The organism is Paenibacillus tianjinensis (genome assembly GCF_017086365.1).
In the GTDB taxonomy this organism is placed as follows: Bacteria; Bacillota; Bacilli; order Paenibacillales; family Paenibacillaceae; genus Paenibacillus_AQ; species Paenibacillus_AQ tianjinensis.
In genome coordinates this window covers 1,670,472-2,131,844 of sequence record NZ_CP070969.1, presented here as the reverse complement: position 1 = coordinate 2,131,844, position 461,373 = coordinate 1,670,472, and the positions used below count along the sequence as shown (strand labels likewise).

Below are 461,373 nucleotides of genomic sequence, written 5' to 3'. Positions count from 1 at the left end.
GCCCGGACTCCAGGAACTCAATAATCCGCAATGAACAGATGGACCTTTTGTACTTCTCTAAGTCATCCTCCGAGATATCCGAAGGAATGACAGCCTCGCGGTTGCGTCCGATAAACAGAGTTACGGGGAGTTGCAGCTGCGCTAATTGCGGTGCGAAATCGATCTCCTGCGCTTCATTCGCTAGTCCTTCAAGGGCTGACCGGCGTATGAAATTTAATATAGGTACCCCTGAATATTTCAGTTCAGACCAGAATTCCACGGATTGCTCAGACAAGCTGCTATGTACCGGCGGCTGATCCACCAGGAGGAGTCCATGCATATGCTGCTGGTTCTGCAGGCTCCAGCCAAGCGCGTAGGCAGCCCCTCTGGAGAAGCCCAACACACAATAATCCTCCAGCCCGCAGTGCTTAACAACCGTTTCAATATCCCCCAAATGATCAGCAAGGTCATAGCCCAGTTCAGGCGTTGAGCTTAGCCCCCGTCCCCGGAAACTAAAGGTAACAACATGTCCGGGCAGACCGGCCAGCAAAGGAATGGCCCGTTCCGCAGGCTCCCACAGTCCGTTAATCACCAGAAGCGACGGGGCTTTCACGGAGGCCTCACCCTTCTCAAGAACATGCAGAGCAACTTCAGCATTGTGCACAAAATAGCTTTTCATCCAAATCCCACCTTAAGCATAGTTGTTTCAATAATTCCACATTTTTACTATCTGTACTATGAAAAAGATCAGCACAAACCAGGGCAGCGCTGCCCTTTTACAAGAGAGCGCTGCCCTGGTGTTCTCCTTATCCCATAAAGTCCGGCTTAGAATTGGGCAATATAGAATTCACGGTTTGCAGGTACGGTGCCTTGGAACACTTCTTGGTTATCTTCATTGTTGATCCGCAAAGTATACTGGAATTTTGTCAATACTCTGATGTCATAGAATATAGCTACACCCGTTTCATCGAAAAATGCTGTATACGTCTGGCTTCCTCTGGTCAGCGTAGCTGTAAAATCTGTAGTGTCTTTAGGCCGGTTATTAAAGTTGACCGCAAGCACGACGAAGTTAAAGAACGACTGTTTTACTCTGCGTTTTTTACGGGCAACCAGTTTGGCCTTTTTAGCCAGCAGGGTCTTTTTGGCCAGTAGGGCTTTTTTAGCCATTTGCGCTTTCTGGGCTTGTACCTTTGCTGTGCTTACCTTCTTTGCCGCCAGTTTAGACACACTTGCTTTTTTGATCATTGCTGCACGTTTAGCGATTAATGCTTTCTTCTCAGCTTCTCTCACTTTGCTTCACCACTTTCTTTTAAGATAGTGTAGTAAATGCAAATGAGGCGTGGTCTGAACTGATGTATTGCCTATCATTACATAAATGTGGTAGTGTCTAAGTTTCATAGATAAGTATCCGCTAGGCTGATCCCTGCATAGGATGTGCTATGGAGAGGTGAGCGACGGCAATGAGTGATTCGAAATGGGTACGGCATTATGCCGCCAAAATCAATAAACCGTTAAAGCGTAATATTCAGCATGCGAAGAGTCTGACTAAGAAACCTGCGGCAGTTCCCGTAATCGTACAGTTCAAACACAAATTAACACCGGCCCGGATGCAGGCATTACAAAAGCATTTAGGTAAACATGCCTTCCCGGTGAAACACCGGCTTCATCTAATCAACGCAGTGTCATCACGGGTTTCATTACAATGTCTGGAACGGATCTGCAGCTGCGGTGAAATAGGTAAAGTCTATCTGGATGATGTTAAGAAGGCCACTTTGAATATCGCTACCCCGTCAATCGGCGCAGCAGCGCTTCAACAAACACGGGGACTCACCGGAAAAGGGATCAATATTGCCATTATAGACACCGGCGTGTTCCCGCATCCCGATCTGAACCGGCCTGTTAACCGGATTATTGCGTTCAAGGATTTTATTAATCACCGGCAACGGCCATATGACGATAACGGACACGGCACACATATCTCCGGAGACGCCGCCGGGAACGGATGGGTAAGCAAAGGAAAGTATAAAGGACCTGCCCCGGAAGCAGGAATTGTGGGTGTCAAGGTGCTCGATAAAAACGGGGAAGGCTATGACTCTACCATTATTAAGGGGATCGAATGGTGCATTGCCAACAAGCAACGCTTAAAGCTGCGCATTCTGTCTATGTCCTTCGGCGGACCGGTAAGTAATTCAGCTGAGGAAGACCTGCTCGTCCAAGCGGTGGAGAAAGCGGTCAAGGCCGGACTGACTGTAGTCATCTCCGCCGGCAACAGCGGACCAAGGCCCCGGACGGTTGAATCTCCGGGAATCAGTCCCTCTGCAATAACGGTAGGCGCAGTGAACGACCAGCGGACGATCATCCAGAGCGATGACCGGATTACGTTCTACTCCAGCCACGGACCAGCGCCGGGCGGGAAAGTGAAGCCAGATATTGTGGCACCGGGCGAATCCATCACCTCACTGCTGGCTCCGGGCTCCAGCCTGGCCCGCCAGATGCCGGGTCAACGAAACGGCAAATTGTATTTTGTGCTGTCCGGCACTTCCGTCTCCACCCCGATCGTCGCGGGAGCCGCCGCGCAGCTGCTGCAGCTTCGCCCATGCCTGACTCCCCGGCAGGTTAAAGCCACCCTGAAGAAAAACACCTTCCGCCTCGGCCTGAAGCCGAACACCGCCGGCAGCGGTGAGGTAAATCTGCGGTTCCTGAACTGCCGGAGCAAAAGAAAATAACCAGCTGCGGCTGCATCTCCGCTTGTAACAGGCACGAGCGTCTGCTCGTGCCTTAGGCTGCTTTTTACCTCTAAAAAAATCATATTATTCAGCAGCATCATGAAAAAGGAATTAGGCAGACTTCTGGTTTTTTGGCATGCCAAAACTATCTATTTATTCATAGACAAATCCAGCGCCACTTCCCGGGACCATGCTAACAGCCATTCATCCCCGCCGAAGCTCCCGACACACTGAAAACCAAGCGGCAAATTGTCAATGCTGGCTGCCGGAATGCTGAGCGCCGGACAACCGGCAAAGCCCCACACCGAGGTCATCCCCGCCCAGCCTGTGCGGTTCTCTTCCAGCTTCGGAGCCGTTCCCCCTTGAGCCGGAGATACCCAGAGATCGATTCCTTCCTCCTTCATCAGCACCTCCAGATTCCGCCGCAGCTCAAGCTGCATTCCGCGATAGGTTTCGAGTTCGGCATTGGTAACCTGCTTGCCTCTGCCAATTCCTTCTTTCACAGATTCACCATAATAATCTTCATATTGTTCAAATAAGCCTGCATGCCCGCGCGCCATTTCCCCTTCGATGAACCGCAGCATGGCATCGCCGTATATAAGCTCATCTTGCCAAGGCATCTTCACATGCTTCACCTGATAGCCAAGCTTCTCAAGAGATTCGATTTGTGCATGAAAGACAGCTTTGACCTCATCGCTCATCAGCTGCATGTATACACCCTGCGGGATACCGAGTACAGGCTTGCGGCTCGCTTTGCGAGGAACAAAGTCAGGGATGAGCAGCTCAGCAGCAACTTCCATACTGGGAAAGTCCTGCGTGAAGAACCCGATGGCGTCAAAAGAAGGCGACAGCTGAATTACACCATCCATCGCAATTCTTCCATAACTCGCTTTAAATCCGACTACTCCGCAAAATGAAGCCGGGGCCAGTACAGACCGCAAGGTTTGGGTACCTACCGCCAGCGGGCACATTCCCGCAGCAACAGCTGCAGCGGAACCTGCACTGGATCCCCCGGGCGTGTACGCAGTGTTGCGGGGATTAAGCGTGGCGATCGGCCCTTGATAGGCAAACTCTTCGGTTACCGTCTTCCCGGCAATAATCGCCCCCAGGCCACGGAGCCGCTTAATGAGCGGACCCTCCTTGCCGGTCAGAGCTTGAGCAGGCAGCTGTGATCCGGCACGTGTGGGTAAGGCATCCACATGAATCAAATCCTTGATTCCGACTGGAATTCCCCATAAGGCCGGTTTGCCTGGTGTCCCTGCGAACGAAGCCAGTAGCCGCTCCTTTTCCCGGTTCAGGCGCAGCTCCAGCTGTTCTTCGGGGACAAAAGCATGAATTTGCGGTTCCAGTTCTGCAAATCTTTCTAAATAATGTGTAATCGCCTCAGCAATAGAAACCTCTGTTTCTATTTCATTTCTGAGCATTTCTGCCAGAGAAGCAGGGGCAAGCAGCATGTCATCATCTCCAAGACTGTATTAGAACATTCCAACCCTCACTACGTAATTTGAATTCATTCGTCTGATTCCTATCGTATTTAACGCATTCTAGCCAAGCACACTGCGCAGGTACCTTCCAGTATGCGACGCCTCCACCTTCGCGACCTGCTCGGGTGTGCCTTCTGCGACGACATAGCCGCCGCCGTTGCCGCCTTCCGGTCCCATGTCGATGATATAGTCGGCAGACTTCATCACATCCAGATGATGCTCGATCACGATAACGGAATGCCCGCCGTCCACCAGCTTGTTCAGCGCAACCAGCAGCTTCTGAATATCAGCGAGATGAAGGCCAGTTGTCGGTTCGTCCAGGATATATAGATTATGGGCGCCTTTTTTGATCTTGGCCAGCTCATTAGAGAGCTTCACCCGCTGGGCTTCCCCGCCTGAGAGGGTGGTTGAGCTCTGGCCGAGCGTCAAATAGCCCAGTCCAAGCTCATTCATAATCCCCAGCTTGTGCTTGAGGTACCTGTGGTCAGCGAAAAAGCCGGCAGCCTCCTCTACGGTCATTTCGAGCACTTCCGCAATGCTTTTACCGTGGAGTTTAATTTCGAGTCCTTCCTCGGAGAAACGGTTACCCTTGCATACCGGACAGATGGTTTCGATATCGGCCATGAACTGCAGGCTCGTGACAATAATACCATCGCCCGCGCAATGCTCGCACCGGGTACCATTCGCATGGGTGAGACTGAAATCAATCGGCTGATAGCCGCGTTCCACCGCTTCCGGCTGTAAGGCAAACAGGTCGCGGATTTTATCATAAATTCCGATATAAGTGGCCGGATTGGATTTGCTGTTGCGGCCGATCGGTGTCTGATCGATGTTGATCACATGATTCAGCAGATCGGCTCCGAACACATAATCATGTTCGCCGGCCACAATCCGCGCGCCTGTTTTGTCGATTTTGAGCTGCTTCGAGAGGATCTCATTGATCATCGAGCTTTTCCCGGAGCCGGATACTCCGGTAATGCAGATGAACACATTCAGCGGAATATCCAGATCCACATTCTTGAGATTATTCTCCCGCGCCCCTTGGATGGATAAGAAGTGATCCCCGAGGCTCCGCCGCTGCTTGGGCACTGGAATACTCGCCCGCCCTGACAGGTATTGGCCTGTAACCGATTCTGACTCACTCATGATATCCGCCAGTGTCCCGCTGGCGACGATGCTGCCGCCATGGATTCCCGGGCCCGGCCCGATTTCAATGATATGGTCGGCACTGCCGATGGTATCCATGTCATGCTCAACCACAATGATCGTATTGCCGAGATCACGGAGCTTTTTCATCGTCTCAATGACCCTGCCGGAATCGCGGGGGTGCAGCCCGATGCTCGGCTCATCCATAATATAGAGCATGCCCATCAGCTCACTGCTGATCTGGGTGGACATTTTGATCCGCTGCATCTCCCCGCCGGATATGCTGTCGCTTCGTCTGCCCAGGTTGATATAATGCAGTCCGATTTCGATCAGCAGGCTGATTCGGGTATGCAGCTCACGGACAATCGTCTCGGCCACATCCCTGACCTCCGGTTCAAAGGTGAGCGATTCCAGAAACTCCAGCAGCTCATGCAGCTGCATCCGGCTGAGCTGATCGATATTCCTCTCCCCGACCGTAACCTGCAGCCGCTGCTTCTTAAGCCGGGCGCCGCCGCATTCCGGACAGACCTTCTCAATCATGCAATCCTTGATAAAAGTCGGTTCAAACGCCTCTGTCGTGGATGACTTGCGGATATAATGCTTGTACCAGCTCTCCATTTCATGCACGAATCCTCCAAAGGGCCGGTCGCGTCCGGTGAGCCAGTTCTTTTTCTGCGAAAAGGGCGGCTGCAGCATCGGAACCAGCTCGCCTTTGCTACCGAAGAAGAGCAGCTCATGGACCTCCTTGGGCAGTTCGTGGAACGGCGTATCCAGACTGAAGCCATATTTCTGGGACAGGCTGTACATCAGCACCGTGCGGTAACTGTCTTTGCCGGCGGTGTTAAATACCGTGTTCTTGAGTGCGCCCTTATTAATGCTCTTCTCGGGTGCAACCACCAGAAAATGCGGCTCCACCACATAAGACATTCCCACACCAAGACAAGTATGGCAGGCACTGGCCGGCGTATTGAAGGAAAAATGGAACGGCTGCATATCGCACAGGAAGAAGTGATGCTCCGGACAGGCAAAATGCCGGTAGAACTCTTCCTCTACTCCGCCAATGACCTCCACCTTAATCATAATATCCTCATCCAGCGCTAGAATCGCCGCTTCTATTGACTTGGTAAGCTGTATGTAGGTGTCCGGTTTTAGGCTGATCCGGTCGATAACGATTTCAATCCTATACGCCTTGCGCTCATCCAGCTCCAGCTCATCCCCCAGTGAGACGGGCTCACCATCAATAAGCAGATGTTTAAAGCCTTTTTCCCGCAGCTTCTGAAAGGTATAGCTATACTCTTCCCCGTATATTTTATTCACCGGTGCCCGCAGCTCAATGACCGTACCTTCCGGCAGGCCGGTAATATGCTCGGCAATCTGTGCAGCGGACAGCTGGCGCAGCGGTTTGCTGCACTCCGGGCAATGGCCGGTCCCCGCTGTAGCGAACAGAAGCCGCAGATAATCATTGGTGTCGGTTACCGTTCCCACCGTGGAGCGGGGATTGTGATTGCCTTTTTTCTGCTCAATGGCGATGACCGGGGACAGGCCCCGGACATAATCGACTTTCGCTTTTTTCACCTGGCTGATCCGGCTTTTGGCAAAGTTTGAAATGGAATCGAGAAACCTCCGCTGGCCTTCGCCATAGATCACATCAAATGCCAGCGAGGATTTGCCGGAACCGGACACTCCAGTAATGACTGTCAGCTTATCACGTGGAATCTCAACCGACACATTTTTCAGATTATTCTGCCTGGCCCCCGAGATTTCAATCGTCGTTCGAACGGACATGTGCTTATTCCCCCTCTGTTATGGAATATACAAAAAGCCGATTTCTTCAACTGCCGGTTTGCTTTTGGAGGTGATGCGGATCGTCTGGGAGACCTTCTCAAGGATTCCTTTCTCCGCCATGTACTCCAGAATGTTAATCAGATAATGCCCCTGCATATGAAAATGCTTCGCCAGCATGGTTACTGTCTTCATCTGCTGATCGGCCATAAATTCAAGCACCGGACGGCTGATCACGTCAAGATGACGCTCCAGAACCTGTTCAATCTCCCCGATCCCCTTCCAGAGCTCCTCTTCACTTAACCGGCGGGTCAGCGGGTCTTGATAAAAAGGGGCCATCTGCTCCGGCGAACGCTCCAGCACCTTGAGGACCGATTCACGGATCGGCGGCTCACCAGCGGCGCACAGCTCCATCGCGGCGATGTGATCCGCAGCCTTGACCAGAAAGAACTGGGTATACAGCGGGTCCTTGCGCACCGTCAGCCATTTTTGGCATTTGTGGTAAATGTCAATCAGCTCACAGGAGCGCCACAAGAGGGACAGCGCAATATCCTGACTGCCCAGCCGCTTAAACTCCTCGAAATAGGCATAAAGGCTGTCATCAGAGGTATAGACCATCTGTCCTTTGGCAAAAAAAGACTGCGGCATCGAGCCGCCGACCAGCCGGTCAAAGCCGCGCTTGAATCCGCTCCGGTCAAACAATTGGACATTGATCGTGATTCCATCCTCTACCAGGCAATAGGCATTCTGTTGCAGCGTTTGATCACGTACGATCAGGCCCATGTCGATGTCGCTTTTCTCCCAGACGGTATCATAAGCCAGACTGCCGCACACAATGACGGCGATGACGTTCGGGTCACTCCTTACCCTGTCGACAAAACTCTCCGTCGCCGCCCGGTAACGTTCCTGCAGCTCCAGCAGTACACTATCCTCCATATCTCTGCTTTTCCTCCATCCGCTTCATATGATTGAAATCGCTTGCCCTTTTCAGAGCCTGTGGTAAAATTATACACCTCACCCATTTCCCAAAACCGGACAGTTATTGCTGAAACAGGAGGTATCATGGATCATTATTTGCTGGAAACCATTAACCGGACCACGGATTTCATTGAAGATCATCTGCTGGAGCCGCTCTGTCTTGACGATATTTCGGAGCATGTCAATGTCTCCAAATTCCATCTGCTGCGCATCTGGAAGGGTGCTACGGCAACGGGGCTAATGGAGTATGTCCGCAGAAGGCGGATTGCCATGTCGCTAGGTGATTTGCTGAACCAGCGGAGCAGCATAGAATTCATTTCCGGCAAATACGGCTTCAGCTGTGAGCGGACCTACAACCGGACGTTTAAGGACGAATATAATATTACTCCAGCCAAATGGCGCAAATCCCCATCACCGCTGAACATCCTCGACCGCTTCAACGCCGACTTTATGAGCCGGGCGGGAGAAGGGCTGGTTTTTTTTCGCTCGATCAGCGTTGTGCCTTCCTTCTCGATTGCCGGTCCTGAATATACACTCGGTGCAGGCCAAAAAAACACCGAACCTGATGCAGCCAGGCTCGGCGTTGATTTTTTTACCGGTGAACGGCATCGGATTCTGAACCCGGTGGAAAAGGATGTGTATATCGGATTTACAGCTGTTCCCGAACCCTTCAGCGGCACTACCTTTTACCAGCCTTCCCTGCAAATTAACCGCAGCAGCATCGTCCCGCCGGATATGAATATTAGGCATACAAAGCCGCATAAATACGGTGTGTTCACCTATATCGGCCTCCATCGTCCGGAGGAGATTTCTGCACAATCCTTAAGCGCTATATGGAAGTATATCTTTGAAATCTGGATGCCGACCGTACAGTTTAATCTGGAAGAGAAATTCAGCTACGAATCAGTCAACTACGCCAAGGGCAATAAGCATTACTGTGAATGCGACCTGTATTTTCCGATTTCGGGACTGTAGATTGCGTTGGCAACTGAAACAACTGTTTACTCTATATATGCCTTGCCAAAAACCGAATATTTGCTGCCTGTTCCTGCGGCCATATGAATCGTCTCCATCGTACCTTCAATCAGTTTGCGGATATCATCCACCGTTCTTTTTTCAGCATAGATGAAGCCTACCCTGCAGCCTAATTGCTCAAGACAACCGACGCTTTGAAAGTCAAAAAACTCCATCTGCCTTCCTATCGATTGAGCGATGGTATAAAGTTCATCCCGGCCCGCTTGCACAAATACAATAAATTCGTCACCATGAGCCCGTCCCAGGCATGCACGTTCCCTGTAACCCTCAAGACTCTCTCTGATCATTTCGTAGCAAGCTACAATGACCTGATCCCCCACATCGAAGCCGTATACATCATTAACATGCTTGAAGTGGCGGATATCAAACCGCATGACCGCTACAGGGTCATTGTCTGCGCAATCCGATAGCAGCTCTGACGTATATTCCAGGAAAACTTCCAGATTGGGCATGTTTTTTTTGAGTTCATGTACACTTTGCTGCGTTATATGTAACAGTTCAAATGGATGGCCGATCAGAACCCCCTCCTTTTCAAGTAATGTAATTAACCTGTCGATTTGAACTTTCTTCTGCACCTGCTCATTCATATGGCTTGTAATTTCAATCCGTTTGTTTATTAGCTGATTGACCAAGTCTTCACTGCGGACAGGACCTGTAAGCACAGCTTTAATCTCAGCAAGCGAAAATTCCAGATTCTTCAGAATTAGAATCCAGTGAAGCAATCGTCCTTGTTCTTCATCATAGAAACGGTACCCGGTCATTGGATCAATAGCTGACGGCTTGAGCAGTCCAATCTCATCGTAATGGCGCAGCATTTTTGTAGTTACCTGATTCTTTTCCGCAAACTCACTTATCTTCACTACCGTTCCTCCACATCCAGGCTTCCGGCCGGAACAGCCCTAACCCCAGCATAAACCTTCCTGTTACGTTAAAGTCAACTCCCAAAAAAACACCTACCGCTTTGGCAGGTGTTTATATTGATTATGATTTCCGAACTGGCCTGATATACTTAAAATACCGTTCCGGATTAAAGAAAAAGTAAATGATTCTACCCGGGGAAGTATCAAGGCAATATCCGGTGCCTGTAAAATCAAAAGTTGCCATTGCCTTTTCCATCTTTTCCTCCACACTGCGGTTTTCCTGCTCATAATCGAAGGGCCCGTGTTCAAAAACAATATACTCGGCTTCGGGAACATCAATCATAAGCATTTGTGTGGGTACTTCGCCATCATAATCAACAGGAAGTCGGACACCATAACACTCTGTACGCGGAATCCCCCAATCGCAGAGTCTGCCGTCCGGGTCATTAATGTACGCCATGATTTGACCGTTGCCGCTGTTAGATTCGCTCCCGCCATCGTCATCCAATTTGCCCTTGATACTATCAAGTAAGCCGCAGATGGTTTCGCAGTCCTGCCCCGGAATAAGACTTTGCTTCTGCCAAAAATCCCAGTACCCGTTACTCTCATAGTTTTTAATGTGTAGAAATTTGTGTGCAGGAATGGTCACAAAATAAATTTTGACATCAGCCGCAGATTTCATCATACCCATCTCTCCAAATCCGAAAAAGTAGCGGTCGAAAGGGTTTATTTTGGTTCGAAGAACAACAGGCTTAGGCTTTTTACGGTATTCACTTGGAGCTACACCATACGTTCCCTTGAAAGCTCTGGTAAAAGCTTCATGTGATGAGAAACCATAATCAAAAGCAATATCCAAAATGCTTTTTTCGCTATCCCGCACCTCTTTTAGCGCAAAGGCTAATTTTCTATGCCGCAGATAATCCTTAAATTGCATACCGGATATCTCTTTGAATTTTCTCGTTGTATGAAATTCGGAATAACCCAGCTTTCGAGAGAGAAACCGTAGTGTTATGGCTTCACAGTTATGATGTTTAATACATACGTCAATTTCATCAACGATTATTTGGATTTGCTTATGCCACTCGTACATTTGTCCGCTCACCCCGTTCCATCCGCCCTATATTCATTATGGAGAAATGGAAATTGCATTACTTGATTTTACTTGCGGAAAAGACCCTTATAGCGGATTAGGACTTCCGTTTGCCGGCGGCTTTTTTACTATTTTCTGCAGCTCTGAATTTAACGATCCGGCCGATCAAATCAAAAGGCAGCGGCTGATCCAGGGGGAACTGAACGGAGCCCTTTGCTCCTTTATAACCTGACAGCTCCTCTTGAAAAGCCTCAATCCCCTGCGGTGCCGGATAGAATCCGATGTGCTTCTTAAACGCCGCAAAGTGTACCAGATTGCCATGCAGCTCAAAAGTGGGCATCTGATAGCTGATCTTCTCTTTAGCTTCAGGCGCCGCCTCTTGAATCACTTGTCTTACCCTCTCAAGCAGGTCTTTTACTTCAGGTGCTGCTTTGGCAATATATTCGTCAATGGAATCGTACGTGATCTTGTTATCTTCCATGCTGTCACTCTCCATGTACTAGAATAGATTGATTGTAGCAGAAATGGTCATTTTATTTCTTCTTAATCAAAGCAATCTCCCGCTCATAACGCCCGATATATTCCTCAACTGTGACCTTACCGCTTAACTCGGCAATGAGCTCATAAGGGATGCTGCTGACCTTTTTAAACCGGATACAGGATTTGCCCATATCGAGCTTGGTAGGAACTACCTTCGGATACGCTTCCCGGAACCAGTCCAGCAGCTCCGGAATCATGTAAATACCCATATGATACAGTGCAATATAATTTTTCTGGGAAGCAATGCTTATGAAGGGAAGCGGTTCCTCAGGCTTCACATGATAACCCGGCGGATAGAGCTGATGCGGCACAACATAGGCGATCATTCCATAGGCCATTGTCTCCTCAAAACCGCTTGGCAGATTCTGCTTAACCGTTAGCCTGAGCTTCTCTATCGCAGATTTGCGTTCCTCCGGAAGCTGAAGGATATAATCGTCGGGACCTTTTGCGGTGTATTCCATGCTTGTTCCTCCCCGGTAAAGTTAAGGTTTGTAATACGATCCAGCACAGCTTAATAATTCAGCAGGCGCCCGTTATCATGCCATTGGCCGTACATTTTGTTGGCTTTAGTGTTAGTTATGAATTTGTCTAACCGGCTGTTGAATAGCTCCGGCTGATGTTTATAGCTCTGTATGGTGTCAATCCGAATTCTTGAATACAGGGCAGGAAACGCCAGAAAGTTCTCATATACCTCTCTGTCCTCCTGCAGCCTTTGTTCGATGATAGAATCTATTTTAAAAGACCCGTGATCCATAGCAGGAAGTACCCTTCTTCCTTCTTCATTCATTAAGCCCAGCTTTTCGAGCCGGCGGACACGTTCTTTGTTTAATTCCGTCCATGAGCTTCTTTTGCTTCTGGGAGACAATCTCTGCACCAGCACTGCCTCCGAACTTTTCTTTTTAACACCATCAATCCAGCCAAAGCACAAAGCTTCTTCAACCGCGTCCAGATACAGCAGCGTATCCGGGGCCGGCGTCATATTGACTGCTACGTAGCAGGATTTCTCTGTCTTACAATTTTCCTGCAGCCAACTTCTTAGTTCTGCTCTCGATGTTACATGAATTAGATTTTCCAATTCCATTAAGGCCATTCACGCTCCTTTCTACCCGATGAGTGTCATCCTCTCTATTTCCATAATACCAAATCAAGCCCATTCGCCACATGAAATTGCGGCAAATATATAAACTGCAAACTAAAAAGGAGCCGATTTCCTGCGCACAGAAAAATCAGCCCCCTACACCTTACTTGAATAAATTCATCTTAAACTGCCTGTACAGGCTCCTGATACAGATAAAGAATAAGATCGGTCATCGTGGATGCATGGCCCAGCTGGCGCAGCATGGTAGTAATATTGCCCCTGTGATAGGTTCCGTGATTGACCAGGTGCAACATAATTTCCGCTAAGCTCGTCTGACGGACGCCGATGTACGGATTATTCAGCTGGATGGTCTGCTCCAAATCGGTGTGCCTGCTGAACCAATGTCTGTACTGCTCTGTTAACCCGGCAAAAATATCGGCGTATTCGTACACAGAAGTCAGGATAGTCCCATTCAGCGGAATGGTTGCCTGCAGCGCCTCCGGCATACCCGTACCATTCAGCACCAGATACCACATTTTATCCACTGCATAGATATGACTAAGGGCATGGGCGATGGAGGGAAAAGAACTTCCTACTTCTTGACTTATTACAGCGGACGGGAGTTCCTTGATTCTCCCCAGGATCGTCTGGTTGGCCCAGGTATGGTAATTAAACATTTGCTCCGGATGATTCATTCGTAACGTCTCCTTTGGATTGGCAGTAGATTTGAAGTTGTTGTTGCTGATTCCATAATAAAAAAAGAAGTTTGACAACAGCGTGTCATACTTCTTCATAATGTTTGAGTGTGTTTATTAGCTGCTCTTTTAGGATGCTCCGCAGGGCAGGGGGTTCGAGTACTACGGCGCCGCTGCCAAAACCCAGCAGAATACTCCATAGCCATCGTGCCTGCAGCGGCCGGCAGACAGGAATCCGCAGCGTCATGCTCCCGTCGGGATGAAACTGCCTATCCATCTGGTGAAACTGGTCCAGCGCTTCCGCTATCGCCTCCGGACCCACCCGGACCACTACCTCCTCCATTTGACCCTGTCCACCTCTGTCTGCAGATTCAGCCTCGACCGGAAGATCCGGATGCGGCTCAAAGGTTTCGCCGGTCAGCTGTAAATCCAGCAGCCGTGACAGCCGGAACTCCCGGTAGTCCTGCCGGGTCCGGCAGTACCCGTAGATATACCAGTTGCGATACTTGAAATGCAGCCGCAGCGGCTCCATATCACGGGTCGTGCGTTCATTCTGGGCATTAACATAATCAAAGCGGACAATGTTCCGTCCGGTGATGGCTGTGCGTAAATGCCGAAGCGCGTCCTGCTCCGTCCGCCGGGTATCAAAGTCTACGGTCAGACTCGCAGTCTGATGCTCCTCCCCGATCGTCTGCAGCCGTTCGATAGTCCCTTGTGCACGTTCGTCATCAAACACGGTTGAAAGGCTGCTGAGCACGGAAATCAGGGAATTGACATCGTACGCGCCCAGCAGGCTTTTATCCATTTTGTAGCCGTCCATCATACCGTATCCGCCTTTCATTCCCTGATACGATACGACCGGGAAGCCCGCGGCACAGATTACATCGATATCCCGGTAGATGGTTCTCGGGGAAACCTGGTACTCCTCTGCCAGCCAGGAAGCAGATAATACTTCGTGATTCAGCAGCTTGTAGATGATAGAGATTAATCGCTCCAATTTCATGTGTATTCCCCGCCTGTTAGTTTATTTCAGTTCATTTTCCAGCCATTCGAGACAAAGCGGTATAAAGTCAGCATAGTCATCAAGGGCCTGGGTCGTGCGGATAACCTCACTTACCCCCAGCTGCCGGTCCGCCTGGTCCGTGACTTCCAGACCAAGCAAAGGTTCCATTATTCTAATATCCCTTCTGGGTGGGTTAGCTGAATGTAAGACGGATATTAACTTTCTTGTTGATCAGTTTTAACATTCATAGAATTTTTCTATGTTATCGTTGAACTAATAGAGGGGGAGTGAACGGAATGAATCTAAATTTGATTAAACTGCAAATTGTGGAACTGCTGTATAAGCATAAGAAAATAACTACGGTAGCCGATGAGCTCGGGCTGAAGCAGCCCACCGTAACCTACCATCTGAAGAATCTGGAGCAGCAGCTCGGGGAGAAGCTGTTTGAATCCAGAATGGATAAAATGATTCTGACCGAAAGCGGAAGAGCTTTTCTTCATTATGCTGTCAAAATCAATGCGCTGGCTGCCGAGGCGGAGCGGGTCGTTAAGGAATTCAGTCAGGGAGGCCGCGGAATACTGAAAATTGGTGCAAGCTACGTCCCAGCCACCTATATCCTGCCCAAAATCCTCAGCCTGTTCGGGGAGCAGCATCCGGGGACAACAATATCGCTATCCGTGAAGTCTTCACCCGACATCAAAGAAATGCTGATCAATCAGGAGATCGATCTGGGAATCCTGTCAACGGAATCCTTTTACCTGCCCAGTCTGCACAGCCAGTCTTTATGCGAAGATGAGCTGGTGCTGGTATTTGCCCCCAATCATGAATTTGCGGACCGGTCCGAATTAACCCCATCCCTGATCTCATCAGCGGACTTCATTCTGCATGATATGCAATCCAGCACCCGGCAAATGACCAACAAATGGTTTGAAGCCTGCGGGGTTGAGCCCCGCGTCCATATTCTGCTCGATTCTCTAGAGGCCATTAAGCAATCACTGATGAGCGGCCGGCATGTGTCTTTCATTTCACGGCTTGCGGTAGCTGATGAAGTTGCAACAGGCAAATTAATGATACGTCCAATTCCAGAATACCATTTTCAGCGGCATATCTACTATTCCTATAACCGTGACCGGCACTACTCGCCGCTTATCGGATTATTTATCGCGCTGATGAAGACGCTTAACATGTGAGTATATCATTTTCCGAGTTTTGGTTTCTTCTTCCATATAGTATAATATACTTCATCTGGTAGAGAAAGGATGTTGACTGTAACATGAAATTCACTGAATATCCATACAAACGTCCCGATGTAGACAAGCTTAAGCTTGAATTCACCTCACTCCTGAAAGGCCTGGAAGCAGACACCTTAGAGGAACAAAAGGCTTCCATCGTCGCGCTCAATGAGCTTCGCAGCGAATTTGATACTCTGCAAAACCTTGTTTATATCCGCCATTCCATTAATACTGAGGATACATTCTACAAGGCTGAGCAGGATTTTTTTGATGAGATTGTTCCTATCTTCCAGGAATACATAACGGACTTCTACAAGGGTATCGTTAACTCCAAGTATAGAGCTGAGTTCGAGCAGGAGTGGGGGAAACAGCTATTCGCTCTTGCGGAGATCTCTCTACGGACGTTCAGCCCTGAAATTATCGAGGACCTGCAGCTGGAGAACAGGCTGTCTACGGAATACACTCAGCTCATTGCCTCGGCCAAAATTATGTTTGAGGGAGAGGAACGGAACCTGTCACAGCTCGCTCCTTTTGAAATGTCACTGGACCGCGATCTGCGTAAACGCGCGTTTACTGCCAGATATGACTTTATGGCCGAGCATGAAGGCGAATTTGACCGCATTTTTGACGAGCTGGTTAAAGTACGCACGAGAATTGCCCATAAGCTGGGCTATCCAAGCTTTGTTGAGCTTGGTTATGACCGGATGAACCGTACGGATTATAACGCCAGTATGGTTGCAGGCTTCCGCAAACAGGTGCTTGAGCAAATCGTTCCGGTAGCCCAGAAATTGAAGCAGCGTCAGGCAGAGCGCCTGGGTCTTGATACGCTGAAGTTCTATGATGAGAGCCTTACCTTTAATAGCGGCAATGCCACGCCAAAGGGCGACCCGGAGTGGATTTTGGCTAATGGTGCGAAAATGTATAAAGAGCTTTCGCCCGAAACGGACGAATTCTTTACATTTATGCAAAGCAACGAGCTTATGGATCTGTTAAGCAAAAGCGCCAAGCAATCCGGCGGTTACTGCACCTATCTCAACAAGTATCAAGCGCCGTTCATTTTTTCTAACTTTAACGGAACCTCAGAAGATATCGATGTATTGACTCATGAAGTAGGCCACGCCTTCCAGGTGTATACCAGCCGCAGCTTGCTTGTGCCCGAGTACGCGTTTCCTACCTACGAAGCCGCAGAGATCCACTCAATGAGCATGGAGTTTATTGCCTGGCCGTGGATGAACCTGTTCTTTGAAGAAGATGCGGATAAGTACCGGTTCAACCATCTGGCGGGCAGCCTGGAGTTTATTCCTTACGGCGTTGCCGTTGATGAATTCCAGCATTATGTATACAGCCATCCTGAAGCGACGCCGCTTGAGCGCAAACAGGCCTGGCGGGATATTGAGCAGAGATACTTGCCGCACCGCGACTACGGCGGCAACAGCTACTTGGAGCACGGCGGATTCTGGCAGAAGCAGACCCATATTTTCCGCAGCCCTTTTTACTATATTGATTATACATTGGCCCAGCTCTGCGCCTTCCAGTTCTGGAAACGCTCTGGTGAAGATTTCGCGCATGCCTGGAGTGATTACTTGACGCTCTGTAAGGCTGGAGGCAGTAAGTCCTTTGTTGAACTCGTAGAACTGGCCGGACTCATCTCACCGTTCCAAGACGGCTGTGTCGGCTCTGTGATCGGGGATATCGAGGGCTGGTTGAACTCTATCGACGACAAGGCTCTATAAGCTTAACGCTTCATCACTTCTCTAATTCCTGCAATAGCACAAAGAGACGGCAGACTCCTGCCGTCTCTTTGTGCTGGATAGGATCAGGCTATAAGCCCAGGCTTAATCCTGCTCATCAGTCCCAATCCGCTTTATTCCAAGCCATGCTCTTTACGGATATTGTACATCCCCTGAAGCAGCAGCTCGGAAGGGTCGCGGTTCAGCTGATAATGCGTATAGAGCAGCTGAAGCGGAATCGCGCAGACATTATTGCCTTCGGTGATATCCGGGAAGCCTGCTTCAAAAACAGGACCGTGAGTTTCGTTAAAGGCCAATCCTGCATGCACCTTTTCCGGTGCGAATTCTTCTTCTACCGTCTTAATGCACAGCGGGATTACCTGATTGTCAATAACCGCCTTAGCCTCGTCTTCACTCTCCGGCTGTTTTGGCAGCGGCTGGCCTCCCTTGGTCTTCATCATTTCATGGAAGAAGGAGGACACCCAGACCTCAGGACTCTTATCCGACTGAAAGCGCCCTACCAGTTCACGAAGGAAAAAACCGGTTGAATAGACATCCCCGGACTCGTCCTTTACATGATACAGGAACACTGGCCCGTAGGCTTGCAAGTTCAAGACTTGACTATCCACATCTTTAAAATACATTTTCAAAGCCACCATACCATTATGGTGAACCGCCTTCAGAAGCTCATTCCACTTCTCTTCGGTCATCTCGGGCGGGTTGCTGCCTGTTTCCTCGTTGACTGTCTCATTATTCATTATTCATTTCACCCCACTTTCTATCATACCACCAAGCGGCTCCAGGTAAAATATATTCATATGCCTGGTAGTCTGGAGCTCACCCTAACGCAACAGGCAGAACCGCATAATGGCGGGCTTTTGAACCCTATCATGGCGTAATTTTACAATACAGTGAAAACTATTTCATGTAAAATTTTTATAAGAAAGCTGCTGGTGTCTCATGGTTTAGCCTACAACAAAAAAGACACCTTCACAGCTATAGCCTGTGAAGGTGTCTGCGCCGTTTGACGCGTGCGGTAGTTTATTTAGCCGCTTTAGCTGCAGCAAGAATTGCTTTTAAGTAGCCTTGGGTATCTACAAGTGTTGCTCCGCTGACAGCGTCAACCACTTGCTCCTTAGTTTTGTAAGTAAGGGTTTGTTCAAGTGATTTGATGGTTTTGCCTGTCGCAAATTTCTCAATGGCAGCCATGTTCTTGTCGTAACTAACTGTGGACTTCGCTTCTTCTTTCATATGCTCGCTATAGTATTCGGCATTAGCCTTTTTGGAAGCCAGAACCATGTTAGGATCTTTATAATTCTGTCCGAAATCCTTATCAGAGTTAGGCACTCCCGTTGCCACATCTGTGCTCAGGAATTGATAGTCGTCCAGCGAAGCTGCTACGATTACGCCGTTCTGTACAACCGCAACCGCTACTGTGAAGCACTTTGTGCCATGGGCTGCAGCCTCTACCCGGCCCACTTTGAGCGGTGCGCTTGCTGCGGAAGATACATTGTTAAGAGCGCCGCTGTTACCAACGCCAACAACCGCCAAAGAAATTCCGGCTACCAACAATAATTTTGTTAATTTTTTCACAACTATTCCCCCAGTCAATTTATTGAACGCTTACATCCTATATTTATCAAATTCTAGCATTTAATACAGTTACAAATGTTACTAGAAAAATGTAAATGTATGGAATCTCATACAAAATGCCCATTGACTAGTGTAAAAGACCCGTGATACATTGTGTATGCACGGGATACACAATTTTTCGAGGAGGTATAGTATGCTGGCACTAGATATTAGAAATTTAAATAAAAGATATCCTCATTTTCAGATCAAAGATGTATCTTTTCAATTGGAGAAAGGCTACATCATGGGTTTCATCGGAGCCAATGGCGCAGGAAAAACAACCACTATAAAATCAATCTTGAACATGGTTCAAGTTGATAACGGCGAGATTTACATTCTTGGCAAGAACATCGCTGATCACGAAATTGAATTGAAGCAGGAAATCGGATGCGCATTCGGTGATATCGACTTCTATACACGGAGCAAGATTAAGACGCTGACCGATATTACAAAGAAATTCTATAAAAATTGGAATGATGAAACATACTACAATTATCTAAAGAGATTCAAGCTGGATGAGAACAAAAAAATAGCGGAGCTATCCAGAGGGATGAAGGTAAAGTACAGCTTGGCCCTAGCTTTATCGCATGGCGCAAAGCTGCTCATTCTGGATGAACCGACCAGCGGACTCGATCCTGTCTCAAGAGACGATCTGCTCGATATCTTTCAGGAGCTCATTATGGGCGGCGAGATCAGCATTCTTTTCTCTACACATATTACCTCCGACCTGGAAAGATGTGCGGATTATATAACCTTCATTGAGCACGGACAAATCATTGCCAGCTCCGAGAAAAACGAGTTTAAAGAGTCCTACCGCTTACTCAGTGGCAGTGAAGCCCAATTGAGTGAAGTGAAGGAACATTTGATTTCCTACAAAACTAACTCCTTCGGCTTTACCGGATTGATTCATACCAAAGACATGGATCCACTCTCCAACCTAAGGGCCGCCACGCCGAGCCTCGATGAAATCATGATCTACTTCGCGAAAAAAAAGGAGGATGAATATGTATAATTTGGTGATGAAAGATTTGAAATTAGGGGTAAACCTCTGGTTCTTCGTATTACCCTTAATTATGGGCGCCTTAATGCTTATTCCCGGCTGGATCTATTTTCTCGTGCCGCTTTATTTCTGCTTCATAACGGTACCGAACATGTTTGGCGGATTTAAAAGCCAGAATGATTTAATGTTTAGTACGATAATGCCTGTGACCAAAAAAGACATTGTGAAGTCCAGGATCACCGTTATTGTCATTCTTGAACTCATGCACCTTCTCCTTGCAATGCTCTTCAGTATTTTTACGTTTCGGTTGTACCCTAATCTGACATACTTCTTCTATGCGCCTTATTTGGGCTTTTGGGGGTTATGCCTTATTATGCTTGCGATCTTCAACATCGTATTTATATCCATGCATTACAAGACGGCGTATAAGTATGGTGCTGCAACCATCACAGCTACTGCGGCCGCTGTACTTTTTGCAGGAGTTGCCCAATGGGCCGGAATCCAGAGTCCTTGGGTCAACGACATTTTCTATGGCTCCGGGACGGATAATATAGCGCTGCAGCTATCCATTCTGATGGCGGGCCTCGTAATTTTCATTGTATTCACAATGATTGCCTACCGGATTGCGGTAAAAAGATTCCAACGAGTGGAGATATTATGAATGTAACAATTTCGAATACTTCCGAGAAACCGATTTATCAGCAGCTTTACGAACAGATCAGCGCACAAATTCTGAAAGGCGAGCTGGAAAGCGGTTTTTGTCTACCGCCCATTCGTCAGGCAGCTCTGGAGCTTAATGTTAGCGTAATTACCGTTAAGAAAGCTTGGGAAGAACTTGAACGAAGCGGTTTGATAAATACGGTAACAGGTAAGGGATGTTTTGTAGCCGATTTCTCGCGGGGCGATATGCTGCGGATACGCAACGAATTGGTCATGAAGCAAATGGAGAGCGATACATCCTACTACAAGTCCTTTGGTCTCAGCCTTAATGAAGTGATTGAGTTGCTGAACAAGATTTATTAATGCCTTTCTAATCTAAAGGCGTTCATTGAACGCCTTTTTGTCGTTCCGTCCGATTCCACAGCTGAATGATTTCAGCATAAGTGACTGCTTTTATAATTCAATTCACATACGTCAGATCATTAATCCAATGCTTTAAACTATCCCCAACACAGCATTATTGGAACCATCAGGATTCCAATAATTGCAGTACCACTCCACTGTGTTTCTGATTCCTTCTTCAAGCGAAGTTTCTGCGGACCAGTTGAGCATAAATTTTGCTTTTTCGGGTGACAGGTGCTGGTGCAAGATTTCACTGTTTTTTTGATGTTCATATAATGGTTCAATATATTCAAGATTCATGGCACGCTGAATGATCTCAATCACTTGTTTGATGTCCCACAACTTACCTGTTCCAAAATTAAAATCGTCACCCTTTCCTTCCCTATCTACAAAATGGTACATAGCCATATAAGCGGCAACCAAATCTTGAATATACAAAAAATCTCTCATGTATATCCCGTTTGAAGGAATTCTAATCACTGGAGGCAGCTTTGCGTATAGCCGTTGTACGGTGCCGGGAATTAAACGGCGGTAATTCAAGTCGCCACCACCATAAATATTGCCGAAACGGCCTACAGCTATAGGCATATTAAAACTGTGTCTATAACTTTGAGCAATAAGATCGGAACAAGCCTTAGATACATCGTAGGGATTTCTGCCTTGAATAGGCATATCTTCGTAATAGGGGAGAATTGGACTGTCACCGTATACCTTGTCACTGGACGCAACTATTATCTTCGATACCTGGTCCTGGTGAACACGGCAAGCCTCCAGTAGATTATAGGTACCCTTTACATTGGTTTCAAAAGTTTGCCAGGGGATTTGATAGGCCAAGTCTTGAAGGGAAACTGCAGCGAGGTGAAAGACAGTATTTATTTTCCCGTCTGTAATTGCACGTTCAATCAGGTTGTAATCGGTAATATACCCATAATAGCATCGAATCTCCTTGTCCAATCCCAGCTTTGCAAACTGGCTTCGCGGGTTGAACTCGCTCAAAATAGTGGTTACTTCAGCACCCAGATCAACGAGATGACGAGTTAGCCAGGCGCCTATAAATCCGGAAGCCCCTGTTACTAAAGCACGGCAATCAGATAAAGAGCGTTGCATCATCAAAACCTCCCATGTGTTTTAGTTAAGACGAAGACAAAGGTTGGATTATCCATTTTTGACGATGATATACCTTTTACTAAATAATTACAATATTTTTTCGAGATACAACGTGCAGTCTTTTGGAAACGCCTTCATGAGAAGGCTATTTCCCAGGAATTCCTCAGTGGCAAGTTAAGGAGAGTTTCCGTCTAATGCACCAAAAATGTATACATTCACGCAGTAATGATATAATAAACAGGTTCAAGTTGATCTCCAAATCTATGTAAACGAGAGGAGAAACATCCATGAATACGAAACAGTTAGAGCGGATTCAACATGCGAACGGCTTTATTGCAGCCTTGGATCAAAGCGGAGGAAGCACTCCGAAAGCACTGCTGCAATACGGTATCCGTGAAGACCGTTACACTAATGAACAGGAAATGTTTACCTTGGTGCATGCGATGAGGACACGGATCATCAAAAGTCCGACATTTGATTCCAGGCACATTCTAGGTGCGATTCTTTTCGAAAACACGATGGATCTTACCATTGACGGCCAGTTCACCGCCGATTACCTCTGGGAGCAGAAAGGCATTGTACCTTTTCTCAAAATCGATCAGGGACTGGCGGAGCCTAACAATGGGGTTCAACTCATGAAGCCCATCCCCGGGCTGGATGAGCTTTTGAAGCGGGCCGTCCAAAAAAATATTTTCGGGACCAAAATGCGCTCACTGATTAAGGAAGCCAACCCTGGCGGCATTCATGAAGTCGTAGAGCAGCAGTTCGCTTTCGCGAAGCAAATTGCCGGATATGGTCTGGTGCCGATCATCGAACCGGAAGTGGATATTCATAGTAGCGATAAGGCACAATCGGAAAAGATATTAAAGGACGAGCTTTTAACTCATTTATCCACTCTTGGCAAAGACGTCAAAGTCATGCTGAAGCTTTCTTTACCGGCGGAAGACAATTTCTACAGTGAGCTGATCCAGGAGCCGCATGTGGTACGGGTCGTGGCATTGTCCGGCGGCTATACCCAAGCGGAGGCTAATGAAAAGCTGGCGCGTAACCACGGATTAATCGCCAGCTTCTCACGTGCCTTATCACAGGGGCTCAGTGACGAGCAGACAGATGATGAATTCAACGCATTGCTCGCAAAATCCACACAGGCGATCTACGAAGCCTCAATTACCTGAGTCGGTTTATTTATAAAGAACGCTCCCGGAGGTTGTATCTCCTGGGGCGTTTTTTCGCTGTATTTTTTACCATATCACAGTATAATAAGATTCCCTCACCATTGTTAAGAGATTCATGTGTGCGGTAATGCTGGAATAAAAATCTGGTTGGTGCCTGGAGGGCTGAAAATAAAACATATCCCTAATATTCTCACCGCCATGCGGATGATCGGCTCCATGATTCTGCTGTTTCTAGAACCGTTTTCTGCCCTGTTTTGTATCTCCTATCTCCTATGCGGGGCAAGCGATGCTCTGGATGGATATATTGCACGAAAAGCGATGGTCACCAGTTCATTCGGGGCGAGTCTCGACAGTGTGGCCGATGCTATTTTCATAGGTGCTATACTGTATGTTTTCCTGCCGGTTCTTCAGTTTCCCTGGTGGATTATATGCTGGATCAGCGCTATTGCCCTGGTACGCATCAGCTCTTTGATTACTGGGTGGTTTAAATACCGTACTCTGGCTTTCATACATACATATGCCAACAAGGCAACCGGGCTGGTGCTGTTCTTCTTCCCGTTTCTGTATAATCTGTTTGGGCTAACTATCACCGCAAGCTTGCTTTGCGGATTAGCCAGCTTTTCAGCCATTGAAGAACAGTTGATAAATCTAACATCGAAAGAGCTCTCAAGGGATAGCGGAGGGTTTAACTGGAAGAAGTAAAAGTGAGAATCGGGTTCACATAAACCTCGATTCGCCCGAACTCCCTTAACAGCAACACGTTGTGAATGGCCCAATTTGCTTTCCACCAGTTTTCAGCTACCGCGAACGCATTCGGGTAATCCGCCCAATTCCACATAATATCCCATACACCCTCGCCAGTTCTGGAATGAAGGATGTAATCAAGCTCCTTTTCCATAATCTCTTCGTTCCCTTTATAAAAAATACTAGCTGCAGACGATATGTACATAGACGGCCTCATCGAATAGACCGGCCACTTGGCGGGATCTCTTTCAATCGCATCATTTACCAACTCCTGCAGCCTTACCGCAAGTTCATCACAATTGTATCTGCCGTTTAAGGCTGCCGACTCTACATCCCGGAGAAAGGTAGCATAACCGCCAAGCTCATGGCTTTCGAGTTGTCCTGACTTCCTGAGCTTATCCATCATTTTATCACCAAGGGCAAGGGCTCTCGTATACAATCCGGAAGAAGGGTCAGCAAACTTTAAGATAAAACCGGCTAAACCTGCAGTAGCGTGGAAGCCATTGTCGATGTTATTTTGTTCGCTATAGGTATACCAGGGTGCATGGGGAAAATCACTGTTGGATGGTATGGTAAACAGCCAGCCTTGCTCAGAAAACGGTTCACAGTGCTCAAGGTAAGCCAGAATACCTGTGATTTGAGGATGATGTGCATCAGCAATCCCAATTTCATGGAGTATGGCAACCGCAATTCCAGTTGTATACGGTGAAGAATTGGGATTCCAATTATCCGCATCTAAAGCATGACCAAATCCTTTATCACGGTTGCGATAGGCCTCCAGGGCCTGAAGAACTTGTTCTGCGCTCCCCTTCTCAAAATGATATTGCCATCTTGCCAAATCAAGCGGCCGTGCATTCCGGTACATCCAACATCTGATTTCCTGAAAATCTTCAATGGACAGCTTACTCATTACCGAACAACCTCCCTGTAGATAAGTGCTATCCGTATCGTATCAGGAAACCCTGTCAACCGTATTGCAAAAAACCGACGCTGCTTATCGGCTATTCTCCCAGCGCATGATCTCCTCCCGCACCCGGGGTGCCACTTCAGTTCCGAGAAGCCGGATGGCCTCCATGACATGAGCGTGATCCATCGTGCCATGCGGCACATGCAGAAGGAATCTCGTAACTCCTACATGCTTGCGCAAATGAATGATTTTGTCCGCCACAGTCTCCGGGTCGCCAACATATAAGGCTCCTTCAAAGCTGGCTGCCGCGTCATAATCTGCACGTGTGTAAGGGGGGAGCCCCTTCTCAACCGCTCTAACATTGGTTCTGGCATACGTCGAAGGGAAAAACTGTTCAATAGCCTTCGGTGTACTCTCCGCGATAAATCCATGAGCGTGCGCCGCAACCGGCAGTTTCATGCTGTCATAGCCCGCCTCAGCTGCTGCTTTTTTATAGAGCTGTACTTGCGAAGCAAATTGCAAAGGACGTACAGGTCCGATCATCGCCAGCGCGAAAGGCAGACCAAGTGCCCCTGCCCGTACCGCTGACTCGGGACTCCCTGCACTGGCAATCCATACTGGCAGAGGCTGCTGTACCGGACGAGGATAAATCCCCAGATTATGTATAGCTGGTCTGTGCTGGCCTTCCCAGGTTACGCGCTCCGATGCCTGGAGCTTCATCAAGAGTTCCAGCTTCTCTTCGAATAAGGTTTCATAGTCGTTCAGATCGCAGCCGAATAACGGAAAGGACTCCGTAAATGAACCGCGGCCGACCATAATCTCTGCCCGTCCATTGGATAGACCGTCCAGCGTGGCAAAGTCCTGAAAGACACGGACCGGATCAGCGGATGATAGAATCATTACAGCACTGGTTAGGCGTATCCGGCTAGTCAGAGCTGCCGCCGCAGCCATCACAACCGCAGGAGAGGATGCGGCAAAATCCGGCCGGTGATGCTCGCCCACACCGTATACATCCAGGCCAACCTGATCTGCAAGAACGATCTCCTCCACTACTTCACGGAGCCGTTCCGCGTGACTCATCGTCCTACCCGTGTTCACATCCGGCGTTGTTTCAACAAACGTACTTATTCCCAGTTCCACTGTTCGGTTCCCCCAAGCTGTTATCGTTATTGATCTTTTAATGACATTATTCTATCTTTAAATTGCTGAATATTCAAAATTTAAATTCAATAGTGTCCAGTCTGAACATAAAAAAGCAGGCTGGATTGTCACTCACGTGACCCCCTGCCTGCTTACTGTAAATCTATTCACCAGCTTGTCTTATTACTTAGCAAGCAGTTCAGATGCAAGCTTCTCAGCCCCGTCAAATATGGAATAGCTGTATCCCCAGAACTGGTTGAAGTCGATCGGATAAATCGTTTTGTTTTTGATGGCATTCAGACTTTGCAGTGACGGATCCGCATAGAAGGCCTTCAGCGTCTTTTCCGGATCAACCCCCCCGGTATAAACCGAGAGCAGCAGGACATCCGGGTTGGTAGCAATCAGCTGTTCCTTGCTGATTTCTCCCGTAACGGTACCAAAGCTGTTTCTGAGTCCAAGCAATCCCAGTACATCGCCTGCAAATGTATCAACATTCCCGCTATAGATCGCTATTGCCCCATTTCCGCCGTCGGAAACATAAGCAAAGGTTTTCTCTCCACTTGCTGCTGAATTGTCTTTTAACGTCTGGGCACGCTGTTTCAATTCCCCGATATAAGCAGCTGCGTTCTCCTGGACATCAAAGATTTGACCCAGCTGTTCGATATCCTTGTACAGGCTGTCGAGCGTAGCTCCCTTAACGCTGGTGTTCTGCACGAACGTCTTGATCCCCAGCTCGTTTAAGCCCTCAACTGTCCCTACGCCCCAATCCGCATCCGCGTACAGGTCACTGCGTCCCAGAACCAGATCAGGACTTGCTCCGACAACGAGCTCCTTACTGGCATACTCTTTGGAGATGACAGGAATCTTCTTGAACTCTTCCTGGACAGCCGGATCTCCCGCACCGTAAAGCGCGGCAACGCCTACCATTTTGTCGGTAAGTCCCAGTTTAATTAGCAGCTCGGCAGCTCCTTGAGTATTGGCCACTACCTTTTCAGGCGCCTTGTCAAAAGTCTGGGATTTAGCCTTCCATTCTGTTCCTTCACCACTATTGGTGAAGTTCTCGATTGTGAGCGGGTAGACGGTCTTCGTGCTTGGAGCAGCAGTCTCTTCTGCGGCGGTGTTACTGCTATTAGTTGGTGCAGCTGTACTCGCTGCCGCATTCTCATTCTTCGTGTTCGATGAACATGCGGCAATCATTACCGCCATCAGTAAAACTGCCATGAGCGGTGCGTATCTTTTGAATACATTTCTCATTATCCTTGTCCCCTTTTCTGTATGTACGTAACTCGTAGAATATAGAAAGCAGGGGCATCTGTCAATGATAATAATTCTCATTGACAATCATTCTCACTTTGAGATATATTTTAAATTAAAACAAATCAACGAAGGAGTTTTATGAATGCGATGCAAAATGAGATAGCTTTACAATCAGAACCAAAGCAATCCATCATTAACAGCCGCTACGGATTTATGACAGTGATTATTGCTCTATTCATAATTACTATTCTGTCGGCTGGCGCAGCTGTATCCTTTGGACAGGTGGATATTCCCGTCTCACAATCCTACCGGATTCTGCTCCACCACATTACAGGCATTCAAATTGGAGATGTTCAGGATCTGACCTCCGGCTCCTTTGTCGATATCATCTGGAAAATCCGTTTTCCCCGTGTATTGATGGCAATGTTCATCGGTGCCGGCCTTACGCTGTGCGGTACCATTATGCAGGCTGCTGTACAGAATCCGCTGGCTGATCCATACATACTAGGTATTTCCTCAGGAGGTTCGCTCGGTGCTACGTTCGCCATCCTGATTGGCTTCGGGTCCATGGGGCTGCTGGGCCAGACGGGTGTTGCCTTCTGGGCCTTCGCCGGTGCAGTCGGTGCTTCACTGCTCGTATTGCTGCTGGCAAATGCCGGAGGCAAAATGACCTCGGTCAAGCTCGTGCTTGCCGGGATGGTCATAAACGCATTATGTACCGCCTTTGCCAATTTCATTGTTTATTTTGCCAACAACGCAGAGGGCATTAAGACTGTTACCTTCTGGACCATGGGTAGCCTGGCCGCCTCCAGCTGGGATAAGCTGCCGCTGATTGCGATAGCTATCGTGCTTGCCGTCTTCTTTTTCCTGCTGCAATTCCGCGTCCTGAACGCAATGCTGCTTGGCGATGAAGCTGCGGTTACACTGGGGATTTCACTCGGCGCCTACCGCAAAACCTATATGATCATTACTGCGCTGATTACCGGCATCATGGTGGCAAGCTGCGGAATGATTGGATTCGTAGGTCTGATCATCCCCCATCTGGTTAGAGGGCTGGTCGGCTCTGACCACCGGAGACTGCTGCCGGCATCCATCCTGTTTGGTGCCATCTTCCTGATCTGGACGGATGTTATCGCCCGGACCATTGTCCCGAATGTCGAGCTCCCGATCGGGATCATTACCGCCTTGATTGGAGCCCCTATGTTCATGTACATGCTGGTCAAAAAAGGCTATGCGTTTGGAGGTAAGTCCTAATGAACTTAAACGTTGATCACTTATCGGTTTCCTTCTCCACTGTAAATATTGTGAACGATGTATCCCTGAAAGTCCGCAACAAGCAGTTTGTCGGCCTGATCGGACCCAACGGCTGCGGCAAATCCACGCTCCTGAAGAGCATTTATAAAGTCATCAAACCGCGGCAGGGTGACGTCTTTCTCTCTGAACTCAATGTTATGAAATCAAGCCCCAAAGTCGTCGCGCAAAAGCTGGGTGTGGTCGGCCAGTTCAACGAACTGAGCTTCGACTTCACTGTACGGGAAATGGTAGCCATGGGCAGAACCCCGCACAAAGGAATGCTCGAGACTGACAATCAGGAGGATCAGAGCATCGTCTCCGGTGCGCTGCGCAGGGTTAATCTGGAAGGCCATGCAGACCGCAGCTATAATTCATTATCCGGCGGAGAGAAGCAGCGTGTCATTCTGGCCCGTGTCCTTGCCCAGCAGCCGGAATTCATGATTCTCGACGAACCGACCAACCACTTGGATATCAAATTCCAGCTGCAGATTCTTAATATCGTCAAAAAGCTGGATATCGGAATTCTCGCTGCACTCCATGACCTTACCCTCGCTGCGGAATATTGTGATTATCTATATGTTATGAAGGACGGGCAAGTTGCTGCCAGCGGCAAGCCTGAAGATATTCTAACCAAGGAGCTGATCGGACAGGTATTCGATGTGTCCTGTGAGACTTACCGCAACCCCGTAACCGGCGGACTTGGCATTGCCTATCTGGAGACTAGGGGAACCCCCGAACGATTATGATGTATAAGAAAAAGAGAGTCTCCTGCTGTGAAGTGACCCCTGTCAAGTAGACAGCAAATAAAAAGCAATATTTTAAGCAGCCTGAGTTCGGTATTCATAGGGACTCAGGTTGTTTAGTTTCGCTTGGAAACGTGCATGGTTGTAAAAGTGGATATATTGCTGAACGGCATGCCTCACCTGCTTGGAAGAGTGAAAGGAGTGGAGGTAGAAGCATTCGGTTTTAAAATGACTGAAGAAGTTCTCCATGCAGGCATTGTCCCAGCAGTTCCCTTTTCTGGACATACTGGCCTTTATCTCATATCGCTTAAGCAGGTTGCTGTATTGGCGGGACGTATACTGAAACCCCTGGTCGCTGTGCAATAGAACGTCTTGGGTCTCCCGCCGTCTCCTCGCCTTTTTGACCGTATCTAACACCAGCTTTAAATCGTTCTTAGGGCTAATTTGGTACGCTACAATTTCATTATTAAAGAGATCTTTAATCGCTGAGAGGTAGAGTCTTTGCCCCTTAAAGATCAGATAGGTAATATCCGTGACCCACTTTTGGTTCGGCAGGTCTGCGTTAAACTCTCTGTTCAAGTGATTCTCAGAGATGACGTAAGCCTCTTTCTTGCCGTAGTAAGGTCTTTTCCTCCGAATGACTGCCTGAATCCCCAGCTCACCCATAAGCCGCTGCACACGCTTGTGGTTCATGTGGATGGCATAGCTCCGCTTCAGCCAAATCTTCACTCTGCGGTATCCGTAAATGCCTTTGAGTTTCTCATAACATTCGACTATTTTAAGTTTCATGGCTTCATCTTCGCGTTGCTTTGGTGAAACAAATGTTTGCCGGTTCATCCATTTGTAAAATCCACTTCTAGATACCCCAGCTAACTTACATAATAGGATGAGGCTATATTTCTTCTGCAGCAGCTCCTTAATCACCTCGAATTTTTTGCTGCTCGGTACTGCCTCCATTCCTCCTTTCACATCTGTAAGAGCTTTTTTAGCATTTCATTTTCCGCTTCAAGGCGCTTAAGCTTGACCTCTGGGTCTTCGGGACGTGTTCGGGGTCTGCCCATGCCTAGTCCTTTCGCTTTACCCCGTTTTTCTTCAAGTCCCTTCAATCCCTCCGCCTCAAAATGCCTCACCCATCGCCGAACTAAGGACTCGTTTATTCCCATTTCTCGTGCTACATTTTTATATCCAAGGCCCTTTTTGAGATAAAGGTCAACTGTTTTTTTCTTAAACTTCTCATCGTATGTTTTTCTCATTTCGCCCATAAAAAAATCCCCTCCATAGTAGACAGATTAATCGGCTTGCTTTTTTCTGTCTACTATAAGGGGATCATATCACTGAACGGAGGCTCTCTTTTTTGTTATGCTTTACTGTTAGGAATGGAGACTGCTGCCTGAACAGCAAAAAAACGGCATCGCTGCCGTTCTTTCTGTGATGGACTCTCAGGGGCTCGAACCCTGGACAAATAGATTAAGAGTCTACTGCTCTACCAACTGAGCTAAGAGTCCATAATATTGAATTCCCAAAATCAATCTCAAAGGGAACTCTTATATCATACCTCTTTGAAATCCGTCTGTCAATATTCTTTTGAGCAGATTATAACGTATAATGAAACCATCAGAACAATCACACGCTGAAATGGAGGACACGGCCTTATGATTTTAAAACTAAATTGGTTCACGCTTCGGGTACGCGATCTGGAGGCTTCTCTTCATTTTTATCACCGGATCTTGGGACTACCCATTGAACGCAGATTTGAGAGCAGAGGAAGACAGATTGTGATGTTAGGGACAGAGGGACAGCCCAAGATCGAGCTGATTCAGGGAACCGAACAGGCTCTGAAGCCGGAATGCGGAGTGTCCGTCGGGTTCGAAGTAGCATCTCTGGACCGGGCAATCGAAGAATTGAATAGCCAGGGCATCCCCGTAGCGCGCGGACCCGTTTCACCGAATCCCAGCCTGCAGTTCTTTTATGTGCTGGACCCGGACGGCTTCGAGGTGCAGATCGCAGAGCATAGCTAGATCAGGCTTCCCCTAAGAGATGTGACAAAGACCGCACTTTACCAGCTGCGGTCTTTGTTGATTACTGGTTTTTGCGCGAAAGAGCATAGTAGACCGGGAGTCCGGCCAGGGTAATCCCTATTCCAATAAGAGAGCGCAGCGGGTCACTGACAATCGTGCTGCCCAGAATATAGAGCCCGCCTGCCACTCCGATGATCGGAGTAACCGGGTAGAGCGGCACACGGTAACGCCCCTTCTCAGCCGGCATCTTCTTACGCAAGATGAATACACCAAACACACCCATGGTAAAGAAAATCCATAACACAAATACCAGCAAGTCCGTTAGGGTGTCAAAGGTTCCCGAGAAAATATAGATCACCGCCAGCACACTCTGAAAAATAAGCGCGTTGGCCGGAGTCTGGAACCTGGGATGGATGCTGCGGAGTACACGGGAAAAAGGAATCTGATTCTGCTCCCCCATTACCTGAGGCACCCGCGCAGCGGTCATTAAGTACCCGTTCAGCGCACCAAGTACCGACACGATAATTCCTGCCGTAATAAAAGCCCCGCCGCCGCTTCCGAATAACGCCTCAGCCGCGTCAGCTCCCGGAGTCTTGGAAGAAACAATCTGATCGTAGGGCAGCACCTTGAAAATTGCAATATTGAACAGGACATATACTGCAATAACAAACATAACCCCGATTGAAATGACTTTTGGCAGTGTCTTAACCGGATCTTTGATTTCTCCCGCCATATTGGTCACCCCGATCCAGCCGTCATATGCCCATAGCGTACCCAGAACCGCCACCCCAAAACCCGTACCCGCTGCTGATGCCCCAATCCCCCCAAAACCGGGAGCCAAATTCGAGAAGAGACCCACACCGATGATACCCGCCACCGGAATCAGCTTGCCAACAGTCGCAACAGTCTGGATGATTCCTCCGAATTTGGTGGCAATGACGTTCATGATGAGGATAAAAGCCAGAATCAAAACCGCCAGCAGCTTCTGCTGCCAGTCATTCATCGGCAAAAAGTAGCCCGAATAGGTAGCAAAGGCAATCGCAAGTGCTGCTACTGAAGCAGGATAAGAGATTACAGCCTGCACCCACCCCAGCAGGTATCCAAACACGCCTCCATAAAGTTCACCCAAATAAGTGTACAGACCGCCGGATCTGGGAATAGCGGCTGCAATTTCCGCTACACTCAGCGCAGAAGCCAGGGTAATGATCCCCCCCACCCCCCAGGCCAAGATACTCATCCATGGTGTACCGGCATTATTCAGCACAATACCGGGCTTCAGAAAAATCCCTGACCCGATAATCATTCCTACAACAATGGCTAAAGCTTCAAAGAAGGTTACAGTTTTTTTCAGCGGCTTAGTAGTATTCATAGTAATTTTTCTATTCCTTCCTATCACGATTTGCTTCTTTCACCTCATATTAACATGAAGTGGCAGATTCGAAAGCGAACTAATTCATTTCCAGGGCAACTTTGGTTATAAACAAACTCACCGTTGTAACATCCATTCTTTGGAAATATAATGAATCGTATTCGTTGAGAGCGCTTTAATCGAGTGACACTCTAACTGCAATTATTTTAAAGGAGGTTTATAAGTTATGCTGCAAATTCCAGGCGTTACCGACTGTTCACCGGCAGAGGTGGGGTATGACGCTTCAAGAATCGGCGTGTTGAACGCCCATTTTCAGAAACTGATTGAAGACAATAAGCTCCAGTCTGCATCCTATTGTGCCTCAAGGTACGGAAAGACATTTATGCACGGTGCTATTGGTCCCCTGTCATTTCGTGAAGACCAGCCGGAGCCGCTGTTACCGACAACCGTACATAATATTGCATCGATCACCAAGGCCGTTACCTCTGTTGCAGTCGCGAAACTTGTTGAGGACGGAATGATCCGGTTTAACACCCCACTAGGTGATATACTTGAACCTTTTAAGGTAGCTCCTTTTGACAAAATCGATATTTACAGCCTTCTGACCCATACCTCGGGGATGTTTCCCGACTGTGCGGAGAGCCTGGTTCCCTATCATAAGTCTTATTGGCAGGTAATCGATGAATATTTTGAAAATTATAAGCCTGAGGACGGTGAGCCAGACTGGATCAAAGCTGCGCTGAGCTGCGGCCTAAATAAACAAACTGGTGAGGAATGGCAATACTGCTCATTCGGCTTTTGCCTGCTCGGAGAAGTGATCAAAAAAGTGACCGGGATAACCGCTGAACAGTATATTGAAGAGCAAATCCTGAAGCCTCTGGGTATGAAAGATACGGCTTGGGAACTGACTCCTGAATTGGCCAGACGGGCCATTATCAGAAACGAGCGGTACGAAAAGCGCTTGAATGATATCATCGACGGTAAGCAGCCTGAATACTCGCAGGCGGAAAAGCTGTGGGATACCGTATCCAGAACCGGCGGCGGCCTTATCTCCACTCCAGCCGACCTCATCCGGTTCGCCAACATGCTTTTGGGAATGGGGACACTTGAGGGGACACGTATTATTGGTCGTAAAGCTGTCGAAAAAATCACGACCCGCACCCTGTACGGAATTCCTGATCACTGCTGGGGAGCAAATGAAAGTGACCGGAGCTATGGCATTGGACTGGATATGCGGAGAGGTCCCGCTTACCTCTATTCAGAAACCACTTATTTTCATGAAGGTGCAGGGGCCTGCTGTATGGTCATAGACCCCACAGAGCAGCTTGCCGCTGTATGGTTTGTACCGTTTATCGGTGATAACTGGTACGTAGAGGGATTATATAATGTAACCAATATTATTTGGTCTGGGCTTACTTAATGAACAGCTTAAAATACAATTGGCAGATTTGCCGGACGGTGGCGGGTGTAACCTATAAAGAATGGAGTGCCTACCGCACTCATTCCATGGTGTCCATTATCGTCGGCCCTGTATACTTTATGGTGCAATATTTTATCTGGACGGCGGTATATGGAGACCATTCTTCGCTTGGTGGGTTCTCGCTTCCCCAGATGATCCGGTACTTCGGTGCTACTGCGCTGATCGGGTACCTGATTATGGATTTTGCCGATTGGAACTTATCCATGCTTGTGCGCACCGGTAAGTTCCTGACCTTTCATTTGCGGCCGATTCATCACCGTTCTTTCGCTTTATTTCAAAAAATCGGACACCGGTCGCTGGGCTTCCTGTTCGAATTTCTGCCCTGCCTGTTGATCTTTATTTTTATTTTTGGTGTCGATATGAGGCCGGCGAGCTTTCCCTGGACGATTCTAAGTGTGCTGCTTGCCTTTATGATGAATTTTTATGTAAATTACACGATTGGCCTGACATCCTTTTGGCTTGTCCAATCCAATGGAATCCGTAGCGCTTTTATGCTGGTATCGGGCATTTTTTCAGGTGCGCTAATTCCGCTGGATTTTTTTCCGCACTGGCTTCAGGTGACCCAGTTCTTCCTGCCGTTTCAATATATCGCTTATATGCCCGCAATGGTATTCACCGGACATTATTCGCTTGGAGGCCTAGAGCTTTCCATTCAGCAGGCAGTGGGTGTGCAGGCAGTTGCAGTGTTCATTACCTTCGGATTCAACGAGCTGATCCGTCGTCTGGCAATGAAGCAATTTACTGCTGTCGGCGCGTGATTGCCCCATGAGAGGATAATTCTGTACATGAAACGGTATCTCGAGGTTTATAAGCAATGCATGTATTCCGCTATACAGGCAGCTGCAGCCTATCGCATGAATTTCATCATCAGCAGTTTGATCACACTTGCCGGTAATATTCTGTTTCCGCTGGTGACTCTGCTTATTTACCGGGCAGGCACCAGCTTTCCCGGCTGGAGCTTATATGAGGTACTGCTGATCCAGTCTGTATTCACCATATCCAGCGGCCTCTCGAGCCTTATTTTTGGCGGTGTACTCTGGACCACCATGTCCCATATCCGCGAGGGAAGCTTCGAGGTGATTCTGCTGAAGCCGCTGAATCCGTTGTTTTTTATTATCGCTACTACATTTTCTACCGATAGTATCGGCCTGTTTCTGGGCGGTGTTGCGTTATTCATCTTCTCTGTTATCCAGGCAGGTGCGATTCCACTCCTCTTCTGGCTTCAATTTATCGGACTGTTCATCGCCGGGACGGCGGTCCTTGCAGGCTTATCGCTGATGATGGCAGCGATGTCCTTCAAATGGGTGGGCAATTCGAGAATATCCGAGCTTGCGGACAGCGTGCTGAATATCGGAAAGTATCCCTTGCCTATTTTTCCGAAGGCTGTGCAGGCTGCAGCTACGATGATCATTCCTGTGGGAATGGTGGGCTTCCTCCCCGCTTCCGCGCTGCTTGGCCGGGTGCAGGCTAGGGATTTCATAGCAGTATTGCCCTGCTTGTTATTCCTGGCGGCAGGGGTATGGGTGTACCGGCATATGATCAGATTGTACGAGGGGGTAGGCGGATAATGCCGGTGATTGATGTGAAGCATTTGACCAAGACATATACAACCTATAAGCGTGGGGCAGGCGCGGGGCAGACGACCCGCAGCTTCTTCCAGCGCGAAGAAGTCGTAATCCATGCCGTCAACGATATCAGCTTTGCCATTGGGCAAGGGGAAATCTGCGGCATTTTGGGCACCAACGGGGCGGGAAAATCAACAGCGATCAAAATGCTCTGCGGTGCGCTGTATCCCACAAGCGGAGACATCCAGGTGCTTGGTTACTCTCCTGCCAGGGACAGGAAGCGCTATGTCGGCAAAATCGGAGCCGTCTTCGGCCAGAAATCTCAGTTAATCTGGGACATTCCGCCGGTCGACAGCTTCAACATGAACAAGTCAATCTACGGGATCACCAACCACGACTTTAAAAACCGCCTGGAAGAGCTGACAGAGCTGCTCGATATTGCCCACGTCATCGAAAAGCATACCAGAGTGCTGTCTCTAGGAGAACGCATGAAATGCGAATTTGTCATGGCCATGCTGCACCAGCCGGATATTCTGTTCCTGGATGAGCCGACCATCGGGCTTGATGTGATCGCCAAGGTCAAAATCCGCGAATTCATCCAACAACTGAATCAGAAGCGCAATATGACCTGTATTCTGACTACTCATGACCTTGAGGATGTGGAGGAGCTAGCCCACCGGGTTATTGTCATTAATCATGGGGATAAAGTCTTTGATAATTCGCTGCAGCGGCTGAAGCTGTTTCTCGGGGAGAAGAAGCGGGTCAGCTTTACTTTTGTCGACTCTGCCGGTAAAACCGTCTTCGATAACGCCTATACGAAGGTAGTCGACCGGCCGTCGGATTTTCAAATTACACTAGAAGTGGACACGGCCCAGATTTCCATTAGTGATTTTCTGGAAGACATCTCCCGGAAGCACCGCTTCACTGACATTTCAGTCAAGGAACTGCCGATCCAGCAGGTGGTGATGAATATCTATGAGAATACGGAAGGGATTTTAACCAATTGAATCACTTTTTCATTCGCGATATAATTAGAAGCATAAGTCGTGAAGTACACGCCGCTTTCATACAACAGCCGCCTGAGGTTTATTTGCGGGGGAGTTGTAAGGAAGCGGCTTTTTTGCGCCAAAAACAACGTTCACTCGAGCGTTAATGGAGGACTATGAGGATGCCGCGATTCGAACAGCAATATGAGGAATGGTTACAGAGCAATCTGAAGAATGAGAGCAACCACAGGCGAAAGGAGTTACTCGGCAAAGGATTAGGCCACGGGACAATAGAATTCCTGCGAACGGTATGGTTTCCGGCAATCGGGAATTTGGATCATCTGTTTCCGGAGTGGGAAGTACGTGATTTCAATAACGGTTACCGCTATCTGGATTTGGCTTATATGCCTGGAGGGGTGAAGGGCGGGATTGAGATTCAAGGGTATGGACCCCATGCTAGAGATCTGGATGTCAGGAGATTCAAGGATTTATGCCGCCGGCATTGCCTGCTTGCCCTGGATGGCTGGACCTTTCTCCCCATTGCTTATCCTTCTATTGTAGAGGAACCAAAACAGTGCCAGCAGCTGGTGCTCTCTTTTATAGGCAAATTCATCGCGACCGATGTTTCGTCAACCTTAACTTGGCTGGAGGCGGAGACTCTGCGGTTCGCGAGGCGTCTGCTTAGGGCATTCACACCTTTGGAACTTGCGCACCATCTCAATGTTACAGATAGACACGCCAGACGAATTCTGCATGAATTGGTTCAACTGCAATTACTGGATGTTGCAGGCGGCGGACAGCTGCGAAATCGTACATATCAACTGAGGGTGAACTAGGAAAGCGTTAGGTAGGTAGAACGATGGGACTGGGGTTGGGGGTTGGGGGGCGGTGTGGAGGGGCAGTGGGTCGGTGGATCAATGGGTCGATTGTTGACTAATCAGTGACTTCGGATTGGACTGGACTAAAATTTCACAGTCATCGTAGTGTTGGAGGAGTCGAATGAATCGCTACGGACCGAGGAGACCTTATTATCAGCAAAAACGCCATTTCGTCTCTCTTACGGACTCAGATGCAGTTATTTGCATATATTCGTGCGAAATATTGCCCGATGGAAAGGAATAAGCGCGCTACGGTCCGTTAGCTTTGCTAAATGTGCTGATTTGAGAAAATAAGGTCTGTGGGGTCCGTAAGGAATTCAGGGAGGGGTATCTGTTAGTCTGAAGTTGGATTTCGGGGTTAGCGAGCAGCCGAGCGTAATTGGTAGATGGTGTTGGCTAACCCTCTACCTCCCCGAAACAGCAAAAAAAACGGCATCGCTGCCGTTTCTACATAAATGGACTCTCAGGGGCTCGAACCCTGGACAAATAGATTAAGAGTCTACTGCTCTACCAACTGAGCTAAGAGTCCGTATGATGTTATTGGTGGAGCCAAGGGGGATCGAACCCCTGACCTCATCGCTGCCAGCGATGCGCTCTCCCAGCTGAGCTATGGCCCCATAATGCATACTTTAGAACTACATTATGTATTCTAAAATCAGTTGTGAGCCGTAAGCTCACTCGCTTCGTGAACATTAAGTTCCGTAGGCGACTTCTATATAATATAAAAAATCGCCCTCGGTGTCAACACTTTTATAAAAAAGTTTTAGGAGAAGCTCTATAGACCCTCCAGCTCTCCTGTGTTCTTAGACAGCAGTCCCTTCAATTCCTTCATGAACATGTTGATGTCCTTAAACTGGCGGTATACAGACGCGAAGCGGACGTATGCAACTTCATCCACAGGATAGAGCTGCTCCATCACCAGCTCGCCAATTTGGCGGCTCTCTATTTCCGCTAAGGCGATGCCGCGCAGCGACTTCTCAACCTCGGAGACAATGGATTCCAGGCGCTCTACTGACACAGGACGCTTCTCACAGGCGCGGATCAGGCCGCGCAGGATTTTGTCACGGCTGAATTCTTCGCGGCTGCCGTCCTTTTTGATTACGATCAGCGGGGTCTCTTCAATCATCTCGAAGGTAGTAAAACGCTTGCTGCAGCGCTCGCATTCACGCCTGCGCCGGATGGATTTATTCTCGTTGGCCGGACGCGAGTCAAGCACTTTGGTATTCGTGTGATCGCAGTAAGGGCATTTCATAAGCTCAGGTCACTTCCTTTTCCACTAATATAGGAGGCCGTAGCGGCCACATTCAGGTTTTGAAGCTGTAATTCTTATTTCCATAAAACACCGTTTTATTGTTGTTATGAATCTGGCGAGAGCAGCACATAATACAGTTACCAACCGATAGGAGGTGAACAGCAATGAGCCAAAGCAGCAGCTCCAACAACCTTGTAGTCCCAAATTCACGCGGTGCCTTGGAACAACTTAAATTTGAAGTTGCCCAGGAATTAGGTATCACTCTTTCCCCAGACGGATACCAAGGCAATAAAACTTCTTACGAAAACGGTTCGATCGGTGGTTACATCACTAAACGTCTTGTAACTCTGGCTGAACAGTCCCTGGCAGGTCAATTCAAATAACCTGTCCCCAATAAGCTTGCCTAAGAAGTATTAAACGGCTAATCGCCGTTTAATACTTCTTTTTTTAGAACTCGCTGTAAATCTCCGTGTACTGATTATAATAATAAATTACGCGCTGAACGTAGTGCCGGGTCTCGCCGAACGGAATATCCTTCACAGAACCCTCGGTGCCGTCCCAGTCACCATCATCCAGCCAGCGCTGCACTTTACCGGGTCCCGCATTGTATGCAGCGATTACTGCTGTGCGGTTGCCTTCAAACTGGCGGGAGAGCGAGGATAAGTACCAGGTTCCCAGCTCAATATTTGCCGAGGGCTCCTCCTTCAGCTCGTCCAGCGACACATCGGGAAGCTTGGCCTTCTCAAGCGCCCATTTAGCCGTGTCCGGCATGAGCTGCATGAGGCCCAGTGCGCCTTTTCTGGATTCCCGGCCTGTCTTAAAATTGGTCTCCACACGAATAATGGCTGCCACCAGAAACGGGTCCATCTCATACGTGATACTGTGCTTACGGATTTCATTCTTATAATGTATGGGATAAAACAAAGACATCCAGTTGGTGCTCAGGAACAGAATTGCGGTAAAGCCTAAGAATAACATGAGCAGTACTCTTTTTTTACGAAGCCAGCTCATGATAACCCCAGCCTGTCCCATAGCGCTGCTACCTGTTGTTCAGTATGGGTAAGCTCGCCGCTGTTGTCGATAACGTAATCCGCTCTTCTGCGCTTCTCTTCGATATCCATCTGGGCATCCAGCCTGCCTGTGGCTTGCTCAAGAGATAATCCGTTACGCTCCATTAGGCGGACTAGCTGCACCTCCCGGGGTACATACACAACGGTTATCTTCTTGAACAGATTGTCCAGCGCTGATTCGTAGAGCAACGGTATGTCCACGACAATCAGTGACAGCGGATTTTCTTCTTCCAGCTCATACATTGTTTCTTTGATCTCCTGACGAATTGCAGGATGTGTCAGGTTATTCAGCACCTGCAGAGCAGCCTGGTCATGAAAGACGATTTCTCCCAGCGCAGCCCGGTTCAGTGTGCCGTCCGGCAATAATATGGTTTGGCCAAAATGCTCCACAGCAGCAGCCAGCACGGGATGCCCCGGGAGCATGACTCCTCTTGCGATTACATCAGCATCGACGAGCCGTGCTCCTTTAGCTACAAATAATGCGGAGACGGTGCTTTTTCCGGAAGCAATGCCTCCGGTTAAGCCCATAATCATGTACTCACCTCATAACAGCTTCATTATTCCCATAGCAATTAATAATAACGCCGGCAGAGCAGCTGCATGCTTCATCCAGAAGCTCCCCGACAGCTTTAGACCGGTTTTCATTCCCAGCAGTAAAAAGGTTCCGCTGAACAGGGCGATCATCAGGGAAGTCGGGACCGGACCAAACCCTAGCAACGCAGCACCAAGCCCCGCACCAAAAGCGTCCAGTGACAACGCAATACCGAGGATCACCGCCTCCATCGAGGAAATACTTCCTGAGTCATCCATGTCGGCGGAAGAAGGCGTCCGGAGAATCTGTATCACTACTCCCAAATGCCGCAGCTCCAATGAAAAAACTGCTGATTTATGGGGCCAGTCTTCGGCGGGATTCACGGACTCTTCTTTTAAAGAAACAGGTTGTGTCTCCAATTCCTGCGGATTGTGCTCCCGTTCCTTTTGCATCAGCATCTGAATCAGAGACCAGCATCCCATTAAGACGAGAATAACCGCTCCAATCATGGAGGCGGCATCCGGTGAGACAACCTTTGCTAACAGTACACCTACCTGCATAGAGACACAAATAACTATCCCCGAACAAAGCGAGATAATCAGAATGGAGAGCAGCGGTATCTTCATTTTACGCAATCCATATGTAATGCCTACACCAAAACCGTCCAAACTTAGCGCAAAGGCCAGCAGTAAAAGTGAAAACAATGGGCTGATCACCCGCAATCCCTCCCGTGAAGAAACGGAAGTCCGGCGGATACATCCGCCCCTTTCCGTTACCTTGATTCAGCATTCTTCACACAGTATATGGGCGGGACGGGCAGTCGGTGCCTGACTTATTGCGGCAGCATGGACAGGTATGGTGTATTGTGCCAGTGGATTAGGATCATTTCAGGATTAATTCTTCTTTACAAATACAGATAAAGGCTGGCAGTTAGGACAGATATGCGTGCCCCGGCCGCCTACTACGCTTTTCTCGATCAGGGTACCGCATGTGCTGCATGGCTGGTCCTTGCGGCCATAGATGAGATGCTGCTGCTGGTAGCTGCCGCTCTCTCCCTGGCCGTTGACATACGATTTCACGGAAGAGCCTCCGGCATTAACAGCATCCGTCAGCGTAGCTACAATTGCGCTGTGCAGCCTGCCGAGCTGCTCGTCCGATAGCGACTTCGCTGTCTCCTCCGGATGAATTCCCGCGCGGTGCAAGGACTCATCTACATAAATATTACCGATGCCGACCACATATTCCTGATTTAAGAGCAGCGGCTTGATTTTGGTGCTCCGGCCTGCGACGATTTCCTTGAACCGATCCAGGGTAAATGAAGCATCCAAGGGCTCTTGCCCCAGCTTGTTCAGCGGTTTGAGCAGCAAATCCTCGCCCGGCTGAAATAAATGCATCGTACCGAATTGGCGTACATCCGTGTATCGGAGCTCAGTACCATCGGTAAAATGGAAAATGACATGCGTATGCTTGTCCAGCGGATCAACCTGCTGATAGAGCCCGTAGCGTCCTTCCATCCGTAAATGGGAGACCATTACCAGTCCATCCAGTACAAACCGCAAAAACTTGCCTCTGCGCTCAACCGTAACAATGCTATGGCCCGCCAGCATATTGGCGAAAGCCTGAGTGTCGTCCGGACGCTGAATAATCCGCGGCAGCCGGACGGTGACGTGCTGTATCTGCTTGCCTGTAATTAATTCGTTAAGGGTTCTTCTGACTGTTTCGACTTCCGGTAATTCCGGCATTATGGCTCACCTCTATCCCATTATACCGGATAACACCAGACTCCGGGGAGCCTATTTCGCTTCATACCAGTTACTTCCATAACTTACCTCCGCCTTCAGCGGAACAGACAGCGCCAGCGCCCCGGCCATAACCTCAGGCACCAGCTCCTTCATCAGCTCCAGCTCATCCGGCGGTACCTCAAACACAAGCTCATCGTGCACCTGAAGCAGCATGCGGCTCTTCAACCCGCGTTCGTATAATGCTTTGTCCATATGAACCATAGCGAGCTTGATGATGTCCGCAGCTGTTCCCTGAATCGGCGTATTCATAGCCGTACGTTCGGCAAAAGAGCGCAGATTAAAGTTCTTGGCATTAATCTCAGGCAGATAGCGGCGGCGTTCCAGCAGTGTGGTGACATAACCTTGCTTGCGGGCATCCAGCACGATGTCATCCATATACTTGCGCACGCCTTTGAACACTTCAAAATATTGCTCAATAAACTGGGCCGCCTCTTTACGCGGAATATTAAGGTTCTGAGACAGGCCGTAATCGCTGATACCGTAGACGATTCCGAAGTTAACCGCCTTGGCGGAACGGCGCATATTGCTGTCTACCTGATCGGCAGTGACCCCGAATACATCCATTGCTGTCTTGGTGTGAATGTCCATATCCTCCAAGAAAGCTTCCTTCATCCGCTCGTCACCGGAGATATGCGCCAGCACCCGAAGCTCAATCTGCGAGTAATCCGCCGCCAGGATCGACCAGCCGGGTTCAGACGGCACGAAGACCTTGCGGATCTTGCGGCCCTCCTCCAGCCGGATCGGGATATTCTGAAGATTCGGAAACTGGCTGCTTAAACGCCCTGTTGCGGCAATTGTCTGCCGGTAGAAGGTATGAACCTTGCCGGTCTCCTCCGAAATTTCCTTAAGCAATCCTTCTACATAAGTGGACTGCAGCTTGGCAATCGTACGGTACTGCAGGATCAGACGCACTACATCATGATAAGGAGCCAGCTTCTCCAGCACCTCTGCATCTGTGGAATAGCCCGTCTTCGTCTTCTTAACGACAGGCAGTCCCAGCTTCACAAACAGGATTTCGCCAAGCTGCTTCGGTGAGTTCAGGTTGAACTCGGTTCCGCAAATCTCGTAAATTTCCGTTACAAGTGTGGAGATCTGTGCTTCGAATTCTTTGCCCAGCTCTTTGAGATCCTCTTTATTGACCGCAATCCCCTGCTTCTCCATATCGGCCAGAATGCGAGACAACGGCATTTCCAGATCCACGAACAGGCCGGTCATTGCTGTCTCTGTCAGCTCCTGCTGCTGCTTCTGCACAATGCCAAGCACAGTAGCACTCTTGCGTGCTACATGATTGCCCAGAATCTCAAGCTCAGGAATTTTATATTTGGCGCCTTTACCAAATACCTCTTCATCCGGCGACAGACGCGGCAGTCCATATTTGGCGGTGAGATCATTCAGATTCTGATTCGCTTCTGTCGGGTCCAGCAAATAAGCCGCAAGCTGCACATCATTGGCCGCTCCGGCAAAAGCGATCCCCTGCCAATGCAGGGCGAGATCCGCCCGGTGCAGGTCATATCCGCTCTTCGGCGCACTGCTGTCTCCAAGCCAGTCCCGCAGCGGAGCAGCAGCCGGGCTCTTCAGCAGGTCAAGCGGCACGAAGTAATGCTGCTCCGGCGAAGACAGGCCGATGCCAATGACTTCAGAACGGTGCGGATTCTCACCGTTTGTCTCCACATGCAGTGCCGAAATATCCAGGAGGGCAGCAATTAGCCCTTCCAGTTCGGGCTCGCCGACAATCGTGATATCCAGGACAGCAGTCTCAGCCGCACCCGATGCTTCCGCTCCGGTCCCTTCTCCGTTTGCCGCAGGTGCATAAGCGCTTAGCGACAAGCGCTCCAGCAGGGATTTGAACTCCAGCTTAGCCAGCGCAGGTCCGGCTGTCTCTGTCTTAATTCCGCTGAAGGCCATATCCTCCCAGGCATGCTCAAGCGGAACCTCGCGGTAAATCGTCGCGAGCTTCTTGCTCATGACGGCGCTGTCGGCATGCTCCTCCAGCTTCTCTTTCATCTTTCCTTTCAGTTCGCCTGTTCCGGCGAGTACACCTTCAACAGAACCGAACTGGTGCAGCAGCTTCAGTGCCGTTTTCTCACCTACGCCGGGAACACCTGGAATATTATCGCTCGTATCACCCATCAGGCCCTTGAGGTCGATAATCTGCTCAGGGGTCAGATTATATTTCTCACGGATCTGCTGCGGTCCGTACAGCTCCACTTCGGTAACACCTTTGCGTACCAGGGCTACGGTAGTATGCTCTGAAGCCAGCTGCAGCATATCCTTGTCCCCGGACACAATGATCACTTCCCGCCCGGCTGCATCCGCTTCCCGGGATATACTGCCGATAATGTCATCGGCCTCGTATCCGTTGATTTCAAACTGCGGCACACCGAGATCGCGCAGCAGGTCCTTCAGCATCGGGAACTGCTCAGACAGCTCGGGCGGAGTCTTTTGGCGGCCGCCTTTATAATCCTCATAACCTTCATGACGGAAGGTAATCTTCCCCGCATCAAAGGCCACAATCAAATGGCTTGGTTTATAATCGTCAATTAAGCGCAATAGCATTGTCGTAAATCCGTATACCGCATTCGTCTGCTGTCCTGCTGTATTCGTCAGCGGCGGCATTGCAAAAAACGCGCGGTAAATGATGTTATTTCCATCTATAAGTATCAACTTGTCCACTATAGCACCTCGCCTTTATCTTGCTTACTTCTTACATCTTACCATATGCTCTGTACAAAAAAGAACCAAAGTGCACGAATTGAGTCTCCGGGACAGAATCTTGCATTTAATGCAGGATTGCCATTCTTCCGCGGCTTAAAACCGTTATTGCCGGTAATTCCAAATAAAAAACAGCATGCCTCCATGGGGGGCGTGCTGTTTTAGAAATACGTCAGGGAGGTTCACTCCAGCTGTCTGAACGGGCTTACCTCAGGTTATTGGTTCAAATCCGGGCGCTTGCCCGTCACCAGATACACGACACTCTCGCCAATATTGGTGGCGTGGTCAGCAATCCGCTCAATGTAACGGCCAACCAGTGTCAGCAGCATGGCCTGATTGAGTGATTCCGGCTTCTCTACCATATAAGCATACAGCTCATTAATCATTGCACTGTATAGCCCGTCAACCTGATCGTCGTCCTGGGCCATTTTGTAGGCGAGGTCGGTATTCTCATCCAGGTAGGACTGAATGGCTTCGGTAATCATTACCGAGACAATTTCAGCCATGCGCGGAATATCGACCAGCGGTTTGATCAGCTGCTGTCCCTGAATACGCAGGGTAACCTTCGCCACATCCAGAGCCAGATCGCCCATACGCTCCAGATCGCTGGAGATTTTGAAAGCAACAATAATACGGCGCAGGTCTTTGGCTACGGGCTGCTGGGTAATAATAAGCCGTGAACCGATATCCATAATTTTGTCTTCCATCGCATTCAGCCTCAAGTCTGCCTTAACGATGTCTTGTGCGCGTTCGATATCCTGGGTCTGCAGCGCCACCACTGCACCTTCAAGTGCATCGATGACATGCTCACCCATTTGCTGCAGCAGGGTGCGCAGCTCTTCCAGATCTTTGTCAAATTCTTTTCTGCGAATCATAAGTAAACCGATCCTCCTCAAAAACGTATGGTCAGCCTGTCATTTCCTGGAACGGGTCCTCCAGCGCTTAGCCGAAGCGTCCGGATATATAATCTTCAGTGCGGGAGTCCTTCGGATTGGAGAACAGCATCTCCGTATCCGCCGCCTCAACGATGACACCATTCAGGAAAAACACGGTACGTCCCGACACACGGGCCGCCTGATGCATGTTGTGCGTGACCATTACAATCGTGTACTTGCTCCGCAATTCCTGTACAAGCTCCTCGATCTTAAGTGTAGAGACCGGGTCCAGGGCAGAGGTTGCCTCATCCATCAATAGAATATCCGGCTGCACCGCGAGCGCTCTGGCAATACAGAGCCGCTGCTGCTGTCCGCCGGATAAGCTGAGCGCAGACTTCTTCAGGAAATCCTTAACTTCCTCCCAGAGGGCGGATTGGCGCAAGCTCTGCTCCACAAGCTCGTCGAGTTCCGCTTTGGAGCGGACACCGTGCAGACGCGGGCCATAAGCCACATTGTCATAAATCGACTTCGGAAAAGGATTCGGCTGCTGGAATACCATGCCGACCTGCTTGCGCAGACTTTCCACTTCCACTTCGTCGCTATAAATATTTTTGCCGCCGATGTTAACTGTTCCTTCAATACGTGTTCCGGGAATCATGTCATTCATTCGGTTTAGGGTACGCAGCAGGGTGGACTTACCGCAGCCGGAAGGCCCGATAAACGCGGTCACCTGTTTCTCCGGGATTTGCAGCTCCACATTCTTCAGTGCGTGAAATGACTCATAGTAGAGATCTAGCTTCTCTATGTCAATGATGGATTTCATTTGTTTTGGCGTCTCCTTCTCATCATCTTCGTTCCCAATGATAAGCTTCCAGTGTAAATAGAGTTGAAGAGAATTGTTAACGCAGTGTAAAATCGGCAATGCCAGAAATTAAGCCTCTAACAGAAGTGTAAGTATAGTGTATAGTTACATTTCTATTTTTATGTATAGTCAAAAAAAGAACACCGTCATATCACATGACCGGTGCTCTTTTTTTGTTCACGACCAGCTTGTAGCCCACCCCGCGGATCGAGTCGATGTGGACGGATTCCGGATCAAGCTCCAGCTTCTTGCGCAGCGAGCTGACATGAACGTCTACAGTACGCTGCCCCCCGATATAATCAAAGCCCCAAACCGCATTCATCAGATCGTCGCGCGTTAGCACTACACCCGGCTTGCGTGCCAGGTATAGCAGCACCTCAAATTCTTTGGGGCGCAGATTGATGCTCTGTCCCCCAAGCGAGACCTCATACCGCTCCGGATAAATCTCCAGCTGTCCCAGAATGATCGTCGATGCGGATGCCGCCGCTTCCGGCTGGCTCTCCTCTACAACTCCCGAGATCCGCCGGAGAACAGCGCTCACTCTCGCAAGCAGTTCGGACACGCCAAAAGGTTTCGTTATGTAATCGTCGGCGCCTGATTTCAGTCCCCGGACTACATCCTCTTCGGCGTTTTTGGCAGTCAGCACGATTACAGGTGTACGGATGCCCTGCCCGCGAAGCTTATCAAGGATATCTATCCCGTTCATACCGGGCAACATCAGATCCAGTACAATCAGATCAAAAGGTTCTCTAGTCGCACGGTCGTATCCTGCCGTTCCATGATCCTCGACCGTCACCTCATAGCCTTCCTGTGTCAAGTTATAGGACAGCAGCCGGGCCAGTGTCGGTTCGTCTTCAATGACAAGCAATCGTTGTGCCATAGTTTCCCCCGTATTCATATGTTTTTAAATTTACAAAACTGCAGCAAGCCCATCATATCACCGGAATGTTAACTTGGTGTAAAATAACAGCAATTTTCGTAGATTAACCTGATACTTTTAATATATCTCTTGATAGACCGGCTGGCAAATGCAATCCATGCCTTTACAGGCCGCGCACCAACCAGTCTGCTACTCTCCGTGCTCCTGCAGCAGCGGCAGCTCCAGAATAAACGAGCTTCCAATTCCGAGATCACTCTCAACGGTAATCGTGCCCCGGTGCAGCTCCACCAGATGTTTTACAATGGACAGCCCGAGTCCCGTACCGCCGGAGCTTCGGGATCTGGCCTTATCTACCCGGTAGAACCGCTCAAAGATGCGCGGAAGGTCTTTGCGGGGAATTCCCATTCCCGTATCACTGACTGTAAAGACGACAGTTTCTGTCCCATCCGTCTTCTGTCTGTTTACTGCCGTTACTTTGACACTGCCTCCGTCATGAGTGTAATTAATGGCATTGGAGAGCAGATTCATGAAGATCTGGCGCAGCTTATCCTCATCCCCTTCGATGAAGAGCTCGTTCGGTACATTTGTGCTGAGACTAATCTTTTTCTTCTCTGCCACCTTACTGAGCGTTCCCAGCACGGAATCAAAGAATTCGATTAAATGCACCGGCGAGCATTCCAGCTGCACACGCTTGGATTCGATTTTGGACAGCTCCAGTATGTCCCCGATCAGGCGGTTCAGCCGCTCATTCTCATCATAGATAATCTGCAAAAATGAACGGGCAGTCTTCTCATCGGTCACCCCTCCGCCAAGCAGCGTTTCAGCAAACCCTTTTACTGCAGCCACCGGTGTCTTGAGTTCATGGGACACATTGGCGACGAACTCGCTGCGCATCTTCTCCAGCCGGCGGATTTCCGTTACCTCCTGCAGCAGGAACAGCATGCCCCGGTAGGTGCCGTCCTGTACCATCGGCACACCGTCCAGCCGGACGATCCGCTCAGCAGGGGTATAAATGCTCCGCTCTTCATGAATCGGCTCATTGCGCTCTACACCTTCTTCAATCAGCCGGGCCAGCTCATAATGATGCTTCAGCTCTTTGTAGGAATGCCCGGCCATCTCGCTGTTCTTCACATCAAGCATCCGTTCCGAGGCCTTGTTGAGTAGGGCAAATTCCCCTTCAGCATTGATCATGACAATGCCGCCGGTCATATTATCCAATACGCTTTGCAGCAAATCTTCATTATCACGGATCGTCTTTAGCTGTGCCTGCAGGCTGTCCGCCATCGCATTGATCGCTTTGGCCAGCTGTCCGACTTCATCCCTGCGCTGAATCGGAACCCTGGCATCATAGTCCAAATCGGTAATGCGCCGGGCGACTCTAGTAATCTGCTCCAGCGGCGAAGTCATGCTGGATGCCACTTTATAGCTCACAAAGGTAGCCGCCACAAAAAGCAGCACCAGTCCGCCGGCCATAATCATCCATGCCCGGTTCAGCCCCTCTGTGACCGCATCAAGCCCCATCGAAAGGCGGATATATCCGTCAAAGCCGTCCTCTGAGCGTACCGCTCCGGCCACATAGAGCATTTCCCGGTCCAGCGTATCACTATAACGGATGGCACGGCCAATGCCTTCTTTCGCCGCAATCACTTCTTCTTCCCGTGTAGAGTGATTGTCCATTTCCAGCGGATTTTTCTCCGAATCGCCGATGACCTTCCCCTCTCTGGTAATGAAGGTAATCCGGGAATTTGTAAGCTGGGAGATGAGCTTGGCGTGCTCTGTGTAGTAACTGACCGCATCAGCGTTGTTCATGTCGGTAAACTGGAAAGTGCCGGATAATAATTTTATTTCCCGGGACATGTTTTCCTCCAGGGCAGTGATATGCGAGTCCTTGAACAGCTTGGCCATTGTAATGCCTGCACCGATCATAGAGATCCCGATCAGAGCCATCATGATTAGGGTGAGGCGGATGCGAAACGGTTTCATATAAAGTAGTCCTCTTTCTTATCGTTGTGTCCTTGAGAACATCCTAACTCCATTTCTGCGAAAATACCAGTTCCCGTGACAATTATCAACGCAGTGTAAAATCTGCCCCGGACAGTGCCGAAGCCCTGCAGAAATCCCGCTAATAGAACAAGACGCAACAAAATGATAAACTATGAGATAAGACCTCTCCATTCTTTTACAGCGGTTTTCATAAAGACTAATTTTCTTGCGAGGGATAACGATGAAAGTAACCATTTCAGATGTAGCCAGAGCGGCAAATGTGGCCAAGTCCACCGTCTCCAAGGTGTTGAACGATTCTCCCAAAATATCAGCTGAAACCAAGCTAAGAGTCCGGGAAATCATGAAACAGATGAATTATATCCCGAGCAGCATTGCTACCGGATTAGCCAGACAAAGCAGCCATACGGTCGGACTGCTGATCGACATGTCCAAAGAGAGCGAATTTTTGAATCAGTTCTTTTACAATATTATCGGCGGAATCGAGAGCGTGATCGGCCCCATGGGCTATGAATTGACTCTCTGCAATATCCAGCACCATGCTGCAGAGGACCATTTTCTTAACCGACTAGTGCTGAACCAGCGTGTGGACGGCATTATTGCTAATAATTCTGTGCTGACAGAAGAATTATCGAAGGAGCTGGACCGGCTCGGCTTCCCTTATGTCTCAATCGGTGAAATGGAGCCGGCCGCCAGCTGGGTCGATTTCGACAATGAAGCCGGAGGACGAATGCTGACCAGCCATTTGCTGCGCCAGGGTTACAGTAAACCCGCATTTATCGGCGGAGAGCGGAATGAGCGGATTTTCAGCCGCCGGTTAAGCGGCTACCTTCAGGCCTTGCAGCAGGCAGGCTGCATCGTCCGCCAGGACTCGATTGTAAACGGGCCGGCAGATGAACACGAAGGATACCGCTTGGCACTGAAGCTGTTACAGCACGGGGACCGTCCCGACTCTGTGGTGTGTATGACGAATTATACGGCGTTTGGTGTCCTGAAGGCGGCCCGGGAGCTGGGGATCGATGTTCCGGGACAACTGGGTGTCGCAGCTTTTGATGAATATCCTTTATCCCGCTATACGACTCCCCCGCTGACTTCACTGAATATCGACACCTTCAAGCTTGGAGTAACGTCCGGCCAGTGGCTGATGGATCATATCCAAGGCAGCTGTATGGCATCACGGCAGCTACTTCTGGAACCTGAGCTGATTCCACGAGAGTCTACAGCCGGGCTGCAGTGATAGTAATCCTAATTCTTTTCTCATTGTACACTCTTCAGTTTGCAAAATAAGGAGCGGCTCCCTATTGGGGCCGCTCCTTATTTTGGTTGTATCTGCGAGGATATGAATATGCTGCAGATGTTACTGATCTTTCCAGCGCTGTACCGTCAATGATACGGTCTGGGCCCCTCCGGCAGGTGTCAGCGTCCGGTTCGCAATGTCTGCGCCGCTTGTACTTGTCTCTACGGTAGCCCAGCTTCCGCGGGTCAACTTATACTGCACCGCTGTTCCCGCCGGCAGACTGAGCGTGATGGAATAGACACCATCGCTGCCTTTGGTCAGCTGATAAGCAGGATCCGCCGCATTCCAGCTGTTGAAGCTGCCGGTCAGATATACCGGCCCGGTTGACGGGGTGGAGCTTGGGACGGTGACCCTGAAGGTTACGCTGTCCGGCTGAGGCACTCCGGCGGACAGGTTGCCGTTCACCAGACTCCATGTGCCCGCGGAAAAATGATAATTGCTGCCGCTGTTGTTGTCCCAGGTGCCGCTGCCGTTATTGAAGGCTGCAGTCAGACCTGCAGCTGTGCCCAGCTGAATTGTGGCGGTCTTGTAGCCTGAATAGGAGGAAGCCTGCAGCTGTAATCCTGGGGATGTAGTCCATACCCCTGATCCATCCAGACTATAGTGCATATAGGAATTCGTATACGCTGTATTCTTATAATAAATGGTCACTGAATTGCCATCTGGAGTAGCGGTTGGTGTTGGCGTAGGTGTTACTGTCGGCGTAGGTGTCGGTGTTACTGTTGGTGTTGGCGTTGGTGTAGCAGTTGGTGTTACTGTTGGCGTAGGTGTCGGTGTTACTGTTGGCGTTGGCGTTACAGGTGCGCCTGCCTGAATATTCCCGGTCGGTGTATACGTCCAGGTACCGGTACCGAACAGATAATTGTTGCCGCCATTGCTGTCCCAGGTTCCGCTGCCATTGTTGAAGCAAGCTTCAAGCTGCGTGGCGGAGCCGATGTTAATCGTGATTTTGTTGTAGCCTGACACTTCGGATGCCGGAATGGCTACGCCCGGTGCTGTCGTCCAGGTTCCCCCGGCAGGACGATAATGGATATATGGCGTAGTATAGCCCTGCTTGTAATAGATAGTCACACTATTACCGGCTGGCGTAGTAACTAGCGCCGCTGCGCTGAATGCCGACAGGTTGCCTGCGGCATCAAAGGCTTTTACCGTATAGCTGTAATTCGTTTGCGCGGAGAGGCCGTTATCGGTGTAAGAGGTAGTTGTCGTGGTCCCCACCTTTACCCCGTTCCGGTAAATTTCATACCCGGTTACTCCAACGTTGTCAGTGGACGCTGTCCAGCTGACCAGCACACTGGAGGCATTTTGCACGGTTGCTGTAACGTTTCCTGGAGCAGATGGAGCCACAGTATCCGTTATCGGCTGTGTTTTGGAATAGATTTTGGCTGAGTTCGCGCCTACAGCTACCGTAATCTGTTTCCCCGTTGCCCCTCCCGATTGTACTGTAACTGTATCAGATGTATTTAATTGATTAATCAGAACGGTTCCGACAGTTAATGTGCTTTCGGCGCGCAGCGGAATCGTAACCGTCTGTGTGCCGCTGGCTGCATTACTGAACACAGAAATGACTTCCTGGCCAACATTGGTTCCGCTGTCGATCCGGCGCGAGAAGGCATACAGGTTCTGGGCAGACCACATTTCACGCTGGGTGCCGGTGCGCAGTGCCGGATTATTTTTGCGGATTTCATTCAACTTGGCAATATGCTTGTAGGTGCTTGTGTTCTCATTGAAATAATTCTCCAGAACATTGCCGTTCGCATCCCGCTTCACCATCGACCAGCGGTTCCAGGTATCAGCGATGCCTCCAGTCATAATCTGGCCGTTGCCGTTGCCTTTATTCTGTTCGGTACCCTGGAAGACAACCGGTGTTCCGCGCACAGTGAAAATAAAAGAGAGGGCGTTCTGCATTTTCTCAACACTGCCGCCGGCTTCCGTCAGGAAACGGTTACGGTCATGATTATCAATAAAGGTAACCATATGGTTCGCATTTCCGTTGTAATATGAATCCTTAGCCAGAGTGCTCTTAATATTGGAGTCAAAAGACTGCCCGTAAGCGAAGCTGTTCAGGACGGAAAAGAACATAGGGAAATCAAGCATGCCCCACTCTTTGTTTGTGCCCACCCAGCGAGAGACGAATTCAGCATTGCCGTCAAAATTCTCGCCAAAGGTATTCACGCCGAGGAGATTCTGCAGCTCGCCGATATCGGTCGGCTTGATCAGCTTGGCTGCATCTACACGCGCACCGTCTGCTCCCGTATAGTCAAACCAGGCTTTAATGGAGCTGAATACAGCCTGCTTGGCGGCAGGAACGTCGAAATCGATGTCATCCAGTCCGCCGAGATCGTGATTTTCCAGATAGTCCTGGGCCCACTGGTCATATCTTCCGTCTACCAGCGACCAGTTAATATCACCATTGTGATGATACCAGGCGGGGTTGTTAAAAGGAGCTGCCGGCTGCAGACCCGCAATATCATAATTAGCCTGCGTTCCCAGCATATAGTCCCCGATATGATTCGGCACAACATCAATAATCACCTTAATGCCGAGTGCGTGTGCGGAATCCACCAGCTCTTTCAGCTTCTCCTTGGTCCCGAAGTAAGGATTGGCGGCATTGGGATCCTTGACGTTGTATCCGTGATAGGCTGTGTTTTTACCTGTGCCGTTGTTGTCGCGGTTCGTCATCTGCGGCTCTGCCACAGGGGAGATCCAAATTGCGGTATACCCCATGTTAGCAATATACGGGAGCTTGTTGATAACCCCCTGCCAGTCTCCGCCCTTCATATAGCGGAAATCATCCTCGGAGGTCTCTCCGTAACGGATCGCGGCGCCGGTGGCATTATTGGAGGTATCCCCATCATTGAAACGGTCGACCATAATCTGATAAATCGTGTCGTTCTCAGTGACTGTGCCGATGCTGGCTGCCTCTGCATGTGAAGGTGCCAGCACGAATAAATTCGTCATTACGGACAGAACAATAGATGTGATTAGTACCGGAATTAGCCATCGGTTGCGTTTCATTCCTCATCTCCCTCTCATAATAGAGCGCATTAGAAAACCACTGCCTGTGAAATTACATTCATCACTTACAAAACGATGTCGCGGGTAAGGAAACCGGTTTCCCAAGTAAAAATTACCATGATCATGTATGCGCTGTCAAGCATAATAAATGTCAAAAAACCTTCTCTCCGGAATATGAAAGAAGGTTTTTGAGTATTGACTGATTTTGTTCTGTTATTTAAATACCGCTTCACGGAACTGGGCCAGCTTGGCTGCTGAATCCTTCTCAACATCGGCATGGAGGCTGTTGCCTTGCGCATCCATAGTGACGATAGCCGCAAATTCTTCCACCTGCAGATGCCACATCGCCTCCGGAATGCCGAATTCCATGAAGTCAACAGCGTTGACTTTCTTGATGCATTCCGCATAATACTGCGCCGCCCCGCCGATTGCGTTAAGGTATACACCGCCGTGCTCCTGCAGGGCTTGGAGAGTTTTGGGACCCATTCCGCCCTTGCCGATTACGGCGCGGATGCCGAATTTTTTGATAATCTCACCTTGATAAGGCTCTTCGCGGATACTAGTAGTCGGGCCTGCCGCCTTCACATGCCAGCCTTCATCATCCTTCAGCATCACCGGACCGCAGTGGTAGATAACTGCACCGTTCAGATCGACCGGGGCATCATGATCCATCAGGTATTTATGCAGCGCATCCCTTCCGGTGTGCATCTCCCCGGAGAGGATGACCACATCGCCCACCCGCAGGCTGCGGATCTCTTCCTCACTGATCGGCGTAGTCAGGCGGACCTCGCGTGAACCGCCCGCAGCATTGGCAGGCACAGCATCCGGCACTGGTACAGCCGGAGCTGGTTCATCAACGGAGATGCCTGTGCCGCTCTCGTAGAGCCATTCCTTAATATTTCCGGTTGTGGGCTCGACCAGTATCCCCTGGCGGCGGAATGCCCAGCAGTTATAAGCCACCGATACGAAAAAGCTGGCCGGAAGCCGGTTCATCACACCAATCTTGCAGCCCAGCAGTGTCACTTCACCGCCGAAGCCCATCGTACCGATCCCCAGCTTATTGGCATTCTCCATAATATAGTCTTCCAGCTTGCGCAAGTCTTCAACCGGATTAACATCCTCGACCTTGCGGAACAGCTGCTTCTTCGCCAGCTCATAGCCGGTTGTCCGGTCGCCGCCTATGCCTACGCCAATAAAGCCGGCACTGCAGCCCTGACCCTGCGCCTGATACACCGCGTGCAGAATACATTTACGGATGCCTTCAAGATCGCGTCCCGCTTTGCCCAGACCCTCAAGTTCTGCAGGCAGGCTGTACTGGATGTTTTTGTTCTCGCAGCCTCCGCCTTTAAGAATAAGCCGGACGTCCACGTTCTCCTCTTCCCACTGTTCAAAATGAATCACCGGCGTCCCTGCACCAAGGTTATCTCCGCTGTTCTCACCAGTCAGCGAGTCGACGGAGTTAGGCCGCAGCTTACCGTTCTTAGTAGCGCGGATGATCGCGCTGTGAATATCCTTCTTCATCTCAATCTGGTTGACGCCTACAGGAGTATGAATGATAAAAGTCGGCATCCCCGTATCCTGACAGATCGGCGATACCTGAAGCTCGGCCATGCCGATATTCTGCGCAATCGTGGTTAAGGCAAGCCCCGAGCGGGTGGCCCGGTCTTCCAGTGCACGCCCCTTGGCAACGGCTCTGCGCACATCACCCGGCAGGTTTGTAGAGGTCTCTACGATCAGATTATAAATGCTTTCTTCAAAATTCTGCATCTTCATTCCGGCTCCTCTCATCAGTTCCAGGTTGTCTAAAGTCTGATACAATTAGTTATTATCATATCACACTCAGCTCTGCATGAAAGGGGTTACTTAAAAAATGAACTACCATTTTTCGGCCTATCTTTACCGTCTCCAGTATATTCAGCGCTGGAGCCTCATGCGCAGCACCGCACCGGAGAACGTGGCGCAGCATTCGTTCCAGGTCGCCCTGCTGGCGCATATGCTCTGCTCCATCGGCAATGTCCACTTCGGCTGTTCGCTGAACGCCGACCGTGCCGCCACGCTGGCGCTGTTCCACGATGCCAGCGAGGTATTCACCGGCGATATCGCCACGCCGGTTAAACATAACAATCCGCGGCTGCTGTCAAGCTTCCGCGAGATGGAGCGGGTCGCCGCCGAGCGCCTGACGGCGATGATTCCGCCGGAGCTTGGCGCCATCTATACGCCGCTCCTGCAGCCGCAGGACAGCCCCGCCGGCTCCGAGAATGCCGAACTGCTCCGCTATGTGAAGGCAGCGGATGTACTCGACGCCTACCTGAAATGCGTCTGGGAAACCGCGGCAGGCAACCGCGAGTTCGCCGCCGCCAAGGAGCAGACGCTTGCCAAGCTGACGGGTCTCGCGCTGCCAGAGATGGAGTATTTCCTGGTTCATATGGCGCAGGGCTTTGAGATGTCGCTCGATGAGCTGTCCGCGGAGAACTGAAGGGGGCAGTTGGCTTTAGCGGACTCTACACCGGAGCTACTGTAAGGATATCCCAGTCTTTGAACACCGGCTGCAGGTTGTTTGCTATAAGCATATCTATGATCTCCTGTACATTCCGGCTGTCGGAAATTTCGAACTGCGGCGTGCCGCCCGTCTGGGTATGTCCCCCAACCTCGGTAGACACCCCTGCGGACATTTTCGTTATCCCCAGATGAACCAGACGATCTCTTAAGGAAGCAGGCTCACGCGTGGATAAGGTAATGCCGGCGCGGGGCAGGAACAGGCGGTAAGCCAGAATAATCTGCACCAGCGCACGGTCGGTTACGTCGCTATCCGGATTGAACTCACCCAGGTACGGTCGAAACCGCGGGGCAGACAGCCCGATCTCACATTCCGGGTACTTGTCCTGCAGATACCGTGCATGCATCGCGGTGAAGAAGGCCTCCTGCCGCCAATCGTACATCCCGAGCAAAGCTCCGATATTGACAGCCCGGAATCCTGCCTGACAGCCGCGTTCAGGCGCATCAAGGCGGTTCCGGTAGACTCTTTTAGGTCCCTTGATATGCAGCTTGCGGTACGTCTCCTGATGGTATACCTCCTGGTACAAGGTTAGTCCGTCCACTCCGGCCTCCATGAGCTCCCTGTATTCCTCTATGGACAGCGGATTCACTTCAATACTTACGGAAGAGAAATATTCCCGGAGGATCTTCACACAATCCTTCACATAAGCCGTCGGGCTCTCCTTACGTGACTCCCCGGTAAGGACCAGAAGGTGGCGGAAGCCGGAAGCTGCGATCACGCTAGCCTCCTGCCTGAGCTCCTCAGGGCCCAGCTTTTTTCTCGGAAAATCATAAATGGAGCTGAAGCTGCAGTACGTGCAGTGATTGACGCAAAAGTCAGCGAGGTACATCGGTGTGAACAGCTGCATGACATGTCCGAAATGCTTACGGGTCAACTGCTGTGCACGCTGTGCCATCTCCTCCAGGCAGGACGCTGCAGCAGGTGACAGAAGGGCTTGCAAATCGTGTTCATCCAGGCGTTCCTTACGCAGCGCCCGATTCACATCCTCCGCTGTGAACTGCTTCCATAAGGTTTCGTAAGGAAGCTGTTCCAGTCGAAGCACCGTTTCATAAAAGCTCATATTCCTCCCCCATTCCACTTAAGCTAACTATCAGTTCAAAAATCCCGTCAACGGCGATGAATGGACTGCGGCCTCCTCCACCGGACCGAGTCCAGCCAGATAAGCCTTCCGGCCAGACGATACGGCCTCACGGAAAGCCTCAGCCATCAGCAGCGGATCGCGGGCGGTCGCAATGGCTGTATTCAGCAGGACAGCGGAAGCGCCCATTTCCATCGCTTCTGCAGCTTCTGAGGGTCTGCCGATTCCGGCATCTACAATAATGGGAAGATCCACCTCTGAAATCAGAATGCGCAACAGCTCTTTGGTCTGCAAGCCGCGATTCGAGCCGATTGGAGCCCCCAGCGGCATAATGGCTGCGGCGCCGGCTGCCTTCATCCGCAGTGCAGCGGACAGATCCGGACTCATATAAGGAAGCACCACGAAGCCCTCGGCGGCGAGTATTTCTGTAGCGCGGATGGTTTCGCTATTATCAGGCAGCAGATACTTCTGGTCGCTGATCACCTCAATTTTCACCCAGTTGCCGAGACCGGCTGCTCTGGCCAGTCTGGCTATGCGGACGGCCTCTTCTGCAGTGCGTGCGCCGGAGGTATTGGGAAGCAGCGTCATCTGGGAAGGAATATAATTCATAATATTCTCTTGGCTCTGCGGATCAACCCGGCGCAGGGCTACTGTAATTACCTGTGAGCCTGACGATGCTACAACCTCAGGGATCAGCGTATTACGGCTGTATTTACCGGTTCCTATAAACAAGCGGCTGGTTAATGGAATACCGCCGAGTACAAAAGGATCTGACATGGGGTTCGCCTCCTGATATGAAATATATTAAATAAATTGAACTTGCTGATTGAAGGGCGGAACACCGGACAATTACTGCCGGGAGAAAGATAATGTGTCCTCAGCCCCCGCCGACAAAATGAACAAGCTCAATCCGGTCGCCTTCTCCTAGCGCAGTGTTTATGTAATGATCTTTGCCAACAATGTCACCGTTCAGCTCTACAATGACCAGCCGTTTGTTCCATTGCGGCAGGCTCAGCAGATCAGCCACAGTCCGGCAGTCGTCCGCAAATTCTCCGGGTTTGCCGTTGATAATTAGCTTCATGCCCCCTCACCTCCTTTATCTTCAGCCTGTATAACTGCTCTCCTATAGGCACGTATGGCAGCCAGCGGGTCATCCGCACTGCAAATGCCGGACATTACTGCAATGCCAGCCGCCCCCTGCCGGAGGACTAATCCGGTATTGGCCGGTGTAATCCCGCCGATCGCGATCAGCGGAATACCGCACACACGCACAGCATCCGCCAGCTGTGCAAGGCCACGCTCCTGCTGGCCCGGCTTGCAGACCGAAGGAAACACATGCCCGAACAGGCAGAAATCAGCCCCCTGCCTGCCTGCTTCCTCCGCCTCCTGCACAGAATGCACTGACTTTCCCAGCCGCAGTACGGGAGCAGCGGCACGTGCGGCAGATAGCGGAAGGCTGTGCCAGGCCAGCTGAACACCAGCCGCTCCGGCCGCCAGCGCAACATCCACCCGGTCATTGATGACCAGCTTGGATGATGGAACCCCCGCCAGTAGGAGCTTTCCGGTCATGTCCAGCAGCTCCCGGGCGGACCGCTGCTTTTCCCGCAGATGAATAAAGTCCAGCTGCGGATGAATAGCGGCCGCCATTGCCGCAAAGTGAGCCGCATCCAGCCTCCCGTCCGAAATCAAATGAATTTCAGCCAGCTTTAGTCACCTTCCTTCCCCCTTGATAACACCAAACGCAAAAAAAACTGCCCCCGCAATAGGAGGCAGTCATAAATGTATACAGAAATACGGGCTGAGCTTCTAAACCCGCTGCGCTGCAGTCAATTCATTCTCCACTTTCCTACGCTGGTATAAACCAGATCAGGTTCAAAGGGTCCGAACCGTAAGTTCGTCTCAGCCTCGCGGCACCCCTAGTGACAATTTCATATGCTGTTTGCTAACGTGGTCTATATTAACATAATATTCCTACAAAAAGCTAGCCTGTCAGCCGTTAATAATTTCGCCGCCATTCACATGAATAACTTGGCCGCTTACATAGGATGAATCGCTGGAAGCCAGATACACATAGGCTGGTGCCAGCTCCTCCGGCTGTCCCGGACGCTTCATCGGCTGTGTGCCGCCGAACTCACTGACCTTCTTCGCGTCAAAGGTGGATGGAATCAGCGGTGTCCAGATCGGGCCCGGAGCTACAGCATTGACTCTGATGCCTTTATCCGCCAGATTCATTGACAGTGAGCGGGTAAAGCTGAGAATCGCTCCCTTGGTGGAAGAATAGTCCAGCAGCTGAGGGCTCCCCCTGTAAGCCGTAATGGAAGTCGTGTTAATGATCGTGGACCCTTTTTTGAGATGAGGCATGGCCGCTTTGGTCAGATAGAACATCGAAAAGATATTCGTGCGGAAGGTCCGCTCCAGCTGTTCAGCAGTGATGTCCTCAATCTTATCCTGCGGATGCTGCTCGGCGGCATTGTTGATCAGGATATCCAGCTTGCCGAGCCCCTCCACCGTCTTGTTGATCAGATCCTGACAGAAGGCTTCTACGCCGATATCGCCGGCAATCAGGATACACTTTCGTCCTTCCTGTTCCACCTGTCTTTTGGTTTCCTCGGCGTCGCTGTGTTCGTTCAGATAGGAAATAACGACATCCGCACCCTCCTTGGCAAAATGCACGGCAACCGCACGTCCGATTCCGCTGTCTCCACCGGTTATAAGGGCAGCTTTACCCAGCAGCTTGCCTGCTGCTTTATAGGCTGATGTCTCAAATTCAGGCAGCGGGTTCATTTGACTTTCAATTCCCGGCTGGCGGTCCTGCTCCTGCGGAGGCAGGGTTTTTTGTGGCTGTTTGTTATCTGGCATGATCCATTCTCCTTTCGCTTTTACACATGGATGGTAAATTTCATCATCTTAGGATGGCTCAGGATGGGGAGGTTATGCACTATACTGGACTTAGGTACAAAATGGCTTTACGATATGTTACTTACCACAGTTAAGCGGCGGTCAAACGAAAATACTGTCGTTTTTCACGCGGAAGCTTTATATACTGAAGAATAGACTGTATCAGATAGTAGCAATGAGGGAGGTGTGCTGCATGACTAAAAATAACCGTAATATTATCGTCGCTGTCAAAGGTGTCATCATCAACGAAGGAAAAATCCTGCTGGTCCAGCGTGCGTCTGCAGATGCTGTAGGCGGGGGCACCTGGGAGTGCGCCGGTGGAAAAATAGAGTTCGGAGAAGGCCTGGAGGCCGCTCTGGTAAGAGAAATTAAGGAGGAGACCGGTTTAACGGTCACTGTGGATAATCTGCTGTATGCGGCATCCTTCTTAACCGATCCAGCGAGGCAGGTTATAATTATCACCTATCTATGCCGCAGTGCGGAACAGGTCATCCGGCTGTCAGAAGAGCATACCGACTACAGATGGTGTACAAAGGACCTGCTCCGCGGTCTGCTGCCGCCGCAGATTTTTGCCGAATTCGTGAAGTATCATATCCTGGAGCTGGAGGAACTGGAGTAAAATATACCCGGACAACACAAATTGCCCCAGCAGCCGCGGCCGCCAGGGCAATTCCTCATTCTCCGGTCTTAAATAATGTGTCTGTACACCATGAAGAAAATCATAAGAATCAATACAACCATAAGCAGCAGGCTCATCGTCCGCAGCTTACCTGTATGGGCAGTTACATCGCGGTTCTCGCGGATTCCGGCTGCAGCCAGGCGGAGCGGCTTGTTCATGATGCCGCCCAGCGCGAACATGGCCAGGAGCAGTACTACAACTACTGCCATCCATGCCACAGTATAATCTCCTTGTGACATCATATAACCGCCAGTTAACAGCTGAATGACCAGACCATACTGGGCAAAGCGGTTGAAGCCGCTAACTGCACTGAGCGTGCCCTCTTTAGCCGGAGCGGAAAGCTTCTGTGCACCGCTCAGAATAAAAGGGAGCACCAGATAAAACCCGAGTGCCAGCGTCCCGATCATATGTAGGAAAAATAAAAAACGGTCCATCCTTTACCTCCTCCATTAGTCGCTGTGATATATGTTACATTCCAATTATACCTGACTAAATCCCACAAGAAAAGAAAACCCCCATTTCTATTTAAAAAATGGGGGCTGCTATCCGTATATTCCTAGAGTGTAACTGCAGAAGTTACTGCACGTACTGAATCTGCCGACTTATCCAGGGCTGCCTGCTCTTCAGCGGTAAGCTCCAATTCATAGATCTTCTCAATGCCGTCCGCGCCAAGCAGGGTTGGAACACCCATGAACAACCCGTCATAGCCATATTCCCCTTCCAGCAGGGCAATGACAGGGATGATCCGTTTCTTATCTTTGAGAATTGCTTCTGTCATCTGCACCAGGGAGGCCGCCGGCGCATAATAAGCGCTGCCGTTGCCAAGCAGGCTAACAATTTCTCCACCGCCAACGCGGGTGCGCTGTACAATCTCTTCAATGCGCTGCGCTGGAATCAGCTTGTCAATCGGAATACCGCCTACACTGGAGTAGCGTACAAGAGGAACCATATCGTCTCCATGTCCGCCAAGCACGAAGCCGCGCACATCCTCAACCGAAACGTTCAGCTCCTGGGCAATAAACGTGCAGTAACGTGCCGTATCCAGCACACCTGACTGACCGATTACGCGGTTTTTGGGGAACCCCAGCGCATGATAAGCGGCATAAGTCATCGCATCCACCGGATTGCTCAGGATGATGACGATAGACTCCGGTGCCACACGCTTAATGTTCTCGCAAACGGATTTGACAATACCGGCATTGGTGTTTACCAAATCATCGCGGCTCATTCCCGGCTTGCGGGCAATCCCTGCTGTGATAATAACGATATCAGAATCCGCTGCATCCTCATAATCTGAAGTGCCGGTAATCTGGCTGTCGAACTTCTGCACAGGAGCGGCTTCCAGCATGTCGAGCGCCTTCCCCTTGGTCGGATTCTCCAGCTGTGGAATATCAAGCAGTACTACATTTCCCAGTTCTTTCTGTGCAAGCATAAGCGCCGTAGTAGCTCCGGTAAAACCGGCGCCTACGACTGTAATTTTATAACGTTTGATGGCCACAGGTGGACCTCCTAATTTTTATTAAAATTTTATTAATGCTTATCTTCGCACAAAACGGGCCTCCGGAGCATACGCTCCTTCAGCCCGATCCGCTGTGAATACCTTACAGGTGATTGATAATTTCGTCGGCGAATGCCGAGCACTTCAGCTCTGTCGCGCCTTCCATCTGGCGGGCAAAGTCATAAGTTACTGTCTTGTTGTTGATCGCAGTGCTCATGCCTTTATAGATCAGATCTGCCGCTTCCTGCCAGCCGAGATGCTCAAGCAGCATAACACCGGAAAGAATTACTGAACCAGGATTTACAACATCCTTGTCCGCATATTTAGGGGCCGTTCCGTGAGTAGCTTCGAAGATCGCATGGCCTGTTATATAGTTAATATTGGCTCCTGGTGCGATTCCGATGCCGCCGATTTGTGCAGCCAGTGCATCAGACAGGTAGTCCCCGTTAAGATTCAGTGTAGCGATTACGTCAAAGTCGGTCGGGCGGGTCAGCACCTGCTGCAGCGCGATGTCCGCAATGGCGTCTTTAACGATGATTTTGCCGGCGGCTTCCGCTTCCTTCTGGGCCGCATTCGCCGCTGCTTCTCCGTCACGCTCCTTGATGACATCATATTGATTCCAGGTAAACACTTTATCGCCGAACTCCTGCTCAGCCACTTCGTATCCCCAGTTCTTAAATGCGCCTTCGGTGAATTTCATGATGTTTCCCTTGTGCACCAGCGTCACACTCTTGCGGCCATGCTTGATTGCATATTCCACCGCAGCACGGACGAGGCGCTTCGAGCCTTCAGAGGATACCGGCTTGATGCCGATTCCGGATGTTTCCGGGAAGCGGATCTTGTTCACGCCCATTTCCTTCTGCAGGAACTCGATAACTTTCTTCACTTCCTCAGAGCCTTCTTTATACTCGATACCGGCATAAATGTCCTCTGTATTCTCCCGGAAAATAACCATGTCCACCAGCTCCGGATGTTTCACCGGTGAAGGAACTCCGTCAAAATAACGCACCGGACGCAAGCATACGTAGAGATCCAGCTCCTGGCGCAGCGCCACGTTGAGTGAGCGGATACCGCCGCCGATTGGCGTCGTCAGTGGTCCTTTGATCGCTACGATGTACTCGCGGATTGCTTCCAGCGTATCGTTCGGCAGCCATTCACCATATGTATTGAAGGCTTTCTCGCCGGCAAACACTTCGTACCAGGCTATCTTTTTCTCCCCGCCGTAAGCTTTGTCTACAGCAGCATCAAGCACACGCTTGGAGGCTTTCCAGATGTCGCGGCCTGTGCCGTCGCCTTCGATAAACGGAATGATCGGATGAGCCGGAACCACCAGTTTGCCATTTTCAATCGTGATTTGTTCGCCTTCTGTCGGCAGATCGTATTTCTCCAATTTCAACATTTGTGGGGATTCCTCCTAAAAGTTTTGTGGGCTACGCTACCTAGACGTTACTACTACAAACCTGCTCCGGAAGCATTAGCTTAAGCTAGTTTAGTTCAGCAGCCGCTTCCCGGGTTAGCTCTCTGTTCAAGAAGCTCCCTGGGAAACGTCTGCCGGGTCCGCCGATACGCGCTGCGTACCTATAATTCTACTAAGGGGCGATGGAGCCTGCAAGTCCTCTTAATTATCTCTCGTCTACCGGCACATATTTCTGCTCAAGCATTCCTGTGTATTCAGCACGCGGGCGGATAATGCGGTTGTCCTCGTACTGCTCCAGAATATGCGCTGTCCAGCCCGAAGTCCGGCTGATCGCAAAAATCGGCGTAAACAGCTCACGCTCAATGCCCAGCTGTGTATAGACCGAAGCGGAATAGAAGTCTACGTTCGGCTTCAGTCCCTTCTGTCCGGTAATCAGCTCCTCAATCTTGACGGACATATCGTAGAGTGTGGTGTTATTCTTCATCGTTCCCAGCTCCTGCGACATCTTCATCAGATGTTTGGCACGCGGATCGCCGTTCTTATATACACGGTGCCCGAAACCCATAATCTTCTCGCGGCGTTCCAGCTTGGCGCGGATATAAGGCTCTACCGCCTCCAGGCTGCCGATCTCCTCCAGCATCTTCATTACGGCTTCATTCGCACCGCCATGCAGCGGGCCTTTGAGCGCGCCGATGGCCGAGGTTACACCGGAATAAATATCGGACAGTGTAGCTACGGTTACCCGGCTGGCAAAAGTGGACGCATTAAGCTCATGGTCAGCATGCAGCACCAGAGCCGCATCCAGCGCTTTGACTGAAATGATATCGGGCTGTTTGCCCCACAGCATATACAGGAAATTCTCTGCGATCGAGACACCCTCTCTTGGGGCAACCGGCTCCAGGCCTTTGCGGATACGTGCAAGTGCAGCCACAAGCGTAGGAATCTGAGCCTGCAGCTTCACTGCCTTTATTTCATTGGCTTCACGGCTCATATCATCGGCAGCTTCATCGTATAGCGCAAGGCTAGATACGGCAGAACGCAGCGCGGCCATCGTGTTCGCTGTCTTTGGATAAAGCTTCATCTGGGCAATTACCTGCTCAGGGACCTCTGCGAACGCGCTGAGATCACGCTGCAGAGCTTGCAGCTCCGGTGTAGTCGGCAGGCTGCCGAACCACAGCAAATAAGCGGTCTCTTCAAAGGTGGCATTCACCGCAAGATCATCGATATCATATCCGCGGTAAGTAAGTACGCCATCCACAATGGAACTGATGGAGGAGGTCGTAGCAACGATGCCTTCCAGGCCTTTAGTAGCTGTCATAGTATATCTCTCCTTTGCCAACGAGGGTGTACAAGCCATTGCTAACATCATGAAAACATTTACAATTTAACGGATAACAACGTCATAAAAAAGAGGTATTTATACATCTTCTAAGGATTGCAACTAACTTTCGAAACAGAAGCTGTAATAATCATACCGGATTTTGACGGTTATGTGAACAACGTGGAAGCTTTGTTCGGCATCAAATGATTTTATCGGAGGGATAGAAAAAAACTTCTGATCGACCTGTTTCATGATTGCGCTTTCAGTGTATATAGAGGGCTTTCTTCTTCTAAATTCCGGTCTTTAAATAGTCTGCAAACCCGATCTTTGAATATACATAAGACGAGCAATAATCAGTAGGACGGGAGGTGTGGCGATGGATTCGCTGCTGTTCAAAAGAGTGCTGCGCGGCCTGTGGGTCGTGCTTGCCGGGGCGGTTCTGCTCCTCGCGTTGTATGTACTGCTGCCGCTCATTTACCCGCTGCTGCTCGCCTGGATGCTGGCTTATCTTATCCATCCGCTGGTGCTGATCCTGAAGGGCTTTAAATTGCCGGGGTGGCTGGCTGTATCGCTCTCTCTGCTCTTCTACATCGGCGGGACAGCTCTTGTGCTGACAGCGCTGATAACCCGCCTCGTGAAGGAGCTCATTGTGCTGTTGCAGACCTTTGACCTCCATACCGGAGAGTGGCGGGATCTGCTGCTGTCTATCAGCCGCAACGCCAGTATTCAGAATATCATTAACCAAATCAACCAGTTTTACCACGAAAATCCGGGCTATCACGATACGATCGACAGCAATATCAACCGGACAACGGAAACGGTCGGCAATGCCGTGACGGAGCTTATTACCGGATTTTTCAATATGATCCTGAAGCTGATCTCTGCGCTGCCGAGCCTCGGTACCATCCTGATGGTGATTGTGCTGGCCGCTTTCTTTATAAGTACCGGGTGGGAACGCCATAATGCCAGACTGACCGCCTTACTGCCGCCCCCTCTCGTGCGTCCGGTCTCCGAGATCTGGAGTGATCTGCGCAAAGCATTGGTTGGCTACCTGCGGGCCCAGGTCGTGCTGATTTCGGTCACCGCTGCCATCGTCATCATCGGCCTGCTGCTGCTGGGGGTGAATTCTGCCTTTGTTATCGGGTTGACTATCGGGTTGGTCGATATGGTCCCATATGTAGGCGTCGGCGTGGTTCTGTTTCCTTGGGCGCTGTATTCCTATATGACAGGTGATCTGGGACTTGCCATCGGCCTGCTGGTACTTTATGCGGTAATTCTCATTACCCGCCAGGTGCTTGAGCCAAAGGTGCTGGCCAGCAGCATCGGACTGGACCCGCTGACGATGCTGATCGGCATGTTTGCCGGCCTCCAGCTGTTCGGCATGCTCGGCCTTCTGCTCGGCCCTGTCCTCCTGGTCATTCTTGATGCCTTCAACCGCGCAGGCGTCTTCCGGGCACTTCATAGCTACATCGTAAGCGGCAAACTGCATTAGTCTAAAAAAGCAGCCTTCCGTACTCTTCACCGCTTGTCATCAGGTACAGCGATAGTCCGCATAATCCGGTAGTCTAATCTCTTCCCCATCCAACGCCTTTTCGCATAAGCCCGGCTTCCGCCTGCGGTAAGTGCGTGGCAGAATTAATGGGATTTATCCCATTGTTCTGGCCGTGCCGCCCGCTTGCGGTGGAATTAATGGGATTTATCCCACTGTTCTGGCTGTTCCGCCCGCTTGCAGCGGAATTAGTGGGATTTATCCCTTTGTTCTGGCCGTTTCGCCCGCTTGCAGCGGAATTAATGGGATTTATCCCATTGTTCTGGCCGTGCCGCCCACTTGCATCGGAATTAGTGGGATTTATCCCACTGTTCTGGCCATGCCGCGCACTTGCGGCGGAATTAATGGGATTTATCCCATTGTTCTAGCCATTCCTCCCGCTTGCGGCAGAATTAATGGGATTTATCCCGTTGTTCTGGCCGTGCCTCCCGCTTGGGGCTTGGTAGCACAATATAGCGGTCAGGCAGTTAGGCGCTTATTGGTACGCGGGTTTAACTTGACTAGTAGCTAAATGCAATAAAAAACGCCCTTGCTGCACAAAGTCAGCAGGGGCGCTTGAACGAGCGCTAAAGCTATGAAGCACACGGCTGCCTCACGATTACCTCCGGTAAAAAGTGAAGGTGCCGTTTTTCATTTTCTTCTCGATCCATTTCAGCAGAAAAACCCGGTACAGTGGCCGGGTCAGCGGAAACACCAGTGAAAAACCGATTATATCCGTTACGAAGCCCGGCAAAATCAGCAGCAGGCCGCCGAAAAAAATACATAAGCCGTCCAGCATGGTCCTTCCCGGCACCTTGCCCTCCTGCATTTGCACTCTGCTGTCCTGCAGCACCTTCTTGCCTTCAAAACGCATCATGAGAAAACCGATAACCGAAGTAACCAGCATGAGCAGCAACGCTTTGGGTGCTCCGAGATGTTCTGCAACAAAGATGAACCCGAATAATTCCACGGCCGGGATAATAAACATAGCAGCCCACAGCCATTTACTTCTAATCATACTGCCCCTCCTTCTTCCCTCAGCGCCCCGGTTATGGCGCGGTACAGCTCGGGCAGCGCCCGGTCCAGCCTAACCGGCTTCCAGTCCTTGTTTAACCAGACATGAGAGGTTGATCCGCTAACCAGCAGGTCGCCGGGCAACGGCTGATCCAGCGGCACTGAATTCATCCCTGACCCGGACTGATAACCGGGGCCATCGTCTTCCTGCTCTGTTAACCGGCGGATTTCATATTCATATACCACTCTCAATGCCGAAAAGACACTAAGCCGGGCATACACAACAATAAGATCATCATAGCGTGCCGGGCTTTTGAATTGCAAATCTGCGGCAGTCACCGGAAGAAGCACACCCAAATCCTCAAGTGAACGATAGGCAAAGCCAAGCCCGCGGAACATTTCGGTACGCCCGCTCTCAAACCAGCTCAGATAGTTGGCATGATATACCACCCCCATCTGATCCGTCTCCTGATATCTAACGCGGAAAGCGGTACTATACCAGCGGCTGGCATGAACCTGATTACGTGATTCCATGTAAAAATGCCCCTTTCTGTAATGTCAGGCCTGTTATGTAGCTGTTAGATTCCCAGCCCGTTCGAAGGCAACGTCCGCGGAACTTTGCTGCCGGAGCTTCTGGCTACGTAGAGCAGCAGAACCGCTCCTACTGCGGCACTAAGCATACAGGACAGGTTCATCAGCTCCACGCCGCCTTCGCTCAGCAGAAAGCCATTCAGCAAATTGCCCAAAATTCCGGCTAATCCGGAGAAGACGATATTAAAGACGCTTTGGCCCGTTGCCTGCATTTCCGGTGAAGTGATCTGAGATACATATTCCACGGCAGCGATATAAAAGAGGCCAAAGGACAGGCCGTGCAGCACTTGTACTCCGATCATTACCGAAGGATAAGGGAAGGCCACTTGAATTCCCCAGCGCAGTACATAGATAAGCGCACCTAGTAGCAGTGTGCGTTCACGGCCAAGCTTACGGATAACCTTCGAGGCATACAGCATGGAAGGCACATTGGTAAAGGAAGCAATAAACAAGGCAATACCGGCATGACTCGCAGAGCCGCCGACCGATTGAAAAGCTACCACAAAGTAAGTGCCAAACGCCGCCATTGTCTGGTTAACTAGAAAACAGCCGCCCAGAAAGGCCAGAAAAACGCTGTTGCCAAGCAGCTTCTTGACACCCTGGGAGAACGACTGGCTCATCATGTGATTCTCTTCTGCCTGCTTCGGCAGTGTCAGGGCAATGATTACCGCAGCCGAATTCAGAACCAGAAAAGGCAGCCAGATTGTAGATACCGAGAAATTCTCAATATATTGCCCGCCCGCATAGGCCCCTACAGCCGCTCCTATGCTCATCATAAGCCGGATGCTGCCGTAAGAGGACCCGGCCTTGTTCGCGGCTGCAATGGCGTAAGAATCGGCGATAGGAGCCTGTGTAGACGAGAAGATGGTGGACACTGTGTAAATCAGCAGCAATACCATGAAATATTCGAAGCGGTAAAAAACAGCCAGCACCGCCGGCACGGCCACACTAAGGATCAGTACAAGGCGTGCCTGATTGTATCTGTCAGCGATTAGACCCCACACCGGCTGAATGCAGATGGCGATCAATGTACCAGTGGCCATCATCATGCCGATCTGGCTGACATCCATACCGTTATACTTCAAAAGCAGTGTCAGATAGGAGCCGAAAGAGCCTCCGGCCAGGCCCAAAAAGAGATAGAAGCCGCGCAGCTTCAGTAATTTATCCATAGATACTATAAGTCCTCTCCAATCCTTTTTAACAGATAACCCAACCTTTACGAGACTTCACCGCATTAGATAGAGCAGAATCTAATTTAAGGCGGTGGATAAGTGAGCATAGTTCATAGATTAAAGCGCAGTCAGCCCTGTTATACAGATAAAACTAACCAGGGCAGAACCCGGAGCACCGGTTTCGGCTGGACGTCAAGCAACTGGAGCGGATATGCGATCAGAGGCAAAAAAGGCGCTTTCCGGCGGATTTCCGCCGAGTGGATCGTACCCTTCGTTAAACCCACATCTAAACCCACTTATTCTTCAGCATGGATCGGGATCGACGGCTTCAAGAACAGCAGCCTGATTCAGACCGGCACCGGACATGAATCCGTCAACGGAACGGTTCACTATTACGCCTGGTGGGAGATCCTGCCCGCAGCAGAGACGGTTATCCAGCTCCCGGTCTCACCGGGTGACCGGATCCGGGCCACAATCATGAAGGTCAGCAGCGGTAAATGGTGCATCATACTTTGTAATTTGAGCAAGCAATGGACCTTTCGTACCCTCCAGCGCTATAACGGTCCGCAGAGCTCCGCCGAATGGATTATGGAAGCTCCCCAGATCGGCAACACCGTGGCTCCCTTAGCCCATTTGACGCCGACACGCTTCAGCTGCTGCCGGGTCAACGGAAAAAGCCCTAAGCTCACTGCCGGTAACGGGGGGATCATGATCCAAAACAAAATTACGGTTGCCGTACCCTCATGCCCCAACGCCAGGGGCGATGCTTTTACAGTGAAACGTATATATCGTAAAGGACGATCTCAAGCTTACTTGAAAAGTCCCATTTCTGTTCGCTCTTAGCCAATATAAACATTTGAAGCCCTGATATCAAGCAAAAAAGCAATGGCGGATTACACCATTGCTTTTTATATAACATTTAATAGATCAGCGTATAGACGCGTATCTTAGTCGGCAGGAATCGTGTCCACTTTCACGAGGTTAGTGGAACCGGAACGTCCCAGTGGAATACCGGCAGTGATCACAACGAGATCGCCTGCTTTTACCAGTCCGGAAGCTTTACCGCCTTTGAGTGCAGTTTCCAGCAGTTCGTCGGTCGAAGTAGCTTCGTTACCGAATACTGGAGTTACGCCCCATACCAGTGCCAATTGACGCATAGTTCTTTCTTGAGTCGTTACGGCGATGATTTGGGATTTAGGACGGTATTTAGAAACCACGCGTGCAGTGTGGCCAGTTACTGTCGAAGAAATGATAGCTTTTGCATTCAGGTCCAGAGCGGAGATCGCTACGGATTGGCTGATAGCTTCAGTAACCGTTGTTTCTTGGGCAATCTGTTGCTTCATGAAAATTTCACGGTGGTTCAGCGCGGATTCCGCTTTCTCAGCAATGCGGGACATTGTGAGCACGGATTCTACCGGATATTTCCCGGCAGCAGTTTCACCGGACAGCATGATTGCATCAGTACCGTCGAAGATAGCGTTCGCTACGTCACTTGCTTCAGCGCGTGTAGGACGCGGGTTACGCTGCATGGAATCCAGCATTTGGGTAGCTGTGATTACCGGCTTGCCGGCAATGTTACATTTTTGAATCATCAGCTTCTGAGCCAATGGCACATCTTCAGCAGGAATTTCTACGCCGAGGTCACCACGGGCAACCATAAGGCCGTCGGAAACCGCCAAAATTTCATCAAGATTATCGACACCTTCTTGGTTTTCGATCTTGGAGATGATTTGGATATGGGAAGCGTCATGCTTCTCAAGCAGTGCACGGATTTCCTGAACGTCGCTGGCTTTGCGAACGAAGGAAGCGGCAATAAAATCGATGTCCTGTCCGATCCCAAATACGATATCGTTGGTATCTTTTTCTGTAATGCCCGGCAGGGAGATAGAAACTCCTGGTACGTTAACGCCTTTCTTGCTCTTGATCGTACCGCCGTTAACAATACGGGTCTTGATTTCTGTGCCTTGAATGTCTACAACTGTAAGTCCGATAAGACCGTCATCGATCAGGATTGTTGATCCAACCGAAACGTCGTTAGGAAGGTCGCTGTAAGTGATAGAGATACGGTTCTGGTCACCAAGGATTTCTTCCGTAGTCAATGTCAGGTACTCGTCCTGAACCAGTTCAATCGGTTCTACTTCCAGCTTGCCTGTACGAATTTCTGGTCCTTTGGTGTCAAGCAGGATAGCAACGGTCTTGCCCAGTTCCTGGGAAGCCTGACGAATCGTTTTGATCCGGTTGCCATGCTCTTCATAGTCGCCGTGGGAGAAGTTCAGACGGGCTACATTCATACCAGCCAAAATCAATTTTTTGATATTCTCCAACGATTCACTAGCAGGTCCGATCGTACATACAATTTTACTTTTCCGCATTAGGTTTTCCTCCGTTTTTTCGTTCTCTCTGTCTCACTTTTTCCAACTACAAAATCTACTATAAGGCTTGTTGTTTGTATAGGAACTTTGTCACATGTACCTTTTACCGCGCCCTAATGAATATTACTGCAAACTGGAAACAAAATCAATGTTCTAGCGTCTTTTCCGTGTAAATATAAGTCGAATTTACGACGCTTGTCCGGAAAATAAAAATCATCCCGCAAGGTTCGCGGGATGATTGTTGTGGGAAAAAATGTATACTCCAGTCTTTCCAAACTTAGGACCGGAAGGATTTTACATATGTGTGAAAGTGCAAATAAAGTTGTCCTGCTACTCCACGTTCTGCACTTCTTCTTCAAGAATCTCTGACTCCTGCGCGCCTTCGGCAAACTCACCGATTTTGCGGAATTTACGGTAGCGGTCCTCTTTGAGCTCTGCGGGATCCAGACCGGACAGTTCCTGCAAATGGCGCCATACGGCGTCCTTGATTGCTGCCCCGGTTGCTTCGTAATCATGGTGCGCCCCGCCCCTTGGCTCAGGGACGATTTCTTCAATCACTTCCATCGCCAAAAGATCGGCTGCCGTAATCTTCATCGCTTCAGCCGCCTGCTCTGCCTTGCCTGCATCCTTCCACAGGATGGAGGCTGCACCGTTCGGGGAGATCGCTGAGTAGATGGCATGTTCCAGCATTAGCACACGGTTGCCCACCGCCAGTGCCAAAGCTCCGCCGCTGCCGCCTTCACCAATGACTACGCAGATAACAGGCACAGCAAGCTGGGACATCTCGTAGAGACTGCGCGCAATCGCCTCAGACTGTCCGCGTTCCTCTGCCGTATTTCCGGGGTAAGCCCCCTTGGTATCAATAAAGGTGATGATGGGACGGCCGAACTTCTCCGCCTGCTTCATCAGCCGCATCGCTTTGCGGAAGCCCTCGGGATGTGCACTGCCGAAGAAGCGCAGGATGTTCTCTTTCGTATCCTTGCCCCGCTGCTGGCCGATGACGGTAACCGGCATGCCGTTCAGCCTTGCAATCCCGCCGACTACCGCAAGGTCGTCTCCGAACAAGCGGTCGCCGTGCAGCTCCATGAAATCTGTAAAGATCAGCCCGATCAGATCAAGCGACGTCGGACGCCCGTGATGCCGGGCGAGATGCATTTTCTGGGGAGCCGAGATGTTTGAATATATTTCTTCCGCGAGTACACGGTAACGTTCTTCAAGCCGGGCAACTTCATCGGTAAAATCGATGCCCTTCTCATCGCCAAACTGCTTCAGCTCAGCGATCTTCTTGCGCATTTCTACCAGAGGCATTTCAAAAGGCAACTCTCCCGCCAACCTAAAATCCCCCTTTCACATCATGCAATTCCAAAAGCTTGGTCAGCGTCGACCGCATTTCCTTACGGTGCACCACCAGATCAAGCTGTCCATGCTGAAGATTAAACTCAGCGGTCTGGAAATCATCCGGCAGCTTCTGCCGGATTGTCTGCTCTATTACGATTCTTCCGGCGAATCCGAATACCGCCCCGGGCTCGGCAATAATAATGTCGCCAAGGCTCGCAAAGCTCGCGGACACGCCACCTGTCGTTGGATCGGTAATAACCGAAATATATAATCCTCCGGCCTCGCCAAACCGGGCCAGGGCTGCGCTGGTCTTCGCCATCTGCATCAGACTGAGAATACTCTCCTGCATCCGGGCACCGCCCGAAGTGGAGAAAATCAGCATTGGAAGCTTCTTCTCCGTAGCTTCTTCCACCGCCCGGGTGATCTTCTCGCCGACAACCGAACCCATACTGCCGCTGAAGAATTCGAAATTCATTACAGCTACAATGACCGGATGGCCGCCGATCGTTCCCTGGCCGGTGATTACAGCTTCAACTTGTCCGGTTTTGGACTGCTGCTGTTCCAGCTTCGAGGCATAGCCCGGAAACTGCAGCGGGTCTACGGAGGCCATCTCGCTGTCAAACTCAATAAACCCTTCGGGATCAAGAGTCATGGCGATCCGCTCCATCGCGTTCAGCCGCATATGATAGCCGCAGGACGGGCATACCTTGAAATTCTTCTCCAGTTCCTTACTGTACTGGATCGTACCGCATTTACTGCATTTGCTCATGAGCCCTTCGGGAATCTCCCGCTTCGGGCGTTCGCCTTCCGCCGGTCCGCCGCTCCGCTCCAGACGTTCTGAAGGAATAGTCGCGTACTTCCGTTTTTTCTGAAATAAATCTTTGAACAAGGGTCGCACCTCTTCAGCCGTTTATTTGCGCATTCAGCAGCTTGCCGCTGTTATTACTGCACTATAGGTCTTTAAATTAGGGATGTAAAATCAGATTAAGGGCTTCCTGAACTTCCTCAAGCTCGCCTGAAGGAACCAGAATTTCAAATTGCTGCTTGGACATATTAATCGGACGGCACTTGACCATGAAACCTTCTTCTGTAAGCTTGCTCTGAATCATATCTGCCACTTTGGCGGTTGGCGCTATATAGATTACCGTCCACATGCCCTGCAAAGCCTCCCTAATCTCAATTCCCAGCCGTATCCCGCGTATAATGGAATCATGATAACACAGTTTTCTTTTTTCCCGCAACAGGAGTAAAGCAGAGGAAGCCAGACCAGGAGGCCGCATTCGTCAGCTAACAGCGGATCAATTATGGCGTACCGGTGACATGGGGATACACCTTCGCCCCTTCATGACGATGGGCAATTCTGGCTGAAGCAGCGGCGGCAATTCCGGCCACCAGATCATCCAGAAAGACGTGGATTTTCCCCGGATCATCGTTCAGGCTGCCGATAATGCCGAGCTTTATTTTGTCCAGATAACCAAAGCCTGTCAGTCCGATCATGCCATAGACCCCCGTGATGCCGAGCGCCAGAGTCTCGTCCGCCCCGTAGAGCGATTCATCCGCTTCCATCACCGCCTGCAGCGGCTGGGGAAGAAGCCCTTGTTCTGCCAGTTCATCGAGGGCAACGCCCGTCATGAGCGTATATTGCACCTCTCTTTTGCCAAGGACCGACTTGACGCTGGACATACACTCTTCCTGCGTTAAGTCCGGATAATACGCCGATTGCAGAATATATACGATCTCAGCGATGGCTGTTAACGTAACTCCCCTGCGCTCCAGCAGCTCTGTTGCCATTTGATAGGACATGATGCCATTCCCCTTTCCGCACGGGACAGTTCCCAGTGGTTTCCTAATGTATGCGGAAAAGGGCGGAAATGTGCTTATTTTATTCTCACTGTACCGGCTCCCAGCATCTCTTCGACCGCCGCAATCAGCTCCGGCGCCGGTTCAATGCGGTAGCTGTCGCTTAGTGCGAGCAGCCGCTGCTCCCGCTCATAGAACAGCAGGGTGGCTGCAGGCCCGGGATGGGTCTGCAGCAGTGCCTGCAGGCGCGAGAGCAGCGCGGGGTTCTCCGAGGCCTGCGTGATCTTGATAAAGACACGCTGGCCGTTCTCCCCCGCGGCAGCCGCCGGGCGCGGGGCCGCTGGCCGGGCCGCATCCGCAGGCGCGGCCGCCGGGGCTGCAGGCGTAGCTGTGCCGCCTGCACTGCCCCCTGCGGCGCCGGTTCCCCCGGCGCCGCTCCGGGAAGCAGGAGCGCTGCGCTGGGCTCCTGCAGAGGCGCCCCGGCCGCCGCCGGCCGACCGGGAGGCAGCTGCGCTGCGGCGCTGCAGCAGGCCGCGGAGCGCGTCCGCGCCGAGCGGCGCGACCTCTTCGGCCAGCAGCTTGAAGCCCTCATCCTCCTGCTGCACCTTGGCACGCAGGGCTAACAGCGCACCCTTCTCAATCAGGCTGCGGCTGCGTTTCCACACCTCAGGAAACAGCACGACCTCGCAGCGCTCGATCTGGTCCTCCCATTCGACAAATGCCATCGCCTTGCCGGCTTTTGTCGTAATCTCTTTAACCGAGACAACCATTCCGGCCGTAACCGTCTGGCTCTCATCCGGGGCTTCGCCGAGATCCATGAGCCGCTGTATCCCCGGCTCCTCAAGCAGTGCTACGCTGTCGTCCAGCGGATGGCCGGACAGGTACAGCCCGAGCAGCTCACGTTCCAGCTCCAGCTGCTGGGTCACAGTGAATCTCGGGATATCCGGATAACGGATTTCCCAGTTCGGCGTCTCAATAAGGTCGTCGAACAGCTGAATCTGCAGCTCATCGCGCTCCTTGCGCCATTTGGCTGCAGCATCCACCGTCTCGTCAAGCATAGCGAGCAGCTGTGCCCGGTGCCCGGGCAGCCGGTCGAATGCACCCGCTTGGAGCAGCGATTCGATCACCCGCTTGTTGCAGACGCGCAAATCGACACGGCGGCAGAAATCGAGCAGGCTGTCGAACGGCCGCTCCTTGCGGACGGCCATAATGTTCTCCACAGCCAGCGTGCCGACATTCTTCACCGCTGCCAGTCCAAAGCGGATATGTCCGTCACCTTCACCGGGAACCGGGGTGAACAGCACTCCGCTTTCGTTGACATCCGGCGGCAGCACCCCGATACCTGTACGGCGGCAGTCCAGCACATATTCCGCCACCTTGCGGTGGGTGCCCATCACAGCCGTCAGCATCGCTGCCATAAACTGCACGGGATAATGCGCCTTCAGATAAGCCGTCTGGAAGGCCAGCACACCATAGGCGGCTGCATGCGCCCGCGGGAATCCGTAATCGGCGAATCTGACAATCATATCATAAACGGCGTTCGCATCCGCCTCCTGGTAACCCTGCTGCAGGCTGCCCTGTACGAAGTGGCTGCGCTCCTTGTCTAGTGTCTCGCGTTTCTTCTTCGACACTGCCCGGCGCAGCAGATCCGCTTCACCGAGCGAAAAGCCGGCCATAAGGGAGGCGATCTGCATGATCTGCTCCTGATACACGATAATCCCGTAAGTATCCGCCAGAATCGGCGTCAGATCGGCATGCGGATATTCTACAGCGATTTCGCCGTGCTTGCCGGCGATAAACTTCGGAATGAATTCCATCGGACCCGGACGATAAAGCGCCAGTACGGATACGATGTCCTCAAAGCCCGAGGGCCTCAGGTCCTTCAGAACCCGCCGTACCCCGGCCGACTCCAGCTGAAAGACGCCGGTGGTCTCGCCGGCCCCGAGCATTTCGTAGGTCAGCGGGTCATTATCGGGCACGATGCGGAAATCGGGAATACTGCCGTCCATCTCCCTGATCCAGTTCATACAGCGTTCGATAATGGATAGGGTGCGAAGCCCCAGAAAATCCATTTTGAGCAGTCCGACACTCTCCAGATGCTCCATGGAATACTGGGTCAGCGCTGTACTCTCATTCCCGGCCTGAAGCGGCACCGCATCGGTCAGGGGACCTTTGGAAATGACGACCCCGGCGGCATGTGTGGATGCATGCCGCGGCATGCCTTCAACCTTCATCGCCATATCCAGCAGGCCCCTGGTCTTCGGATGGGTCTCGTACAGCGCCTTCAGATCCGGACTGCTCTCCAGTGCGCGGGCAATGCTGATGCCCAGCTGTCCAGGGATCAGCTTCGCTGCCTTGTCCACCTCATTGTAAGGCAGATTCAGCGCCCGGCCGACATCGCGGACAGCCGCCCGTGCAGCCATCGTCCCAAAGGTGATGATCTGTGCCACATGCTCCTTTCCGTATTTGTCAACAACGTAAGCAATCACCTCATCGCGGCGCTCGTCACTGAAGTCGATATCAATATCCGGCATCGTGATCCGTTCGGGATTAAGGAAACGCTCGAAGAGCAGATTGTATTTCAGCGGGTCGACATCTGTGATCCGCAGGGTATACGCAGTGAGACTGCCGGCAGAGGAACCGCGTCCCGGGCCTGTAGCAATGCCCTTGCGGTGGCAGTAGGCAATGAAATCCCAGACGATCAGGAAGTAATCGCTGAAACCCATGCTCTCGATAACACCCAGCTCATAGGCCAGCCGGTCCTCGGCTGCCGCCTTCCGCTCGGGTGAAGCCCAGAGCGGCGTATCCGCATAACGGGCTTCCAGCCCGCTGCGGCAGAGCTCCCGCAGGTAAGCGGCTGCATCCAGCCCTTCCGGAAGCGGGGAATACTCCGGGAGAATATGCTGGCCGAACGTCAGCTCCAGATTGCATTTCTCGGCGATTTCCAGCGTGTTACGAATAGCCTGGGGCACATGCGGAAACAGCGCCGCCATCTGCTCGCCGCTCTTGAGGAACAGCTGGTCCGTTCCGATCTTCAGCCGCTCCTCATCATCCACCGTCTTACCGGTGCCGATGCAGATCAGCACATCCTGAACCTCGGCATCCTCCTTGGCCAGATAGTGAACGTCATTCGTAACCACCAGCTGAATATCGCATTCCGCCGCCAGGGCAATCAGCTTCGGATTGACCCGCTTCTGTTCAGGAATGCCGTGATCCTGCAGCTCCAGATAGAAGTCCTCGCCAAAAATCTCCTGATACCGCTTCGCCGCTTTATATGCCTCATCATCACGCCCGTGCAGCAGATGTTGCGGCACTTCTCCGCCCAGACAGGCGCTGAGGCAGATAATGCCCTCGGCGTGAGCCGCCAAAGCTTCCATATCAATGCGCGGCTTATAGTGCTGGCCCTCGAGATGGCCGATCGAAACCAGCCGCATCAGGTTTCTGTAGCCGGTTTCATTCTTCGCGAGCAGGATCAGATGGTAAATCGGCTGATCTTTGCGGCTGCCGCGCTCACGGCGTGAGCCTGCGGTCAGATAGGCTTCGCAGCCGATGATCGGTTTAATACCGTTCGCTACGCAAGCTTTATAAAAGGGGATTGCCCCATACATTACTCCATGATCCGTCAGCGCCAGCGACTTCATGCCGTATTCGCCGGCCCGGCGCACGAGATCCGTAATGCGCGCCGCCCCGTCCAGTAAACTGTATTCGCTGTGCACATGCAAATGCACGAAAGGGCTCATCTTCCCCACTTCCCTTCGGTTCCAAAATCAAAACATAAGATGAAACTATTTTATCATATTCCAAGGGGAACCGCCCATAGAATGGATTAAGCGCACAAGGACAGGCCGAGTCGGTAAATGGACCTTGTCCGGAAAGGGGCCTTTTATGAACGTTTTCTTAAGCAAAGCCGTCCTCGATTTCTTCATCGCCTGCGGTATTGTGCTGGGCGGCGCCATGCTGGGCGGAATCGGGGCAGTCGTTTCCCTTCAGCCGCCTACACAGACGATGCTGGATATCGCCAACCGGATAAAAATTTGGGCGCTCGCAGCGGCTGTCGGTGGCACCATCGACCCTATGCGGGTCATTGAGAGCAACATGGTGGAGGGCAATCTTTCTCCTGCGATCAAACAAATCCTCTACCTGGTCTTCGCCTTTCTGGGCGCTCATATGGGCAGCGAGCTGGTCAAATGGGTGTGCGGCAAGGGGTGAAGCGCAGATGAGAGTCCCCCCGTTTCAGCGCTACCGCCGTTTTTCGCAAATTTCCGCCGTGTTTGTGCTGGGCATGGTGGTGGGAGCCGTCATATACAATTCCATTTTTCATGCGGGGTATAATGTCCTCTGGCTTACCAATCAGGAACTGCGGCTGCAAATCGAGCAATACCGTAAAGATATCAAAACCCTTAAGAAATACAACAACACCTCGACGGTTATCCGCGAGATCAAGCTCCGTACCGAGAACAGCAAAAGCGAAGAAGGCGCAGCCTCCCTGGACCCGGTATCCCTGAAGGAAATTATCAGCCAGATGAGCTCTGATCTTGAGCCGATGCGCGGCCGCAGCATGTTCGACATCGATGCAGACGGGAAGCTTGCACGGCTGCTGCTGGACGGCAAAATATATATCGTGCGCGAAAAGGAGTACGCCGTTAACATCCGCACCATGCTGGTGATGGAAGGTGTGCTGCAGATTTGGGTCGAGATTCATCCTTACAAACGCAGTTGAGCAGCCAAAGCTTGCGGACGTACAGGGAATAATCATGCTACAATAATGGACAGGTATACCGAGATACAGTATGGGGCAACACCAACGTTTCTAACCTTTGATAAGGGAGCTGCCTGTCCATGATTATGCTAATCAAGTATCTGCTGTTTATCCTGCTCGTGGTGTTTATGACCGGCGCCGCCGTATACAGCCTCTCTTCCCGCAGAGCTTCTGACCCGATGGAAAGGGGCCGCCGGCGTTCCATCATGAATATTCTGCTGGGTGCCATGCTGGTCACTTTGTCTCTGATGTCCATGTTCCTGTTCCGCGGCTCGACGATCAGTATTATTGTAGAAGCTCTCTTCCTGGTCATCGGTGCCTTCAATGTTTTCTCGGGGCTGCGCAGTTACGGATATTACAGCCGGAGCCAGCACGGAAGAAAAGCCTGATCCTTCAGAATGGCTCTTGTATAACATCGTCTATCTATAAAAGATCCCACCAGAGGCAATATGGTAAAAAATAGACTAACCCTGACTACTGCCGGGCTAGTCTATTCGGAATGTCATTATGGAGCCACATTCTTATTGCAGCTTGTCCGCTTTAATGAGATCAAGCCGCCGTCAGCCGTGATCAATCGACTGCAGCATCAGTACTGCCTTGGCGACCATCGTATCGTTGTGGCTGATTTCGATTTCCAGCTTGCAGGTACGGCGGCTGATTTCCAGGAGCTTCGGCATGACGATGATGGAATGCTCGATCTGTACCGGGCGGATGAAATAGGTGGACATGTTGTCCAGCACATAGTCGTTCCCGGTGATGTCTTTGGCCGCCTTGAAGGCGGAAAGGGTCATCAGCGTCGACAGCACGCCTTCGGAAATAGTTCCCAGATCGGTCGCCATCTGAGGCGTGATGAAGCCATGAAAAAACAGCTGCCCTTCCTCATCCCGCTCTTCGGCAAAACCGTTCCAGATCAGATGGTCAAAGGTTTCCCCCAGTTGCGGCTGATTGCTGACATCGCGCAGGCTCTGCAGCACCTCCCGCCGGGTCAGCGAACCTACCAGTTTACGGTTGCGGTCCACGATCGGCAGGAAGTCGATCCCCTCCCACATCATGATCTGCGCCGCAGAAGCGAGCGAGGTCTGGAGGACTGCCGTTATCGGATTCCTAATCATCGCTTTTTCAATGCTCTGTCCCTCGCTCAACTCCTCTACGTCGCGCCGGCCCACGATCCCGATGACCCGGTTCCATTCATCCGTTACCGGAAACCGCTGCTCCCCGCTGGACTGTGACAGCTGCCGGAGTTCACCGACGGTATTGGAGATCTTCAGTGTGTTAAGGCGGGGTTTGCCCTCGAGAATGTCTTCTACGAGCATAATCTTTTTCTTGATCAGCCTGTCGAAGATCGCCCGGTTAATCATCGATGCGACTGTAAACGTGTCATGTCTGGAGGAGATTACCGGAAGATCCAGCTCGTCCGCAAGCGCTTTAACCTCGCGGCTGGTGCCGAATCCGCCCGTCACAAGCACCCCCGCTCCCTGCTCCAGGGCAAGCGAGTGCACATCATCGCGGTTTCCCACGATCAGCAGGCTGTCGGCATCAATATAACGGATCATGGCGTCGACTTTCATCGCGCCGATAATATATTTATGAAGATGCTTGTTCAGTCCGTCCGCTCCGCCGAGTACATGCCCTTCGACAATATCGACCACATCCCCGAAGGTGAGCTGGTCAGAGATATTCCGCGGTTTCTTCTCCACACGGACCGTGCCGATCCGCTCCTTGGTAATGACGATGCCAAGATTCTCGGCCTCCTTCACCGCGCGGTAAGCTGTCCCTTCGCTTACAATCATTTCCTTCGCCAGCTTGCGGACAGAGATTTTGGTGCCAACCTTGAGACCTTCGATATGCTGCAGCAACTGTTCATGCTTCGTAATGTTATCGCCTTGTCCTTCCAACTGTTACACCCCCATACCCCGATCTGTACTACTCTGTACTCATTATACACGCTGGGAACACCAGAGTACAACAGCCCGTTGCAGGTGATTCAGAGTTGATTCTGAGATTCTTATGCACAAAAAACCCCTGAACCGCCCATACCGGCAGTCAGGGATTTTCAGATATTCTATAGCCGCTGTGACACCCGGGATTCCTCATTCCACTTGCCCTGCCACTGCTCCAGCTTATGCTTGCGGACCGCCTCCAGCTGCTTCTGCTTCTCCTCATCCACCCCGATAATGAAATGGAGATGGGCGGCAATGACCAGAAAGGCAAAGATACACCAGACGACGCCGAATCCCAGCACCCAGCTGGGCCCTTCCTGAAAAGACAGCTTCGGCAGTGCATAGAGCAGCATAGCCAGCGCAATCAGCATATACATGCCATGCTTAAACTTGTTTCTTTTTCTCATGCAAGACAGCTCCTTCGCTCCCAAAAGGTTGTTCTACTTAAATCTATATCTCTACTCTATGAACAGAGTGTCCGGATTATGAGACAAGTCTAAACAAAAAAATTATGGCCTGAGGCAAATGCTATAGCACATGCTGCTGTCATATGAGATGATATAGACAATTTTTAGGAGGCGATTGACATTGAATCATGCATTTAGCTACAAGGAATACACGATCCGTAAAAAGGTTTTTTCGATTATGGGTGCCAAGCTGCACATTTATAACGGTTCGGAGGAGCTTGTCCTTTTCTCCCAAATGAAAGCGTTTAAACTAAAAGAGGATATTGCGCTCTACACCGATGAGAGCATGCAGAAGGAGCTTTTGCGTATTAAAGCCCGCAGTGTGATCGATTTCAGTGCAACCTATGATGTGCATGACTCGGAGACCGGTGAGCATGTGGGAGCACTCCGCCGCAAGGGCCTTAAATCCATCTTGAAGGATGAGTGGGTAATTCTGGACCGCCATGACCAGGAAATGGCTCTGATAAAGGAAGACAGTACACTTATGGCGCTTCTGCGCCGGTTCATCACCCTGATCCCGCAAAAATATAATATCGAGTTTGACGGCAATGCCATCTCTGCCTACAGGCAGAACTTCAATCCCTTCGTCACCAAAATCATCGCGGACTTTTCCGAGGACCGGACCGGTCAGCTTGACCGCCGTCTCGGCCTGGCTGCAGGTATTCTCCTTTGTGCTGTAGAGGGTAAGCAGGACTAAGATACATCATTGGGCAACAAAAAAGCAGGGTCGCTCTCCAGCCTGATAGGCCGGGGAACACCCTGCTTTTTCTGTTGCTGTCACTTGGACGGGGCAGATTACTGGCCACCGTACATCTGTGACAGGCTGTCGGTAATAATCTTGTTCACATCTTCAATGACAACGCTTAGACGTCGCTCTGCGTCAAACAGCCGGCGGATGCCGAGATTCAGGTTCAGCACCTCGAACAGCTTCTCCATTTTTTCCATTTCCTCTTGCGGCGGCATCTCTCCGCTCATCATCCGCTGCTGCAGCTCAATCTGGCTCTGGCGGAAATTATCCAGCATCCGTTTGCTCTCAGGATCGGCTTCAATCACCTTCATAGCACTGCTGATATCCGAAAACTCAGTGCTTTCTTTGATGGCCCTTGCCAGTTCGTGTGCTTTGTCGATTACGTTCATGATGATTCCTCCTAAAAGTTTTGTGAGCATAGACTTCCTTGAATTACTTCGTACAAAACTGGCTTCGGAAGCATTTGCTTAAGTTTTGTGAGCTGGGCTTCCTTGAATTCCGCCTGGTACGGCTTTTTACAGAATAGGTCAATCACCAAGGGTCAGATGTCTCCATATGATGAATGATATGTAACCCTAAAGATTCATATTGCCGGCATCATGCTGCCTACCGGAAGGAGATCCACGATGTCTAAGTACAAGATCCCGGTCCAAACGGTCCACTCGGGCATCCTGCAGGAAAACGCTGTAATGCTTGGCGACAAATCCATGAAAAGGCTCAAAATACCGGCACACGGAACCATTCAGCTTACCTTCGGTTCATTCAGGCAGGAGGTCACTGTCATCCCGGTCCCCAAAGCCGACAGCCTGCGCGTAAACGAAGGGTTAGCCCGGCGGCTTGGCTTAAGAGGGCGGCCGATGCTGAATGCCTCCTACAGTTCCGGCAGCCGCACCCTGCGGCTCGGTCCGCTGATTGGAGTGCTGGTAAGCCGGGACCATCCAGACCAGCCGGACAGAGTGTTCGGACAGATCACGATGTTCTGCCGTGAGCTTACCAATGCCTGCCATGCGCAGGGTGCCTATGTATATTTCTTTACCCCGGAAGCGCTGGAGACACGCAGCTCTTCGATTCAGGGCTGGGTATACGATGAGGGCTGGCGGAAGCTGAGTCTTCCTGTCGCCGATGTGATCAACAATCGGCTTACCACGCGAAAGGTGGAGAACAAACCTAGCGTACAGCATTTTTTGGCGGATGTAAAATCCCGCTACGGAACGCATTTCTTCAATGAAAAGTTCCTAGACAAGACAGAGGTATTTGAAGCACTGGCACAAGATGCCGCCCTGCAGCGTTATTTGCCGGAATCCCATGCCTTTAACGGCTTTGCTGTCTTAAAGAGAATGTGTAACAGCTACTCCAGCGTATTTCTGAAACCTGTGCGCGGCAGTCTCGGAAAAGGCATTCTGCGTATTTCCAAAGAAGAAGGAGGCTACCGGCTGCTGTCGACCACAGCTCTTGGCACCCGTAAACAAAGCTATCCCAGTCTGGCGAAGCTGTTTCAGTCGATTTCCCCTAAGATGAAGACCACCCGGTACCAGATTCAGCAGGGCCTTCCCCTAATGGAGCTTGGAAAGCGGCCGGTAGATTTCCGGGCGCTGGTGCAAAAGAACGGCACCGGCAAATGGGGGGTCACCTCCATAGTCGCCCGTACAGCCGGCAGCAACCATTTTGTTTCGAATCTGGCGCGGGGCGGCACGCTCAGCACTGTCCGTGAGGCGGTCGGCAAAAGCAATCTGCCGGCAGGAATGAAGGAAAGCTCGCAGGTGCAGCTGCCGCGGGCGGCACTGGCGATTGCCAGAGGAGTCGAAACTTACATCCCCGCACACTTCGGGGAGCTGGGGATTGATCTCGCACTGGATCAGTCTGGACGCATTTGGCTGCTGGAGGTTAACTCCAAGCCGTCCAAAAACGATAATACACCGCTTAATGACCAGAAGATCAGACCGTCCGTGAAACAAATGATTCTATATTGCCGTTATCTGGCCGGGTTATAAGGAGGACATCATGACAGACACAGCTTCGGGGTTCCTTGGCATTATGACAGGCCGCCGCCAGGGGTATCCTCCCATCGCAGAACCGGAGTTCTGCAGTCAGTTATGCGCCGCAGCCCCGCTGTATGATCTGAAAGTGCTTGTCTTCCGCCCGGAAGGTGTCTCCATCGACGGCCAAACGATCAACGGCTATGTCTGGAAAGACGCCCGATGGCAGCAGTCGCTGGCATCTGCACCCGATATCCTGTATAACCGTTGTCTGTATTCCAGCTTGCAGGAAAAAAAAGCAGCTTCCGCTGCCATGGCTGCACTCCACCGCACACTCCCCTGGTCCCGCCCGCTGCCTGATAAGTGGGGAGTCTACGGGATCCTGCACCGCAGCCGCAAAGCTGCAGCACTGCTACCTGAGACCAGGCTTTATACCGGTACAGAGGCTCTCAGTACTATGCTTGCAGAAAGAGAATACGGCGTATTTCTAAAGCCTGTGGCAGGATCGCACGGCAAACGCACGCTGCATGTTCTGCTCCTCAGCAGCAAAGCAGGCGGCGGAATCAGTATCCGCGGCCGCGGTGAAGCGAATGAATCCTTCCGGCATGATTTCAGAACGCCAGGTGAAGGACTGGATTGGGTTCACGGCTTCATCGGCAAGCGCCGCTATATTATACAGCCTTACCTGGACTTGACCAGTAGTGATGGCCAGCCCTTTGATGTACGTGTTCTGATGCAGAAGAACGGACGGGGTGCCTGGACATTAACCGGCATGGCCGTGCGGCTCGGCCGGCAAGGGGCACTTACTTCTAACCTTCACGGCGGTGGGACAGCGGTTCCTCCACTGCCCTTTCTGCTTGCAGAGTACGGAAAGAGCGGGGCAGAACTGCTCGAAGAGCTTGCCGATGCAGCTGCTCTACTGCCTCCCCTGCTGGAGGAATCCTGCGGCAGACTCGGGGAACTGGGCCTAGACTTCGGCATTGATGCCGGAGGCAGAATCTATCTGCTGGAAGCCAATTCCAAGCCAGGGCGCACGGTGTTCCGGCTGACGGGTGACCGCCGGGCTGCTAGACTCGCAACCGAGAACCCGCTGCGCTATGCGCGTCATTTGCTGCTCCATTCAGCGGCAAGCCGCGTACTTGCCACTCGGACAGCTCCGTTACAGACAGGAGAATGATATCAATGGTTCCTAAGGAGGATTCATCAATGGGTCTCACTTTTTGCAATGTGCATTTCACCAAGCAGCCCCAACGAGTTGTCTATGTCTCGGGTGAATTGATGAAAAGCCTGAAATTATCCGGCAAGAAAAATATCCGCCTGCGTCTCGGCAAGGATGCCATCCCGGCCATGATTAAGCCCATCAAACGGGCAGGAAAGCATCTGTTCCTGGCCTCCGGAGTGAAGAGCGCAATCAAGGTGCCCAAAACGGGCGGCGTCTACTTACGCAACCTGCAGAATGATGAGGTGCAGCTAGGTCCTCTGGTCGGCATCTTGTCTGACGGGCCAACCACATCGGCGAATCCCTTCGGTTCGCGTACCGGCTTCATCAAGCAGCTGCTGCGGGAAGGCAGCAATAAATGCTATATCTTTGCGTTCACACCGCGTGATATCGACTGGCAGCAGGAACAGGTTAACGGCTTTTTTCTGACGGCCAGCGGCAAGTTCGAACGTAAAATGGTCCCGCTGCCGGATGTCGTGTATAACCGTCTGCCGAGCCGCCGGGCCGAAACCTCACCTTATATCAACCAGCTCCGCGAACGTTTCGGACGGAAGAGAATTCCTTATTTCAACTGGAGCTTTTTCAATAAATCGGATATCTACCGGCTGCTGGAGAACGACGGCGCAGCGAACCGCTATGTCCCTGAAACCGTGAGTAACCCCAGCTCAGAGAAAATGCGCGATATGCTTGACCGCCATCATTTCGTCTATTACAAACCATCCGCCGGCAGTCTCGGGCACGGAATATACCGGCTTACTTACCTGCCGAAGAAGGGGTATTTCGCCCGTTACCGTAAGAACGGTAAAAATGTGCTCCTGCGCTTTACCAGCTTTGACAGCCTGATGCGCATGCTCCGCGCCCGGCATGGCCAAAACCTGCAAAACTATATCGTCCAGCAGGGTATCCGCCTGATCGAGATCGACGCCTGCCCGATTGATTTCCGCTTCCATATGCATAAGAACGGCAGCAACCAGTGGGTTGTTGTCGGCATCGGAGCCAAAAAAGCCGGCCGGGGCAGTGTCACCACCCATCTTAAGAACGGCGGAGCTCTGCTTACCCCTCAGCAGGCGCTGGGCCGCGTATTCGGAGCGAGAGCCGATGAAGTGCTTCAGCGGGCCAAAACAACCGCCGTCAAGCTGGCAGAGTCACTGGAAATTCAGCACCGGCATCTGCTCGGTGAAATCGGCTTTGACCTTGGCATTGACCAGGACGAAGATATCTGGATGTTCGAGGCTAACGCCAAACCGGGACGTTCCATCTTCCGCCATCCTTCCCTGCGCGCTGAGGGCAAAGCTTCCATCGAGCATATTCTGGAGCACTGCCTGTATCTCAGCAAATTCCGCAGGAGGGATGAACTGTGAATACCCGCTCTCCTGACCCCGGCAAACCGGTAATTGCCATATTGACAACCAGTGACAGGCTGAAGCAGTTTCGCGGTAACCGCAGTAACTTCCGCGATATCATCCGTACCGGCAAAGAAATGGGCTATCTTGTCTATGTCGTTACCGTCCGCGACCTGAAGTTTGAGGAGCGGACGGTGAACGGCTTCATCCCTTCCGCCAGCGGGAAAATATGGTACAGCGTCCCTATGCCTCTGCCGCAGGTAATCTACAACCGGATTCCGAACCGTGAGGAGGAAGAAAAAGCTCCGGTCGCCCGTAAAATTGCCGAATGCCTGGAACATGAAGAAATCCAGATGTATAATCCGAGCTTCTTCAATAAATGGAGTCTGTTCGAATGGCTGAAGGAATCCAAGGTGACCGCAAGGCATGTGCCCAAAACAAGACGGCTGCGCAGTGCGAATACGCTGAGCGCCATGCTGAAAAATCATGACAGCCTCTATCTCAAGCCGGAGAACGGCAAGGCCGGCAAAGGAATTATGCGGTTAAAATACCGTGCAGACATCAGCTTGCCCTACAGGCTGCAGATCCAGAGCGGCAAAAAGAACGTAACCTATAAGGCTGCTTCCATGGACCGCCTGTGGGCGCGGATCAGCAGAGAAAAAGGCATCTCGCAATATATCGTGCAGCAGGCGATTGGGCTGGCTACCCACGGGGGACGCCCCTTTGATCTGCGGGTGCTGCTGCAGAAGAACGGCAGAGGTGCCTGGGCCGTAACCGGCATCGGTGCAAGGCTGGCCGGTGCACGCAGCATTACAACGCATGTGCCGCGCGGCGGAAGCATTGAGGAGCCCGCAAGCATGCTGGAGGGAACCTTCGGCCCGGAGCGGGCAGCGTCTATTCTGAAGAATGTCCCTACCACTGCCCTCCTGATTGCCCGCCAGATTGAACGGGCTTCAGGAGCCATGCTTGGCGAGATGTCGATGGATCTCGGTGTTGACGAGGAAGGCGGCCTCTGGTTCTTCGAGGCTAACTCCCGGCCGATGAAATTCGATGAGCCGGCTATCCGCAAGCTGTCGCTTGAACGGATCTTCCAATACAGCCAGCATCTGGCCCGGCAGAGCAAATAGAATCCTTCATAAGGAAGTGACACCCATGCAGATCTCCTCTATCTATGATACTAGTCCGGGGCAATGGAATTCGAAGCTCGGTGGGCTGCTGGCATTCCTGCGGGAATACGGGGAACAGCGGCTCACACTTCGCGGCTGCCGCCAGCTCTGCAGGCTGACGCCGGACCAGCTGGCTGAACCCGGTGTCTCGCTGCTGGTTGCCACCGTCCGCGGCCAAAGCGGCCGCCAGCTGGCAGGCGTCAGCTTTGTGTCCGGCTACGGCAAGGAGGCCTGCCTGGTTGCCGTTCATCCCTTATACCGTAACCGTCATACCGGAACGGCGCTGCTATCAGCACAGCTGCAGCGCCTGGGCCGCCTGGAATGCCAGGTGGCCTGTGACAATCCGGCAAGCCTGAAGATGTGCTTCAACAGCGGGCTTGCCGCGGTAGGCCTGACCAGTGGCCCTACCGGCAAGCCCACGCTGCTGCTGCGGTCGCTGAAAGACAGCAGCAGCGCGGCAACTCTCCCACAAGAAGGTGAACTCCTGTGCCAGAACCCGTCTTAGGCATCCTCACCCTGTATCTGAACGAAGCCAAACAGCTTGAAGAGAGAAGTGTATACCGGAGGATGATTATTGAAGGCAAAAAAATTGGCCTGGATGTGTATGTCTTTACCCCTGCCGATGTCAATGCCGGCAAGGAGCTGATTCATGCCATGGTCTACGATCCGGCAAGCGGCAAATGGACTCGCAAATGGCGATCCTTCCCCCATATGATCTATGATCGCTGCCGGATTCAGCGCAGCTCCCGCTTCGAGCAGCTCCTGCGCTTCCGTTCCCGCTATAATCACCTGACCTTTCTGAACCGTCCGCTGCGCAACAAATGGACGATCCACCAGACCTTTTCGCAGAAGAGCCGCTTCCGCCAGCATATGCCCGAGACGCTGCTTTATCAGTCCTCGGCTGATCTGCAGCGGATGCTCAAATTCAGCCCGGTGGTCTATGTGAAGCCCATTAACGGTACGGGCGGACGCGGCATTTTGCGGATCGAACGGCTCAAAGAGGGGAAAAGCCTGTACGACATTCAAGGCCGCCGCCAGAACCGGCAGATTATTTCCCCGCGCAAGGTTACACTCCCGCGGCTGGAATCCATCGTCCGCCAGTGGTGCCTTGGCGGACGTTTCCTCGTCCAGCAGGGCATCCCGCTGCGTCTGCCCGGCGGACGTTTCCATGACTACCGCATGCTCGTGCAAAAGAACGGCCAGGGCGAATGGGAGCTGACCGGCATGGCCGGCCGAGTCGGCGCTGCCCGCAGCGTCACCTCGAACCTGCACGGTGGCGGTCATGCGATCCGTGCGGAGGTCCTGCTGAAGGAATGGCTGGGCAGCGAAGAGAAAGCTTCCAAAGCGATGAAATCAGCCGAAAAGCTCGGCCTCGAAGCCGCTGCGTTCCTGGAGGAGAGCTTCGGGGCACTCTGCGAGCTGGCGCTCGATCTCGCCATTGACCGCCAGGGCCGGATCTTTGTGCTGGAGGTCAACCCCAAGCCGGCCCGCGAGGTATTCGCCCGCACAGGCGACAGCGGTACTTACCGCAAAGCGCTGGTGCGGCCGCTGGAGTATGCGATGTGGGTGTATAAGAACAAGAACACGCCGAGCCCGGTCAAGTCGACTGAGGAATGAAGAATGTTGCTATACAGACTACAAGCGCCCTTCCTTACATGCTGGAGGGGCGCTTGTTTGCTCTTATTCAGTTTTTATTCGGCAAGAAATACCACCGTTCAAATTTTTGCTTATTAACTCCGGATGTTCGTACATTTGATCCATTAGGGATGTCACAATCTCAAGACCTCTCGGTCCAAAATTCCGACTATTTATTAAATCCAGAGAAGTTGCGTCTATAACATCTCCAAACGTATGATAACCATTTTCTTTTAACGAATTTATTATTCGTGAAATACTCCTGCTATTGTACTCACCAGCAGCTTCCTTCAGACATTGGATGGGAAGAGAATTAAATGCCTCCTGGCTACGGATAACTTTCTTAACAAAAACACTTTTCTCCAAAGGACCATCCTCCTATCCATTAAATTGCTCAATTTCAAACCTAATTTGTTCCTGCAAAAGATCCAACGTCTGCTTTAACTGAATAATCTGTTCAACGGGCATTCCTCTGCATACCTCCCTGTTCAATCGGTCTGGAATCGGCTGCACCTGACGGATAATTTCTTTTCCTGTATCCGTAAGATAAATCCGGTAAGAACGGCGGTCCTCGGAATTAACCGATTTGGTAACTGCCCCCCGCTCCACCAGGTTTTCGATAATTCTGGTAACAGTCGTTTTATCTTTATCAGCCATATAGGTTAGATCCTTTTGTGTAAGTCCATCCTGCTCCTGCAGATGTTTCAACACATTCCACTGCTCCGGAGTGATGTGAAACGGTTTAAGGTGAAGCGCCATGAGATATTGATAATTTCGGTTAACACGGTAAAAGATGACAGCTAATTTCTCTGACGGATGTTTTGACATACGAAATAGCTCCTTGAATTCATCTTGATAAGGATATGGATATTTCTTTTTTAGATTCGGCTATTGAATTTGATCCTGCTCAACCCCCCCTTTATATTTCCTTATATCGCTCTCTTTACATATCCTAATTAATCCATATTTTCCAACTACTGTTTCCCTTCTGATCCATGTGTTTAAAATATGGTTGGCAAGCTTACTAATTTATAAACAAGCACTGCCATTGTTAATCAAAATCAACAGGCTTGAAAGGAGGAGAACAGATGTACAAAGAGTTAGAAGGCCGCACCGTTGTCATTACTGGAGCGTCTACCGGCCTGGGCCGGGCGATAGCCCAAAGATTTGGCCGCGAAAAAGCGAATGTTGTCATTAACTACTTTAGTAAAGAAGAAAGTGTAGAATCACTCATTCAGGAAATCACTGAATATGGCGGTCACGCAGTCAGCCTGAAAGGCGATGTGTCCAAGGAAACAGATATACGAGAACTGATTTGTCTGGCCCACGACTCCTTCGGGTCAGTCGATATTATGATCAACAACGCAGGGATCGAGAACGAAGTTCATTCGGAGGACATGACGCTGGAGAACTGGAGAAGAGTGCTTGATGTGAATCTGACAGGGGCTTTCCTGGGATGCCGGGAATCGATCGGATATATGCTGAATCACGGCATAAAAGGCAGAATTATCAATATCTCTAGTGTTCATGAACAAATTCCGTGGCCCCATTTTGTTCACTACGCGACCAGCAAAGGAGGAATCAAGCTGATGATGGAAACGCTGGCGCTGGAATTCGCCCCTAAAGGAATACGCATCAATAATATTGCGCCTGGAGCCATTGAAACACCAATCAATGCGGTCAAACTTGCGGATCCGGATGCAAGGGCAGCATTGGAAAAGATGGTACCGCTCGGCTATATCGGTAAACCTGATGAAATCGCGGCTGTGGCGGCGTGGCTGTCTTCGGATGAATCCAGCTATGTAACGGGAGTTACTATTTTTGCGGACGGCGGGATGACGAAGTACCCTTCCTTCCAGGGCGGCAACGGATAATCCGCACAACCTCCAGTCTCGAAAGGAATGATTGTTATGACAGCTACAGTAACGAAGGAGAAATGGTGGAAAGAGTGCGTCGTCTACGAAATTTATCCAGCTAGCTTTATGGATTCAAACGGCGATGGAAAAGGCGACCTCCGGGGAGTCATCTCCAAGCTTGATTACTTGAAGGAACTCGGCGTAGATGTTTTGTGGCTCTGTCCTATATACGAATCGCCAGGAGCGGACAACGGATACGACATCAGCGATTATTATGCGATCAACCCGGCGTTCGGAACAATGGCCGATTTCGATGAACTGCTGTGCGAAGCACATGCGAGAGGACTCAAAATTATGATGGATATGGTCCTTAACCATTCGTCAGATCAGCATCCCTGGTTCAAAGAATCGCGAAGTTCCAAGGATAATCTGAAACGGGATTACTATATCTGGAGAGAAGGCAAAAACGGGCTGTTCCCCAACAACTGGGAGTCTTATTTCAGCGGATCGGTCTGGGAGTACGACCAGAAGACCGGTGAATATTACATGCATCTCTACTCTAAACATCAGCCGGACTTGAACTGGCGAAACTCTCAGGTGGTTGAATCGCTGTACCAGATGATTCGTTGGTGGCTGGAAAAAGGGGTGGACGGGTTCCGGTTTGATGCCATCGCCCATATTGTCAAAGCCAAAGGGCTACCCGATGCGGATAACCCGCAGCATTTAACAGTAGTCCAAGCCTATCAGCTCTTCTCCAATCTGGAGAAAGTCCATGTAATGCTAAAGAGGCTCAATGAAGAAGTGCTCATGGACTATAACATTATGACCGTTGGGGAAACATCGGGTCTTGGTCCCGAGCAGGCTTTGGAATACGTTGGGGACGGCCGCCACGAACTGAATATGGTCTTTCAATTTGAACATATGTACTTGGATGCGGCAGCACCGGGTACTGGGAAATGGCAGTCAAGATCATGGACGGTACCCGAATTGAAAAAGATCATGAGCCGTTGGCAGACTACACTTCATGGAAAAGGCTGGAACGCGAATTATTTAGGCAACCATGATCAGCCCAGACCCGTCTCGCGTTTCGGTAATGATAGACAATACCGGACCACATCCGCCAAAATGCTAGCCACCTTTATGCTTACGCTCGAAGGAACACCGTACATTTTCCAAGGTGAGGAGATCGGCATGACTAATGCTCATTTCCCTTCTATCGCGGATTACCGGGATGTCGAAACCCTCAATTATTATGAACAAGCTAAGGTGAAGGGTCTCTCCGACCACGAGATTCTGAAGGCAATTTGGAAAAAGAGCCGGGACAATGCCAGAACACCTATGCAGTGGAACGCATCGGAAAATGCCGGATTCACCACCGGAGTGCCCTGGATTAAAGTGAATCCCAATTACCGGGAGATCAATGTAGAGCAAGAGAGACAGAATCCTGATTCGATCTTTCACTATTACAAAAGAATGATCATGCTGCGCAAAAACAGCAAGGCGCTTCTGTATGGTGAATACCGGCTTCTGCAGCCGATCGATCCGGACATCTATGCCTATACCCGAACGCTAGAAAAGGAACAGATGCTCATTCTCCTGAATTTCTCCGACGAGCAGGCCGTCTTTACATGGCCAAAAGAACTTGGAGCAGCTGTTAAAGAACTTCTTATCTCCAACTATGAAGCCCGGAAAGGTGTGACACTGTCTTCTCTGAACCTTGAGCCTTATGAGGCAAGAGTTTATAAGGTATCTCTTTAAGGAGGAATACAGATGAAAATGTATGCGAAATTCGGAGTTATGATTGCGGTTTCTACAATGATTATGTATGGCCTCATGTATCTTAATGTGTTCCAAATCGATCACATCTATAATAGCCAAACCCGTATGTACATGGCTTTGATAATGGGCTCTGCCATGACTATCGTCATGCTTCTCTTTATGTGGAAGATGTATCCGAAGCGGATAATCAATTCCGTGATCCTCGGAGCCGGTGTTGTTGTTTTTGCACTGTCGCTTTGGCTCGTTCGTAGCCAGGCCACCGTAGGTGACGTTGCCTGGATGAAAGCGATGATCCCCCATCATTCGATCGCTATTCTGACAAGCGAACGGGCGAATATTTCTGACCCCAGAGTAAGGAAGATCGCGGACGGAATTATTGAATCCCAGCGGAGAGAAATCGCCGAAATGAAAGAGCTGATTCGAGAACTGAATAATAATAAGTAAGTACTATAAGAGCAGCTGCCCGATAAGCAGCTGCTCTTATATCCTTTACCGAAGCTACGCTAATGAACTAACATGGGCAACCTGTCTCACCTTCTCGAGAACAATCGGAGACTGTTTGTCGCTGGTTAGAATCACCAATGAATCCCCTGCATGTATGACCAAACGCCCTGAAGGGATTATTTCTTCCGCCCCCCGTTTAACGGACACGATTAGGCAGTGCGCCGGCCATTGAAAGGCTCCGATGCTTATTCCATCCAGCATAGAGCCTTGATGGACCGGAATCTCAAGAATAACTTTAGCAGAATCTGTTTTACTAACGGTACTCTTTCCGTTTAGAAATCGTTCCAGCAGCACTTCATAAACAGGCAAGGAACGGAAGGCTTCGGCCGTCATGTAAGCTGCGAGACAAACAATCCCGATCGGCAGCAGGTTCGTAAAGGAGCCTGTCATCTCTGTAATCAGGATGATGCCCGTAATAGGCGCCTTCAAGCTTGCCGTCAGAAACCCGGCCATGGCAACGATCAAAAAATAGGACTCATCTAGAGGAGTCCCTCCCATCAAGCCATTTGCAATTTGGCAATAAAGGGTTCCAATCAATCCGCCAATGACCAGCATTGGAAGGAAGATCCCTCCGGGTGCGGATGAGCCGTAACTGACCATAGTAAACAGGAATTTCACAGCCAGGAGAAGGAGTAAAAAACTAAAGGAATAAGGACTTGAAACCAATTGATTGACCAAACCATTTCCTCCTCCCAAAACAGATGGGAGCGTTAATCCTAGAACCCCAGCCAGAATAAACGGTACGACCGGACGGGCCTGCGAAGGAATCCAACTTATTTTTGGATACAAATCCTGAAAGAAATATAGGCCTTTATTAAACAGAATACCTGAAACACCAACTAAAATACCCAGTAAAACCAAATGATAGTAATTTAGCAGCGGCAGCGTACCAATACCAGAAAAGTTAAAAACCGGGGTGAGTCCAAAAAACTCCTTCGAGACAAAATCGGCGACAAGCGACGAGGTTAAAGCAGAGATCATAATGAGTGGTGAAAAATTCATGTGCACTTCTTCCAAGGCGAAAATAACGCCTGCGATTGGTGCATTGAAGGCTGCCGACAGTCCCGCACTTGCCCCGCAGGTAATAAGGATCTGCGTTTCTGTCTTCGATTTACGTAATAATCGGCTGAACCCCTCCGCTACCAGGGCTCCGATTTGAATCGAAGGGCCTTCCCGGCCCAAAGATAATCCGGCTCCGATACTCACGGCCCCACCGACAAACTTGGCACTTAACGCTTTCCACCAGGTCAATTCCATCCTGTTCTGCAGAACAGCTTTGACCTGGGGGATGCCGCTTCCCGAAATACCGGGCTGCTTCTTCACAAGCATTCCCGTACCCCATCCTGCTATAACCAAAACCGCCAGCCATACGGGTACAAGCCACATGTGATTTTTCTGATACTGGTAAAATACTAAGGACTGCTTGAGCGCTTCTTCTAAAACAAAACGAAACAGGACAACCACCGTACCGGAAAGTACGCCTACTGCAATACCGCCTGCCAAAAGACGAAACTTGAAATCAAACCAAGTATCCAGCAGCCTGCGGATCGAATGTTGACTCATTACCAGGACCTTCTTTTATTTTGACGTAAATAATATATTAACAGTCCAATTAGATGAATTCCATACTATCAATGACAAGATTTAGCGAATGTTCACATGGACGTTTACTAATAAAACTGCAGACTCCTACCTGTCAGCTGGATGATTAAGTTGAAACTGGCAAGGGTAAACATAGAAGGGAAGTAAAAAAACACCATAGATAAAGGAGGCAACCATATGTTTTTCCACATCAAGGAACTCCAATTTCGTGCAAAACCTGAAAAACCGGATCCGGTATACGCAAGAAAACTGCAGGAAGTGCTTGGCGGACAGTTCGGTGAAATGTCCGTTATGATGCAGTATTTGTTCCAGGGCTTTAACTGCCGTGCAGAGCAGAAATACCGTGATATGCTTCTCGATATAGGGACCGAGGAAATCGGTCACGTTGAAATGTTGTGTACAATGATTGCCCAGCTTCTGGATGGGGCGCCTGTTGATCAGGTAGACGAAGCAGCCAAGGATCCGCTGATCGCTTCCGTTCTGGGCGGTATGAATCCGCAGCATGCAATTGTATCCGGTCTCGGAGCCGTACCTACGGACAGTAACGGCTTTCCGTGGAACAGCCGCTACATTGTCTCCAGCGGACATTTACTGGCAGACTTCCGTGCCAATCTGAATGCTGAATCTCAAGGACTGCTTCAGGTGGTTCGCTTATATGAGCAAACAACAGATCCCGGGGTACGTGAAATGTTACATTTCATGATCTCCCGGGATATTATGCACCAGAACCAGTGGCTCGCAGCCATCGAGGAAATAGAAGCGATTGATGGTCCAATCGCACCTGCTTCATTCCCGCGCGAATTAACAGTGGAACCGGCGACACGTCAATTCATGAATTTCTCGGCTGGTGAGGAGAGCAGCATGGGAGCCTGGGCTAACGGGCCGCTGCCTGATGGTACGGGGAATTTCGAATACGTTCCAAAACCACAGGCGATGGGCGGTATTCCGGTGCTGAACCCTCCGGCGGATCATCAGCATTCCATACCGGGTACGGGACCGTATGTAGTAAATAAAGGGCAATTATAAACTAAACACGAAAGACAGTTTATCTTAATTAATTAAAAGCGGCCTTGGTCCTGAACCATAGAGGACTAAGGTCTTTTATTATAACCAGCGAAGAATATGGGTAACCCAGCAAATAGAACAACGTTCCATTTGCCGGGCTTCCCTACTAAGAACGGCTGTTAGAAATCGTAATCAATAGAATGGATTACTTCAGATGTTGATAGGCCTCAGCAACACCGGCAGCAAAACTTAATGGATCTCCAATGAAATAATAATGGGCATAAAGAAGCGGCGGACGATCCATTAACCAGTGGTTATGTAACCCGCTGACCACAATACCATACTTTTGCAGTGTGGATGTGAATTCAAAAACTTCTTCTTCCAGCAAGGCGGTTTCCCCTAATACTAATGCTTTCCCTGAAGGGTCAAGACTTTCAAAAGACCATAAGGAATGCATAACTCTTCCTGAAGGTCTGCCCGCAATGGTTACTGGAATGTGGTGACGATTCTTTTCAACAATGCATGCTCCGTGCTTCACTGACATTTCACCGCCAAGAATACCTGCAAAGCTGCTGCAAAGGTTTTGAATATCAGACAACTGTATCATCTCCTGGGCTTTTTTCTAGTGTATGCGCAGGAATAAGCAGAAGTGCAGTATAGTAATTTTTTGTTTAGTAATTCTCTCTTGGTTTCATTTTACAAGGTTATATTAATCTTAATGCAATAGCATGGCATTGACAGGAATGATACTTCCCACTTCAGTGATTCTGTGACAGATTTCCGCACATTCTCTACAGGTTTGAGCACAACTCTGGTAGCATGTGCCTGTAAGCTGCTCACAAGCTGTTGCACATTCAGAACTAATGTCGGCGCAGAGTTGGCAAATCGCTTTAGAAAAGCCGCTGTTTCTAATCAAATAACGTATTGATATATTATAAAAATCTATGCAATCGCTCAAAGCCTCGATCATTTTCATCCTGGATTGGGCATCTGTATCCGCTTCCTCCAAACAAAAAACTAAGCATTCTTCACAAGCAAGTGCACATTTCCGGCAAGCGTCAATAATATTCAACATCATCCATCACCTTTCTGCAAAACTAAGCCCCTCTCCATATAAATATAGAGAGGGACGTTGTTATCAGAATTTAAAGACGAAGACTATTAATCATGGATTCAAAGCTGCTACCGGTCATATGAGGATTTTGCAAGCGGATTTTATGATATTCTCCTATGATTTGTCCATGAAGCGGATGATCTGCCGGTATCATCAACATCGTAGAAATAACTTCACTGAGCCCAAATTTCCGGATTGCTTCCTGAAGCTGCAGAGCCTCTTCATCATTTCTGTAGTCAAAAAACAGTGCTGAAGCGATAGCGCGAACAAGATAATTAACTTCTAATCCATATTTAAAGGCGAGCATGGCAGGCTGAATTAACCGTTCAGTAGGAGAAAGTTTTCGTAGCGGGGAACGTGCAACCCTGGTGATGGAATCATTAAAATGGGGATTCTCGAACCTTTTCATCATTTTGTTTATATATTTATGATGCGCTGCAGGATCAAACCCATATAAATGTACAAGTAATGCCCCGGTTTCTTGAAGAACGCCTCGTACACGGGATCGGATTCCAGGATCGGACATTGCCTCCTGAATACTGCTATATCCCTCCAGATAACCGAAATAAGCTGCGCAGCAGTGCCCTGTATTTACGGTATATAGCTTTCGCTCAAGGTACGGATCTAAAGAATTGACATAGTGAGCACCTTGGATTTCGTTATATCCACTCATTATCTCACTGCGGGGAATAACCCATTCTTTGTAAGGCTCAACAAGGATTTCAAGCGAATCTTTATTTTTTTGCACAGGTACTATCCGATCCACCATAACATTGGGAAAAGCTATGCAGTGGTCTGCCTTTTCTCTGAAGGAGTGCTTCAGATGAAGATATACGGATTCCTTTAATCTCCTGCTGCTCTTAATCCCATTCTCGCAGGCAAACACATGAAGCGGTTTAGGATTATCGCTTTTAAGTCTGAGCTCTATTCCCCTGGCTATTGAACTGGCGATATCCTTGAGTGCCAATATTCCCACTGCCGTTGTTACAATTTCAGCCTCCGCTATAGCTTTTGCCACATCATCAGCTTCCCCTATATGAATCGCTGTTACATTACTCACTATAAAACTGTCCCGGTCCTCATTGGCCAAAGTCACTTGATATTGACCACGCTTCTGCAGTTGAGTGATTTGTTTCTTATTCCGTCCGACAAAACAAACCTTGTAGCCTGATTTCGACAGCATTGGACCAATAAACCCTCTGCCAATATTTCCAGCGCCAAAATGCACTGCTCTCAATAAGGCGTCCCCCTTGTATTAAGATTCGTTTCGGTTTCAGCGTTCTTTAACCAGTTTTCTGGAAGCAGCGACGGGTAAGGACATGATCAAAATCGAGGTGACTTAAGCTTTCTATGATGTGATGCGAGGGTTCAAACTCCAGGAAACTTGTAATATTATTGGGGATAACGACACAGTTCATCCCCGCTGCTGCGGCTGCCTTAGACCCATTCGGTGAATCTTCAATAGCCACAGCCTCATCAGGCATAATCCCCAGACAAGTTAAAGCCTGATTGTATAATTCAGGGTCCGGTTTCACATTTTCAACATGATCCGACGTCCGTATACACTCGAAATAATGCCGGATCCCCAATTGATCCAGATATTTCTCCACCCATTCCATAGATGAGCTGGACGCCAGCCCCATACGCAACCCAACTTCTTTGGCTGAATCCAAATAATACTGGATTCCCGGACGTATCGTCTCAAGCTCCATAAGTTTACTATGTCTCTGCTGAACAGCTCTTTTGAAATCCTCCTTGTCGATAGGAAGCTTCAAATCTGTCATAAGATATTCGTACGGATTAAAGGTGTTTAAACTGGTTCCGATACAGGTGGAGTACTGTTCAAGCGTCAATTCTACTCCATGCTCTTCGTAAGCCTCACTAAATGCCGTGTACCAAGCCGTTTCGGTGTCGATAATCGTTCCATCAAAATCAAATATGATACCCTTGATCAAACTCAATCATCTCCCTCAGTTTTAGTTGGTTGGGTTAGAATATCTTACGCAAAACAGGGGCGAAGTTCTACAAAAGGCCGGTTTTGCTGGCTTTTGCTTATAAAAACCATAACAAAGGATTTCCAAATACGTCAAGCGCGGCAGAAAGCTTTACATGATATGAAAGCGCTTGCAGTGATGTTAAATTGGCAGTCTACTGACGGAACGAACAAGCTGTTTCGGCATTCCCTTAACTGTCTCTGTAAGAACGTGAAACCCTTGGGACAGCAGGATTTACGCAATTACCGAACAGAAACGCAACTGCCTGGAATTATTTCTCTGTCCCAGGTGGACGAGAGTAACCAGAAAAAAATTTTTTGAGCTCAAAAAATAAGCGATTAAAAGGTGCGGGAATACTTTTGACATTTCAAAGCAACATGGGTATACTTTACCTACGCTTAATTTCCAGAATTTACAGCTGGAAAGCGGGGGAACCAGTCAATTGGGGCGAATCATTCAAATTAGAGTGTAGGGTACCATCTTACCCGAGTCCGTCAGCTAACCTCGTCAGTAGTGGATGGGTCTGCTTTTTTGTAACTTACATCACAGAGACCCTTTTCTAAGGGTCTCTTTTTGTGCTGTTTTGACCCTGCTGGCAGCAGTTAGGCTATTGATACCAAGGCTCCCTCCTTCTCACACAAATGAGATTAAAGGAGAGATTTATTTGGAAAAGGTAAGGTACATAACGGATATCAATAAGATTGAGATGATCTCTGGGCCGGAAAAGGAGAGACTTAAGGTAGTCACGGACAAATTTGTATTTCGAGTGAATGATTACTATCTTTCACTGATTGATTGGGACAATCCGGAAGACCCTATTCGAAAGCTCGTGATTCCGGGTGAAGGTGAACTAACGGAGTACGGGCGCTGGGACGCCTCAGATGAGGATACAAATTATGTTGTGCCCGGATGCCAGCATAAATACAAGACCACAGCTCTCCTAATCGTATCCGAAGTCTGCGGGGCTTACTGCCGGTATTGCTTCCGTAAGCGTTTATTCCGTAATGATGTCAAAGAAGCAGTGTCCGATGTTTCGCCAGGTCTGGAGTATATCGCTAACCATCCGGAGATAAACAATGTGCTTCTTACCGGCGGAGACAGTTTAATCCTCTCCACCCCCAAACTTCGTTCAATCATTGAGAGATTAAGAGCCATTGATCATGTAAAAATTATCCGTCTCGGTTCCAAAATCCCCGTATATAATCCAATGCGTATATCCGAGGACAATGAACTGCTCGAGCTAATCCGGTCCCACTCCACCAAAGACAGACGGATATATGTGATGGCTCATATTAATCACCCCCGGGAAATTACAGAAGAAGCAAAAAGAGCCTTTTCAGCCCTCCATAATGCTGGCGCAATTGTCGTCAATCAGACACCGATCCTTAAAGGCATTAATGATAATCCTGTTGTTTTGGGAGAACTCCTGGACCGGCTTTCCTGGGCAGGTGTTACCCCTTATTACTTTTTTATTAACCGTCCGGTCGCCGGCAACCGGGAATTTGTACTGCCGCTTGCCCGTGTTTATCAAATTGTAGAAGAAGCTAAGGCAAGAACCTCTGGACTAGGTAAAAGAGTACGGTTATCTATGAGCCATTCCTCCGGCAAAATAGAAATTCTGGCAATTGACCAGGGCAAGGCGTATCTCAAATACCATCAGTCAAGAGATCAAAAATACGGCAAGTTCATGATTCTGGATTGTCCCGATGATGCAGAATGGTTCGATGACCTTCCAGGAAATGAACAGCATTGGAGCAAACCAGCAAGAAAAAACGTGGAAAGTGTTATTACTGTCGCTTGTCAGAAACCGACCTAAAAACTGCCACTACTGCAGGGTTGAGTCCACCCCGCTCTCATGGTGGTCTTGAATCACTTCTTTGAATAGAGGGCCCTGTTCCTTCTTGTCTTGCGGCTTCAAGCCAAGCATACGTTCCAATTCCCCGATCGTCACTGGCTTGGCATGCCGCATCAGTTCGTATCCTAATTGGCCGTTGGGTTCAAGGGTAGCGGTTTTGACATCTTTGAAACTCGAAATCCCCTGCTCTCTAAGCCTTATTTCAAGTTGGTCTACTGACATGCGGATAGCGCGGAGATTATGTACATTTATTTGTCCGTTCTCAATAACGGTCTTTGATTTGCCGCTTAGTAATTTCTCAAGCCAATTATATTTTAATTGTAAATATTCAATCAGGAGTAATGACAAAATAAATACCGTGGCAGAGCCAACAGCTTTCCATAATTCATGATTCGCAATGGGTTGAACTATTGTAGTACCGATTGAGATCATAATTACTGTCGTGGCTATGCTCATTTGTGAAATTGATTTTCTGCCCGCAATTCTCAGAAGGATTATACCTACTACCACTAGAAAAGCCGATTTCCATATCCAATCCAGATCCATCACATAGTCCTCCTGTAATGCCGATTTTCATCTAGTATGTTAGGCATATAAGTTTCCTATTCATATTTCTTCCTATAAATTTCCCTGAGCCGCTCTGTTTTTCCCCTTTGGAGGGGGCGGCTCTTTGTGCTGGACAATCTGTTGAGGAATAAATTTAATCATTTTGAACAAATTATCCATATCATTTATCTTGGAATGGAGTGATTAGCAGATGCTTGGCCGGTGGTTTAAAAGGGTTTTTTCACAGCAAAAACAGCAGAGTCAGAAGATCGAAAAATCCAAGAAGCAGCCGGAGGTTCATTCTATTAATCCCTCTTTAGCTCATACGCTCCTCTTACTTAAAGATCAATTCGGCCAAAGTCCTGACTTTACCGTCCGTACCCTATCCGGGCAACCGGCAGACCCATCCGGGATGGCGGTCTGTTACTTCGAAGGATTAATTGATCAGAAATTATTGACAAGCTTATTCGAAGGTTTAATCCGTGAAGATTCTGACCACACTCAAAGCAAAACTAACCCTAATCAGATCGCTTCCCGTTTACTGGAAAAGCTTCCTTCCGGAAACATTCAAATCATCCGTACGGAAGATCAGCTCTTTACCGAAGTCCTTTCCGGCAGCGCAGTGATTATTATGAATAATTGTCCGTTTTCGCTAGCCGTTATGATCTCTGGAGGGGCCAGACGCAGCGTGGAAGAACCCTCATCCCAAACCGTAGTCAGGGGCCCAAAAGAAGGGTTCACCGAAGATATCACAACTAACATAGCATTAGTCCGGAGAAAAATTAGATCCCCTAAGCTTAAATTCGAAACTCACGATATCGGTCAATTAACTCATACCACAGTAGTTTTAGCCTATATTCAGGATGTTGCTAACCCGGATGTTGTGGAAGAAATCACTCAAAGACTGAAGTCCATTGATACCGACAGCATACTTGAAAGCGGCTATATCGAAGAGTTTATCCAAGATGCACCCTTGTCTCCCTTTCCTATGATCATTGACACAGAACGGCCTGATACCGTTGCCGGGAGCCTCTTGGATGGCCAGGTTGCAGTACTCGTGGATGGTACACCCTTTGCTCTAATTGCACCAGTCACCTTTTTTAATTTTTTCCAAACACCTGAAGATTACTATCAGCGGTACGATATATCAACTTTTCTGCGTTGTCTGCGGTTAGTGGCTTTCCTCGTTTCTCTGCTCCTTCCTTCTTTATATATTGCCCTGACTACATTCCAGCAGGAGATGATTCCTACTACGCTACTGATCTCACTTACAGCACAAAGGGAAGGAACGCCTTTTCCCGCTTTGGTAGAAACACTCCTTATGGAAGTTACATTTGAAGTGATTCGTGAAGCCGGGATAAGAATGCCAAGGGTCGTTGGCCCGGCGATATCGATTGTGGGTGCCCTGGTCATCGGACAAGCCGCGGTCGAAGCTGGACTTGTCTCCGCTGCGATTGTTATCGTGGTCTCTTTTACGGCTATCTCAAATTTTGTAATTCCTTATTTCAGTATGTCTTCAGCCATCCGGCTCCTTCGCTTTGTCCTCATGTTTCTGGCGGGTTTTCTTGGATTATTCGGAATTTTGGCAGGATTGATCCCTCTTTTAGCCCATCTGCTCTCACTGAAATCGTTTGGGATCGATTACTTAATGCCTTACAGTCCTTTTTTTAAATCAAATATGAAGGATTTAGTCATTCGGGCTCCATGGTGGGCAATGAAAACCAGACCTAATGTGAAATCCAGCAAAAATAGAATCAGACAAGCCCCTCACCAGTATCCAAAGGGGACCAGCAATAGACTGGACAATATGAAAGAGTCAGAACAATAAGAGGTGATCCAAATGCGTTGTTTTAGGTTTATTCTTCTGCTATCCATTCTTGTATTACTGGGCACTGGATGCGGAAACCGAACAGAGCTGAATGAACTAGGCATCACTGCGGCAACAGGTTTTGACGGTGGAACTGGAGATTGGACCGTTACCTTCCAAATTATTAACCCATCGGCACTCTCCAATAGCAGCGGGGCCTCAGGCGCCGGCGGTTCACAATCTCCGGTTCATACCTTCAGCACGCACGGTAAAACCATAAGAGAAGCTGTGTCTGTAAGTAATCTGGAGAATCCAAGAAGACTGTATTTCGCACACAACAATGTTGTGCTGATCGGTAAAAAAACTGCCGAGCAGGGGATTGAAGAAATATTGGATACTTACTACCGTAATCCGGATGCACGGGAAACGGTGAGGGTGGTTATCGTCGATGGGAAAGCACGGGATTTTTTGAAAAAGCTAAATCCGCCGGAAAAGATCCCCGGGCAGGCGCTTTCTGAAATTCTGCAAAAAAACACTCAATTCGCATCCTTTTACCCTTCCGTTACGATGCATGAGCTGGCACTAAAAATCACGTCAGACAGCGCCGCTGCCGGGGTTCCGACATTGGCAATAAAGGGAGAGGCTGATGTGAAAATGAATTCTACAGATATTTTCAATCAAACCTCAACAAAAGGTAAACTGAAAATATCCGGCTTATCCGTGTTCCGAAAATCCAAAATAATCGGCGAAATCCATCAGCAGGAAAGCTTAGGGATTGCTTGGCTAACCGATCAGATCAAATCAACAACATTAAGCACCCTGGATAGCCAGTCCAGGCAATCAGCAATTTTTATCCGGAAAGCCAAAGTCAAGGTAACCCCTGTACGAAATAATAATAATTTCACATTAATGGTAAATGCTAAAGTCAATGGCGAGCTGCTGGAAACACTCTCTAAAGAGGACGTAACATCCCTGCACGGACTGGAGAAATTACAAATCCAAGCGGAAGAGCTAATCGAGTCGCAAATGAGAGAGGGCTGGAACACTGTTCAACGTATGAAAATTGACCTTATAGGGGTCGCTGACAAAATACACAGGAAATACCCAAAAGAATGGGCAAAGATAAAGAACTCCTGGCCCGGGGAGCTGGCTGATATGAATATAGAAATTAATGTGGATGTCAATATAAAACGGGTAGGCCTTCTGCAAAACTCTTTTGTAGATTTACTGAAGTCTGAATAATCTAGGTTATCCAATATAGGGGGTTGAGTAAAATTATGGGGAAGCATACCCTACGTGTATCAGAATTGGTGATATGTTTGTCCCTATTCGAGATAGGAAGTACGACTTTATTCTTTATGGGCAGTGAAGCAAAGCAGGATGCCTGGCTGGCAATGCTCATCGGGGCCTTAGCCGGTCTAATCCTGCTTATTCTTCATTTGTCCATATACAGACAGGAGCCGAATCTGGATTTGTTCCAGCTTTTCCGGAGATATACGGGGAAGTACATGGGTTCCCTTCTAAATTTCATGTTTGTAGCTTACTTCGCTTATGAGACCTCAAGGAATCTTCGTGATTTAGGAGAGGTTACTTTGCTGACCCTGCTAACCCGGACTCCATTATGGATTGTTTCCTTAATTGCTATCCTTGTGGTGGCAAATACGGTGCGTTACGGATATAAGGTGTTCTTTTTGATATGTGTGATTCTGTTCCCTGGTATGGTGGTTGGGTATACAATAATCAGTATTTTATTTCCGGCTACCGGCCTCCTTCATTTGGAGTTTTTCCTCCCGATTCTGGAAAACGGCTGGATGCCGGTGTTTAAAGCCGCTATACCGGAGATTGTATCTTTCCCCTTTGGACAAGTTGTTTTATTTCTTGTCTTTTATCCGCATGCGCGGAGAGCAAAAAATTTACCCAAAGCCGTAATAACGGTTTATCTCCTTACTGCACTAGCACTGACCTTCCTGAATCAATTAATCGTGCTGGTAATGGGCCATAAATTAGCAGCATTCAGTACGCTTCCATTGCTCGAATCCGTGCAATTAATTAGGCTAACAGAGGTATTTGAACGTACGGATGCTCTTTTTATCTTACTGTTTTTTCTGGGTTTAGGCATTAAAATGGCCGCGTTTTTCACGGGTGCAGTCATCGGACTCGAAAGAATCACTGGGGTTTCTTTTAAAACGTGGGTTTTCCCTATGAGTGCTGTCATCTATGGAGTTTCATTTTTATCTCCCAATTACACCCACCACATTATCGTAGGACGTGATATAACCTTGAATACGTCCTCACCTTTTTTTCAAATATTCCTGCCGCTAGTACTTTTTATCATGATGAAAATAAAACGGGCCCCGGACAATGCAGCATGAAAACACCTGCCGCTTTCTCACAGGGCAGGTGTCAGGGTTACATTCTCTTTGCCTGAGTCAATTTCAGCTTCTTCACCAGCGGTTTGATGGATAACCCCTGAACAAGCAGCGAAAACAGAACAATACTGAAGGTTAAGACCAGAATATCCTCCCGGCCTTCAAAAGATACAGGCAGACTTAAGGCGAGCGCAATAGAGAGGCTTCCCTTCAGCCCTCCCCAGTTCAATACCATCTTCCAGGATGCCGGGAAATTCTTCAGAAACATTAGACTTGCATAGAGGGCAATCGTTCGCCCTGCCAGTACGATTAAGATCGAAGCCGCTATAAGCAGCCATTTATCCGTAAAATCAATATTTCTAATTTCCAGTCCAATCATCAGGAAGATCAACGAGTTCGCCACTAAGGTGATTACATCCCAAAACGAATTAATGTTAACCTTGGTAGTCTCTGACATTCCGATCCGCGCACCGTAATTCCCGAAGATCAGCCCGCTTACCGCAACAGCAATAACCCCGGATACATGAAAGTGCTCCGCTATAAAATAGCTCCCGAAAAACAGCAGCATCGAGAATCCAATCTCGAGCGGAAAATCATCATATAGCCGAATAAGCTGAGAAAATAAGTAGCCCATTATGGCTCCAATCAGGATTCCTCCTAGTGCAAATTTCAAAAATAACAGAATTCCGCTGCCGATTCCTGCCCATCCCATTTCCATATAGGATAACAGGTACACCGATGAGATCTGGAACAGTACAACAGCAATTCCGTCATTAAAAAGTGACTCGCCTTCAATAATGGTTACTATATTCTTCGGAACGCCCAGGGATTTAAAAATGGAAATCACACTGATGGGATCTGTAGCGCTCATCAGGGCCGCAAAAGTAAAGGAAACAATCAGCGGCAGGCCCAATCCCCAATAAACAACCAAACCAATGAGGAGAAAGGACAATAACGTTCCGCCGAAGGCCAAAGCCAGTACCGGCTTCTGCTGCTCCCGCAGGTGAGAGAAAGGAAGCTTCAGAGTGGCATCACCCAGGAGGATCGGCAGAAACAACGAGATGATGATGGCCTGGAATACATGCGATTGGGTGATAAAAGCTTCCGCTTCAACCAATAGGGGAACATGAATAAAACCCAGTAAGACTCCTACCACGACGAGCGCGATGGAATAGGGCTGATTCACTTTTTTGGCAATGGCAATGACCCCCATAGATATGGCAAGCAAAATCAAGATCTGAATAAAAATATCATTAAACTGATGCATACGACACCTCATGTACATTATTTTTATAATCATTTTGGATCAAGCCGTTCAATCTGCCCGCTTCTCAAAAACTTTGACCAGCATAAACAGAAGCGCCAAATGATAGGTAAGGCCAATACCGAAGTCAATACTAACCCTAATCAGGCTAGCCGCTTCAATACCAAAGTATACCTTGGCAATCCAATAAGAAGGGAGCCAAGTCCCTAAGAGCTGCCATACACCTGGAACAAAATAAACGACAATCGTACCTGCGATGAACAAGCCGCTGATCTTGGATAAGGCCAAGCCTTCAACTTTATTGGCCGCAAATGCAGCAAGAAACAAAGTAAAACATGGTGCTTCCAAAGCCAACAGTATAAGTACTGCCAAATTACCCCATTGCAATTCTAACAGCCCGGAGAATACCAAGTAAATGCCTGAGAGCGAAACCGCAAGCCCCATTGGCAGAATCAATCGGTACAGCATATAGCCTCTGCGCATGAACGGCGTTACAGCGTAATAGGAGATCAGCCCTTCATCCCGTTCGTCAAGCATTAACAGTCCTGTCATCGTTCCAATCAGCATGGGAATGGTAATAGCTAGAGTAATTCCCGTAAAGCTGCTATAGGCGTATAAATCGAATGACGAACTCCTGCTAAGCCCCTCTGCTGCAGCCGGAAAGCCAAACCGGGAAACGACAAGCAGGGCTATGGGTCCAAAAAAACCAACCATTAGCACCGGATCCCGTACCGCATGACGGAGATCATGAACAAGAAGGTAGCGATATTTATTCATCTCCCTCTCCCCCCTGCCAACAATCATCAAGACATGATATTCATAAGAGCATTTGGCCCAAATATAGACCGCAATGTTCCAAATCATGAGGATACTTATGGAATATAAATAATTACCCCCAGATACAGAATGGAAGCCGCCTTGCAGCATTTTCAAGGTTCCTTCGCTCGGCAGCAGCAGATAAATCCTTGAATCCCATACGTTGAAATAACCAAGCAGCGGCAGTACAAAGGGTAATGCATAAACTTGGGACAGCAGAATAAAGCTATTGACGGTCTGACAGCGGGCCACCACACCAATCGATAGCAGCGTCATAAAGCTGGATGTCAGTAGTACTCCAAGTGAGAAAGCCACCGGGGATACTGGCATACCGTTTGCAATACCATGCACTGCCCATGCAGCCAGCAACGATAAAACGGATAATGAGCATGCTTTTGCAAGTAAGTATTCCCGTATACGGATAGGTGTTACAAATAAAGGGTCAAGAATTCCTTGATCTCTCTCGAGCAGTACAATTCCTCCAGCCAGAATAAGTCCAAGCGCGCTGGGGTCGCTAAATGTTAACAGAACCGTTGTTTTCTCCTGGTACAACTCAGGGATAAAATGCAGCAGTGCCACATAAAAAGCACAAACTATAATGTAAACCCCATAAAATCCGTGCCGCCATTGGAACCGGATATCAAATGCCACAGCAGACCTCATTCTCACGCCAGTGACCTCCCTGTAACCTTGATGAATATCTGCTCCAAAGAGGATTCAAGCGAATGAATGGTTTCAATAGGGTGCTCCCTGATCAGCTGCAGAAATTGCTGATTCTCTCCAATCCCGTCAAGAGAAAACTCAGCCTGCTGTAATTCATGATGAAGGCGGTATTCCAGTAATACCCGTTTATTTCCATTAAGCAATTTAAGTTCCCGGGGAGAATTGATAAGTTTTATTTGACCGTCAATAATAAAAGCAACACGATCACAAAGTTCCTCGGCAGCCTGCATATTGTGCGTGGTAATAATAACGGTTGTGCCTTTGGATTTCTTATCCAGGATCAAATCCTTCATTCGCTTCGCATTGACCGGATCCAGCCCCGAAGTCGGTTCGTCGAGGAACAGAATTTGCGGATGATTCAAAAGCGCTCTGCAGAAGTTCAACCTCATCTTCATCCCCTTGGACAATTGTGCAACCTTCATATTCGCAGCATCGGCTAAATCCACCAGTTTCAGAAGACTTAATGGATCTTCTGTTGCTCCTGCGTATAGGGAACGAAAGAGCTTCAGGTTCTCCAATGCCGTAAACTTGGTGTAGAAGTTGGGGAATTCAAACGCAACGCCAATCTGCTCGAAATACTCAGGTCCAGTATCTTTAATTTCTGTGCCCATTACTTTCACACTGCCCAGATAGTTTTTGAGGACTCCGATCAGTATCTTTTGCGTTGTGCTTTTGCCGGCCCCCGATGGACCCAGAAACCCAAATATTTCTCCCTTAGGTATCGTGAAATCAAGACCGCGAAGTGCAGCTTCCTTTGTATTGGGGTAAGTAAAATGTAGATTCTTTACTTCAATCATGACTTCATCCCCTTATTCATTTAGTGCTCGGACAAAATGCTAGCCGATCAGAAGCTTATCCTCGGGATAGCGATACTTTTGCTTGACGCTTTTTTGTGCCAGAGCAAAAGCCAAGGTTAAGGGTCCTAGTCTTCCGATATACATTGTAACTATGATAATCCCTTTGCCCATTGATGATAGTTCTGGCGTTATCCCCATAGACATCCCTACTGTTCCGAAGGCGGAGGTTGCTTCGAAGAGAAGTGCGAGAAAATCCTTTTGATGAGGATATTCTGTAATCGTTAAAAGAAAGGCAACTCCGAGAACCACCCCCATAGAAATGGTCATCACCGCGAGTGACCTGAAAATAATCTCTTGAGAGATCCGCTTTTTAAGAAGCTGGACGTCAGCCTTCCCTTTAACCGTTGCAATAATACTTAACATAATCACAGCGAAAGTAGTTGTTTTTATCCCCCCTCCTGTCGATCCGGATGAAGCGCCAATAAACATCAGGAAGATCATGAAAAACTGGGAAGCCGGCAGCATCGCAGCAATATCAATGGAGTTAAAACCAGCCGTCCGCGTTACTACACCTTGGAAATATCCTGCCCAGATTCGTTCGCTCCAGGAGAGAGTACTAAAGGTCTTGGTATTAAAGAGTTCAATCGTAAATATCACCAGAAATCCGGCCATACACAGAAATCCGGAAGTGAGCAGAACAATTTTAGTGTGAAAGGACAGATCCCTCCACCTTCTTTTCCGGTACAAATCCAAAATCACTGTAAACCCGATCCCTCCGATGATAAATAAACATGAGATGACGATATTAATTAACGGGTCACCGACATAACGGCTCAGACTGTCCGGCCACAACGAAAAACCAGCGTTATTGAAGGCAGAGACGGAATGGAATATTCCATAGTAAATAGATCTTTCCACCCCCATTTCATTTGCCCACCGGAGAGTTAATAATAATGCTCCTATAGTCTCGACGATAAAAGAAATGAGGAAGATGCTGAGTGATAAACGGACAACACCTTGAGTTGTCACAGAGTTGGCGGATTGTTGGATAAGCAGACGATCTTTTAATCCGATCTTTTTCCCCATAACCACAGCTATTAGGACCCCAAAGGTCATAAACCCCAAACCGCCAATTTGAATAAGCAGTAAGATTATGATTTGTCCGAAGTGTGAAAAGTCCATCCCTGTATCGAGTACCACTAGACCCGTCACGCAGACAGCTGAAGTTGAGGTAAACAATGCGTTCAGCCAGCCTACACTACTACCTGTGGATGAAGATAGCGGTAAGGATAGCAGCACAGCTCCAAGTAATATGGGTGCAGCAAAACCGAGCAGAATAATCCTGGAAGAAGTCAGTTTGAGTTTCTGGAAGAACAAGATTTTATCAAATAACATATTAGAGGCTCCTGTTACAATCAAATTTTTACACCAGTCCTTGAAAAAACACAAAAAGAGCCCGCTAGTGGCAGGCTCCTCCGGATACAACAATATACAATTAGTACCATTATAGGGTTCGCTAAAGCAATTGTAAAGAGAATTCGTTTATTCAGAGGATCCGTCTCTTCACCTCATCAATAAACAACTCTGCAGCCGTTTCTACAGTATAAGGAAAGACGCTCTGTGTCGTATGCAAATAAAGCACACCATGCATCACCCTTCTACTTGCCGGATGCTGCCTGCCGGAAACATTGCTGGTCTTGTAAATAATCAAGCACTAGCCGGTTAAAATGCTGCGGCTGGCATAGGTGGCTGGGGTACATGGCATCATCAAGTATCGCTAAACGAGCAAGCGGATATTGAGCCACCGTTTTTTTTGCCTGCTCCAGAACCCTTTCATTCAGATTCCCTGTTACACAAAGAACGGGAATTTGCAGCCCCGCTGCGAACCCGAAGGAGTCTGCCTGTCTTAGCGCCAGTCGCTGCTTGATTAATTCTGTTGTCCGTTCCTGCAAAAGCTCTCTTCTCAGAATATGGTAGGCCGAGAGCCACTTGTTGTATGTGATACGTAAAGATCGCATAAACATTTCCGCAGGGAGATAGTGGGCTGCCAAAGCGCATATTTCAAAGATCCCCATCGCTCTTCCGGCTAAAGCTGCGTCACCACCATGAAAGTAACTGTCTACGAATACCATATTTATTACCCGTTCAGGGTACAGATATGCAAATTTCCGGGCAATCATGGCCCCACTGGAACAAGCTACAATTACAGCCCGGACCACATCCAGTTCGTCCAATAGCCCCTTTAAATCTTCACATTGTGTGTCTATGATCCGGCTAATTTCTACGTTCATTTTCCCCGATCTTCCATTTCCTCTTAGGTCAAAGACGATCACCTTAGCCCGCTTGCTGAAATAATCCGCTTGAGGTTCAAATATTTGATGGGAGGTTGAATGATCATGAATAAAAACAATAGGTAGACCACTGCCGGACATTTCGTAATACAGTGTGGTTTCATTGACTTCAATATGCGTCATTACATGTGCCCCTCTCTTGGACGCTTACGGGGTTAGCTGCCGGATTCGGGCTAGAGAGCTGCCCTACTCGATCTCTCGAGATTCACCCCGGGATCATTGGTTCCCCCGCTTCCTGGACGGAATTAAGCGGTTCATCAGAATGAGTAAATTTATTCCAGTTAAAAACACAAAAAGAGCCCGCTGTTGGCAGGCTCCTCCGGATATAGCAATATAAAATTAATCCAATTATATAGTTCGCCCTGATCATTGTAAAGGAAATCTCCATACTTTCCACACACTTTCCCCCTATACTAACTTTGTAGTAACAATATTAGATGGGGGAAATAAACGAATGAATATGACGCATTACATGTCCCTTTTGATGGACAACCAGCCATGGAATCTGATCATTTTTATGGCAATCCCGGTCATTTTTGCTGAGACCATTACGGTGACCGAGTTTTTTATTCTTTTCAACAAAAATGTCAAAGGCAGCCTAAGAGCTTTTAACCGGATCTGCAGCATTTTGGCCGGTCTGTACTTTACAGGAGTATTCCTATATCTGTTCCCGACCGCTTTTGTCCCTCTGACTGTAAATGGGGAATGGCATACCTGGGTAGATGTAGTCGCGGTAGGATTCTATTTGAGCGGTGTAATCTTCCTACTGCCTCTTGCCCTGCTGGACCTTGGCCTTATTGGACGTAAGCGTACGGAGGAAGAAAAGCTGAAACTCCACTTTATTCTTGTCAGCGGATTCCTGGTCGTTGCACACATCGCAATGATCTTCGGAATGGTTAATCCCGAGATTGTAAGCAGTATGGGCGGCATGAGTGGAATGACTCATTAATAGTAAGATGAAAGACTCCGGAGATCATCTCCGGAGTCTTTTTTCGAGTAATCCCGCCTATCTCCTACCTTTAAACAGCTCTATTCTTTAAATCTTGCACTTCCTTTTGCAACAACTCATTTTGTGCTTTTAACTGCAATAATTCTTGCTCCACCACACCGGCGGATAGCTGTTTCTTATGCGGACCATGGCCGTGTCCACCACGCATACCAAACATCATAAATATCATCATTAACGGACATACCAGCACAGCTAACCAAGACCAATCCATATCATTACCTCCACAAAATAAGATTTGTTATATTTTCATTGTAAGAAATGTCTGTGTAGAAAATGTGTTGATAGTTTTGAAAGGAGCTTATTTTTTCGATCTTTTGTTCAACTTCAATACTCTCAGCACCAGAAACAGGCTTATCCCGATAAGTACTGCACAGATCAGAAATGTTTTCACTATATAACCGAAATGGAGCAGTGAGTCGCTTTGGAAAGAAACGGCTGAAAGGGTCATACACATTACACCTATTCCCATAAAGAAAAAGGCGATAAGCCATTCTATTTTCTTCATTTGCTGTGTCCCCCCGGGTCCGGCTGCCGCTGAAAGTACACTTCAAACCGGGTTCCTCCGCCTAGCCTGCTTGTAACCTTTATCTTACCGCCCTGCAGCTCGGCCAGTTTTTTTACGATGGATAGACCTAATCCGGTTCCCCCGAATTGACGTGCACGGGATTTCTCCACTCTATAGAACCGTTCGAAAATATAAGGCAGGTCTTCCTCAGGAATCCCAATTCCCGTATCTTCAACGCTTAGGATTACAGAGCTTCCGGCGTACTGCAGACCCGCTTGGATACTCCCCTTCTCTGTATAACGGATCGCATTCTCCAGCAAGTTCAGGACAATCTGCTCCATCCGTTTACCATCACCGCGGACCAGTGTAACAGGCCCGGAAGATTCGAACGACAGGGCTAACCCTTTTTCTTTTGCCTTCAATTTAACTTTTTGAACAGCTTGTTCAGTCAGGTCAGAGAGGTTGAGCTCTTCTTCCAGAAGGGATATCTTCCCTTCTTCCATTTTGGCCAGATCGAACACATCATCGACCAAATGCTGCAGCCGGACCGCCTCCTGATAAATGATATCCAGATATCGGTCCTTCTCTTCCTCGGTCTCATAAAGGTGATCCTTAACCACTCTAGAGTACCCTTCCAAATAGGTAATGGGTGTCCGCAGATCATGTGATATGTTAGAGAACAGCTCTTGCCGGCTGTCCCGGTAATGCTGAAGATCGGCCGCCAAATCATTGATGGCCTCAGCCAAACTGCCCAGTTCATCCCTGCTTGTGATCTCAAGTCGGGTTTCCAGCTCACCAACGGCAATTTTCCGTGTTGCCTTTTGCATTTGCAGCAGCGGACGGGACAAGACTTGCGCGATAATCCATGTAATTCCCATGGCCAGCAAGAAAGCCCCCATTCCGGATAGTACCAATAAGTTCCTTACCCCGGATAAGGATTGCTCCATTTGTTCCGTAGAGGCCATTACATAAAGGGCTGAGGTAATAACACCACCTTTAGTGACCGGTTGGCCGGAAACAAAGTAACGATGACCTTCCGGGTCTTTATACATCAAGCTAACGATTTTACCGCCAAAAATCTTGTCGAGATCCGAACTTCGGATAAACGACCGGTCGGCCGAATCATGAACACCGGAGTGCAGATTTACGGTCCCATTGTCCAGAATATTAAAGATACTGACATTCGAAAATTCCGCAAAGGTCATCATGGTCTGCTCGGAGGTGACATCGGTTGCATTCGCCATGACCGTAAAGTGTGAGGCAATCTCTTCCGTTTCTTTTCGCATTTCGGCAGTATAAAAATTCGTGAACATTTTATCGATGGCAAAACCCAGGAATAACAACACAATCAGGAATACAGTGATGATCACTGACCCGAGCTTGATCCCAATCCGGTTATTTCTCATCCTGATACTCAGCCGCTTGAAATTTATAGCCTACTCCCCATACCGTCTGAATCGGGTTATAGCTCATTCCGGCCCGCTGCAGTTTCTCACGAATATTCTTAATATGCGTATCCACCACCCGGATTTCACCCTCATAATCATATCCCCAGACCCGTTCTACAAGCTCCTCGCGGGTGAAAGCACGCTGCTTGCTCTGCGCTAACATCATAAGAAGATCAAATTCCTTTTGGGTAAAATCTACAGAACCCTCTTGAATGCGGACCTCCCGGGCATCCGGAAAAATGTTCAGCTCGGGGAAATCCAGGACCCTTTGAGGAGGCTGCATCCCCTGTGTGATTGTAGACCTGCGGATTAACGAATAGATTCTGGCCAATAACTCCTCAGGTTCAAAGGGCTTCGTCAAATAATCATCTGCGCCTACTCCAAGTCCATGGATTTTGTCTTTGGTCTCTGTTCGTGCCGTAAGCATCAGAATAGGGATGTTCCCGGTTTCTCTCACGGCCTTACAGACTTGCCAGCCATCCATATCAGGCATCATTACATCCAGCAGTATGATATCAAAGGAGTGTTTCTTAATCATAGACAGTGCTTCATGGCCCGTTGCGGCTTCCTGGATTCGAAAACCTTCCTTCATCAGATAAATGCGAAGCAGATTCCTCATATTCCACTCATCATCTACGATTAATACCTGTAGTTTAGACATTATCCACCTACTCCATTTTTTTATGAACAAATGACCAATTAATGGCCGGCATGCGGGTTCCCGCCTGATGCAGGGGAAATCTCAAGCATATCATCGATTTCACTCTGGGCAGCAGCAGAAATTGCGTCTTTGCCGCCGGTTACCCAGGCATGATTATAGGGACCTTCTGCAGGTGACTTCTGATACTTCGGTTGGACATTCATCAAATACTCCATCACGGAATCCGGCAGTACATCCTTTTTGGTGAACATTAACGGGGCGTGTTTGCCCAGATGGCTAAAAGGAGCCGCAGCAATGGTCAGCATGGTTGAATCTGTGGTCAGAAATGAAAAGTTATGTCCCGCCGTAGTGATTCCCCAGCCAAAATCATTGCTGGTGTCTTTATATTGGGCAAAAGCGACCGCATTCTCATACGGATTGTCACCATCAATCCGGGTTACCGTTCCATAAGCTGCTAATTCGTCTTCAACTTTGCTGGAGATCACCGAATCCGGACCCAGGACATAGATGGCCGCCTTACCTTCGCGCTTATTCAGGGCTTTCACTGTGGCAGCAGGGATTTCGTCCTTCTTCACATAGAGCAACGGTTCAGGCATGTGGGCGATCCAATTTACAGCAGGCAATGTATATTCAGGACTGTCCATAGACCCGACTATGACGGCCTGTGGAAGCTCCCCCGCAGCTTTGGCATAATAGGCATCAATGGCCTCTGCTATAGCTGCCGGCTCGTCTCCTTCTATTTTATCGATTTTCATATCCAAGGTGTTCAATTGCTCCTCAACGCTTGACGCAACCGGACCTACAATGACAATTTGAATGCCTTCATTCCCTTCTGCGCCCATCGGCTTCAACCGTTTAAGCTCCTCTAAAGTCACAGCAGGAACGCTTTCTTTATCAAAAAAGAGAACTGGCCCGTTGCTGGGATGATGAATCAGATCCGTGCTTACGGCCGCAATCTGCCAGTTGTTCACATCGGTCAAAACCACACTTGAGGGTCTGTTATTATCTGTCTCTGCCGTCCAGAGTGTGCGGGAGACAAGAACGGCTGCCTGAACTGGATCAGACGTATTAACCCTTGTTGTATTTTTGGTGCCAACCCATGGTTCTGTAACCGCGGTTTCCGTGGTTACGTTGGCTGCAGCATTAGAGTTTTTATTGCCTGCCTGGCATCCGGATAAAGCCGCACTTAATATCAACGCTATTGTACCAGTAATTAATATCTTTCTCATTCTCATACCTCCAATTTGCAATATTCCAATTTTAATAACCATACTTTACCCAAAAGGTGTGTGGAAACGATGAAGTCAAGCGAGTTCTTTTTATGCCCCTATTGGGCTATAATTATAGTTAAATAAGCTTATGGGGTGTATAGATGAACGAAGACAGGTATGACAATGTGGATGGATTGATGGGTGCTTTCCAGCAATTCTCCCGGCTTAATTGGCAAAAAACGACAATGTTTGGGCTGAAGCCAAGTGAGATCCGGGTACTGATTGCGATCCGCATGAACAAAAAAAGAACCGGAAAGGATACGCTGACCGTCTCGGAGGTCAGCCGGCTGCTGCGGGTGACCTCTCCGACCATTACGCAAATGGTCAACAGTCTGCTCAGCCAAGGCTACGTAGTGCGTACCAGCGACACTCAAGACCGGAGAATCAGTGTCATCCAGCTGACAGAGAAGGGCGAACTGTTCGCTGATAAAGCGGTCGCAAGGATCCGTGACACGTTCAAAGGGATGATTGATTATTTAGGCGAGGAAAAAAGTGAACTGCTGATTGAACTGCTGAATGGCGTTCATGCCTACTTTGAGCAGCTTAACGATCAGCCTGATTCCTTATAATCTGTATAAAAAAAGCACCAAAGCCCAGGCTTACAGCCTAGGTTTTGGTGCTTTTGTTCTATTCTATTGCTGATCCGGCCGGTCCGGCAGCTGCAGCAGATAGCTGTTGGACAGATTCAGCAGACGCTGAACGGCCGTAAACTGTGCTTCAGTAGAGCCGCCTGGAAGACTAGAGTTATCCAGCAGATTGTAGTTAGTCCCGTCGGCATAAGCATCCCCTGTTACGTAGATGCTCTTATCGTTAATGAAGGAGCCGGTCGGCAGGAAGTGTCTGACCGGCAGCAGGTTACTCTGCTGGTTGAACAGATCTTCCCCGAAATGCAGCTGATTCTCTACTGACACTCCAAGCAGATTGGCAACAGTCGGCAGGATGTCTACCTGTCCGCCCGTCTGGCCCATTACGGCAGGCAGTGCGGCACCCGGCGAATGGACGATAAACGGAATGTTGAACATATCCGTGTAGCCGTAGTCATGGCCGACCAGTTCATTGATCAGGTCCTTTTCACTGCTGCCCAGAGTATACATGGGCACGCCCTGATGGTCACCGTAGAATACGACAAGACTGTCATCCCAAAGTCCGCTTGTCTTCAGCTCCTCCAGAAATTGCCCCATGGCATAATCCGCATAATTCTGGGCAAGGATATAATCACCAAGCAGTGTGCCTTCATAACTTTCAGGAAGCTTCATTTTGTATTTGTCCTCTGGAATCCTGTAAGGATGGTGGGCGCTCATCGAAATGACCATCGCATAAAATGGCTTCTCCCCGGCATCCATTTTGGCAAGCTGAGGGACTGTTTTCGCGAACAATATTTCGTCCGAAGATCCAAAAGCAATATGGTCATCGTCCCCGTAGAATGCCTGATCATAATACTTGTCAAAGCCGATTGCTTTATATAAATCTCTGCGGTTCCAGAACTCCACACTGTTGGTATGGAACGTAGCCGTATCATAACCGTTCGCGCTCATAAGCTTCGGCAGGCTCGGGACCGCTTTTTTCATATAGGGCGATGAGGTCGCAGGTTCATTCTTAGGCACATAAAAAGATGTATTCACAACAAACTCGGCATCTGAGGTTGTACCTTGCCCCGCATTGGCATAAAAATTGTTGAAGTACGTATTTTCCTTAACCAGCTTATTCAGATTCGGTGTAATTTCCTGCCCGTCAATGGTCAGCCCGATCAGGAAGTTCTGGAAGGATTCCATCTGTACCACTATCAGATTCTTGCCCTTGTCGGCTCCAAAATAAAGCGGTGCAGCAGGTTCCGTGATTCCTTTGGTCTCATTAACGGCCTGCTGGGTAATCTCTTTGCTGTCGATCAGTGCCTCGTCCTCTGTGGTATCGGCAAAAAGAGTATACAGCTCGTAATTGAGAATCCCCATGCTCTCGGCTTTTTTAATCTCGTTCATGCTTGCATGATTGGGCCAGATATTAAAGAGGCAGAGTCCGATTGAAACAGCGGTAATGAAAAGAAGCACCGGCCGGCTCATGCGGATCGCCCCTCTTTCCTTCCATCTAGCAATGTATTTCGGGCGGAACATAAAGAACAGGAAGAAGACAATATCGACAAAAATAAACAGATAATAAGGTGTAATCAGTGAATAAGTGCTTTCTCCCACCTTGGTGACTTTATCTGCCTGCTGAAGCGCATGATAGGTAGCAATAACCCCGTAATACTTGTAGTACATCAGCACGGAAAAATAAATAACTGTAATCAGCAGATTCGCAATCATGTAATACAATATTTTTCGTTTCGATGCCAGCCATTCGATCAGGCTGAACACGATAATGAAGAATGGAATTTCCGTAAACACCATGCTCCAGTTAGGACCGTCAGTGAATACGACAAACCAGGCCACTGCGCTTTTGATAAGCAGCACAAGGCTGAATAGAATAATCGGTCTATTTAACAGATTGGTAAAAGCGGATTTTTTGTTCATTACTGACCCCACCCCTTACTTCCATTCTTATATGCATTGATTAAGCTCCCGGTACTTCTCCTTCGCCAAAATTCGCTAATTTCAGAAAGGCCGTCATCTCTTTTCAGGAATAGGCAGCTTCAAGTGGTACCGGCACAATCCCATATTATACGCTCTATTCTGGATTTGGAGAAGATCTGATCCGGTAGCGGATCACTCTTTTTTTCAGCATGCAGATGACTACTACGTCAAGGAAACCGGCAAAGATCCGCTTAATAAAAGCATTGTTGGAGCTGCCGTGTTTTCTTTTCCGGTGTGTGACGGACACTTCAATCACGGAGAATCCATTCATAATGGCCAGCGTGGGCAAATACCTGTGCATGCCGTTGTACAGGTGGAAGCTGTCTGCCACCTCCCGCCTCATCAGCTTCAGCGGCGAAATAAAATCGCGGATATGCTCGCCGGTAAGCCAGTTGCGGATCATGCTCCTGACCTGTGCAGGAAGCTTGTAAAGTAAAGACTTCCCCTCGTTCATCCGCTTCCCGTTCACGAAATCCACCCTGCCGATAAACGGCATCAGCCTGAAAATATCACGGGGGTCGCTTCTCAGGTCCGCATCCATCAGGGCGATCAATTCCCCGCCGGATTGTTTTAGGCCCGCAGAGACGGCTGCTGTCTGCCCGCAATGCTTCTCAAAATGGATCACCTTTACCGCCCTGTCCGTTCTGGCCAGCTCATCAAGGATCCCGGCGCTCCGGTCCCTGCTGCCATCATCCACAAGTACAATTTCGTAGCTGTCCACTTTGTTCTTAACCGCATCCGTTATGCTCCGATGGAGCTCTAAAAGATTGTCTTCCTCATTATAAACGGGAACGACGATAGACAATTTGATCAACGGCTTCACCTCTGTACCAAGTATTTATATTCACACTGCCCCCGGAAGGTTACGGGCAGCAAGAAAAAACGGCTTAGCCGTCATCCTACCGAAGACGGGTTCCGTTTCTGACCTCTGCCGGACATTTAACTGTACTACTGCATTAAATCACAAAATAGATAGGTAATCAACCTAATCTTATTAGGTAAGAAAACGGCTGGTGCAGGGATTCCTGTACCAGCCGTTTTATAGAGGGATGGCCTAATCCGCGTTATCGTACAGCCCGATCAATTCATCGAAGGCGGAGATAATAACGTCAGAGCCTTTCAGTTCGTCCTGCCGGCCGAAGCCGGCATAAGCGCAGCCGATCACCGTCTGCCCGTTGCCTTTGCCGGCTTCTACATCGGATGAGCGGTCCCCGACCATCCAGGCGCTGCTGACTCCATTCTCTTTCAGTAAAATTCCCAGCAGCTCTGTCTTGGTTGCCGTCCCTTGGCCGCCAGCGCTGTACAATCCGTCGAACAGCTCTTTCAGCTCATGGACTACCACAATGCTATGGATATAATCCGCCAGTCCGTTGCTGGCAACGAACAGCCGGACTCCCCGTTCATGAAGAGCACGGAGGGTCTCAACTACATGAGGATAAAGCAGGGTCCCCCCGGCCTCCAGCCCTTCGATCTCCAGCTGCAGCAGCAGCTCATCCGCCCGCCGGTGCACAGCTTCATCAGCTTCCGGCATAACATTCTTCCAGATTTGCGCAAGCAGCATGCCTAGGCTGCCCAGAATACGTTCCTCCGGCGGCGTAGGGCCGGAATACAGCCCTTCCTCCCGCAGAATATCAAACATTTTATGGTAAGCAGGCAATAACAGGCTTTCCGTCTGGAACAGGGTTCCATCCATATCAAATACAATCGCTTCCGGTTTCTTAAGTTTCAGCTGCTGTGCTTCATAGCTCATAAGGTGAATCATCCCTTCTAAGTTGTTCCGCTTCTTCGTTCCCCGCTTTAATGATAATGGAAAGCAGCATATATTGTCTATGAACCCGAGTTGGGCATTGCTTCACCTCCCAAAGCCGTATTTGACGCTGAGGCTGGTCCGGTACGATGTCTGATTATCCGGCCCATATTCGCAAACAGGAAAGGCTGTAGCCCTAAGCCCTATGCTTGGGGTAGCTGCCGTCTTTTTTATGCTGTGAAAATTAAAAGGACCGGGGGCACACACTGTAAAAGTGCGGCATTCCTGGTCCCTGCTGTACTAATTTAGCTATAAAGTTCAGAACAAGAATTATACCTGGTCAAAGCTGGCGATCAATTCGTCCAATACATCCTTGCTGACCATTTTACCCTTGAAGTTAATCAGGTTCTCAGCGCTGCCGGAGAAAATGCAAGTAGGCTCATATTTTCTCAGGATAATCTTTTCTCCGTCGACGAAGATTTCAAGCGGGTCTTTTATGTCAATTCCCATTGTTCTGCGCAGCTCAATCGGAATTACGATCCGTCCCAGTTCATCCACTTTTCTTACAATACCTGTTGCTTTCATCAATATGCATCCTCCCTTGAATAAACACTTTATATAATCATTTGTGTTAAAAGCTTTCAAAGCTTCTAAATAGTAGTAATGATTACGCTATATCTGCATTTTAAAGTGCTATTTCTTCCCTGTCAAATTTATTTCTACATCTTTTGATGTATATCGACAAATTATTCGACAATGTTTAGAGATATTTCGACAAAAAATCATGTACTAAACTTTTTTAGGCAATTCCTATTTTTAATGGCTGTGTTTCCTTTTGTATATACCTTCTTGAGATTAAAAAGTTCTGCATCACAAAAAAACACCCTCCGCTACCTGGATAACTGCTCCAGTTCACGAAAGGTGACTCTATACATCCGGTCCTTTAGACCCTGACGCAAAAATTATGCATGGATCTCAAATAATCTGGCTGTCTTCCCGGCAGGAATGGACACAGTCAGGCTCCCCCCGCTCTTGTCCCAGCTCCACTCAGAGCTATGCTGCTTAGGGTATGCGCAGCTTACCTCGGCATCCAGCCCTGCCAGCTCCGGAAGCGGAAGGGTGATTCCGCTCTCATCACCGCCAATCCTCCAAACCGCCAGGTAACGGGTATTGCCGTGCTGCAGGCCGAAGCTAACCCACTGGCCACTGCTACCCGGCAAACCGAGGGGCCAGAACGGCACAGCCTGCGGAATATGGGCGCGGATGGATTTGTAATAATGCAGCGCTTCCTTAACGAGCTCCCTGCGCCGCGGCTCAAGCTCGGCCAGATGCCCGCTCTGATGCACGCGGAGCAGCAGCGCGTTAACCATATTGAAGATGACCTCCTCGTCATCTCCTTCACGCAGCGGATAAGACCACACCGCGGATTGCTCCGGTGTCAGCGCCAGCGGTGAACCCGCAGCAATAGCCGCATACTGCACATAGTCCTCCTGATCACTCGTGGACTGGATGCTGTGCCGGCTGAGCATTGCATAGTCCATGCGCATCCCGCCGCTGGAGCAGTTCTCGATCACGAGGTTCGGGTAACGTACAAAAATGCGGTCCAGCCAGGCCAGATACGCCCGGTTATGCTGCAGCAGCCCGTCGCCGAAGCTGTCTGCGTCTGTTTCCGTACCTATGCCTGCGTTGATGTTATAATCCATCTTGATGTATCCGACACCATACTCTTCCACCAGGCGTGCAATTACCCCGTCGGCATGCTCTATCACCTTAGGACTGCGGTAATCCAGCTGATAACGGCTGCGGTCCTTAACCCGCTTGCCATGGCGCATAAAGAACCAGCTGTCATCGGTTTCCGCCAGCTTCGGACTGTTGATCCCCATGACTTCCAGCTCCAGCCACAGGCCGGGGATCATTCCTTTGCTCCGGATGTAATCCAGCACATATTTGATCCCCTCAGGGAATCGCTCTCCGGAAGGCTTCCACTCGCCTACGCCATCCCACCATTCGCCGGGTGCATACCAGCCGGCATCAATGCAGAAATATTCGCAGCCGACATCTGCGGCAGCATCGATTAGCGGCAGCAGCTTCTCTGTCGTCGGACTTCCCCATAGACAGTTCATATAGTCATTGAAAATAATCCGCAGCAGCTCATTGTCCTCATTCGGTCTACGGATGATCCGGCGGTAAGCGGTCAGCTGCGCGGCAGCAGCCTTAATCCCGCCTTGCACAGAACCGGCGGCTACCGGAACTGAAACGAATTCTCCGCCAGGTGCAAGCTTCAGCCACCAGTGGTTGTCATGCTCCGTCGGTCCGCTGACCAGCAGCGTCAGCTGATCATACTGGTCGGTCAGCTCCCAGTGCCAAGAGCCGTTATGCTCAATTTGCCAGAACAGGCTGCTTCCAGTCTCCTTGTTATGAAGCACAGCCATCGGTAACAGTTCGGCCGCCGACCAGGAGCCGGTGTTGCTGGCGGCGATCCGCTTGGAGCCGCGGTCGGCCAAATGCGACATCCCCAGCTCCGGCAGCCGGTAGGTCCGCCATTGCAGCTCACTTTGCCACCCACTGTGCGCCAGTGTCACTTCAATTTTATCCCCCCGGTCTGCACTTCCTTCTTTGTCTATCCCGGTAAGTGCAAAGGAAGAGATATATTCCACTGCAATCTCTTCCTTTCCCTCATTCTTCAGCACCGTCCAGGAACGCACAATTTGTACGCCATGATAGAACTGAAAATGCTGTATTGCCTTAACTTGAGTCAGCGGATCCATCAGCGTTAACTCCAGCTTGCGGCCCAGCGTATTCACCGTGTCACTGTGTCCGCTATAGATCATCCGCAGTCCGGGATACGACGCACGGTGCGTCCGGCCGTGGTATTCGGCGCGGTCCTCACCGGACAGCTGGAGCTCCAGCAGCCGGAACCCCGGTTTATTCTTATCCTCGATCACTCCTGCCTCAAGCGGCGTTGCCCCAAAATGCAGCAGCCGGACATCCAGTTCTTCGGTAATCTCAATCGTAAGATATAGTCCGTTTTCAGTAATCTCAATCAGCCTGCTAGTCATATCCCGTATAGCCTCCTGACAAATGATGGTGTCTCTCCGTCTCTCCTGATTATAAGGCCTGTCTTAATATTCGTAACTTTTGATTTTTAGAGCATTTGCGTTAGCGGCGAAGCAGCGGAGGGGAAGTTTGGAATTGGAGGAGCGGCAGCGTCCGCCTTTATGTTTGGATTTCAACTGCGGCCAGCAGATATAATCAGGAAATCCAAACATAACAGCGGCCGGAAATCCAAACATTCCCCGCAGTTGCGATAAGCCGCAGAGCTATCCGCTTTAAAAACTCTGTTACACAACAAAGACGGCCCCGCCGGTAAAAGAATCTTACCTTCGAGACCGTCCCGGATCAAATGAGTTATGGTTTATTCTGCGGAGCCGAATTGGATCCAGGCTTTTTGGATTTCGTCGATCGCCTGATCTTTAGTCTTGCTGCCGCCGATATAGGCCTGCATCAATTCACCGAATTTCTGGTGGAAGGTATCCAGAGAGTAGTTGACCGAGAGGTCGCCGGATTTCTCTGTTTTCAGGATTTCTTCCATTTCCTTAGGCATTTGCAGGTCAGGCATCGGTGCATCTTTGATTGGCGGAATTACTTTGGCCACTGTGGAGAACCAGCTCTTGCCGTATTCGGATGTGTACAGCCAGTTGAAGAATTCAATCGTTTCAGCGGCCACAGCGGAATCCTTGTTAATACGAAGCGCCTGGTCGGCACCGGTAATGATCTGTGACTGCTCAGGCTTATCACTGACAGGGTAGCCGGCGATGCCAAGGTCGAAGTCAGGGGTAATTTTCTTGATAGCTTCTTCATCCCATGCGCCCTTACCGGTCATGAAGGCTGCTTTGCCCAGGGCAAAGTCGCTGACTTCGGCGTTGCTGTCACGTTCCAGAGGTTTGTCTGTTCCGTGTTTAAGCGTTGTATCGATGAAGTTGAAGAAGTTATCGTACAGCACCGGATGATCCTTGAAGGTGGTATCTCCGGCGATGAATTTAGCTACAAGTGATTTAGCATCCGTTCCCGCATCTGTTGCTGCTGCATCCACGAAGTGCTGGAAGATATGCTTCCATACCCACCACTCTTTGTAGGCATTGACGAATGGTGTGATGCCTTTAGCTTCCAGCTTGGTGATCGCATCATCCAGCTCAGCCGTGGTCTTCGGAACTTCAGTGATGCCGGCATCGGCCAGCAGCTTCTTGTTGTACATCAGTACGAACAGGTTGCCTTTAACCGGCAGTCCCAGCACTTTGCCGTCAGAGGAGCTCATGTTGGAACGTACGGCATCGGTCATTGCTGCGGCAAGCGGTTCATTGGTTAGATCGGCACTGTATTCGGCAAAAGTATCAATATCTCCGCCGGCTGTGGTCTGGAATACGTCAGGTGTGCTGCCTGCGGCAATTTTTGATTTCAATACCGTATTATAGTCAGCCTGCATAATTTCCAGGTTAATGGTTACATTCGGCTTCACTTTTTTGTATTCAGCGATGTAAGCATTGAAAGCATCCGTGTACTCGGGAGATGCGGTAAACATATTAATCGTTACAGGCTTGGACGAATCCGTAGCAGCAGCGTTATCCCCGCCGTTTGTTCCAGCCGTATTGTTAGCGGCATTATTGTTGCCACCTCCGCAGCCGGCCAGCAATCCTCCGGCGAGCAGCAGACTAGCAGAAACTGCCATAAATCTTTTTAACATGGTGTTGCCCCCTTTTCCTCATACATCTTGTGGTCTTGTCCATATTCTAAATAAAAAGAAAAAGGATAAGAATGTACATAAGTGAACTTCTGAGGGTAAAAAAGTGGGCTAATGTAACCGTTTCACTTTTCTGCCTCCGAGGATTGAGTCCGGAATTCAGAAGGCGAACAATCGTAATAATTGCGGAATGCCTTGCTGAAATAGTTCTTGTCCTTGTAGCCGAGCATTTCGGAAATATCCTGAATTTTGAGCGCGGGGTCAGACAGCAGATCCTTGGCTTTGTCCATTCTCACCTTTTGCACATACTCATGAATGCCTACTCCGTATTTCCCCTTAAACAGTTTCATCAAGTACTCTCTGCTCAGGAAATATTTATCCGTGAACATCGATATTTTAATATTCTCAAAATAATGGTTATCGATGTATGCTTTAATATTTTCCAGCACACCGCCCCGGTTACCGGCCAGCGATTTGCTGATTTCTCCGGTGTAGATATCCAGAATCTCATTCAGAACACCTTCGAACTGTGCAAACGATTCAAAGTCGCCGCTTATGCCAAGGCCGCTGAGACCTTTATCCTTGCCGCTGCGGAGCAGCGGAGGCACCGCATCCATCTCTCCCGCGATATCGCTTAGCAGAATCAGGAACTCGCGGATGGTACGGTCAGCATCTTCCAAGCTGAAATGAGCCGAGGACTGCCACTTTTGGGTGAACTCGTTCAGAATGCTCTTCGCATGTGCACTGTTGCCGCTCTCCAGAATATTGCGGATCTGCGGCATCCTTCCTGTAAGTGAAGGACCATCCTTGGCCTCCAGTGCGGCCGCCGCGCTTCCTGTGACGAAGATATTTCCTTTCAGCTGCAGCAGATCAATATCATCGAGCGCGGTTTTAGCGGTCTCATAGGACTGCGCCAGATCCAGGCAATCGCTGTACGTAGCACCGATCCCGCCGGCACAGGTAATGCCGAACAGCTCCTTCAGGGTCGAAGCAGCCTTCTTCAGGTGATGCATGGAATGGAATGCCGCATCTCCCTCATAGCTGCCCTTCATCGTAAAAATAGCGATAAATTCACGCTCATTCTTCGGGCTGGCAAAGCTGAACGCCTCGAAATGACCGCCGCTGTTCTCATTAATGACATTGGTTACCGCAAAATGCATCAGATCGCGGTCCTCATGAAACCGCTCGCGGCGCACCTGATCCAGATTAAGCAGCCGCAGAACCCCTGAGGTGAAATGGTTGCCGGAAGCGTCCGCGCCGATAAGCGGCAGAAAGGCTTCATTCGACTGATTCTTGAAGCTGCGCTCAAGGATCGACAGATACATTTTCTCTTTCAGCTTCGGCAGCGACATGTTGAGTGTAATGTTCTTAGTAATGAACTCGCTCTGTTTCTGGCGTTTCGCTTCCAGCACATCAATTGCTTTACGCAGTGCGCTGTTGAGATCGCTACGGTTTACCGGCTTCAGCAAATAATCCACCACTTTGGAGCGGATGCCTGCCGGGTATATTCGAAATCATTGTAGCCGCTGATTACTATCAGCAGCAGGTCGGGAAATTCGCGTTCGGCAATTTGCAGTAGCTCGCTGCCGTTCAGCTCAGGCATCTTCATATCAACGAGTGCCAGATCTATTTTGTGCTCACGCAGCATCGCCAGTCCGACCTTCCCGTCGGTCGCTTCCAGCACCTCGCTGACTCCTAAGCCTGTCCAGTCCCCCAGAATATTGATCGCTTCGCGCAGCGGTTCCTCATCATCAATAATCAGCACTTTATACATGTTGTCCATGGCCTCCCCGCGGTAACCGCATATCCATTGTTGTACCATTCTCGTCACTCGAAATGACCAGTCCTGCATCTTCTCCATACAATAGCTTCAGGCGTGTGTTTAGATTTTTCAGTCCGATGCTCTCATGCCCGCCATCCTCAGCGGAATCCCCGCCAAGCTCCTCCCACTGGATCTGCAGCGAGCTAAGCACCTGCTCCAGCCGCTCCGGGCTGATACCCGGCCCGTTATCCATAACCGATATGACACTGTATGCCGGAGTAATATGTGCCTCAATCCGGATCGTAATTGTACTGGATACTTTCTCAAGCGCATGCTTAATGCAGTTCTCTACCAGCGTCTGAATCGACAGCTTAGGAATCCGCAGCTCCTTCAGGCTCTCCTCCCAGTCAACCACCACCTGCATCCGGGTACCGAAACGGGCTTTCTGCAGTGCCAGATAACGCTCAATATGCCGCAGCTCCTCACTTGCCTGGACCACATCCCGACCGCTGATGCAGTACCTAAGAGTGAGAGCCAGGTTGTCGACCATCTCAACAATGTCATCATTATTGTTTTTCAGCGCCTTGGTCGAAATTGCTTGCAGGGCATTATATAAGAAATGCGGGTTAATTTCCGCCTCCAGTGCTTTGAGCACTGCGTTTTTTTCAACAATTTTCATTTTATAGCGTTCATTGATCAGCTCATTCGTCTTCTCAACCATTTTATTGAAATGGCGGGACAGGTAGGCTATCTCATCATTGCCTTCCACTCTGGCCTCGGCATCGAAGCTGCCTGTACTGAACCTTTTCATCTGCAGAGACAGATTTTTCAACGGGCTTGTGATCCGGTTGGAGATGAAGCTTACCAGAATGACAGAGACAATCAGAAAAAGCAGCCCGATTGAATAATTGAGCTTGCGGGTTGTTGTCGCCGCTTCGTAAATTTCTTTATAGGGAATCGGTTTGATCAGCTTCCAGCCTTCTTTTTTGTTGATGTCATAAATGACGAGGTACTTCTCTTCTTCATCAGACCAGGTGAGCTGTCCGCCCTTTGCCGGGCTCAGCTGCTGCAGCAGCCCGCTTGCGGCGCTTTTCGCAAAGAACTCCTCGTCATCGACCACAAACGGCTCATCATCCGGGCTGACATACATCAGGTGCTCCCCTTTTGCAAACGGAATGTCCTTCATAATCTCATCCGTCACACTTGAATTGAAGTACAGGGACAATACGGCCTGCGGCTCACGGGAAACTATGGAGCGCAGCAGCCGGTGATAGCCCATGAAGCTGGTATCCGTATTAACCGGATAATCGCCCTTCTCCACGCTATCTGTTACAAAAGACTGGTACGAGCGGTTATTCGGGCTATTCAGCGCACGCTTGTACCAGGTCAGGTTCTCGATCGGCGGATGCTCAGCGACCCGGACGGTAATATTATAGTTCTCTTTGGTGACATAATAATATTTGTGCTCCTTGATGACATAGAGGTAAATCGCCTCCAGGTCGCCCCGTGAAAAATACAGGTTCTTCAGATAACTCTCCACATACATCTTGGAGGCATAGTCCTCCGATTCGTGGAGAATAGCATAGGTAATTTCGTCATAGGAAATTTGCGGCAGGGATAACTGCTCTATTCCATCAAGGTAGCTCTCCAGGTTCCGGCCCACCAGCAGCAGGTTGTTGCTCGTGCTCGCTATGCTGCTGTTTACGGACTCTTTGCGCAGCATGCCATAGGAAATGAATGTCAGTGAGGTCACCACGAGGATAATAATAATGGAGAACAGCAGGATCAGTTTGTTGGCCAGACGGCGCGAAATCCGCTCCATCAGCGGCTCGAACAGCTTTTGCAGGGTTGTTTTTATGATAATCGCAGCCTCCTCCGCTTGCATTTTGTGTCCGCTTACAGTTCACTTTTTTACCCCTAACTGTCTTCTTAAATCCATTTTTGAGTATACGGCGCTGCTCTATAATACACAATATAGACTAACCGGAATGGTTAGGTGTGGCAAGCGGGGTCAATACTCCCACCCTATAACTCCAGAAGAGGTGCAACCATGTTAAAATCACTCGGCAGAAAATGGCGCGAGAAAACGGAATTCGGGCTATTCACCCTCCCCGTTCTCATCTGTATCGCTGTAGCCTTCTACGTCCCGTTTATCATGACCATCCGCTATTCGATGACCAAATGGAACGGAATTTCCAAACATCCTAAGTTTGTTGGCTTGGACAATTTCAAGCAGATTTTTACCGGGGACACCAATTTCTCCGATTCCGCCTGGTTCACGATTAAATATGCGGTACTCTATATCATTATCGTCAACGTGCTGGCTATTCTGCTCGCCGTTCTGCTTGATATGAAGCTGAAATCCACTTCCTGGCTGAGAGCGGCGTTCTTCATTCCTTATATTCTCAGTCTGGTTATTGTCGGCTTTATCTGGAAATTCATCTTCATGCAAGGTTTCAATTCACTGGGCGACAGCACAGGCTGGTCGATCTTCGGACTAAGCTGGCTGGGGACGCCGGGGCTGGCTTTTATATCTATATTAGGTGTATCCATCTGGCAATCCATCGGGTTCTATCTGGTTATCTATATTGCCGGACTGCAGTCGGTACCGGAAGATCTCAAGGAAGCCGCTACGGTGGACGGAGCCGGACCGCTCAGACGATTCTTCAGCATTACCCTGCCGCTGCTCGCACCGTCAATCACTATTTCGGTATTCATGGCGCTTACCAACTCAATTAAGGTATTCGACGTGATTCTGTCGCTGACCGGCGGCGGTCCCGGAGGAACTACCTACAGTATCGCCTACGACATTTACCGTGACACATTCCAAAACAATCTGTACGGCTATGGTACAGCAAAAGCGCTCATTCTGTTCATCGCAGTGCTGATCGTGACGGTCATTCAGCTTACGTTCTTCAAACGAAGAGAGGTTGAGGCATAATGAAAACAAACAATAAATCAGGCAAAATTATTCTAGAGGTCGTTCTCGTCCTCCTCTCCCTTCTGTTCCTGTATCCGCTGTTCCTGACCATTATCAACTCGTTCAAAAGCTTCAGCGAGGTGATGACCGACGTTATCGCTCTGCCTAAGCATATTACCTTTGCCAACTACTCTTATGTATGGGAATTCATAAACTATCCGCGGCTGTTCCTGAACAACTTCATCATCACCGCACTGGGTCTGCTGGGGATCGTATTCGTCTCCTCTATCGCGGCGTACAAGCTGGCACGGACCAAGACCAGATGGAGCGGGGTTATCTATTTCCTCTGTATTATGCCGATGCTGATTCCGTTCCAGTCGATCATGCTGACAGTGCTGCAGACAGCCAAGAACTTGAACCTGTCTGAAAGCATCTGGGGCCTGGGACTGCTCTACTGGGGCTTCGGCGCACCGCTCGCAGTGTTTATCTATCACGGCTTTGTCAAAGGGATTCCGCTGGAAATCGATGAAAGCGCCACGATCGACGGGGCTTCCGGCTTCCGCTTATTCTTCAGTGTGATCTTCCCGCTGCTGAAATCCGTAACGACCACCATCATTATCATTGACGTGATGTGGATCTGGAATGACTTCCTGCTCCCGCTGCTTATGGTCAACGGCTCACCGGACACGAAGACACTGACACTCGCTGCTTATACATTCGTAGGCCAATACACCTCGGACTGGCAATACGCAATGACGGCCATGGTTATGGCGGTACTCCCATCCATCGTCGTGTTCATCTTCCTGCAAAAGTATATCGTCAAAGGCGTTGTCGCCGGAGCGGTCAAGGGCTGATACCCACATGACAAAAAGTGCCGCACAGTCCGAATGGACTGTGCGGCACTTTTTATGTAGAGCGGTTAATAAGCATAAACACTCCACTACAATCTCCCTTAGACCGCTCTGGGAGCAGCAGGTGACTTATTAAATCCGCTCAAATTAGTTGCGTTCTGTACAACTAGAAATCGGATATAACTGCGCTCGAACCATCTAACTGTATTCTATGCAACTACTTTTAGACGATTCAATAATCAGATGCTGTATGCTGCCTTATAATTGTACGAAATACAATTAAACGGCTTGGGTAAGGAAAAAACGTTAGTATACTTGTATAAAGTGCAATTGCGGCTCGGGGGTGCGGCCAAGGAAATGCATTCCCGCCTGGAAACAGATCAGTAGGCTGATAACAGCGCGATAGGAACCGGGCCCGGAGATAGCTATAGATTGCGCTGAGTTATTGGCAAGCCCGAATTAGGCTTGTAATTTAAGCAGGCCTTGCAGCTCACAGCTTCTCGCTGACCGCTCCATCCGGTGCAATCTTCGCATTGAACGATAGCTGGTTCATCAGTCTGATCGTTTCTTTATTATAGGCTTCGCCCATGAAGTTCGGCTGTCCGCCGATGATCTTCACCGGTCTAATCCGGCTCGAAATGCCGGACTCGCTGATCGTGAAGTCAGCCAGCATGGACCGCAGGGTCTTCTCCCCGCCGCGTGTGGAACGGTTGAACACAAAGTTACCCAGAGAATAGTAGATCGGTTTGTGCTTGTAATACTCGATCCCCATCAGGCAGTGGCTGTGAGCACCCAGGATAATATCCGCACCGCTGTCGATCATCTGCTTCGCAAGCGTCCGGGCGTATGGCTCCGGATAATCCTTAAACTCCTCATTCCAATGAAGATATACAATGGTATAATCATTGTCCTTGGCGGACTTCCTGATGGCTCCCAGCAGCGGCTCCGCTGTGTAGGCTGAAGCAGCTCCCGGACTGGTCTTGCCGGCATACCACGAAGGTCCGGACAGTACACGGCTTGCCCCCAGAATGGCGACCCGTTTGCCTTTGACCGTCTTGACATACGGCATGAATGCCTGGTCAATATTGCTGCCCGCACCTGTATGGCCTATCTTGTATCTGTCCAGATGGGTCAGGGTATCGAGCATCGCTACCTGCCCGTAATCGAGGATGTGGTTGTTCGCAAGCGAAACACCGTCAATTCCGGCAAGCTTAAGTCCGCCGAGCGCTTCAGGCTTGGAGCGGAAGGCAAAGGTCTTCTCCGCCGCCTTTCCCCGTACGGAGACCGGGGTTTCCAGATTGGCAAAAGCAATATCTGCCTTCTGCAGGGCAGGAGCAACTTTGGCAAAAGGAAAGTTGATTCCATATCTGGCAATCTGTTCACCCACGAAACCGTCCAGAAGAATATCCCCGGCAAAGGTTAGCGTAATGTTGTCAGCCGCCTGCGCCTGTGATGTCCCGCCATATACGCCGGGTGCAGGAATAAGCAGGAATAAAAGCATGGTAAGCATAGCAAATCTGCGCAATTCTTTAGACCCCTTTTATTTGATATGCTATCTACTATACTGGAAAAGGATACCTGTCTAAAGAGTATAAAGTCCTGCTAGATTTGCGCTTTTTTCAATACGGCCCGGAAACAGTTTAGACCGCCCCCGTTATCGGTACGCAGCGCATCTGCCGGCAGATTGAAGTCCGTCTCCCCCCAATACTGAAATCCCGCCTGAAGCAGCAAATCGTTCATAACGGCCAGATTAACGATCGGATAGTCAAAAGTCAGCACCAGGAGCCCTTCTCCGTTCAGCGTTCTGTGAAACTCCCGCACGGCCAGGGCAGCGTCCTCCACCGATAAATGCTCAATAACGGAGATGCAAAAAATAGTATCGAAGCTTTCATCCGCGTAGGGCAGCTTCGTGAGATCCGCTTGCGTCAGGTGCAGATTTGCAGTGCTTCTGTCCATGACCTGCTTGGCTGATTCGATGCCGATATCGTCAGCGATCTCCTGGATAACCGCCTCCTGCGACAAAATCCGGGCATCGATATCGCAAGCGTAGACCTCGGAGCTATATCCGGCCAAATAAAACTTTAGCGGATGGGAAATCCCACAGCCGGCATCAAGCACCACATCATGAGGCGAGATAAAGTTTGTACACCATTCGTATTCATAAGGCTGGCTCCACCAGGATTCCGGCAAATCAAAAATCAGCTTTTCTCGGCGGGCATCGGCATTCACAAAGAAACGGGAGACATACGGATGTGTCGGCATGGCCAGGACTCCTTTTAGAGGAAATTCGGTAGTGAGAGTATATTCAGAAATCCCCGAATCATGCCATTACCTTACACAGCCGGGCCTATTTAACAAAGGCGGTGATTTATTAAGGATTGCAGCAGATTTCTTTGTATACTAAAAACGGACTCCCAGGTGGGAGCCCGCTGCAAAATTCGGATAGGATTCGTAAGGCTTACCGCATCTCTCTTACACGTAATAACTGAGCAATTTGGCATCAACGCCGTGTCTGCTGATCAGCGTGTCCAGCATTTTGTTCCAATCCGTATCCACGGTACAGAGCTGTGGATGGGCTTCAAACCATTCAACCGATCGATGAATTCCCTCAGCAAACGGAACGGTTGCTGTGAACTCCGGTACCAGACGTTTGATCTTGCTATTGTCGAACACACTGCTCACCGCCTGGTCACCAATCAGTCCGTCGGCTGTCCCCGCTGGGGTATACGCTGCAATAAAGTCTGTGGAGATATGCACCACCTTCGGTTCTCTGTCGGCAGCCACTCCGATGGCAGCATAAATCTGATTCCAGTTCAGCGATTCATCGGAAGTAATATGGAACGCTTCACCGATCGCTTCAGGATTCCCCAGAAGGCCGACAAAGCCCTTGGCAAAATCCGTATTATGGGTCAGGGTCCAGAGTGAAGTGCCGTCACCATGAATCACAATAGGCTGCCCTTTGCGGATGCGTTCCACCAGCGACCACGGATGGGCCCAGCTGGTCAATGCCGCCGGAATCGCCGAAACTCCATAGGTATGCGAAGGACGGACAATCGTAACCGGGAAACCGCTGGTACGGTGCACTTCCAGCAGCAGCTCCTCACAGGCGATTTTATCACGCGAATACTGCCAGTACGGATTAACCAGCGGGGTCTCTTCGGTGATCAGATAATTCTTCTGCGGCTTCTGATAAGCAGATGCCGAGCTGATAAAGATATACTGTTTCGTTTTGCCGGCGAACAGCTCGATATCCGACTGCACATGCTCCGGCGTAAAGGCGATCCAGTCCACCACGACGTCAAATTCATAACCCTTTAGTGCCGCAGCAGCCCCCGCCGCATCGCGGATATCGCCCTGGATCACTTGCGCCCCTTCCGGTACGAATTCATTCCGTTCCCCGCGGTTGAACAGATACAACTCCATTCCCCGTTCCACGGCCAGCCTTGAGACAGCCTCACTGATTAAACCCGTGCCTCCGATAAAAAGTACCTTCATCTGTATCTGCTCCTCTCTCTTAATTAATCCGTTAGCCGATAATTTCAGCAATACGCGACAATACCTCTTCCGTCAGCTCCACGCCTGAAGCCTTAACGTTCTCCTCCACCTGCTCCGGACGGCTGGCCCCGACCAGCGCACTTGCTACATTAGGCTGCCGCAGAATCCAGGCCAGGGCCAGATTGCCCACCGAAATATCCAGCTCTGCAGCTATTTTACCCAGCTCATGCACCTTGGCGATTTTCTCTTCCGTAACCCCTTTGCGCATCCAGTCCAGCTTAGCAGCACGGCTGTCCGCAGGAATATCCGCTGCAGAGCTGTATTTGCCGGTCAGTAACCCCTGGGCCAGCGGAGAGAAAACGACTTGTCCAATCCTTTTGCGTTCGCCGAGCGGGATAATCTCCTTCTCGATGTACCGCTCAAACATATTATAAATCGGCTGGTTAACCACAATATGATCCAGCAGATAACGATCGGCAACCGCCAGAGCTTCAGTCATTTGTGCAGCCGTCCATTCACTTACCCCGACATAGAGCACCTTACCCTGACGGACCAGGTCATCCAATGTCCGCAGTGTCTCCTCGATCGGTGTCTCCGGGTCATAGCGGTGACAGTACATAATATCCACATACTCTACGCCAAGCCGCTTCAAGCTCGCATGACACTGCTCCGTGATATGCTTGCGTGACAGACCGCGGTCATTCGGCCCGTCTCCCATAACACCAAACACCTTGGTGGCCAGAACATAAGATTCACGGGGAAATCCGCGCAGGGTCTCGCCCAGGACCTTTTCAGCTGCGCCTTTTTCGTATACATTCGCTGTATCAAAAAAATTAACGCCTAATCCGTAAGCGGTTTCAATGGCTTTAACAGCATTCTCTTTTTCCACATATCCGCCATACGTTAACCAGCTTCCCAGACTGATCTCACTGACCTTCAGCCCTGTTCCGCCTAATCTGCGGTACTTCATTCCACACTTCTCCTCTCAGATATCCTCTATATCCGGCCCTTCTTAGAGCCAGCAGCTCCATGCACAATGTTTATTTTAGAACAGTTTGCCGCTAATTTCTATCTGATTATACGCCTATATAGTACGGCTTGCAAAAATAGAATAATAGATTAATAGTTTCTAAAGCACACTTGCTTTATAAAAGTAATATGCTATAATAAAATCAACAAAGGTTAACACGATCCAATTACAATTAATTAGGAGGAAATTTAAATGACAACCTTAAACATCGGAATTATTTTGGGAAGCACACGTCAAGGCCGCGTAAGTCCACAGGTCGGTGAATGGGTTAAAAGTATTGCAGATGCCCGTGGGGATGCCAACTATGAAATCGTAGATATTGCTGACTTCAAACTGCCGTTGCTTGGTGAAAGCGACGATTATGCACCTGCACAGGCGTGGGCAGCTAAGCTTGCGACATTAGACGGATTTGTATTTATCGCCCAGGAATATAACCACAGTGTAACAGGAGCACTCAAGAATGCCCTTGATTCCGCCCGTGAAGAATGGAATAACAAAGCCGCCGGTATCGTCAGCTATGGTTCCGCAGGCGGTGCGCGTGCAGCGGAGCATCTCCGGGGAATTCTGGGTGAATTGCAGGTGGCGGATGTCCGGGTACACCCTCTGTTATCGCTGTTCACCGATTTTGAGAACGGCAGTGTCTTCAAACCGGCTGACCTGCATACTGCCAATGTAAATGCAATGCTTGATCAGGTGCTGGCTTGGAGCGGAGCCCTCAAGACACTGCGCCAGTAATTTCATATTTATCCGTACCGTTTTACGGGAAGGGGCTGTCCCAAAAGCCATGAAATGGCTGCTTGGGATAGCCCCTGTTTTTTTAAGTAGGATCAACGTGAGCACTTGGGTGGACGCTCCGCGAACGGACCGTTGTTCCAATCGCTGTGCTCTCCAGATTTTTTTCATTCCCCTTAGCGGTGAAAATCCGGAGACCAAGGCGACCGCTGCCGCTTTTCCACAATCGTTCCGTCCTCTCCGCTGTTTAAGCGGGAAATGGATCTACAATCTTTAAAAATCGCACAAAAAAGAAACCATCCTTTGGTAAAATGGAGTTACCACACAACCATTTCAAAGGAGAGGTTTCTTTTGTACATTCAATATACCATGGACCAACTTTGCTTGCCAATGGATCTGGAAGAAGATATTCCCGAAAACCACCTCGTTCGTGTCGTTAACGCAGCCGTCAATCGGCTAGACGACACCATCTTTGACGCTGCCTATCCCGGTGGCGGCCGTGACAGCTACCACCCTAAAATGCTCACCAAAGTCATTATCTATGCGTATACGCAGCGCATTTATTCCTCCCGGCAAATCGCCAAAGCGGTCCGAGAAAACATTCCCTTCATGTGGCTAGCGGGACGACAACGCCCGGATTTCCGCACGCTCAACCGCTTTCGTTCTCAGCGGATGAAGGACGTCCTAGAAATGGTATTTACCGCCGTGCTTCAGTTTCTGGCGGACGAGAAATACATCTCCTTCGAGCATTATTTTGTAGATGGCACAAAAATAGAGGCAAATGCGAATCGCTATACCTTCGTGTGGGGTAAAGCCGTTAGTAAGCATAAAGCCAAGCTGCAAGAAAAGGTACATGCATTGTTTGCCGACATTGAGGCTGTAGAGAAACAAGAAGAACAGGAACACCGCGGCCAGGATCTGAGCGAACTTGGCGAGTCCGCCGAGATCGACAGTGAGAAACTTGAACAAATGACCCAGTCGTTAGAGTCGCAACTGCTGAAGAAGCCCAAGAACAAGCCATTGAAAAAAGCGGTTCGGAGGCTCCGTAAGGATCTGTTTCCGAGACTGCTGAAATATGAGCAATACCAAAACCTGCTCGGGGACCGAAACAGCTTTAGTAAGACGGACCCGGATGCCACCTTCATGCGGATGAAGGAAGATCACATGCGAAACGGTCAACTCAAACCCGGCTACAATGTACAGATCGGCACCGAAAACCAGTTTATTTTGGCGTACAGTCTACACCAAAGACCGACGGATACGCGTTGTTTACAGCCGCACTTAGAAAAGGTGCGGCAGATCCTAGGGAGACTTCCGAGGGCGGTGATCGCGGATGCCGGCTACGGCAGTGAAGAAAATTATGCCTATTTGGAAAACGAACACGTGAAGGCCGTGGTCAAATACGGCAGCTACCACAAAGAAAAGAGCAAAGCGTGGAAAGAGAATATCGGAAAGATTGAGAACTGGACGTACGACGAAGCCGTGGATACATGGACATGCCCCGCCGGACAAACGCTGCATTTTCGCAAAGAAAGCAAGGAAACGTTAGAGAGTGGATATGAAATCCGAAAACGTCATTACCGTAGCCAGAGCTGCGTGGGCTGTCCACTGAAGGAAAGATGTACGAAAGCCGAAGGAAATCGGGAAGTGGTTGTCAGTCTGGAACGACTGCGGTACCAGAAACAAGCTCGGGCAATTTTGCAAAGCGAGGAAGGCTTCACTTTGGCCGTACGTCGAATGACAGAACCAGAAAGTGTATTTGGACAACTAAAGAACAACCGGGGTTTCCGGCGGTTTCTGCTTCGCGGCATGGAAAAAGTGACGCTTGAAGTCGGATGGCTTTCCCTTGCCCACAATCTACTGAAGCAAGCTGCAAACGACCAAAAACGCAGAGCAGCGATCCTCCAATAACAGGAGAATCGCTACATTGTTGACGTTTTTCGGTTTTGAATAATGAAAAGGGTCTGTCTCTACTCGAAAAAATCTACTTATGGGACAGCCTCTTTATTATATGCATTTGACCATTAACACATGAGGAATCCCATCCTCCATAAATACCGGAGAGCCCGTCTCATAGCCCAGCTTCTGATAAAAACCCTCCGCCTGCTTCTGGCCATGCAGCTTCATTCGTGTAAGCCCTTGTTCAGCCGCCATTTGCTCAAGTGTAGCAATGATAAACGACCCGATCCCGGATTTACGGTAAGGTGCAAGCAGACAGATCCGTTCGAGCTTCGCCCATCCGTCCACAACTCTCAGGCGTGCCGTGCCAACAGGTGCATCCTCCTCATGATAGACCAGAATATGCTCTGTGCTCTGTTCGTACTGGTCAAATTCATCTTCCAGCGGCACACCCTGCTCCTCCACAAACACTTCCCGCCTAATCCGAAAGGCTTCCTCAAGCTGATTGCCCGTTGTAACCCGTTCTGCCCGCATGCCAATCCTCCCTTTCCCTGCTATGTTTGTTTAATCCCTGCCCAGAATATAGTCCAGATATCCTCCAGGCGACGTTCGAAGTCTTCCTCTTCATAAAAAAACATCTGCATCGCGATCCCGTCCAGCAGACAATAATAAGCGGAGAGCAGACTATCAGCCTGCTGGCGCCTGATCTCGCCTTTCACCATTCCTTCTTCAAAAATCGACCGGTAAAACACCGCTGACCGCTGCTCCATTATACTAATCTGCTCCAGAAGAACTTCTTTGAAGAAGGGAGGCGGAAATTGCACAGCCCGTTTGTAAAAAGCGGTCAATGCCGGATGCCCGGCCCTGTACTGATAGTTCTTATATACTATTTCCCGCAGCCTGGTTTCCACCGGTGCCTCCGCGATGTCCTGATACAGCTGCTCCAGGAATCCGATATAATGCTTGGCCATACCATGAAAAACAGCCATAAATAAATCCTCTTTCTTCGGAAAATAGGTGGCAATGGACTGTTTTTTAATTCCTACAGCCTGAGCAATCGCTGCAAGCGAGGCGCCTTCAAACCCCTTTTCTGCAAATTGCGCTAAGGCAGCCTGCTCAATCGCGTGTGCAGTCACTTTCTGACACCTCCCTGACGATCGTCAGGTTATTATGACATATTTCAGCGGATGTTGTCAATTTAGGCTTCGCCTGCCGGTCAAGTTGAGGATAAAACACGAAACCGGGGTAGCGTCAAGAAGTTTGTGTAAGAGAGCAGAATGTAACTTCTCGGGTGTTCGTTGGTAAGTGCAGATGTTCTTTGGGGCGGGGGAGACCCCGCCCCAAAGAACAAGGGATTTCGAGTTACTTCTCTGGCTCTGCCTGCGCTGGATATCGCTCTTCAAACATCTCATTTAGTTTCTTCTTTACTTCCAGATCGCCGAAGCCGCGAATGACCCGTTCGCTAAAACGTTCGTTGTAATCGATGACGTCCAGGTAGACAATTTTCTCTGCCGCATCCATATTCGTGAGGCTGTTCATCGGCTTCAGGCGTTTTCGAATTTCCTTGTTCATTCGTTCAATCGGATTGGATGTGTAGATGGCTTCTTTTATGAGCACGGGATACTTGTAAAAGGTCAGCAGCGTCGGTAACTGTTCTTCCCAGGACCGCATTTCTTTCGGGTAGAGCTTGCCCCATTTGGCCTTCACCGTGTCAAACGCAGCCCGGGCCAGATCATGGTCTGCAGCCGTGTAGATGGTCTTCAGATCTTCAATGACTTCCGTTTTGTGCTGAACTCGAATTTTCGGAAAGGTCGAACGCACTTTGTGGACGATACAATGCTGCACATCCGCCTTCGGATAAGTTTCACGGAACGCTGCATCGAGTCCCGGAAGCCCATCAAACACGCCCAGCAAGACTTCCTGGACACCACGGTCGTAGAGGTCTTTGAGCACCTCGCGCCAGCCGTTTGCGCTCTCCTGGCCGCCTACGTAAAAGCCAAGGATCTGGCGGTGACCGTCTTCGTCGATCCCCATGGCGAAATAAACGACTTCTCCGCTAACGGTGCTGCGCTTGAGTTTCACATATAGGCCATCCAGGTAGATAACGGAGTAGCGTTTGTTTAACGGGCGCTTCTGCCACTGATGAATGTCGTCAAGTACCGTAGCTGTAATGTTGCTAACGGTCGTGGGTGAATAGTGGCTGCCGAACATACTTTCAATGAACCGGGCCACATCTCGCGTTCCCATACCACTTTTGTACATCTGGATGACAGCCTCCTCTAGCCATCCATCTCGCCGCTGGTAGGGCTCGAACAACTGCGTTTGGAAGGCTCCTTGACGGTCCCTAGGAACGGCCAGATCCTCTACATTTCCGTATTTCGTGTGTAGATCCCGGGTGTAGTATCCGTTGCGGCTGTTGTGGTTCCCGGCTTCTTCACTGGTCATGAATTGCTGGATTTCCGCTTTCATAATGGACTCTAGATTATCTTTTACAAATTGGGTGACAAGATTTTCAAATAGATTATTTAACATGTTTTCGGGTAGAATAGTCATCGAGTAGGGTTCCTTTCTTGGTGGACTTCGACAATCCCGAGAATACCCTACTTTTTTGTTGCCTGACTAGGCTCCAAATCTTGGTACACAACTTACTTTACGCCATCGAAACCGGCAGGTAACAATATCGTATTAAGGGGTAAATATAGATTAAAGTCGTTCTAATTCGGCTTAAACCACCCAAGAGGAGGAAACATGATGCTTAAAAAAATACTCGGCAAAGTGCTGCACTCCATGGAGCACTCCAAGTCAGGCGGACACCGCAGATATTCAAGCAGTCACAAAGGGAGGCCTGTATATAGCAGACATTCCAGCAGCAGCCATGGATACAAGAGACACTCGTCTTCGGACTCACGCCATGGAGGAACCGGACATAAATACTATAAGAACCGCTACGGCAGCTCAAGCTAACTCCGGCTTAACCATTTTGTACAAAACATAAGGCACCTCTACCCTGTGGGTTGAAGGTCAATGTCATTAAGTTAAAGCATAGAGCCAAAAATTATGAAAAAGAGCAGGTTATCGAAAAGATAGCCCGCTCTTTTTTTGCACAAAAAGAAGAATAAGACTTGACAAAAAAATAAAAATGTGTGGCGAAGCCCCTTGAAACAACAAGGAGGTTACGCCAATGAATGAGTACGCAAATGCGCTAAAAGAAACGCTGACATCCCTCATCCGAGAAATGTCAGCCGAACCCGCACCTTTTGTCAAAAACCCAGAAAAAGATTTTACCCGAAAGAAAAAGCTGCCCTTTGAAACGGTTATGCACCTCCTGATTTCTATGGGAGGAAACAGCCTATATAAGGAACTCTTGGAATCGCAGGGCTACGACGTATCCACCGCAACCACTTCTGCTTTTGTCCAGCAGAGGAATAAAATCCTGCCCTCTGCTGTAGAATTCTTGTTTCACAAATTTACAGAGTCCTATACGGATATCAAGCGCTACCGAGGGTATCAATTACTGGCCATTGACGGTTCGGATTTGCATATCGCAACGGACCGGTCGGATACGGACACCTATTTCCAAAGTCAACCGAATATGAAAGGCTACAACCTTCTGCATTTGAACGCAGCCTATGACTTATGCAACAGACTTTACGTAGATGCCATCGTTCAGCCACGAAGATTGTGTAACGAGGGAAAGGCGCTGGCTGCTATGGTTGACCGTTCCCCGATTCAAGGAAAAACGATTGTTATCGCCGATCGAGGGTATGAAAGTTACAACAATTTTGCGCATATGGAACGCAAAGGGTGGAACTATGTTGTCCGGGTTAAGGATTTGAGTTCGAATGGTATTCTATCCGGATTGTGCCTGCCCTCTGGTGGAGCGTTTGATATTGACATTCATCTGACACTTACCAAAAAACAAACCAAAGAAGTCAAGGCTCTTCCCGAAATATACAAGTTCGTCCCTTCCACATCTACCTTTGATTTTTTGGATTTGCGGGAGAACTTGTTTTACCCGATTTCCTTTCGGGTAGTTCGTTTCATCCTGCCGAGCGGCGTTTATGAAACGGTCATTACGAATCTTTCTGCCGCTGATTTTCCACCCGGTGAGATCAAATCGATTTATAACATGCGATGGGGTATTGAAACCTCTTTTAGGGCCTTAAAATATACCGTCGGACTGACGAGTTTTCACGCAAAGAAACAAGAGTCCATCGCCCAAGAGATATTCGCAAGAATGATCCTGTACAATTTCGTTGAAATGACTACCTCGCACGTAGTCATTTCCCAAACGGATAAACGCCACCCTTACCAAGTCAACTTCACGGTTGCCGTTCATGTTTGTAGACATTTCTTGCGCTCACGGGACGATGAACCCCCGCCCGATGTCGAAGCACTGATTCGAAAAAACATTTTGCCGATTCGATCCCTTCGCCCAGGACAGCAGAATACGCGCAAAATCCGCTGGAAATCAGTCGTTAGCTTCGTCTACAGAGTAGCATAATTCATTTCATATGAACATTTTTTAAGCGGATATTTTATGCGCTTTGTTTGTTGTACGCTTTTTTCCTTGTTTGCACAAAAAACAAACGACACAGGGCTTTTCCCCATGCCGTTTTGGATTCCATTTTATTGCGAGTCTTATCTTTGAGCTTATCTTAATGACATTGGGTTGAAGGTGCCTCTTTTTTGGCAGGACATTACTGCAGACTCTTATAGAATTGTTCGGCCTCGCGGACAAAAGAAGCAGTATTCTCATAAGCTTCCTGCTCTCCATGGAGCCGGGTTAGAATATGCAGCATTTCAGGTGACAAATCCAGCTCTTCCCGCCAGCTCCGTTCTGCTCCTCCCGGTTCAGGCTGGTAAGCGGAATACAGCATAAACAGCATTAATTGTCCAACATAATACAAATCTGAGGCGATAACCGGGGGCATCCGTTCCGGCATCTCTTCCGGCTTCGGCTCATGCCCTGCACCGGGGCTCTCAATTTCACCGATCTCCCGTGCCAGTCCGAAATCAATTAAGTACAGCTCCTTATCCCGGAGGATTACATTTGGAATCCGCAGATCAAGGTGAACAAAGCCGCGCGAATGAACATAGGATACCAGCTCCATCAATTTCAGCGTTGTAGCCAGGCACTCCCGCTCCCCGTAAACCATATGCTCAGCAAAGATATTATCTTCAAGCGTTTTCCCTTCAATATAATCGCTTACCAGCCAGTTCAAGCCCTTGTACTCGAAGTAATCACGGCACACTGGAATATTGGGATGATTCAGGGCCCGCAGAATCGTGCTCTCTTTGCCCAGCAAAGCCCGCCCTGCCGCTTTCTTACTCGGTCTGGACTGTTTGACTGCCACAAGAGTTTTCTCCTTAGTGTCGAAGCACCGATAGGTAAGCCCGTAACTTCCTTCACCCAGCAGGGACTCAATCTGGTACCGTTTACCGATCCATGCTCCTTCCCTGAGCGGATAATCCTGCCACGCCCGCACGAAGCCGCGCCACCGTTCAAATACCATAGCCTTTTCCATCCCCCGATCTCTGTGCTGATCAAATACCAGTATTGCTATTATCTCATAGAAGATATTATTCAGCAGCAGCTAGGTGGCAACCGGCTTATTTCCCCGCAACTGGCGAGCCTTTATAGGAGCAATCGAGTAGGAGGGGGCGGCTAACCCCCGTCCTCTCACACCACCGTACATGCGGGTCCGCATACGGCGGTTCCAAAAGGTTAACAAAGCTCCAAGTAACGTGAAAGCAAACTTTTCAGCCCTTTCCCTTCCCAGTAGGAAGTGGGAAGGGCATTATTTGTGTTCCGGGACATTTCCCATGCGCCTCGCCGTGAGTTTGCCATTGTGAAACAGGCCCACTCGGGCACCCCAAGCGCCCGGAGTTCGCGGATTCGTGTGCGCACTCGTTTCCATTGTTTCCACAGGCACATTCGCAGCCTCCTCTGAATCCATTGGTCCAGCGTTTGGAGGTGTTTCTTCGCCGACGCCAGATGGAAATAGCCAAGCCACCCCATCACATACCGGTTCACTTGGCGAATTCGCTCTTCCATGGAAATGGACCACGTTCGATTCGTTAGTTCACGGATTCTTTCCTTGAATCGCGAGATTGTTTTCGGAGCTAATCGAATCGTTGCCTGCTTCTGACTCAGGAAACTGAAACCTAAGAACTTTCGGTGCCACGGTCTTGCTACCGCACTTTTATCCCGGTTCACTTTCAGTTTCAGCTTTCCTTCTACAAATCGGTTAACCGATTCCATGACCCGTTCGCCCGCTCGTTTACTCGCCACAAAGATATTACAGTCGTCCGCATAGCGTACAAAACGCAGCCCGCGTCCGGCCAATTCCTTATCCAGATCGTCCAGTAGAATGTTTGCCAAAAGCGGACTGAGCGGACCGCCTTGGGGCGTTCCTTCCCGGCTACGTTCCAGCTTTCCGTTCACCATAACTCCGGCGTTCAGATACGCACGAATCAGGATCAGTACTCTTTTGTCTGTCACTTTCCGCGCCACTCTTGCCATCAGCATGTCGTGGTTTATCCGGTCAAAGAATTTCTCCAGATCGAGGTCTATGACCCACCGGAGGCCACTTTGGATATATCTTTGCGCTTGTTTCACGGCGTCATGTGCACTTTTCCCCGGTCGAAAGCCATAGCTATACCAGGAGAACTCTGCGTCAAAGATCGGGTTCATGACTTGTAGAAGCGCCTGCTGGAGAAAACGGTCCATAACGGTTGGGATGCCTAGCAGCCTCACACCGCCTCCGGGTTTGGGGATTTCCACCCGTTTGACTGACGCAGGTCTGTAAGCCCCCGCTAAGAGTTCGGCTTTCACCGATTCCCAATGTGTTTTCAAATAAGCTTGTAGATTCGCTACCGTTACATTGTCCACACCGGGCGCTCCTCCGTTTTGTACCACTCGTTTATACGCGAGCCGAAGGTTGTCTCCTTCGAGCATTCGCTCCAGCAAGTTGCTCTCTGCTTCGCGAGAGGAAGGGGCGATTTGTGCCGACGAAGAACTCGGCGCTCCGGCATACCCTGGCGGCTTCACCGCTTCTCTTTGCCGTAAGCTCTCTTGCGAGATATTCTGCTGTCTTTGCACTTCATGCGAACGCATCGGTTTCCTCTCTCCTTTCGGTTCAGCCCTTCCGTAAACGCTGCAGCAGTTTACGTACTATGGCCTCTGCTGACTCCTGCCGGTTCAGCGCAGCCTCTCGGCTACGGTTACAAGTTTTTTTTCCTTGCCCCTCCGGCAGGCCTCCCCAGATAAGAACGTCATCTTTCCGCCCGCACCTGCCCAAGTTTACGGCTGCAGCCCTTGGCAGCTTTGGATTTTGTCATGTATGGGTGACTCATCCGGCTGCAACCGCCTCAAATTGGATTCGTGTACCTCAGGTCGTGCTTTTGCCTCCGGCTTCCTTCAGATTCCGCCTCACGGTGGACACCCTTGCCCTTGGCTAACGGTAGGCGCTTGCCAGCCCCCGCTCGGGACTTTCACCCTAGAGATGACGCCCATGCTGGGCGTACCATCAAAAAAACCGCGAATAAAATCCACGGTTTTTGTGTGTACAGCCTGCTCCTGTAACGGCACGGGAGGCCATATTCAGAACACCCGCTTCTTCCCTTGCTCCTCGATCAGAATCTGTACCGACTCCTTAAAGCGGATCGCATGAATAATCTCCCGCTCCCGCAGGAACTTCAGACTGTCCTGCAGATCCACATCATCGGTCATGTCGATCAGCCACTGGTATGTAGCCCGGGCTTTTTCTTCAGCCGCAATATCTTCATAGAGGTCGGCGATCGGATCACCCTTGGCCTGGATGTAAGCTGCGGTCCAGGGTACGCCTGCCGAGTTCTGATAGTACAGCGCATGGTCACGCTGTGCATAATTCGGGCCGAGACCAGCAGCCTCAAGCTCCTGAACGGAGGCATCTTTCGTCAGCTTATAGATCATGGTGGCAATCATTTCAAGGTGGGCAAATTCTTCAGTCGAAATATCTGTCAGTACGCCGATTACTTTATCGGGAATCGCATATCTCTGGTTCATGTAGCGCAGCGCCGCCGCCAATTCCCCGTCTGCACCGCCGTACTGCTCTGTCAGATAGCGCGCCATTCTCACATCGCATTTGCCCACCCGTACTGGATACTGCAGCTTTTTCTCATATATCCACATTCTGAATTCATCCCTCCAAACGGTTTTTTACACCTGCCAAGGCCAAGGACTCTGGTTCCATTCCCACGGGCATTTGGAATACGCGCGCCCAAAGTTCTGCAAAGGGCCATACAGCTCCTGAAACTGGTTGGCCAGCCGGGTGCGCTCCTGGGTCAGCTGGTTAAACTGTTCAATCGCCTTCAAATCCTCCGGGTGGGTGTCCAGATACAGATTGAGCTCGACCAGTGCAAAATCCAGCACCTGCAGCTGCTCCAGCATTTCATAGTAACGGGGTTCGCAAGCTTTTGCCTCTTCCATGACCTACACCCTTCCTTTTCCGGCTTTGGATTCATACGGGCTGAACAGTGCAGGCCATAAAGTCCCTGCCTTGAGCGCCTCAGATAGCGGAAACTGCGGCAGTCCCGGAGGCTGAAAATGAATAAATTGGTTGGGCGGCACAACATACGTCTTAAACGGCACCGGCGGGCAAGGATCAAACGGCCCTCTATACGTTGCCCATACACGCTCCTGGGAGTTCAATAGGTACACCCTCCTCCATGAATTTCCTTATTATGGACGTTTATCACTTCGTAACTACTTTATGACGCTCCCTGGAGGAAACAGAACGCCCCAGCAAAAAAAAACCGCACTGCTGCATCTGGCCGGCAGCCATATACAGCAGTGCGGTTTATAATATTGTCCGGGCCCATTGATAATGCGCTTACTCCTGATCCTCATCACTTTCAGAGCCGGGTTCCTCAGATTCCGGCGCCTTCTCGCGGTGGATGTTGATTCTGGTGATCCGCAGTCGGGTCGATTCCTCCACCTCAAAGGTAACATCACCGACAACGACCTTTTTACCCTTGGACGGATTGCCCTCCAGCTCCTTAAACAGCCAGCCGCCGATAGAATCCACCTCATCGTCTTCGATAATAACGCCAGTCAGATCGTTGACATCTTCGATCAGCATCCGGCCTTCGACAGAGATATATTCGCCGTTGCGTTCAACGCTAGGACGCTCATCCTCGAACTCATCATGCAGATCGCCTACAATTTCTTCAAGGATTTCCTCAGCGGTCAACAAACCGGCCGTACCGCCGTATTCATCGACCACCAGTGTCAGCTGGGCCTTGTTCTTCTGCATCAGCCGCAACGTATGGCTGATCTCCATCGATTCGGGCACATTCAGTATCGGTCGGACGAGCGATGCCAGGTCATTCTGTTGCTCCGGCGGTGCAAACAGCAGGTCGGTAATATGGATGAAGCCGATAATCCGGTCCTTATCCTCGTTGGCAACCGGGTAACGGGAATGTTTCGTTTCCGTAATAATCCGCATATTTTCTTCCAGCGAAAGATTGCTGTACAACACATCCATGTCGGTACGCGGTAACATAACCTCCCGGGCCAGCAAATCTGAGAACTCAAAAATATTGTCCATCAGCTTCATCTCATCTTTGTCGATGACACCACTTTTGGCGCTTTGATTCATCAGAATGCGGATTTCCTCTTCCGAGTGTGCCGCTTCGGCTTCACTTGCAGGTTCTACCCCTACCAGCCTCAGAAGGGCATTCGCTGAAGCATTCAACACCCAAATGAACGGCAGGAACAAGTTATAGAAGAACATCAGCGGTGCTGACAGCAGCAGCGCGGAGCCTTCAGTTTTTTGAATTGCCAGGGATTTCGGTGCAAGTTCACCCAGCACAATATGTAAGAAGGTAATAATAGAAAAGCCCACAATGACTGATACGGTGGAAATCAGAGTATGATCGGTAACTCCCAGCTGGTACATCAGCGGTTCTACAAGCAGCTCTGAAATCGCCGGCTCCCCGACCCAGCCGAGTCCAAGCGAAGCAAGCGTAATTCCGAACTGGGTGGCGGACAGATAGGCATCCAGCTTCTTGTTGACCTTCAGTGCGTATCCGGCCATCTTGTTACCTTCACTGACCAGCTGGGTCAGTCGGGACTGTCTCACCTTGACCAGCGAAAACTCTGCTGCGACAAATATACCGTTCAATAATACCAGCACCAGAACCAGCAAAAGATTAAGCAGCAATCTTCCTATTTCAAATTCCGTATGCACTATAACAACGCCTCATTTCTACAGAGTGATCGCTTTTCTAGATTTGAAATCTACCTTTGGATAATACATATCGGCCACCAGAAGATTAGGTCCGCAGCAGCTGGCTGCCTCACAGAAGCAGTTCACCCTCTGATTAAGCGGATGGCTCTCCTGCCACTCGGCGAAGATATCATCCAGCTTGCTTGCACCAATATTGCCAAAGGCGGAAATATCGGCAAAATCCGTTACAAACACATCGCCGGTAAACATATTAACGTTCACCCGGTTTCGTCCGTCGGGATCATTGCGCAGCGTCACATTCTTCTCCTTACGTAGTCTGCGCAGCAGCTTCTGATCTTCTTCAAGCGCGCTGCAGGCGAAAAATGGAAGTGTGCCAAACAGCATCCACATCTCCGGATCACGGGCATCCAGCAAGGAATGAATGGCATCACTCATCTCCTTCAAGGACAGTACGGGAAGCGAGGAAGCGAAGCTGGAGGCATACATCGGATGCACTTCATGCCGTCTGGCCCCCATATCCCCGATCAGCTTATGGATTTGCGGAAGCTTGGCGTGTGTACGGTAGTTAATCATCGACTCCGCTGAGATCAGCATGCCGTCTTCACTCAACCGTCGTGAATTCTCCAGCATCGTGTCATAGAGCCGGTAAGCGGCTTCCTTGGCGACCGGATGGCCGCTGTTTGCGAAGCCGACCTCATGGAAATCATCGCCGTTCACATAATTGAATGAGATATGCATTACATCCAGGTAAGGAAGCAGCTTCTCATACCGGGCATAAGGCATGGTGAGATTGGAATTGATCTGCGACCGCACGCCCCGCTCACGGGCATATTTCAGCAGCGGTACGATTGTATTCTCCACCGTGGAAGCCCGGAACATGGGCTCACCGCCAGTGATGCTGATCGTCTGAAGATGCTCCACTTCATCCAGGCGGTCCAGCATATTCTTCAGCGGCAGCATCTCCCCTTCTTTCATTGTCAGGCTGTCGCCAACCGCACAGTGCTCACAGCGCATATTGCATAAATTGGTAACCGTCATCTCCACACTGGTCAGTACATGCCGTCCATGCTTGCGGAGTGAAGTAATCGGATCCCATGGATCGAAGCTTGGCGACAGCTCCCTTATTGTTCTTGATGATAGCTCTAATATACTCATTTATTCTTGCTCCTTTAATGCGTATTCCTTATTATTAACCCAAAATAAATTAATAAGAACGGTAACTTACCCTCTATCATACCATGACCGGCAAAAAAACTGCATTTTCTAAAGCTTCAGGCTGTGGAAGCGGTACGAGTACAGCATCTAAACTAAAAACAGCGGGGCGAAAAGCAAGCATCCGCTGCCCGGCGGTGGCTCGTTTTCTCTCCTCGCTGCTAAGAGGCAGGGAGTGTCATGTAAAGCCCCTGCCGCAACAATTCAATTAGGTAGACTTCACTGCCTCATCATTATCTGAAACATCCGCAATGACTACGGAGAGCGCGGAACCCAGGTCCAGCTCATACGGGGTTACAGGCTCATTCTCGGGGCCAGTAAATACACGTACCACCGGCCTATGCGGCGTACTGGGATCAATCTTCACAACAACACCGCTCTCGCCAGTGCTGAGTTTTACCGTAAGACCAAGCGGATAGATTGCAACACGGTCTCTGAAGAGCTCAAGCTGTTTCTGCTCATACAGCGTCCCAGAGCCTACATACAGTGCTTCAACGGCCTGATGGGGCAGCATCGCTTTTTTGTAGATCCGGTTTGAGGTCATTGCATCGTAGGAGTCGGCAACCCCGAGCCATTTTGCATATTCATGAATTTGCGGACCCGTCAGCCCGCGCGGATAACCGGAGCCGTCAATGCGTTCATGATGCTGCAATGCGCAGTGGGCCGCCAGAAGAGGTATATTAGGCTCATCCTTAAGAATCCGGTACCCGATCTCCGTATGGGCCTGCATATGGCGAAACTCCTCATCGCTCAGCATGCCGGGCTTTTGGACAATTTTGACCGGAATCTGGGTTTTACCGATATCATGCAGCAGGGATCCCAGGCCGATGACACGCAGCTCCTCCTTGCTGTAGCCGTGGGCAATTCCCAGCACCAGTGTATAGAGGCAGACATTCAGCGAATGCACATACAGATAATTATCTGCTGTGTGCATATCCGCCAGCATGATCATCGGATCATCCTGCGACGACATATCATCCAGGATAGAGTCCATAATACTTGAGAATTTTTTGTCCAGATGATAGAAGCCTTTAGTAATGCCTGAAGCGCCGGACATCTGCTGAAACTGGTTCCTGATTACTTTGAGCGCCTGGTTGCGCGTTTCATCATGCAGCATTGTAGTTATAACAACATCGTCTGTGTTGGCATCCTCTATGTAAATATAGCCGATATCGATCTTAGACAGCCGCTTAATTAACGCATCCGTTAGTTCAATCCCGTCAGCGAGCAGAACCAGTCCTTCATCATTATATATTTTTTTCCCCAGCTTCATCCCCGCCTGAAGCCGATTCACGGATACTAGACGCACCTTGGCTCACTCCTGCCTTTAACGGTAAATTACTATTCTGTTGCAATGCCTTTAGTTACACGCTGTGTCTATACCGTTACCTTGAGCGAACCGGCATGAATATCAGTTCAGATTCCTATCCGCTCGTTTGTTCTTCCGGTAGCCAAGTCCTTGATCTAACGCATAATGAACAGCCAGAACACAGCTGCCAGAATAAAGCGGTAGATTGCAAAATGGGTCGGTCTGATCTTTTGAATCAGTTTCATAAACAGAATAACCACTACATAAGCAACCACAAATGAAATCACAAAGCCGATGGCAAAGTCCATGATAGTATCACTGGTAAAATATTTGTATGAGTCCAGCAGTTCATAACCGGATGCCGCGCACATAATCGGAATAGCAATCAAAAAGGAGAAATCGGCTGATGCCTTGTAACTGACTCCACTCAGCATACCGCCTGAAATCGTTGATCCGGAACGGGAAAAGCCGGGCCAGAGTACAGATATTATCTGATACAACCCAATGGCCAGCGCCTGGCCATACGATAAATCATCAAGCTCGTGCGCCGTGACCCGCGACTTGTGCCGGTTCCACCATTCCGCGACAATCATTAGAATCCCCCCGGCAACAAGCGCCCATAGCACAGTTGAAGCCCCGAAGAGGCCCTTGATAAAATCCCGGGCAAAAAAGGCTACCGCCAATGCCGGAGCAATTCCGAGGATCACGTGGATCAGATTAAGCCGGGAGGCCGGCATCACACCGCCTCTGCCCCTGCCTCTGCGTCCGATGCCAAGCAAATCAAGAATTCGTTTGCGGTACACTAACGCAATAGCCAGAATGGCGCCGAGCTGAATAACAATTTCATAGGTCTTCATGATGGGTTCCTGCTCATCGAAGCCAAGCAGCTTCGTGGTCAAAATCATGTGGCCTGTGGAAGAAACCGGGATAAACTCGGTAATCCCTTCTACGATTGCCAGAATTATTGCTGTAATTGTATCCATAACTTCCTCCTGATCTTAGATATTTGTAAACCTCTCCAGTTTCGGCTGTAGTCTAAACTTATGTAGTTGAGGCTTGTTATATGGATGTGTTCTTCCAGCGGACATCTGCACTTTCTTCGAGACTTCCCGGGCGCTGCAATTCCATCCGAAGCAGATCGCGCAGGAAGTGGGGCACCAGATACACCGGGTCACGCCCGTTCGCAAGACTCTCATACCCTATGCGGAAGGTGAACATATCCAGGGTCCCAACGTTATATTCCCTGCTGTCCTCCAGCGGCTCCCCGTCGACAAAAACTGCAATACTGTTATCATAAGGCATTACTGCAGGATCGTACAAGATTTTTAATCCGTCGACAGCCAGGCTGCCGAGCACCTTTCCCCGGAATCCATAACCGAAGATCGCTTTATTACAGAATTCCTCCGTAAGGCTCTGCATGAGTGCCGTCCTGATATCTTTCCCCATCAGCTTAATGATACAGGGATTAATCGGTGACGGACATAGCGCATGCAGCAGGCCTGCTGTAATATTGCCTTGCGGCAGCGCCCCCAGCAGCTGACCAGTATTGACCAGAGACAGCGGACTGCCTGTAAACCGTCTCACTGCCTGAGCCAGCAGATTGCCGAAAGGAGATTCTCCCAGCAGATTCAGCGGAAGCTCATGATCCGTGATCGCTACAGTTTCTTCCAGTGCCTCTCGCCCGTGAAGCAGATGCAGTGCTGCTGCAGGCGCGACTAAAGTCTCCGTAAGCTGCGGATCCAGCTCAATGCACACTCCGCTTACGAGCTTGAACGCCGCCCCGGGTTCCGTCCGCTCAAACTGCAGCCGTCCCACATAACGGCCAAACTTCCCGGCGCCGCACACAGCCGTCCCGTTAATCAGCAGCGGCTGCTCCAGCAGATGATGCGTATGTCCGCCGAGAATGGCATGTACGCCCTCCAGCCTCTCAGCCAGCAGCTTATCTGCCGGCAAGCCGAGGTGGGATAGGATAATAACAAGATCGACCTGCGGAGCGAGCAGCCGGCACTGCTCCCGAAGAGCATCCTCGGGATCGGAGACATCCCAGCCCAGCAGCGAATAGAAGGACGTAAACGCAGCAGTGGCCCCGGTAATGCCGATCTTCACACCATTCTTTTCGACAATAGCCTGCTGCTTCATCCAGTGCGGAGGCTGCCCTGTCATGGAATCCAGGAAATTACAGCATACCACCGGGCACAGCAGCCCGGAGAATAGAGCGGACAGTGTCTCTGGAGAAAAGGTCAGCCCTTCATTATTACCGATGGTTACAGCGTCGTACCCGGTTAAATTGAGTATATCAATGTTCGCCTGGCCCATCGTACCTTCTGTTTCCACAGCAGCCCGGTCCATATGATCCCCGATATCCACGAGAAGCACGGAGTCCTCACCGGCTGCAGCTTTCTGGCCGGCTATTTCAGCAGCAATGGAACTCATCGTCTCAAAATGGCTATGTATATCATTTGTGTGAAGTATGGTCAGTTTTTGCGGCACGGACTCCATGAGCTATAGTTCCCTTCCACCTGTAAAGCCGTTCTGACAGAAGCGGCAGGCATGTAATCTTATAAAGCCTAGCATAACATTTTCAGGGGCAATATGGTATATTGTAATCATTATTAGAACTCCGAGGTGATATCAAACATGCAATTAACCATCCGTCTATTCGCCGGCCTGGCCGAAGTAATCGGCACTTCTTCCCTGGACTTCCAAGCCCATGAAACCCCGCTGACCGCGGGAAAACTCAAGGAACTGCTTGCTGCCTCTTATCCTGATGCTGCACCGCAAATCAATGTTTCGCTGGTAGCCATCGACCGCGAGTATGCACCGGACGACACTGTAATCTCCGCTGAATCCGAGATTGCACTGATTCCTCCTGTTTCCGGAGGTGAACCCGAAGAATCAGGCGGTGAAACAGCAGACGGCCTTTACCTCCTTACGGACCAGCCTTTGAGTGCAGAAATGATGTTAGACAAAGTGCTGGACAGCAATCACGGGGCCTCCCTAATATTCGTTGGAACAACTCGTGAAATGACTGGAGAAGAGCGGACAACAGCACTTCATTATGAGGCATACATCCCGATGGCACTCAGTAAACTGCAGGAAATCGGCAGCGATGTACAGGAGCGCTGGAATGCAAGATGCGCAATTGCACATCGGATTGGATTTGTAGGACTTAAGGAGGCCAGTGTGATCATTGCCGTGTCCGCCCCGCACCGTGACACCTGCTATGAAGCCAGCCGATATGCGATAGAGAAACTAAAAGCCTCAGTTCCTGTTTGGAAAAAAGATATCAGTGAAACCGGTGAAAAATGGTTAGGTTCTGACCCCAAAGCTAAGGATTATAAGCCTGTATAATCATTACTTCATAACCATTGAATAATTCAGACTTTGTTGCTATGCTGGAAAAAAATCACTTAAGTAAGGTAAGGTGGCATAGTCATTGAGAGTACACGTCATGGATCTAAAAGCAGGTGATTTCCTGAGGATGGATACCTTTAGTTCTACAGGGCTGCATGTATTGCCAAAAGGGTCACGTCTTCAATCAGAGGAAATTGCCAAGCTAATACAGCATGGAGTAGATTATGTCGACATCGAAGATGTACGGGAAGCAGAAGCTGCACCAACAAGCAGGTCCTCTATCATCCAGGCTGTCGCCGCCAATTTTGACAACAGTATCGAAGGTTTCGAATCCGTATATATGGAAGCGTTGACTAAAGGAAGCTTTAACCAGACTGTAGTAGATGATATTCTTCAGCCTACCCTGGTCACGCTGGACAAGCATAAAGATGTAGTATCGCTGCTGCTTCTGCTGGACCGTGATGACAATTACACCTATAACCATTCCCTGCAGGTAGGCATGCTTTCTTACTATATATCCTCATGGCTTGGATATTCCAAGAGGGAGTGCTATGAAATAGGACGTGCCGGATATCTGATCGACATCGGGAAATGCCGGATTAATCCTACTATACTTAACAAGCCGGGCAAACTCACACCCGAAGAATATGAAGAAGTGAAATTACATACGATTTACGGCCAGGAAATTATTAACAATTCCATGAATGATCCTTTCACGGCTCTGGTTGCCCTGCAGCATCATGAACGTGAAGACGGGAGCGGATATCCGCATAATCTGACTAAATCCGATATTCATCCGTATGCCCAAATTGCTGCCGTTGCCGACATTTATAGTGCAATGACCTCTCACCGTGTCTATCAATCGAAGCAGGAGCTCATCTCTGTCATGCGGGAAATTAATTCCCTTAGCTTCGGTAAACTCAACGGCAGACCTGTACAAGCTTTTATCCAGCATCTGATGCCCAACTTTATCGGCAAAAAAGTGCTGCTCAGTACCGGTGACATGGGTGTTATTATCATGAACAATCCGCTGGATGTTTTCCGTCCGCTGGTGCAAAGCGAAGGGAAATTCCTCGATCTGTCCCGTGAACGCCAAATTGCCGTGGTTGAGATTTATATGGAATAGTATAAAGAGCTTCCTAAATAAGTTATCTATAAGCGGCCTTAGTCCTGAAGTCAAAGGGACTGAGGCCGTTTAGTTTTGCCTGTAATCTTATCATGCAGTGTTTGAATGGTGAAATCTCTGGCGACGCTAATAAGGTAATCATTCATCATACAAAGGGGGGCATTAAGATGCTACCGGTTCATCAGCGCTTGGCAGAGCTATATACGATAAGCCGAAGACGTCCGCTGTCAGCAGCCGAACTCACAGAGCAGCAGCATTGCCTGCATGCTAATGCGGTTTACTGCTGGGAGATGGGGCGGCTGAACAACGAAGCACTGCTGGCTGCCCAGACGGAGGATACCGCGTGGCAGCAGGTGATCAGTGCTCAGCTGTATGAAGTGAGAATGAACGGCAAAGCCGGTAAAGGGCACAGATAGCGTACAACTGAATTCCCACATTGAAAAGCAGCAGCTTATTCCCTGACTCCAGGAGAAGGCTGCTGCTTTTGCACTTACAAGAAGCGGAACTGCGCTTCTATCAGACCGTTGTAAATTCCATTGCGTGCGGTAAGCTCGGCGTGATTACCCTCTTCTTTGATCTCCCCGTGATCCAGCACGACAATTTTGTCCGCATGGCGAATGGTCGATAACCGGTGGGCTACGATGAAGGAGGTACGACCCTGCAAGAGAATTTTGAGCGCCTCCTGAATCTTGATCTCTGTCTCCGTATCAATACTTGCCGTTGCTTCATCCAGGATCAGAAGCCGTGGATCGGCCAGCAGCGCCCGGGCAAAGGAGAGCAGCTGGCGCTGTCCCATGGACAGGGCACTTCCCCGTTCCTCCACCTCGGTCTCGTAGCCGCCGGGCAGCTTCATAATAAAGTCATGCGCATCGACTGCCTTGGCGACCTCTTCGACTTCCGCATCTGTTGCGTCCAGCCGGCCAAAGCGGATATTGTCACGGATCGTTCCCGAGAAAATAAATGTATCCTGGAGCACAATACCAATCTGCTCACGAAGACTTTGCAGCGTGACCTCACGGACATCTCTGCCATCAATCGTAAGACTGCCGCTCTTAATATCATAGAAGCGTCCGATGAGGTTAATGATGGTACTTTTACCGGAGCCGGTATGTCCTACTAAGGCAATTGACTGGCCGGCTTTAACATCAAGGGAGATACCCTTCAGTGCGGCCCGGCCTTTTTCATATTCAAACACAACTTTGTTAAAGTTAATATCGCCCTGAATCTTCGGCAGCGGCTTCGCATCCGGCTTGTCCTGAACCGCTGGCTGTTCATCGAGGTATTCAAATATCCGCTCTGAGGAGGCCATTGCTACAAGCAGCTGGTTATACATCTGACCCAGCCGGTTGATCGGGTCCCAGAAATTGCTCACATACGTACTAAATGCAACCAGGAACCCGACAGTAAGTTCTCCGGACTGAATGAGATAGGCGCCAAACCAGAACAGGATCATCGTACCGAACCCGCCTGTGACCTCAATAATCGGGCCAAACGCCTGGTTCATCGCTGAGGCCTTGTTCCAGGATTTGCGGCTGTCCATATTCATGGCGTCGAAATACTGCATGTTCTCCCGTTCCTGCGTATATGCCTGGGTAACTCTGATCCCTTGAATCGATTCGTTCAGATGCGAATTGATCCGCGAGTTCTTCATCCGTACATCCTGCCAGGCAATCCGGATTTTCTGCCGAAGCTTGGTGGAGACAAAGAACATCACCGGCACTGTAATCATTACTGCCAGCCCCAGCTTCCAGTTAATCAGCAGCAGAATTACCATAATGCCGACAAGCTGGACGCAGTCAATCATCAGATTGACAACCCCGTTCGTAAACAGATCCTGAAGGGAGTTGATGTCATTCGTCACCCGCACCAGTACAGAACCAGCCGGGCGTTTATCAAAAAAGTTAAACGAGAGCTTCTGGATGTGCCGAAATAGATCGGAGCGCAGATCGTAAATCACCCGTTGTCCAATCACATTCGTATACTTAATCCGGTAGACGCCGGCGATCCACTGGATCAGGTACAGTACAATTACGCTGGCTGTCAGTGTATATAACAGGGAAAGGCTTGGATTCCCGTCCTTCGGAGCGATTGCCTTATCTATGGCCATACTTGTTAGAAAAGGGACCGTCAGCTTCGTCACTGTACCCAGGACCATCAGCACAGCGACAAGCGGAAGCATCTGCTTCGCATAAGGCTTCATGTACCCGAACAGCCGGGTGAACTGCTTCCAGTCAAATGCCTTATCGATCTGATCATCATCTTTATACACAAAACGTTCACCAAGCGTCTGCTCTGCGTTCCTGCTTTTCTTTCCGGCGGCAGCTGCGCCCTGTTTGCTGTCAAGCTTTTCAAGCTCCATGCTGAGTCCCCTCCCCTCTTTCCGTATTTCTGGCCAGATAATCAGCATATTGAATCCGGTAGACATCCTGATAAGGGCCGGGAATTTCGATCAGCTCCGAATGCGTCCCCTTCTGAACCATCCGGCCTTGATCCATTACAATAATCTGGTCGGCATGGCGCAGCGAGGAAATCCGGTGGGCGATGATCAGCGTTGTACGCCCGCGCATAACCTCCTGGAAGCCGGCCTGAATCTCATGCTCTGTCTCCATATCAACGGCACTTGTCGCATCATCCAGAATAAGAATCCGCGGATTCTTAAGCAGGGCTCTGGCGATGGCAATCCGCTGCTTCTGGCCTCCCGAGAGTCCCATCCCCCGTTCACCGACAACCGTATCGTATCCGTCCGGCATCTCCATAATGAAATCATGAGCTTTGGCAAGCTCAGCGGCACGGATAATATCGTCCATGCTCACATTTTTGAGGCCATAGGAAATATTATTGCGGATTGACGAGGAGAACAGGAACGTCTCCTGGAACACCGTGGAGATCTGTGAGCGAAGACTGCGCACGTTGTACTCCCGGATATCAACACCATCCAGGGTAATTCGTCCTTCATTCACATCATAAGCACGCATCATCAGCTGGATAATCGTTGATTTACCGGAGCCGGTTCCCCCGAGGAAACCGATCACCGCACCGGGTTTCGCTTCAAAATGAATATCCTTGACTGCAGGCATCTTGTTGCCATACGCGAAGGTTACATGATCGAATACAACTTCTCCCTTGACCTCCGAGGATTCGAGCGTCCGCGCATTTTCTTTATCCTGCACATCAATCCGCTGGTTAAGCACTTCAAGAACCCGTTCTCCCGAGGCTTTGGATTGCGTATAGTTATTGATATGGAAACCAAGCCCCCAGACCGGTCCAATGATGTACCAGATCAGACTGAAGAAGGCTACCAGCTCACCCAGCGACATATGGTTGTTGATGACTAGTGTTCCGCCTACCCCAAGCAAAATGGCAATACTGACTGAAGCCAGCAGCTCCATGACCGGGAAAAATTTGCTCCACAGCTCGGCGGCATAAATCTGATTATCCTTATAACGTTCATTACGGTGCGAGAATTTCTCAACTTCATAAGCCTCTCTGGCAAATGATTTGACGGTCCTAACACCGGTAATATTCTCCTGAACAGCCGTAGTCAAAGAGCTTAGGGCGAGCCGCATCTCCTGAAAGGCCGGGTGAATCTTCGATTCGAATCTGAGTGCTACCGCAGCCAGAAACGGCATAGTGATCAGAGTGACAAGCGTGAGCTGCCAATTGATTGTAAACATCATAATTGAGCCGAACAGCACCATAAAAAATACGTTCAGCAATTGAGCGAAGCCGAAACCGATAAAGTTACGGATCGCTTCCAGATCCCCGGTCAGCCGGGACATCAGGTCGCCTGTCTTAGCGGTATCATAATAACGGAAAGACAGGAACTGCAGTTTCTCATAGCAGGCATTACGCAGGCGGTAAGCCAGATAATTACCAAGCCGGCCTCCAAAAAAGCCGTGTGCAAACTGCAGGCAGGCTTTCACGATTACTACTGCTACTACGGTGAGGGCCAATACGGGTACCTCAGTAAACTTTAGGGGAACAATTACATCGTCGATCAACCTTCTTAGCAAATTAGGGGTAATAAGCCCCACTGCAGTTGCGGCAGCCAAAGCTATAATCGAAAGAATTAAATAGTGCAGCTTCTCCCGATAAAAGCCCCGCAGTTGCCTGAGAACATCCATATCTCTCCTCCTTAAAGCTTTACGAAGTAAAGCTGGCTTCGTAAGCATAATCTTAGCTTTACGAAGTAAAGCTGGCTTCGTAAGCATAAACTTAGCTTTACGAAGTAAGCTTACTTCATAAGCATAAACTTGGCTTTACGACTTGTTCCTGCGAAGCGGCGCCTGCTCCGTAAGATACATTTGGCTTGCGATGTAAATCTCACATCGCAAGCCATTTTTTTAGCGCTTCCAATTTAGGGACTTTAAGCAGTTTATCACCCATGTTTTAATGCGGCAAAGGGGAGAAATGGCCGTTTTCCGTGTTTTTTCCGATTAAATCAGGCTTAACCAGGGGCAAAATGACGGCCGTATCTTTAATTGCTCCCATTTCCTCTCAAATACTGTTCAATTAAGTAAAGACCAGATTCAACACGGTTTTCCCGTCAGCTGTCCACAGCTTAATGAATATATGTATAATAATTCCATTTACCAAAGCCGAGTCCAAGAATATTCTTGTCCCTCACTGATTGCACCCCGTTATTTCCTCGGCAATATTACTTGAATTCGAATGAAATTGTTTCAGCAACGTCAGTTAACCTCATGGATGCCACAGGTTTGGCTTAGCTGTCCGTTTGGTACCGTGGTTAATAATAACAACATAAAAAAACGGGCCGTTTCAGCCCGTTCTTCACCCAGTCTATGCTCCACTGAGAATTTAATGGATGATTTCCCGCTTATTCACCTTCACTCCAGATAAGGATTGATCAAACATATCGAGAATAAAGAGGAACCGTTCAGCCTCACGAAATACGTGATCCGCCAACAAAGGATGAATAATACTTTTTATCCGGCATTCTTCGATTAAGTCTCGTGCAGTTTTTTTGAAGTCACGCAATGATTTTACAGAGACCCGGTTCTCATCAACAAATTGACTCAGAAGCGGGACGGTTTGAGATTGTGGACGCATATGGCTTAAATCAACCGCTTGAAACACCAGCGTATCAAAGTCATTACTAAATTCCCGTGCCTGCTCAACCAATTTCCGTTCTGACGGATCAAGCAAATGACCAATAAATTTCGCGTGGTCGGCCATGATTTTTAAGAAAAAAACATTTTCATCGATGATAGCATCTGGCAAGGGCTCGAGTTTTCCTGCATTGAGTTCTTCTAAGCGGTTTCTGAAATAATTAGCTTCCCGGCTTACATGATCCACCAACAGGGGAAAGTTCGTTTGACCGGGGAGTTTGCATTGAAGTATGAGACCCAGCACCATTCTCTTAAACGCCCAGATATTAGTTGCCGCAACACGAACTTCATTATTAAAAGCTTGAATGGTAAAAGGGTCCGCATCGCTTTGAAACTCGTGAGCTCTTCGCTCAATATCCTCAAAAATAGCATAGAACTGGTTTGCTTCCTTTTTTAATTGCGTATCCTCCGCTCTGAACCCTAACCCAAGAAAAAGCGAGTGCTCCTTCATGATCCTGGACCAAAAACGTATTTCATCTAATGACCGGGTAACAAAAGCATCCAATCTTATCCCTCCCTCATAGAAAAACCAATTACTTTTAGGCATATGGGAGTTCTTTGTCGATTAGAACACTGACTGATTTCAATATATATGTACCTTACGCAAATAAAAAATACGTACCCGAATGTCTTGGACACCAGAGTCTCCAGACACAAACGGATACGTATTTGTAAGTTAACAAGAAAATTAACCGATACTGCCTTCCATCTCGAATTTGATGAGACGGTTCATTTCCACCGCATATTCCATCGGCAGCTCTTTGGTGAACGGTTCGATGAAGCCCATAACGATCATCTGGGTGGCTTCGGCTTCTGTAAGGCCGCGGCTCATCAAGTAGAAGAGCTGCTCCTCGGATACCTTCGATACCGTTGCCTCATGCTCAAGCACGATGTTGTCGTTCATGATTTCGTTGTAAGGAATGGTATCCGAGGTGGACTGGTTATCCAGAATGAGCGTATCGCACTTGATGTTCGACTTCGCACCTTCTGCCTGACGCCCGAAGGAGGCCAGACCGCGGTAAGTTACCTTGCCGCCGTGTTTACTGATTGATTTGGATACGATGGTTGATGTTGTGTCCGGTGCCAGGTGAATCATCTTGGCGCCTGCATCCTGGTGCTGGTTTTTGCCTGCAACCGCGATCGACAGGACCGAACCTTTGGCTCCGCGGCCTTTAAGGACAACCGCAGGATACTTCATGGTCAGCTTGGAGCCGATGTTGCCGTCCACCCATTCCATGGTGGCATTCTCTTCGGCTACAGCGCGTTTGGTTACCAGGTTGTAGATGTTCGGAGCCCAGTTCTGAATTGTCGTATAACGAACACGTGCGTTCTTCATACACAGAATTTCAACGACTGCGCTATGCAGGGAGTTCGTGCTGTAGATTGGAGCCGTACAGCCCTCTACATAATGCACGAAGCTGTCTTCGTCTGCCAGGATCAGCGTACGCTCGAACTGTCCCATGTTCTCCGAGTTGATGCGGAAGTAGGCCTGCAGAGGCACTTCACATTTCACACCTTTCGGAACATAGATGAAGCTTCCGCCTGACCAAACGGCGCTGTTCAGTGCGGCAAATTTATTGTCGGACGGAGGTATAATCGTTCCGAAGAATTTCTTGAACAGCTCAGGATGCTCACGCAGTGCAGTATCGGTATCGGTGAAGATAACCCCTTGATCCTCAAGGTTCTGCTGCATGCTGTGATACACAACCTCTGATTCATACTGAGCAGAGACACCCGCGAGGAACTTCTGCTCCGCTTCAGGAATTCCCAGCTTATCGAAGGTTTCCTTGATTTCGGAAGGAACTTCCTCCCAGGTCTTCCCTTGCTTCTCGGAAGGTCTTACATAGTATTGGATGTCTTCGAAATCGAGATCATTCAAGTCGCCGCCCCACTGAGGCATCGGCATCTTGCGGAACTGCTCCAGAGATTTCAGACGGAAATTCAGCATCCATTCCGGCTCATTCTTGATTGCGGAGATTTCCCGTACAATTTCTTCCGTGAGTCCTTTACCAGACTGAAATATCGACTTGTGCTCATCACGGAATCCGTACTGGTATTCCTCCATATCAGGCGCTTTCTTAGCCATGGTATCAGCCTCCTTATTTCTAATGGTGTTGGTGATCTTCTTCGACTTCTATGCCTTTACGAAGCGCGTTCCATGCCAGGGTGGCACATTTGATCCGCGCCGGAAATTTATTAACACCGGAAAGGGCTTCTATATCTTCATAATCTCCGAAATCTGCTTCTTCACCCTTCATCAGAGAAGAGAACCGGTCAGCAAGCTCTAGCGCATGGCCGATCGTCTGCCCTTTGACCGCTTCGGTCATCATGGATGCGGACGACATGCTGATGGAACAGCCTTCACCGCTATAGCGGGCATCCTTGACGATACCGTCCTCCACTTTGAGCTGCAGCGTAATACGGTCACCGCAGGTAGGGTTGTTCAGTTCGATTTTTAGTGCGTCATCCTCAAATGAACCGCGGTTCCGGGGATTTTTATAATGATCCATAATTACGCGTCTATACAAGTCATCCAAGTTCATAGGCGAAATACTCCTTTGCCTTGATTAAAGCTTGAACCAGTGCATCTACATCCTGTTCGGTATTGTAGAGGTAAAAGCTGGCCCGGGCGGTTGAGCTGACCTGAAGCCAGCGCATCAGCGGCTGGCAGCAGTGGTGCCCGGCACGGACAGCGATACCTTCGGCATCAAGTACCGTAGCCACATCATGCGGATGGACATCACCCAGGTTGAATGTCACTACACCCACTTGGCGGTTCCGGGGACCATAGATCGTCAGATCACTGATCTCCGATAGCCGCTGCTCCGCATATGCCGCAAGCTGCATCTCATGACTGTGAATGTTATCCAGGCCGATGTCCTGCAGGAAATCAATGGCTGCCCCAAGCCCGACAGCCCCGGCAATAATCGGTGTGCCGCCTTCAAACTTCCACGGCAGCTCTTTCCAGGTAGATTCATACAGGCCGACATCATCAATCATTTCCCCGCCGAACTCCACCGGCTCCATCGCTTCAAGCAAAGCTTTTTTGCCGTACAAAGCACCAATGCCGGTAGGAGCCAGCATCTTATGTCCGGAGAAAGCATAGAAGTCACAATCCAGGTCCTGCACATCCACCTTCATATGCGGAGTGCTCTGCGCCCCGTCAACAACGATTACAGCGCCATGGCGGTGGGCAATCGCAGCAAGCTCTTTTACCGGATTCGTAACTCCCATTACATTGGATACATAAGCGATCGCCACAATCTTGGTCTTATCCGTGATCGTGTTCTCGGCATCCTCCAGCGTAACGGTTCCGTCCTTCTGCAGCGGTATAAATTTCAGGGTTGCCCCTGTCTTCTTAGCCAGCTGCTGCCATGGAATAAAGTTGCTGTGATGCTCCATCTGGGTAATGACGATTTCGTCGCCTTCACCCACTGCAGCAGGGCCGTAAGAGGAAGCAACAATATTCAGTGCCGTAGTAGTCCCGCGAGTGAAGATAATCTCTTTGGTACTGCGGGCATGAATGAACTTTGCCACCTTCTCGCGTGCACCTTCGTAAGCATCTGTCGCCCGGCTGCCTAGTGTATGAACGCCGCGATGGACATTGGCATTATCCCATTCATAATAGGATTTCACCGCCTCGATGACCTGGAGCGGCTTCTGTGAAGTAGCTGCACTGTCCAGATAAACGAGCGGATGTCCGTTGATATTCTGATTCAGGATGGGAAATTGTTCCCGGATATTGCTGCTGATCATTGGCCTAACTTCCTTTCCACAAGAGATTGGAGCTGATTGCGCAGTCCCTCCAGTGGAATTTGCGACACTACAGGTGCCAGGAAGCCGTATATGATCAGTTTTTCTGCGTCATGCCGTGAAATTCCGCGGGACATCAGGTAATACACCTGCTCGTAATTGACCTGTCCTACGGAAGCGGCATGGCCTGCTGTTACATCGTCTTCGTCTATAAGCAGGATCGGATTGGCGTCCCCGCGGGCTTTCGGGCTCAGCATCAGTACTTTTTCCGTCTGCTGTCCATCGGCTCTCGTTGCGCCTTTCTCAATCTTCGTAATTCCGTTAATGATCGAAGTGGCGGCATCCCGCATTACTGCACGGGTGATCATGTCACTAGGCGTATTTTTGCCAAAATGCTGCGCTTGTGTTGTATAGTTCAGTTTCTGGGAGCCCGAACCAACAGCAATAACCTTGGCATCAGAGCTTGAACCGTTGCCTTTAAGCACTGACTTGGTATCACTTGCTGTATCGCCATAGTTCATCTCGCCGACAATCCATTCAATGGTGCCGTCATTCTCTACAACCGCACGGCGGTAAGTTACATCTGTTGTGTCTGTGCCCAGCTGATGCACTGTAGCGTAACGGACTTTGGCGCCCGCACCTACGAAAACTTCAACGGCTCCGTTGTGCAGACCTGCTTCAGCTTTGTCCGACACATAGTTGTCTACATAAGTTACGGAGCTGTTGGTATCAGCAACTACGAGAATATGCGGAACAAAAGCAGCTTCTGCATCATCAGTGAGCAATACAGCCTGCATCGGAGTTTCAATCACAACATTCTTAGGAACATAGAGGAATACCCCGCCGTTCCAAAGCGCCGCATGCAGCGCCGCAATAGAATGCTCGCCCGGCAATACAGCCTTATGCAGATAGCGCTGCACAAGCTCGCCATGTTCTTTGACTGCTGTCTGCAAATCGGTAAAAATCACTCCCTGTGCTGCAAGCTCAGGCGCCAGACGGGTATAGATAACACCTGAATTCTGCTGAATAATCAGGCTGCCTTCTTCCTGGTCCTTGATCAGGGCCGTAATGGAAGCCGGAGCTTCGCTAAGCAGAGCCAGCGGCTTGCTTGCTTTGTAGCTCCCGTAATTGTTCACATTCCAGCGGTCAATCCGTGTCTTCTCCAACTTCGGCAATTCCAGCTCAGCTGCCAGCTCCAGCGCCTGCAGGCGGCTGTCCTTAAGCCAGCCCGGCTCGCCGCTGCTCTGCGATAATTCGCTAAGCCGCTGGGCATCCACCGGAAGAATGGTTTGCGTCGTCATAAGTGGTTTCCTCCTTCCTGGCGTCTTATTTATGCTTCCTGTCCTACAGTTTCATCTTCAATGCCGAGTTCTTCCTTAACCCATTCGTAACCTTCGGCTTCCAGACGTTCAGCCAGTTCAGGTCCTCCGGATTTCACAATACGTCCCTGCATCATGACATGTACGAAATCTGGTTTGATATAGTTCAGCAGGCGCTGATAGTGGGTAATAACCAGGAAGCCGCGTTCTGGGCTTCTCATGGAGTTCACGCCTTCGGCAACGATTTTGAGTGCATCGATATCAAGGCCGGAGTCAATTTCGTCAAGGATGACGATTTTGGGGTCCAGCATCATCATTTGAAGAATTTCATTACGTTTCTTCTCACCGCCGGAGAAACCTTCATTCAGATAGCGGTGCAGGAATTCGGGATTCATTTCCAGTTCTTTCATTTTTGCTTCCATCTGACGGATGAACCGGATCAGGGAAATTTCACTGCCCTCTTCACGTCGGGAATTAATCGCACTGCGCAGGAAGTCAGAGTTAGTGACTCCGGAGATTTCGCTTGGATACTGCATCGCCAGGAACAGACCGGCACGCGCACGTTCATCAACTGCCATCTCCAGCAGGTCTTCTCCTTCAAGGACAGCTGTACCAGCAGTAACTTCATACTTCGGATGACCCATCAATGCTGAGGCCAGGGTACTTTTACCGGTACCATTCGGTCCCATGATGGCATGGATTTCTCCACCCTTCATCTGAAGATTGATCCCTTTCAGAATCTCTTTTCCTTCAATCGTCGCTTTCAGTCCCTCAATGACAAAATCTGCTGCCATAATTAATATTCCCTCCACTCATCAATTTGCGAAATCAGAAAGTTGTATTGTCACAGGATTTCCCTGATCGCCAGAACAATTAGATTTTATATCACATTATAATAATTATAAACAGAATCCGAGTGATTATCAATGATTCTCACTAATTTTATTACAAAGCCTTTCTTTTTACAATTGTTGCTTTTCAATTTTCAAACCCTTCAACTATCATTTAACACTTATTCATTAGGAAGTTATTCCCGCAAAGCGGATATGATTTCTGCTCTCCTTTTGTCAAATGCATCATCGCTGAGGACTGGCCGCCATTGCTGTAAAGCGGGAGCATTCGTAAGCTCAATCCAGGACCGGCAGCCTGAATATTCCGGAAGCACTTGAATCGTAACCGGAGTATCCGGGACGTACACGCGAAGCAGCAGGACATGCAGCGGCTCCTTGGCTTTCCAGCGCAGTCTTTCAGCGGCCAAGTCTTCACTCCAGATGTGATAAGGATACAGCCGCTTCAGCTGTTCCAGGTCATGGACTTCCAAATCGTCTGCAGCTTCAGCATATGCGCGTAATGGAACGGTCTCGGTGCTTGCCGCTTCATCGGCCAAAGTCTGGCCCACCAGATGGCGGAACTGCTCCTTGAGCAGTTCTGTACGCTGATGCTCATAAGTGGGATAAAGATAGAATGAAGGGCTTTTTAGCTCAAAACGCCTCGTTTCTTCTTCAATGCCCCCCTTGCGCAGCAGCATGATTTGCTGTCCTTCGGTTAAAGCTTGTACGGCAGAAGCCCACTCCTTCAGAGCTACCGGGTTAATATTCAACGGCGACCTCTCCTTTCAATCCTCGGGATGACAAACAGGAAGTTTATTAAGAATTATATAACTTGCAGCAGCTGTCTACAAATTGCATGAATCACATATGTACACGAAACTTTCATTCAATTGTGCCCTCAGCTGCAAAAAAATAAAGCCTCCACACGGGAGGCTCTATTCCATTTGTCCTTAGAAGTTACTTTACGCTTCTCAGCCCAGGAAAGAACGCAGCATCCATTGATTTTTTTCGAGATCGGTACGGATCTTGATGAATAAATCGGCGGTCGGCTGATCGCTGATCTGTTCGGCAAGCTCAATGCCCTCTGTTAATTCCTCAGCTACCGTTGCAAAATCCTCAATCAGGGTCTGTACCATGCCCCGGGTATCTTCCTTGCCGGTTGCTTCCTGAATTGTAGCGATTTCCAGATATTCTTTCATGGTCGCTGCCGGGCTGCCCTTGATGCTGAGCAGGCGTTCAGCCACCTCGTCCATTTTGAGGGTAACATCATCATACAGCTCTTCAAACTTCACATGCAGGGAGAAAAATTGCTCTCCTTTTACATACCAGTGATAATTATGAATTTTGACGTATAGTATGTTCAAGTTCGCTACTTGTCTGTTAAGTACTTGTTCCAGAGAAGCCGTATTGACCTTGTTAGATGCTTTAGCCATTAGTGATCCCATCCTTATCCATAATTTTTGCCGGCGAGCATGTCCATCTTCCGGCTGCAGTTGTCTATATTCATTTTACCCTTCCGGATGAAGGACGAAACAAAGACAAGCTGTCCCTCCTCAGCTGGCTGCGGCAGAGCTGCAGCCTTCACCTACTCGTAGGATGACCATCTATCTCGGCCTTATGCTCTTTTTTTGGAGCCAGGTAAACATAAGGGGCCTTTGAGACCCCTCATAACTGTTACAGTGCTTTAAGTGTTACTCAGAGCATGAGAAGCAGTGCTTCCGTACCAGTCATTCCTGGCACAATACCCAGATTCTCCGCTTCTATAGTAACAGATTCCAGCGGAGCGGCAAGCAACTGCGCTAAGGTACGCACACCTACTGCCCTTGCTGCAATGATCTTCCGGTCGCTAAGTGTTTCATTAAGCAGGCCCACGTCGAGTGCTCCGCACATGATATATCCCCGGCTTGTGCTGACTGTCAGCAGGGTTGTTTTAGGCAGCTTAACCTCGACACCTACCAGAGTATGACCGCCTACCTGAACAGGCTCTATCGTAACCAATTTGCAGCTCCTCCTTTTTTCATATGCACGTTGTATGTGTATGCGTCTAACGTGATACGCGTGTGGACGAATGAGCCTATCCGCTTACAAATACCGGTGCCGTTAGTCCTTATTTCAAGTAAACAGCTATATGATTATTGCCTGTTTAGTGGTATAGTTTATTTGATTTACCAATCGATTTAACGACAAAGCTGGGGGATATATGGACAAGAAACTACAAAACACGGACGGTAACTATTTGTTTAACGTCGACATCTTGATTAATGCCCGTACCAACCCGCTTGCACTGCAATTTTTACTGGAAGTGTTGAATAATAGCGACAAAGTTACAGATTTCAACATTAACTCGGGTCTTGAGCTGGGAAGAACGATAGATACACTTCTCCGTTCGGCAAAAATGGCCCTTAAACAAGAGTCTGCACAGCCCATCCCCATTAAATTGCCAGTAAAGCCGGCGAACGAGCAAACAGATAAGCGCAATGCCTCCAAGTCGGCACCTGAAATTCCAGCCGATGCCTTTGCAAAAATCCGGCAATATATTAAGAACAACCAATTAGTCCGTCTCCGGACAAACAGTCCAGGCAAGCAGATGTCTATGCCCTGCCGTATTCTGAATTTTGATGATGCAACCTACACGATAAGCGTCTATCATGTGGATGAGAAGCAAGTCTATACATTCAACCTTAATGAAATCGATGAATTTGTGTAAGGGCCTTCCTCTCAGCAATGCAAACAAGCACCTCCCGGGAGTCATTCAGCGGGCAGGTGCTTGTTTTTCATTATGATACCAGAATCAGCTTTTGCGGGAAAAAGCTTCCCAGGCCAAACAAATCCAGCCGGCGATAAAGCATACACCACCCAAAGGGGTAATGGCTCCCAGAATACTAATGCCAGTGATACTTAGTACATACAGGCTACCAGAAAACAATACTATGCCTGCAATCAGCAGCCGTCCTGCCCAGCGCAGGCGGGCACTTTCTCCCCATTGTCCTGCAGCCAGGGCGATCAGGATCAGGCCTAGTGCATGCACCATATGATAATGAACTCCGGTCTCATACACCTGCAAATGTTCCTCACTGATCACTGTCTTCAGCATATGCGCCCCGAAGGCGCCGATCCCCACTGACAGCATTGCCAGCAATGCCCCCCAAGCCATAAATCTTCGCTGCATCGCAGTTACAACTCCTTATCCTTTAGCTCTCCTTATCTTAACTTATCAGCAGCGTTGAATTCCAGCTCAGACCATTTCATAATTTTCATCATTACGCTTGCATTTCCTGCTGTCTTGTGAAAAAGTGAAAGTAGTAATTATTCAACCCCATTCACGAGGAGTGCAATGCATGGATTATAATCCACCACCAAGATCAGAGCTGCCGGAAGATCCGGCGGACCCATCTTTGTCCGGACATGGAGCGCCGGCGAATAATGAACAAGAGTATGTATTTCAGGAAAACAAACGTGATTTCAAGCATTCGGGACCAGGTATCGCTTCTTTTGTCATCGCCTTGGTTACACTGATTGGCTATGCGGTTTCCTTCGTATTCGTAGGCATGCAAGCCTCTGATATTCTTAGCAACAGCAATGAAGTGATCGCTGATTCTTCCGCAACCATTATGTTCCTGGGGCTAACCGTACTGATTCTCGCTGCCGTTAATGTAATTGGTGCTGTCATCGGCATTATCGGGCTCACGCTCCGCCGGCGCCGGAAAGTATTCGCCATTATCGGTACCATAATTAATGGAGCGATCCTCCTGCTGTTCATGCTGCTGATCGCTACGATACTGGTCAATGCCGGTGCGTGATATTACTGATGCTTTTTTAGTTTCATTGTAAAAAAGGCCGTTCCCAGAATGTTGGGGACGGCCTTCTTGCTGCTTAATTAGCGGTTGACAATCGATTCCAGCGATGCATAGATATGCGGACCGAAACCTTCAGAGGCTTCACGCTGGGGAATATTCAGCTTGATAATGTAGCCCTGCCCGTCAATTTCCTTAACGATATATTGGCGGGTGAGGCCGGAGCCCATTGCAGTCAGGTATAGTCTTAGTCCGGACATCCGCTGATCCCGCTCCTCTTGGCTGAGTGCGGTGACTTCTCCCGTAGCCGAAAGCTCTTCACGGCCTTCCTCAGTCAAAGCATCCAGATTAAAATCGGAAGGCAGCTTGGTAATTTCAGCATAATAGCCAGGGTCTACCTTCATCGCCAGCTTGTTACTGGATTTGTCGAAGGTGAATATATCAAATACATACAGTGAATACCCTTCACCTTCGGCGAGGCTGGCCGTTTTCTCTTCCTCCATCCCTTCGAGCGTAAGCTTGATCACTTTCGTTTCGGGCAAGGATCCAGCTTGGGCATCTTCTCCGGAGTCAGACGCCTTAATCAGCTTGGAAAGTACCCGCTGTACAACAGAAGGGTCACCTTCCACTGCTTTTTCCACATATTCGATAATGACAGGATCATTCATCTCGAGCTCTGCAGGCGCATTCTCAGTGCCCAGCCCCAGCTCAAAAGCAATAGGGCCTTCTTCGGTCTCTATCTCTACAGAATGATTATCAATCTGACCGACATAAGTGCCGGTGCTCTGAATCGTCTGTGCTTCTGCAGAAGCGGCCGGGCTGATTGACGGTGCAATAGTACTCTCGGCCACAGGCGGAGAAGCGGTAGCCGTGGGTTCTCCGGGTGCTTCAACAGGACTTTTGCCTCCGCATGCCGTTATCGCCAGCATCAGTACAGCCACTGCCGCGACTGCCGGTAATGAACGTTGTGATCTCATGTTGACGGCCTCCTCAAGTTAACAGGGTATCGTAATCTCTACCCTTATTAACGTTTAACCCGTTGTCAGGGTTGCATAAACTTGGGCCTCTTCACCTAACACGTCCGCAGAAACTGCATACCGCTGTTAATCCGCACTGTAAGCTGCTATACCGTTGACAACTGTCATCCGCACCTTCGCCCGCAGCAGTTCCTCGGCATCTGTCATGATCGCCCGGTCTATTACCGTAAAATCCGCTTGATAGCCGGGAGTTATCCGGCCCCGATCCCGTTCTTCCCCGGCAGCAGCCGCACTGCCTTCCGTAAACAGTCGAAGCGCCTGCCCAAGGCTCAGCTTTTCCTCCGGCAGATAGCCCCCATTCCGCTCTCCCGGCTTACTGCGCGTCACTGCGGCATGCATTCCCAAAAACGGGCTCAGCGGCTCAATCGGCGCATCACTCCCCCCGGCGCATGTAATTCCGGCCTGCAATAGCTTCGCCCAGGCATAGAGATATTCTGTTCTTGCCGGACCTACCCGGTCCAGTACCCAGGGGAAGTCGCTAGCCACGAAACGCGGCTGGATATCGGCGATCAGCCGCAGGCTGCTCATCTGTTCTACCAGACTGCGATTCAGCACCTGCGCGTGAATGAACCGGTCCGGAAGGGCCGCATCCTGCGGCAGACGGACATGTTCCATCGCGGCTAGTGTCATCCGCGCAGCAGCGTCCCCGATAGCATGCACAGCTACGGGATAGGAGAGCCTGCGGGCCGCTCTGACGATTTCATTCAGCCCCTCCTGAGTATGGATTGCGATGCCGGAAGTCTCCGGTGCATCGCTGTAAGGCTGCTCCAGCAGGGCAGTCCGTCCGCCGATGGCTCCGTCGGCAAACAGCTTAACTGCTCCGAGCCGCAGCCACTTGTCTCCACTGCCGGCAGCAAGCCCCAGTTTCTCTACCTCCTGCAGGAAGGGGTAGTACAGCAGCTGATGCGTGCGGAAGAACAGCCCTTCGTCCCTCAGCTCGCGGTGGATCCGCAGCATGGTTTCCACGCTGCCCAGCAGCCGTAAATCCTCGGTATGCACCGCGGTCAAGCCTAGAGAGAGAGCATCATTAATTCCCCTGCGGACTGCCTTTTTCAAGGCGGCATAATCCGGAGCCGGCTGCACTGCATTAAATGGCTGAACGGCATCCTCGTAAATCCAGCCGTTTAGCTTCCCTTCACTGTCACGGCCATAAGCCCCGGAGGCAAAGTCGGGAGTTGAGGCTGTGACTCCTGCCCGCCGGAAAGCCTCACTATTGCCGAGAAAGGCGTGGAAGCAGGTCCGGGTCAGGAACACCGGATGGCGGTCTGTTACCTCATCGAGTTCGGTCATATGCGGGGCTACAGCAGGCTGGAATTCATTCTCGTTCCAGTTCAGGCCGAGAATCCATTCGCCTGGAGGGGTAATCTCCGCCCGCTTTGCGATGGCCTGCAGCATCTCTTCTTTGGAGGTCATGCCGGTAAAGTCCAGCATATCCAGCTTCATGCCGTGCATCCCCAAATGCACATGGGCATCAACCAGACCGGGCAGAACATGCCCCCCGTCCCAGTCAATGACTGCATGTTCCCGCCCGGATAGCTGCAAGGACAGCTCCCGGCTTTTTCCTATGGCCTTAATGATGCCATTCTCCACCAGTACAGCATCCTCTTCCGGGCGTCCGACGGCTGACAGATTGCCATTTTTGAACAAGGTTAACGTCATAAATACTCTGCTCCTTCTTATATTGAAGTGTCCTAAATGGATGATATGAATGCTGCACAGCTAAAATAGAAAACTAACAAGTTCACTCTAAATAGGCATCTACCGGAAGCAGGTACCTGCTAAACTAATACAATGGTGAAAAGCCTTATTTTATCCTCCGAAGGAGTGGTTTCCTTGAGAATCGATATCGGCTGCGGTTCCAGCAAAGAATCAGGTTACCTGGGAATCGACCGGGTTGCTTACCCCGGAGTGGATATTATCTGTGATATTAATGAAGAAATACCGCTGCCGGACAACACCGCCGAATTCGTCATGGCCAGCCGTGTGCTGCCGTATGTGAATGATTTAATAGCGGTAATGGCGGAGATTTACCGGATCAGCACTCATAAAGCTGTAGTCTGTATCCTCGCTCCTTATGCGCACAGCTATCCCCATAGCTCCAATCCTTTTTTTAAGCAGAAGTTTGATGAATATACGCCCCGCTATCTCACCGGAAGCTTCTTTCAGCCCTCGTGCAGCCCGCTCTCTCCGGTGGTTCCCGACTATCCGGTGCCGCCTCCGCCGTTTGATTTCAGACTGCTCCGGATGGAGCTATTCTATCAGTATCCGTTTGACCAGTCACTATACGAAACAGAAGAGCTGGACGTGCTTAAGACCCTTCAAGCGAATGTAGTGCATGAAATTATGTATCATTTCACTGTAATTAAGAAAGATATTTCCCAGGCAGAGCTGGAAGCGATGAGCAGAATTCAATATCCTGAGCCGCACCAGCTGCTGGAACGCAGACGACTCGCCAGGTTCAGGCAAGATTATTACTAGAAGCAAGCGCCCCTTACCCGGAAAACTTGCTATTATTTTTAGAAATTTGCTGCTGGACAAACAAATACGGCCGTAACCCTTCATAGGCTAATATATCACATGAAAGATGGCACATCGTCCTCAGCAGGTGACGGTCTGCTTTTTTTCGTTCTGAACAGCATTTTTGAAAAAGGAGGTGAAAATTATTCCTCTAGTCGTTCGGGCTACAATTAATGCAACTGGAGCTATTACTTTTACAGGTAACACGCTTGGCTTAAGCCGTTCAGATACAGCGGGAGTCCCTGGCACACAAGACAGTATAGGCGCTTTCAGCACAGTCAATACAGCCTCCACTTTCGGCTCTTACCCCGCAGGCACCACAAACCTCTATCAGAACAACAGCTCAGCCGCCATTCTGACAATTCCCGCCGGCAGCACTGTGCTGTATGCCGAATTAATCTGGGGCGGTTCCTATATCAACGGTAATGTTAATTTAACCGGTTTCATTAACAATCCGGTTTCTCTGACTACACCGGCAGGAGCCACCGTCAGTATTTCGCCGGATGCAGCCACCAGCAACACGGTTGATCTTGGAAACGGGGCCTCTGCTTATGTCCGTTCAGCCAATGTAACCAGCATCATCCAGACCGGTGGAGCCGGGACTTACATCACCGCCGGTGTAGTCGGCACTATTGTTATTAATAATGATTCGACAGCCAACCATGCCGGTTGGACGCTTGGCGTCATTTATCAGAATCCCTCGCTGCCCTTCCGCAATATGTCACTGCGTGCAGGGGCGGTGCTCGTACAGTCATCGTCTGCGCCTGTCGTCACCACCATTACAGGGTTTGCCACACCTGTCACCGGAGCGCTCGGCGGCCGGATTTTGTTCAGCGCACAGGAAGGAGATGCCAACCGTTCAGGCGACCAGGCGCTGTTTGGGCCTACCTCGGCCACGCAGGCAGCTCTGTCCGGACCAAACAACTTTGCCAACAATTTTTTTGCTTCACAGATCAATAATGATGCCGGGGCACTAAATACTACCGGAACGTTCGGCACCCGCAATCAGACCAACGGCAGCCCGGGCAGCAATATTAGCGGTGGACGTCAGGGCTGGGACATTACGAATATAGACGTTTCGGCCAGATTGGTTAACAATCAGTCTTCAGCTCTGCTCACCTTAACGACTTCAGGAGATGCCTATGTTGTTAACGGGAATGCACTGCAGATTGATATCAATGCACCAAAAATCAATCTTACCAAAAGTTCTAATGTGTCAGGCACCATTGTCGGTGATACGGTAACTTACACTGTAACTGTAAGCAATACAGGTACTGCCAGCGCCGCAAGTGTCGTATTGTCGGACTCGCTTCCCGCAGGGTTAACCTTTGTGGCCGGAAGTGTCTTGGTCGCCGGAGTATCCAGACCTACTTACGATATTTCAGCAGGAATCCCTCTAGGCTCTTTGGCTCTTGGCACCTCTGTGACCGTTACATACCAGGCGAGGGTTACTTCACTCCCTAACCCGCAGATTATTCCCAATACAGCCAATGCCGCTTTTACGTTTCAAAGCGTGGCCGGCGGGCCCATTGTCTCCGGGGTTATCCCGTCCAATACGAATTCATTGCCGGTCTACTCCCCGGTTCTGGGCATTGTTAAAAGCGCCAATACCAGCAATGCTACCGTCGGCGATCAAATAACTTATACGCTGCAGATTGCCAACACCGGCAATATTGGAGCAGCTACTACACTTACGGACAACATCCCGGCAGGCAGCACTTATGTTCCTGGCAGCTTTACCGTAAATGGTACACCTGTTGCCGGCAACCCCGCCACCGGAATCGGGATTGGCACGATACCCGCCGGTGGAAGCTCCACAGTGCAATTCCGGGTGGTGGTCAACAGTTTACCGTCTCCGCCGCAGCTCGTGGATCAGGCAACCGCCGCATATACCTTTTTGGTACCCGACGGCCGTACCGTCTCCGGTTCAGCGGCTTCGAATACGCTGACCATTCCCGTTACACTGCCTAACGTAACTGTAGTCAAAACTGCCAGCTTCCCTGATGTTGCTGTAGACGATACGCTGCAGTACACCTCCGTCATTAGCAACAACGGTGTAGCTGCAGTCACAAATGTAATCCTGTCCGATCCCATTCCCGCCGGCAGCACTTTTGTAACCGGGAGTGTTATCGTAGCGGGTACATCCCGGCCAACCGCTGATCCGGCGACCGGAATTTCTATTGGAACGATTGCTGCAGGAGCCAGTGTAACCGTCATATTTCAGGTAGCCATTAGCTCGATACCGGCGGCCTCCCAGCTCTCCAACCGGTCGTCGGCCTCTTACAGTTCAGGAGCTTTCACAGCAATTACACAGTCTAATATTGTAGCAACTCCTGTGTTTCAACCCGTAATCGGAATACTCAAAAGCGCCAGTCCTGCCAGCGCCACAGTCAGCGGCAATGTGCTGTACACGCTGCAGGTAAAGAATTCGGGCAATATAGCAGCTGCCGTCACTGTGAGCGATAATATTCCGTCCGGCTCAGCGTTTATCTCCGGCAGTGTAACAGTGAACGGAGTCGTCCGGCCGGGGGAGTCGCCGCTTAGCGGTATCGCGCTGGGATCGATAGCTCCAGGCACAACCTTTACAGTGACATTCTTGACGTCTGTAGAGTCCCTGCCTTCACCTGCGGTATTAACCGATCAGGGCAGCAGCAGTTATACTTATCAGCTTCCAAGCGGACGCTTATTGGCTGGATCCAGTGTATCCAACACCGTCACCCTTCCAGTATCCGCACCTAACATTACTCTGCTGAAAAGTGCAAACCTAGCCGCCATCGCTGTCGGAGAATACATTACCTACACCCTATCCGTCTCCAACCCGAGCGGTGTGTCGGTTAATAATGTGGTTGTATCCGATCCGATTCCGGAAGGAGGTGCGTTCGTAGCCGGCACCGTTACGGTTAACGGTACTGCTGTTCCATCAGCCAATCCTGGCGCCGGTATTGCCCTGGGCACTATTGCAGCCGGCGCAACTGTTGTCGTGAGGTTTCAGGTCAATGCTACTTCAGTTCCGAATTCTGCGCAGCTGAGTAATCGGGCAAACGCCTCTTTTACCGCCGGTGCGTTCAGCGGCACAGCACTATCCAACACCATAAACACACCGGTCTTTACCCCAGTGATTAGCTTATTCAAAAGCGCAAATGCCGCACAGGCCTCAGTAGGCAGCTCTCTGTCTTTTTCGATTCTGGCCAGAAATACCGGCAATATTGCCGCCACACTGAATCTGACCGACAGCCTGCCGCCGCAGGCAATATTTGAAACGAACAGTGTGATTGTCGGCGGAACTCCCCTGCCCGGTTACGACCTGGTAACAGGGGTGCCTGTAGGCCCGCTTGCCCCGGGCGACAGCGTCACGGTAAGCTTTCTGGTCACTGTTACTGCACTGCCGCCGAACCAGCAGCTGCTGAATACCGCGGCAGCCTCCTACAGCTTCACCTTGCCGGACGGGCGGCAGCTCGGAGGCAACGCTGTATCGAATACATTATCTGTTCCTGTGTCTGCACCGAATGTCACTGTCGTGAAGAGTGTGAACGCCAGCGACGCCGTAACCGGCGACATTCTAACGTTCACCTCAATGCTGACGAACAACAGTATTGCTGTGGTCCGCAACATCATTCTCAGCGATCCTCTGCCTGAGAATACGGCTTTCATTCCCGGAACCGTAATTGTGGGCGGTGTCTCCCAGCCGCTATCAGTTCCGTCCGCCGGCATTCCAATCGGCAGTCTTGCCCCAGGGGCAACAGTTGCCGTAACATTCGAGGTGAGGGTAACAATGCCGATTCCTTCTCAAATTAATAACCAGTCAACCGTAAGCTTTACCTCCGGTGTATTTTCCGGTTCATCGACTTCCAATGTCACCTCAACACCGGTAATCGAGCCTCAGATTTCATTACTGAAAAGCGCCAACGACCTTAACGCTACGGTCGGCGATACGATCATTTACACCATCGTTGTCAGCAATACTGGCAATCTGGCAGCAAATGTAACCTTAACCGACAACATTCCTGCAGGAGTAACCTTTGACCCCAACAGCGTCATTGTCGGCGGCTTCCCGCAGCCGGGTTCAGCCCCCGATACAGGGATTGCTGTCGGAATCGTTGCGCCCGGAGCCAGCGTTACCGTCAGCTTTACCGTGTTTATCGTTTCCCTGCCGTCTCCGCAGCAGCTCGTCAACCAGGCCAATTCCACCTACACCTTCACACCGCCTGACGGCCGCCTGCTCACCGGCTCTGCAGCATCTAATACGGTTACGATTGCAGTTTCAGCACCTAATCTTGCGGTAGTGAAAAGTACTACTTCTACCTCCGTCGCAGTCGGGGACACGATTATCTATTCTGTCAGCATCACCAACAACGGGCTCGATCCGGTTAATAATGTGCAGCTTACTGACCCTATTCCTGCCGGTACAGAATTTTTCCCGGGAAGCGTGTCCGTCAATGGCGTGCCCTTTCCGAATGCCAATCCGGCCTCGGGAATTTCTGTCGGAACTCTGGCCCCCGGCGTTTCGGCAACGGTCGCTTACAGCGTAAGAGTTACTGCGGTTCCTACCAATGGATTGATAAATAATCAGGCTACTGTTACGTATACTTCAGGTGTCTTTTCCGGCTCGACCTTTTCAAATCCTGTATCCGTCCCTGTGTTCCAGCCGAACGTTGCCGTGGGCAAAAGCGCCAATACTTCGAATGCAACAGTCGGCGATACTGTTACCTACTCTCTCAACGTGACCAATACAGGTAACTATGCAGCTAATTTGACCGTTACAGATAATATCCCGGCCGGAACGACCTTTGTGCCGAATAGCGTCCTGATCAATGGTCTTCCCCTGCCACAGGCTGATCCATCCACCGGAATTACGGCCGGTACCATCGCTGCAGGCGGCACCGTACTGGTCCAGTTCTCGGTGGTCATTACTTCACTCCCTTCTCCGCAGCTTCTGGTCAACCAAGGAACTGTTGCTTATACCTTCACTCTGCCGGACGGACGGACGCTAAGCGGTTCGGCGCTGTCGAACACTTATACCATTCCGGTCTCAAGCCCGAACCTTGGAGTAGTGAAGAGCACTGCAATCACAGCTACAACTGTCGGCGATTCCATCACCTACACTGTAGTCTTGACCAATAACGGTATCGCCACCGTTAACAATGTTGTTTTCACTGACGCACTGCCCGCGGGAACTGCTTTTGTCGCCGGCAGCGTGCTGGTCGATGGGGTTCCACGTCCGGGCGCTTCGCCCGCTACCGGGGTAACCATCGGTAGTATCGCTACGGGAGCCTCTGTAACGGTTGCCTTTACCGTAACGGTAACCTCGCTCCCGGCCATCGGACTCCTGAACAACCAGTCCTCTGTCAGCTTTACGTCCGGTGCTGTCGCAAACGTAGCCTTCTCCAACACGGTTACTACACCGGTCTACCAGCCAATTGTTGCCGCCGTCAAATCATCCAATTCCACCAATGCAACGGTCGGAGATACAATAACTTATACTGTAACTGTCAGTAATACGGGCAATTACCCTGTTACAGGTACCTTGACCGATACGGTTCCAACCGGCACTTCACTTATACCCAACAGCGTGCTGGTGGGCGGCCTGCCGGTTCCCGGCAGCGACCCGTCCACAGGCGTTCCGCTCGGAACGATTGCCGCTGGAGCAAGCCTGCAGGTCATCTTCTCCGTCCTGATCGATACACTCCCGCCAAGCCAGCAGTTGACCAACCAGGCCAACCTCTCGCTCGCCTATACACTGCCGGATGGCCGTACGTTCAACCAGACTGCAGTATCCAATATCAATCAGATCGCTGTATCCTCGCCTAACGTATTGGTTGCCAAGACTACTTCCGTAATTGATGCTGTTATCGGTGATACTGTACCCTACACCATAGTCGTTACCAACAGCGGGATTGCATCAATTAACAATGTTGTACTCAGTGATCCGATTCCTGCCGGTTCTTCCTTCGTTGCAGGCAGCGTAGTTGTGGACGGCACTCCGATACCGGGAGCGAATCCGGCTAATGGTATCGCACTAGGCACGATCGCCCCGGGGGCTTCCGTCACAGTTACCTTTAACATTCTTGTCAAGACGCTGCCTGCCTCTGCTAACCTTAATAACCAGGCTTCGGTCAGCTTCACCTCCGGAGCATTCTCCGGTGCTGCCTATTCCAACATTCTTAACACTCCTGTGTTCCAGCCGATCATCAATGTTGTGAAGAGCGCAGATACCGCCAATGCAACTGTCGGCGACACCGTCACTTATTTCTTGAACGTAACCAATACGGGCAATTTGCCGGCGGTCGTAACCCTAACCGACGCTATTCCTCCGGGCGGCGTATTTATCCCGAACAGTGTTCTTATAAATGGTGTACCGCAGCCGGGGGCCGATCCGACTAACGGCATCTCTTTAGGAACCGTTGCTGCCGGAGCTACCGTCACGGTTACCGTCACTCTGCAGGTAACCGTAGCGTCACTGCCTACGCCGCAGCAGCTCGTCAACCAGGCAGCCGCCAGCTTCACCTTCACTCCGCCTGACGGACGTCTGCTCTCCGGTTCCTCTCTCTCCAACGTGCTGATTATCCCGGTATCCTCGCCGGATGTTACAGCGGTTAAGAGCACACCGGCCATTGATGCTGTAGTCGGCGATATAATCACCTACACGATTGTGGTGACGAATAACGGAATCGTTGCTGTCAATAATGTCGTTCTGGTGGATCCGATTCCGGCTGGCAGCCAATTCGTTAGCGGCAGTGTGACTGTCGACAGTGTTGCCCGTCCTGCCGCCAACCCCGGATCTGGCATTGTGATCGGCACAATTGCTGCCAGTGCCTCAGTGACTGTAACCTTCCAGGTAAAGGTAATTGCCATATGACATCGGAGCCGAATCTGCAACCTGTCGTTACGAATCAATCGATGGTGCTGTTTAGTTCAGCGGAGGGCGTTGACGGCATCACTTTCTCCAACACCGTCAATACCCAGGTTGTAGGTCCCGTTCTCTCCCTGGCCAAAATCGCAGACAAAACCAGTGTTTCCCTCGGGGAAACACTGGTTTATACCCTTTTAGCCAGAAACAGCGGTAATGTCCCCGCGCAGTTTACAGCTGTAGATTATCTTCCCGAAGGTGTATCGTTTATTGCTAACAGTGTCATAAGAGACGGAGTGCCCTTACCCGGTGTATCACCTGCTGACGGAATCCCGTTTGGTATAATTTCACCGCAAAGCCAGGTCACGGTCGCCTTTCAGGTCATCGTTGTTTCACTGCCCCGCTCCCTTGAGCTCCGGAATGCCGCGACGGGAAGATATTCATTCTCCACACCCGGTGGCCGGGCCGTACAGGGTGAAATCCGCTCCAATACAGTTAAGGTTTCCTTGCTGTCCTATCAGCTCTCTACATTGTTGACAGCAAGCACTCCGACCTCATTCATCGGTGACACAGTTACCTATACGCTACTGCTAAGAAACGAGGGGACACAGACACTGGGAGGGATTTCTGCAGTCATTCCAGTTCCGGAGGAGGCTGTATTTATTCCCGGAAGTGTCATTTCAGGCGGTGTATACTCACCCGAAGCAGATCCTTCTACAGGAATCAGGTTAGGGATTCTAGGGATCGGGGCTGCCGCGGAAATATCCTTCCGTGTACGGATCACCACTATACCGCCGGAACCCGTGCTAACCACCCGTGCCCTCGTCACCTATAATGCCGATGATCATCCCGAGGTCACGGAGAGCAACACCGTAACCGTCACTATCGTTCAGGCGGGCATTACTGCCAGCTTAAAGGTTGATCTGTACAGTGCGACTCCGGGGGACAATCTGCGTTATGGATTTACAATCCGGAACAGCGGAAATCTGGCTGTGGATGCAGTGCTTACAGATGCTCTTCCGGCTGATGCGCTTTTCATCTGGGACAGTGTAACCCTTGACGGAGTCCCGCAAAAAGGTATCAGGCCCGGAGAAGGAATTCCTCTAGGTACCCTGAGGGCAGGTGCCGCTGTGCTGGTGGAGTTTCACGTATCCATTCCTGCTGCCACAGACATCCGGCAAGTCCCGGTCGTGCAGAATCAGGGAATTGCCCAATATACATTTACTCTGCCGGATGGCCGGAATGTACGCCAGAACGCCCGGTCCAACAATGTAATCACACTGCTCTTTGCCCCTATCATTACTATATATATGACTGGCGAACCGCCAATCGTGGAACCCGGCAGCTTCGCCGAGTTCGCAATCCATGTGACCAACAGCGGTAATTATCCTGCTGATGTAACGGTCATCCGGATCGTACCGCAAGGTACCATAATTGATCCGGATGTCGTGACAATCAGTGCGGTTACCGTTCCAGGTACCCCATATAGCGGTACCGTGCCGCTGGGGACTCTGGAGCCTGGACAGACCGTTCATTTAACCTATATGGTCAAAATCAATATTGATTTCATGGGCAACGCGCTCCAGGGCAATTCAACGGCACTCTACCTGTACACAATTGACGGCCGCAGATATTCAGGCGAGGCAAGGTCCAACGGCTACCGCCTGATTATTGAAGAGATCAGTGAATAAAGGCAGTCCGTTCACATATCCCCCATCCCCATGAATATACTTAGTTACAGCACATCCTTTAGCTTCAAGCCTATGCCCTACCGATTAATATTCCATGGGAGGTGGTCATCCTGCCAGAGTCACCCGGTCCATATGCATTTGTCGTGTCAAAAGAAGACTGGTCCCTTCACCGCAAAGGCCATCAGGATCAGGAACGTCATCAGCAGAAGGTCAGGGAAGCCATTAAGGATAATCTGCCTGACCTTGTTACCGAAGAGAACATCATCATGTCGGATGGTAAACAAATCGTCAAGGTGCCCATCCGCAGTCTGGATGAATACCGGATCATCTATAATTTCCGTAAGCAAAAGCATGTCGGGCAAGGGGACGGGGACAGTCAGGTCGGGGATGTGCTAGGCCGAGATTCACAGTCCTCCCAGCCGGGCAAAGGGGATAAAGCCGGTGACCAGCCCGGACAGGACACTATCGAAGCGGAAGTCAATCTGGAGGATCTGGAGGATATTCTGTTTCAGGATCTGGAGCTGCCGCATCTGGCGCCGAAGGATAAGGAAGAAATCGAGGTAAAATCAATCGTCTTCAACGATATCCGCAAGAAGGGCATGATGTCGAATATCGACAAGAAACGCACCCTGCTGGAGAACCTGCGGCGCAATGCGAGTAACGGAAAGCCCGGCATTCACAGCATCAGCCCAGACGATTTGCGTTATAAAACGTGGGATGATATTACGGTCCCGCATTCCAATGCCGTTATTATTGCGATGATGGACACATCAGGCAGTATGGGGACTTTTGAAAAATACTGCGCCCGCAGCTTCTTCTTCTGGATGACCCGTTTCCTGCGCCGCCAGTACGAGAAGGTCGAAATTGTCTTTCTGGCCCATCATACGGAAGCCAAGGAAGTCAGCGAGCATGATTTCTTCACCCGCGGCGAAAGCGGCGGTACTATCTGCTCATCAGCCTATCAGAAGGCGCTCGAGATTATCGACAGCCGTTATCCGCCGGCCAAATACAACATCTATCCGTTCCACTTCTCTGATGGTGATAACCTCACCTCGGATAATGAACGCTGCGTCAAGCTGATCGGAGAGCTGCTGAAGCGCAGTAACATGTTCGGGTACGGTGAAGTGAATCAGTACAACCGCAGCAGTACACTGATGTCCGCCTACCGCCACCTGAAGCAGGAGCAGTTCATGCATTACGTCATCAAGGACAAAAAGGAAGTCTACCAGGCGCTCAAGAGCTTTTTCGGAAAAAGAGAAGCAGTAAAATAAGAATCTGATAGATCTCACGCATACCAAAGACCCTCTTTCCGGTAAAACGGATAAGGGGGTTCTTTGAATTCAATGTAAATTCTGCCCTTTTACTTTACTATTTCGGAATCCAGAATGATATCCTCTTCAGGATTCATATACCAGACAAGTTCCATACATTTCCTTAGGCTGTTTTTTGGGGATAGCCTATTGACATCTATATCGGCTAACGATATAGTTTATATATCGTTAGCCGATATAACGAAATCCGATACAATTTTAATGAGGTGAAGCAGGTTGCCCGAAAGCAAAGATTATGGAGCATTAACCGAAGGGGTCTACTACATTCTGTTGTCCCTGTTCACCCCAATGCACGGCTATGGCATCATGCAGAACGTGAAGCTGCTGAGCAATCAGCGTGTTGACCTTGGTGCAGGCACCCTATACGGGGCGCTGGGCACACTGGTAGAACGGGGCTGGATCGAGCCTCTTCAGGGTATTCAGGATTCCCGCAAGAAAGAATACAAAATTACGGAACAAGGCATTCTCGCCGTGCAGACAGAATTGACAAGGCTGGATGAACTGCTGTCCAACGGAAAAAAGCTACTGGGAGGCGAATCGTAATGAGTCATACGGTACGGAAATTATTCTTTAACTTTGAGAAGGAAGAACAATGGCTGAATAACATGGCGGCTAAGGGACTTGCGCTTACCGAATATTCATTGGCCCGTTATGTGTTCGAAGACAGTGCCAAGGGGGAATATATTTACCGGATCGAGCTGCTTGAGGATGGGATAAAAGGGGCTAAATCAGTAGAATACCTGCAGTTTATGGAGGAAGCCGGAGTAGAACGTGTGCCAATGAACAAAGGACAAGTTTCTTACAACAAGTGGGTTATTTTTAGAAGAAGAGCATCAGAAGGACCCTTTATAATTTATTCGGATACTGACTCCAAAATAATGCATTATAGACGTATCCACCGCCTGTGGATCTCCCTCGCTCTTATGGAACTTATCATCGGCTTCCTGAATGTAGGGCTGGTGGCTATGGACTACATCAGTATTGTTTCCAATATTAATCTTGTCATGGGTCTTATGCTGATCATTCTGGGTGCGGCTTTCCTTCTCTTCAGTCTGCCTGTGCGCAAAAAAATCAACAAATTGCAGAGCGACAAGCTAATCCGGGAGTAGCTTCCGGATTAGCCGCAGCTCATGCAATGTTGCCTAACAGGCCGGAAGCAGATTCTCTGTCCAGGCCCCTTCTATACTAGTGTACCTTTTCCCGGTCCTTGCCCTTATCTGATTCTCCCGCGTTTTTATTCGCGGCCTCGCGGTCGAGCTGCATTTCTTCCACGGACTTCACCTTTAGCCTGGCCGCCCCTTCATTATCTGTCCGGGTAGGAATCAGGTTGCCTGATGCCAGCCGCTGTTTGGCTTCGGCAATGGCAGCTGTATACTGCGGCAGCCACGGCTCTCCAGCGACAAGCATCTCATCCACCATCTGCCAGATTTCCGGCGGGCTACAGACCGCGCCGACCAGCGGGTCCATCATGAATGCCTGCCGCAGCAGCAGATCATCGCCATGCACAGCGGCTTCGACTGCGAGTCGCTGTACAGATATGCTGACATTACATACCGCAGCCGGTCCGAGCGGAAGTTCACCGACCAGCGGCATAGAGATACCGTTATGGTCCACATAACCCGGTGCTTCGATTACCGCATCCTCCGGCAGATTGGAAATCACGCCATGATTCACGACGTTGAAATGCCCCCGGTAGATGCGGCCAGTCTCAAGTCCTTCAATAATATATGAGCCATGCTCTTCCCCGCGGTTCCCCGCTGTATACTCCAGTGCCGGCTCCTTCATCCAGTTAGGAAAATCAGTCTCGAACCAGTTACGTCCTTCCGTGCACACCCGCAGGTAGCCGCCTGTTTCTCCGTTAATCCAGCTTCCCAGGTCAATCCAGTCCATAATTTCCGCGCTGCGCTTACGATACCAGGGTACATATTCGCTTAAATGTCCGTTCGATTCCGTACTGTAGTATCCGAACCGGCGTAGCATATCAATCCGCACCTTTTCAGTACGGCTGAATTCCGGATGCTGCTCAAATGCCGCAAGCAGACCTGCTGTCAGGTCCTTACCCTGATGCTTCGCTGAGATGTACCAGGTCTGGTGATTGATCCCGGCGCAGACAATATCTACCTCAGACTTCTTCAGCCCGTAGACTTCGGCAATTTGTTGATGGCCGTGCTGCACACCATGGCATAAACCGATCGTCCGGACCCCGCCGTATTTATTGCAGGCCCAGGTCAACATCGCCATCGGGTTCGAGTAATTAAGCAGCAGGACATCAGGGAGAGCGACTTCCCGGATATCCCGGCAAATTTCCAGCATCTCGGCGATCCCCCGCTGCCCGTACATAATGCCGCCTGCACAGAGCGTATCCCCTACGCATTGATCCACCCCATACTTCAGCGGAATATCCACATCTGTTGCAAAAGCCTCTAGTCCGCCCATGCGGATTGTGCAAAATACGTACTTGGCATCCTTCAGCGCTTCTCTGCGGTCCGTGGTTGGTTTGATCTGTATAGACATTTCATTCTCTCTAATATCCCGCTGGCACAGCTCGGTGACCATCTGCAGATTATGGCTGTTAATATCCAAGAAGGATACTTCAATATCACGGAATTCCGGTACTGTCAGCAGGTCGCGCAGCAGTCCGCGGGTAAACCCGATGCTCCCCGCCCCGATAAATGTAACTTTAAAAGACATGGTTATCAACCTCCGTTAATGGATTAGTTATTCCTGTCCATTGTAGCAAGGAGGCGAAGTGAAGCGTAACCTATATCATGACCACTTTCCGGGCTGGCTGTCAACAATCCTCACTTTTCATCTGAAAAGCGGGTGATGTCGCTCCAGGAATATCGCTCGATGGAATTACGGTATTCGATTGGAGTCATGCTGGCATACTTTTTGAACAGTAGATGAAAATACTGCCGGCTGCTGATGCCGACATAATCGGCAATATCCGCAACCGGTATTTCACTTTGCGCGAGCAGCATCTTGGCCTTCTCCATCCGCAGCAAGTTCAAATAATCGGTTAGGGTACAGCCCGTCTGCTTCTTAAATATCCGGTGCAGATATCCGGGATGCACATTTACAGCTGCCGCGACCTCCTTGGCCTGGATGCTGCGGTCATAGTTCTGATGCAGGAATTCAATGGCTCTCCGCACATAGAGCTGTGAGGGATGCTGGCGGGCTTGCAGCCGTTCCCGGCGCAGCCTGGAGAGGCGCAGCAGCAGCTCAGCAAACAACAGCCGGACCATACTGCCTCCGTCCTTGCCGTGCTGATCCAGCTCCAGCACCAGGGCTTTGAGCACATGGAAGACTTCCTCCGGATCCGCCAGCACCAGACTTGTGAAGGGGTTCCGCAGCAGTTCAGCAAGAGATTCTTCCTCCTTGGCGAGCCTGCTTAGCGAAGGCGCAACACCTGCATAGTCTGTGAAGCCGAATTCCACATTCAGCATCCGGCAGACATTGTCCTCATCAACAATCAGCCTATGCGGAACATTGGCATCGAGCATAATCAACTCACTGCGTTTAAGAATGAACCGCTCCTCGTTTCCTGAAACGCTGCGCACATCCACCGCACAGCTTCCGGAGATGACATACATGATTTCCGTCGAGTTATGCTGATGATAAGGCATGGTGTAATGATTCCACTGTTTATAGTAGTAGGCAAAAAAATGCGGACTGTATTCTCCCTCCAGCAGTTGCTGTTGAAAAAGGCTTCCATTAAGCTCCGGCACTTCCTTCACTCCCTTCACTTGACGGTAATACACCGTTCCAGCTTGAATAGGACTAGTGTATCCTGTGATGTGTTTCCCGACAAGAAGCGTTCCGGCAGACAAGCAAAACCCCTGCGCTTCCGTAAATGAATTACGGTACGCAGAGGCTTAATTAACTTTCATTTGTAATGAGCGGATACCGCCTTCACTACACTATTTAGATTGAACTAGCAGTTTATCCCTGAAAAGAAACAAGCGATTGCTGCAAATTCTCAGCCAGCTCTTCCAGCTTTGCCGAGAGGGCCACGAGCTCCTCGCTGACAATGAACTGCTGCGAAGACATCGAAGCCACCTCCTGTGTGGACGCGCTTGTCTGCTGCACTACCGAAATCACACTGGCCATGGATTCACCAAGCTGGCGCTGGAACTCATTCAGCTCAGAGACAGAAACGGAGGATTGGCTGATCAGCCCAAGGAACTCTTCCATCTCCCCCCGTACACTTTCAAAAATCACTGAAGATTCCCGTACTGACGTAATCTGCTCGCGGAACAACGGGCCTGCCTCGCTCACAACCTTGACTGTATTATCGATATGGCGGCTAATTTCTTCTGTAATTCTGGAAACGGATTGAATAGACTCGTTGGACTGGTTAGCCAGTCCCCTGATCTCATCGGCAATAACGATGAACCCCCTGCCGGCTGCCCCGGCACGGACGGCTTCTATAGAAGCATTCAGCGCAAGAATATTGGTCTGCTTGTTGACGGCAATCATCGGGCTGAGAATACTGCGGATCAAATGCGTGCTCTCCTGGAGCATCGCAGAGTTTTCCTGAATCAGCTCCATCATCTGCATTGTAGATTCACTTTGCGTGACAAGATTTTTCATCAGCTCCGCACCTTGGTCACTTACAGCTATCACCCGCTCCGCCGAGTTATCCATGATCGAGTTAATCTTAGCCACCTCGTTCATTTTGCCGCCCATCAGCTCCACATTGCGGTTGCTGCTCTCCGCTTCAGCCGCCAGACTCGCTGCCCCTTCGGCAATCTCACCTGTTGCTGCGGCCACCTCTCTGGCATGGGATGAGGTAGCACCGGAAGCCTTGACCAGCTCCTCTGAAGTTGCAAGCACTTCCGTCGCCGACAGTCCGCTTTGACCCGCGAGCAGAGAGATCTGCTCCATCATTTTATTGAAGCTGTGCCCGACCCGCCCGATTTCATCCTGGCCTTTAAAATTCGTCCGCACCTGCAGATTGCCCCGTTCGCCTTCTTCCATCAGACTGGCAAGCTTGCCCAACGGACGGCCGATCAGGCGAACAAGTACATAACCAATCAGCAGTGCAATTAAGGCCGCCGCCAGCACAACAGATAATGTAATGTAGAGCAGCCTGTCTGCTGATTTGGTGAAATCACTGACCGGCGCATAACCAAGAATCGTCCAGTCCGCCGTTGCCAGCGGCTGGTATACAACCAGTTGGGATTCGCCCTGCTCATTGCCTGCGGTGAAGGAATGCTCCACACCTGCAGCCTGTCCGGCATCCAACTTTATGAATGAAGATTGCCCAAGCAATTCATTATCTGTACCGTAGACAATGTTCCCCGCCGGGTCAAGAATGCGGATTTCCCCGGATTCCCCAATATTCAGGTTAGACAGCACATCCGTTAAGGCACTACTCTTAATTTCAATCAGCATATAATATTCCGCTTTTGTATTTTGCATATTACGCAGAAGCCGTCCCATCGTGAGAGAAGCTTCCATGTATGTATCGAAGAAGCCCTTCGGCCGGACGGGGAACCACACTGGATTGCCTTTGGCCTCGTCAATCTGCTTCAGTCTCGCCAGGATCCCCTCATCGGTGCGGATCCCCGTAACGCCCGAGGTTTTATAAGATTCCACTTCTGCTACGCTGCGGGAAACAAGCCGGATGCTCATGAGACGCTCATCGCTGCCTTTGACGGCATCCAGCTTACTGCGGATACGCCCCTCGGCGGCAACCTTAGCTACGATCCCGATACTGGAATCATTGATCGCCTCCAGATCTGCCTTGAGCAGCTGATCCACGGCAAATTGCCGAGAGAGCGCTTCATACTCGGCAAAGAGGAAATCCAGTTTATCAGCAGCCTGGACAATCGCTTGTGATGAAGCAGCCGCAACCTCATCAGTGATGATGCCTTTTGCTGCATAATAGGAGGTCAAACCAAGCACGGACGACAACAACAGAATGGTGCTAAACAGGATAATGAACAATTTGACGCCAACTGATTGCAAGCGCAAGCTTCGCTTCCGTTTCATATTTTCTCTCCCCACAAAATAAAATAACCCCACATATGTGGGTTATATTCTTTAAGCCCAATCATGCCCTTAGCATAAGTACCTGAAATGAACAAGGTACAGCCCATCGTAATCGACATAAAGGCTGTACCTTGTTTTTTCATAACATTTGTAAATAAGCACTAAAAGATAGATCGATTTATTAACCTTTGCTTGCACCTGCGGTCAAACCTTCAACGAGCAGCCGCTGCAGGAATCCGAAAAGAATCATAATTGGAATAGAGATCAGTACTGCTCCGGCCGCAAAAGTGGTGAAATTGGAGTTCTGATTGGAATTGACCATGTCCCACATGCCTACAGCTACGGTCCATTTTTCCTTTGTACGGAGAATTAGTCTGGCAAAGATAAAGTCAACCCATGGTCCGACAAACTGGGTAAGCGCCATATAGGTGATCATCGGTCTCGACAAGGGCAGGATGATTCTCCAGAAGATTCCGAAGTTACCGGCTCCGTCGATGCGGGCAGCTTCATCCAGTGATCGCGGTATCGTATCCAGGAACCCTTTGGCAATCAGGGTCCCGCCGAGCGGAGCTCCAGCTGCATACACGATGATTAGAGCCAAGTGTGTATCCAGCAGGTTGAATTCCTTCAGCAGCAGATAAATCGCGATCATACTCATGAAACCCGGAAACATGCCAAGCACCAGCAGTACAGACATTGTAGTCTTCCGCGTTTTGAATCTGAAACGGGAAACAGCATAGCTTGTAAGCAATGTCAGGAAAACACCCAGGAGCATCGAGAACATGGCAATCTTAAACGTATTAAGCCACCAGGTCGGGAACAGCAGAGTGTTATCATAAAATAGTGCCCGGTAGTGTTCAAGTGTAAACGTTTCGGGAATAAATGTTTTACTGTAAAGGGATTTGCCCGGCCGCAATGATGAAAACAGAATCCATATGGCCGGATACAATGCTGCAACAGACAGAATTACCAGCATCAAATAGCTTAAAGAAAGCCGTATAATTTTTCTAACTTTAACTCCGCTCATTGGATCATATCCTCCTCCTGGAATGATTTCGTCCGCCGGTAATTGTATATCGAGAATGTGGCCACAATCAGGAAGATAATGATACCGACTGCAGATGCCATGCTGTATTTATTCTGGTCCAGCGTAAGCTTGTAGAGCCATGTAACGAGCAAGTCGGTGGAGCCTGCATACTGATAATTCCCGTTGACAGGATTACCGTTCGTTAACAGGAAGATCGCATTAAAGTTATTGATATTACCTGCAAATTGGGCAATCAGTGTCGGTGCTGTTGAGAACAGCACCATAGGTAATGTAATGATGCGGAACTTCTGGTAGTTAGTCGCCCCGTCTACTTCAGCCGCTTCATACATATCGCGCGGAATGGTTGTCAGAACCCCCATAATCAGTAGCATAGATACCGGAATACCGACCCACATGTTAACCACGATAACCGTTACTTTGGCCCAGAAGGGATCCGTTAGCCAGGGAAGTCCGCCAAGCCCGAAAAACTTAAGATATTGGTTAATCGGACCAAACTGGCCGTTGAACAGGTTGCGCATGAGCAGGAGTGAGATCATCTGCGGGATGGCATAAGGAATAATCAGAATAGCTCTCCAGATGCCTTTAAAACGAACACCTTGCTGGCTGATCAGCATCGCGACCAGCATACCGCCGAAATAGGTGGTAACCGTAGATAATACCGCCCAAATAATGGTCCAAGTAAGTACACCGTAGAAGGTATGGCTCCAAGATTTAAGCAACAGTAAGCTGCGGAATGTTTCGAAGCCAACCCAGTCTACCAGCTTGGCTGGAGGCATATGGTTAGGCGCAGAATAGTTCGTAAACGCCAGCATGACCATGAAGATGATCGGCATCACTGTGAATAACAGAATGCCTACAGACGGCAGGATAAGAAAGGTCTGCGCAAACTTATAATCGAGGATATAACGGATGCTCTGTTTAAAATTGCCTGGGGTATGGCCTGCATCTCTCGCAGCCCCAGTATTGCGAGCATCTCTAATGTTCATATACCATGCAATCAGAAAAAGAACGAAGAATATGATGGTAATCAAACTCTGAATTAAAATAAATATAGAATGATCACCTTTGACGAGCTTGGCAATCCCTTTGACCTTCTCAAAATGTTGGGAGGTCGTGCCCAAGGTAACGATACCCCAAACCGCGCGTCCCAGGTTCTGAATAAAGTAAGTTAAACTTAATGCCTCTACAATCAAAAAAATAAAACCCTTGATAAATTGGCGGTTATATATTTGTCCCAATCCCATAAACAATGTAGACAGTATCGTTGCTCTAGTATGGTGTCGCTGCATTTCCCTTCCGTTCTCCTCTCCTGGGAAATCAGAGAATCGCCCGCCGCTACCAGGCGGCGGGCAATTTGATTTCATAAATATACTGTTGGAAAAGACCTACAGATGCTTATTGTGAAGCGCCATTGTTCAGATCTTTGATCTGTTGGGCTGCTTTGTCCATTGCAGTCTTAGGGTCTACGCCTTTATCCCAGATTTCCGGAAGAGCTGCGTTGACAGGAGACCATACGTTCCCCATTTCTGGGATTGATGGCATTGGCTGAGAGTTTTTAGCTTGTTCAGCAAATGCGGATACATAAGGGTCATCCTTGATTTGCGGATCTTCCAAAGCTTCCAGGTTGGTAGGGATCGATCCTACCAGTTTGTTCAGCTTAAGCTGGGCATCCTTGCCGGATGCGAACTCAGCATACAGCTTAGCGGCATTTGGATATTGGGTATATGCATTAACCGCAAAGATCTTGAAGCCTGCAAACGAGATAGCCGTCTTGCCGCCGATAGTCGGCAGTGGCGCAAGCCCCAGGTTGTCACCCAGTGCTGTTTTGTAACCAGCCAGTTCCCAAGGTCCGTTGATATCCATTGCTACATCGCCGGAGTTGAAGAGACTGCGCTTAATATCCGGGTTAATATCGCCGCTGTTGATTGGAAGAATTTCTTTCAGTTTCTTAAATTCAGCCAAGCCTTGGATAGCACCGTCGGTATTGATCCCGATATCATCTTTGTTTGTGCCGTTATCCCCGAAGATATAACCGCCGTTGGAAGCGATGAACGGATAGTCGAAATACATGTTGCCGACTTCCCACATGATTCCATATTTATTTTTTGGTTTGTCGGTGAAAGTTTTGCCGAAGGCGATTACATCATCAAAGCTCTTAGGCGCTTCAGTAACAAGTGACTTATTGTAATACAGAGCGTAAGTTTCAGCAGCACGCGGATATCCGTACAGCATGCCGTCATAACTAGCACCGATGATCGAAGCTTCCGTATTGTTCTTTACGGTTTCTTGTTCAAACACGTCGTTTGGAAGCAAAAGTTGTGCACTTGCAGCTCTGCCCAGGTTGTCATGTGGGATCAGAATAACGTCTGCAGCCAAGCCGGAAGGACCGTCTTGGGACAGCTTGGTGACTTGCTCAACTGGGGACAACTCTTCAACTTTCACCGGTACATTGTATTTTTCGGTGAATTCCTTGGCAATCTCGTCTGTGAAAGCTCTTTCTTCCTTACTTTCCCATACTACCAAAGATGCGCCATCCTCTGGGGTGATTTGTGCGGTTTCAGCGCCAGTGTTTTCTCCACCGTTGTTTTCAGCCGGTGCTGTGCTTTCTGACGGAGCATTCGTCGCTGCAGCGTTACCGCCATTTGTGTTGTTGTTACCCCCGCATGCTGCCAGCGATGTAGCCATTGCGGCAACAGCCGTGACCATCATCCATTTTCTCATTTTCATTACAGATAACCCCTCCCGATTTTGTATATCACTTTGTGCTTAAGATGATGCTGCAGAACATGCGCAAACGATTTCAGAGGATCTAAAAAAATGTGACTATATACGAACCATCCATCTGAATACGCTTCAACAAGTTCTAGAAAGCGCTTCATTCCTAAATTCATAATACAACAGTCAGGTTAATTGTTAAAACGTTTGCACATAGTGTATTCGGCCATATTTCGCAAAAAAAATCATATAACCGATACATATCTTCATTTTTCACATAATTACTCTTATTTACTCATGCTTTTATGCAAAAATGAATACTTATTTACCACTAACCCTGTACTTTATCTTAAAATTGAGGGTGAAGGTACCGGTTTCCCATTTTTCAAACCAACTTATCGCTTGTGAAGATTTGTGCAATGGTTTGTACAATAGTATTGAATGACCAAATATTCCGTGCTATAATCCAAACCATTATGAGCAGCCAGTCCTGCCTACAGCAAACAATCGAAGCATAGCCCCTTGTTCTTATATAATTAAAAGGCAATGTTACTGATCAGGGACAACCTCGGACACGCTTTTCGTTAGGTTGTGCCTTTTTGCTGTGGGCGGATTTCAGGTTCAATGTGTGCAAATGTGGCACAAAGCCAGTGCTTTGTCTGGCAAGGCTTCCATTTCAGCGCCATTTCATCCTTATATCTCTATTTGGTGAAAATGCTCACAAAACTTTAGTGTATGCTTCCGATGCGAGTTTTGCCCGATGACTAGTCGAGAATGCATGTGCTAACAAAACTTTTAGGAGGAATTATCATGTTGCTTGAAGCAGTATATCACCGCCCGCGCTTAAATTGGTCTTATGCCTACGATTACGAAACCATCCATCTTCGCCTGCGCGCCAAAAAAGGTGATCTAACAGAAGTATTTGCCTGGGCCGGGGATAAATATGCATGGGACACTACGAAAGAACTGATCCCGATGAAGCTTTTTACGAGCGATGCGATGTTCGATTACTGGGAGTGTGAATCTGTTCCCTTGTACCGCCGGCTTAAATACGGCTTCCTGCTGCAAAAGGGCCACGAGCGAATCTGGATGACAGAAAGCGATTTCCAAACTGAACGCCCATTAAATCCAAACCGCCTCTTCGAATTCCCTTACATCAACCGCGGGGATGTCTTCACCCCTCCGGCCTGGGTTAAGGATGCTGTCTTTTATCAAATCTTTCCCGAGCGTTTTGCTAACGGGGATGCCAGCCTGAACCCGGAGAATGTGCAGCCATGGGGCGGAACCCCTACACCTGAGAATTTCTTCGGCGGCGACCTGCAGGGTGTTATAGATCACTTGGATCATCTGACAGAGCTCGGGATTACCGGGATCTATTTCACACCTATTTTTGCCGGGACTACGAACCATAAGTACGACACCGAAGATTATATGAAGGTTGATCCTCATTTCGGTGATGTGCAGACCCTCAAAAAGCTCGTCGACGCCTGCCATGAACGTGGGATCCGCGTGCTGCTGGATGCCGTATTTAACCATTCCGGCAGAACCTTCGCCCCGTTCCTGGATGTGCTCGAGCATGGGGAGAACTCCCGCTACAAAGACTGGTTCCATGTCCGTGAATTCCCGCTTCAGGTAGTGGATAACATTCCTAACTATGATGCTTTTTCGTTTGAGCCGCATATGCCGAAACTTAACACAGAGAACCCTGAAGTAAAAGAATATCTCCTGAAGGTTGCAGAATACTGGATCAAAGAGGTCGGTATCGACGGATGGCGCCTGGATGTAGCCAACGAAGTAGATCACGGCTTCTGGCGTGAATTCCGCAAGGTCGTGAAGAACGCCAATCCGGAAGCCTATATTCTTGGCGAAATCTGGCATGAGTCTGCTCCTTGGCTGGAAGGCGATAAATTCGACGCCGTGATGAACTACCCGTTCACGGATGCCGTACTTGATTTCTTCGTCAACAGCGCGCTTGATGCGGAAGGCTTCGCCAATGCAATTGGCAAACAGCTGTCCCGCTATCCGCTGCAAGCCAGCGAAGTGGCCTTCAACCTGCTGGACAGCCATGATACGGCACGTCTCTTAACCCTTGCCGGCGGCGACAAAAAGAAATTCAAGCTGGCTGTGCTGTTCCAGTTCACCTTTATGGGCACGCCTTGCATCTACTACGGAGATGAATTCGGTATGGACGGAGAGAATGATCCGGGCTGCCGCAAATGCATGGAATGGGATCCCGCGAAGCAGGATCATGACCTGTTCAGCTTCTACCGCAAGCTGATTGAAATCCGCGGAAATCACCCTGCACTGCGCAGCGGCTCCTTCAAGTTCCTTGAAGCCGGCCGGGACGGCAGCAAGCTCGCCTTTGAACGCAGCATGGGCGATGAAGTAATCATCGTTCTCATGAATACGGAAGAGACCGCCCAGACCTTCCGGCTCGATGTAGAAGAGCGGGATTGGCAGGATCTGTTCAGCGGCGATTCCCTGCGGGCTGAGCGGGGCAAACTCACCCTTAAGCTTCCGGCGTATGGATATACCGCCATTAAAGCAATGCTGTAATCTCTCTTAGCAAATAAGAACACAAAAACGGCACTCTTCACTTTGATGAAGAGTGCCGTTTAGCGTTAAACGGGAATTTATTCAGCCAGCAATTTGTAAATAACCTGTGCGCTTTCCGCGCGTGTCATCATTGCCTTAGGCGCAAATCGCTTGTTCTCTCTGCCCTGTATCAGCCCAAGCTCAGCCGCAGTGTTTACATAGTCTGCTGCCCATGAACTGATGGTGCCGGCATCCGCGAACGCCGCAGGTGAGGAGCCAGGGTTTGTTTTCTTACCCTGCTTCACTTCCAGCGCACGGATCACCATGACCGCCATTTCCTCGCGGCTGATCGCAGCATTCGGAGCAAAGACATCAGCGCTGCGTCCGGAAACAATACCTTGGCTGACAGCTGCCGCCACATAAGAAGCATACCAGGCATCTCCACTGACATCGCTGAATGAAGCTTGCCCTTCCGCTTTGATTCCCAGTGCACGAATCAGCAGAGCGGTAAATTCCGCACGGGTGACACTTACATCCGGTTTGAATTCGGATGCCGTCACACCTGTTACAATTTGTTTCGCACTGAGCGATTTAACCGCTTGAGCTGCCCAATGCAGAGCAGGAACGTCCTCAAAGGACTTATTCAGCTCAAGTGCCGCGTATTTACTGAAATGCGATACCTCTGCTGTAATTTGATCCCCGTTCACAGTTCCGCCCACATACTCAAGTAGGTTATTATCACCTACAAAGTAAACTCCAAGTAACTCTGTATTTACATTTCCGCTGAACTTAAGGGTAAGCTCAACCGGAGCTGCAAATGCAGTTACCGGAATGCGTGTGCCGTCCTTTTTAAGCATGAACAGCGAGAAATCATATACTTTTGATGCCGTGGTTACGCGGGTATTATCCTTGTTCAGTCCGCTCAACAGAGAATTCACTGCATTCTCTTGAAGCGGGGTTGTGCCGAATAGAATCTGCGCGCCTTCCGCATCTGATCCGCTAAGTGAGCCTTGAAGTTTAAGCAATACTTCGTTAGGCAAAGTCACAGCGACCTCTCCCATGTGCAGAACGAGATCATTCGTGCCGAGTGCTGCAGCAGCCTGAATCGGCAGCAATACCGACGTTGCGGATGCAGCAACAGCTATTGTAACCTTCCCGTCCTTGCCGGCTTTTAGACTGTCTAGACTAATTGTTTGTGTGCCGGCAGCAGGTGTTGCCGCAGGTACGGAACTGGGGATAGATCCCGGAAGTGTTACTGATGTTGGTGTTGGTGTTGGTGTTGGTGTTGGTATTGCTGTTGCTGTTGCTGTTGCAGTCGGTTTCGGCGTTGGCGTTGGCGTTGGTGTTGGTGTTGGCGTCGGTTTCACTTCAGGCACTGCTGCCAGAATTACTGTTCCGCCTCCATCTCTGCCCGGAAGATTAATACTCACCTTCTGATCACCGGATACCGTATACGTTTTGCCGCTGTATTCATCTTTTACAACTGCAGCTGCGACAAACGGCACCGGTATACTCACCGTCAAAGCATCTTTTCCCGTATTAATAACCGTAACCACATTTTCGGTTCCGTACTGCTTATTGAAAGCAAGGTATCCCAGGTCATCCGAACCGGCCAGCTTCGAGCGTGTGCCTTTGGAGAACACTTTGGAATACTGGGCCCGGATGTTCAGCAGCTTCTGATAATGATCATGAAGCCCCTGCTCCGCTGTCAGCTGATCCCACGGCATATCTCCGCGGTTCTCGCTGAACTCTCCCTTGGCCATATCTCCTGCGTTGCTGCCGGAACGGCCAAGCTCTTCCCCGTAATAGATAACTGGCTGGCCTTTAGCCGTAATCTGCAGCGCTGCCGCGATCATCAGCTTGCCTTGATCTCCGTCCACGTAATCAGAGAGGAAGCCGTTCTCGTCATGGCTGCTCAGGAATTGAGCCATAGTCTTAGTATTGTCCAGCTTAGATTCACGGTCTTGCAGGTATGCATCTACATCTGTGATTTTGCCGTCGGTGAAAATTTTGGCTGCATTCTTGAAGCCAAAGTCAAGCAGCGCATCCATTTGACCAGACTGCAGATTGCCGCCGTCACTGTCAATTGTACCGCCGTAATATTCGCCGACCAGCTTGAAGCTTGGGTCGATAACAGTCAATGCGTTCTTGAATGCTTTCCAGGTTGTGCTCTCTACATGCTTGACTGTATCCACACGGAAATAGTCAATCGTATCTCCGCGGTCAGTCCGTGCATTGCCCAGCCAGCCTGTCTGCCAGTCGATAATTTGCTGGCGCACGGCAGGATCCTCTGTCTTGAAATCCGGCAAGCCTGCCAGCTCGCCCTTGACCGGATCGGTATCCGCCGAAACGTTGTCTGTGCGGAGCATTCCGTCAAAGCGCGCTTTATCCTCGGCAGTAACACCTTCGTAGCTGTCGCCTGCTTCAAGCCCGTAGCCGGCATGATTCAGCACAACATCAACCATAATTTTGATGCCCTTGTCATGTGCCTTCTCAATCAGCTGCTTGAAGGTGGCCATATCGCCGAGATGCTCATCCAGCTGGGTGAAATCTTTGGCCCAATAGCCATGATAAGCATACTGTGTACCGCCGAAATCAATGCCTTTGTTGAAGTCGATATTGTCGACAATAGGTGAAATCCAGAGCGTGTTAATGCCAAGCTCCTGCAGGTAATCCAGCTTGTCGATCATCCCCTGGAAATCCCCGCCGTGATAGGCTTCCAGATGAGTTTTGTCCACATTCTCATTGTTCGTCAGGTCGCCATCCGCAAACCGGTCTGTGAGCGCAAAATAAATCCGCGCCTCATCCCAGTCGAAATCGAGCTTAGCTCCCGTATACGTTCTGGCTTTTACCTCAACGGCCGTGTTCCCTGTATGGCTGTTGCCGTACTGGTCAATCAGCGTAATTGGAATCGTTTTGGTTCCTGCCGTTACCGTATCTTTCACTGCAATCGTCTGCTTCAGCAGCTCCATATCAAGCTTAACCTTCGCCGGTCCGCCCAGAGCGGTCAAGTCCATGAAACCTTCCTTGTAAGACACTGCTTCCGCAGAAGCTGCTTTGACCGTCACAACAGCATTCTCATTAGAGGTCACCGCTTGCGGCTGTACTGTAGCTGTTATAGTGACATCAGGATTATGGTAAATTACTGCCGATTCACCGTTAACCGTATTTTTCGGGTCTGACAGTTCCTCGGTAACCCCATCCTTGGTAATCAGGAAGGTATACTTGTAGGTTCCTTCCTTCACCCCTGTCAGCACATAAGTAAACCATTCATTTGCAGCATCATAGACCAGCGGATACTCGGTACCGTTTACCTTTACCACTGCCTGCTCAATGTCAGCCTGATTTCCGCTGCGGAACAGTGCATCATCACGGTACATGAAGGTTATGGTTCCGTCCTTCATCACCAGACCGCTTATAAATGGCTTAATGTCCAGCTCCTTCACCTGGCTGGTTACAATAACCTTGGTGAATTGCTCGCCTGCGGTCAGCGGAATAACACGGTCATCCGGATAATCCTGTTTGCCTGTATTCCAGTCTGTGCCTTTGCGGAGTACGAAACCTACACTTGTAGCATTCTGTGCTACTTCAATCAGCACGCTGGCCTTGCCGTCTTTAAAGGTCGTGAAATCAATCTGGTCATTCTTGGCCCCTGTATTCCAGACCCAGATATTCCAGTCGGTATAATCCTTGTCGGGACGGACATAGGTGAATTCAACATAACGCTTGTTGTCTACAGCTTCTTTAACCACCTTAACCGTTACAGCCGCGGAACGCCCGCCGTATGAAATCGTAATCGTTGCCGTTCCGGCTTTTATCCCTGTAACTACACCTTTACTATTAACGGCTGCCACATCCGGTTTATCGGAAACATAGACTGCTGCGTTCGTAATATTACGTTTGCTGCCGTCATCGTATTTGGCATAGACAGCCGACTGGTGCGTGGTGCCGATCTGGAGGGAGTAATCCGCACTATCCGCTTCAAGTGAAGTGAGGACAACTGCGGCAGCGTCCATTTTAATAATAACCGCTGTCAAAGGCTGAATTGTAATTGAAGAACTGGTCAGCGTAAACCCGCTCTGATCCTCAGCCGGAATAGCCGTTACACCAGCTTCATCATTATCAGCAAGTACAACGCCTCCGGTCAAATCCTCAGACAACGAAAGTGTTCTTGCTTTATCATCTCCGTTAACAAAGACATAATAGATGCCTGTGCCATCCGTTGCTTTGTTCTTGTAGCCGATTACCAGATCGGTCGCTTTCACTTCCGGTGCCTGGATCAGCGAAACATTGGAATCGACCATGCTCTTGTCACCCAGGCGGAACGCATCCGTGGATCTTCTGAGCTCAATAAGCCCGGCTGTATAATCTTTGGTCGTATTTTGTACCGGGAAGCTCACTTCATCCGTCACTTTCGCCCAGTCGAAGTGGTTGATTGCATCCGATGAATCATAAGAATCGTGGATAAAATAGCCAAAAGATTTGCCGGCAGCATCCTTCATCTCGGTATATTTCTGCTCAGGTACACCTGTACCCAGCCATTGCTTCGTACGGCCATATTCTTGACCCGCCTGCAGGAAAGCCGTCCCCTGTGAAGTCAGCTCCAGTGTGTTGCCGAGTCTGATCCGCTTCTGGATTTCCAGCTCATTCTCCGGAATTGCCGGGTCCTTCTTAATCGACTGCACAATAACATCATGCAGCGTCAGATTATCATGGGCTTCGATGTAGGGTACAACATCACCCGGATCATCTGCAGGTATATTGGACGGCTGCGCCTTGATATTATTCAGGATGGTGGAAATGGAACGGGCTCCGCCAGTGATGAATCTCGGCTCCCCTTCCGAACCATAACCTGATTTAAGCTCATTGCGGAACTCATCAGAGAACACGCCGACGCTATCCGTTTGGTCCATCCACTGCTGATCGGCACCCTTGCCTGCAAGCGACGGATCGGAAGCTGCACCACCAAAGGTTACCCAGCCCTCTCCGATAAACAGTGCCTTAGGATTGATCGCCGCAGCAGCATCATAAGCCGCCTGCACCGCATCCTGCGTGGCATCCCCCATCATATCCCAGCGCATACCGTCTATTTTGTATTCGCTGAACCAGTATTTGACGGAATCGACCATTAGTTTCTCCGCCATTTTATGATTGGTAGCCAGGTTATTGCCGAAACCGCCGATAAAGTTGCCGCCCGCATCCTGGAATGCATAATAGTTTGGCACGATATCGTTTAAGAATTCCTTCTTCGCCATATGCGTATATACAACGTCCAGAATGACACCCATTCCGGCTTCGTGTACAGCATCAATGAGACCTTTCAGTTCCTTGATCCGCTCTTCGGGATCGGCCGGATTCTGTGAATAGGCACCGTCCGGGGAGAAATAGCTCTGCGGATCATACCCCCAGTTATACTCATTGTTTTGGGCCGAATAGTCCGATTCTCTCTGTCCCATCTTCGTCTCGTCCCCGTAATACCAGGCCATCACCGGAAGCAGCTGAATATGGGTCACACCAAGAGATTTAATATAATCGAGTTTCTTGGCAAAAGCGGCATAGGAACCCCAGCGCTCGCCGTTAAGACTGCTCTCAATGGATACATCAGACGTAAAGTCGCGCAAATGCACCTCATAAATAACGGCATCCTCACGTTTCTCGTAGCCTGCAATATCCGCTGCATGGTAGCTGTCCGGATTGGTCCGGCTCAGATCAACGATCGCCGCTTTGCCGACGGTATCTCCGTCCGCACCTGCTGCACCTGTAGTATCAACGGTGAATACGGCCATTGACTTAGCATAAGGATCTAGTACATGCTTCATAACCCCGTTATTCGTTACCTCATACTGGTAGTAGTAGCCGCGGACATCCTGCTCACCGCTTACGCCTGTGATGTCAGAAGCCTTGAGCTCTGCCGACCAGACCCCTTGCTCACCTTTGGTCAGGCTTACCCGGCCGACTACCTCGGCTGAATTGGACTTATTGTACACGTTCGCAACAACGCTGCTGGCCATAGGTGCCCACAGCTTCAGCGTGGCCGATTTGTCAGCTGCATGATATGTTGCCCCGAGGTCATCGCCCGTGTAATTATACATCTCATCAAGCATTCTCCACCCGCTGGAAGCGGATACGGTTTTGCCTGAATAAGTGACACTCAGCGGTGCCTTCTCCAAATCAAAGGCCGCTGTGTCCACCTCAATTGAAGTAGTGCTCGTGATCTTCACAGCAGACACAGGTACAGTCGTACCTTCTTTGTCCTTTACTGTGATCGCACTCTTGAGTGCTGCTGCATCCAGTCCGTCGGTTAAAGTAAACCCGAGCAGGATTTTACTGGCAGACAGCACTTCCGCCGATACTAATCCCACCGGCTGTTCGCCGAACGGGGATACATAAACATTATTATCGCCTTCTTTGATCCACAGCTGATTGTAACGGTCCAGCAGGCTAAAAGCTTTGTCGCCGCCGTCTTTATCACCGTTTGAGGGCTTCACGACAAGGAAACCGAGCTTCTTCGCATTGTCTTTCAGCGTGATATCGGCATAAGCACCGAAGCGGTCCACATGCTCAGCCGCAAAAGGAACGGCGTCGGACGGCCAGGTGCTTGGCGCTTTGGCCACGTCATCCCACAGCCATAATCCGTAGTCGCTCTGCTTACTATCTGTTCTAACATAGTGAATCCGGACCGTATTCGCAGGCAGGGATACCGGCTCATAAGGCGTTACCATATCAGAGCCTTGCTTGATCCAGATTTCGTTGGTTTGCGGGGTATTGATGAGGAACGTCTTATTTCCGCCGTCTTTGGCTTCATTCACCCGGTTAACGACGAGGAAGGAGACTTTTTTGGCACCGGTTTTGAGCGGAATATCCACATAGGCTCCATAGGAATCGGTCTGTCCTTCTGGAAATGCAGTTGCACCCGATGGCCAGCCCGCGGAGCCAGCCGCTACATCATCCCACAGCCACAGGCCCTGATCGGAATAATCACCTGCGGTACGGCTGTAGTGAATCCGGATACTGCCTTCAGCAACCGGTTTTACAGTTCCCGGGTTTGCCGGAGCCGTAAACTTGGCGCTGACCCCGTGATCCAGTGCATTATACTGGAAGGTTACCGGCAGATCCGCAGGCAGGCTCAGGGTCAGATCCGCGTCAGGGTACGATTTGTCATCTGCCGGAGTGGCTCCTGGAACCACAATCTTGTACGAATACTCGCCCTTGGGCAGATTAACTCTATTCTCGTATACATTGTCAAAATTAGTGTCTGCAAGCACTGTCTTGGCATCAGCCGCTGAATTATCACTGGTATCGCCCAGCTCTGTCTGCAGAGAGCCAACCAGCCTTGGCAGCTTATCCTGAGCTAGCGGTGTGTAATACGTGGAATCTGCGATTTTCTTAGTAATGTCGTTGTAATAAAAGGTTACGGTTGTCTCGGCAGCAAGTGTAAGCACAATATTGCCGCCATTGTCTTTCCCGCTGGGATTGGTATAGCTGCTGAAGCCATAGCTCTCATCCCAGGTGCCGTTAAGCGCAACCTTGTACTCATAGGTTCCGGCAGGCAATAAGCCAGAAAACTTATAAGTGCCGTTGTCCGTATACGTCATTTCCGTTACAGTAGCTGCCGGATTCCAGTCATTCGTAGGATTCGCCTCTGTAGACAATTCCGACTGAAGTGTGCCGACCAGAAATGCCTTGGTTGCAGCAGCCTGTACCTTTGATGCCGGAAAAGAAAAATAGGAGCACACTAGAACAATAATCATACTGACCGCAAAAGCCTTTTTGCTCCACAAAGCTAATTTCATTCCTTTAAGCCCCCCTAATGATGTTTTCCTTCAGTTGCGCGGGTAGTGCATTCATGTTAAATTTACCGCCACTTCCGGTCGTCCGGCTGCTTAGACCTGAATAAGCCCACACCTCCTTCTCAAAATCGCTGAATGGCTCATTGAAACTTGTGAACATTAGCGCAAACGTTTGCAATAAAAGGGTTACTGACCTAAAGCAGACAAATCTTTGTGCGTACAGCAAAAATTGCCCGAAATAAAGACATGTAAGCGCTTCTAAGTTCTGTTAACCATATTATTCCGTAAATTAAAGCGTTGTCAACAGCCATTTTTATTAATTGTATGGAAATATGGTATAGTTATCGCTGAATTTTTTTTATTACGTTGCACATATTTGCACAGAACAAAAAGCTAATATAGCTGTTATTGAAATGATTTTTCAGCAAAAACCGTTTGCACACTACATTACGGCTCATTTCCCTTCTCTGGCCTTGGCTTTGCTCCTGTTTGACCGGTTTTCTCCGGTCCTGCCGATTTCTCTGTAGAAACATGCAATAATGAGCCGCTTTTCTTTGCAATTCCTCCAAAATCACCTGTATAGAGCCTGAAGCCGGACTTTCTCTATTTACAATTAACAGCACTTCGATTAATATTACTTTGTAAAGCAAACGGTTCCATGAAGGAGGTTTCTATGACAGTTACCATTAAGGATGTGGCTAAGAAAGCGGGAGTTTCTCCCTCCACGGTATCCCGGGTGTTGTCAGGCCATCCCAGAATCAGCCTAGAAACTTCCCGTAAAGTTAAAGTAATCATGGAGGAAATGGGCTACACTCCGAATATGATGGCTAAGAGCCTGGTCTCGAAAACAACCAACAGCATTTGTATTATCTTGCCGAAGCCTGCTGAGGAGCTTTTCTCCAATCTGTTCTTTATGGAATTGATCCGCGGGATTGTTACCCAATCCAGCCGGTCCGGCTATGATGTGCTGATTAGTTCCGGAGCAAACGAGAAGGAAGAGCTGGAGGCTGTCTCCCGCCTGCTCAAAGGGCGCCGGGTGGACGGCGTTATTCTGCTGTACTCACGTAAAGATGATGCGGTTATTGATTTTCTCGAATCCGGCGGTTATCCCTTTGTCCTTATTGGACGAAGCGACCGCTATGAGGATATATTATCCGTGGATAACGATAATGTCATGGCAGCCTTTGATGCTACGAACCATCTGATTTCTATGGGACATGAGCGCATCGGCTTTGTCAGCGGGCCGCCTAATCTCATCGTTTCACGCGACCGTCTTGAAGGATACCGCAAAGCCATGCAAAGCAGCGGTCTGGAGATGCGGACGGAATGGATTGTGGAGGGCGAATTTCTGCAGGATAGCGGCTACCGGGCCATGTCATTCTTTATGAATCTCCCGAACCGCCCGACAGCGCTTGTTGCCGTCGATGATATGGTCTCTTTCGGGGTGCTGCGCGGTCTGAACGAACTGAAATACAAGGTACCCGAGGATTTGGCGATTGTCAGCTTTAACAACATCCCGCTCTCGGAATTGTCCAGCCCGCCGATCAGCAGTATTGACATCGGTATTTATCATCTTGGTTATACGGCCTCCCAGGTGTTGATCCAAAGCATCCAGAAGCCGGATAATGATGCCGGATATACAAACCGTTTCGTCATTCCCCACCGTTTGATCGTTAGAGAATCTTCTATGTATGCTCCAGGGAAGAAATGACCAAGATTCAAGAATAAATGAAGCAATCCCATGCTTCATTTATTTTTTCGAATGTTGTACAAACGTTTGCGCTAAACCTGCAGCGTTAAAACAACCTTCATCTCATAAGTACTTAGCTGCACGCTTCTGATGCAAGTTTTGTACGAAGCCATTCAGGAAGGTATGCTCACAAAACTTAGGCATATGCTTCCGAAGTGAGTTTTGTACGAAGCTATTTCGAGAAGCTATGCTCACAAAACTTTTAGGAGGTTCAACATGTCAGTAATTAAAGCTTGTTTGTTTGATTTGGACGGCGTGCTCGTCGACACCGCCAAATATCATTTTATCGCCTGGAGAGAGCTTGCCGAAGAACTCGGATTTGTGTTCACCGAGCAGGACAATGAGCGCCTTAAGGGCGTCAGCCGGGCCGCTTCGCTGAATATCCTGCTGGAAATTGGCGGACTTGAGTTTGACGAAGCGGAAAAAGCACGGCTTGCCGAGCAAAAAAACAACCGCTATGTGGAATACATCGCCAAAATGGACAGCTCCGAGATTCTGCCGGGCGCGCTATCCTTCCTGAAGGAATGCCGTGAAGTCGGCATCAAGGTAGCCCTCGGGTCAGCCAGCAAAAATGCGATGACGATTCTGAACAACACCGGCCTGACTCCCTACTTCGATGCAATCATCGACGGTACGCATACCAGTGCAGCGAAACCTGATCCTGAAGTGTTCTTGCTGGGTGCCCAGGCGGTGTCTGTACCGGCAGAGCACTGCGTCGTCTTCGAAGATGCAGAAGCAGGAATCCTTGCTGCAAACCGTGCGGGTATGAGCAGCGTAGGCATCGGTTCACCGGAAACGCTGGCTGAAGCGAACTTCGTCGTACCTTCCCTCGCCCAGATCAGTGTCGCCAAGCTGCAGGAATTATTTGCTGCTGTTTGATGAATAGTAACAGCTAACTGTAAGTTGTTTGTTCATGCCCTACTCTCTTTATAAAAGAACTATTTGTGAGAGAACCGGAGATACGTAATCAGCGGAGAAGGCAAAAGGAATGTGCAGAAGCGCCAGCGTTCGCCTTTGTCCCCGGATGCTTACCCTATAGTTTTCATCTGAGCATCCGGGGACAACAGCGATCGTAACATCCTTTTGTATTCGCAGCGGCCCCACGTAGACCGTACCATCGAACTCATAGTTCCATTTATATCATCTCTCATTTAAAAGGAGCCAAAAAACAATGAAACAATATTTGAAAATTGATGAATGGTCCATCATTGAAGAGTCCTTCGATCCGCAGACCCAGGAAATTTCCGAGAGCGTATTCAGCATCGGGAACGGCTATATGGGCGGCAGAGCGAACTTTGAAGAGCAGTACAGCGGTCACAGCCTGCAGGGCAGTTATATGGCGGGTGTGTACTATCCTGACAAAACACGGGTCGGCTGGTGGAAAAACGGCTATCCGGAGTATTTTGCCAAAGTGCTGAACAGCACCAACTGGATTGGGATCAATATTGACCTGGACGGTACTCCGCTCGATCTGGCTGCCTGCACTGTAAGCCAGTTCCGCCGTGTGCTTAATATGAAGGAAGGCACGCTGTCCCGCAGCTTCACCGCCACCCTTGAAGACGGCAAAGAGGTTCAGGTGGAGAGCATCCGCATTGTCAGCATGGCCCGCCACGAGATCGGCGCCATCCGCTATTCCATTATTCCGGTGAATTTTGCCGGACAGCTTACGATCACTCCTTACCTCGACGGCGACATCAAGAACAAGGACTCCAACTACGATGAGAAGTTCTGGAACGAAGTGGAGAAGAAAAGCGAAGCGGAAGGCGGATACCTGACCCTCAAAACGAAGAAGCTTGATTTCCATGTGACTTCGGCGTTTGCCTACGACATTTTGGTCAATGGTGAAAAGCTTACAACGACACCTGAAGCAATTGAGCAGGAGAAATACGTGGCTAGTAAAGTCAGCCTTGCGGTACAGGCCGGTGATCAGGTGGTTATCTATAAATATGCCGCCAATGTGACCTCCCGAAATTACGGACTCGGCCAGCTTGTAGAGGCGGCCCATACCGCGCTGAACAGCGCCCGGGAAGCCGGATTTGTGACGCTTTTGACTGAACAGGCTGCAGCATGGGGCGACAAATGGAAGGAAAGCGACATTATTATTGAAGGGGATGTCTCGGCACAGCAGGCGATCCGCTTTAACATTTTCCAGCTTAATCAGACCTACACCGGCGAAGATGACCGGCTGAATATCGGGCCTAAAGGCTTCACGGGTGAAAAATACGGCGGCAGCACTTACTGGGATACCGAAGCGTATTGTGTGCCATTCTATCTGAGTACTGCGGATTCCACCATTGCCCGCAATCTGCTGATCTACCGCTACAAGCATCTGGAAAAGGCCAAGGAAAACGCCCGCAAGCTCGGCTTCAAAAAGGGTGCACTTTATCCGATGGTGACTATGAACGGCGAAGAATGCCACAACGAGTGGGAGATTACTTTCGAGGAAATTCACCGCAACGGTGCCATTGCCTATGCGATCTACAACTATGTGAACTACACTGGCGACAAGGCTTACCTGGGCCAATACGGCCTTGAGGTACTGGTGGAGATCTCCCGCTTCTGGGAAGAACGTGTACATTATGTACCGCGCAAGGATCAGTATGTGATGCTCGGCGTAACCGGTCCGAACGAATACGAGAACAACGTTAATAACAACTGGTATACGAACCGGATCGCTGCCTGGACCATGGAATATACACTGGAAGCGCTGGCGTACCTGCAGGAAAATGAAAGTTCCCGTTATGCCGAGCTCGCCGACAAACTGGAGCTTGCAGACAGCGAAACCGCCCAGTGGAATGAAATTATCAGCAAAATGTATTATCCGTCCGATGAAGAGCTTGGCATCTTCCTGCAGCAGGACGGTTTCCTCGACAAGGAAATCATTCAGGTAAAGGATGTTCTGCCGGAGAACCTACCGCTTAACCAAAAATGGTCCTGGGACCGCATCCTTCGTTCCTGCTTCATTAAACAGGCCGATGTGCTTCAGGGATTGTATTTCCTTGGTGACCGCTATGATCTGGACACCAAAAAACGGAATTTCGACTTCTACGAGCCGATTACTGTTCATGAGTCTTCCCTCTCCCCTTGTATCCATGCCATTCTGGCTTGTGAGCTGGGCTACAAGGAAAAAGCTTATGAAATGTACCTGCGTACTTCGAGACTGGATCTCGACAACTACAATAATGATACGGAAGACGGCTGCCACACCACCAGTATGGCAGGAACGTGGATGTCGATTGTACACGGCTTTGGCGGATTGCGCGTTCAAGCAGACCGGCTGATCCTGAAGCCTTCCAATCCGGGACACTGGACATCGTATTCGTTCAAAATCATGTTCCGCGGCTCACGGCTGAAGGTTATCGTTACTGATCTACAGGTTACGGTTGTCAATGAAACCGATGTTCCGGCGGCACTTACGATTCACGGCAAGGAGTATACTGTGAACGGGCTAAGCAGCGTTACTGCTGAGGGCACCCCAGTAACGGCATAATTCTTAATGCCCCGGAGGCTTATGGCTTTCGGGGCTTTTTATGTAAGCTGAACTGGAAAATCTGCTCAATAGGCTTACGCCGTAACTGCGGGGAATGCTCGGACTTCCGGTCACTGTTGTTCACTGATTTCTTGATTTGAACCGATAGGCGGTTGAAATCTGTGAACAAAGGCGAACGCTATCGCTCCTACAGTTCCAAGCTTCCCCTCCGTTACTGCTGCCCATTCTAGTAAAATTTCAAAGTTCAGCTTAGATTGTTTATGTGGGTATATAACAAACCAAATTCAAAGGAGTCGTTGAAATGAACAGAGCCTTTTGGAAAGAAGCCGTTGTCTACCAAATCTACCCCCGGAGCTTCCAGGACAGCAACGGAGACGGAATTGGAGATCTGCAAGGCATTATCTCCCGGCTGGATTACCTGCAGAAGCTAGGTGTCGATGTGGTCTGGCTATCTCCGGTCTATAAATCGCCGAATGATGATAACGGGTACGACATCAGTGATTACGAGGATATTATGGATGAATTCGGTACCTTGCACGACTGGGAGGAGCTGCTTGCCGGGCTGCATGAACGCGGCATTAAGCTGATGATGGACCTCGTCATCAACCACTCCTCCGATGAGCATGCCTGGTTCGCAGAATCCCGTTCCTCCAAGGATAATCCTTACCGTGATTATTATATTTGGCGTCCGGGCGGTCCAAACGGCGAGCTTCCAAACAACTGGAGCTCGATCTTCAGCGGACCGGCCTGGGAGCTGGATGAAGCTACCGGTGAATACTATCTTCATCTGTTCTCCCGCAAGCAGCCAGACCTCAACTGGGAGAATCCGCAGCTGCGCGAAGCGCTGCATAAGATGATCGCTTTCTGGCTCGACAAAGGAGTAGACGGGCTGCGCATGGACGTAATCAATATGATCTCCAAAGTAGAAGGCCTGCCTTCGGCTCATCACGAGGGGCTGGCTCCCGGCGAACTGGCCGGCGGCGGCGAATATTATATGAACGGCCCGCGGGTCCATGAATTTTTACAGGAAATGAACCGTGAAGTGCTGTCTAAATACGATATCATGACGGTTGGCGAAACGCCCGGAGCGAGTGTGGAAGATGCTATTCTCTATACGGACGAAGACCGCCACGAGCTGCAGATGGTGTTCCAGTTCGAGCATATGGACGTCGACTCCGGCCCGGGCGGCAAGTGGAATGTGATCCCCTGGACGCTGAAGGGCCTGCGGGAGATTCTGCACAAATGGCAGGTCGGTCTCGCTGACCGCGGCTGGAACAGCCTCTACCTTAATAACCATGACCAGCCCCGGATGGTCTCGCGGTTCGGCAATGACGGGGAATACCGGGTCATCTCTGCTAAAATGCTTGCCACTCTGCTGCACACGCTGAAGGGTACGCCGTACATTTACCAGGGTGAAGAAATCGGGATGACGAACGTCAAATTCCCGTTGCTGGAAGACTACAAAGATATCGAAATACTGAACATGTACCGGGAAAAGGTCACCGAAGGCGGAGCTGATCATGATTCGATTCTGCAGGCGATCCATATCAAAGGCCGTGACAATGCACGCACACCTATGCAGTGGGATGCTACGGATAATGCCGGCTTTACCGAAGGGACACCTTGGCTGAAGGTTAATCCGCGCTATACAGAGATCAATGTTGAACAGGCGCTGGCCGATTCAGATTCCGTCTTTTATTACTATCAGAAGCTGATCGCCCTGCGCAAAAAGCATCTCATTATGGCTTACGGCGATTACGAGCTGCTGCTGCCTGAGCATGAGGATATCTATGCCTACACCCGTACGCTGGAGGATGAACAATGGCTGGTATTGCTGAATTTCAGCGAGACTCCACAGACGGTAGAGCTTCCTGCAGAGCTCGCCGCCGTAAAAGAAACCATTATCGGCAATTATCCTGACGAGCCGGCAGCCGGAGAACGGGGAACGCTGCGGCCTTATGAAGCCAGAGTCTACCGTTTAGGGAACTGACAGCCTGTCCTCTAATCGGTTATACTGTGGAAACGAACCTGTCATTAATGAGCACAGAATAACAGGACTGGTCACTCATGGCATGATAGGATGAAGTCAAAGGGAGATGGCACACTTGGAATGGCTGATCCGAATGAAGGAAGCCCTGGACTATATGGAGAGGAAAATGACAGAGCAGCTGCGCATCGAGGATATCGCGAAGATTGCTCATGTGTCTCCATTCCATTTCCAGCGCATGTTCAGCATGCTGACCGGCTTTACGTTGGCAGACTATATCCGCAGGCGCAGATTGACCCGGGCAGCTCAGGAGCTGGCCAGCTCAAAGATCAGAGTGCTGGATGTAGCGCTGAAATACGGATATGATTCTCCGGAGTCGTTCGCCAAGGCGTTCCGCAAAGCACACGGATTGTCTCCTTCTGCCGCGCGCGAACCCGGGGTGAAGCTAAAGGCGTTCCCCCGCCTCTCTTTCCATCTATCATTGAAGGGAGATCAGGAAATGGACTACAAGATCGTGGAGAAACCGGCTTTTAACGTTATCGGCAAATCAATGGAGGTGACCACCCGGGACGGGGAGAATCATCGCAGAATCCCAGAGTTCTGGAATGAATGCAACAGTGACGGTACTTCGGACCAACTGATTCAGCTTGCTGCAGACAAAAATTGGCTCGGTATCTGTATGAGCATGGACATGGAGAGGGAAATGCTGTCCTATTGGATCGGAGTAGAAGCAGAGGCTGCCGCTGACCCGCAGGGCTTTGAAACTGCCGTTGTTCCAGCAGCTAACTGGGCGGTATTCACTTCAACAGGTCCGATGCCGCATGCCATCCAAAACGTCTGGGAGCGGATTTTTCAGGAATGGTTCCCCGGCACTGGTTATGAGCATGCTGGCGGGCCGGAGTTCGAGCTCTATCCTCCCGGTGATCCGCAAGCTGACGATTATGTATGCGAAGTGTGGATTCCTGTCGTTAAGAAATAAGCAGCATGCCTTCACGGCAATGCAGTATACGGTCAAAGACTATCCGCTCCGGGTAGTCTTTTTTCTATCAGATCCTAATTTTTAGTTTGAGATTCGCCATAGGCTTGGTATAATAAACAGATTATATGGCTTAAATATGCATATTGTCATCCGAGATTCGGTGAAGGAGAAACTCATGTCTATCGTAAAAATCTTTTCTGACAGCACTTCCGATTTGCCGCAAGGCTGGAAGGAAACGTATGATATCGGCATCATTCCGCTGTATGTAGTGTTTCAGGACGGTACCTACAAGGATGGTGTGGACATTACACCAGAGGAAGTCTACCAAAGGGTCGCTGCAGACGGAGCTTTGCCCAAAACTGCTGCACCGTCACCTGCTGATTTCATAGCGGCCTTCGAGCCGGTCATCGCCAGCGGCGGAGATGCTGTATACGTCGGCTTATCCTCTGCATTATCCTCTACATATCAGAATGCCCTGCTGGCTGCAGGCGAATTTCCGGAAGGACGCGTCCGGGTCGTAGACTCCGAAACGTTATGCGGGGGCATCGCGCTGCTCGTCATGAAGGCTGCCCGGGCAGCCGCCAAAGGCCACAGCAGCGCGGAGATCGCCGCTATGCTGGAGCAGTGCCGCAGCCGGGTCGAGACGGAATTCGTCGTGGATACACTGGACTACTTATATATGGGCGGCCGCTGCTCGGGGATGCAGAATTTTATCGGAAGCCTGCTGAAGATCCGGCCGGTACTGCGGCTGATTGACGGCGCCATCGTGCCGGTAAGCAGAGTCCGCGGCAAGAAAGAAAAGGCTGTGGAACAAATGCTGCAGCATGCACTCTTGAATGCCAAAGAAATGGATAAAGAGCTGCTGATTGTGGCCCATACTCTGGCCGAAGAGGATGCCAAATTTCTAGAAAAGGCGCTCCGGGAGCAAACTGACGTAGAAGAAATTGCTGTTATCCATGCCGGTTGTGTTATCGGCAGCCATTGTGGCCCGGCAACTGTAGGACTCATGTACATGCATTAGAGTGTTATTACTTTCTTAGGTCTGCCTAAACGAGCAGGCTGCGGGATCTTCCGCAGCCTGCTCGTTTTTATCTAGACCCGTTACCCTCCACACATCAAAAAAAGCTGTCCCGGCATCAGCTTGGACAGCCTTTCGGCTCAATATGGCACTGTCTCCGCTTCCATCTCTTCCTTCACGAAGGGCAGCATAAAGCGGAAGATGGAGCCCCTGCCCTCTTCACTCTCCACAAAGATGGTTCCGCCCATCAACTCCACAAGCTGCTTGCATATCGCGAGGCCCAGACCCGTCCCACCATATTTGCGGTTAATAGACGGATGCAGCTGTGAAAAGGACTGAAACAGCAGGTTCAGCTTGCTGTCGGCAATGCCTACACCCGTATCACGAACCGAAAACTCCAGCAGATATTCCTGAGAACCCGGCAGCGGAATATTCTTCACCGACAAGGTTACACTTCCCCGCTCGGTGAATTTCAGCGCATTCCCGACCAGATTTACAATGATCTGCCGCAACCGGCTAGGGTCGGTGGTCACTGCTTCCGGGACACTTGTATCCGCCCACCAGCGCAGGGCCAGCTTCTTCTCCTCCGCCTTTGGAGTGAACAGGTCAATAACATTCTCCAGCATTTCGCGCAGCTCGAAGATCTCAGATTGCAGCGGCATCTTCCCTGCTTCCATTTTGCTGAAGTCGAGGATATCGTTCAGGATTTGCAGCAGGCTGTAGCTGCTGCTCCGCAGTATTTCCGCATAGCTGCGCTGCTCCTCCTCAAGCTCTGTCTCCAGCAGCAGATCGGCCATTCCGATCATCCCGTTCATCGGAGTCCGGATTTCATGGCTCATCATCGCCAGGAAATCCGACTTGGCCTGGGCTGCCTGCTCAGCCGATTCCTTCGCCTGGAGAATCTCCCGCTCATTCGTAATATCGCTGAAAGAAACCACCACACCGCAGATGCTCCCATTGTCCAGCAGCGGTGCAATCCGGTAATTGACGAAAAAGCTGGTACCGTCCTTACGCCAGAAAATCCCATCGTTCTTGCTGCGGGTAATCCCGTCTTCCAGCGTACTCCGGAGCGGACTTTCTATCAGGGTGTAGGGGGAGACGTTGCTGCGGATATGCTGAATCTGTTCCATTAGATGAACTCCGGCCAGCTCCGAGGCGTCATAGCCCAGCATATCCGCACCTTCACGGTTAATAAAAATGGTACGACCCTCTGTATCCAGGCCGAATATCCCGGCCGATACGGAATTCAGAATCAGGCTCAGCCGCTGATCTTCTGCCATCTCCAGCAGTAATGCCGGCCGTTTAAGATCTCCTGATTCCAATTCCATCTGATCTTCCGCCTCTTTCCTCCCGGCTTCATGTCCGGCTGCCGCCAGCTGGCTGAACCAGTCCAGCAGCATTCCGGGGAGCAGAGCGGAACGCTCATGATGAATAATTGCAAATACACCAGCAATGCCTTCAGCAGATTTCAAAGGAATATAGGAAATAATGCAGGGAACGGATTCACCTTGGGTTTCTTGGTCCGCAAGTTCAAAGCTGGAGGTCATCCCTTCGAGGGCTGCTGCAAAATGAGCTTCACCGGGGAGTATCCGGGGGAGCTCTTCCCCGTTTGCACGGATACGCGCCATTCCGCCAGCGTCTGCAGCGCTCAAAGCACGGTTACTGCCGACGTAGTCTCCCTGCCTGTCGAGTACAATAATCAAATCAGGATGATGATCGTATAATGCTTTATAAGCGCTTTCCTCAGAAAGCACCCTGCCCAAAATGGCAGCCCAGTCTTTATGCATAGCCCAACTCCTTCACTGCTCTGAATCTGCTATTCTTATTCCGTAAATGCGGAAATTCTCTATATATGTAGAAAATCCTGAATTAAAATCTATTATAGCAAAAAAACCGCTTGTGGTCGCCAAGAAAACACAGGCGCCAAGCGGTTTTTACGGGTATTTTGGACTATTTATTCAGATCATGCAATGTCCTGATGCTCAATATTTCGGATAGACAGATAAGCAACAGCCACACCAACCAGTCCGAGAAATAAGGAGACACCTACCTGATTACCCATCCGGAAATTGCCGAAGCCGGATGACAGGATGCTAGCAATCAGCACAGCGGACACAATTGTGGCCGGTACTGATTTTTTGCGTAGTCCGAAGAACAACGGGATGAGACCAATCCCTGCTGAATACACCGCATCCGAAGCAGCCATAGTAATCTGCGACGTAATCAGCTTCAGTGTCACTTCTCCCGTGATCGTATCCATGAAGTAGTGATTGAAGCCGACGAGAGCAGCACTTATCAGCACATTGGACACGAAGACGGTAATCAGAATGAAGAGCGACACAATAATTAGTTTGGCTGCCATTAGCTTTTTGCGCGGGATCGGGTACATAAAGAGCACAGTCACTGTGTTATTTTTATACTCATCAATGACCAGCTTGCTGATCAGAACAGAACCGAAAATCAGAAAAGTAACTTTTACAAATATATGCACACCCTCAAATACATCGGCATAGGTAATGAATTCGCCGGCATCGTCGATTCCTGTGAATGCGATAAGAATCATAAATAACAGAATCACCAGATCGGTGATCAGCACAGCCCGGAGCAGATTGATTTTATTTTTGCGCAATTCAAGCCGGATCAGTTTAAGCAACGACTTCACCCCCCATCAGTTCTACAAAATAGTCTTCCAGCGAATGATGCTTCTTGTTCAGACTTTCCAGCTCCACATTAGCCGCTGTGAGTGCCTTACTCAGCTCAAGCTGCGGGATCGGGTCGTAAATCCGGACCGTGCGGGGACCCATCACTTTGATATTGCCCAGGCCCAGCGCATGTGTCAGCACATATACCGCCTTCGTGCTCTCTTCTGTAACCAGCTCAATATAGTCAGTATCCCGGCTGCGGATCGTATCCATTGCAACTTCTTCCAAAAGCACCCCATCGCGGATGAGGCCAATGGTATCGGCGATCTGTTCAATTTCACCCAGGATGTGGCTGGAGATCAGCAGTGTCATCCCGTATTCACGGCTCAGCATGCGGAATACCTCGCGCAGCTCTTTAATCCCCAGCGGGTCCAGCCCGTTGATCGGCTCATCCAGGATGAGCAGCTCCGGCTTCGTCATCACGGCTCTGGCAATCCCCAGCCGCTGCTTCATCCCCAGAGAGAACTGCTTCACCGGCTTTTTGTCAATGCCTGTAAGCTTCACCAGCTCCAGCGCTTCCTTCATCGCTTTCGGGTCATAGTAGCCCATATATTCTCCGTGCAGCTCCAGGTTTTCCTTGGCGGTCAGCTTGTCATAGAACACCGGATATTCAATAATACAGCCCATACGCTTGAGCATCTCGTAAGAACGCTCCGTCATCTTTTCACCGAAAAATTCAATCTCGCCCGCAGTCGGTTTAACCAGGTTGGTCATCATTTTCATCACGGTTGTTTTGCCGGCCCCGTTCGGTCCCAAAAAGCCGTAAATCTCACCCTGCTTAATATTCATATTGACGTGATTCACGGCTTCCTTGCCTTCGTATACCTTGGTTAAGTCCCATGTCCGTAGTATCGTTGTCATTTCCGTTATCCCCTTTGGCTTCATTGTTTTCCTTGTTTCTTATATTACAGGGCGGAATTTTCTTTTTTATTACCTGATTCTTACGAAATTCTTAAGCTGTGGTGAACGCCTTAATAATCCAGCCTGCGGAATGACAGGGTAAAGGATGTTCTGATGTAAGGTTTGCTGGTCAGCTTAATGCTACCGTTCATCTGCTCGGTCAGTCTTTTGGTGATCGTGAGGCCCAGCCCGCTGCCCTGATAGGTCCGGTTGCGCGAGTCCTCCAGGGTATACAGCCGCTCGAAAATTTTATCCTGATGGTCTTCCGAAATCCCCTTGCCCTTGTCCCATACTTCTATGCACACCTTGTCCGCTTGACTGTACAGCCGCAGACCGAGCACCCCTCCGGCATCGCCGTAGGAAATGGCATTGGACAACAGATTGCCGAGCACCCGGTCCAGCGCCTCTTCATTACCCATGATGAACAGGGGCTCATCCGGAATATCAATTTGCACTTCACTGCCTTTAGCGCTGAGAAGCTCATAGAAGGAGAGAATATTGCGGCGGCACAATTCACCGGTCTCTACCTTGGTCAGCGGTATGTCCTTGTCACCTGACTCCAGCTTAGCCAGATCAAAAAAACGGTTCATCAGCGTAATCACTTCTTCCGCTTTGGCATGGATCGTCCGCAGCACCCTCTCCTGCTCCTCAGCAGGCATGGAATCATCCTGAAGCAGCGTTTCAATATAGCCGAGCACTACTGTCAGCGGGGTCTTGAGATCATGGGAAATGTTGGCCAGCATATGGCGCATGGATTGCTCCTGCCTGGCCATCTCTACCGCACCCTTGTGATTGACATCCAGCAGCGAGTTGAGACTCGCAAGCAGCTTTTGCAGCGCAGGATCACTGTTGAACAGAAGCAGCCTCTCGTGCGAGCCCCGGTCCATAATACTCTCCAGCTTGGAATGAATGTACTCCAGCTGGCGTCCGTGCTCCCGCAGCCGCAGATATTGCCACAGGATCACAAGCAGGAGCAGCACAAGTGCCCCGCTAAAAAAAACAATCATAGCAGCACATCCCCCAGCTTATAACCGATGCCCCACAGTGTTTTGATGTACTCCGGATGGGACGGATCGTCCTCGATCTTCTCCCGCAGCCTGCGCATATGTACGTTAATGACATTCTCATCCCCATAGTAATCATCTTCCCAGACCAGGCTATAAATCTGCGCCTTCGTGAACACTCTGCCCGGATTCGCGGCGAACAGCCTCAGGATATGAAACTCCTTGGCGGTCAGCTTGATCTCTTCTCCGTCCTTCTGTGCCGAGAACGTGTCCAGGTTCACCGTCAGGCCGCGCAGCAGAATGACCTTTGCCTGTTCATTGGATGCCATAGCTTCATCTGTTTTGGCACCGGCTGCTGCATAACCCGCCCGGCGGATTGCCGCCTTCACCCGGGCCGCCAGCTCAATCATCGAGAACGGCTTGGTGATATAATCATCCGCACCAAAACCAAGTCCGAGTGCCTTATCCACATCACTGTCCTTAGCCGACATTATCAGCACCGGCACAAGACTCGCGGTACGGATCGTCTGAAGCACATCCATGCCGCTGCGCTTCGGCAGCATCAGATCCAGCAGCACCAGAGCATAGGCAGTGCCGTCGGTGATCTTCCGTTCTGCCGCTTCCCCGTCGAAGGCCGTATCCACCTCATAGCCTTCTTTTTCCAAATATGAGCTTACCATTCGGCTTATATCTTCATTATCTTCTATTAACAGTACACGCTGTAGCACGGCAGCTCCCCCAGAACTCTATTATTTGTTAGTTAAAGTATAGCAATATTCAGCTCATTCCTAATAGCCCCGGATGTCTGGCAGCTCTTTATAGAGCTTTTCCTCCTCCACCATGCCGATGATGTAACGGGCCAGCGCTGTCATTACCTTGCCGTCTGCGCTTTGGTCACATTCGCTCCACGCAAACTGCTGCTCTTGATCATTAATGCCTATTTGCAGTTCATAGCTCACAGACGGCTTGATGTTGCATGAATCCGTTAAAGTTTTGTCCTGCATATAATTGGCCAGCACTAGTTCCCTGAAAATCATCTGCAGCTGCTCATGGGACAGCTTAAAGCCACTGGTCTCGGCAACAGAGCCGTTCTGGAGATCTTTTACCAGCTTCTCTTGAAGCCGTGAGAATAGACAACGTCCTCTTGTTCGTTGATCTCATGGCTTAGAGGTCCACCCGCCTTTTCCTTATGGAGCAGGGAGCAGCCTGAGAAGACTATCATCAGCAGTACGGTCAGCGTCAATAGACTTAAGCAGAGCACTTGAGTACTCATTCGTGATACACGCATTCATGCGGATCCTCCTTATAGGGGACTGGAAGGGTATGGACATTTGCTTAAAGTATACCAACCGTTTGCATTTCTTTCTACTATACATCAACACAGATAAATACTGGGAAGCGGGCACGCTGGATCGTAAATAACGGCTCTTAAGTCATTTCAGATTCATTAAAGGTATCGCGCGTATCATGCATCTTAAGAACTTAAACATAGAGGTGATCCTGTAATGGCACAAATGGACAAAAAGAAAACCCTGAGCTTCAAACAAAAAATTGGGATAGGTATTCTAGTCTTTCTGCTGGTGGCTGGCGGAGTGGTATATAAACTGGCAGACCGTTACTTAATCGAGCATGTAGAAGTCGTCGTGGCTGATGAAGCAGCTTCGTCAGCTAGCTCAAGCGGTACGTCCGACACCAATGTCACGACTGCCAAGACTGCCGCTGAGGTTCATGCCACTTCAGATGACTGGAGCTATAGCAGCGACGATATCCAGATCAAGATTGACGAGGTGCAAACCGGGTCCGGCTCCGACCAGATCACTTATTTTGTCGCTGATGTCGTGCTTAAGAATTCCAGCAGCCTGCGTTCCGCTTTTGCCGACAACAGCTTTGGTACGAATATCACAGAGATTACCTCAGAAATAGCCGCAAGCAACGATGCGCTGTTCGCGATCAACGGCGATTACTACGGCTTTCGTGAAGACGGCGTGATTATCCGCAATGGCACGGTATACCGGGATGATCCGGTGCGGGACGCGATGGCGCTGTTCGAGGACGGGACGATGCAGACCTATAACGAGGAAGAGATTTCTTCGTCCGAACTGCTGGCGCAAGGGGCTACGAATACACTCTCGTTCGGTCCGATTCTGATTCAGGACAGCCAGATTACCAGTGATTTCAGCAATGTCAAAATTGATACCAACTTCGGCAACCGCTCGATCCAAAATGCAAATCCGCGGACGGCGATCGGGATGATCGCTCCGAACCATTATGTGTTCGTAGTTGTTGACGGGCGCAACGAAGGCTACAGCCGCGGAATGACACTCTCCGAGCTTGCAGATCTGATGCAGGACCTCGGTGCTACAGAAGCCTACAACCTCGACGGCGGCGGTTCATCCACCATGTATTTCATGGGACGGGTCGTCAATAACCCGCAGGGCAAAAACCAGGAACGTGGTGTAAGCGACATACTTTATATTAAGGAGTGACCCTTATGATAACTATACTAATTCCTGCGTATGAACCAGACGAACGGCTGCTGGATTTGATTATCAGGCTGCAAGATTATCAGCTCTGCTCCATCGTCATTGTGGATGACGGCAGCGGCCCGGCTTACCGCGGACTCTTCCAGACTGCTGAAGCCTTTGGCTGCGATGTCCTGACTCATTCTGTCAATCTCGGAAAAGGACAGGCTCTAAAGACCGGCTTCAAGTATATCCAGGAGGCCAGGCTGCCCGGCTATGTAGTCTGCGCAGATAGTGACGGGCAGCATCTGCCCCATGACATTAAGCGGATTGCCGATATCCTGCTGAACCAGCCCACTCCCGGGATTGTACTCGGCAGCCGCCGTTTCAGCGGAAAGATTCCGCTGCGCAGCCGCTTTGGAAACTCGGTGACAAGAGGAGTCTTCTCCCTCACCACAGGCACGAAAATCTGTGATACCCAGACCGGCCTGCGCGGCTTCTCCCCCTCGATGCTGGATTGGCTGTGCCGGATTCCGGGTGACCGGTTCGAGTACGAAATGAACATGCTGCTGGCCGCCCGCGAGGAGGGCTATAAAATCACTGAAGCGTTCATTGATACCGTGTATCTGGACCACAATAAATCGTCCCATTTCCGGCCGCTTGTAGACTCGTTCCGGATCTATCTGCCGATTCTGATGTTCAGCACCTCATCGCTGCTGTCTGCCCTGCTCGACTTCACGCTGCTGTTCCTGTTCCAGAGGCTCACTCATAACCTGTTCCTGTCCGTAGTCGGCGCAAGATTATGCAGCTCAATCTTCAATTATTCCGTCAACCGGAAATATGTCTTCACCAGCGGCAAGAAGTCAAGACTCCAGTCGTTGCCCAAATACTTCTCCCTCGTGATTCTCGTGCTGCTGTTCAACTACGGGCTGCTCTACTTCTATAATGAGCAGCTGATCATCCCGCTGGCCGCAGCCAAGATCCTGACCGAGATCTCGATCTTCCTGTTCAGTTACTGGGCGCAGCGGAGGTTTGTGTATTAATTGTGCTTTGGTAACTATAGCTTCTCCGGCAGTACGCCGGACAAGGGTAAGTGTATTCTGTACAATTAAAAAGAGCTCAGCCCCGCTTTTTCTGTATTAGTTGTATTTCATACAATTATAAATAGCTATTAGAGCCTTTTTCTTAAGTTGAGCACAAAATAAGTGTACGAACTACAACTAACTGAAACTTAGGCTCCTATTTCGTCGATTTAGTTGTATAAACTACAATTATGGCTCAAAGAGTCATCTGCCCTAATCTCATAACGCCGAAAAAATTAGCCGGATGCCTGATCTGTCCCTTCAGATTAGGCATCCGGCTGGTTTGGTTTCTCTCTTCCTACAGCCCGCCATCATACTCTCACCCTGCTCCCCATATACTCGTATAAGAACAGTTCCGGACGCAGCTGCGGAACTTCTGCGGCGCAGTCAGAATAAGTTGCAGCAAACACAGCAAGCTGGAGGGAGAGAAGGATGCATGCCTCAAGAAGATGAGATAAAAGCGCTGGAGCGGGCGATTGCCGAGATCACGGAGATCGCTACCGGGTTTGGGCTGGATTTCTACCCGATGCGTTATGAAATATGCCCCGCCGATATTATCTATACCTTCGGTGCCTACGGGATGCCGACCCGATTCGGACACTGGAGCTTTGGTAAAACCTTTCATAAGATGAAGTCGCAATATGATTTCGGGCTCAGCAAAATCTACGAGCTCGTCATTAACTCCAATCCCTGCTATGCCTTCCTGCTGGACGGCAACTCGCTGATCCAGAATAAGCTGATCGTCGCCCACGTCCTGGCGCACTGCGATTTCTTCAAAAACAATATGCGCTTCTCCATGTCCAACCGTGATATGGTTGAGAGCATGTCTGCCACAGCCGACCGGATAGCCCAATATTCGGTGACCTACGGGATTGATACCGTGGAGAGCTTCATCGACTCGGTGCTGGCGATCCAGGAGCATATCGATCCCAGCCTGATTCAGCCGCACAAGCTGGGAAAAGCCCATCTGCTGGAAGCCAAAATGAGGGAGCGCAAGGATACCCCGGCAAGCGGAGCCGCTGAGGAGAATGCCTACAGCGAGCTCTGGAAGCTGGATCAGGCCAACGCCGGACCTGCAGCGCCCGATGCAGCCGCAAAACGCACCTTCCCGCCGGAGCCGGAGAAGGATATTGTCTGGTTCATCCAGCAGTATTCGACGACACTGGAGGACTGGCAGCGCGACATTATGACCATGCTGCGTGACGAAATGCTCTATTTCTGGCCGCAGATGGAGACGAAGATCATGAACGAAGGCTGGGCTTCGGTTCGCCAAGGTGCTTAAGTTTTGGGCAGAAAAAAACCGACTCCCATGGGAATCGGCTAACATTAGTATTTAAGATTTCGCTTCATAGCACCGTACTTGAATGAGGTGATCACAAAGCGTTCTCCGTTATCCAACACTTTATAAGAGACAACATATCGGTCCACGAAGCAATAATAAGTGTTATGATATTCGCGTGACGGCATAATTGTTCCCATGCTGACAACTTTCACTTCCGTACGCCGAATGAGGTTGATCATGTACTCCATTGTTTCCTGTTCAGTGAAGTGATCGCTCTTAATCTGCCTGAGCCGGTTTAGCGCCGTTTCGGTCCATTGGACTATCAATTACAGTCCACCACGCTTCACCAATTCGATCAAATCATCCGTAGAGTATAGCTTGCCTTGCATAATATCCTTCTCGGATGCTTCGATCATCTGGCGAATTTCCGGATCGGAATCCAGTTCGTCTACTGGGTTATAGATTTCATATTCCAAACCGGCAATACGAATAAATTCCTTATGGTTCTTCTCATACGATGCAATGACAGTGCCATCAGGAGCTTTGAGATTAAAATTCATCCTTACAACCTCCCTTTGAAGAAATCGTTAAGTCTTCTGAACATCACACCCATAGCTGCATTATAGCATATATTCCTCTGAAGCTCATTAGTAAATGCCTGTCGTTTGAAGCGCTAATTTAATTGTGGCTCTGCCTTTACTACTTCGATCCTTTCACTTTTTGCATTCAGATGGTCTAACCACAGCTCCACCAACTGTCTGCCATTAATCAAATCAATATTCAATCCCTGTGCGTAGGCACGAGCATTAGGAGTAAAATCACTCGTCGTGACCACATAACCACCTACAGCGTCTTGTTTAACCATCTGGGAGTGAATAATAGCAATCGGACTGAAGCCAACCAGATTCTGATCGTTGTAACACTTCACTTGACCCAAAAACAGACTATTATCTGTTCTTTCTTCAATATCGACGCCGAAATCGCCCGAACCTCTTGTAACGTAGGTACTGCCACTTCGAACAGTTTTAATTATATCTGCAACAAAATGTTCGAACAGCAGCGGATCTTCATCTTTCTCTTGATCAAAATCCCGTTTAAAACGGTTATACAAGCCAATGCGAAGGGTCTCTTTCATATCTTCATGTGAAGAGAACGCATACAGCGCATTCTCGCGATAGCTCTCTAACACACGTTTCTGGTTGGAATACAGATTCAGTAAATAGCAAATTGCAACAATCGATAAACTGAACAACACAGTCATTTAACATCGCTCCTTTACATCCATCCTTACCAACCCGAAGGCGATTCAATCAGTCCGCTTCTCTGTAATAGCAATAAAATCGCAAATTGAATTGGAGGAATGAAGAATGCCCGCCACAGACCTAAAAGCACTGGAATATGCCATTGCCGAAATTACGGAGATCGCAACTGGACTCGGACTTGATTTCTACCCCATGAGATACGAAATCTGCCCGTCCGATATCATCTACACCTTCGGTGCGTACGGCATGCCCACCCGATACAGTCACTGGAGCTTCGGCAAGACGTTCAACAAGATGAAGATGCAATACGACTTCGGTCTGAGTAAAATATACGAGCTCGTCATCAACTCTGATCCTTGCTATGCCTTCCTGCTCGACAGCAACTCTCTCGTCCAGAACAAACTGATCGTCGCTCATGTCCTCGCCCATTGCGACTTCTTCAAGAACAATGCTCACTTCTCAAAGACAAACCGGAATATGGTTGAGAGCATGACTACAACGGCAGAACGAATCCGTGAATACGAAATGATCCATGGAACGTTAGCCGTTGAACAATTTATCGATGCCGTGCTTGCCATTCAGGAGCATGTCGATCCTTCGATCGTTAAGCCTTATCGGATGGAAAAGAATGCTTACATCTATTCCATGCAGAAACGTTCCCCGGTAGCGAAACTCATTCCACCCTCATCGCCTTATGATGATTTGTGGTCACTAGAGAAAGTAGATTCAAAGGAGGTCAAAGAGCCACCTGTATCCTTCCCTCCTCAACCTGAGAAGGATATTCTGTGGTTCATTGAGGAGTATTCAGCCATATTGGAGCCTTGGCAGCGAGATATCTTAACCATGCTTCGTGATGAAATGCTGTACTTCTGGGCGCAGATCGAGACCAAGATTATGAATGAGGGCTGGGCAAGCTTCTTCCACCAACGGATCATGCGTGAACTTGATTTAACCTCTGACGAGACCGTCGAATATGCTGCGCTTAACTCATCCGTCGTGCAACCTTCCCGGCATTCATTGAACCCCTATTACCTGGGGCTTAAAATATTTGAGGATATCGAGAAGCGCTGGGATAACCCCACTCAGAAAGAAAGAGAACGGTACGGAAGAGTGCCAGTACGCGGTAGAGAAAAAATGTTTGAAGTCCGCGAAAACGATGCTGACATATCTTTTATCCGAAATTACTTGACCAAAGATTTGGTGAATGACCTGGACTTATATGTTTTCGAGAAGAAGGGTCCCGAATGGAAAATTACCGACAAATCATGGGAGAATATCCGTGATCAGCTTGTATACTCTCGCGTTAACGGCGGTTTTCCTTGCCTAGTTGTGAAGGATGGGGATTATTCACAGAACGGCGAGCTTTATTTACTGCATCAGTTTGAAGGGGTTGAACTGGATTTGAAATATGTTGAGCGGACTCTGCCTTATGTTTATCAGTTGTGGGGGAAGACCATTTACCTCGAGACGATTGTGGATGATAAACCGCTTTTGTTTATGTATGAGGGGAAGAAGGTTAGTCGAAAGTTTTTGTAAAAGGCTATGTTAAATCCTAATGAAGCAATATATACTTTAGGCTTTTAATGTTTTGGTAGATGCTGGACTTGTAATCAAAGTTGAACAATTACTGGAGATTAAAAAAATTACTTAATTAGTGCCAATGGACGGGAATGCAAACCTTAATGAGAGCCGCTTAATGATTTGCAAAGCTGACAGTTCAAAAAACTGCCTTTTTTACAAAGGCAGTCTTGACTTTGCGGCAACAGCATATCCGAAAGATTTCCCACATATAATGATTACAAATTGTGGCGGGTGGTGACGGAATGTTTTTTTCTAAGAAGAAACCGATAGAACAACCAAAACAAGTGATGCTCCCACTAAAAAGCTTACTTAGGGTTCTAAAGTATGGGGAGGAAATAGGTCTCCCTGTTAAAGAATCTATTGGTTACGAAAACGATAGAACAATTAAATTAGAGTATCAAAATGTTCATTATTACCTTCATCAGTGGGCAGACTGGACTATGACGATTACTCTCGTCGATAAGAGCACAAAAGAAGAACTTACAGTTTATAATGCACCACATGGGCTACAGGTTGATTGGAATAAAGACATAATTGGTTTCAAGTATAATGCTACCTCGTTTGTAAAATGGGATGTGGAAGGTAGTTGGAGCAAGATTATCACCGAAACTATATTAGATTTAGAAAAAGAAATCGAAAATAAGAAATTACAACTCCAAAAAGAAAGCGAGGAAAAGAAGCAAAGAGATGAGGCTCAGAAAATATCGATAATTCAGGGAAAGGCTAAACGCTTTGAAGAAAACTTTTTTAAGAAATAGTACAGCTCGAAGGCACTAGCCTTCGGGTATTTTTTTGATCGTATGTAAAAACTTCATTTTGAATCGCCCTCCCAAGCTCCTTGTTGATCAAACTGCCCGTTAGTTGTATAAAAGGCAGCCGATCCTTTGTGGACCGGCTTTCTTTGATAAAGTTTTTAATAAACTCTCAATACGTTTTTAATGTCTTTAATGTATTCAGGGAACAAACGCTCTTGATACGCTGCGCAGTTTAGTTCTTGCAAAAGCTGCTTTAAGGGCAGTAAATGTTCATTGGTCACAAATTGCAACCGAGATTCGTTTCTTAGCGGCACATCCGAAAGGCTACTCGTATAACTCTCAGCATCAAAACGCCACAATTCTAATTTATGTCCAAGCCTGCGACTGACGTTCTCGGCAATAATAAGACCGTCCACATCGTGGTCTCCGGAATAATAAATTACATCAGCGGTTTGAGACAATTTATCGAGCAACTTAAGCGAAGCTAGATTCAATTGACCATGCGTGCATAAGATACTTGGAAAGTTATCTTCTTGAATAAAACAATCAACAAGACTAGAAAACAAAGAGGAATTTTCAACAATAAAAACGGTATTTCGATAAGTTTCAACTCGCTTTAATCGAAGCACATCGCGAAGGGGTAAGTTGATAAATGTTTTTTCCTCAGTCGCGGCATCCAGCACAAGAAATGAAGAGTCATCACTCTTATATCCACGGATTCCGAAACACGACACTTGGTTAAGAACATCGTCTCTCCAAATGCCAAAAAAATTTAAAATCTCAGTCATTTCTTCGGCGCTAGGTTGCGATTCGTAACTTTTAACATCATCATTTTCCAATAATATTTGAAGAAAAGAAATAAAAATACGTCCCGCTTCTGTATCGAAATCTAGAAAGTGAGGATTTCCATTGATTCCAGACGCGAACAGCGGAAGTCTGACCGGTTCATCCAAAGGAAGTTTGGAAATAGCAAAAAACACAGCAGGCAAAATGGAACTTAATAACGATTTGTCTCGCTCATATAACAAATGCACCTGCGCGCTACCGCGGGACCTCGATTGAATTCGGTCGTAAATAATATCGCCCAAAGCACTCTTGTAAAGCAGGTAGCTGTTTTCAAAAAAAGAAAACTTAACGGAGCTAAGTATTTCTCTTTCCTTTTTGTTAGTTAAAATCGGTTTGTCAAAATAAGATTCTAATAGGTCAAGGAAAGGGATGTGACCGTACAGCGTTTTGCTGTATTCCTCAACAATGTTTTCAACAGAAATAGTAGCTACGCCATTAACGATTTTAAGCTGTTTGGCTAAAAAGCGTTCAATGGCGTTAACTTCATTTGGCTCTATATCTTTCAATTTCACGGTTCCGCTTAACGCTTGAAGACCTTTGTATCGCTTTAATATAAGGGGAAAGAGGCGGTCAAAGCCTCTTTCCTCCTTGAAATATTGTGTGGCTTCTGCAATAGTTGGCATGGTTACTTCCTCGTTTACATGATTTAGAAAAGAACAGCTTGTTCGTCCACTAATTCAAACGTCTCTTCCGGCATAATGTCATCGAGACTTTCCGCAATAGAGATTTTCCGGATGCCATCCCACTCGTATTGAGTGGTGATGACGTAGTTTGCGTTTTGCGGACGGGACAAGTCGTAAATAGAAAGATGCTTCACTTCAGAAAAACATCCCCACAACGCTTGCGAATTCAAGGTGTAGTCAAAATCGAACATTTCGATAATCTTGAAGGTTTCTTCGATGTTGTTATCATCAACGCCTGCGAATGCTTCGTCGAGTGCAAAAATACGGGGGGCATCTTCGCTGGCGCTTTGAAGTCTAGCGTCAACAGCTGCAAGTAACGGCGTATACATCGCGAGCGCCTTTTCGCCACCACTGAACGAGTTGAAATGCTTCGTCTGCATTTCTTTCATGGATTCGCCTGGTTTTTCGTACTTGATGATTATTTCATACCATTTGCGATAGTCCAAAACAGATTTAATCACCTCCAAGAACTGTACTTTACCGTCAGTCTCCATGATTTGCTTCGCCGCATTTACCTTCGAACGGAAATGCTGAGAGATACTGAGTCGGTCATGATCTGCTAGTAGTTTGGGGTCGCGTTCGAGCAATTTGACCAAATCTTCGGTTTTTAGTTCGCCTTCATCTTGCTTAGTAATCGGTTTCCACTGGACTTGGAACCTCAAACCGCTTGAATTTTTCGCAAGTTCCATAAAAGCATTGATGCGGTTAACCCAATCATTAGCACTGCGAATCTTGTTGCGAATCGTTTCGCCAATGGAATTAATCATAATATCTTCGAATAGCTCGCGGTCCTTATCTGTGAGTGTTTTCTTTTGCATATTAACGTAGCCTTCGAGTTTCGTGCGTAATTCAGAAGGTGAAAGCGTACGAAGTTCACCATCAATTTGAAGTTGAAGCGTAATTTTCGAGAACTGCGCTACCGATTTGAGCAGTTCTACGTTTGCTTGTTCCTCTTCTGGAATGTTCGTGAAGTTAACCATGTAAGGAACAGCTTTTAATTCTGCATCGTATTCGATTAAGCTCATGCTGCTTGCTGTAAAATGTTTCGATAATTCGGTATTTACTTGAGACTTTTCCTTTTTGTCGAGCAGAACGCCAAACTTGTCGTAAATTTGCTTCGCCATCATCTTGGTGTCCAACGTTTCATCAAGCTCATATTCCGAAGCATTTTCTCGTACATCTTGGACAAAAATTACTTCCCATGCCGAGCAAAGCTCGTTGTAAAAATGAATCGTAGATTTAAGTGAAGGCAGGGATTCAACCATGGTTGCAATTTTGTTTTGAATAACGCCCACATCCGTCGCAAGCTGACTTATTTCACCCGGCAAAGATTGAAGTTTCGCGATGACTTCCGCGATGCGTTTACGTACTTCTTCGGCACCGCTTAGTTTCAATTGGTCTTCAAGGGACTGAATATATTTCGATGTGCGGTCTATCTTGTTACGGATGGTAAACAATTCTCCCCTTAAATCCTCCAGGTCATTTTCATGCTCTTCTTTATTATCTTGCTCGGTGCGCAGGGAATTCCGTTTATCAGCAAGAGCTCGGAAATCGCTTTTGATGTTCGTCAGAAGAAGTAAATAATGGTTGGTGGCATCAATGGCTTCCGCGAACGCCTTCTCCGTAAGTGGTAGGCTTGTGAAAGCAGCCGTTGCTTTAACAGACAATAGCAGTCCCTCTAGTTCAGCGGCTAGTCTCTTATAAAGCTCCGACTTGTTATCCAATTCGGATTTGACGATATGCGTAATAAAATTTATTTTCTCTTCGTACTGACTCTTTGCTGTTTTTAACGTATTAAAGAACGGGAAAGAAGAAAACTCATTTGCAATCTGTTGCTTCGTTTCAAGCCATGCCTTTTTTTGCGAATGAAGCTGTTCGAGTTCGTCCTCAATAGTTACAATTTCGCCTTGAATGCGGACAATCTCTTTTTTACGAAGCAAATCACGAGCCGTTTTACCAATAAACTTTGCGTCGCCAAAAGAAGGAGAGGTTCCTTCGACGATACCGGTTTTAAATTCGCCGGAAGCTGCGACGAAAGTTTGACTTGTGTGGTCAATCGAAATGCCCATTAAGACAGCAAGTATATCGGTATCAGAAACGTTGTCACTTGAAACTGGGGTCAAATATTCGGTCAAATTGCGGTCACATTTGTTGTTGCGGGACAGTACGACACTATTTTTTTTGGCTTCATCGTAAGCATGAACAGGAACAATAGCTGCGTTAAGCAAATCAAGCTCGATAGCAACCGACTCAATATTTGCTTTCGCTTCCCCACTCAAACCTTCTTTAAACTCGACAGCCGCCCAAAATGGGATAAAGGGAACACCCATTTCAGTTAGCCCTTTGAATTGCTCAGCCTTAGCGTAGGATTTGTATGGCTCAATTTCTTTGTTATTTTCAAGGTCACTAAGGGTAGCTTCGAGCTCCCCTTTTCTCAACTTTAAGGAATCTATCAGGTTTTGAAGTTTAATCGACTCCACCTGTGCATGTTCAATCTGAGCATCTTTCTCAATCGAAAGCGGACTTTTCAATTGCTCGTCCGAAACAGAAATTAGGTACTCCGGAAACAAATCGAGCGTTTCTTGTATCGCCCCATTGCTTGCAGTCAATGTGCAAAGCGACTCAAACCAAACCGACAACTCTTTCGCGCCCTCTTCTCTCTCCCAATCATAGGAGTTAGCAAGTTCCTTGAGAAGTTCGCGTTGTTCGTTGTAACGGATTTGTAGACGCTCGATTTCAGTTTTCAGCGCATTCGTTTTATCTTTAAGAGACTCATATTCTTTAATCTTTGAACGTGTCGTCTGTAGTAGAGACAGATATTTTTTTGAATCCCGCTCCCACATGGAGAAGTCATAAGCGGCATCATCCGCACATTTTTTAAAATGAGGGAGGTACAGAACGTCATCAAAGCCGGTGTCTACGGACATATCCTCAAGTTCCGCTAAATGAGCACCCATTTCTTTTTTTGCGGTGTAAATTGCATCTTCGAGTTTCCGTATTTTTTCAATGGATTTCGTAACCAGGTCGTTTTTTGTGTTAAAGCGCTCTTCTTTTGCAAGAGCGTCTTTTGAGAACTGCGTCAGTTCCCGTTCGGCTTTATCTAGATTGCCTTGCAGTTGAGCCACTTCACCGCCCCGATATTCATCATACTCTCGGTTTAAAACTTCGAGTTCATTGCTTTTACTTTCCTTTTCGGCTTCCTTCGTTTCTTTCTCAGCCGATTTAAGGCGAATCGTATATTCTGTTTCCTTGAATTTCTTGGCGTGGCTATCTAGGATGCGTTTATTGTCGAGATAATACTTCGCTTTCTCGGCAAATACGTATCGCTTATATCTGGCATATTCAGTTGCCATACTTCTAACCGCTGCCAAGTCCTGCTCATGTTTTTCGATGGTTGCTTGAGTTTTGTCCATGGATTCTACGGTAACGGTAAGCGGAGATATTTCCTTGTCCGAAATGGGCATAAGCGAGTTGTGCAGAACTTCTTTGAGTTTGTTTGGACCAGCTTCACGCGACAACTTCGGGCTTTTTAGCTGCGTCAAAACCTCCGTGAACATCTCTAGATTCGAAGCATCAGGGAATTTAAACAAATGACTGTTAACGAGCGCGGCGTAATGCGATTCATCAACCACTGTGCCGCTGTTTCCTACGGCTTTAACAAATTCCTCGCGGGTCAGAGGCAGCCGTTCCCATTTTCCGTCCAACTTTTCGCGCTTGTAGACGGGAAGCGGATTTTCTCCTTCGTTAATTCTACGAAAAGGGTCGTGAATCACGAATCCCCACGCATTTTTTAGGCGGTTGTCTTTGCGTTTTGAATGAAGACCAAAGCCAGTCGTCATATATTCCTCGGTCTTCTCTCTTTTGTACTCAATGGCAATATAACCAATCCGCTCTTGAATATCGCGATTCACCGATTCTTCGCCCAGCAGGATTTCATAGAGTTTCCTCGCTGAGGAACCAAAAGGGTCAAGTCTTGATGGGGATTTATTCCCGTCGAGCAAAAATGTGAAGAGTGATTGCATTGTAATAGATTTTCCGGAAGCATTGTGTCCCCGAAAAAGGATGCGACCATTTTTAAATTGATATACTTTGTACGTATAGTACCAGTAGTTGCACAGTATAAGCCTATGAGGTTTCCATCGGTTAGTTTCTTTTTTGAATATAATCATGAACTGAGCCCCTTTAGGATGTTGTTTTTTTCATCAAAGCGAACCGCAGCGTCATACAGCATGAGTCCGCCATCATCTAGCGGGCGAGCCAAATTCCATTTAAGCAGAAATTTCGTGATGGTCATAATTAATTCATGAACGCTTTGGGCTTTTAATGTGGCTGTCCATTTACTGCTTTTTTGTTCGATAAGTGTACGAACGATGCCTTCTATGTGTGCCACAGATAGTGAGATGTTACCATTTGCCGAGGGATTAATAGATTCGTCAATATAAAGGCTGCGAACTTCGCTAGCAAATTGAACGACCAAGTTGGATTCCGCATTGTCGGCTGGAAAAGTAAATTCGTTTCGCCGGCTGGTTCTTCGTGTGAGCATCGCAGTGTTGAGGTATAGTTCAAAATTCATATCGTAGTATTTATCCGCGTGGTCTCCGATATGGTGACCGTAGGTGCGCAAGTAATCAAACTCCAGCCCCTGTGCTTCATCTTTATACATCACTGGCTCCAAAAACAGCCGGCGGTACATTTTGTGTTTGGTTTCGATACCAAGTCCTTTCTCTTGATCCGTTTGCATCGAAATGACATCGTCTAGTGAATTTGCCTTTGTAATATCGAAGCCAAAATTACGAATAAAATATTTACCAAGACCTGTGCTCTTCAAAAGTGCATCGTTAGAATCTGAATTTCGAAATCCGTCTAACTCTCTGTCGACCACAATAATTAGATGTCTGCGTTCCGCCTCTTTCAAAACTCGAATTAACGATAAACGATTGTAGTACCCTTCTGCTTCTTTCCATGTGATGAGGGTTGTTTCAGGGAGTCCGTCTGAGCCGATTCGTTCCGGAAAATACGAAACGATTGCTTCGCAAACGTCCGATATTGTGAATTGCTGTGTCGTTTTGCCTTCTAGGAAAGCGAGCAAGCAGAAAAAGAAAACATAGTCTTTGTTTTCTTTAAAAACTTCGATGCCCATATCCGGGTGGGGCGTAAGCTGAAATTTCTCAAGCTTCGCAAAGTCGCTCCCTACAACGAGCTTAAACCGGAATGTATCTTTAAAGTAGGTTCGAAGCTCGTGTTCGTATTGTCTGATGTAAAAAAAGAGCTCTTCGTTTTCGAAACGCAGAACCCAAAAATCATCCAACAGCCGCTGAATACATTCCAAGTATTCATCCGTTAGTTTCTTCATCGTTTATTTCACCTCGCTAAAGGTAAATTCATAATCGGGTAATTTTAGTATCCCATCAGGAGAATGCAGTTCGATAATGTCATCGCTTACTTGCGCAAGCTTAAACTTGACACCATGTTCCGTTCTTCCTTCGCATATGTTCGAATCTTGCATCTTGGACAACATCCCCTTGTTTATCCAGGTCAAGATAGCGTTACGAATGAAGGACTCAACAGTACCTAATTCGCGAAGTGCCAAATAGTTACAATCCAGCAGCTTTTTTATTTCCTTATCTTCGTAATCCCTTTGTGCCTCCAGCATTCGTTTACGTTGCAAAGCTTCTTCGCCCATCGCCGGAACTTTTAAGCTACGCTTTGTTTGTTTATCCGTAGGCTGCTTCGCCCGGTATGTGATGTCCACTTCCTCTGGCTGACAGTCCCAAATCGTATATTTAGTGGAGTCTGTTTCTTTTCCGTTTGTTTTGAAATGCTTAATGTTATCGAACCCGAAAAGAAAACTAAATAATTCACCTGCCTCTTCCAGGTCGTTTTGTTGGTGGACCATTTTAGCCAGGTGCAAATAATCGGTTTTGCGATTGCGTGTATAAAATTGCCGTTCAGCAGCTTGCTGCGCAAGTTTCGTAACACTCACAATCGAACTATTCGTTCGTCTTTCCAATTGCCGTACTTTGCTTTCTTTTTCATCTATAGAGATGAACCAGTGCGTGACACCTAGCCAAATTTCGTCGTACGCCATTTCGAAGTCACTGTCAGGAATAACCTCCGTCTTCGGAATTGTGCGTTGAAATTGAATCAAATATTTCTTCAAAACAGTAAATCCCGGATCTTCAATATCCCGTAGGATCTGCTCGATGTAAGGCGCATTTTTCTTTAATCCAATAATAAAATTAGTTAAATATGCCACAAATTCGTCTTTAAAGACAATAAAGGCGTCTGGCTGCGCCATAATCACCTCTAATTTTTCTGCATTGATGTGGGACAAATACATCGAGGCATTGTTATCTAATTTTAAAAATTTATCGAACATATCTTCCCAAACTTCGTTTAGGAAGACTAAATCTTCTTTATCCATGTTTTTTCTTCGGCTAAAATCACGAAGTCTATGCAGTGCGTTGTAAAGCTTCTCTGGAAGTGTTGGCTCCAATGAGGTGCCGATACGATGAAAGTTTTTTTCGAATGACGTCAGCATTTTTTCGATTTCAAAAGTAAAATCCGTCAAGACAAATAATCTTCGATTTCTTTTGAACTCTTCAATGCCTTCGACTTCAGTGTTATCCGGAATCTCTGTCAAATTGTTACTCTTCACAAGTGCGTTTAAATCGGCGAACAACTCTTCCATAGTGTAATCGCCGAACTGAGGGTATTGTATCAAATAATTAAAAATTTCGTTTGGTAAAACTTCGGTATTAAAAATACGTTTTTGTTCGTACATATACCTTATGATTGGGCGATAACGGTACGTTTTTTTCGTAGATAAATAGGATGCTTCCTTCACATCCGAAAACAAAGTTGCGTCCATACGCGCCTGCCTTTCATCTCATTAGTTAACTCTTATAACTTACAATATGAATTTTTGCTCTCCTGCCCGTTAACTTAGTGCCAGCTGCTAGTCGGATCCAATTTATCACGCCAAAATGCTCGTCTGCCGTAAAACAAGAGAAGAGCATACTTTTATTGGGCAAAACATATCTCTATTTAAAAATGGGTAATCATGTATAGTTAAATAGTACCATGTTTTTACAATGGAGGGAACATCAGCACACTACATACTTACGGAATGGGGATAGGAAAAAAGGACAAGCGAACTCATTGTTCATTTGGCGGTAAACAACGGTAAACAATATGGCTTAACATAGCCTTATAAAAAATAAGCCTGCGCACACAAATCATGCGTAGGCTTATTTTGAATTATTTAATCAATCTACATCGTATTAATTTCAATTCTATCCAAAGTTGAACTTACATCATCCAACTTACTTGCAACGTCAGCGATCGTATCATACAATCCGACACCTTTAATATCGCTCACTGCCGAATCAATTTTATCGTAGACGTCCGAAATTTTATCGTATAAACCTGTGCCTCTTAATTCATTGACCGCGACTTTTTAACTCGTCTATATTTGAATTAATAGAATAGATACCATCCCTAATTTCCATTAATACTCGATAAGTTCATTCATGACTTTCTCCTCCATTTTCATTTCTAATAATGTTCATTATCTTATTAATTTCATCTTTCTTTCTCTTGAACCAATCCTGCGACCAAATACGATGGATCTTCCATCCGAGAGATTCCAGTATTTCTTGCCGCAATCGATCTCTGTCTCTAGCCGTTTTAGACGAGTGATAGGCTGCTCCGTCGCACTCAATTCCCAAGATATAATTACCTGGCTTTTTAGGATCGACGACAGCAAGGTCAATACGGTACGAAGAGCATCCAACTTGTTTACGCAATATAAGTCCTCTTGCGGTTAACGCCTCATATACATCTTCTTCTAACGGAGAATCAAACTCTCCATCATTTTGAATTCCCGTATTCGAACTGAACTCACCGCCGGTATGTGCATAATACAAATATGCCTTCAGTAATTGCGGACCTTTTTTGTTGAGCTTTGCATCATCCAAATCAGAATGGATAATACTGGATACTAACTTGATTTCATACTTCGCGCGAGTTACTGCAACATTTAAGCGGCGTTCTCCGCCCGGTTTATTCAGTGGTCCAAAGTTATAATGAATAGTTCCATTTGAATCTTTACCATAACCAACGCTAAAGAAAATGGTGTCTCGCTCATCGCCTTGAACATTCTCCAAGTTTTTAACGAAGAAATAATCACTTTTACTATCATCAAAGAACGATTCAAATCGAGAATCTTTATGTTGTTTGCGTAAAGCGTTGATTTGATCTAGGATAGCCTGCTGTTGTGCTTCACTAAAAGCAATAACACCAAGGCTGCGTTCAGGTGACCGCCTAACATGCTCGAATACCAGTTGTGCAACAGTTTTAGCCTCATTCAAATTACGACGACTCGTACTGCGTTCATATATGCCATCCGGAACATAAACGAGCGAAACACCATCATCCTTAGCATTACTGAAACTTGGGAATGTGTAAAGTTGCTTATCATAAATCTCATTGTTCGAAAATGCTATTAGGGATTCATGTTTACTACGATAATGCCATAAAAGCGGTTTGACTCTCATGAATATAGATGCTTCTTCTAATACACTTTCATAAGAATCATTGCTCTCATCATCTTCATCAGCAAATTCCTCATCTTCTTCTATTGTAGTTCCAAAGAATTTTGTTGGAGGCAGCTGCTTTTTATCACCTGCGATTATGATTTGTTTCCCTCTAAAAATCGCTCCGACCGCATCCTCAGTACATAACTGCGAAGCTTCATCAAAAATAACAGTATCAAATGAAATATTGGATGGATCAATAAACTGGCTTACCGACATTGGACTCATCATTAAGCATGGTTTAAGCGCAAAAATCACTTCTGGAATCTCGGCGAATAATTTACGAATCGGCTTATGTTTTGTTTTCTTTGAAATCTCTCTTCTAAGGACTCCGACTTTAAAAGTGAAATCAGAACTCGATAACCGTGTTTTTTTGTTATTATTCAATATCGCATGAATGCGTGAACCATTGGACTGCAGTTGTGATTTATCAAGTGTTTTAAACTGGGCAATTAACTTGCCATGTTGATCTGCATTGAAATGTTGTAATGCAGGCAATAAATCATAAGCAAAATCTAACCACAGCTTAAAAAATCTTTTTAGAAAAGCAGCAGTAAAATCCACACTATCAGTTACTTCCATTCCTTTAACTTCATGTATAAACTCTTGAATCCCTAATTTATTTGCGTCGGATAGTATTTGTTGAACTGCCGTCCATTCTTCCAATTTATACGATTCATTCGCCCAGTTCTCCAACTTCGCCGCGAAATCCTTATAATCCGCTTCTTTCAAGGTTTTCCCATCGAATACAGTCGATTCTGCTGGAAAGATGGACTGGAAGAATTGCAACAAAGTCAAACTGTCGTAAATACTCTTGCTAACCTTTTCTATTGTTTTATGTGAAAAATCATATAACAAGTTATCTCGTAATTGTATTGCTTGAATTATTTTCTCGGGGATTGTATTAATAACTACTTCTCTTAAATTTTTAGTCCATTCTAATGATTTTAAGACATTGTCCCAATTTGTATCATAATCACTGAATAAGGGACCAAAGACAGACTTAAAAAGGGGTTTATTTCCATCAATTACTTGTTTCGATTCCTTGTAATTACGAATTTCTTGAAGATCATCGACCATTTCTTTATATTTGTTAAATAACGTTTTTACCGAATATGAAAGCAAGGTCGACTTCGCATTCAGAAACGAATCCGAAGCAGTTATCACTTCGCTAATTACTTTTCTTAGTTCCAATACTGGCATCTTTTCGATCTCATTCCCAATATTCTTACTTAACAATCGTTTGGCATTGGTAGATAACTCACTTACAACAGACATTGCTCGATTGATTTTGTTATGGAGTGCTGCAACTTGTTCCATTTCACTCATTGTAGCCTGCAACAATAGTAACTTGATCTTCTCATCAGGTATACGATTGCCTGTAATGCAATTATTTAAATCTTCCATATGCCCAATATTTGCTGCGAGTTCTGCCCAATTAGTATCCAGACCTTTATAATTACCTCCTAATAACGATACAATACGAAGATGCTCTGATTCGATCCACTGTTTCTTTTTAAGAATTCGATCGATTAATTTGACATCATGTAGCAATTCACCAAACTTCCTCTTTGCAGGTGATTTCAAATGGAAATTTAGAATTTTTTGATCGTTTCGATATGAACCTTTGAAAATCCTAAAAATGCTCGAATAATTTAACATGAACCGATCGAGCATCCCATTAAGCTCCATACGCTCTAATAGTTGACGATCATATTTTTGATTAAAGGCATCAATATCGAATTGAAACTCTTCGATCATCGTTCGAGTTTCTAATAATGATTCTTTTACTTTATTAAATGAATCAACATCAAACCAATGAGCTGTAGGTCTAATACGAAGAGCAATTTTTTCTAAGATGGAATTAAAGATCATCACGCGCTCTAAATTGAATGCGTCAACATTGAAACCAAAAACTTGAGACAAATCATCATTAATATCTATTAATTCATTAAGTGAAACGTTTAGTGACTTGAAGTCAGATAAAGTAGGCTGTGAATCCATGGTTAACTCAGTTATAAAGCTCTCGTCCATCAACCTATTTATCTCGTCTCTAGTACGCGAAAGGTCCGCTGAGACTTGATCAACATCCAATCTCCAGACCTCTTCATTGTAAGTAGATGCAATGTTCTGCTTGGCTGAATGATATGCATCGAACTTTTCCATTGCTTCATTACAGAGTGTACTTCTATATGCAAGATGCCCTTCGTTTCGCAGCCAATCTTCAGGAACAATTGGGATGTCTTTCAAAAGATTATTTATTAATTGCAACCTAATAAAGTTATTAGGATTTGCGTTCCAATTCAACCCTAATTGTTCGATAAGATTGGTTAGTTCAATATCTATCGAACTAAAAATACCAGATAATCGTTTAAACTTAACGGATATATCACTCTGTAACTCAAGAGTAAACTTCTTTACTTGCGAACCACTCCAAATGTGGGTTTCGCTTCCCCTTAACACACTAGCATATTGACGTAAGCGTCCTAATAATTCGTGTATTTCTAGTAGATTAGCATCTGTAAGCTTCCCAACTTCTTTAATTGCAAAAGTAAGCTCTGGTACTTCAGTCAACTTGGAGAGTTTACCATGAGCCTGAAATGCCGTTAGTTGAAGCGGCGGAACAGGTTTATGTAATGCCTCGGTGTAAGAATTTAAATGCTTTTTGATTTTATCGAAATGCTCAAAAGTATTCTGTCCCGAGGGTCTGTCAATAATTTTGTGTAAACTCTTTTAAGCACAGATTCCCCCGAGGGGGAAGTCGCGAATCTAACGCAAGTGTTGACCGACCCGGTCTGGGAAAAATACCGAAAGCTGGAGCAGCATTTGGCCCCAGTTTTGGACACGTCCAGTCCATTTTCGAGTGACATCGACGGTGGCCAGATAGAGCATTTTTAGCAGAGCTTCATCGGTAGGAAAGATGCTCTTTCCTTTGGTTACTTTACGAAGCTGACGGTGGTAACTCTCAATCATATTGGTGGTGTAAATCAGTTTACGTATCTCAGGCGGGTACTTGAAAAAAGTAGCAAGTTCGTCCCAATTCGTCCGCCACGAACGGATAATGAGGGGATATTTCGCCCCCCAGACTTCCTCAAAACGGTCGAGTTCAAGCAAGGCACCTTCCTCGGTAGCTGCCTTGTATATAGGCTTTAAGTCGGCGGTCACCTTCTTAATATCCTTGTAAGACACGTACCGTGTAGAGCTGCGGATTTGGTGAATAATACACTTCTGGATTTCAGTTTGGGGATAGCAGGCCGCAATCGCTTGAGAGAACCCGGACAGGTTATCCACGCAGATAATGAGAATGTCCCCCACTCCACGATTCTTGAGTTCATTCAGCACGCTGAGCCAGAACTTGGAGGACTCGTTCTCACCAATCCACATGCCCAGCACGTCTTTGTTTCCGTCCAGATCAATGCCAATGACCATGTAGGCAGCCTTGTTGATAATGGCCCCGTCTTGCTTGACTTTGAAGTGGATCGCATCCAGATAGACAACAGCGTAAACGCCTTGCAGAGGCCGATTCTGCCATTCTTTAATGAGAGGAACAATCTTATTTGTGACATTGGAAATGAGCGTAGGCGACACCTCAATGCCATACATCTGCCCCAGGTGATCCTGAATTTCTCGGGTACTAATCCCTTTGGCGTACAGAGCGATGATTTGCTCTTCGATGCCGGTTACGTTCGACTGATGCTTCTTGACGACAAGTGGCTCAAACTCACCCAGACGGTCACGAGGGATAGCGATTTCCTGTTCCCCGTACTCACTGACAACCGTTTTACGGCTCTTTCCGTTACGGCTGTTTGGCGTGAGCTTCGCCTTCACTTCATGCTTTCCGTAGCCTAAATGAGTGTCCATTTCGGCTTCCAGCATCTCCTGAATCGTCTCCGCAAATAGCTCTTTTAGAGCATTCTGCGCATCCTGTGCGCTTACCAAGTTGTTTTCCTTAATAAATTCCCGTAACTGTTGTTTTGTCCAAAGTCCCATGTGTTCTCCCCAACCTTTCTCTTACTTCCATTTTAATGGGTTTGAGAGTTTACACAATATATTTTACAGACTCTGTCCCGACTTCGGAGAGAACTGCTGACTTAAAGTCCGATCCAGCTCAGCGAGCACCGACTTTTTATTCGTAGTGTTACTGTGAAGCTCCAAGCAGAAATCGCCTAATTGTTTATCATCCAGGCGCTTTTTAACTACCTCTAAGGCGGCTTTTTTCTCACTCACAAATAAAACCTTTTTACCTTTAGCTAAGCTCTCAGCAATTATATTTGAGATCGTTTGGCTTTTACCGGTTCCAGGAGGACCACTAATGATAAAGCTTTTACCATTATTTGCTGCAAGTATTGCTTCTTGTTGACTTGAATCCGCGTCCAAAATTTGAAATGATTCAACTGATTTTGATATACGATCATGATGTTCGATTAGATCCGTTTCTTTGTACTCATCATGTTCATGTTCATTCAATACTCCTGCCAGTTTCTGTACAACCGGATGATTACTTATTTCTGAAGTAAATTGTTCAAAGTCTTTGTACATTACAATTTTGCTGAAAGAAAATAATCCTAAATAAGCATCCGCAGTAACGGACCATTCTTTGTTACTTTTTATTACATTTTTTACTTTGTTCAAGTATTCAACAATATTTACTTCGTCTTCTTCAGTAATCGGAGGAAGTACAATTCCAAAATCGCTTTTGATTTTATGGACTAAAGTAGGATTTAAAGTCAAATCATCATCAAATCGCTCAAGATAGTAGGGTCTATCTGAGTTTTCTCTCTTTAAAGTAACTGGAAATAATAATAATGGAGATTTCATCTCAATGCTGCTATCACGGGACTCTTTCCAAACCAACTGCCCAAAAGTCACATACAAAGTGTTAACGCCCTTTTCATCTAGTGATGACTTGGCTTTTAGTCGAATACTTTGCAGTGCATTTTCTAATTTTTCATATGCGAATACTACAATGTCATCAAATTCATTATCTTCAACTTCAGCTACTGCTGCCTTCTTTGCAAGTGCCCTTTTTTCTTTATCAATAAATTTTTGAAGATCAACAATGGATTGTACCATTAACGATTTATCACTAGACAAAGACTGATGCATCATATTTAAATCGGTTTTAAACTTTATAACCGAAGCTACATTATCTTTAAAATTTATTAACCTGTTTCGTTTAGAGAGGTCTATCAGGTTGGTTTTCCATTTATGTATCTTCTTGTTGAATATATCTGTTTTCACTCCTAAAAACTCCTTTTTAGTCACATATTCCCGATTATAATGACTGTCTATTCGACATTAGACCCAATTAATCCTCTTGCTTTAGTTTTAAAATACCAAAAAAGCTAAGCTGCCGATAAGCAGCCTAGCTCGATCTTATTCTAATTCAGATAGTGAAATATATGCCACAGGATTTCCCGCCCCAAATTTCTTTAGCAGTTGATCTTGAACACGTTGCAATTTATGAATGATGTCAGAGCTTGCTTCGCTTCCTTCAAATTGCAATCTCCCTTTAAGTTCTCCCTCTTCTACAACTACCCAACTAGTGGGCTGATAAACACATTCGACCTTTCCCTGGTTGATACCTACTGCATACTTAATGTATTCAATACGCTTCTTGCTCATCCTCCAATGCTTTCGTGTAGCTTCATAATGATCTCGGTCTTTAAGACCTTTATGGATCTTAAATAATACGATTTCTTCTTTCATCTATGACATCTCCAATCTTTATTATTTACAGCTTCCAGATCGCTACTGCGATGCCAGCTAGTCTCTCTGTCCGTCCTTGAATTGCTGCTATATCCCACTTCGGACAATCAGTAAGTTGTTTAGTCATTAGAATCGAAGATTGCTCATAATTTTTTTTCTTTTCTTCAAAAGGATTATTGGATGCTGAGATATTTAAGCTTGAACCCAGTAGAGTCAGATTTCCAATTTTATTAACATGGATATCATGTAAAGCCGTGTCAGTTCCCAAATACGTCTCCCAATCTCCGTATTCTTTTTTACTACTCTTGGATTTGATCGTTTTTGGCATAATATGCTCGATATGGACAAAGGATCGGTTTGCTATGCTTTTTTCTTTACTGAAGTTTACGTGGTAATCCTCAATCCGCTCCAGTATGTATTTGCATTGATCATCTTGTCTAAAGTTCTTCGTTTTTAAATTAGCAACGAAATCTGCGTCCGATGGAATATAATCAGCCCTTGTCAGTACCCCTTTTATATATTCTACACAAATAGTATCAACTGGAGTATTGAGCGCCAAATGATTAAATATTAGATCTAAGTTGTTCGTCGACCAACTACAAATAGCTCGTCTCAATGCAAATGTCTCAATTAGGTTAAGTATGGATACAAGTTGCTGTTCAGTCACATGGTTTCTGAGTAATTTTAACAAGAGTGTATAGCTGGTCGCTGCCCCAATTGCATTTATCGCTCGTAATTTTTCATTAACTGATGGATACTTTGTAGTGGCTGTACATATTTGATTATAAAAAACGGCATACTCTTTCAGTTCATCTACCAAATCTACAATAGAGTCTGACTTATCAACTACGGTTTTATATCGATCATATAATTTATTAAACGAAAATACGCCATCCGTTTTAGACAACAATACTTGTCTAAAGAAACGAAGGTGATCCAACTGACCAACAAGCTCAACTATTTCATCCCAAGTTTCAACGATATCATCAAGTGCATCTTCGGAAGTACGAGCAGCTTTACTTAAAATGTAATTTTTAATCAGGTCTGCTGCCGAGAGAGATAAGCCCCGGTCATTCAGAGTTTCAAATAATCTAAATGCATCCTTATGAGACATCACCTGTATTAAAACTACCTTCAACGATCCAATTATCGTCTTTGCTAATTCGACCAAATCATTTTGCTCGAAAAAAAGTTCTTTAAAAAATTGATATGCCAAATACATATTCGAGTTCGTCATCTCTTTTATTTTCCGATCAACAATTATTGCAAAATCATCCCTGTCCAATCTTCCTGGTATAAGCTTCGGCAAGTTTTTATTGAACATGGTAGAACAATGTAAATATCCATGAAGAGCCTCTCCAATTGATTCTTCCTGTTCGCCTCCGCTCTGAATCAAACTGTCACGCAAAGCAGCAATGAGCAAGGAAAGCGTAGTTAATCGTTGTTGCCCGTCAACAACTTCAAATTGATTAATCTCAATATTATGTTGAGGATTAATAACCACTATTGAACCTAGGAAATGGTCTTCCCCAACTTCTATGTTCTGAATATCATTCCATAAGTCTATCCATTGATCCTTGCCCCATAGATATCTTCTTTGGTATACAGGGACAATAAACTGTTCATTTCCAACAGAAAATAAACGCATTACCGACATTTCATTAGCCTCTATGGTTTTTTTCAATGAAAACTACCTCTCTCTAGTTCAATAGTAGTAGATTAATAGGGAATATTCGATATCGACACCTGTAAAACCTTCATATCTTGGAAATTCCAAGCGTATACATAAAACGAGGAACACTGACTACAAAGTTAACTTCAACAACTGGTTAACCTCAATCATACCAACGGTTACTCAGTTAACCATTCCAAGGAGTTGTATAGAAGATATGGCAGATCCAACATTCGGAGTTAAGATTGCTCCAGAACTGAAGGAAAAAATCGATCAACTCTTCAAAGATTCGGACTTCAGTACACAAAAAGAGTGGTTCCAGCATATGCTCTCTATCTATGATTTACACCAGTTAAGACATCAAGAAGGTATCAAACGATACGCCAGCGACTTGGACTATATCGTACAGAACCTAACACGTGTCCAAGAAACCATAGTACAATTGTTGAAGAAAACAGCGGATGAGGTGGTACATCAAGAAGCTGAATGGACGAAAGCATCAGACGAGATACAGCAGCAACTACAGCAAAGCGAGCAATTCCGCAAGAATTTGGAATCTCAATTAATTGAAACGGAAGAGCAGACAAATCAGCATAAGAAAAATCTAACGGATCTACAGAAGCAAAGCAGCATTGTCGACGAACTATGCTCAACATTGAAGAAATCCTTGCACGAAAAAGAAGCAGAAATCGAAAGGCTGAATCATGAACGCACTCAATGGCTATCTTCCGATTATCCATCCACAATCCAGCGACTAGTCGAAGATAACCAGGACCTCAAGCAACAATGCCAAATGCAGCAGCATCAGATCAATCTATTGCGAATGGAGTATGAGAAGAAATTAGAAGTTGAACAATTAAAAACGGATTTTGCCAAAAAAGAAGCAGAGTTGCTCCTATTATCCCAACGCAAGTTACGTAAAGGAGATCCTGATGACCCACCCCGCAAAAGAGGACGTCCAAGAAAAGATGAACCTATTCTATCTGTAAGTGGGCAACAACAATTATTTACTGATGTTTATGATGACACAGAAGATGAGCAGAATCAGGAATACGATCTACCAGATGACGCTAAGGGTTTGTATGAAATGCTCGGAGATGAACCTCCTCAAACGTAAAAGGAATAAACATAACCCCCGTCCATATCCGGCGGGGGCATTCTTAATGATATTGTATAGATTTATAGCGGCTGTAGTTTAATTTCAATATCCTCATCCCCGTGAACGATCATATATTGTATCAATGTTTGAATAATGCCTTTGGCTTGTTCGACCGGCAGCAAATTTATAGCGCTAATGATATTGTTCACTTTTCCGTTTAACTCCTTCTGAAGCTGTCCCATATCTATTGATTCGGCTTCCCCATGATCTATCTTCTCAAGCCCCGATAAAATCTGATCTAGTCTTGCCTTCTCTTCATTTAAATCGTCCAGCTCAATTAAGCCCGAAGTATAGGCTTCTATTTTCCGCTTATACCGTGCTTTAGCAGTGTTTGCCTTTTGCTCAAGTTGATCTCTATCCGACTTTATAGCCGCTTCCTTCGCCATGATCATCAAGATACCGGAAGTATCTCCAACGATCTGCAGCAATCCATCTTTAAACCATTCCTCAACCAAATCTGCACGATATTGCTTACTCGTACATGTGCCTTTATTCTTATTCGCTGAACAACGATAAACACGATATCGTTTACTAGGAGAACCTGAGAAACCAATACTCATACCCGATCCACAATTCCCACATCTTAGCATACCACCCAACAGATGCGGACTTGTCTGGGCTCTTGGAGCCATAGACGTTTGTCCCTTTCGTCTTTGCACACTTTCCCATATTGGCTTCTCAATAATGACCGGTAGACAATCTTCCACGTTCACCCACTCCGATTCATCCTTGTCTTTACGCTTTGATTTGCTTGAATCTATCCGATTCCAGACCAATGTACCTTTATAAGCGGGATTCGTTAACATCAACTTAATTGCTCGAATGGACCACTCTTTCCGCTGTCTGGATGGAATGCCTTCCTCATTTAATCTTTTCGCAATGGAATAAAAACCGAGCCCTTCATTCAGGTACAAATCGTACACCCGCCTTACTATATCTGCTTCCTTATCATTAATAACTAAGGACTTGTCCAATAGGTCATACCCATACGGACTTTGCGTTAACCATTTTCCAGTAGTGGCGGCGTGAAACATATTTTCAAACACACGTTCACGAATACGCTCCCGCTCAAACTCAGCAACTGCTCCCAAAACCTGTAGCGTAAGACGACCAGATGGTGTGTTAGTATCAAAAGATTCGCTAATGGATACAAAAGAAACCTCGCAATTTTGAAACATGTCAATTAGATTCAGTAAATCTAACAATCGTCTACTCATCCGATCGAGCTTGGTGACCATGATACGAGATACGTTTCCGCTCTTTACCGCCTGCAGCAACCTTTTTAACTCCGGTCGATCCAGGTTTTTAGCTGAATAACCGTCATCGACGAAAAGCTGAACCTGCTCCGTCCAGCCCATTGCCCGGCAATAAGCTTTTAACCGTTCCTGCTGTTCATCCAGTGAGACGCCCTCTCTTGCTTGCTCATCGGTAGAAACCCGGCAGTACAAAGCCACAGAACGGATATCATATGCTTCATTTTTCTGTTGTTTTCCGCTCATGACTTCCCCCCTTGTCCATACCTATGCCTGTCCTCTTCTATATATGCTATTTCATAGGGTTGTCCCTGCGACCTTGATGCATAGATTAGATCGAGGTGATATTATGGGACAACTCAAAGTCCGTTTTACAATTGAACATCATGATGAACAGAACAGTTTCACATTATTATCCGACTTGCAAGAGCACTCATTCTCAGAACTTTTATTGAATCGCCTCAATGATTTTGAAATTCGTCTAAAACGTGCAGCGGCAGACATTTGGCTACAGCAAAAGCTCGGTAGAGATCACCCTTCAAACTACCAAATAACGATGGCGCAGAATAATCCAACCTCAGACATTACCGACTAAACGCCAAAAGCCTAACTCCATCTACAGGGGTTAAGCTTTCCTTATCGTCGTCCGTTTATTCACGATAATAAACAGACATTTATGATGATGAATATTTATCCAAAGTTTGGGACAGCTTAATGGATGTCGGATGATCCGGCTGTGAATAGCTCCACTCCTTGTTCCACCATCGTCATCAAGTAATCAGTAGCTATCGGATTGGTGCGGTGCAAGTCCAACAGCAATTCACCTATGCGCTCTGCACGCCACACTGTATGATCGTTCTGGGCAACATCCTCGTTAATGATCATATGTAGTTCTTGCTTCAGCTTACTCAATATTTCTAGCTGGATGGTCTGTGTTTTTCCCGTTTCCAGATTGCTTAAGTACGCGGGTGAAACCCCTATCTCTTTGGCGAACTCGTTCAGACCGAACCCCTTCTGCTGTCTAATCTGCCTTAATTGTTGTCCGAAATTGCTCATCTTCTTTATCACCACCTTAGGAGGAATAACACCTTGAACCGCAAAAAAACTCGTACCACAGAGCTTCAAATTTCGTCCATTAGTCAAATTCATGACCCACTTGCCGCTCGCAAATGGATGGAACTATACGTCACTCTGCTGAAGAAGCAGCTTATCGCCGAACATGTTGACCAAAACCCTGGAGAGGAGTGAATAGCCAATGAAAACGGTATTGTATGCTCGATCTTCCATTAAAACGCAGGAGCATTCTATTGATATGCAAAAGGCTCTTGCGCTAGAGAAAGTCAAAGCGAAGGGCTTATTATTCGATGATCTATATCTGGATGAAGCTGTATCGGCAAGAAAAACCGAAATTCACGAACGTCCTGAGTTAAGCCGTTTAATTCATGACATCGAAAACGATCAGGTTTCAATGCTTTATGTTTATAAACGTGATCGTTTAGCCAGAAATGTGGTGCAGTCAATGGAGTTATTTGAGTTACTTCGCTCCAAACAAATCAAGGTTGTATTCACCGCCGATAATGAAATACCGATCCAATACTCGCCAGCCGGAGAATTCTTCGAGCTAATCATTGCCGGGTTCAATCAGCGTGAAGCCAATCAGATCGTCCAACGCATCAAAGAAACAAAATATACGATGACAAAACAAGGGAAACATGCTCAAGGTCGAGTCGCTTATGGTTATGTAGTTGATAAGGACAAGAACTATGATCAACATCCGGATCAGGCTAAGACGATCTACAAACTGTATAATGCAATCATTGAGACCAAATGTAATACATTCTCGGACTTTGTTCGAGATATACAGCAACATGATTGTTTTCCTGCCAAATGGGATTACAATCGAATCCAAAGTTTGATTGGAAACACCATATATAAGGGCATTCGAAAAATCGAGGAATTTGGTGAGTATGTTGAGATTGAGAATGAAAGGCTTCGTATCGTTGACGAATTAACTTGGAGTAAGGCACAGGAACGGATGAATAATCTTATCCAAACTCGCTCTCGAAAAACTAGTCGAATCCCTATGACTCTCGACGATCTGCTATTTTGCGGCAAGTGCAACAAAGCCATGTTTGGCAAAGAAAAAACGGATGTAAGTACAAGGAAATATTACACTTGTAAGAAGCATAATTACATCCGTCTCTCTCCTGATCTGCTAGAAGAAATGATTCTAGAGGAATGTGCAAAATTCATCACAGGGCAGTTTCAAACCTACTTTCCTGAACTGTACCAGCTGACACACGGGAACATGATTCAGTTTTACAAAGACTCCATCGCTGAGAGCCAAGAGGCGATTCAATTATACAAACAGAAGCTCTATAAAGATACCTCATTATGGCTGCAGTCCCCAACACCCGATTTACAGGATAAGCTATTCTACCTGCACAATTGCATCCGTCGGGAAGAGGAAATGCAACATTATTATCCCCTTGAGCTTGATCAACTGCAGAAACAATTCCATCTAATAAAGGAACTTCAACAATCAGTTGATTTAATAACCGAGGTTCTCTCCTATAAAGACAGTGAAAGAGAAGAGTTCATCCGGGACATTGTCTATCGAATCGAGATTGACACACCCTCACTTTATATCCAATTTCGAGACCCGTTTAAAGGAAAGGCTGTGATTGTACATGTTGGCGTTAGCTGATCTCATAAAGCCTGGAATGAGGGGCGCATTCTATGGGCGTCATTCTACGGATAAACAAACGATGGAAACCCAGCGGTCCATGGCTTATGAATTTGCCAAGAAATATGGATGCATGATTACATGTGAGTACGAAGATGCTGGCGTGTCCGCTAGAAAAAAGAAGTTAGATGACCGTGATGGAATCTCCCTTCTTCTTAAAGAAGCGATCGACGGCAAATTTGATTTCGTCCTAATTAATCATCATGACCGTATTGCAAGAAATCCGACGGAACATCAGAAGATTCGAATGATATTAGCCGGTTGCAATATTCCTGTTGTTATTAGCAGTTCTGAGAGCTTGTATGACTCTGGGGATTTTATTGTTGATCTGATCAAGGATGGGACTTCCAAAATGGAAGTCGATAATACTCGAATTCGTACCCGAGATACCGCTAAGAGTATTTTAATTAAAGGAAAATGGACTGGCGGTAAAGCCCCTTTTGGTTACCGCTATGACAAAATAAACAAATCCTTTTCTCAATGTGGAGAAGAATTAACAATTGTACGACGTCTGTATGAGTTGTACCGCAATCGAGAGGGTTTCCAATCCATTTCCCGCTTGATCAGCCATGAATTCGGTAAAACCATTAATAAGGCAACTGTACGCTGGATTATAACGAACCCTTTTTACGCTGGTTACATGTCTCACCATCGCAAATCTGAACACTCAAGAAATTCAATTACTCCAATCGAAAACTGGTTGATGATAAAAAGTGACTTAATCGAGCCGATTATGAGCTTGGATGAATGGAAAGAAACCTGGGCGATCTTCGAGCAGAGAAAGACCGGAAATCTCAACCCGAAAATGTACAAAACGAGCTTCTTTTTAAGCAATCTGCTGAATTGTTCAGTCTGTAATAGTATTTTGATTGGTAAAGACCAAACTACATTTGATAAGAAACGAAACAAACTCTACGGGAAAAAATGGTATTTCTGCCCTACATGCAAATATAAGATCGAGCTAGATCGGATTCATACGGTCATTGATGTTGTGTTGAAGGATTTGAAGTCTCAAAATCTAGAAACCGTTAGTTTGTATGTATATAACGAGTTATAGAAAGAGCGTCAGCTCGTTACTGATCGATTGAGTAGGACCATGGTCGAGTTAAATGGAGCAGAACATCAACTGCAAATGGCAGAAGATCAATCAAAACGCCTTGCGTCATTAGTGAAAGACCTTGAAAGCATCGACGATAACACCAAAATGGTTCAAATCCTTACTCTGCAGAAGGAACACCTGTTCAGTCGGATCAAAAAACTTAAAACAGAAATTAATCAGTTAGACAAGAGCGCTCAGTACCTCGAACTTATTGAGGGAAATGAAGATGAAATCACGCGTAATATCAGAACCATGAGTATCATGACTAATCACGACAATGATAATGACATCCGAAAAATGATTACCTATCTGGTTGTGCAAGCTACATTTACTCCAAAAACCATTGATAGCAAGAAAATAGTTACGCATGGCGAAATAGCTATCCAAACAAGAAGTAGCCTTGTAAGAACGAGCATTAGTTAACCGACTGTCTTAACTAAGACGGTCGGTTTTTTAGTTGTCTAGGTTTTCTCACCTGAATGTGGACGAGTTCTCGGTTATTTGGTCAGCTTGTCCTTCACGGGTGCCAAAATCTCGGTAACGAGATAGGCACCCGATCGGTAGCCTACCCGGCTACCGAGACAAAGCACAGAGAAAGTGCTTGTACACTGGGGTTTGTCCACTTTCTACATTCATCAGTATGGGCAGGATTTTAGGATGGTAAACGTTTCTCGGTGATTGGGTATATTATATAAAATTCATTTTTCAAGGTACAAGTGGGTGTAATCCAGTATATCTTAATTGTTAAGTTATCAATATATGATGTATGATAATGGTAATATAATGCTCTGTAAGATACTACTTTGGAGGCTAAATATGAGAGCACAGCTAGTTAATGACTTAAATAAACTTTACAACGAAGGAAACCTTGTTCCTTTCTTAGGATCTGGTTTATCGACTCCCTTTGACATACCTAATTGGTCAAAATTAATAGAACTAATTTCATCAAGGAACCTCGAACAGGATTTCATGAGACAAACGGTTCTCTTTTCGCTTAAAAATAACAACTACTGGGAAGCAATAAACGATATTAAACGTTTTTCAGGCATGAACGATCGAGATATCCAAGACTCAATTGTAAACATTATCAACGAAAAGAAACTCGATGATATCCCAGATAATTTACATAATTATAAAGAACTCGGCGAACTAGACTTTAAAATTTATCTAACTACGAATTATGATCATATTTTATTTGAGCACATAAAGAACATCAGCGGATTTATTCCTCAAAATCTAAATGAAGTTGACCTACGTTCCAGCCAACTCTTGAATCCTTTAGGAAAACGCATTTATCATTTACACGGTAATATCTCTAATCAAGGAAGTATTGTAATTAGTAAAGAACAATACAATGATCTATACAACAATGAAAAGTACGAAGCGATTTTCAAAACATTAGCTACGAGCAAACAATTTATTTTTATAGGCTTCTCCTTTACTGATCAATACTTCTCGGGTTTTTTGGAAAAAATTCAAACTTTCTCAAAAAATAAACATTACATAGTTCTTAACAATCCTGATGATTCAATAATAAAACATTTTAAAGACACTTATGAATTAGAAGTAATTCCGTATTATGTCGATAAAACCAATCAACACGCTCATGAAATAAGAAAAATTTTGTCGGTGATATCAAATAAAAAATTGTTATCTGATAATTATGCTTCAAAATTAGCTCCTCCTAGTAAATTAGAAGCTGAGAAAGATGAGTCTCTCTCGATTCCAGACAGAAATATTATCGATGTAGATGTATTATTTGGTAACGACTCTGGGGAAAATGATCATAATCTACATAGCTACTTTATTAACACTGAAGAATATAACCGAATAAAAAATGGAAATATCTTTTTGGTTTCAGGAAAAAGAGGGACAGGTAAAAGTTCCATCGCAAAAATGCTCAAAGCTGATAAACCAAATTCCTGTATGATCATAAGACCTGATTACTTACAAATTGATAATATCCGAGAGCAAGCAAAAACTATTCCAAATGAAATATTCAGAAATAAATTATCAAAAATATGGCTTAATACGATCTATGCTCTTATGGTCAAGAATTTAATTTCTCAAACACAAGAAAGTGAATTATTCTCAAAAGAAAACCTATCTTCATTTTATGATTTCACAGCTTTAAACAGTCAGGATCAAAGTTTTGTTGGTACTTTTGTATCTTTCCTCAAATTGTTAACAACGGAACAGAATTTGTCATACCAAAGTAAATCCAAATTCGAAAATGTTCATTTTAATCAGATCGATAAAGAACTCGCTCAATTTCCAGAATTAAAAGATAACCATATTTTCATTCTTTTTGATAACTTAGATGATGATTATGACCTTGATCCAGATTTCACGATACTACTTGTAAATAGTTTAATTAAAGCATCAATGCACATTGTTAGAGAAAGCACAATAGTAAAACCTATAATTTTTTTGCGGGAAGATATCCTTAGCATTATCGCAAAAAAAGAAAATAGCTTCATATCACAGATGCGAGGAAACGTTGTTGAGCTAAGATGGAATAAACATAAATTATTAGAGGTTCTAAACACTAGGATTTGTCATTTTTTCACAAAGAAGCATCCTCCGAAGCACTTATTACACGATCCTAAATACTACCTGTGTAAGATTTATCCTGAGGAATACACTTATATCGGGAAAAATGATAATAAGGTCTCTAAACCAATAGGAGATTATTTAATTGAACGATCATTATTAAGACCAAGAGAACTAATTCATTTCTGCAGAAAAATTATTGAAGTAAATAACTACAAATACCCTTTAACCAACAAGAATATTCTAGATTCAGAGGAAAAGTTTGTAAAAAACTTTATTGAGGATCTGTGTGCTGAGTATAAAAAACTATACCCTAATTTAAGAGATGTCATTGAAGCATTTAGAAAAAATAACTCTACAATAACTACTAAGGGATGGTTGTGGTCAAAAGAAAATCTCAATAAACTTTTTACTAATGAAATATCAATGCTTGATTATCAAAATAATACAATGAGCTCGAGTGATGCAATAAATGCTCTTTACAAAGTGGGTCTACTTCGAGCAATTGATAAAAAAGAAGTCAGGGGAAAACCAAAAGCTTCATATAAAGAAAGTGCCATAGAGGCAGATTTTGATACTGATAGAGTAGATGAGTTCGATATTCACAGGTTGTTTAGGGCAGAACTCAAATTTGAAAAACGCTTGTCATTGAGATAAGCACCTTAGCAATACGAAGGCTGGGCCTCCTACTGGCATCAGCGCATCATGCGCGAGCTGGACCTGACGCCCGAGGAGACGATTGAATACTCGAAGCTGAATTCATCGGTGGTGCAGCCTTCGCGCCAGAGCCTGAACCCGTATTACCTGGGTCTCAAAATCTTCGAGGACATCGAGCGCCGCTGGGACCGCGACAAAATCTTCGAAGTCCGCGAGCTCGACTCTGACATCTCATTCATCCGCAGCTACCTGTCCAAGGAGCTGGTCAATGACCTGGACCTCTATGTGTTCGAGAAAAAAGGCCCGGAATGGAAAATCACCGACAAAGCCTGGGAGAATGTGCGCGACCAGCTCGTGCTCGCCAGGGTCAACGGTGGCTCACCTTACCTGGTTGTCCAGGATGCTGACTACGAGCGTAATGGCGAGCTGATGATCGCCCACCGCTACGAGAGCATCGAGCTGGATCTGAAATATCTGGAGCGTACCCTCCCGCATATCTACAACCTCTGGGGCCGTACAGTACACCTGCAAACCGTGGTCGAAGACAAAAAAGCCTTTTTTACCTATGACGGCAAAAAGGTGCAGCGGAAGTTTTTGTAGCAGAATTATGGGCACGATCAGTGCATCTCCCTGGCGGAAATGTGCGGGATCGTGCCCTTTCCTTTTTTATAGCAGCAAATTTACGAACTTCACTTCCGGGAAGCGGCTATCCGGTCCTTTTAGTAACATTCCGCCTTGATTTTTCAGATACATATCGAAGAAATCCAGCATGTAGGCATTGATAACGGCGTCCGCTCTTTCAGGCTTTATCTTTCCTGTAATGCCCAGCCTTTTGAAGATCGGTGAAATGAACTGGACGTCGGTAAAATTTAAATGCTCCGTATTTTCAATAGATAGGACTCGCCCCCCTGCGCCGGCTGTTTCACGCATCCGTTCAAGCTCCAGCTTTTTATCTTCTGTGACTTGATCCTCCCACTCTCTAGTTGAGCCCATACGTTTAAGCTCTGCATCCGTGTAGACCCGGTTGTCCATCACCCTTTTTAATTTTTCGGAATAGCTTTCCGAGTTAATGAACAAAAACGGCTTTCGCAGGCCCTCTCTGTCACGCAGACGATAAAGTCCTCCATCAAGGTCTATGCCAACCGCGATCCGCGGATCGTAAGCAGCGTCATAGGCCGTTGCTCCACCGATGGAATGACCGAACACCCCGACATGCCCCAGATCAATCTTCCCTTGTAGATGACTTGGAATCTGCCCTGATTGGATGAGCTGGAATTGGTCCAGCACAAACGTCACATCTTCGGTTAAGACTTTTCCCAGCTTGTCGCGAATTTCTCTTCCGGTCCGGTAATCATTGCCGGGTGAGAATAAGTCGTTGGTTGTGCTGGTCGTGATTCGCCCGTCTGGAAACTCAGTGGCAAATGTATTGTAGGTGTGGTCGATAATTGCCACGATATATCCGTGACTCGCGAGAGATTCGGCTTGCGACGTGTGGAGGAACCTGGAAGAGCCGTTGCCGGGATTCGCAAGAATCAGCGGGTATGAAGTCTGTGCCGAAGAGGCTTCGGCCCCCGAATAAGTATGACTGGATACGTACCTCAGGTGCCCAAAAGTAAACCCGGGAAGCCCATAGTCCGCGGCCATATAGCGTAAGATCCGGGGTTCAGGAATAAAGGGAGTATACTTGCCGGTGCCGGCTTGAGCCGGATACCATACCTGAACCATTAATTCTCTATTCCCTTCTCTGCTTTCGCCGAACATCTCTTTCCTATGGGTATCCACGAAATGAAAAGTTTGCGTGCCTACCTTAAATTCGCCTGCCGGTTCAGGTAGTTTAAATACCGGAAATGCATACATGAGGACCGCTGTTACGGCCAGCATTACCGCTATAGCGGTATAAGCTGCACCCGACAGGAATCGCGGAATTTTATTGGGGCCGTTTTTCTTAAAAAAGCGATAACCTGAAACCGCCAAAAAAAGGATCGTTATACAATACGGGAACAATAGCTGAACCCTGTATCCTTCCACCGCCCAATGAATGACCAGTAAAAGTGTAGCGATCCCGCTTGCAACGAATACTGGAATTCTACGCCGTCCCTTTGTTAATAGGACTGTTAATGCTAAACAGCCGATATTTGATAAAAAAAGCAACAGTTCAAACAGTCTCATCCCGATTCTCCTTTTTAAAACTTTCTATTCTTGTTTGTTCCAATCTTATCCTCACAGAACGCTCTAAGCTATCGATTTACCTTACATTAATCTTACAAGTATGAAATTTGCCAGCGGGATTGGAGGACCCGTAAAATGGGATCTCATCCGCTTGAAAGAGTGCTGCTGGAGGTTATAATAGTTTAAAGCTGAACCTAATCCGGCCTATTCAAAAAAGGAGCCAAATCTATGTTTAGTATCCTGATTGTAGAAGACGATCTTAAGCTGGCGCAGCTGCTTCAATCCTATGTGGAGAAATACGGGTTCCGGGCTGAAGCGGTCAAGGAGTTCGACCGGGTTATGGAGGTGTTCCAGGGCATTCGTCCGGATCTCGTGCTGCTGGATGTTAATCTGCCCCGTTACGACGGCTATTACTGGTGCAGGCAAATCCGAACGGTCTCCACCTGCCCGATTCTGTTCATCTCCGCCCGCGACGGCAAAATGGAGCAGGTTATGGCGCTGGAGAACGGGGCGGATGATTATATCGCCAAGCCCTTCGATTATGAAGTGGTCATGGCCAAGATCAAGAGCCAGCTTCGCCGTGCCTACGGCTCATACGCGCTGAGCAAGAGGGAACGGACCGTGGAATGCACAGGACTCGTGTTGTATCCCGAAAGGCTTGAGCTGACCTTATCCGGCAAAACCGTAGATCTCAGTCATAAAGAATCCTTGCTGATCGAAACACTGATGGAAAACAGCTCCAAGGTGGTCAGCCGCGACTATCTTCTGGACAAACTGTGGAACAATCAGCAGTTAGTTGACGACAACACGCTTAATGTCAATATCACGCGTATCCGTAAAAAGTTATCTGAGCTCGGCGTTGAAGAAGCGCTGGAAACCGTGCGGGGAGCCGGATATAAACTGCGGCCTTTCTGGAGGGAGGAGCCATGAGGTTATTTTGGAGAGAGCAGACCCCGTTAATCTTTATGTATGCCGGACAGCTTCTGCTGACTGTTTATATGTGCCGCTTATCCGGTTTTCGGAATACCTTCGATCTTGCGTACATCTGCATTGTAAATACGGCCTTATTCTCGTTTTACCTGATATACCGTTATATCCGCCATTACCGGTTTTACCGGAGGCTGACTCGTCCGCTTCTGTCCATTGACGAATCGGCCGAATTTATCGGGAACGCTCCGCTCGCGGATGCACTTGGGCATCTGCTTCAGGGGAAGTATCGTCTGTATCAGAACGATATCCAACAATACCGTAAAAAGCTGAACGATCACATCACCTTTATCAATCAGTGGGTGCACCAGATGAAAACCCCGCTATCCGTTATGCACCTTGCGGTTCAGAATGAAACCGACCCCTTCTTTGACAGCATTCGAGAGGAAATAGACAAGCTGAGAAAGGGACTTGACACGGTGCTGTATACCTCACGCTTGGATGCGTTCGAGCAGGATTTCGTGGCGGAGCCGGTGCATCTTCATCAGCTGGTCGGGAAAGTGGTGGCTGAACACAGAAATTTATTTATCCGCAATAAGGTCTTCCCGGAAATTCAGGTGGATGAACGGCTGATGGTCATGTCCGATGACAAATGGCTTGCATTCGCACTCGGCCAATTAATCACCAATGCGGTGCGGTATTCGGCAGGCGCAAGCAGCCGTGTCCTGATTAGCTCTGAGGTAGACGGACAGCAAGTTGCTCTTGAGATTCGGGACAACGGAGCGGGAATACCGAAACAGGATATCAAGCGGGTGTTCGATGCCTATTTTACAGGGGAAAACGGAAGACAGTTCGGCGAATCCACCGGCATGGGGCTCTACCTGGTTCGGGAAATCGCCTCGAGGCTAGATCATCACGTCGAAATCGAATCCGAGCAGGGACAAGGGACAGCAGTACGTATATGGATGGGGATCCGGCCGTATGAAAGGAAGAATGCCTGATATGGATATGTTAATCGTGCGCAATCTGGAAAAAGTTTATGCTGGCAGCATTGCGTATAGGGCGATGAGTGATATGAATCTGGTTGTCGGCAAAGGCGAATTTGTCGGCATTATGGGTCCTTCAGGCAGCGGCAAAACAACCCTGCTGAACGTAGTATCCACAATCGACACGCCTACCTCCGGGGAAGTGTTGATTAATGGGGAGAATCCCCACCTGTTATCCAAACACGATCTGGCCCTGTTCCGCAGACGGAAGCTGGGTTTTGTCTTTCAGGATTTTAATTTGCTGGATACGCTGACCATCGGGGAAAATATCCTCCTCCCTCTTACGCTGGACGGGAAAAGTGTGAAAGAGATGGACGCCAAGCTTCATCCGGTGGCCAAAAAACTGGGCATCACCGAAATTCTGAATAAACGAACCTATGAGGTTTCGGGAGGGCAACGGCAGAGGGCCGCCATTGCAAGGGCCATTATTCATTCCCCTTCGCTGCTGCTGGCCGATGAGCCGACGGGAAATCTCGATTCCAAATCCTCACGGGATGTAATGGAAATGATGGAGGCCATCAACCATACCGATCAAACGACCATGCTGCTGGTCACCCATGATGCTCTCGCGGCCAGCTACTGCCACCGGGTCGTATTCATCAAGGACGGCCGACTCTATAATGAATTTTACAGTGGAAACAACCGCCAGGCTTTCTTCCAGCAGATTATCGATATGCTTTCGCTAATGGGAGGGAATGCACATGAGCTTTCAACGCTTCGTGTCCATTAAGAGGAGTTTCGGGAGGATCAATAAGTGACGCTGCGACAATTTGCCCTCCGGAATGTTAGCCGGAACAAACGGACATATGCCGCTTTTTTTCTTAGCAGCACGTTTTCGGTGACGATCTTTTTCATGTATGCTGTTTTTATTTTTCACCCTGCAATTAAAAATTCCGGTTTCAACGGGTCAGCGGTTGAGGCGATGACGGTTGCGGAATATATCGTATATTTGTTCTCCATCTTCTTCGTTCTCTATTCCGGCAGTGCCTTCCTGAAATCCCGCAAACGGGAATTCGGTGTGCTCATTATGCACGGTATGACTTACAACCAGCTGCGACAGATCGTCTTTATCGAAAATATGGTGATCGGTTTTGCTTCCATTGTGGCAGGTCTTGCCGCCGGCATGCTGTTCGCCAAGCTATTCATGATGATCGGAGCCGATGTGATGCACATGAGCCCGCTGCCATACTACATGCCTGGCACAGCCATTCTGCTCACTCTGTCCGCATTCGTGCTGTTGTTTCTCGTCATCTCCGCGTTCACAGCCGTATTCGTAAGGGCCAGCAAGCCGATTGATCTGCTGAGTAGCAGCGCCAAACCGAAGCCTGAGCCTAAATCGTCCGTTCTTCTTTCCATTACAGCGTTCTGCCTTCTTCTTGCCGGATACATCATATCGTTCCAGGTTAAAGGTCCTACAGTCGTTTTTGCTCTTTTGCCGGTCACGGTTATCATCATCATCGGCACTTACTTTATGTACACACAATTAAGCGTGTTTGTGATTCGTATGTTAAGAAGCAACCGCTCTGTTTTTTTGCGCAAAACGAATGTGCTCGTTCTATCTGACATGGCTTACCGCATGAAGGACAATGCCCGGTTGTTCTTTCTCGTGACGGTCGTTTCGACAGTCGCCATTTGCGCTATGGGCGGCTTGATGGGATTTCTGGAAACCATCCACAAACAAATCTCGGCTGCGTACCCGTTCGCCTATACTTATATCCAAACCACCGGCGATGCCGGGCAGGCAGCCTATCACACTAACAAAATTGAACAAGTGCTCAAAGAACGGGGAGTTCGTTATGATAAATTGTCCGTCCATGTAGCAACCTTCGATTCGATAAATGGACAATCTCTGAACTTCATCAACCTATCCGAATATAACAAGCTTGCAAAAGCCTTGGATTACCCGGTACTGTCGCTGCAGGAAAAGGAAGCCGCGCCCATCTGGACCATGAATAACCGGCCGTTGCCGGAACACGAGTGGTCAGTGAAAGGAACGTCCATCACACTCATCATGAAACAAATCGTCGGAAAGGCAGTCACACCTCCCATGATTGATGAACCGCTGTTGATCGTTCCGGATCGGATGTATAACACCTTGGGCAATCCGCAAAAAGAACAGCTTCTCACCGCTTACGATACGGACAGCGCCGATTCAACGGCGGACACGGGGAAGGCCATCGCCGCGCAGCTCGGATCTGCACAACCCTCCCGTTTTTGGTTCGCATCTCCTGCCTATTTGGAGGAAGAGATGAAGCGGACCTATAATCTGATGCTTTTCGTCGGGTTGTTTGTCAGTTGCTTATTTTTTGTTGCTACGGGAAGCTTTCTATATTTCCGGCTGTTTACCGACCTTAATGATGACAAGCAGAAGTACCGTTCCCTATCGAAGATCGGGTTGACCGGCAAGGAGCTTGGGAAGGTGGCAACTCTACAGCTGGCGCTGTTGTTTTTCGTACCGCTCGCGGTCGCGCTTATTCACAGCTCGGTTGCGCTCTATGCTCTGCATAACCTGTTTCATTCGCCGGTGATTCATTCGGCCATTACGGTCAGCATTATTTTCCTTGCCGCGCAAATCCTGTACTTTCTGCTGATCCGTGCCCGTTATTTAGAGCATTTGAAACACTCAGCTGGCTTTAACTGATTGCCCCAATTTCTGCAAGTCCGCCGCCGAATATCAATCTATGAAGCTACTCTTCCAGGAAAAACTGCATGGCACGGTCGGCACTGCCGGGAAGCCATTCATGTCCAAAATCCGGATAGACGACCAGCTGCTTCGGTGAAATGATTTTGTTATACGCTGCGAACTGGGTGGAAGGCGGACAAATGGTATCCATCAGGCCGGTGAAAAATAAAACTTCCCCTTGGATACGCGGGGCCAAATACTGCAGATCGATATATCCGAGCTTCTCAAAGATCTCATCCTCGCGTTCATGCAGCGGATCGAACTTACGGAAAAACGTATTCAGCTCCAGATAGGCATCCTTATCCAGATCCATCTCCCAAACGCGTTTGTAATCGCATAGGAACGGAAATGTGGGTGCTAGCTTTTTTACCCGGGGTTCAAGTGCTGCACAGGCAATCGTTAACGCGCCTCCTTGGGATCCGCCAGCTGCATATACACGCTGCGGATCAACCCCCGGCAGGCCAAAAGCAATTCTGGCTAACTGGACGGTATCCAGATAGATATGGCGGAACAGCAGGTTGTCCGGATGATCATCCAATCCGCGGATAATATGACCATTATGGGTGTTTCCTTTCACACCTCCTGTATCCTCCGAGGAACCGCCCTGCCCCCGGCAATCGAGCGCCAAGACCGAAAAGCCCAGCGATGTATACGCCAGCTTGTCCTGCCAGTCGCCGGAGTCCCCGGTGTATCCGTGGAATTGCAGAATCACCGGCTGCGGCGTGTTCACCTTTTTGGGGCGAATGTATTTGGCATGAATGCGAGCTCCCCGCACTCCCGTAAAGTAGAGATCGAAGCATTCTGCCTGAGGGGTCTGAAAAGCGCTTGGAATCAGCTCAAGATTGGCCTCTACAGCTTCAAGCTCTTCCAACGCCCGCTCCCAGTAGGCATCGAAATCTGCCGGCCGCGGATTCCTTCCCTCATACTTCTTCAACTGTTCAAGCGGCATATCAACTAATGGCATGTACGAACATTCCTTTCCGGCATGGGTGATTTCCCATATAATTTTTCCTAACTTATTATAGTGCCAGCCTGAAATGATTGGTATTAGATGATCTTACGAATATGGTGGAGACAAAAGAAAAAGCCGGGCAAATGCATGGGCTATAAGAATGTCACTGCTGAAAACAAGGTATCATTTCATCCCCATGATGAATAGGCTAATTTAAACCTATGGATAACAATGGAGGAATCTTGGATGACCTTTGAGAACGAAAATCCGGTCTCGACAAATTACCGGTACAGCTATATCCGGACTGCCAGTCAGGAATCTTTTCCCTATGCCCACTACTATCATCACTACCGCTCAGACAGCAGCCCGGCAGACCTCCCAGCAGCAGACAATTCCGGCACCACCGCCAAACAGCTGGCCGACGGGTATTTAAATGCAAGCGCAGGCAGCGGGCAGGGAATCCAATTGAAAACCGGCGGCGAAGTCGGCGGCAAGCATGGCTTAGGCCTGAATACAGGCGGGCATGTAGCAAAAAACGGCGCGGAGCTCCACGCGAATGGACATCTTGGCGGCGCCTCCTATGGAATTCAAGCGCAGGGCAACGCCCATCTCGGCACGCAAAAAGGGCTTGGAATCGATACGGAAGCTGTGGCCCTCGGCAAATACGGAGTTGCTGCACAGGCTAAAACACAGATCGGAGGCGGTCAGGGGGCTGGTTTTCATACCGGGGCCACTGTGGGAGGAGAGTACGGGCTTCAAGCGGATGCGGAAGGTCACTTAGGTATCAGCCAAGGTGCAGGCTTCAATGCTGGACTGCAGCTCGGCGGTCAGAATGGACTCGGAGCCCAGGCACAGGCACAGCTCGGAGGCGGTCAAGGCGCAGGCCTCGGAGTTACCGGACAAATAGGCAGCTATACCGGAGGCATGGGGTTCAACGTCGGCGGATCCAAGGAGAAGGATTCCAGCCACATGAAGGAATAAACCACTCACTAAACACATCATCAATAAAGGGAATATCTCAAAGCTGAGAAACAGCGGCTTCGGGATACTCCCTTTTACATGTGTAGGTCACCTATCAGTTGCGGATTTCACTCCAGTTGGTGCCGCGTGTAAAAATATTAATAACTATGGTTTGAAACTCAGCAACGGCAAAAAAAGCGTACCCCAGATAGACGGGAGGTACGCTTTTGTATTCATCCAGATCTATAAATCCTTAACGGTTTAGCAGGCTTCCGACATATTTCAGCAGCTCATTGGCGCAGATCGGGCAGTAGTTGTGGTCTTCGATCAGGCGTCTGCTCACCTCATTGATGCGTTTGAGCTGGCTTTCATCCGGCGTTTTGGAGGAGGTAGTGATCTTGACAATATCCTTCAGGTCGGTGAACAGCTTCTTCTCAATCGCCTCACGCAGCCGGTCGTGGTTATTGTATTCGAACTTTTTCCCTTTGCGGGAGTAAGCTGAAATGCGGATCAGGATTTCTTCACGGAACGCCTTTTTGGCATTTTCGGAGATTCCGATCTGCTCCTCAATCGAGCGCATCAGCCGCTCATCCGGCTCCATCTCCTCATCGGTCAGCGGGTCGCGGATTTTACTCCAGTTGCAGAACGCTTCAATGTTGTCGAGATAGTTCTCGAAGAGCGTTTTGGCCGATTCTTCAAAAGAGTAGACGAAGGCCTTCTGCACTTCACTTTTGGCCAGAATATCGTATTCCTTGCGGGCGATGGAAATAAAGTTCAGGTACCGCTCGCGTTCCTCCTTGGTGATCGAAGGATGCTGATCCAGCCCGTCTTTAATGGCCCGCAGCACATCCAGCGCGTTCATGCACTGCAGGTCGCCTTTGATCAGAGCACTGGAAATCCGGTTGATGACATAGCGCGGGTCAATACCGGACATACCTTCATCCAGGTATTCCGACTGCATTTCCTTAAGATCGGCTTCTTTGTAGCCTTCTACCTCTTCCCCGTCATACATCCGCAGCTTTTTGATCAGGTCCATCCCCTGCTTTTTGCTGTCCTTCAGGCGCGTCAGGATGGAGAAAATCGCAGCGGCCCGCAATGCGTGCGGGGCAATATGCACATGCTTCATGTCACTCTGGGCGATCAGCTTGGCGTAGATTTTTTCCTCTTCCGACACTCTAAGGTTGTAAGGCACCGGCATGACGATCATACGGGACTGGAGCGCCTCATTCTTTTTGTTGGAGATGAAGGATTTGTACTCCGTTTCATTCGTGTGGGCGATGATCATTTCATCCGCCGAAATCAGTGCGAACCGGCCCGCCTTGAAGTTGCCTTCCTGGGTCAGCGAGAGCAGGTTCCAGAGGAACTTCTCGTCGCACTTCAGCATTTCCTGGAACTCCATCACCCCGCGGTTGGCCTTATTCAGCTCCCCGTCGAAGCGGTAGGCCCGCGGATCGGATTCCGAGCCGTATTCGGTAATGGTGGAAAAGTCGATGCTGCCGGTTAGATCGGCGATATCCTGCGACTTCGGATCAGACGGACTGAAGGTCCCGATGCCGATGCGCTCTTCTTCCGAGAGAATCACACGCACGACTTTGACCTGTTCAATGTCGCCGCGGTATTCATTTTTGAGCCGCATTTGGCAGGAGGGGCACAGATTGCCCTCAATGCGTACCCCGAGTTCCCGCTCAATCTCCGGGCGCAGCTCCAGCGGAATCAGGTGCAGCGGATCTTCATGCATCGGGCAGCCTTCAATCGCATACACCGCTCCTGCATCCGTCCGTGAATATTGCTCCAGACCCCTTTTCAGCAGAGTTACCAGTGTCGATTTACCGCCGCTGACCGGTCCCATGAGCAGCAGGATCCGTTTGCGGACGTCGAGACGGCGGGCGGCAGAATGGAAATACTCCTCCACCAGCTTCTCTACCGCACGGTCGAGCCCAAAAATCTCCTGTTCAAAAAACTTATACCGTTTGCGTCCGTTGATGTCTTCTACGCCGTGTGACTTGATCATGTCGTATACGCGGGAATGAGCCGTTTTAGCGGGAGAGGGGTCTTTTTTCAATAGTTCTATATAGTCCTTGAAGGTGCCGCTCCACGCCAAACGGTCGTTCTCAGCCCGATACGAAGCTATACGCTCAAAAATATCCATTGCTCGCTGCCTCCTCTTGCGCTCCTACTTGCTCGATTGGCTTTAAAAGTGTATTACATACCTATGCGGCGAGCCCGGAATAGTTGACCTCTTTTTTGCTGTGCTATAATAGAGAATCATTAAAAAAAACTAGAACTTCACATATAATGTTAAATTAGGCGCAGGAGTGAGTACGATGGCAGTAAAACATGAAACGGAGCTATACGCTCCTTTGAAGGCATTTTTTGAGCGGCAGGGCTATTCGATCAAAGGCGAGGTACGGACCTGCGATCTGGTCGGCCTGCGGGAGGGGGAGGAGCTGCCGCTTATTGTCGAGATGAAAAAAACGTTCAACCTCGCCCTGCTGCTGCAGGGAGTTGAACGACTGCGCCTCAGCCCCAATGTCTACCTCGCCGTGGAACGAGTCCGTGACAAAAAAGGCGCGGTGAACCAGCGCTGGGGCGAGCTCAGCGGGCTGTGCCGCCGCCTCGGCCTCGGGCTGATCACTATCGTCTTCTACAAGACGAAGGCCCCGCTGGTCGAGGTGCTCGCGGAGCCGGGCGACGCGCCGCCCCAGGTCCGCAGCGGCGCACGGCGGCGCGAGAAGCTGCTCTATGAGTTCCGCGAGCGCAGCGGGGACTACAACACCGGCGGCAGCACGCGCGTCAAGCTCGTGACGGCCTACCGCGAGAAAGCGCTGCGCGTCGCGCTCGCGCTGCAGGCCCTTGAGGCCGAAGCTGCGCTCGGCCTCCTGGATGGGCGCGCTAAGCAGAGCCGCGCACCTAAGGCAGGCGCAGCGGCGCCTGCAGAGGGCCCGGCGGCTGCGCAGGCCCGGGCCGGCATCACGCCCGCCGAGCTGCGCCGGCGCAGCGGTGTGCCCGGCGCTGCGGCGATGCTGCAGCGCAACTACTACGGCTGGTTCACACGGGTGAACCGCGGCCGGTACGCGCTGACGCCGGCGGGCACGGCGGCGCTGCTGGAATATGCCGCGATCGCCGAGGTCAGCGCGGGCAAGCACTAAAAGCTTAGCAAAAGCAATCGTAACAGCAACATCCATCAGTAACATTGTCAATATCAGCACCTAAGCAATATCTACCCACCGTAATCCTCAGCAAATTTTGCACTACTTTCATTTTCACCAAATAAAAAGCAAGCCCTCATCTAACCAAGGGCTTGCTAGGCTAAGCATTCTGCAGCGGATTCACTTCAAGTTCATGCTAGCTGTCCGTATTTTGAGTTCTGCTGTATTTGGTACAACAGAATCCGGCTTAATGAGGGAGAAATTTGATTCTATTGTATTTTGTGCAGTTAAACTCCCCAAATCCAGCCCTCATCTGCGGTTTTCCAGAAATCTGGTGTATAAAGTGCAATAGAAACAATTTGTGAAGCCTGAAGTGGCGAATCTGTTGCACAAAATACAGCAGATGGGAGTCGTCAAAGCCAGCCATGTCATTTTACAGATAGGCATTTACGAATTGCCTCTTACAAGTTGCCTCTCACTGGTTGTCTCTCACTGGTTCGCCTTCACCGGTTCGCTTTACCTTCCTATTCGTCTTCCTGCTCCCGCCTGCCCTGCCGCAGCTTCATAATCGCTAGCATGCAGCAAGCCCAGGACGCAAACCTCTCAGCTCCGCGCAGTAAACTCCGTGACCGCCTCACTCATCAGGTTCATCCCCAGCAGCAGCTCATCCCGGCCGGGATGGCTGAAGTTAAGACGGATGCGGTTGCCGCCGCCATTGACACTGCATAGCTGGCCCGGCAGGAACGCGACCCCTTTGGCCAGCGACGCTTTGAGCAGTGTCATTGCATCAAGCCCTTCCGGGAGGGAAACCCACAGGAACATACCTCCCTCGGGCAGTGCATAGTCACTATGCTTCCAAGCCGGACGCTTCAGCAGCTCCGCCATGAGTTTCAGGCGGGTGTTATATTCACGGTTCAGCAGAGCGATATGCTCACGCAGATCAAATGCCGTTACATCCAGCAGGTGATGCAGCAGCCGCTGGTTCAGCGAGCTGGACTGCCAGTCAGCCATCTGCTTGGCAGCAGTCATCATCCCGACCAGCTCCCGGCTGCCGGCTGCCCAGCCTGTCCGTAGGGCCGGCGCAACCGTCTTGCTGAATGAGCCGATGTAGAGCACATGCCCGCCTTGGCTGACATTCTCCAGCGCATACAATGACGGATACCGCACGGCAGGCGATCCACCGGTACCGGCCCGCTGGAAATGCAGATCGCCATAGGAATCATCCTCTACGATCAGCACGTTGTTCCGGATGCACAGCTCGAGCACTTCCTTGCGCCGCTCCATACTCCAGAGAATCCCGCTCGGGTTCGTGTAGCTCGGTGTCGCAAATAGCATCTTAGGCCGGTGCTGGCGAATCTGGGTACGCAGATGGTCAGACAGCAGTCCATCCCGGTCTCCCTGTACCGGAATAATGACGGCACCCTGCATGCGGAGTGCCTGCAGAAAGCCCGGAGAAGTCGGATTCTCCACCAGCACACGGTCACCGGGATCGATATAGACCCGGGACAGCAAATCGATAGCTTGTTGACTTCCCGTTGTCAGAAGAACTCCGCCCTCCGGGGCAGCCACTCCTTTTCCCTTGAGCCAGTCCCCGGTTAGCCAGTCCCGCAGCGGACCATAGCCCTCAGGATCACCATATTGCAGTGCACTGGCATCAGCCGATATTACGGTAGAGGCCGTTTCTGCAAGCAGCGATAATGGGAACAATTCTTCAGCAGGCAGTTCTTCTGCCAGAGAGATTAATGTGCTGCGCCGCGTCTGTGTCCGGATACTAAGCAGCGGTGAAGATAGCAATGTATGCGCGCGGGCAGAAAACTCATATTTCATATGTTCCCCCCTTCCCTGGTACCAAGAATATTCCAGCCCGGCCGGCAATATGTCGCAAAGGCAGGGACTACGCGTAGATTTGCTTATTTTGCCTTGAGAAAAGCGCATACTTCTCGATAGCCTGAGCCCGAGTCGTTACTTCAAGCTTTACATAGATTTTCCGAAGGTAGTTATCGATGGAACGACGGCTTACCTCTATCTCCAAAGCGATCTTGTCGTAAGTAATTCCTTGTACAATCCGCTCCATTATGAACATTTCTGTCTGAGTCAGCTGCATAACGCCCTCCAGACTCCGTGTCGAGGTCACTGGACGGTATCCCCTTTGAATCCATTTCAGCGGAACCGACAGGAACCCTTCGCGCAGACTTTCAATCATTAAGAGCAGCTGGTTGGAGGAGGCTCCTTTGGACAGAACACCGCTGGCTCCGAGCTCCAATAGGGGCTGGAATAATTCCTGGTCATCCTCTTCAGTCATGATGATGAAATGTGAATGCTCTGAGCCATTTTTCATCTCCGGCAGCACGGATTCCACATTGCCCTCCGGCATTTGATAATCTGCCAGTACCAGATCCGGCTTAAGCTCCAGCACTTCTCTCACGCCCTCGCTCCAGGTGGAATACATCCCCTGAACGATAAGTTCTCCCCCCTCCTCCAAAATCAGCTTTGTACCCAGCATACTTGTGGGATGACAACCCACGATGACCACCCGCCAAACCTTCATCATTAACGCCCAGACCTCCTGCTATCTATATATTTACCCAGAGTGGAAAGCACTTTACGTTTCCGGCTACCACGGAAGCAAGGATGGTTGATGACTTATTGTTAGTTTCTTCCTTCTTTTACCTTGAATACGCCACTCAGATATTCCAATCTATAGAAATTGTATCGCAGTAGTTTAATAGGATGCAATTACTTTTTCTCGCTTTCAAACTTCCTTTCATTTTTGCGAAACTTGTAAAAGTCTGATAGAATGGGGACTTGAAAAAAATAGCTTGAGGTGATGTTGAAATGCAACCGCTAGCGGAATCGACCCCAGTACACTCGCGCCGCACTGCAGCGAGAAACGGCCCTTCCGTAAAATGGTTTTTACTGTTCTGGATTTTGATGATCGGAGTCGGCGTCTATGCCGTGTACAGCTACACCAACCATCTGAAGCAGCAGGTGCTTAGCGAGCTTAGCGCCCAAAGCCAGCAGCAGCTTACCGTTTTGAAGAGAGATTATGAATCACGAATCGCCGTTCTCTCCGAAGAAGTGAAGGAATTACAGAATACTGTGCAGACCTTTAATGAACTGCTTACTTTTACAAAGGATAATGCAAGCAACAAGACAGATAACAGCAACAAGCTGTATACGCAGCTGAGTGAAGTCAAGAAGCAGCTTGAAGCCTTGAAGAAAGAAATGGATCTGCTCAAATGATGACGCCAGTAAAACGAGTCAACCGGTTCTTCATGCTGCTGACGGCGCCTTTTATTGGCTTATTTATTGGTCTTTTATGGTACCAGCCGCCCCTAACCCTTAACCTGAACACCGATCAGTTTGCCGCAGAGCCGGGGCCGCTCGAACTGACAGCAGCGCTCAAAAAGGATCTTCTGCAGGCACAGAATTCAGCATCCTACACGATTGACGCCATCGGTGCCAGCGCCCAGCTGTATAAGAAGACTACTAACGCTATGAATGCGCTGGTCACTACAGCTGCAGCCCAGGCTTCCCGACCTGAACATATCTATAACCGGCGGATCACAACCCGGCTTGGCATACCTGCCGACGTCATCAGCAGTGACCGGATTACGATTGAATTATACCGGCTGAATCCCGGCAACTATAAAGCTTACGCCCTTAAGATCAGGCTGAAGGATGCTACAGCAATGAAAATGAGCCTGGCCGGAGACGGCACCGGTCAAGCTGAGACCACGATGCATGCCGTGGCCCGCTATGGTGCGGTTGCCGGGATCAACGCCGGAGGATTTGCCGATCAGGGAGGAAGACGGTACCCTTTGTCCACTACAATCGTAGGCGGCAAATATATATACGGTTTTGAACCGACCTACAAGGATCTCAGCTTCGTGGGCCTGAATAAGTCGGGCCGGCTCATAGGGGGCAAATTCACAAGCAAATCGCAGCTTGACCAGCTGGAACCGGTGTTTGGGGCAACCTTTGTGCCGGTTCTCCTTAAGAACAGTGTGCGGCAGGCGATTCCGTATAAATGGATGACCAGTCCCAAACGTGCCCCCCGCACCGTTATCGGCAAATATAAAGATGATCAGCTGCTGGTTCTGGTTGCGGACGGATATAACGAGAACGGAAACTCGGGGGCTACCCTGGAAGAAATACAAAACAAGCTGTGGAGCATGGGGGTGACCGACGCCTATAATCTCGATGGCGGCGGTTCCTCATCCCTTATTTTCAGAGGCAAAGTGATTAACGACCCGTCTGACGGAAATCTCCGGCAGGTGCCAACCAACTTCCTGTTCTTTAAATAAAAATCGGTGTCAATGCGGAATCTCACTTTTGCGCTTTTAATTTCAGCATGCGGCGGGTTATAATCTATGTAATTACTACAGTCCTTGATGGAGGTGTCCAGCATGTCGTTTTCCCTGACCTTTTGGATTGTCACCCTGGTATTCCTGCTCTTTCTGACCGGTATTCTAACCTCATCCTACAACGACGACAAAACCAAGGGCCTGTAACAGCTGCCGGAATATTCTTATATTCTAAAAAAACGCCGCACAATGTGCGGCGTTTTTTCAGCACTGGTCCACGACGGAAATCACGCAGCACCATACTATGTAATTATTTTCCTTGCCCGTCTTCTCCAGGAGAAAGCGGTATTACTAGGCGTGTCTTGGCAATTGCGTCATTTCTGCAAGGCATGCGGCGCAAATATAACGATCTTTATACTCGCTTACACCTTCCATAGATCCGCAAAATACACACTTGGGACGGTAGCGCTCCAAAATGATATGGTCGCCCTGTACCAGAATTTCTACCGGATCGCCTTCATTCATTTGGTACCTTTTACGCAGGGACTTAGGCAGAACAATTCTACCCAGCTGATCTACTTTACGAACTACGCCAGCAGGTTTCATATCTAACGTACACCTCTCCTGTTCAACAAATAATTAGTAGTCACTACTTATTTCGGCAGTATTCTTCTATTTCGTTACTATATTGTCGAATCCTGCTGAAAAAAACAAAAAAACATGTCTACTTTTAGAAAAGTTGCGGAAAATCCATTTGACGCAATGCTTCGTAAACAATAATCGCTGCGGAATTGGATAAATTCAACGATCTCACAGCTTCTCCCATCGGCATGCGCATAGCGGTTTCCTTGCCGGCTTCGATAATTTCGGGCGGCAACCCCTTGGTTTCCTTCCCGAATACGAAGAAATCCCCGTCCCGGAAAGCAAAATCCGTATAGCGCTTCTGAGCTTTTGTCGTGGCATAGAAAAAGCGTCCCCCGCTATACTTTTCCTGCACTTCCGCAAACGAATCATGATATTCGATTGTGACAGCATGCCAGTAATCAAGCCCTGCCCGTTTCAAGGTTGCGTCGTCGGTCCGGAAGCCCAGCGGGCGGACCAGGTGGAGATGGGTGCCTGTGGCTGCGCAGGTACGGGCAATATTACCTGTATTTGCCGGAATTTCCGGTTCAACCAGCACAATGTGTAATGCCATAATAGAATGTTCCTCTCTGTAGGCTTACCAGCCCTGTAATGTGGTGTAAAGTAACTTTGATTCTAAGCTGAGGGGCAGGCCCGTACAAGCAGAAAACCTCCCGCCTGCTGGCGGAAGGTCCGGGAATTTCATTCATTAGCCTTGAGTTTGCCGGAAATGATTCATGAAATCAGCAAGTGCCTTGACGCTCTCGTAAGGAACAGCATTATAGATGGAAGCACGCAAGCCTCCAACGCTGCGGTGGCCCTTCAGACCGACAAAACCTTCTTGCTCAGCAGCCTTGACGAATTGCTTCTCCAGCTCTTCCGACTGCATCCGGAAGGTAACGTTCATAATGGAACGGCTGCCTGCTTCCGCAACCCCGCGGTAGAAACCGTCGCTGCCGTCGATATGGTCATACAGCAGACCTGCTTTGTCACGGTTTTTGGATTCGATGCCGGCAAGCCCACCCTGCTCCTCGATCCATTTTAACACTTCATTAACCATATATACAGAAAAGGATGGCGGCGTATTGTACAGAGAGTTGTTTTTGTAATGCGTGTCATACCGCAGAATCGTCGGAATGTTCGAAGGTGAGTTGGCAATCAGCTCTTCCTTGGCGATTACAACGGTTACTCCCGAAGGTCCGAGATTTTTTTGAGCACCGGCATAGATCAGTCCGAATTTGCTGACATCAAACGAACGGCTCAGAATATCGCTCGACATGTCCGCGATCAGCGGAATGGAACCCGTATCCGGATACTCTGCATATTGTGTTCCTTCAATCGTCTCATTGGATGTGATGTGCAGGTATGCAGCGTTGTCGGCCGGCTTGATGCTGCTGAGCTCCGGAATCGCCAGGAACTTCTTGTCCTCTGAGGATGCGGCAACATGTCCGCCACCCAGCAGTTTGGCTTCCTTGAGCGCTTTGTCCGCCCAGCTTCCTGTCATAACATAGCTGCCGACCTGGCCGCTGGAGATGAGGTTCATCGGGATCATAGCGAACTGTGTGCTTGCTCCGCCTTGAACGAACAATACCTTGTAGCCCTCCGGATTGCCGAGCAGTGACAACAGACGCTCCTGTGCTTCATTATGCACGGATTCGTATATTGCCCCGCGGTGCGACATCTCCATAATGGACATTCCGCTTTCGCGGAATTCTACAAACTCCGTTTGTGCGCGTTCCAATACTTCAAGCGGCAGCGCCGCCGGACCTGCATTAAAATTGTATGCTCTCTTGCTCAAATTGCTCCCCACCCTTTCTCTCCTACGAATATGGATATCGATATGATAGCAGCATTCTAACACGCCAGCAAGTATAATTATTCACATAGAACGTAAGATCACTGCAGTTCAGATCGTGAAAAATTGATAGCTGCGGCGCCAACCCTTGCTGTGACGCGGTAAAATGCTAATGTCCGCAAAAACTTCGGGTGAAATTACATGCCGCTCACCCCAGAGCGCCATCCGCTCCGGACGGAAATTCCCGCTCTCACGGATACCAACTCTGCTAGGATGATGAATCAGTTCCCAAAAAAATACGGCATCCGAATGCTCCCAACCTGCCAGCCTGCAGTAGAAGGGACGTCCCGGCTCTGTATTCCAGCCCAGTCTGTCCCCGGATGTATGCAGCAGCTCAGCCGTAAAGGAGGACTCGGGCGCCTCAACGACGGCTGTTCCAGGCAGCCTTAGTTCATAGCCTTCCCCGGTGAGCCTGCCGTTAATTCCTATAAAGTTATGAATATATTCCTCCGTATGCAGCGGCTTTGTTCCTTTATTCTCCAGCCTGTAGTCAATATTTAGCCGGACACCTTCCAGGGATATACGCTTGGTCAATAGCATGCTGTACCCCCGGCACTCCTCGGGAAGAATTGTATACGTTATCTCTTGCTCACTGTTTTCCACGCTTATCTTGAAGGGAGTTAAAGGATAGGTTCGGCTAAAATCATAAGCTTCCTCATCTAGCTTTTGCAGCAGGCCTACGCCTGGCTTAGGAAACCATTCTCCAGCAGCTGCTTCGTCATACCCAATTGCCCGGGAAATGCCGAACTCGTTGCATAGTCCGACCCCGTTGCTGCCGTGTCCGGGTACAAGGCTCTCGGGAACACAAAAGGTATGTTTGCCCTCCTCCAGAGTGACTTGGGTTATAAATCCGGTCCAGTCAAACCGAGTACCGTTATAGGCTCCGGGTTCCGCAATCTCAACAGTAAGGACGCCGTTCGAGAGAATGTTAGACATTTGTTGTTCTCCTTCCTTTCTCCATTGCTGATTACATCTATAATACTATTTCATCAGATTCAAAAAGCGCCTGCAGCGCCATATCCGGCGGAACAGGCGCTCCTGTTAACCTTGTATACTTAAGCCAGAGCGATTTGCAGCAGATGAACTTGCCCCTCCGGCAGAGCACTCAATACATCGCGCGGGATCATAACACCTTCTGAGACGCGCTGAAGCGTCACCTCAGCGCCGTTCAGCGTTACAGAGTGTATTTGATACTCCCCGTATCCGGCGCTGCCTGTGGACGTATAGACGACTTCCAGCTGGCGGTCTGCAAAAAGGGTCTTGATTGACGCTTTGCCCTCCTGATCAAACTGCTCTTTAACAAGCTTCGGCTCAAGCAGCAAGTCCCCGAGCTGTCCTTTCACACCAAACACCTCGGTTACCATTGTCAGCAGCAGCCAGCTGGCCGAGCCGGTCAAATAGGTGTACATGCCCCTGCCCTGTTCATTGATATACTCTGGAATGCCGGGATACATCCGGCTAAGCTCAAAATTCGCACTTAAGTTATATAGCGAATCCAGCACCTTGCGTCCTTCCTGCACATAGCCGCGTTTATAGAGCGCATTTCCGTACATTACGGTCATATGACTGAACATTGCCCCGTTCTCCTTATGCCCAAAAGCAAAACCGAATGCACGCCCTAAATTCTGCTGAATGCCGCCAAAATTGGAATTCAGCCGGTAGCCGATTTTCTCGTCAAACAGATTGCGTTCCACAGCTGTGATGATGTGCGGGATCTGCTCTGGTCCCGCGGCATGGCCAAGCAGCGGGAATACCTGTCCTGTGAGCGTCATGCGGACGCCTTCTGCCGTTTCCCCTTCCACCCGTTCACCATCATTGTTGTAATAACCGTTGAACCAGCCGTCGCCATGCTCGCTTTCTACCCACTCATTGTCGCGAAGGTGGTTAAAGATCCACTCTGCTTTTCGAGCCAGGTCATCTGCCACCTGCTCAAGATCCAGGTTAGCACGGACTCCGCTAACCACATTTGGCGCAGCGGCATAGAAGCGGCTCAGCCGTTCCAGCTTCGCTGATACAGACGAATAATCCACCGCATCTCCCAATGAATCCAGCAGCAGCACCATTTCTTCAGCCAGTTCCAGCGTCTTCTGTCCAGTGCGTTCTTTCAGGGTGCGCAGCAGCAAGGAGAGTTCATACAGATTGCTGGCATAGAAGGCGGTAAAAGTAACGCTTTCCCCGCGCTGGGCCGCCATATCCAACCCGTCATTCCAGTCTGCACCTTCCAGCAGAATATTGTTATGCTCGCCTACATTGAAGAATGGCACCAGATTCTGCAGCAGAATATGCTCCAGGATGGTTCCTTTATAAATGTTCCCGGCTGCTGTCCGCAGACTGCTGCCTGCGGCTGCTTCCCAGGAGCTGTCACGCTCACGGCAGCGGCTCATGAAGGAATCCCGGAAATAGGTCTGCTCCTGCAGCAGGAAGTCCAGATCGCCGCTCTGATTCAAGTAGAGCATCGTGGTCATCAACGGCCAGGCCCCGTGATCCATCCAGACCCGCGGAATGTTGTTGCGGTCGGCGATGAATTCGCCCGGTTGCTGGCCGATAATAGTCGCATTACTTCCGTCGATTCTTACACCGGCATAATTATTCAGCAGGAGGCTGCGTACATCGCCCGGCTCCATAATGAGCAGGGCCAGACAATCCTGCCACAGATCGCGCCAGCCTCGGCCGCCTCTTCCATAATCATGGTATGGCAGAAAAGAGTTTCCGTACAGCCTGCGGAGCACCGGCTGCAGCGTAACCCATTTCATCCATTGGTCAGCGGCATCATCGCCAGTGTGAAATTCCACCGTATTCACTTTATCCGCCCAGTATAGCTTATTCTCTTCCAGATGCGCGTCAAAAGCACCGGAAGAACCGTACTTGGACATCAGTCTGGAGATATCGATCCGGTCGCTCTCTATCGCCAGCACAACTACATACGAACGGCTCTGCCCCGGCAGCAGCGATGCAGAGGCAAATCGTAATCCGCCCAGTGCTTCATAGCCCTCTTTATGTATGCCACCGCCATGACCGATTTGCGGTTCCGCATTAAGGACGACCGCTTCCGGCCAATCCAGGCTGCCTCCCTCACCGATAAAATCCTCCTGCACAGGGAAGAAGCCGGCTGGCTGCCCCCCCTCCTCTTCAGCTCCAAACACACCGTAAGATGTATGATTAACCCGATGGCCCCGTTCGTCAAAGGAAAGAGCCGGCTGGACTTCGACACCATGAGCTGACGTATATATCCGGTTCAGCAGAGAAGTAACGTGGCGGTGATCCCGCAGATCATCTGCTGAGCGCGCATACATTGGAATGGCTGCGGTCGGTGTGATCTTGATCTCCTCTGTTCCCGTATTCGTCAGTACTACTTTCATCAGTTCTACTTTGTCTGTACCGATAGGGACAAAGCTGGTCACTACCGCCTTAATCCCTAGCTCTTTATTCTCCCGGGTTACCCGGTGCCACAGCAAACCTGCTTCGAGCAGCGACTCATCCGCAGAATCCGCGTAGGCCTGTGCATGCTGGCGGGCAGAATTTCCAGCCGCCGACCAGGCTCCTTTACCCTCTACATAGACCCAAAAATTACGCGACCCTCTGGAGTTATGTAAATCCTCCACTGATATTGGCGGTGTCAGGAAGGTATTATGCCCTGTAGTTACTTGACCGTGAAGCTGTGGGCTGATGGAGGACATCATTCCTCCTTCATTGACCAAGGGAAAATATAAAAAGCTGCTCCGGTCAGGGTGTTTAAGACTGAACTCTCCATTGCTCCCGGTGAAATACCAGTTAGGTGTGCTCTTTTGATTCAATGTGTTCATCCTTTCTATCGATGAGGCTAAATTGGCGTACTCATTCATACCGAAACCGATTTCGGTATTATTATTACATCGTTATTTATTATTGTAAAGATAATTCTTACACTCGCTTTATAGCATACAAAATTACCAGATAAAATAGCGATATATCAATGTCTTCATGCGATTATACCAAATATTTTTATTAAAAATATTGTGTTTTAAATTACCGAAATTATTTTCGGAACAGCTCTTAACTGATCCAAAGTCAGAAATTCACAATCATAATATCTATTATTTATAGGGTGAATAAGTAGACACGGATTATAGCAAGCGCACTCTTTTCTATTTTTTCTATAAAATAGATATGTATCAACCAGATTTACGAAAACTTTCGAAAATGTATGACATGCAAAGGCTAACGACTTTTATCAGTAAATTATGCTAACGCAACAGAAGCCTCTGAGGCTAATTCTAAGGCTGAGACTTTCCCACTGCACCAACACGCCACTGTGACGCATTAAATCCAACCAAGGCCATTACAGAGCCTTTAGCGTTCAAATAAAAGCATATAAAGAAGGGGCTGTCCCAAAAGCCATGAAATGGCTGCTTGGGATAGCCCCTGTTTTTTTAAGTAGGATCAACGTGAGCACTTGGGTGGACGCTCCGCGAACGGACCGTTGTTCCAATCGCTGTGCTCTCCAGATTTTTTTCATTCCCCTTAGCGGTGAAAATCCGGAGACCAAGGCGACCGCTGCCGCTTTTCCACAATCGTTCCGTCCTCTCCGCTGTTTAAGCGGGAAATGGATCTACAATCTTTAAAAATCGCACAAAAAAGAAACCATCCTTTGGTAAAATGGAGTTACCACACAACCATTTCAAAGGAGAGGTTTCTTTTGTACATTCAATATACCATGGACCAACTTTGCTTGCCAATGGATCTGGAAGAAGATATTCCCGAAAACCACCTCGTTCGTGTCGTTAACGCAGCCGTCAATCGGCTAGACGACACCATCTTTGACGCTGCCTATCCCGGTGGCGGCCGTGACAGCTACCACCCTAAAATGCTCACCAAAGTCATTATCTATGCGTATACGCAGCGCATTTATTCCTCCCGGCAAATCGCCAAAGCGGTCCGAGAAAACATTCCCTTCATGTGGCTAGCGGGACGACAACGCCCGGATTTCCGCACGCTCAACCGCTTTCGTTCTCAGCGGATGAAGGACGTCCTAGAAATGGTATTTACCGCCGTGCTTCAGTTTCTGGCGGACGAGAAATACATCTCCTTCGAGCATTATTTTGTAGATGGCACAAAAATAGAGGCAAATGCGAATCGCTATACCTTCGTGTGGGGTAAAGCCGTTAGTAAGCATAAAGCCAAGCTGCAAGAAAAGGTACATGCATTGTTTGCCGACATTGAGGCTGTAGAGAAACAAGAAGAACAGGAACACCGCGGCCAGGATCTGAGCGAACTTGGCGAGTCCGCCGAGATCGACAGTGAGAAACTTGAACAAATGACCCAGTCGTTAGAGTCGCAACTGCTGAAGAAGCCCAAGAACAAGCCATTGAAAAAAGCGGTTCGGAGGCTCCGTAAGGATCTGTTTCCGAGACTGCTGAAATATGAGCAATACCAAAACCTGCTCGGGGACCGAAACAGCTTTAGTAAGACGGACCCGGATGCCACCTTCATGCGGATGAAGGAAGATCACATGCGAAACGGTCAACTCAAACCCGGCTACAATGTACAGATCGGCACCGAAAACCAGTTTATTTTGGCGTACAGTCTACACCAAAGACCGACGGATACGCGTTGTTTACAGCCGCACTTAAAAAAGGTGCGGCAGATCCTAGGGAGACTTCCGAGGGCGGTGATCGCGGATGCCGGCTACGGCAGTGAAGAAAATTATGCCTATTTGGAAAACGAACACGTGAAGGCCGTGGTCAAATACGGCAGCTACCACAAAGAAAAGAGCAAAGCGTGGAAAGAGAATATCGGAAAGATTGAGAACTGGACGTACGACGAAGCCGTGGATACATGGACATGCCCCGCCGGACAAACGCTGCATTTTCGCAAAGAAAGCAAGGAAACGTTAGAGAGTGGATATGAAATCCGAAAACGTCATTACCGTAGCCAGAGCTGCGTGGGCTGTCCACTGAAGGAAAGATGTACGAAAGCCGAAGGAAATCGGGAAGTGGTTGTCAGTCTGGAACGACTGCGGTACCAGAAACAAGCTCGGGCAATTTTGCAAAGCGAGGAAGGCTTCACTTTGGCCGTACGTCGAATGACAGAACCAGAAAGTGTATTTGGACAACTAAAGAACAACCGGGGTTTCCGGCGGTTTCTGCTTCGCGGCATGGAAAAAGTGACGCTTGAAGTCGGATGGCTTTCCCTTGCCCACAATCTACTGAAGCAAGCTGCAAACGACCAAAAACGCAGAGCAGCGATCCTCCAATAACAGGAGAATCGCTTCATTGTTGACATTTTTCGGTTTTGAATAATGAAAAGGGTCTGTCTCTACTCGAAAAAATCTACTTATGGGACAGCCTCTTCTAAAGTAAAGCTTATTTAAGATTTAATCAATCTTATACATCAAAGTACAGGGAGTATTCGTGAGGATGAACACGAATAGCAACCTCTTGTGCTTCTCCACGTTTCAGAGCAATATAGTTGTCGATGAAGTCTTTAGTGAAGACGCCGCCTTCAGTCAGGAATTCATAGTCAGCTTCCAAAGCGTCAAGCGCTTCGTTCAGGCTGCCTGGAACGCTGCGGATCTTCCCTTTGTCTGCATCAGACAATTCGTAGATGTTCTTGTCAAGTGGACCGTAACCCATTTCTTCAGGGTTGATCTTCTTCTTGATTCCGTCCAGACCCGCCATCAGCATAGCCGAGAAAGCCAGGTAAGGGTTAGCAGTGGAGTCAGGAGTACGGAATTCAATACGACAGCCCTTAGGCGTTACAGCAGCTACCGGGATACGGACAGCAGCGGAGCGGTTACCTTTGGAGTAAACCAGGTTAACCGGTGCTTCATAACCAGGAACCAGACGTTTGAATGAGTTGGTGCTTGGGTTAGTCAGCGCGATCAGTGCCGGAGCATGATACAGGATACCGCCGATGTAGTTCAAAGCCATTTCACTCAGGTTAGCGTATGCGCCTTTTTCATAGAACAAAGGCTCGCTGCCGTTGAAGATGGATTGGTGAACGTGCATTCCGCTACCATTATCGCCGAACAGCGGTTTTGGCATGAAGGTTGCAACTTTGCCGTACTGGCGTGCAGTATTTTGCACAATATATTTGTAAGTAAGGAGATTGTCAGCTGTTTTCTTCAGGGTGTCAAAACGGAAGTTGATTTCCGCTTGGCCTGCAGTCGCCACTTCATGGTGATGGCGTTCGATTTCAAGGCCTGCTTCGCTAAGCAAGCGGCACATTTCACTGCGGATATCCTGTTGGGAATCTACTGGAGCTACCGGAACATATCCGCCTTTAACGCCAACTTTGAATGCAAGATTGCCGCCTTCGTCTTTGCGGTTTGTGTTCCATGCTGCTTCTTCGGAATCTACGAAGAAGGAAGAGCTGTTCATTCCGCTTTCGTAGCGCACATCGTCAAAGATAAAGAACTCGGACTCTGGAGCGAAGAAAGCTGCTGTACCCACACCGCTTGCTTGCAGGAACTCTTCTGCTTTTACTGCGATACCGCGCGGGTCGCGCTCATAACGTTCGCCATCAGGTGTGAAAATGTCACACATAACATTCAGCGTCGGGTGAGCTGTAAAAGGATCGATGTATGTAGTACTTGGATCAGGCATCATAACCATGTCCGATTCTTCGATACCGCGGAACCCTTTGATGGAAGAACCGTCAAATGCTACACCATTTACAAATGTCTCTTCTTCCACTGCGGATGCTGGCAATGAGATGTGGTGAGCACGTCCACCTAAATCTACAAACCGAAAATCCACCCACTCGATATTGTTTTCCTTGATCGTCTGCAACACTTTTTCAACCGACATGAATTAATTCCTCCCCAAGTTCCGAACATTAGGCCGCTCACAGTATCAAATGTTCTTGTTTTAATTTTTTTACTGTCGTCATTATAAAACTCAAACCTAACATCGTCAATGCTTATGTCAGGTATTTCTGACGACAATGTAAGATATTCTGACGCTTTCGTGAAAAACGCTTAGCCTGTCCTAAATAGTGACATATGGTTTCTGCTGTAACTGAAACAGGCCCTCTTCCTCCGCCCGTGAGCGGCAAAAGAGGACCGTAAGCCAGACCGATTTCTTCTGGTTGATTTAAGCGATAGGAGCCGCTTCAAGCGAATCTGAGAACCTGCGTCCCACGATTGGTGCAAGCTTCTCCAGATCTCTGAGCAGCTTATCGAACTGTTCAGGGAATAGGGATTGGACTCCGTCACCAGTCATGGAATTGTCCGGATCGGTATGCATTTCGATAATCAGGCCATTGGCACCGGCAGCAACTGAGGCTTTGGCCATAGGCTCTACTAATTCGCGGCGGCCTGTGCCGTGGCTCGGATCGGAAATAACCGGCAGATGGCTCAGGTTCTGGAGCACCGGAATAGCAGACAGATCTAGCGTATTGCGTGTATAAGTTTCAAAGGTCCGGATGCCGCGCTCGCACAGCATAACATCCCGGTTACCTCCGGCCAGAATGTACTCCGCCGCATTCAGCAGTTCATCATAGGTTGCACTGAAACCGCGTTTGAGCAACACCGGGCGGCCGCAGGTGCCCAGCTTGCGCAACAGATCGAAATTCTGCATATTGCGCGTGCCTACCTGCAGAATATCCGCGTGCTCCGCACAAATATCAACATACTCGGGAGTCATTACCTCAGTGATGGTAAGCAGGCCATGTTTTCTGCCGGCCTCCGCCATCATAGTCAGGCCTTCCACACCTACACCCTGGAAGCTGTAAGGACCCGTCCGCGGCTTGAATGCACCGCCGCGCAGCACCTGGCCGCCCGAAGCCTTGACCAGCCGGGCAATTTCATCGATCTGTTCAGGGGACTCAACGGCGCAAGGGCCTCCCATAATGACGAGGTTCTCTCCGCCGATTTTAACACCGCGGATATCAATAATAGTATCCTCGGGATGGAAGTCACGGCTGGCCAGCTTGTAGGATTTGGTGATTTTCACGACATTCTCTACGCCCTTCATCTGCCGCAGATGCTCAGCAAGCTTCGGCGTCACTCCGCCAACCAAACCGATTACCGTATGATCCGCTCCCCGTGAAAGATGAACCTGCAGACCTTCTTTTTCAATAACTGCAATAATATCATTTACCTGTTCCTGCGGTGTTTGATTGGATGTAATAACGATCATATTATAGCTCCCCTTTTAGGCCTTTTATTCTCAACTATTGTCCTGCTAATGGTAAAACACTATTTCGCTACGACGCGTGTGTGCTTTTAAGCGCTAAAGTGATTTTACCGCATATTGCATCTTACGTCAACTTTTTTTCCCGTAAAACAAGCCTAGTCTTCCAACAATTTCCACCCAAAAGGATTTAACATAAGAAAATGCACCCGGCCCCAAACAGGAACCAGGTGCAGCTTATATATTAATAATAAGTTCATAGCTCTAAATCATTAGGTTGCACTTGTCGTCTTGCTCTTCACAGGAGGCAGAAGCTTCGCCATATTCACTGTACGCTTAATCTCCCAAGTCTCAGGCAGCGCCGGATCGTATTGCTCCAGGTAGCTGATGACTTCCTTCGTGATCGGGGTGGGCGTCGAGGCACCGGAGGTTACCCCCACCTTGGAAATTCCCTGCAGCCATGCTGTATTCAGCTCGGATACATCAGAGATCCGGTGAGCGGGCACACCGGCAATTTCCTCAGACACCTGAGCCAGACGGTTAGAGTTGTTGCTGCGAGGATCGCCGACAACAATCACCAGATCACATTGGCCGGCTTGCTCTGCTACCGCTTCCTGCCGCACCTGTGTAGCCATGCAGATCTCATTATGGACCTCGGCGCCGGGGAAGGTCTCCAGCAGTTTTTTCATAATATGCTTAATATCCCACTGGCTCATCGTGGTCTGGTTCGTGATAACGATCCGCGAAGAAGGAATAGACAATCCGGCAATCTCTTCTTCCTTTTCGATCAGGTGAACATGCTCTGGAGCAATGCCAACGGCGCCTTCGGGCTCCGGATGGCCTTTTTTACCGATATAAATAATCTCGTAGCCTTCAGCTACTTTCTCCTGGATAAGGTCATGAGTCTTCGTCACATCCGGACAAGTAGCGTCAACGGTAGTAAGCCCCTTGGCGCGGGCCATCTTGCGGACTTCCGGCGATACGCCGTGTGCGGTAAAGATGACGGTGCCGCTATCCACTTTATCGAGAATATCCAGACGGTTATGCCCGTCCAATGTGATGATTCCGTCGTCTTCAAAGGAATTCGTAACATGAGTGTTATGCACAATCATGCCAAGTATATAAATCGGCCGGGGCAGATCAAGATTTTGTGCGGCCTGCCGTGCCATAACCATGGCATCGACGACACCGTAGCAATAGCCCCGGGGAGAAATTTTGAGGACTTCCATGTATTTTCACCGGCTTTCTGCAGTTAATGACAGCTGTAATAGGACCTGATCTATTATACCCTATTCCAGCGGCGGAGCAAAGAGAAGCGGCAACCAGATGATGAAGGTGGTACCCTCTCCTTGACGGGTTACCACTTCTACAGAGCCGCCATGTTCATCGATAATCCATTTGGCAATCGAGAGCCCGAGGCCGATTCCTTCCGTAATGCCCCGTGATTCATCCGCCCGGTAGAAGCGGTCAAAGATATGAGGCACCTCATCCTTGTCCATCCCGATTCCGGTATCCTTAATTCGGATCCCTACCTGGTTCTGATAGAATACTGCATCCATTGTAACTTCACCGGAGGGCGTATATTTAAAGGCATTATCGATGAAAATGAACAGCATCTGCTGCAGATAATCCTTATTTCCCACAATATATTTGCCGTTCATATGACTCAGGTCGCCAGTCGACCATTCGGACTGGCGCGGCAGGAACGAAGCCCTTCGGGCTACTTCAGTCATTAGCGGCTCCAGCGCCACTGGCTCCTTGTCAAACGTGCGGCCGGTATCGGCACGCGCCAGGGAGAGCATATCGGCCACGAGACGGCTCATACGTTTCGATTCATCGGCGATATCCTTCACGGATTCGATGGACAGCTGGCGGATTTCCGCTTCGCTCATTCTGCTCTGTTCCGGCTCCATCTCCCAAATCTTTTGCAGCAGGTCAATATTGCCTCGAATCGTTGTAAGCGGGGTGCGCAGCTCATGTGAAGCATCGGACACAAACCGGCGCTGAGTAGCATATGAATCTTCCAGCTCTTTATAGAACCCTTCCATCCGCCCAAGCATGCTGTTGACTGTCTCAATCAGACGTCCAATTTCATCCGGTGGTCCGTCATAGACAATCCGGGAGCTCAGATCTGTGCCGGTCTGTATACCGTTAGCCGCCTCAATAACCTTGCCGATCGGGCTCATCGACTTCCGGGCCAGGAACAGGCCAAATGTAAACGCTGCTATCAGTGTCGCAAAGGAACCGACCAGCAGAATGTTCTTTAGCCTCGCCAGCAGTGTCACCTGCTCCCCGGTATAGACGGCCACCTGAAGCACAGCCGAGTGGGTTTCGTTCGTACTGACTACTTCAATAGCCTTCTGGTAGATCAGAAACGGATTGCCGCCGTAAGTTGCCTGTAAGAACCCTTGCTGTTTGGAGACAGCATCCTTTGCAGGGACCTTGAACTCCAGATTGATCTCCGCCATATTCTGGCTGGGAATCAGTTTTTCCAGATCATAAATGTACATTTGGGCAAATAGGCTTTGTCCGGCGGGACCGCCGAGAATTTGTTTCAAAGTACCGTCGTTATAGTCTATGCCTACCTTAAGATCTACTTGCTGCGCCTGCTTCATCAGCCGTTCCTTTAAATCGCCATACGTATTAATATAGACAAAACCGTAAATTGCGGCTGATAAGGCCAGCAGCATAACGGCCAAAATCCCTGAATACCAAGCTGTCAGCCGCAATTTAATAGACATGTTAATTGTCACCTCTTAGAATGTAACCGGCTCCCCGGATCGTCTGAATCAACCGTTTACCGCCATGCTCCTCCGTCTTCTGCCGCAGCATGGCGATGTATACCTCAAGCACATTGGATTCTCCGCTGTAGTCATAACCCCATATTTTGTCCATGATCAGATCACGGGATAATACACGCTTCGGATTCTGCATAAACAGATGCAGCAGCTCAAATTCCTTCGCCGTAAGCTCCAGCCGTTTACCGGCACGGGTGACCTCACGGGAATCCACATCCAGTGTGATATCCTCATAGGAAACCGACTGATCCGGATTCCCCCCTTGCTCACTCTTCCGGCGCAGCAGCGCACGTACACGGGCCAGCAGTTCTTCCAGGGCGAATGGCTTCACCAGATAATCGTCCGCTCCCAGGTCAAGTCCCTTTACACGATGTTCAATTTCGTCCTTGGCCGTCAGCATCAGCACTGGCACATTGCTTCCGCCCTCGCGCAGACGCCGGCACACTTCAAATCCGTCCACCTGCGGCATCATGACATCAAGAACAACCACATCAGGATCGCTGGTCAAGACGGCACGTAATCCGTCAGCGCCGTTAGAGGCCGTTTTCACGTCATAGCCTTCAAAAGCCAGGCCACGCCGCAGCATGGATATTATCTTCTCATCGTCATCAATAATTAAAATATTCGGTCGCATCAAGCAGCCCCCATTGTCCAAATCATTTCAATCTATTGTAGCATGAATGTAAGGTTTCACGTCTAGTAGCAGCACAAACGGAAGGGTCTCCCCTTCCGTTTGTCCTTTACCGTCCGGTGTGTTTATTTCCCTTGGGAATTCGTTTTGGTGGTGTCAAAATCATTTTTATTTCCGATTGTAACCGGAAGCTCCAGTGTTTTGCCATCACGTACAACATTCAGGGTTACTTTGTCACCGACCTTCAGGGACTGAATGTAAGTAATCAGATCCTGGCTGGTAGCGTATTTGGTACCATTTACACCTGTAATAATATCGTAAGGACGCAGGTCTGCAGTATAAGCCGGCGACTTGAAGACAATCTCGGCAACTACGGATCCCTCTTTAATGTCAGTACCCATTTGTTTAGCCACTTCATCGGTAATGGTCATCAACGATGCGCCAATGAACGGAACAGGTTCCTTTGGAATTTCCTGATTGGCTTCGAGTTTGTCGACAACCTCTTTAATGGTATTGACTGCGATCGCAAACCCGATACCCTGTGAATCCGTGCTGACTGCCACATTCATCCCGATAACCTGACCATTCAGATTAAGCAGCGGACCACCGGAGTTCCCCGGATTGATCGAAGCATCGGTCTGCAGCAGATTTTTGTAATTGCGTGTGCCGCTGCCGTCTTCTTCATTAATATCAATACTGCGGTCCTTCGCACTGAGCACACCGGCTGTAACGGTATGATCGAAGCCCTGCGGATTACCGATGGCTACAACCTCGGAACCAACCTTGATGCTGTCGGAATCACCAAGTGCAACTGTAGGGAAATCCGCACCCTCAATCTTCAGCACTGCGAGGTCCAAATCTTTGCTTGCGCCAAGCAATTTCGCTTCATATGGTTTTGTAGTGCCGTCCACAGTAACCTGGATGACATCAGCATTTTCGACTACATGCTGGTTTGTTAAAATATAGCCGGAGGAATCATAGATGAAGCCTGTTCCGATTCCATATGGAGTAAGCTGTGTAGACGAATTTGAACCCGATTCCGACTGTGAATTCTCATCATTGCCGGAAGAGTTGCTGCCTCCGAACTGGTCACCGAAAAAGAATTGCGAGAACGGATCACTCATATTCGGATTGGAGTAGCTTCTGCTGGAATTGGTATTTACTAGGGTTTCAATTTTAACGACAGCAGGCCCTACCGCATCTACTACGCTTGAAACATCCGTTGTTCCTGTAAACAGGTTCGTAGTGGATGTTGAAGGTGTAACATTGGCACTGCCAACCGCTGTTTTCGCCGTTGTGCTTGCTACTGCTGCCGTTGTCACCGGATCCCCTGTGAACCAGTTGCCCCGGTCTGCCATGAACATCGATCCGGACAATACGACCATCCCGGCCAGGAACGAGATCAGCACTGCTTTTACCGGTTTCTTGGGCTTACGGTTATATTGCCAGCCGTTGCTTCCTTCCGGACCGTTACCGCCTCTTCCGCCATTTCCGTCATTACCGGTAGTGCGCAGCGAAGTGCTGTAAGGAAGCTGTTTGACCGGCTGCGGAGGCGTAACCTCAACACGCTCAGGCTCAAGCCGGTTATAGTGCTGTCCGTTCTCCGGATTTACTTCATCATTGTTAAGGGATTTAAAAGGTCCATAGGAATAATAGTAGGAAGAGCTTGACTCAGATGACTGGTTATTATTGCTGCTGTTGCTAGTATCATTACTGCTGCTATTGGAGTTATCCCATTCCCGATCCGTGGTGGGTTCATGATCACGATTGAAGTTGTTTTTGTTATCGTCCATTGTTTACGTTCCTCCCGTGCCTTGTCTGTCTGACAAGGAGTAATGTTTTCTTCTTGATCTTATTTTGTACTTTAAACCTTAAGTTCACATTAAAAACAATTTAAGCGGAGATAAAAACTAGGGAGTCTCAGGGCGAGGCTAGCAAAAATCCGTGAATGATAGCGAAAAAAAGCCCGAACGCTTAAAACGCGCCGGGTCGGAATAAGGGCAACACCATACATTTATACATAACTAGGACAGATTTATAGTTTGAATGTTTATAATTATCCTTGCTGCGCCCAGCCTTTGCGGTGGGCGTATATAGCCAGCTGTGTACGGTCGTCCAGCTCGCATTTCATCAGCAGGTTGCTGACATGCGTCTTTACCGTTTTAATGCTGATATGCAGCTCCTCACCGATGTCCTTATTGGTCTTGCCTTCGGCAATAAGGAGCAGAACCTCTTTCTCCCGTTCAGTTAAACCGGAGGAGTCGCCCTGGACAGTACGCTGGCGGATGCCGCGGGTCAATGCCTGAGAGACATCACCGGTCATTACCGGCATACCGCGGTAAGCCCCTTGCAGCGCGTAGATCAGCTCTTCGGCGGAAACCGTTTTGAGCACATAGCTGACCGCTCCTGCTTCAATCGCATCCACTACAAGATCATCTTCCAGGAAGCTGGTAAGAATGACGATTTTGAGTCCCGGAAATTCAGCCAGTACGGCCCGGGTCGTCTCAGCTCCGTTCATAACCGGCATCATCAGATCCATCAGCACCAGATCCGGCAGGCCTTCCTGCCCCCATTCGCGCAGCATATTCAGCGCTTCCGCTCCATTCCCTGCTTCGCCAATAACCTCGAACTTTGGATCCAGCATCAGATAGGTTTTGAGCCCCATCCGCACCATGTCATGATCATCCACCAGCAACACTTTTATGACACTCATGTTCTATTCCTCCTGTTCCTGATTGCCTTGCACAAACTTAGGAATATGTACGCGGATCGTCGTTCCCGCTCCTTTGCGGCTGATAATTTCCACTTGTCCGCCCAGCTTTTCTGCACGCTCGCGCATCGTAGTCAGACCATAAGAGCCCTGCTTATGCTGCACATGCTCAAACCCCTGGCCGTCATCGCTGATGCTGAGCACCACCTGTCTTGGCGCTTCACGCAGAGACAGACTGACTACCCGGGCTCCGGCATGCTTGACGATATTCGCCATGGACTCCTGGATAATCAGAAATAGCTGATGCTCAATCGCCTCTGAGAGCTCCCCTTGCAGCTCTAGCTCCTTAACTCCCTTAAGCCCATTCTGCCGGCAGTAGTCCGGAAACCACTTCTCCAGTGCCTCAAACAGATTGCGGCCTTCCAGTTCTACCGGGCGCAGTTGGGCTATCAGAGCTCTCATCTGTTTCTGCGCCATTTGTGACATCGTTATGAGCTGGTTCATTACCGTCATCCCATGCTCTTCATTCCGTTCCAGCACTTTAGGCAGCGAAGACGCGGACATATGAATCGCGAACAGCTGCTGGCTCACCGTATCATGCAAATCACGGGCCATCCGCCTCCGCTCTTCCAGTACCGCGCTCTCCGCTGCCTTTTCTTTCTCAATTACCTCTTGCTCTCCCAGCCGCTGCAAAATCTGCATCTTGTTCTCAACCGTATCCATCATGATATTGAACTCGTGGTACACCCGGGCAAAAGACTGGTCATCACTCTCCGGCATCCGGACGGAAAGATTGCCCTTTGCCACCTGTAGCATGTTCAGATCGAGATGATCGATCCGGCGCTGAATCCGCTGCCCGGCCATGTAGCCGACCACGACGTTGAACAGCACAATGCCGATACTCAGGTACAACCACATCCGGTAATCGACAACTTCGATGTAGTTAAGGCATGTCCCGGCATATACGAGCCCGGCAGCAACGCCTCCGCTAAGCAGGAAATAGAGCAGCAGCAGCCATTTGGTATTGCTGAAGATCGTCCCCATCCGTTAACCCACCGTTTTAACCTTTATATCGCCGATAAAAGCACTCACGTTAATCCGGACTTTTTTGCCTGCTTCTTTATAATATGGCGTCTTGCATTGTACGCTGCTCATAAAACCGCTGCGCGATTCCTCCAGCACCTGCATATCACCAATAAAGGAGCTGCTGTTCACCGAAACCCCGAGGTTCATATCATCCGGGATATAGACTTTAATGTCGCCGACAAATGCGGAGATATTAATTTTGGTCTCGCCGTAAGGAATTTGCGCGTTCGTCAGGTCCAGCACAGTATCCCCGATGAACTGCGAGATATTGGTATGCTTCAGTTGAAAATGCTCCTTGCCCATGTGCACATCACCGATAAACGCGGAACGGTTCGTTGTTTCCTTACGGTTCCCTGCTTCATGAAATTCCTCATGCCATTCGCCGTGTCTGCGGGCATGACGTTCCTGGCGCTCCTGCCGTCTGCGTTCATGCCGCTCCCGGTTTTCCTGCCAGCGGGCTTCTGATGCCGACTGAAAATACCCCTTGTTTCTCTGATCCTGCTCATTCTCATCCGAATCTTCTTTATGCAGATATTGATCCCAATCACGCTCACCGGCAGGTTTGCCGAACTTCTGTTCAAACTGCTCATCCAGTGTGGATTCCAGCGGTTTCGGAGGCTCAGCATCTGGAGTCCCGGGTCCGGGCGGATAAAAGTTAGGTGGTGCTGGCGGTGCCGGAGGCATAGGCGGTGTATGGTCACGCGGCTTAAAGATAACAAACAGCCCGCCGCCGATCAGCATCACCGGAATCAGCATTTTGAAAAAATCACCGGCCGATACATCGAACCACTCCAAATTGCGGCCCAGGAAATAGACTCCGAGCGCCATGAAGAAAAATCCCCAAAATGCGGACGAACCCTTCGAGCCGCGGTCCCCTGTAGAAAGAAAATTTTGTAAACCCATCCATATAAGAATGAGCGGCCAATAATCTGAAATCAGGGAACTTATACTGAAATCGGTATATCCCATCTGTCTCAGAAGAAACATCCCGCCGAGTCCTATCAGGATCAAGCCGCCGAGAATCTGGCTGGTGAACCTTCTTTTCATCTGTCATTTCTCCTTTAATTGTGATGTCCACGTTTATCTGTTACTTATAGCCTTAGTCTACAGCATCAGCTGCGCTGCGAACAGCGGCGTGAGAAGTAAACCTGCCTCCGTCTCGGGACCGAGCTGTCACCCGGATGAATGTTAAGAATATATCTGATCTACGTAAGCAGAAAAGGATACCGTCCTATTTAGGAAGATATCCTTTTCTGCGAAAAGTATAAAGACATATTTATAGCATAAAAACGATACATTCTAATATCTCAAAAAAAGACTGTCCCGCAGCTCAGAATATGAGCGCATAGCGGAACAGTCCAATTGTAGCATATCGGTGTAAGATTAAACATTCACAGCGTTACTGCTGAGGTTATTGCAGTGGTTTGTAAAACACACCTTACTTCGTTGTGCCGTCATTTTCAACAGCAAACTCTGCATTGTATTTTTCATTCGGTGTTTTATAGTTTTCTTGTACCTTTTGTCCTGCTTTGGAGAATGTACCTTGCTTCGTTGCGCCGTCATTCTCTACAGCAAACTCCGCATTGTATTTTTCATTCGGTGTCTTATAGTTCTCTTGTACCTTAGGTTTTTTAGCCACTGAATTTCACCTCCCTGTGTGTTTTCGGAATAGGCACTTGCTTTGCCCCAGTCCGTATTATGGGAAGCTCAGGGCCGTATTATGCATCCCTAAGTGAAATAAATTTCAAGCTGTCAGCTTGGATATGGCTAGCCTAGATAATCTCTTCCAGCAGGTTTTGCGGAACTGTATTATACGTTTGAATCGCTTTGCCTAAGTTCTTCAGCATGCTCTCCGTACATTTCCCGTTACCCCGTTTGATCAGCTGAACAACCACTGTTTTTTTGCCCCATTCCTTGTACACCTGTTTGGTAGTGGCAAAATATAAGTCGATCTTCCGTCCCTTGATCGCTGAACCGGTATCCGCCACCACAGCGTATCCATAACCCGGGATATAAAGGATACTGCCCAGCGGCAGAACCTTGGGATCGGCAGCTATGGTAGAAACTGCATTTTTATCCCGTCGTACTTTAACACCTGAGTAGGTAATGCCGTATTGCGGATGTTTGGCTGTTTTGCCGGTTGACTCATAACCTGCCGTATATCCCGTTGCCGTAACCTTCAGCGAAGTAATGATCTGCTCCGGTGCAGGTGCAGCAACCGTAACAGATGCAGGCTGCTTGGCAGTCGTATCCGTCTTCTTGCCGGAAGGTGCCGGAGTCGCTTTGGGTGCATTTGTTGCAGACGGTTGCTTGATTCTTGAAGTGCCCCCGAGCTGGGAAGCTTCCGTAAAAAGAGCCTCCTGTGAATATACAATGGCACGGCCTGTAGACTGCATAACCTGCTGCTCTGTTCCGCTTCTGCTTGTAAAGAAGGGTGAATCCTGTGTATTTTGTAAATTACCTGGCTTCATTGTGCTGACGCTTAGCTGATCTGCAGTGTCTGCCATCCCGCTGGCCTCTACTGACTTGCTTCCATAATCCGGATAAATGCCGGCTGCAGTCAATACAAGCACAATCGTGACAGTCAGACACCAAAACCTCTGGCATAAGCCCATTTTGTTCATTTGTTAAACCTCCCCCTATTAGCGAAGGTTTCCCGTTTCACAAAATTTTATACATGAAGCACGATTCTTCGGCTCCACGAGGCTGATGACAGAGGTTTTTGTTGGGTGACTATAAGCCGGATTGCGGCAGAGCTCCCGGCAAAATTATATTACGCGGCCGGAAATTTCCGCATTCAGCGATTCGATAACTTCATCTAGCGGTTTTGCTCCGAGATCGCCTTCCCCGCGTTTGCGGATCGATACGGAACCGGCATTCATCTCATTCTCACCGACTACGAACATATATGGAAGCTTTTCCAGCTGGGCTTCACGGATCTTATAGCCCATCTTCTCATTGCGCAGATCGACCTCAGCCCGGATACCACTCTTGAGCAGCTTCGCTTCGACTTCCTTGGCATAGTCATCAAAGGCTGAAGATACAGGTATAATCTTAACCTGCTGCGGTGACAGCCACAGTGGCAGAGAACCTGCAAAGTTCTCCAGCAGGAAGGCTACAAAACGTTCCATGGTGCCAAGAATTCCGCGGTGCAATACGACCGGACGGTGCTTGTTACCATCATCGCCGACATATTCCAATTCAAAGCGCTCAGGGAGCAGGAAGTCAATTTGTACAGTGGATAGAGTTTCTTCCTTACCCAGCGCCGTGCGGATTTGCACATCCAGCTTCGGTCCATAGAAGGCAGCTTCACCTTCCGCTTCAAAGAACGGCAGACCCGCTTCTTCGGCTACCTCGCGCAGCATACGCTGTGCAGTTTCCCACATTTCATCGTTCTGGAAATACTTCTCTGTATCCTGCGGATCACGGTAGGATAAGCGGAAGCGGTAATCATGAATACCGAAATCGCTGTATACCTGTTTGATCAGCTCCAGCACACGTTTGAATTCACTCTTGATCTGATCCAGACGGCAGAAAATATGCGAGTCATTCAGCGTCATGGAGCGTACACGGTGCAGACCGGTCAACGCGCCGGACATTTCGTAGCGGTGCATAGTGCCCAGCTCAGCAATACGGATCGGCAGATCACGGTAGCTATGCATCGAGCTCTTATAAATCATCATGTGATGCGGGCAGTTCATCGGACGAAGCACGAACTCCTCGGTGTCGATGACCATTTTAGGGAACATGTCCTCTTGGTAGTGCTCCCAGTGTCCGGAAGTCTTATACAGCTCTACGTTACCTAGTACAGGAGTGTATACATGCTGGTAACCAAGGCTTGCTTCCAGATCCACAATATAGCGCTCAAGAATACTGCGCAGCTTCGCACCTTTTGGCAGCCAGATCGGAAGGCCTTGTCCAACCAGCTGGTTGAATGTGAAAATTTCCAGTTCTTTGCCCAACTTGCGGTGGTCACGTTTTTTCGCTTCCTCCAGCAGGTGCAGATGCTCGTCCAGCTGCGCTTTTTTGATCCAGGCAGTACCGTATACACGCTGAAGCATTTTATTCTTGCTGTCTCCGCGCCAGTAAGCCCCAGCCACATTCATCAGCTTGAACACTTTGATCTTCGAAGTCGAAGGTACATGCGGACCGCGGCAGAGGTCGAAGAACTCGCCTTGTTCGTAGATTGAGATCACGCTGTCTTCCGGCAGAGCCTCAATCAGCTCCAGCTTATACGGATCGCCCAGTTCACTAAAGATCTCGAGCGCTTCCTTACGGCTGACTTCTTTGCGCACAATCGGCAGATTCTCGTTAACGATGCGCTCCATTTCCTTCTCGATCTTCAACAGATCCTCCGGATTAAGCGGATGTTCCAGGTCCATATCATAGTAGAAGCCGTCCTCGATAACCGGACCTACCCCCAGCTTAACTTCCTTCGCACCGAAAAGGCGTCTAACCGCCTGAGCCATCAAGTGAGCTGTACTGTGGCGCATAACCTCCAGGCCTTCGGGGGAATCCAAGGTTACGATCTCCACCAGTGCGCCCTCCTCCAGAGGCGTCGACAAATCGACAACGACTCCATTGAGCTTGCCTGCGGCTGCATTCTTGCGAAGTCCGCTGCTGATCGAAGCGGCTACATCCTCAATGCTGCTTCCGTTCTCATATTCCCGGACCGATCCGTCCGGCAGTTTAATACTTACTGACATTGTTGTTCCTCCTAAGGGATTGGTTAGCCATCACTAATTACCTGTGGCGAAAACTTCATTTGTTGAGCCCGCGCGGGGCGGCGAATTCTGCGGAACGGAAGAATCCACGCATACAAAAAAACACCCGTCCCGCAAAGGGACGAGTGATTGCACCCGTGGTTCCACCCAAATTCGATTCCAGAAACAGAATCCTTCGTCAGCATGGATTAACGGCCATGAACCGGCGGTTCTTACTGTCCCGGCTAGTAAATGTACCGGGAGTTCATAACCGCAGCTATAAAGGGGTAGATCGAATGCCGGATACCGGAGGAAATTGCAGCCTTGTTCCCTCTCTCTGAAGCGGTCCTGAATCAACGATCCATATCTTTGTCGAAGCTGTTAACGTGAATTATGGAGTAATTATAAATCTGTCGCCAGCTTCCGTCAAGCCTGCCGGCGGTCGACATTCAAAATATGACAGTCAAGCAGCTTAGTGCAGGTGAAGTTTCCTGTACTAATCACTCCTCTTCCCGGCTTCTTTTGCCTGGCAAGCGGCCCGCCCGCTTCAAAGACTCACGCAGCAAATATTCAATATGTCCGTTAACGCTGCGAAATTCCTCTCCCGCCCAGCGTTCCAACGCTTCGTGCAGCTCAGGATCGATCCGCAGCGGAAAGCTTTTTTTGGCCGCCATAATGGATCGCCCTCTAGTACAACGAGCCGGCGTTGATGACCGGACTCGCTCCGCGCTCCGACACAATCGCCACCATCAGATTGTTGATCATTGCCGCTTTACGTTCTTCATCGAGCTCCACAACACCGCTGTCTTTCAGCTGGCGGATAGCCATATCTACCATGCCGACTGCACCTTCCACAATAATCTGCCGTGCCGAGAGAATCGCAGAAGCCTGCTGGCGCTGCAGCATTGTGCTGGCAATTTCAGTTGAATACGCTAAATGGGTCAGACGCGCTTCAATCACTTCTACCCCGGACAAGGAAAGGCGTTCCTGCAGTTCAGTTGCCAGCTCTTTGGCAATTTCGTCAGCGTTGGCCCGCAGCGACATCCCGGACTCATTAAAGTTGTCATACGGATATTTACTGGCTACATGACGCAGCGCTGTCTCACTCTGGATTTCCACAAAGGCCATGTATTTATCGACATCGAACAGTGCCTTAGCCGAATTAATGACTTTGAAAACAATTACTGCTGCAATCTCAATCGGATTTCCCTCTACATCGTTAACCTTAAGCTTAACACTATTGAAGTTGCGTACCCGAAGCGATACTGTCTTACGGATACTAAAAGGAATAACTGCCCATAAACCGCTATGCACAATTGTTCCGACATACTGCCCGAAGAATGTTACCACAACCGACTTATTGGGCTGTACCACACTAATACTGGTGCACAACACCGAAGCAAGGACAAAAAGAATAATCGGCACCGTGATATACTCCTGAACTGCCCCGTAAACCCCGCCCCCGATACAAATGGCGATCAATGCAATCACCCAGAAACCACTAACCGGACGCAATACTTTTTCTTTCATAATGGCACCTCCATAAGATATGTATTTGATATAATTATGATATCACTTTTGGATTTATATGTAAATATGTTCTGTGACACTTTTTGTGATTATCCCCACAAACATCACTGCATTTCCCTAAGCTCTCTTCTATACTACAAATCTAAGAGTTCATTCTTTCAATTAAAATTATAGTGAATAGGGAGTGTACACATGAGTGTAAAAGATCAGGTACTGGATATTCTCAAAGCTTCAGCGAATCCGCTCAGCGCAGGCGAAGTAGAAAAGCTCTCCGGACTGGAACGCAAAGCCATCGACAAAGCTTTTACAGAGCTTAAGAAAGAAAATGCAATCGTTTCTCCGGTCCGCTGCAAATGGGAAGCTGCTGTTAAATAAATTGGCTTACAGGTAAGAAATGTGAAAGGCCCGGCGTGATTTGCACCGGGCTTTTTTGCTTGAGCAACAAACTGCATTTAATGAAGATAATGAAAAAAAGATGCTCCGCCAGCCATCCGGAGATGACTGACGAAACACCTTTGGTTAAATGAAAGATTAGGAAGCTTTGTTCTCCAGCATACGGTAAATAATGACTGCAGCCTGCGCACGGTTCGCGATTGCTTTCGGTGCGAATTTACCGCCGTCCACACCATTTACAATTCCCGCCTGAGTCAGCTGTGCAACAGCTTCCTGAGCATAAGGGGCAATGGAGGACTTGTCAGCAAATTCACCTAGAGCCGCAGAAGTGTCAATCTTAGGCAATTGTCCTGCAAGAGCATTGACAATCATAATCGCCATTTCTTCGCGGGTAATTTGACGACCCGGTTCAAATTTGCCGTTTCCGGAGCCTTTGACAAGACCTGCCTGGACAGCAGCAGCGATAGAGTCAGTATACCATGCACCCTGCTTCACATCGCTGAAGCTTGCCGATGCATTGGAGTTGCTGAGGTTTAGGGCACGAACGAGCATAGTAACAAATTCCGCACGGGTAACGTTCTTCATTGGTGCGAAGTTGCCGTCCTCAAGTCCCTTCAAGATCCCTTTTGTAGCCAGGGAGCTGATGGCTTCCTGAGCCCATACTACCTTGCCCAGATCCTTGAACGGTACTGCCGAAGGAACCGGCTTCACTGTTGGTGCCGGTGTTGCCGAAGGTGCAGGGCTTGTTGTTGGTGCCGGTGTTGCAGTTGGTGTTGGTGTTGCTGTTCCTGTTCCGCCTGGAATGGTTACTGGAGTCGGAGTTGGAGTGGTAGTAGGAACAGGTTTGTTGTTGATCCGGCCTTCGATCTTCGCTGTGATCTGACCGCCTTTGAAAGTTTTCTTAATGTAATCGTAAAATACATCCAAATCAATTGGACCAGCCAGGGATTTACTGGCTAAGGTCAACACCTTATAGTTATCGCCACCTGCAGCCATGAAATTGTTAACCACGGCAGTATAGCTTTGAGTCATGCTGATTGGTGTTCCATCTGCCTTAGTAAGGGAAATAACGCGGCTTGCCACAGGCAGATCCATATCAGCGGAATACTTCAAGCCCGAAATTTGCAGTGTCTTCGTATCTGCAGTTCCATCAGCTTTAGTTGCCCATTGCTGTTGGAGTAACGTTTTGATTTGTTCACCGGTAAGAGTCAGCTTTACTAATGTGTTACCGAATGGCTGAATTTTGGCAAGATCACCAAAAGATACATTGCCTTTCGGAAGATCTGCACGGATGCCGCCCGGATTCATAAAGGCGAAATCAGCAGTAGCTACTCCGTCACCGAAATCAGCTTGCCGCATTGCGTCAGCAATTAAGTTACCCAGGGCAGATTCATTGTTGTAAGCATCTGTACGGGTGATTGTTCCGTCAGTAGTCCCTACAGGCAGAGTAAGCTCAGGGTGAAGTTTGAGATATTTATCCACCAAAGCCACCGTTTCTGCATCTGGGGTCACACCTTCTTGGAAAGTGGAAATTACAGAAGCTGTTTTGGATTTGACATCTTTGGTAACCGGGTCAATAACCAATTTGACATCTTCAAACGCAGTACCATAGGAATAAGCTTGAACTATCAGCTTGTTGTTTACTACATCATTGGCTAATGCGTGATTGTCACCCGCCAAGATTACATCAACTGGAGAATCCTTCGGAAGGGCGTTGGCTAAATCCGCAGCTTCCCCTGTAGTCACTCCAGATTTGGTCGTTGCCGGATCATGGGCAAGGACGATAATCGTTTGAACTCCTTCAGCCTGAAGCTCAGCTGCATATTTGTTAATGGCTGCTACTTCTTCCTCAGCACTTAGGAATCTCACGCCTTCTGTTCCCTTTGGAGATACTTTACTTGGAGTAGCTTTGGTAACGACACCGATAAATCCAATTTTCACGCCGCCAACTTCTTTGATTACGTAAGGCTTGATGATTGGTTTTCCGGTTTCTTTGTCAACCGCATTAGCATTGATATAGTCAAAATTCACTGGTTCATGCGTAACATTCTTATTGACTGGGTCTACACCGCCAAAGATTTGCGCCTTCAGTGCTGCTACACCCTGGTCAAACTCATGGTTGCCCAAAGTCCCGACATCAAACTTCATCATGTTCATCCATTCCAGAGTCGGCTTGTCGCGCTCCAGAGAGGATACCGGAGCAGAAGCCCCCACGGAATCCCCGTTGTGGACTAGCAATGTGTTATCGTATTGCGCACGTGCTGTTTTCAGGTATGCTGCGAGAATAGCTGCCGTACCTACAGGCTTGTCGCCAACATAAGACGTTGTATCCAATTGTCCGTGCAGGTCATTGATTCCAAGAATGTGAACCTTGATATCCCCGCTCAGATCCAGGTTATAAATCTCAAACCCTTTGCTATCCATAGTGCCTGTATCGGTAATTTTCTCATTGGTAGGCAAAACTTTTTTTGCTTTTGGAGAAGAGGTAAAGGTTACTTTGACATCTCCCTTAATCGGCTGGATGGACCAGTTGTTATCAGCAGGCTGCTTAACGTTGCCCTCTGCCTTAATATAATCCATCAGAACCTGACGGTTCTCTTCCAATGTATCAATAATCGGAGTGATACCTTTGAGACCCGGGAAGTTACCTCCGCCGCTTGCACGGTAGTTATTGGTAACGACGATAAAGTCCTGATTCATATCAAGCGGCTTGCCGTCATACGTAATGGACGTAACCCGACTGTACGAATCATTGATGATATTACCTTTCGGATCGTATTTCGCATCTTTGGTAACGTCTATCTTATACTGGATTCCATCGATAACATCGAAATTGTAGACCGCAAATTGAGAGTTGAGCAGTGCCTGCGGCGTGGAAATTGCCGGGTTAATAGTATTGAAGGCACCCGCGCTCATCTCCACCCATTCTTTTACTGTGGAACCCTTGATCATGACTGCTTTCAGCGTGTTGTCATAGAGGTATAAATCACTTGCGCTGCGAATGGTCAAGGGGCCTGCTGCAATTTCAGTATATTCATCCGGACCATTGCGTCCGGCCTTGAATGGTGCACCTACACTGAGAATGGCTTTCCCTTTATACTGGGCTAAAGCCGGATCAGTATTAATCAGATTCTCAACATAATGCTTCTGAGCATAGGTCACAATCTGTACAGTCGGATCATCCTGCACCATAGCAAAGTAGCTGTTCATAGGTACATCCGTTATACCCAGCGGTTGATTGACATAGTCGATCGTTGCCTTATGAGCAGCATCAACAACCGCGTCTACTTCTGCATCCGGTTCAACAGTAGTGTAGTTTACCTTGTTTTCCGTTTTATAAATAGAACGTGTGGATGAAAGGGAAGCCGTCTTGTCCACCTTCCAATGTCCGCTCTTCTGCGGATCAGGAACAATAGCAAGATCGATCAGTCCCAGATAACCACCGCCATAGCCGGCCTGAACGGCCGGAACACCGTTAATCTGGCCTTTGGCATTGTCAATGCCCGGAAGTACCTTTCCGGAATTATCCTTGAACAACGCATCCAGAGATGTTTCGTCTGCAGCAGGGAATATCTTATGGGTATGTGAGAATGTAATGGCATCAATGTCAGGAATCTTGCTGAGTGCATTAATGTCATTTTCTGAGCCGTCACCTATCACAGCAGAACCATCATATCCCGTATGTGCCATAGCGACAATAATATCTGCACCTTCAGCTTTCATCAAAGGAACATATTTTCCAGCTGTTTCGGCAATATCCTTGGTGATTACCTTACCTTCCAGATTGGCTTTATCCCATTGCATAATTTGCGGTGTTACCAACCCAAGCAGACCGACCTTAAGCGTCTGCTCTACTCCGTTACTGTCTGTAAATGTTTTATCTACAATTTTATATGGAGTGAAATAATTAACATCATTATCTGGATTATCGTCCTTGTCATCCACATATACATTCGCATTCAAAAAAGGAATATTTGTATACTTATAAGTAGCGGATGTTGCGGAGGTTATGCTCTCCAGATAATCCAAACCATAATTAAATTCATGATTCCCCATGGTAGCCGCATCGTAGTGCATGGCATTCAGAGCAGCAATCATCGGATGAATTTGGTTAAGATTGCCGTCTGCGTCCATCTGCTTCGCCATATAAGTTCCCAGTGGTGTGCCTTGTATCAAATCGCCATTATCTAGTAAAAGATTGATTTTCCCTTTGTCCTCTGCTCTGGCTTGTTTCACCAAAGTCGCTGTTTTGTCCAACCCCACTGTTAAGGATTCACTGTTTTTAAAGTAGTCCCAGCTTTTCACATTAGTATGAACATCTGTAGTACTCATCAAGCGCAGATTAACCGCTCCAGCAGCAACCACTTCAGCGCCCGCTGCCGCAGCCTTCTTTACTCCCAAAATCGGCCCTGCAAAAACTCCGCTTAAAACTTGTGCAGTCAGAACCGTGGTTGCCAGTATAGAAGCTACCGGCTTGTTCCATCGTCTTTCTCCCATAAGCGATTAATCCTCCCAGTTTTTTCTTTATAGTGACCGAGGAAGATTGTATCATATGGGATTATATGAATCTAGCGAAAATCATAAACTAAGTTCAATAGTTGTGTAAAATATCACATTTTTAGCATTGAATTTAGTTATGGTGCCTGATTCAAAAGTGAAATTATGGTAAAAAGAGACACACTATCTTTAATCCAAAAGGTAATTTTCATAACTTAATAGGTGAAATAACATTACACAAATATTCGAATGTAATTATTCCTGGATTTAAATATAGTATATTTTAATGAAACTTTGATCAAAAACAACCTAAAACCTTCATATAGTGTTAGATAATATATACGTAGGTGGATGTTATTTCAATTAAAGACCAAACACTGGAACTAATGTCCCTTACATCCCTTGTGTCGTCTCACGTCACAATTCGACAACCCGTGCATAATAAACCCCCGCAAAACAGTGGCTCACTGCTTGGCGGGGGTTATGCACATCTATATATTAGTTCTGCATTACAAAATCATTGTCGATCTTCGTGTTTCCGTCTTCGAAGGTACGCAGAATGTCGTAGCGCGTATTGCGCTGTGCAGGAATCTTGCCTGCTTCACGGATCAGCTGGGTGATCGATTCGATGTTGACCTTGTAAGTGGCACCAGCGGATGAGACCACGTTTTCTTCAATCATGGTGCTGCCAAAATCATTACAGCCGTATTGGAGGGACAGCTTTCCGACCTCCGGTCCCATAGTTACCCAAGAGGACTGGAAGTTTTTGATGTTGTCCAGGACAAGGCGGCTGATGGCCACCGTCTTCAGGTATTCTTCCGGAGTCTGTCTGTCCAGCTTCAGGTTGGTGTTATCCGGCTGGAAGGTCCAGGAGATAAACGCCAGGAAGCCCTCAGAATCATATTTATTGGCGATGCATTCATCCTGGGCTTCACGAACACGCAACAGATGCAGCGCACGCTCCTCCATGCTCTCACCAAGACCGATAACCATGGTTGCCGTAGTGTTCATGCCTATTTTGTGCGCAGTCTGCATGACATCCATCCACTCGCGCCAGGAGCCTTTGAGCCGGCTGATTTTGCGGCGGGTACGGTCATCAAGAATCTCGGCTCCGCCGCCCGGAAGGGAATCCAGCCCAGCGGCATGAATCTCGCGGACTACCTGCTCCAGCGGTAATCCGGATACTTCGACCATCTTCATAATCTCCGCCGGGGAGAAGGAATGCATCGTAATTTCCGGAAAACGCTGTTTAATCCCGCGGAGAATATCCGTATAGTAGCTGAACGGCAAATTCGGGTTCGTCCCGCCCTGCATGAGGATTTCGGTGCCGTTCACAGCAATCGTCTCGGCGATTTTTTGATAGATGGTTTCGTCGGGAAGCACATACCCTTCCTCTGAACCAGGTCTGCGGTAGAACGCGCAGAAACGGCAATACACATCGCATACGTTGGTATAGTTAATATTGCGTCCAATTACAAATGTAGTGATCGGATCGGGGTGCCAACGTTTCATGATGACGTCTGCGGCAGCGCCCATTTTCTCAATTTCGTTGCTCTCGAACAACCGGATAGTGTCTTCCAGCCCGAGACGTTCGCCTTTCAGCGTCTTATCCAGAATAAGATCTATCGCACTCATCGTTCGCAGCCTCCTTTAAAGTCCATACAATATGGTTGATAAAATCTAGTTGTTGATAGGAATCTTATAATTGCATTCGTTCTCCCATCGTAACATAAATTCCGGCGGCTTGAAAAATCTTTTGCCGCCGGCTCCCACAAAAAAGACGGCAGCGCATGAACCTCGCTGCCGTCTTCCTTAAATAATTATTCAGCTGTCACAGCTTGCTCCAGCTCGATCCGTGCCGCTTCGAGCGCCTGGGCAAGGTCCGCAATCAGATCATTTACATGCTCAATGCCGACGGAGAAGCGCAGCAGACGGTCATCCACACCGACCGCATCACGGATTTCCGCTGGAATGTCGGCATGGGTCTGCACTGCCGGATAGGTCATTAGCGATTCCACGCCACCCAGACTTTCAGCGAAAGCAATCAGACGGATATGGCGGAGCAGCGGCTCCACATATCTGGCGTCTTTTACCTTGAAGGAGAAGATTCCGGTATTCCCGGAGGACTGGCGGTTCTGAATCTCATAGCCGGGATGATCCGGCAGCCCCGGATGGAATACCTCCCCGATTGCCGGATGCTCCAGCAGATAACGGGCAATAGCCAGCGCGTTACTCTCATGCCGCTCCATGCGCAGGGCCAGAGTCTTCATACCCTTCATCAGCTGATAGCTGTCGTTAGGAGCAAGCACAGCACCAAGAGAGTTGTGCAGGATGGCCATTTCTGCCGAGAGCTCGGTGCCTTTAGTCACGATCAGACCCGCCAGAACATCATTGTGGCCGCCCAGATATTTGGTCGCGCTGTGGACAATAATATCTGCACCCAGCTCCAGCGGACGCTGGAAGAATGGAGTCAGCAGCGTATTGTCTACAATCGTGAGCAGCTCATGCCGGCGGGCCCACGTACAAACTGCCGATATATCGGTTATCATCATCAGCGGATTGGTCGGAGTCTCAATGAACACAGCCTTCGTATTCGGACGGCGGGCCGCTTCCAGGCCATCCAGGTCATTAGTATCCACATAGGAGGCGCTGATGCCGTACTTCGAAAGAATCCGTTCCAGCAGCCGGTAGGTTCCGCCATACAGATCCAGCGAAACTACCAGATGGTCGCCTTGGCCGAACAAAGCAAACACGGTGGTTAACGCAGCCATACCGGAGCTGCAGGCAAAGCCGGCATCGCCGGATTCCAGCTCGGCAGCAGCCGTTTCCAGCACCGACCGGGTCGGGTTTTTGGTACGGATGTAATCAAAACCTGTGCTTTGTCCAAGTCTCGGGTGGCGGAATGCCGTTGCATTATAAATCGGATAATTCACTGCACCGGTAGCAGGATCCTCCTGTGAGCCAATCTGCGCCAGTCTGCTTTCAATCCTTAGTTTCTCGTCCATGGGTAAGCCTCCTAAATGTGGTGTTGAGCATTCTCTTCTCATCTATGATTAAATGATGGGACCAATATCGTAAGGGGTCTCCTGATATACATAGTAATTGAGCCAATTGGCGAACAATAAGTTAGCATGGGCACGCCATACGGCCGGCGGGGTACGCTGCGGATCATCCTTTGGATAGTAATGCTTCGGCAGTGCAATATCCATTCCTTTGGCTATATCGCGGTCATACTCCCATTTCAGGGAGAATGGATCATACTCGGAGTGGCCGGTGACAAAAATCTGCCTGCCGTCATGTGTTGACACAAGATAGACTCCGGCTTCTTCGGATTCAGCAAGAATCGTCAGATCGGGATTCGCTTCGATGTCTTCCCTGGAAACGTCGGTGTGGCGGGAATGCGGAACATGGAATACCTCGTCAAAACCGCGCAGCAGCTTGAAGTTATTATGGCTCAAGGTGTGCGGGAAGACGCCGAAGCATTTCTCAGGCAGACTAACCTTGCGCACGCCGAAGTGGTGATATAATCCAGCCTGTGCTGCCCAACAGATATGCATGGTCGAGGTTACGTTATGCTTGCTCCATTCAAAAATCCGCTTCAGCTCTTCCCAGTAATTCACGTCCTCGAACTCCAGCTGCTCTACCGGAGCCCCGGTCACAATCAGGCCGTCGAACCGGCGGTGACTGATTTCATCAAAGGTTGTATAGAAGCTCTCCAAATGCTCAGCTGAAGTATTCTTGGAGGTATGGGAGCTCGGATGAAGCAGGACTACATCGACCTGGAGCGGGGAATTCCCGATCAGACGCAGCAGCTGCGTTTCTGTTGTTTCCTTGGTAGGCATTAAATTCAGGATCGCAATCCGCAGCGGACGGATGTCCTGATGAAAAGCCTGGCTCTCATCCATTACAAAGATATTTTCTCCGGATAATATTTCTTTGGCCGGTAAGCTGTCGGGAATTTTGATTGGCATTGCAGTGTCCACTCCTTAATCGAATTAGTGTCCTTCTACTCGCTGTAAAGCATGCAAAAATGACCTTTCTCGCACGAGAAAGGTCATATAGCTGTAGTCATATGCGCCTCTCTCATCTGCCAGAGAACGATGCCGGGATATCTTCTTCCCCTGCATAGCTTCCGCAAGAATTAGCACCGTGCGTGTACACGCCGGTTGCCGGGTTTCATCGGGCCAGTCCCTCCACCTGCTCTTGATAAGATTTAGCTGTATTCAATTATTTTCTTAAAATTTACTTTAAATCATGAACCTGCTTTTCGTCAAGTCCATACAATGCTGAAGAGCCCCTAAACTGTAAAGAATTTAGCTTGTAAGAGGCATATCCCGGCGTTATACTAGACAAGTGTTTCACAGCACAATTGACGAAAAGAAGAGGTGAGTAAAGAATGGAAGGCGACCCGGGTGCGCAGTTAAGCGTACAAAGTGAGCAACCACACAGGATTAACATCAGCTTGCCGGCGGCGGGAGCATTTCTTCTTTATGTCCTCGAAACGTCATTCTGGCCGATTCCTTGATTGTACCACCGGCCAAGCTGATTTTTTCCGTGTGCTTTAATTAGCATACCCCTGGAGAAGAACGGGGACAGAAGGAGTGAATCAGATGAAAATCCGGCTGGTGAATGCAGGGGTTTTTACACCGATCGATGATATTGAGGAAACACTTACCGCCCCTTTAGAAGGGTTCTACTGGATCGATGCCGATGACGAGGATTTGGAGCTGCTTCAGCCTCTGTATAATCTGCATGATCTGGCCGTTGAGGATTGCCTCAGCGAAGAAGAGCAGCGGCCGAAGATTGAAATTTACGAGAGCCATTATTTTATTGTAGTCAACAGCATCCGTTTTGATGATGAGGAGATTTTCCTCCGGGCGCTTAACGTTTTTCTGGGCAGACATTTCATAATTACCGTCACCAAGCAAAAAATTCATGAGCTGCGTGTCCTGAAGCCCATTCTGTGGGAGCAGGAGGTCAGCGAACCTGACCGTTTCCTTTACCATCTGATCGACACCGTCGTGGATAATTATTTCTCCGTCGGCGACCGGATTGAAGCACGGATCGAAAAGCTTGAAGAGGATATCCTCATGCATACCAAGAAATCGCACTTAAGCGAAATTATCGGTCTGCGCAGTGAAATTCTGTGGCTGAAGAAGATGCTGGGGCCGCAGAAGGAAGTTATCAACACACTAAACAAAAAGGACCTCCGCCTGATCGATGATCAGCTGCAGAAGTACTTTAGCGATATTTATGAGAATGCGGTTAAAATCTCTGAAACATTCGAGACCTACCGCGACCTCATGGGCAACTTGCGCGAAGCCTACCAATCCAGTATCGCTAACCGTGCCAATGAAATCATGAGAGTATTTACCGCAATTACAACGATATTCATGCCGCTGACGGTTATTACCGGTATCTACGGGATGAACTTCGACAATATACCCGAGACCCATTCACAATATGGTTACTATGGAGTAATCGCCGTAATGGTAACGCTCGGCTGCGGGATGCTGGTTATTTTCCGCAAAAAGGATTGGCTATGAACATTAACGGACGAATACGCTAAGGCGAAGGTTACCGCTACCGTAAGGGTTGAGGAAACCTTCGCCTTTTTGGTTAGATCACAAACAACACATTTCCGGCATGACGCTGATTAGCCGCCTGCCTGATCCGCTTCCTTCATCGCTGCAAATAAACGTTCTGTATCCTCACGCTTGCACAGCTCCCGCTCCGGGTTCATCACGGCCGCGCTGCCGGAGGCGATTCCGAACTGGACAGCTTCGCGCAGAGGCCACCCGCGCTCCAGGCTATATACGGTCCCTGCTACCAGACTGTCTCCTGCACCAACGACGCTAAGCACCTGAACTTCAGGAGCATTCAGATGCTCACAGCCTTCCCTGGTAATCAGAAGTGCACCTTGTCCGCCTAAAGAGACCACCACCACTTCTGTCCGTCCCTGTTCAATCAGCTCCAGCGCAGCTGCCTTTAATTCTTCATCGCCAGCGATGCCGTGCCCGACAAGCTCTTCCAGTTCACGCGCATTCGGCTTCAGCAGGTAGACACCGGCATCAGCAGCGTATTGCAGCGCTTTTCCTGAAGTATCCACAATTACCCGGGCATTCCACTGCTTCGCAGTTTCTACTACGCGTCCATAGAAATCTGCCGGACACCCCGGCGGCAGGCTGCCGCTGGCAACAACGTAGGTTGGCTTCTCCGCTAAGGCTTGTAGCTGCTCCAGGCACTGCTTCCAGTCCCCTTCAATAAAATGCGGACCCGGCATATCGAAGCGGAACTGCTGTCCCGTTGATTCCTCAACGACGATCAGATTCTCCCGCGTCTGCCCAGAGATCCGGATTTCCTGTTGGCGCACGCCCTCCTGCTCAAGCATATGCTGCAGCAATTGCCCATGCAGACCGCCCGAAGCATAAAGAGCCAGAGATTCTCCACCTAATCTGTGGATCGCCCGGGACACATTGATCCCTCCACCTCCCGGTTTATACGAGGCTTCCCGGCAGCGAAGCTTGTGGTCCGGAACTACCTTATCAATACTGGTGCTGGCATCCACACTTGGATTAACTGTCAACGTCACAATCATAAGAATCGCTCCTTTTGTAATCGCGCTTACCAGTATCATAACCCAAATAACCGCTAATTCATAAAGGGGCTGTGTATGCCTGTCTGGTTAAAAGCTTGTCGCCATTCCCATTCCCGCTTCCTGTATCCGGCGGAAACGGATGCGGATCAGCCGCAGGCGTTCATAATACAGATCCAGCCCCTCAGCTGGTGAAAAGTTCTCCCCGTAAGCTTTATAAAGCGCCGGCTTCAGATAGGAATCACCCATCAGCTCATAGGCAGTCCAAATGCGGTTCTGCTCATCCGCCGTAACCTCCCTTAACTCCAGCTCGATCAGCTTCTCCACCGAATACCCCTCCTTCTCCAGCTCTTCTACTGATTCGAGCACTTCGCGGCGGCTGACTCCGCTGGATGCCTTCAGCTGCTCCATATCAAGGCCGTTCTCAATACCTTGAAGCAGGATCCGCCGCAGCCGCAAACGTTCCAGCTGTTTCTTGTATTTGATCTCTTTCTGCTTGAAGAGCCAGGAGGAGAATTCCTCATCATCCACCGCTTCAAATACCCAATTCAAAGGATAATTGTGCTCCCGGGGTACAGCAGCGGTGATATTCAGCCAATCCCCGCCATGCTGCGAAGCCTTTCCTTCCCCTACACCCGGAATTTGCAGCAGCTCCTCAGGCGTGCGGGGCAGGTAGGCGCTGAGCATCCGCAGCAGACGGTTACTGGCGAGAATATAAGGCGCTTTCCGTTCGCTGGATGCCTTGCCCCGGCGCCAGGCACATAGCTCATCATAGACTGTCTCATTGCCGTGCTGTTCACTGTAGTACTGCAGCTGCAGCTGCTCACGGCTTCGCTGGGCCAGGTTCTCCTCGTCATGAAATACTCCATCAATCAGCGGACGATAACCGGCACCCATCTTCACTGCCAGCTCGTGCCTGTAGACGCAGAGCATTTCATTCCAAGAGCTGCCCTCATACCAGATATGTTCATCCATTTCAAGGCTGCCGGCATAATCCTTCCAGCCCAGGCGCCACACTCCCTCCTCCTCGCCAATCCAGAGCTGGGCAAAAATCTCCTGTTCTACTCCAGATATTCTGGATAACCGGTTCATAAATACAATCTGCATTTGAATCCCTACCTTCCTCGTCTTACAGCAAGCATGATCGCTGCGCCGGCCGGAGGCCCCGGTGTAACCGGAGCCTCCGCAGCTCCAATACATCTCCTGAACGCACAAAAAGCACCTCCTTCACGATAATCGTGAAAGAGGTGCTTCCTCTGAATGCTATACTGTTGAATCCTACAATACCATAAATTTCCGTACAGTCAATCTCTTTTTATGCTACGCTCTGGCGAGTGCCAGCTTGGCAAGACCCAGTGCTCCGGAGAGCCCGGCATTGTCGCCAAGCTGCGGCGGAACGATATAGCTGCCGATTTCTGCATTCAGCGCTGGATGCTGGACATACCCGCTGAGCAGCTCCTGCAGCTTGGCATGAATCAGGGGAAACAGCTGGCTCTGCTTCATGACACCGCCGCCCATAACGATTCTTTGCGGAGACAGGATCAGTACATAGTTCATCAGAGCATGGGCCAGATAGTGAGCCTCCATCGCCCAGGCCGGATGATCCGCCGGGAGCTCCCCGGCAGGCTTGCCCCAGCGGCTGCCGATCGCCGGACCCGCAGCCAGGCCTTCCAGGCAATCCCCGTGATAAGGGCAGAAGCCGCTGTAGGTATCCTCGGGATGCCGGGGAACGAGAATATGCCCCATTTCCGAATGGGACAAGCCGTGAATCAGCTCTCCTCCGGCAACCGCACCGGCTCCGATACCTGTGCCGACAGTAATATATAGACAACTGTCCAGTCCTTGCGCAGCACCCCACGTATATTCGCCCAGCGCAGCACCGTTCACATCCGTATCGAAACCAACCGGCACCTGAAATTGTCCGGTAACAGCGCCAACCAGATTATATCCTCCCCAATGGGGTTTAGGAGTAGTGGTGATGTGTCCGTAGGTGGGACTGCCAAGCACCGGATCAATCGGTCCGAACGAACCTATTCCGATCGCCTCTACCTTCTTGCCGGTAAAATAGTCCAGCACCAGACTCATTGTCTCCTGCGGGGTAGTCGTAGGAAAGCTTACCCGCTCGATAATTGTACCGTCTTCATACCCGACTCCACATACAAACTTTGTTCCCCCTGCTTCAATTGCTCCCAGTATTCTCACTGCAGCAGTCTCCCTTCGTTATGAGCGGCAAAGCCGGGTCACCGGCTTCTCCGTTATAATTCCGATAATAAAGCGCTCTTCTGAAATTATTATACGTGGCTGCTGTTCATATGACAAGCGGTTGACACACATCTCTTAAAAGCAAAAAAAGATGCAGCAGCTACTCGGAATACCCGGGCAGGCTGCTGCATCCTTCACTTAAAGTCTTTTCCGCGCAAATAGCTGCGGCATGCCGCCACCAGCCGTGCCGCCGCCGGCAGATAAGAGGCCAGATGAATATGCGCATAGGCGGCCATGACATTTCCCTTGTGATACCCCTCAGGATGAACGCCTCCCCTTCCCTTGGTCTCATAGGCATAGGACCGGGGTTCCCCTGCTTCGTAGCTCATCACGGAGTAATGAAATTCATGGCCGCGCAGACGCTCTCCCTGCTTGAGCAGCAGGTTGTCCTGCAGCGCTGTAACCTCACGGTAGCCGAGTGCCGCACGCCGTTCCTGCATGACTGCATGGGCTGGTATTACCCCAGCCATCTTATGCACAGCTCCGGCACGGTCGGTAAGTGTGCGGGCCAGCACCATGTATCCGCCGCATTCCGCATACAGCGGCATTCCCTGGCCTGCAGCAGCTCTAAGGCCTGCAAGAAAGCTCTCCATGCCGGCGATTTCGGCTGCGAACTCCTCAGGGAAACCGCCGCCGAGATAAATGCCGTCTGCCTCCGGCGGGATGCCATCTCCGCGCAGCGGGCTGAACTCAACCAGCCGCGCTCCGGCACGGGCCAGCAGTTCCAGATTGTCGGCGTAGTAGAAATTGAACGCGGCATCCCTGGCGACGGCGATGACCGGAGCCGGGTGCGGGGGCTTTCTGCCATCTGCAGCCGGGCCAGCCCGCATTTCCTCCGATGTCCGGCCAGATGCGGATGAAGCTGCTATGCAGGAACGAACCTTGTCTTCTGCACCAAGAGGCAGCGGATTAGCTGCCTGTGCAATGCCCAGCAGCATCTCCAGATCTGTACCTTCCGCCAGCAGATCGGCGGCGTGATCAAACAAGGGCTCCAGCTCCCCGCGCTCCACGGCGGGCAGCAGGCCCAGATGCCGTTCCGGAATGTCCAGCCCGCCGTCCCGCGGCAGCCCGCCGATAACTGGGATTCCGCAGGCGGCTTCGATCGCCGTTTTGACCATGCGGAAATGGCTGGCGCTTCCGCAGCGGTTCACCATTACGGCGGCAATCCGCACCTGCGGCTCCAGCTGCTGAAAGCCAAGCACAACCGCCGCCGCGCTGCGGCCCATGCTGCGCACATCCACTACAAGCAGAACGGGGCTGTCTGTGAGAAGCGCAATCTCGGCAGTAGAGCCAGTCAGAGCCGCTGCCTCTTTACCGTCATAAAGCCCCATAACCCCTTCAATGACCGAGAGCTCTGCATTCTCGGAGGAACGCAGGAAATATTCCAGTAGATAGCTATCCGGGGTCATCCAGGAATCGAGATTGCGGGCAGGATAGCCCGTTACGGCAGCATGATAGGCCGGATCAATATAATCCGGGCCGCATTTGTAGCCCTGCACCTTCAGCCCTCGCCGGGCAAAAGCCCGCATCAGCCCCAGTGTCACAGTCGTTTTGCCCGAGCCGCTGCCGGTGCCAGCTATGATGAGGCGCGGCCGGTGCTGCTGCTGGCTTAGCTGTTTCTTCAGGTTACTGCTCTCATCCTGTTCATCCATCCACTTTCCCCCCTCCGATCCCGAAAATTAACATTACCGGGATATCCCTTATCCGGTATAAGTCACCCTGGCTACAGCAATCGTTACATTGCCGCTTTTTTTCTTCGTCAACAGCAGTTGACCGCTGCCGGAAGACAATAGCGCTGCTGGTTCACAGACACCATAAGCACCGGTTGCCTTGAATACAATCTCAGAAGGACAGTCCAGCGGCACGGAGTTAAGCTGCTCCGGAGAATACAGGCTGAGCTCCCAGCCGTATTTCCCGCACAGCGTAAGGAGCCCTGCTTCATCACCTTTAATAGCAGCGGTTGCGGCATTACGGACACTTAAAGGAGACAAGCCCAGTTCAGCCAGGGTTTCCATTACCACGGCTTCCAGCTCTGCTGCCGGTGTTCCGCGGTTGCAGCCGAGGCCGAGCACCAGACTGCGGGGCCGGTACACGGCAGTCCGCTCCCCAAGCACCGCAGCCTCCCCCGGCTTCAGCAGGCGGTCGGTTACAACAATTGCCGCGCTGCGGGGAGCCTTAAGCAGCTCTAGCATGTCCCCGCAGAGCCGGACATGCTCCGGCAGTAGAGCGCCTGCCGGAAGCCAGTCCCGCTCGCCGGTCTCCTGCAGGAAGGCTACCGGCTCACCGTTGACGATAGCCGCACTGATACTTTTCATCGGGGCGAAGCTATCCGCACGCCAGCCGAATTCGCGGCCCAGCAGATCTGCCGCGAAGGTGCCCTGCACGTCCGATGCTGTAGTAATCACGGGATGGCTCTGCAGCAGTTCAGCGATTTGCAGCGTCAGCCTGTTCGCCCCGCCCAGATGGCCGGACAGCACACTGATGACATGTTCTCCGCCCTCATCAATGACAATGACCGCAGGATCGGTTTTTTTGTCCTGCAGGAGCGGAGCAATCAGCCGGACGGCTGCACCGAGAGAGAAGAACAGAATAACAGCTTCATAACGCCGGAAGAGCGCCGGCAGCAGCTCTTTGACAGAACTGAAAATCCGGCGTTCGCCGGGAATCTCCTCCAGCTCCCCGCTGTATTTCGCATAACAATACACCTCAGTATCTGCGAGCAGCCCACCCAGCTTCAAGGCCAGTCTGATTCCGTTCCGCGTAATAGCTACGGCCGCATACTTCCTAGCCATGCTGGCCGGTCCCCTCCCGGAACCCATGGGTGAAGGTCTTATCATAAAGCTTGGAGCGGGGCGCTCCATGGTCAACCAGCTGCGGATCCAATGCCCTTCCGGCCAGAATCATCGCATGCATCGTAATCCCGGCTTCCTGCAGGTCTCCTTCCAGCCGCTCCACTGTCGTCCGCAGAATTTGCTGGTCCGGCCAGGTCGCCCGCTTAACGACAGCCACAGGTGTATCGGGACTCCAGCCGGCGGCGAGAAATTCCCCGGCAACATGCCCGGCCAGCGAAGCGCTGAGAAACAGCGCCACCGTACAGTGATGCTCGGCCAGCCGGCGCAGCTGCTCGCGTTCCGGAACAGGTGTGCGTCCTTCGGCACGGGTCAGGATCACCGTCTGCGTCAGTTCCGGCACCGTCAGCTCCGCACCCAGTGCCGCTGCCGAAGCGAAGACGGAGCTGACGCCCGGGACGATCTCATAGCTGACTCCGCACAGCTTCAGCAGCGACATCTGTTCAAGGATCGCCCCGTACATGGAAGGATCACCGGTGTGCACACGGGCGACGCTTTTTCCGGTCCGGACAGCCTGGACCATCAGCTCCACCTGCCGCTCCAGATCCATGCCCGAGCTTTGCAGCACTTCAGCCCCGCCCTTAGCGCTGTGTATCAGCGCTTCGCTTACCAGCGAATCCGCGTAGAGCACAAGATCCGCCGAACGAAGAATCCGGCTGCCTTTGACGGTAATCAGCTCAGGGTCGCCGGGTCCGGCACCGACAATGTATACTTTTGGCTCCAGCAGCAGGTCTGTCATTTGCTCACCACCATCAGGCTCAAATACTCCAGCTCCGTGCCGCGCAGCTTGCGCGCATCCCGCCATACCGTTTCATACGGTGAAGTCACTTTGGTGACAACCGAGGCTTTGCCGCCCAGGCCTAATTCGTCCAAGACATCCAGCACGGTATCCAGTACCTTCGCTACTTTTAGGAATACGATGGTGTCGTGATGGAGCAGCGCCTCCTTCAGCGCCTCACGATCTTCGGTTGCCGGAATAATGCCTACCCGCTGGTTGCCGTCGGCAAGCGGCTGTTCGAGCGCAGCGGCTGCACCCAGCACCGAGGAGATTCCCGGAACGGACACAACCGGCACCCCGGGATGAAGCTCCTGCATCAGCCGGGCCAAATGGATAAACGTGCTGTACAGGTTAGGATCACCCTCGGTCACAAAAGCAACATCATTCCCGTGACGCAGCTCATTCCAGCACAGCTCAACTGTCCAGCGCCACCCGTTCTCCAGCTGCACCGGATCCTTGGTCATGGGGAAGACGAGGCCCAGCATCGTTTTTTGCTCTGCATCCACATACATTTCCACGATTTCGTGGGCGTAGGACTTGCCGCCTTTTTTGGCGGCGGGATACGCGATAACCGGACATTCCTTGAGCAGACGGCAAGCTTTGACCGTGATCAGCTCCGGATCGCCCGGGCCGACACCGACTCCATACAGCGTGCCGACTGCCAGCAGGGCAGGCTCATCCTCCGGAAGCAGCTCTTCCTCTAGAAGCCTATATCCTGCGCTTGTCGTCTGCTCCATTGCCTCGGCCCGTTGTGTTCCAGCTGAATTGTCCACGCCTGCAAACTGCGGCTGTGTCTCCTGCTCCATTTTGCTCATCCTCGCTCCTCCTTATATTGAACTACTCCCAAGCAGTTATGATCGATTGGTGTTGTACTCCGCCAATTCCAGCCGGGTGCAGCCTAGCATTCGGCTTTTGTCCCGCTGACCACATAGACCGGATTCATCCCTTCCAGCCTTGTCATGCCTATAATCGGCTTGCCCCGTGAAGCCTGAAGGTGCGTAACCTCCGGATTCAGACCGGCCGCCCTCAGCGCCTCCATGCTTCCATATAGCGTCTCAATCGTGATCGCAGCAACGACAATCACTCCGCCCGGCCGCAGCCGTCCAGCCGATTGTGCAATAATATCGGCAAGCTCACCGCCGCTGCCGCCGATGAATACAGCATCCGGATCGGGCAGCTTGTCCAGCCCCTCCGGCGCCTTGCTGTGAACAATCGTATAATCGGCGCGGAATTTCCGCCGGTTCGCTTCCATGTTCGGCAGATTAACCCGTTCTTTTTCCAATGCAAAAACCCTGCCGAACCGGGCAATCCGCGCACACTCCACAGCAATTGCCCCGGAACCGGAGCCGATATCCCAGACTACCGCATTCTCCGCCAGATTCAGCTCGGACAACACCAGAGCGCGTACTTCGCGCTTTGTGATCAGCCCCTTCTCCGGTTTCCGCTGCTCGAACGCTTCATCCGGATAAGCAAACCCGCGCCTCCTACCTGCAGTGCTCTCCGGCTTCCGGCGCAGAATCACTACATTTAGCGCTGCAAAGTCATGCCGGGCCATTTCATCCAGCTCCCAGAACCGGCAGACTTCTTCGGGACCGCCCAGCCGCTCACAGATAAAGGCTTCATATTCCAGCATCCCGAACTCCAGCAAATAGGCAGCAATAACCGCCGGATTATTAACCGGATCGGTCAGCAGCGCCACCTTGTGTCTGCCGTCAATCCGCTGGGCCAGTCCCTCTATCGGCCGCCCGTGAAGACTGACAAGCTCCGCATCCTGCCAGCTGTCGCCAAGCCGGGCAAAGGCAAGCTGCACACTGCTGTAATGCGGAACCACCTCAACATGCTGCGGCCCGAACCGCCGGACCAGAAAGCCGGCGATTCCATAAAAGAGCGGATCTCCGGAGGCAAGCACCACCGTCTGACGCTCTCTATAGAGCCCCTCCAGCTTGTCGGCAAAGGTTTCCAGTCCACCCTGCAGGACGATTTTCTCCCCGCTGTACCGGCTGAAGAACGACAGCTGCCGTTCCCCGCCGAACAGTACTTCACTCTCCTGCACTCTGCTCAGGCTCTGCGGCGTCAGTCCGCCGGCGCCGTCTTCACCAATGCCGATGACATATATTATTTTATCCACGGATCTCCGCCCTCCCCAGCAGCCTGCCCTTCATCGTAATCAGCACCATCTCCACTGTCATGCCTCCATTCACCTGCTTCAGACATTGCATGCAGGCATGACGGCACAGCTGTTCAAAAAAATCTAAATGCCCCGCCTCGGTCATCAGATCCACGACCTGAGAGGCGGTATTTGCGCCTGCAACCTCCTGTACCAGCCGTTTATCAGCCCCTGCTTCAGCGGCAACGGCGGCGAGAAAGCCGAAGTCTACAGGCGCATTTTTGGAATGGATCAGCATCGCACCTTGCGCCACCTTGGAATATTTACCGGCCATGCCCACCAGCGTCACTTTCTGAAATCCGTAAGCTTTGGCATGGCCGAGTGAGAACCCTACATATTCACCCATTTGGATAAAAGCTTCCTCCGGAAGCTCATTGAACATCGCCTGCGCATGTTTTTCACTGCTGCCTCCGGTGGTCAATACCAGCTGGCCGTTCCCGGAAGCAGCGGCAACCGAAATCGCCTGCACGATACTCGCCTGATAAGCTTCGGTAGAGAACGGAGTTACTACGCCGCGCGTACCAAGAATGGAAATGCCGCCCAGGATGCCGAGCCGCGGGTTGAGTGTCTTTCGGGCAATCGCTTCGCCTTCGGGGACACTGATAACTACCCGCAGTCCGCGCGCTGCACCATGTTCCTCCAGCACCTCGGAGACAGCCTCCATGATCATCCGCCGCGGTACCGGATTGATTGCCGCTTCGCCGACTGGCACCGGCAGGCCCGGTTTTGTTATCCGGCCGACGCCGGTTCCGCCGTCAATCTCGATGGAGGGGTGATCCAGCCAGCTCACCGTAGCCTCAATCCACGCCCCGTGTGTCGCATCGGGATCATCCCCGGCATCCTTAATTGTTGCGCTGGTCGCGCTAATGTCACCCTGGCGCTCGCAGCCGGTCAATTCAAAGCGGTGATGAAATCCCGCTGGTAAGTAGAGCTCTACGCTATTCGGTGCTTCACCGGTTATGAGCAGGAGTGCCGCCCCTTTGGCTGCTGCTGCTGCACAGGCACCAGTCGTATAGCCCCGGCGTATCGGAGCCGGACTCCCAGCCGCCGCTTGCCCGTCCATTCCTTTCTCTCCGGTCATGGCTGCTTATTTCCCCTCAGCCTGACGGTCGGCCAGCAGACTAAGGGCATTTACTGCTGCCACAACTATAGTGCTGCCGCCTTTGCGACCGGTATTCGTTATATAAGGAATATCCAGCTTGCGCAGCTCATCCTTGGATTCAGCAGCGGATACGAAGCCGACCGGCATGCCGATTACAAGACCCGGCCGGGCTGTACCTTCTTTGATCAGACGTATCAATTCCAGGAGGGCCGTTGGCGCATTACCAATGACATAGATTCCTCCCGGAGCAGCCGCACAGGCTTTGCGTGTGGCGACAATCGCCCGGGTCAGGTCCAGCGCCTTGGCTTCTTCGATAACATCCGGATCCGAAATATGCACACGGACTTCCCCGCCATAACGCTGAATCCGCTCTTTCGCGATGCCCGCCTCCACCATCCGCACATCAGCGATAACCGGCATTCCCTGCAGGATCGCGGTGATTCCCGCTTCAATCGCCCGGGGATGAAACACCAGACTCCGCCCCAGCTCGAAATCGGCCGAAGCATGGATGATCCGCTGCACTACCGGATACTGCTCAGCACTGAAATCATGCCCGCCAAGTTCCTCCGTAATCATTTGGAAGCTCAGACCTTCTATTTCCTGCGGCTGTACCGTCAGTGGCTTAAACTCCGTCCCGAAATCCATGTCCATTCCCCTTTCTCTTCATTCCTCCACCTGTTCAGCATTTAACCGCACGGTACTCCGGCTTGTCCGTTAGCTCAGCCTGGACCGCCTCTGCCAGCGCATCAAAGGAGTCATACACTCCGCCATTCCCGTCAAACAACAGCTGCGGCCGGTTGATGAGGATGACGTATAGCCCCATATCCAGCGCTGTACGCAGCTTCTCATCCACAGCTCCCTGTGCGCCGCTTTCCTTAGTAACCATGACCTGTGTACCGTAATGCCGGAACATTGCTTCGTTCATTTCCCGCGAAAAAGGTCCCTGAATCGCAATGATATTCCGCTGTTCAATCCCCAGTCTCAGGCATTTCTCTATATTCTCCAGGCAGGGCAGCAGCCGGACCGTCAGACGCACCTCTGGATCACCCAGCAGCACCTGCGCAAAAACCTCCAGTGTCTTGCCTCCGGTCGTCAGCATCACCGAGCCTTTTATCGCCTTCGCTGTAAGGGCCGCGTCCTCATAGGAATGCACGGGAATAAGCTTCGGATGGCTGTCAAACGCAAGACTCCGCCGCTCATAGCGGTAGTAAGGCAATCCCAGCGCTGCTGCAGCCTGGATAGCATTGGCATGTGCTTCAAGCGCAAAGGGATGGCTGCCGTCCACCACAGCACGATAATTACCTTCCTCCAAAAGAGTGACCATCCCCTGCATATCCAGCGGCCCGGTCCTGGTGCGGATTCCAGCCTCCTCCAGCCGTTCCGCCGCGCTTGGAGTCACTACCGAGGCCAGCAGGGGCAGTCCCCGGCGTGACAAGACCAGCGCCAGCTCCCGCGCGTCGCCTGTCCCGCAGAGCATCAAAATCATCGGGTTACAGCTCCTTCGGGCTGCCTGAAGCAGCCGCTGGAACAGATTCATCATGTTCATGATCATGTGCATGGGAATGCCTGTGATGATGATCGTGACCATGGTGCGGGTCATGTTCATCAGCATGATGAGGCTGATGGTTGTGTCCATACCCATGGTCATGCCCGTGTCCTTCTTCACCATGATGGTGATGATGATGGTGATGCAATCCTGCTGCATCCCGGTATCTGCAGTTATCGCAGTTGGCGAAGGACTTGCCTTCCAGCGTCTCCTCAATACGCTCTGCGAGCATATCCGCCAGCAGCGGATGATTGCCGATATAGCTGCCGAGCTCCACCTCGACCTCCGGATGCGCTGTGGCAAACTCTGCGACCCTCTCTGTAAACTGCTTCATCAGCACTCCGGTGAAGAGCAGATACGGCAGCACTACAATTTTACGCGCACCCAGTGCCAGACAGCGTTCCAGGCCCTCGTTCAGCGATGGACGGGCAATGGCGATGAAGCAGCTCTCAACGCTTTTATAAGCAGTGTGCTCCCACAGCAGCCTTGCCAGCTTGTAAAAGTCACTGTTTGCATCGGGATCGCTCCCGCCTCGGCCCATGACAAGCACAATAGTATCCTCGGCCGCTACCGTGTCTGTCATAGGTTTATCCCTCAGTGTCAGAGGAACTGCCTCTGAGATCCGGTCCAGCAAAATGTCCACCGCTCTCTCCTGCACTCCAACCGGGCGTCCGTAAACAAACTCCACTTCAGGATATTTGCGTTTAGCCTGGTCAATCGCCAGAGGGATATCCAGCTTGAAATGTCCTGCCGCAAATAAAATAATCGGCACAACATACACCACCCCGGCACCGCCGGCTACACATCGTTCAATCCCTCCGGCAATTGAAGGAGAAGCCAATTCGATGAAGCAGGTTTCAATGTTCAGCTCAGGCTTACGGGCAGCAAGCTGAGCTGTAAAACTCCGCAGTTCCTCATTGCCCTCTTCAATCCGGCTGCCATGGCCTACAAGCAGTATTGTTTTTTGGGTCATCCTGTTCTTCTCTCCGCTCCAGCTTGTGTTATCCGCTTGCCCAGTTCCCCATACTCCGCTCTCCACGCTGCCCATCGACTCAAAAAAAGAAAAAAAACGCTCGTTTGCCTTTCCTTTATTCCGGTATTGCTCTACAACAGCGGCTACCGCTTCGACAGCTTCATCCTCGTTCATATCTTCACGAACCAGGCTGCCTGCATGTGCCCCCCGGCCCGTCTTCTTCCCACCAAGGTAAAGCTCATAGCTGCCTCTGGAGTACACGACGCCGATATCCTCCAGTACCGCCGAGCTGCAGGCCATGCCGCAGCCGGCAACACTGATCTGTAGCCCTCGGGGGACAGCAAGCCCATGAAGCCGCTCATGCAGGCGGATAGCTGCTCCAAGACCTTCATTTTTTCTGAACTCACAGAACCCGCAGGTTTTCACTTTTACAAAATCACCCGGCCGGCTGACATTCAGCCCGGCAGCAGCCAGTTTATCCGCAATCTCCTCTTGACCGCAGTGACTGCTGCGCAGGACAAAATCTCCGTCCTTTAAAGACACAAGCTGACCTTCATCGCCTGCAAGCTTTGCCAGCAGATGCAGCTGGGTACTGCTGTATCTCCGGCTGCCAAGCCCCGGTGAAACCTCAAGTCCGGCCGTTTCAAACTCAATTGCCGATAATACAGCAGAAGCATTCGCCCGGGGCATATTCTGCAGGACAGCAGGGGCACTGCTGTCCGCAATGCCGCAGCTCCCGCCGCTGCCGGAAGTGCTCTGCGCTGCAGCCGCCAGCGACCAGGGCTCCGCTGCGGTCCGCAGCCGCTCATGAGGCTTCAGCGCCTGGGTCTGCGCGCCAAGATTGTACTTGCGCTCATAACCGCGCGGCGTCACCATCAGGCCGTCATACACAGTGGTAGCAGAGTTGCCTACCACGACTGTAGAGAGCATGCCGATCTCATGCTCCAGCATCGCCTGCAGCGTCGTTACAACGACCTGCTGGCGGTCCCGGTAGGCATTCTTGACAATGCCTACCGGTGTGGCCGGATCCCGGTAGCGGAGCAGAATACTGCGCGCCTCCTCGATCTGGCGCGTCCGCTTGCCGCTGCGCGGATTATAAAAGGCAATGACAAAATCCGCAGCACCCGCTGCATCAACCCGCGCGGCAATGCTCTCCCATGGAGTCAGATGGTCACTTAGGCTGATCGTGCACGAATCATGCATAATCGGCGCTCCGAGGAGGGACGAGCAGGACTGAATCGCCGATATTCCGGGGATTACCTCAACCTCCACACCATCTGTACGATTCCAGCCGCGTTCCATCAGCACCTCATAGACCAGTCCGGCCATTCCGTACACGCCGGCATCCCCGCTGGAGATGACGGCAATCGTCTGGCCCGCCTCCGCCCGGCGCACCGCTTCCTGAGCCCGGCTCACTTCTTCGGTCATCCCTGTGCCGACAATTTCCTGATGCTTCAGCAGCGGCTTAATAAGCTCGACGTAAGTGTTGTAACCGATGATCGCTTCGCTCTCCTCAATCGCAGCGAGGGCTCGGCCTGTAATCTGTTCCAGGGCACCGGGGCCAAAGCCGATGATCAGCAGCTTTCCTTGTTTCTCCATTCTTTTTCCCCCGTTCATATGTAGATCAGACAGAACATGCGCCAACGCCATTTTCCTGGTCCATAACAAAAACTCCCGGCCCTTAGGGGTGGGAGTGCTATGTACGTCATCAGTTATGCAAAAGAGGATGTCGGTCTGCTACAGCCCGGAACCTTCACAGAAATGCAATACAGCAGCTTATTCCGGCTGATACCGCAACAAATCTCAGGATTCCCGTCAGCGGCGGAAGCTGCCCGGCCTCTATTTCATTAACCCGTTCGTACACCGCTCTTATCCGCGTAGAGTCGTGGTATGCGCCAACAAGGTAGGTCTCCTTGCTCGAAATACAAACGCCAAATCTTCGTCTTCCCCGGCAGCCTTGCCGAGTGACATCCTGAAGTTCAGCTCTTTCTTACAGTGGCGGGACCGCTCGGGAGTTTCACCCGATTCCCTGTTACCCCTCGCCTGACAAGGGCACCTTGTTTCTTCGCTAATTTTCCAATCCATTATAGAGGCCCACGCCAGACCTTGTCTGTGATAAAAGTGAAGTGCCATTCTTGCCTTTTAGCTTGTACCTAACACATTTAAATAATATAATTATTAACTATATAACATGAACCGGAGGTTCTCCATGAAACTTGATCTTACCGAAGACTCTTTACCGGTGTACGAAGCATTATCCAGCAGCGTACGCCTTCATATGCTCCGGTTGCTTGCGGTTCAATCCATGAACGTCAAGGAGCTGGCTGGAGCAGTTAATCTCAGCAGCGCGATTATGACGATGCATGTGCGCAAACTGGAGGCTGCCGGGCTAATCCGCACCCACATGGCTCCCGGACGAAGCGGTTTACAGAAGATCTGTTCACTTGCTGCCGAGAATGTAGAAATCATCTTCCCTGCACAGGTTAAGGCCGAACGCAAGGCTTACCGCAAGGAGATCCCTGTCGGCCACTACTCCGATTTCCAGATCGAACCCACCTGCGGGCTGGCGACTACGGAGCAGGTGATCGGCAACTTCGACGACCCGCGTTATTTCTGGGATATGGAACGGGTAAATGCCGGTATACTCTGGTTTGGAAAAGGTTATGTCGAATACAAAATCCCGAACTTCCTGTTAACCAGCCAGCAGCCGGAGGAGCTCGTCATTACAATGGAGATTGCCTCCGAAGCCCCTTCTACCAATAACAATTGGCCGTCAGACATCGCCTTCACCCTGAATGGCCATAAACTGGGTTATTGGACAAGTCCGGGAGACTACGGTGACCGCCTGGGGAAATACACACCGTTATGGTGGCCTGCGTATACCAATCAATACGGCCTGCTCAAGCAGCTGCGCATTACACCTAAAGGAACATTCATGGACGGCCTTAAGCTGTCTGACATTACGCTTGAGCAAGTCGGCATCAGGGACAAGCAATGGACCTTCCGTCTCTCGGTAGATGACGATGCTGAACATATCGGCGGCCTCACCCTGTTCGGCAAAGGATTCGGCAATTATAACGACGATCTGGTCGTTGAGCTGTTCTATACCGACAGCGCCAGCCCCGCAGATCCGGCTGAAGCAGCCGAATAATACACAAAAAAACAGCGGCAGCCAAGGACATTGTCAATCGTCCATGACTGCTGCTGTTCTATTGTGCCTCGTGCAGCGGGAAATCCTTATGCACAGGTTAAGCTTATTCATCGCGTGGCTTCACCCAAGCGGTTTATTCAACGACAGGCTGCCACAGCCCGCCTCCCGGCAACGGGCAGCCGCGTGCTTTGAGCCGGGCGACGACCGGAATAATACAGCCGCAGGCGGTACAGGTCACGCCGTCTTGAAGCTTGGGACACGCGGAGCACAGAGCGAAGCGGGCCGCGTATACTTCTTCCGGCGCTGTATTGTCCGGCGTGAACATCGGGGAAGCCAGAATCCGGGCTATCTGTGTCTCAGTCACTTTGTAATCATCCCGGCAGCCTTTGCAGGCAGATGTTGTACTCATCTTAGATCTCCGACTTAAGCCTTCGGCTTAATTTCCAGTACGGTAACCGACATTGGAGGCAGCTCCAGGCTGAGGACGCCGTCTTCCAGCTGGAAGGCGGTAAACGGCTGTGGCACTACTGCTTCCGGCTCACTGAAGGTATTATGGGCATCGACTGTCGTTCCGGCAAGTGTCGTTCCGGTCACTTCTGCCGCCTGCCCGGCAAGTCCGCGCAGCTCTAGCGGAAGCTTGGCTGCTGCTGCATGGTTCAGGTTGCACAAGCTGACATGAATCACGCCTTCTGAGTTAACAGAAGCAGATGCCGACACCTCCGGAATTTCGCGTCCTTCGAAGCTGTAAGTTCCGCTCTCCAGCGCCAAATCCAGCAGCTCTGCATCCTGATGCACCTTATACATGTTGAAAACATGGTAGGTAGGCGTCAGAATCATTTTCTCCCCTTCGGTAAGAATTACAGCCTGCAGCACGTTGATCGTCTGGGCAATGTTAGCCATCCGCACCCGGTCACTGTGCTTGTGGAAAATGTTCAGTGTCAAGCCCGCAACCAGTGCATCGCGGATGGAATTCTGCTGGTAGAGGAAGCCCGGATTGGTTCCCGGCTCGACATCATACCAGGTTCCCCATTCATCGACGATCAGGCCAACGCGCTTCTCCGGATCATATTTATCCATAATGACACTGTGACGGGTAACCAGCTCATCCATGTGCAATGCCTTCTCCAGCGTAGAGAACCATTCCTTGGTCTCAAAACCGGTAGCCGCGCCTTTGTTATGCCATTCCCCTGTTGGCAGCGTGTAATAATGCAGTGTGATCGAATCCATGAACCGGGTGGCTTCACGCATGAGCACTTCTGTCCAGTTATAGTCATCTGCATTCGCACCGCAGGCGATACGGTGAATCTTATTGTCGCCATAATTGCGGACATACGTCTGGTAACGGCGGTACAGATCGGCGTAATATTCTGGACGCATGTTTCCGCCGCAGCCCCAGTTCTCATTCCCCACGCCAAAATAAGTCACACTCCAAGGCTCCTCGCGTCCGTTCTCCTGGCGCAGCTCAGCCATCGGTGAAACTCCGTTAAACGTCAAATATTCCACCCATTCGGACATTTCCTGCACGGTTCCACTGCCTACATTGCCGTTAATGTAAGGTTCACATTCCAGCATGGCGCATAATTCCATAAATTCATGGGTGCCAAAATGGTTATTCTCCACTGTGCCGCCCCAGTGTGTATTGATCATCCGTTTGCGGCCTTCGCGCGGACCGATGCCGTCCTTCCAGTGGTATTCATCCGCAAAGCAGCCGCCCGGCCAGCGCAGCACCGGAATCTTGATTTCCTTAAGCGCTTCCACAACATCGTTGCGGATACCCTTTGTATTGGCAATCGGCGAATCTTCGCCCACCCAGATGCCTTCATAGATACAGCGTCCCAGATGTTCAGCGAAATGTCCGTAGATGTTGCGGTTAATGGTTCCTTTGCGGATGTCCGTGTTCAGTACCATGCGTTTAGCCATTTAGTTATCGCTCCCTTAAAAGTTAATGAATATATTAATCATTTAATAGCAATATTAATATTATAATCAAGATTCTTCTTATTCGTCAATCTTTATATGAAGCACTCCTGACGCTATGCATGGGTTCGGGAAGCGATGAAAGTCCCAGCTCCCTTTGCATATCGGAAAAGATTAATTTCATTGTCCTGACTAATCTCCAGATGATATTATGACAGGGACAGCTAACAACAAAATACAGCAGACATGGAGAGTATGATGATCAGACCTATTTGTAAAGATATGAACATTTTAAGCCAGCGGTCCGCTCCGGCAACCAGGGAGGATATGCAGGTTGTAGATGACCTTCTGGATACACTCCGGGCAAATGCAGACCGGTGTGTCGGTATGGCGGCCAACATGATCGGTGTCAACAAGCGTATCATTGTGTTCAGCATCGGGCCAGTGAACGTACCCATGATCAATCCGGTCATCACCAAGCGTACCCAGCCTTATGAAACAGAGGAAGGTTGCCTCTCACTTGAAGGCGTACGGAGGACTATCCGTTATCAGAGCATTGAGATAGAGTTCTTAGACCGTAACTTCAAGCAGCAGAAACAGGTTTTCACCAGCCTGACCGCGCAGATCATTCAGCACGAGGTCGATCACTGCGAGGGGATCATCATTTGAGTCTGGTATGATGCTATTGGTGTGCCAACCGATAGCTTGAATCTGTCCTCCACATTCAAAAAGCGCCTTCGGACCGTTAACAGTCCAAAAGCGCTTTTTTTTGTCAGAACAATATTATGAAACGGACATGCCTGAATCCGGCAAGCTTTTTGGGCATGTCTAGCGTTAACCCAGATCCCCAAGTTCAATCTGCACAATGCCCCGCTCATCACGCACCCCGCCGCCCATCTCACCGATCAGATGCATGAGGCTGCCGAACTCCAGCTCCTGAAATTTGCGCGCCGCCGTCTCACGCTGCAGCTCCCACATACATTCAGCCAGGGTGCAGACAACCGGCACATCACAGCGGATTTCAGCCAGCTCCCTCGACAAATGCAGCATGTCCAGATCTGCCTCAATCTTAGAGCGTACCCCCTTCGGCAGCAGATGCAGATTCTCAATTACACCTTCGACGGTGCCGTATTCGGTCAGCAGCTTCAGCGCTGTCTTCTCGCCGATGCCTTTTACGCCAGGATAATTGTCGCTCGTATCGCCCATGAAGCCCTTCAGGTCAATGACCTGTCTGGGCGTAAGTCCTTTTTCCTCCAGCAGCTCCGCCGGATCGTACACCTTATAGTTGGAACGGCCTTTTTTCATAATGACGACCTTGACGTTGTCATTGACCAGCTGCAGCATATCGTGATCACCGGTGAGGATGTAAACCTCAGACTCCCCGCCGTAGCAGGCAGCCAGTGTGCCGATGCAGTCATCCGCCTCATAGCCCACAAGCCCGATATTCGGTACACCCAGCTCGGCCACTACTTCCTTGACCAGATCAAACTGCGGAATCAGCTCCAGCGGTGCATCTATCCGGTTAGACTTATAACCGTCATACTTCTCGGTGCGGAAGGTGCCTTTGCCCATATCCCAGCAGCAGACAACATGGGAAGGCTCGAACGTGCTCACCGCGTCGAAAAAATACTGCAAAAACCCGTACACCGCATTGGTCGGCAGACCGGCCTTTGTCTTGCGGATATATCCTCCATACGAGGTTGCATAAAAGGCCCGGAACAGCAGAGCCATTCCATCGACGATCATTACCCGGCCCGTTGTTGCTGAACTCATGTGTAACCTCTCCTTATATTCAATCAGATTAGGCGTTGCTCCAGGCTTCGCCGTATTGTTCTTCTTTAAAGCCGACGGTGACTTTCTTGCCGTCTGTCACTACCGGACGTTTGATCAGCATTCCGTGGCTGGACAGCAGCTCAAGCTGTTCATCTTCACTGAGACCCGCCAGCTTGTCCTTCAGCCCAAGTTCCTTATAAACTTCCCCGCTTGTATTAAAAAACTTCTTCAGCGGAAGTCCGCTGTTCGCCACCAGCACACGCAGCTCCTCTACTGTAGGCGGCTGCTCGGCAATATGCTGCAGTTCCAGCTCATGGCCCTGATCCTTCAGCCATTTCACTGCACTCCGGCATGTGCTGCATTTCGGGTATTGATAGACTTTTAAGTGACTCATAACTGACTCCTTCGGTATTAAATTAAAGTTGCTCCTGCCGCAGCTTCTCCTGCAGCAGCGCCATATCAGACGGCAGCGGCGCTTCGAAGACCAGCTCCGCAAGCCCTACCGGGTGCTTGAACGAGAGCCGCACCGCGTGCAGCGCCTGACGCGGGATCGCCGCATCCAGCTCGGCGATCCGGGCAAGCTGCGCCGCTTCCTCCGGCGTCAGCTCTTCCCTTGCTGGGGGCAACAGTTCGGCCTCCAGCTCCGCCTCCACCGGCCCCCGGCCGTACAGCCGATGGCGGTACATGCCGTCGCCGATCAGCGGGCAGCCGATCGAGCTCATATGCACCCGGATCTGATGGGTGCGTCCGCTCTCCAGCTTCAGCTCGACCCGGGCTGCGCGGCCCGGGAAAACCTCCTTAACCTCGTACCGGGTCAAGGAGGGATAACCATCCGGCGTCACGATCCGCCGGTGCGGCTCTGCCGGGTCCCGGTCAATCGGACCGTCAATATCACCCGCAGGAAGCGCAGGCACGCCGTGCACGAAGGCGGCGTAACGCTTGTCTACCGTGCCGGCAATCATCTGCTCGGAAATATGCTGGTGGCTGTAAGGATTCTTGGCAATCACCAGCACTCCGGAGGTCTCCTGATCCAGGCGGTGAACCGGACGAAAACGGTACCGCTCCCCTTTTGCCGCCCAGTAATGCACTACTCCGTTCGCCAGCGTATCCGTGTAATGTCCATGCGTCGGATGCACAATGATGCCTGCGGCTTTATTTACCACCAGCAAATGCTCATCCTCATACAAAATATCAAAGGGGATATCCTGCGGCAGAATATCCTCCGATGTTTCCTGCTCCATGCGGATCTCCACCCGGTCTCCGCTGTTTACTCTGACACTGATATAGACGCGTTCTCCGTTCAGCATGATGCCCTGCTCCGTCATCTTGAGCCGGGACAGCAGCTTGCGGGAGACATCCATCCGTTTCTGCAGGATGGTTTTAAGCAGCCAGCCGTCTTCCTGCGGCGGCACTATATACGTAATCGGTGAATAGTAGCTGCTCATGTTAGTTGCGGAACACCTTTTTACTGCGCACATATTCTACGTCAGCAATCCCCAGCCGTGTATTTGCCGTCCGTGCGAGCGCAAAGAAATAGTCCGACAGCCGGTTCAGGTAGATGACCGCCTCCGGATTGATATCGGCACTCCGTCCAAGGGTAACCGCACGCCGTTCCGCACGACGGCAGACTGTACGGCAAACATGGAGCACAGAAGATAACTGGCTTCCGCCCGGCAGGATGAACCGTTCCAGCACCGGATTCTCCGCCTGGAGCTGATCAATCCAGCCTTCCAGCCGCTCAGCCATTTCGCTTTTAACCTTGAATTTATTCTCGCTTAGCTTCACAAAAGCCAGATCCGAGCCGCAGTCAAACAGCTCATGCTGAATCTCCAGCAGCTGCTCACGCACATCGGTGAAGCTGTCATCCTCCATCAGGCTGCGGGCCTGCCCTACAAAGCTGTTGAGCTCATCGATCGTGCCGTAAGCCTCGACGCGGACATCGTCCTTGCCTACCCGGCCGCCGATCACTGATGTCTCTCCTTTATCTCCCGTACGCGTATAAATCGCCATGGTGTTCTTCCTCCCCCTCACACTCAAATCATATAAGTATAGTTTAATCGCAACGGTGCAAATTAGGCAAATAAAGCCCGGCATTTCTGCCATGTCAATAACTGCCTGGGCGCGGGAATGCCGGACTTCTTATGTATACTCACGGTCTATGGGTAATAGGGGGAATAAACCTTCATCAGTCCCGCCAAAGGAGGCTCAAGGGTATGCATCACCATCCGGATCTATGTATCAGCACAAAAAAAAGGGCCCTGGGGCCCTTGGTCAAAAGATATCCACAGCTAGAGGCTGCGGTATGATTCCTTCATATATTCATTGATTTTGAGATCCAGCAGACAGCTGATTTCGATCACATGCTGCGAAGTGAAGGATTGCTCCTGCATGAAGAGCTGCTCCATCCTGCTGCGCAGGATCAGAATCTCATGTTCCAGAGAAAGCTTGCGGGCAGCAGCATCAGTGTCCGAGGAGCGTTGGCCGCTTCCCGGATAACAATCCCCGCTGTAGGAAGGCAAGTAATAATCGCCGATGAGCACTGGTCATCCCTCCTAATGGATTATTGCTAATTGCCCAGGAGCATAAGGAGTCTCCCATTTTGCGCAATCGCCTGGTTACCAGAATAAGAGTTCCATGTAAATAAATACAGGTGTTTCTTGTTCTTAAAGTAAAATAATACCATAAAGCAGAGATATCCGCTATAGCCCGATTTACTTGCTCCTAACCGTCATATTCCGTCCGTTCCCGTTCCAGCTGTGAGACAAAAGCACCTATCCGTTCGATGGCTTCATTCAGCTGCGATACGGAGGTTGCGTAGGAACAGCGCAGATAGCCTTCTCCTCCTAAGCCGAATACGCTGCCCGGCACAGCGGCAACTTTATACTCCAGCAGCAGTCGCTGAGCAAATTGATCGGAGGTAAGTCCGGTCCGCTGGATGCTCGGAAAAGCGTAAAACGCGCCCTGCGGTTCATGACAGTCCAATCCGGCATCACGCAGGCCTTTGACAATCAGACGGCGCCGCTGGTTGTACGAATCGGTCATCCGGTCCTTTTCCTCCATGCCGTTGGTCAGAGCCTCCAAGGCGGCAACCTGGCCCATGGAAGGGGCGCACATGACGGTGTACTGGTGGATCTTCAGCATGGCAGAGATCAGATCAGGATGGCCACAGGCATATCCCATCCGCCATCCGGTCATAGCAAAGGCCTTGGAGAAGCCGCTGACCAGAATCGTCCGGTCCATCATGCCCGGAAGCGAAGGGAAGCTTACATGGTTGCTTCCATAGGTCAGCTCGGCGTAGATTTCATCTGAAATCACGATAAGATCATGCTTCTCCACAACCTTGGCAATCGGTTCCCAATCCTCCCGGCTCATAATCGCTCCTGTCGGATTGCTTGGATAACAGAGTATCAGAATCTTGGAACGCGGCGTAATTTTCGCTTCAAGCGCTTCTGCCGTCAATTTGAAGTGATTCTCGCCAAAGGTTTCAATCCCGACCGGTATCCCGCCGCCAATTGCAGTAATCGGAGAATAAGAAATATAACAAGGCTCGGGAATCAGAATTTCATCACCAGGCGAGATTAAGGCGCGGAGCGCCAGATCGATCGCTTCACTGCCGCCAACCGTCGCAATAATTTGGTTCGCAGGATTATACTCTACTGCAAACCGTGAATGCAGATAATTCGCTATGCCTTCGCGCAGCTCCGGCATACCCGCATTTGAGGTATAGCCGGTAAAGCCTCTTTCCAGCGAATACACACAAGCTTCCCTGACATGCCATGGCGTCTTGAAATCCGGTTCGCCGACACCCAGTGAGATGATGTCTTTACTCCCTGCCGCCAGATCAAAAAACTTGCGTATACCCGACGGCTGGATCTGCTGAACCAGCGGTGCCAGATACGAATTCATGGATTTACCTGATTCTCCGGTTTGCTTCTGGTTATTCGTGATCATATGATTACTTCCTTTACGGAGATATCAGCAGACGATTGTCCTCTTCATGCTCTTCAAAGATGATACCGTCCTGTTTGTATTTTTTGAGCGTAAAGTTGGTTTTGGTCGAGAGTACAGAATCAATCGGGGAGAGCTTCTCAGAGACAAAATTAGCGACCTCACGGAGGTTGCGTCCTTCCACTTCCACCAGCAGATCATATGCCCCTGACATTAAATAGACCGATTTCACCTGCGGATACAGGTAGATCCGTTCGGCTATACCCTCAAAGCCGCGGCCGCGTTCCGGAGTAATCTGTACTTCGATCAACGCGGTTACCCGCTCGTCGTCCACCTTATCCCAGTTCACAACAGTAGCATATTTCACAATAACGTGGTCCTTTTCCATTTGCGCGATAACGGTCTTAATATCTTCTTCTTCCGCTCCAAGCAGGGTCGCCATCAGCGCCGTAGAGCTTCGAGCGTCCTCCTTGAGCAGTTCCAGCACTTTCCGCTTCAATTCGTCCATTTCCTTCATGCCTTCCCCCCGGATAGTTCGCGTTAGCCGCCTTTCTGAATCAGCGCGGCAATAGCGAAAAGAGTTTAATACTAATATGACATGAAACGGTCCGCTCTGCAAACAAAATAACCCCGCCGGGGCGGGGTCATCACATCAATAACCTTAAACACCGTCCTTAGAAAAATTTCGCCGGACGGATTACCCCTATCTTTTTACAGACGAAGCATTGCCTTGCGGTGCTTCACCTCAAGGGGAGAAGGGTTACATATAGTAAGAGTTTTGGCTATGCACATTTGCCTGGTGCAGCGGTACATTTGCCGCCTGAGTATAATTTCCGGCCCCGCCTGTCTTCTGCTGTACGAACTGCTGGCATTTTGCTTGCGTTTGCTGGGCGCTTTGAATCTGCTTGTCCACAGCTTGGCGAAGGGCTTTGTCTGGTGTTTGATAGAATCCCATCTGAGACATCTGGTTGAACAGATCCCCCTGAATACGCAGTGTATCCATGGTCAAGTCATTGAAGACCCGGCGCACGGTTTGACAATTGGATTCGGTAGCCGCTGTCGTATACTCGCGTACTGTCCGTTTCAGGTCATCCAGAATCATAGTCAGCAGGTCCTCATCTGCCATAAATGCCGATCCGTTTTGTGCGTACACTAGCATTACCTCCTATTTTTGTTTGGACTGGATTGCATGCAAAGCTGATTATTGAGGCTGTGTCGGCGCATATTGCTGGTGCTGCTGCAGCAGCTGAATGAGCGTGCTCATGTGATGAGAGTGGCTTTGGATTTGCTGAACGCAAATCTGGTGAACCGTAGAGTTCTGGGTCGTACCTGCGGTAGCAGCCAGCTGCTTAATGAGCAAATCCTCGTTGGAAATGGAGTCTGAGATGTATTCCAGCTCTTTACCGCTGAGTGCCTGCATTTGGGTTGATTGCATGTTCTGAATTCCCTCCTTCTAGTTGTACAAGCAGTTCTTATTATGCCGCGGCAGCCTATGCTTTATGTGCTTTTTGGAACAGCCCGGCCTCATTATGAACTGGAGGAAGGCCGTTGTATTAGAACAGGCATCTCCGCCAATACTACCCTACCGGAATCTCATTAAGGAGAGATCAACAGATGAACCTGATCAGCGGGCAGCTGCCCTGGGAATCGACATTACCTAATCCGCCGGCTTATCCTTCACTGGAAGGAGATATCACCTGCGATTGTCTGATCGTCGGCGCAGGTATGGGCGGAGCTATGACCGCTTACCGTCTATCCCTCAGCGGGGCAGATATTGTCCTGATTGATAAAAGGGCTACCGGCAACGGCAGCTCCCACGCTAACACCGGCCTTCTGCAAATCGCCAATGACAAGTCGCTGACCTCTTGCATCAACACGTTCGGTGAAGAACAAGGGGTACTGTTCTATAAGCTGTGCAAGAGGGCCTTAGGCAAGATTCTGGAGCTGCCGGACCAGCTGGACATCGATCCGCTGATTATTCCCCGCAGCTCCCTGCTGTATGCGAGCACTCCCGAGGATGTTCCTCTACTTCTGCAGGAATACGAAACCCTGACGGCACACGGCTTTGACGCAGAATTCTGGGATGAGGACAAGGTGCGTGCCCATTACGCTTTTTCCAAGCCTGCGGCTTTGTATTCCAGTGGTGATGCGGAAACCAACCCTTTCCGTACTGTCCACAGCCTGATCAGCAAGGCACATTCCCGCGGAGTTAACATATTTGAGCACACTAAAGCCCGGCATTATGAGTTCAGCGCGGAAGGAGTTACCTGTTACACTGACCAAGGGCGGATCTTTGCTAAACATGTGATTTTTGCGATGGGGTATGAGACACAGGAAATGAAAAAAGACCGGGGGGCCAAGCTGATCAACACGTATGCTATGAAGACCCGGCCCCTAAAAAAGCTTCCCAAGTGGCATGAACAAAGTCTGATCTGGGAAACGGCCCGGCCTTACCTGTATTTCCGCACAACCCCGGACGGATGCATTATTGCCGGAGGCAAAGATGAGCAGCTGACGACTCCGGAACGGCGGGAGGTACGAGTTATTTCACAGAGCCGGCGGCTGCTGGAAGAGCTTGAAGCGCTGTTCCCGGAAATCAGGGGAGTAGAAGTGGAATACTGCTGGGGGGGAGTTTTCGGCTCCACCCGCGACGGGCTGCCGTATGTGGGGCCGCATCCGGAGTTCCCCCATTGTTATTTCATTGAAGGCTATGGCGGTAACGGAACGGTCTATAGCATGATTGCCTCTGAACTGCTCGCCGATACTCTTGCCGGCAAATACCGGCCCGAGCTTGAGCTGTTCTCGCTGACACGGACCGCCAAGCCGTCCCCTGCTCCTGCAGTTCAGACCTAAAAAAACACCAGCTGCCCGGGCTCCTTTGAGCCCTGGCGGCTGGTGTTTGCCATTTTGCCGGTTAGCACGCTGCAGAAGTCGGATCTTATTGTGCTTTTACGAATTCAGCGGATTTAATTCCTGCCTGACGGCCAAAGATAATAATCTCGGCAACAGAGTTGCCTCCGATCCGGTTCTGGCCATGCAGCCCGCCCGTTACTTCACCTGCTGCAAACAGGCCGGTAATCGGATTACCGTCTTTATCCAGAACTTCGGTATTGGTGTTGATCTTTACACCGCCCATAGTGTAGTGAACTCCCGGGCCAATTTTGATGGCATAGTAAGGACCTGCGGACAGGTCATTGTCCATGCCTGTTGTTCTGCCGAATTCGGCATCCTGTTTATTTTTCACAGCGCTGTTCCAAGTGTCCACTGTAGTTTGCAGCTGGTCTGCCGGAACCTTCATGGCCTCAGCTAAAGCTTGAGGTGTATCCCCATGGATCACAAATCCCATTTTCTCATATTGCCCGATGGCTTTCACACGGGATTTAACACCGGAATCAAATACAAGATAAGCAGACTTTTCAGCTAGTGTATTGATTGCCGCAGTGACTTTATCACGGGTGTCCAGTTCATTTGTGAACCGTTTGCCTTCACTCGAAACAAGAATAGCCCCTTCGCCGCGAACCGCTTCCCCGATGAGATAGGATTTCTCCTGCTGCACGGTCGGATGAACCTGGATTTGATCCATATCCACCGTCGTACCGCCAACCTTCTCAATCATCTTAATGCCGTCACCCGTGCTGCCAATCTGGTTGGTAGTCACGTATCCTTTGAGATCGGGTCTGACTTCAGTGATCATATCCGTATTGGCACCGAAACCGCCGGTGGTCACAACAACTGCTGCTGCAGTGATCGTTTTCTCGTCAGCCTGGTTAAACAGGACCTTAACGCCGTTTACTTTACCGTCCTGCTGAGTAATTTCTTTCACATCGGCATTTACAAACAGCGGAATGCCTTGGTCCTGAACATTTTGCACCAGACCTTTAACCAGGTATTGGCCTACAGCAGACCCGTCCTCAGGACGGTGTGTACGTTTTTCGTTCATACCGCCGGTAATCGTAATATTGTTCAAACGGATTCCGATCGAATCCAGCCAGTCAATCGCACTCGCGGACTGATCAACGAAGAAACGGAGCATTTCTTTGTCGTTGGTATCGTGACCGCCTTTTAGCGTCTCATTATAGAAAAGATCATTGCTGTCCTCAATCCCCTGCTCTTTCTGGAATTTGGTTTCGGAAGCGTTCATTCCCGAAGAGGATTTCGTTGTATTTCCGCCGGCAACCGGCATTTTTTCAAAAATAACCGGATTCATGCCCTTTGCCTTCGCTTCAAGCGCTGCAGACATGCCTGCCCCGCCGGCACCGATAATGATAATGTCATAGTTATCTTTCAATTGATCGAGCGGTGTATAGCTTGCTTCGGATGCCCCCGAAACAGCTTCTGTTTCTTTTGGCGCGTTAGTTGCGGTTGCCGTGCTGTTCTTGCTCTTGCTCTCACTTGCGCTATTGCTGCTGTTGTTACCGCATCCCGCGATAATAAGTATAACGGAGAGAACGAGAAGAAGAGCGGCTGCTGTTTTCTTTTTCATCTGTAAACCCTGCCCCCTTGTGCATATTTTCACAATTATCATAGCGGCAAAGCCCCTCTTCCTGAAAGTATACGTAACTAAAGAAAACGTTTAGTAACTAAAGTAACCGGCCAAAGCGGGACTGCATGTGGCCGGTGCGGGACAGAACTAGAGGGATTTCACCTTTGCTTCTAGCTTTTAGCCTGTACGTGGCGGAATCAGGGGGACTTTTCCCTTTGATTCCAGCTCTTAGCCTGTACGTGGCGGAATCAGAGGGACTTTTCCCTTTGATTCCAGCTCTTAGCCCGTACGTGGCAGAATCAACGGGACTTTTCCCTTTGATTCCAGCTCTTAGCCCGTACGTGGCAGAATCAACGGGACTTTTCCCTTTGATTCCAGCTCTTAGCCCGTACGTGGCAGAATCAACGGGACTTTTCCCTTTGATTCCAGCTCTTAGCCCGTACGTGGCAGAATCAGAGGTATTTTTCCCGCTGATTCCAGCCTTTAGCCCGTACGGGACGGAATCAACGGGACCTTTCCCTTTGATTCCGTACCGTACCACTCGCGCACACACAAAGTGAATCAGAAATAAAAAAAAAAGGCCCGAAGGCCCCTTAACGGCTGCTGCCGCTGATGTATTTCGTAATGATGTCATGCCCGACAGGAGTAACCGTGTACATGTACACCGGTCTCCCTACAGCACCATAGCTGATCTCCATGTCGAGTACTCCAGCATCTTTCAGAAACGCCAGATACTTTCGCACAGAAATCCGCGAAATCGGGGCATTCTCCGCAATATCCTCCGTTGAAAATATAGGCCTCTCCAGTTGCTGTATAGTGTTCCAGATACTGTCCAGTGTCCCTTCGGACAGCCCCTTAGGCAGTGCTGCCGTCTTGTCCTCTTCTGTTCCAGGCGGATGCCGCAGCAGCTTATCGAGCTGCTGCTGGCTGAGCGGCTCCTGCTGCTTCATCAAGGTATAATCCTCCCGGTAAGCAGACAGGGCAGCCTGAAACCGGGCAAACTCGAATGGCTTAATTAAGTAATCTACGGCTCCGAGCTGCAGCGCCTTGCGGATGCTGGCCTTGTCGCTGGCAGCGGAGATGACGATAATATCGACCGTACTCCCCTTCTCACGGAGAGTGGACAGCAGCTGCAGTCCGCTGGTCCGGGGCATATATATATCCAGCAGGACAAGGTCAATTACCTGTGCTGCAAGCATCTCCACCGCTACCTCACCCGTAGAGGCCCAGCCTGCGAATTCAAAGCCCTCCACCTGCTCCAGATAGTGGCGGTTGAATTTCGCGACCATCGGATCATCCTCGACAATCAGTACCTTAATATTCATACATTCTCCTCACCCTTAACAGCATATGGCACTATCGCGATGAAGGTAGTTCCCGGTTCCATACCGCAGATGAGCTGAAGGCGTCCCCCCAGTTTCTCTACACTTTTACGCACCAGGTACAGTCCGATCCCACGCTGTTCTCCTTTGGTCGAAAACCCTTGTTCAAAGATTTGCTTCTGCAGCAGCTCGGGAATTCCCGGACCGCTGTCCTCCACCGTGCAGCACAAACTCCCGTGCTCATAATGAAAAGCAAGCTCAATTTCCTTAACCTCCTGCCCTTCTAACGCCTCCATTGCGTTGTCAAGCAGGTTGCCGGCGATAGTGATCAGCTCATGGATCGTCTGCGGATCAGCAGCTTCCGGCAGATAGCTGTCCTCCGCAAGCAGCAGATTAATCCCCGCTTCCCGTGCCCGGCTGAGCTTCCCCAGCAGAAATCCGGCCATTACAGGGTCCTTAATCATGCGGGTGATGGACCCGATTTCGTTCTGATAGTTGCTGACTGTCCCCGAGATATACTGCTGCAGCTCATCATACAGTCCCATATGCGTCATTCCCATAATAACGTGCAGCTTATTCATGAACTCATGCGCGCCTGCCCGCAGCGCATCTGCATAAACCGAAATGCCGGACAGCCGCTCCGCCAGGACAGCCAGCTCGGTTTTGTCACGGAACGTGGCAATCGCCCCGGCAACCTCCCCGTTAACCCGGATCGGCACACTGCTTACGAGCAGGGTGATGCCGTTCAGCTCAAGCTCCTGGTCCTGTTTGGGTTCACCGGTAGCAAGTACCTGCTCCAGACCCAGCTCCGGCCAATAATCAGCGATATTGCGGGTCATGCCATTCCCCTTAATGCCAGCCGTGTTAAGAAGCCGCTCTGCTTCCAAGTTGACCATCGTGACCGTAGCTTCATGGTCCACTGCTATAATCCCTTCACGTGTTGATTGCAGCATAGCACTACGCTCCTGCAGGAGCTTGGAGATGTCTGCAGGCTCCATGCCGAAGATCATCCGCTTTATCCTCAGGCCGAGAACGATTGCTCCACCGGCTCCAAGCAGAGCACCAGACAGCAGAATTGCGATAAGCGTCCATTCATTTTGCCTCACCAGACGTTGAACCTTCTCCATGGAAAGGCCTACTACAACTACTCCCACCTGATATCCCTGGCCTGTATACACGGGAACAAAGGCACGCAGAGACTTACCCAGCATTCCTTCGCCTTCGGAGATGCTCTCTTCTCCGCGGAGAGCAGCCTGCTGCCCTCCCCCGACAAAAGACTTACCGATTAAAGAGGGATCAGGATGGGAATAGCGGATGCTGTTCATATCAATTACAACTACAAACATAATATCATTGCGGCGGGTAATTTTGGAGGTATAGGCCTGGATCTCCCTGCTGCGCCCTTCACTTAAACCCTCTGATACCAGCGGCATAAGGGCAATTGTACGTGCAATCGCATTCGCTTTATCCTCCAGCGCATGACGGGTCTGCGGAATAATCTGATTACTAAAAATAATATATAGCACCAGCAGGACCAGCAGCACTACAGCCGAACCCATAAATGCTACCTGAGTTCTTAATCCGATCAATCTTTTTTTTGCCATGAATACAAAAATCCTCTCCAGCTTGTCTTGCTTCAATTATTGCATATTGCCGGCGCGGCTGCGATGAAGCTTGCGGCGAAGGACGATCCAGCTGCCTAAAGGCGCGGCCCCCAATACAAGCAGCAGTACAATGATCGCCATCTGGGAGCTGTTAACAGACAAGACCCCAATAAATGCAAACATCCCCAGTATTCGCCCGCTCATCAGGCTCAGCTCGCGCAGCACCACTAATTCAACCCGCTTACTAACACTTTCCGCTGATTCACCCATCAGGTCGAAGCTGATAGAAGTCATCGGCAGCATATATAGCGGCATGAACAGCGCGGTTCCGATTCCCATCACCAGCAATGTCCCATAGCTTACCTTCCAGACAAGCGGCACAATAACAGCCAGCAGCAAAATCCCCCCGGCCAGCATACCCGCAGAACGGTAGCGGGGCTTGAACCATTTGCCTGCCAAGAAATAACTGATGAGCGACACCGCTGATGTAATCAGCGCAAATTGTCCCAGCTTGCTCTCTGTCTGCGCCGCGATGTAGACCAGAAGATCGATCAGAAAAGCGAAGACTCCCCCTCTTAAGCCTTGAAAGAACAGTGCAGCCGAGACAGGCCGCCAGCGGCTTCCGGAACGCCGCAGCTCCCTCCACGGCTCCAGCCACAGATATTCGCCTTCACTTTTGCGTTTCTTCAGAAAAAAGCTCAGGACAGCCGCCGCTGCATAAATACCCAGGGAGAGCATAAACACAACTCTGTACCCGCGCTCCCCCTGCAGCCTGGAGATCATCCAGCCCGAGAGAAACGGGCCGATGATCCCGGCGAGTGAACCCAGCAGGCCGATCCAGCCATTATAAAAATCCCGGTTATCCGCCTCCGTTATTTCAAAATAGATAATGTTATAAGCGAGCCAAAATACGCCGATGGATAATCCGAGGGTCAGGCCTAACGGCCAAATATAACTGGAGGCTCTCCCGCCAAGCAACAGCACCAGCAAATAAAAAAAGCCCGAAACGGCGAGTCCCAGCCGCAGGGCATTCATTTTATTATGTTCCTTCACCCACTTGCCGGCCAGCCAGAAGCTAAGGCCCACCGCCACCTGCTGGCTGAGCGCAAACCAGCCGATCATGACGTAGTCCTGACGGCTTTTCCACAAATATACATTTAAAAAAGTACCTGCCAGAGCACTGGCCAGCAAATACAATCCGTTCACCGCAAGCAGCAGTACCGCCTGATTCTGTGGTGCTCTCTTCAATACGACGCCCTCCCTGCCTTCTGAACAATCCTGCTTATCATTCCCGGAAGGAGGGCGAATTATGAACAGTGCTTATTTATTCCCGTTGCTCAGGTTACGCACAAATCCTGCCCGGTCTTCCTGTGCCAGACTCTGCTGAACATGGAAGCATGAAGGGCATACATACAGATTCAGCGAAAAAGGCGCCTTCAGCACAGGTCCACCCAGTGCCTCAGGAGAAGACGGCTCAAAGCTGGTTACCTTTTGTATACCGGACAATACCAGGAGTTCATGGCACTGCGGACATTCCGGCGCCTCGAGCTGTGCCGCCAGAACCGCTGCTACGCTCTGTTCATACTGCTTCAGATCATAATCGTCACCAAACTGGTCAAGGGTGTTGAAGATCGGCACTACACTTTCTTTGTCATCGTCGTCCCACAAGTTCTCATCACTGATCTCATCATCTTCCGCGGCATCCGGCGTTTCTTCCAGTTCTTCATCCTCAAGATCATCTACGCCTACCGTGATTGTACGGTATCCGCTAAGCTCATTATTGCAATGGGGGCAGGTATCCTCTGGCCCGAATTCCTCGTCCCACACAATTTCGGTATGGCACCAAGGGCATACAGTTGTTTCCATCTTCACGTTCTCCTTCTTACCTCACATTTAAGAATCAGTTCACCACTAAATAAATAATTCCGGCCGCTATAAAAGCGACGGCGGAAATAAACAGCACCCGGATCAGAATTTTCATCAGTTTCTACTCCTAAGTCAGAATATAGCCGCTCCGATCACATAGGACAGTGAAACCGAGATCAGCATAGCTGTAAGTCCCACCGCCCGGTTATCTGCTGCAATTTCATCATCAATTGAAAAGACGGGAGTCAGAAATTCGAAGAGGAAATACGCAAGCAGCAGCAGCAAAAAACCGACAAGTGACCATTTCATTGTCTCATATATCGAGGCTCCAGCCTGGATGCTGAAGCGCAAAATATTACAGATGCCGAATATTTTGCCGCCGGTTGCCATCGCTACCGCTACATTCCCCTTACGAATCTCTTCCCAGCAGTTGTACTTAGTCACCATTTCGAAAAAGGACAGGAATATCACCAGGCCGAGAATCGCCACGGTGAAGTAACCCAGCAGTGCACCCAGCGGATGATCCAGCAAAAGATCAATATTTCCTTGCATTGTTCCCCTCTTTCTGCCGGGCTCCGCCGCTATTCCAGTTCAGCCACGGTTACACCCGCGCCGCCCTCGTTATAATTTCCTAGCCGGTAGCTTTTGACATGCTTATGTTTACGCAGATATTCCTGAATACCGGTCCGCAGTACGCCGGTTCCTTTGCCATGGATAATCGAAATTTGTCCTAGATTGCCGAGGAATGCTTCGTCGATGAAACGGTCCGTTTCCATAATTGCTTCTTCCAGGTTCGCACCGCGCAGGTCCAGCTCACTGCGGACATTCTCATCCCGTGTACGTTTGACGGTCGTTGCACGGCGGAGTGCAGGTGCCGGATTATCCGGTGCAGAGGCCAAAAACTCCAGATCGCTTAGATTGACCTTCATCTTCATAATGCCGAACTGCACAAGCGCTTCCTTAGTCCCGCTCAGCTCTACCACATAGCCTTTCTGATTCACGCTAGGCAGCTTTACCTCATCGCCAAGCTGAATCTGCCGCGGAGCCTTGCTGCTGCTCCGGGATACGGGTTTCTTACGCGGCGCCGGTTCTGCTTCATCCAGACGCCGGCGGGCTTCAATCAGCTTGTGCTCCTTGACGGAAGCCCCTTCCTCCATGGCCAGACGGCGCAGATCGCTGATGATTTCCTCCGCTTCCTTGCGCGCCTTGTCGAGAATGGCGGTGGCATCCTTCTCCGCTTTCTCCAGCCGCTTATCTCGCTGGCTTTCCAGCTTCTCAAGCTCCTGCTGCTGGCGCTTGCGGAATTCCTCCGCCTCCCGGCGGATAACCTCTGCCCGCTCACGCTCGTTCTCAGCGGTGAGGCGGTTCTCCTCGAGTGAAGCAATCATATGCTCGACGCGCAAGTCCTCTTCCTTCACTTCGCCGCGCGCGTGATCCAGAATCTCGTTCGGCAGGCCAAGCCGTTCAGCGATGGCAAAGGCATTGCTTCGTCCAGGCACGCCGATCAGCAGGCGGTAGGTGGGACTTAAGCTCTGCACATCAAATTCCATACTGGCATTAATGACGCCTTTACGTTCATACGCATATGCCTTCAGTTCACTATAATGTGTCGTGGCGACCATCCGGCATTCGATCCGGTGAATATGCTCCAGGATGGCGATCGCCAGCGCCGACCCTTCAGCAGGGTCCGTTCCTGCACCTACCTCATCCAGCAGAATAAGACTTTTTGGAGTCATCCGCTTCAGAATAGAGATAATATTGGTCATGTGGCTGGAGAAGGTACTCAGACTCTGCTCGATACTCTGTTCATCCCCAATATCGGCATAAATGGCATCAAATACACACATCTGGCTGCCTTCCTCTGCCGGAATGAACAAACCGGACATCGACATCAGACTCAAGAGGCCGATCGTCTTCAGCGTAACTGTCTTACCCCCGGTATTCGGACCGGTAACAATAATCGAGCTGTACTGATTGCCCAGCTCCACATCCAGCGGCACCACCTGCTCCGCAGGGATCAGCGGATGACGGCCCTTGCGCAGCTTAAGGTAACCGCGGTCGTTCATCCGCGGCTGGGTTGCCTTCATCTCACGGGCCAGACGCGCCTTGGAGAAGATAAAGTCAAGCTGTCCGAGTATATCGACATCGTAGGCCATCTCTTCGGCAATATCGCCAACCATAGCTGTCAGCCTGTGGAGAATAATTTCAATTTCCCGTTCCTCGCGTAGCCGCGTCTCGCGCAGCTTGTTGTTCATCGCTACAATCGATTCCGGCTCAATGAACAGCGTGGCCCCCGATCCGGACTGGTCATGCACAATTCCGCCAAAGTGAGCACGGTATTCCGCTTTGACCGGAATAACGAAGCGGTCACCCCGGATCGTCACAAGCTGATCCTGCAGCATCTTGGCTACGGAAGAAGACCGGATCATGGAATCCAGCTTCTCGCGGATCCGGGTCTCTCCGCCGCGCAGCTCCCGGCGGATTGAAGCCAGCTCCGGACTGGCCGAATCAAGCACATTAGCGTCCTCATCAATGCATGAACGGATGGCATCCTCTACATGCTTCTGTTCCGAGAGCAGGTCGCTCAGGGCAAACAGGGAATGAATCTTCTCATCCTCATGCATGGCGGCCAGGAACCGCTTCACTCTGCGTGCTCCGCCGATCGTATTGCCCACGGAGAGCAGCTCCGGCGTACCCAGCATACCGCCGATCGATGCACGTTTCAGTGCAGGACGAATATCGCTGACCCCGCCAAACGAAGGAATACCCTTGAGCCGGTCAACATTTACCGCCTCATCTGTGGCCTGCAGCAGCCGCTTCACGCCTTCAAAATCTCCAGAGGGCTTCAATTCTTCCGCCGCAAGTTTTCCCATCGGTGTCTGCGTATATTGCATCAATTTATTTAAAATCTTGCGATATTCAAGCGTATGCAAAATTTTGTCGTCCAATTACCGTCACAGCTCCCTTCATAGATGTTAACATTATACCTAATTCGGCCCATTTTCGCTATTTGGGCATAGAAACCGGGGGGCAAGACCATAATAACAACTGCACATATCCTTATGTGAAGGCCAAAGGAGGCTCATTCAATGAGATTTTTAGGTCATGTGGTCCGTTTCGTGGTAGCAGCGATTGTCCTGCTTGTTGTCGGTTGGATTGTTCCGCAATTCACGATTGGCGGGTTCTGGAGCGCACTGATCCTGGCCCTGATCATTGCACTGCTTGGCTGGGTGATTGAAGGGATCTTCGGCAAAAAAGCGACTCCCTTCGGCCGTGGTATCGTTGGTTTCCTGGTGAGCGCCCTGGTCATCTGGATCGCGCAATTCGTCGTGAGCGGTGTCAGCGTATCGATTCTGGGAGCCTTACTGGCTGCTCTGGTCATCGGTATTATCGACCTGTTCCTGCCGGTATCTACCCCGTTTGAAGCCGGCAAATAACCTGAGCCTGCTTCAGCAGCGTTCAGACAATGAAACCCCCTATCTCCGGATTATATCGGAAATAGGGGGTTTGTTGTATTATTTTACGCATAAGTCGCGACTGTGACCTTGGCGTGCACCTGGGAAGCGGTAACGACTTTATTTTTGCCGCCGCGTTTGGCAGTATACAGGGCATCATCCGTTTTGCGGAACAGCAGCTCCTTGCCGTCGCCCAGCTGATAATCACAGAGTCCGATGCTGACGGTAATCGGTTTACCTCCGGCGTAGGGATGTTCCATCTGGCTGATGGCCAGTCTCATGTCTTCTGCAGCAGCGTATGCTTCCTGGTAGCTTTTATCCGTAAAGATGACCGCGAACTCCTCCCCGCCATACCTGGCAGCAAAATCATTCAGGCCGATTTGCCCCGCAACCTTGGCTGCAACCTCTTTGAGCACAAGATCGCCTACCCAGTGTCCGTACGTATCATTCACACGTTTGAAATTATCGATATCAAAAAGCGCCAGCTGCAGACGCAGCCCGTTGCTCTCGCATTGCTCCAGCAGCGAATCCAGGTATTCATGGAAGGTTTTATGATTGTAAAGGCCGGTAAGGGCTTCTATTTTGAGCAGCTTGTCCGAAATCGCCCGTTCCACCATGAGTCCCTGCTCCGATTTGGTCAACTGCTCCAGATGTTCACGGACCTCCCAGGCACGGACAATGACCGCATGAGCCATCACTACGATTACTATAAACACACATTCAACCAGTAGAAATTCCAGCAGCGGCTTGTCCAGCACTGTCCGTTCCAAACCGAAATAAAGGGCAGCATAGAACAGGAGGCTGAACACTCCCAGGCATTTGAGCAGCTTCTGGTCGAAATAAATGAGCGAAATCATTATCGGCAGCATGAGGGTCATCTGAGCCCCGTCCACAAAAGGTTCCAATACAAAATACATCAAATACGATACAACAAAACCGCATCCGACCACAGCCTGCTTGTGGTATTGGCCGGTTGTCCGCAGCCACATTTCCGCAAGGCTCATTGCAATGACGATCATTAAGTTGCAGGCAATGAATAAATGGCCTTGGCCCGGGAGAAGCACCGACTTCACCTCAGGAACACGGGCGGACAGCATAAAGATGAACTGGACGGCCAGCATTAACAACACCAGCATCCAATAGCCGCTTAATATTCTGCGGTGCCAAACCTCCGCATTTTGTGTATCCATAGCTAGATTAATGTGAATCCCCTACTTCTTACCGATATATAGTAGCTTTAATTATAATAAATTTAAATTATCTTTGCACCATTTTTTTACGAATTTCGACAAACTTCCTCCACCGATTAAATCGTTTAATAAAGTTTATTCAAGACTTCACTTAAAAAGTAAGCTATGCTAGGGTCATAACTCTAGCCTGTCTATCCAAATCCGGAGGAGGATCATCATGTTCAAAAGACCTGCCTTATTCCTGTCAATCTTATTTCTGCTCATCCTGTCTGCCTGCAGCGGGGGCAATGAAACATCGCCGGCGCCTGACGGAACAGCTGAGAATACTGTCGCTGCAGAAGATGAACTCATCATTTCGGCTACAAACTACAGCTTCGACCAGAAGGAATATCATCTGAAAAAGGGTGTGCCCGTCAAGATCGTGTTTAAGAATGAGGAAGGCAACCACGGCATGCTGGTTCCTGAGCTGGAGCTGAGATTAGATGCCAAAACCTCTTCCCGCGTGATTACTCCCGAGGAAGCCGGGACCTTTGAAATGACCTGTGCAATTATGTGCGGCTCCGGGCACAGCTCCATGAGCGCCAAGGTGATTGTGGAATAATGGGCATCCGTTCCAAAATACAGCAAAGAGCCGGCAAGGGCAATCCCCTTACCGGCTCTTAATTCGTCGTTATACAGCCGCAGCTGCTACTTTACACCTTTGCTGCGGTTGGAAATATCCAGCCACACTGCTATTACCAGAATCGAGCCTTTGACTACATACTGCCAGAACGATTCCAGGCCCATAAGCGACATTCCGTTATCCAGCGAAGTCATCACGAGTGCCCCTATAATGGCTCCGATTACTGTCCCGGCTCCGCCCATCAAGGAAGTGCCTCCGATGACGCAGGCGGCAATGGCATCCATCTCCGCCATATTGCCGGCAGTGATGGTTGCCGAAGCCAGACGTGAGGTGAGCACGATGGCCGCAATGGAACCGAGCAGCCCGCTCAGCACAAATATCAGCATGGTCTTGCGCTTGATGTTGATGCCGGAGAGGCGCGCGGCCTCAATATTGCCGCCAATCGCATAAATATGACGGCCGAACGTTGTTTTGGTCGAGATAAAATAGAAAATCGCCGCCAGTACAATTACAAAAATAATAGGAAACGGAATGCCTTTGTAATTGTTCATTACCGCTACAAATACCGCTACAAGCAGGGACAACCCAGTCACCTTAAAGATATCAATACTCAGAGGAGCGATAGCGAAATCATATTTCTTGCGGGAACGCCGTTTATTAAATGTACTCCACACCAGGAAGCCGACAGCCACAATTCCAAGAATGATGCCAAACCCCCGGGCAAAATAAGCATTCCCGAGCAGTGCCAGCACTGGATCGGATACAGGGATGGTCATGGATTCCGTCACCCCCATAAGCACGCCGCGGAACACCATCATTCCCCCCAGCGTAACGATGAAGGCGGGAATCATTTTATAGGCCACCAGCCAGCCCTGAAGCAATCCGAGTACGGCACCGGCGGCAAGCGTGCCTAAGATGACCACAATGGCCGGAAGCTCCAGCCAGTTACTGAGGATAGCAGCCATGCCGCCGGTCAAGCCGACGATTGAACCGACAGAGAGATCAATATGCCCCGCTACAATGACAAGCACCATGCCGATCGCCAGGATGGAGGTGACTGACATTTGTGTAAACAGATTCGATAAATTCCGTGAAGTTAGAAAGGTGGGATTTAAAATCCCGAACAGCACCCAAATCAGAATGAGCGCTCCTACCATCGTATACGCGCGTACATCCATTTTCCCGAATAAAACACTGAAACGGGATTGTGCCGCGGCAGGCACCGCACCTTGTTCCTGAAGCTCTTTTTGCAGTTGCATAACTATTTACCTCCTGTAGCGGCCAGCATGATCTTCTCTTGCGTTGCTTCGCGCCAATCATATTCTCTTACGAACTGCCCTTCACTCATCACCAGAATTCTGTCGCTCATTCCCAGTACCTCCGGCAGCTCCGATGAGATCATAATAATAGCCACTCCCTGCTCTACCAGCTGATTCATCAAATTATATATTTCATATTTCGCTCCCACATCAATTCCCCGAGTAGGTTCGTCCATAATCAATATTTTCGGACTGGACATCAGCCACTTGCCAATAACGACCTTTTGCTGATTCCCGCCGGAAAGTGTCCCCACTGGCGTTTCCAGTGAAGCTGTTTTCGTCTTCAGTTCCTGCACATACCGGCTCGCCCATCGGATTTCTTCATTCTCATTCACGACTCCGAGTCTAGAAACCTTGTGCAATGTGGCCAGTGTAGTGTTTCTTTTCACATCCATCCCCATTACGAGCCCCTGGCGCTTGCGGTCTTCGCTGACCAGGGCAATGCCCGCCTTGATGGCTTCTGCAATCGAACGGATTCGTACGGTCTTCCCTTCAATCTGCACATTTCCCTCAGCCCTGCCGCCGTAAGCCCCGAATAGGCTGCTGACTAATTCCGTGCGTCCCGCCCCCATCAGTCCGGCTATCCCGAGGATTTCCCCTTTACGGAGTGTAAATTCAATGTCGCGAAGTACCCTGTGATGTTTTTTTTCAGGATGCCATACATTATAATTCCGAACCTCGAGCACCGCTTCACCGGGCGTATGCTCTACCCGCGGATAACGCTCTGTCAGTTCCCGGCCAACCATCAGGGAGACAACCTTGTCGTCATCGGTTTCATTTCGATCAAGCGTAGCTACGGTCCGGCCATCACGCAGTACTGTGATTGAGTCCGCCAAAGCAAACACCTCTGGCATCTTGTGGGAGATATAGACGCATGTCACACCCTCACTCCGCAATTGGTTGAGAATCCCCATCAGGATGGACACCTCGCTCTCCGTCAAGGCTGCCGTAGGCTCATCCAGAATCAGAATCTTGGTGTGCTTGGAGAGCGCCTTCGCAATTTCCACCAGCTGCTGCTGGCCAATTCCTAGATTTCCGATCTTCGTATCCGGCGAATGATGGAGTCCCACTCTCTTCAGCCAAAGTGAAGCCTGATGGTACAGCTCATCCCACTGGATCGCTCCACGCTTTGTCGGCTCTGCCCCCAGGAAAATATTCTCTCCTATCGTCATCTCCTTGACGAGCGCCAGTTCCTGATGAATGATCGCAATGCCGGCCTTCTCGGCATCCGTGATTTTATGAAATTCCTTCTTTTCGCCGCTTATAATAATTTCTCCGCCGTAAGACCCCGCCGGATACAATCCGCTCAGGACCTTCATCAGCGTAGATTTACCGGCGCCATTCTCACCGCAAAGTGCATGGATTTCCCCCTGCTTCACCTTAAAGTTTACATGGTCCAGTGCTTTAACTCCGGGAAATTCCTTGCTGATCTCAGCCATTTCAAGTACATACATGATTGCCGTTCCTCCTTCCGGTCCTTAAGCAGCAGCGATGCGGAGCATGTTAGGGCTCCGCATCGCTGTGCCGCAAAGGCTGTCTTATTGTTTAGGCCACTGATCCTTAGGCACATTTTTGTATACTTCCTCAAGCGTATGGAAGCCGTCCTTAATCAGCACGTCCAAATTGTCTTTGTTGACAGCAATCGGATCCAGAAGTATAGAGGGAACATCAATTTTACCGTTGTTAACTGATTTTTCTGTCGAAATACTCTCGCCTTTGGCAGCTGCAACCGCCATTTCAGCAGCCTTAGTCGCAATGGCGTTGATTGGCTTATACACGGTCATCAGCTGTGTGCCTTCAGCAATACGCTGTACTGCGGCAAGGTCGGCGTCCTGCCCGGAGACCGGGATTTTTCCGGCCATTCCCTGAGCGGTCAGCGCCTGGATCGAACCCCCGGCCGTCCCGTCATTCGCAGCAACAACGCCTTGAATATCATTATTGTTCGCAGTCAGCGCATTTTCCATATTTTTCAGGGCTTCTTCCGGCTTCCAGTCCTTGGAGAACTGGTCATAAACGATTTTGATATCGCCCTTTTCTTCAAGCGGCTTCAGAATATTCATAGCACCTTCTTTGAACATGTGGGCATTATTGTCGGTATCCGCTCCTCCGATATAGACGATATTTCCTTTTGGCGCCTGGTCGATCACAGCCTGTGCCTGAAATTCTCCGACACGCACATTATCAAAAGAAATATAATAATCAACTTCAGAATTATTAATCAAGCGGTCATAAGCGATCACCTTAATGCCCTCTTTATGGGCCTTTTCCACAATGGGAGCCGTAGCTTCGGCGTTGTGGGCTATGACCACAAGCACATCCACGCCCTGAGAAATCAGCTGTTCAGCTTGGCTTAATTGGGTCGCATCATCTCCGTTGGCAGCCAGCACCTTTACTTCTCCACCGAGCTCCTCTACTTTCTTGGTGAAAATATCCCGGTCCTTCTGCCAGCGCTCTTCTTTCAGCGTATCCATCGACATGCCGATGACAATCTTATCTCCATCCTTCGCCCCGGCTGTTTTCTCCGTTTCCTTATTATCTCCGTTTGAGACCAATCCACAGCCTGACAGGGAAGCTGCCAGCACGATGGCAGACAATCCTGCTGAAATTACTCTTCCGTATTTTCCCACTTATTCTTCGCCCCTCTTCCTGAATCAACTTTTTGTTTGCGCTTACAAACAAAATAGTAGCATGGATTTTCCGGAGCGGATGCACCTATTCCCAGCACTTTTTTACCTTCCGCCTGCATTCCGTTATCCTTAGCTGTAATGAGTTTCTTCCGGCCTCTTTTCATAGGAAAAAACGGGGATACAGCACAAAAAAGTCCTTGCCGTGTTAGCAAGGACTTTGCTTCCCGTACTGCTGCCTGAATTCGCTTGGTGTAATGCCGACTGCTTTTTTAAACACACGGCTGAAATAATTCGGGTCCTTATACCCTACCTCATAGCAGATCCCCTTGAGGCTCAGTTCCTCCCCCGCGATCAGCCGCTTCGCCTCATTAATCCTAAGCCGTGTCAGATAGTCGATAAAAGTTTCACCGGCTTGCTGCCTGAACAATTTGCTGAAATAATGCGGGCTCAGATTCACATACTCGGCCGCCTGCTCCATCGAAATGTCCTCTTTATAATTCTGGTTGATATAGGCAGGGCCCGCTGGTGCACATGGGAGCGGCTAGACTCCCGTTCTTCATTCAAGCTGTCAATCAGCACTTCCAGCCAATGCTCTGCCCCTTGCTTCAGGGACTGAGGGTCCTCCACAGCGTTCAAATCGGCAATGATCCCGGCTCCTGCCTTGGATTGAACGGCCCTTGCCAGGAACAGCAGCAGACCGATAACCTCCCCCCGCAATGTTGAAAAGGGCCGTTCCACCGCCTCACCGAAGGTTGTATACAGCCTGACAAAGCGCTCTATAGCCTCCTGTTTATCCCGCCGCAGCAGAGACTCAATCAACTTATTCTCCTCGTCCAAAGATATGGCGGTCTGACCCGAGCTTTGGGTGACATCATCATAATGGCGCACACTGAAAAGATCATTGCTGTCGGCACAGACACGTACCGCCTCCCGGTAGGAACGGCTCAGTCCGTCCCAGCCTTCCCTGATCGAGCCGATGCCGACATTTAACGGCAGTCCAAAACGCTGTTCAGCGAGGCTTCGGAGCCTTTCGCCCCAATCGAGGGAAAGAACCCGCTGGGAGTATCCGGTCCGGCCCGGCGGCAAGGGGATAAACAAAGCCATCTGATAACCGATCAATGGACCGGCCAGACAGCCCAGACCAGGCTTCACAAGCTGTTTGACCGCCTCATAGATTTCACGCTTCACCAGCTGGAAATCCGTCCATTCTCCACTCGCCTGCCGGGGAAACGACAGTACCATAGCATAGCCCTTGCTCCATTGCAGGTTCAGGAGTCCGGCAAGCTGTTCCAGCTCAATCTCCTGCACATATTCCAGCATTAGCATAAGAGTCAGCTCATTTTCAGCCAACGGCAGCAGATGGGCAAGCCTTTCCTGCTGCTCAAGCTGCTCATGCCTGCGCCGCTTCTCCTCCTGAATCTCGGCAATCAGCTGCTTCAGCACATCCGCCACCTCCTCGCGTCTGGCAGGTTTCAGCAAATAATCCTTTACTCCCAGCAGCAGCCCTTCCTTGGCATAGGAGAAATAATCATGGGCGGTAATCATTACAATTTTGGCTGAAGGAAGTTTATGGAGTATTTGACGCACCGCCTCTAATCCCTGTATGCCCGGCATTTTAATATCCATGAAGACAATATCCGGCCGGTGCTCCTCCGCGAGCTGTATCGCTCTACGACCGTTCTCTGCATGCAGAAACTCAAAGGTATCCGGAAAAAGATGCCTAATCATCAGCTCCAGCCCTTCCCTTTCCAGCGCCTCATCATCGGCAATCAGCAAACTGTACATGGTTAGTCTCCTTTCATTATTCCTAAGTCTTAAGCCGAAGGACGGCAAGGTAGCCTGAACAGTACAGCTGTCCCTGCTCCTTCGCTGCTGCTGATTTCTATCTGCTGTTCCCCGTCAAAAAATAAATGAAGCCGCTTAAACACATTATGTGTACCAAGCCCGGTAGACTGGCCCTTTCCGCTGAATCGCGGAGCTTCCTCCCGGATCGAACCCATCAGCCTTGCCACGGTCTCAGGGTTCATGCCTGCACCATTGTCACAGATTCCTATTTCCATAAGTCCGCTGTCATATCGGATAGACAACGAAAGTACAGCCCCTTCCTCCATTTCCTCCAGTCCGTGCACAAAGGCATTCTCGAAAATGGGCTGCAGGGTCAGACAGGGAATCATTCCGCCTAATGCCTGTTCGTCAATATCCATCACAAAGGTAATCCGGTCCCGGAAACGCGCCTTCTGAATATTAATATATTCCGTGACATGCTCGACTTCTTCACGCAGAGGCACCGCCTGGTCCAGCTTCTGAAGGTTATACCGGAGCAGACGTGATACGGATACGGTCAGATCGCTTGTTTTGGCCGCTCCTTCCAGGTACGCGAGCTTGGCGATGGAATTCAGCGTATTGAACAGAAAATGGGGATTAATCTGACTCTGCAGCATTTTCAGTTCCAGCTCCTTGACCAGGCGGTCCTTCTCCACGCTCTTAATATTCTCCTCCATCAGCTGCTGGATATTATCGATCATTCCATTAAAGGCCCGGCATAGAATGCTGATCTCATCGTTGTTGATACTCTCCGGCGCCTTGGTGTCCATCCGGCCCTTCGAGATCTGCTTGGCTGTCGCCACCAGACGGCGGATCGGTCCCGTAATACTGCTGGACAGCCAGATGGCCATAGATATGCTGAGCACCGCTGCCGTAATCACCAACAGAATCCCCAGCTGGTTCAATTTGCCCGTTGTGGACATGATCTCCTCATAAATCGGCTTGTACTGCTCCAGTTCCAGGTCAACCAGTTCCTGCGCTTCCTCCCGGATGAACCCTTCTGTCTGCTCCGCCTCAATATAAGCACCGGCCAGCGTTTTGGAGTCCTGATCGTCTATCTCGTCAATCATCTGCCCAGCCTGTTCCAGAAAGGTATCAATGATGTGGCGGTAATTCATCAGCGGGAGTTCGCTCCCGCCGATCGTCTCTATCCCATCGAGCTTCTTCCGCAGCTCCTGTACAGCGCTCAAATGCTTGTCTACCTCGGGATAGCTGTCAGCATCCACCTGCATGATGAAGCGGTTCAAGGAACGCATATTCTCCCCGACCTCAGAGGACACTTCCTTATACAATAAAATCCGGTTTATCATCAGGTGATAGCTTTCCTGGACATTTTTCCCGCTTTCAAACAAGACAAAGGAAACAGAGCTCATCAGCAGTACAAGCAGGGGAATGCAAATCAGCAGCTTTCGCCGGATACTCACAGGCTCTCCCCCTCCTGAACATTACTTTTGTCCAGCACCTTAACCTCGGTGAAATATTCCGACTGCAGCGTGCGCCCCTGGAAATGCTCATTCAGTAGCTTCACAGCTAATTCCCCCATCAAAAATGGCTGCTGCGCTACGGTTGCCTTAATGTCTCCTCTACTGATAGCGGCGAGTGTATCCGCCTGATTGTCAAAGCCTATAATCGTCATAGGATCCCGCTTCAGTCTTTTGGAGACTTGAAGAATCCCCAGCGCATCCGTTGAACTCGTACCGACCATCACATCGATTTCCGGATGCAGCTGCAGCATCTCGGCCGCCTGCTGGATCGCCTCCATATGGGATATATTAGAGCTCCGGACATCCACTATCTCCAGACCGCTGTATTTCTTCACAACATGGCTTAAGCCGTTCAGACGCTGCAGCTGATTTTTGGCCAGATCGCTGCCAATGATCACCCCGATCTTCCCTTTGCCTCCGCTTGCTTTCACAACCATTCGTCCCAGTATCTCGCCTGCTGCCGCATTGTCGGTTCCCACATAGGCCAAGCGCTTGCTGGCAGGAGCATCGGTATCTATTGTGATTACCGGAATGCCGCGGTTCACGGCTTTATCGATCACGGGTGTGAATTTCTCATCATTCAGTCCTTGTACAATAATAGCATCCACCTGCGCGGCAATTGCTTTTTCCAGCAGGCTAATCTGCTCCTCCATGTTATTGCGGACCGGACCAGTGAACTCAATGTCTATCCCGTAGGTCTCAGCAGCTTCTTTAGCTCCTTTCTCGACCATTTCCCAATAGGGGTGATACCGTTCCTGTTCAATCAGTACGATATGGTAGCCGGGATTCACATCACCGGGTTGCCCGCTAAGCTCTCTGACAATACTCCCCATGCGGGAGGAATGGCCTGCGAAACCGATAAAAAAATACGCCAGCAGCAGGAATAGGGCAATGACAACACCAAGCCATTTCTTATCCATTGTTATTCACCTCATTCAACATCCTAACAAGGGTTGAAAACGGTTGCAATACTAATTTGTTCATACATCAAAAACGGGTGCCGCCCCAAGAGGGAAGCACCCGTTTCTGTACTGCATCCGCCATTCAACTATCCTGTTCGATCAGTTGAATCCATTCATTATATTCACTCTGCAGCTTGGCATATTCCGCCTGAAGATTGCGATGTTCCTGAGCCAGCTTATCCAGCTCGCCCTGACGCAGCTCGAATTGGGCCTGTATCAGACGCAGCTGGCCCTGAGCCAGCTCGTAGTTTTCCCCGATCTCGCCAAGCTGCTGCTGCACTTCGCTATGCGCCCGGTTTGCAGACTCAGCCTGCGCCTCGGCTTCTCCGGCTTCCTGCTGCCAAATTTCAATCTCCTCGCGCAGAGCAGCCTCCGTCTCGTTCCACTGGGCCTCACGCCGCTGCAGCTCATCATAACGGTGCTTCCAGGAAGCCTCGACCTCGCGCGCTTCCCGGATCGCTTCCCGTTGCTCTTCTGCTGTAGCCGCGGCTTCACGGGCAGCTTCGTACAGCTCTTCAAGACGCCGTGCCGCTTCCTCGCCTTCAGCCTCCAGCAGTCCGTATCGTTCCTGCAGCTGTTCACTCTCCTGCAGAAGCTCATCATATTGTGCGATCAAGTCCTCGTACCGGCCGCGCAGGGCAGCCAGCTCCTTCCGGGCCTCCGCCGACTCTTCACGCTGCGCAGCGCATTCCAGCTCAGCTTCTGCACGCAAGGAAGCTTCGCGGTCCAGCTGCTGCACCATGCCATCTGCCTGCCCGCGCAGGGTTTCGATCTCGCGCTGCAGCGAAGAAGATTTCTCTTCTGCTTCCAGGAGATTCATTTCCAGTTCGCTGATATCTTCCATATGCTTGTCCGCAAGCTCCTGCCAGTTCCGGGCTTCCTCTTCCTTGCGGGTAAGCTCATCCTGCACACGGCTCAAACCGGATCTCGCTTCTTCAAGTCCTCCGCGCAGCGCGGATGCTTCTGCCTGAGACTGCTCCAGACGTTGACGCAGTTCCTCCAGCTCTTCCTGGAGCAGCGTTCCCAGTTCGGTAGCCGTCTGCAGCTCGGCTTGCAGCTGGCGGATCAGCGCTTCCTTCTCTTCCACCAGTCTGCGGAGTTCGGCTGTCTCGCTCAGGGTCAGCTCGTAGCGCTGACGCAGCTCTTCCAGCTCGCCGCTCAGCAGCTCACTCAGCTCATTAGCCGCATTCAGCTCTTCCCCGGTGAGGCTCAGCCGTTCAGATGACTCCTGGAGTGCATCTCTAAGGCCGGCGGCATCGCTCTGTGCCTCATCGTAACGCTGGCGGAGTTCTTCCAGCTGCTCATTCAAAACTGTTCCCTGCTCGCCGGCAACACGCAGTTCCTCTGTAAGCTGCTCCTCACGGCCCAGTACCGCTTCATACTGCGACAGAAGCGTCAGCCGGGCATCGCGTTCACCCTTAAGCCCTGCTTCAGCCGCACGCAGCCGCGACTGCAGCTGCCCTGTACCGCCGCGCAGCTCGGCAAGCTGCTTCTCCAGGTCCTGGAGCTGCTGCTTATGCCGGTGCTCCTGCGTGCCCTGGGACTGCCGGAGCTCCTTGGTCTTGGCCTGCTCCTTCTGCAGCGCTTCCCGTTCTGCGCTTAACTCTTTATCAAGCGCAGCCTTCGTCTCTGCAAGCTCCTTGCTGAGCGAGGTCCGAATCTCCACCACTTCGTTACCGAGTGCTTCCCGGGTCTGCGCCAGTTCCTGCTCAAGCTGAGATAACGTTTCCGTTTTCTCCCGGAGCAGCGATTCGCGGAGATTCTCTACCTCCTGCGCATGTGCAGCCTTCAGTTCCTCCAGCTGCTGTAGACGGGCCGCTTCAAGCGCTGCCAGCTCCTGCCTATGGCTTTCACGGCCTGAAGCCTGCTCCTGCTCGTAGGCAGCCCGGAGTGCCTGCAGCTCCGCCTCGCGGGCCTGCAGCTCATCAGCAAGCTTCTCCCGCGCAGCAGCAGCTGCCTGCTCCGCTTCCTGCAGCTGGGCGGCGTGAGCTTGGCGCTCCTGCTCCTGAATATCCAAATGACGCTTACGTTCCTCTTCGGCCTGAGCCAGCAGCCTTGCAGCCTCCGCTTTGGCTGATTCGCTTAGCCGTTCATATTCCTCCTGCCGCTCACGCTGCACTTCAAGCAGTCGCGATACCTCCACGCGCAATTCTGTGCGCTCGCCGGTCAGCATATTTAACTCGTTCTTAAAATCCTGAACCTGAATAGCCTGCTCCGCCATATGTACGGCTGCAAGCACCGCAATCCGCGGTGTATCCAGTCTGGAATGAGATTTTGAAATGGCATGCATATGCTCGTCCACATAACGGGCAACTTGCTTCATATATTCAGTGCTGCTTCCGACTAATTTATAGGAAGTTCCATATATCTCCACGGCGACACGGGTCCGGTCCATAGCCACAGTTGTGCCCTCCTTTGTATGTGTGCGGATTCTAAGCTGTTTGCTCTGCTTCTATTGTAGCGTGATTCCTAAACATTTGGCAAAACAAACGACATCATTCCATCGATTCAACCGGAAGCCCCGCACTTTTCCCCAAAAGGAAAGCCGCAGCGAATCTCGGTTTCTAAATGGATTCGCTGCGGCTTTGCACAATTCCTGCTACTTTCTTAATTCTGCACCAAAAGTTTGCTGAAGTGCAGCAACTACCTTTTCATGCACTTCTGAGACTTCTTCATCGGTCAGTGTATGTTCCGTATGGCGGTACAGCAGCGAGATGGCCACGCTTTTCTTCCCGCTTTCCATCTTACCGCCGGTATAGACGTCGAATACCTGCACATTCTGCAGCAGCGTTCCCCCGTTTTCACGGATCGATGTCAGCAGATTTCCCGCAGGGACGGCAGAATCTACAACAACAGCGATGTCCCGTTCCATTCCCGGGAAGCGCTGCAGTTCACTGTACTGCAGGCTGATCCGGGCACTGTCATACAGCGGCTGCAGCAGCAGCTCAGCTACATAAGTATCCTCCAGATCCAGCTTGCGCTGAAGCTCCGGATGAAGCTGGCCCATCGTCCCGATTTTTGTACGGCCATCTTCTTCCACCAGATAGATGGAAGCGGAACGGCCCGGATGATAGTCTTGAGGAGCATCACCTTCATAGACTACACGTCCGGTTAGTCCCAGGTAGGCAAATACACTTTCCAGGGCGCCTTTGAGGTCGAAGAAGTCCACAGGCTCCGCAGTCATGTTCCACTGCTTGGCGGTCCGGCTTCCGCTCAGCAGCAGTCCCAGTACCGGAAGCTCCCGGGGCTGGCGGGTAAGCTGCTCTTCATCGGTGAAGAATACATTACCGATCTCGAACAAGGCCAGATCACTCTGCCGGCGGTTCGTATTATACAGGGCAATATCCAGCAGCTGCGGCAGCAGGCTGGTACGCAGCACACTGCGTTCTTCGCTCATCGGCATAGCCAGCTTCACAGGCAGGCTGCCTTCCGAGAACGCAGGGAACAGCTTGCTCTGCTCCGGCTGAATGAAGGAATAGCCCATCACTTCCTGATAGCCGCCAAGCGCGAGCATCCGGCGCAGTTCACGGCGCACGGACTGTTTTCTGGTCAGTGCACCCGGAGTCGTAACTCCTTCAATCAATGTTGTCGGAATGTTGTCGTACCCGTACAGGCGGGCGATCTCTTCAATCAGGTCTACATCGTAGCTGATATCTCCGCGCCGGGATGGTACCTGCACCTCTACAACGCCTTGAGCCGCATCCCCGCATTTGAAGCGGAGGCGTCCGAAGAGTGTCTTCACTTCCAGAAGCGACAGCTCCGTACCGAGGTAGTTGTTCAGCTTCTCAAGGGACAAAGTCAGAACCTTATCCGGAACAGCATCGCTGCCTGCCTGCACAATACCTTCATGTACGGAACCGCCGGCATAGCGGGCAATCAAGGCAGCGGCACGGTTGAGTGCAGGAATCACTGCCTTCGGGTCCACCTGCTTCTCGAACCGCAGAGAAGCTTCGGAACGCAGGCCCAGCTGGCGCGAAGTCTTGCGGACGGTGCCGCCATCAAATTTGGCCGATTCGAGCACGATATTAACGGTTTCTCCCGTTACTTCGGTAGCGAGTCCGCCCATAACTCCCGCCAAAGCTACAGCCTTCACGCCGTCAGCAATGACAAGCATTTGCGGCTCCAGCTTGCGCTCCTGGCCGTCAAGCGTAGTCAGCACTTCGCCTTCACGGGCAAAGCGCACTCCCAGCACGTCGCCCTCCACTTGATCACCGTCAAACGCATGCAGCGGCTGGCCGTATTCAAGCATTACATAGTTGGTGATATCCACGATATTATTGATCGGACGTACACCTGCAGCCATCAGACGGTTCTGAATCCAGAGCGGTGACGGAGCTGGCTTTACTCCCGAGATATAGCGCACTGCATAATGGCTGCAGAAGGCCTCATCTTCAATCTTAACCGAAATCGAGTCTGCAGCGGTTCCGCCGGCCTCTACCAGTTCCGCAGCCGGGTCAGGCAGATTGAGGTCGCGTCCCAGAATCGCACTGACTTCATAAGCCGCACCGATCATGCTGAGACAGTCGGAACGGTTAGGTGTCAGGTCAAACTCCAGGATCTCATCATTCAGTCCCAGCACCTTCGTGATATCCTGGCCTACCTCTGTGTTCTCAGGCAATACGAGAATGCCTTCCTGGAGTTCTTTCGGCAGCAGCTTGTCGTTCAGACCCAGCTCTTTGGCTGAACAGATCATGCCCTGCGATAAGACGCCGCGCAGCTTGGCTTTCTTGATCTCCAGACCCGGCAGCTTAGCACCAACCAGAGCAACGGGAACCTTCTGGCCCGCAGCCACGTTCTTCGCTCCGCAGACAATCTGCAGGTCTTCGCCTTGTCCGGCATCTACGATACACACGTTCAGCTTGTCGGCATCCGGGTGTTTTTCTTTCGATTTCACATATCCGGTTACAATCCCGGACAGTCCTTTGTTGCGGCGCTCGACACCATCGATCTCGATGCCTGCGGTGGTGATTTTGTCCGCCAGTTCTTCAGCGGTTACTCCCTCTAGGGATATATAATCGGCTAGCCATCCGGTTGATACTTTCATGTCCGCTCACTTCCTTTTGTTTCAGATGTATTTATCTACCTGCCGGTTTTGCTTGCTGCATGTAAAAGACTGCGAATGGATCTTCTGACCCCCATTTAAAATCCCTGTTCATAGTTTCCCTGCAGAGAATGTTTGGACTTCCGGCCGCTGTTGTCTCCAGATTTCCTCATTTGAACCGCTTATATAGATTGAACTAGTAGCTTTTCTATTTTAGGATTAGCCGTGACTCCAGAGAATGTTTGGACTTCCGGCCGCTGTTGTCTTCAGATTTCTTGATTTGAACCGCTATTAGCGGTAGAAATCCGAAAGACAAAGGCGGACGCTAACGCTCCTCCAGTTCCAAAATTCTCCTCCGCCACTTTTTCCTAATCGTATATTTTCTAGTTCAATCTATATAGCAATCGAAATCCGAAGACAAAGGCGGACGCTGGCGCTCCTACAGTTCCAAAATTCCCCTCTGGTCATTCCTATACAGTAATAATCATAAAAGTTAAATCGGCACTCCGTGTGCTTTCCGAAATCCTTCAACACCAGCCAGCGAACCCGCCAAAAATCTAAATCCCCTTGAACTGCTTCACAAAGCCCATATCGTTGGTGTAGAAATAACGGATATCATCGATTCCGTACTTCAGCATTGCGATCCGCTCCACGCCCATACCGAAGGCAAAGCCGCTGTATTTCTCCGGATCATAACCGCCCATTCTCAGTACATTCGGATGCACCATGCCTGCGCCGAGAATTTCCAGCCAGCCGCTCTGCTTGCACAGACGGCAGCCGTCGCCGCCGCATTTGAAGCAGCTGACATCCACCTCAACGCTCGGCTCTGTGAACGGGAAGAAGCTGGGACGAAGACGGATGCCCGTGCTTGGCCCGAACATTTCTTTGACGAACTGGTTCAGCGTGCCTTTGAGGTCGCTCATGCGGATATTGCTGCCGATGACCAGGCCTTCAATCTGATGGAACTGGAAGGAGTGGGTCGCATCATCATCATCGCGGCGGTAGACTTTGCCCGGACAGATGATTTTGACCGGAACTTCTCCGTTCATCGCCTGCATCGTACGGACCTGCACCGGAGAGGTTTGGGTACGCATTAGCAGATCATCTGTTAAGTAGAAGGAATCCTGCATGTCGCGCGCCGGATGGTCCTTCGGCAGATTAAGTGCTTCAAAGTTATAATAATCTGTCTCTACCTCGGGTCCCTCAGCGACCTTGTAGCCCATCCCGATGAAGATATCCTCGATCTCCTGGACAACCCGGTTCAGAGGATGAATTCCGCCCTGGGGCAAACTGCGCCCCGGCAGTGTAACGTCCACTTTCTCCGCCTGCAGGCGGCCCAGTGTCTCCTGCTGCTGGAAGGCCTCCTGCTTCGTGCTGATAATCTCTTCAATGGCGCTGCGCACCAGATTCGCTACCTGGCCGATCACCGGGCGCTCCTCTGCGCTGAGTCCTCCCATTCCACGCAGAACCTCAGTCAGCTCGCCTTTTTTGCCCAGGTATTTCACGCGTAAATCATTCAGAACCTGCGGATCGGTAACCTCCTGCAGCTTAGCCAAGGCCTCGACCTTCAATGCTTCCAGCTTTTCTTTCATGGCATGCACTGCCCCCTTCAATATCGTAGTGTACAACAAAAAAAGGCCTTTCCTCCCGGTAAGGGACGAAAAGACCGTGGTACCACCCTTGTTAGACAGGCTGCACCGGATCCCTTAAGAGTGGTATTCCCTCTTGCGGTACGGCAAAGACATGTCTCACTTTAACAGATATAACGGTCTGCGGCCGGTTTCCCCTACTTGAATTAAACATTCAGGGAACTGCTCCGGAGTGAACTTCGGCAGCTCTGCTCTCTTAGAAACGCTCTCAATCTCCGGCGTCTCCTCCCTGTAAGCCAGGCACTGCGTACTCGTCTCCATCACTGCATTTCAGATCATAAGAACTCAATATCTTACATCATTAGTTTCAGAAGATATGTCTTCACATTATACGCAGAAAACGCCAGTTTGACAAGCGGATCCGATTTTAGGCTAATTTTATCTGTTTTTAATCTTCCTTTAAGATTCAGCCTGGGTTTACGGAATTTTTTTCAGCTAACGTTCAGCGGCGCTTGATATTTTTCCTTATTAGGAAGGCCTGGCTATCTTATTTTCCGGATGGATTTTGGATCGTAGAGGTTTTTTAAACAGGGAGGGAAATTCATGCACAAACGAAGAAAGTCTTATGTTCTGTTATTACTCAGCACATTTGCCGTAAGTCAGATCCCGGGATATGCCGGAACTGCGGCCTATGCGGCTTCATCGGGGGGAACTGCTGCCACAGTAGCGGCCTACGCCACGGAAATCTCGACACTTGCCAAGCTCAGCTCCATGAATCTCGGGGCATCACTCAGCGTGAAGCTCAGCGATCTCGGCGTATTCGCCCAGGACAGCGGAAACATTCTAACCTATACCCTTACTTACACCAATACCTCAAGCACCAGCGCTAATCTGGTCGATTATTTCTCCAAAGTGGTGACATCCGGAGGGAGCATAATTAAGGGGACTCCCGTCTCCGCAGACAGCGCGGTCAAAAAAATCTCCGGCAAAGAAACAAAGAGTATTACATACTACGCTAATATCGGAAAAGCAACTACGGTAAAAGGGCTCAAAATCAGCATGTACGGCTGGAATTTTAGCAGCGCCAACTATGAACAACGCATCGGGACCTTCACAGTTCCAGCTAATTATTCACTGTCTGCGCTTCAGGGGGAGAGCAAAAAGATCGAACTGAACAGCGTTCCCGTGACAAGTCAGGCGGGTTCGCTGCAAATGTACAAATATAACGGCAAAGTCTATGCCAAAGTAGGACTCAGCCTGACGAATCTGGGTACCAAGGTGCTAACTGATCCGGGCTACAGCATGTATCTCAAATCCTTGGGAGGCTCGGTATTCACACTGCTACTAGATGAGAGCAGCTCTGAATATAAGATTCAGCCGCAGGAGAAAAAGACGCTGTATTTCATGACGGAAATTCCTGCCTATATGAACGTTACCAAGATGACCTTGCAGATTGCCAAGCCGGACGAAGGCCTCAAGCTCAATCTTCCGGTCGTTTCCTATGCGCTGCCTGCAGCAGTTACGGCTGACTTCACAGTTGCTGCCGGTGCCATCAAGAAGGTCTCCATCGACAGCAATGTCGTTGACATGCAGCTGAAATCCTCGGCTGTCTATGCAGAGAATGAGAATGGAATCTGGACTTACCAGTTCCGGGTAAAAAATACGGGCAGCAAGGCAGTAACCTTGCCGAACTACGAGCTTTCTGTCAAATCTGCCGAGGGTTATTCCTTCCCGATTACTACAACAGCTTTTAACAGCCTTACACTGAAGCCGCTTGAAGAGAAGCTGATTGAACTCAGCACCAGCATACCGCTTGAGCTGGCGCAGGATAACCTGCAGCTTCAGGTCATTCCTCCAGTCGGCAGTGAAGATTCCAGCAAAATCGTTCTCCCGGCAGCCTACTTCAAAATCCCTTACAAGCTGGAGGGTAATATCCATGTGGCTTCTGAGAGCAGCGTAGCTAATAATTACGGCACTTTCGCCGTTTCCCTGCAGTCTCTGCAGCGTCTGCCCTGGGGCGATGAGGATTTGGTGCAGGCTAAGCTCAGCATCCGAAACAGCACCTCCAAAACGATCACCCTGCCTAAGCTGACCGGTATTTTGAAGGCGGATCTGAACGACCTTACTTCCTCATCACAGGCCGTGGTCGACAACGATGTCTCCATCCTTGCTCCGGGGGAAAGTGCACAGGTCACTGTGCTGGCCCATGTACCATATACTCTGGATTACAGCCAGACGAAAATTATTCTGCAGGAACCATCCGGACCATTCCTTACCTTAAGTACAACTGACGGAGCTGTAACGAGCCTTCCCCCGCTTGCCGCAGGCTCAGCCATCAAAATCACGACAACCGGCAAAAAAGCAAGCATCCAGGAACGTCTAACCACCGTGTATACCGGCAGCAGCTCCAAGACCGTATACAGTGAAGTGGAAATGAACAGCTCAGAAACCCGCCAGACGAATCTGACCAGGCTGTATGCAATATTCAGAACTGCGGATGGACAGTCTTTTGAAGCCACCGTCAACCAGTCGGAACTGCCGACTGGAGCATCCGGCAAAACACTAGTCACCTTTTGGGCCAATATTCCAACCGCGGTGGATACCTCCGCCCTTCAGCTGTACATCGGACAGGGAGTGGCAGGCGGCAAGCTGACTACAGCCGGAACGGCAGCAACCGGATATGTGAATACCAATGCCCTGTCCTTGAATGTCAAGACGGTAACCGCTCAGACCAATCTGGCAAGCGGGGTTTCCATGTTCCCTTACTTCCTTGCGGTTAACAGCTCAGCGGGCAGCATGGTCGCAGGCAGCAGCAATCTTACACTGTCATTTAATTATAGCCTGACTCAGGATTCTACTTATCAGACCGGCACTTACGGCCACAAGCTGGTTCTGCGCTTCGTTGATCCTTTTGGCCAATTCTATGAAAAAGCACTGTCCCTTGGCAGCGACCTGGTTGTCGGAAGTAACGGCCAGTACTCAACGACGATCGCAAGCTCCCTGTTCCAAACCCTGAGTGGCGGAAGTTACAGCCTTACGCTCTACGATGAATTCCAGGGCCAGCGTATGGAGCTGGGCAGTCAGGTCTATTACATTACAGTAACAAAACCGGCCACCACCACTGATGACAAAGATACAGATACGAAAACAGACAGCAGCGATACCGCAACAGACAGCGCATCTTAATTTTTGAGGTTAAATCAAGTCTTTATATTGAGCAAGATGGAGGATCGGAATGAAAAAGAAAAAAACAGTAATTATCGCTTCAAGTATCGTTGTCTTGGCAGTTGCAGGTATCTTGACTTATGTGCTGTGGCCGGACAGCAGCAAGGAGGCTAGTGCGGCTCCGCTGAACACAGCGGTTGTTGCAAAGGGCAATATTCTAAATAGTGTTTCGGGCTCAGGCTCCGTATCTGCTATTAATACTGAAAGCATCCGTACCAAAGAAGCCGGAGAAGTCGATCAGGTAATGGTTGCCAAAGGCGATGTCGTCAAAAAAGGAGATGTGCTGATTACCTTTGTGCCGAATGATCTAAGCGACAAGATGAAAGAAGCCGAAAAAACATTGGCCAATCTGAAGACCACCCTGGAAGATAAACAGGAGAATTACAAAACCCTGGCTATGAACAATGCTACAGAGGATGAGCTGGCATCGGCAAAAACAGCGATTGAAAAAGCGCAAAGCGATATAGCCGACCAGCAGGATTCCATTGCTACGATTGAAGAGGATATGCTTCCTCCCGATCCGTTAACCGCCCCGATTGACGGTACAATTACAGCCGTAAATATCACTGACGGCGAACAGGCGCAAAATGGCTCTGAGCTGTTTACAATGACCGATTATGTGAATCTGAGCGTAACAGTTCAAGTAGATGAATTGGATATCCCGAATATCAAGCTTGGGCAGACGGCTGCAATTACGCTGGACGCCCTTGAAGATCAGGAATTTGAGGGTAAGGTTATCGATATCGCCAAGGAAGGAACTTCCTCCAACGGTGTCTCCCTCTTTGATGTTACTGTAGGGCTGAATGATTCGACAAGCGTACTTGTCGGAATGTCAGCAGAGGTAGCCATCACGATTGAAAAGAAAAACGATGTGTTGACCGTACCTATTGAAGCTGTTTCTGAAATCAATGGAAAACACTACGTTAACGTGCCCTCAACCACTGAAGACACCAGTGCAACTGGCACAGATAGCGCAGCAGCCCAAGCTCCTGCTGACAGGCAAGCTCCGGGCGGTGAAGTTCCTAGCGGCGATGCCGCAGAAGGACAGCCTCCGGGAAATAAAGCCCCTAGCGGCGATGCTGCAGAAGGGCAGGCTGCGGGTGACGGTTCTGCCGGCGGCTGGCAAGACCGCAGCGGGCTTCCCAGAGGCGGCTCCTTCCCGGATGGTGCGCCTGGCGGCGGGTTCCCTGGAGGGGGCCGGAGCGGCACCGGCACGGCATCCGGCCAGAAGAGAGTAGAAGTCACTGTCGGTATTCATGATGAGAGCAATATCGAAATTGTCAGCGGACTTTCCGAAGGTGATGAAGTTATCATTCCGACTGTGATCAGCACAGGCTCCTCCTCTTCCGCTCAGACCCAGATGAACCCAATGGGCGGTATGGGCGGATTCGGTACCGGCGGTTTCAGCACGGGCGGCGGCTTTACCGGCGGACCGCCTTCCGGTGGCGGCACTGGCGGTGGGCGCCAATGAGCAGCAAGCCTCAGCCGCTGATACAAGTTGAGAATATGATTCACAGCTATGTAATGGCCGGAGAGACAATGACCATTCTCAAGGGCCTTAGCTTTACGATTGAGCATGGGGAGTTCGTGGCTATTATCGGTCCCTCCGGCTCCGGTAAATCCACACTCATGAACATGCTTGGATGTCTTGATGTAGCTAATGAAGGGGACTATTATCTGGACGGTCAGGAAATCCGGAAATTGTCCGACAACAAGCTGGCACAGATCCGCAATGAAAAAATCGGCTTCATCTTTCAGAATTTCAATCTGCTGCCAAAGCTTTCCGCGGTAGAAAATGTGGAGCTCCCCCTGATCTACCGGGGGGTTTCCCACCGGGAACGCAGAGAGATTGCCCGCAGTGCACTGATCAGAGTCGGCCTTGAAGAAAGAATAGATCACCGTCCAGCGGAGCTGTCCGGGGGCCAGCAGCAGCGTGTAGCCATCGCCCGGGCTCTTGCCGGCACACCCCCGATCCTGCTGGCTGATGAACCTACCGGCGCTCTTGACTCCAAAACCGGGAAAGAAGTCCTGCAGATGATCAAGGAACTGAACGAACAGGGACATACCATCATTCTGATCACGCATGATCTTGAAATTGCTGAACAAGCGAAACGGATTATCCGCATTCAGGATGGAAATCTCGTCGAGGATCGGAGGATTGCCAGATAATGATGCTATATCAAAGCATGAAAATGGCCTTTAAGAGCATACTCAGCAGTAAAATCAGAGCTTTCCTGACCATGCTCGGGATCATTATCGGTGTTTCTTCTGTCATTACGCTTGTCTCTGTGGGCCAAGGAACCACTTCACAAATTACGGAATCGTTAAGTTCACTGGGTACCAACCAATTGACCGTTAACATTATGGGGCGCGGAGCGACAACCTCTCTGACGTTTGAAGAAGCGTTGGCGCTTGGCGAAATCGATGGCGTTGAGAACGTCTCTCCTGTAATCAGCGGCAATGTCACTGCCAAGCATGGAACTGAGAATGTTTCTGTTTCCGTCGAAGGAATCATTCCCGCGTACGAGGAGGTTCAGGATTTCCATGTACAGTCCGGACGTTTCCTCCTGGATATTGATACTGAGTACCGTCAGAAGGTCGCGCTGATTGGTACGGACACCGCTGAGGATCTGTTTGGTACGGATAGCCCTGTCGGTGAAAAAGTTCAGCTTAACGGAGCCAGCTACAAAATTGTTGGATTACTGGAGAGCAAAGGCAGCACCAGCGGGGGCTCCAGTGATGAGAAAATCCTGATTCCGATCTCTACGGCTGAACGTTTCCTGCAGAGTAAAGGGGTCCGATCCATTACGATCACTACGACCTCCAATGACAATGTCGAGGATGTCAAAACAAAGCTGGAGTCGGCCCTGGATGCCAAGTTCAGCAGTGCAGAAAATTCCTATTCCGTTTTTGATTCCCAGGAAATGCTTGAGACGGTGAATGAGACCAGCAATACGCTTTCACTGGCACTAGGTGGAATCGCCGGTATTTCCCTGTTTGTCGGCGGAATAGGCATCATGAACATTATGATTGTCTCCGTGAATGAGCGGACAAGAGAAATCGGGATCCGCAAAGCGATTGGGGCTAAGAAAATAAACATTCTGATGCAGTTTATGATCGAGTCTGTCGTTCTAAGCGGTGTTGGCGGTCTAATCGGTGTTGGCTTAGGCCTCGGAGCCAGCTGGGCCGTCGGAAATTACACCACAATGAATGTGGCAACATCCTGGAATATGGTCCTGATCTCCTTTTCATTCTCTTTGATCATCGGTGTAGTCTTCGGGATGATTCCTGCAAACAAAGCGGCTCGAATGCGCCCTATTTACGCGCTCAGGAGTGAATAACGAATCCGATCATTGTAATGTAAATCCGCAATTCTCCAATCCGGAGATTTGCGGATTTTTTTATATGCTGTCTGGGGTATCGTTCACAGAAAAGTTGGGTAATAGGACTTAAGGGCTGGAATATAAATAATTTGCAGGGTTTAATACATAATTTTCAGGTATGTTGTAAGATATGTCTACATCCTCCTTCTGCCTCGTATGCTGACCCGGAATACCGGGAATCGCAGCATCCCGGCCCTCGAACGGTGACGTGGCTGTTCAAAGACATAGATAACAATTCCACCCTAAGCAGTACAAGCGGGAAATCCTAGACAGATGGGCAGAATCGTGAATAGTAACGGAAGCTTTGCTTTCCTGTAACTTTTGAATGACCCTCCTCTAGCTCTGAAGGGCCAAGCTCCGCAGTGGATCCGTACCGCATGTTTCTTGCACACAGCAATGACGTTTCTCAAAGTTTGATGCGGGGAGAGGATGACAGTGGCCGGTTTATCCGATATTAAAAGCACACGCAGATTAATTCTTGTCTTTGCTGCTATCTCAATTCTTCTGGTAGTGATCAGCATCGCTTCCTTACTGTATCTGAATTCAACAATTAACAGACTCTCAGATTCTTTATACAGCGATGTTTATCAGAACTCGGAGCTGATTCTGAATGCTGACCGGGATCTCTACCAGGGGGCAGTCGCACTCCATGGCGCGATGAATCCGGATGTTTCGGGTGAGCAGCTTAGTCTGTTCGCGCAAGATTTTGAAGACAATAACACACAAATCAAGCAGCGTCTTAACATGGCCAGCTACAATATCAGCGCTTTGCAGAATCCTCATAAGGGAATGAAGCAGAGCGAACTGCTGCTCAGTGAATTAAACGAGAAGCTGGTAAACTTCGATAGCGCCTTCAAGCTGTGGAAAGAAACCGGGAGGGACCTTATTTCCCGGCGGGTGCAAGGCGATTGGAATCCGGAGGCATTCTCAGCGGAGCTTATCAATACCCGGCTGAATGAAACGCGCAGTAATCTGGACCAGGCGGAGAATCTGATCGACAACTATGCCCAGCAGATCACCGTGGAATTTAGCGAGAAGAAGAGCACTTTATTCGCCGTATACTCGCTTTTATTGTTCATGTTAATCATGGTCATTATTTATCTCAGCCGCAGGCTGATCGCGATGCAGAAGGAAATGCTGGAGGAGAAATCGCTTTACCAGATCATCGGGGAGACCATGTCGGACTTTATTATTTTGACCGATCCGAACGGTCTGATCCTGTATGCTTCGCCTTCACATGCAAGTGTGCTTGGCTATATTCCGGAGAAAGGTGCACCGCTATCCAACTATATCCGTGAAGCGGAGATTACCTGGGCGAAGCTGAAGAGCGCCGTACAGGGGACATCACGTATTTCAGAGCTGCGTATGCGTTCCTCGAAAGGAAACTGGGTATGGCTGGAGACCAAAGTCTCGCCCATCAGCGGTAACAAGGTGTTCCCGGCCCAGTTCATGCTCATTTCACGCGAGATTACACAGCGTAAGCAATATGAAGAACGGCTGCACAAGCTGGCCTTCTATGACCATCTAACAGCTATTCCGAACCGGGCTCACTTTAAAATGTACATGGAGAATCTCATTAACCAGCCGGAAGAACGCAGACAGGATATAGCGCTGGCGCTGCTCGATTGCGACCGGTTCAAGCAGCTGAATGACACCCTTGGCCATTTGGCCGGCGATGAATTCCTGCAGCTGCTCTCCCGTGAACTGCAGCAGACCGTTAAAGGCTCCGGCCAGGCCTTCCGTATAGGCGGCGACGAATTTGCAGTGGTGCTTCACCGGTTCACAAGTCCAGAGATGCTGGATGAGATACTGGAACGGCTCCTGCAGTTGTTTAATAAGACCTGGTCCGTCAACAAAGGGTCCAGCTTCCACACCTCGGCCAGCATCGGAGTAGCCCTGTATCCACAGCATGGAGGCAGCATCAATGAACTGCTGCGGGCAGCTGACCTGGCGATGTACCGCTCCAAGAATCACGGCGGTAACGAGGCCAATATGTATAATGAGCAGGTGGATGAGGAATTCTCGGATCAATCCAAATAAAATATAATAAATACCAACCTATATATGATGCAAAGAGGCTGTGCACCCTTTAAGGGAAAGCACAGCCTCTTGCTTTTGTATCTTCAACTTCAGTATCGATTTTAACTGGTCAGCTGCAGCGGTCCATCCGCATCGCCCTCGTCCATCTGCTGCCGGTCCTTGACCAGAACCTTAATCAGCTCTTCACTGCCGGAGCAATCAATGAACCGGTCACCGCCTGCTTCCTTCTCTTCCCAATCATTAAGCCGCAAAATATAGCCGACTGATTCCGTACCCGGAACCACCTCAATCCTTGCTACTGCGCGTCCATTCTCCATTTGCCGGAAATCACATTGCCCATCCTGGATACCTGTACCCCAGACCCAAAGATTCCAGCCTCTGTAATCGCCGTCCGGACGGTCATAATGGACCTCAATGATTTTGGCTCTGGGTGCAGGCTCACCATATCCATCATACAGCACCATCATTGACAGCCCTTCCAGCTGTACTTCATGACCTGTAACGATGCGGAACGCCTCTGTTCCGGCGTAAGTATGGTCCACCACTACGTTCCAGCAGTCCGCGGAATCAGGAAGACTCTGCGTGGCCGGCCCCGGATTGGCATTGAATATGACTACAATGTTGTTCCACACGTCACCGCCCGCATTATCCTTCAGCATATAAGCAACTACACCGCTATCACAGCGGAGGAATTCCAGCGAACGTTCAATTTCCTGGCGCCCATGCAGACGGAAGGCAGGGTGCGTGCGGCGCAGCTCAATCAGACCCTTGTAATACTGGAAGACAGGCATAAATGTCTGTTTATTCTCCCAGCGTATGGCATTGATGGCATCAGGGCTGCGGTAGCTGTTATGATCACCGTATTTGCTGCGCAGAATTTCATCCCCGGCATGCAGAAAAGGAATGCCCTGAGAGGTCAGAATCAGACCATTGGCCAGCAAGGAGCGGCGCACGGTCTCATTGCCTAAAATATTGTGCTGATCGATGCCGAAATACGGGTTCGCTGCACGGACTGCCTCCTCAACGTCTCCGCCGCCTCTCAGCCCTCCGTTGTCCAGCTCCGGCAGATTAGCCGCCTGCCGTAAGCCCTGCGACGCAAGCACCTTATCCCAGAGATTTAAATTATCATGAGCGGTCACATAATTGACCGTCTCCAACGGCGAGTCGGTAAATTCATGGATCGCGCCTTTAATACCGGATGCCACCGCACCTTCCTTGCCGTATTCACCGGTTACGAATCCTTTGCCCCATCCGTCACTGTCACCTTTGATCGCCGAACGGAAATTATCGTTAAATACAGCATAGCCTTTGCCGCGCTGTACACCTTTGAGGGTCTTGGCAGCCAGCGGCGAATCTCCGCCTGTCCAGGGTTCCCCGTAAATCAGCAGGTTCGGATTGATATTAAGCCGTAATTCCTCGGTGATCTCGCGGATCGTTACACTGTCCATCAGACCCATCAGATCGAAGCGGAACCCGTCAATATGATACTCTGAGGCCCAGTAAGCCAGGGAATCCTTGATATATTTGCGGACCATCGGCCGCTCCGTGGCAATTTCATTGCCTACGCCGGAACCGTTGGACAATCTGCCTAAATAATCATGGCGGTAGAAATAATCAGGAATCAGCGGCTCAAATGGCCCCTTTTCCACCGAATAGGTATGGTTATACACGACATCCATAATCACAGCGATCCCTTTGCTGTGCAGCGCCTGCACCATTTCTTTAAACTCGCGGATGCGGGTCCCCGGGTCATTCGGATTCGTGCTGTAAGAGCCCTCCGGAACGTTATAATGCTGCGGGTCATAACCCCAGTTATACTCCGTATGATACTCCGCACGGGAAGCCTCACCGGCTGCCTTCAGTTCATCTACAGTCTGAAAATCAAATACCGGCAGCAAATGCACATGAGTAATTCCAAGTTCAGCCAAATGGTCTATCCCCAGCGCATTTCCGTCTTTATCCGTAAGACCGGTTTCGGTAAACGCCTTAAATTTGCCTTTGTTCAGCATGCCGGAGCTCTCATGGGCCGAGAAATCCCGCACATGCAGCTCATAGATTACAGCATCGGCAGGGTGCTGCAGCTGCGGAGACTTATCCGCGTCCCAAGCCACCGGATCCGTATCCCGCAAATCTACTATCGCTGAACGTACGCCATTCGCAGAAACAGCGGTTGCATAAGGATCGGCGGCTTCGTGCATCGTTCCATCTTCAAATACGGCGCGGTACATATAATATTTGCCCTTCAGATTACCGGAAAGCCGTGCCTGCCAAACCCCGCCAGCCTCACGCTGCATAGGAATGATCCTTCCGCTGTCCCTGCTATTAAGGAATGAGTTGGCACTACCGTTCCCTCCGGTTTCATACAACACAAGCGATACGGTAAAGGCCGACGGCACCCATACTTTGAATTGGCTATATTCTGCCGTATAGGTTAAGCCAAGGTCTTTCCCTTCATAGGTTTCTAATTCGGTCTCTGCATTTATATAATTGCTGCTCATACATTATCACCATCCTACTGTTCACCGTGAAAAACGCCGGAAAACGGATCTGCTTACTTAATTCCAACTATTTCCACATCATTCATAAATAATACTTGCACCTTTTTGCAAGTGAGTTGCATCGAGTCTCTTTACTCTGGATTCAACCAAATAACTTGGCTCAAAATAGTATATGTAACACTATGTTCACAGGTTTGGGTCCAACAGCCTATTCTGCATCCTACACTTCATATATCGGCAGGTACGAGTTCACACTTAAGCTAATAAAGGGAAAGTTGCTATTCTAACGAAAGTATAACCCGCTATGGCTCAAACAGCCACTGTAAATTGATGTATGTCTGATTTCAGATGCCATAAAAAAAGCCAGCCTCCTGTTAGGAGACCGGCATAGAGTAGTTGGAAAAGTGAACTTGCCAAAACGGATCTTGCTCTTGAACCGAATTACTGTACGCTGCTCTGCACAAGTGCAGCAACTTCCTCGGCAGTGCCGAGCTGCAGCGCCTTAGCCGCCATTTCCTTCATGTCCGCAGCGGACAGCTTGGATATCTGGCTGCGTGCCGGCAGGATGGAAGTAGCGCTCATGCTGAATTCATCAAGACCCAGTCCAAGCAGCAGTGGAATCGCGGTGGAGTCACCAGCCATTTCACCGCACATGCCGGTCCATTTGCCTTCAGCATGTGCCGCGTCGATCACGATTTTGACCAGACGCAGGATCGCCGGGTTGTATGGCTGGTACAGGTACGATACCTGTTCATTCATACGGTCGGCAGCCATTGTATATTGAATAAGGTCATTTGTTCCGATACTGAAGAAATCAACTTCCTTGGCGAACTGGTCAGCCAGTACAGCGGTAGAAGGAATCTCAACCATGATGCCCAGCTGGATATTGTCGGAGACTTCCTTGCCTTCTTCACGCAGCTTCGCTTTTTCCTCAAGAAGGAGGTCGCGGGCTGCACGGAATTCACCCAGTGTGGCAATCATCGGGAACATGATCCGCAGATCGCCGTGGGCACTTGCTCTCAGCAAAGCGCGCAGCTGGGTGCGGAAAATATCCTGACGGTCCAGACACAGGCGGATAGCACGGAAGCCGAGGAACGGGTTCATTTCCTTCGGAAGCTCCAGATAAGGCAGCTCCTTGTCGCCGCCGATATCCAGTGTGCGCACAACAACCGGTTTGCCATTCATGTTCTCGAGTACAGTACGGTAAGCGTTGTATTGAACTTCTTCAGAAGGCAGCTTATCGCGGCCCATGTAAAGGAATTCCGTACGGTACAGGCCTACGCCCTCGCCGCCGTTCTCAATTACACCTGTCACATCATTAGGTGTACCAATATTGGCAGCCAGCTCTACATGCTTGCCGTCAGCAGATACGGTTGCTTCATCGCGGAGCTTCTTCCACTCTGCAATCTGCAGATCGTAGGCTTCCTGCTTCGCTTTATACTCTGCCACTTCAGCATCGCTAGGGTTAATCAGGACATCGCCGCTCAAACCGTCGACAATAACCAGATCGCCTGCTTTAACCAGGGACAGTACGTTTTTGGTGCCGACAACAGCCGGAATTTCCAAAGAACGGGCCATAATCGCCGAGTGGGAAGTACGTCCACCAATATTCGTTGTGAAACCTTTAACGAATTTGCGGTTCAGCTGTGCTGTATCAGATGGAGTCAGATCCAGCGCAATAACGATAACTTCTTCATTGATCTCTGCAGGACTCACGTAATGAATACCGAGCAGATGGTTCAGTACGCGCTTGGTTACATCGCGCATGTCGGCGGCGCGCTCCTGCAGGTACGCGCTTTTCATATTCTCAAACATTTCTACGAATTGCGTAGCAACTTCATTCAAAGCGTAGTCTGCATTAACCGCTTCTTCACGGATTTTATCCATTACGGGGCTGATCAGCTCAGGGTCTTCAAGAATCAGCAGGTGAGATTCAAAAATCTCCGCTTTCTTCTCGCCAAGCTCAGCAAGTGTACGTTCCTTGATAGCCTGCAGCTCGCCCTTCGATTTCTCCAAGGCAGCTTGCAGTTTGGCCAGTTCGGCTTCCACATCGCTTACCGCAGTCTTCGTAATCGTATAATCCGGATGTTCCAGGATAAATGCACGGGCTACTGCAATACCTGCTGAAGCCGCGATTCCTGAAATTTTACTCATGAATCTCTCCCAGCCCTTCTTTGATCATCACATCTTGCAATGCGCTAAGTGCTTCGGCTTCCTCGCTGCCTTCAGTGATCAGGCTGAGGGTGTCACCTGCTTCAAGACCCAGGGACAATACACCGAGAATGGATTTCAGAGTTACTTTTTTACCTTTTGCTTCTGCAAAGGCTTCTGTACCTTTAAATTTAGTAGCTGTATTTACCAGGGCAGTTGCTGGACGTGCATGAATTCCATCTTCGTCAACAATTTTGAAAGTTTTTTGCATAATAATCCAACTCGCTTTCTGTTCATTTTTTGGTATTGTTGTTAATCGCATATGTTTATAAGTGAGGGCAGCGCCTCCACTAGATTATAATGGATGCGCTGCGCCATTGCACATTTTACTGAATCGTGATGATATCCTTGTCGCCGATAACAACCTTGCCCGGCTTTTTCAGGGTAACTGTAGAACCTTCCGGCAGATTGGAGAAGATGACCGGTGAAATAACGGAAGGCGCATTGGCTTTCACATACTCCAGATCCACTTCCATAATCGGCTGTCCGGCTGCTACCAGATCGCCTTCTTCGACAAGAACCGTAAATCCTTGACCCTTCAGCTTCACTGTATTTACGCCAATGTGTACAAGTACTTCCTTGCCGCCGTCGGACATAATGCCGATTGCATGCTTACTTGGGAATACATTGAATACTTTACCGTATACCGGCGAAGCAATTTTGCCGTCATTGGACAGGAAGGCAAAGCCGTCACCTGTCATTTTTTGCGAGAAGACAGCGTCAGGAACCTGCGTAATATCAAGCAGCTCGCCGTTAACCGGAGATACAATGTCCTCTGGAATGATCGCTGTTCCTTGTTCACCTGCTGCTTTTTCAAGCTCAGGCTGCGGAGCAGCAGGGGCAGGCGCAGGTGTTCTGCCGTTCATAACATCCTGAATCTGCGATTTAATGGTATCGGAACGAGTTCCGAAAATCGCCTGAACGTTGTTTCCGACTTCAAGCACCCCGGAAGCGCCAAGTTTCTTCAGACGGTTCTTATCGACACCCGCTTTATCCTTAACCTCAACCCGGAGACGGGTGATGCAGGCATCCAGATGCGTGATGTTCTCTTTGCCGCCTAGCGCAGCAAGAATGTTGCGCGGCAGATCGTCACCGGTTGTGGAGACGGCTGCGCCATCCGTTTCTTCTGTATCATCAGTCGGATCTTCACGGCCCGGAGTTTTGAGATTGAACTTGCGGATAACGAAGCGGAATCCGAAGTAGTAAATTACAGCAATCACCAGACCTACCGGAATAACCAGCCACCAAGCTGTACGGTTCGGAATAATACCGAACAATACATAGTCGATGAAACCGCCGGAGAAGGTCATCCCGATCTTCACATTCAGAATGTGCATGGTCATAAAGGACAATCCGGCAAAAATCGCATGTACTGCAAACAACAGCGGTGCAACAAACAGGAATGAGAATTCCAGCGGCTCAGTAATCCCTGTCAGGAAGGAAGTGAGCGCTGCAGATACCATCAAGCTTCCGACAACCTTTTTGTGCTCGGGTCTGGCTTCATGGTAAATCGCCAGTGCTGCTGCCGGCAGACCGAACATCATGAACGGATATTTACCGGTAGTGAAGGTACCCGCTGTGAATTCTACACCGTCGCGCAGCTGCTGCATGAAGATCCGCTGGTCCCCGCGGACCAGGTTGCCGGCTTTATCGATGTAGCTTCCAAATTCATACCAGAATGGCGAGTAGAAAATGTGATGCAGACCGAAAGGAATCAATGAACGCTCAATGACCCCGAAAATGAAGGCCGAAAGCGTCAGATTCGTGTTGATCATACTCTGCGACACATAGTTCAGGCCATGCTGGATTGGCGGCCAGATGATCGTCAGTGCAAGACCGAGGATCAATGAGGTTACAGCCGTCATAATCGGCACAAAACGTTTTCCTGCAAAGAAGCCTAAGTACGACGGCAGCTCAATACGGAAGAACCGTTTGTACATAGACGCTGCGAGTATCCCGACGAGGATACCGCCGAACACACCGGTCTGCAGGGTTGGAATCCCCAAGACGCTGGCATAAGCAAAGTCCTGCTTGCTCAGCACCCATTCATTGATTCCAAGCACGGTACCCATGGTCACGTTCATAACCAGGAAACCAATAATCGCTGCAAGTCCGGCTACCCCTTCACCGCCGGCAAGCCCGATGGCTACCCCGACTGCAAACAGGAGTGACAGGTTACTAAAGACAATTTGTCCTGAGTTCATCAACACATTGGCAATGGCTTGAACCACATCGTTTTCCAATGCCGGAACATATTGAAGGAAGTCAGGGTTAACCAGCATGTTGCCGATTCCGAGCAGCAGACCTGCCGCAGGCAGAATTGCTACAGGAAGCATCAGAGCCTTACCGACTCTCTGCAAAACGCCAAACAACTTTTTGAACATTGAGGTCACTTCCTTAATCAAAGTTTCTTCCCAAACAAAACGCCAAAAAAGGCATGAGCAATACAGCATACAGGTTGCCTTCTAACACTAAAGTTAGATTACCCCGACTTAGGGGATTACAACCATAAATACTGTAAATCACTCATGCCTGATCGTATCAGTTACACGTTGGTATTCTGTTCATGGATAACAGGGATCATTGTAGCATCGATAATTCAAAGTTGCAAGCATGATTTTGAATAAAATCATTTTTATACATTAACCCCAAAAAAAGCTTTTGTGGCCTCAGTGTTTACCGCTCTTGCTCCATATCCGCCTCATCCTCTTTCTTCTGAGCCAGGCGCTGCAAATGAATCGTCAGATAGCTTACTTCTGCCGGATATACGGGAATACGGACCCGTTGTTCAATGACTTTGGTCAGCTTCCAGGCCAGCATGTACATTTCCGGATACTCACGCTTCATCAGTCCGTCCAGGGAGGAGGTTTCCCGCACCGTTTCACCGCGGCGCAGCCTTTCCAGCACGAAACGCAGATGGGTGACCAGCCTAGAATAATCCAGCGAATCACGCGGAACACGGTAATTCAAATTATCTTCCACCAGGTTCACTAAATCTCCGATCAGCAGCGAATGCTGCTTCACCTCCGAGATATCCCGGTTGCTGAGCGCACTGACAATATGCAGGGCAACGAAACCAATCTCATCGACCGGCAAAGTTACCGCCATGATCTCGTTAATCCTTCCTATCGCATACTCTGCCAGTCTGTATTCTTCCGGATAAATTTCTTTGGTCTCATACAGAAAAGGATTGTGAATTGCGATATTCTGCTCATTACGGCGAATGGCAAATGAAATATGATCTGTAAGTGCAATATGGATGTGTTCATTGAGCGGCTGACTGCTGCTCTGAATAATATGCAGTACGATTTCCTGCACAACCTCAATGAGCTTCTCGTCTACCTGGGGGACCAGCTGCTTATACTGTTCCTGCTCCTGCTGGTTGCGTAGAATAAACATCTTTTCCACGGAGGACAGATTGATTTTGTCACGGCTTTTACGGTTAAACCCGATTCCCTTGCCAATCACGACAACCTCGGCATATTGGGGGTGCTGGGCAATAATTACATTGTTATTGAGTACCTTGGCCACTGTTATGCTGCCCACTTCTGACACCTCTTTTACTTCTGAATACCTGTTTCTTCGAGCAGCCTGTCTATCATAGCAGCATGTGTAGATTATACTTGAGCTACCATCATAACATCAAGAATCGGTTATTAGAAGAGTACCGGGGTAGCAGTCATTTTACACGGAAGGTTCTTCCTGAATATTTGTAGACCAGGAAAAGGGCAATCACCATATAGGCTGCTGCTGTCAGGAGTACAGTCACGGCGAAATACGCTGGTGTACTCTGGAACTGCATACAAATGATCCCTACCGCCATGATGATGCTGTTGATGATGCTGAAAAACGGATTCTTCACGTTCAGTTCTGTACTGTAGGGCTGGAAGATATAGTACATAAACAAATGATGCACAGAGAAGAACAGTGACAACCCGAGAATCGTTCCGCAGAAAGCAAAGGCTTCCGCCGCACCCCAGGTCTCTCCGGACAATAGAATCAGCAGGTTCAACGCCAGACTGATGGCCGCAGCCGGAATCAGATTAAGCCCGCTGATGCGAAGCAGACGAATGCGGAAATTACGGAGAATAGCCGATCGATCTGATACTACTCTCAAAATTAGCAGCCAGTGCCTAAATACAGAAGAATCAGCACGTCTGCTATTGCAGGAGACGTGCTGATTCATAAGGAGCCTCAGCTGGAGAAGTCTGGCTCCGCCTTTAGCAGAAATTCATGGGTTCAGCTATTCGTTTAACTCCTTGCTCTCAGCCGGACTTTGCGGCTGCGGCACAGCATGGATGATGCTGCCTGCAGGCGCCGGCACGGATTTCTTGGTGAGTCCTTTGATCAGTGCCTCTACATCAATGCCGGAGACGCTCTTCAGCATTTCCGGGGCGGTGGACATCAGCTGGGTCACATAATTGCTGACCCGGGCTGCACCTTCACCGTTGCCGGTATCCACTACTGTAAGCTTGTCGATGGAAGCCAGCGGCTCGGCAATCCGACCGGCCAAGTCAGGCAGCATCTTGACGATGATGTCGAGGACAGCAGCTTCGCCAAACTTCTGGAAGGCTTCAGCCAGCTTTTCCTTAGCCTCTGCTTCGGCAAGACCGCGCAGCCGGATAACCTCGGCTTCCGCTTTACCTTTGGCCAGCTCTGCATCGGCCACCGCCTGACCCTCAAGCCGCTTCTGCTCGGAAGTCGCCTGTGCCTGCTTCTCGATACTGTACTGCAGGGCATCCGCCTCGCGCATCCGTTTGGCCTTGTCGGCTTCCGCCGCCTGCTCTACCGCATAGCGGTCGGCTTCCGCCTTTTTTTTCACTTCCGCATCATACTGCTTCTCGCGGACCTGGATTTCCTTAGCCTGCAGATCGATTTCGCGCTCCTTGCGGACCAGCTCAACTTTCATCTGCTCCTCTACCACTGTCTGCTTAGCACGCGCCTCCTGGATATGGTAGGCCTGGTCGGCCTCCGCCTTGGCCGTATCCTGATCACGCTTAAACGCAGCGACCTTTAGCTGATTGTCCTTCGACGCTTCGGCGATGTTCGTATCACGCAGCAGCTCAGCTTTTTGCCCCTGCTCCTCCGCATTCGCCTTCTGGATCCGCGCATCCCGCAGTGCTTCCGCTTCAGCGATTTCCGCATCCCGCTTCACAGCGGCAATCCGCGGCTTCCCGAGTGCTTCAAGGTAACCGTGCTTGTCGCGCACATCCTTAATTGTGAACGAGACGATCTGCAGCCCCATTTTCTTCAGATCACGCGCAGCCACGCCCTGCACCTCCTGGGCAAATCGGTCCCGGTTCCGGTACACCTCTTCTACGGTCATTGAACCGAGAATAGCCCGCAGATGACCCTCAAGCACCTCCTGGGCTTCACTTTTCAGCGCATCGATCGGTTTCCCCATGAACTGCTCAGCAGCTGTTGCCACATCCTCAGTGGAGCTGCCCACCTTAATGATCGCCACGCCGTCGGCAATAACGGGAACTCCTTGCTCGGTGTATACTTCCGGGGTTGTCACATCAAGCTTATGGGAGAGCAGCGACATAAATTCGGCCTTCTGGAACACCGGGAGGATAAAGGCGCCTCCCCCGCGGACAATTTTGATTTTGCGGCCGGAGCCATCATCGGAGATATGATTCCTGCCAAGAAACGAACCGGTGACAATCATCCCTTCATCAGGGCCTACTGTCTTATAACGGGCCCAGAAAGCGATCCCCAGTACAAACAGTACAGCAACAACTACTGCAGGAATTAACAAATAATCAGGAATAATATCGTACATTACATATCCGCTCCTTTTCTCTCTTCAAATTCTGATACAAGTGCAACGCCTTCACGGACCTCCACAACAACTACCTTAATCCCGGCAGGAAGGGGCTGGTGTTCGAAGCTCGCCGCCGTGTGCAGACTGTTGCCCGCGCCAAACTTCACCATGATCTCCCCATAGCCTGCCGCCGGAACCGGGACCGTGATTTCACCTATCTTACCGGGCAGATCATTCATAGAGAAGCCCGTGGACATCTCGCTTTTATCCATCGGCTTGATCACTGCGAGATACAGGACCACCGCCATAAACGCCGCTATCAGCAATGCCAAGGCAAGAACAGCACCATCTTCCAGCCCGCTGTAGCGCGTAAGCAGGATTCCTGCTCCTCCGAATACCGTAACTGCTCCTGTCAGCACCGCAGGATTCAGGAAATCAAACGAGACGAAATCAAAAATCCCGTGCAAAGTACCCCCGATCAGATCCCCCACCAGCACACTGACCAACGCAAAAATTACGCCCAGCGTCAAACAGCCCAAATACAGCGTTTGCATCAACATCCCCCTCCCGTCTTGTAGATACGGACTGTCATACTAGTATAAACGCTCAAACCATGTCCTTGGTTTCACAAAGTTGGATTAATATCTCATTATTGGATCTTTTGGCAAGATGGAATCCTGAAATTTTCATGGCCAAAAAAAACAAGCCGCTCCTTTTACGGAACGGCTTGCCTTGATATTATGAGCCGCTATTGGCCGAAAAAAGTCTCCAGCTCTTATAGCGCCATTTTGTAAATTTCCACAACATCCTCGCGCTGCAGCTTGCGGAAGTTGCCGAAAGGCCCGAACCGCACGGCTTTATCGGCCATGCTGCCGATTTCGCTGTCATCGATGTTATAATCACCGAGCGTCTTCGGAGCGCCGATGGAATCCCAGAAGCTGCGCAGGGCTTCAATTCCCTCCAGTCCTGCTTCTTCATCCGTTTTGCCGGAAGGATCAATTCCGAATACGTTCACCGCAAGCTGGCGGAAGCGGGCAGGATTCGTACTGAGATTGTACTTCATCCACTGCGGGAAAAGAATCGCCAATCCTCCGCCATGCGGTATATCATATACTGCTGAGACGGCATGCTCAATGTTATGCGTAGCCCAGTCACCGGCGAAGCCCATGCTCACCATACCGTTCAGCGCCATCGTTCCGCAGTACATGATCGTTTCACGCAGCTCATAATTGTTCAGATCCTCGATCAGCTTCGGAGCCGTTTCAATGACGGTGCGCAGCAGCGTCTCACAGAAGCCGTCCTGCAGCGGCGTATTGCCGTCGGTGTGGAAATAATGCTCCAGCGTATGGGACATGATGTCCACCATGCCATAGACGGTTTGGTCACGCGGCAGAGAGAAGGTATTCTCGGGATCAAGAATAGAGAATGCCGGGTAAGCATGTACACTGCCCCAGCCCATTTTCTCCTTGGTGACTTCATTTGTGATTACTGAACCGTTGTTCATTTCCGAACCCGTCGCTGCCATTGTCAGCACCGTGCCCAGCGGCAGTGCGCCCTGCGGAGCGGCCTTACGTTCTACAAAGTCCCACATGTCGCCTTCATATTTCGCTCCTACTGCTACAGCTTTGGCGCAGTCCAGCACGCTTCCGCCTCCGACAGCAAGAATCAGCTCAATATTGTGCTCACGGCACAGTTCCACGCCTTTATGTACAGTGGACAAGCGCGGATTCGGTTCAACTCCGGCCAATTCTGTAACGACCGCTCCGATTGCCTTCAGCTCTGCAAGCACATTATCATAGAGACCGCTGCGTTTGATGCTGCCGCCCCCGTACATCAGCAGTACATTTTTACCGTATTTCGGCACTTCCGTTTGCAGCGCCTGCAAGGTTCCTTGTCCAAATATCAGCTTGGTAGGGTTATAAAAATCAAATTTACGCATATGTGTACCTCCGTAGTTTAGATAATAGGATGCAATAGTATATTATAGACCTCCGGCGGGCCGCATACAAATCGGGGCAGCAATCTTCCTCTGGCATATAAGAAATGCCCCGAGCCGCAAGGGCCGGGACATTCCATCAGTAGTTTGTACTTCTTATTTATACTGCACCGAAGCTTTGGACGAACCGGCGGAAGGCTGCCTGTCCTTCCGGTGTCCGTTTGTATACTCCGGCATGCTCCAGAATATGCGTGAACTTGATGCCCACCTCATTCTGTACAACCTTAACCGCTTCCTCACGGTCAAGTCCCGTGCCGAAGCGTTCCACAAGCTCATCGATCCAGGAGGCATGCAGTGCCAGTGCGTGGCCTTCTTCATTCTTCACTGCCCGCTGCAGCGCCTGATCTCCGGCAAGAATCCCGGCAACCGCATCAAGCTCTTCCTTCAGGCGTCCCGGCAGAATCGCCAGCCCCATTACCTCAATCAGGCCGATGTTCTCCTTCTTGATATGGTGCATCTCCCGGTGCGGGTGGAAGATCCCTTCAGGATACTCCTCGCTGGTCCGGTTGTTGCGCAGCACCAGATCCATCTCGAAGCCTCCATCCTCTGCACGGCGCACAATAGGAGTAACCGTATTATGCGGAGTCTGCACTCCTTCTACGTCACTGAACGCCAGCACATCAGCTTCCCGGTCACTGTAGCCCTGCCAGGCTTCATACAGTGCATTTCCGCATTCCAGAAGCACTGTCGGGTCTTCCCCATGCAGACGCAGTACCGACATCGGCCATTTGACGATGCTTAGGCTTACCCCAGGATAAGAGGCGTGAGTGAAGCTGTCCTCCTTCGGCGCTTTCTGGATCGGGAAGGTATGCCGTCCGCCCTGGAAATGATCGTGGGTCAGGATCGACCCGCCTACTATAGGCAGATCCGCGTTGGATCCGATGAAATAATGCGGGAAAGACTCTACAAAGGAGAGCAGCCGTTTCAGCGTATCCTTGGTCAGCTTCATCGGCACATGATCATGATGGAAGACGATGCAATGCTCGTTATAGTACACATACGGTGAATACTGGAAGAACCATTTCTCGTTGTTCAGCTCCATCGGAATAATGCGCAGGTTCTGACGCGGCGGGTGATTAACCCGGCCGGCATAACCGACATTCTCGCGGCAGAGCTGGCATTTCGGATAGACCGGCGGCGGCAGCAGCCGGGCCATGGCGATTTCCTTTGGACTTTTCTCCGGCTTAGACAGATTGATCGTCATCTCAATGTCACCGTACGGCGAATCCTGCAGCCAGTAGACATTCTTAGCGACACGGTCCATCCGAATATAGTTGGAATCGATGCTCAGCTTATAGAAGCGGTCTGTAGCCGCAGTTATGCCCTGCTCGGCAGTAAGCCTGTAGAACTCGGCGTTCACCTCCGAAGGCCGAGCCATCAGCAGTCCCATGATTTTGGCATCCAGCAGATCGCGGTACGTATCGGTGTTCTCCGGAATAATCCCGGTTTCGAAGCCGTAATCAATCAGCACATCAAGTGGAGCCTGCGGGCTGGTCAGCGGAGCTTCGTTGAACTCCAGAGCATAAGGCTCGCTGAATCCGAACTGGTCGAGCAATTCATTGCGGCTGTAATCGACATCCGCCGGCTGGATCAGCTGGTGGTGCGAAGCGAACAGGACAAGCTGTTCGATCGCATACAAGGCCTGCTGTCCGGCGGGAGCGGCATGGTTAACGTTAGGCATGTTAATTCTCCTTCATGTGGTCTAGCGTAATCTGTGTATTATTCTCCGTAACCCTGCGGGTTCGCAGAATGCCAGTTCCAGGCGCTCTGAATGATATCTTCGATGTCTGCACGCTGCGGATTCCAGCCGAGTACCGAACGCGCTTTAGCCGAGGAAGCTACCAGCACCGCCGGGTCACCGGCGCGGCGCTCCTGGACAACAACTGGAATATCCCGGCCTGTTACCTTCTTGGCAGCTTCAATCACTTGCTTCACCGAGAAGCCTAGACCGTTACCAAGGTTGAAAATATTGCTGGCGCTGCCGCTGCGCAGATAGGTTACCGCGCGGATATGGGCATCAGCCAGGTCGCTGACATGGATGTAGTCGCGTACACAGGTTCCGTCCTCCGTCGGATAGTCATCTCCGAAGACAGCAATACTCTCGCGCTGGCCAAGTGCTGTTTGCAGTACCAGCGGAACCAGATGGCTCTCCGGACGGTGGTCTTCGCCGATTTTGCCGCTGCTATGTGCGCCAGCAGCGTTAAAGTAGCGGAGTGCGACATATTTGATGCCTAGTACTTTGTCGAACCAGGCCATCATGCGCTCCATGGTCAGCTTGGTTTCACCGTATACATTCGCCGGCTCTGTGCGGTCGCTTTCCTCAATAGGCACCTTTTCCGGTTCGCCGTAGGTCGCCGCCGTCGAGGAGAAGACGATTTTGTCCACACCGGCATGCTGCATGGCTTCCAGCAGACATTGGGTGCCGTACACATTGTTATCGTAGTATTTAACCGGGTCCTTCATGCTCTCACCGACCAGCGAGCTGGCGGCAAAATGAATTACCGCTTCAATCTTGTTCTCGGAGAACAGCTTCGCCAGCAGCTCCTTATCGCGCAGATCGCCCTCATACAGCTTGCCGCCCAGCAGCGCCTCACGGTGCCCTGTCAGCAGATTGTCGATAACAACAACTTCCTCACCCCGGTCCAGCAGCTCCGCCACTGTATGAGATCCGATATACCCTGCTCCGCCTGTTACTAGAATCGCCATCTTATTTCACTCCTTCTAGTTCTTCTACACCGTTGCCGATGCCGCATACATAGAATTCGCCGGTAAGACCGGTTCTTGCTGTATAAGCTTCGCCTACTTCACGGATAAAGCGTTCCACATCATCTTCATGAACCAGCGAGACTGTACATCCGCCAAACCCTGCTCCGGTCATCCGGGAACCGAGGGTGCCGGGAATACGCTGTGCTTCTTCAACCATAACATCCAGCTCCTCGCAGCTCACTTCATACAGATCGCGGAGCGAAATGTGGGAGTCATTCATGAACAGGCCGAACTGCTTCAGGTCGTTGTTCTTCAGCACCTCCACAGAGTCAAGCACACGCTGGTTCTCTTCCACAACATGGCGGGCACGGCGTCTGACGGTCTCGTCAGCAATTTTATCCTGATGGAGCTCGAATTGCTCAGGTTTAAGCTCTGCCAGATAGGACAGGGAAGGTACTTCCTGCTTGAGGATGGCCAGCGCTTCATCGCATTGGCTGCGGCGCTCGTTGTACTTGGAATCCACAAGTCCTCTCTTCTTGTTCGTATTGCCGATTACCAGCTTATAGGCGCCGGTTGCAAATGGTACCAGGCTGTATTCCAGCGTGTCGCACATCAGGAGAATGGCGTGGTCGCGTTTGCCGTTGGCTACTGCGAACTGATCCATGATCCCCGAGTTGACACCCACGTATTGATTCTCTGCGCGCTGGGACAACAGGGCAATCTCTACAGTATCCGTATCTCCGCCCAGCAGCGACAGGAAGGCATAGCCGGTCACGACTTCGATGGAAGCCGAGGAGGAAAGGCCGGACCCGTTCGGAATATCGCCGTGGAACAGCAGATCGTAGCCGCCGGTGAGCGGAAGATCTTTCTTCGCCAGCTCAACCAGAACACCGACTGGATAATCCACCCATTCCCCGGTTTTGGCTTTGCCGATTTCACTGTAGTCGATAGTAGCTTCATAAGGGAAGTTCGTGGAAGCGAACCGAACCTTACCGTCGGTACGCGGACGCACGATCAGGGTGGTGCCGAAGTCCAGTGCTGCCGGGAACACGTAACCGCCGTTGTAATCCAGATGCTCTCCGATAAGATTTACACGTCCCGGAGCATAAAATACCCGCGCCTCCTCGGTGCTTTCGCCGTACTTCTCAATAAATTTGCTGTTAAGTTCCTGTATGCTCATTAATGCCACTCCATCCTTTCGCTGTTTTCACTTGGCTTGCTGGAATATTAATGCGTTCTTTATGCTTACATTATAATAAAATCAGACTTGCCCTGATAATGCAATCATGTGTGTAATGTATGGATAAATGTGACTTAGCGCGTTATACTTTGTAAAGGCCGGATAAGCAGCATTCTCCCCCTCCGCCCGCATACAGGGCATTGATAGCGTTAACTTAAGGAAAGGATCTGTCAGTGTGGAACATACTTATTCCGTAGGCTCAAACCCCGTTTACTATGATAAACAGAATCTGCATGTCCTGTTTGCCGGCGAAAGCCAGACCCTGCCGGTACACCAGGCCGGTCCGAAGATCTACGATTATTATCTGCTCCATTTCATCGAATCCGGCTTCGGCCACTTTACTACCGAGCACCGCAAATACGCGCTGGGTCCGGGAGACTGCTTCCTGATCCACCCGGGCCAGCTCGTCAGCTACGTCTCGGATCAGCAGCAGCCCTGGTGTTACCGCTGGGCGGCATTTACCGGAGCAGATGCGGATGAGCTTGTGCTGCAGGCCGGCTTTTCGCCGCAGCAGCCGGTGCTCACCACCGCAGAAGGCACGGTGATCCCCGGAGCTGTAACCGGGATGATGCAATCCTTCTATGCCAATAAGGAGAGCGCCCATCTCACTTCACTCGGTTATCTGTATCTGATTATCGGGGAAGCTGCTGAACGCCACCTCTCCTCCTCGCGGCTGGCGGGGGCGGAATCGCAGGTCAAACGCACCGTAAAGCAAATGATCCACTACATGGCCTCCCAGTATGCCCATCCGGTGTCCATTGAGCAAATGTGCGGCAGCCTGGGCTATAACCGAGCCTACCTGTCGCGGATTTTCAAGCAGGAGACCGGTCTGTCGCCTGTAACCTACCTGCTCAAGCTGCGCATTGAGAAGTCACGCCAGCTGCTGCGCGAGCGTCCGGAGCTGTCAGTCGAACAGGTTGCCGCTTCTGTCGGGCTGACCGATGCGCTGTACTTCTCGCGCCAGTTCAAGCGTTTCTGCAGCCAATCCCCGACATCCTACCGCCTGGCCACTGCGAGGCATGGTGAGAAATAGACCTTTACAATCTTGGACTTAGCCCGGATAAAGTGGCCGTTTCCCTTGTTTTTCTTCGAGCTTTACCTTTATTTAGAGCAATAGCCCGTTTCCTTCTCAGGAACGGGCTGCCCGGGGTTACCCCGCTGTACTTATTAGTACTCTATACAACTAAGTTGATTATCCATTTTATAGAAATTGTTCAGACCGTCAGGCTTCACTCTCAGTTTTAAGAATCGTTTCGATCCGGTCCAGTTCTTCCTGCGAGAATTCAGAGTGGGACAAGGCGGCGATATTCTCTTCAATCTGGGTCACCCGGCTGGCGCCGATCAGCGCCGAGGTCACCTTACCGCCGCGGAGCGTCCACTGAAGCGCAAGCTGCGCCAGACTCTGTCCGCGTGAGACGGCCAGCTGATTGAGTGCGCGGATTTTGCGCTGCACCTCCGGCGTGATCCGGCTTTCACTCAGCGCGGTGGACGGGCCGGCAGCTCTGGAGTCCTCGGGAATCCCGTTCATGTATTTATTCGTCAACAGCCCCTGGGCCAGCGGAGTGAATGCGATACTGCCGACCCCGTTCTCTTCCAGCACCTGCTGCAGGCCGCCTTCAATCCAGCGATCGAGCATAGAGTATCTCGGCTGATGAATCAGCAGCGGCGTGCCCAGCCCGTTCAGAATCCGGATGGCCTCCAAGGTCTGCTCCGCCGTATAGTTGGATATTCCAACATAGAGCGCTTTCCCGGTACGTACGGCATGATCAAGCGCTCCCATTGTCTCTTCAAGCGGGGTGTGCGGATCCGGACGGTGTGAATAAAAAATATCCACATAGTCCAGCCCCAGCCGCTTCAGGCTCTGATCCAGGCTGGACAGCATATATTTTCGTGATCCCCAGTCACCGTAAGGCCCCGGCCACATATAATATCCCGCCTTTGTAGAGATCACCATTTCATCACGGTAGGCGGAAAGATCACGGGCAAGTACCTTGCCGAATAGATCCTCTGCCGAACCGGCAGGCGGACCATAGTTATTGGCCAGATCAAAATGGGTAATGCCAAGATCAAACGAGCGTGTAATCATTTCCCGGCCGTTCTCATAGGCATCGATCCCGCCGAAGTTATGCCACAGTCCCAGTGATATGGCCGGAAGCTTGAGGCCCGATCTGCCCGAGCGGTTGTAACGCATAATTTCATACCGTTCATCGCTAGCCACATATACCATTGCCGATCCCTGCCTCTCGTTTCCTCTGATGCTGCATTACCCTATTTTAAACCGTACGCCTCCATTGTAATCTCACATACTAGAAAACCGTTCAAAGCAGCTCTTGAATTCTCCCCATAACCTCACCGATCCGGTCCGTTATGATCAGATCAGCATGATGGTCGTAGGGAGTCGGCTCGCCGTTCAGCAGGACCGTATGCCGTCCGTGAAAATAGGTGACGAGACTGGCTGCCGGCTGCACGGTAAGCGAGGTTCCGCCGATGATCAGCAGATCAGCAGCGGCTATTGCCGCGATGGAGCCTAACAGCACATCATGATCCAGCTCTTCCTCATACAGCACTACATCTGGCTTAATGATGCCGCCGCATTCGGGGCAGCGGGGCACCCGCTCAGCCGACTCAATGATCTGATTCAGATCGTAAAACCGGCTGCAGCTCATGCAATGATTGCGGTGTATCGAGCCGTGCAGCTCGAATACAGTGCGGCTTCCGGCAAGCTGATGCAGCCCGTCGATATTCTGGGTGATTACCGCCTTCAGCCTGCCTTGGCGCTCAAGCTCTGCCAGCAGCAGGTGGGCACCGTTCGGGGGTGCGTCCGGGTGGATCATTTTGCTGCGGTAGAAATCAAAAAAAATGTCCGGTGAGGACATAAAAAATCTGCGGCTTAGCATCACTTCAGGCGGATACGGGGAGTTATGCTCACTCTGATATAAGCCCGCTGCGGAGCGGAAATCCGGAATCCCGCTTTCGGTAGAGGTGCCTGCCCCTCCGAAAAATACAATGTTGCCGCTGTCCTTGATCCAGGAAACCAGTGTCTGCAATTGATCCATGGTCTACACGCATCCTTTCTTAGCAAGAGTTCAACATGTAAGGCGAAGCTCATGATAACCGGCAATTACAGTGTCAGCATCCAGTAAATGACCGGCGGATCCCTCCGGGGAAATCCCGATGGAGAGGCGCAGGCCGGCACCTTTACCGAGCTGCATATCTGCATTACTGTCGCCGATGATGACTGTATACTCCGGCGGAATTCCAAGCTCACGGCAAGCCGTTTCAGCCATTTCAGGAGCCGGCTTGCCGCGGCTAACCCGGTCCCTTGTTACAATAATATGAAAGTATCCGGTAATACCCATCCACTCCAGCTGCTCTCCAGTCGTCCCGGAGCCGTCAGAAGTGACGACTCCAAGCTTTATGGAGGCGGCGGCACATTGCTGCAGGAACGGCAGCAGTTCCGGCAAAGGTGCTGCAAAGCGGCGGGTCCGCAGTTCGTTCATCGCCTCTTTGGCAATGGCCGTGACCCTCGTCACCGCCTCGTTCCAGGGAACCCCGGCGCTGTACAGATGCCAGGCCAGAATGCCGTAAGTCTCCTCAGCGGTAGCCATGGAGAGCGGCCCGGCCGGATCGTAGCCAATCACCCGGCCGGAAGCATCATGCCGGGTGCCGAGCACCCCGGACAGATCGCCGCTGAAGCCGTCTCCAATCAGCGCCAGCTGCTCGCCCAGCCCCTGCAGGACCAGTTCAGCCCAGGTTCCCCAGGTTGCTAGCAGATCCAGCAGCGTGCCGTCCTTGTCGAATAAAATGGCTTGGCAGGGTACCGATAAATCATTCACATGCAGCAGCGGCATGCTCCGCCTCCTCTCTCACGTTACGTGCTAACGAAGATTGCCCAGCCAGTCCAGCATCGCCCGTGCTGTGCGGTTCTGCTGCTCTTCTTCGGTAATCTTCGCTTCCCCGTCACCTTTCTGGGGACCGTAGCTTCCGAACTGGGCGTGATTACCGCCAGTGACGGAGTAGTATACCGTATTGCCCGGCAAATAAGCCCGGCCTTCATTGTAATTGTCTCTGTCGACTACCTTATCCTCCGTTCCAAGCACAGATAAGACTGACAGTGTAGTATCTTTGAGGTTGCCTTTCTCGTCCGGATAAGAGGCCAGGAAAAACACGCCTTCCAGCTGGTCCGCATGTCCGGCAGCATAACGCGACGCCATCACACCGCCCAGAGAATGGCCGCCCAGCACAAAGGACTGCCGGGGATGCACACGGATCATTTCATCTGCGGCATCTCCCTTAATGACCGCCAGGTTGAGCGGCATTTTGGCTATGTAAAACGGATGCCCTGCGGCAGCGATTTTGTGGGCCAACGGCGCATAAGCCTCGGCCTCAACCAGTGCGCCCGGATAGAAAATCACTGCCGTACCCGATATTACCGATGGTTCAAACGAAATCCAGTTATCATTCTGTTCTACTGTTACTCCTCCTGCAGAGATCAGCGCAGACTCGGCATTCTCAGCAGGGGCATAAGGGGTCAAATATCTCCAGAGCAGAATTCCCGCTATAACCAGAAGCACTGCAAGTGAAAGGAGGACTCTTCGTCTGGATATCAATTTCTTCAATAGTTTCACTCCCGTGTACTGCATACAGAAAATTATAGAGTAATCAAAGAAATCAAACAACCTTCAACAGATCGCCACAATTAATCCGCCTGATAGCGCTTTCCATTGTGATTGAATTCACAATATCAAAACCTGAAATCATGTATTTTAAAATTAAATTAATTTATTTTTATAGATCAACTTTTGGGGGTTAGGTTATGGTAAGGGAAAATCCGCTGGAGGCGCGTGGGGAAACCTTTTTTCTCAACCTGCGTTTCATGCTTATCATCACTGTGTTTGCCGGCAATGCTATCGAACCTCTAATCACCAGAATGAATGGCATGCACGGGCTGTATATGTGGATCTTCAGTTTTCATATGCCGCTGTTCGTGCTTGTTACCGGTTATTTCGCGAAGCAGAGCCTGAACGGGGCCGCAGGCCGTAAAGTACTGCTTCAGATCGGCATGCAGTACCTGATTTTTCAGAGTCTGTATTCTGCGCTGGATGTTTCCCTCTTTCATGTAAAAGGCATACATCATTCTATATTCGCACCTTATCTGCTGTTATGGTTCCTGGCCAGTCATGCCTGCTGGCGTCTGCTGATGCTCGGCATGGGCAAGTGGTCCAAAACCGCTCAAATCGCCTTCGCCGTAGCTGCGGGAGTTGCTGTCGGATATTTACAGGTTGACGGGGTATGGTTTAGCATCAGCCGCACCTTTGTATATCTGCCGTATTTCGTAATCGGCTATCATTTTTCCTTTGCCGCCTTCGCCAAGCTGTATCAGAAATATATTAAGGCCGCAGCAGCTGCTGCCTCCCTTCTAATCCTTGTTGTTCTGGCTGTATCGGGCCCGGATATTCCACTCGGCTGGCTGTATGGCAACATGACTTATATGCAGCTTGGAGCGGAGGAATGGTACGCAGGTTTGTACCGCCTGACGCTATATGCTGTGCAGATTATTGCTTCGCTAGCCTTTCTGGGGCTCGTCCCTTACGGGCTGAGCCGGATGACCGACTGGGGCCGCCGTACGCTGTACGTCTTCCTGCTTCACGGCCTTGTTGTCCGTCTTGCCGCCGCTTCCGGAATCTATGACTATATCGGCAATGCTGCAGGGGCCGCTCTTGTACTGCTCACTGCCGTACTCCTCACCGTGCTGCTGGCCCAGCCGGCAGTCAAACGGCTGCTTCACCCGCTGGTTGAACCGTCTGTGAACTGGATGATCACGCTGCAGCGCGCCGCCCTGCGCCGCACACCCTGACATTACCGGTCTATTCCAGCCCCATTCAATAAACGAACGCCCTGCTTAAGGAGTGAGTATCCGCTCACGAAGCGGGGCGTTATTGTAATTTCCGGCCGGAGATTCTCCGGCCTGATCCATTGTATATGAGACTATTAAATAATGTTCCTTCCTTCACTTCACTTACTCACCAGACGTATCCGTCTTCCAGCAATCCGCTGACAGTTCCCCCGGTGCGACAAACTTCACATTGTCCGGTAGAAAAAATAGGCCTTTTGTGATAGACTCTCTTATAACAAAGCTGGCTGCTTCCTCCAGCAGGATCATCCAGCTTTGTTTACTACAATGCCTAGTTTTTTATAGAAACGGCTCCGCCCTCCTTCTGCTACCCGAAGCTGGACCCCGTTCTTTCTATAAACCGCAGATACGCATATTTCGGGATTGCAATGCGTTAATGCGACACTATATTCGTTCTGCAATTTTTTAGACTACCAAACATTCAGGAGGGAATTTTCATTATGGCAGCCAAGAAAATGCGTTCAGACATGATTAAAAAAGGCTTTGACCGGGCTCCACACCGCAGTCTGCTGCGTGCCGCCGGAGTAAAAGAGGAGGATTTCGGCAAACCGTTTATCGCGGTCTGCAACTCCTATATTGATATTGTACCGGGTCATGTGCATCTGCAGGAATTCGGCAAAATCGTCAAGGAAGCTATCCGCGAAGCCGGCGGTGTGCCGTTTGAGTTCAACACGATCGGTGTAGACGACGGAATCGCCATGGGCCACATCGGCATGCGTTATTCCCTGCCAAGCCGCGAGATCATCGCCGACGCCCTGGAAACCGTTGTATCCGCGCACTGGTTCGACGGCATGGTCTGCATTCCCAACTGTGATAAAATCACACCGGGCATGATGATGGGCGCTTTGCGTGTCAACATCCCGACCATCTTCGTCAGCGGCGGACCGATGAAAGCCGGCGTAGACAGCAAAGGCAAGAAGCTTTCCCTCACCTCTGTATTTGAAGGCGTAGGCGCGCATCAAGTCGGCAAGATCAATGACGCCGAACTGCTGGAACTGGAACAATTCGGCTGTCCTACCTGCGGCTCTTGCTCCGGTATGTTTACCGCGAATTCCATGAACTGTCTGGCCGAAGCTATGGGCCTCGCTCTTCCGGGCAACGGTACCATCCTGGCCGTAGCTGAAGAACGCAGAGACTTCGTCCGCAAATCAGCGACACAGCTGATGGAGCTGATTAAGCTGGATCTGAAGCCGCGCGATATCGTAACCAAGGAATCTCTCGACAACGCCTTTGCCCTTGATATGGCAATGGGCGGCTCTACAAACACCGTACTTCATACCCTGGCCCTGGCTCAGGAAGCTGAAATTGATTATCCGCTGGAGCGGATCAATGAAGTGGCTAACCGCGTACCTTATCTGGCCAAGCTGGCTCCTGCCTCCGACATCTTCATCGAAGACGTTGACCGTGCAGGCGGCGTAAGCGCCGTGCTGAACGAGCTGCTTAAGAAGCCGGGCGCTCTCTTCGGCGACTGCATGACCGTTACCGGCAAAACAATTGCCGAGAATGTCCGCGGGCACGAAATTCTGGATACCAGCGTCATTCATAAGCTCGACAATCCTTACTCCGAAGTAGGCGGCCTGGCTGTGCTGTACGGCAACCTGGCACCGGAAGGCTCGATCATCAAGGTCGGTGCGGTTGACGCATCTGTAGGCGGCTACCACAAAGGACCTGCGATCTGCTTCGATTCGCAGGAAACTGCACTGGAAGGCATCGCTAACGGCAAGGTTAAAGAAGGCCATGTCGTAGTTATCCGTTATGAAGGTCCGAAGGGCGGACCGGGCATGCCGGAAATGCTTGCCCCTACCTCCCAGATCGTCGGCATGGGCCTCGGCGCCAAAGTCGGCTTGATCACCGACGGACGTTTCTCCGGCGCATCCCGCGGCATCAGCATCGGCCACATCTCACCGGAAGCTGCTGAAGGCGGACCTATCGCGTTCGTTGAAGACGGCGACATCATCGAGCTGGATCTGATCAACCGCAAGATTGAGCTGCTGGTTGATGAAGAAACCCTTGCTATCCGACGCTCCGGCTGGAAAGGCTTTGAGCCTAAGGTCAAAAAAGGCTACCTTGCCCGTTATTCCGCACTCGTTACCAATGCAAGCAAAGGCGGCGTGTTGAAGATCTAATTCTTCCGACCTCGCTATGAAGAGTCCCGGACGCGTGATGCGTCCGGGACTCTTTTTTAGTTTGCCCGCCGGAAATTGCAAATGCGATAGTATTTTCTAAGGCAGGAGAAGTTCTGTCCGCATCGTTCTGCTATTCAAATTTTAACTCGAGCGAATCACAAATTGGCCTATAACCTATCTTTTGATAAATGCTATTAGATATGGGATTTGCTAAGTCCGTATATAAGACGCATTTAGTATATCCTTTATCCAATGCATGCTGGCTTATTTGCGCCACAATTGAAGTAGCGTAACCCTTCTTGCGCTCATATGGAGGGGTATATACAAATGCCAAGCCAATAGCCGTCTGCATTACCCTTGTATATCCAGCCATAGAAACGGGGATCCCGTTGTCCTCTAAAATATAGATTTTTTTCGATGCTATTCGGTAGAGGTAAGGGTCTGCATCTTGCGGGATGGACATTTCTGTTTTGCCATAACTCACCGCTGCATAAAATGCTTCAGCCCAGTATGGGAAAAAGTGAATATCCTTTTCATCCAGCAATCGAACGATGCCAACCTTTTGAATGTCTGGGTTTACTGCCGTAAGTTCATATATACGCTGGCTCATCGTTGTTGTAAAAGTTATTCCCTTGCGCAGGGTATATTCTTTGGCAAAATACTCTGCCAAGGTTTTTTCGGTTATCACACCTGGAATTTCATGGTCTTTCAGCCCATCTATCAGACAGTTTATAGCTTCCGGGTTCAGTATGTTGTCTGTTGCATAAAGCGTAATATTGTGTGGCGGTGTCATTACGGCGGTAAGCTGTATGCCCTTAGCATCTGAAATAGTTGCCATAAGCCAATTTACAGGGTCCCGCCAGTCTGTTTTGTCTTTTCCTTCATGCCCAATTATGATATTGCCAAGAGGAATCAAATTTTGTGCTTCATGACGCATCAGCACATCATAGGTATCCATGTAAAACTCATGCACATCCGTATACAACTTAAATTGCATTACAATATCACCCTTTCCTCTGCTCAACGATAGAATGAAACTCACACCAATTCCGCAGAAACTGCAGGTTGGTATCAAAATAATGATCATTTTGCCATCCGCCACCCCAAACCTCTGCGTTGCCGGTGTGGAGACCCATCAACCATATTTCCCTGATCGCTACAAACAAAGGGATCGCCTTAAGATCGGATTCAGATAATCCTTTGTGCTTTTGGTAGGATTGCAGGAAAACATCCCACAACTCATTATTAAAATGCTCCTTCTCTCTCCCTCTAACCTTTGCCCATAAAAAAACAGAAACATCATAGGATCTCCAGCCAAAGCCTCCGCAGTCAAAATCGAATTGAGTTAAGGAATTCTCATGAAAGTGTACATTGCCTCCATGAAGATCACCATGACTGACACCCCATTCCAACTCTGAGGAGATATCATTTATACGGTTCGTCAATAAATTAGACAACGAGTCCAGAAAGTCCAAGTCCTCAGGCCTGTGGGCTAATGCAGGCCGAATCAATTGAACCGGCTGCTTCAGCAGATGGTTCAAATCAATCGCAAACCTTTCATGCCCGCATTCGAAATCATCCATAGCCAGATGCATCTTTGCTACTTGTTCGCCAAATAAATCACAGCTCTCTTTTTTATCGGAATATCCGCCTTCCGCATACGTAAACAGGACCGCGAAGCGTGGTCCCTCAGCTGCATCCATTTCTGTAATATACCCGCCATCCCTTTTGGCCACTGGACCAGATACAGGGATTCCCTTCCTGACCAAGTGATTCAGCATCTCCACTTCAAAAGCAATGTCATGTATACTTCGCCATTTCACTTTATAGATTCGCAGTATGTATTTCCCTGTAGAGGTCTTCAATACATAAGTATCATTAAGCCCGTTCGAGAGAAAACGGCATTCTATGACGTCCCCAATCTCATAAAGATCTTTTAGTGCAGGCGCTAGTGCTTCGGAAGAAAAAACAGAATGATTAACAGGCAATTTCAGCATATATTTCTCCTTTCAATAGTTCGTTTATCCGTCATTTACCTTTATCTGTAATTTCAACGAACGACCAATAATATCCTTTTTTTTCGCTAAACTAACCTCCCTCTTTGAGAAATCATCAAAATGAAAAAGACAGCGGCTCAAGGAGCCGCTGTCTGGTATCGGTCTTTATATTAGGTTCAAGCAGTTATTGAAAATATAATGGCATGCAGCTTTACATATTGAAGCAAAGACAACTAGTGTACCACTGTCGCTCCCGGCAGCTCAGCTTCCAGGGACAGCTCCTCTTCGCGAATCCGCTCACGGCTCTTTACCTGTTTTTGAGGGCGCTGCTGATTCATCTGGTCGAGCAGCTGCGATACCGGCATCAGCATCATCTTCGGCACGAGAACCTCACTTCGGACTTTCAGGCGCGCCCCCCCTGAGGGATGAATGACACTCAGCAGAATGCTCAAATAGAACTTGGTCGAACGGGCGAACCAGCCGTCCGGCAGGTCGAGAACCATGAATCCGAATTTCTCCGGGCCCCTGTTGATCATGCTTACCCCGTAAAGCGCTTTAGCCTCAGCCAGGTCAAGATCTGTTGCAATTCTTTCGGCAAGGACCGGCAGATCCTTCTCCATGCGGCGGATCATACGGATCGCAAGCTGTGCCGAAGACCGGGAATGCACACCCAGCTCGAACAGCTGCCTGTTATCGATGTGCAGCTCAATAATCTTGTCGCCTTTTACCAGACGTTCACCGTTATCCATCTGTACCGGATCCCCTTGATACTTGCGCAGCCGGTAATGAAGAAACGGATCCGCCGGAGCAATGGTGTTGATGCGGAACATGAACTGAAAGCATTGCTCCCAGACCAGCCATAATCCGACGACCAGCCGTTTGCTGAAGGAGAGCTGCTGAATGGGTGATTTCTGCACCTGCTCAATCATTTCATCCACCCGGATACTGCGGAGCCCCCGTTTTCTAGCCTCTTCCAGCATCCGCTCCAGTGCAATCAGCATATGCTCAGGAGCTTTGGGGTCGGCCCCGAGGGTTGTGCCGCAATCATGCAGCAGCATGACTTCACCCGGGCCCAGCTTGGTGAGCAGCTTTTCGGTCAGCCGTTCTGCACCAAGCTTCTCTTTCCAGTCGCCGAACATGGCCGACCACAAGACAATCTGCACCTGACTGCGCTTGGAGAAGTCGAACAGGTTAACGATCCCCCAGGGCGGACGGTAATAGGTACTCCGCTCGCCGGTAATACTGTAAATAATGTCACCGGTACGTTTAATTTGCTGTTTGACGGTTGCAGGCCGCATCAGCCAATTCGTCTTGTGTACATAGTTATGAATACCGATGAGATGTCCCTCATCATACATACGCTTAATAATCTCCGGATTCTGCTCCGCATGGGCCCCGACGACAAAGAAGGTAGCCTTCGCATCATACTGTTTGAGAAGATCCAGCAATTGCGGTGTATAGCGCGGGTCCGGACCATCATCAAAGGTCAGGGCAAATTCGGTCCGCTTGATGCCTTTGCGAAATACGCGATAGCCGAAAATCCTGCTGATCATTCCGGGAATGAACGCGTAGAAGGAAGAAATATAAAATAACCAGAGCAGCAAAGTCTGCATGTAAATTCCCCGCTTTTCCAGAGTTGACTTTGGCTCGTCTTACGTCTGCAAGCAGATATTAGGGTACGGCCAAGTAGTGTGAACGAAGTCTCGCGGTTTTTTAGCGGGCAGAAGTCCCACAAAAAACGTTACCCCCTATTTTAACACAGCTGCCAAAGAAAAAGACGCATTTTTATTAAAATCGTGTACAATGAATGGAAGGTAATTTTGTCATTTTCTCTAAAAAGAAACGCATTGATATGCAGCAACGTAAAAACAGCTAAATTATGCTATTTGAAAAAGGAGTCGTGTTCATCTATGCTGCCGCTGTACAAAAAATATTGGCGAACATTCTTCGATATCGGGCTGGTCGTGCTGACGGTGTATCTTGTGATGCTCGTTTTCAGCAAGCTGTACCAATTGGCTGCACCGGTATTCCTGTCTTTTTTTGTTTTCCTGCTGATTGAGCCGCTGGCCAGGTTCCTGAACCGTAAAGGAATGGCCAAACCCTTCGCTTCTGCCCTTTCTGTCCTGCTCTTCCTGATCATTCTGCTTGGTATTCTATTCGGTGCCGGGCTGCTGATCGCCACTCAGGCATTGCATTTCCAGGATAATCTGCCGCGTTATACCGCAATCATTCAGCAGCATTTCACAGAAGCTACTACCTATCTCCAGCAAAAAATCGATGCTCTGCCGGCAGACCTGACACTCAAAATAAACGGATATTTTACCGACGCCACCAATATCCTTTCCAAATGGCTGATCGTTTTCTTTAAATATATGATCGGAGTGCTCGGATCCTTCTCTTCGTTTATGGGGAATTTCGGTATCGCCATCATATTGGCGTTCTTCCTCAGCATGGAGATTAAGGACTGGCGTAAAATTGCCCATGATAAAATGCCCAAGACGTTCAAAACAGCTTATGCTTTTGTCCAGGGAAATGTCTTCAAAGCGATTGGCTCCTATTTGAAGGCCCAGCTGATCCTGATCAGCATCACCTTCGTTATTGTCCTGGCCGGCCTGTTCATTCTTGGAAGCGGAAATGAAATCACCATGGCGCTGGTCTGTGCCGTGTTTGATGTGCTGCCGCTGCTGGGCGTGTCCACTATTCTGATCCCCTGGATCATTTATCTGTTTATCGTCGGCAACACTTCGCTTGCCATCGGCCTGTTAATACTGCTCGCTGTAGTGCTTATTGTCAGACAGCTGCTGGAACCGAAAATCACCGGTAATTCCATCGGTGTATCCTCTGCCTTTCTGATGCTGGCATTCGTGATTTTCTCTATGTCGGCCTTCGGCGTTGCCGGTCTGATTCTGTCGCCTATCCTGCTCATTCTGATCAAGGAACTGATCCAGCAGGGGTATTTGCAGCGCTGGATTTATCTGCCCCAGGAAGAGTTCATTGTGTCACCGTTCGCAGCGTCTGAACCTTCGACTGCCGGAGGAGCCGTACCTGGTGAATCGTCCACAGGAACTCAGGCTCCGGAAGATTCGGACAGCAAATCAAAGATCTGACCGAACAGCTTAGTCGCGGCGTGGGCGCTGCCGGGGGCAACATTCTCCACCGCAACAGAGACCGCATAGCGGGGATGGTCCACCGGGCCGTATCCGATAAACCACTGGTTGTTGCGGGGTACCCCTTTCACCATCGTCTGAGCAGTACCTGACTTACCGGCCACCGGCCATTCACTACCCTGCAGCCGCTTCCCGGTTCCTTCGGTGACTACCAGGCGCATCCATGAGAGCAGCAGTTTGGACGTGTCTGCCGAGATCGCTCCAGCCGTGGCCGGAGCCAGATGTGCCGGCAGATTCTGCAGCGTCTGGCCGTTCTTGAACGCTACCCGCTGCAGAATCCGCGGCGCTCTAACCTCGCCGCCATGGAGCAGCGTAACGACCAGGTTCGCAGCCTGGAGCGGCGTTACAGTTACATCACGCTGACCTATGGCCGTCTGCACTCTGGCTCCCGCATCATCGGGCAGCAGTGTGCTGAAGATCGTCCCCCGCTGCTCACCGGCCAGCGGCCGGAGCAGCGGCTGGCCCAGCGTATCCTCCGCCTGCCAGCCAATATCTCTGCCCAGGCCAAGCGCAAGTGCCGCTGCCTGGAGCTGCGCACCGCTAAGCCGCTCAGCCAGCGCTGCAAAAACCGTATTACAGGACACGGCAAACCCTTGCGCGAGCGTAAGAGGACCGTGTCCTTTGCCATGGAGACAGGACAAACCGTATTTGCCGAATTGCCCTGAGCAATAGAACTTCTCCTCCGGAGAAGTCACCCCTGCCTCCAGGGCGGCTGCAGCGGTCACAACCTTAAAGATCGAGCCGGGAACCGCCGCTTTCAGCGCCCGGTTGTTCCATTCGCCCCCTTCAGGCGAAATATTCGCCGGATCGTAAAAAGGCAGCGACACCATCGCCACGATATCTCCGGTTTGGCTGTCCAGTACGACAACCGCCCCTTCCTTTACCCCTGCTTCCTCTGTCAGCCGTTCTATTCCCTCCTGAAGTCCTTTATCTACAGTCGTATACATTGACAGCGGATAATACGGGTTGCCGGGGGCTCTGACTTTGATCTCACTGCCAGGAAGCCTGTTTCCGCGCGCATCCACCTGAGCATATGCTTCCGTATGCCCTACACCCTGCAGCAGCGGCTCCAGCGTTTTCTCCAGTCCGTCAGTTCCGGCTAATGGAACTCTAAGCCCTGTAGGCGATTCTTTCGCTGCCGCGGCTGAAACCTCGGACATATAGCCCAGCCACTGGCGGCCTGAAACATCCCCCCTGTATCTGCGGGTAAACGGCAGTGCCCGCACCCCGTCGATGCCCAGCTTCTCCACTTCCTCGGCCTGGGCGGGAGTCAGCGCCTTAGGGCTCTTACCGCCGGAGGCAGGCCAGAGCAGCGGTTCCTTTAGCCCGGAGAGCCGGCTCTCCAGTTCACCGTAAGTAACCTCCAGAACTGTGGCCAGGCGCTGCAAATCCTTCCCGGCCGCCACTCTCCCCCGCTCCTTCTGCGGAAAAAACGCTGCCGTCCATACCGTCTCCCCGGCGAGCGGCTTCCCGCTGCGGTCATAGAGGCGCCCCCGGCCGCTGTCGAGTACAGTTTCGCGTTCACTTTGAATTTCGGCCATTTGGGCCAGCGTATACTCCGTTCCCGGGACCTCCCGGTTCTTCAGTAGCAATTGAACCCAGGCAAGCCTGATCATCAATATCCCCATGAAAGCCGACATAATAACCAGGCCCCAAAATATACGTTTATGAATTAGCTTATGCAATGCCATTCCTCCTGAATTTGCGGGTACATATCCGTTCAAGACTCATGGAATTTATTATGCCCACCTTACAGAATAATTACTTGGATGTAATGCATGAATATAAAAAGCCGCTCTTTCCCGAAGGAAAGAGCGGCCAATATTCGTTAATCAGAGCTACATTCTAAATTCAGACAATCGTTCTTTAAGGATCAGTGAGGCATTCTCCAGCTTGGAGGACAGCTCGACCAGATGATCACTTACATTCTGCTGCTCACCGCTAAGCGAAGCAACCTCCTCAGAGTGCAGAGGATTCCTCTGCAAAGGAGCTGACATTGCTAATCGTCTCCGACAGCACCCTCTGTGACTGGTTCAATCCCTCAATGGAATCCGATACAGAATCAAGCTTGTTAATGAATCGATCCATCTGTCCTTGTACAGACAGGAAGATTTCGCTCGTATCCTGTACAGAAGCCCTCTGCTCCCGGAAGAGCGGTGCCACTTCCGACAGTGCGGCTACGGTCTCATTCATATCCTTCATAATGGTATCAGTAATTTCAGCAACCACGGCGATGGAGCGTTTGGACTGCTCGGCCAGCTGACGGATCTCGTCCGCCACAACCATAAAGCCGTTGCCTGCCTCACCTGCCCGCGCTGCTTCAATGGTTGCGTTGAGTGATAATATATTGGTCTGCTGCGTAATATTCTGCATGACTTCCAGAACCTTAATGACCGAGGAGGCAGTTTCCTTAAGCTCATTCACTTTCCCAACAAGGCGGCCTGTCATCTCCCCTGTACTCTCCGTTCTGTCCAGCAGCTCCTGCAGCTTAACCATGCCTTCTTCACTGGATTGTCCAACACTATGCGCAGTACTGCTCATCTCATGGGCAGCGGCAATGACGTTGCTCATCCGTCCGGAGATTTGCTCCGTCATTTCATTTCCCCGGTCTGCTTCCAGGGCTAAGCTGCCTGCGCCGCCGGCAATCTCCTCTGTTGCCGAGGCAATATCCTTAGCCGCTGAGGCGGTTTTGCGTGATGCGCTTCCCAGTGCATCCGCAGTCTCAAGCACTTCACGGGCTGTCTCATTCGTATGCACAATCAGCTCATTGATGCGTTCCATCATAATATTGAACGAACCGGACAACTGGCCGATCTCGTCCCGGGAAGTCACTTGGGTACGTACCCGCAAATCTCCCTCCGCACCATGAAACATCAGGTTCTTCAGCCGGATCAGAGGACTTGAGACCATCCTTACCATCCACAGACCGATGAGAACGGCAATTAGTGCTGCAGCAGCAACGGCAATGTACGTCGTATTCAGGATACGTCCTGCATCCTTGGTCAAATTCTCCGAAGGCACTACACCGAGCACTCTCCAGCCTGAACTCGCGAGTGTTCCATACACCGCCAGAATCGATTTGCCTTCTTCATCCTTGGTCGGCAAAGAGCCTGATGCTTGGCTTACCCCCTTGAACAGGGTTCCGCCCAGACGCAGATAAGAATCCGCCTCCTGATGCTGGGAAGTAGCAATCAACTCATCTTTGCCGGTCAGCAGCTGAATGTACGAATCTTTCCCTAGACTGACCTTGCTGAGCTGGCCTTCCAGTTCTGTCGTCTGGATATCGCAAATTGCCACATAGTCCGCCTTGCCGGAATCAACGGATACGGATTTGACAAAACGGACGACACCATCAGCCTCTCCCTGCTTCAACCCCTGAGTAATCCATAGACTCTGAGGCTTCTCCTGCAGCTGCTTAAACCAGTTGTTCTCCCGAATTCCATCCATAAAGGCACTATCCGCAGCCCCCGCCGCAGAAGTAGATAGACTCTCCTTCCGGGGGACGAGATAAACCGCTTGTATATTACCCGCTGCTTCCAGCCAGCTGTCCAGTTCAGCCTGGATCCGGCCGGCTTCAGCCTTGCGTTCCTCTTGGTCTGCACCGGATGCAGCACCGGACTCTACAGCCTGCCGAATAGTCTTGTTATAGAACAGCTCTCCCAGCCTGTCTTCAAAACGCAGCAAAATGACATCGAGTTTCTCTGCAGTCTGCTTCACCGTCTGTTCGTTAGCTAACAGCGCATTGTCCTCAATCGTTTGTTTGGCTACGGAATAAGAAGTGTAGCCGAGTGACAGCACGATTCCCATAGTGGAAATAAAAAACACTAAAAAAAGCCGCATCCCTATCGACTTGGAGGGGCGCAGCCAGGATATTCCTTTACCGCTTGCTCTTGATTTACTCAAAAAACTCACCGCCAGATCCACATTATTCCTGTAAGGGTTAATCCCGTTACAAGGTCATGAGCATCTGAAGCATCCGGTCTGCAAGATAAGGTTAATACTCATGACCGTATTCATGATATACCATTAGGTCTTTCGGTGCTGTGATTTTGTTGTATGCAGCGAATTGTGTCGAAGGCGGACAGATCGTATCCACGAGCCCGGTTACCCATAACACCTTGCCTTGTATCCGGTCTGCCAGATTCTGAATATCAATGTACCCAAGGCGGTTAAAAATCTCATCCTCCCGCAGATGATGCGGATCAAAGAAGCGGAAATAATAGTTAATTTCCTCATAAGCAGAGGTTGTAATATTCGCTTCCCAAGCCCGCTTGTAATCGGAGAGGAACGGATAGACCGGGACAGCAACCGCAATACGGGGCTCCAGAGAAGCGCAGGCTACTGTAAGTCCTCCTCCTTGTGACAGTCCGGATGCACCGACACGTGCAGGATCCACCTCCGGCATCGCCATCAGAATACGCGCCGTCTGTGCGGTATCAAGAAATACATTGCGGTAGTACAGATTGTCCGGATCAGGGTCATCAATCCCCCGGATAATATGTCCGCGGATGGTTGTCCCCTGAACTGTCAGATTATCTTCGGACAGTCCGCCCTGGCCGCGGCAATCCATTGCCAGCACACTGAATCCGTGGGCGGCATAAGCAACTTTCTCCAGCCAGTCACCGCTGTCGCAGGAGTAACCGTGGAACATGACCACTCCGGGCCCCTTCTCACCGGCTGCCTTCTTCGGTCTTACATATTTACAATGCACTCTGGCTCCGCCTACGCCTCTAAAATACAGATGAAAACATTCAGCCAGCTCGCTCGTAAATTCGGCTGGCACCAGTTCATAATCCAGCGGCTGGGCATCCAGTTCACACAGCGCGCGTTCCCAGTACTGGTCGAAATCAGCAGGCTTCGGGCTAATGCCTTTATAGGCTTGTAATTGGGGCAGGGATCGTTCGTTCATGATGATTCTCCTCAGGGTTAATTTTAGATTAGGCAAATGGAAGATGAAGTTTGGATAGAAACAGAGCGAAAACCCATTGTAAATGGGTTTTCGCTCTGTGCAGCAACTCGGCTGCGGACAATAGCTATTCCGTCCTAAATCTTGCCGAGACCCGCGTCGTCGCCAACTTCTTCATGGGTTTCGATGACATAATTAACGATTTCCTGCACGGTGGTATAAGCCACGCCTACATAGGTGTCTGCAGCGCCATAGTAGATGGCGATGCGGCCGGTTTCGGCGTCGGTTAGTGCTGCACAAGGGAACAGCACGTTATTAACGAAGCCTCTTTCCTCATACCATTCTTCCGGTGTAAGCACGAAGTTTCTGGAGCGGTATTTAACTCTGGACGGCTCGTCTTTATCGAGAATCACCGCACCCATGCTGTACACAAGGCCGTTGCAGGTTGTGGTTACGCCGTGATAGAACATTAGCCAGCCTTCGGTAGTCTCAATCGGTGCAGGCCCGCCGCCGATCTTAGTACTTTGCCACCAGCCTTGACCGCCTTTAGACATGACATGACGGTGTTTGCCCCAATAGACGAAATCCGGGCTTTCGCTCAGGAACACGTCACCGAACGGGGTATGACCGCTGTCGCTCGGACGGGACAGCATCACAAAGTTGCCATTAAGCTTCTTAGGGAACAATACGCCGTTACGGTTGAAGGGCAGGAACGGATTTTCCAGGCTAACGAATGTTTTGAAATCCTGGGTTTTGGCTACCCCGATGGCTGCACCGTAGAAATCTGTACACCAGATGATGTAATACGTATCTTCAACTTTTACAAGACGGGGGTCATAGGCATAACGCGGTGCGTACGGCTTGCCTTCTTCGTCGGTAAACTGAATCGGCTCGTCGTCGATTTTCCACTCCAGACCGTCGGCGCTATGGCCCATCCGCAGGTGAGGGCGGGTCGTATTATCCTCTACACGGAATACGCCGAGGAAGCTGCCTTCATAGGCAATAACGGCACTGTTAAAGATCCGGGCAACGCCTTTGGCCGGATTGCGTTTAATAACCGGGTTGTCATTATGTCTCCACACCGGATTGTCATTGCCTGCCGGTCTGTCTTGCCAGGGAATGTTCGGCAGATGATTGCCGATCAGCTGTACTTCTTTCATAAATAAGCTCCTCTCAAAATAGTGCAGCCTAGGCTGCGGTGAATTCCAACTAATCAAATAACCAGCTTTATTTTACCGAGCCTTGTGCAAAGCCGTTATAGATGTACTTTTGCAAGGAGATGAAGGCAATCAGTGTCGGGATGATCGCAATCATTATCGCGGCACAGATAACCTCCCACTGCGAGCCGTAAGGCCCTTTAAATTTGAACAGCGCGGTGGAAACGACCTGGAGGCTGCTCTTTGGCATGTACAGGAAAGGCGTGTAAAAGTCATTGTAGATATTGACACCCTTCACGATAATGACCGTGACAATCGCAGGACTCAGCAGCGGCAAAATAATTCTCCAGTAAATCGTCCAGTACGATGCACCGTCCAGCATGGCTGATTCATCCAGCGACTCGGAAATTGAATCCAGGAATTGCATGAAAATATAAACCGCGATAATGTCGGTACCGAGATACATCAGGATCGGCGCCCAGCGCGTATTGAACAAATCCAGCGAGTTGATGATCTGGAAGGTAGCGACCTGCGTGGTCACACCCGGAATCAGGGTTGCCAGCAGAAAAGCGCCCATCAGCAGCTTGCTGCCTTTGAATTTGAAACGGGCCAGAATATAGGCCATCATTGATCCGGTCAGCGTAGCTCCGGCAATGGAAATAAGCACGATAATAATGGTGTTCATGAAGCCGAGCAGCATATTGCCATCTACAAAAGCCTTGGTGTAGTTGCTGAAATTCAGCCAGTTCTCCGGCAGGGTAAGCGGCCCGGTGCTGGCGTACTCCGCATTGGTTTTGAGCGATGCGAAAAAGACAACCAGAATCGGAATCAGTGCGGCTAGTGCGCCTAAGACTAAGGTAAGATATTTGAAGAAAGAAGCTGCGGTGTATTTAAAAGTATGCATATCTTACTTCTCCTCCTTAATCAGCACACGCTGCAGAATAGTCACAATAACAACGATACCCAGCAGCACCACAGCCATCGCCGAAGCAAGACCCAGCTTGCTGTATTTGAAGGCCACATCAACGGTCTGGATGACAAACGTACCACTGCCATTAGAGCCGCCAGTCATGACGTACGGAATTTCGAAGACACCGATCGCTCCGCTCACCGCGAGGATCAGATTGAGCTGCAGAATTTTTTTGATACTTGGAATGATAATATGTCTGAACTGGTGCCAGCGATTGGCGCCGTCAATTTCCGAAGCCTCATAAATATCACTGCCGATCGAAGATATCGCTCCAAGGAAAATGATGAAGTTCATCCCCATATATCTCCAGACCGAAGCAAAGGCGAGGGAAATATTGATCAGATGCGGATTCAGCAGCCATTTCTGCTGCCAGGCTCCAAGTCCGACCAGGTCTAGCATTGTATTGAGCGTACCCTCCGGCTTGAAGAAAAACAGGAAGATGAACCCGATAGCTACCCCGTTGAGCAGAGTCGGGAAGAACAGAATTCCTTTGAACCAGTTCTTCAGACGGACATTAAAGCTCAGGATCGTCGCAAAATACAGGGCCAGCCCCATCTGCACAAACGTAGCAAAGAAATAATACAGACTGACCTTAAATACGGCAAAATACTCCGGTTTGGTGAAGATCGTCTTGTAGTTGTCGAACCCGACATACTCCATGTTTTTGCTGAAGCCGTCCCAGCTTGTGAAGCTGTACTGGAACATTTTGAATACGGGTAAATAGGAGAACGTCAACAGCAGCACTACCGGAACTAACGAGAATAAAAAAATGATCAAAATCCGCTGATTTTTATAGCTCAAGTTGGACAATCTCTCCACACCTCCTAAGAACACATGCTAATAACTCCAAACCCTGTCCAAATCCCGCAAAAGTGAAGGGGAAAATGCGCTATGGCATCTCCCCGTTCTCTTGAATCTGTCTTCACTCTGCGTTTAAAAATTACTTCGCAGCAGTAACCTTAGCTCTTGCCGCTTTCCATTTGTCGTTCAGGTCTTTCATGATATCGTCATAGGAATCCTTGCGGTTGCCGATTGCAGCTTCGATAATAACTTTCTTGAAGTCAGGCTGCCAGAGCCCGATTTCTGCTTCTTTATCAATTGCATCCACCCAGCCTTCTTCGCCGGCTTTAGCTGGTGCAAGGGTGTCGAACGTTACGTCCGTGCCTTCAAATTGTTTAAGGATTTCCGGAAGCTCAGCGCCTTTAACCGGGCTCATACCGCCGCCTTCAGTGGTCGGATAGCCGGATTCGTTGATGAACCAGTCCACCCATGCTCTTGCCGCTTCTTTGTTTTTGCTGTGCAGGCTGATACCCAGGTTGTAGTCATCGGACAGCGGGACAAGGATTTTGCTGGCATTGGTAGGGAAAGGCATGAAGCCGACATCATCAGGATTGGTAGCCAGTCCTTTGATTTGGCCGATTGCCCAGGAGCCGAGCATCATCGTACCGATCTTGCCGTTAGCCAGGTCAGCCTTGGAAGTTTCCCAGTCAGTTGTTGTAGGGTCTTCTTCAATCAGACCGTTCTTCGCTGCGTCGTACATTACTTTGTACAGGTCGTAGTGCGGTTGTCCCTGCACGAAGTTGTCATCCGAAGCAACCTGAGCGATATTGACATATTCACGGTCGCCGGCAACGGTAGCCAGATCAGCTTCCCATTGGGTCAGCGTCCAGCCTGCGGCATAGTTCGTATACAGCGGAACGGCATCGGTCTTGTCTTTGATGTTCTGCAAAGCCGTCTGGAACTGTTCAAAGGTTCTTGGAACTTCTGTAATTCCCGCATCCTTGAACACCTGCTTGTTGTAAATCACACCGGAGAAGTTAACGGTAATTGGAATACCGTAGGAAATGCCGTCTACACTGCGTTCTTCAAGGCCAGTATATTGCTGCTCCAGATCGGACATTTTGCCCAGCGGCTCAAAGAAATCCGGAAGATCTTTAATGGCAACGCTTGTAGGAAGCAGAAGGACATCACCGTAATCATTGGTGCTCATACGGATCTTGATCTGATCCTCGTAGCTGGACAGCGCTTCGAAGTTGACTTTGACATTCGGATATTTCTCATTGAATTTGGCTGCATAGTCTTTGAATACGGTATCAACGATATCCGTACGCTGTGTGATTACTGTGATATCACCTTTGATATCCTTAGCTGCATCGCCTTCAGGGGCAGCAGTAGCCTCCGTACCTGTTCCTGTATTTCCTGCATTTGTTGCTGCTGCATTATCCGCGTTGTTGTTGTTGGATGAACAGCCTGCGAATAAACCCGCCATTAGCGTGAGTGCTGCCAAACCTGTAACTGCTTTGGTCTTCTTCATTGCTTTTTTGACCCCTCTCTTCGATTCACGATAATTAATAACAAAAAACTAACAAACTTTTCATGTCGAAACGATCAAAACGCTAAAAATACTTGCCTTACGCTTAAATCGTCTTGAAAAGAGTGTTGGTATCGCTTACAAGCTTATTATAAATCGTTATCACACCCAAAACGATGGTTTCAATTGTTTTTTCTGGTCTTATATTTGTTATTTTTGTTTTGTTTATTTATCATCAATTTCAAAACAACTCCAAAAAGGAGGGCTATTCGCCCTCCTTGGATAAATCCTTTCCTATTAATACGTGTAAACCGGGTTCAGTTTTTTGGAACTCTGCAACCGCTTTTATAATCTTTGGGAGTCATACCGCATATCTTTTTAAACAGCTTATTGAAATACACCGGGTCACTGTAGCCGACCATTTCCGCAATCTCATAATTTTTAAGATCAGGCCGTCCGGTAAGCAGCTCTTTAGCCCTGGCAATCCGTATTCCAATCAGATACTCCGTAATGGTCTGTCCGGTCTTATATTTGAATAAGCGGCTGATATAGCTGGCATTCATTCCAACCGTCTCCGCCAGTCGCTCCAGTTCAAAATTGTGGTTGTATTCCTTCTCCAGAATGCTTTTGGTCTGCTCGACCACATAATGCTCTCCGCCTTCGGACGCCTGCACCGCCTCCTGCTGCGGTTCAGCAGCCTGAAGCTTCTTGTTCTCCTCCACTCTCTTCAGCAGCTCATATAATTGTGATTTCTCAATGGGCTTGAGCAGATAATCCAGGGCGCCGAATCGCATAGCCCGCCGGACATAGTCAAAATCACTAAAGCCGCTCAGCACTGCAATCGGCAGGTTCTTCATATGGCCGCGGGCTTCTTCTATCAGCTTAAAGCCGTCCATTCTCGGCATTTTGATATCCGTAATCAGCAGGTCGATGTCCTCTTCCGATAAAGCAGAAAGCTGGTTCCACGCCTCCAGGCCGTTGCCGTGAGAGCCGATAACCTCCACTTCCAAATCCATTCTGGAAGTAATCTTCTCAAGCCCACGGCGAATAACTTCCTCATCATCCGCTATCATGACTTTGATCACTTAGAAAATCGCCTCCAGTTGTAATATCCGTGCGGAATGATTGCGCTACCATTTCATTATAGGCTTCCTTCCTACAATATAAAATGTGCTGTGTTGCTCTTTTATAGTCTTCTGTTTACTTTACACATTTCCCCCTTGAAATCATACCTGAAAAGGGTTATAACTTAATTGTATTGTTGTTATCAATAATCAACACTTTTATAATAATAATATAACAAAACTCAATTTTTGTTATGCTGTCAAAGCCTATATTCTAGTAAAGCGAGGTTTCCAAATGTCACTGCTGAATGAATACGTCGGAGGCGTTACCTGGGGCTTTATGGGCAGGCGCGGAACGTGGGCGACAGAAGAATCCGGGACTTCAATGGAGCTTATGAAATCGGTTACCGGAGCGAATTGGACAGCCATCGCCTTCAGTGCTATCCAAGCCACCCCGCAATCTACAGTAATTCCTTACTGGGAACTGCCGACAGTGACTGATGATGAGGTGCTGTGGGCCATCCGCAAGGCTAAGTCCCTGCAGCTGAAGGTCTGCCTGAAACCGATCGTCAATTGCGCAGACGGCACTTGGCGGGCTCATATCAACTTTTTCGACAAGGATGTTCCCTGCGAGCCCAAATGGTCGGAGTGGTTTCGCTCTTATACTGCCTTTATTCTGCATTATGCTGCGATCGCTGAAGAAAGCGGCTGCGAAATGTTCTGCATCGGCTGTGAACTGGTTCAGGCGGACAGACGCGAAGCAGAGTGGCGGGCTTTGATTGCTGAAGTCCGTAAGGTCTATAGCGGCGTTATTACGTACAATTGCGACAAGTATCAGGAGGATAATGTGACCTGGTGGGATGCGCTCGATGTCATTTCCTCCAGCGGCTACTATCCCGATCACGATTGGGGAGCTCAGCTGGACCGGATTGAAGCTGTGGTGAAGAAGCAGGACAAACCGTTTTTCTTCATGGAAGCGGGCTGTCCCAGCCGAACGGGCAGCGCAGCCATCCCCAATGACTGGACGCTGGCAGGTGAACCGAGCGAAGAAGAGCAGAGCCGTTTCTACCATGCCATGTTCGGCAGCTGTGAAGGCCGGGACTGGGTACAGGGCTTTATGCTGTGGGATTGGCCGGCAAGCCTCTATTTGCCCGAAGAAGCACCTGTTAATGATGACTACTGCATGTACGGCAAGGCAGCGGCACCGGTTATCAAAAACTACTACACTTCCAAAATCAATGGTTAGGAGTGAATCATCTGCGATGAAGAATTCACCTGAACAATGGCTGAAATCGCTGGAGCAGGAGCTTCAGGACAATATCCTCGGCTTCTGGATGAAGCATACCCTGGATGAGCAGCACGGCGGTTTTGTCGGCGAGATTGACAATCAGCTGAATATTGTGGAAGGCGCCGGAAAGAGCCTTGTACTCAATGCGCGGATTCTCTGGACCTTTGCGGCAGCTTACCGTACGTACCGTAAAGCCGAATATCTCGCCATCGCCGAACGCGCCCACGGTTATCTGCTTGAGCATTTCCTAGACAAGGAATACGGCGGATTATATTGGATGGTAGATGCAGCGGGTGTACCTTCCCAGCTGAAGAAGCAGGTGTACGGCCAAGCCTTCGCGATTTATGCCCTGGCCGAGTATCATCATGCCACTGGACATGCAGAAGCCCTGGAGCAAGCTGTAGAGCTGTTCCGTCTCCTGGAGAAACACGGCTATGATCAGCTTTATAAAGGGTATATTGAAGCACTAGCACGCGACTGGCAGCTGACCGATGACCTGTCCCTCAGCGCCAAGGATATGAACGAGAAAAAATCGATGAACACGCACCTGCATGTTCTCGAGGGCTATACAGGCCTTTACCGGGTATGGAAATCAGAGGAGCTGCGGGTCAAGCTGGCGGAACTGATTGAGACCATGCTCGAACACATCGTGGATGATGAAGGCAAGCATTTCCTCCTGTTCATGGACGAAGAGTGGAATGTGAAATCCGATATCATCTCCTACGGCCATGACATTGAAGGCAGCTGGCTGCTGGTGGAGGCTGCGGAGGTGCTTGGCGATGAGGAGCTTCTGCAGCGCGTCCAGAAGGTAGCCATCTCAATGGCAGAAGCTACGCTTAACGAAGGTATCGACACTGACGGCGGAATCTGGAACGAAGCTGACAGCAAGGGCTTAATCTCCAAGGACAAAGACTGGTGGCCTCAGGCGGAAGCCATGGTCGGCTTCTACAATGCCTACCAGCTGACAGAGGATGCCCGCTTCCAGGAAGCTGCCGCAGCGTCATGGAATTTTATTGACAGCTACATTGTCGACCACAAGCTGGGCGAATGGTATTGGGGGGTAGACCACAAGCTGCAGCCGGTGGCTCATGAGCCGAAGGTCAGCGCCTGGAAATGCCCTTATCATAACAGCAGAGCCTGCTTCGAAATGATCGCACGGCTTAAATCATCCATAAAGGAGACTATCTAAATGACTTCAGTATTTGAGGAACGCAAAGCGCAGTTAACCGAACGCTATGAGGCACTGATTGGACGCAAAAACGAAAAGGTGCCTTTCGGCAACGGTATCTATGACCGTTACCAGTATCCGCTGCTGACCGCAGAGCATGCACCGCTGATCTGGCGTTATGACTTCAATCCTGAGACCAACCCTTATTTCGCTGAAAGAATCGGTGTGAACGGAGTCTTCAACCCGGGGGCAATCGAACTGGACGGCAAATTCTATATTGTAGCCCGTGTAGAGGGCAATGACCGCAAATCCTTCTTCGCCGTGGCCGAGAGCGACAGCGGCGTGGACGGCTTCCGCTTCTGGGATCACCCGGTTGTACTGCCTGAGACAGAAGACCCGGACATCAACGTCTATGATATGCGTCTGGTCAAACATGCCGACGGCTGGATCTACGGACTGTTCTGCACTGAACGCAAAGATCCGGATGCCCCGCACGGCGACCTGTCCAGTGCTGTAGCACAGTGCGGCATCACCCGCACCAAGGACCTGAAGACCTGGGAGCGCCTGGCCGATCTTAAGACCGGCTCCGCCCAGCAGCGCAACGTGGTGCTGCACCCTGAATTTGTTGACGGCAAATATGCCTTCTACACCCGTCCGCAGGATGGCTTCATCGACGCCGGCTCCGGCGGCGGCATCGGCTGGGGCTTGTCCGACACCATCGAGAATGCCGTGATTACCAGCGAGACGATCATGGATCAGCGCTACTACCATACGATCAAAGAAGTAAAGAACGGCCAAGGCCCGGCTCCGATCAAAACCCCGCGCGGCTGGCTGCATATCGCCCATGGCGTGCGCAATACCGCTGCCGGCCTGCGCTACGTGCTCTACGCCTTCCTGTCGGACCTGGATGAGCCAAACAAAGTTACCCACGCTCCCGGCGGACATTTCATCGCACCGGATGGCGAGGAACGTGTCGGCGATGTATCGAACGTCGTATTCTGTAACGGTGTGATCGCCCGCGACAACGGAGACATCTATATCTACTATGCCTCCTCTGATACCCGTGTTCATGTAGCTACTACCACCATCGACCAGATGCTCGATTACGTCCTGAACACGCCGGAAGATCCGCTCCGCTCCTATGCCTGCGTTCAGCAGCGGATCGCGCTGGTCGACCGTAATTTGCAGCTCTAATCTCACATTCATTCCTAAGCATCAGCCAGCACAAATGTGCAAAAGGCGGCTCCGGCAGAACAAATCGTTCTGCCTGGAGCCGCCTTTTTAATGGATGCGCATGACAAATAGACTATTGATTTCCGCCTGCCGCCAGCCCGGCCTCAATTGCAGCCGTCAGCTCCCCGTAACTGCCGCCCTTTAGGAGCTTGCCGTTCACCATAAACTGCGGCGTGCCGTTCACCCCGTAATTGCCTGCTGTCTTGAAGTCCTCTTTGACCGTCAGCATGTACGTGTGGTTCTTGAGATCAGTGTTAAAGCGGTCGTAGTCGATCCCGGCAATATTCTTTTTCACAAAATCCTGCAGAAACTCCGGCGTAGCCCAAATCTTCGTCTCATCGCCTTGATGATCGTACAGCTTGCTCATAAACTCCCAGAACTTGTCGTTGCTCTGCGCGGCAATGGCTTCACCGGCACTTGCAGCCAGAATGGAATCACGGTCGATAAAGGCGAAATTGATAAAAAAGAGCTCTGCCTTGCCAGTATCGATATAATCTTGTTTGAATTGTTCAAAATAGGTTTCCTTCCACTTCTTACAGGCAGGGCATTTGAAATCAGCGAATTCGATAACCTTCACTTTTGCCGAAGCATTGCCCAGATGGGGCTGCTTCTCATATTTCAGCCCGTCCGCATCGTATTCGCCGCGTATTTCCGTATAGTTGGGCAGACCGCTGAGGTCCGGAGAAGCCTGCGAGTTCCTCAGAAAAACCAGCGAAACCGCCAGGACAATGACACTGACTGCCAGGGTTCCGATGACAAAAAGGCGGTTGGACGGTTTCTTCGATTGGATGTTAGCCATGGGATTTCATTCCTCCGCTTGTTAGCGATTCTTCGCATATACCGACCCGAGTGACCGCCCCGTTCTGCGGGTCGATTCGCAAAGTGACAATTTCAAACCCTTTGAGCTCAATATTCTCCGTGATGCCAAGCGGCGGAAACGACAATCCGGTACTACGGGGATATCCGGTCGGCTCGAACAGCCGTACGATATACCCTTCTCCGTCCTGTTCCTTCTTGAAGGCGCTCATTTGAACCGTCCCGTCCGTTAACATGATTGCGGCTTCCTGAAGATTTCCTTCGCCCGAAGGAAAAAACGAAAGTGCAAACGGTCTTTCGGCATGCATCAGAGCTTCCCGGTCAACCTTGCCGGCCCGCTCTTCCAGTGCCCCGGCGTTCATCCAGAAGGTGAAACAGCGTTCGCCCTGATCGATCCGCGGCAAAAAGCGGTCCTGCGGCATGATCGGCCGGTCGCCAATCGGATGGGCACAGTAGCCGGCACCGCGCAGCAGGGACAAGCGGATTTCGCCGGCGCAGCAATCGGAGCCGTAAATGCCGTCGTTGATCACAGTAAGCATATGACCGTCTTTTGCGGATTGTAGCGCGGTCCATTTTTGCGAGGCCACCTCTTGGCCGTTTGCAGCCAGTTCCTGCACGCCGAATGCAGTCTGGCCGAGGTACCCGGCGTCCTTCAGAACGGTCGGGATCGACAGCTTGAGCATACGGTCTTTTTCGTTCCAATAAACGCGGGCGTGTACTTCGATTTCTGTACCTTGTTTCGGAAGCTTGTAGGTGAGGACAAGGCGGGAATCATTGTACTGCAGCACGCTTTCGATAACCGTCCGCACCTCGCCGTCTTCGATGATACGAACCGGGGAAATCGTCTCCTTGACGCCGGAAAAGAGACTGCCCTCCCGTTCATTCATCAGCGAAAACTGGCCGATGACTTCACGGAATTCATCGGTGTCCATCCGCCAAGGGTCTTCGTTGTCGGCGACGGCCAGCGGGGCAAAAGCGCCAGGGAGCAGATAGGACACCCCGCCTGCCGAATACTCGTCGATCAGGCCAGTACCGGCATTAACCGTGACGGACAGCTCCCCCGTGCGGAAATAAAAGGCGCCCTCCCGGACTTGAAGCGCCGGTGCCGGTTTCCGCTCCAGCAGCTCAATCCGGCAGTCGAAACGGTTCATCGCGGCGGGCGCCAGCTCCGCCCGGAACACCACACGTTTGCGCCAGTCGAGATTCAGGTTGCTGTGCTCCTTCTCCGCCTGTGACGGAATCCGCTTGCTGCCTTGATATACGGCCGGATTCGAGTACTGCTCCAGCCAGTTCTGATCCTCCAGCATGAATTCGCATTCGAATATGCCGCTTACCGGGTACGGATGCGGATTATAGATTAGGATTGGATATTCCTTAGGCTGTGCCTGCGGCTGTCCGGCGGCCAATGCGAAGAATGCCCGCGCTTTGAGCCGCGCGGTGATTTCCACGCCGTGATCAAGCTGCCGCAGCGAAGCTTCCTCGGCGGGCTGGATGGATGTTCCCGGCAGAATGTCATGGAACTGGGCCGTCAGCAGATCGTGCTGTGCTTCCGCCAGATCACGGGCCGGGTATGGGAGCAAGCCATACAGCCCGGCTGCGGCTAGCATTTTCTCCGTCGCATACAGTTCATTTTCGAGCTGCCGGTGTTTCTGCTTGATACGGATCATGGAGGTATAACAGCCGACAAAACGGGGATTGAGATCCCCCGAATACCGCGGAAGCTCCTTCGCCTCCGGCAGCGCGGCAAAATATTGCTCCGGGGTCGCATGAACCAGCCGGAAGTCCCCGGACTGCTCAATTCTCGCCGCAATGGCGTCCAGATCGAGCCGGGACGGGCCGCCGCCATGATTGCCGACGCCCCATAGCAGCAGGCCGATCGGCTCATCCGCATGTGTGGCGAGCCAGTCAGCGATCTTCTGGTCGGCTCTACCGAGCGCCGAATGGTAGCCACCGGCGATTTTATGCGCCATTACACTGCTGCCGGCAAAACCTTCCCAAATGAAATCCTGTCCGGGCAACCCAGCGTGCTCATCAGGGCGCATAAAGATGTAAGAATCGTAACCTGCCAGCTGCATAATCTGTACCAGACCCCGGCTGTGGCCGAAGGAGTCGAAATTGATTGCCGTCGTCGGCCGTACGCCGAACTTATCGCGGAAATAACTCCGGCCCGCCAGTATTTGGCGTGCGAACGATTCACCCGACGGCATGTTGCAGTCCGGCTGCAAATACCAGCCGCCCATGATATGCCACCTGCCCTGCCGCACCAGCCGCTGGATGCGGGCAAACAATACCGGTTCGTATTCTTCGACCCACTGATACAAAATCGCTTCATTGTGGTTAAAAATGTACCCGTCATAGTCCTCGCAAAACCCGGCTGCCGCACGGAAGGTGGAGACGGCAGCCGCTGCACCTTCCTCCCACTCCCATTGCCACACCGGATCAAGATGAGCGTTGCTCAGTAAATATAATGTCTTCATAACTCTCCCCGCTGCAATTGGGCGTTAAGCTTATACACGCCGCCCGCGTCCGCATCCAGCTCTGTCTTCCGTCCGCCGCAGCGGACAGCCACCCGCCCGGCAAGATGCGTCCGGATCACCGCTCCCGTCAGTTCTCCGTTCTCCCACGTGATATCGACCTCAGTATTGCCTTTGGCACGGAGCCCCGTTACTTTGCCCGTTCCCCAGGCTGCGGGAAGCGCCGGCAGCAGATGAATATAACCCGCATGGCTTTGCAGCAGCATTTCGGCAATGGCTGCCGTACCGCCGAAATTGCCGTCAATGACGAAGATATTCGTCTCTGCGCCGCCGATGCCCGATCTGGAATACGTCAGCAGATTATCGAAGCATAGCTCGCCGATGAGATGAGAAACATGCCGGAGCGCCTGGTTACCGTCATGCAGCCTTGCAAAGCCGAGGGCAAACAGCGCAGCCGTAAACTCCACATCCTCCAGCTCATCCTGCAGCATCCGGTTCTCCAGCGTTACCCTTATGGCGGCGGCGAGCTCAGGTGTCTTTTCCGGCATAATCTGCCTGCCGGGGTACAGCGCGTACAAATGCGATAAATGGCGGTGCTCCGGCTGGGCTTCATCATAATCCTCCAGCCATTCCTGCAATTGTCCGCGGCTGCCGATTTGCAGCGGCGGGAGCTTGCCGATCGCTTCTGCCAGCTGCTCACGAAATTCCTCATCCACACCGAGCAGACCGGCCGCCTCCCGGCAGAACTCGAACAGCTCCCGTACCAGCTCCTGGTCTACCGTCGTTCCCATCGACAGCTGCTGGACGCCCGATTCAGGACCATCCGGATAGAAATGATTCTCCGGCGAATTGGACGGTCCGGTGACAAGCCAGCCGTATTTCGGATGAATCGTCATATAATCGAGGAAGAAGACCGCTGCTTCTTTCAGCACGGGATAGGCCTGATTCTTAAGAAACTCCTCATCGCGGCTGTAGCGGAAATGCTCCATCATATGCGCCGCCAGCCACAGGCCGCCAGTAACGTTGAGCCCCCAGGATGTATCCCAGCCCGGGGCCGTGAAGCCCCATGCATTGGAGAACACATGGGCTACCCAGCCCGCTGCGCCGTAAAAATTCCGGGCTGCCGTCCGGCCGGCCTGCGCCAGGTCCTCAATGTACGCCATAAGTGGAAGATGGCTGTCACCGAGGCCGGTGACCTCAGCCGGGTAATAATTCATCTGCGTATTCACATCGAGATGATAATCGCAGCTCCAGCCCATCCGGCAGGCTTCACCGTCATTCCAGATGCCCTGCAGGTGCAGCGGCAGCGGAGAATCGGCGCGGGAGCCGGCGATCATCAGATACCGGCCGTATTGCAGGAACAACGCATACAGCTGCAGGTCCCCGTCTTCGCCCTGGCGCAGCTTCCGCATCCGTTCATCCGTCGGCAGCACGGATTCGGATTGCTGTGGATTGCCCAGTTCGAGCTCCACTGTGCCAAATACCCGGCGGTAATCGGCAATATGCTCCCCGCGCAGCCGTTCATACCCTGCAGCCACTGCATCCGCAAGCGCCCGGCTGCTCGCCTCCGCCCAGCCCGGATCTTCCTTACGGTAGTCGGTGGCAACGGTAAAATAGATCCATGCCTCCTCCGCACCGGTAACCTGCAGCGTATCTGCACCGCATTCCACGCTGCCGCCAGCCGTTACAATCTTGAGTTGTCCTTGGCTCCAGACACCGCACTTACCATTGCTGTGAACACGCTCTGTCGCCTGTGCGCGGAATTCCAGCGTATCCGGCGCGGCAGCACGTGTCTGGAACGTCTCCGTGATCCCTTGTAGTGTCAAGGTAAACGAGACGCGTTCAAGCGATTGACTCCAGATGCGCGCAGCGAGTACATCCCCCGGATGAGAGGCAAATACTTCACGTTTCAGCCAGCCGTCTTCCGTTTCACTGATACTAAGCGCCAGCGCCTGGCTTAAATCCAGCTCCCTCCGGAAATTCCCTCCGGCAAGATTCGGCTTCGCATCAGCAAAATCAAGCGTGATCCGGCATAGGCCTAAGTGGGTGCCAAAGTTTGATTTAACCGGCATCAGACTCTGCTTGGCCAGCCGGTCCCCCCGCTCATAATCGCCGGCGAAAAAGGCTGCCCGCATCTCTTCCAGTGCCTCTTTGCCGCGGCCGTTGCCAGGAACGGCCTCCGCCTGGCCCGACCAGAAGGTCACCTCGCTCATCTCCCATACTTCGCGGCCCGGCGAGGATATCACGACCGCCCCGATTCTGCCGTTTCCGAGCGGCAGTCCCTGAGACCAGCCCTCTGCAGGTTTGGCATACCACAATTTGTATTCGTTCATCCTGCTTCCTCCTATACATGTACAGATGTTTGGTGCTAGCAGTGCTTGAGGGATTCAGCCTGCGCTCCGCCAGTCAACCGGCAAAAGATATCTTCGCCAATGAGCGAGCGTAACCGCCCGCGTATCCGATATCTTCCTGGCCATGGGTGCTAAGCATTTACGGGGACAAGCGTGCAACGTTTGCCGCATTCGGTAGCGAAGCGGAGCATGCCATCCGGCCCGGTCTCTGCGGAGACCTGCTGTCCTTCGCAGGTCACAAGCAGCGGAATGCCGGTCCGCACACGGCATTCCGCCCCCAGCTTCGAGGCGATCTCCGCTTCGGCAAGCCTGCCGCCGGCCCAGCGGAGATTAACCTCGAAGCCGCCGCGGGCGCGCAGCCCCGCGGCATGGCCGTTCGCCCAGCGCTGCGGCAGTGCCGGCAGCAGCTCAAGCCACGGGAGATGCGACTGCAGCAGCATCTCCGCAATCCCGGCCGAGGCGGCAAAGTTGCCGTCAATCTGGAACGGGGGATGTGCCCCGAGCAGATTGGCATACACGCCCCCGCCATGGCTGTACTCCTCGCGGCCGTCGTCCCTGACGAGCCGCAGCATGTTCGCGAGCAGCGCAAGCGCGCGCTCGCCGTCGCGGAGCCGGCTCCACAGGGCGACGCGCCAGCCGAGGCTCCAGCCGGTGCTTTCGTCGCCGCGCCGTTCCAGCGAGACCCGGGCTGCCCGGAACAGCTCCGGTGTCTCTTCCTGCGAGAGCTGCCGACCCGGGTAGACGCCGACCAGGTGGGAGGTATGCCGGTGGCAGCGGTCTTCGTCCTCCCAGTCATGCGCCCATTCCTGAAGCTGGCCGTAGCGGCCGATTTGCAGCGGCAGGAGCCGCGCTCTGGCCTGCTCTACTTCTGCCCGGAATCCGGGATCGCCGCCAAGGACGGCCTCCGCTTCCAGGCAGTTGGTGAACAGCTCCCAGATGAGCGAAATATCCATGGTCGCTCCTGCACTGATCGCCGCCGTCCCGTCCGGCGTGCGGAATTTATGCTCCGGCGAGGTGGAGGGAGAGGTAACCAGCCGTCCCTGCCCGTCGTCTTGCAGCCAATCGAGGGCGAAGCGCGCCGCTTCCTTCATAACGGGATAAGCGAAGCTGCGAAGATATTCTTCATCCCCGCCGAAGGCGTAATGCTCCCACAGATGCTGGGTCAGCCAGATGCCTCCCATCGGCCAGAATGCCCAGGACGGATCGCCGTCCCCGTAATGGCCGACCGGGGCGGTGTGCCCCCAAATGTCGGCATTGTGATGTGCCGTCCAGCCGCGGGTGCCGTAGTTCACGGCGGCAGTCCGCGCGCCGTTCTCCGCGAGCCGGCCGATCAGCGACAGCAGCGGCTCATGGCATTCAGCCAGGTTGCAGACCTCTGCCAGCCAGTAGTTCATCTCGGTATTAATGTTCAGGGTATAATTGCTGCTCCACGGCGGCCGGGTGGCAGCATTCCAGATGCCCTGCAGGTTGGCCGCCTGTGTACCCGGCCGGGAGCTGGCGATCAGAAGGTAACGTCCATACTGGAACAGCAGCTCGGCCAGTCCGGGGTCTTGCGCCCCCCATTCTGCGATGCGCCGGTCGGTGGTAAGCTCCTCGGCGGCCTGATTTGCGCCGAGCTTCAGCTCCACCCGGCCGTATAAAGGCCGGTAGTCGGCGCTATGCCGCGCAAGCAGCTCGCCGTATGGCCGGGCCATCGCCTGCTCCAGCATTGCCGCCGCCAGCGCGGACTCATCGCGGCCCTGGCTGCCGGGCAGCCGGTCAAAGCCGCTGAAGCTGGTCGCCGCGCTGAAGATCAGTACCGCGGCGCTTGCCCCATGGACATGGACGCCGTCTCCGTCCACGGTCACATCGCCGCCCTCTGTCCTTACGGCGATCCGGCCTTCAAAGCGCATACCCTCGCTTTGCCCGGGATTGCCGTAGCGGATGGGATCATCCGTGGCGAAATAACCCGGATCCACATGCTCCGGCGCAATGCCCCGCAGGACAAAGGATGTTCCATCCGCCAGCGTATGGTGGCGCAGCGGACTGTCCAGCCGGGCATGGAAATTCAGCCTGCCGGCGGCGGTAGCAGCCAGCCGCAGGACCAGCACCTGATCCGGGTGCGATGCGAACATTTCCCGCGTATAAGTTACGCTGCCCACTGCATACGTTACACGGTGCACAGCATCTTCAAGTTCAAGCATGCGCCGATATTCGCTGCTCACATCTCCATGCTCGAAGCAGAGCAGCAGCTCCCCGAAGGGGAGATAGGACTGGGTGTACGGCCCCAGCATGCGCCGCCCCAGTGCATCGGCTTCGGTATAACGCCCTTGCCGTATCCGCTCACGGATCTCCGGCAGAGCCTCCTTCGCACCGGGATTGTTGCCGTCCTGCGGATAACCGGACCATAAAGTATCTTCATTCAGGCCGATGACCTCGCGCTCCACTCCGCCATAGATCATTCCGCCTAGACGGCCGTTGCCGATCGGCAGCGCCTCCGTCCAGACCGCAGCCGGTTTATCGTATACAAGCTTCATAGGTTACTATCCTCCGATGGTGTAAGTGTTTATATGTTATCTTCACCTGCCCCGTCAGTTGCCAAGCAGCTTCAGCACCCTCAGGCCGGTTCCCTTGCTATTCACATCCTTTTGCCCTGTACTGCGGATCACAATCGACAGCGGTCCGTGCGTTGTCCGGACAGGGAACAGCGCCGGAATGGGACGGTAGGCGTTCAGACACCAGTCATCAAATAAATTGACCGGCGTAAAAGGCTCGCCGTTGACGGAATATTCGAAGATTCCGGAGTCCGGGCCGTATAACAGCAAGACGCCTGCACTTTGACCCGTGACGGTGAACGATAATTCAGCCCCCGGCTGCTCCGCCGCCTTGTGCTCCGTGGAGAACCTCCAGTTCATTAGCGGTTCGGCCCGAAGCAGCTCTGCCGTCCGGAAATCCGCGGAATATGAAGCAGCGTTATATGGCAGTAGGGTTCCGTGCTCATAATTGCCGGCTTCAAGCGGCGCGGGCGGCCATACCTTCGGTTTCCATGCCCCGTCCTCCGGTTCGCCGAGCGCAGAAACCAGATATTCCTGCATATATACGGCATACAGCGCATGTCCGGCATCATGCGGATGGTAGCCGTCCGGTGCCAGGATGCTCCAATCGATCACACCCGACTGAATCCCTTCATAGATGCGGAAGGCGAAATTGACGGCTGGAATGCCGTAATAATCGGCTACCTCTTCATGAACGGCAATATTAAAAGGAAGCGGACCCGCCAGATTCTTAGGCGCCGCTGTATAGACGAAGCAAATATCCGCTTCAGGCGAAAGCCGGCGGCATTGGCGGACGATGCCCTCCATGCCGCGGACCGATTCGCTCCGGTCCTCGCCGTCGTTCACGCTGAACTCGACGAACAGCAGGTCAACGGCACCGCTGTACAGCACATGTTCCTCAAGCCGGTGTGCCCCGAGCGTAGAGTTTGTTCCACCGACGCCCGCATTGATGAATTCAAAAGTTCGCCTCGGATAGGCCGTCTGCAAATACTGCGCGGTCAGCGCCCGCCAGCTGGTGGATTCCGCTTCCGAAGCACCGGCGCCTTCGGTGATCGAGCCGCCAAGAAATGCAACCCGGAGGCTTCCGTTATGCCGCAGCTTGGTGCGGAAACGGGGGAGCCCTCCGCGCTTCGCCATAAAAAAGCCATTGTTATAGGGTTCAGGCATGTTCTTCTCCTCTATATTCCTTTTGTCATATGCGCAGCCCGGTTCTCAGCGGCCGCCAGGAAACAGCGATGCCGGCCTGAAATACGAGCCGGCATCGAGTCTAGCCTTCAGCGCCGGTTACCCGCAGCGCCCGGGCCTTCTGTCCATGTTTTTATTTGACTGACGAATCATATGCCTTCTGCAGAATTTCCAGGTAACGGTCCAGCTTGAGGTCTTGCAGGCCTTTGACGTAAGCGTCCCAGTCTTTGCTCAGATCTTTGTTGCCCGTGATGAACTGCAGCTCGTTCTGCTCAATATAGTTTCTAAGGTTCGTTTGCAGCATGCTGGCTTCATCGATTTCACTTGGATCGATCCAGATCGACCAGAGAGGGAACAGTTCCTTCGGTTCATGGCCTTGATACAATAAAGAAGCATCATACAATCTGCGCTCATAACCGTCCGATGCATAAATGTCTGTGCCTTGTACCCAGGTGTCGCGGTATTCCTTCGGCATATAGAAATGACCCATACCGCTCCATCCGGCGTTTCGCGGCGCTTCGCCTTCCTTCATCGGAATGGTTTTGACTACAGGCGTTACACCTTCGCCCAGCGCCACGTCTCCCGGTGCCGGATCTTCCCAGTCGATGCCTTTCATTCCGCTGGCCGCGTTAGTCTGGCCTTCCGGGGTGTACATGTAATCGACCAATTGGATCAGGGCAATTTGCGCTTCTTTGCTGGCTTTATTGGTGATGGCAAATTTGGCGCCTGGTGATACACCGCCAGCATCATGCGTCGCATAGGAGATGCCCGACGGTCCGGTGAGCGGTGCTAACGGATTGTAATGCGCCGACCGGGTGTTGCCCGGATCGATGTTGATGAAAATGGCTGGGTGCATACCGGCGCCGGCGCCGAGGATTTCCGCATCGGCGTTTTCGCCGATCTTTTTGAACGCTTCGGCATTTTGCGTAAATGCGCCCGGATCGATCAGTCCAGCGGTGTACAGCGAACGGATATAGGTCAAGCCTTCCTTCCATTCCGGCGTCACGGCTGCGGATACGACCTTTCCGTCCTTCAGGTTCAGGTAGTTGCGGTCATCGTCATACACGAAGGCGTTCATCAAATAAGGAACGATGCGCACGCCGAAATCCTCGGTGGAGCCGCTGAGCGGCACTTCGTCGGCTTTGCCGTTGCCGTTCGGATCTTTCGTTTTGAACGCTTCCAGCATGGCTTTGAATTCGTCCGTCGTTTTCGGCATTTCCATGTTGAGCTTTTTGAGCCATTCCGTGTTGATCCACATTTTGTTCGGATACGAGCAGTGGAAGCATTCGGTATAGGCGCCCAGGCCGTAAATATTGCCGTCCGGAGCGGTATAAAGCGTTTTCAGTTCAGGTGATTCTTCCATCGCCTTTTTGATATTCGGCGCATATTGGTCGATCAGATCGTTCAGCGGAATCAGCACGCCCTGCTTGCCGTATTTCAGCACATCGGCTTGCGAGAATTCATCGATGTAGGCGGTGAGCAGATATGCATCCGGATAGTCACCGCTTGCCAGCGAGATTTGGCGTTTTTCCTTGGCACCGTCTGAAGGGTTGATCTCCCAGTCGAACTTAATGTTGAACTTGTCAGCCGCGAATTGGGTAAACTTGTTGGTCGGAATATCGATGCCCGATTCCTGGACGGCAAAGACACTGACTTCAACCGGCTTGGCGTCCGCTCCCTGCGTAGCTTCCGTACCGTTTCCGGTACTTGCGGCATTGTTCGTGCCGTTTTTGTTGTTGCTCGAACAGCCGCTGATAACGATGGTGAAGACCATGACCAGAGATAACAGACTTAGCAGTTTCTTTTTCAAATATCATCACTCCCTTTTTTAGTTTAGACAAGTGTTGCCTACAATGTCCAGCCGTAAAGTCCGGCGGATCACCCCCTTAATCAGGTTAAGCGCATAGACTTAAGGGCAGGGACTTAGCCTTTTACGGAACCGACCAGCATCCCCTGCACGAAATACCGCTGCACGAACGGATAAATGATAAGCACCGGAAGCGTCGCCACGACGATCAGCGAATACTTCAGAAGCTCGGACAGCTGCTGTCTTTCAACCATCGCCATCGCGTCCATATTGCCTGAGCTGTTGTTCATGATAATGATGCTGCGCAGCACGAGCTGGAGCGGGAACAAATTGGCTGATTTCAAATAGATCAGAGCATCAAAATAGGAATTCCACTGCCCTACCGCGTACATTAGGACAAGCACTGCAAGGATCGGCTTGGAAAGCGGCAGCACCACACTGCGGATAAACCGCATGTCACTACAGCCGTCAATCTCGCTGGCCTCCAGCAGTTCCTCGGGAATCGAGGATTGAAAAAACGAGCGTGCAATGATCACCTGCCACACCCAGATGGCGTTCGGGATGAGCAAAGCCCAGCGGGTGTCGATCAGATGCATCTCCTTGACCACCATGTACGTCGGAATGAGACCGCCGCTGAAGATCATCGTGAACGTAATGACCATCATCAGCGCATTGCGTCCGAAGAACGTCCGCCGTGATAGCGGATAGGCGATCATGATCGTCAGCGTCACACTGATCAGCGTGCCGGCAGTTGTATAGAAGAGAGAATTCAGATAACCAGTCGTAATCTCGGGCGTTTTCAAAAGAACGCTGAAGCCTTTGAACGAAATATCAACGGGATAGAGCCACACTTTGCCCGATGTTACTGCAGCCGGACTGCTGATGGAGCTGCTGATGATGAAGATCAGCGGATAGATGATCGCGATGACCACCAGTGTAAGGATGATATAAATGACTGTCAGAAAAATGCGGTCGCCCGCCGATTCTTTGATTTTCTTAGGAACTGCTGCCGTAGCTGCCATACAGGAACTCCTTCCTACCAGATACTGTTGTTGGTGATTCGTTTAGCGACTCCGTTGACCGTTACGAGGAGGATCAGGTTGATCAAGGAGTTGAACAGGCCGACAGCGGTCGCGAAGCTATAGTTCGCGTTCAGCAGGCCGATCGAATACACATAGGTCGCAATGATCTCGGAATTCGCAATGTTCAGCGGATTTTGCAGCAGATATACTTTTTCAAATCCAAGCGCCATTACATTGCCCACATTCAGGATCAGGATGATGACGATGGTAGGCACAATGCCTGGAAGGTCAACATGGCGAATCTTTTGAAAACGCGACGCACCGTCGACCTTGGCCGCTTCATACAGCGTAGGGTCGATTCCGGCAAGTGCCGCCAGATAAATGACTGCACTGTACCCCGCCGTCTGCCAGATGTCCGACCATACATAGATGGAACGGAACATGCCGGGCTCACCCAGGAAGTTGATCGAGTCCATTCCAAAAAAATTAAGCGCGATGTTGGCGAACCCGAGGCGCGGAGCCAGGAACAGCATGATGATGGAGACCATTACTACGGTTGAGATGAAATAAGGTGCAAAAGAGATGAGCTGCACAAACCGCTTGAACCGTCCGCCGCGGATTTCGTTGATCATCAGCGCCAGCAGAATCGGAATCGGAAAGCCGGCCAGCAGCAGGTAGCCGCTGAGCTTCAGCGTATTTTTGAGCAAGGTCCAGAACATCGGATTCTCAAAGAACAATTGGAAGTTTTTGAAACCGACCCACGGACTGCCCCAGATGCCTTTAATGACGTTGTAATCCTTGAAGGCGAGCACCGCGTTCAGCATCGGATAGTATTTAAAAATAAGGAAGAACAGGATTGGCGGTATAACCAGTAAATGCAGCTGCCAGTGCTTCATTATTTTTCTTCCGGTTCTTGCCAGAACCCCTTCACCCCTTCTGTGGGGCACTGCCGTATGGTGAGTAGCAAATGGTTTCTCCAGAATAATCCCCCCCCTGATAAACTGCCGGTGATGTGTGATAGCGCTTTCTACACGAGCTCATCATAGTGGATGATTGCCGGCTTTGGATAGGTACACTTGCGCGGTTCGGCGTACAGCTCGCCCGTTTTGGAGGGGCCAGAACTCGGGGGTACAGCCATTTTTCAGCTTACTGCCCGTCCACAGGCAACAAAAAACGGCTGCACCGTCCTAATGGGACGGCACAGCCGTGAGGGAGGTTATTCGATGTGCGACTGTCTGTATGTGCTCGGCGAAATGCCGGTCAGGCGTTTGAACGCCCGGCGGAACGAATGTGAGCTGTTGTAGCCGACCCGCGCGGCGATTTCGTCGACTGTATAATTGCTCTCTTTCAGCAGCATAGCGGCCTGGTCCATGCGCACCTTAACCAGATGGTCGGAATAATTGACACCAGTGACCTCCTTAAACAGCTGGGAGATATATTTCTCCGGCCGCTCGACATGCTCGGCGACACGGTACAGCGTAAGCTCCGCATCGGCATACATTTCCGCAGTATACTGATACATCTGCCGGATAATCAGGATATGCGCGTCTTTCTTTTTGCTTACGACCAAGCTGCACATCTCTTCCATAATGCTATGCAGCTCTTCCCGGATGCTCTCCAGCGGATCGGAAAAGTCGATATCGATGATCCTGCGTTTGGTATTCTCGAACAGCGGCGATTCCAGGAACGTCTTCTGATCCAGCAGCTTCAGGAAGGTCCCCTTCATCTCGCCGACCAGCTGATGCTTCATCTCCACGGACAGCTCACGCTGGCCGAAGTTCTGGGCGAAGATTTCATTGATGATCCGCTTCGCCTCCTCCAGCTCTCCTGCACGAACCGTGCTGATCAGGCGCTGCTCCGTATCGAGCGGATAATAATAGGTTGTGTTCTCGATTCCGGCCTCACGGCTCCACAACATGCCTTTTTTATTGACGTACACCGTGTATTCCAGCGCCTGCTTCGCCTGCTCGAAAGAGCGGCTGGCCTCGTTCACTGCGGCAAAATGATCGCCGAGTCCGGCCTGGATTGTCATCCGGTATTCTTCAGACAAATACCCGGTCAGACTCTCCATGATCTGCGTGATCCGCGTCTCCTCCGAGGGGGTTCCTTCCCCGGCCAGAAACAGAGCGACGACCTTATCCGAACCGGTATCCGTCGTCAATACCGCCGGCTCCCGTTCCGACAGTGCCTGCTTGAGCAGCAGCCGGGATGCGTTCAGCTCATTCAGGATCTCAACGCTGTCCATGCCCGAATACCCGCTGATCTGGATCACACCGGCATACCCGGCGCCTGGTCCGAGCTGAATGTCCGCCTGCTCCGCCGCATAGATGATCTCGTCCCGGGATTCGAATTCGCCGGCGACCAGCCGCTTGAGGAAGGCATCGCGGATCAGCGGCAGCTGCCGGCCCAGCTCGCTCTCTAGTTGTTTGTTCTTCGTGATCATATCGGCGATATTGCCGCTCAGGAAGTCGAAGCTGTCATGCTCATGCGTCTCCTCTTTGCCGAACTGCTCCCTCATGACGCCGATCAGCCGGTTGATCGGTGCGCTGTTCCGGTAAGCCAGCACTAGACCGACCATGAGTCCGAGCAGCAACGTTCCGCCGGTGATGGCCCATGATCTGTATTTGATCCGGTTAGCGTTCTCCAGAAGCACACTCCGCGGAATACCGGCCTGGTAGACCCAGCCGTTTGTTCCGGAACGGGTTGTAATGACGAGATCATCTTCATAAAACTGGCTGACCTTATTCTTGTCAAAAGCCGGATCGGTCGCAAGCCTGCTGATGTACGGTGCATCCTTTCCCTGTTGAACGATCGTATTCCCGTTCTCGTCGCTGACACGCACCCAGCCTCCGTAACGCTCGGTCAGACCCGAGAGCATGCTGGAGATCACTTTTTCATCGATATTGACAATGACGATGGCTGGTGATGAGCCCTTGAAGCTGTCCAGCGGCAGCGATTGCATATAGGTAATGACCGAGGTCTGGATGGTCCTCTCGACAAACGGGCTAAGCGGGCGGATCTCGCTGCGGTGGGTTTTCTCGAGGAATTCCTTGCGCCACTCGTCCAGAGACAGATCGTTATAATGAAACACCTCGTAAAAATGCTCGGGACGGTAAGTAGAACCGGAAGTCAGGATCAGATTGTAATTGGCCAGATAGATATAATAGTCCTGGAGAAAATCGTTCGTTTGGCCGGAGGTAAGCAAGCACGTTCTGCATCGTATTCCAGATTCCGTAGACATTCGTGCTGTCGTCCCGCTCGTTCATCAGCACACTGAGCTGTTTATTGATCGCCAGCTGCCGCGTAAAGCCTTCGACCTCGGCCATGCGGCGCTCCAGGATATCCTGGCTTTTCTGCAGCTGCGTCACACCGTTCTCGATGGACAGTGACTGCGTTACCGTAATGGACGTGCGGTATGACATATACCCGCCGATGCTCGGAATGATCAGAATGATGATGTAGGAGATTAAAAATCTGCGGAAGACGTTAGAGTATTTAAGCATAAAATGACCTCCCCCTTTGGTAGCGCTATTATTTTTGTATATCTCTGTCGGATCGGATCATACCGGAACTTAATAAAAAGCAGCGATTTCAGCTGGTGTGTTCACTGCCTTTTATTAGAAATTCCGGGAAGTCTCTGAATATGTCTCTTCCCGTTTATAAAGTGTAATACAAACAGGGGCCTCTGTCTGCCCCAAATTCCCGGAAAGCGGTCCACCCGTTTGACGCGAAAAAGCACCCCACGGTGCCATACTTCTGCCCTCTTCGAAAAATGGCACCAAGGGACCCGGATATTCCGGGTCCCCGGCAGCCTTAGTCTGCGGGAAAGTCTAAGATGAAAGCACGCGCGTCAGGCTTCAGGGAGCCGCTGCGGCCTGGATGTCGGCATACGCCCAGTGCGTGGCCGGAACATCGCTGAACCTGGTTGCTGAACTGACGGCTTTGGTGATGCCCAGTACGCGGTTCATCGCCACCACCGTTTCCGCGCGGGTAAGCGGCTGATCCGGCCGGAAGGAGCCGTCCGGGTAACCTTTCAGTATGCCAGCCGACTGTGCTTTCAGGATGGCCGCCTTCGCCCAGCTTCCGGCAATGTCAGAGAAACCTTGGCTCTGGCCGGCTGTTTGAGGCAGCAGCGGAACGATCAGTGAAGCCAGCTCCGCCCTCGTCAGCGGCTGGTCCGGCTTGAAGGAACCGTCCGGATACCCTTGCATCAGCCCCAGCTTCGTTACTTTGGAAATGGCCTCCGCCGCCCATGATCCGGAGCCGACGTCACCGAACATCGCTGCACTGCCGCCCTCTTTATCATCAAGGGCATTCGCGAGAATCGAAGCGATCTCGGCCCGCGTAATATTCCGGTCCGGCTTGAACTGGCCGTCCGCATAGACCTTCAGATACGGCGATGCTGCCTGCGATGGCGTAGCGCTTGGTGACGGTGTTGCACTTGGCGACGGCGACGGTGTTGCCGATGGCGTTGGCGTAGCAACCGTGCCACCCGGGTTCGGTGTACCCGGAGTTGGAGTGCCCGGGTTTGGGGTGCCTGGGTTCGGTGTACCCGGGTTTGGGGTGCCTGGGTTCGGTGTACCCGGGTTTGGGGTGCCCGGATCCGGGGTACTAGGGTCCGGGGTACCCGGCGAACCGCCGCTTGCGCTCACCGTATATTTCAATTGGTCGATCAGCAGCAAATCGCCCGATTTTTTCACTACCTTAATCGTGTGCATCCCGTCCGAAAGCCCGGAAATACTGTAGAGGTTCTGCTGAATTTGCCGGCTGGCATGGTTCGCGTTAACCGTATCCTTGAGCGTACCATCTACATATATTTCCATTTCGCCGAGCATCGGTCCCTTCGGTCCAACGAGCTGAACCCCTGTGCCCTTGAAGACGTACTGGACAGAGTCACCGTTGTTAGACGTCCACTGCACATCATTCTGATAGTCCCCGCCAAATTTGAATGTCAGCTTCCGCGTACCGGTCGGCTGGTTGGCAAGGTACGTTTTGCTCAAAGTAACCTTGTTGCCCGACAACATGTAATCGGTGCCCTCATGAAGCAGGCTGCCCCCGCTGGCAATGCCTTTGAACATCCCCGGCTCCTGCAGCAGCAGCACGACTACATCGGCTTGTGCGGAGACGTTTTTATCAAAGCTTGCCGTGACCGGATTGATCAGATCCGGTACTTCGACCTTCAGCATATCGAGCAGCATATACGTGCCATTCTTCTTCACCGCTTTCAGTGTATGCAGACCTTCCGGCAGCCCGGATATACTGAATACGTTCTGCTGCACCTTTCGGGTACTGCTGTAGGTGCTGACCGTTTGCTCAAAACGCCCATCAACATAGATATCAACATCGCCCATCGAATTATCCAGCTCTGTATACATCTGGATGCCGGTGCCCCTGAACGTATATTCGAAGAAGTCTCCGTTCTGCTCCGTGAAATGCACGTCGTCCATGTAATCACCGAAGATTCTGCCGCTGTTACGCGACCAGGAACCGGTATATTTGATCGACGAATCGTCATTGTTGAGCACAACGTACCTTACTGTGTTCGTATTGGTAATCTGGAGCGATAGCAGCTGCGGGTCACCTGCGCTGAATATGAAAGTCAAGTCGGTCTGTCCGAGCGGTTGGGCGGCAAGATACTCCTTCTTCAAGGTAACGGTAACGTTCTCGAAGGTGTAATCATCGCCTTCGCTTAATTGCACGCTGTTATTCTCGATGGCTGTAAGCGTATTGCCGTTCAAATTCACAGCGACGGCAATGTCCTGCTGCAGTGAAGCCGCTTTATCAAAGCTGTCCGTTTCCGGCGCTATCGAGCTGCTTGCCGCTGCACTCGTCTTGATCTCGATCGGCCAGAGTTCGCCCCCGCCGCCTTCAAAATCGAAGATCAGTGTAGTCTCGCCAAACGGCTGCTTCAGCAGGTACTTCTTGAAGACCTTAACCGTGCTGCCGCTCCGTTCATAATCGGTGCCTTTAACCAGCGGGGCATCGCCATTCCTGATGCCGAGGAACGAATCGGCGCCCAGTACCATTTCGGCACTCAGATCAGCCTGCTTGCTGATCTCCTTGTCAAAGCTGCTGCCGTCCGGCACGATCAGCTTATCTGCCGTCACCTTAAGCGCATCGAGCAGCATATAGGAGCCGGAAGCTTTGACCCCCTTCAGCCTATGCTCACCACCTGGCAGCCCGGATATGCTGTACACCGCCTGCTGTACTTCGCGGTCGCCGGAAGTATAAGTGCTGACCGTTTCCGGCGTAATATCGTCATCCAGATAGATTTCAATATCGCCCTGCGAGGAATCCTTTTCGGTAATAAGGTCGATTCCCGTTCCGGTAAAGGTATATTCGAAATAATCTCCATTGTGCTCGGTATAATGCACGTCGGATTTATAATCGCCAGTCGGGCGATCTGACTGGTTATTCCAGCTGCCGTGATATTGAATCCGGCTGTCGCTGTCATTGACGTAAACTGAGCGGGTAACGGTCGTACCACCGTTGCCGTTCCCCGGTTGTTCAGGCTCCGCCGGGACATTTCCTGAAGTATCGGTAATGACAACACTGAGATCCTGCGCTGCCTCCGTCAGTTCTTTACCGCCGCTGCGTGACCACGTGCCGGTATAACGCATGCCGGTATCATCGTTGTTGACGGCGGAAATTCCGCCTTTGGCCGTTACCTTAAGCATACGCGAGGCATGCGGCTCCAGGATGCCGCCGCTGAAGCCCGTATCAAACGCGCCGAGTTCCGTGTGGCTCCACAGGTCACGGACAGACGCCGGACCTACCAGTCCGATATCGCTCCAGTCGACTTTCACTTCAGCACTGCGGCTGCCCAGGTTAAACAGTGCCACATTATAGGTGCCGTCGCCGTTGTTGGCATACCAAACCTGCTGCTGCGTGCCGGTCGATAACGGATGCGCAGGGCGTCCCGCCTGATTGACGGCAATGACTTCGTCGTTGGTAAGCAATTGCAGCCCGTAATCGTCCAGCCGTGTCAGGTCGTTACCCACATACAGCTGGGCTGCAGAAATCGCCCAAAAGGTCATTGCGGTCTGCCGCTCGTCCTTGGTCAAACCGTCCATGGCGCCGTTTCCGATATTCAAGGAATCGAAGTCGTTCCAGCCGCCGGGACCGGCATCTCTCCACCACAATGCGGCATCGGGGAATAAGCGGGCAATGTTAGCCCACTGCGTTAGCCCGACTTCCGGATTATAGGCTTCCACGTCCCACTGAATCCGCCAGCCGTTAGCATATTGTTTCCAGTAATCCACATAATTGTGGTCGAGTGCCCAGGACAATTCAAACCAGATCCCGTGTCTGGCCAGGGCCTTGGACCAGGCGGCGACATCGCCGCGGGCATCGATGGAGGTGTTGTTATAGCCGGAGCCCGGAGTAACGCTGTCAAATTTGACGAAATCGACGCCCCAGGATGCAATCATGTCGGCGATCGAATCGACGTATTCCTGCGCACCGGGTTTGGTGAAGTCGATTTTATAACCGATATCCCAATAGTCGGCTTTCTGCAAAGGCAGGTAAGCGATATCCTGCATATGGTACTCCGTGCCGTAGATTGGCAGGTTCTTCGCATATGCCTCTTTGGACATGCCCGGAATCAGATAGATTCCGACCTTCTGGCCGTTGCTATGGATGTAATCGATCAGGTTCTCGAAGCCGTTCGGATACAGCGTCGTGCTTGGAATAGGCCGGGCATATCCGTCCATGCTGCCGTTCCAGCCCGCGTCAATATTGATATATTCATAACCGTGGGATTGCAGCTTCTCGTGCATGACATCAGACATTGCTTTGAGTTTCTGCTCGGAAATCCAGTTGCCTTGCGGACCGTCATACACCTGCATACTGTAACTGCTCCAGCCCATATAAGGCTTCTGGGCCAGCTCTTTATCCGCCGCTTCCGCTACATTGCGGCCGATTCCGGTGAATCCTACTTGCGCGACAACAGTGATCAACATCAGCAGCATGTAACCCAGCCTTCTCCTCATTCGCTTCAACTACTCCCGCCCCCTAGCATTGGTTTTAAGTGGTCGTACTCGTACGTCGTCAATCCGTGTGTTATTTCCCGGGAAACGTTTACAAAACAAAGCCGGCAAAAGGTGTGATAGCGCTTTCTACACGAGTTGATAGTATTGTTTTTTCTAGGCCTTGGGTAGGTACATCTGCGCCGCTGAACGTACAATTCACCGCAAACGGCGGGGGGCAAATGCTCAGCGGGGCATCCAAATTTCTGCTTCGGGAGGCCCCAGGTGCTTATCAGTAGTGAAAGCATGCAGGAAGGTAGATGAAACCACGGATTCGGATATAGCCTTAGAGTGGATCGATTATAGAAGAAATGCAAAAAGCAGGCACGGTTATTACCGCACCTGCACATTTTAGACCTTCTGGGGAAGTTATTCAGGATCTGGCCAGTCATTTCCTTCCCGGCGGCATACCCAATCATAATACAGTTCTGTATCAAAGGGCTCCTTAGCCATCGCTACACCGCCAAAGGAGATGTCCATTCTATTCAGATTGATTTGTTCCGATAAATAGACAAGGACATCATGTATCCCGCCATTGCGAGAGGATTGAGCAATCAGGGCAAACACTTCTTTTTGTTCCACGGTTAATTCCTGCAGCACCTTATTTACACGTGCATTTTCCTCAGTTTCAGGCCAGCCTTTCTCCATAATCCAGCGGGCATAAAGACCTGGTGACCGCTCAACCAAGTCATCGACAAAGGCTTTATACAATTCCAGCGGCTGATCCTTCATTTTAGCCTCCTATAGTAGTTTAATAAATCTCCCCTTCATCTCCCTGCACTATAGCGCCCAGCCCTACTGCGACCTCTTTCATCTTGTTAATCACATAGTCGTCCGCGCTGGACACCGTGATTCTGCCTTCTGTGTATTTGAATGGCACGCTCTCCCCTTCATCAGTCCAGTTGAAGAACTCTCCCCCGATCGTCATCGTTCCAAAAGGACCTTTAAGGGAAAGTCCGCTGCTGTACTCAAACTCCTCTTGAGCAGCAAAATAAGCCTTTGCTTCATCCAGTGAAATCGGCTTGCTGCCGCTTTCTGTCCAGTGTCCTGCCCGGGTAATATGCACATCATAGCTCATTGCCTGTTCCCTCCAATCGTAAATTCCTCAGCTCCGCGGCTCTGCAACGGAATCCCGGTGAACAATATCGGCTGCGATCAGGATTTTTTCCAGCGGCGCAGACGGGTTGTGGATACGGTTCAGCAGCTTCTCTACTGCGGCCCGGCCCATTGCTTCTTTAGGGACATGTACAGTCGTAAGCGGTGGTACACATCTGGTTGCATCTTCAATATTGTCAAAACCCGTCACGGAGACATCAGCCGGTACATTCAGGCCTTCCTCCCTCAGCACCTCACAAACCGTAAGGGCGGTAAAATCGTTCCCGCAGAGCAGCGCGGTCGGCAGGTTTTTGGCTTTTTTCCGTTTGAGCAGCCATTGTTTGAATTCTTCATGAAAGACTACAGAATCCATATCCTCTAGCATTAACATCTCGTCATCACCGGCGGGAGGCTTCATTCCATTCTCTTCAAGCGCGCTGCGGAAGCCGATCCAGCGGTCCCTGAAGCTGCGTGAATAGCGGATCGGGGCGATTAAATGCTGTTGCGTATGGCCTATACCCAGCAGATGATTGCTTAGCCGGGCCATCGAATCAATATTGTTCGCAAACACCGTATCGCTTGGAATCAACGGGTCTTCATGGTCAATCAGCACCATCGGCAGGCCGATCCGGTGCACCTCCAGCAGCAGTGAGGTGGAGATCTGGCCAACGCCAACCAGACCAAGCAGACCGTTCGGATTGAGAATATTCACGAAATTATCGGCACGGTGTTCAGAGACAATAACCATGCCAAGGCCTTCCTGATCCAGAGCAAGCGCAATCCCGTCAACAATTTTCCCCCAATATAAGGAGTCCTGCGTTTGTGAGCGGATATTTGGCATCAGCACCAGCACCGATTGCTTGTTCCGGTCCCCGCCTGCCCCCTGGGTGGAACGCTTCATATTTTGCATGTATGCATTTTTTTGGGTGAAATAGCCCAGCTGCGAAGCGGCCTGGATTACCCGCTCTCTCGTTGTTTCGTTGACACCACCCTTGCCGGAGAGAGACTTGGAAACGACAAACTTGGATACACCCAGATGATCGGCAATTTTCTGCATCGTAACTTTTTTAGCCATATGTATAACCTCCAATGTATTCTTAGATTAGGTGTTCTGCCGGTTAAGGCTGCGAAGAGGGCAGCTGCCCACCCCGGGCTTCTAACCATTTCTCATTTAACTCATCAAAAGCCTTCTGTAAATCAGGTGCGGCAATCAGCTCCTGGATATAGTCTCCTGAGGCAAACGACAGTTTCGAGCGGTTGGCCATATCTATAAAAGCGTCCGTCTGCACAGTGGCTTCTACCAGCTTCGGATGATAGGAAAGGAATTCACGATACTGTTCCATCGAAGGCTCTGCGTGATCATCTGCCGGAAGAAATCCCTCTGAAGTATAGGAGGTTTCATTAACCAGAAAATTCACCCAGGCCATCGATAATTCTTTGTTTTTGCTGAATTTGCTGACTCCAATGAACCAGTCAGGGTTAAGAGGCGCATAATGCGAGGCCCCATTATCATAAGGAAACGGGAAATAACCAATATCCTCCGGAGCAGCTCCGGCGTCCAGAATCTGGCTGATCGTCCAGTTTCCGGTCAGATACATTCCTGCCTCACCTTTCGCCAGCTTGGTTTTGGAGATCTCCCAGTTGTTGGAGAACAGCTCTTCCTCCACGTAGCCTCTGGCTATCAGGGTTCTGGCAATCCCCATCGCCTGCCCCCACTCATTATCCAGCTGCCAGGGGCTGTTCTCATGAACCATGTCATTCATATAATCGGGATTGCCGGTCATATAGTTGACCATATTGTTGCCCCATTCCCGCAGCGGCCAGACCGCACCATAATTCATATACAGCGGTATAATGCCCGCCTGCTTCAGCTTGGCGCAGATGGCGTAGAAATCATCCAGCGTCTGCGGGATCTCTGTGATCCCCGCCTGTTCAAACGCCTTCTTATTGTAAACGATCCCGCTGGTGGTTGTCCCTGTAGATAAGCCATATCTTTTGCCACCATAAGTAGCGAAGGTAGTGAACCGCTCACGGGCAGACATTTCTGCACTCAGCGGCTCAAAAAAATAGCTCAGTTCCTTCGCAGGCAGATTGACCGGCAGCAGCAGCACATCCCCGGCATCCTTGGTAGAGAGACGCACCAGAATGTCGGTGGCATAATTGGATAAGCCCTCGAATTCAACACTGGCCAGCGGATACTTCTTTATAAACTGGTCCGCGTATCCCTGCATCGTGCCGTTCTCAATAAGATCGATCCGGTTGGTCAGCATAAGGATATTACCCGACAGACTACTCTGTTCATTATCCGCAGCCGGCGTTACCGCAGGCTCCTGCTTGCTGCTCCGGTTCTCACAGCCCGCTGACAGCAGGAGCAGCAACAGGAGCAGAAGCATCGTTTGCAGTGTCCAGTATGCTTTTGTCATTTTCAAAGCAGATTGCTCCTTTCTGTCTCAGGCTTGCTGGTTCCCGGAAGCGGCAGGGACAGAATTACATCTGTACCCTCTCCGGGTTCGCTGAACACCTCTATGCCATATGCCGCTCCATAGTTCAGCTGGACCCGCTGATGCACATTCTTCATCCCGATGCCTCCGTTGATGCTTTTCTTCGGAGGCGTCTCACGCTTCAGATTATCATTCAGCTTGTCCAGGGTAGCCCGGTCCATCCCGCAGCCGTCGTCGCGGATATGAAACAGCAGCTTATGCTCAGTAATCTCACAGCTGATACTGAGATGCATATGTTCCTTGCTGTCATCAAGCCCGTGATAGGCTGCATTCTCGATAATCGGCTGGAACACCAGCTTGATAATCGAGTAGTCATCCAGCTCCCGGGGAACATCAATCTGCAGCACGAACCTTCCCGGGTAGCGGCAGCCTAAGAGTTCAACATAATTGCAGACATACATCAGCTCCTGCTTCATTGTCGTATGGCCGGACAAATCGCTGGTACTGTAACGCAGCAGCTTACCCAGAATCGAAATCATGTCAGCTGCTTCTACATCATCATTGATTTCCGCCGTCATGCGGATAGACTCCAATGTGTTGTAAATGAAATGCGGATTGATCTGGCTCTGCAGCGCATGCAGCTCCGCTTCCTTCTTCTGCTCCTCTATCCGGTAAATATCCTGGATCAGCTGGCGGATGCGCGCGAGCATACGGTTGAACTGATGACCGAGCAGGCCTATTTCATCCCGGCGTTTCACGCGGAAGTTGACATCCAGATCACCGTTCTGCACCTTTTTCATCAGCTGAATCATTTGTGTCAGCGGTTTGGTCAGGGCAAAGGACAGAATAATAGAGATAATCAATGCGAGTACGATAATAATCATTGTCGCCGCCAAGGTTGCGTTGCGGGTCAACTTCACATCACGGGTCAATTCATCGACCGGAATGGAGATAATCACCTTCCAGTTTGTCTTAGAGGAACTCGAATAAATGTTCAGCCGTTCCTTACCCGACACCGTATCATAGAAGCTTCCGGCGGCTCCCTTGGCACTGCGGAACAGTGAAGTATGGGATATATCCATTGTTAACAGCTTCTGGTCACTGTCATAAATGACCTTGCCCGCCTCATCCACGATCAGGGACTTGCCATGAGTCACCTCGTCCAGCTCCGCCACTTGGAACTCCAAGTTGCTGACATTGGCTTCTACCGCGATCAGTCCGATCGGGTTCCAGAGACCGTCAACAATTTTGCGGACAACCGTATAAGCATAACGCGTACTCTGCAGATTGGTGGTATAGGCCTGAGTACCGAACAACAGCGCTTCACCGCTCGAATCCTTCACCTGCTGGCTCCAGAATTTATAGCTCTGATCCAGATCAAGCCGCACACCGCCATCCTTAGCTGAATAATAGCCATTGCCGTAGGCATCGAAAATATAGACAGAGTTCGTCCCCCGTTTAATATTGTTGATGAAGGAAATATTGCCTTCTATCCCTCTCTGGATGGATAGAAGCAGATCAAAATCACCTGGTGCGACACTGCTCCGGTCAGTATCACCTTCAGTCAGCTTCTTCTGTGCATAATAGCGGTTGGAGCGGATCAGATTTTGTTTGATATCGTTTACATACGCAGGCATCGAAGAAATTCGCTTCATGTCTTCTATGTAGTCGTCGACCCCATCCATCATTTGATCGATCAGCTTCTCCGAATAAGCAACCGTGTTACCTTGGATCGACTGTGTATAGCTCTTGAAGCTGATCACACTGATAACCGAAAGCGGCAGTGTAATAATAACCAGGAAGACAAGGAGCAGCTTTCGTTCCATGCCCATGTCCCCAATAAAGGACCACCAGTTGTGCTTATACTTTACTTTCATCCGGTCCTTCTCCTTCAATCAGCTTTACCTAACATTTTCAGCCAACATAACATTTACCTAACAAAATAATTATACTTGTTAGCTCCAAGTTTCACAAGAAAAAGTCCAGTACCTATAATTAACAGGCCGCTTCTTCCCTGGGGAAGAAGCGGCCTGAGTCTACCATATAACTACACCTAACTGCTGACTTATTAGATTGTGAACATCGCCAGCTTGTCTTTCAGCTGGTTCGAAGCAACCTCCAGCTTGCCGGACAGAGAGACGAGCTGATCACTCACGTTCTGCTGCTCGTTGCTGAGTGATGCCACTTCTTCGGAAGTCGCAGACGATTGCTGAGCGACTGCACTTACATTGCCCATCGCATCAGACAATACACCCTGCGAATGGCTGAGGCTGCCAATGGCGCCTGTTACAGACTCCAGACTGGCAATGAAATCCTCCATTTGAGCCTGTACAGAAACAAAGATATCACTGGTGCTTTTTACGGAAGTCATCTGTTGTTTGAAGAGCGGTGCCACTTCAGACAGAACGTTCACCGTTTCATTCATTTCTGTAACGATCTTATCAATAATTCCTGCTACCAGCGCAATCGACTGCTTGGACTGGTCTGCCAGCTGCCGGACTTCATCTGCGACGACCATAAAGCCGCGGCCCGCTTCGCCCGCTCTTGCTGCTTCAATAGTAGCATTCAGTGACAGAATATTGGTCTGCTGCGTAATATTTTTCATAACATCAAGAACCTTCATAACAGAGTAAACCGTATCTTTCAGGTTGTTGACGCGATCTACTAATGCGGAGGTCATTTCTCCGGTACGGCCTGTCTGTTTGAGCAGGTCTTCCATCTGTTTCGCTCCGAGTCCGCTGGCTTCACCGACACCGCGTGCCGCTTCATCCATCTCGGCATTGGCAGCAATGACGTTCTGCATTTGAGTACCGATCAGGTCGGTCAATTCATTGCCCCGCTCAGCTTCCAGTGCCAAACTTCCTGCACCGCCGGCAATCTCTTCGGTAGCTGCGGCAATCTCTTTCGCAGATACAGCCGTCTTACGGGAGGCATCACCAAGCTCGCCGGCAGTCTCCAAGACTTCCCGGGCAGTATCTGTCGTTTGTGCAACCAGCTCGGTAATCCGTTCCATCATCATATTGAACGAAGCGGACAGCTGGCCAATTTCATCTTTTGAAGTAAACTCTGTACGTACGCTCAAATCGCCTTTTGCACCTTCCACCATTAGATCCTTCAGGCGGGCTACCGGCTTGGCGATCATCTGGACCATCCAGAAGCCGAGTAACACCGCAAGCAGAGCAGATGCAAGAGCGGCCATATAAGTTGTAAACAGAATCGGCTTAGCTGCTTTCACTAGTTCTCCTGTCGGGACAACACCTGTCAGCTTCCAGTCAGCCTTGGTTAATGTACTGAATACAGCCAGCACATCTTTGCCGTTTGAATCCTTGGCTTCCTGGCTGTTATTCTTGTTCTTGCTGTCCTTGATGAAGCCGAATTCGGAAGCCACACCATCTTCAGCAGGAACCGAGGATGCAATAACAGTACCGTTTGGATCAACCAGCTGAATCCGCGAGCCGTCTCCAAGCGATACGCTTTTGAAGGCCTCTTCCAGTAAGGTATTTTTGAGCTCAAGCATGATGACATAGCCTGTAGCAGAGCCCATAGTCTTAAGTGATCTTACCATAGCAATATTCTTGCCGCCGTCACCCTCCACAGATGTCGAGAACCAATAGTTCTGCGGTGCTGCGGTTTCATCTGAATAATAGGACGTGTACTCTGTATTGTTAGCAGTAACCTTCTTGAACCATTCCTGGTCTCTGATTCCATCGATCTTAAGACCGGAACTCCCGCTCGTGATGATACCCTCATCAGCGGCTTGCGGTATCAGGGTGATCGCCACAATATTTGAGTCCGTAGTCGTCTGGCTGGACAGCTTCTTACTAATCGAATCCGTAGCGACGAATTTATCGTAACTAGACTCTGCGGATAACAGCTCCGACAGGTCACTCTGCATTTGTGCATCAAAGTACAGCTGAAGCGCCAGATTCTCATACTGTTTGAGTGTAATGTCCAGCTTATCCGATGTCTGGATAATGGTCTGCCGGTTCGCTTCCGAGACATTGTCCTTAATTGTATTCTTAGCCTTGTTGTAAGACAAGAGACCCAGTAGCAGCACGACAGCTACAATGGAAGACAGGAAAATCAGAAACAGCTTGACTCCTACGGACTTAATCGGATCGACTTTCTTGACCTGGCTTACTGAACTATTCAGCGCTCCTTTGAAGCCCATATCCCTTATCTTGCCTATACTCTGGAATTTACCTTTACCATTGCCTTTGCCTGTTGTCTGGTCCACATCTGTACGGCTTGGTTCTACTTGTTGTTTATCCACTGATTTCTTACTATTTTTCCCCAATTTCACCCTTCTCCCCTTCTGCTTTTTATCTCTGTTCTCCTGCTCGGGAGCCCCCATATCATCACCTGCCAGTTAGAATAAAAGTCGTAGAAGTCCTATGTAAGCGTTCCCTATATGAATCTATATCGGTTTTCTCCGACTATTTGCTTAGAGTTCTTAAGAAATTACCTGATAATCTTTATATATTTAAGTCATTTTCTTTTTTTTGCAAAAAAAGGGGCTGTCCCAAAAGCCATGAAATGGCTGCTTGGGATAGCCCCTGTTTTTTTAAGTAGGATCAACGTGAGCACTTGGGTGGACGCTCCGCGAACGGACCGTTGTTCCAATCGCTGTGCTCTCCAGATTTTTTTCATTCCCCTTAGCGGTGAAAATCCGGAGACCAAGGCGACCGCTGCCGCTTTTCCACAATCGTTCCGTCCTCTCCGCTGTTTAAGCGGGAAATGGATCTACAATCTTTAAAAATCGCACAAAAAAGAAACCATCCTTTGGTAAAATGGAGTTACCACACAACCATTTCAAAGGAGAGGTTTCTTTTGTACATTCAATATACCATGGACCAACTTTGCTTGCCAATGGATCTGGAAGAAGATATTCCCGAAAACCACCTCGTTCGTGTCGTTAACGCAGCCGTCAATCGGCTAGACGACACCATCTTTGACACTGCCTATCCCGGTGGCGGCCGTGACAGCTACCACCCTAAAATGCTCACCAAAGTCATTATCTATGCGTATACGCAGCGCATTTATTCCTCCCGGCAAATCGCCAAAGCGGTCCGAGAAAACATTCCCTTCATGTGGCTAGCGGGACGACAACGCCCGGATTTCCGCACGCTCAACCGCTTTCGTTCTCAGCGGATGAAGGACGTCCTAGAAATGGTATTTACCGCCGTGCTTCAGTTTCTGGCGGACGAGAAATACATCTCCTTCGAGCATTATTTTGTAGATGGCACAAAAATAGAGGCAAATGCGAATCGCTATACCTTCGTGTGGGGTAAAGCCGTTAGTAAGCATAAAGCCAAGCTGCAAGAAAAGGTACATGCATTGTTTGCCGACATTGAGGCTGCAGAGAAACAAGAAGAACAGGAACACCGCGGCCAGGATCTGAGCGAACTTGGCGAGTCCGCCGAGATCGACAGTGAGAAACTTGAACAAATGACCCAGTCGTTAGAGTCGCAACTGCTGAAGAAGCCCAAGAACAAGCCATTGAAAAAAGCGGTTCGGAGGCTCCGTAAGGATCTGTTTCCGAGACTGCTGAAATATGAGCAATACCAAAACCTGCTCGGGGACCGAAACAGCTTTAGTAAGACGGACCCGGATGCCACCTTCATGCGGATGAAGGAAGATCACATGCGAAACGGTCAACTCAAACCCGGCTACAATGTACAGATCGGCACCGAAAACCAGTTTATTTTGGCGTACAGTCTACACCAAAGACCGACGGATACGCGTTGTTTACAGCCGCACTTAGAAAAGGTGCGGCAGATCCTAGGGAGACTTCCGAGGGCGGTGATCGCGGATGCCGGCTACGGCAGTGAAGAAAATTATGCCTATTTGGAAAACGAACACGTGAAGGCCGTGGTCAAATACGGCAGCTACCACAAAGAAAAGAGCAAAGCGTGGAAAGAGAATATCGGAAAGATTGAGAACTGGACGTACGACGAAGCCGTGGATACATGGACATGCCCCGCCGGACAAACGCTGCATTTTCGCAAAGAAAGCAAGGAAACGTTAGAGAGTGGATATGAAATCCGAAAACGTCATTACCGTAGCCAGAGCTGCGTGGGCTGTCCACTGAAGGAAAGATGTACGAAAGCCGAAGGAAATCGGGAAGTGGTTGTCAGTCTGGAACGACTGCGGTACCAGAAACAAGCTCGGGCAATTTTGCAAAGCGAGGAAGGCTTCACTTTGGCCGTACGTCGAATGACAGAACCAGAAAGTGTATTTGGACAACTAAAGAACAACCGGGGTTTCCGGCGGTTTCTGCTTCGCGGCATGGAAAAAGTGACGCTTGAAGTCGGATGGCTTTCCCTTGCCCACAATCTACTGAAGCAAGCTGCAAACGACCAAAAACGCAGAGCAGCGATCCTCCAATAACAGGAGAATCGCTACATTGTTGACGTTTTTCGGTTTTGAATAATGAAAAGGGTCTGTCTCTACTCGAAAAAATCTACTTATGGGACAGCCTCTTACCAGTGGATTGAAATTTTACTTTCTCTTTCGCATCATATCAAAATAAGCTACCGGGTGATCTACCTTCATGCGCACGCGCTGAAGCGGGTGACGGGCCACATCAAGCTTGTTCCCTGCCTCATCCCATAGTTCCCCTACAATCTGCTTAAAGAACGTGTTATCCGGTCCGAAGAATTCCACTTCCTGCCCCGGCTTGAAGTTGTTGCGCTGCTGGATCAGCGCCATGCCGCTCTCCGCATCATACTCCAGAACTAGTCCTGCAAAATCATATGGCGCCGCCTTTTCCTCAGGCTCATAGATATGATCCTCATGATCCGGGGTATCGTAGAAAAACCCGGTGTTCAGCGGACGGTTGGCCGCCTTCTGCAATTCTTCCAGCCATTCCGGCTTAAGCTCGTAATGCTCCGGATCGGCCATATAAGCATCAATGGCTTTGCGGTAGGCATTCACGACAGTCGCCACATAGTGGATGGACTTCATCCGGCCCTCGATCTTAAAGCTGTCAATGCCTGCTTCAATCAGATCGGGGATGCTTTCCAGCATGCACAAGTCTTTGGAGCCCATGGAGAACGGGTTGTCCTGCGGCTGATGCAGCGGCAGCTGGGTTACACCTGGCTGAAGACGCTGCGGAGCAGCAGCTTCGGCCTGTTCTTCTTCAGACACCCAGGTGCCTTCCGGACGGTCATCCTGGAACAGGTCATATTTCCAGCGGCAGGATTGGCAGCAGCCGCCGCGATTGGAGTCGCGGTCCGTAAAGTGATTGGATAATACACAACGTCCGGAATAGGAGGAGCACATGGCTCCGTGGATAAAGCTCTCGATTTCGATATCAACATGCTGTTTAATCTCGGCGATCTCTTCCAGACTGGTCTCCCGGCCGAGAACGACACGCGGCAGGCCTTCCTCTTTCCAGAAGGATACCGCCTGCCAGTTGAGGGTGGACTGCTGGGTGCTTAGATGCACCTCAAGTCCCGGTACCAGCCGACGTGCAGTATCGACAATGGCCGGGTCTGCCACAATGATGGCGGCAATTCCGGCTTCGTATAGGTTACGCAGGTATTCTTCAATCCCGGCGATATCTTCATTGTGAGCATAGATATTGGTAGCAACAAACACTTTAGCGCCGTATTTCTTGGCGAATTCCACACCCTCGCGCATTTCCTCGAAGCTGAAATTATCCGCTCCGGAGCGCAGACCATATTTCTGGCCTCCAATATATACTGCATCCGCACCATAGTGCACGGCGAATTTCAATTTTTCCAGGTTACCCGCCGGAGCAAGGAGCTCCGGTTTGTCCAGACGGTAACGTTTGCCCTTATACTGGGGCTTAGTCATGGTTCCCATTATGTTCTCCCCTCCATATCTTCAGCTGTTAAAAAAGCTTAAAACCCTACATCCCGGTGTTGTACACAGCTGCAGGGAATGTTTGGACTTCCGGCCGCTGTTATGTTTGGATTTCCTATATAAACCGCTGGCTGCGGTAGAAATCCAAACATAAAGGCGGACGCATTCGCTCCTACAGTTCCAAACTTCCCCTCCGCTGCTTCACCATAATGTTAATAGTTCCAACCCTTTTTAAGAGGCTGAATCATTGCCTTATTTTATTTCCTTAACCAATTAATAGACTTGCTCTTTGTAGAAGAAGCCGAACGACAGGTCACGCTCAGGGTCCTGCAGCGCACGGATTCCATCCATCCACGCTTCGTCAAAAGCATAGCCCTGCGGGTCAGCGGCATAGAGATCCACCGCATGACGATAGGCCTTAACGACTGCCACGTTATAGGCAATTGGTTTCAGCAGCCCTTCAATCTTCAGGCTGTGCACTCCTGCCGCAAGCAGGATATGCAGATCCTCAAGGATACAGATATCGTCGGAGCTCATAATATGTGTACCATTGATGTCCTCATAAATCGGGAATTTCTCATCCCGGCGCTCTGCTTCAATCAGGAATAAGCCGCGTTCCTTGCCGAGGTTTCCATCCTCTACCGGACGGCCCTGGTGGGCCATATAGCTTGCAACGAGGCCACGCTTGGAATGGTAGATATTCGTCATGCCATGTACCTGCACCTGGGCTTCAACCTCCAGAAGCGGCACCATCTCGGTGATTTCGTCCATGTTCAGCTCACGGGCCAGAACAACCCGCGAAGCGCCTTTGCGGCCCCAATAATTGGCCGTAAAGTAATTCGTTGAGGTCATCTCGGCATTCCAGTGCAGCCTCATGCCCGGCGCCTGAGACTTCACAGCAGCCAGAACTGCCGGATCGCCGAATTCGATCCCGTCAATCCCAAGCTCACCGATAGCTTTCACGTAAGCGGGAAGCTCATCGAGCAGCCGGTTGGACATGAGTCCGCCCAGACCGGCGTAGACTTTGCGGCCCATCCCGTGGGCCAGTTCTATAACAGCTGCCGTTTCCTCCAGCGAAAAATGTCCGGCCAGGCGCATGCCGAAACGGTCATCGCCGATCACCAGCGCATCCGCACCGGCATTCAGCAGCGCACGCGCTTCTTCCAGGGATGCTGCTGTGGCCAGCAGCTCCGGTTTGTTCATCATGTTGTACCCTCCTGCACTTGCGGTAAACGAAACCGCATCAAACTCTATTTTAATAGGTTACGGCGAACTTTGTTCACTTTTTTGGATATTGGCTAAATGTTCCTTATAGGTCTTACCGAACAGATGACCCTGGGAACCGTCTTTTTTAGTCACATAGAAGTAATATTCTGATGCCTTAGGCTCAAGAGCGGCCTGAATGGAAGCAAGACCCGGGCTGGCAATCGGCCCCGGCGGTAATCCAGTATTCTTATACGTATTATATGGGCTGTCAACCTTGAGATCCTTGTTCAGCAGCCGTTCTTTTTGCTTGTCCAGCAGATACTGGACGGTAGCATCAATCTCGAGCTTCTGCCCTTTATTCAGCCTGTTATAAATAACACCGGCCACCAGCGGACGCTCCTCGTCCACTACAACCTCACGCTCTACGAGTGAAGCAACTGTCAGCAGCTCATGCAGGGATAAACCGCGCTTATCCAGCTTTGTTTTCCAGTCCGGAATGCTGTCCAGCTTCTTCTCCAGCTGCTCCAGCATTGCTTCGACAATCTCCTGGGGTGTACTATCTTTGACGAGCTCATACGTTTCGGGGAACAGATATCCCTCAAGCCGGTGGCGAAGCTCTGCATTCACCGGAATCCCCAGCCGGTCGGCTGCAGCAAGTCCTGCACCAGAATCTATGACTTTAAGGAAGACCTCCGCTTTCTGATTCCAGGCCTCTGCCAGTTTATCAGCCACTTGCGCCGCGGTGAATCCTTCAGGAATTGTAAAGACGACTGTTTCTTCCTTTACCACATCTCCGGCATTCAGCCTTGCAATCAGCTGGTCATAGCTATCTCCAGGGCTTGCAGTATATGTACCTGCTTTGAAGCTTGAGCCTTCCTTGACCCATTTCAAATATCCCTTGAATAATAGCCCATTACGGATAATGCCGTTTTCCTCGAGCAGATCAGCGATTTCCGAACTGCCCATCCCCTTCTCTATCGTAAACGTTACTGCCGGGCCTGCAGGCTCTACCGGCTGCATTCCATTCCAAATATACCATGCGCCTCCCCCTCCTGCTAAGGCCAGCAAAAGGATTACGATCAGCACAGCGCGGATTGCGGCTTTCAAATGTCACTCCTCACTTTCCGACTATAAAGTATAAAATTGTATTGTCTCAAATTCAACATATATTTTTAGAATTGCTTCTATTTCAAGCAAAAAGAGCGCGGAATAACTCCGCCCTCTTCCTTGCCAAGCATAGATGTTGCATATTTGTGAAAAAACACTTATTCCTTGTCGTCAGCAGGGAGAGTCAGCTCGTCGTACAGCTCAGAGACATCTTCCCACTCCTCATCGTCAACGATACTTTCCAGCTCGGGCACACCGTTAGGTGAAACCACGATCCGCAGAATTTCCTGCTCTGCTTCTCTTCCGGAGCCAGCCAGTACCGCATACGCGCGGTCGCCAACCTCAAACTCGGCAATAATATCGTAAACGGAAGATTTACCCTGCTCGTCTTCCAGTTCTACAGTCTCTCCATATACTTCCTTGAGCTTCGATGTCCATACCGCTTGTTCGGCGGAAAAATCAGTCATTCTCTGCTCCTCCATCCAGCTCGTCTACCAAAGTATTGAAGGTTTCTTCGACAATCGCCCACTCTTCGTCGTTCTCGATCATGAAAAGCTGCAGGTCTTCGCCGTCTTCCTCATAGCGGAACGCATATACCTCATCACTCTCTTCATCCTCGGAATCCAGTGGAACTACCATCATATACTTCGCATCCGAACCATCAACTTCAAACTTCATGATGACCTCGAATTCCTCTTCATTACCTTCCTCATCGGGAATATAGATAATTTCCGGTTCTTCTTCTTGGCCAATCTGCTCGTTTGTCATAATAGCACGCACCCCTCACCTTTTACTGTTAGCATCCAAAAAATTTTGCAAAATCAGGGCTGCAGCCATTTTGTCTACAATCCCTTTGCGTTTCTTCCGGCTGACGTCCCCTTCAATCAGCACCCGCTCAGCGGATACCGTCGTCAGACGCTCATCCCAAAGGTGTACGGGTATTTCGAATTGCTCCCGCAGCTGTTCGGCAAACTCAATACAGATTTCACCGCGGGGTCCTACAGAGCCATTCATATTCTTTGGCAGACCAACCACAATTTCCCCGATTTCGTACTCCTTGACCAGTTCACGAATCCGTTCGAACTCATTGCCGTTCCCGCGGCGCTCAATGGTTTCCAGAGCCTGGGCTGTCCAGCCGAAAATATCGCTTGTGGCGACTCCGATTCTACGGTCGCCGTAATCCAGACCCAGCTTCTTCATTTCGGATGATCCACCCGATGATTAGCCAGGTAGAAACGAACCAGTTCCTCGATCAGCTCATCACGTTCTTTTCTCCGGACCAAACTTCTCGCATTGTTGTGGCGCGGAATGTAAGCCGGATCTCCGGATAGAAGATACCCCACGATCTGGTTGATCGGATGGTATTCTTTCTCCACCAGCGCGTCGTATACGGCGAGCAGAATTTCCTGGGAAGAAGCTTCCTTTTCGTCACCCTTCACATTGAATTTAACCGTTTTGTCCATGGAGTCCATCTGTGACACCTTCCTTCTGCAAAATCACCCCCAGAGGGCGGCTTCGCAAAGTTGCTGCTGTACAGCTTACTTGCTGCCTTCACTATAACATATTCATGCCCCGCCTTGGAAATCCTGCCACTATAATAACGCTTTTTTTGGCATTTCATCTACAAAAATATAGATATTTTTGGTTTTTGAGCTATTGCAGAACCTCTCCCAAGACGAATATTCGCAAAAATACATATAGCTTGTCTTATTTTCAATAAAGCAGCGGCACTGATATGAGGCTCTCAGTACCGCTGGGCTGTTTTTACATACCTGCTTTATTCAAGCTTTAGCTGCGCATTCAGGAAGTGCCCTTCTATCATTAAGCCTGGGCAGCAACTAGCTCCTCGGCCTTGGCGAGAGCTTCAGACAGCTTGGAAGCGTCTTTGCCGCCTGCTTGGGCCATATCCGGCCGTCCGCCACCGCCGCCGCCGCATACTGCTGCAACTTCTTTGACCAGTTTGCCGGCATGGAAGCCTTTTTTAACCAGCTCCTGCGGCACTGACACTACAAAGTTAACCTTATCATCCATCGCTGCGCCCAGTACAAGTACAGCATCCGGTAGCTTGGCTTTCAGTTCATCCGCTGTGGACCGCAGGGCATCCATATTGCCTGCCTGAACAGCAACTGCAAGCAGCTGTGTTCCGCCGCCCACCGTCTTCACACTGCCGGTCAGCTCAGCGGCAAAGGTAGCGCTCAGCTTCGACTGAAGTGATTCATTCTCACGGGAAATTTCACGTACTTGTGCATGCAGAGCTTCAATGCGCTTCGGCACATCGTTCAGCGAGGATTTGAGCAGCCCCGCCGATTGCTTCAGCAGATCCAGCTGGCTTTCTGTAAACTGGTAAGCATAACGTCCGGTTACTGCCTCAATCCGGCGTACCCCGGAGCCAATACCGCTTTCGCTGACCAGCTTGAAGATGCCGATCTGCGAAGTGTTCGCAACATGAATCCCGCCGCACAGCTCAAGACTGTAATCACCGACTTGAACGACACGGACGATGTTGCCGTATTTCTCGCCGAAGAGTGCCATAGCACCCATCGCTTTGGCTTCGTCAATCGGCTTGTTCTCAATGACTACATCCAGTCCGCGCCAGATCTGCGCATTTACCCGGTGCTCAATGTCGCTCAGCTCTTCCGGTGTAATCGCGCCGAAATGCGAGAAGTCGAAGCGCAGGCGTGCGCCTTCTACTAAAGAGCCGGCCTGATTAACATGACCGCCGAGTACTTCTTTAAGCGCTTTGTGCAGCAGGTGAGTTGCGGTATGGTTCTTCACAATATCTTCACGCTGCTCACGGTTTACCTCTGCCCGGACGCTATCGCCGACTTTCAGGTCTCCGGCTTCAACAGTCACCAGGTGAACATGCTGGCCGTGCGGAGCCTTGAACAGGCCCGTAACCTTAGCAGTTACGGAACCACCAGTCAGAAGACCGGTGTCGCTGACCTGGCCGCCGCTCTCTGCATAGAAAGGCGTAGTTTCAAGCACAACCTGGCATTCTGCGCCTTCGCTGACGACATCAACAAGTGCGCCGTCAACCACAATTGCCAGTATTTTAGACTCTGTTACCACGTCAGTATATCCAACAAATTCGCTTTTAACCGTCAGTTCGGCAAGAGCGCCGCCTTGGATTTTCATGCTCGCGTTGTCCTGGCGGGCTGCTCTGGCCCGGTCGCGCTGCTCCTGCATCGCTGCATCGAAGCCTTCGCGGTCTACGGTAAGTCCCTGCTCGGAAGCAAAGTCTTCTGTCAGGTCAAACGGGAAGCCGTAGGTGTCATAGAGCTTGAACGCATCAGCACCTGCAATCGTACCCAGTCCGTCAGCTTTTGCTTTGGCCGATATTTCACCAAGTATAGTGAGCCCGTCGGACAGTGTTTCGTGGAAGCGTTCTTCTTCCAGGCGAATGATTTTGGCGATATATTCGCGGTTCTCCACAACGGACGGGTAGTACACGCCCATCACTTCGCCGACAGTTTCCGTCAGCTCGTGCAGGAATGGACGGTCAAGTCCTAAGGTTTTGCCGTAACGGACAGCACGGCGGAGCAACCGGCGGATAATATAGCCGCGGCCTTCATTAGAAGGAAGCACCCCGTCACCAACCGCAAAGGTAACGGTACGGATATGGTCTGCAATGACCTTGAGTGCGATATCCTGCTCCAGATTATCTTTGTATTTGACTCGGGCCAGACCGGCAGTTTTCTGAATTACCGGCTGGAACAGGTCGGTGTCGAAGTTGGAGTCCACATCCTGCAGAATGGATGCCAGACGCTCCAGGCCTGCACCGGTATCAATGTTCTTATTAGGAAGCGGTGTATAGCTGCCGTCCTTGTTATGGTTGAACTGGGAGAATACGAGGTTCCACACTTCCAGCCAGCGTTCATTCTCGCCGCCCGGATACATTTCAGGATCACTCATGTCGCTGCCATAAGCTTCGCCGCGGTCATAGAATATTTCCGAACAAGGACCGCAAGGGCCTTCGCCGATATCCCAGAAGTTCTCGTCGCCCAGCTTGATGATGCGCTCAGCAGGCAGGCCAACCTTTTCATTCCACAGCTTGAATGCTTCTTCATCCTCGGCATACACGGTAACGGAAATGCGGTCGCCGTCGAAGCCGATCCATTCCTTGCCGGTCAGGAACTCCCAGGCCCAGGTAATTGCTTCTTCCTTGAAATAATCGCCGATGGAGAAGTTGCCCAGCATCTCGAAGAATGTATGGTGGCGGCGTGTCTTGCCTACATTCTCAATATCATTGGTGCGGATACATTTCTGTGAGTTCGTCAGGCGGGGATTCTCAGGAATCTCCCGTCCGTCAAAATACGCCTTCAGCGGCGCCATCCCGGCATTGATCCATAGCAGCGATGGGTCATTGTGCGGAACGAGCGAGGCGCTTGGCTCGATTTTGTGGCCTTTGCTCTCAAAAAACTGCAACCATTTGGAACGGATTTCACTTGCTTTCATCATGTACAGCCCCCGTCTTATCATTAGTGCGGCATAAGTATGCCGGAGAACACAAAAACGCCCCTGAATAAATTCAGGGACGATTATTATCGCGGTACCACCCTGGTTATCGCCTTGACCCGTTAATAAATACGGACACCTGCAGACGATCGCCTTGTCGCGGCTGTTAACGGGCGCCCCCGGCGGGATTTCCCCGCACTCCGAAATCAGCTTTCTGCCGGTCTGTCTTCCGGGTTCTCACAGCCATTACGAAATAATCCCGTAACGGAACCCGTTCTCTGAGGGAGCCATGCTCCGGCGTACTCCATTTCATCAACGTTTTTTCCGATTTGCATTTTAACATTTCAAGTATAGCCAGTGCTCCTGGCTCTGTCAATCTTTGGCCGGAGAACTCTCTATTTTCGCCACTAAACTGCCTTAAATCTGCCGCAAAATGAATATTTACAGCGTTTACATCCAGGCGTATAATTCTGATTGTTTAGAAGAACGAGACGTGGCTCAGCTTGGTAGAGCGCTTGCTTCGGGAGCAAGAGGTCGCAGGTTCAAATCCTGTCGTCTCGACCATCCTAATATGATGTTAAGACAACACCCTAACGGATTAGTAATCCTGAAGGGGGTTGTCTTTTTTATTGCTCGTAATTAGCTCACTCTGTTACTCGGGCATGCCAAGCCTTTAGCATTTCCTGTGCTTTTTGCGGATCGTTGATGAGCAGAGTCCGGTACTCCAGCATCCAGTTCAGGGTGACCAGCATTTGATCGTATTCTTCCTTCTTGTGTTCAATCTCCTGTTTCTTAGCGTGAATCCATTCTATGATCTGCATGTTGCTGCGCGCATTGGTGTCGTGGTCCTCCAGCGCTTCCTTCAGTTCGGCCAGCGAACAGCCGATGGACTGGAACTTCTTGATCAGCTTCAACCGCTCGACAGCTTCGTCTGAATAGTTGCGGTAATTGTTGCTCTCCCGGCGGACATGCCGGTTATCCAGCAAGCCTTCCTTCTCATAAAAACGGATCGTATGGATCGTTAATCCCATCTTGTCTGCCAGTTCCTGAATTTTCATCATCATTCCTCCTTTAAGCCGCTTGCCCTAGAGTTCACTTCATAGTTTATGCTTGAACTGTTCAGCCAGTCAATAACTAAAGGAGGGCAAAAATATGCATGTTTTTGTTACAGGAGCAACAGGGTATATCGGTTCTGCAGTCGTCAGGGAATTGACCGATGCGGGCCATACAGTGACGGGTCTTTGCCGTTCTGAAGAGAAGGCTGCGGGTTTAAAGGCGGCGGGAGCCGGGGCGGTGTACGGCACGCTGGAGGATCTCGATACGCTGCGCAGTGCCGCCGCTGCTGCGGACGGTGTAATTCATCTGGCGTTCACCAATGATTTTTCCGACTTTGACGGTGCGCTGGCCCTTGATTTACGGGCTGTTCAGGCCATGGGAGCAGCACTCGAAGGCACTGGGAAGCCGTTCATTACTACAGCCCACGCCAACGGAACTGCAGTCGACCAAGCAGTACTCGCATTGGCAGAGCGGGGAATCCGGTCAGCCATCGTCTCCCTATCCCCTTCCGTGCATGGCGAAGGCGATAGAGGCTTCGTGCCGATGATGATCAACATTGCCCGGGCGAAGGGCATCGCCGCCTATATCGGCGACGGAAGCAACCGCTGGCTGGCAGTGCACCGTCTAGATGCGGCAGTCCTGTACCGACTGGCGCTGGAATCTGCCCCGGCAGGCTCAAGGCTGTTTGGCGCAGGTGATGAAGGTATTCCGCTTCGCGAAATCGCCGGGGTCATCGGGCGCCATTTAAACATACCGGCGGTCAGCATAACAGCTGAAGAAGCCGCCGACCATTTCGGCTTTCTTGGCGAAATTGTTTCACTCGATCTCGCAAGCCTGTATAACACTGCCCAGGCAAGCCCGGCAACAAGGGATCTGCTGGGCTGGGAGCCGCAGCAGCCCGGCCTGCTCGCCGACCTCGAAGAGGGGCACTATTTCGCATAAAAAGAGGAGGCACCACCAGCCCTGAAATGGCTGCTTGGGAGGATAAGATCAGGTTAAGAAAGATACCGAGGAATGCCACATTCATTCGGGAGGAATAGGCCGCAGATTCAAATCCTGTCGTCTCAACCAAACATGTACTTACCGGTGGTATGGATTAATACTGCAGACTCCCCTTCACCGCATGAGACAGCTGCCTGACGGATGATGATCCGAAAGGGGCTGTCTCTTTTTGCTGCCAATATGGATAAAGGTTACAATATTCACAAGGTTTAGATTTGTCAGCGAACGAGATCATTTAGGAGCGTGATTGTATGATCAGCCATCGATTTACGGAAAAAAGCTGTATGCCGTCAGAGGAGGAACTCATGCCGGCCCTCGGCATTCAGGCAAACGAAGCATGGGTCAATATGAAGGAATTTGCCAGGCAAAATTATGATCATGAAGCGGAATGGAATTATGGCGGGAAGAATTACGGCTGGAATATCAGATACCGCAAGAGCGGGAAGACCTTGTTCAACATGTTCCCCGAAAAAAACAACGGATTTACCCTCCTGCTAGTACTGGGGAAAAAAGAACTCGCTAAATATCAGGACAAGCGGGAGGAATTTTCTGAAGCCTTCCAAGCGGAAGTCGATTCCGCTGCCCAGTATCATGATGGAAGATGGCTGTGGCTAAAAATAACTGAAGTCCAGCAACTGGAGGATATTGAGCGTCTGATACGTATTAAGAAAAAAACGAAGACCCTTTCGTAAGAAGGGTCTTCGTTTTTAATGAGCCGTGAAACAGGATTCCGGCTTGTGCTTACAGCCCCCAAATCCGGTACACAATCACAGCCGCTTCCGCGCGGGTGAGTGTGTCTTCCGGTGCTAACCTGCCGTTCTTGCCGGTAACAACGCCGGCTTTAACCAACAGGGATACGCTGTCTGCAGCATATCCTGATACCTCCGCTGCATCCGCGTAAGCATCCAGACTTCCGCTGCCAGAGATCTCTACACCTGCTGCAGCCAGCGCGCGCGCAGCGAGCACCATCATTTCCTGACGGGAGACCGGGCTGTCCGGACGGAAGGAATGGTCTGCATAGCCGTTTACGATGCCCAGCTGCTGCGCGATAGCCAGTTCATTGCTGTAATAAGCATCTGCCGGGATATCGGTGAAGCCCGCAGCAGCTTGCCCTGTACCCTTCAGTTCAAGAGCTCTTACAAGCAGTGTGATGAAATCTGCACGCTTTACAGAAGAAGCCGGGGAGAAGCTGTTCTCAGCGGTGCCCTGAACAATATCCCGGGCGGCCATGGCGCTGATCGCGTCTTGAGCCCAAGACAGATTCCCCAGGTCTGAGAAGCTTACCGGCTTATAGGCTACCGCATAGGTACCGGATTGCGCGGCATGGAATACTAGTGATCCGCTAGCCGCGTCATAACGGCTGTTCGGAATCGCTGTCAAACTTCCTTTGCTGTCGATCTGACCTGCCATAAGTGAACCCTTATTGCCGAGCTGGGCTGCTGCCGGGGTATAAGGAATGGAGATCTTTATGGACATATCTGGACTGCTCAAGGCTATGGCTTTGCCGCCGGCAGTCAGACTCAGTCCAATTACCGGACCTTGGCCAATGACACTGCGGGCTGCCGCATCAAGATTATCCGTGGAAGCTTGCTGTATACGGACGGACAATACCTCAGTGTCTGCTGTAACACCGGACAGCATGTTACTTGGAAGCTCCATCGTTCCTAGGTCTGTCTTTATCAGCAGCATGATGTTTTGCTGCCCTTTTAAATTTTGAGCGGGCAGTTGAACTTCATAGGAGGCTGCGCCTGTCTGCTTCGGCAGGTCGATTACGATGTGTTTTTTACCGTCTGCTGCCGGAACTGCCTGTTCAAGCGCCTTCTTCATATGATCGCCCAAAACTACTGCTTTTGCTGCTCCGCCTTCCGTCTTCACCGCCGGTTTGATTGTAACGATTCCGTCTTTGCCCTCAACGGTTACTGGCTGCGGGGTAGTTGCACTGCTGCTGCCGCCGGGTAACGCTGCTGGTGTCGGTGTCGGTGTCGGTGTCGGTGTTGGCGTTGGTGTTGAGGTCGGTGACGCTGTCGGTGTCGGTGTTGTTGTCGGTGTTGGTTCCGAACTAACACTTTTGCCCGAGAGGGTAAGTACACCATAAATAGAAGTGTCCTGATAGCCGTTGCCGGTTGTATCATTCCATGCAGCAACACTTTGCCGTGCCCCGTCTTTGGCATCATTGATCTGGATGTCGAAGCCGAGCTTCTTGTCATTGGCTGCCGAAACTTTGTTAAGCGGAAGCTTAACTTCAACCGTGTAGTTTGTTCCGGATACCTTGGTTGCCGATTCGAAGCCTGCGGCTATAGCTGGCGGATTGAAAGTCGTTTCATTGTCAAAATTAACCCGGAACTGCCCGTCATCGTCCTGATAGAACGAGGTTTTGGCATTATTCTGATCCAGGAATATTTCAACGGAATCCTGCTCCCATGCATTGGGGCTGCCTTTATCAAGCTGTGCATCGCTGACTTGAATCAGCACATACAGGTTCTGATCATCCCAGAGGGTCTTAGCGACTCCTGTGGCTCCCTGCCAAGCCAGCTGATAACGGTTGACCTGCAGCTCGGATGCATTGCTCCATACCGCATCAACCGTACCATCTACTTTTGGCGAGCCATAGACTGCAGTGGAGACATTGGCATCGGTAGTATCCGGCTGGTGCTCTGCCATAAATTTAGCAGGATCGATAACTCCGTAGTAAGCCGGTTTGGCCTGGAGACTCTTATCGAACAACAGCGGATTGGAAGAGGCTCTCCAGCTCGTATTGTCATCCATGCCCCAGAACGTAATTCTGGCAATATTGGCGGAATGAGCTTTATACAGATTCATTAATTGTGCGTAGAGATAACCCTGGGCATCCGCGAGCTTGTCAGACAGCTGATAGTTGCTTCCGGCCTGAATATCGAGCTCAGTGATGCTTACCTCTACTCCAAGGGAAATAAATTTTTCCAGAGACAATTTCACATTGTCGGGATTGGTATTAATGCTGTAGTGCGACTGCATGCCGACACCGTCGATGAGGAGCTTGCCGGGATGAGTAAGCGCATACCTATCATTGATCGTTTTGACCATGTTATAGATAGCCTGTGCTTTATTCTGGTTGTCTTCGTTATAATCGTTATAATACAGCTTGATATCCCAATCCGGATGGGCGTCCAGCACACCCCTGGCTGCCAGGAAGGCTTGCTCGACATAGTCTGCTCCAATTGCACTCTTCCAAGGAGCCTGGCGCAGCGAGGTTTCCCAATCGGTCGGATTTGGCGGATTATCGTTCATCGCCTCATTCACAACATCCCAGGAGATTACCTTATCCCCGAAATGCTCCATGACCGTTTGGATATGGGTCCGCAAATTGACGAGCGCCTCGTCCCGCCCCAGTGCAGTCGTATTCCCTTCGGCATCTGTGGCTGTATTCATCCACGCCGGAGACTGCTGATGCCATACCAGCACATGCCCGTGCATCTGCATACCTTCAGTCAGAACCTTGTCAACCATGGCATCCGCGGCGTCAAAAGTAAAATTTCCCTTTGTCGGCTGCAGCGCATCCGGTTTCATGGCATTGCCGGCGGTTGCAACGTTGTGATGCATTTTGAGCAGCTCCAGCCGGACCCCTTCCAGATCCTCCGCGGTAATTGCATTGCCGATCAGAAAATCGTTCTGATAAGCCGCTTTTACAGGAACCAGATCCTTTTGGATGGCAACAGGGCCAGTGCCGGTCGGCTCAAAGCTGATATCGTCGATATAAAAGGAGGCTGCGGCGTTATTCGAACTTTCAATATAGATCGTGAGATATTCGCCGCCCACACTGTTATAGCGGTAGCTTCCCTCGAATTTCACCCAGCCGTCGGCAGCGTTGATGGTCTTAGGGGAAAGCGCCACGTAATTGGCACTGCTTCCATTGCCGACCTGCGTAGACAGCTGAAGCTGCGCGCTTGCCGGATCAATCAGCTTCACCCAGGCTGAAATTTTATATTCACTGCCCTTATCCACATATTTCTCTACACGCAGGGAAGGTCCATGCCAGGTTGAGGTTCTGCCTTCCACCTTCAGCGCATAGGAGCCCTCTCCAGTGTGATTGTCTTCATTCGTGATACTCAGCGTTTCCGTTCCAGCTCTGCCTATGAAGCCGCCAGCAGTCTGATCTTCAAAGGTAATTGTACTGAACGGTATTGCCGGTTCTCTGGCCGGCTCTTCTCCAACATCCGTGATTACCTTCTCGGTAAAAAGAATGTCTCCGATATAGAAAGGAACTGCAGCTCCGGCACTGTTGGAATTAATACGCAAAGCCTGATCCTTGCTTGTATCCACGGTGAATTCTTTGGTCAGAATGACCGCCTTCCCGGCTTCATAAGCTGCTTCCGCATAATTCCCATAGCTGCTTACAGTTTGAAGCGCCGCCTTTGCGCCGTCAGGCAAACTCACATTTGCATCCACATAGACAATGGCAGTTACGGTATACGCTTTCCCGTTTTCGAGACCGAGATCGCTGAACTTGAAATCCGCGGCATCCCAGTTGTTCACTCTGTTATTTACGTATAAAGCCGCACCGTCGGCATTGCCGTCAAAAACTTTACCGGTGACTGCTGCAAGACTTGCCCCTCCTGAGTTGACTGCTTTTCCTGCCCCGCCCGCAAAGGTTTCATGATAAACCGTTCGGGTCTCTTCCTGGCCCGTTTCAGCTGCCCGGGCAACCGGAGCAATCCTGCCTAACGGAAGCAGCAGACTGGCCGCCAATACGACGGAGAAAATTTTTTTAACCATTCTACTCATGCATTGCACTCCTCTGTTATACATTTTGGGTGACAATTAAGCGCTTACAAGGTTCAGGAACACAGCCCCCTTTCTCAAAGCAAATCGTAGCATAATCAAAAAAGTGCGTCTTTCTCCGAATTAAAGGTATTACCGTACTTTTTATATATCATTTCAGGGGGTATAAAGCATACGGAGCAATCTACCGTTACAGCGTATTTATTACGCTGTATAAGCGTTTAAAAAGAATAGTAACATAAAAAAAGTATGCAGCCAGCTAACCTAGGCTGCATACTACTTCTTTAATTAAGTCAGGAGGTTCATTCAAAATTACAATTTCTTCAACATCTCATCAAAACCATCGTTCTCCAGTCGCCGGATACTTTCGTCCCTAATTAATGTGCTCCGTCTGCCATCTTGAACCAGGTTCAAAGCAAGTAGCGCATTGCCTATACATCTTTCTGCATCAGAATAACCCATAGAAATTAAATCCTTAATACGGTCTTCCCTGAAATCAAGAAGACTGGATAGCATACCATCGGGATGAATAGATGTCTCCGGCCTTACTTCAATAATAACTGTATCGGGAAAATCATGGCGATTAAACATCGCTCCATCAGATAAATTGACCACTATACATTGCCGACAGCCGGATGCTACCAAAGGCGCAAGAGGGGTGTTGCCCCTAGCCGTTCTTTCTCCACCAACCCCGCCATCGATGTAACGTTTACCTTCAACGATATGACTTCCATAAACTACTGGAATAGCAGCACTCGCCAAAATTACAGATAAACGCTGCTTTTCATCAATTTCACTTAATTTAAAGTACTCTGAATCCGGATTGTCTTTAATGCCCAAATTCGAGAGAAGATAAGCTAAAATATCATCAACAGTCCCTTGACTAGCGTAGGCGGAGATCCAAATAGGAGCGGCATGTTCTACACGGTAAAGCGCCAGCTCTTCTTCAAGAAGATTCCTTAAAAACCCGTCATCCAACAGTCCCTTCTGTAGGTTTGAATATAGGGGATTATCACTTAATAAACGGCTCACCTGTCCTAAACGTCCAAAAAAACGACTGCTATCGGCTGCCAACTGAAGCAACGGATTTACCAGGGCTAATTCCGGTCTGGACTGCAAGGATCGTTTGAATAATGCATGCAGAAATCCAAACACAAAAAGTCCTTTATTTAATTTTACGACATCATTGGACTGAATCGAGCCCCAGATTTGCTCAAGATGTTTTACACCAGCTTGAAAGGTTGAGGCTGTTCCCAAGAATGACGCATTCAGTGCCCCAATGCTGGCTCCGGCGTAAGCAGCTGGAATATAATTTTGATCAGCGAGATATTTAGCCACTCCAACTTCATAGGCTCCGCGCGCACCTCCCCCGGATAAGACCAGTCCAAACGACTCAAAGACTCGAGACATACAGACCCTCACTTTCTAAACGGAGACGGGATTCGGTGAACAGCCGTTTGCTTAATCTTCTACTGTCCAGCACATAAGGCAAATCATGGATTTGAATTCCCGATAGAACCTGCTTGTTGATGCTGGAACTGGAAGAATCGATGTTGAGCATGTCTAGAATCGTACTATTAAGTGATAACTCGTCACACCAGGGTCCTTCGGAGAACAATAGATAACCGATAATTTCTTTCGTTTCCTGAGGTTCACGAACAAGCTGAAGCAACCATTCTTCTGTTGGATAAAGCTTACAGGGGGAGCCACTCGGATGATTTTTGAGCATAATGACACATTTATCAAAAAGCTGGTCTCTGAATTCAGTATTGAATGTATCATATTCACCAAAAGCTCCCCAGTTCAGTGTTTCCAGAACAATCAACAGTTGGCTGAGAGGGGCATATGCGCTATAACCACCGCTTTCCCATTTGTCAAATTCTTTGTTCATTTGAATTACTGCACTTTGTCTCTGACCAATCGATTGAATCTGACGTTTTAATTCTGACATTTGCAGCTGACAGAGTTCTTCAAACTGCCCTATCTTCTCTCCCAGTTTCTGTACATCATCACGAAGATCCAGATGGCTTGCCACAAGCTTTTGAATACCTATTCTTGTTTCTGCCAGCTTTTTGGAGACATATACCAAAGCTCTGTCACTACGAATCTGCTCGGCCTGTACGTTTTGCAGCCAAACCGATGCCGCTTGGAGTCCTCTGGATAGATTTAAATCAATCTGTTGTTGGCGATTGGCCGACTTCCCGGTTAATCCATCCCAAGCCCTTGAGAAAAAATTCGGATTGCGTACTTCCCGGAAATTGATATGATCCTTCGTGACCTCAATACCATTCACCAAATCAACAATCAACTTGTCGTGGAGAACAGGCACACTTTCAATTAGCTTTCTAAACTGGCGCTCTTCTTCAGCCTTCTCCATATTCATACACCCACAGCCTCTCTGGGTGATAACTGCAGCAAAATCAGGGCTTCCTCAACTGGCTCTAGATCTTCACGATGAAGTACGGCTATCGATAAAAACTGTTCCATAGCCGTCAGCAGCTTTCCCAGCATTTCTTCACTTTCTTGCTTGTCAGTTAGGCCGTCTAGCAGATTCCCACGAAATTTATCTAGATAAACAGTAAGCTCAGAAAAATATTCCGTTAGATTTTGGGCTAATTCCTCTGACACGTACTTATCCAATTCCTTTCTAAGCTTCTGCTGGACTTTTTCAAGATCTTGAATGACTTTTTTGCCAATCTGTCTGGTATCGACATGATATTCTTCTTCCTGGACAGTGTACTCAACTGCATGTTCTTTAAGCCACAAGGTATACCACTTCCGCTCATACTTTGTCTTAATCTTCTCAACGCTTTTTTCTTCGACTGCATCTTTCGAAATCTGATCAAAGTCCACTTTGATCGCCTTTACGTTATGCACTTTGAATGATATCTTCATATCAAAGGCGTTATTTAACGTTCGGGAGGCATGTTCCAGAATGGGTTCTACACCTTTATTGATTTCCTGCTGGAGATCATATTCAAGTGATTCTACAAACCCGTTCACCTGGATTTGAATTTTACCGGAAATGACACCTATATCATTCTGTAAAACATCATTGATCTTATCCAGGAAGGCATCTGCCTCACGTTTCGTTGAAAATTTATTCGGACCATGCTGATTTATTGTTACAAAGCTATTTTCAGAGGTGAAAAATGACTGAAAAAAAGGCCTGCGACGGCTTGTCTTCTCAGCCCCCTCCAATTTAGCCTGCTCTTCTTCAAGTCGTTTCCCATGTGTAAATAAATTCTCAATCAGTAGCCTGATCACTTTAGCGCCTTCCTCAAATATCCCTTTTGTCATAGAGGTAAGTTTACCAAGAGCTTCAGAAGACATCTTATTGGCACTGCGGGATGCCAGTGAAATCTGATCTATATCTCTTTCCAAAGCTATAATAAACTGCTTAAGTTCATTAATATCCATATGTACGCTACCGCTTCTCATCTTCAGGTAATGGATAATTTCATTACCATAATGACTCATTTTATCGACGGCAGAAGTTAAAGACACCAATGCCGCTTTGCTATAGGATTCAGAAATCACTTGATCGAGCAACTCAGAAAAGCTGCTTTTCTTCCATAATTTCTGAGCGCCTCTTCGGACAAAATCAATATCTCTAATGTCTTCTTCCCAGTCGACTCCTAACGCTCTTTGTCCAAAATCCTCAACCCATTCGGCATTTTCCGGGGCCGGAAGCCCCCCCTTAGCTTCAAGCTCATTAAGTGCATAATTAGCCAAATAACCATATTGGCTGGATACGGGATAGATTCTCTCAGCCGCAAGCTCACCTTCGAACAATTCTTGGCCGACATACCGTTTCACATCATTCTCACCCATGGAGTTGCGGTCTTTCTGGTCAAATTTATTAACAAGAACATATAACCTATCTTTAGAAAAACGCGATATGTATTCGATTTCCCGTCTAACCTCGGCATCAGCCTCTGAATTGAGCTGTGTGTAATCAAGTATGGCCAGTACAGCTGATGCTTTTTGAAGCTGTTCTTGTAGAATCCCTCTCAAATGCACCTGTCCAGCTTCATTGGGTCCTGGTGTATCTATTAATGCCAGACTCCCTTTTACCTGCTGCTCTTTACCCTTTAGATGATAGAATTCCACTTCAATTACTGGAAATTCTGAAAGTGAAGTATATTCTACCAAAGGAGATTGAATATCTAGATTCTTGGCGTCACACAATCTTGAAATATCATTTAATGATTTCAGGAACGAATAAATACCTTCCACACCGGAATATGTGGTTTCAAGCCGGTTTAGCTTTCCGGATCTAATCTCCTCAATAAGCTGTTTTCCATCTTCCGTAGCACTTATTGATAGAACATCTACTTCTTCACTTTGCAGCTTAAGCAATGTTTCACGAATGGTTTGTAGTGCAAGGTTGAACGGCTCTGGTTTCGGGAAAAATAATTGCGGTATTTCCTGTCCCTGCTTATGCCGAATAACTGTAGGTAGTGTGGTCATGGGCCGGTTACGGTTCGGAAGGACCTCACGGCCCACAATGGCATTTATCGTTGTTGACTTACCGGCTTTCATGGTGCCTACCACTGCTAATGTCATCTCCAGGCTGTCTACTTTTGTAGCCTCATCTTCAAGCGTTCTTGACCATAGCTTTGCCAGACTTCGGTCTAAGGAGCGTTCCTGGCTATCACCTTCATGCTTCAAAAGCTGGTCATTTCCTAACATCTCATTCAGTAAATTCTTCTGTTTGGAAAGAAGTCTTAACACTTCCTGTGCAATTGCTTGTATTGTATTCGGATACATATACTTCTTCCCTTCTTTCTCTAATATTTATAGGAACATTATATCAAAAAAAATGATTCAGGGACTATTTTCCTATTCTCAATTCTAGTCACCTTAATCCCCCAATTAACAAATTTTAATAATACAAATCCCAGCCGATAATAACA

The 461,373-nt window shown here is 50.0% G+C and carries 382 protein-coding genes, 4 tRNA genes, 3 pseudogenes, 5 riboswitches and 1 other annotated feature (2 of these 395 running past the window's edge); of the genes and pseudogenes, 113 read left to right on the top strand and 276 right to left on the bottom strand.

The genetic code is table 11. The annotated features are described in order from the left end of the window. Positions 1 to 658: the 5' portion of an alpha/beta fold hydrolase gene (locus JRJ22_RS09215; RefSeq protein ID WP_206104184.1), read on the bottom strand. Its footprint begins 926 nt before the window's first position; the window shows 658 of its 1,584 coding nt (coding positions 1-658); the start codon lies at positions 656 to 658; its stop codon lies beyond the left edge, outside the window. A gap of 146 nt (positions 659 to 804) precedes the next feature. Continuing rightward, positions 805 to 1,269: a hypothetical protein gene (locus tag JRJ22_RS09210; protein ID WP_206104183.1), complete on the bottom strand. Its 465-nt coding sequence runs from the start codon at positions 1,267 to 1,269 to the stop codon at positions 805 to 807. Between the two features lie 170 nt (positions 1,270 to 1,439). On the opposite strand from JRJ22_RS09210, the gene JRJ22_RS09205 reads away from it, so the two are divergent. After that, the gene (locus JRJ22_RS09205; RefSeq protein WP_206104182.1) at positions 1,440 to 2,705 is read left to right on the top strand and encodes a S8 family peptidase; all 1,266 of its coding nucleotides are present in this window, start codon (positions 1,440 to 1,442) and stop codon (positions 2,703 to 2,705) included. Between the two features lie 149 nt (positions 2,706 to 2,854). Here the strand turns inward: JRJ22_RS09205 and JRJ22_RS09200 are convergent, their stop codons facing one another. From JRJ22_RS09200 to JRJ22_RS09190, 3 genes are all read right to left on the bottom strand, one after another. After that, positions 2,855 to 4,159 (bottom strand): amidase, encoded by a 1,305-nt coding sequence (locus JRJ22_RS09200; protein ID WP_206104181.1) that lies wholly within the window; start codon positions 4,157 to 4,159, stop codon positions 2,855 to 2,857. A gap of 90 nt (positions 4,160 to 4,249) precedes the next feature. Continuing rightward, on the bottom strand, positions 4,250 to 7,120 hold the full coding sequence (gene uvrA / locus JRJ22_RS09195) for an excinuclease ABC subunit UvrA (RefSeq protein WP_206104180.1): 2,871 nt from the start codon (positions 7,118 to 7,120) through the stop codon (positions 4,250 to 4,252). Positions 7,121 to 7,138: 18 nt separating this feature from the next. Then, on the bottom strand, positions 7,139 to 8,053 hold the full coding sequence (locus JRJ22_RS09190) for a nucleotidyltransferase domain-containing protein (protein ID WP_206104179.1): 915 nt from the start codon (positions 8,051 to 8,053) through the stop codon (positions 7,139 to 7,141). A gap of 126 nt (positions 8,054 to 8,179) precedes the next feature. Between JRJ22_RS09190 and JRJ22_RS09185 the strand changes: the two genes are divergently transcribed. Further along, positions 8,180 to 9,070, top strand: a complete 891-nt coding sequence (locus JRJ22_RS09185) for a helix-turn-helix domain-containing protein (protein ID WP_206104178.1) — start codon at positions 8,180 to 8,182, stop codon at positions 9,068 to 9,070. A gap of 26 nt (positions 9,071 to 9,096) precedes the next feature. Here JRJ22_RS09185 and JRJ22_RS09180 read toward each other — a convergent pair whose 3' ends face one another. The 8 genes from JRJ22_RS09180 to JRJ22_RS09145 all read right to left on the bottom strand — a co-directional run bounded on the left by JRJ22_RS09180 (position 9,097) and on the right by JRJ22_RS09145 (position 14,564). Then, a complete protein-coding gene (locus JRJ22_RS09180; RefSeq protein ID WP_206104177.1) occupies positions 9,097 to 9,990 on the bottom strand; it encodes a diguanylate cyclase domain-containing protein in 894 nt (297 codons plus the stop codon). A 121-nt stretch (positions 9,991 to 10,111) separates the two neighbouring features. Beyond that, positions 10,112 to 11,080 (bottom strand): helix-turn-helix transcriptional regulator, encoded by a 969-nt coding sequence (locus JRJ22_RS09175; RefSeq protein WP_206104176.1) that lies wholly within the window; start codon positions 11,078 to 11,080, stop codon positions 10,112 to 10,114. Between the two features lie 97 nt (positions 11,081 to 11,177). Next, positions 11,178 to 11,561 carry an iron chaperone gene (locus JRJ22_RS09170; protein ID WP_206104175.1) on the bottom strand — a complete coding sequence of 128 codons (384 nt, stop codon included), beginning with the start codon at positions 11,559 to 11,561 and terminating at the stop codon, positions 11,178 to 11,180. Between the two features lie 52 nt (positions 11,562 to 11,613). Further along, positions 11,614 to 12,081: a DUF1801 domain-containing protein gene (locus tag JRJ22_RS09165; protein ID WP_206104174.1), complete on the bottom strand. Its 468-nt coding sequence runs from the start codon at positions 12,079 to 12,081 to the stop codon at positions 11,614 to 11,616. Between the two features lie 50 nt (positions 12,082 to 12,131). Then, positions 12,132 to 12,701, bottom strand: coding sequence for a YdeI/OmpD-associated family protein (locus JRJ22_RS09160; protein ID WP_206104173.1), 570 nt, complete (start codon positions 12,699 to 12,701; stop codon positions 12,132 to 12,134). A gap of 179 nt (positions 12,702 to 12,880) precedes the next feature. Further along, positions 12,881 to 13,393: a DinB family protein gene (locus tag JRJ22_RS09155; RefSeq protein ID WP_206105059.1), complete on the bottom strand. Its 513-nt coding sequence runs from the start codon at positions 13,391 to 13,393 to the stop codon at positions 12,881 to 12,883. Between the two features lie 85 nt (positions 13,394 to 13,478). Continuing rightward, on the bottom strand, positions 13,479 to 14,396 hold the full coding sequence (locus JRJ22_RS09150) for a helix-turn-helix transcriptional regulator (protein WP_206104172.1): 918 nt from the start codon (positions 14,394 to 14,396) through the stop codon (positions 13,479 to 13,481). A 21-nt stretch (positions 14,397 to 14,417) separates the two neighbouring features. Next, on the bottom strand, positions 14,418 to 14,564 hold the full coding sequence (locus JRJ22_RS09145; RefSeq protein WP_206104171.1) for a hypothetical protein: 147 nt from the start codon (positions 14,562 to 14,564) through the stop codon (positions 14,418 to 14,420). Between the two features lie 128 nt (positions 14,565 to 14,692). On the opposite strand from JRJ22_RS09145, the gene JRJ22_RS09140 reads away from it, so the two are divergent. After that, positions 14,693 to 15,586 (top strand): LysR family transcriptional regulator, encoded by an 894-nt coding sequence (locus JRJ22_RS09140; protein WP_206104170.1) that lies wholly within the window; start codon positions 14,693 to 14,695, stop codon positions 15,584 to 15,586. 83 nt (positions 15,587 to 15,669) lie between these two features. Continuing rightward, positions 15,670 to 17,361 (top strand): M3 family oligoendopeptidase, encoded by a 1,692-nt coding sequence (locus tag JRJ22_RS09135; RefSeq protein WP_206104169.1) that lies wholly within the window; start codon positions 15,670 to 15,672, stop codon positions 17,359 to 17,361. Positions 17,362 to 17,492: 131 nt separating this feature from the next. Here JRJ22_RS09135 and JRJ22_RS09130 read toward each other — a convergent pair whose 3' ends face one another. Both JRJ22_RS09130 and JRJ22_RS09125 read right to left on the bottom strand, forming a co-directional pair. Then, the gene (locus JRJ22_RS09130; protein ID WP_206104168.1) at positions 17,493 to 18,116 is read right to left on the bottom strand and encodes a hypothetical protein; all 624 of its coding nucleotides are present in this window, start codon (positions 18,114 to 18,116) and stop codon (positions 17,493 to 17,495) included. A gap of 283 nt (positions 18,117 to 18,399) precedes the next feature. Next, positions 18,400 to 18,951 carry a hypothetical protein gene (locus tag JRJ22_RS09125; protein WP_206104167.1) on the bottom strand — a complete coding sequence of 184 codons (552 nt, stop codon included), beginning with the start codon at positions 18,949 to 18,951 and terminating at the stop codon, positions 18,400 to 18,402. A gap of 193 nt (positions 18,952 to 19,144) precedes the next feature. Between JRJ22_RS09125 and JRJ22_RS09120 the strand changes: the two genes are divergently transcribed. The 3 genes from JRJ22_RS09120 to JRJ22_RS09110 are packed head-to-tail and all read left to right on the top strand — an operon-like array spanning position 19,145 to position 21,013. After that, positions 19,145 to 20,002: an ABC transporter ATP-binding protein gene (locus JRJ22_RS09120; RefSeq protein ID WP_206104166.1), complete on the top strand. Its 858-nt coding sequence runs from the start codon at positions 19,145 to 19,147 to the stop codon at positions 20,000 to 20,002. Continuing rightward, a complete protein-coding gene (locus JRJ22_RS09115) occupies positions 19,995 to 20,651 on the top strand; it encodes an ABC-2 transporter permease (RefSeq protein WP_206104165.1) in 657 nt (218 codons plus the stop codon). Before JRJ22_RS09120 ends, JRJ22_RS09115 begins: the two co-directional genes overlap by 8 nt. Continuing rightward, positions 20,648 to 21,013 (top strand): GntR family transcriptional regulator, encoded by a 366-nt coding sequence (locus JRJ22_RS09110; RefSeq protein WP_206104164.1) that lies wholly within the window; start codon positions 20,648 to 20,650, stop codon positions 21,011 to 21,013. Before JRJ22_RS09115 ends, JRJ22_RS09110 begins: the two co-directional genes overlap by 4 nt. Positions 21,014 to 21,145: 132 nt before the next feature. On the opposite strand, the gene JRJ22_RS09105 is transcribed toward JRJ22_RS09110, so the two are convergent. Then, positions 21,146 to 22,162 (bottom strand): GDP-mannose 4,6-dehydratase, encoded by a 1,017-nt coding sequence (locus JRJ22_RS09105; RefSeq protein ID WP_206104163.1) that lies wholly within the window; start codon positions 22,160 to 22,162, stop codon positions 21,146 to 21,148. Between the two features lie 284 nt (positions 22,163 to 22,446). Here JRJ22_RS09105 and JRJ22_RS09100 point away from each other — a divergent pair, with 284 nt between their 5' ends. Beyond that, the gene (locus JRJ22_RS09100) at positions 22,447 to 23,334 is read left to right on the top strand and encodes a fructose bisphosphate aldolase (RefSeq protein ID WP_206104162.1); all 888 of its coding nucleotides are present in this window, start codon (positions 22,447 to 22,449) and stop codon (positions 23,332 to 23,334) included. 117 nt (positions 23,335 to 23,451) lie between these two features. Beyond that, complete coding sequence (locus tag JRJ22_RS09095) at positions 23,452 to 24,036, top strand: CDP-alcohol phosphatidyltransferase family protein (protein WP_206104161.1); 585 nt, start codon at positions 23,452 to 23,454, stop codon at positions 24,034 to 24,036. Here the strand turns inward: JRJ22_RS09095 and JRJ22_RS09090 are convergent. From JRJ22_RS09090 to JRJ22_RS09080, 3 genes are all read right to left on the bottom strand, one after another. Next, entirely contained in the window at positions 24,020 to 24,988 is a 969-nt protein-coding gene (locus JRJ22_RS09090; RefSeq protein WP_206104160.1) for a hypothetical protein, read from the bottom strand. The two genes, JRJ22_RS09095 and JRJ22_RS09090, sit on opposite strands and share 17 nt — an antisense overlap. 84 nt (positions 24,989 to 25,072) lie before the next feature. After that, complete coding sequence (locus tag JRJ22_RS09085; protein ID WP_206104159.1) at positions 25,073 to 26,125, bottom strand: LLM class flavin-dependent oxidoreductase; 1,053 nt, start codon at positions 26,123 to 26,125, stop codon at positions 25,073 to 25,075. Positions 26,126 to 26,308: 183 nt separating this feature from the next. Next, on the bottom strand, positions 26,309 to 27,379 hold the full coding sequence (locus tag JRJ22_RS09080; RefSeq protein WP_206104158.1) for an ABC transporter substrate-binding protein: 1,071 nt from the start codon (positions 27,377 to 27,379) through the stop codon (positions 26,309 to 26,311). A 216-nt stretch (positions 27,380 to 27,595) separates the two neighbouring features. Between JRJ22_RS09080 and JRJ22_RS09075 the strand changes: the two genes are divergently transcribed. After that, positions 27,596 to 28,636, top strand: a complete 1,041-nt coding sequence (locus JRJ22_RS09075; RefSeq protein WP_408637889.1) for a FecCD family ABC transporter permease — start codon at positions 27,596 to 27,598, stop codon at positions 28,634 to 28,636. Continuing rightward, positions 28,636 to 29,421, top strand: coding sequence for an ABC transporter ATP-binding protein (locus JRJ22_RS09070; protein WP_206104156.1), 786 nt, complete (start codon positions 28,636 to 28,638; stop codon positions 29,419 to 29,421). The genes JRJ22_RS09075 and JRJ22_RS09070 overlap by 1 nt, the downstream gene beginning before the upstream one ends. Positions 29,422 to 29,493: 72 nt before the next feature. Here JRJ22_RS09070 and JRJ22_RS09065 read toward each other — a convergent pair whose 3' ends face one another. The 3 genes from JRJ22_RS09065 to JRJ22_RS09055 all read right to left on the bottom strand — a co-directional run bounded on the left by JRJ22_RS09065 (position 29,494) and on the right by JRJ22_RS09055 (position 30,923). Further along, positions 29,494 to 30,375, bottom strand: a complete 882-nt coding sequence (locus tag JRJ22_RS09065; RefSeq protein WP_206104155.1) for an IS3 family transposase — start codon at positions 30,373 to 30,375, stop codon at positions 29,494 to 29,496. 8 nt (positions 30,376 to 30,383) lie between these two features. Continuing rightward, positions 30,384 to 30,680 carry a transposase gene (locus JRJ22_RS09060; RefSeq protein ID WP_206100522.1) on the bottom strand — a complete coding sequence of 99 codons (297 nt, stop codon included), beginning with the start codon at positions 30,678 to 30,680 and terminating at the stop codon, positions 30,384 to 30,386. Between the two features lie 170 nt (positions 30,681 to 30,850). Next, positions 30,851 to 30,923, bottom strand: a tRNA-Lys gene (locus JRJ22_RS09055). Positions 30,924 to 31,070: 147 nt separating this feature from the next. Here JRJ22_RS09055 and JRJ22_RS09050 point away from each other — a divergent pair. After that, on the top strand, positions 31,071 to 31,436 hold the full coding sequence (locus JRJ22_RS09050) for a VOC family protein (protein WP_206104154.1): 366 nt from the start codon (positions 31,071 to 31,073) through the stop codon (positions 31,434 to 31,436). 61 nt (positions 31,437 to 31,497) lie between these two features. On the opposite strand, the gene JRJ22_RS09045 is transcribed toward JRJ22_RS09050, so the two are convergent. Further along, the gene (locus tag JRJ22_RS09045; RefSeq protein WP_206104153.1) at positions 31,498 to 32,805 is read right to left on the bottom strand and encodes an APC family permease; all 1,308 of its coding nucleotides are present in this window, start codon (positions 32,803 to 32,805) and stop codon (positions 31,498 to 31,500) included. A 226-nt stretch (positions 32,806 to 33,031) separates the two neighbouring features. Here JRJ22_RS09045 and JRJ22_RS09040 point away from each other — a divergent pair, with 226 nt between their 5' ends. From JRJ22_RS09040 to JRJ22_RS09020, 5 genes are all read left to right on the top strand, one after another. Continuing rightward, a complete protein-coding gene (locus tag JRJ22_RS09040) occupies positions 33,032 to 34,225 on the top strand; it encodes a serine hydrolase domain-containing protein (RefSeq protein ID WP_206104152.1) in 1,194 nt (397 codons plus the stop codon). Next, entirely contained in the window at positions 34,225 to 35,043 is an 819-nt protein-coding gene (locus JRJ22_RS09035) for an ABC transporter permease (protein ID WP_206104151.1), read from the top strand. Before JRJ22_RS09040 ends, JRJ22_RS09035 begins: the two co-directional genes overlap by 1 nt. 27 nt (positions 35,044 to 35,070) lie before the next feature. Next, positions 35,071 to 35,853, top strand: coding sequence for an ABC transporter permease (locus tag JRJ22_RS09030; protein WP_206104150.1), 783 nt, complete (start codon positions 35,071 to 35,073; stop codon positions 35,851 to 35,853). Next, positions 35,853 to 36,857, top strand: coding sequence for an ABC transporter ATP-binding protein (locus JRJ22_RS09025; RefSeq protein WP_232381084.1), 1,005 nt, complete (start codon positions 35,853 to 35,855; stop codon positions 36,855 to 36,857). The genes JRJ22_RS09030 and JRJ22_RS09025 overlap by 1 nt, the downstream gene beginning before the upstream one ends. Positions 36,858 to 37,018: 161 nt before the next feature. Next, a complete protein-coding gene (locus tag JRJ22_RS09020) occupies positions 37,019 to 37,672 on the top strand; it encodes a transcriptional regulator (RefSeq protein WP_206104149.1) in 654 nt (217 codons plus the stop codon). A gap of 498 nt (positions 37,673 to 38,170) precedes the next feature. On the opposite strand, the gene JRJ22_RS09015 is transcribed toward JRJ22_RS09020, so the two are convergent. The 3 genes from JRJ22_RS09015 to nrdR all read right to left on the bottom strand — a co-directional run bounded on the left by JRJ22_RS09015 (position 38,171) and on the right by nrdR (position 38,966). Further along, a tRNA-Lys gene (locus JRJ22_RS09015) sits at positions 38,171 to 38,243 on the bottom strand. A gap of 12 nt (positions 38,244 to 38,255) precedes the next feature. Then, positions 38,256 to 38,331: transfer RNA gene (locus JRJ22_RS09010), tRNA-Ala, on the bottom strand. 158 nt (positions 38,332 to 38,489) lie between these two features. Beyond that, positions 38,490 to 38,966, bottom strand: a complete 477-nt coding sequence (gene nrdR / locus JRJ22_RS09005; RefSeq protein WP_054939889.1) for a transcriptional regulator NrdR — start codon at positions 38,964 to 38,966, stop codon at positions 38,490 to 38,492. 164 nt (positions 38,967 to 39,130) lie between these two features. Here nrdR and JRJ22_RS09000 point away from each other — a divergent pair, with 164 nt between their 5' ends. After that, complete coding sequence (locus JRJ22_RS09000; RefSeq protein WP_206104148.1) at positions 39,131 to 39,349, top strand: alpha/beta-type small acid-soluble spore protein; 219 nt, start codon at positions 39,131 to 39,133, stop codon at positions 39,347 to 39,349. Positions 39,350 to 39,413: 64 nt separating this feature from the next. On the opposite strand, the gene JRJ22_RS08995 is transcribed toward JRJ22_RS09000, so the two are convergent. The 9 genes from JRJ22_RS08995 to pnpS all read right to left on the bottom strand — a co-directional run bounded on the left by JRJ22_RS08995 (position 39,414) and on the right by pnpS (position 49,682). Next, positions 39,414 to 39,977, bottom strand: coding sequence for a lytic transglycosylase domain-containing protein (locus tag JRJ22_RS08995; RefSeq protein WP_206104147.1), 564 nt, complete (start codon positions 39,975 to 39,977; stop codon positions 39,414 to 39,416). Beyond that, positions 39,974 to 40,570, bottom strand: a complete 597-nt coding sequence (gene coaE, locus JRJ22_RS08990) for a dephospho-CoA kinase (RefSeq protein WP_206104146.1) — start codon at positions 40,568 to 40,570, stop codon at positions 39,974 to 39,976. The genes JRJ22_RS08995 and coaE overlap by 4 nt, the downstream gene beginning before the upstream one ends. A gap of 9 nt (positions 40,571 to 40,579) precedes the next feature. Further along, positions 40,580 to 41,284, bottom strand: a complete 705-nt coding sequence (locus tag JRJ22_RS08985; protein WP_206104145.1) for a manganese efflux pump — start codon at positions 41,282 to 41,284, stop codon at positions 40,580 to 40,582. 177 nt (positions 41,285 to 41,461) lie between these two features. Beyond that, positions 41,462 to 42,310, bottom strand: coding sequence for a DNA-formamidopyrimidine glycosylase (gene mutM, locus JRJ22_RS08980; RefSeq protein ID WP_206104144.1), 849 nt, complete (start codon positions 42,308 to 42,310; stop codon positions 41,462 to 41,464). Positions 42,311 to 42,361: 51 nt separating this feature from the next. Further along, entirely contained in the window at positions 42,362 to 45,043 is a 2,682-nt protein-coding gene (polA, locus tag JRJ22_RS08975; RefSeq protein WP_206104143.1) for a DNA polymerase I, read from the bottom strand. A gap of 254 nt (positions 45,044 to 45,297) precedes the next feature. Continuing rightward, a complete protein-coding gene (gene phoU / locus JRJ22_RS08970; RefSeq protein ID WP_206104142.1) occupies positions 45,298 to 45,957 on the bottom strand; it encodes a phosphate signaling complex protein PhoU in 660 nt (219 codons plus the stop codon). 67 nt (positions 45,958 to 46,024) lie between these two features. Beyond that, positions 46,025 to 46,780, bottom strand: coding sequence for a phosphate ABC transporter ATP-binding protein PstB (gene pstB / locus JRJ22_RS08965; protein WP_232381083.1), 756 nt, complete (start codon positions 46,778 to 46,780; stop codon positions 46,025 to 46,027). 190 nt (positions 46,781 to 46,970) lie between these two features. Then, positions 46,971 to 47,699 carry a response regulator transcription factor gene (locus JRJ22_RS08960; RefSeq protein ID WP_206104141.1) on the bottom strand — a complete coding sequence of 243 codons (729 nt, stop codon included), beginning with the start codon at positions 47,697 to 47,699 and terminating at the stop codon, positions 46,971 to 46,973. A 189-nt stretch (positions 47,700 to 47,888) separates the two neighbouring features. Further along, positions 47,889 to 49,682: a two-component system histidine kinase PnpS gene (gene pnpS, locus JRJ22_RS08955; RefSeq protein ID WP_206104140.1), complete on the bottom strand. Its 1,794-nt coding sequence runs from the start codon at positions 49,680 to 49,682 to the stop codon at positions 47,889 to 47,891. Between the two features lie 241 nt (positions 49,683 to 49,923). Here pnpS and JRJ22_RS08950 point away from each other — a divergent pair, with 241 nt between their 5' ends. Beyond that, on the top strand, positions 49,924 to 50,937 hold the full coding sequence (locus JRJ22_RS08950) for a LacI family DNA-binding transcriptional regulator (RefSeq protein WP_206104139.1): 1,014 nt from the start codon (positions 49,924 to 49,926) through the stop codon (positions 50,935 to 50,937). Positions 50,938 to 51,057: 120 nt separating this feature from the next. Here the strand turns inward: JRJ22_RS08950 and JRJ22_RS08945 are convergent, their stop codons facing one another. Together JRJ22_RS08945 and JRJ22_RS08940 are read right to left on the bottom strand one after the other, a co-directional pair. Beyond that, on the bottom strand, positions 51,058 to 54,015 hold the full coding sequence (locus JRJ22_RS08945; RefSeq protein ID WP_206104138.1) for an alpha-amylase family glycosyl hydrolase: 2,958 nt from the start codon (positions 54,013 to 54,015) through the stop codon (positions 51,058 to 51,060). 213 nt (positions 54,016 to 54,228) lie between these two features. Further along, positions 54,229 to 55,782 carry a fumarate hydratase gene (locus JRJ22_RS08940; protein WP_206105056.1) on the bottom strand — a complete coding sequence of 518 codons (1,554 nt, stop codon included), beginning with the start codon at positions 55,780 to 55,782 and terminating at the stop codon, positions 54,229 to 54,231. A gap of 103 nt (positions 55,783 to 55,885) precedes the next feature. On the opposite strand from JRJ22_RS08940, the gene yfbR reads away from it, so the two are divergent. Continuing rightward, complete coding sequence (yfbR, locus tag JRJ22_RS08935) at positions 55,886 to 56,491, top strand: 5'-deoxynucleotidase (protein WP_206104137.1); 606 nt, start codon at positions 55,886 to 55,888, stop codon at positions 56,489 to 56,491. 25 nt (positions 56,492 to 56,516) lie between these two features. Here yfbR and thiH read toward each other — a convergent pair whose 3' ends face one another. The 5 genes from thiH to JRJ22_RS08910 all read right to left on the bottom strand — a co-directional run bounded on the left by thiH (position 56,517) and on the right by JRJ22_RS08910 (position 60,509). Continuing rightward, on the bottom strand, positions 56,517 to 57,632 hold the full coding sequence (thiH, locus tag JRJ22_RS08930) for a 2-iminoacetate synthase ThiH (RefSeq protein ID WP_206104136.1): 1,116 nt from the start codon (positions 57,630 to 57,632) through the stop codon (positions 56,517 to 56,519). 30 nt (positions 57,633 to 57,662) lie between these two features. Next, on the bottom strand, positions 57,663 to 58,427 hold the full coding sequence (locus JRJ22_RS08925; protein WP_206104135.1) for a thiazole synthase: 765 nt from the start codon (positions 58,425 to 58,427) through the stop codon (positions 57,663 to 57,665). 100 nt (positions 58,428 to 58,527) lie between these two features. Further along, positions 58,528 to 58,731: a sulfur carrier protein ThiS gene (gene thiS / locus JRJ22_RS08920; protein ID WP_206104134.1), complete on the bottom strand. Its 204-nt coding sequence runs from the start codon at positions 58,729 to 58,731 to the stop codon at positions 58,528 to 58,530. Continuing rightward, positions 58,728 to 59,339: a thiamine phosphate synthase gene (locus tag JRJ22_RS08915; protein ID WP_232381082.1), complete on the bottom strand. Its 612-nt coding sequence runs from the start codon at positions 59,337 to 59,339 to the stop codon at positions 58,728 to 58,730. Before JRJ22_RS08915 ends, thiS begins: the two co-directional genes overlap by 4 nt. A gap of 137 nt (positions 59,340 to 59,476) precedes the next feature. Then, positions 59,477 to 59,578: riboswitch (TPP riboswitch) on the bottom strand. Positions 59,579 to 59,639: 61 nt separating this feature from the next. Continuing rightward, positions 59,640 to 60,509 (bottom strand): SDR family oxidoreductase, encoded by an 870-nt coding sequence (locus JRJ22_RS08910; protein WP_206104133.1) that lies wholly within the window; start codon positions 60,507 to 60,509, stop codon positions 59,640 to 59,642. A 232-nt stretch (positions 60,510 to 60,741) separates the two neighbouring features. Between JRJ22_RS08910 and JRJ22_RS08905 the strand changes: the two genes are divergently transcribed. Then, entirely contained in the window at positions 60,742 to 61,167 is a 426-nt protein-coding gene (locus tag JRJ22_RS08905) for an NUDIX hydrolase (protein ID WP_206104132.1), read from the top strand. Between the two features lie 68 nt (positions 61,168 to 61,235). Here the strand turns inward: JRJ22_RS08905 and JRJ22_RS08900 are convergent, their stop codons facing one another. From JRJ22_RS08900 to citZ, 4 genes are all read right to left on the bottom strand, one after another. Beyond that, a complete protein-coding gene (locus tag JRJ22_RS08900) occupies positions 61,236 to 61,661 on the bottom strand; it encodes a hypothetical protein (RefSeq protein ID WP_206104131.1) in 426 nt (141 codons plus the stop codon). A gap of 122 nt (positions 61,662 to 61,783) precedes the next feature. Then, positions 61,784 to 62,725 (bottom strand): malate dehydrogenase, encoded by a 942-nt coding sequence (gene mdh, locus JRJ22_RS08895; protein ID WP_206104130.1) that lies wholly within the window; start codon positions 62,723 to 62,725, stop codon positions 61,784 to 61,786. Positions 62,726 to 62,828: 103 nt separating this feature from the next. Next, positions 62,829 to 64,124 (bottom strand): NADP-dependent isocitrate dehydrogenase, encoded by a 1,296-nt coding sequence (gene icd / locus JRJ22_RS08890; RefSeq protein ID WP_206104129.1) that lies wholly within the window; start codon positions 64,122 to 64,124, stop codon positions 62,829 to 62,831. 223 nt (positions 64,125 to 64,347) lie between these two features. Next, a complete protein-coding gene (gene citZ / locus JRJ22_RS08885) occupies positions 64,348 to 65,460 on the bottom strand; it encodes a citrate synthase (protein ID WP_206104128.1) in 1,113 nt (370 codons plus the stop codon). 379 nt (positions 65,461 to 65,839) lie between these two features. Between citZ and ytvI the strand changes: the two genes are divergently transcribed. Both ytvI and JRJ22_RS08875 read left to right on the top strand, forming a co-directional pair. Next, positions 65,840 to 66,955 carry a sporulation integral membrane protein YtvI gene (ytvI, locus tag JRJ22_RS08880; RefSeq protein WP_206104127.1) on the top strand — a complete coding sequence of 372 codons (1,116 nt, stop codon included), beginning with the start codon at positions 65,840 to 65,842 and terminating at the stop codon, positions 66,953 to 66,955. Between the two features lie 134 nt (positions 66,956 to 67,089). After that, positions 67,090 to 67,380, top strand: a complete 291-nt coding sequence (locus tag JRJ22_RS08875; protein ID WP_206104126.1) for a hypothetical protein — start codon at positions 67,090 to 67,092, stop codon at positions 67,378 to 67,380. Between the two features lie 230 nt (positions 67,381 to 67,610). On the opposite strand, the gene JRJ22_RS08870 is transcribed toward JRJ22_RS08875, so the two are convergent. The 3 genes from JRJ22_RS08870 to JRJ22_RS08860 are packed head-to-tail and all read right to left on the bottom strand — an operon-like array spanning position 67,611 to position 69,765. Further along, positions 67,611 to 68,009 (bottom strand): FxsA family protein, encoded by a 399-nt coding sequence (locus JRJ22_RS08870; protein ID WP_054939866.1) that lies wholly within the window; start codon positions 68,007 to 68,009, stop codon positions 67,611 to 67,613. Beyond that, positions 68,006 to 68,539 carry an acyl-CoA thioesterase gene (locus JRJ22_RS08865; protein WP_206104125.1) on the bottom strand — a complete coding sequence of 178 codons (534 nt, stop codon included), beginning with the start codon at positions 68,537 to 68,539 and terminating at the stop codon, positions 68,006 to 68,008. The genes JRJ22_RS08870 and JRJ22_RS08865 overlap by 4 nt, the downstream gene beginning before the upstream one ends. 44 nt (positions 68,540 to 68,583) lie before the next feature. After that, positions 68,584 to 69,765: an MFS transporter gene (locus JRJ22_RS08860; protein ID WP_206104124.1), complete on the bottom strand. Its 1,182-nt coding sequence runs from the start codon at positions 69,763 to 69,765 to the stop codon at positions 68,584 to 68,586. Between the two features lie 102 nt (positions 69,766 to 69,867). Between JRJ22_RS08860 and JRJ22_RS08855 the strand changes: the two genes are divergently transcribed. Then, on the top strand, positions 69,868 to 70,611 hold the full coding sequence (locus JRJ22_RS08855; protein WP_232381081.1) for a G1 family glutamic endopeptidase: 744 nt from the start codon (positions 69,868 to 69,870) through the stop codon (positions 70,609 to 70,611). Positions 70,612 to 70,715: 104 nt separating this feature from the next. Here JRJ22_RS08855 and pyk read toward each other — a convergent pair whose 3' ends face one another. From pyk to JRJ22_RS08825, 6 genes are all read right to left on the bottom strand, one after another. Next, complete coding sequence (gene pyk / locus JRJ22_RS08850; protein WP_206104123.1) at positions 70,716 to 72,140, bottom strand: pyruvate kinase; 1,425 nt, start codon at positions 72,138 to 72,140, stop codon at positions 70,716 to 70,718. A 330-nt stretch (positions 72,141 to 72,470) separates the two neighbouring features. Continuing rightward, positions 72,471 to 73,472, bottom strand: a complete 1,002-nt coding sequence (locus tag JRJ22_RS08845) for an acetyl-CoA carboxylase carboxyltransferase subunit alpha (protein ID WP_206104122.1) — start codon at positions 73,470 to 73,472, stop codon at positions 72,471 to 72,473. A gap of 1 nt (position 73,473) precedes the next feature. After that, entirely contained in the window at positions 73,474 to 74,367 is an 894-nt protein-coding gene (gene accD, locus JRJ22_RS08840) for an acetyl-CoA carboxylase, carboxyltransferase subunit beta (protein ID WP_206104121.1), read from the bottom strand. Between the two features lie 76 nt (positions 74,368 to 74,443). Further along, positions 74,444 to 74,632 carry a hypothetical protein gene (locus tag JRJ22_RS08835; RefSeq protein WP_054939860.1) on the bottom strand — a complete coding sequence of 63 codons (189 nt, stop codon included), beginning with the start codon at positions 74,630 to 74,632 and terminating at the stop codon, positions 74,444 to 74,446. 148 nt (positions 74,633 to 74,780) lie between these two features. Continuing rightward, a complete protein-coding gene (locus JRJ22_RS08830; RefSeq protein ID WP_206104120.1) occupies positions 74,781 to 75,281 on the bottom strand; it encodes a phosphatidylglycerophosphatase A family protein in 501 nt (166 codons plus the stop codon). A gap of 74 nt (positions 75,282 to 75,355) precedes the next feature. Then, positions 75,356 to 79,018 carry a DNA polymerase III subunit alpha gene (locus JRJ22_RS08825; protein WP_206104119.1) on the bottom strand — a complete coding sequence of 1,221 codons (3,663 nt, stop codon included), beginning with the start codon at positions 79,016 to 79,018 and terminating at the stop codon, positions 75,356 to 75,358. A gap of 145 nt (positions 79,019 to 79,163) precedes the next feature. Here JRJ22_RS08825 and JRJ22_RS08820 point away from each other — a divergent pair, with 145 nt between their 5' ends. The 3 genes from JRJ22_RS08820 to JRJ22_RS08810 all read left to right on the top strand — a co-directional run bounded on the left by JRJ22_RS08820 (position 79,164) and on the right by JRJ22_RS08810 (position 80,426). Further along, positions 79,164 to 79,487 carry a YtrH family sporulation protein gene (locus JRJ22_RS08820; protein WP_206104118.1) on the top strand — a complete coding sequence of 108 codons (324 nt, stop codon included), beginning with the start codon at positions 79,164 to 79,166 and terminating at the stop codon, positions 79,485 to 79,487. Positions 79,488 to 79,494: 7 nt separating this feature from the next. After that, a complete protein-coding gene (locus JRJ22_RS08815) occupies positions 79,495 to 79,998 on the top strand; it encodes a sporulation membrane protein YtrI (RefSeq protein WP_206104117.1) in 504 nt (167 codons plus the stop codon). A gap of 119 nt (positions 79,999 to 80,117) precedes the next feature. Continuing rightward, positions 80,118 to 80,426 carry a YtpI family protein gene (locus tag JRJ22_RS08810; protein ID WP_206104116.1) on the top strand — a complete coding sequence of 103 codons (309 nt, stop codon included), beginning with the start codon at positions 80,118 to 80,120 and terminating at the stop codon, positions 80,424 to 80,426. A gap of 171 nt (positions 80,427 to 80,597) precedes the next feature. Here the strand turns inward: JRJ22_RS08810 and JRJ22_RS08805 are convergent, their stop codons facing one another. Together JRJ22_RS08805 and JRJ22_RS08800 are read right to left on the bottom strand one after the other, a co-directional pair. After that, positions 80,598 to 81,932, bottom strand: a complete 1,335-nt coding sequence (locus tag JRJ22_RS08805; RefSeq protein ID WP_206104115.1) for a DRTGG domain-containing protein — start codon at positions 81,930 to 81,932, stop codon at positions 80,598 to 80,600. 167 nt (positions 81,933 to 82,099) lie between these two features. Beyond that, positions 82,100 to 82,384 (bottom strand): hypothetical protein, encoded by a 285-nt coding sequence (locus tag JRJ22_RS08800; protein WP_054939856.1) that lies wholly within the window; start codon positions 82,382 to 82,384, stop codon positions 82,100 to 82,102. 181 nt (positions 82,385 to 82,565) lie between these two features. Here JRJ22_RS08800 and JRJ22_RS08795 point away from each other — a divergent pair, with 181 nt between their 5' ends. Then, positions 82,566 to 83,141 carry an LURP-one-related family protein gene (locus JRJ22_RS08795; RefSeq protein ID WP_206104114.1) on the top strand — a complete coding sequence of 192 codons (576 nt, stop codon included), beginning with the start codon at positions 82,566 to 82,568 and terminating at the stop codon, positions 83,139 to 83,141. Positions 83,142 to 83,239: 98 nt separating this feature from the next. Here the strand turns inward: JRJ22_RS08795 and JRJ22_RS08790 are convergent, their stop codons facing one another. After that, entirely contained in the window at positions 83,240 to 83,581 is a 342-nt protein-coding gene (locus JRJ22_RS08790; protein WP_206104113.1) for a YlbF/YmcA family competence regulator, read from the bottom strand. Between the two features lie 237 nt (positions 83,582 to 83,818). Between JRJ22_RS08790 and JRJ22_RS08785 the strand changes: the two genes are divergently transcribed. Genes JRJ22_RS08785 through JRJ22_RS08760 form a run of 6 tightly spaced genes read left to right on the top strand, consistent with a single transcriptional unit; the run spans position 83,819 to position 90,513 of the window. Then, on the top strand, positions 83,819 to 85,183 hold the full coding sequence (locus JRJ22_RS08785; protein WP_206104112.1) for a YheC/YheD family endospore coat-associated protein: 1,365 nt from the start codon (positions 83,819 to 83,821) through the stop codon (positions 85,181 to 85,183). A 10-nt stretch (positions 85,184 to 85,193) separates the two neighbouring features. Continuing rightward, on the top strand, positions 85,194 to 86,345 hold the full coding sequence (locus JRJ22_RS08780) for a YheC/YheD family endospore coat-associated protein (RefSeq protein ID WP_206104111.1): 1,152 nt from the start codon (positions 85,194 to 85,196) through the stop codon (positions 86,343 to 86,345). 29 nt (positions 86,346 to 86,374) lie between these two features. After that, positions 86,375 to 87,748 (top strand): YheC/YheD family endospore coat-associated protein, encoded by a 1,374-nt coding sequence (locus JRJ22_RS08775; RefSeq protein ID WP_206104110.1) that lies wholly within the window; start codon positions 86,375 to 86,377, stop codon positions 87,746 to 87,748. Next, complete coding sequence (locus tag JRJ22_RS08770; RefSeq protein ID WP_206104109.1) at positions 87,745 to 88,857, top strand: YheC/YheD family endospore coat-associated protein; 1,113 nt, start codon at positions 87,745 to 87,747, stop codon at positions 88,855 to 88,857. The genes JRJ22_RS08775 and JRJ22_RS08770 overlap by 4 nt, the downstream gene beginning before the upstream one ends. 25 nt (positions 88,858 to 88,882) lie before the next feature. Further along, positions 88,883 to 89,401 (top strand): GNAT family N-acetyltransferase, encoded by a 519-nt coding sequence (locus JRJ22_RS08765; RefSeq protein ID WP_206104108.1) that lies wholly within the window; start codon positions 88,883 to 88,885, stop codon positions 89,399 to 89,401. Then, positions 89,383 to 90,513, top strand: coding sequence for a YheC/YheD family endospore coat-associated protein (locus JRJ22_RS08760; protein ID WP_206104107.1), 1,131 nt, complete (start codon positions 89,383 to 89,385; stop codon positions 90,511 to 90,513). Before JRJ22_RS08765 ends, JRJ22_RS08760 begins: the two co-directional genes overlap by 19 nt. A gap of 63 nt (positions 90,514 to 90,576) precedes the next feature. Here JRJ22_RS08760 and JRJ22_RS08755 read toward each other — a convergent pair whose 3' ends face one another. Both JRJ22_RS08755 and JRJ22_RS08750 read right to left on the bottom strand, forming a co-directional pair. Continuing rightward, a complete protein-coding gene (locus JRJ22_RS08755; protein ID WP_206104106.1) occupies positions 90,577 to 90,897 on the bottom strand; it encodes a DNA-directed RNA polymerase subunit alpha C-terminal domain-containing protein in 321 nt (106 codons plus the stop codon). 12 nt (positions 90,898 to 90,909) lie between these two features. After that, complete coding sequence (locus tag JRJ22_RS08750) at positions 90,910 to 91,359, bottom strand: MarR family winged helix-turn-helix transcriptional regulator (protein WP_206104105.1); 450 nt, start codon at positions 91,357 to 91,359, stop codon at positions 90,910 to 90,912. Positions 91,360 to 91,619: 260 nt separating this feature from the next. Here JRJ22_RS08750 and JRJ22_RS08745 point away from each other — a divergent pair, with 260 nt between their 5' ends. Genes JRJ22_RS08745 through JRJ22_RS08735 form a run of 3 tightly spaced genes read left to right on the top strand, consistent with a single transcriptional unit; the run spans position 91,620 to position 94,610 of the window. Continuing rightward, positions 91,620 to 92,405 (top strand): glucose-1-dehydrogenase, encoded by a 786-nt coding sequence (locus JRJ22_RS08745; RefSeq protein ID WP_206104104.1) that lies wholly within the window; start codon positions 91,620 to 91,622, stop codon positions 92,403 to 92,405. 36 nt (positions 92,406 to 92,441) lie between these two features. After that, a complete protein-coding gene (locus JRJ22_RS08740; protein WP_206104103.1) occupies positions 92,442 to 94,145 on the top strand; it encodes a glycoside hydrolase family 13 protein in 1,704 nt (567 codons plus the stop codon). 12 nt (positions 94,146 to 94,157) lie between these two features. Next, a complete protein-coding gene (locus JRJ22_RS08735; protein WP_206104102.1) occupies positions 94,158 to 94,610 on the top strand; it encodes a DUF305 domain-containing protein in 453 nt (150 codons plus the stop codon). A gap of 54 nt (positions 94,611 to 94,664) precedes the next feature. Here JRJ22_RS08735 and JRJ22_RS08730 read toward each other — a convergent pair whose 3' ends face one another. Then, entirely contained in the window at positions 94,665 to 96,233 is a 1,569-nt protein-coding gene (locus JRJ22_RS08730) for a ClC family H(+)/Cl(-) exchange transporter (protein WP_206104101.1), read from the bottom strand. Positions 96,234 to 96,449: 216 nt separating this feature from the next. Between JRJ22_RS08730 and JRJ22_RS08725 the strand changes: the two genes are divergently transcribed. Next, on the top strand, positions 96,450 to 97,298 hold the full coding sequence (locus JRJ22_RS08725) for a manganese catalase (protein WP_206104100.1): 849 nt from the start codon (positions 96,450 to 96,452) through the stop codon (positions 97,296 to 97,298). Between the two features lie 184 nt (positions 97,299 to 97,482). On the opposite strand, the gene JRJ22_RS08720 is transcribed toward JRJ22_RS08725, so the two are convergent. The 4 genes from JRJ22_RS08720 to JRJ22_RS08705 form a co-directional block, all read right to left on the bottom strand. Continuing rightward, positions 97,483 to 97,875 carry a DUF1259 domain-containing protein gene (locus JRJ22_RS08720; RefSeq protein ID WP_232381080.1) on the bottom strand — a complete coding sequence of 131 codons (393 nt, stop codon included), beginning with the start codon at positions 97,873 to 97,875 and terminating at the stop codon, positions 97,483 to 97,485. A 117-nt stretch (positions 97,876 to 97,992) separates the two neighbouring features. Continuing rightward, complete coding sequence (locus JRJ22_RS29705) at positions 97,993 to 98,247, bottom strand: four-helix bundle copper-binding protein (protein ID WP_408637888.1); 255 nt, start codon at positions 98,245 to 98,247, stop codon at positions 97,993 to 97,995. A 175-nt stretch (positions 98,248 to 98,422) separates the two neighbouring features. Beyond that, positions 98,423 to 99,619 carry a mannitol-1-phosphate 5-dehydrogenase gene (locus JRJ22_RS08710; RefSeq protein ID WP_332461394.1) on the bottom strand — a complete coding sequence of 399 codons (1,197 nt, stop codon included), beginning with the start codon at positions 99,617 to 99,619 and terminating at the stop codon, positions 98,423 to 98,425. Between the two features lie 55 nt (positions 99,620 to 99,674). Next, positions 99,675 to 100,346, bottom strand: coding sequence for an HAD family hydrolase (locus JRJ22_RS08705; protein ID WP_206104096.1), 672 nt, complete (start codon positions 100,344 to 100,346; stop codon positions 99,675 to 99,677). Positions 100,347 to 100,770: 424 nt separating this feature from the next. After that, positions 100,771 to 100,913: riboswitch (cyclic di-AMP (ydaO/yuaA leader) on the top strand. Positions 100,914 to 101,049: 136 nt separating this feature from the next. On the opposite strand from JRJ22_RS08705, the gene JRJ22_RS08700 reads away from it, so the two are divergent. Beyond that, positions 101,050 to 102,201 carry a KamA family radical SAM protein gene (locus tag JRJ22_RS08700; protein WP_206104095.1) on the top strand — a complete coding sequence of 384 codons (1,152 nt, stop codon included), beginning with the start codon at positions 101,050 to 101,052 and terminating at the stop codon, positions 102,199 to 102,201. A gap of 9 nt (positions 102,202 to 102,210) precedes the next feature. Here the strand turns inward: JRJ22_RS08700 and JRJ22_RS08695 are convergent, their stop codons facing one another. Beyond that, positions 102,211 to 102,786: a DUF421 domain-containing protein gene (locus JRJ22_RS08695; protein WP_206104094.1), complete on the bottom strand. Its 576-nt coding sequence runs from the start codon at positions 102,784 to 102,786 to the stop codon at positions 102,211 to 102,213. 211 nt (positions 102,787 to 102,997) lie between these two features. Here JRJ22_RS08695 and JRJ22_RS08690 point away from each other — a divergent pair, with 211 nt between their 5' ends. The 3 genes from JRJ22_RS08690 to JRJ22_RS08680 are packed head-to-tail and all read left to right on the top strand — an operon-like array spanning position 102,998 to position 106,965. Further along, positions 102,998 to 104,614 carry a spore germination protein gene (locus tag JRJ22_RS08690; RefSeq protein ID WP_206104093.1) on the top strand — a complete coding sequence of 539 codons (1,617 nt, stop codon included), beginning with the start codon at positions 102,998 to 103,000 and terminating at the stop codon, positions 104,612 to 104,614. 12 nt (positions 104,615 to 104,626) lie between these two features. Beyond that, a complete protein-coding gene (locus JRJ22_RS08685) occupies positions 104,627 to 105,835 on the top strand; it encodes a Ger(x)C family spore germination protein (protein WP_206105053.1) in 1,209 nt (402 codons plus the stop codon). 35 nt (positions 105,836 to 105,870) lie between these two features. Then, positions 105,871 to 106,965, top strand: a complete 1,095-nt coding sequence (locus JRJ22_RS08680; protein ID WP_206104092.1) for a GerAB/ArcD/ProY family transporter — start codon at positions 105,871 to 105,873, stop codon at positions 106,963 to 106,965. A 37-nt stretch (positions 106,966 to 107,002) separates the two neighbouring features. Here the strand turns inward: JRJ22_RS08680 and JRJ22_RS08675 are convergent, their stop codons facing one another. The 5 genes from JRJ22_RS08675 to JRJ22_RS08655 all read right to left on the bottom strand — a co-directional run bounded on the left by JRJ22_RS08675 (position 107,003) and on the right by JRJ22_RS08655 (position 113,036). After that, positions 107,003 to 108,229 carry a cation:proton antiporter gene (locus tag JRJ22_RS08675; RefSeq protein WP_206104091.1) on the bottom strand — a complete coding sequence of 409 codons (1,227 nt, stop codon included), beginning with the start codon at positions 108,227 to 108,229 and terminating at the stop codon, positions 107,003 to 107,005. Between the two features lie 48 nt (positions 108,230 to 108,277). Next, positions 108,278 to 109,705, bottom strand: a complete 1,428-nt coding sequence (locus JRJ22_RS29200; protein WP_456299722.1) for a fluoroquinolone export ABC transporter permease subunit — start codon at positions 109,703 to 109,705, stop codon at positions 108,278 to 108,280. A 2-nt stretch (positions 109,706 to 109,707) separates the two neighbouring features. Further along, the gene (locus JRJ22_RS08665) at positions 109,708 to 110,562 is read right to left on the bottom strand and encodes an ABC transporter ATP-binding protein (RefSeq protein WP_206104090.1); all 855 of its coding nucleotides are present in this window, start codon (positions 110,560 to 110,562) and stop codon (positions 109,708 to 109,710) included. A gap of 39 nt (positions 110,563 to 110,601) precedes the next feature. Then, the gene (locus tag JRJ22_RS08660) at positions 110,602 to 111,957 is read right to left on the bottom strand and encodes a TrkH family potassium uptake protein (protein ID WP_206104089.1); all 1,356 of its coding nucleotides are present in this window, start codon (positions 111,955 to 111,957) and stop codon (positions 110,602 to 110,604) included. A gap of 263 nt (positions 111,958 to 112,220) precedes the next feature. Continuing rightward, a complete protein-coding gene (locus tag JRJ22_RS08655; RefSeq protein WP_206104088.1) occupies positions 112,221 to 113,036 on the bottom strand; it encodes an alpha/beta fold hydrolase in 816 nt (271 codons plus the stop codon). Between the two features lie 6 nt (positions 113,037 to 113,042). Then, positions 113,043 to 113,175: riboswitch (cyclic di-AMP (ydaO/yuaA leader) on the bottom strand. 192 nt (positions 113,176 to 113,367) lie between these two features. Between JRJ22_RS08655 and JRJ22_RS08650 the strand changes: the two genes are divergently transcribed. Beyond that, on the top strand, positions 113,368 to 113,862 hold the full coding sequence (locus tag JRJ22_RS08650) for a DUF6803 family protein (RefSeq protein ID WP_206104087.1): 495 nt from the start codon (positions 113,368 to 113,370) through the stop codon (positions 113,860 to 113,862). 70 nt (positions 113,863 to 113,932) lie between these two features. On the opposite strand, the gene JRJ22_RS08645 is transcribed toward JRJ22_RS08650, so the two are convergent. From JRJ22_RS08645 to JRJ22_RS08625, 5 genes are all read right to left on the bottom strand, one after another. Further along, positions 113,933 to 114,133 carry a DUF2933 domain-containing protein gene (locus JRJ22_RS08645; RefSeq protein ID WP_206104086.1) on the bottom strand — a complete coding sequence of 67 codons (201 nt, stop codon included), beginning with the start codon at positions 114,131 to 114,133 and terminating at the stop codon, positions 113,933 to 113,935. 87 nt (positions 114,134 to 114,220) lie between these two features. Then, on the bottom strand, positions 114,221 to 114,427 hold the full coding sequence (locus JRJ22_RS08640) for a hypothetical protein (RefSeq protein WP_206104085.1): 207 nt from the start codon (positions 114,425 to 114,427) through the stop codon (positions 114,221 to 114,223). Further along, positions 114,424 to 115,833, bottom strand: a complete 1,410-nt coding sequence (locus tag JRJ22_RS08635) for a sensor histidine kinase (protein ID WP_206104084.1) — start codon at positions 115,831 to 115,833, stop codon at positions 114,424 to 114,426. The genes JRJ22_RS08640 and JRJ22_RS08635 overlap by 4 nt, the downstream gene beginning before the upstream one ends. After that, complete coding sequence (locus tag JRJ22_RS08630; RefSeq protein ID WP_206104083.1) at positions 115,823 to 116,536, bottom strand: response regulator transcription factor; 714 nt, start codon at positions 116,534 to 116,536, stop codon at positions 115,823 to 115,825. Before JRJ22_RS08630 ends, JRJ22_RS08635 begins: the two co-directional genes overlap by 11 nt. 38 nt (positions 116,537 to 116,574) lie before the next feature. Further along, on the bottom strand, positions 116,575 to 117,765 hold the full coding sequence (locus tag JRJ22_RS08625) for a cell wall-binding repeat-containing protein (RefSeq protein WP_206104082.1): 1,191 nt from the start codon (positions 117,763 to 117,765) through the stop codon (positions 116,575 to 116,577). Between the two features lie 143 nt (positions 117,766 to 117,908). On the opposite strand from JRJ22_RS08625, the gene JRJ22_RS08620 reads away from it, so the two are divergent. Continuing rightward, positions 117,909 to 118,376 carry a MarR family winged helix-turn-helix transcriptional regulator gene (locus JRJ22_RS08620; RefSeq protein WP_206104081.1) on the top strand — a complete coding sequence of 156 codons (468 nt, stop codon included), beginning with the start codon at positions 117,909 to 117,911 and terminating at the stop codon, positions 118,374 to 118,376. Between the two features lie 63 nt (positions 118,377 to 118,439). Here the strand turns inward: JRJ22_RS08620 and JRJ22_RS08615 are convergent, their stop codons facing one another. From JRJ22_RS08615 to JRJ22_RS08580, 9 genes are all read right to left on the bottom strand, one after another. Next, positions 118,440 to 120,314 (bottom strand): LTA synthase family protein, encoded by a 1,875-nt coding sequence (locus tag JRJ22_RS08615; protein ID WP_206104080.1) that lies wholly within the window; start codon positions 120,312 to 120,314, stop codon positions 118,440 to 118,442. Between the two features lie 154 nt (positions 120,315 to 120,468). Next, entirely contained in the window at positions 120,469 to 121,188 is a 720-nt protein-coding gene (locus JRJ22_RS08610) for a glycosyltransferase family 2 protein (protein WP_206104079.1), read from the bottom strand. A gap of 240 nt (positions 121,189 to 121,428) precedes the next feature. After that, positions 121,429 to 122,124, bottom strand: coding sequence for an HAD family hydrolase (locus tag JRJ22_RS08605; RefSeq protein WP_206104078.1), 696 nt, complete (start codon positions 122,122 to 122,124; stop codon positions 121,429 to 121,431). Positions 122,125 to 122,451: 327 nt separating this feature from the next. Further along, positions 122,452 to 122,709: an AbrB/MazE/SpoVT family DNA-binding domain-containing protein gene (locus tag JRJ22_RS08600; protein WP_054939792.1), complete on the bottom strand. Its 258-nt coding sequence runs from the start codon at positions 122,707 to 122,709 to the stop codon at positions 122,452 to 122,454. 374 nt (positions 122,710 to 123,083) lie between these two features. After that, a complete protein-coding gene (locus JRJ22_RS08595) occupies positions 123,084 to 125,180 on the bottom strand; it encodes a glycoside hydrolase family 36 protein (RefSeq protein WP_206104077.1) in 2,097 nt (698 codons plus the stop codon). 356 nt (positions 125,181 to 125,536) lie between these two features. Further along, complete coding sequence (locus JRJ22_RS08590; protein ID WP_206104076.1) at positions 125,537 to 126,862, bottom strand: ABC transporter substrate-binding protein; 1,326 nt, start codon at positions 126,860 to 126,862, stop codon at positions 125,537 to 125,539. Positions 126,863 to 126,984: 122 nt separating this feature from the next. Next, positions 126,985 to 128,337, bottom strand: a complete 1,353-nt coding sequence (locus JRJ22_RS08585; RefSeq protein WP_332461373.1) for a DNA-binding response regulator — start codon at positions 128,335 to 128,337, stop codon at positions 126,985 to 126,987. After that, positions 128,322 to 128,633 carry a response regulator gene (locus JRJ22_RS29535; protein WP_332461372.1) on the bottom strand — a complete coding sequence of 104 codons (312 nt, stop codon included), beginning with the start codon at positions 128,631 to 128,633 and terminating at the stop codon, positions 128,322 to 128,324. The genes JRJ22_RS08585 and JRJ22_RS29535 overlap by 16 nt, the downstream gene beginning before the upstream one ends. Beyond that, the gene (locus tag JRJ22_RS08580) at positions 128,626 to 130,506 is read right to left on the bottom strand and encodes a sensor histidine kinase (RefSeq protein ID WP_206104075.1); all 1,881 of its coding nucleotides are present in this window, start codon (positions 130,504 to 130,506) and stop codon (positions 128,626 to 128,628) included. The genes JRJ22_RS29535 and JRJ22_RS08580 overlap by 8 nt, the downstream gene beginning before the upstream one ends. Positions 130,507 to 130,671: 165 nt before the next feature. Between JRJ22_RS08580 and JRJ22_RS08575 the strand changes: the two genes are divergently transcribed. Next, positions 130,672 to 131,562 carry a carbohydrate ABC transporter permease gene (locus tag JRJ22_RS08575; RefSeq protein WP_054939788.1) on the top strand — a complete coding sequence of 297 codons (891 nt, stop codon included), beginning with the start codon at positions 130,672 to 130,674 and terminating at the stop codon, positions 131,560 to 131,562. Further along, the gene (locus tag JRJ22_RS08570; protein ID WP_206104074.1) at positions 131,562 to 132,395 is read left to right on the top strand and encodes a carbohydrate ABC transporter permease; all 834 of its coding nucleotides are present in this window, start codon (positions 131,562 to 131,564) and stop codon (positions 132,393 to 132,395) included. The genes JRJ22_RS08575 and JRJ22_RS08570 overlap by 1 nt, the downstream gene beginning before the upstream one ends. Positions 132,396 to 132,882: 487 nt before the next feature. On the opposite strand, the gene JRJ22_RS08565 is transcribed toward JRJ22_RS08570, so the two are convergent. The 4 genes from JRJ22_RS08565 to JRJ22_RS08550 all read right to left on the bottom strand — a co-directional run bounded on the left by JRJ22_RS08565 (position 132,883) and on the right by JRJ22_RS08550 (position 136,857). Further along, positions 132,883 to 133,902 carry a CapA family protein gene (locus JRJ22_RS08565; RefSeq protein WP_206104073.1) on the bottom strand — a complete coding sequence of 340 codons (1,020 nt, stop codon included), beginning with the start codon at positions 133,900 to 133,902 and terminating at the stop codon, positions 132,883 to 132,885. Between the two features lie 92 nt (positions 133,903 to 133,994). Next, positions 133,995 to 134,654, bottom strand: a complete 660-nt coding sequence (locus JRJ22_RS08560; protein WP_206104072.1) for a class I SAM-dependent methyltransferase — start codon at positions 134,652 to 134,654, stop codon at positions 133,995 to 133,997. Between the two features lie 210 nt (positions 134,655 to 134,864). Continuing rightward, the gene (locus JRJ22_RS08555) at positions 134,865 to 135,887 is read right to left on the bottom strand and encodes an SDR family oxidoreductase (protein ID WP_206104071.1); all 1,023 of its coding nucleotides are present in this window, start codon (positions 135,885 to 135,887) and stop codon (positions 134,865 to 134,867) included. A 31-nt stretch (positions 135,888 to 135,918) separates the two neighbouring features. Then, positions 135,919 to 136,857: an aldo/keto reductase family protein gene (locus JRJ22_RS08550; protein WP_206104070.1), complete on the bottom strand. Its 939-nt coding sequence runs from the start codon at positions 136,855 to 136,857 to the stop codon at positions 135,919 to 135,921. A 252-nt stretch (positions 136,858 to 137,109) separates the two neighbouring features. Here JRJ22_RS08550 and JRJ22_RS08545 point away from each other — a divergent pair, with 252 nt between their 5' ends. Both JRJ22_RS08545 and JRJ22_RS08540 read left to right on the top strand, forming a co-directional pair. After that, positions 137,110 to 137,652, top strand: coding sequence for an NADPH-dependent FMN reductase (locus JRJ22_RS08545; RefSeq protein ID WP_206104069.1), 543 nt, complete (start codon positions 137,110 to 137,112; stop codon positions 137,650 to 137,652). Between the two features lie 348 nt (positions 137,653 to 138,000). Beyond that, a complete protein-coding gene (locus tag JRJ22_RS08540; RefSeq protein WP_206103179.1) occupies positions 138,001 to 139,560 on the top strand; it encodes an IS1182 family transposase in 1,560 nt (519 codons plus the stop codon). Positions 139,561 to 139,656: 96 nt separating this feature from the next. Here the strand turns inward: JRJ22_RS08540 and JRJ22_RS08535 are convergent, their stop codons facing one another. The 3 genes from JRJ22_RS08535 to JRJ22_RS08525 form a co-directional block, all read right to left on the bottom strand. After that, positions 139,657 to 140,082: a GNAT family N-acetyltransferase gene (locus JRJ22_RS08535; protein WP_206104068.1), complete on the bottom strand. Its 426-nt coding sequence runs from the start codon at positions 140,080 to 140,082 to the stop codon at positions 139,657 to 139,659. Between the two features lie 20 nt (positions 140,083 to 140,102). Continuing rightward, positions 140,103 to 140,684 carry a TetR/AcrR family transcriptional regulator gene (locus tag JRJ22_RS08530; protein ID WP_206104067.1) on the bottom strand — a complete coding sequence of 194 codons (582 nt, stop codon included), beginning with the start codon at positions 140,682 to 140,684 and terminating at the stop codon, positions 140,103 to 140,105. Between the two features lie 226 nt (positions 140,685 to 140,910). Further along, positions 140,911 to 142,101 (bottom strand): IS256 family transposase, encoded by a 1,191-nt coding sequence (locus JRJ22_RS08525; protein WP_206103410.1) that lies wholly within the window; start codon positions 142,099 to 142,101, stop codon positions 140,911 to 140,913. Positions 142,102 to 142,296: 195 nt separating this feature from the next. On the opposite strand from JRJ22_RS08525, the gene JRJ22_RS08520 reads away from it, so the two are divergent. After that, a complete protein-coding gene (locus tag JRJ22_RS08520; RefSeq protein ID WP_232381078.1) occupies positions 142,297 to 142,512 on the top strand; it encodes a hypothetical protein in 216 nt (71 codons plus the stop codon). Between the two features lie 217 nt (positions 142,513 to 142,729). Beyond that, positions 142,730 to 144,052 carry an IS4 family transposase gene (locus JRJ22_RS08515; protein WP_206101841.1) on the top strand — a complete coding sequence of 441 codons (1,323 nt, stop codon included), beginning with the start codon at positions 142,730 to 142,732 and terminating at the stop codon, positions 144,050 to 144,052. A gap of 196 nt (positions 144,053 to 144,248) precedes the next feature. Here JRJ22_RS08515 and JRJ22_RS08510 read toward each other — a convergent pair whose 3' ends face one another. From JRJ22_RS08510 to JRJ22_RS08465, 10 genes are all read right to left on the bottom strand, one after another. Next, positions 144,249 to 145,064: a serine/threonine protein kinase gene (locus tag JRJ22_RS08510; protein ID WP_206104066.1), complete on the bottom strand. Its 816-nt coding sequence runs from the start codon at positions 145,062 to 145,064 to the stop codon at positions 144,249 to 144,251. 212 nt (positions 145,065 to 145,276) lie between these two features. After that, positions 145,277 to 146,668 carry a group II intron reverse transcriptase/maturase gene (ltrA, locus tag JRJ22_RS08505; protein WP_206104065.1) on the bottom strand — a complete coding sequence of 464 codons (1,392 nt, stop codon included), beginning with the start codon at positions 146,666 to 146,668 and terminating at the stop codon, positions 145,277 to 145,279. A 486-nt stretch (positions 146,669 to 147,154) separates the two neighbouring features. Further along, positions 147,155 to 147,724: a manganese catalase family protein gene (locus JRJ22_RS08500; protein WP_206104064.1), complete on the bottom strand. Its 570-nt coding sequence runs from the start codon at positions 147,722 to 147,724 to the stop codon at positions 147,155 to 147,157. A gap of 27 nt (positions 147,725 to 147,751) precedes the next feature. Further along, positions 147,752 to 148,021: a spore coat protein CotJB gene (locus JRJ22_RS08495; protein WP_206104063.1), complete on the bottom strand. Its 270-nt coding sequence runs from the start codon at positions 148,019 to 148,021 to the stop codon at positions 147,752 to 147,754. Between the two features lie 3 nt (positions 148,022 to 148,024). After that, the gene (locus JRJ22_RS08490) at positions 148,025 to 148,243 is read right to left on the bottom strand and encodes a spore coat associated protein CotJA (protein ID WP_206104062.1); all 219 of its coding nucleotides are present in this window, start codon (positions 148,241 to 148,243) and stop codon (positions 148,025 to 148,027) included. 181 nt (positions 148,244 to 148,424) lie between these two features. Beyond that, entirely contained in the window at positions 148,425 to 149,783 is a 1,359-nt protein-coding gene (locus tag JRJ22_RS08485) for a hemolysin family protein (protein ID WP_206104061.1), read from the bottom strand. Between the two features lie 18 nt (positions 149,784 to 149,801). Further along, positions 149,802 to 150,938, bottom strand: coding sequence for a radical SAM/CxCxxxxC motif protein YfkAB (yfkAB, locus tag JRJ22_RS08480; protein WP_206104060.1), 1,137 nt, complete (start codon positions 150,936 to 150,938; stop codon positions 149,802 to 149,804). A gap of 265 nt (positions 150,939 to 151,203) precedes the next feature. Continuing rightward, positions 151,204 to 152,304, bottom strand: coding sequence for an HD-GYP domain-containing protein (locus JRJ22_RS08475; RefSeq protein ID WP_206104059.1), 1,101 nt, complete (start codon positions 152,302 to 152,304; stop codon positions 151,204 to 151,206). A gap of 155 nt (positions 152,305 to 152,459) precedes the next feature. Continuing rightward, complete coding sequence (locus tag JRJ22_RS08470) at positions 152,460 to 153,287, bottom strand: undecaprenyl-diphosphate phosphatase (protein ID WP_206104058.1); 828 nt, start codon at positions 153,285 to 153,287, stop codon at positions 152,460 to 152,462. Positions 153,288 to 153,363: 76 nt separating this feature from the next. After that, positions 153,364 to 154,803, bottom strand: coding sequence for a bifunctional metallophosphatase/5'-nucleotidase (locus tag JRJ22_RS08465; protein WP_206104057.1), 1,440 nt, complete (start codon positions 154,801 to 154,803; stop codon positions 153,364 to 153,366). 138 nt (positions 154,804 to 154,941) lie between these two features. Here JRJ22_RS08465 and JRJ22_RS08460 point away from each other — a divergent pair, with 138 nt between their 5' ends. The 3 genes from JRJ22_RS08460 (at position 154,942) to JRJ22_RS08450 (ending at position 157,200) form a co-directional block, all read left to right on the top strand. Next, positions 154,942 to 155,655 (top strand): molybdenum cofactor biosynthesis protein, encoded by a 714-nt coding sequence (locus tag JRJ22_RS08460; protein WP_206104056.1) that lies wholly within the window; start codon positions 154,942 to 154,944, stop codon positions 155,653 to 155,655. An 85-nt stretch (positions 155,656 to 155,740) separates the two neighbouring features. Beyond that, positions 155,741 to 156,784, top strand: a complete 1,044-nt coding sequence (locus tag JRJ22_RS08455; protein ID WP_206104055.1) for an HD-GYP domain-containing protein — start codon at positions 155,741 to 155,743, stop codon at positions 156,782 to 156,784. A 167-nt stretch (positions 156,785 to 156,951) separates the two neighbouring features. After that, positions 156,952 to 157,200, top strand: coding sequence for a DUF7667 family protein (locus tag JRJ22_RS08450; protein ID WP_232381077.1), 249 nt, complete (start codon positions 156,952 to 156,954; stop codon positions 157,198 to 157,200). Positions 157,201 to 157,274: 74 nt separating this feature from the next. Here the strand turns inward: JRJ22_RS08450 and JRJ22_RS08445 are convergent, their stop codons facing one another. The 12 genes from JRJ22_RS08445 to JRJ22_RS08390 form a co-directional block, all read right to left on the bottom strand. Beyond that, on the bottom strand, positions 157,275 to 159,143 hold the full coding sequence (locus JRJ22_RS08445) for an ABC transporter ATP-binding protein (RefSeq protein WP_232381076.1): 1,869 nt from the start codon (positions 159,141 to 159,143) through the stop codon (positions 157,275 to 157,277). Beyond that, a complete protein-coding gene (locus JRJ22_RS08440; protein WP_206104054.1) occupies positions 159,133 to 160,908 on the bottom strand; it encodes an ABC transporter ATP-binding protein in 1,776 nt (591 codons plus the stop codon). The genes JRJ22_RS08445 and JRJ22_RS08440 overlap by 11 nt, the downstream gene beginning before the upstream one ends. Positions 160,909 to 161,602: 694 nt before the next feature. Continuing rightward, complete coding sequence (locus tag JRJ22_RS08435; RefSeq protein WP_206104053.1) at positions 161,603 to 162,418, bottom strand: DUF2935 domain-containing protein; 816 nt, start codon at positions 162,416 to 162,418, stop codon at positions 161,603 to 161,605. Positions 162,419 to 162,601: 183 nt separating this feature from the next. Beyond that, positions 162,602 to 163,999: a Fe-S cluster assembly protein SufB gene (gene sufB / locus JRJ22_RS08430; protein WP_206104052.1), complete on the bottom strand. Its 1,398-nt coding sequence runs from the start codon at positions 163,997 to 163,999 to the stop codon at positions 162,602 to 162,604. A gap of 19 nt (positions 164,000 to 164,018) precedes the next feature. Beyond that, positions 164,019 to 164,456, bottom strand: a complete 438-nt coding sequence (sufU, locus tag JRJ22_RS08425) for a Fe-S cluster assembly sulfur transfer protein SufU (protein WP_054939763.1) — start codon at positions 164,454 to 164,456, stop codon at positions 164,019 to 164,021. Beyond that, positions 164,443 to 165,669 carry a cysteine desulfurase gene (locus JRJ22_RS08420; RefSeq protein ID WP_206104051.1) on the bottom strand — a complete coding sequence of 409 codons (1,227 nt, stop codon included), beginning with the start codon at positions 165,667 to 165,669 and terminating at the stop codon, positions 164,443 to 164,445. Before JRJ22_RS08420 ends, sufU begins: the two co-directional genes overlap by 14 nt. After that, the gene (gene sufD, locus JRJ22_RS08415; RefSeq protein ID WP_206104050.1) at positions 165,666 to 166,967 is read right to left on the bottom strand and encodes a Fe-S cluster assembly protein SufD; all 1,302 of its coding nucleotides are present in this window, start codon (positions 166,965 to 166,967) and stop codon (positions 165,666 to 165,668) included. Before sufD ends, JRJ22_RS08420 begins: the two co-directional genes overlap by 4 nt. A 29-nt stretch (positions 166,968 to 166,996) precedes the next feature. Then, positions 166,997 to 167,779 carry a Fe-S cluster assembly ATPase SufC gene (gene sufC, locus JRJ22_RS08410; RefSeq protein ID WP_054939760.1) on the bottom strand — a complete coding sequence of 261 codons (783 nt, stop codon included), beginning with the start codon at positions 167,777 to 167,779 and terminating at the stop codon, positions 166,997 to 166,999. 233 nt (positions 167,780 to 168,012) lie between these two features. After that, positions 168,013 to 168,585, bottom strand: coding sequence for a DUF1802 family protein (locus JRJ22_RS08405; RefSeq protein ID WP_206104049.1), 573 nt, complete (start codon positions 168,583 to 168,585; stop codon positions 168,013 to 168,015). Positions 168,586 to 168,786: 201 nt separating this feature from the next. Continuing rightward, positions 168,787 to 169,248: a Dps family protein gene (locus JRJ22_RS08400; RefSeq protein WP_054939758.1), complete on the bottom strand. Its 462-nt coding sequence runs from the start codon at positions 169,246 to 169,248 to the stop codon at positions 168,787 to 168,789. Positions 169,249 to 169,262: 14 nt separating this feature from the next. Continuing rightward, positions 169,263 to 169,400 (bottom strand): hypothetical protein, encoded by a 138-nt coding sequence (locus JRJ22_RS08395; protein WP_206104048.1) that lies wholly within the window; start codon positions 169,398 to 169,400, stop codon positions 169,263 to 169,265. Between the two features lie 110 nt (positions 169,401 to 169,510). After that, on the bottom strand, positions 169,511 to 169,813 hold the full coding sequence (locus tag JRJ22_RS08390) for a YunC family protein (RefSeq protein WP_206104047.1): 303 nt from the start codon (positions 169,811 to 169,813) through the stop codon (positions 169,511 to 169,513). A gap of 202 nt (positions 169,814 to 170,015) precedes the next feature. On the opposite strand from JRJ22_RS08390, the gene JRJ22_RS08385 reads away from it, so the two are divergent. Then, positions 170,016 to 170,522: a hypothetical protein gene (locus tag JRJ22_RS08385; protein WP_206104046.1), complete on the top strand. Its 507-nt coding sequence runs from the start codon at positions 170,016 to 170,018 to the stop codon at positions 170,520 to 170,522. A gap of 84 nt (positions 170,523 to 170,606) precedes the next feature. On the opposite strand, the gene JRJ22_RS08380 is transcribed toward JRJ22_RS08385, so the two are convergent. After that, on the bottom strand, positions 170,607 to 170,984 hold the full coding sequence (locus tag JRJ22_RS08380) for a DUF423 domain-containing protein (RefSeq protein ID WP_206104045.1): 378 nt from the start codon (positions 170,982 to 170,984) through the stop codon (positions 170,607 to 170,609). 169 nt (positions 170,985 to 171,153) lie between these two features. Here JRJ22_RS08380 and JRJ22_RS08375 point away from each other — a divergent pair, with 169 nt between their 5' ends. Continuing rightward, complete coding sequence (locus JRJ22_RS08375) at positions 171,154 to 171,615, top strand: hypothetical protein (protein ID WP_206104044.1); 462 nt, start codon at positions 171,154 to 171,156, stop codon at positions 171,613 to 171,615. Between the two features lie 77 nt (positions 171,616 to 171,692). Here JRJ22_RS08375 and JRJ22_RS08370 read toward each other — a convergent pair whose 3' ends face one another. Together JRJ22_RS08370 and JRJ22_RS08365 are read right to left on the bottom strand one after the other, a co-directional pair. Further along, positions 171,693 to 172,586 carry a hypothetical protein gene (locus JRJ22_RS08370; RefSeq protein WP_206104043.1) on the bottom strand — a complete coding sequence of 298 codons (894 nt, stop codon included), beginning with the start codon at positions 172,584 to 172,586 and terminating at the stop codon, positions 171,693 to 171,695. Between the two features lie 126 nt (positions 172,587 to 172,712). After that, complete coding sequence (locus JRJ22_RS08365; protein WP_206104042.1) at positions 172,713 to 174,305, bottom strand: amidohydrolase; 1,593 nt, start codon at positions 174,303 to 174,305, stop codon at positions 172,713 to 172,715. 174 nt (positions 174,306 to 174,479) lie between these two features. Between JRJ22_RS08365 and JRJ22_RS08360 the strand changes: the two genes are divergently transcribed. The 6 genes from JRJ22_RS08360 (at position 174,480) to JRJ22_RS08335 (ending at position 186,141) form a co-directional block, all read left to right on the top strand. Then, positions 174,480 to 175,124: a methyltransferase domain-containing protein gene (locus tag JRJ22_RS08360; protein ID WP_206104041.1), complete on the top strand. Its 645-nt coding sequence runs from the start codon at positions 174,480 to 174,482 to the stop codon at positions 175,122 to 175,124. A 163-nt stretch (positions 175,125 to 175,287) separates the two neighbouring features. Next, complete coding sequence (locus JRJ22_RS08355) at positions 175,288 to 182,019, top strand: DUF7507 domain-containing protein (protein WP_232381075.1); 6,732 nt, start codon at positions 175,288 to 175,290, stop codon at positions 182,017 to 182,019. Beyond that, the gene (locus tag JRJ22_RS08350; protein WP_206104040.1) at positions 182,016 to 183,701 is read left to right on the top strand and encodes a DUF11 domain-containing protein; all 1,686 of its coding nucleotides are present in this window, start codon (positions 182,016 to 182,018) and stop codon (positions 183,699 to 183,701) included. Before JRJ22_RS08355 ends, JRJ22_RS08350 begins: the two co-directional genes overlap by 4 nt. A gap of 110 nt (positions 183,702 to 183,811) precedes the next feature. Beyond that, a complete protein-coding gene (gene yhbH / locus JRJ22_RS08345) occupies positions 183,812 to 184,972 on the top strand; it encodes a sporulation protein YhbH (protein WP_206105046.1) in 1,161 nt (386 codons plus the stop codon). A gap of 276 nt (positions 184,973 to 185,248) precedes the next feature. Then, a complete protein-coding gene (locus tag JRJ22_RS08340) occupies positions 185,249 to 185,575 on the top strand; it encodes a PadR family transcriptional regulator (protein ID WP_232381074.1) in 327 nt (108 codons plus the stop codon). After that, entirely contained in the window at positions 185,575 to 186,141 is a 567-nt protein-coding gene (locus JRJ22_RS08335) for a DUF2812 domain-containing protein (protein ID WP_206104039.1), read from the top strand. The genes JRJ22_RS08340 and JRJ22_RS08335 overlap by 1 nt, the downstream gene beginning before the upstream one ends. A gap of 76 nt (positions 186,142 to 186,217) precedes the next feature. On the opposite strand, the gene melA is transcribed toward JRJ22_RS08335, so the two are convergent. The 7 genes from melA to JRJ22_RS08300 form a co-directional block, all read right to left on the bottom strand. Beyond that, positions 186,218 to 187,723, bottom strand: a complete 1,506-nt coding sequence (gene melA / locus JRJ22_RS08330; RefSeq protein WP_206104038.1) for an alpha-glucosidase/alpha-galactosidase — start codon at positions 187,721 to 187,723, stop codon at positions 186,218 to 186,220. Between the two features lie 110 nt (positions 187,724 to 187,833). Next, positions 187,834 to 188,793, bottom strand: a complete 960-nt coding sequence (locus tag JRJ22_RS08325; protein ID WP_232381073.1) for an AraC family transcriptional regulator — start codon at positions 188,791 to 188,793, stop codon at positions 187,834 to 187,836. Between the two features lie 181 nt (positions 188,794 to 188,974). Beyond that, positions 188,975 to 191,029 (bottom strand): methyl-accepting chemotaxis protein, encoded by a 2,055-nt coding sequence (locus JRJ22_RS08320; protein ID WP_206104037.1) that lies wholly within the window; start codon positions 191,027 to 191,029, stop codon positions 188,975 to 188,977. Then, complete coding sequence (locus JRJ22_RS08315) at positions 191,026 to 191,172, bottom strand: hypothetical protein (protein WP_206104036.1); 147 nt, start codon at positions 191,170 to 191,172, stop codon at positions 191,026 to 191,028. The genes JRJ22_RS08320 and JRJ22_RS08315 overlap by 4 nt, the downstream gene beginning before the upstream one ends. 38 nt (positions 191,173 to 191,210) lie before the next feature. Beyond that, entirely contained in the window at positions 191,211 to 192,056 is an 846-nt protein-coding gene (locus JRJ22_RS08310) for a sugar ABC transporter permease (protein WP_206104035.1), read from the bottom strand. Continuing rightward, positions 192,053 to 193,366, bottom strand: a complete 1,314-nt coding sequence (locus JRJ22_RS08305; protein WP_206104034.1) for a carbohydrate ABC transporter permease — start codon at positions 193,364 to 193,366, stop codon at positions 192,053 to 192,055. Before JRJ22_RS08305 ends, JRJ22_RS08310 begins: the two co-directional genes overlap by 4 nt. Before the next feature lie 106 nt (positions 193,367 to 193,472). Continuing rightward, positions 193,473 to 194,804: a sugar ABC transporter substrate-binding protein gene (locus JRJ22_RS08300; RefSeq protein ID WP_206104033.1), complete on the bottom strand. Its 1,332-nt coding sequence runs from the start codon at positions 194,802 to 194,804 to the stop codon at positions 193,473 to 193,475. Between the two features lie 798 nt (positions 194,805 to 195,602). Here JRJ22_RS08300 and JRJ22_RS08295 point away from each other — a divergent pair. Continuing rightward, positions 195,603 to 197,348 carry an alpha-glycosidase gene (locus JRJ22_RS08295; RefSeq protein WP_206104032.1) on the top strand — a complete coding sequence of 582 codons (1,746 nt, stop codon included), beginning with the start codon at positions 195,603 to 195,605 and terminating at the stop codon, positions 197,346 to 197,348. A 77-nt stretch (positions 197,349 to 197,425) separates the two neighbouring features. Here JRJ22_RS08295 and JRJ22_RS08290 read toward each other — a convergent pair whose 3' ends face one another. Continuing rightward, positions 197,426 to 205,120, bottom strand: a complete 7,695-nt coding sequence (locus tag JRJ22_RS08290) for a pullulanase (protein ID WP_206104031.1) — start codon at positions 205,118 to 205,120, stop codon at positions 197,426 to 197,428. A 670-nt stretch (positions 205,121 to 205,790) separates the two neighbouring features. Here JRJ22_RS08290 and JRJ22_RS08285 point away from each other — a divergent pair. The 6 genes from JRJ22_RS08285 to JRJ22_RS08260 all read left to right on the top strand — a co-directional run bounded on the left by JRJ22_RS08285 (position 205,791) and on the right by JRJ22_RS08260 (position 214,344). After that, positions 205,791 to 206,828, top strand: coding sequence for a LacI family DNA-binding transcriptional regulator (locus JRJ22_RS08285; protein WP_206104030.1), 1,038 nt, complete (start codon positions 205,791 to 205,793; stop codon positions 206,826 to 206,828). 255 nt (positions 206,829 to 207,083) lie between these two features. Continuing rightward, positions 207,084 to 207,746: a beta-phosphoglucomutase gene (pgmB, locus tag JRJ22_RS08280; protein ID WP_206104029.1), complete on the top strand. Its 663-nt coding sequence runs from the start codon at positions 207,084 to 207,086 to the stop codon at positions 207,744 to 207,746. A gap of 292 nt (positions 207,747 to 208,038) precedes the next feature. Continuing rightward, positions 208,039 to 210,357, top strand: coding sequence for a glycoside hydrolase family 65 protein (locus tag JRJ22_RS08275; RefSeq protein ID WP_206104028.1), 2,319 nt, complete (start codon positions 208,039 to 208,041; stop codon positions 210,355 to 210,357). A gap of 301 nt (positions 210,358 to 210,658) precedes the next feature. Continuing rightward, positions 210,659 to 212,347, top strand: coding sequence for a glycoside hydrolase family 13 protein (locus JRJ22_RS08270; protein ID WP_206104027.1), 1,689 nt, complete (start codon positions 210,659 to 210,661; stop codon positions 212,345 to 212,347). A 115-nt stretch (positions 212,348 to 212,462) separates the two neighbouring features. Further along, on the top strand, positions 212,463 to 213,323 hold the full coding sequence (locus JRJ22_RS08265; protein ID WP_206104026.1) for an AraC family transcriptional regulator: 861 nt from the start codon (positions 212,463 to 212,465) through the stop codon (positions 213,321 to 213,323). A 175-nt stretch (positions 213,324 to 213,498) separates the two neighbouring features. After that, positions 213,499 to 214,344, top strand: coding sequence for a DegV family protein (locus JRJ22_RS08260; RefSeq protein WP_206104025.1), 846 nt, complete (start codon positions 213,499 to 213,501; stop codon positions 214,342 to 214,344). Positions 214,345 to 214,481: 137 nt separating this feature from the next. Here JRJ22_RS08260 and JRJ22_RS08255 read toward each other — a convergent pair whose 3' ends face one another. The 7 genes from JRJ22_RS08255 to JRJ22_RS08225 all read right to left on the bottom strand — a co-directional run bounded on the left by JRJ22_RS08255 (position 214,482) and on the right by JRJ22_RS08225 (position 220,235). Beyond that, on the bottom strand, positions 214,482 to 216,128 hold the full coding sequence (locus JRJ22_RS08255; protein WP_206104024.1) for a hybrid sensor histidine kinase/response regulator: 1,647 nt from the start codon (positions 216,126 to 216,128) through the stop codon (positions 214,482 to 214,484). A 176-nt stretch (positions 216,129 to 216,304) separates the two neighbouring features. Further along, the gene (locus tag JRJ22_RS08250; RefSeq protein WP_232381072.1) at positions 216,305 to 217,003 is read right to left on the bottom strand and encodes an ABC transporter permease; all 699 of its coding nucleotides are present in this window, start codon (positions 217,001 to 217,003) and stop codon (positions 216,305 to 216,307) included. Continuing rightward, the gene (locus tag JRJ22_RS08245; protein ID WP_206104022.1) at positions 216,987 to 217,904 is read right to left on the bottom strand and encodes an ABC transporter ATP-binding protein; all 918 of its coding nucleotides are present in this window, start codon (positions 217,902 to 217,904) and stop codon (positions 216,987 to 216,989) included. Before JRJ22_RS08245 ends, JRJ22_RS08250 begins: the two co-directional genes overlap by 17 nt. 110 nt (positions 217,905 to 218,014) lie before the next feature. Next, on the bottom strand, positions 218,015 to 218,950 hold the full coding sequence (locus JRJ22_RS08240; RefSeq protein WP_206104021.1) for a sensor histidine kinase: 936 nt from the start codon (positions 218,948 to 218,950) through the stop codon (positions 218,015 to 218,017). After that, the gene (locus JRJ22_RS08235; protein WP_408637874.1) at positions 218,947 to 219,627 is read right to left on the bottom strand and encodes a winged helix-turn-helix domain-containing protein; all 681 of its coding nucleotides are present in this window, start codon (positions 219,625 to 219,627) and stop codon (positions 218,947 to 218,949) included. Before JRJ22_RS08235 ends, JRJ22_RS08240 begins: the two co-directional genes overlap by 4 nt. A 108-nt stretch (positions 219,628 to 219,735) precedes the next feature. Then, the gene (locus tag JRJ22_RS08230) at positions 219,736 to 219,984 is read right to left on the bottom strand and encodes a hypothetical protein (protein WP_206104020.1); all 249 of its coding nucleotides are present in this window, start codon (positions 219,982 to 219,984) and stop codon (positions 219,736 to 219,738) included. 65 nt (positions 219,985 to 220,049) lie between these two features. Continuing rightward, the gene (locus JRJ22_RS08225) at positions 220,050 to 220,235 is read right to left on the bottom strand and encodes a hypothetical protein (protein ID WP_206104019.1); all 186 of its coding nucleotides are present in this window, start codon (positions 220,233 to 220,235) and stop codon (positions 220,050 to 220,052) included. 217 nt (positions 220,236 to 220,452) lie between these two features. On the opposite strand from JRJ22_RS08225, the gene JRJ22_RS08220 reads away from it, so the two are divergent. From JRJ22_RS08220 to JRJ22_RS08210, 3 genes and pseudogenes are all read left to right on the top strand, one after another. Continuing rightward, positions 220,453 to 221,433 (top strand): phosphodiester glycosidase family protein, encoded by a 981-nt coding sequence (locus tag JRJ22_RS08220; protein ID WP_206104018.1) that lies wholly within the window; start codon positions 220,453 to 220,455, stop codon positions 221,431 to 221,433. Between the two features lie 5 nt (positions 221,434 to 221,438). Continuing rightward, positions 221,439 to 222,452 carry a bifunctional glycosyltransferase family 2/GtrA family protein gene (locus JRJ22_RS08215; protein WP_232381071.1) on the top strand — a complete coding sequence of 338 codons (1,014 nt, stop codon included), beginning with the start codon at positions 221,439 to 221,441 and terminating at the stop codon, positions 222,450 to 222,452. Positions 222,453 to 222,927: 475 nt separating this feature from the next. Continuing rightward, a pseudogene (locus JRJ22_RS08210) lies at positions 222,928 to 223,755 on the top strand (SpoVR family protein); the annotation flags it as partial. A gap of 62 nt (positions 223,756 to 223,817) precedes the next feature. Here JRJ22_RS08210 and JRJ22_RS08205 read toward each other — a convergent pair. The 3 genes from JRJ22_RS08205 to JRJ22_RS08195 all read right to left on the bottom strand — a co-directional run bounded on the left by JRJ22_RS08205 (position 223,818) and on the right by JRJ22_RS08195 (position 225,034). Next, entirely contained in the window at positions 223,818 to 224,099 is a 282-nt protein-coding gene (locus tag JRJ22_RS08205; protein ID WP_206104017.1) for a hypothetical protein, read from the bottom strand. Then, on the bottom strand, positions 224,100 to 224,333 hold the full coding sequence (locus JRJ22_RS08200) for a hypothetical protein (RefSeq protein WP_206104016.1): 234 nt from the start codon (positions 224,331 to 224,333) through the stop codon (positions 224,100 to 224,102). Between the two features lie 113 nt (positions 224,334 to 224,446). Next, positions 224,447 to 225,034 carry a restriction endonuclease gene (locus JRJ22_RS08195; RefSeq protein WP_206104015.1) on the bottom strand — a complete coding sequence of 196 codons (588 nt, stop codon included), beginning with the start codon at positions 225,032 to 225,034 and terminating at the stop codon, positions 224,447 to 224,449. A gap of 106 nt (positions 225,035 to 225,140) precedes the next feature. Between JRJ22_RS08195 and JRJ22_RS08190 the strand changes: the two genes are divergently transcribed. Both JRJ22_RS08190 and JRJ22_RS08185 read left to right on the top strand, forming a co-directional pair. Further along, complete coding sequence (locus JRJ22_RS08190; protein WP_206104014.1) at positions 225,141 to 226,571, top strand: SpoVR family protein; 1,431 nt, start codon at positions 225,141 to 225,143, stop codon at positions 226,569 to 226,571. A gap of 287 nt (positions 226,572 to 226,858) precedes the next feature. Further along, entirely contained in the window at positions 226,859 to 227,374 is a 516-nt protein-coding gene (locus JRJ22_RS08185; RefSeq protein ID WP_206104013.1) for a hypothetical protein, read from the top strand. A 155-nt stretch (positions 227,375 to 227,529) separates the two neighbouring features. Here JRJ22_RS08185 and JRJ22_RS08180 read toward each other — a convergent pair whose 3' ends face one another. From JRJ22_RS08180 to JRJ22_RS08140, 9 genes are all read right to left on the bottom strand, one after another. Continuing rightward, on the bottom strand, positions 227,530 to 228,840 hold the full coding sequence (locus JRJ22_RS08180; RefSeq protein ID WP_206104012.1) for a DUF2399 domain-containing protein: 1,311 nt from the start codon (positions 228,838 to 228,840) through the stop codon (positions 227,530 to 227,532). A 23-nt stretch (positions 228,841 to 228,863) separates the two neighbouring features. Further along, positions 228,864 to 233,069 carry a TIGR02680 family protein gene (locus JRJ22_RS08175; RefSeq protein ID WP_206104011.1) on the bottom strand — a complete coding sequence of 1,402 codons (4,206 nt, stop codon included), beginning with the start codon at positions 233,067 to 233,069 and terminating at the stop codon, positions 228,864 to 228,866. Then, the gene (locus JRJ22_RS08170; RefSeq protein WP_206104010.1) at positions 233,066 to 234,253 is read right to left on the bottom strand and encodes a TIGR02678 family protein; all 1,188 of its coding nucleotides are present in this window, start codon (positions 234,251 to 234,253) and stop codon (positions 233,066 to 233,068) included. The genes JRJ22_RS08175 and JRJ22_RS08170 overlap by 4 nt, the downstream gene beginning before the upstream one ends. A 3-nt stretch (positions 234,254 to 234,256) precedes the next feature. Further along, the gene (locus tag JRJ22_RS08165; RefSeq protein ID WP_206104009.1) at positions 234,257 to 235,771 is read right to left on the bottom strand and encodes a TIGR02677 family protein; all 1,515 of its coding nucleotides are present in this window, start codon (positions 235,769 to 235,771) and stop codon (positions 234,257 to 234,259) included. A gap of 655 nt (positions 235,772 to 236,426) precedes the next feature. Beyond that, positions 236,427 to 240,071, bottom strand: coding sequence for an AAA domain-containing protein (locus JRJ22_RS08160; RefSeq protein WP_206104008.1), 3,645 nt, complete (start codon positions 240,069 to 240,071; stop codon positions 236,427 to 236,429). A 195-nt stretch (positions 240,072 to 240,266) separates the two neighbouring features. Next, on the bottom strand, positions 240,267 to 241,487 hold the full coding sequence (locus JRJ22_RS08155; protein ID WP_206100169.1) for an IS256 family transposase: 1,221 nt from the start codon (positions 241,485 to 241,487) through the stop codon (positions 240,267 to 240,269). Between the two features lie 63 nt (positions 241,488 to 241,550). Next, positions 241,551 to 242,738, bottom strand: coding sequence for a DUF4011 domain-containing protein (locus JRJ22_RS08150; protein WP_206104007.1), 1,188 nt, complete (start codon positions 242,736 to 242,738; stop codon positions 241,551 to 241,553). A gap of 135 nt (positions 242,739 to 242,873) precedes the next feature. Next, on the bottom strand, positions 242,874 to 243,206 hold the full coding sequence (locus JRJ22_RS08145; protein WP_206104006.1) for a hypothetical protein: 333 nt from the start codon (positions 243,204 to 243,206) through the stop codon (positions 242,874 to 242,876). Positions 243,207 to 243,231: 25 nt separating this feature from the next. After that, positions 243,232 to 244,890 (bottom strand): DUF262 domain-containing protein, encoded by a 1,659-nt coding sequence (locus JRJ22_RS08140; RefSeq protein WP_206104005.1) that lies wholly within the window; start codon positions 244,888 to 244,890, stop codon positions 243,232 to 243,234. A 205-nt stretch (positions 244,891 to 245,095) separates the two neighbouring features. On the opposite strand from JRJ22_RS08140, the gene JRJ22_RS08135 reads away from it, so the two are divergent. After that, entirely contained in the window at positions 245,096 to 245,995 is a 900-nt protein-coding gene (locus JRJ22_RS08135; protein WP_206104004.1) for a hypothetical protein, read from the top strand. A gap of 62 nt (positions 245,996 to 246,057) precedes the next feature. On the opposite strand, the gene JRJ22_RS08130 is transcribed toward JRJ22_RS08135, so the two are convergent. After that, entirely contained in the window at positions 246,058 to 247,536 is a 1,479-nt protein-coding gene (locus JRJ22_RS08130; RefSeq protein WP_206104003.1) for a recombinase family protein, read from the bottom strand. Between the two features lie 103 nt (positions 247,537 to 247,639). Here JRJ22_RS08130 and JRJ22_RS08125 point away from each other — a divergent pair, with 103 nt between their 5' ends. Then, positions 247,640 to 247,885 carry a hypothetical protein gene (locus tag JRJ22_RS08125; protein ID WP_206104002.1) on the top strand — a complete coding sequence of 82 codons (246 nt, stop codon included), beginning with the start codon at positions 247,640 to 247,642 and terminating at the stop codon, positions 247,883 to 247,885. 116 nt (positions 247,886 to 248,001) lie between these two features. Here JRJ22_RS08125 and JRJ22_RS08120 read toward each other — a convergent pair whose 3' ends face one another. Then, positions 248,002 to 248,346 carry a helix-turn-helix domain-containing protein gene (locus JRJ22_RS08120; RefSeq protein ID WP_206104001.1) on the bottom strand — a complete coding sequence of 115 codons (345 nt, stop codon included), beginning with the start codon at positions 248,344 to 248,346 and terminating at the stop codon, positions 248,002 to 248,004. A 33-nt stretch (positions 248,347 to 248,379) separates the two neighbouring features. Between JRJ22_RS08120 and JRJ22_RS08115 the strand changes: the two genes are divergently transcribed. The 6 genes and pseudogenes from JRJ22_RS08115 to JRJ22_RS08090 form a co-directional block, all read left to right on the top strand. Continuing rightward, positions 248,380 to 248,538 carry a hypothetical protein gene (locus tag JRJ22_RS08115; protein ID WP_206104000.1) on the top strand — a complete coding sequence of 53 codons (159 nt, stop codon included), beginning with the start codon at positions 248,380 to 248,382 and terminating at the stop codon, positions 248,536 to 248,538. Between the two features lie 7 nt (positions 248,539 to 248,545). Beyond that, positions 248,546 to 249,997 carry a recombinase family protein gene (locus JRJ22_RS08110; protein ID WP_206103999.1) on the top strand — a complete coding sequence of 484 codons (1,452 nt, stop codon included), beginning with the start codon at positions 248,546 to 248,548 and terminating at the stop codon, positions 249,995 to 249,997. Further along, entirely contained in the window at positions 249,981 to 251,093 is a 1,113-nt protein-coding gene (locus JRJ22_RS08105; protein WP_332461393.1) for a recombinase family protein, read from the top strand. Before JRJ22_RS08110 ends, JRJ22_RS08105 begins: the two co-directional genes overlap by 17 nt. Positions 251,094 to 251,168: 75 nt before the next feature. Then, complete coding sequence (locus tag JRJ22_RS08100) at positions 251,169 to 251,558, top strand: hypothetical protein (protein ID WP_206103997.1); 390 nt, start codon at positions 251,169 to 251,171, stop codon at positions 251,556 to 251,558. A gap of 393 nt (positions 251,559 to 251,951) precedes the next feature. Next, positions 251,952 to 254,345 carry an SIR2 family NAD-dependent protein deacylase gene (locus JRJ22_RS08095; RefSeq protein ID WP_206103996.1) on the top strand — a complete coding sequence of 798 codons (2,394 nt, stop codon included), beginning with the start codon at positions 251,952 to 251,954 and terminating at the stop codon, positions 254,343 to 254,345. Positions 254,346 to 254,360: 15 nt separating this feature from the next. Beyond that, a pseudogene (locus JRJ22_RS08090) lies at positions 254,361 to 254,945 on the top strand (SpoVR family protein); the annotation flags it as partial. A 66-nt stretch (positions 254,946 to 255,011) separates the two neighbouring features. Here JRJ22_RS08090 and JRJ22_RS08085 read toward each other — a convergent pair. Next, positions 255,012 to 256,514, bottom strand: coding sequence for an alpha/beta hydrolase family protein (locus JRJ22_RS08085; protein WP_206103995.1), 1,503 nt, complete (start codon positions 256,512 to 256,514; stop codon positions 255,012 to 255,014). Between the two features lie 228 nt (positions 256,515 to 256,742). Between JRJ22_RS08085 and JRJ22_RS08080 the strand changes: the two genes are divergently transcribed. The 4 genes from JRJ22_RS08080 to JRJ22_RS08065 are packed head-to-tail and all read left to right on the top strand — an operon-like array spanning position 256,743 to position 261,128. Then, positions 256,743 to 257,444 carry a response regulator transcription factor gene (locus JRJ22_RS08080; RefSeq protein ID WP_206103994.1) on the top strand — a complete coding sequence of 234 codons (702 nt, stop codon included), beginning with the start codon at positions 256,743 to 256,745 and terminating at the stop codon, positions 257,442 to 257,444. After that, positions 257,441 to 258,442, top strand: coding sequence for a sensor histidine kinase (locus JRJ22_RS08075; protein ID WP_206103993.1), 1,002 nt, complete (start codon positions 257,441 to 257,443; stop codon positions 258,440 to 258,442). Before JRJ22_RS08080 ends, JRJ22_RS08075 begins: the two co-directional genes overlap by 4 nt. A 1-nt stretch (position 258,443) precedes the next feature. Further along, positions 258,444 to 259,217, top strand: coding sequence for an ABC transporter ATP-binding protein (locus tag JRJ22_RS08070; protein ID WP_206105041.1), 774 nt, complete (start codon positions 258,444 to 258,446; stop codon positions 259,215 to 259,217). Positions 259,218 to 259,241: 24 nt separating this feature from the next. Beyond that, complete coding sequence (locus JRJ22_RS08065; RefSeq protein WP_206103992.1) at positions 259,242 to 261,128, top strand: FtsX-like permease family protein; 1,887 nt, start codon at positions 259,242 to 259,244, stop codon at positions 261,126 to 261,128. 46 nt (positions 261,129 to 261,174) lie between these two features. On the opposite strand, the gene JRJ22_RS08060 is transcribed toward JRJ22_RS08065, so the two are convergent. Beyond that, entirely contained in the window at positions 261,175 to 262,134 is a 960-nt protein-coding gene (locus tag JRJ22_RS08060; protein ID WP_206103991.1) for an alpha/beta fold hydrolase, read from the bottom strand. A 234-nt stretch (positions 262,135 to 262,368) separates the two neighbouring features. On the opposite strand from JRJ22_RS08060, the gene JRJ22_RS08055 reads away from it, so the two are divergent. Continuing rightward, complete coding sequence (locus JRJ22_RS08055) at positions 262,369 to 263,103, top strand: hypothetical protein (RefSeq protein WP_206103990.1); 735 nt, start codon at positions 262,369 to 262,371, stop codon at positions 263,101 to 263,103. Between the two features lie 232 nt (positions 263,104 to 263,335). Here JRJ22_RS08055 and JRJ22_RS08050 read toward each other — a convergent pair whose 3' ends face one another. After that, positions 263,336 to 265,231, bottom strand: coding sequence for a PrkA family serine protein kinase (locus tag JRJ22_RS08050; protein ID WP_206103989.1), 1,896 nt, complete (start codon positions 265,229 to 265,231; stop codon positions 263,336 to 263,338). 175 nt (positions 265,232 to 265,406) lie between these two features. On the opposite strand from JRJ22_RS08050, the gene JRJ22_RS08045 reads away from it, so the two are divergent. After that, a complete protein-coding gene (locus tag JRJ22_RS08045) occupies positions 265,407 to 266,231 on the top strand; it encodes a DUF2161 family putative PD-(D/E)XK-type phosphodiesterase (protein ID WP_206103988.1) in 825 nt (274 codons plus the stop codon). Between the two features lie 603 nt (positions 266,232 to 266,834). Here the strand turns inward: JRJ22_RS08045 and JRJ22_RS08040 are convergent. Then, positions 266,835 to 268,058 carry an aminotransferase-like domain-containing protein gene (locus tag JRJ22_RS08040; RefSeq protein ID WP_206103987.1) on the bottom strand — a complete coding sequence of 408 codons (1,224 nt, stop codon included), beginning with the start codon at positions 268,056 to 268,058 and terminating at the stop codon, positions 266,835 to 266,837. A 67-nt stretch (positions 268,059 to 268,125) separates the two neighbouring features. Continuing rightward, positions 268,126 to 268,782 carry a response regulator transcription factor gene (locus JRJ22_RS08035; RefSeq protein ID WP_206103986.1) on the bottom strand — a complete coding sequence of 219 codons (657 nt, stop codon included), beginning with the start codon at positions 268,780 to 268,782 and terminating at the stop codon, positions 268,126 to 268,128. 284 nt (positions 268,783 to 269,066) lie between these two features. Between JRJ22_RS08035 and JRJ22_RS08030 the strand changes: the two genes are divergently transcribed. After that, entirely contained in the window at positions 269,067 to 269,474 is a 408-nt protein-coding gene (locus tag JRJ22_RS08030; RefSeq protein ID WP_206103985.1) for a hypothetical protein, read from the top strand. After that, entirely contained in the window at positions 269,471 to 270,538 is a 1,068-nt protein-coding gene (locus tag JRJ22_RS08025; protein ID WP_206103984.1) for a phosphodiester glycosidase family protein, read from the top strand. The genes JRJ22_RS08030 and JRJ22_RS08025 overlap by 4 nt, the downstream gene beginning before the upstream one ends. Before the next feature lie 351 nt (positions 270,539 to 270,889). On the opposite strand, the gene JRJ22_RS08020 is transcribed toward JRJ22_RS08025, so the two are convergent. The 5 genes from JRJ22_RS08020 to JRJ22_RS08000 form a co-directional block, all read right to left on the bottom strand. Beyond that, the gene (locus tag JRJ22_RS08020; RefSeq protein WP_054939706.1) at positions 270,890 to 271,144 is read right to left on the bottom strand and encodes an AbrB/MazE/SpoVT family DNA-binding domain-containing protein; all 255 of its coding nucleotides are present in this window, start codon (positions 271,142 to 271,144) and stop codon (positions 270,890 to 270,892) included. A 124-nt stretch (positions 271,145 to 271,268) separates the two neighbouring features. Beyond that, a complete protein-coding gene (trmL, locus tag JRJ22_RS08015) occupies positions 271,269 to 271,733 on the bottom strand; it encodes a tRNA (uridine(34)/cytosine(34)/5-carboxymethylaminomethyluridine(34)-2'-O)-methyltransferase TrmL (protein ID WP_206103983.1) in 465 nt (154 codons plus the stop codon). 135 nt (positions 271,734 to 271,868) lie between these two features. After that, positions 271,869 to 272,957, bottom strand: a complete 1,089-nt coding sequence (serC, locus tag JRJ22_RS08010; RefSeq protein WP_206103982.1) for a 3-phosphoserine/phosphohydroxythreonine transaminase — start codon at positions 272,955 to 272,957, stop codon at positions 271,869 to 271,871. Between the two features lie 108 nt (positions 272,958 to 273,065). After that, complete coding sequence (locus JRJ22_RS08005; RefSeq protein WP_206103981.1) at positions 273,066 to 273,950, bottom strand: hypothetical protein; 885 nt, start codon at positions 273,948 to 273,950, stop codon at positions 273,066 to 273,068. 119 nt (positions 273,951 to 274,069) lie between these two features. Beyond that, positions 274,070 to 276,808 (bottom strand): GH36-type glycosyl hydrolase domain-containing protein, encoded by a 2,739-nt coding sequence (locus JRJ22_RS08000; RefSeq protein WP_232381069.1) that lies wholly within the window; start codon positions 276,806 to 276,808, stop codon positions 274,070 to 274,072. Between the two features lie 881 nt (positions 276,809 to 277,689). Here JRJ22_RS08000 and JRJ22_RS07995 point away from each other — a divergent pair. After that, positions 277,690 to 279,249: an IS1182 family transposase gene (locus JRJ22_RS07995; protein ID WP_206103979.1), complete on the top strand. Its 1,560-nt coding sequence runs from the start codon at positions 277,690 to 277,692 to the stop codon at positions 279,247 to 279,249. A gap of 127 nt (positions 279,250 to 279,376) precedes the next feature. Here the strand turns inward: JRJ22_RS07995 and glnA are convergent, their stop codons facing one another. The 14 genes from glnA to JRJ22_RS07925 form a co-directional block, all read right to left on the bottom strand. Beyond that, positions 279,377 to 280,801, bottom strand: coding sequence for a type I glutamate--ammonia ligase (gene glnA / locus JRJ22_RS07990; RefSeq protein WP_206103978.1), 1,425 nt, complete (start codon positions 280,799 to 280,801; stop codon positions 279,377 to 279,379). 285 nt (positions 280,802 to 281,086) lie between these two features. Beyond that, the gene (gene aroF, locus JRJ22_RS07985; RefSeq protein ID WP_206103977.1) at positions 281,087 to 282,133 is read right to left on the bottom strand and encodes a 3-deoxy-7-phosphoheptulonate synthase; all 1,047 of its coding nucleotides are present in this window, start codon (positions 282,131 to 282,133) and stop codon (positions 281,087 to 281,089) included. A gap of 266 nt (positions 282,134 to 282,399) precedes the next feature. Then, positions 282,400 to 283,356, bottom strand: coding sequence for a 4-hydroxy-3-methylbut-2-enyl diphosphate reductase (locus tag JRJ22_RS07980; RefSeq protein WP_206103976.1), 957 nt, complete (start codon positions 283,354 to 283,356; stop codon positions 282,400 to 282,402). 60 nt (positions 283,357 to 283,416) lie between these two features. Beyond that, positions 283,417 to 284,868 carry a sensor histidine kinase gene (locus tag JRJ22_RS07975; protein WP_206103975.1) on the bottom strand — a complete coding sequence of 484 codons (1,452 nt, stop codon included), beginning with the start codon at positions 284,866 to 284,868 and terminating at the stop codon, positions 283,417 to 283,419. Between the two features lies 1 nt (position 284,869). Next, positions 284,870 to 285,559: a response regulator transcription factor gene (locus JRJ22_RS07970; RefSeq protein WP_206103974.1), complete on the bottom strand. Its 690-nt coding sequence runs from the start codon at positions 285,557 to 285,559 to the stop codon at positions 284,870 to 284,872. Positions 285,560 to 285,681: 122 nt separating this feature from the next. Then, positions 285,682 to 287,349 (bottom strand): S1C family serine protease, encoded by a 1,668-nt coding sequence (locus JRJ22_RS07965; RefSeq protein WP_206103973.1) that lies wholly within the window; start codon positions 287,347 to 287,349, stop codon positions 285,682 to 285,684. Positions 287,350 to 287,612: 263 nt separating this feature from the next. Then, a complete protein-coding gene (locus tag JRJ22_RS07960) occupies positions 287,613 to 288,269 on the bottom strand; it encodes a response regulator (protein ID WP_206103972.1) in 657 nt (218 codons plus the stop codon). Between the two features lie 3 nt (positions 288,270 to 288,272). Beyond that, entirely contained in the window at positions 288,273 to 289,310 is a 1,038-nt protein-coding gene (locus tag JRJ22_RS07955; RefSeq protein ID WP_206103971.1) for a HAMP domain-containing sensor histidine kinase, read from the bottom strand. A 3-nt stretch (positions 289,311 to 289,313) separates the two neighbouring features. Beyond that, positions 289,314 to 290,399, bottom strand: coding sequence for a cell wall-active antibiotics response protein LiaF (gene liaF, locus JRJ22_RS07950; protein WP_206103970.1), 1,086 nt, complete (start codon positions 290,397 to 290,399; stop codon positions 289,314 to 289,316). A gap of 391 nt (positions 290,400 to 290,790) precedes the next feature. Beyond that, positions 290,791 to 290,991: a hypothetical protein gene (locus JRJ22_RS07945; RefSeq protein WP_206103969.1), complete on the bottom strand. Its 201-nt coding sequence runs from the start codon at positions 290,989 to 290,991 to the stop codon at positions 290,791 to 290,793. A gap of 133 nt (positions 290,992 to 291,124) precedes the next feature. After that, positions 291,125 to 291,667 (bottom strand): 3D domain-containing protein, encoded by a 543-nt coding sequence (locus JRJ22_RS29700; RefSeq protein WP_408637887.1) that lies wholly within the window; start codon positions 291,665 to 291,667, stop codon positions 291,125 to 291,127. Positions 291,668 to 292,120: 453 nt separating this feature from the next. Continuing rightward, positions 292,121 to 294,058: a threonine--tRNA ligase gene (thrS, locus tag JRJ22_RS07935; protein WP_206103968.1), complete on the bottom strand. Its 1,938-nt coding sequence runs from the start codon at positions 294,056 to 294,058 to the stop codon at positions 292,121 to 292,123. A gap of 497 nt (positions 294,059 to 294,555) precedes the next feature. Beyond that, a complete protein-coding gene (locus JRJ22_RS07930) occupies positions 294,556 to 294,729 on the bottom strand; it encodes a type II toxin-antitoxin system antitoxin (RefSeq protein ID WP_206103967.1) in 174 nt (57 codons plus the stop codon). A 13-nt stretch (positions 294,730 to 294,742) separates the two neighbouring features. After that, the gene (locus tag JRJ22_RS07925) at positions 294,743 to 295,585 is read right to left on the bottom strand and encodes an SPFH domain-containing protein (RefSeq protein ID WP_206103966.1); all 843 of its coding nucleotides are present in this window, start codon (positions 295,583 to 295,585) and stop codon (positions 294,743 to 294,745) included. 192 nt (positions 295,586 to 295,777) lie between these two features. Between JRJ22_RS07925 and JRJ22_RS07920 the strand changes: the two genes are divergently transcribed. Continuing rightward, positions 295,778 to 295,960, top strand: coding sequence for a transcriptional regulator (locus JRJ22_RS07920; protein ID WP_206103965.1), 183 nt, complete (start codon positions 295,778 to 295,780; stop codon positions 295,958 to 295,960). Between the two features lie 156 nt (positions 295,961 to 296,116). On the opposite strand, the gene JRJ22_RS07915 is transcribed toward JRJ22_RS07920, so the two are convergent. The 4 genes from JRJ22_RS07915 to metA form a co-directional block, all read right to left on the bottom strand. Beyond that, positions 296,117 to 300,475: a bifunctional 2',3'-cyclic-nucleotide 2'-phosphodiesterase/3'-nucleotidase gene (locus tag JRJ22_RS07915; RefSeq protein WP_206103964.1), complete on the bottom strand. Its 4,359-nt coding sequence runs from the start codon at positions 300,473 to 300,475 to the stop codon at positions 296,117 to 296,119. Between the two features lie 498 nt (positions 300,476 to 300,973). Continuing rightward, positions 300,974 to 302,110, bottom strand: a complete 1,137-nt coding sequence (mqnC, locus tag JRJ22_RS07910; protein ID WP_206103963.1) for a cyclic dehypoxanthinyl futalosine synthase — start codon at positions 302,108 to 302,110, stop codon at positions 300,974 to 300,976. 185 nt (positions 302,111 to 302,295) lie between these two features. Next, positions 302,296 to 303,480: an aminotransferase class I/II-fold pyridoxal phosphate-dependent enzyme gene (locus JRJ22_RS07905; protein ID WP_206103962.1), complete on the bottom strand. Its 1,185-nt coding sequence runs from the start codon at positions 303,478 to 303,480 to the stop codon at positions 302,296 to 302,298. Positions 303,481 to 303,528: 48 nt separating this feature from the next. Further along, a complete protein-coding gene (gene metA, locus JRJ22_RS07900; RefSeq protein ID WP_206103961.1) occupies positions 303,529 to 304,446 on the bottom strand; it encodes a homoserine O-acetyltransferase MetA in 918 nt (305 codons plus the stop codon). Between the two features lie 109 nt (positions 304,447 to 304,555). Then, positions 304,556 to 304,688: riboswitch (SAM riboswitch) on the bottom strand. 397 nt (positions 304,689 to 305,085) lie between these two features. On the opposite strand from metA, the gene corA reads away from it, so the two are divergent. Next, positions 305,086 to 306,021 carry a magnesium/cobalt transporter CorA gene (gene corA, locus JRJ22_RS07895; protein WP_206103960.1) on the top strand — a complete coding sequence of 312 codons (936 nt, stop codon included), beginning with the start codon at positions 305,086 to 305,088 and terminating at the stop codon, positions 306,019 to 306,021. A gap of 110 nt (positions 306,022 to 306,131) precedes the next feature. Here corA and JRJ22_RS07890 read toward each other — a convergent pair whose 3' ends face one another. The 13 genes and pseudogenes from JRJ22_RS07890 to cobJ all read right to left on the bottom strand — a co-directional run. Then, positions 306,132 to 307,073: a 1-phosphofructokinase family hexose kinase gene (locus JRJ22_RS07890; RefSeq protein ID WP_206103959.1), complete on the bottom strand. Its 942-nt coding sequence runs from the start codon at positions 307,071 to 307,073 to the stop codon at positions 306,132 to 306,134. Positions 307,074 to 307,160: 87 nt separating this feature from the next. Then, entirely contained in the window at positions 307,161 to 308,285 is a 1,125-nt protein-coding gene (locus JRJ22_RS07885; RefSeq protein ID WP_332461371.1) for an HRDC domain-containing protein, read from the bottom strand. A 105-nt stretch (positions 308,286 to 308,390) separates the two neighbouring features. Further along, positions 308,391 to 309,272 (bottom strand): ROK family protein, encoded by an 882-nt coding sequence (locus JRJ22_RS07880; RefSeq protein WP_269751876.1) that lies wholly within the window; start codon positions 309,270 to 309,272, stop codon positions 308,391 to 308,393. 194 nt (positions 309,273 to 309,466) lie between these two features. Then, positions 309,467 to 310,984 (bottom strand): cobyrinic acid a,c-diamide synthase CobB, encoded by a 1,518-nt coding sequence (locus tag JRJ22_RS07875; RefSeq protein WP_206103958.1) that lies wholly within the window; start codon positions 310,982 to 310,984, stop codon positions 309,467 to 309,469. A gap of 48 nt (positions 310,985 to 311,032) precedes the next feature. Next, positions 311,033 to 312,124, bottom strand: a complete 1,092-nt coding sequence (locus JRJ22_RS07870; protein WP_206103957.1) for a cobalt-precorrin 5A hydrolase — start codon at positions 312,122 to 312,124, stop codon at positions 311,033 to 311,035. Further along, positions 312,117 to 312,911 (bottom strand): precorrin-4 C(11)-methyltransferase, encoded by a 795-nt coding sequence (gene cobM / locus JRJ22_RS07865; RefSeq protein WP_206105037.1) that lies wholly within the window; start codon positions 312,909 to 312,911, stop codon positions 312,117 to 312,119. Before cobM ends, JRJ22_RS07870 begins: the two co-directional genes overlap by 8 nt. 5 nt (positions 312,912 to 312,916) lie before the next feature. After that, positions 312,917 to 313,627, bottom strand: coding sequence for a precorrin-2 C(20)-methyltransferase (gene cobI, locus JRJ22_RS07860; RefSeq protein ID WP_232381171.1), 711 nt, complete (start codon positions 313,625 to 313,627; stop codon positions 312,917 to 312,919). 230 nt (positions 313,628 to 313,857) lie between these two features. Beyond that, the gene (cbiE, locus tag JRJ22_RS07855; RefSeq protein ID WP_206103956.1) at positions 313,858 to 315,087 is read right to left on the bottom strand and encodes a precorrin-6y C5,15-methyltransferase (decarboxylating) subunit CbiE; all 1,230 of its coding nucleotides are present in this window, start codon (positions 315,085 to 315,087) and stop codon (positions 313,858 to 313,860) included. Beyond that, entirely contained in the window at positions 315,080 to 316,207 is a 1,128-nt protein-coding gene (locus JRJ22_RS07850; protein ID WP_232381068.1) for a cobalt-precorrin-5B (C(1))-methyltransferase, read from the bottom strand. The genes cbiE and JRJ22_RS07850 overlap by 8 nt, the downstream gene beginning before the upstream one ends. A 6-nt stretch (positions 316,208 to 316,213) precedes the next feature. Further along, positions 316,214 to 316,873: a precorrin-8X methylmutase gene (locus tag JRJ22_RS07845; protein ID WP_206105034.1), complete on the bottom strand. Its 660-nt coding sequence runs from the start codon at positions 316,871 to 316,873 to the stop codon at positions 316,214 to 316,216. Between the two features lie 34 nt (positions 316,874 to 316,907). Then, positions 316,908 to 317,714, bottom strand: a complete 807-nt coding sequence (gene cobK / locus JRJ22_RS07840) for a precorrin-6A reductase (RefSeq protein WP_206105033.1) — start codon at positions 317,712 to 317,714, stop codon at positions 316,908 to 316,910. Between the two features lie 4 nt (positions 317,715 to 317,718). Next, positions 317,719 to 318,747: a sirohydrochlorin chelatase gene (locus JRJ22_RS29695; RefSeq protein ID WP_206105032.1), complete on the bottom strand. Its 1,029-nt coding sequence runs from the start codon at positions 318,745 to 318,747 to the stop codon at positions 317,719 to 317,721. Positions 318,748 to 318,828: 81 nt separating this feature from the next. Next, positions 318,829 to 320,346, bottom strand: a pseudogene (cobJ, locus tag JRJ22_RS29690) (precorrin-3B C(17)-methyltransferase); the annotation flags it as partial. A 286-nt stretch (positions 320,347 to 320,632) separates the two neighbouring features. After that, positions 320,633 to 320,822, bottom strand: a riboswitch (cobalamin riboswitch). A 134-nt stretch (positions 320,823 to 320,956) separates the two neighbouring features. Here cobJ and JRJ22_RS07825 point away from each other — a divergent pair. Further along, the gene (locus JRJ22_RS07825; RefSeq protein WP_206103955.1) at positions 320,957 to 321,898 is read left to right on the top strand and encodes an ArsR/SmtB family transcription factor; all 942 of its coding nucleotides are present in this window, start codon (positions 320,957 to 320,959) and stop codon (positions 321,896 to 321,898) included. 133 nt (positions 321,899 to 322,031) lie between these two features. On the opposite strand, the gene JRJ22_RS07820 is transcribed toward JRJ22_RS07825, so the two are convergent. Further along, positions 322,032 to 322,307: a DUF6171 family protein gene (locus JRJ22_RS07820; protein WP_206103954.1), complete on the bottom strand. Its 276-nt coding sequence runs from the start codon at positions 322,305 to 322,307 to the stop codon at positions 322,032 to 322,034. A gap of 14 nt (positions 322,308 to 322,321) precedes the next feature. Then, positions 322,322 to 323,818, bottom strand: a complete 1,497-nt coding sequence (locus tag JRJ22_RS07815; RefSeq protein WP_206103953.1) for an alpha-N-arabinofuranosidase — start codon at positions 323,816 to 323,818, stop codon at positions 322,322 to 322,324. Positions 323,819 to 324,061: 243 nt separating this feature from the next. Here JRJ22_RS07815 and JRJ22_RS07810 point away from each other — a divergent pair, with 243 nt between their 5' ends. Continuing rightward, positions 324,062 to 324,484: a peptide deformylase gene (locus tag JRJ22_RS07810; protein WP_332461370.1), complete on the top strand. Its 423-nt coding sequence runs from the start codon at positions 324,062 to 324,064 to the stop codon at positions 324,482 to 324,484. A gap of 165 nt (positions 324,485 to 324,649) precedes the next feature. Here JRJ22_RS07810 and JRJ22_RS07805 read toward each other — a convergent pair whose 3' ends face one another. The 9 genes from JRJ22_RS07805 to JRJ22_RS07765 all read right to left on the bottom strand — a co-directional run bounded on the left by JRJ22_RS07805 (position 324,650) and on the right by JRJ22_RS07765 (position 330,971). Continuing rightward, positions 324,650 to 325,588 carry a 5'-3' exonuclease gene (locus tag JRJ22_RS07805; protein ID WP_206103952.1) on the bottom strand — a complete coding sequence of 313 codons (939 nt, stop codon included), beginning with the start codon at positions 325,586 to 325,588 and terminating at the stop codon, positions 324,650 to 324,652. A 28-nt stretch (positions 325,589 to 325,616) separates the two neighbouring features. After that, positions 325,617 to 325,982: an arsenate reductase family protein gene (locus JRJ22_RS07800; RefSeq protein ID WP_206103951.1), complete on the bottom strand. Its 366-nt coding sequence runs from the start codon at positions 325,980 to 325,982 to the stop codon at positions 325,617 to 325,619. A gap of 22 nt (positions 325,983 to 326,004) precedes the next feature. Next, on the bottom strand, positions 326,005 to 327,033 hold the full coding sequence (locus tag JRJ22_RS07795) for an RluA family pseudouridine synthase (RefSeq protein WP_206103950.1): 1,029 nt from the start codon (positions 327,031 to 327,033) through the stop codon (positions 326,005 to 326,007). 1 nt (position 327,034) lies between these two features. After that, a complete protein-coding gene (locus JRJ22_RS07790) occupies positions 327,035 to 327,598 on the bottom strand; it encodes a cob(I)yrinic acid a,c-diamide adenosyltransferase (RefSeq protein ID WP_206103949.1) in 564 nt (187 codons plus the stop codon). Between the two features lie 278 nt (positions 327,599 to 327,876). Next, entirely contained in the window at positions 327,877 to 328,128 is a 252-nt protein-coding gene (locus JRJ22_RS07785; protein WP_206103948.1) for an aspartyl-phosphate phosphatase Spo0E family protein, read from the bottom strand. A 181-nt stretch (positions 328,129 to 328,309) separates the two neighbouring features. Then, positions 328,310 to 329,539, bottom strand: coding sequence for an aminotransferase class I/II-fold pyridoxal phosphate-dependent enzyme (locus tag JRJ22_RS07780; protein ID WP_206103947.1), 1,230 nt, complete (start codon positions 329,537 to 329,539; stop codon positions 328,310 to 328,312). A 13-nt stretch (positions 329,540 to 329,552) separates the two neighbouring features. Continuing rightward, a complete protein-coding gene (locus JRJ22_RS07775) occupies positions 329,553 to 330,053 on the bottom strand; it encodes an Lrp/AsnC family transcriptional regulator (protein WP_054941998.1) in 501 nt (166 codons plus the stop codon). A gap of 243 nt (positions 330,054 to 330,296) precedes the next feature. Then, a complete protein-coding gene (locus tag JRJ22_RS07770; protein WP_206103946.1) occupies positions 330,297 to 330,689 on the bottom strand; it encodes a spore coat protein in 393 nt (130 codons plus the stop codon). Between the two features lie 48 nt (positions 330,690 to 330,737). Then, the gene (locus tag JRJ22_RS07765; RefSeq protein ID WP_206103945.1) at positions 330,738 to 330,971 is read right to left on the bottom strand and encodes a hypothetical protein; all 234 of its coding nucleotides are present in this window, start codon (positions 330,969 to 330,971) and stop codon (positions 330,738 to 330,740) included. Between the two features lie 179 nt (positions 330,972 to 331,150). On the opposite strand from JRJ22_RS07765, the gene JRJ22_RS07760 reads away from it, so the two are divergent. After that, positions 331,151 to 332,389: an NAD(P)/FAD-dependent oxidoreductase gene (locus JRJ22_RS07760; protein WP_206103944.1), complete on the top strand. Its 1,239-nt coding sequence runs from the start codon at positions 331,151 to 331,153 to the stop codon at positions 332,387 to 332,389. An 85-nt stretch (positions 332,390 to 332,474) separates the two neighbouring features. On the opposite strand, the gene JRJ22_RS07755 is transcribed toward JRJ22_RS07760, so the two are convergent. The 7 genes from JRJ22_RS07755 to JRJ22_RS07725 form a co-directional block, all read right to left on the bottom strand. Beyond that, positions 332,475 to 334,019: a flavocytochrome c gene (locus tag JRJ22_RS07755; RefSeq protein ID WP_206103943.1), complete on the bottom strand. Its 1,545-nt coding sequence runs from the start codon at positions 334,017 to 334,019 to the stop codon at positions 332,475 to 332,477. Positions 334,020 to 334,612: 593 nt separating this feature from the next. Further along, the gene (locus JRJ22_RS07750; protein ID WP_206103942.1) at positions 334,613 to 335,344 is read right to left on the bottom strand and encodes a response regulator; all 732 of its coding nucleotides are present in this window, start codon (positions 335,342 to 335,344) and stop codon (positions 334,613 to 334,615) included. Next, positions 335,341 to 336,945 carry a DcuS/MalK family sensor histidine kinase gene (gene dcuS / locus JRJ22_RS07745; protein ID WP_206103941.1) on the bottom strand — a complete coding sequence of 535 codons (1,605 nt, stop codon included), beginning with the start codon at positions 336,943 to 336,945 and terminating at the stop codon, positions 335,341 to 335,343. The genes JRJ22_RS07750 and dcuS overlap by 4 nt, the downstream gene beginning before the upstream one ends. Positions 336,946 to 336,981: 36 nt before the next feature. Continuing rightward, positions 336,982 to 338,193 (bottom strand): MFS transporter, encoded by a 1,212-nt coding sequence (locus JRJ22_RS07740; protein WP_206103940.1) that lies wholly within the window; start codon positions 338,191 to 338,193, stop codon positions 336,982 to 336,984. A gap of 72 nt (positions 338,194 to 338,265) precedes the next feature. Then, positions 338,266 to 338,811 carry a hypothetical protein gene (locus JRJ22_RS07735; protein ID WP_206103939.1) on the bottom strand — a complete coding sequence of 182 codons (546 nt, stop codon included), beginning with the start codon at positions 338,809 to 338,811 and terminating at the stop codon, positions 338,266 to 338,268. A gap of 132 nt (positions 338,812 to 338,943) precedes the next feature. Further along, positions 338,944 to 339,363 carry a DUF350 domain-containing protein gene (locus tag JRJ22_RS07730; protein ID WP_206103938.1) on the bottom strand — a complete coding sequence of 140 codons (420 nt, stop codon included), beginning with the start codon at positions 339,361 to 339,363 and terminating at the stop codon, positions 338,944 to 338,946. Between the two features lie 29 nt (positions 339,364 to 339,392). Then, positions 339,393 to 341,759 (bottom strand): endonuclease MutS2, encoded by a 2,367-nt coding sequence (locus tag JRJ22_RS07725; protein ID WP_206103937.1) that lies wholly within the window; start codon positions 341,757 to 341,759, stop codon positions 339,393 to 339,395. Positions 341,760 to 341,900: 141 nt separating this feature from the next. On the opposite strand from JRJ22_RS07725, the gene JRJ22_RS07720 reads away from it, so the two are divergent. Continuing rightward, complete coding sequence (locus tag JRJ22_RS07720; RefSeq protein ID WP_054939658.1) at positions 341,901 to 342,248, top strand: phage holin family protein; 348 nt, start codon at positions 341,901 to 341,903, stop codon at positions 342,246 to 342,248. Positions 342,249 to 342,331: 83 nt separating this feature from the next. Here JRJ22_RS07720 and JRJ22_RS07715 read toward each other — a convergent pair whose 3' ends face one another. After that, positions 342,332 to 343,456: a GGDEF domain-containing protein gene (locus tag JRJ22_RS07715; RefSeq protein WP_206103936.1), complete on the bottom strand. Its 1,125-nt coding sequence runs from the start codon at positions 343,454 to 343,456 to the stop codon at positions 342,332 to 342,334. Positions 343,457 to 343,673: 217 nt separating this feature from the next. Here JRJ22_RS07715 and JRJ22_RS07710 point away from each other — a divergent pair, with 217 nt between their 5' ends. Then, positions 343,674 to 344,057 (top strand): cupredoxin domain-containing protein, encoded by a 384-nt coding sequence (locus JRJ22_RS07710; RefSeq protein ID WP_206103935.1) that lies wholly within the window; start codon positions 343,674 to 343,676, stop codon positions 344,055 to 344,057. An 86-nt stretch (positions 344,058 to 344,143) separates the two neighbouring features. Here JRJ22_RS07710 and JRJ22_RS07705 read toward each other — a convergent pair whose 3' ends face one another. The 11 genes from JRJ22_RS07705 to pheS form a co-directional block, all read right to left on the bottom strand. After that, positions 344,144 to 345,337: a sugar ABC transporter permease gene (locus JRJ22_RS07705; RefSeq protein ID WP_206103934.1), complete on the bottom strand. Its 1,194-nt coding sequence runs from the start codon at positions 345,335 to 345,337 to the stop codon at positions 344,144 to 344,146. Positions 345,338 to 345,339: 2 nt separating this feature from the next. Beyond that, on the bottom strand, positions 345,340 to 346,851 hold the full coding sequence (locus tag JRJ22_RS07700) for a xylose ABC transporter ATP-binding protein (protein WP_206103933.1): 1,512 nt from the start codon (positions 346,849 to 346,851) through the stop codon (positions 345,340 to 345,342). 84 nt (positions 346,852 to 346,935) lie between these two features. After that, positions 346,936 to 348,024: a D-xylose ABC transporter substrate-binding protein gene (gene xylF / locus JRJ22_RS07695; protein WP_206103932.1), complete on the bottom strand. Its 1,089-nt coding sequence runs from the start codon at positions 348,022 to 348,024 to the stop codon at positions 346,936 to 346,938. After that, a complete protein-coding gene (locus JRJ22_RS07690) occupies positions 348,003 to 348,143 on the bottom strand; it encodes a hypothetical protein (protein WP_206103931.1) in 141 nt (46 codons plus the stop codon). Before JRJ22_RS07690 ends, xylF begins: the two co-directional genes overlap by 22 nt. A gap of 86 nt (positions 348,144 to 348,229) precedes the next feature. Next, the gene (locus JRJ22_RS29685) at positions 348,230 to 348,502 is read right to left on the bottom strand and encodes a helix-turn-helix domain-containing protein (RefSeq protein WP_206103930.1); all 273 of its coding nucleotides are present in this window, start codon (positions 348,500 to 348,502) and stop codon (positions 348,230 to 348,232) included. Further along, entirely contained in the window at positions 348,478 to 349,809 is a 1,332-nt protein-coding gene (locus JRJ22_RS07680) for a response regulator (RefSeq protein ID WP_206103929.1), read from the bottom strand. Before JRJ22_RS07680 ends, JRJ22_RS29685 begins: the two co-directional genes overlap by 25 nt. Positions 349,810 to 349,838: 29 nt before the next feature. Continuing rightward, positions 349,839 to 351,272 carry a sensor histidine kinase gene (locus JRJ22_RS07675; protein WP_206103928.1) on the bottom strand — a complete coding sequence of 478 codons (1,434 nt, stop codon included), beginning with the start codon at positions 351,270 to 351,272 and terminating at the stop codon, positions 349,839 to 349,841. After that, positions 351,269 to 352,252, bottom strand: coding sequence for a sugar-binding protein (locus JRJ22_RS07670; protein ID WP_206103927.1), 984 nt, complete (start codon positions 352,250 to 352,252; stop codon positions 351,269 to 351,271). The genes JRJ22_RS07675 and JRJ22_RS07670 overlap by 4 nt, the downstream gene beginning before the upstream one ends. Positions 352,253 to 352,376: 124 nt before the next feature. Next, on the bottom strand, positions 352,377 to 354,689 hold the full coding sequence (gene zapA / locus JRJ22_RS07665; RefSeq protein WP_232381169.1) for a cell division protein ZapA: 2,313 nt from the start codon (positions 354,687 to 354,689) through the stop codon (positions 352,377 to 352,379). A gap of 204 nt (positions 354,690 to 354,893) precedes the next feature. Next, positions 354,894 to 357,338 (bottom strand): phenylalanine--tRNA ligase subunit beta, encoded by a 2,445-nt coding sequence (gene pheT / locus JRJ22_RS07660; RefSeq protein WP_206103925.1) that lies wholly within the window; start codon positions 357,336 to 357,338, stop codon positions 354,894 to 354,896. A gap of 554 nt (positions 357,339 to 357,892) precedes the next feature. Beyond that, the gene (gene pheS / locus JRJ22_RS07655) at positions 357,893 to 358,927 is read right to left on the bottom strand and encodes a phenylalanine--tRNA ligase subunit alpha (RefSeq protein WP_206103924.1); all 1,035 of its coding nucleotides are present in this window, start codon (positions 358,925 to 358,927) and stop codon (positions 357,893 to 357,895) included. 58 nt (positions 358,928 to 358,985) lie between these two features. Beyond that, positions 358,986 to 359,257: a binding site (T-box leader), on the bottom strand. Positions 359,258 to 359,527: 270 nt separating this feature from the next. On the opposite strand from pheS, the gene JRJ22_RS07650 reads away from it, so the two are divergent. The 5 genes from JRJ22_RS07650 (at position 359,528) to JRJ22_RS07630 (ending at position 367,572) form a co-directional block, all read left to right on the top strand. Beyond that, on the top strand, positions 359,528 to 362,110 hold the full coding sequence (locus JRJ22_RS07650) for a hypothetical protein (RefSeq protein WP_206103923.1): 2,583 nt from the start codon (positions 359,528 to 359,530) through the stop codon (positions 362,108 to 362,110). A 49-nt stretch (positions 362,111 to 362,159) separates the two neighbouring features. Continuing rightward, on the top strand, positions 362,160 to 363,620 hold the full coding sequence (locus tag JRJ22_RS07645; RefSeq protein ID WP_206103922.1) for an efflux RND transporter periplasmic adaptor subunit: 1,461 nt from the start codon (positions 362,160 to 362,162) through the stop codon (positions 363,618 to 363,620). Further along, positions 363,617 to 364,318: an ABC transporter ATP-binding protein gene (locus tag JRJ22_RS07640; protein WP_269751875.1), complete on the top strand. Its 702-nt coding sequence runs from the start codon at positions 363,617 to 363,619 to the stop codon at positions 364,316 to 364,318. Before JRJ22_RS07645 ends, JRJ22_RS07640 begins: the two co-directional genes overlap by 4 nt. Beyond that, the gene (locus JRJ22_RS07635; protein ID WP_206103921.1) at positions 364,318 to 365,490 is read left to right on the top strand and encodes an ABC transporter permease; all 1,173 of its coding nucleotides are present in this window, start codon (positions 364,318 to 364,320) and stop codon (positions 365,488 to 365,490) included. Before JRJ22_RS07640 ends, JRJ22_RS07635 begins: the two co-directional genes overlap by 1 nt. 477 nt (positions 365,491 to 365,967) lie before the next feature. Beyond that, positions 365,968 to 367,572, top strand: coding sequence for a sensor domain-containing diguanylate cyclase (locus JRJ22_RS07630; protein ID WP_206103920.1), 1,605 nt, complete (start codon positions 365,968 to 365,970; stop codon positions 367,570 to 367,572). A 101-nt stretch (positions 367,573 to 367,673) separates the two neighbouring features. Here JRJ22_RS07630 and pulA read toward each other — a convergent pair whose 3' ends face one another. The 12 genes from pulA to JRJ22_RS07570 all read right to left on the bottom strand — a co-directional run bounded on the left by pulA (position 367,674) and on the right by JRJ22_RS07570 (position 383,927). Next, a complete protein-coding gene (gene pulA, locus JRJ22_RS07625; RefSeq protein WP_206103919.1) occupies positions 367,674 to 370,070 on the bottom strand; it encodes a type I pullulanase in 2,397 nt (798 codons plus the stop codon). 441 nt (positions 370,071 to 370,511) lie between these two features. Beyond that, positions 370,512 to 372,224 (bottom strand): phosphoenolpyruvate--protein phosphotransferase, encoded by a 1,713-nt coding sequence (ptsP, locus tag JRJ22_RS07620; protein ID WP_206103918.1) that lies wholly within the window; start codon positions 372,222 to 372,224, stop codon positions 370,512 to 370,514. Next, positions 372,217 to 372,492: an HPr family phosphocarrier protein gene (locus JRJ22_RS07615; protein WP_206105029.1), complete on the bottom strand. Its 276-nt coding sequence runs from the start codon at positions 372,490 to 372,492 to the stop codon at positions 372,217 to 372,219. Before JRJ22_RS07615 ends, ptsP begins: the two co-directional genes overlap by 8 nt. Before the next feature lie 115 nt (positions 372,493 to 372,607). Further along, complete coding sequence (gene ptsG / locus JRJ22_RS07610) at positions 372,608 to 374,665, bottom strand: glucose-specific PTS transporter subunit IIBC (protein WP_206103917.1); 2,058 nt, start codon at positions 374,663 to 374,665, stop codon at positions 372,608 to 372,610. Between the two features lie 292 nt (positions 374,666 to 374,957). Beyond that, positions 374,958 to 375,827: a glucose PTS transporter transcription antiterminator GlcT gene (gene glcT, locus JRJ22_RS07605; RefSeq protein WP_206103916.1), complete on the bottom strand. Its 870-nt coding sequence runs from the start codon at positions 375,825 to 375,827 to the stop codon at positions 374,958 to 374,960. A gap of 133 nt (positions 375,828 to 375,960) precedes the next feature. Continuing rightward, entirely contained in the window at positions 375,961 to 376,467 is a 507-nt protein-coding gene (locus JRJ22_RS07600; protein ID WP_206103915.1) for a hypothetical protein, read from the bottom strand. A gap of 57 nt (positions 376,468 to 376,524) precedes the next feature. Next, positions 376,525 to 378,063: a flotillin lipid rafts scaffold protein FloT gene (locus JRJ22_RS07595; protein WP_206103914.1), complete on the bottom strand. Its 1,539-nt coding sequence runs from the start codon at positions 378,061 to 378,063 to the stop codon at positions 376,525 to 376,527. After that, positions 378,063 to 378,599, bottom strand: a complete 537-nt coding sequence (locus JRJ22_RS07590) for an NfeD family membrane protein (RefSeq protein WP_206103913.1) — start codon at positions 378,597 to 378,599, stop codon at positions 378,063 to 378,065. Before JRJ22_RS07590 ends, JRJ22_RS07595 begins: the two co-directional genes overlap by 1 nt. Before the next feature lie 221 nt (positions 378,600 to 378,820). Next, complete coding sequence (locus tag JRJ22_RS07585) at positions 378,821 to 379,984, bottom strand: iron-containing alcohol dehydrogenase (protein WP_206103912.1); 1,164 nt, start codon at positions 379,982 to 379,984, stop codon at positions 378,821 to 378,823. Between the two features lie 157 nt (positions 379,985 to 380,141). After that, positions 380,142 to 381,722, bottom strand: coding sequence for a UDP-glucose--hexose-1-phosphate uridylyltransferase (locus tag JRJ22_RS07580; RefSeq protein WP_206103911.1), 1,581 nt, complete (start codon positions 381,720 to 381,722; stop codon positions 380,142 to 380,144). Between the two features lie 38 nt (positions 381,723 to 381,760). Beyond that, positions 381,761 to 382,747 (bottom strand): UDP-glucose 4-epimerase GalE, encoded by a 987-nt coding sequence (galE, locus tag JRJ22_RS07575; RefSeq protein WP_206103910.1) that lies wholly within the window; start codon positions 382,745 to 382,747, stop codon positions 381,761 to 381,763. A gap of 1 nt (position 382,748) precedes the next feature. Next, the gene (locus tag JRJ22_RS07570; RefSeq protein ID WP_206103909.1) at positions 382,749 to 383,927 is read right to left on the bottom strand and encodes a galactokinase; all 1,179 of its coding nucleotides are present in this window, start codon (positions 383,925 to 383,927) and stop codon (positions 382,749 to 382,751) included. Between the two features lie 235 nt (positions 383,928 to 384,162). On the opposite strand from JRJ22_RS07570, the gene JRJ22_RS07565 reads away from it, so the two are divergent. Further along, positions 384,163 to 385,020 (top strand): AraC family transcriptional regulator, encoded by an 858-nt coding sequence (locus JRJ22_RS07565; protein WP_206103908.1) that lies wholly within the window; start codon positions 384,163 to 384,165, stop codon positions 385,018 to 385,020. Positions 385,021 to 385,209: 189 nt separating this feature from the next. Here the strand turns inward: JRJ22_RS07565 and mgrA are convergent, their stop codons facing one another. From mgrA to JRJ22_RS07545, 4 genes are all read right to left on the bottom strand, one after another. After that, positions 385,210 to 386,214: an L-glyceraldehyde 3-phosphate reductase gene (gene mgrA / locus JRJ22_RS07560; protein WP_206103907.1), complete on the bottom strand. Its 1,005-nt coding sequence runs from the start codon at positions 386,212 to 386,214 to the stop codon at positions 385,210 to 385,212. Between the two features lie 91 nt (positions 386,215 to 386,305). Beyond that, positions 386,306 to 387,043: an NAD-dependent protein deacylase gene (locus JRJ22_RS07555; protein WP_206103906.1), complete on the bottom strand. Its 738-nt coding sequence runs from the start codon at positions 387,041 to 387,043 to the stop codon at positions 386,306 to 386,308. A 30-nt stretch (positions 387,044 to 387,073) separates the two neighbouring features. Next, positions 387,074 to 387,838: an HAD family hydrolase gene (locus JRJ22_RS07550; protein ID WP_206103905.1), complete on the bottom strand. Its 765-nt coding sequence runs from the start codon at positions 387,836 to 387,838 to the stop codon at positions 387,074 to 387,076. A 27-nt stretch (positions 387,839 to 387,865) separates the two neighbouring features. After that, positions 387,866 to 388,615: an alpha/beta hydrolase gene (locus tag JRJ22_RS07545; protein WP_232381065.1), complete on the bottom strand. Its 750-nt coding sequence runs from the start codon at positions 388,613 to 388,615 to the stop codon at positions 387,866 to 387,868. Between the two features lie 188 nt (positions 388,616 to 388,803). On the opposite strand from JRJ22_RS07545, the gene JRJ22_RS07540 reads away from it, so the two are divergent. Continuing rightward, the gene (locus tag JRJ22_RS07540) at positions 388,804 to 389,844 is read left to right on the top strand and encodes an acyltransferase family protein (RefSeq protein ID WP_206103903.1); all 1,041 of its coding nucleotides are present in this window, start codon (positions 388,804 to 388,806) and stop codon (positions 389,842 to 389,844) included. 497 nt (positions 389,845 to 390,341) lie between these two features. Then, positions 390,342 to 392,027, top strand: coding sequence for a dihydroxy-acid dehydratase (ilvD, locus tag JRJ22_RS07535; RefSeq protein WP_206103902.1), 1,686 nt, complete (start codon positions 390,342 to 390,344; stop codon positions 392,025 to 392,027). Positions 392,028 to 392,157: 130 nt separating this feature from the next. On the opposite strand, the gene JRJ22_RS07530 is transcribed toward ilvD, so the two are convergent. The 3 genes from JRJ22_RS07530 to JRJ22_RS07520 all read right to left on the bottom strand — a co-directional run bounded on the left by JRJ22_RS07530 (position 392,158) and on the right by JRJ22_RS07520 (position 395,637). After that, positions 392,158 to 393,024 (bottom strand): GNAT family N-acetyltransferase, encoded by an 867-nt coding sequence (locus tag JRJ22_RS07530; RefSeq protein ID WP_206103901.1) that lies wholly within the window; start codon positions 393,022 to 393,024, stop codon positions 392,158 to 392,160. 7 nt (positions 393,025 to 393,031) lie between these two features. Beyond that, positions 393,032 to 394,024, bottom strand: a complete 993-nt coding sequence (locus JRJ22_RS07525; protein WP_206103900.1) for a phosphotransferase — start codon at positions 394,022 to 394,024, stop codon at positions 393,032 to 393,034. Between the two features lie 233 nt (positions 394,025 to 394,257). Further along, entirely contained in the window at positions 394,258 to 395,637 is a 1,380-nt protein-coding gene (locus tag JRJ22_RS07520) for a polysaccharide deacetylase family protein (protein ID WP_206103899.1), read from the bottom strand. 297 nt (positions 395,638 to 395,934) lie between these two features. On the opposite strand from JRJ22_RS07520, the gene JRJ22_RS07515 reads away from it, so the two are divergent. Beyond that, positions 395,935 to 397,131: an AI-2E family transporter gene (locus tag JRJ22_RS07515; protein ID WP_206103898.1), complete on the top strand. Its 1,197-nt coding sequence runs from the start codon at positions 395,935 to 395,937 to the stop codon at positions 397,129 to 397,131. On the opposite strand, the gene JRJ22_RS07510 is transcribed toward JRJ22_RS07515, so the two are convergent. From JRJ22_RS07510 to JRJ22_RS07470, 9 genes are all read right to left on the bottom strand, one after another. Then, complete coding sequence (locus tag JRJ22_RS07510) at positions 397,092 to 398,876, bottom strand: peptidoglycan D,D-transpeptidase FtsI family protein (RefSeq protein ID WP_232381064.1); 1,785 nt, start codon at positions 398,874 to 398,876, stop codon at positions 397,092 to 397,094. The two genes, JRJ22_RS07515 and JRJ22_RS07510, sit on opposite strands and share 40 nt — an antisense overlap. Before the next feature lie 153 nt (positions 398,877 to 399,029). After that, positions 399,030 to 399,188 carry a hypothetical protein gene (locus JRJ22_RS07505; RefSeq protein ID WP_206103896.1) on the bottom strand — a complete coding sequence of 53 codons (159 nt, stop codon included), beginning with the start codon at positions 399,186 to 399,188 and terminating at the stop codon, positions 399,030 to 399,032. Further along, positions 399,151 to 401,094: a methyl-accepting chemotaxis protein gene (locus JRJ22_RS07500; protein ID WP_206103895.1), complete on the bottom strand. Its 1,944-nt coding sequence runs from the start codon at positions 401,092 to 401,094 to the stop codon at positions 399,151 to 399,153. The genes JRJ22_RS07505 and JRJ22_RS07500 overlap by 38 nt, the downstream gene beginning before the upstream one ends. Positions 401,095 to 401,185: 91 nt before the next feature. After that, positions 401,186 to 402,100, bottom strand: a complete 915-nt coding sequence (locus tag JRJ22_RS07495) for an acetylxylan esterase (protein ID WP_408637873.1) — start codon at positions 402,098 to 402,100, stop codon at positions 401,186 to 401,188. A gap of 134 nt (positions 402,101 to 402,234) precedes the next feature. Further along, positions 402,235 to 403,257, bottom strand: a complete 1,023-nt coding sequence (locus tag JRJ22_RS07490; protein WP_206103894.1) for a glycoside hydrolase family 130 protein — start codon at positions 403,255 to 403,257, stop codon at positions 402,235 to 402,237. A gap of 67 nt (positions 403,258 to 403,324) precedes the next feature. Further along, entirely contained in the window at positions 403,325 to 404,158 is an 834-nt protein-coding gene (locus JRJ22_RS07485) for a carbohydrate ABC transporter permease (RefSeq protein ID WP_206103893.1), read from the bottom strand. Between the two features lie 3 nt (positions 404,159 to 404,161). Continuing rightward, the gene (locus JRJ22_RS07480) at positions 404,162 to 405,043 is read right to left on the bottom strand and encodes a carbohydrate ABC transporter permease (RefSeq protein ID WP_206103892.1); all 882 of its coding nucleotides are present in this window, start codon (positions 405,041 to 405,043) and stop codon (positions 404,162 to 404,164) included. A gap of 121 nt (positions 405,044 to 405,164) precedes the next feature. Then, positions 405,165 to 406,538: an ABC transporter substrate-binding protein gene (locus JRJ22_RS07475; protein ID WP_206103891.1), complete on the bottom strand. Its 1,374-nt coding sequence runs from the start codon at positions 406,536 to 406,538 to the stop codon at positions 405,165 to 405,167. A gap of 314 nt (positions 406,539 to 406,852) precedes the next feature. Next, positions 406,853 to 407,620 carry a response regulator transcription factor gene (locus JRJ22_RS07470; RefSeq protein WP_206103890.1) on the bottom strand — a complete coding sequence of 256 codons (768 nt, stop codon included), beginning with the start codon at positions 407,618 to 407,620 and terminating at the stop codon, positions 406,853 to 406,855. 274 nt (positions 407,621 to 407,894) lie between these two features. On the opposite strand from JRJ22_RS07470, the gene JRJ22_RS07465 reads away from it, so the two are divergent. From JRJ22_RS07465 to JRJ22_RS07455, 3 genes are read left to right on the top strand one after another with little or no spacing between them, the layout of a single operon-like run. Further along, the gene (locus JRJ22_RS07465) at positions 407,895 to 408,845 is read left to right on the top strand and encodes a glycoside hydrolase family 113 (RefSeq protein ID WP_206103889.1); all 951 of its coding nucleotides are present in this window, start codon (positions 407,895 to 407,897) and stop codon (positions 408,843 to 408,845) included. A gap of 16 nt (positions 408,846 to 408,861) precedes the next feature. Further along, a complete protein-coding gene (locus JRJ22_RS07460; protein ID WP_206103888.1) occupies positions 408,862 to 410,076 on the top strand; it encodes an AGE family epimerase/isomerase in 1,215 nt (404 codons plus the stop codon). Beyond that, positions 410,077 to 411,249, top strand: a complete 1,173-nt coding sequence (locus tag JRJ22_RS07455; protein WP_206103887.1) for a glycoside hydrolase family 130 protein — start codon at positions 410,077 to 410,079, stop codon at positions 411,247 to 411,249. Between the two features lie 112 nt (positions 411,250 to 411,361). Here JRJ22_RS07455 and JRJ22_RS07450 read toward each other — a convergent pair whose 3' ends face one another. The 17 genes from JRJ22_RS07450 to JRJ22_RS07375 form a co-directional block, all read right to left on the bottom strand. Further along, complete coding sequence (locus JRJ22_RS07450; RefSeq protein ID WP_206103886.1) at positions 411,362 to 412,087, bottom strand: DsbA family protein; 726 nt, start codon at positions 412,085 to 412,087, stop codon at positions 411,362 to 411,364. Then, positions 412,080 to 414,581 carry a glycoside hydrolase family 38 N-terminal domain-containing protein gene (locus JRJ22_RS07445; protein WP_206103885.1) on the bottom strand — a complete coding sequence of 834 codons (2,502 nt, stop codon included), beginning with the start codon at positions 414,579 to 414,581 and terminating at the stop codon, positions 412,080 to 412,082. The genes JRJ22_RS07450 and JRJ22_RS07445 overlap by 8 nt, the downstream gene beginning before the upstream one ends. Then, positions 414,578 to 416,911: a glycoside hydrolase family 95 protein gene (locus JRJ22_RS07440; protein WP_206103884.1), complete on the bottom strand. Its 2,334-nt coding sequence runs from the start codon at positions 416,909 to 416,911 to the stop codon at positions 414,578 to 414,580. Before JRJ22_RS07440 ends, JRJ22_RS07445 begins: the two co-directional genes overlap by 4 nt. Before the next feature lie 149 nt (positions 416,912 to 417,060). After that, entirely contained in the window at positions 417,061 to 419,445 is a 2,385-nt protein-coding gene (locus tag JRJ22_RS07435) for a glycoside hydrolase family 95 protein (protein WP_206103883.1), read from the bottom strand. Between the two features lie 54 nt (positions 419,446 to 419,499). After that, positions 419,500 to 420,630: an SGNH/GDSL hydrolase family protein gene (locus JRJ22_RS07430; RefSeq protein ID WP_206103882.1), complete on the bottom strand. Its 1,131-nt coding sequence runs from the start codon at positions 420,628 to 420,630 to the stop codon at positions 419,500 to 419,502. A gap of 151 nt (positions 420,631 to 420,781) precedes the next feature. After that, a complete protein-coding gene (locus JRJ22_RS07425; protein WP_408637872.1) occupies positions 420,782 to 422,458 on the bottom strand; it encodes a type 2 periplasmic-binding domain-containing protein in 1,677 nt (558 codons plus the stop codon). Between the two features lie 113 nt (positions 422,459 to 422,571). Beyond that, positions 422,572 to 423,477 (bottom strand): carbohydrate ABC transporter permease, encoded by a 906-nt coding sequence (locus JRJ22_RS07420; RefSeq protein WP_206103881.1) that lies wholly within the window; start codon positions 423,475 to 423,477, stop codon positions 422,572 to 422,574. A gap of 14 nt (positions 423,478 to 423,491) precedes the next feature. Continuing rightward, positions 423,492 to 424,373, bottom strand: a complete 882-nt coding sequence (locus JRJ22_RS07415) for an ABC transporter permease (RefSeq protein WP_206103880.1) — start codon at positions 424,371 to 424,373, stop codon at positions 423,492 to 423,494. 320 nt (positions 424,374 to 424,693) lie between these two features. Then, positions 424,694 to 425,722, bottom strand: coding sequence for a helix-turn-helix domain-containing protein (locus JRJ22_RS29190; RefSeq protein WP_232381168.1), 1,029 nt, complete (start codon positions 425,720 to 425,722; stop codon positions 424,694 to 424,696). Between the two features lie 832 nt (positions 425,723 to 426,554). Next, a complete protein-coding gene (locus JRJ22_RS29185) occupies positions 426,555 to 426,980 on the bottom strand; it encodes a hypothetical protein (RefSeq protein WP_232381063.1) in 426 nt (141 codons plus the stop codon). Positions 426,981 to 427,334: 354 nt separating this feature from the next. Beyond that, positions 427,335 to 431,468 carry a X2-like carbohydrate binding domain-containing protein gene (locus JRJ22_RS07405; protein ID WP_232381167.1) on the bottom strand — a complete coding sequence of 1,378 codons (4,134 nt, stop codon included), beginning with the start codon at positions 431,466 to 431,468 and terminating at the stop codon, positions 427,335 to 427,337. Between the two features lie 405 nt (positions 431,469 to 431,873). Further along, positions 431,874 to 432,236 (bottom strand): DUF6547 family protein, encoded by a 363-nt coding sequence (locus JRJ22_RS07400; RefSeq protein ID WP_206103878.1) that lies wholly within the window; start codon positions 432,234 to 432,236, stop codon positions 431,874 to 431,876. 19 nt (positions 432,237 to 432,255) lie between these two features. Then, positions 432,256 to 432,582, bottom strand: a complete 327-nt coding sequence (locus JRJ22_RS07395; protein WP_206103877.1) for an ApaG domain-containing protein — start codon at positions 432,580 to 432,582, stop codon at positions 432,256 to 432,258. 27 nt (positions 432,583 to 432,609) lie between these two features. Continuing rightward, complete coding sequence (locus JRJ22_RS07390) at positions 432,610 to 433,674, bottom strand: LacI family DNA-binding transcriptional regulator (RefSeq protein ID WP_206103876.1); 1,065 nt, start codon at positions 433,672 to 433,674, stop codon at positions 432,610 to 432,612. A gap of 43 nt (positions 433,675 to 433,717) precedes the next feature. Beyond that, positions 433,718 to 435,022 (bottom strand): ABC transporter substrate-binding protein, encoded by a 1,305-nt coding sequence (locus JRJ22_RS07385; RefSeq protein WP_206105026.1) that lies wholly within the window; start codon positions 435,020 to 435,022, stop codon positions 433,718 to 433,720. A 2-nt stretch (positions 435,023 to 435,024) separates the two neighbouring features. Continuing rightward, positions 435,025 to 436,917: a cache domain-containing sensor histidine kinase gene (locus JRJ22_RS07380; protein ID WP_206103875.1), complete on the bottom strand. Its 1,893-nt coding sequence runs from the start codon at positions 436,915 to 436,917 to the stop codon at positions 435,025 to 435,027. Positions 436,918 to 437,108: 191 nt separating this feature from the next. Continuing rightward, a complete protein-coding gene (locus JRJ22_RS07375; RefSeq protein ID WP_206103874.1) occupies positions 437,109 to 439,313 on the bottom strand; it encodes a methyl-accepting chemotaxis protein in 2,205 nt (734 codons plus the stop codon). A gap of 557 nt (positions 439,314 to 439,870) precedes the next feature. Between JRJ22_RS07375 and JRJ22_RS07370 the strand changes: the two genes are divergently transcribed. Further along, positions 439,871 to 441,430 carry an IS1182 family transposase gene (locus JRJ22_RS07370; RefSeq protein ID WP_206101459.1) on the top strand — a complete coding sequence of 520 codons (1,560 nt, stop codon included), beginning with the start codon at positions 439,871 to 439,873 and terminating at the stop codon, positions 441,428 to 441,430. A 111-nt stretch (positions 441,431 to 441,541) separates the two neighbouring features. Here the strand turns inward: JRJ22_RS07370 and JRJ22_RS07365 are convergent, their stop codons facing one another. The 8 genes from JRJ22_RS07365 to alaS form a co-directional block, all read right to left on the bottom strand. Continuing rightward, entirely contained in the window at positions 441,542 to 442,870 is a 1,329-nt protein-coding gene (locus tag JRJ22_RS07365; protein WP_206103873.1) for a peptidase U32 family protein, read from the bottom strand. Positions 442,871 to 443,143: 273 nt separating this feature from the next. Then, complete coding sequence (locus JRJ22_RS07360) at positions 443,144 to 444,076, bottom strand: peptidase U32 family protein (protein WP_206103872.1); 933 nt, start codon at positions 444,074 to 444,076, stop codon at positions 443,144 to 443,146. 57 nt (positions 444,077 to 444,133) lie between these two features. Next, positions 444,134 to 445,183 carry an endolytic transglycosylase MltG gene (gene mltG / locus JRJ22_RS07355; RefSeq protein ID WP_232381062.1) on the bottom strand — a complete coding sequence of 350 codons (1,050 nt, stop codon included), beginning with the start codon at positions 445,181 to 445,183 and terminating at the stop codon, positions 444,134 to 444,136. Positions 445,184 to 445,341: 158 nt separating this feature from the next. Continuing rightward, complete coding sequence (locus tag JRJ22_RS07350) at positions 445,342 to 445,650, bottom strand: DUF1292 domain-containing protein (protein ID WP_054939602.1); 309 nt, start codon at positions 445,648 to 445,650, stop codon at positions 445,342 to 445,344. Beyond that, positions 445,643 to 445,951, bottom strand: a complete 309-nt coding sequence (locus JRJ22_RS07345) for a DUF1292 domain-containing protein (RefSeq protein WP_206103871.1) — start codon at positions 445,949 to 445,951, stop codon at positions 445,643 to 445,645. Before JRJ22_RS07345 ends, JRJ22_RS07350 begins: the two co-directional genes overlap by 8 nt. 15 nt (positions 445,952 to 445,966) lie before the next feature. Next, positions 445,967 to 446,383: a Holliday junction resolvase RuvX gene (gene ruvX / locus JRJ22_RS07340; protein ID WP_206103870.1), complete on the bottom strand. Its 417-nt coding sequence runs from the start codon at positions 446,381 to 446,383 to the stop codon at positions 445,967 to 445,969. Then, positions 446,380 to 446,655: an IreB family regulatory phosphoprotein gene (locus JRJ22_RS07335; RefSeq protein WP_189032318.1), complete on the bottom strand. Its 276-nt coding sequence runs from the start codon at positions 446,653 to 446,655 to the stop codon at positions 446,380 to 446,382. The genes ruvX and JRJ22_RS07335 overlap by 4 nt, the downstream gene beginning before the upstream one ends. A gap of 349 nt (positions 446,656 to 447,004) precedes the next feature. Beyond that, positions 447,005 to 449,638, bottom strand: a complete 2,634-nt coding sequence (gene alaS / locus JRJ22_RS07330; protein ID WP_206105024.1) for an alanine--tRNA ligase — start codon at positions 449,636 to 449,638, stop codon at positions 447,005 to 447,007. Between the two features lie 487 nt (positions 449,639 to 450,125). Here alaS and JRJ22_RS07325 point away from each other — a divergent pair. Continuing rightward, positions 450,126 to 450,202, top strand: a tRNA-Pro gene (locus JRJ22_RS07325). Positions 450,203 to 450,282: 80 nt separating this feature from the next. Here the strand turns inward: JRJ22_RS07325 and JRJ22_RS07320 are convergent. After that, positions 450,283 to 450,702: a MerR family transcriptional regulator gene (locus JRJ22_RS07320; protein ID WP_232381061.1), complete on the bottom strand. Its 420-nt coding sequence runs from the start codon at positions 450,700 to 450,702 to the stop codon at positions 450,283 to 450,285. A gap of 88 nt (positions 450,703 to 450,790) precedes the next feature. Between JRJ22_RS07320 and JRJ22_RS07315 the strand changes: the two genes are divergently transcribed. Both JRJ22_RS07315 and JRJ22_RS07310 read left to right on the top strand, forming a co-directional pair. Continuing rightward, positions 450,791 to 451,636, top strand: a complete 846-nt coding sequence (locus JRJ22_RS07315; RefSeq protein WP_206103869.1) for an SDR family oxidoreductase — start codon at positions 450,791 to 450,793, stop codon at positions 451,634 to 451,636. A gap of 311 nt (positions 451,637 to 451,947) precedes the next feature. After that, positions 451,948 to 452,388, top strand: coding sequence for a DUF3788 domain-containing protein (locus JRJ22_RS07310; protein WP_206103868.1), 441 nt, complete (start codon positions 451,948 to 451,950; stop codon positions 452,386 to 452,388). A gap of 49 nt (positions 452,389 to 452,437) precedes the next feature. Here JRJ22_RS07310 and JRJ22_RS07305 read toward each other — a convergent pair whose 3' ends face one another. From JRJ22_RS07305 to JRJ22_RS07285, 5 genes are all read right to left on the bottom strand, one after another. Further along, entirely contained in the window at positions 452,438 to 456,457 is a 4,020-nt protein-coding gene (locus tag JRJ22_RS07305; RefSeq protein WP_206103867.1) for an endo-1,4-beta-xylanase, read from the bottom strand. Between the two features lie 309 nt (positions 456,458 to 456,766). Further along, entirely contained in the window at positions 456,767 to 457,864 is a 1,098-nt protein-coding gene (locus tag JRJ22_RS07300; protein WP_206103866.1) for a patatin-like phospholipase family protein, read from the bottom strand. Next, entirely contained in the window at positions 457,848 to 458,837 is a 990-nt protein-coding gene (locus tag JRJ22_RS07295) for a diguanylate cyclase regulator RdcB family protein (protein ID WP_206103865.1), read from the bottom strand. The genes JRJ22_RS07300 and JRJ22_RS07295 overlap by 17 nt, the downstream gene beginning before the upstream one ends. Next, positions 458,834 to 461,227, bottom strand: coding sequence for a dynamin family protein (locus JRJ22_RS07290; RefSeq protein ID WP_206103864.1), 2,394 nt, complete (start codon positions 461,225 to 461,227; stop codon positions 458,834 to 458,836). Before JRJ22_RS07290 ends, JRJ22_RS07295 begins: the two co-directional genes overlap by 4 nt. A 115-nt stretch (positions 461,228 to 461,342) precedes the next feature. Further along, positions 461,343 to 461,373, bottom strand: partial view of a serine hydrolase domain-containing protein gene (locus JRJ22_RS07285; RefSeq protein ID WP_206103863.1) — the final stretch only. It continues 1,853 nt past the right edge of the window; only the last 31 of its 1,884 coding nucleotides appear in the window; the start codon falls outside the window, past its right edge; its stop codon occupies positions 461,343 to 461,345.

What these genes read in the sequence shown, in the direction of transcription:
- JRJ22_RS08180 (WP_206104012.1), bottom strand. Translation starts at nt 228,840, where the DNA reads ATGCCAACTATTGCAGAAGCCACACAATATTTCAAGGAGGAAAGAGGC.
- JRJ22_RS09065 (WP_206104155.1), bottom strand. Translation starts at nt 30,375, where the DNA reads ATGGAGGCAGTACCGAGCAGCAAAAAATTCGAGGTGATTAAGGAGCTG.
- JRJ22_RS08165 (WP_206104009.1), bottom strand. Translation starts at nt 235,771, where the DNA reads ATGGACGCAACTTTGTTTTCGGATGTGAAGGAAGCATCCTATTTATCT.
- JRJ22_RS07315 (WP_206103869.1), top strand. Translation starts at nt 450,791, where the DNA reads ATGCATGTTTTTGTTACAGGAGCAACAGGGTATATCGGTTCTGCAGTC.
- JRJ22_RS08525 (WP_206103410.1), bottom strand. Translation starts at nt 142,101, where the DNA reads ATGACTATTCTACCCGAAAACATGTTAAATAATCTATTTGAAAATCTT.
- JRJ22_RS08195 (WP_206104015.1), bottom strand. Translation starts at nt 225,034, where the DNA reads ATGACTGTGTTGTTCAGTTTATCGATTGTTGCAATTTGCTATTTACTG.
- JRJ22_RS08945 (WP_206104138.1), bottom strand. Translation starts at nt 54,015, where the DNA reads ATGAAACGCAACCGATGGCTAATTCCGGTACTAATCACATCTATTGTT.
- JRJ22_RS08190 (WP_206104014.1), top strand. Translation starts at nt 225,141, where the DNA reads ATGCCCGCCACAGACCTAAAAGCACTGGAATATGCCATTGCCGAAATT.
- JRJ22_RS08230 (WP_206104020.1), bottom strand. Translation starts at nt 219,984, where the DNA reads ATGATTTTCAGGGAACTAGTGCTGGCCAATTATATGCAGGACAAAACT.
- JRJ22_RS07415 (WP_206103880.1), bottom strand. Translation starts at nt 424,373, where the DNA reads ATGAAGCACTGGCAGCTGCATTTACTGGTTATACCGCCAATCCTGTTC.
- JRJ22_RS08170 (WP_206104010.1), bottom strand. Translation starts at nt 234,253, where the DNA reads ATGAAGAAACTAACGGATGAATACTTGGAATGTATTCAGCGGCTGTTG.
- JRJ22_RS07680 (WP_206103929.1), bottom strand. Translation starts at nt 349,809, where the DNA reads ATGTACAGTTTGCTGATTGCCGATGATGAGGCGCTGGAAAGGGAAGGG.
- JRJ22_RS08785 (WP_206104112.1), top strand. Translation starts at nt 83,819, where the DNA reads ATGTCTAAGTACAAGATCCCGGTCCAAACGGTCCACTCGGGCATCCTG.
- JRJ22_RS08515 (WP_206101841.1), top strand. Translation starts at nt 142,730, where the DNA reads ATGAATGAGTACGCAAATGCGCTAAAAGAAACGCTGACATCCCTCATC.
- JRJ22_RS08125 (WP_206104002.1), top strand. Translation starts at nt 247,640, where the DNA reads ATGGGACAACTCAAAGTCCGTTTTACAATTGAACATCATGATGAACAG.
- JRJ22_RS08680 (WP_206104092.1), top strand. Translation starts at nt 105,871, where the DNA reads ATGGGGAAGCATACCCTACGTGTATCAGAATTGGTGATATGTTTGTCC.
- JRJ22_RS07905 (WP_206103962.1), bottom strand. Translation starts at nt 303,480, where the DNA reads ATGGACGAGAAACTAAGGATTGAAAGCAGACTGGCGCAGATTGGCTCA.
- JRJ22_RS07400 (WP_206103878.1), bottom strand. Translation starts at nt 432,236, where the DNA reads ATGAAGGATCAGCCGCTGGAATTGTATAAAGCCTTTGTCGATGACTTG.
- JRJ22_RS08790 (WP_206104113.1), bottom strand. Translation starts at nt 83,581, where the DNA reads ATGAACGTAATCGACAAAGCACACGAACTGGCAAGGGCCATCAAAGAA.
- JRJ22_RS09190 (WP_206104179.1), bottom strand. Translation starts at nt 8,053, where the DNA reads ATGGAGGATAGTGTACTGCTGGAGCTGCAGGAACGTTACCGGGCGGCG.
- JRJ22_RS08830 (WP_206104120.1), bottom strand. Translation starts at nt 75,281, where the DNA reads ATGTCCTATCAAATGGCAACAGAGCTGCTGGAGCGCAGGGGAGTTACG.
- JRJ22_RS09060 (WP_206100522.1), bottom strand. Translation starts at nt 30,680, where the DNA reads ATGGGCGAAATGAGAAAAACATACGATGAGAAGTTTAAGAAAAAAACA.
- JRJ22_RS08815 (WP_206104117.1), top strand. Translation starts at nt 79,495, where the DNA reads ATGAGAGTCCCCCCGTTTCAGCGCTACCGCCGTTTTTCGCAAATTTCC.
- JRJ22_RS08145 (WP_206104006.1), bottom strand. Translation starts at nt 243,206, where the DNA reads ATGAAAGAAGAAATCGTATTATTTAAGATCCATAAAGGTCTTAAAGAC.
- JRJ22_RS08260 (WP_206104025.1), top strand. Translation starts at nt 213,499, where the DNA reads ATGTCTATCGTAAAAATCTTTTCTGACAGCACTTCCGATTTGCCGCAA.
- JRJ22_RS29535 (WP_332461372.1), bottom strand. Translation starts at nt 128,633, where the DNA reads ATGTATAAAGTGCTGATTATTGATGATGAGGAACCGCTGCGCGAAGCG.
- JRJ22_RS08500 (WP_206104064.1), bottom strand. Translation starts at nt 147,724, where the DNA reads ATGTGGATATATGAGAAAAAGCTGCAGTATCCAGTACGGGTGGGCAAA.
- JRJ22_RS08655 (WP_206104088.1), bottom strand. Translation starts at nt 113,036, where the DNA reads ATGACGCATATTGAAGTCAATGAAACCACACTGTATTACGAAATGTCC.
- JRJ22_RS08045 (WP_206103988.1), top strand. Translation starts at nt 265,407, where the DNA reads ATGGCAGTAAAACATGAAACGGAGCTATACGCTCCTTTGAAGGCATTT.
- JRJ22_RS07440 (WP_206103884.1), bottom strand. Translation starts at nt 416,911, where the DNA reads ATGAACGAATACAAATTGTGGTATGCCAAACCTGCAGAGGGCTGGTCT.
- JRJ22_RS09175 (WP_206104176.1), bottom strand. Translation starts at nt 11,080, where the DNA reads ATGTACGAGTGGCATAAGCAAATCCAAATAATCGTTGATGAAATTGAC.
- JRJ22_RS08135 (WP_206104004.1), top strand. Translation starts at nt 245,096, where the DNA reads ATGGCAGATCCAACATTCGGAGTTAAGATTGCTCCAGAACTGAAGGAA.
- JRJ22_RS09185 (WP_206104178.1), top strand. Translation starts at nt 8,180, where the DNA reads ATGGATCATTATTTGCTGGAAACCATTAACCGGACCACGGATTTCATT.
- JRJ22_RS08650 (WP_206104087.1), top strand. Translation starts at nt 113,368, where the DNA reads ATGAATATGACGCATTACATGTCCCTTTTGATGGACAACCAGCCATGG.
- JRJ22_RS08075 (WP_206103993.1), top strand. Translation starts at nt 257,441, where the DNA reads ATGAGGTTATTTTGGAGAGAGCAGACCCCGTTAATCTTTATGTATGCC.
- JRJ22_RS08385 (WP_206104046.1), top strand. Translation starts at nt 170,016, where the DNA reads ATGGACAAGAAACTACAAAACACGGACGGTAACTATTTGTTTAACGTC.
- JRJ22_RS08595 (WP_206104077.1), bottom strand. Translation starts at nt 125,180, where the DNA reads ATGACTAGCAGGCTGATTGAGATTACTGAAAACGGACTATATCTTACG.
- JRJ22_RS08295 (WP_206104032.1), top strand. Translation starts at nt 195,603, where the DNA reads ATGTTGCTTGAAGCAGTATATCACCGCCCGCGCTTAAATTGGTCTTAT.
- ruvX (WP_206103870.1), bottom strand. Translation starts at nt 446,383, where the DNA reads ATGAAGAAGCTGGGTCTGGATTACGGCGACCGTAGAATCGGAGTCGCC.
- JRJ22_RS08665 (WP_206104090.1), bottom strand. Translation starts at nt 110,562, where the DNA reads ATGATTGAAGTAAAGAATCTACATTTTACTTACCCCAATACAAAGGAA.
- JRJ22_RS08780 (WP_206104111.1), top strand. Translation starts at nt 85,194, where the DNA reads ATGACAGACACAGCTTCGGGGTTCCTTGGCATTATGACAGGCCGCCGC.
- JRJ22_RS29685 (WP_206103930.1), bottom strand. Translation starts at nt 348,502, where the DNA reads ATGGAGCAGGCGGCCGAGTATGTGAATCTGAGCCCGCATTATTTCAGC.
- JRJ22_RS07825 (WP_206103955.1), top strand. Translation starts at nt 320,957, where the DNA reads ATGAAACTTGATCTTACCGAAGACTCTTTACCGGTGTACGAAGCATTA.
- JRJ22_RS08030 (WP_206103985.1), top strand. Translation starts at nt 269,067, where the DNA reads ATGCAACCGCTAGCGGAATCGACCCCAGTACACTCGCGCCGCACTGCA.
- JRJ22_RS08450 (WP_232381077.1), top strand. Translation starts at nt 156,952, where the DNA reads ATGCTACCGGTTCATCAGCGCTTGGCAGAGCTATATACGATAAGCCGA.
- yfbR (WP_206104137.1), top strand. Translation starts at nt 55,886, where the DNA reads ATGAACTACCATTTTTCGGCCTATCTTTACCGTCTCCAGTATATTCAG.
- pgmB (WP_206104029.1), top strand. Translation starts at nt 207,084, where the DNA reads ATGTCAGTAATTAAAGCTTGTTTGTTTGATTTGGACGGCGTGCTCGTC.
- JRJ22_RS07525 (WP_206103900.1), bottom strand. Translation starts at nt 394,024, where the DNA reads ATGCTGAAATTGCCTGTTAATCATTCTGTTTTTTCTTCCGAAGCACTA.
- JRJ22_RS08640 (WP_206104085.1), bottom strand. Translation starts at nt 114,427, where the DNA reads ATGAAGAAAATAGAATGGCTTATCGCCTTTTTCTTTATGGGAATAGGT.
- JRJ22_RS08215 (WP_232381071.1), top strand. Translation starts at nt 221,439, where the DNA reads ATGATAACTATACTAATTCCTGCGTATGAACCAGACGAACGGCTGCTG.
- JRJ22_RS07505 (WP_206103896.1), bottom strand. Translation starts at nt 399,188, where the DNA reads ATGTCAGCTCCTTTGCAGAGGAATCCTCTGCACTCTGAGGAGGTTGCT.
- JRJ22_RS08350 (WP_206104040.1), top strand. Translation starts at nt 182,016, where the DNA reads ATGACATCGGAGCCGAATCTGCAACCTGTCGTTACGAATCAATCGATG.
- JRJ22_RS08335 (WP_206104039.1), top strand. Translation starts at nt 185,575, where the DNA reads ATGAGTCATACGGTACGGAAATTATTCTTTAACTTTGAGAAGGAAGAA.
- JRJ22_RS08545 (WP_206104069.1), top strand. Translation starts at nt 137,110, where the DNA reads ATGACAACCTTAAACATCGGAATTATTTTGGGAAGCACACGTCAAGGC.
- JRJ22_RS08960 (WP_206104141.1), bottom strand. Translation starts at nt 47,699, where the DNA reads ATGGCACAACGATTGCTTGTCATTGAAGACGAACCGACACTGGCCCGG.
- JRJ22_RS08320 (WP_206104037.1), bottom strand. Translation starts at nt 191,029, where the DNA reads ATGAAACGGAAGCGAAGCTTGCGCTTGCAATCAGTTGGCGTCAAATTG.
- JRJ22_RS08800 (WP_054939856.1), bottom strand. Translation starts at nt 82,384, where the DNA reads ATGAGAAAAAGAAACAAGTTTAAGCATGGCATGTATATGCTGATTGCG.
- JRJ22_RS07445 (WP_206103885.1), bottom strand. Translation starts at nt 414,581, where the DNA reads ATGAAGACATTATATTTACTGAGCAACGCTCATCTTGATCCGGTGTGG.
- JRJ22_RS09205 (WP_206104182.1), top strand. Translation starts at nt 1,440, where the DNA reads ATGAGTGATTCGAAATGGGTACGGCATTATGCCGCCAAAATCAATAAA.
- JRJ22_RS09105 (WP_206104163.1), bottom strand. Translation starts at nt 22,162, where the DNA reads ATGATGCAACGCTCTTTATCTGATTGCCGTGCTTTAGTAACAGGGGCT.
- JRJ22_RS08560 (WP_206104072.1), bottom strand. Translation starts at nt 134,654, where the DNA reads ATGCCGACACATCCGTATGTCTCCCGTTTCTTTGTGAATGCCGATGCC.
- JRJ22_RS29705 (WP_408637888.1), bottom strand. Translation starts at nt 98,247, where the DNA reads ATGATCGAGGCTTTGAGCGATTGCATAGATTTTTATAATATATCAATA.
- JRJ22_RS07800 (WP_206103951.1), bottom strand. Translation starts at nt 325,982, where the DNA reads ATGAGTCACTTAAAAGTCTATCAATACCCGAAATGCAGCACATGCCGG.
- JRJ22_RS07395 (WP_206103877.1), bottom strand. Translation starts at nt 432,582, where the DNA reads ATGAGCTATGATGTGCATATTACCCGGGCAGGACACTGGACAGAAAGC.
- JRJ22_RS29185 (WP_232381063.1), bottom strand. Translation starts at nt 426,980, where the DNA reads ATGCTTAAATACTCTAACGTCTTCCGCAGATTTTTAATCTCCTACATC.
- JRJ22_RS07970 (WP_206103974.1), bottom strand. Translation starts at nt 285,559, where the DNA reads ATGCGACCGAATATTTTAATTATTGATGACGATGAGAAGATAATATCC.
- JRJ22_RS08400 (WP_054939758.1), bottom strand. Translation starts at nt 169,248, where the DNA reads ATGGCTAAAGCATCTAACAAGGTCAATACGGCTTCTCTGGAACAAGTA.
- JRJ22_RS08575 (WP_054939788.1), top strand. Translation starts at nt 130,672, where the DNA reads ATGTTAAAATCACTCGGCAGAAAATGGCGCGAGAAAACGGAATTCGGG.
- JRJ22_RS08570 (WP_206104074.1), top strand. Translation starts at nt 131,562, where the DNA reads ATGAAAACAAACAATAAATCAGGCAAAATTATTCTAGAGGTCGTTCTC.
- JRJ22_RS07290 (WP_206103864.1), bottom strand. Translation starts at nt 461,227, where the DNA reads ATGTATCCGAATACAATACAAGCAATTGCACAGGAAGTGTTAAGACTT.
- JRJ22_RS07380 (WP_206103875.1), bottom strand. Translation starts at nt 436,917, where the DNA reads ATGAAAGTAAAGTATAAGCACAACTGGTGGTCCTTTATTGGGGACATG.
- JRJ22_RS08290 (WP_206104031.1), bottom strand. Translation starts at nt 205,120, where the DNA reads ATGAAATTAGCTTTGTGGAGCAAAAAGGCTTTTGCGGTCAGTATGATT.
- JRJ22_RS29200 (WP_456299722.1), bottom strand. Translation starts at nt 109,705, where the DNA reads ATGAGGTCTGCTGTGGCATTTGATATCCGGTTCCAATGGCGGCACGGA.
- JRJ22_RS07365 (WP_206103873.1), bottom strand. Translation starts at nt 442,870, where the DNA reads ATGGGAACCATGACTAAGCCCCAGTATAAGGGCAAACGTTACCGTCTG.
- sufB (WP_206104052.1), bottom strand. Translation starts at nt 163,999, where the DNA reads ATGGCTAAGAAAGCGCCTGATATGGAGGAATACCAGTACGGATTCCGT.
- JRJ22_RS07390 (WP_206103876.1), bottom strand. Translation starts at nt 433,674, where the DNA reads ATGGCTAAAAAAGTTACGATGCAGAAAATTGCCGATCATCTGGGTGTA.
- JRJ22_RS08925 (WP_206104135.1), bottom strand. Translation starts at nt 58,427, where the DNA reads ATGTCAGATCCTTTTGTACTCGGCGGTATTCCATTAACCAGCCGCTTG.
- JRJ22_RS09200 (WP_206104181.1), bottom strand. Translation starts at nt 4,159, where the DNA reads ATGCTGCTTGCCCCTGCTTCTCTGGCAGAAATGCTCAGAAATGAAATA.
- JRJ22_RS08870 (WP_054939866.1), bottom strand. Translation starts at nt 68,009, where the DNA reads ATGATTAGAAGTAAATGGCTGTGGGCTGCTATGTTTATTATCCCGGCC.
- JRJ22_RS08285 (WP_206104030.1), top strand. Translation starts at nt 205,791, where the DNA reads ATGACAGTTACCATTAAGGATGTGGCTAAGAAAGCGGGAGTTTCTCCC.
- JRJ22_RS08375 (WP_206104044.1), top strand. Translation starts at nt 171,154, where the DNA reads ATGGATTATAATCCACCACCAAGATCAGAGCTGCCGGAAGATCCGGCG.
- JRJ22_RS08695 (WP_206104094.1), bottom strand. Translation starts at nt 102,786, where the DNA reads ATGGATCTGGATTGGATATGGAAATCGGCTTTTCTAGTGGTAGTAGGT.
- JRJ22_RS07465 (WP_206103889.1), top strand. Translation starts at nt 407,895, where the DNA reads ATGTCACTGCTGAATGAATACGTCGGAGGCGTTACCTGGGGCTTTATG.
- JRJ22_RS09025 (WP_232381084.1), top strand. Translation starts at nt 35,853, where the DNA reads ATGCCGGTGATTGATGTGAAGCATTTGACCAAGACATATACAACCTAT.
- JRJ22_RS08020 (WP_054939706.1), bottom strand. Translation starts at nt 271,144, where the DNA reads ATGAAACCTGCTGGCGTAGTTCGTAAAGTAGATCAGCTGGGTAGAATT.
- JRJ22_RS09120 (WP_206104166.1), top strand. Translation starts at nt 19,145, where the DNA reads ATGCTGGCACTAGATATTAGAAATTTAAATAAAAGATATCCTCATTTT.
- JRJ22_RS08445 (WP_232381076.1), bottom strand. Translation starts at nt 159,143, where the DNA reads ATGGAGCTTGAAAAGCTTGACAGCAAACAGGGCGCAGCTGCCGCCGGA.
- JRJ22_RS08470 (WP_206104058.1), bottom strand. Translation starts at nt 153,287, where the DNA reads ATGGATACAATTACAGCAATAATTCTGGCAATCGTAGAAGGGATTACC.
- pulA (WP_206103919.1), bottom strand. Translation starts at nt 370,070, where the DNA reads ATGAGCAGCAATTATATAAATGCAGAGACCGAATTAGAAACCTATGAA.
- JRJ22_RS09040 (WP_206104152.1), top strand. Translation starts at nt 33,032, where the DNA reads ATGCTGCAAATTCCAGGCGTTACCGACTGTTCACCGGCAGAGGTGGGG.
- JRJ22_RS07790 (WP_206103949.1), bottom strand. Translation starts at nt 327,598, where the DNA reads ATGGCGATTTATACGCGTACGGGAGATAAAGGAGAGACATCAGTGATC.
- JRJ22_RS07965 (WP_206103973.1), bottom strand. Translation starts at nt 287,349, where the DNA reads ATGGACGATAACAAAAACAACTTCAATCGTGATCATGAACCCACCACG.
- yfkAB (WP_206104060.1), bottom strand. Translation starts at nt 150,938, where the DNA reads ATGAGTATATTAGAGCTATCATCAAGAACAATAAGGGAGCTGTCGCCA.
- JRJ22_RS08750 (WP_206104105.1), bottom strand. Translation starts at nt 91,359, where the DNA reads ATGTCAAAACATCCGTCAGAGAAATTAGCTGTCATCTTTTACCGTGTT.
- JRJ22_RS08535 (WP_206104068.1), bottom strand. Translation starts at nt 140,082, where the DNA reads ATGCGGGCAGAACGGGTTACAACGGGCAATCAGCTTGAGGAAGCCTTT.
- JRJ22_RS07455 (WP_206103887.1), top strand. Translation starts at nt 410,077, where the DNA reads ATGACTTCAGTATTTGAGGAACGCAAAGCGCAGTTAACCGAACGCTAT.
- JRJ22_RS07890 (WP_206103959.1), bottom strand. Translation starts at nt 307,073, where the DNA reads ATGATTGTGACGTTGACAGTTAATCCAAGTGTGGATGCCAGCACCAGT.
- JRJ22_RS07810 (WP_332461370.1), top strand. Translation starts at nt 324,062, where the DNA reads ATGGAGAGTATGATGATCAGACCTATTTGTAAAGATATGAACATTTTA.
- JRJ22_RS08775 (WP_206104110.1), top strand. Translation starts at nt 86,375, where the DNA reads ATGGGTCTCACTTTTTGCAATGTGCATTTCACCAAGCAGCCCCAACGA.
- cobK (WP_206105033.1), bottom strand. Translation starts at nt 317,714, where the DNA reads ATGATTTTGATGCTCTGCGGGACAGGCGACGCGCGGGAGCTGGCGCTG.
- JRJ22_RS07540 (WP_206103903.1), top strand. Translation starts at nt 388,804, where the DNA reads ATGGTAAGGGAAAATCCGCTGGAGGCGCGTGGGGAAACCTTTTTTCTC.
- JRJ22_RS07960 (WP_206103972.1), bottom strand. Translation starts at nt 288,269, where the DNA reads ATGAGTGTCATAAAAGTGTTGCTGGTGGATGATCATGACATGGTGCGG.
- JRJ22_RS08300 (WP_206104033.1), bottom strand. Translation starts at nt 194,804, where the DNA reads ATGAAAATGAGAAAATGGATGATGGTCACGGCTGTTGCCGCAATGGCT.
- JRJ22_RS09045 (WP_206104153.1), bottom strand. Translation starts at nt 32,805, where the DNA reads ATGAATACTACTAAGCCGCTGAAAAAAACTGTAACCTTCTTTGAAGCT.
- JRJ22_RS09160 (WP_206104173.1), bottom strand. Translation starts at nt 12,701, where the DNA reads ATGGAATTGGAAAATCTAATTCATGTAACATCGAGAGCAGAACTAAGA.
- JRJ22_RS07435 (WP_206103883.1), bottom strand. Translation starts at nt 419,445, where the DNA reads ATGAAGCTTGTATACGATAAACCGGCTGCGGTCTGGACGGAGGCGCTG.
- JRJ22_RS08900 (WP_206104131.1), bottom strand. Translation starts at nt 61,661, where the DNA reads ATGGACCGTTTTTTATTTTTCCTACATATGATCGGGACGCTGGCACTC.
- JRJ22_RS08315 (WP_206104036.1), bottom strand. Translation starts at nt 191,172, where the DNA reads ATGAAAAAACAAGGTACAGCCTTTATGTCGATTACGATGGGCTGTACC.
- JRJ22_RS08040 (WP_206103987.1), bottom strand. Translation starts at nt 268,058, where the DNA reads ATGAAATATGAGTTTTCTGCCCGCGCGCATACATTGCTATCTTCACCG.
- JRJ22_RS07335 (WP_189032318.1), bottom strand. Translation starts at nt 446,655, where the DNA reads ATGGACTCCATGGACAAAACGGTTAAATTCAATGTGAAGGGTGACGAA.
- JRJ22_RS09110 (WP_206104164.1), top strand. Translation starts at nt 20,648, where the DNA reads ATGAATGTAACAATTTCGAATACTTCCGAGAAACCGATTTATCAGCAG.
- mqnC (WP_206103963.1), bottom strand. Translation starts at nt 302,110, where the DNA reads ATGAGTGCGATAGATCTTATTCTGGATAAGACGCTGAAAGGCGAACGT.
- JRJ22_RS08220 (WP_206104018.1), top strand. Translation starts at nt 220,453, where the DNA reads ATGGCACAAATGGACAAAAAGAAAACCCTGAGCTTCAAACAAAAAATT.
- JRJ22_RS08085 (WP_206103995.1), bottom strand. Translation starts at nt 256,514, where the DNA reads ATGAGACTGTTTGAACTGTTGCTTTTTTTATCAAATATCGGCTGTTTA.
- JRJ22_RS08735 (WP_206104102.1), top strand. Translation starts at nt 94,158, where the DNA reads ATGAAAATGTATGCGAAATTCGGAGTTATGATTGCGGTTTCTACAATG.
- uvrA (WP_206104180.1), bottom strand. Translation starts at nt 7,120, where the DNA reads ATGTCCGTTCGAACGACGATTGAAATCTCGGGGGCCAGGCAGAATAAT.
- JRJ22_RS07875 (WP_206103958.1), bottom strand. Translation starts at nt 310,984, where the DNA reads ATGGATGAACAGGATGAGAGCAGTAACCTGAAGAAACAGCTAAGCCAG.
- JRJ22_RS08110 (WP_206103999.1), top strand. Translation starts at nt 248,546, where the DNA reads ATGAAAACGGTATTGTATGCTCGATCTTCCATTAAAACGCAGGAGCAT.
- JRJ22_RS07975 (WP_206103975.1), bottom strand. Translation starts at nt 284,868, where the DNA reads ATGTCTATTAAATTGCGGCTGACAGCTTGGTATTCAGGGATTTTGGCC.
- JRJ22_RS07385 (WP_206105026.1), bottom strand. Translation starts at nt 435,022, where the DNA reads ATGACAAAAGCATACTGGACACTGCAAACGATGCTTCTGCTCCTGTTG.
- JRJ22_RS08305 (WP_206104034.1), bottom strand. Translation starts at nt 193,366, where the DNA reads ATGCAGCGACACCATACTAGAGCAACGATACTGTCTACATTGTTTATG.
- JRJ22_RS08740 (WP_206104103.1), top strand. Translation starts at nt 92,442, where the DNA reads ATGACAGCTACAGTAACGAAGGAGAAATGGTGGAAAGAGTGCGTCGTC.
- ptsG (WP_206103917.1), bottom strand. Translation starts at nt 374,665, where the DNA reads ATGTTCAAAAAGTTGTTTGGCGTTTTGCAGAGAGTCGGTAAGGCTCTG.
- JRJ22_RS07645 (WP_206103922.1), top strand. Translation starts at nt 362,160, where the DNA reads ATGAAAAAGAAAAAAACAGTAATTATCGCTTCAAGTATCGTTGTCTTG.
- JRJ22_RS08625 (WP_206104082.1), bottom strand. Translation starts at nt 117,765, where the DNA reads ATGAGAAAGATATTAATTACTGGTACAATAGCGTTGATATTAAGTGCG.
- sufD (WP_206104050.1), bottom strand. Translation starts at nt 166,967, where the DNA reads ATGACGACGCAAACCATTCTTCCGGTGGATGCCCAGCGGCTTAGCGAA.
- JRJ22_RS08550 (WP_206104070.1), bottom strand. Translation starts at nt 136,857, where the DNA reads ATGAAGTACCGCAGATTAGGCGGAACAGGGCTGAAGGTCAGTGAGATC.
- JRJ22_RS09020 (WP_206104149.1), top strand. Translation starts at nt 37,019, where the DNA reads ATGCCGCGATTCGAACAGCAATATGAGGAATGGTTACAGAGCAATCTG.
- JRJ22_RS07715 (WP_206103936.1), bottom strand. Translation starts at nt 343,456, where the DNA reads ATGGATACACAAAATGCGGAGGTTTGGCACCGCAGAATATTAAGCGGC.
- pstB (WP_232381083.1), bottom strand. Translation starts at nt 46,780, where the DNA reads ATGAAATCCATCATTGACATAGAGAAGCTAGATCTCTACTATGAGTCA.
- JRJ22_RS08035 (WP_206103986.1), bottom strand. Translation starts at nt 268,782, where the DNA reads ATGATGAAGGTTTGGCGGGTGGTCATCGTGGGTTGTCATCCCACAAGT.
- JRJ22_RS07635 (WP_206103921.1), top strand. Translation starts at nt 364,318, where the DNA reads ATGATGCTATATCAAAGCATGAAAATGGCCTTTAAGAGCATACTCAGC.
- coaE (WP_206104146.1), bottom strand. Translation starts at nt 40,570, where the DNA reads ATGATTATGGGCTTAACCGGAGGCATTGCTTCCGGAAAAAGCACCGTC.
- JRJ22_RS09135 (WP_206104169.1), top strand. Translation starts at nt 15,670, where the DNA reads ATGAAATTCACTGAATATCCATACAAACGTCCCGATGTAGACAAGCTT.
- trmL (WP_206103983.1), bottom strand. Translation starts at nt 271,733, where the DNA reads ATGGCATTACACATTGTGCTGGTTGAACCGGAAATTCCGGCAAATACA.
- melA (WP_206104038.1), bottom strand. Translation starts at nt 187,723, where the DNA reads ATGTCTTTTAAAGTTACATTTATCGGGGCGGGGAGCATCGGGTTTACC.
- JRJ22_RS08100 (WP_206103997.1), top strand. Translation starts at nt 251,169, where the DNA reads ATGGCAGAAGATCAATCAAAACGCCTTGCGTCATTAGTGAAAGACCTT.
- mgrA (WP_206103907.1), bottom strand. Translation starts at nt 386,214, where the DNA reads ATGGTATATGTGGCTAGCGATGAACGGTATGAAATTATGCGTTACAAC.
- JRJ22_RS09170 (WP_206104175.1), bottom strand. Translation starts at nt 11,561, where the DNA reads ATGGAAGATAACAAGATCACGTACGATTCCATTGACGAATATATTGCC.
- JRJ22_RS07760 (WP_206103944.1), top strand. Translation starts at nt 331,151, where the DNA reads ATGAACCTGATCAGCGGGCAGCTGCCCTGGGAATCGACATTACCTAAT.
- JRJ22_RS07475 (WP_206103891.1), bottom strand. Translation starts at nt 406,538, where the DNA reads ATGAAGAAGACCAAAGCAGTTACAGGTTTGGCAGCACTCACGCTAATG.
- ptsP (WP_206103918.1), bottom strand. Translation starts at nt 372,224, where the DNA reads ATGAGTAAAATTTCAGGAATCGCGGCTTCAGCAGGTATTGCAGTAGCC.
- JRJ22_RS07670 (WP_206103927.1), bottom strand. Translation starts at nt 352,252, where the DNA reads ATGGATAAGAAATGGCTTGGTGTTGTCATTGCCCTATTCCTGCTGCTG.
- JRJ22_RS08730 (WP_206104101.1), bottom strand. Translation starts at nt 96,233, where the DNA reads ATGAGTCAACATTCGATCCGCAGGCTGCTGGATACTTGGTTTGATTTC.
- JRJ22_RS08685 (WP_206105053.1), top strand. Translation starts at nt 104,627, where the DNA reads ATGCGTTGTTTTAGGTTTATTCTTCTGCTATCCATTCTTGTATTACTG.
- JRJ22_RS07845 (WP_206105034.1), bottom strand. Translation starts at nt 316,873, where the DNA reads ATGGATTTCGGGACGGAGTTTAAGCCACTGACGGTACAGCCGCAGGAA.
- JRJ22_RS29190 (WP_232381168.1), bottom strand. Translation starts at nt 425,722, where the DNA reads ATGGACAGCGTTGAGATCCTGAATGAGCTGAACGCATCCCGGCTGCTG.
- JRJ22_RS07930 (WP_206103967.1), bottom strand. Translation starts at nt 294,729, where the DNA reads ATGGCGGCCAAAAAAAGCTTTCCGCTGCGGATCGATCCTGAGCTGCAC.
- JRJ22_RS08070 (WP_206105041.1), top strand. Translation starts at nt 258,444, where the DNA reads ATGGATATGTTAATCGTGCGCAATCTGGAAAAAGTTTATGCTGGCAGC.
- JRJ22_RS08050 (WP_206103989.1), bottom strand. Translation starts at nt 265,231, where the DNA reads ATGGATATTTTTGAGCGTATAGCTTCGTATCGGGCTGAGAACGACCGT.
- JRJ22_RS07705 (WP_206103934.1), bottom strand. Translation starts at nt 345,337, where the DNA reads ATGCAACTGCAAAAAGAGCTTCAGGAACAAGGTGCGGTGCCTGCCGCG.
- pnpS (WP_206104140.1), bottom strand. Translation starts at nt 49,682, where the DNA reads ATGAAACCGTTTCGCATCCGCCTCACCCTAATCATGATGGCTCTGATC.
- JRJ22_RS08380 (WP_206104045.1), bottom strand. Translation starts at nt 170,984, where the DNA reads ATGCAGCGAAGATTTATGGCTTGGGGGGCATTGCTGGCAATGCTGTCA.
- JRJ22_RS09100 (WP_206104162.1), top strand. Translation starts at nt 22,447, where the DNA reads ATGAATACGAAACAGTTAGAGCGGATTCAACATGCGAACGGCTTTATT.
- JRJ22_RS08995 (WP_206104147.1), bottom strand. Translation starts at nt 39,977, where the DNA reads ATGAGCTGGCTTCGTAAAAAAAGAGTACTGCTCATGTTATTCTTAGGC.
- JRJ22_RS09140 (WP_206104170.1), top strand. Translation starts at nt 14,693, where the DNA reads ATGAATCTAAATTTGATTAAACTGCAAATTGTGGAACTGCTGTATAAG.
- JRJ22_RS07920 (WP_206103965.1), top strand. Translation starts at nt 295,778, where the DNA reads ATGAGTGTAAAAGATCAGGTACTGGATATTCTCAAAGCTTCAGCGAAT.
- JRJ22_RS07345 (WP_206103871.1), bottom strand. Translation starts at nt 445,951, where the DNA reads ATGACAAACGAGCAGATTGGCCAAGAAGAAGAACCGGAAATTATCTAT.
- JRJ22_RS08060 (WP_206103991.1), bottom strand. Translation starts at nt 262,134, where the DNA reads ATGCCATTAGTTGATATGCCGCTTGAACAGTTGAAGAAGTATGAGGGA.
- JRJ22_RS09070 (WP_206104156.1), top strand. Translation starts at nt 28,636, where the DNA reads ATGAACTTAAACGTTGATCACTTATCGGTTTCCTTCTCCACTGTAAAT.
- JRJ22_RS08005 (WP_206103981.1), bottom strand. Translation starts at nt 273,950, where the DNA reads ATGTCTAACATTCTCTCGAACGGCGTCCTTACTGTTGAGATTGCGGAA.
- JRJ22_RS08725 (WP_206104100.1), top strand. Translation starts at nt 96,450, where the DNA reads ATGTTTTTCCACATCAAGGAACTCCAATTTCGTGCAAAACCTGAAAAA.
- JRJ22_RS09145 (WP_206104171.1), bottom strand. Translation starts at nt 14,564, where the DNA reads ATGGAACCTTTGCTTGGTCTGGAAGTCACGGACCAGGCGGACCGGCAG.
- JRJ22_RS07590 (WP_206103913.1), bottom strand. Translation starts at nt 378,599, where the DNA reads ATGCAAACGCTGTATTTGGGCTGTTTGACGCTGGGCGTAATTTTTGCG.
- JRJ22_RS07585 (WP_206103912.1), bottom strand. Translation starts at nt 379,984, where the DNA reads ATGCGTAAATTTGATTTTTATAACCCTACCAAGCTGATATTTGGACAA.
- JRJ22_RS07555 (WP_206103906.1), bottom strand. Translation starts at nt 387,043, where the DNA reads ATGGATCAATTGCAGACACTGGTTTCCTGGATCAAGGACAGCGGCAAC.
- JRJ22_RS08420 (WP_206104051.1), bottom strand. Translation starts at nt 165,669, where the DNA reads ATGATCAGCAGCAATATCCGGGAACAATTTCCCATCCTGAATCAGAAT.
- JRJ22_RS08810 (WP_206104116.1), top strand. Translation starts at nt 80,118, where the DNA reads ATGATTATGCTAATCAAGTATCTGCTGTTTATCCTGCTCGTGGTGTTT.
- JRJ22_RS08660 (WP_206104089.1), bottom strand. Translation starts at nt 111,957, where the DNA reads ATGTTATTTGATAAAATCTTGTTCTTCCAGAAACTCAAACTGACTTCT.
- liaF (WP_206103970.1), bottom strand. Translation starts at nt 290,399, where the DNA reads ATGAAAAGAAGGTTCACCAGCCAGATTCTCGGCGGCTTGATCCTGATA.
- JRJ22_RS09130 (WP_206104168.1), bottom strand. Translation starts at nt 18,116, where the DNA reads ATGAATAATGAGACAGTCAACGAGGAAACAGGCAGCAACCCGCCCGAG.
- pheS (WP_206103924.1), bottom strand. Translation starts at nt 358,927, where the DNA reads ATGAAAGAAAAGCTGGAAGCATTGAAGGTCGAGGCCTTGGCTAAGCTG.
- JRJ22_RS07450 (WP_206103886.1), bottom strand. Translation starts at nt 412,087, where the DNA reads ATGGCTAACATCCAATCGAAGAAACCGTCCAACCGCCTTTTTGTCATC.
- JRJ22_RS07710 (WP_206103935.1), top strand. Translation starts at nt 343,674, where the DNA reads ATGTTCAAAAGACCTGCCTTATTCCTGTCAATCTTATTTCTGCTCATC.
- JRJ22_RS07485 (WP_206103893.1), bottom strand. Translation starts at nt 404,158, where the DNA reads ATGCATACTTTTAAATACACCGCAGCTTCTTTCTTCAAATATCTTACC.
- JRJ22_RS07870 (WP_206103957.1), bottom strand. Translation starts at nt 312,124, where the DNA reads ATGGCTAGGAAGTATGCGGCCGTAGCTATTACGCGGAACGGAATCAGA.
- JRJ22_RS09030 (WP_206104150.1), top strand. Translation starts at nt 35,071, where the DNA reads ATGAAACGGTATCTCGAGGTTTATAAGCAATGCATGTATTCCGCTATA.
- JRJ22_RS08080 (WP_206103994.1), top strand. Translation starts at nt 256,743, where the DNA reads ATGTTTAGTATCCTGATTGTAGAAGACGATCTTAAGCTGGCGCAGCTG.
- JRJ22_RS07925 (WP_206103966.1), bottom strand. Translation starts at nt 295,585, where the DNA reads ATGAAAGAAAAAGTATTGCGTCCGGTTAGTGGTTTCTGGGTGATTGCA.
- JRJ22_RS08245 (WP_206104022.1), bottom strand. Translation starts at nt 217,904, where the DNA reads ATGACAACGATACTACGGACATGGGACTTAACCAAGGTATACGAAGGC.
- JRJ22_RS09090 (WP_206104160.1), bottom strand. Translation starts at nt 24,988, where the DNA reads ATGAGTAAGCTGTCCATTGAAGATTTTCAGGAAATCAGATGTTGGATG.
- JRJ22_RS09080 (WP_206104158.1), bottom strand. Translation starts at nt 27,379, where the DNA reads ATGAGAAATGTATTCAAAAGATACGCACCGCTCATGGCAGTTTTACTG.
- JRJ22_RS07570 (WP_206103909.1), bottom strand. Translation starts at nt 383,927, where the DNA reads ATGAGCATACAGGAACTTAACAGCAAATTTATTGAGAAGTACGGCGAA.
- JRJ22_RS07350 (WP_054939602.1), bottom strand. Translation starts at nt 445,650, where the DNA reads ATGACTGATTTTTCCGCCGAACAAGCGGTATGGACATCGAAGCTCAAG.
- JRJ22_RS08910 (WP_206104133.1), bottom strand. Translation starts at nt 60,509, where the DNA reads ATGCCAGATAACAAACAGCCACAAAAAACCCTGCCTCCGCAGGAGCAG.
- JRJ22_RS07405 (WP_232381167.1), bottom strand. Translation starts at nt 431,468, where the DNA reads ATGAGGAGAAGGCTGGGTTACATGCTGCTGATGTTGATCACTGTTGTC.
- JRJ22_RS07805 (WP_206103952.1), bottom strand. Translation starts at nt 325,588, where the DNA reads ATGAGTTCAGCAACAACGGGCCGGGTAATGATCGTCGATGGAATGGCT.
- icd (WP_206104129.1), bottom strand. Translation starts at nt 64,124, where the DNA reads ATGTTGAAATTGGAGAAATACGATCTGCCGACAGAAGGCGAACAAATC.
- JRJ22_RS07765 (WP_206103945.1), bottom strand. Translation starts at nt 330,971, where the DNA reads ATGCAATCAACCCAAATGCAGGCACTCAGCGGTAAAGAGCTGGAATAC.
- zapA (WP_232381169.1), bottom strand. Translation starts at nt 354,689, where the DNA reads ATGGACCGGACCCGTGTCGCCGTGGAGATATATGGAACTTCCTATAAA.
- JRJ22_RS07360 (WP_206103872.1), bottom strand. Translation starts at nt 444,076, where the DNA reads ATGATGAACAAACCGGAGCTGCTGGCCACAGCAGCATCCCTGGAAGAA.
- JRJ22_RS07650 (WP_206103923.1), top strand. Translation starts at nt 359,528, where the DNA reads ATGCACAAACGAAGAAAGTCTTATGTTCTGTTATTACTCAGCACATTT.
- JRJ22_RS09165 (WP_206104174.1), bottom strand. Translation starts at nt 12,081, where the DNA reads ATGGAATACACCGCAAAAGGTCCCGACGATTATATCCTTCAGCTTCCG.
- JRJ22_RS08235 (WP_408637874.1), bottom strand. Translation starts at nt 219,627, where the DNA reads ATGGTAAGCTCATATTTGGAAAAAGAAGGCTATGAGGTGGATACGGCC.
- JRJ22_RS08745 (WP_206104104.1), top strand. Translation starts at nt 91,620, where the DNA reads ATGTACAAAGAGTTAGAAGGCCGCACCGTTGTCATTACTGGAGCGTCT.
- alaS (WP_206105024.1), bottom strand. Translation starts at nt 449,638, where the DNA reads ATGAAAGCAAGTGAAATCCGTTCCAAATGGTTGCAGTTTTTTGAGAGC.
- ilvD (WP_206103902.1), top strand. Translation starts at nt 390,342, where the DNA reads ATGGCAGCCAAGAAAATGCGTTCAGACATGATTAAAAAAGGCTTTGAC.
- JRJ22_RS07320 (WP_232381061.1), bottom strand. Translation starts at nt 450,702, where the DNA reads ATGATGATGAAAATTCAGGAACTGGCAGACAAGATGGGATTAACGATC.
- JRJ22_RS07580 (WP_206103911.1), bottom strand. Translation starts at nt 381,722, where the DNA reads ATGCCTAACGTTAACCATGCCGCTCCCGCCGGACAGCAGGCCTTGTAT.
- JRJ22_RS08630 (WP_206104083.1), bottom strand. Translation starts at nt 116,536, where the DNA reads ATGTCTAAACTACAGGTATTAATCGTAGATGATGAGTGGAATATGAGG.
- JRJ22_RS08255 (WP_206104024.1), bottom strand. Translation starts at nt 216,128, where the DNA reads ATGCATAAAGACTGGGCTGCCATTTTGGGCAGGGTGCTTTCTGAGGAA.
- JRJ22_RS07310 (WP_206103868.1), top strand. Translation starts at nt 451,948, where the DNA reads ATGATCAGCCATCGATTTACGGAAAAAAGCTGTATGCCGTCAGAGGAG.
- JRJ22_RS07730 (WP_206103938.1), bottom strand. Translation starts at nt 339,363, where the DNA reads ATGCAAGGAAATATTGATCTTTTGCTGGATCATCCGCTGGGTGCACTG.
- JRJ22_RS07955 (WP_206103971.1), bottom strand. Translation starts at nt 289,310, where the DNA reads ATGGGGACGATCTTCAGCAATACCAAATGGCTGCTGCTGCTCTATTTC.
- JRJ22_RS07815 (WP_206103953.1), bottom strand. Translation starts at nt 323,818, where the DNA reads ATGGCTAAACGCATGGTACTGAACACGGACATCCGCAAAGGAACCATT.
- JRJ22_RS08495 (WP_206104063.1), bottom strand. Translation starts at nt 148,021, where the DNA reads ATGGAAGAGGCAAAAGCTTGCGAACCCCGTTACTATGAAATGCTGGAG.
- nrdR (WP_054939889.1), bottom strand. Translation starts at nt 38,966, where the DNA reads ATGAAATGCCCTTACTGCGATCACACGAATACCAAAGTGCTTGACTCG.
- JRJ22_RS07915 (WP_206103964.1), bottom strand. Translation starts at nt 300,475, where the DNA reads ATGGGAGAAAGACGATGGAACAAGCCGGTAGCTTCTATACTGGCAACC.
- JRJ22_RS07720 (WP_054939658.1), top strand. Translation starts at nt 341,901, where the DNA reads ATGAGATTTTTAGGTCATGTGGTCCGTTTCGTGGTAGCAGCGATTGTC.
- JRJ22_RS08465 (WP_206104057.1), bottom strand. Translation starts at nt 154,803, where the DNA reads ATGGAGTCCGTGCCGCAAAAACTGACCATACTTCACACAAATGATATA.
- JRJ22_RS08510 (WP_206104066.1), bottom strand. Translation starts at nt 145,064, where the DNA reads ATGGTATTTGAACGGTGGCGCGGCTTCGTGCGGGCGTGGCAGGATTAT.
- JRJ22_RS08555 (WP_206104071.1), bottom strand. Translation starts at nt 135,887, where the DNA reads ATGAAGGTACTTTTTATCGGAGGCACGGGTTTAATCAGTGAGGCTGTC.
- glnA (WP_206103978.1), bottom strand. Translation starts at nt 280,801, where the DNA reads ATGTCGGTTGAAAAAGTGTTGCAGACGATCAAGGAAAACAATATCGAG.
- JRJ22_RS07700 (WP_206103933.1), bottom strand. Translation starts at nt 346,851, where the DNA reads ATGTATGTACTTGAAATGGCTGAGATCAGCAAGGAATTTCCCGGAGTT.
- JRJ22_RS08565 (WP_206104073.1), bottom strand. Translation starts at nt 133,902, where the DNA reads ATGCTTACCATGCTTTTATTCCTGCTTATTCCTGCACCCGGCGTATAT.
- JRJ22_RS08590 (WP_206104076.1), bottom strand. Translation starts at nt 126,862, where the DNA reads ATGTTAAAAAGATTTATGGCAGTTTCTGCTAGTCTGCTGCTCGCCGGA.
- JRJ22_RS07750 (WP_206103942.1), bottom strand. Translation starts at nt 335,344, where the DNA reads ATGAATATTAAGGTACTGATTGTCGAGGATGATCCGATGGTCGCGAAA.
- JRJ22_RS08620 (WP_206104081.1), top strand. Translation starts at nt 117,909, where the DNA reads ATGAACGAAGACAGGTATGACAATGTGGATGGATTGATGGGTGCTTTC.
- JRJ22_RS07735 (WP_206103939.1), bottom strand. Translation starts at nt 338,811, where the DNA reads ATGGAAACAACTGTATGCCCTTGGTGCCATACCGAAATTGTGTGGGAC.
- JRJ22_RS07690 (WP_206103931.1), bottom strand. Translation starts at nt 348,143, where the DNA reads ATGCAGGCGGAAGGTAAAAAAGTGCTGGGAATAGGTGCATCCGCTCCG.
- JRJ22_RS07980 (WP_206103976.1), bottom strand. Translation starts at nt 283,356, where the DNA reads ATGGAAGTCCTCAAAATTTCTCCCCGGGGCTATTGCTACGGTGTCGTC.
- JRJ22_RS07600 (WP_206103915.1), bottom strand. Translation starts at nt 376,467, where the DNA reads ATGAATCAGCACGTCTCCTGCAATAGCAGACGTGCTGATTCTTCTGTA.
- JRJ22_RS09155 (WP_206105059.1), bottom strand. Translation starts at nt 13,393, where the DNA reads ATGAATCATCCGGAGCAAATGTTTAATTACCATACCTGGGCCAACCAG.
- JRJ22_RS08200 (WP_206104016.1), bottom strand. Translation starts at nt 224,333, where the DNA reads ATGAATTTTAATCTCAAAGCTCCTGATGGCACTGTCATTGCATCGTAT.
- JRJ22_RS07520 (WP_206103899.1), bottom strand. Translation starts at nt 395,637, where the DNA reads ATGCAGACTTTGCTGCTCTGGTTATTTTATATTTCTTCCTTCTACGCG.
- JRJ22_RS08835 (WP_054939860.1), bottom strand. Translation starts at nt 74,632, where the DNA reads ATGTGGACGGTAATCTATATAGCGCCAACCGCCAAAGTGGCAGATATG.
- metA (WP_206103961.1), bottom strand. Translation starts at nt 304,446, where the DNA reads ATGCCAATCAAAATTCCCGACAGCTTACCGGCCAAAGAAATATTATCC.
- JRJ22_RS08055 (WP_206103990.1), top strand. Translation starts at nt 262,369, where the DNA reads ATGACCTTTGAGAACGAAAATCCGGTCTCGACAAATTACCGGTACAGC.
- JRJ22_RS08185 (WP_206104013.1), top strand. Translation starts at nt 226,859, where the DNA reads ATGTTTTTTTCTAAGAAGAAACCGATAGAACAACCAAAACAAGTGATG.
- sufU (WP_054939763.1), bottom strand. Translation starts at nt 164,456, where the DNA reads ATGAACTTGGATGACTTGTATAGACGCGTAATTATGGATCATTATAAA.
- JRJ22_RS09050 (WP_206104154.1), top strand. Translation starts at nt 31,071, where the DNA reads ATGATTTTAAAACTAAATTGGTTCACGCTTCGGGTACGCGATCTGGAG.
- JRJ22_RS07460 (WP_206103888.1), top strand. Translation starts at nt 408,862, where the DNA reads ATGAAGAATTCACCTGAACAATGGCTGAAATCGCTGGAGCAGGAGCTT.
- JRJ22_RS08240 (WP_206104021.1), bottom strand. Translation starts at nt 218,950, where the DNA reads ATGATTGTTTTTTTTAGCGGGGCACTTGTGCTGCTCCTGCTTGTGATC.
- JRJ22_RS08950 (WP_206104139.1), top strand. Translation starts at nt 49,924, where the DNA reads ATGAAAGTAACCATTTCAGATGTAGCCAGAGCGGCAAATGTGGCCAAG.
- JRJ22_RS07795 (WP_206103950.1), bottom strand. Translation starts at nt 327,033, where the DNA reads ATGAGCAGCTACTATTCACCGATTACGTATATAGTGCCGCCGCAGGAA.
- JRJ22_RS07595 (WP_206103914.1), bottom strand. Translation starts at nt 378,063, where the DNA reads ATGTACGATATTATTCCTGATTATTTGTTAATTCCTGCAGTAGTTGTT.
- JRJ22_RS07495 (WP_408637873.1), bottom strand. Translation starts at nt 402,100, where the DNA reads ATGAACGAACGATCCCTGCCCCAATTACAAGCCTATAAAGGCATTAGC.
- JRJ22_RS07305 (WP_206103867.1), bottom strand. Translation starts at nt 456,457, where the DNA reads ATGAGTAGAATGGTTAAAAAAATTTTCTCCGTCGTATTGGCGGCCAGT.
- sufC (WP_054939760.1), bottom strand. Translation starts at nt 167,779, where the DNA reads ATGGCAGCAGATTTTGTCATTGAGGGACTGAAAGCGACGATTGAAGGA.
- JRJ22_RS08675 (WP_206104091.1), bottom strand. Translation starts at nt 108,229, where the DNA reads ATGCATCAGTTTAATGATATTTTTATTCAGATCTTGATTTTGCTTGCC.
- JRJ22_RS07430 (WP_206103882.1), bottom strand. Translation starts at nt 420,630, where the DNA reads ATGCCTGAACCCTATAACAATGGCTTTTTTATGGCGAAGCGCGGAGGG.
- galE (WP_206103910.1), bottom strand. Translation starts at nt 382,747, where the DNA reads ATGGCGATTCTAGTAACAGGCGGAGCAGGGTATATCGGATCTCATACA.
- JRJ22_RS08615 (WP_206104080.1), bottom strand. Translation starts at nt 120,314, where the DNA reads ATGAACAAAAAATCCGCTTTTACCAATCTGTTAAATAGACCGATTATT.
- JRJ22_RS07300 (WP_206103866.1), bottom strand. Translation starts at nt 457,864, where the DNA reads ATGTCTCGAGTCTTTGAGTCGTTTGGACTGGTCTTATCCGGGGGAGGT.
- JRJ22_RS08310 (WP_206104035.1), bottom strand. Translation starts at nt 192,056, where the DNA reads ATGAGCGGAGTTAAAGTTAGAAAAATTATACGGCTTTCTTTAAGCTAT.
- JRJ22_RS08225 (WP_206104019.1), bottom strand. Translation starts at nt 220,235, where the DNA reads ATGCGTGTATCACGAATGAGTACTCAAGTGCTCTGCTTAAGTCTATTG.
- phoU (WP_206104142.1), bottom strand. Translation starts at nt 45,957, where the DNA reads ATGATTCGCAGAAAAGAATTTGACAAAGATCTGGAAGAGCTGCGCACC.
- corA (WP_206103960.1), top strand. Translation starts at nt 305,086, where the DNA reads ATGAAAATCCGGCTGGTGAATGCAGGGGTTTTTACACCGATCGATGAT.
- JRJ22_RS07780 (WP_206103947.1), bottom strand. Translation starts at nt 329,539, where the DNA reads ATGATCACGAATAACCAGAAGCAAACCGGAGAATCAGGTAAATCCATG.
- JRJ22_RS07615 (WP_206105029.1), bottom strand. Translation starts at nt 372,492, where the DNA reads ATGCAAAAAACTTTCAAAATTGTTGACGAAGATGGAATTCATGCACGT.
- JRJ22_RS08690 (WP_206104093.1), top strand. Translation starts at nt 102,998, where the DNA reads ATGCTTGGCCGGTGGTTTAAAAGGGTTTTTTCACAGCAAAAACAGCAG.
- JRJ22_RS08370 (WP_206104043.1), bottom strand. Translation starts at nt 172,586, where the DNA reads ATGAGATCACAACGTTCATTACCGGCAGTCGCGGCAGTGGCTGTACTG.
- aroF (WP_206103977.1), bottom strand. Translation starts at nt 282,133, where the DNA reads ATGATCGTTATTACATCCAATCAAACACCGCAGGAACAGGTAAATGAT.
- JRJ22_RS07550 (WP_206103905.1), bottom strand. Translation starts at nt 387,838, where the DNA reads ATGCCGCTGCTGCATGTGAATGATTTATCGGTACCCTGCCAAGCCATT.
- thiS (WP_206104134.1), bottom strand. Translation starts at nt 58,731, where the DNA reads ATGAAGCTAATTATCAACGGCAAACCCGGAGAATTTGCGGACGACTGC.
- JRJ22_RS08155 (WP_206100169.1), bottom strand. Translation starts at nt 241,487, where the DNA reads ATGGGACTTTGGACAAAACAACAGTTACGGGAATTTATTAAGGAAAAC.
- ytvI (WP_206104127.1), top strand. Translation starts at nt 65,840, where the DNA reads ATGGATTCGCTGCTGTTCAAAAGAGTGCTGCGCGGCCTGTGGGTCGTG.
- JRJ22_RS07420 (WP_206103881.1), bottom strand. Translation starts at nt 423,477, where the DNA reads ATGGCAGCTACGGCAGCAGTTCCTAAGAAAATCAAAGAATCGGCGGGC.
- JRJ22_RS07775 (WP_054941998.1), bottom strand. Translation starts at nt 330,053, where the DNA reads ATGAAGGAAATGGACGAATTGAAGCGGAAAGTGCTGGAACTGCTCAAG.
- JRJ22_RS09150 (WP_206104172.1), bottom strand. Translation starts at nt 14,396, where the DNA reads ATGAAATTGGAGCGATTAATCTCTATCATCTACAAGCTGCTGAATCAC.
- ltrA (WP_206104065.1), bottom strand. Translation starts at nt 146,668, where the DNA reads ATGCGTTCGCATGAAGTGCAAAGACAGCAGAATATCTCGCAAGAGAGC.
- JRJ22_RS09075 (WP_408637889.1), top strand. Translation starts at nt 27,596, where the DNA reads ATGACAGTGATTATTGCTCTATTCATAATTACTATTCTGTCGGCTGGC.
- pheT (WP_206103925.1), bottom strand. Translation starts at nt 357,338, where the DNA reads ATGAAAGTATCAACCGGATGGCTAGCCGATTATATATCCCTAGAGGGA.
- JRJ22_RS29695 (WP_206105032.1), bottom strand. Translation starts at nt 318,747, where the DNA reads ATGACCCAAAAAACAATACTGCTTGTAGGCCATGGCAGCCGGATTGAA.
- JRJ22_RS08120 (WP_206104001.1), bottom strand. Translation starts at nt 248,346, where the DNA reads ATGAGCAATTTCGGACAACAATTAAGGCAGATTAGACAGCAGAAGGGG.
- JRJ22_RS09035 (WP_206104151.1), top strand. Translation starts at nt 34,225, where the DNA reads ATGAACAGCTTAAAATACAATTGGCAGATTTGCCGGACGGTGGCGGGT.
- JRJ22_RS08765 (WP_206104108.1), top strand. Translation starts at nt 88,883, where the DNA reads ATGCAGATCTCCTCTATCTATGATACTAGTCCGGGGCAATGGAATTCG.
- JRJ22_RS08645 (WP_206104086.1), bottom strand. Translation starts at nt 114,133, where the DNA reads ATGGATTGGTCTTGGTTAGCTGTGCTGGTATGTCCGTTAATGATGATA.
- JRJ22_RS08905 (WP_206104132.1), top strand. Translation starts at nt 60,742, where the DNA reads ATGACTAAAAATAACCGTAATATTATCGTCGCTGTCAAAGGTGTCATC.
- citZ (WP_206104128.1), bottom strand. Translation starts at nt 65,460, where the DNA reads ATGACAGCTACTAAAGGCCTGGAAGGCATCGTTGCTACGACCTCCTCC.
- JRJ22_RS07530 (WP_206103901.1), bottom strand. Translation starts at nt 393,024, where the DNA reads ATGCAATTTAAGTTGTATACGGATGTGCATGAGTTTTACATGGATACC.
- JRJ22_RS08270 (WP_206104027.1), top strand. Translation starts at nt 210,659, where the DNA reads ATGAACAGAGCCTTTTGGAAAGAAGCCGTTGTCTACCAAATCTACCCC.
- JRJ22_RS08605 (WP_206104078.1), bottom strand. Translation starts at nt 122,124, where the DNA reads ATGAGCTATGAAGCACAGCAGCTGAAACTTAAGAAACCGGAAGCGATT.
- JRJ22_RS07755 (WP_206103943.1), bottom strand. Translation starts at nt 334,019, where the DNA reads ATGAAAAAGAAAACAGCAGCCGCTCTTCTTCTCGTTCTCTCCGTTATA.
- JRJ22_RS08940 (WP_206105056.1), bottom strand. Translation starts at nt 55,782, where the DNA reads ATGCAGAATTTTGAAGAAAGCATTTATAATCTGATCGTAGAGACCTCT.
- JRJ22_RS08520 (WP_232381078.1), top strand. Translation starts at nt 142,297, where the DNA reads ATGATGCTTAAAAAAATACTCGGCAAAGTGCTGCACTCCATGGAGCAC.
- pyk (WP_206104123.1), bottom strand. Translation starts at nt 72,140, where the DNA reads ATGCGGAAAAGTAAAATTGTATGTACGATCGGACCTGCTAGTGAATCG.
- JRJ22_RS08025 (WP_206103984.1), top strand. Translation starts at nt 269,471, where the DNA reads ATGATGACGCCAGTAAAACGAGTCAACCGGTTCTTCATGCTGCTGACG.
- JRJ22_RS08860 (WP_206104124.1), bottom strand. Translation starts at nt 69,765, where the DNA reads ATGGATAAATTACTGAAGCTGCGCGGCTTCTATCTCTTTTTGGGCCTG.
- JRJ22_RS08365 (WP_206104042.1), bottom strand. Translation starts at nt 174,305, where the DNA reads ATGACGTTAACCTTGTTCAAAAATGGCAATCTGTCAGCCGTCGGACGC.
- JRJ22_RS08275 (WP_206104028.1), top strand. Translation starts at nt 208,039, where the DNA reads ATGAAACAATATTTGAAAATTGATGAATGGTCCATCATTGAAGAGTCC.
- JRJ22_RS08460 (WP_206104056.1), top strand. Translation starts at nt 154,942, where the DNA reads ATGCAATTAACCATCCGTCTATTCGCCGGCCTGGCCGAAGTAATCGGC.
- JRJ22_RS07640 (WP_269751875.1), top strand. Translation starts at nt 363,617, where the DNA reads ATGAGCAGCAAGCCTCAGCCGCTGATACAAGTTGAGAATATGATTCAC.
- JRJ22_RS08105 (WP_332461393.1), top strand. Translation starts at nt 249,981, where the DNA reads ATGTTGGCGTTAGCTGATCTCATAAAGCCTGGAATGAGGGGCGCATTC.
- JRJ22_RS08440 (WP_206104054.1), bottom strand. Translation starts at nt 160,908, where the DNA reads ATGGATGTTCTCAGGCAACTGCGGGGCTTTTATCGGGAGAAGCTGCAC.
- JRJ22_RS09000 (WP_206104148.1), top strand. Translation starts at nt 39,131, where the DNA reads ATGAGCCAAAGCAGCAGCTCCAACAACCTTGTAGTCCCAAATTCACGC.
- JRJ22_RS08635 (WP_206104084.1), bottom strand. Translation starts at nt 115,833, where the DNA reads ATGAGAAATAACCGGATTGGGATCAAGCTCGGGTCAGTGATCATCACT.
- JRJ22_RS07850 (WP_232381068.1), bottom strand. Translation starts at nt 316,207, where the DNA reads ATGACCGGAGAGAAAGGAATGGACGGGCAAGCGGCGGCTGGGAGTCCG.
- dcuS (WP_206103941.1), bottom strand. Translation starts at nt 336,945, where the DNA reads ATGGCAAAAAAAAGATTGATCGGATTAAGAACTCAGGTAGCATTTATG.
- JRJ22_RS08820 (WP_206104118.1), top strand. Translation starts at nt 79,164, where the DNA reads ATGAACGTTTTCTTAAGCAAAGCCGTCCTCGATTTCTTCATCGCCTGC.
- JRJ22_RS09115 (WP_206104165.1), top strand. Translation starts at nt 19,995, where the DNA reads ATGTATAATTTGGTGATGAAAGATTTGAAATTAGGGGTAAACCTCTGG.
- mutM (WP_206104144.1), bottom strand. Translation starts at nt 42,310, where the DNA reads ATGCCGGAATTACCGGAAGTCGAAACAGTCAGAAGAACCCTTAACGAA.
- JRJ22_RS07295 (WP_206103865.1), bottom strand. Translation starts at nt 458,837, where the DNA reads ATGAATATGGAGAAGGCTGAAGAAGAGCGCCAGTTTAGAAAGCTAATT.
- JRJ22_RS08130 (WP_206104003.1), bottom strand. Translation starts at nt 247,536, where the DNA reads ATGAGCGGAAAACAACAGAAAAATGAAGCATATGATATCCGTTCTGTG.
- JRJ22_RS07820 (WP_206103954.1), bottom strand. Translation starts at nt 322,307, where the DNA reads ATGAGTACAACATCTGCCTGCAAAGGCTGCCGGGATGATTACAAAGTG.
- JRJ22_RS08865 (WP_206104125.1), bottom strand. Translation starts at nt 68,539, where the DNA reads ATGGAATCACGTAATCAGGTTCATGCCAGCCGCTGGTATAGTACCGCT.
- JRJ22_RS08825 (WP_206104119.1), bottom strand. Translation starts at nt 79,018, where the DNA reads ATGAGCCCTTTCGTGCATTTGCATGTGCACAGCGAATACAGTTTACTG.
- JRJ22_RS08095 (WP_206103996.1), top strand. Translation starts at nt 251,952, where the DNA reads ATGAGAGCACAGCTAGTTAATGACTTAAATAAACTTTACAACGAAGGA.
- JRJ22_RS08580 (WP_206104075.1), bottom strand. Translation starts at nt 130,506, where the DNA reads ATGCAAGCGGAGGAGGCTGCGATTATCATAAAAACAACCCTGCAAAAG.
- JRJ22_RS07515 (WP_206103898.1), top strand. Translation starts at nt 395,935, where the DNA reads ATGCTGCCGCTGTACAAAAAATATTGGCGAACATTCTTCGATATCGGG.
- JRJ22_RS07490 (WP_206103894.1), bottom strand. Translation starts at nt 403,257, where the DNA reads ATGAAAGAAGTACAGCTGATCGGCAATCATCTGCCGAACATTCCCTGG.
- thrS (WP_206103968.1), bottom strand. Translation starts at nt 294,058, where the DNA reads ATGTCAGTAAGTATTAAACTGCCGGACGGATCGGTCCGGGAATATGAG.
- JRJ22_RS08175 (WP_206104011.1), bottom strand. Translation starts at nt 233,069, where the DNA reads ATGATTATATTCAAAAAAGAAACTAACCGATGGAAACCTCATAGGCTT.
- thiH (WP_206104136.1), bottom strand. Translation starts at nt 57,632, where the DNA reads ATGAGCTTTTATGAAACGGTGCTTCGACTGGAACAGCTTCCTTACGAA.